Below are 458512 nucleotides of genomic sequence, written 5' to 3'. Positions count from 1 at the left end.
GTCGCGTCCGTCGTTTGCCACTGCGCCGAGGCGGATGGTGGCGGTGGAGCCCTTGGCGTCGCCCATCTGGGAGGCAATCGTGCGCTTCCAAATGAGTTCGTACAGGCGGAAAGCGTCTCCGGTCAGGTGGTTGGCCACCTGGGCCGGGGTGCGGAAGGAGTCACCCGCGGGGCGGATGGCTTCGTGGGCTTCCTGCGCGTTTGCGGCCCTATTGGCGTAGACGCGGGGAGACTGCGGCACGTACTCAGGACCGTACAATTCGGAGGCCTGGCGGCGTGCCGCCGTGAGGGCCTCGTCGCTCAAGGCGGACGAGTCGGTACGCATATAGGTGATGTAGCCGTTTTCATACAGGCGCTGGGCGATCTGCATGGTGCTCTTCGAGGTGAAGCGCAGCTTGCGGCCGGCTTCCTGCTGAAGGGTCGACGTCGTGAACGGCGCCGCGGGACGGCGCGTGTACGGCTTGGTGTCGACTGAGCGGACGCGGAAGTCCGCGTTCTCGAGCCCGGCTGCCAGCGACGTCGCGAGTTCCTCGTTGAGGTGCACTGCGTTCGCGGAGGTGAGGATGCCGTCGTCGTTGAAGTCACGGCCGCTGGCTACCTTTGCGCCGTCCACGGCGGCGAGTTTTGCTTTGAACGTCGCGGAGCCGGTACCGAACTGGCCGGTCAGGTCCCAGTACGACGCGGATTTGAACGCCATGCGTTCGCGTTCGCGGTCGACCACCATGCGGGTCACCACCGACTGCACGCGGCCGGCGGACAGTCCACGGGCAACCTTGCGCCACAGCACCGGGGAGATTTCGTAACCGTACAGACGGTCCAGGATGCGGCGCGTTTCCTGGGCGTCGACGAGGGCGCTGTCGACGTCGCGCAGGTTGTCCATGGCGCGGTGGATGGCTTCCTTGGTGATTTCACCGAAGGTCATGCGGTAGACGGGAACCTTGGGTTTCAGGACCTCCAGGAGGTGCCAAGCGATGGCCTCGCCCTCGCGGTCCCCATCGGTTGCGAGATAGAGCGCGTCAGCGTCTTTCAGCTGGGCCTTGAGTTCGGCAACCTTTTTCTTCTTGTCCGGGGACACCACGTAATACGGTTTGAAGTCGTTCTCGATGTCGACGGCGAACTTGCCCACCGAGGTCTTCTTCAGTTCTGCAGGGAGGTCCGAGGGCTGCGGGAGGTCGCGGATGTGGCCGATCGAGGCCTCGACAATGAAGCCCTCGCCCAGGTACTTGGCGATGGTCTTACTCTTGGCCGGAGACTCCACGATCACGAGTTTCTTGCCGGTTTTTGCCTTGCTGGGCACGGTTCTCCTACAGAAAAATGAATTGCTTGGGCTCGTGCCCATATTGGCCTAGTTCACCATATTTTGCAGAATCGTGCGTTTCCATGTGCACAAGTGCTGTGGAGGAACAGTGGGTTTGGGCTAGTTTGAAGTCGGGGTCCGGTCGTCCGGAATCATTGACCACATCGTAGCGATTCGTACCGCTCCTTCGGGAATCCGGGTGGGATCTTCGAGGTCATATGACCTGATGAGGTCTTGGAACTTGGCCTTGAGATCCGTCCGCTGATCGGGAGTCAGGTACAGCAGATCGCTGGACAACACCATGGCGGCTGCCTCGTTCGCGGCCTCGCCGCGCATGCGCCGCTCACCACGGGCCCGGGTGAAGGCGGTAGCCCGACGCCGGAAGGCGTCAAGTTCAAGTTCGACGACGGCGATCTCCGGGCTCGGAGCGTTGCCGCCGGATTTGATGGTGAAGTCCGAACCCGCGGCCTTCCAACGGCGTTCGCGGGCATCGCCTTCGTTGTCCGCAGCAGTCACGATCCCCCACTTCTGGAGGGCCCGCAGGTGGTAGCTCATGGCGCTCGGCGTGAGCCCGGTCTGCGCGGCGAGCTCGGTGGCCGTGCGGCTCAACTGCGTGGAATACAGTTCCGAGATGACCTCAAGCCGGGCCGCGTGGGCAAGCGCACGGATCGCTTTGGGGTCGGTGATCTCCACCGTCTTACCGGGCCGTTTCCGGCGTTTCGGGGATGCCAGCCCGGTGGATACCCCATTGTCTTCATTCACCGGATCAGTTTATCCGCCGGTACCGCCGCAATTGCCCTACGCCGCGGGGAGCAGGAAACCATCGCGGACCAGGTTCCCCACATCGGAGAGCAACCCGGCACGGAACGCGTCGTCGTCGAAGTCGTCCCCTCCACCCAGCAGTGCGGCCAAGGCACCGATCAGCTGGCGGACGGACAGCTCGCCGTCACATGCCGACACGAAGCCGGCCAGCTCGGTGCTCAGCAGATTCGTCCTGCGGAGCCCCGCGCCTTGGCGCAACAGGATGACGCCGGGGTGCTCGGCGCCTGGCCGCTGGTGGCGTTCCTCGGTCACGTCGTCGGCCACCACCAGGTGGGCCTCGGAGAGCTCGTGGGTGTCCAGCCAGTCGGCGCGTTCGACGGCGGCGGCAAGGTGCGGACCGATCGGTTGCTCGATAGGGTACGTGATTTCTTCGAAACGGGTGGGCGCTGCTCCCGGACGCGGGGCCTCGGGCCGTCGCAGCCAGATCATTCCGAAGCCAATGGCCTCCACATTGCGGGAGGCGAAATCCTCCAGGTAGGCGGCGTAGGCAGCCCGGTAGAGCTCGCGGTCGCGCCCCTCGGAGGCGTCCTGCAGCCAGGTCTCCGCGTAAAGCTCGGGGCTCACCTGTTCCCTCTGGATGAACCACGCCTCGGTGCCGGACCCCGCGAGCCACGACGACGGCCGTTCGCTCCAGACGCTGCCCGCAGGGATCTCCCAATTGCCGAGCATCTGCGCCGTGCCGCCGGGGGCGAGGACGTCGGGCAGCGTGCGGACGAGGTTGGCGACGATGTCGTCGCCGGGGAGGCCGCCGTCGCGGTACGTGAACTGATCCGAAGATTGCTCGCCGACACTTCGCGGGGTAATCACGAAAGGCGGATTGGACACCACCAGATCGAAAGTCTCGCCTGCCACGGGTTCCAGGAGCGAACCCAGCCGCAAGCTCACGCGGGACTCGAGATCGGCCGGGTCAAGGTGCAGGGCCTCGGCGTTGAGCATCAGGTTGAAACGCGTGAACGCGAGCGCCCGCTCGGAGATGTCCGTCGCCGTGACGTGCTCGCTGTGGTGCAGGAGGTGGAAGGTCTGGATTCCGCAGCCCGTCCCGAGGTCCAGGGCGCGTTTCGAGTGCCGCCGGATGGTGGTCTGGACAAGCGTGGTGGAGGCCTGCCCGATGCCCAGCACATGGTCATGCCGGAGCACGCCGGGCTGCTGGTGGGCGGCGAGGTCGCTGGAAACCCACAGTTCGGCGCCGCCGCTTCCATCTTCGTTGGAGTCCCAACCGTACGGCCGCAAATCCACCTTGGCGGCGACAGCACCGCCGTCGTTCTTCTCCACCAAACCAAGCTCCACCAAGCCGGAGGTGCGGACGCGCGGCAGGGCGGCGTCGAGCTCGGCTTCGGTTTGGGGGACGGCGAGAAGCCACAAGCGCACGACGACGGCGAGCGCGGCTTTCGCGCGGTCCGTCGCCGGGTCTTCGGTGACGGCAGCCGGTTCGGTGACGATGAGCGCGGGGATGAGCTGGTCCCGGGCGAGGGCCGCGTGGGCGGACTGTCCCAGCAGTCCTGCCACTCCGTCCACGGTGTAGCCGACGTCTCGCAGGTCGTCGGCGAGCGCCGTGAGCAGCGCGGGACGGTCGCTGCGGGGAGCGTCGACGGTGGTGGGGGAGGTCCCAAAGATGGCGGGCGTTGCGGGATCAGTCACCGTGCAAGTCTATTGGGGGGCAGTGGCTGGGCGGCGTCGTACGCGCCTTCCTCGGCCGCGGCGGCTGCGCGGCGTCGTACGCGTCTTCCTCGGCCCCGGCGGCTGCGTCGGCTGCTACGTCGGCTGGGAGCCGTTCGAGCAGGTAGCGTTGAATCATGGCATTTCACCCCTCCATTCGGCGTCGCGCTGCAGTTCTGGTCATTGGCGCAGGCATCCTTGCCGTGACGGCGTGCTCTCCCGGGAGATCTGTCTCCAACGCCGACGTCCCCGCGTGGAAGGCGACCGCCATGCCCTCGGTGGCCGGAGTGGTCCTGGAGGACTCTGGAAAAATCCCGAACCGCGATCCCCTGGTCAAGAACTTCGCCAGTGTCGCTGCGGGAAGCTACATTTTGACTGTTGCGTGCGACGGCGGCGGCAAGGCCTTCTTCGACGTTTCCTCGGGTGGTACGCGGATTACCGAGGCCGGGGCTGCCTGCTTTGGCAGCCGCGAGACGTCCCGCATCAAGATTCCCTCGACCGGTCCGGTGAGCATCAGCGCAAGCAGCGTGGACGCTCCCGTGATCTACGCGTACCAACTGGTGCCTGCTTCGTAGCTACCCCCTTCGTTCGGGGTTTCGGCCAGGCGTAGAGTCGGCTTATGGGATGGGCGCGCGCCCTGAAGGCACCGATGACGCGGCCGGCGATTCCCGCCGTCGTGCTTTGCGGTGTGCTCGCGTGCGGCACGTTGGCGTCGTGCGAATACTCCTACGACGACGGCAGCGCGCCGGTGAGCAGTGCGCCGTCGGCGGTCATCACGGAGCCGGCGCTGCCCCGCGATCCGTCGTTGAACCGGACCGTCACGGGCGATGCCCTGAAGTCCTGGGCGCAGGATGTCCTTCCGGACGTGAACGGGCTGTCCTTCTACAGCAGCTTCAGCCTGTTGTCCGCCGGCGAATCCCGCGACGAAGAGACCACCCAGCTTCCCGGGGGAACGTATGCGGTGACGCTGGCGTGCCGTGGTGCCCGCAGTGCCGATTTCACGGTGCGGAACGGAAGCGACGTCCTAGTCGAGGTGATGTTGGGGTGCGGCACCACACAGGTCAAAGTCCTGCAGCTCGAGAAGGATGCCGTCCTGGGCCTGACGATCACCGCCAATTCACCGGCGGACTACGCGTACCGCGTGAGCCGGATCTGATGACCGGAGCTAGGCGGCGCAGCCTTCCGGGCAACGCAACGTTTCCGGGCTCGACGCACATTCCGCGCAATACAGGGTGAGGTTGCGGCAGCTCAGGTTGGAGCAGTTCTCAAATTTATTGGCGGGTGCCTGGCAGCGGACGCATTGGCCGATGGTCTTGGCTTCCTCACTGAATTCCAGGTGCATGCGCTTGTCGAAAACGTACAGGGAGCCCTCCCACAGGCCCTGGTCCTTGTAGGTTTCGCCGTAACGGACAATCCCGCCGTCGAGTTGGTAAACCTCCTTGAAGCCGCGGTTCACCATGAGGCTGGAAAGGACTTCGCAACGGATGCCGCCGGTGCAGTAGGTGACCACAGGCTGGTCCTTGAGGTCGTCGTACTTACCCGAGTCGAGTTCCTTGATGAAGTCGTGGGTGGTGGCGACGTCGGGAACGATTGCGTCCTTGAACTTGCCGATCTGGGCTTCGAAGGCGTTGCGCCCGTCGAAGAACTTTACTTCCTGCCCGCTTGCCTTCTTTTCCTCCAGGAGTGCGTGGAGCTGTTCAGGCTGAAGGTGGGTGCCACCGCCGACGACGCCGTTCGCATCCACTTTCAGTTCCCCGGGAGCACCGAAGGACACGATCTCATCGCGCACCTTGACGCTGAGCCTCGGAAAGTCGGCCGCTCCGCCTTCGGACCATTTGAAGTCGATGTCGTGGAAGCCCTTGTATTCCTTGGTGGTCTTCACATACTGCTTGACGTTGTTCAGTTCCCCACCGACCGTGGCGTTGATGCCGTCCCGCGAAACAAGGATGCGCCCGGTCAGGCCGAGCTTCTCGCACAGGGCACGCTGCCAGAGCCGGACGGCATCCGGGTCTGCGATCGGGGTAAAGCCATAGAAGAGCACAATTCTGTTCAAAGCCACGTATTTAAGGGTACTTGGTGGCCCCAAACCCGTGCGTCGGGCTGCCTTCGGGCTGCCCAAAGTGTTACCTTCCGGCCGCCCAAAGTGTTACCTTCCGGCCGCCCAAAGTGTTAATGGAGCTGTTACTGACCGGCCCTGTTGATTCCCAGACCTCTGGCATAGTCTCTCTACATGAGTCATGACGCCCTGGTTGAAGACATCGCTGAGCTGCTCGACGTCTGGGTGGCTGGCTGGTCGGGGTCCCGAAGCTACGAAACGCGCAAGGAAGGCCGGTTCCCGGCAGCGCTGCGTGCGGACAAAACCGGCGACTGGGAATTCTTTGCGCACGACCCTTCCGATGCCGAGTTCGCCGCGCTGGCTTCCAAGACCGCCCAGGCGGAAACCCGTATCCTGACGATCCTCACGAACGACGTCGCGCGCTATACCCAGTTGGCGCGCGAAAACGGACTGAACATCACTTCCGATTCCCAGGCCATGATGATCGTGGACATGGGGACCCAGGATGCGGAAGATCCGTGGCTCTCGGATGACGACCTGAAGCTTACGACTTCCGAGAGCAAGGGGGTCCACTACGCGGTGGTCCATGCCGGTGAAGAGGTCGCGGCCAGCGGCCAGGTATTCGTGGTCAGGCAGACGGCGGTGTTCGACAAGATCGTCACCGAGCCCAATTACCAGCGCCGCGGACTAGGCAGCTTCATCATGAAGGCCCTCGCCGCGCAGGCATTTCAACACGATGTTGAAAGCGGTCTCCTCTTGGCTTCCTTGGATGGACAGCATCTCTACTCCCACCTTGGCTGGAAGCACGTGAGCCAGGTGCTCATGATGTCCACCAAGCCGGTCGACGAGACCGACCTGTCCGTCGCGTAGCCGGCCTTCGGCGCCGGGAGTTGCCCGCAGCGGGTCCACGGCTGAACCGGCAACCGGTCCGTAGCTGGACCGGCAACCGTCGGGTTCCGTTCCGATGACAGAATGTTCAGGTGAACGCGACTGAATCGATGATCTCCCTTCTGGGCAGGAGCCCGGACCCGGAGCAGTTGCGACATGTCCGCACTATTCCAGCGCGCCAGGCGATTCACAAGGCATGGCCGGGCTGGGCCCATCCCGATGTGGTTGCCGCCTATGGAACCTTGGGCATCCACGAACCCTACCGGCACCAGATCGAAGCAGCAGAGCTCGCCCACTCGGGCCAGAACGTCGTCATCGCCACCGGGACCGCCTCCGGGAAGTCGCTTGCCTACCAGCTCCCTGCCCTCGACGCGATCCATCGTTCCGAGCTGCGGGTGCTGTCCGAGCCGGGCAAGATCCACGACGACGGTGCCGTCACCCTGTATCTCTCGCCCACCAAAGCACTTGCAGCCGACCAGCTCGCGGCGATCCGCGCGCTCAGGCTCCCTACGGTCCGGGCGGAAACGTACGACGGCGATACCGACCAGTCCCAGCGCCGCTGGATCCGCGATCACGCCAACTTCATCCTCGCCAACCCTGACATGCTGCACTTCGGGATCCTGCCCAACCACACGTGGTGGGCCCGCTTCTTCCGCAGGTTGCGGTACGTCATCGTGGACGAGGCCCACAGCTACCGCGGGGTGTTCGGGTCCCACGTCGCCAACCTCATGCGCAGGCTCCGGCGAATCTGCGCTTACTACGGTGCCGGCACCTCCTTTCCCGAACCGGTGTTCATTGCGGCGTCGGCGACGGCTTCGGACCCGGGCACGTCATTTTCCCGGCTGATCGGCACTCCCGTCCGTGAAGTATCCGAGGACTGTTCACCACATGGCTCCACCACTGTGGCTTTCTGGGAACCTGCCCTGACCGACCTGAAGGGCGAAAACGGGGCGAAATCCCGCAGGACCGCCGTGGCCGAGACTGCGGACTTGCTGGCCAATCTGGTGTCCTCCCGTGTACGGACCATCGCCTTCATCAAGTCCAGGCGCGGCGCGGAAACAATATCGTCCATCACCAAGCGCCTCCTCGATGAGGTGGACCCCAGCCTCCCGCAACGGGTTGCCGCGTACCGCTCCGGCTATCTTCCCGAGGAGAGGCGGGCTTTGGAGAAGGCCTTGCGTTCGGGTGAGCTGCTTGGGGTCTCCAGCACGTCCGCGTTGGAACTCGGTATCGACATCTCCGGACTGGACGCGGTGCTCGTGGCCGGCTGGCCCGGGACGAGGGCTTCCCTGTTCCAACAGATCGGACGCGCCGGCCGAGCGGGCCAGGACGCCATCGCCGCATTCGTGGCCAGCGACGACCCCTTGGACACCTACCTCGTCAACCATCCGGAGGCGATCTTTGATGTGTCGGTCGAGGCCACCGTTTTCGATCCCGGAAACCCGTACGTGCTCGGCCCCCATCTGTGCGCGGCAGCGGCTGAGCTCCCCATCGGTGTGGCCGAACTCGGCCTGTTCGGGCCGACGTCCGAGTCCCTCCTGAATCAGCTGGTGGATCAGGGTTACTTGAGGAAACGGCCCGCGGGCTGGTTCTGGACCCATCCCGAGAGCGCTGCGGCCATGGTGAACCTCCGCGCAGACGGCGGCGGCCCCGTGAGCATCGTGGACTCCGACACTGGCTCCCTGCTCGGCACCATGGACTCGCCACAGACGCACTACCAGGCGCATACAGGGGCGATCTATGTGCACCAAGGGGACAGCTACCTGGTCGAGGAACTGAACGAAGAAGACCATTGCGTGGTGGTTCGCCGAACGAACCCCGACTACTACACGACCGCGCGGGACGTGACGCAGATCGAGGTCCTGCAATCCCTCCGGACCATGGAGTGGGGGGATATCGCAGTCCACTTCGGCGAAGTGAAGGTAACAACACAGGTGGTCTCCTTCCAACGTAAGGCACTGATTTCCAATGAGGTTTTGGGGGAAGAACCGCTGGAACTCGGGGCCAGGGATCTCTTCACCAAGGCGGTATGGTTTGTGGTTCACAACCGTTCCCTGACCGGCGCGGGCCTTGTCGAGGCACAGTTCCCGGGTGCGCTCCACGCCGCCGAGCACGCGGCCATCGGACTCCTCCCGCTGGTCGCGTCAAGCGATCGCTGGGATATCGGCGGTGTTTCAACAGCGCTTCACGCCGACACCGGAGTCCCCACGATCTTTGTCTACGACGGCCATCCCGGCGGTGCCGGATTCGCCGAGCGTGGCTTCGAGAAAGCCAAGGTGTGGTTGACCGCCACAAGGGACGCCATCAAAGCGTGCGAATGTGACTCCGGCTGCCCTTCCTGCGTCCAGTCCCCCAAATGTGGCAACAAGAACAATCCTCTGGACAAGGACGCCGCGGTCACGCTGATCAACGTGCTCCTGCGGGACGCGGTCTAGGGCAGCGCTCTAGGGACGCGGTCTGGGGACGGGGCCTACGGCTGCGGGTTCGAGACGCTGTTTAGGGCGGAGGCCCGGCCCTGGAGCGGCCTGTCGCGGTCCCGAAGACTGCGCCGCGGTCCAGCTCCGTGCGGACTTCCACGATCCCGCCTCCGAGCACTGTGCACGCCGATAACGACGCTCCATGCCGCGCGGCCGTTTCGCTGGCGACCATGCAAGGATCTCCGGCTGTCAGTCCGCGGGCGGCGTCGGCTCCCGCGAGCGCGGCGAGATCGGCGGCAGATGCCGCACGGTGGGCCATCGCCATGGCCTGGGCAAGCGTCAATGCTGCCGCTACGCAGATCAGGACCACAAGCCCAAGGGCAAGAGCAAGGATGGTTCCCGAGCCGCCTTCCGCAACGCGCCAACTCTCGTCGCCGCTGGCCTTACCCGCCCTCACGCCGCGCTTCGCGTCACCACAGCCATCGCCGACGCGGGCGCTATCTGCCCTCACGCCGCGACCTCTTCCACAGCGGTTTGGAGCCTCTCCATCGGCACAGCACCCCTGAAGTCCACAACGCCGTCTCCGACCTTGAAGCGGGGCGCGGTGGATGCTGACGGCTGTGGGGCCTCTCCCCTCGCCGACGCAGTCGCCGAAAGACTCCAGGGGATGAGCGAGCCAAAGGGCCCGACTACCCGGGCAGATACTGTGACCGTGATCCATTTGCCGTCTTCCGCAACGGCGGCCGAGGCGGCATCTCCTGCCAGTCTTCGAACGATTCCGTCCACGGCCGCATGGCTGTCTCCGCGGGCGAGGGCCCTCGCTCCCGCCCTCGCAGCTTCTTCCAGGCGCAGCTGGGTAATTCCCGCGGCCGATCCTGCGAGAAGCAAGGCCAATAGAAGCAGGACAGCAGGCAGCGCCACAGCGAATTCCGCCGTGACGGCACCGTAGTTCCCCTCATGGAAAACCTCTTTCCGACCGGATCTCCGCCGACCACGAAGCTTCTTCGCCGGAGCGGCACGTCTGATCGAAGGAGGCCACCGCCGCACAACTCCGGCAACCGAACGGGCTTGCTTCCCCGCGAGCCCCCGTACCGGCGTCTCTTGACTCATCGAAGTCTCGGCGCAGTGCCTTGAACCCCGCCGCCTCGTCATGGCAGGGAGAGCGCGCTGCGAATGAGGTTCAGGAGAAAGGCGCGTACTTCCTCGCTGCGAAGGATGACCACCAAGAGCCCGGCGAAGCCCACAGCAGCAAGCGTGGCGATGGCGTACTCGGCCGTTGCCATGCCAGCCTCGGACCCCAAGGGCCGCTTCTTCGACCGTTTCGGAGCGGAATAGTCGTCGCTTGACCCCGCACGGCGTTTTTCAGCGTTGGAACGCAGGTGGGTAGGCAGATGGACGGGTTTGCGTCCCGGCGAGCCCGGGAACAGTTCAAGGATCTCGGCCTCTGGCGGAAGAGGAGTTGCCTGGGCAAGGGGCCTGCCGGGCCGGGCGGTATTGATGGTCGTGTTCATTTCAGGTTCCTTTCTGCTGGCCGGCTTGGCTGCCGGCCATACTCCGACTCTTCCGTCGGTTCCGGGGCTTCGAAAGGCCCCAACTCTCCTAAGTGGAAAACTCGGTCCTGACCTTTCTGTGGAGGGGAACTTGCTTGTGCGGGGGAACTCAAGCGACGGCCGCTGCGAGCGCGGAGCGCGTCCGGGCGCTGCCCGGTTCAGCCCCCGGACGGAAGCATTGCCAAGAGCACGGGTACGACGCCAAGGCAGATGAAGGCGGGTAGGGAACAAAGACCCAAGGGGATCACGAGTTTCACCCCGAGCGCGGCAGCACGCTTCTCTGCCATCCTGAACTGTTCACGGCGCAGTCGTGCTGCCTGGGCATAAAGGATGGCCGAGGATGGCGCGCCAGTCAGGGCGGCGAAGGCGAGCGCGTCCTTGAGCTTGCGCGCTTCAGCGCACTGTTGGCCCGAACTCCGCCACGCCGTCTCCCAGTCAGTTCCGATCTCGAGGGCGGCAACCACCGTCCGCAGCGAGCGGCTGAGCTGCGGGGACGCGCATCCGGCGATCAATTCAAGGGACCGTCCGAGCCCCGCACCTGAGTCGAGCATCGCGGCCACCAGCTCAAGGATCATCGGCACATTACGCAAGCCTTCCTGGCCCTCGGGTTTCGGGCGCGGGCCCACCGCCTCGCCTCTCCGCGCGTTCTTCAGCGCGCCGGTGCTCCCTGAAGAGTCGCGAAGCATCCGCAAGGCTGCACGACGCCGGTTTCTTCCCTGATCCGCCAGCCCGAGGATTGCGGCGAAGATCAACAGCAGGGACACTGCCATGGCAGGCAAAGCCAGGCCCATCAGTCAACGCCCACCGCGGCATGCACCAACCGGGACGACCAAATTCTGCCGGCGACGGTCAGGACACCCCCAGCCGCCAGCGCTGCCAATCCGACCCCGTTGGCCAACAGGACCCCCACTGGATCCGTCCCGAGCATCATGCCCAACCCCAAGCCGAATACCGGCAACCAGGTCAGGAGGCGCACAGTGGCTTTGGGGCCGGCCAGGGCAGTCTGCCGCGCGTCACCGGCGTCGTCCTCGGCCTCAAGCTGGACCGCAAATCGCGTCAGCACGTCGGCCAAGGGACAACCGCTCGCCTCCGCGACGTCCAAGCAGGCGGCAAGTTCTCCCCAGACTCGGCGTTCCACGGGATTCCCGCCCTTGAGATCCTTCACTGATGAAGTTCGTATCGCTTCGGCGACCGACGTTCCGATCATCGAGGCCGTCTTCGCCGCCGCAAGAACTTGAAGAGACCCTGACGACAGCTTGGGCAGTCCCGGGTCCTTTCCTCGTGCCTTGAAAACCCCGGAGTTGCCCGAATCAGCACGGTGCTCCCTCTCCCGATGAACCATCCAGAGTTCCTCCCAGAGCCTCGACGTCGAACGGCCTCCACGGAGGAGCGCGGCCAACTGCTGCACGAGCACCGTGAGCGGCAACGTGTCAGGGCGAGACTGTCTTCGCGGCGTGCGAGCCGCCGACCTGGGCCCTGTCATAACCGAGGGAGCAGGAGGTAGAGCGCGCAGGACCCGTCTGCCAAGCCGCCAGGACGGTTGGAACGTCACCCACGCAGCGGCCGCCAGGACGAGAACCAGGAATCCGCTCACGCAGCTCCTCCAAGGTGATCCGCTCCAAGATGATCCGGGCGGAGATTCGGTCCTTCGGAAGCAGGCAGGAGCCCGGGGTCCAGCCCAAGGCGAGCCGTGAGGTCCCGCCACGCAGTACCGGGAACAACAGCACCTGCCCGCAGCTCAACAGCAGGCACGACAGATGGGGCGAACCCGTTTTCGGACAGCAACCCAATACAGGAAACTCGTCGGCCGGCAGGCGTCCGCTCGACGTGGACCACTGCGTCCAATGCCGTTGAAAGCTGCAGTTGCACGGCTTCCCGGCTCAAGCCTGCGAGCGCGCCCAACGCCACGAGCCTGGCAGGGACTGCTGAGGCAGTGTTTGCGTGGATGGTGCCACCGCCACCGGTGTGGCCGGTATTGAGTGCTGTCAACAGCTCACGTACTTCGGCGCCGCGGCACTCGCCCACGATCAACCGGTCCGGCCGCATCCGCAGCGCCTGCCGGACGAGCTCGCCGAGGTCGAGTACGCCGCCGCCTTCAAGGTTTCCGTGCCTGGATTCAAGGGAAACCACGTGCGGGTGGACCGGATTCAGCTCGGAAGCGTCTTCAATCAGGACAAGCCGATCATGTGGGCTGCTTAAGCCGAGCATTGTGGACAGCAACGTGGTCTTCCCGGAACCGGTGGCACCACTGATCAGGAAGCTCAATCTGCGGTCAACTATCGCCTGCAGCACCTGCTGGACCGGTGCTGCGAACATGCCTCCCTTACGCAGCTCGTCCATGGAGAAAACCTCCTCGCGCCGAATCCGTACGGACAACAAGGTTCCCGCAGTGGAAATCGGAGGCAGTACCGCGTGCACCCGGTATCCACCATCGAGACGGACGTCAACGCAGGGCGAACCGTCGTCCAAACGACGCCCGCCGGCCGCCACCAGCCGGGAGGCCAAGGCACGGATCTGGGGTTCACCGTCGAAGCGCACCTGGGCTCGTTCCAGCCCCTTACCGCGGTCGAACCACACCGAGTCCGGGCCATTCACGAAGATGTCCGTCACTGAGGCATCGCGTGCAAGCTGTTGGAGAGGTCCAAGTCCGCTCAATTCGGCGCTGATCGATTCGACGGCGGCAAGCGCCCCCGCAGTTCCGAGCAGCCGGCCCGTCGCGTGGACGGCCGCGGCCACGCGCGACGGAGTGACCGGTCCGGCGTCGGCCATGACGGTTTCCCGCACGGTTTCAAGCAACGCGGCGTCCAAGAGCCTGGTATTGCGCCTGCGCCCGCCGCTGGGGAAGGCAGAAGCACTCATGCTGCTCCGTCGTCAAGTAGCTGAAGGACGGATTCCGCAAAGCGACGCACGGCCTTCCGCTTGCCGAATTCGAGAAGGCGCCCGAGCTCCGCCGCGGCAGCTGTACCGCGGAGTTCGGGGAGCACGCCGTGAAGGGGCAGACCCAGCGAATCGGCTATGAGGGGTCCGTCCAGGGCCGAACCGGCCGTTCCACGGATCACCAAGGCTGTGTCAACGGGCGGCAGATCCTGGAGAAGCCTGGCGGCGGCGACTGCTGCGCGGAGTTGAGCCGGTGCCACCACAAGGATCCTGTCGCAGTCCCAGGCGAAGCTGCCAAGCGATTCTGTTCCGCGGCCGATATCGACGATGACCAATTCAAATCCACGTCTCGCCGCATCAAGGACAGCCGCGACAGCGCCGGGCTCCACGTCGAGGAAACGGTCCCGACTGCCCGGCCAAGACAAGAAGGAGAACCCTCCTGCTATAGGCAGGGAGTCGCTTAGCTGCCCGGTGCCGATGCTCCCGCTGGCACCTGCAAGATCGGGCCAGCGAAGTCCCGGCGCATCTTCGGCGGCCAGGTAAAGCTCAAGCCCCCCTGCCCGGGGATCGCCATCGACCAGCAGCGTCCGTATTCCATGGACCGCAGCTTCCTGAGCCAGCCAGACCGCGGCCGTGGACGCGCCCGCACCGCCGCATCCTCCTGTCACCCCGAGCAGCAATCCTCCAGTGTCCGGGCCAGGTGACCGACCAAGGTGCTCGGCCAACCATGCCGCAGCTTCCGGCAAGACTGCCACGCGTTCGGCTCCTAGCGACGCTCCCAATTGCCACAAAGAATCCCCTTCACCGTCAAGGCCCAGCAAGACTGAAGGCACACGACGACGGGGCGGAAGTTCGCGGACGTCGCTGCCGAGAAGCACCATTCCCGCGGTGTCCCACGTGGGCATCGCAGCCGACAGATCGACGACTGTCCGGAGACTGGCACCGACAGCGGCGGCGATCCTTTCGGTTTCAGCTTGTAGCCGGACGTTTCCTGTCACGAGAAGGACTTCGCTGGAATCGGCAGGAAGCCACGGCCCTCCGGACGACGGGCCTGGCGCCGGGCCAGGAGGTGGACCGGATCCCCCGGGTCGGGGACGATCACCGGATCCCCCGGATCGGGGGCCGCGGCGTTGAAGCACCGACGAACCGCGATTGCTGCTGTGGTTCCGCTCGAGATGTTGCCCGCTCATGAAGCCACTCTTTCCGTTCCACCACGGACATTGAAGGCCCGGATCGGCGTATGTGGACAAGCAGCCACAACAACGCCTGTGGAGGACGAGTCCGCGTACGAACCGCTCCCTCCGGACGGCCCCACCCCGGACAGAAGTATTGCGGACGGCAGCTGTCCGCAAAGTGCAAGGTTCCACGGAATCACAAGGCAGAATTGTCAGCATGTACCTGTTGCTCGCCGCCCATCCAGACGGCGCAGCCATTCAGGAAAGCGATGCGGCCGGAGTAGCCGTCACAGAGCCGCGCGTCGTACGAAAGGCCGATCTGGCCGACGTCGTCAGCGTGTTGGAGAAGGGCCGTCCGCGCTGGGTCTGGAACCGGACCCAGGATTGGTACCCGGCGATGCTCCAGGCCGGGGTGGAACTGGAGCGCTGCCACGACCTCACGCTCTGCCGCGCCATCTTGGTCCATTCCGAGTTCACGGCCCACACGGACTACGCCCGCAGCGCGGAAAAGCTCACGCAAGACGACGAAATGCCGGTTCCGCCGCGCGTCCTCCAGCCGCCCCCGCCGTCCGCCGATCAGGACGCGCTGTTCGACGACCTGGTCCCGCGCAGCACCCAGCCAAGCCTGAACGAGGTCCGGGCCGAATTCGCCGCCCAGCAACAGGCACTCGGGCAGGCTTCCAAGGAAGAAGGCCGGCAACACCGGCTGAAACTGCTGCTGGCCGCGGAATCCGCCGGTGCCATGATCGCCGCGGAAATGCAGTTCACGGGCGTGCCGTGGCAGGAGACGCTGCACGAAGAAATCCTGGAAGGGCACCTGGGTCCCCGGCCACCCGCCGGACACCGGCCAGCCAGGCTTGAAGCTCTCTGCAACGAGCTTCGCGAAATTCTCCAGTCTCCCAAGTTGAACCCGGATTCACCTCAAGACCTCATGCGTGCCCTGCACCGGAACGGCATCGAAGTGAAAACCACCCGCCAGTGGGAGCTCAAGGAATCGAAGCATCCGGCCATCGAGCCACTGCTGGAGTACAAGAAGCTCTCCCGCCTGTTCGCTGCCAACGGCTGGTCGTGGCTGGACGCGTGGGTGAGCGAAGGGCGGTTCCGTCCCGAGTACGTCGTGGGAGGCGTGGTTTCCGGTCGTTGGGCGTCCAGGGGCGGCGGCGCGTTGCAGATCCCCCGCCAGATCCGGGGCGCGGTGCATGCCGATCCCGGGCACAAATTGATCGTCGCGGACGCCTCCCAGCTCGAACCACGGGTTCTGGTGGCGCTGGCACAGGACTCGAAGATGGCCGAGGCCGCACGGGACAAGGACTTGTACGCCGGCATCGCCGCGCAGGGTTTCGGTGGTGACCGCTCCAAGGCCAAGATCGCCCTGCTCGGTGCAATTTACGGCGCTACCACGGGCGAATCCGGACGCCTCATGCCACAGCTCACCCGGACGTATCCCCGGGCAGTCGGCTTCGTCGAGCAGGCGGCCCGCGACGGCGAAGGCGGCCGCACCGTGACCTCAAGGTTGGGACGCAGCAGCCCGCCGCCTTCGGAACGCTGGATCCGCAGCCAGCAATCCACGACGGCGGAAGAGCAGCGCCGCGCGGACAGTATCGCCCGCTCCCGGGGACGTTTCACGCGGAACTTCGTAGTGCAAGGCTCCGCAGCGGACTGGGCGTCCTGCTGGCTTGCCGAACTTCGACGGCGGCTGCGCACCGCACGTGCCGGCGGCCTGCCCGCCGGGGAACTGGTGTTCTTCCTGCACGACGAGGTCATGGTCCACGCGCCTACGGAGTCGGTGGAAGCCTGCATCAATGCCATCGAAGAGGCCGCGGCCGCCGCGAAGGAACTGCTGTTCGGGCGGGTTCCGGTCGAATTTCCGGTGAGTGTCGCCGTCGTCGATTCCTACGACAAAGCGAAGTAATCGGCGCTATTGCCCCCGGCGCAACAGCAGAGGACGATTGCCCCGTGGGACACAAAGGCCAAGCACCGCTGGCTGCATACATCGCCTTCCAACTGACAGAACTGGAAGGACAATTGCCGCTGATCGCAGCGGCCGACCCGGAGGCCGTACACAACGCCAGGCTTGCCCTTCGCCGCCTCCGTTCAGTGCTCAGCTGCTATCGCGGCATGATCCCGGGTCTCCCCCGGACGGCCCGCGGGGAAGTCAGTTGGCTCGCAACCTCGCTCGGCGAGTCCAGGGATGCCTATGTCCTGGCACAGAGAATACGGCTGTCCTTGGACACAAAGGACTCGTGGAAAAGCCCCGAGACCGTGCGCCTGGCCGTGGAGGAACTGGAAGCGTCCAGCGCGCGGCTGGCTGCTTCCCTTGGCGGGCACAAGCGCAGCAAACGCACCGTGAGGGCCGCACGGGCGGCGCTGTTGGAAGTGCCGACCGCAAGGGAATACAAGCACCCGACGGCGGACCTCGCGGAGCGCCTCCAGGCCCGGTGGGAGCGGTTGCAGCAGAGCCTCGCGGAGCAGGCGGGCAGCACAGCGACCCGCAGGTGCGCAACGCAGCACTCCACCAGGCGCGCAAGGACGTCAAGTGCCTCCGCTACTCGCTGGAGGCAGTCGCGGGCGCCTTCAGCCATCACGCCTCAGGGGTGATCCAGCCCGCGATCGGCCTGCAGCGGTTGTTGGGCGAGCAGCATGACGCGGTCGTGGCCGGCGAATGGATCAGGGAACTGGCAAAAAACCCCGGAATTGACGCTGAAGACGCCCAAAGGCTGGAAACGATGGAGGTCCGGCGGCGACTCAACGCAGAGGAAGAGTTCCGCATGGCGATCGCCGAATATCCGGTGCCGGCGCCGAGGCGCGCACTGGTCTTTTGAAGCCCGCAACCGTAACCGTAGGCAGGCCCGAAAGCGAGTCACATGGCGGAAAAGAACCCGGCATGACCCGGGCAAGTAATGTACCCCAAAGTAACTTCAGCACTCCCCTTTCTTCTGGATAGTCTCATCTTGTGGCGTTCGACGTGAGGAGCGCCACACAGTGCGAAGCAGTATCCAAGGGGGAACAGCAACGATGGCTGGACGATTCGAGATTCTCAAAGACGGCGAGGACGGCTATAAGTTTCGGCTGACGGCTGCCGACGGAACCCTGGTGGCGGAATCGCCGCGGTTCAAACACCTGAAGGCCGTAGTGGCCGGCATCAACGCCGTGCGGGAGAATGCCGCCACGGGCATCGTGGTGGATCACTCCAAAACAGCCCGACGCGCCGCATAGCAAGGACCGCGGCGCGCGTTAATGGCGGTTGCACACAGCGGCCCACCGGCTCGGCGCGCTAAATCTCGATTTCGAGCAGCCGCTCCGTGTCCCACGGAACAGTCCAGCCCAAGGCGTCGAACAGGCCGCTGAGCACCATCCCGGTGAATCCCCAGACCACGAGTCCGTTGACTTGGAACACCGGGCTCGAGAAGGTCCTGCCGAGCCTCGTCAGCGTGCCAGTGAATCGGTTGTCGGGATCGAGCAGATCGCGCACCGGCACACGGAATACTTGCGCGGACTCGCCGTAGTCCACCACCCTGACGGGCGAGGGCGACGCCCACCACGCCAGGACCGGGGTGACCACAAAATTGCTGCGTATCAGGCCGAGTTCCGGCATGACGCCGAGCACCCGCACGCCTCCGCTGTCCAGTCCGGTCTCCTCCACCGCTTCCCTGAGGGCCGCAGCCACCGCCGACTCATCGCCGGGATCGATGCTTCCGCCCGGGAACGCCACCTGTCCCGGATGGTCGTCCAGGGTGTGGGCGCGTTCCAGAAGCAACACGTCCAGATCCGCGGGGGCCACGGGTTTCCCGGATTGGGCGGGGACGTCGTCCAGGACGCCGAAGAGCATGAGCACGGCCGCTTTCCGCGCCTTGTCCGGATCGACAGTTGCAGCTGCAATCCGCGGATCCGGGCCAGGATGGAGGCCGGAATCAATCCTGGTGATCAGGCTGACGAGATCCTCGAGCGCGGTCATGCAGGTCTCCTTTGCGATTCCATCCGAATCTCCGCCGCGCGATGCGTCTCCGCAAGCAGCTTCGCGAGAAGCGCTTCGTTGCCCGGGGCCAGTTCGTACCTGAGCAACTTGGCGGCTTTGACGGGGTCCTTTTCGCCTTCGCCGTAACTCGGGCACCAATTGGCCACCGCGCACGCTCCGCATGCGGGCCGGCGGGCATGGCAAACCCTCCGGCCATGGAAAACGACGCGGTGGGACAGCATGGTCCAGTCCCTGGGCTCGAACAGCTCCGCGACATCGAACTCGATCTTCACCGGGTCCTCGGACGTCGTCCAGCCAAACCTGCGTGCCAGCCTGCCGAAATGCGTGTCCACAGTGATTCCCGGAACGCCGAAGGCGTTGCCGAGCACCACGTTCGCCGTTTTGCGACCGACGCCGGGAAGCGTCACCAGATCTTCGAGCCGTCCGGGAACCTCGCCGTCGAACTCGTCCACCAAGCGTGTGCTGAGCGCCAGGACGTTCTTCGCCTTGGCACGGAAGAAACCCGTGGGCTGCAGGATCGCCTCCAACTCGGCTATCTCGGCCTCGGCCATGCTGCGGGCGTCCGGATAGCGCGCGAACAGGATCTTCGTTACCTGGTTGACCAGCACATCGGTGGTCTGGGCGGACAGCACCGTAGCCACGACCAGCTCGAATGGGTTCCGGAAATCAAGTTCAGCGTGGGCGTAGGGATAGATCTCAGCAAGCGCCTTGTTGATTTTGCGCGCACGCCGCTTCAAAGCCAGCGGGGTTTCGACGACGGTGTCCACGGCCGGCCTGGCTAGCCGCGTTCGATGTGGCTGAGATCGCGCAAGACGCCCACTTTGCCGTCAGTATCCTGAACGAGGAATTCCTGGCCGCGGTCTTCGAGGGCCAATACCCACGCGCCCGGTTCGATGGTGAAGGCCGGGATTCCTGTGTGCTCGTCGACAACGACGCGGGGATGGGCCACGGCGAACCAGAATGCCTCGTAACCGGCGTCGTGTTCGGATTCGTCCCTTCGCGCGGCCGGATCAACGGTGGCGCCGATGGTCTGGTGCACGCGGGGTTGATCGACCCTGCCGACGTGCTGGGTGGCAGCCCCGGCTCCCATATCCGCGCCGCCGACAATCGGCGTCGCCATGGTGGCAGCGGGCATGTGCTTGGGTTCCTCGGGCGCAGACGCCTGCGGAACCCGCCCGCCGTCGGCCACTGCAGGCTCGGCGGGTTCGGGGCGTACGACGGCGGCGGCCTCGGTGGGGGCGGGTTCAGGACGTACGACGGCGGCGGCCTCGGTGGCGGCGGGTTCGGCGGGCGCAGCGGCGGGTGCAGCCGGGACCTCAACGGGTGCCAGGCCGGCAGGTACCGGTTCGGGCTTGGCCGGTTCAGGCTTGGCCGGCTTCGGCACGGCAGGCTTGCGCGTTGGAATGGCCGATTCGCGGGCCACAACGTGGGCGGGCTGCTCGGCCCGGTCCTTGAAGTCGTCGCGGAGGAGCGGCAAATGGGGAGCCAGGACCGTCGCAGCCAAAAGACCCACCGAGCCGATGAGTCCTACGAGCACGAACACGGTGAACGCGCCCGCTGCGGACAAGAAGAACAGGGTCAGGGCGAACGAGGCCACGACGGAAGCGAACTGGTCAGTGGAAAGGGAACCGATGCGCACAACGTTCCTCGGCTGCAGGCGCCGGGCAACGAACAAAGCGGCAACAACGAGGGGAAGAAGGATGCCCAGAGCCAGGAAGAAAAGGTTGTTCAAGTTCCAGAGGTTGTAGCGCCCGCCAAACATCGGCAGGAGGGACCCCACAAACATCAGCAAGGCGGAACCGAAAACGGTCACGTCCCGGATAGTGAACGGACCCAGGACGGCCTGGTACTTCGGGGAGGTCAAGCTGCCGGGCGCTGGCGCCCCGGATCCAGCTGCTGCTTCAGGGGCCGATCCGGGCGCTTGCGCGCCGTTTTTCGGACCTTGGCTCGTCTGGTTCATGTGCAAAATCTCCTTAGTACGGCGGTGTTCCGGACGCTGCCGCGCAAGGCTGCACCCGGTATTTTCCGGGCCGGACCGGGCGGCAAGTTTTCGCGTCTCGAGACTTCTTCAGCCTATGCCACCCGTCTGACAGTCCACTAGTTGGCGCGGGCGCGGAGGCAGGGATGCCGCACCGTAATATTGCCCCGCATTGGGAGCCCGGCCTGGAGCCTTCGGCGCCGTTCGGCGCGGATTCACTGCCGCGCACGGTCCAGAATGTGACCGTAGACACTTGTTGTCGCCTCAAAACGCTAAGGTGGGTTCCGGAAAAGCTCTTTGCGGAATCCCGTGAGGCGCCGCAGCCCAACGCCGTGCACTTTTGGCGCGATGGGGGCGGCCTCGCCACGGGACACCCGCGCGGCAGAGATCGATGAATGAAGAGGTTCACATGTCCCAGGACGCCAATGGATCGACGACCACCGCTGCAACCGGATCCGACGAGGCAGGCAACGGCGATGCCCTCGAAAACCTTCTCCACGAAAACCGGAAGTTCGCGCCCACCCCTGAGTTCGCCGCGAACGCGGTAGTCGGGGCCGGAGTCTATGAGGAAGCGTACGCGGACCGTCCCGCGTTCTGGGCCAAGCAGGCCCGTGAACTTCTGGACTGGGACACGGACTTCACCCAGGCCCTGGACTGGTCCAACCCGCCCTTCGCGAAGTGGTTCGTCGGCGGACAGGTCAACGCCGCGTACAACGCCCTCGACCGGCACGTCGAGAACGGCCTCGGGGACCGGGTGGCCATTCATTTTGAAGGCGAACCGGGCGACACCCGCTCCTACACCTACGCCCAGCTCACCGACGAGGTGAAGAAGGCCGCCAACGCCTTCGAATCCCTCGGGGTGGCCAAGGGTGACCGGGTGGCCGTGTACCTGCCCATGATCCCCGAAGCCGTGATCACGATGCTGGCCTGTGCCCGGATCGGGGCCGTGCATTCGGTGGTGTTCGGCGGCTTCTCCGCCGATGCCCTGCGCTCCAGGATCGATGACGCCGAGGCCAAGCTCGTGGTCACCGCCGACGGCACGTACCGGCGCGGCAAGCCCAGCCCGCTCAAGCCCGCCGTGGACCAGGCCCTCGCCAAAGAAGGACACTCGGTCCGGAACGTCGTGGTGGTCAAGCGCAACGGCGAGCCGGTGGACTGGCACGAGGGCAGGGACCAGTGGTGGGAGGATACGGTCGGCGGCGCCTCCGGCGACCACACCGCCGTTGGGCATGACGCCGAACACCCGCTGTTCATCCTGTACACCTCCGGGACCACGGGCAAGCCCAAGGGCATCCTGCACACCACCGGCGGCTACCTCACCCAGACCGCGTACACGCACAAGGCGGTCTTCGACCTGCACCCCGAGACGGATGTGTTCTGGTGCACCGCCGACGTCGGATGGGTCACCGGCCACTCGTACGTCGCCTACGCACCGCTGGTCAACGGCGCCACCCAGGTCATGTACGAAGGCACCCCGGATTCCCCGCACCAGGGCCGCTGGTGGGAAATCGTGGAGAAGTACAAGGTCTCCATCCTCTACACCGCCCCCACGGCGATCCGGACGTTCATGAAGTGGGGCCGGGACATCCCGGGCAAGTACGATCTGTCCTCGATCCGGGTCCTGGGCTCGGTGGGTGAGCCCATCAACCCCGAGGCCTGGATGTGGTACCGGGACGTCATCGGCGGCAACGCCGGCAAGAACGGCGAAAAGAAGGAACACCCGGCCCCGATCGTGGACACCTGGTGGCAGACCGAGACCGGCGCCCAGATGATCGCACCCCTGCCCGGGGTCACGGCGACCAAGCCGGGCTCCGCGCAGGTCCCGCTGCCGGGCATCGCTATCGACGTCGTGGACGAGGCCGGCGAGTCCGTGCCCGACGGGCACGGCGGCTACCTCGTGGTCCGCGAACCGTGGCCCGCGATGCTGCGCGGCATCTGGGGCGATCCGGAACGGTTCAAGGACACCTACTGGTCCCGCTTCGAGGGCATGTACTTCGCCGGCGACGGGGCCAAGAAGGACGACGACGGCGACGTGTGGCTCCTGGGCCGGGTGGATGACGTCATGAACGTCTCCGGACACCGGCTCTCCACCACCGAAATCGAATCCGCGCTCGTGTCCCACCCCTGGGTCGCGGAAGCCGCCGTCGTAGGAGCCTCCGACGAAACCACCGGCCAGGCGGTGGTTGCGTTCGTGATCTTGCGTGGGGACGCCGTCAACGACGGCGACTCCACCGTCGCCGAGCTGCGCAACCATGTGGGCAAGGAAATCGGCCCCATCGCCAAACCCCGGCACATCCTGGTGGTTCCCGAGCTGCCCAAAACCCGGTCCGGGAAGATCATGCGCCGCCTCCTCAAGGACGTCGCGGAAGGCCGCGAAGTCGGCGACGCCACCACCCTCTCCGATCCGACGATCATGACCCAGATCGCGGAATCCCTGAAGAAGTAGGTGCTGCGCCGAACCACCCGACGCCGAGCCCCGAAGTAAAAGCGGCGGTCCTCTCTTACGAGGACCGCCACTTTTGTCTTAAAACCCGCTGTCGCAAGAATGTTATATTTAGTTCTTTCATGTTCTCTTTTGAGCGGTTATAGTCGAGTTCTACGTGAGAAAACTCACAAGCACCACGCTTTCAAGGGAGAGAACATGGCAGCGAATCTTGACCCGTTCCAGTCGGCCCACAATGCCGGCCCTGGACGCCGCACCATCCTGAAAACGCTCGGTATCGGTGCTGCCGGTCTCGCCGGCATTCCGCTGCTGGCCGCTTGCACCGGCGGATCCGGCCCAGCTCCAGGAGCCTCCTCGAACAGCCTGACCTTCGGCTCGGGCTCTTCCGACGATGTTCCCAAGGCCGCCTACAAAGCCGTCACCGATGCATTCACCAAGAAGTCCGGCATCACCGTTGCCACCAACGTCGTCCCGCACAACGACTTCCAGAACAAGATCAACTCCTACCTGCAGGGCAGCCCCGACGATTCCTTCACCTGGTTCGCCGGCTACCGCATGCAGTACTACGCAGGCAAGGGCCTCCTTGCTCCCGTGGACGACGTATGGGCAACAATCGGCAGCAACTTCTCGGACGCCATGAAGAAGGCCTCCACCGGGCCCGACGGCAAAATGTACCTCGTCCCCAACTACAACTACCCGTGGGGCTTCTTCTACCGGAAGAGCTTCTGGGCGGAAAAGGGCTACGCAGTCCCCAAGACGTTCGATGAGCTGAAGACCTTGGCCACCAAGATGAAAGCCGACGGCATCATCCCCATCGGCTTCGCGGACAAAGACGGCTGGCCGGCCATGGGCACCTTCGACTACATCAACATGCGCCTCAATGGCTACCAATTCCACGTGGACCTGACCGCCCACAAGGAAAGCTGGGACCAGAAAAAGGTCAGCGACGTCTTCGACACGTGGAAGGCCCTCCTGCCGTTCCAAGACCCCGCTGCCCTCGGCCAGACGTGGCAGGATGCGGCCAAGGCCCTCGAAGCCAAGAAGACCGGCATGTACCTGTTGGGCTCCTTCGTGACCCAGCAATTCACGGATCCCGCCGTGCTCGCGGACATCGATTTCTTCCCGTTCCCGGAAATCGCCATGGAAGGCACCGACGCCGTCGAAGCCCCCATCGACGGGCTGCTCCTCTCCAAGAAGGGCGGCGACAACAAAGCGGCGCACGACTTCCTGGCGTTCATGGGATCCGCCGAAGGCCAGAACGCCTACTCAGCCGTGGACGGCTCCAACATCGCCACCGTCAAGGGCGCCGACACGTCAAAGTTCACCCCGCTGAACAAAAAGTGCGCGGACACCATCGCCAATGCCAAGTACATCAGCCAGTTCCTGGACCGGGACGCCCTCCCTGCCATGGCCAACAACGTGATGATTCCCGCGCTCCAGTCCTTCATCAAGGACGGCACCGTGGACGTCAAGAACCTTGAAGCGCAGGCCAAGACCCTTTACGCAGCCCAGTAGCTGAAGGAATCCCCATGAGTACTACCGCCGAGAAACCGGCCGCCCCGGACAGCGAGCCCGGCGCGGCCGGGCGAACCATGGCCGGCAAGAGCCAGCCCGGCTCCGGCAGGCGGACCGGCAAAGCGGGCAAAGTCCGCCGCCTCACCCGCCGTGACAAATTCATCCTCGCGATCATGGTGGGCCTGCCTACCCTGATCCAACTCCTCCTGGTCTGGCTGCCCACGCTCTTCTCCATTGCGTTGAGCTTCACCCGCTGGAACGGCCTGGACCTGAAGGACATCAAGGCCGCGGGAGCCGACAACTACCGCTACGTAGTCCAGGACTATCCCCCGTTCTGGCCCGCGATCCAACACAACGTCCTGTGGCTCGTCTTCCTGGCCCTGATCGCGACACCCCTCGGCCTGCTGCTGGCCGTGCTCCTGGACCAGAAGATCCGCGGCAGCAAGATCTACCAAAGCATCTTCTTCACGCCCGTCATGTTGTCCCTGGCCCTCATCGGCATCATCTGGCAGCTGTTCTACAACCGGGACAGCGGACTCCTGAACTACCTCCTGGGCACGGCGGGCACACCGCAGGCCGTGGACTGGTTCGGCGATTCCAACGTCAATATCTGGGCGGCCCTGATTGCGGCAACCTGGCGTCACGCGGGCTACGTGATGATCCTGTATTTGGCCGGGCTCAAGGGCGTGGACCCCTCGCTGCGGGAAGCGGCGTCGATCGACGGCGCCAATGCGGCACAGACGTTCTTCCGCATCGTCTTCCCGGCAATGCGTCCCGTGAACATCGTGATCGTGGTGATCACGATCATCGAGTCGCTCCGTGCCTTCGACATTGTGTACGTGATCAACCGAGGGACCAACGGCCTTGAACTGATCAGCGCCCTGGTGATCCAGAACCTGATCGGCGAAGGCCAAGTGATCGGCGTCGGCTCGTCCCTCGCGGTGATTCTCCTGGTCATCTCGCTGATCCCCATCGTCTTCTACCTCATCCGCACCTTCGGCAAGGAGAGCAAGGCATGAGCACCCTCGCCAACCCCATCCCGCGCACGACAGCCGCCGCAGGCACAAACCGGAATTCCGGCAAGCGCCACTACGGGACCCATATCTTCCTGACCGTCATGGCAATCATGTGGCTGATCCCGCTGGGTTGGTCCTTGTTCACGGCCTTGCGTCCCAAGGCGGATACGGACAAATACGGCTACTTCAGCCTTGGTGGCACCTTCAATTTCGACAACTTCATCACGGCATGGACCCAAGGCGGATTCTCGAAGTACCTCCTGAACTCGGTGATCATCACCGTCCCCTCGGTGCTCCTGACCTTGTTCTTCGCCTCGATGATGGCATTCGCCGTCTCCCGGGTGAGCTGGAAGTTCAACGTCACCCTCCTGATCATGTTCACTGCCGGCAACCTGCTGCCCCCGCAGGTCCTTGCGGCTCCGTTGTTCGAGATGTTCAAACATGTCACGCTGCCCTACTCCTTCAGCGATTCCGGCAACCTGCTCAACACCTACATCTCGGTGATAGCCGTGGACACGGCGTTCCAGATCGGTTTCTGCACTTTCGTGCTGTCCAACTACATGAAGGCCCTCTCGTCCGACCTGACGGAGGCCGCCCTGGTGGACGGCGCCGGGATCTGGAGGCAGTACTGGAACATCATCCTGCCGCTGTGCCGCCCCGCACTCGCGGCGCTGGGAACCCTGGAAGTCATCTTCATCTACAACGACTTCTTCTGGCCGTTGCTCTTCATCCAAAGCGGAAACCGGCTGCCGATCACCACTGCCATCAATAACCTGCAGGGCGAGTTCCTCAGCAACTACAACCTGCTCGCCGCCGGCGCCACCATCACCGTGATACCCACCCTGATCATCTACCTCGTGCTGCAGCGCCAATTCGTGGCCGGTCTCACGCTCGGTTCCAGCAAAGGATAAAACGCATGGCAATGGACTACATCGTCGACAAGCTGGGCGGCCGCATCGCGTTCGGCGGCGACTACAACCCCGAACAATGGCCCGAAGAAGTCTGGAAACACGACGTCTCCCTCATGAAGGAAGCGGGGGTGAACCTGGTCAGTGTGGGCATCTTCAGTTGGGCCCTCCTGGAGCCCGAAGAAGGCCGGTACGAATTCGGTTGGCTGGACAGGATCCTGGACCTGCTCCACAGCAACGGGATCAGCGTGGATCTCGCGAACGCGAGCGCATCTCCCCCGCCGTGGTTCAGCCGCAAGTACCCCGATTCACTCCCGGTGGACGCCGACGGCGTGCGGCAAAGTTACGGTTCGCGTCAAGCGTTCGCGGCCTGCTCACCCGACTATCGCAGGGCGGCAGCAGCCCTGACGACGGCGATCGTCGAGCGTTACGCGGGGCACCCCGCCGTCGTGATGTGGCATGTCCACAACGAGTACGGCTGCCACAACCAGCCGGATTTCGGCCCCCACGCGGAGCGTGGCTTCCAGGAATGGCTGCAGGCCAGGTACGGGAGCCTGGACGCGCTCAATGAGGCCTGGGGCACGGCCTTCTGGTCCCAGCATTACTACGACTGGGCCGAGATCCTGCCTCCGCGCCGCTCGGGAACGTGGGTGAACCCCACGCAGCAACTGGATTTCGCGAGGTTCTCCTCCGACGCCCTTCTTGAATGCTTCATCGCAGAGGCAGACATCATCAGGGCGCATTCGAAGCACCCCGTGACCACCAATTTCATGGGCTTCAACATGGGCCTGAACGCTCCTGTCGATTACTGGCGCTGGTCCGGCCACATGGATGTCGTGTCCAATGACCACTACCTGATTGCTGCCGACGAACGGAACTTCCAGGACCTGGCCATGACGGCGGACCTCACCCGCGGCTGGGCGCAGGGCAAACCCTGGCTCCTGATGGAACACTCCACCTCGGCCGTCAACTGGCAACCCCGCAATGTGGCCAAGGCCCCGGGAGAAATGCTGCGCAACTCACTGCAGCACGTGGCCCGCGGAACCGATGGCGTCTTGTTCTTCCAGTGGCGAGCCTCCCGCGCGGGGGCCGAAAAGTACCATTCCGGACTGGTCCCGCATGCCGGCCGCGACAGCAAAGTGTGGCGCGAAGTGGTGGAGCTCGGCCGTGCGCTCGAGAGCATTTCGGAAGTGGCCGGATCCACGGTCCAGGCCGACGCCTGCATCATCCACGACACCGACGCCCGCTGGGGCACCGAGTTGGACTCGCACCCCAGCGAGGACGCCCGGAACCTCCCGGAAACGCGGCGCTGGCACGACGCCCTCTACCGGGCAGGAGTCACCACCGACATCCGGCAAAGCACCGACGACCTTTCCGGCTACAAATTGGTGATCGCGCCCATGCTGTACCTCGTCACGGACGAGGCCGCCGCGAAGCTCCACGAGTATGTCGAAGCCGGCGGAACCCTCGTGATCACCTATTTCTCCGGGATCGTTGACGAGAACGACCACATCCGGATGGACCCGGTGAACGGCGGCGGTTATCCGGGGGCCTTCTCCGAGCTGCTGGGCGTGAGCATGGAGGAATTCTTCCCCCTGCGCTCGGGCGATGCCGTGGGCTTGAGCCGCTTCGGCGCCGGGACAGTCTGGAGCGAGCTGGGGAAGGCAACCGGGGCGGAGGTTCTTGCTACGTTCGACGGCGGCGCGCGCACGGGCGGGTCCGGCGTCGACGGTTCTCCGGCGGTGACCCGGCGGGCGGGATCCACCGGACGCGGTGCCGCGTACTACGTGGCCACGAGCCTGGGCCCCGAGGGGCTGGCAGAACTGGTCCAGCTCCTCTGCTCGGACGCAGGGGTGGAGCCGGTCCTGGGCGTCCGGCCTCCTGAAGACGTGGAAATCGTCCGCAGGAGCAACGGCACCAAGGACTGGACCTTCGTCATCAACCACAGTGCGCAGGACGCGCAAGTGCGGCTCGACGGCGTCGAACTCCTGAGCGGGACCGTTATCGTCGCCGGGGGTACGCTGAACCTTACTGCCGGAGGCGTCGCCGTCGTCGCCACTCCCGCCTAGCCACCCGCCGTCCCTCCAGAAAGGCTCCGATGCTTCAGGCAGCCCGCCACACCGCCATTGTCGACGCCGTCCAGCGCGAACGGGTTGTCCGCGTCTCGGATCTCGCGCAACTGCTGGGCGTCTCGGCCATGACCGTTCGGCGCGACATCGAGTCGCTGGGGGAGTCCGGACTCGTCGAGCGCATCCACGGCGGGGCCAAGATACCTGGCGATGCCCGGACGCATGAACCCGGCTTCGAGCTGAAATCCACCCAGTTGATCGAGGAGAAGCACGCGATCGCCGTCGAGGCGGCCACCTTGGTCCATGAGGGCATGGCCGTGGGCCTGAGCGCCGGAACCACCACCTACGAGCTCGCCAAGGTACTGCTGGAAGGCCCGCGGATCACGGTGGTGACGAACTCCATCAGGATTGCGGATCTCTTCCACAACGCCTCGGGTTCCCGGGAGGGCTTCCCGGTCATCGTGACCGGCGGCGAGCGCACGCCGTCGGACGCTTTGGTGGGCCCCATCGCTACGGCCGCCCTGAAGCAATTGCACCTGGACACCCTGTTCCTGGGCGTCCACGGCATGGATGCGGACGCCGGATTCACCACGCCGAACCTGCAGGAAGCCGAAACCAACCGGGCGTTCATCAGTGCGGCCCGCAACGTGGTTGTCCTGGCGGACCACAGCAAGTGGGGGACGGTGGGCATCGCTTCGATCGCCCAGCTGGAGGATGCCGACGTGCTCGTGACGGACTCGCAGCTCGGCGAGGATGCCCGGCGCATCCTCGCCGACGGCGTGGGGAAGCTCAGGATCGCCGCACCCTAGCCCGTGTGAGACCCAACTGACTCGCATTTGTTGTCGTTATGAGCCCTCAAAACGACAACAAATGCGAGCTAGTTGGGCTGGGAACGCGCTACGGGCACCCGCACGATTGCCGGATGCGCAACTGCGTGGGGAAGACCCTGTGCTGCGGCGGTTCGTTGCGGTTCTCGCCGACCAGCGCGGACACGGCGGCCTCCGCCATGTCCCATACCGGCTGCTCCACGGTGGTCAGCGCCGGCCAGCTGTACTCGGCCTCGACCGAACCGTCGAAGGACGCTACGGCAATATCGTCGGGAGCGGACAAGCCGGCCTCGCGGATTGCCCGCAGGAGCCCGATTGCCTGCATATCGGAGCTGGCGAAGATCGCCGTCGGACGTTTGTCCGCGGCCAGGAGGAGTTGTCCTGCAGCGTAGCCCCCGGGGCGGTCGAACCCGCCACGGGCCAGCGGCCCGGCAGGGAGTCCGGCAGCTTCGAGCGCCCGCCGCCAACCCTGCTCGCGCCCGTCGGCCTCGTCGTCGGCCGTGATCCCCATGGCGAGTCCGATGTTGGTGTGGCCGTGGCCGATCAAATGTTCCACGGCCAGGCGGGCTCCGGCTTCAAGGTCCACGCCTACGCTATTGAATCCAGGGGCGATCGAGGCATGGTTCAGCAGGACCGAGGGGATTTCCGCGTCAACAAGCTCCACGAAGTCGGGTTCGAACATGACGCTGGCCAGGACCACTCCATCAACCTGCCGGGCGGCGAGGTTGCGGATGTGCCGGCGTTCGGAGTCCAGCTGGTTGTCGGAATTCGTCAGCAACAAGGCATATCCGCGCCCGGCGGCAGCTACTTCCACGGCGTGTCCCAGCAGCGCCCAGAACGGGTTGCTGGAATCCGGGATCACGAGGCCCAGGGTTTGGCTGGACCCCATTTTGAGCGCGCGTGCCGCGGCATTAGGCCGGTATCCCAGGATCCGGATGGCCTCCTGGACTTTCGCTTCCGTCGCGGGCGCCACCTTCTTGGGGCCGCCGTTCACCACATAGCTCACGACGGCGGTGCTCACCCCGGCGTACCGGGCCACGTCTTTGCGGGTCACCGGTCCGCGCGGGGTGTGCACTGCCGAAGTAGTCATTGGATCATGCTAGCTACAAAGCCTCCGGAGCATCCCCGAAATCGCGGATGGGGAGCCGTTCGCCGCCGCGGAGCGCCGATTCGTGCGCCACGACGCCGGGGAGAGTGTAGCGGGCCGCCACCCACGCGTTGACAGGCGGAAGGCTTCGCTTGTTCACGGCCGTGACAAAGTCGTCCACCAGGAACTGATGGCTGCCTTCGTGCCCGTTCGGAGCTCCCTCGAATTCAACGGGCAGCCTGCCGGCGTCGTGCACCGGAGCGAGGCCGGAGATGAAAGCGCCGCGAAGTTCGGGGGCGACGTCCGCCAACGAGGGGTCATCGGGAGACATGCTCGGTTTGGTCTCCACTTGCTCGGAGACGTCAACGATCCCCTCCTTGTCCTGCCACAACGTGGTGGTGGCCAGCTGCTCGAAGCTCGCCTCGGTGCCGAAGAAGCGGAAGCGCGATTCGCGGATATGCGAGGGGTAGCCCACGCGGCGCATCTCGTTGGTGCGCATCGCGCCGCCGTCGTTCATTTCGAAAAGCGCCGTGGCGTTGGAGAAGTCGTTGTCGAACATGCTGACGTCCTTGTCGAAGACGCCGTCGCCGCGATCGTCTTTGACGCCGATGCAGCTGACGCTCACGGCGTGTCCCGGTATGGCGCCCAGTACGCCGCCGATCGCGTGGGTGGGGTACAGCATGGGCGGGTAGCTGGCGGTTGCTTTCCAGTTTTCGCCCCCGCTGTACTGGTAGGCCTCGTAGAAGCCCAGGTCCATGTCGTGGACGTAGTCGCCTTCGGTGTAGAAGATGCGGCCGAACTTGCCGGCGGCATGCTGATTGCGGGCATAGACGGTGGCCGGGTTGTAGAAGCTGGTCTCTCCCATGGCGTAAACAAGCTTGGTCTCACGCACGGCTTCGATGATTCCGGCGATCTGGTCCTCGGAGATTGCCATGGGAACGGCCGAATAGACGTGCTTTCCGGCGCGCAGCGCCTTGATCACCAATGGCCCGTGCGTCCAGCGCTGAGTGAAGATGGCGACGGCGTCGACGTCGGAGGCCAGCAATTCGTCGAAACTACCCATGGTGCCGTCCAGCCCCAGCTGTTCAACAGCTTTCGACGCCCGTTCGGGGAGTTCGTCCACTGCGTAGACCGCGGAAACCCCGGGGTGGAGCTTGAAGAGGTGGGCAAATTGGCTGCCGAACTGGCCAAGGCCTACTACTCCCATTGAAAACGTCATTGTTAGCCCTTCGATTCATGTAGGTGGCTTCAGAATGCCCGCGCCGCACCGGGAGAGGCTCGACGAGTGACTCAGGCCAGTGAATCACTGGGATCTACTCGAGTCAACAAAACGCAATAAATCCAAAATATTCGAACAAAACTTCACAGACTTGCTTGACCCTTTCAGATCTACTCGTGTAGATTCAGGGCAGATGTTAGCCATGTCACACTCAAGAAGGGTCGAAGATGACCACCCTCACCAAACATCCTGATCCGGAGCTCTCGGCTGCCGGACGGTCGCGGAAATCACGAAAACCGCGTAAAAGGGGAAAGCCCGCTGCAGGCTTCCGCGGCATCGGGGACCTCAAGATCGCGCTCCTGTTCATTGCTCCCGCGATGCTCGGCTTCCTGCTCTTCTACCTGGTGCCGACCATCCGCGGCATCTACCTGAGCTTCACCGAGTACAGCATCCTCGGAGACCCCGAATGGATCGGCGTCAAGAACTACCAACAGATCGCAAAGGACCCTCTCTTCTGGAATGCCCTTGGGGTCACGTCGGAATACGTCGTCATCAATATCGTGCTCCAGACGCTCCTGGCCCTCGGCCTCGCAATCCTCATGCACCGGGTCGCCAAGTCAACGCTCATCCGCGGGGCGCTCCTGCTTCCGTACCTCATGGCGAACGTCATCGCCGCGCTTCTATGGTTCTGGATGCTCGACTACCAGATCGGCATCGTGAACCAGTTCATCGAGTGGTTCGGACTGCCCCGCGTAGCCTTCTTCGGCAGTGAGGAATGGGCCATCCCCACGCAGGCGCTCATCAACACCTGGCGGCATATGGGTTACACGGCGCTGCTGATCTTCGCCGGCCTGCAAGCCATCCCCAACACCGTGTACGAAGCCGCCAGCATCGACGGGTCCAAGGCGTTCAGCACCTTCTGGCGGATCACCCTCCCGCTGCTGCGCCCCGTTCTCGCCCTGGTACTCGTGGTGACCGTCATCGGTTCCTTCCAGGTCTTTGACACCGTTGCCGTCACCACCCAGGGCGGTCCCGTCAACGCAACCCGCGTGCTGCAGTACTACATCTACCAGCGCGCCTTCAACGAGCAAGACTTCGGATATGGCTCGGCCCTCGCCGTGATCCTCTTCCTCATCCTGGCAATCGTGGCCTTCATCCAGATGAAGTTCCTCCGCGGAAACCAGTCGGACCTGGACTAAGGACACAACATGACCACCCTCTTCTCCCCCAAGGCAGCCACCCGCCGTCGTCCATTCAACTGGCGCCGCACAAGCGCCTGGGTGCTGCTTGCCATCGCCATTGCCGTGAGCGTGCTGCCCTTTTACTGGGTTCTCCGCACGGCCTTCTCCACCAACGGATCGCTTGCGTCCAACTCGGCAAGCCTCCTCCCCGCCGATTTCAGCCTTGGTGCCTTCAAACGCGTCTTCGGCCTCCAGACCGCTTCCGAAGCCATTGCCGAGGGCGGCTCCGGTGCGTCCATCAACTTTTGGCAATATCTGTTGAACTCCCTGCTCTTCTCAAGCATCACCACCGCGGGCGCCGTATTCTTCAGCTCCATGGCCGCCTATGCCTTCGCACGGTTGCGTTGGAAGGGCCGCGACGGCGTCTTCACCCTTTTCCTCGGCACCATGCTGGTCCCGCCGATCTTCACGGCACTGCCGAACTTCCTCCTCGTGAAAAACCTCGGCCTCCTCAACTCGATGCTCGGATTGGTCCTGCCCTACCTGTTCATGACCCCGTTCGCGATCTTCTTCATGCGGCAGTTCTTCCTCAACATGTCCCGCGAGGTGGAGGAAGCCGCGATGCTCGACGGCGCGAAGCACTGGCGGATCTTCTTCCAAATCGTCATGCCCAATGCCGCCGCACCCATCGCGACACTCGCCCTGCTCACGTTCATGGGCCAGTGGAACGAATACTTCTGGCCCCTCTTGGTCGGGACCTCCGAGGAATCGCGAGTGCTCACGGTGGGACTGGGCGTCTTCAAGTCACAGTCGCCCCAAGGCGCCCCGGACTGGTCCGGCCTCATGGCCGCGACCCTCGTCTCCGCCCTTCCGGTGCTCATCCTGTTCTCGATCTTCGGCAAGAAGATCGTCAACTCGATCGGCTTCAGCGGCACCAAGTAATCCTTCCCGCCATCACGTCTCCACCCGGGGCCGGCCCATGCCGTGCGCCCGCCCTTCCCCACCCGAAAGGACCCACCATGAAAAAGAAAGTACTCGGCGCCGTCGCCGCGGCCGCCGTGGCCACCCTCGCCCTCTCCGCTTGCGGGAGCGGAGGAGCCAGCAGCGCCGACTCCGCCAAGGGAGAGATCAGCTACTGGCTCTGGGACTCCAACCAGCTTCCCGCCTACCAGCAATGCGCAGACGACTTCCACAAGACCAACCCGGATATCACCGTCAAGATCACCCAGACGGGCTGGGATGACTACTGGGGCAAGATCACCAACGGAATGGCCTCCGGCACCGCCCCCGATGTTTTCACCGACCACCTTTCCAAGTACCCGGACTTCCTCAAGACCAAACAGCTCGTCGCGCTCGATGACGCAGTGTCCACCGACAAGGTGGACCTCACCCAGTACAACGCAGGCCTTGCGGACCTCTGGGTGGGCCAGGATGGCAAGCGTTACGGCCTTCCGAAGGACTGGGACACCGTTGGCCTCTTCTACAACAAGAAGATGGCCGCCGATGCCGGCCTCTCGCCTGAGCAGATGGCCGCCCTGACCTGGAACCCGCAGGACGGCGGAAGCTACGAGAAGGCCATCGCCCACCTCACCGTGGACAAGAACGGCAAGCGCGGCGACGAACCGGGCTTCGACAAGAACAACGTCGCGGTGTACGGACTCGGACTGCCGGGCTCCGACGCCGAAAACGCCGGACAGACCCAATGGAGCTTCCTCTCGGCCACCACGGGCTGGAGCGCCACGGACAAGACCCCTTGGGGCTCGCATTTCAACTACGACGACAAGCGCGTCCAGGACACCATTGCCTGGTGGGCTTCCCTTGCCCAGAAGGGCTTCATGCCCAAGCTCGAAACCACTGTCGGCGCCAACGCACCGGACGCCTTCGGCGCCGGCAAAGCTGCCATCAACGCCAACGGCGACTGGATGATCGGCCAGTACAAGGGTTACAAGGGCATCGACCTCGGCATCGCTCCCACCCCCACGGGAGTCGACGGCAAGAGCGCTTCCATGTTCAACGGCCTGGCCGACTCCATCTGGGCCGGGACCAAGAAGAAGGACGCCTCCATCAAGTGGGTCGAGTACCTCGGCTCCTCTGCCTGCCAGGACGTCGTAGCCGCCAAGGCCGTGGTCTTCCCCGCGATCAAGACCTCCACCGACAAGGCCGCCGAAGCCTTCAAGGCAAAAGGTATCGACGTCACCGCCTTCACCCAGCACGTGAAGGACAAGTCCACCTTCCTGCTTCCCATCACGGACAACGCGGCCAAGGTCGCCGGCATCATGAAGCCCGCCATGGACGCCGTCATCGCGGGCAAGGCACCAGCAAGCTCCCTCACAGCTGCCAACGACCAAGTCAACGCCCTCTTCTCGAAATAGTCTCCCGGCGGGAGCCCATCAGCGGCCGGGCTCCCGCTATCCTGATCAGCAACGCCGCAGCCCCGCAAGCAGTCCGGGCGCCGCCGCTTTCACTCCTTTGACGGCGGCGTCCGGACTCTCCACTCCCTCACGACTCCCTGAAAGTGAACAGCCCATGGACCCGCTCCACCTCCGTTCCGCCGGCACAAGCCTGGTGCTCAGTTTCGATAACGGAGAGGCCGAAGTCATCCACTGGGGTGCCGATCTCGGCAGCACGCTCCCCAACCTCGCCATCCTGGGCGGACCCATCCCCCACTCCGCCATCGACGTGACTGTCCCGGCCGCGCTCCTCCCCCAAGGTTCCTCAGCGTGGCAGGGCCGCCCTGGCCTGCGCGGCCAGCGAATCGCCGACGGCGTCCCGGGACTGGACTTTTCGCTCCGGCTTCGCGTGGTGGACGTACAGGCTGACAACAGCTCCGCCGTCGCCTCTGCCACGATTGTCCAGAAGGATCCCGACGCCGGAATCACCGTGACATCCGCCCTCACCCTTCACCCGGGCGGCCTTCTCGAGCTGCGCCACACCGCCGTCAACGACGGCACGTCCCCGTTCCAGCTCGACGAACTGGCCACCGTCCTCCCGGTTGGGCCGGACGCCGTCGAACTCCTGGACCTCACCGGGCGCTGGTGCCGCGAACGGCACCCGCAGCGCCGGCCCGTCCAACAAGGGACGTGGGTACGCACCGGACGCCACGGCCGCACCGGGCACGATTCCTCGCTGCTTTTCGCGGCGGGTACGGCAGGATTCGGGAACCGCCACGGGAAGGTCTGGGCCACGCACTTGGCGTGGAGCGGCAACCATGAACAATTCGCGGACACCGTGGCCGATGGCCGCACCATGATCGGCGGTTCCGAACTCCTGGGCCCGGCAGAAATAGTGCTCCAGCCCGGCGAAAGCTACACCACGCCCGCACTATTTGCCGCCTACTCGGACCGCGGACTGGACGGCATCAGCGAAGCTTTCTACAGCTGGTTCCGGTCCCGCCCGCATCATGTCCTTCCCGCGGCATCCACGGGACTCCCATCGGGCAAGGCCCGGCCCGTGGTCCTGAACACCTGGGAGGCCGTGTACTTCGACCACCGGCTGGACACACTGATGGAGCTCGCCGAGTCCGCGGCGGAACTGGGCGTGGAGCGCTTCGTGCTCGACGACGGCTGGTTCCGCGGGCGCCGCGACGACCACGCCGGCCTAGGCGACTGGTACGTCGACGAAACCCTTTGGCCAGATGGCCTGACGCCGCTCATCGAGGCCGTGAATTCGCACGGCATGGAGTTCGGGCTCTGGGTGGAACCGGAAATGATCAACCTCGATTCCGACGTTGCACGATCGCACCCCGACTGGATCGTGGGCCCCGCGGCCCTGTCCCACAAGGACGGCGGCCGGCTTCCCCTGGAATGGCGCCACCAGCACATCATCGACCTCGTCAACCCGGCGGCCTGGCGATACGTCTTCGACCGGATTGACGCGCTTCTCGGGGAAAACAACATCAAGTACCTCAAATGGGACCAGAACCGGGACCTCAGCGAGCACGGCCATGCGGGCCGGGCCTCCGTACATGCGCAAACCCTGGCCGTCTACCGGCTCTTCGACGAGCTCCGCAAAGCCCACCCCGGCGTCGAAATCGAAAGCTGCTCTTCCGGCGGTGCCCGGGTGGACCTCGGCATCCTTGAGCGGACCGACCGGATCTGGGGATCGGACTGCAACGACGCCCTCGAGAGGCAGACCATCCAGCGATGGACCGGCGTCGTGGTTCCACCGGAACTGGTGGGCGGGCACATCGGCCCCACCACCTCGCACACCACGGCCCGGACGCACGATCTCTCCTACCGCGCCATCACTGCGATGTTCGGGCATTTCGGGATGGAATGGGATGTCCGGCAGGTCCAAGGCGCCGAACGCGAGGAACTCAAGCGGTTCATTGGCCTATACAAGGAACACCGCGGGCTCGTCCACAGCGGGCGGATGGTCCGTGCGGACGTTCCGGACGACTCGCTGTTGGTGCACGGTGTGGTCTCCGACGACGGCGACTCCGCGCTGTTCGCCGTCGTCAGCACCCGGACGTCGTTTGCCGAACAACCTGGCCGCGTGGCCATTCCGGGCCTCGATCCCGAGCGTTCCTACAGGGTTCAGGCCATCTTCCCGGCCCCCGGCGACGCCGACTATGCCCGCACGTTCACCCAGGTGCAGCCGCCGGCATGGCTGCCGTCCCGGGCTGAGGCGAGCGGCCGCTTCCTTGCTGAGGTAGGGCTTCCCATGCCGGTCCTGAATCCGGAACACGCGCTGCTGCTCCGGATTACGGCTGTGTAGTTGCTGTTTGGTGTTTCTTACGCTGCTTATGGAGGGGGCGCAGCCGGGCGGCGTAAGCCGGGTTGCGCGCCCGGCGGCGTAAGCCCGGCGGCGTAAGAAACACCAGGCAGGCTTGGCGCACCTATAGATTGGGAGTTATGACTGAAGCTCCCACCGCCACCGAAGCCGGTCGCGGCACCATTCTCGTCCTGAACGGCCCCAACCTGAACTTGCTGGGCACGCGTGAGCCGGAAAAATACGGCACCTCCACGCTGGCCGACGTCGAACAGCTCGCCATGGCAGCCGCAGAGGCCAACGGCTTCACGGTGGACTGCGTCCAGTCCAACCATGAGGGCGACCTCTTGGACGCCATCCACGGCGCACGCGGAACCGCCGTCGGGATCGTCATCAACGCGGGAGCGTACACGCACACTTCCGTGGCACTGCGGGACGCGCTTGCGGCAGTTCAGCTTCCCGCCGTCGAGGTCCACATCACCAACGTGCACCAGCGCGAGGAATTCCGGCACCACTCCTACCTGTCCCCGGTGTGCTCCGCGGTGATCGTCGGCGCAGGAGTGCAGGGCTACAAGCTAGCCATCGACTACCTCGCCACTGTGGTCTAGCCCCTCGGACTGAGCACGGTCCCGTGGGGACATGCCCACTCTCAAGCCCAAAGCTGGACATGTCCGCCCCACATCCGGGGACATGCCCACTCTTAGCGGCCAGCACTGGACATAAACGCAATATGTCCAATGCTCAAATCAAGCGCAGAGCATGTCCCCGGGACACCGCGGTCTAGTTCCTCGGACTGAGCGGGGCTGTTCCTTGGACTGAGCAGCGTTGCCTGGAGGCGCCTGTGTGCGCCTTTCCTTCGGGACATGCTCATTCTTCAAGCCCAAGGCTGGACATGTCCGCCCCACATCCGGGGACATGCCCACTCTTAGCAGCCAGCACTGGACATAAACGCAATATGTCCAATACTCAGATCAAACGCAGAGCATGTCCCTTGGTGGGCAGGGCTACGTTTTCAAACCCTGGCAATCGGGACATGCTCATTCTTCAAGCCCAAAGCTGGACATGTCCGCCCCACATCCGGGGACATGCTCATTCTTCGCGGCCAGCACTGGACATAAACGCAATATGTCCAATGCTCAGATCAAGCGCAGAGCATGCCCCTTGGTGGGCAAGGGCTACTTCTTGGTGCACTGGCCCGACGACACTGCCGTGCTCAGGGATGATGCTTGCTGGGCCACCGGCGAGAGTTCGTCCATGGTGAGGGCGTAGCCCACTGCCACATCCGAGGTGGTCTTGGCGAAGACCACGCCGGCAACCTGCCCCCCGGTGGTCAGGAGCGGACCGCCCGAATTGCCCGGCTGCACGTCTCCGGCAAGCTTGTAGACCTGCTCAGGTGAGGGGTTGTTTCCGTAAATGTCCGGCACAAGCAGGGTCGAGATACCCTCCACCGCAGCCGGTTTGGACTGGAATGGACCACCGTGGGGGTAGCCGGCGAAGGCCGCGGGCGAACCGGCCGGAAGGTCGGCGCTCAGCTGCAGGGGCGCCGTCGGGAGACCGTCGACGGCGACTACGGCCAGGTCGCGCTGGCTGTCGAAGTAGACCACGCGGCCCGGCAATGCACCGCCGTCGGGGATTTCCACTACGGGCTGCGACACACCAGCCACGACGTGCGCGTTTGTCACCACACGGCCAGGGGAGACGACAAAGCCGGAGCCCGTCTGGTTTTGACCGCATTGGTAGGCCGTACCGGCAATCTTCAGGACGGAATGGGCCGCAGCGTTGAGTGCGGGAGTGTCCGTGCTGGTGTTCGGAATCGGCACAGGCGCCACCGGGCCGATGCCCTCGATGAGCTGCGGAATCCCGTTGCCCATGACCGTGGAACGCAGTTGCGCGACGCTTGCCTTGACGGGCGTTGGCGTCATGGTGTCAATGAAGCGGATCACCTTGGAATCGGACAGCTGCTGCGAAACGAAGGGCACACCCAGGGAACCGATGCTGAACGCCAACAGGGACATGACCAGTGCTGCGACAATCAAGCTGACCAAACCGCCCAGCAGACGGTCGAGTGCGTGCAAGGGCTGGATGCGCACGGCCTTGCGGACCTTTTGACCGATCCAGGTGCCAAGCCCGTGCCCCAGGACAATGAGCACCACGGCCGAGCCGATTATGGCGGTCAGCCTCCAACCGCTGTCCTTTACCCAGTCGCTGACGAGCGGAACCGCGATAAAGGCAGCCATCGCGCCCACGGCGAAGCCTGCGATTCCACCGAGCGTCACGAAGAAGCCGTTGCGCAGTCCGTAGATCAGGTAGGAAAGAAGCGTCAGAATCAACGCCAGGTCCAAGATGGTCAAGCCGAACACCAATGCTCCTCACAGCCGAGTAAGCCCCAATTGTAGTTGCACAGACTGACAACTTGCCTTCGGAAGCATGCTGTCGTCCAGATCGCCAAGCCCACGCCCGGTGGAGCATTCCCGGCGAGTTGGGGCGCGGTTTTGGGCCTGCTCCGCCTGATTTCGGGCGTTTCGGCTGCCAAGTACGTCACAGACGCGACAAAATTCTGAAACAATGGCTGAAGCGCCCCAGCCGAACTTTTACTCAGGAGAATTCATGGATATCGAGGTATTGCGCCGCGCACCCCTCTTCGCCACCCTTGACGACGACGCTTTCCGTCTGCTGACGGACGAACTCACAGAGGTGGACCTTTCACGCGGAGCGTCTGTTTTCCGCGAGGGAGATCAGGGTGACCAGCTGTACTTCATCGTGTCCGGCAAGGTTAAGCTCGGCCGCACCTCTCCGGATGGCCGCGAATCCCTGCTGGCCATCCTGGGCCCGGGCGAGCTCTTCGGCGAAATGGCCCTGTTCGACCCGAGCCCGCGCACCGCAACGGCTACGGCCGTGTCCGAAACGCGACTGGCGGGCCTGAAGAACGAAAGCCTCAACGCCCTGCTGCGCACCCGTCCCGAGGTTTCCGCACAGTTGCTGCAGGCACTCGCCCGCCGCCTGCGCCGCACCAACGACTCCCTGTCCGACCTCGTGTTCTCGGACGTCCCGGGCCGCGTCGCCAAGGCCCTGCTGGATCTCGCCGACCGCTTCGGCCGGCCCGCGACCGACGGCGTCCTGGTGGCCCACGAACTCACTCAGGAAGAACTGGCGCAGTTGGTCGGAGCTTCCCGCGAGACGGTCAACAAGGCTCTCGCCGAGTTCGTGCAGCGCGGTTGGCTCCGTCTGGAAGCCCGCGCTGTAGTCATCCTGGACATGCAGCGCCTCCGCCAGCGCTCCCGCTAAGTTCCTGCGACAAAGAAAATGCCTGGTGACACCGGATTTCCGGTGTCACCAGGCATTTTTCGTGTCGCCAGTGCCGCTCGTCGGTCGTCAGCGCTCCCGCTGCGGCTCCCCTGAAACCGTCCGGGCGGCTTCAACTTCGAGCATGAGCGAACCATCCTCTTCAATGAGCCGCGGCTGGTACATATGCGGCTTGCGTTTGTAGCTGAGGTACGCGATGCAGCCTTGGGCGGCAGCCATCTTTTCGAGGATGATCTCCGAACCGGGCACCAGCAGCTGGCCCAATGACAAGCCAACCGTGTTTTCCTGGCCGACTTCGTCCCCAAGCTCAGTGGTCTCGCGATCGGCCATGAGTTTGGAAACGCATACCCAGCGCCCCCAGACACCCTTGCTTGCAAGCAGCGAAGGCTGTTGGTTCACGGGAAGAGTCGCCGCGAAGTAGCGCGTGTTGAAGCGCCGATGCGCAAAGTCCGGGCTGAGCCAGTTGACGAGCGGCTTGAGGAGGTCGGTCCGGAGCGACAAGCCACGCTTGGCCAGGACATCCGTGAACGACTTGTCTTGTGCCGCCACGGCCTCCCGCGCCTTCATCCACTCGGGAGTCGAGGTTGCCTCGACTGTGGAGGACAAGTCAGGACCGGCCAGCAGCACGCCGGTTTCCTCGAACAGCTCGCGGATGGCGCCCACAACATGGCGGCGGGCAAGTCCGACGTCGGGGGTCCCCAGCGCGTCAGCCCAATGCTGAGGCGAGGGGCCGAGCCAGCCGAGGGCGTCGTCGTCGCTGGGTTCCAGCGATCCGCCGGGAAACGCGACAACACCCAACGGCGAGGAACCGGGACGGTAACCCATCCAAGTTTCCAGGCCGGTAGGCGAATCGCGGAGCAGGACAACAGATGATGCAAAACGCGCGGCACGGGGGGCCCGTTCGCCGAGCTCAAGCCAGTTCCGTGCAGCCCCTTCTAGTTCGGGGGGTAACGAAAACAGGCGTCGGGCAAGTTGTGGCAATTGAGTGAACCGGTTCCTTAGCTGAATTCAGCGATCAACTCGACCTCGACGGGAGAGTCGAGCGGAAGGACTGCAACGCCGACGGCGGAACGCGCGTGCTGCCCTTTGTCGCCGAAGACACGCCCGAGGAGCTCGGATGCACCATTGATGACACCGGGCTGGCCGGTGAAGGAGGCATCGGAGGCCACGAAGCCGACGACCTTCACGATGCGCGTGATGCGGTCGAGGTCTCCGATGACGCTCTTGACGGCAGCCAAGGCATTGACCGCGCAAACGGCTGCATACATCTGCGCGTCTTCCGGAGACACGGTGGGCTCTTCCGAAAGGCCTTCCTCACCGCTGGAGACTTTGCCCGTAGCTTCGAGTTTGCCGTTAATAAAGGGCAGTTGTCCGGAAGTGTAGACGTGGTTGCCGGAGACGATGGCCGGAACGTAGGCGGCCACTGGAGCGGCTACAGCCGGCAGGGTCAGTCCGAGTTCGGCAAGGCGCTGCTCGACGGCGGATGCCGGAGTTGCGGAATCCGCGCCAACGGTGGCTTCTGCGGGGGTTGTCATTGTTACTGCTTCTCCCTCTTCAAGTATGCAACAAGTCCGTTTCCATCGGGTCCGGGGACAACTTGGACGAGCTCCCAGCCGTCCTCTCCCCACTGGTCCAGAATCTGCTTTGTGGCGTGAATGATGAGCGGAATCGTCGCGTACTCCCATTTGGTCATGAAAGAAAGACTAGCCCTTGCCGGTAAAGTGGTGAACATGGTGACTCGTAGGAACCCTCTATTCGACACTGCCACCACTCTTGGAAAGATCCTCGGATTCCTCGGTGTGAGTGCTATTTGTGGTGTCCTGGTGGCGGGCCTGCTCGTCCCCGCGGCCGCCGTTTCAGGCAGCGCGGCGAGCGGATCCATTCAGTTCTTCGACACGCTGCCGGCAGAGCTTCAGGTGAGCCCGCCCAGCCAGGCGACCACCATCCTGGCCGCGGACGGCAGCCAGATCGCCTCCATCTACTCCGAGAACCGCACGCGGGTCTCGCTCGACCAGATGAGCCCTTTCATCAAGGACGCGATCGTCTCGGTCGAGGACAGCCGCTTCTATGAGCACGGCGGCGTCGACGCCACCGGGATCATGCGTGCCATCGTCAGCACGGCGCGCGGCCAGAAGCAGGGTGCCTCCACCATCACCCAGCAGTATGTGAACAACGTCATCAACGAGTCGCTCGTGTCCCAGGGCCAGTCGGCCGATGTGAAGCTCAATGGCGTCAACAAGGGCGTTGGCGACAAACTCCGCGAAATGAAGCTGGCCATCGCCTTGGAGAAGAAGTTCTCCAAGCAGCAGATCCTTGAGGGCTACCTCAACATCGTCTTCTTCAATAAGGACGCCTACGGCATCGAGGCCGCCTCGAGGCTCTTCTTCAGCACCAGCGCCAAGGACCTCACCTTGCCGCAGGCCGCCTTGCTGGCCGGCGTGGTCAACAGCCCGTCTTACTACGACCCGGTGACCAACCCGGACCACGCGAAACAACGTCGCGACCTGGTGCTTGGCCTCATGCTGGACCAAGGAAAGATCAAGAAGGCTGATTACGACGCCGCCATCGCGACGCCGGTGACCACCAAGGTCACGCAGCCCCGCCAAGGCTGCCCCTACTCCGCCACAGCGGCGTATTTCTGCGACTACGTGCTTCACTTGCTCTACAACAACCCTGCGTACGGCGCCACGCAGGACGATCGCATCAACCGCGTCTCGCGTGGCGGCCTGACCATCCAGACCACACTGGATCCCAAGGCGCAGGCCGTGGCCCAAACCCAGGTTGACGCTTCCGCCGGTGCCAACCCGGACAAATGGGGTGCCTCCCTGGTCTCGGTCCAGCCGGGCACTGGCAAGATCGTTTCGATGGCCCAAAATACCGTCTGGTTGCCGGCTGACGGGAAGTTCCAGGCCGAGCAGAACTTTAACGTGGACAAACTCGATGCCAACGGCAACGACCTCAACGGCTTGGGTGGTTTCCAGCCCGGTTCCACCATGAAGCCCTTCACGTTTGCCGAATGGTTGAACGAGGGCAAGTCCATGAACACGGTTCTCGACGGCACTGTTCGGCGCTATCCCCAGAACTTCCCGTGGAAGAATACTTGCCCGACTCCGACGGTGGGCTGGTATGACAGCACCAATGGCACCCAGGACCTCCAGAACGCCGAGGGTGGATATTACAAACCCATGACAGTGGTGGATGGTTTGGCCAACTCCATCAACACCATGACATTTGCCACGGCAGCGAGGGTTGACCTCTGTGGCATCCAGAAGATCGTCGACGCCGTCGGGATCCACGGCGGCCTGCCGGGCGCCAGCGGAGATCCAAACCCGAAGGTTCCCATGACAACGTTGGGCAACCTGATTGGTTCCACCCAGACCGCACCACTGACCATGGCCAGCGCTTTCGCGACCTTCGCGAACAATGGCACGTACTGCGAGCCGATCGCCATCACGTCGGTAACCGATCAGACGGGCGCCAAATTGCCGGCCCAGTCCACAAGCTGCAAGAGTGCGGTCACCCCTGAGGTCGCTCACGGCGTTGCGTACGCGATGCAACAGGTTCTGAACAACGGTTCTGGCTCGCTGATCCAGCCTCGAATCTCCACCAAGACCAACTTCCCGATTGCTGGCAAGACCGGAACCAACGACACCAACGGCTCCACCTGGGTTGCCGGTTACACCTCGGGCCTTGCAACGGCCACGTGGTTCGGCGATCCGCTGGGCAGCCAGAACCGAGCGGGACAGAACGTCACCATCAATGGCAAGTTCTACCAAGGCATTGACGGTTACATGATCGCCGGTCCGCAGTTCGCCAACTACATGCTCCAGGTCGCTCCTGCCTACGGAACCAATCCGTTCCCGGCACCGCCGTCGAACCTCCTCGACCCACCCGGGTACAAGACTTCGACCCCGAGCAACACCACTCCGAACAACACCATTCCGGGCAACACGACTCCAAGCACCCAGCCGAGTAGCAACGGAAACAACAACGGGAAAAAGAACAATGGCTAACGGCTCCAAGCCCGTCATTGCGTCGCTGGCAAGCCGCGTCCGAAGCATCGGACGCGGCTTTGCCGTCGCCGCGGGGGCGGGTGCAACCGCCGGCGTAGCGGGCTTTGCCTATGGCCTCTGGGAGAAAAACCAGTTCGTCCTCCGGGAGGAAACCCTTCCCATCCTGCCGGCAGGCTCGGCTCCCCTCCGGGTGCTGCACGTAAGCGACATCCATTTCGTGCCGAGCCAACGCAAGAAGGCCGAATGGCTGCGTTCGCTCGCTGCGCTAGAACCTGACCTCGTGGTGAACACGGGTGACAATCTCAGCCACCCGCACGCCGTCGTGCCGCTGCTGGATGCGATGCGGCCACTGTTGAAGTTCCCGGGTGTCTTTGTCCCCGGCTCCAACGACTACTACGCCCCCCGGTTCAAGAATCCGACCAGCTATTTCCTGGGCCCGTCGCGCGTCAAGAACAACCCGGTTGAGCTCGATTGGCCGCGGCTTCGTTCGGGATTCGGGATGTCCGGCTGGATCGACCTCACCAACAGGCACCAGTCCCTGCCCATCAACGGGATCCGCTTCGATTTCTCCGGAGTTGACGACCCCCATCTGAACCGGGAGCGCTACGCCGGCTGGCCACGCGGCACCGCCGGACAGGACTCCCGCCCGCACCTGCGCGTTGCCGTTATCCATGCCCCCTACCAGCGAGTCCTGGACCACTTCACGAACGACTCAGCAGACCTCATCCTCGCCGGACACACCCACGGCGGCCAGATCTGCATCCCCGGTTACGGCGCCTTGGTTGCCAATTGCGATCTCCCCACCTGGCGTGCCAAGGGCCTGCACGACTGGGAAAACAACGGGCGCACGACGCCAGTCAACGTCTCAGGCGGCATCGGCACCTCACGCTTCGCCCCGGTCCGCATAGCGTGCAAGCCTGAGGCAGTACTGCTGACGCTCACGGCCCGCCAATAGCCAACCCCACCACCGAGCATGCGCATCCCCCCGTGCCAAGGATGGACATGTCCGCCCGCCACCAATGAGCATGCGCCTCGCTCCGTGCCAAGGATGGGCATAACAGCAATATGTCCATCCTTGGCCACGAAGGCTGGGCATGTCCGTGGGGTGGGCAAGCATTCGGGAGCTGGGCATGTCCGGGGAGCAGCCGTTCCCAATGCCTCCTATCACGGAACGCAATGGTGCTGTGAATCCCGTTACGCGATGGCATAGGGTAGTTGCTACAGGAAACTACCTCCGTGCGTCGTACGAAAAACCCAGGAACGCCGGGACAAAGCTGTTGAGAAGCGGGCATGGCCAAACAGACTTCATTCTTCACCTCGATCAAACGTCTCTACCCACACGTCAAACCGATCCTCCCTCGGCTTTTCATGGGGTTGGTCAGCGCATTGCTCGCCAGCATCATGGCGCTTGCCATCCCGCAGGTGCTGCGGGTCCTGATCAACGGCTCCCTCCACCCCGGCGGCCCCACCAACGCCGTCTGGATTGCCGCGGCCGTGGTTCTGGCACTCGGCATCGCAGAAGCCGGGCTTGTGGCGCTGCGGCGGCAGTTCGTCATCAATCCCGCAACCACAGTGGAATCGAGGATGCGGGTGTCCCTCTACGGGCATCTGCAGGATCTCACCGTTTCCTTCCACGACCGTTGGGGTTCCGGGCAGCTCCTGTCCCGCGCCATGACTGACTTGAACTTCCTCCGCCGTTGGATGGCGTTCGGCGCGATCATGCTGGTCGTCACCACTTTGACCGTGGTGATCGGCGTCGGGGTGATGTTCGCGATGAGCTGGCAGCTGGCTTTGATCTTCCTCGCCGCCGCCGTGCCCATCATGATCTATTCCTTCCGCTTCCGCCGCCGCTTCAGCCAGGTGACCCGGCTGAGCCAGGACCAGGCCGGCGACCTCGCCACCACGGTTGAGGAGTCCGTTCACGGTATCCGCGTACTCAAGGCGTTCGGCCGCAGCCGCGAAGCGCTTGAGAACTTCAACGAGCAGGCCGAGGAGCTGAGGCAGACCGAGATCGCCAAGGCCAAGCACCAAGCCACCTTCACGCTGGTGGTGACGCTGCTGCCCGAGCTGGCGCTCGGCGTCGGGCTCGTGGCGGGCGTCGTGCTCGTCTCCACGGGCCAACTCAGCATCGGTTCCCTCGTAGCGTTCTTCGGCACTGCGGCGGTTGTGGCGGCACCGGTTGAATTCTCGGGGACCCTCCTGGCCATGGCCTTGACCGCCAAGACCGCGCTCGACCGGCACTTCGAGGTCATGGACACGCCGAATACGATCACCAGTCCGGCGACCCCCAGGACTCCCAAGGAACTGCGCGGGGCATTGAGTTTCAAGGGCGCCGCATTTGGTTTCGACGACGGCTCACGGCTCCTGCACGACATCACCCTGGACATCAGGCCCGGCGAAACCATGGCCCTCGTGGGCATCACCGGCAGCGGAAAGAGCGCCCTGCTCCAGCTGGTCCCCCGACTCTACGACGTGAGCGAAGGGGCCGTGACCATCGACGGCGTTGATGTCCGCGACTTCAGCGTCGAGCAGCTAAGGACCGTAGTGGCGGTCGCCTTCGAGGACACCACCCTGTTCTCCAGCTCCGTCCGGGACAACGTGCTGCTCGGCGCGCCCGACACGTCCGAGGAAGCCCTCGAGGAAGCGCTCGACGTCGCGCAGGCGCATTTCGCGTATTCGCTGCCCGACGGCGTCGGGACCCTCATCGGCGAGGAAGGCCTGAGTCTTTCCGGCGGACAACGGCAGCGGATCGCGCTCGCCCGGGCCATCGCAGCCAAGCCCAAGGTCCTCGTGCTGGATGATCCGCTCTCGGCCCTGGATGTGAACACCGAGGAACTCGTCGAAGCCAGGCTCCGCGTGGTCCTCCGCGACACCACCACGCTCATCGTCGCGCACAGGCCGTCGACCGTTGCCCTGGCCGACCGCGTGGCGCTGCTCGAAAACGGAAGCATCACCGCCGTCGGGACCCATACGGAACTGTTGGCCCACAACGCACACTACCGCTACGTAATCGCGAGCCTCGATGCGGGTCCGAAGGACCTCGACCTCGAACTCGACGAACTAGAACAAGAGCTGGATTCGGAACAGCACATGGACCAAGCCGGGGAGGGACGCCGATGAGCACGTTCGGAACCGCCAATGAAGACAACGCCCACCTGAGCCGCAGCGACAGCAAAGCAGTACGACGGCGGTCGGTCGTCTTGCTGGGGTCCCTCATCCGCCCGGTGCGGTTGCGGTTCTGGCTGACGCTGGGCATGGTGGTGCTCTCGCAGGCCACACGGGTGGCCGGGCCCGCGATCATCGCTTTTGGCATCGACCATGCACTGCCCTCGTTGCTCGCCGGGAACAACATGCCGGTGGTCCAGGCCGGCATCCTGTACCTGACGGCTGCTGTCGCCACCGCGGTGTTGACGGCCCTTTACGTGACATCCACGGCGAAGCTGAGCCAATCCATGCTCCTTGACCTGCGGCTGCGGGTCTTCCGCCACACCCAGCGGCTCAGCTTGGAGTTCCACGAGAAGTACACCTCGGGCCGGATCATCGCGCGCCAGACCTCGGACCTGGAAGCCCTGCGTGAACTCCTCGATTCGGGGGTCAGCTCCCTGGCTTCCGGGATCCTGTTCATGCTCTTCACCGCATTTACCGTATTTGCGCTCGACTGGCGCAGCGGGCTCCTCATGCTCGCAACGGGCGTGCCCGCGTACTTCCTTGCGCGTTGGTACCAGAAGCACTCGCAGATCGCCTTCCGCGAATCGCGGGTGGTGTCGGCGAGGCTGATTGTGCACTTCGTGGAGACCATGACCGGCATCCGGGCCATCAAGGCATTCCGCAAGGAACCCGAGAACGCCCGACGCTACGCCGAACTCTCCGAGGACTACCGCAAAGTCACAGTCCGCTCCATCAACCTCAACGGCATCTTCCAACCGGGCCTGGTCCTGATCGGCAACGTGTGCGTGGCAGTGGTCCTGTTGTTCGGCGGCTTCCGGGTGCTCTCCGGAGACCTGGCAGTGGGCGTGCTCCTGGCGCTGATCCTTTCGACTAAGCGCTTCTTCCAGCCCGTGGACCAGATGGCCATGTTCTACAACTCCTTCCAGAGCGCCCAGGCTGCGCTGGAGAAGGTCTCGGGCCTGCTCGAAGAAGTCCCCACCGTCCGGCCGCCCAAGAATCCCGTGCCCTTGCCCCATGCCCGTGGCGAAATCGACTTCCGCGGCGTGGAGTTCGGCTACGGCAACGGCAAGGTGGTTGTTCCTAAACTGGACCTTCACATTCCCGCTGGACAGACCATAGCGCTCGTCGGACAGACCGGCGCCGGCAAATCGACCTTCGCCAAGCTCATCGCCCGCTTCTACGACGTCACCGAAGGATCCTTGACCCTCGACGGCGTCGACCTCAGGGAGCTCTCGACGGCGGACCTGCGCCGCGCCGTCGTAATGGTCACCCAGGAGGCCTTCCTCTTTAGCGGCTCGGTCGCGGACAACATCGCCTTGGGACGGCCTGAAGCCACCCGCGCTGAGATTGAAGAAGCTGCCCGCGCAGTGGGAGCACACGACTTCATCTCGGCCCTGCCGGACGGCTACGACACCGACGTCAACAAGCGCGGCGGCCGGGTCTCAGCCGGGCAGCGGCAATTGATCGGCTTTGCCCGGGCGTTCATCGCGGCGCCGGCAGTACTCATCCTCGACGAGGCGACATCGTCGCTTGATATCCCTTCCGAACGGCTGGTACAGGCCGGCCTGAGCAGCTTGTTGTCCGGCACGGACTCCGAGCGGACCGCCATCATCATCGCCCACCGGCTGTCCACGGTGGAGACCGCGGACCGGGTGCTGGTGGTGCACGAGGGACTCATCGTGGAGGACGGCACACCAGCCGAGCTCATCGGCGGCGGCGGACGTTTCGCCCGCCTGCACGGCGCCTGGAAGGACTCGCTGGTCTAAGGCTTCCGTTCCCTCAGGGACGCCTCTCGATTTCGCATCCGGGGAGGGATCGGCTATTCTTGAACAGTTGCTTTCGCAGCGGATCGGGATGTAGCGCAGCTTGGTAGCGCGCTTCGTTCGGGACGAAGAGGTCGCAGGTTCAAATCCTGTCATCCCGACCAAATGGTAGAAGGCCTTCCACTCGGAAGGCCTTCTACTTTATTTAACGAGCCTTTCGGCCCTCCCGAAAATCGCAAAAAACATTCCCCTGACCGGTTTTCCTCAGCTGCCCAAGGTTTAGAGACAAGTGTTGTTAACAACCCCGACACAATGACTCTGGAGCCATATCATGGCCCGGACGGCTCTTCACGCAAAAGAAATCCCCGGCGTGTCGATTTCCGACAACCGGGGACTTCTTCACTTCATTTGAATTATCCAGCGGCTGCCGGGACCTCCGGGAGCCGCCGTCGAGCCTCACCTACACGGGGTCGGGCCAGTTACCGATTGCCTGCGAGACCCTCATGGGATCAGGCCAGTTACCGATAGCCTGCGAGACCACACCCATCGGGTCGGGCCAGTTACCGATTGCCTGCGAGACCCTCATCGGGTCAGGCCAGTTACCAATGCTGAGCACCGTGCTGACGGTGTCTGCCACAGGGGCTGCGGAAACCACGGCTGGCGCCGCGGCGGAGAATGCAAGAGCGCCGGCCAAGGCCACTGCTGCAGCAATCTTCTTCAACATAATTTTTCCTCAATGCGAGTCGGATTCGTTACGGAAATTACGCGGTCCCTGTTGACATTCATTGTAAAATGTTTTCCACAGCGACTGTCAAGCTTTATGCGTAAAGACAGCGCAAAGACAAGCCTCTAGGAGGAACCTGTGGGGAACGGATTCGGAGAAAAGCTCCGTGCCGAACGGCTCGAACGTGGGCTGACCCAGGCTGAATTGGGCAGGGACCTTTACTCACCCAGCTACATTTCACTTCTTGAAACCGGCCGGCGGGAGCCCACGGCCGAAGTCATTGAAGAACTCGCCCGCCGTCTGGAACTCGCACCAAAAGCCTTGGAAGCCTGGAGCCAGCCCGTATCCATCAGTGACGCCGAATACGTGCTCGCGGGGCTGTACGCCAGGCAAGCCTGGGACCTCAGGGACTACCCGCTTGCCGCAAGCCATGCCTCAACCGCCGCCCAAATCGCGCTCGAGGCAAAGAACACCAGCGCCTGGTGGAACATGACCTACATGCAGGCGGAATGCCTCATGAAGCAAGGGCAGTTGAAGGAATGCCAGCAGATCATCCAGCATCTCCTGGAACATCCCATGGCTACCGAATCCGCGGGCCTGGGAGTTCGTGCCCGGCAGATGCTTGCCGCAGTCTGCCACGGACAAGGGCAGCTGGCCACCGCCGTCGAGCACGCCAAGGAAGCCGTGAGGCTGTCCGAGCAGCTGCCCAAAGGCTCAACGTTGATCATCGGGGCGCACCGGGCGCTGATCGGGGCGCTGGCCGAGAGCGGCCGGTTGGACGAGGCCTGGACCTATTGCCAGGCCATGAACAACCAGATGGACGACCATTCGATGTCGCAGCTCGCAGGCGAAGTGGCCTGGGTGGTGGGAAACGTGGCCTTCATGCGGCACGACTACGTTGAAGGCATCAAGCATCACGAGCGTGCCGCGAAGCTGCTCTCCCCCGCCAACGACATTGAGCTGTGGGCACGCTTCAACAAGGCATCGGCGGCTGTCCGGCTCTCCTCGGGAATCGTGGAGCCGGAGACGCTCTCGGCCATCGAACGCGCCGAACTCGCTCTGTCGATTGTTGGCGGAAACAAGACCGACCAGCTGGAAGTCGCCTTCATCCGCGCCCGCTGGCTCTACCTGACGGGCGACATCCCGGCCGCCATCACCAAGTTGCGCGAAATCCACGCGGACCGCGACGTCCTCGCCCGGCACACTGCAGGCGAAGTCGCGTTCCTCCTCGGCAAGGCCCTCAAGGCCGCCGGTGAAAACACCGACGCACTGGTCCATCTCGAAGAAGCCCAACGCGACTTCACTGCCGCCGGAGCGGCAGACCGCGTCCAGCAGGCCATGGACTCCGTGCTGGAGATCCGGCTGGCGGAACGTCGGGCGGCGTCGGGCCACGGCGGCAGCGCGCAGTCTTCCCGCGCAAGCTAGCGGCGAACCCAACTAGCTTGCAGTTGTTGTCGTTTAGACGCGTCTAAACGACAACAACTGCGAGTCAGACGAAAGTCCGGCCGGTGAGCTTTTCGTAGGCTTCCACATAGCGGGCACGCGTCTTCTCGACGACGTCGGCCGGCAGCGCGGGCGGCGGGGTATCACTTGAGCGATCCCAGCCGGATTCCGCGGAGGTCAGCCAGTCGCGCACGAACTGCTTGTCGAACGACGGCTGCGCCTTGCCCGGCTCGTAGGTGGACGCGTCCCAGAAACGCGAAGAATCCGGCGTCAGGACCTCATCGCCCAAGGTGATAACACCCGTGGTGACATCGATTCCGAACTCAACCTTCGTGTCGGCCAGGATGATGCCTCGGCCCCGGGCGATCTCTTCCGCGCGGGTGTAGATCTTCAACGTGAGTTCGCTCAGGCGCGCGGCGATGTCGTCGCCCACCATCGCGACGACGTCGTCGTACGTGATGTTCTCGTCGTGCTCGCCGACTTCAGCCTTGGCAGAAGGAGTGAAGATGGCGTGATCAAGGCGCGAGCCGTCAACCAAGCCTTCCGGGAGGGGGATGTCGCAGACGGTTCCCGATTGGCGGTACTCGGCCAGGCCGGAGCCCGTGAGGTACCCGCGCGCGATGCATTCCACGGGGAACATCTCCAGCCGTTTGCAGATCATCGCGCGGCCCTCGACTTCCGCGGGCACTCCCTCGGCAGCCGTGGATGCGAGGACGTGGTGCTCCACGCCAAGCTGCTCGAACCACCACAGGCTCAACTGGGTGAGGACCCGTCCCTTGTCCGGGATCTCGCTGCTCAAGACGTGGTCGTAGGCGCTGATGCGGTCGCTGGCCACGACGAGGACGCGGTCCTGGCCGGACGCGGTCTCGCTGAAATCATCAGTGGGAACGTAGAGGTCACGGACTTTGCCCGAGTAGAAGTGCTTCCACCCCGGGAGGTCAAGGGTCTCGGTCTGCAGGCCGTTGGCGTTGCTTTCGGGCATGGTTCAGGCCTTCACATTCGGGATGGAGCCGGTGGCCGGGGAGACCACATGGATCTCGCCGCGCGCTGCCTTGCCGGCGATATCGGTACGGAACTGTCCGCCGTCGAGCTGGACCAGCTCCACGCCGTCGTAAGCCCGCTCGCGGGCCTCCACGAGGTCCGTTCCCAATGCCACAACGGCCAGCACGCGGCCCCCGGCGGAGACAATCCGGCCTTCTTCGTCCAGCCTGGTGCCGGCGTGGATGACGTGGACGCCTTCCAGCGCGTCCACCTTGTTCAGGCCGCGGATGCGGTCCCCAGTGCGCGGGGCGTCCGGGTAGTTTTCGGCGGCGACGACGACGGCGACGGCCGACTCCTTCGACCAGCGCAGCTCTTCGGCCTGGTCCAGTTCGCCCTTCGCGGCTGCGAGCATGAGGGCACCGAGAGGGGTCTTGAGCCGGGCCAGGACGGCCTGCGTTTCGGGATCGCCGAAGCGGACGTTGAATTCGATGACGCGCGTGCCGCGGGAAGTCAGGGCCAAGCCGCAGTAGAGGACGCCGACGAACGGAGTTCCCCGGCTGGCCATCTCGTCCACGGTGGGCTGGGCGACGCGGTCGATGACTTCCTGGACCAGGCCTTCAGGCGCCCACTCGAGCGGGGTGTAGGCGCCCATGCCACCGGTGTTGGGGCCTTCGTCATTGTCGAAGATCCGCTTGAAGTCCTGCGCCGGGGACAGCGGCACCGTGGTGCGGCCGTCGCACAGCACGAACAGGGAAACCTCGGGTCCGTCGAGGAACTCCTCGATCACCACGGTTCCACCGGCGTCGAAACAAGACTGGGCGTGAGCGAGTGCTTCCTCGCGGTCATTGGTGACCACAACCCCCTTGCCTGCGGCGAGTCCGTCATCCTTGACGACATGCGGAGCGCCGAAAGTGTCCAGTGCGTCTGCGGCCTCGGCAGCGTTTGTTGCTACGCGGGCCATGGCGGTTGGCACGCCGGCTTCGGCCATGACTTCCTTGGCGAACGCTTTGGACGCTTCGAGCTGTGCCGCGGCCTTGCTGGGGCCAAAGACCGGAATGCCGGTTTCGCGGACAGCATCGGATACGCCTGCAGCGAGCGGAGCCTCCGGCCCGACCACAACCAGGTCAACCGCGAGCTTTGCAGCAAGCGCAGCGACGGCGCCGGGGTTGTTCCCGTCGATCGCGTACGTGGGGACCAGCTTGGCGATGCCCGCATTTCCCGGAGCCGCGTGGACCTCGGAAACGTTGGGATCCTTGAGCAAGGAGCGGACAATTGCGTGTTCGCGGCCGCCGGGGCCAATGACGAGTACCTTCACAGTCTTCAAGGGTACTTTGTGCGGGGGCAGGACTCCTAAGCTGTCTCCACCACTGGACATGCCCCTTCTTCTGTTGCCTCCACCACCGGACATGCCCACCCTTCGCCACGAGCAACGGACACAACACTGATATGTCCACTCGTGCGCACCAACGCAGAGCATGTCCATTCCTCGATCGGGAGCACCAACAAGGGACATGCCCACCCCTTGCCCTGAGCAACGGACATAACACTGATATGTCCACTCCTGAGCTCCGGCGCAGGACATGTCCATTCCAGACCGCGGGCACCGACAAGGCACATGCCCAACCAATCTCGGGGTCGCGGGCATCAACAAGGGACATGCCCACCCCTTGCCCTGAGCAACGGACATAACACTCATATGTCCACTCCTGAGCACCACCGCAGAGCATGTCCCTTCCAGACCACGGGCACCACGGAGCATGTCCATTCCTGGACCGCGGGCACCAACAAGGGACATGCCCACCCCATCTCTGGGTCGCGCGCACCAACAAGGGACATGCCCACCCCTTGCCCTGAGCAACGGACATAACACTGATATGTCCACTCCTGAGCACCAACGCAGGGCATGTCCCTTCCAGACCGCGCGCACCAAGACGGGGCATGTCCAACCCATCTCGGGGGCTTCCGGCTACGAACAACCTGCATGAAGAAGCTCAGGAACTGGCTCAGGGGACCCACCGTATTGGCTGCACTGGCCGGGGTGGCCGCGGCCGCCGTCGTACTTTCCGTTGCAGAACTGATCGGCGCCTTCTTCACGGCCCGGGCTACTCCTGTGATTGCGCTGGGCTCCACGTTCATCGACTTCACGCCGCCGTGGATGAAGGACTTTGCCGTCACCACGTTCGGCACCAATGACAAGGCCGCACTGTTCGTCGGCATGGGCCTGACCATCTTCGTGCTCGCATGCGTGCTGGGCGTCGTCGCCTTCCGGAATTGGGCCCTGGGCGTGTTGGGCGTGTTGGCCATGGGTGCAGTGATTGTGGGTGCCGTGGTGACCCGGGCCAGCGTGAAGCCCGTGGATTCCATACCGAGCCTGATCGGCACTCTGGCCGGACTCATAGTGCTCCGCTTCTTGGTGGCCCGGCTCTGGCGCCTGCGGTCCTTCCCTGACGCCCCGGCCGACACCGCCGCCAAAGGCCTCGAACGTCCCGCCACCACGCGCCGGACTTTCTTCGCCGCTACCGGCATTACCGTTGCCACAGCGGCCATCGCTGCGGGCGGCGGCCGGTTCCTCAGTGCCGCGCGCAGCAATGTGGCGAAGGCAAGGGATTCGCTGAAACTTCCAGCTCCGGCCCGGGCGGCTGCTCCGGTCCCCGCGGGCGTCCAGTCCCCGACGCCGGGAGTCACCCCCTGGCTGACCCCGTCCAAGGACTTCTACCGGATCGACACCGCCTTGAGCGTGCCTGAGATCAACGCCCAGGATTGGGAGCTGCGGATCCACGGGCTGGTGGAACAAGAGGTCCGGCTGAACTTTCAGGACCTGCTCGACGCCCAACTGATCGAAACCCACGTATCGCTCACCTGCGTGTCCAACCCCGTGGGCGGAAACCTTGCCGGCAACGCCAAATGGCTGGGCATGCCCATCCGCGACGCACTCAAACAGGCCCGACCCAAGCCCGGAGCGGACATGGTCCTCTCCACCTCGATCGACGGCTTCAGCGCCTCCACTCCGCTGGAAGTGCTCCAGGACGGACGGGACGCGATCCTGGCCATCGGCATGAACGGCGAACCCCTCCCGCTGGAGCACGGCTACCCCGTGCGCATGGTGGTTCCCGGCCTCTACGGCTTCGTCTCCGCAACCAAATGGGTGGTGGACCTGGAAGTTACCCGATTCGCCGACAGCAAAGCCTATTGGACCACCCGCGGCTGGTCCGAGCGGGGTCCCATCAAGACCATGGCCCGCGTGGAAGTGCCCAAGTCCTTCGCCCGGGTTCCGGCCGGCAAGGTCGCCTTGGGTGGCACGGCCTGGGCCCAGACCCGTGGCATCAAGAAGGTGGAGATCCAGATCGACAACGGTCCATGGGCGGAAGCCACCCTTGCCGCGGAGGCGTCGGTTGTCACGTGGCGGCAGTGGTCCTATAACTGGGACGCCACTCCCGGACCGCACTACATCAAGGTCCGGGCCACCGACGGAACCGGTGAACTGCAGACTGAAAAACGGGCGGATCCCGTGCCTGACGGCGCCTCGGGTTGGCAGTCCGTCATGGTGACCGTGGAGTAGCCCGGGAAGACGGTTCCTTCACCCTAGACTTGCATCATGCCCTTGAGTTCGCATGAAACCTTCAGCGTTGAGTCCGCCGTCGAACTGGCAGTGATCGAGCGCAGCGGCTTCATCGAATCGCGCCATATCGGTTCCGCCGTGGTTCTTTCCGCTGACGGCTCCGTCGTGACCCGGCTCGGCGACATCACCACGCCCATCTACGCCCGCTCCGCGCTCAAGCCTTTCCAGGCCCTCGCGTCAATGCAGTCGGGCGTGCCGCTCCGCGGCGCCCAGGTGGCTTTGGCGTGCGCCAGCCATGTGGGCTCGCTGGACCACATGGACGTGGTGGAAGGCATGCTGAAGGCGGCCGGTGTCCGGGAAGAGCAGCTGCAATGCCCCTCGGCATGGCCACAGGACGAAGTCGCCCGCAACTGGCTGATCCGTTCCGAGCACGGCAAGTCCAAACTAGCCTTCAATTGTTCAGGCAAGCATGCAGCGTTCCTTTGGGCCTGCACCGAGAACGGCTGGGACACCCACAGTTACCTGGAGCCCAACCATCCATTGCAACAGCGCGTGCGGTCCGTGATCGAGGAATACAGCGACGAGAAGATCGCCCACTTGGGCATCGATGGCTGCGGCGCACCCGTCGCCGCGATTTCCCTGACCGGGCTGGCGCGGGCCTATTCGCGCCTGGCCCGGGCGCCGCGGGACCAGAGCTCCAACGCCCGCGCGGCCACCATTGCCACGTCCATGCTGGACTACCCGTGGGCAGTGCAAGGGCGCGGCGAGGCGAACACGATCGTCATGGACGAACTCGAAGTGCTCGCCAAGGGCGGCGCGGAAGGTGTCCTGGTCTTGGCAACGCCCGCGGGCGCGTCGGTGGCGGTCAAGATCCTGGACGGGAATCCCCGCGCGGCCACGCTGGTCGGGCTGACGCTTCTGGCTGTTGCGGGCGCCGTGGACATTCCCGGCGTCTCGAGCGTGCTCGAAAAAGTCGTTGAGCCCGTGCTCGGCGGTGGCCACTCGGTGGGCAGGATCCGCCTCGGCCAGGCCGTTTCGGCTCTGCTGGACTGATAGGAACGACCGACCATGGCAATTGCACGACGCCGGATCGACCTTGAGGAAGGCCGCGCGGCACTCGCCGCATGGCAGGCCGCCGTCGGGCAGGACACCGCAGCACAAGAAGCCGGGCCGGGGACGTCGCGCACTGTGCTGGCCACAGCGGTGCGTTACTCGCTGGAAGAACTGACCGCCCGGGCCCCGGGCAATTCGGTGGAAGTGAGGGTCCCGCCGTTCGGCGTCACCCAGTGCGTGGAGGGCCCCCGGCACACGCGCGGCACCCCACCCAACGTCATAGAGTGCGACGCCGCCACCTGGCTCGCGATGGTCACCGGCCGTTTGGCGTGGTCGGCAGCGGTCGACGCCGGACGGGTTACCGCGTCGGGCCTGCGGGCGGACTTGTCCGAGCTGCTGCCGCTTTTCGCAACCGCTTAAACAAATGACCGCCCCACGACGGCGTGGGGCGGTCATTTGGAATGGCACCTAGTCCGGGCTGACGGAGGGGCTCCCGTGTTGGCCCGGTTTGGTCATTTCGAACTGTGGAATCGCATCGGGATTCGGGCCGCCACGGAACTTCGGCGAAGGCTCGCGTCCTTCGCTGAGGCGCTCGATTTCCTGTTCCTCGAAGACGTCTTCGGCTCCGAGCATGATGGCGGAATCCTCGTTGGTGATTTCACCGCTGAAGGCGCGGACCATGACCGAACGGTCGAACTGGCCTTCCCATTTCGCTACGACGAACGTGGCCACGCAGTTGCCGAGGAGGTTGACGACGACGCGCATGGAGTCCATGAGCCGGTCGGCACCCAGGAGCAGCGCGACGCCGGCAACCGGGAAGATTCCCAGTGCTGCGGCCGTGGCCGAGAGAGCCAGGAACGACGAGCCCGGGACGCCCGCCATGCCTTTGGACGTGAGGAGCAGGACACCCAGGGCTGCCAACTGCTGGCCGAGGTCGAGGTGGTGGCCGAAGGCCTGGGCCAGGAAAAGCAGCGAGATCGACAGGTAGATCGCGGCGCCGTCGAGGTTGAAGGAGTAGCCCGTGGGGACAACCAGGCCCGTGGTGGCCCGGGAGCAGCCGGCGTTGGTCAGCTTGGTCATGATCCTTGGCATGACCGCCTCGGTGGACGCCGTGCCGAGCGCGAGGAGGAATTCCTCACGCGTGTACTTCAGGAAGTGCCACAAGGGCACCCGTGCGAAGCTCCAGGCGACAAGGAAGAGCAGTGCGATGAAGATGATGGCCGCACCGTAACAGGAAGCGATGAGGAGCGCGTAGGTACCGAGCGTGTCGAGTCCGTATTGGCCGATGATGAACGCCATGGCGCCGAAGGCACCGATGGGCGCCACCTTCATGATCCAGGACATGATCTTGAAGATCAGTTCCAGGACGGTTTCCATGAGGCTGATGACCGGCAAGCAGCGCTCGCGGCCGATGACGACGATTGCGGCGCCGAAGAAGACCGAGAAGAACAGGACCTGGAGCAGGCTGTTGCTTGCGAAAGCGCCGATCACGGACGTCGGGATGATGTCCAGGAGGAAGGACGCCGCATCCTTGGGCGGCGCGGTCCCGGTCTTCGCGTTGAGCGCATCCTGGGAGAGAGTGCTGGGATCGATGTAGAGTCCGGCGCCGGGCTGGACGAGGTTTCCCACGATCAGGCCGAAGACCAGGGCAAAAAGCGTGGCGCCGGTGAAGTACAGGAGTGCCTTGACCCCGACCCTTCCGACCGCCTTGACGTCGCCCACTGCCGAGATTCCCGTGACGATCACGAGGAAGATCAGCGGAGCGATGATCATCTTGATGAGTTGAATGAAACCATCGCCCAGTGGCCGGAGGGCGGACCCGATATTCGGCCAGAAATGGCCGATGAGTACACCTGCGACGACGGCGATCAGAATTTGGAAGAAGAGCGACTTGTACAGTGGCTTCTTCTTCCGCGGGGCCGAACTCGCCTTCAGCGCCGCAGAGTCTGGGAACTTCATTGATCTGAACCAATCAGTTTGGGAACAGCCCCGATTTTCGGGGATGGATTCAATGTAATCCGGCTCACACCATTCCACAAGGGGAAATTCAAATTTCATAATGTGGAATATGGTGACGCGAGACGCCTCCGTATCCCCGAAGTCCCTGAGCTCACGCCGTGGACTCCGGACCGGCAGAACGGGCGTAATGTTCACGGCTGCAGGCGCGGCGTGCGAAAGTGGAGCGGCATCGACTTCTACTCCCCAGGGCAATGACGCCCGCCCATATTCAAGCCCAGGCTGTGGACCCACTCCGAAGGACGGCACGAAGAAACATGGATCTCCAGAATCTCCTTGACGACATCGTCGGCACGGTCCAGCCCTTGCTCGGCCAAGGAGCGCCTGCAGACTACATCCCGAGCCTGGCCGCGGTGGATACCCGGCAGTTCGGGATTTCCGTGGCAACCTCCGACGGCGACGTGTTCTCCTCCGGAGACGCTGACGTGCCTTTCTCCATCCAAAGCATTTCGAAGGTCTACGCGCTTGCCCTGGTGCTGGCCGGGGATGGCGACAGGATCTGGAAGCGCGTGTTCCGGGAGCCCTCCGGCAATCCGTTCAATTCCCTGGTGCAGCTGGAACACGAAGACGGAATTCCGCGGAATCCGTTCATCAACGCCGGCGCGTTGGTTGTGACCGACAGGCTGCTCAGCATCGTGGGCAACTCGCCATCTCCCGTGCGGGAATTGCTCCGGCAGGAAAGCGGCAACAACTCGATCGACGCCGACCCCGAGGTGGCAGCCTCGGAAGCGGCGAACAGCCATCGCAACGCCTCGCTGGCACACTTCCTGGCAAGCTACGGAAACCTCGAAAACCCCGTGGACTCGGTCCTCGAGGCCTACATCAACCAGTGCTCGCTCGAAATGAGCTGCACTGATTTGGCAGTTGCGAGCAGGTTCCTGGCCAACAACGGGCTGCGCGGGAACGGCACGGCGTTGCTGTCCCCGTCCCAGACCAAGAGAATCAACGCCGTGATGCTCACGTGCGGCACCTACGACGCCGCCGGCGAATTCGCCTACCGTGTGGGACTCCCGGGCAAGAGCGGGGTGGGTGGCGGCATTGTGGCCGTGGTACCCAACAAATGCACCATCTGCGTCTGGAGCCCGGGCCTGGGACGATCAGGGAATTCACTCGCGGGCGTTGCCGCCCTGGATGAGTTCACCACCCGCACGGGCTGGTCGATCTTCTAGCCGCGCCCGGCTTCCAGCCGCAGCCGCTTAGCCGCGGCCCACGAACGGCATCCCCGCGGCAGTCACCACGACGGACCCAACGTTGGCCGACGCCGGCATGTTGGCCATCATGAGCACCGCGCGGGCAGCATCCTCCACGGGAAACATCGGCTCCACGCGCCTGCTTCCATCGGCCTGGAGCGCCCCCGAGCCCACACCGATGGTGTCCATGATCTCCGTGCGGGTGTTGCCAATGTCGATCTGTCCGCAGGTAATGCCATACGGACGCCCGTCCAACTCGATGCTCTTGGTCAGGCCGCTCATGGCGTGCTTGCTCACCGTGTACGCGACGGACAATGGCCGCGGCGAATGGGCCGAGATGGAGCCGTTGTTGATGATGCGTCCACCTTGCGGCTCCTGCGCCTTCATGGTCCGCACGGCCTCAGCCGCACACAGCATGGAGCCGGTGACATTCACGGACAGCGTGGCATTCCAATCGGCCACGCTGATCTCGTCCACGCCGCCGGAAGGGCCGAAGATGCCCGCATTATTGAACAGGACATCAACCCTCCCCCAGCGCTGGCGGGCCGCCTCGAAAAGGCGCGCGACGTCGTCGGGCGCTGTGACATCACACGGCACTACGAGCGCCTCCCGGTGGCCGTCGGCAGTCTCGAGAAGCTGCGCTTCCCGCCGTCCGGCGAGGGCGACGCGGTAGCCCTCCGCCAACAGCAGCCGGGCGACTGCCCGCCCGATCCCGGAGCCGGCTCCGGTGACGACGGCGACCCGGGGCCGGGTGGTGGTGGTTTCGCTCACGCGGTCCTCCAGTTTGTCGGGCTTAGCGCGCGGCGGGAGCATCCGCCGTCGTCGTGTCCGTTGTGGTCAGGGGCCAGCCTATGACGGTCTTGGGGCGCGGCGTGGCGTAGGTCCGGACTTTGGACGTGGAGAGTCCCAGGCGGACGAGCGACTCGGCGATGGTGACTGCGGCGGCGACACCGTCCACTACCGGAACGCCGCAGCGTTGGCGGATCTGTTCGTCGAGGCCCGCCATGCCGCCGCAGCCGAGGACGATGACCTCCGCTTTGTCGTCACGTACGGCTCGTTCAGCTTGTTCCACGATGGCTTCGACTGCGCGTTCAGGGTATTCCTCGAGTTCCAGCACGGCCATGCCGCTCGCGCGGACGGAGGCGCAGCGGTCGTCGAGCCCGGCGAGCTTGAGTCGGTCTTCGATGAGCGGGACGGCACGGTCCAGGGTGGTGACCACGGAGTATTTGTGGCCGAGGAACATCGCGGTGCTGGCCGCGGCCTCGGTGATGTCGACCACCGGAACGTCGAGGAGCTCCTGAAGTCCCTCGCGGCCGTGCTCGCCGTAGCCGGCCTGGATGACGGCGTCGAACGGTTCGGGGTAGTTGACTACACGGTCCATCACGGCGATGGCGGCGAGGTAGCTTTCAAAGTTTCCTTCGCAGGAATCGGCTCCGAACCGCGGAGTGATGCCGATGATCTCGGTGCCGGGAGCCGCGACGCTTCGCGCCTGGGCTGCGATGGAGTCGGTCATGGATTGGGTGGTGTTGACGTTTGCGACGAGGATGCGCATGTGTTCCTCCTGGTGAGCCCAACTAACTCGCAGTTGTTGTCGTTTTGACGGGCGAAAACGACAACAACTGCGAGTGGGTTGAATATTAGTGGTTGCTGACGACGGCGATCGGCTCGCCGGAGACGTCGGTGTGCTGCTGCTTCTTGTCCGCGAACACGTAGTAGCACAGCGAGCCGATGCCTGCGCCGAAGAACCATGCGAACGGTGCCACAGCCTCCAGCGCGGGAACGAAGGCAATGAGGACGGCGACGACGGCGGCAGGAACCATTGCGGCGATCGCCCGGGGGTTGACGCCGCGCTTGTAGAAGTAGGTGCCCGAAGGATGGTCCGTGTAAAGGTCAAGAATGTTGACCTTGCCGCGGCGCAGGAGCCAGTAGTCGGCCATGACGACGCCGAACAGCGGGCCGAGCAGCGCGCCGAGTCCGCCCAGGAAGTACACGATCACGAGCGGGTTGTTGTAGAGGTTCCACGGCAGGATGACGAGGCCGATGGTACCGCTGACCCAGGCTGCCTTGCGGAAGTTCAGGTGCTTGGGGAAGAGGTTGGTCAGTGCGTAGACAGGTGCCACGAAGTTCGCCATCAGGTTCACGGCGATGGTCAGGATCAGCAGGGCAAGGCAGGCCAGGACGAGGAAGAGCGTGTTGGGGATGCTCTGCACGATGTCCGAGGGGCTTTCAATGATCTTGCCGTTGATCTTGTACTGGCCGCCGGCCATGATGACCACGATTGCGCCGAACAGGAGCATGTTGATGGGGATGCCCCAGAAGTTGCCACGGACGATCGACTTCTTGGACACCGAGGACCGGGTGAAGTCGCAGAAGTTCAAGACGAACGTGCCGTAGATGGAGACCCAGAGGGCGCCGCCGGCAAAGATCGTGCGCCACATTTCTCCGCCTTCGAGGCCCTTGATGCCGGACCACTGGATGGCGCCCCCGGCTTCCACGAAGACCCAGATGGCAATCGCCAGCATGGTGGCGAGAATGATGGGGCCGGCGAAGGCCTCGTACTTGCGGATCATTTCCATGCCGAAGCTGACGATGACCAACTGGACAATCCAGAGGGATACGAAGGCGATCCAGCCGAGGGTGGACAGGCCCAGGATCGAGTTGGCGTCCATGCCCTTGAGTCCTGGGAACATGGCGACAAGCATGACGCGGAGCACCACGGAGGCAAGGTAGGTCTGGATTCCGAACCACGCGATGGCCACCGCGCCACGGACCAAGCTGGCCAGCTGGGCCCCCCGGATGCCGAAGCTGATCCGGCTCATCACGGGGAAGGGGACGCCGGTCTTCTGGCCCATGAATCCGGAGAAGGTCAGGAGGGTGAACAGCAAGATCGCGCCGATGCCAAGCGCCACAAGGATTTGCCACCCGCCCAGGCCAAGCGAAAAGAGGCCGATCGCGAAAGCGTAGTTGCCCAGGCTGTGGACGTCGTTGGCCCAGAGGGTGAAGATGCTGTAGCTGGTCCAGCGCCTGCCCTCCTTCTTGGTGGGGGCGAGGTCGAGGTTATAGAGGCTGGGGCTGATGGCGCGGCCTGCTGCGACGGACGCTACATCGCAGAGGGTTTCGTTTCCTACGGACGGATGGACCGAACTGCCTTGCAGGATGGTCTGCTCCGGAGCCGTTGTGACGCCGACTGGGGGAGTCGATTGCATCGTGGATCTCCACTTCTTTGTGGTGCTGCAACTAGGCTTCCGAGACGCTGTGAGAGGAGTTGAAGCTTTTCGCATCGTGGAATCTAGTTATTGAATAGTGAAATAACTGTATGAGCTAGGTCACCTTTGGTCAAGGGCCAAGCTCCCGACGGCGGTCACAAACGGGAGCATGGGGGCCGTGGAGCCGCGTGGGCACTAGTCTCCGCGGCTCTGGATTGACGCTTGGCAAACGCATGGCTAATCTCGAATTACAGAATTTTATTCTCACAATACGAAATTTCTATGCACGTTTCAGCGCGCACCACAGTGCAAGCGCCCAGACATTCAATGAAGAGAGGTTGGACGTGGCTGCAGGAGAAGAGACCTCACACATCCTTAGCGGGTTGACTTCCCAGCTGCCTGATCGTGATCCGGAAGAGACTGCCGAGTGGGTTGAGTCTTTGGATGCGTTGATCAGGGAGCAGGGCACGGAGCGGGCGCAGTTCATCATGCGCAGCCTGCTTCAGCGGGCGGGGTCCCAGTCGGTGGGGGTGCCGATGGTGACGACCACCGATTACGTGAACACGATCCCGGCGGACCAGGAAGCGGTCTTCCCGGGCAACGAGGAGTTCGAGCGCCGGTACCGGGCGTACATGCGCTGGAACGCGGCCGTGATGGTGCACCGGGCGCAGCGAGCCGACATCGGGGTGGGCGGGCACATCTCCACCTACGCCGGGGCCGCGACCCTGTACGAGGTCGGATTCAACCACTTCTTCCGCGGCAAGGACCACCCCTCGGGCGGGGACCAGGTCTTCTTCCAGGGACACGCGTCCCCGGGCATGTACGCCAGGGCGTTCATGGAAGGCCGGCTCTCCGAGGAGGACCTGGACGGGTTCCGGCAGGAAAAGTCCAAGCAGGGCCACGCGCTCTCTTCCTACCCGCACCCGCGCCTGATGCCCGACTTCTGGGAATTCCCCACCGTGTCCATGGGCATCGGCCCGATGAACGCGATCTACCAGGCCCAGTCCAACCGCTACCTGCACGACCGCGGCCTGAAAGACACCTCCGATCAGCAGGTCTGGGCGTTCCTGGGCGACGGGGAAATGGACGAGCCCGAGTCCCGCGGCCTGCTCCAGCTCGCCGCGAACGAGAACCTGGACAACCTGAACTTCGTGATCAACTGCAACCTCCAGCGCCTGGACGGACCGGTCCGGGGCAACGGGAAGATCATGCAGGAACTGGAGGCGTTCTTCCGCGGTGCGGGCTGGAACGTCATCAAGGTCGTCTGGGGCCGGGAATGGGACGAGCTCCTGGCCAAGGACACCGACGGGTCCCTGGTGAAGATCATGAACGAAACCGTCGACGGGGACTACCAGACCTACAAGGCAGAATCCGGCGGGTTCGTCCGCGAACACTTCTTCGGCAAAACCCCGGCGACCAAGGACATGGTCGCGGACCTGGACGACAACCAGATCTGGAACCTCAAACGCGGCGGCCACGACTACCGCAAGGTCTACGCCGCGTACAAGGCCGCGACGGAGTTCAAGGGCAAACCCACCGTGATCCTGGCCAAGACCGTCAAGGGCTACGGACTCGGACCCCACTTCGAGGGCCGCAACGCGACCCACCAAATGAAGAAACTCACCCTTGCCGATCTGAAGGAATTCAGGGACTACCTCAGGATTCCGATTTCGGATGCCCGTTTGGAAGAAGACCCGTACAGGCCCCCGTATTACCACCCGGGCATGGACGCACCCGAGATCGCCTATCTCCTCGAGCGCCGCGCCGTGCTCGGAGGTTCGGTCCCGGAACGGCGTTCCAACCATGCGGCCATCGAACTACCGGACGCCAAGACCTTTGACGTCGCCAAGCGCGGTACCGGCAAGCAGCAGGCCGCCACCACCATGGCCTTCGTCCGTTTGCTCAAAGACCTGCTCCGCGACAAGAAGTTCGGGCACCGGATCGTCCCGGTCGTCCCGGACGAGTCGCGGACCTTCGGCATGGACGCGTTCTTCCCGACCGCGAAGATCTACAACCCCAAGGGCCAGAACTACCTCTCCGTGGACCGGGACCTCGTCCTGGCCTACAAGGAATCCCCCATGGGCCAGCTCATCCACCCCGGCATCAACGAAGCCGGCGCCGTCGCGGCCTTCACCGCCGCCGGCACCGCCTACGCCACCCACGGCGAACCCCTCGTGCCGATCTACGTGTTCTACTCCATGTTCGGCTTCCAACGCACCGGCGACGCCTTCTGGGCCGCCGCGGACCAAATGACCCGCGGCTTCATCATCGGCGCCACCGCAGGACGGACCACCCTCACCGGCGAAGGACTCCAACACGCCGACGGACACTCCCCCATCCTGGCCTCCACCAACCCCGCCGTCCTCACCTACGACCCCGCCTACGGCTACGAAATCGGACACATCATCCGCGACGGCCTCGAACGCATGTACGGCCCGGACGCAAGCGGCGAAGGAACCGGAGCTGAATCCGATAGAAACCTGATGTACTACCTCACCGTGTACAACGAGCCCATCACCCAGCCGAACGAACCCGAGAACCTCGACGTCAATGGTGTCTTGAAAGGCATCTACCGACTATCGGCGTCTGGCGCTGAAGGCCCGAAGAGCCAAATCCTGGCCTCCGGCGTCTCGGTCCCCTGGGCCCTGGAAGCCCAGAAAGTCCTCGCCCAGGACTGGGGAGTCTCCGCCGACGTCTGGTCCGTGACCTCCTGGAACGAACTCCGACGCGACGGACTCGCCGCCGAAGAACACGCCTTCCTGAACCCCGGCGAAGAACCCCGCACCCCGTTCGTCGCCCAGCAACTCGAAGGCGCCACCGGACCGGTCATCGCCGTCACCGACTACATGAAGGCCGTCCCGGACCAGATCCGCCAATTCATCCCCAACGAATTCGCTTCCCTCGGCGCCGACGGCTTCGGATTCTCCGACACCCGCCAAGCCGCACGACGCTTCTTCAAGAACGACACCCACTCCATCGTCGTGAAAACCCTCCAACTCCTCGCGGCGAGGGGCGAGGTTGACCCGAGTGCGCCGTCGTACGCCATTGACCGGTACAAGCTCCTCGACGTGACTGCCGGCACCACCGGCGGAGCGGGCGGCGACTCCTAAACAGCTGCAAAAAAGAATCGGCGGTAGTGCTCCTTGAGCACTACCGCCGATTTACTTCTACGCTCCGAGCGAGCGCCGATCCACCACGAATCCTGTGGCCGCATTCTCCCTGACCGCATTGATGCCGGCCACAAGGGCCGCGATATCCGGGAACTTGGGCGACACCGCCACTACCGTTCCATCATCAGCCTTCAACCGGAAACGGAATGATTGCTCCCCGGCTGCCAATATTTCGAAAATGCCAGACATAAAACCTCTTTCCACCGCGGATGCGTCATTGCATCCCCTTCGATGACCACTGACTCTCGTGAAGTCCATAAGAGAATATCGGCCATGGAAGCCTGCCAGAAGGCCTACCCATGGGTAATATTCAACCTTTTTCGGTAGACTTATATCGGAATGCAAGGTGAACCTAGAGACCTCGCGAAGGCACATGGATAAGGTGAACCCCATGAACGATTCCAGCCCCGCACGTACCGTCGGTGTGCTGTTGGCCGGCGGTGCAGGGGCGCGCCTGGGCCTCGGCCCCAAGGCGCTGCTGCCTTACCGCGGCCGGACCTTGGTGGAGGTACTCGCCAAGACGTTGCTCGACGGCGGATGCAGCGAAGTAATCGTGGTGCTCGGTGCGGGAGCCGGCGATGTCCGCCGCGCGACGGACCTGGGCGGATACCTCGTGGTGGACAACCCGGACTGGGCGTCCGGCATGGCCAGCTCGTTCCGTACCGGTGTTGCGGCGGCGACACGTGGCCACAACGTCATGGTGGCTTTGGTGGACCAACCCGGGGTGACCCCCGCCGTCGTCGCCAGGCTCTTGGCGGCCCACCAGGCTGGCCGGGTGACGGCAGCGGGATACGCGGAAACCGCCGTCGAGGGTGGCAGCACGACAAGGCTAAGGCGCGGCCACCCCTTGATCATCGACGCCAGCCTCCGCGCCGACGTCGCCGAGTCCGCCGTCGGCGACGCCGGGGCACGCCGTTTCCTCAAGGCGCACCCCGGACTGGTGGACGTCGTCGACTGCAGCGACCTCACCGACGGAGCCGACGTGGACACTAAGGACAAGCTGCACCTCCTCGGCGACTAGCCTCCCCCAACTGCCCAGCCACCCCCCCAACTGACTCGCAGTAGATGCCGTTATGAGGCCCCAAAACGACATTAAATGCGAGTCAGTTGGGTGGGGGTGGAGGCGGCGGCGTCCTTCAGCGCCAGGTAGATCTTGTCCCGGGCGATGGGGAGCGCCGCGAACCTCACCCCGGTGGCGTTCCGGATGGCGTTGGCCAGCGCGGGCGCCACGGGGTTGAACGGGCTCTCACTCATGGACTTCGCACCGAGCGGCCCCATCTGGTCGTTCGTTTTCGCGAAATAGACCTCGCTGCGGGGTACGTCCGCGAAGGAAGGGATGTGGTACTGCCGCAGGATGTCGGTGGTGACACGGCCGGCGTCGTTCACACGGACTTCCTCGTACAGCGCGACTCCCAGCGCCTGGGCGATTCCGCCTTCCACTTGGCCGCGGCATTGCCGCGGATTGACCACGACGCCGGCATCCGCCGCCTGCACGCTCTGGAGGATCCGCAGCTCCCCCGTGCCGGTATTCACGGCAACGCGGAATCCGTGGACGTTGAACGCGACCGAACGCGGGGTTCCGCCCCAACGCCCTTCGGCGGCGAGTTCCACGCCCTGTTGCTGCGCGGCGTCGTACACCTCCGTGAAGGGAACCACCCGCTCACCGCAGCGCGCGGCACCGTCCTCGAGCACGCAGTCGGTCTCCGGCACACCGGCAACCACGGCCGCCACGGCCCGGATCCGTAGCGCGAGCTCCTGCGCCGCGAGCAAGGTTGCCTGCCCGGCCACCACGGTTCCTGCGGAACCGAACGCCCCGGTATCGTGCTCGACGAGGTCCGTATCGGACTGGCGCACGGCCACCTTCGACGCCGTCGTGGACAGGGCGGTTGCAGCCAGTTGGGCGTGGACCGTGGTGGTGCCGTTGCCGAACTCGGCGGTCCCGACGGCGGCGTCGAACGTCCCGTCCGCCAGGAGCCTGAGGCGCGTGTGGGCGAAGTGCCCGCGAGGCGGAACGGTGTCGATCATGGACAGCGCGGAACCGACGCCGGTGACCCACTCTGGGCCGAGGTGGTCGAGCCCGGCATCCCGGTAACGCTGGCCTCCGCGTTCGAGGGCATCGCGGACCAACGCCACGCACTGGTCCAGTCCATAGCTCCCGTAGAAGACGTCCTCTTCCGGTTCGGGATTCGTGGAGAGCATGTGGTCCCCCGGCCGGACCATGTTCTTGAGCCGGAAGTCCAAGGGGTCCATGCCGATTCCGACGGCGAGTTCATCCATGGCGGATTCGATCGCGAAGATCGTCTGGCTCAATCCGTAACCACGGAAGGCGCCGGCCGGGACCGTGTTGGTATAGACGGCTTGGGCATCCACCTTCTTGTTCGCACATTTGTAGACGGCCAAGGACTCGCCACAACCGTGGAACATCACTCCGGGCGCGTGGTTTCCGTACGCACCGGTGTTGGTGACCACCTCCACCTGCATCGCCGTCAAGTGGCCGTCCCGGCTCGCGCCGGCCTTGACGTTGATGGTGAAAGGGTGACGAGTGGTGGTGGCGGTGAATTGCTCGGTGCGCGTGAACTCCACTTGGACGGGCCGGCGCAGCTTGAGCGCGGCCATCGCCACGAGGTCCTCGGTGAGCACTTCCTGCTTGCCGCCGAACCCGCCGCCCACGCGGCCGGCCACCACACGGATGCGGTCTTCGGGAAGGTCGAACACGCGGGCAAGCGTCCGCCGGACCAGGAACGGGACCTGGCTGGAGGAACGCACCATGAGGCGGTCCTCCCCTGGGTTCCCGGAGGGCTCCATCCATGCGATGGAACAGTGCGTTTCCATGGCAACGTGCTGCACTCGCTGGGTCTGGTACGTGTTCTCGTGGATGAAGTCGGCCGCTGCGAATCCGGCTTCCACGTTCCCCAGCTCGGAATGGACCTCCGCCACGACATTGTTCTGCGGGCGGGATATCCGGGCCCTTTCCCCGTCCTTCTCCCCATGGATCGCGGGCGCACCGGGCTGCAACGCCTCCTGCGGCGAGAAGACAGCGTCAAGGAGTTCGTACTCCACTTTGATGGCCCGGGCCCCGGCTTCCGCTGCGCCCACCGATTCGGCGACGACGGCGGCAACCCGCTGGCCGATGAAGCGCACCACGTCGTCGAGGACACGGGTGTCGTCGGGATCATCGGTGTAAAGCTCGTGCTGTGCCGTCGAGAAAAACCGGGCCGGCGCGTCCTCATGCGTGAAGACCGCGACGACGCCGGGTACCTGGAGTGCCGCCGTCGTGTCGATGGAAACAATCCGGGCATGCGCGTGCGGCGAGCGCAGCAGCTTGAGGTGCAGCAGTCCCGGGAGCTGTTCTGCCGGGACGTCGAGGGTGTAACGGGCGGTGCCGGTGACGACGGCGTGCCCCGCCGGAGCGGGAACGTTGTCGCCGAGCTGGCCTGTGTTCTTTACTGCCGCGCCGGACGTGGCTGCCGCATCCCCGTCGGGGGCGTGGGTGTGGCTACCGCACACCGCATCCGCAATGGAGCGGTAACCCGTGCAGCGGCACAGGTTTCCCTTGAGGTTTCGCGGGAGGTTTGCTTTCTGTTCCTCGTCGAAGGTGGCGGCGGTCATCATCATGCCGGCCGTGCAGAAGCCGCACTGGAAGCCCTGGTTTTCCAGGAACTGCTCCTGCACCGGGTGCAGCTCGCCCCCGCCGGACAGCCCCTCGATAGTGGTGACCGAGTGCCCTTCGGCGCGGACGGCCGGGTAGATGCAGCTGTGCACGGGTTTACCGTCCACGTGGACGGTGCACGCGCCGCAGTCGCCGCCGTCGCACCCTTTCTTGACGCCGAAGTTGCCCTGTTCGCGCAGGAACGTCCGAAGGCACTGGCCCGGGCGGGGTGCGGCCTCGGTGGCGGTTCCGTTGATCTCGATTGCCATGCTCAGGCCTCCTTCTGCTGTGCGGGGTTGAATTCAGGTTGGGCGGACGGTTGCGGCGAGGTGGCGTGCGGCGGCCAGAAATCGCCCGAGACCGTGAGCGGTCCGTCTGGAACCGGTCCGAGCAACTCCGCGCGGATCTCCTCGGCCAGGCGGAACGTCATGTCGCGGCGCCATTCCGGGAGCCCGTGGATGTCGTCGTGGTACAGCTCCTCAGGGATTGAATGCCCGACGGCGGCGGCGAGCCGCTCGGCGTCGGGCAACTCCGCGGCGGCGAACCGTAGCTGCACGGGACGCTTGGTCGCGGCGGTGACGGTGAGGACGAAGCTGCCATCGGCGTCGAGCCTTCCGATCAGCAGCACTCCGGATCGACCGAGGTTGCTCAGCGAGAGCCGGCGGAAGGCCACCTTCGCCGACAGCGCCGACGCCGGCAACTGGATGCTGCGCAGGAGCTCGCCCGGTGCCAGGCCGTTTTTCCCGTCTCCTGTAACGAACTCGGCCACCGGAACCGTGCGGCTGCTGCCGTGCCCGCCAAGGATGGTGGCTCTCGCATCCAGGCCGGCGCACAGCGAAATCATCGGGCCGGCCGGGAGCGAAGTGCACACATTGCCGCCAACGGTGGACATGTTCCACACCTTGAACGAGGCTACGAAAGAGTCGCAGCACGGACGGAAAAGGTCCAGTCCCGGCCAAGTCCGGCCGGCCACGGCGTCGGACACCGGCAAAGCGTAGAGCTCGGCGACGGTGCAGGTGGCGGCCAGCTCAATTCCGGCGTCGCTCACGGTGACGGCTTGCCAGCCTGCTTGCCCCAGATCGAGCAGCCGTTTGAGGGGTTCTTCGCTGCCCACCGGGCTGCCGTAGGAAAACAGGACCGTGCCGCCGGCAAGCCAGGCATCGCCGTCGCGCCATTGTGCTGGATCCGTGGTGGCAACCACGGACTCGATGGTGTTCATGTCCATGAGGTCACCTTGCTTTGTTCGGGGGTGTTGGTGTGGTGGATCGGTCCCGTTCCGTCTTTGAGCGACCCGCCGGAGGAGGCCGGGTGCGGAGCGCGGGACGCGAGGATTTCGGCGGTAATGGAAACCGCCACTTCGGCGGGAGTGACGGCGCCGAGATCCAGTCCGATCGGCGAATGCAGGCGTTCGAGGGCCTCCGCCGGGATGCCGCGGTCCAGCAGTCCGTCGATCCGCTGGCGGTGGCTGCGCCTCGAACCCATGGCTCCCACATACGCAAGATCCAGGCCGAGAGCGGTCTCCAGCAGCGGAATATCGAACTTGGGATCGTGGGTCAGTACACACACCACAGTACGGGAATCGATCCGGCCCGCGGCTGCTTCCGCGGCAAGGTAGCGGTGCGGCCAGTCGGTGACGAGGCGGTCGGCGGCGAGGAAACGGCCCTGGCTCGAAAAGGCAGGCCGCGCATCGCACAAAGTGACTTCGTAGCCCAGGAGTTTCCCGGCGGGGAGCAAGGCCGCGCCGAAGTCGTTGGCGCCAAAGATCAACATCCGGGCCGAGGGCAAGCGGCTTTCCACGAAGAGGGTAAGGGGTTCGGCTTCCGGCACCGTGCTCCCGCAGCCTTCGGCCGGGGCGAGCCGCACCAGCCCTGCCCGGCCACCATGCAGAAGGGGTTCGAGCTGGGCCGCGGCCGCGCGGATCACTGCGTCATCCCCGCCAAGGAGGACCGAAAGTTCCCGTGAACCAGCGGCGGAAAAACTCGCCGGATCAGGAACGACGACGGCGCCTCCCGCGGTGTCGAGCCTGCGGATGAGTGCCAGGGAATTGCCGCCGGCGCTGTTCAGGAGCGCCAGGTCAAGCCCGGCGGTCCCGGTCGGCTGGATGTGGACTTCCAGCTCGCCGCCACAGGTGAGCCCGACGGCGAACGCGTCCTCGGCACTGTAACCGAACGACTCGAGGCGGCTGCCGCCGTCGTGCATTGCTTGAAGGGCGGCCTCCACCACGGCGCCTTCCACGCAGCCTCCGGAGAGGCTGCCAAGCACGTCGCCGTGTTCGGAAACCAGCATTGACGTGCCGAGGGGCCGGGGCACGGAGCCTCCCGCGGCCACGATGGTGGCGACGGCGCACCGCTGCCCGGAGACCGCGGGCCGCCAGGTGCCCAGCGAGGGCATCAAATCCAGCATGGCAACACCTCCATAACCGAGGTCCCGGACCGGAGACCCGCCCGGGGCAGTGTGCGATCTTGCCTCATGTTCTCATTCCTTGCGTCTGTACAGGAGTGCTTCGGGTAAACAGGCACCCCGTTGCGTGAAGAGGACCGGGGCGGGCCTCTCATTTCCCACCCCGGTCCTTGGCGGAGCGGCCGCATCTCGCCGCCGCCCGCCGTCGTCGTCCGCGTTGCGCGGTTGGGACGATCGGCGGACGCCTATTCATTGCGGTGACTTGCGGCCGGACCGCCGTCTCAATGGCCGGCCGGCTACGCTCCTGGCCGGCTACCCTCCCATGAGCGTGCTGATCGGGCCACGGGCGAAGTAGATCAGGAAGCCCACGGTCACTACCCACATGAGCGGATGGACTTTCTTGCCCTTGCCCGCCGCCGAATGGATCACGGCCCAGGAGATGAATCCGACGCCGATGCCGTTGGCGATGGAGTAGGTCAGCGGCATGGTGACGATGGTGAGGAAGGCGGGCAGGGCCACGGAGAACTTGGAGAACTTGATCTCGCGGATCTGTGCCATCATCATCGCGCCCACGACTACCAACGCCGCGGCCGCGACTTCGAGCGGAACCACGCTGGTGAGCGGGGTCAGGAACATCGAGCCCAGGAACAGCAGCCCGGTGACTACCGACGCCAGGCCGGTGCGGGCTCCTTCGCCAATGCCGGCCGCGGAGTCGATGTACACGGTGTTGGACGAGCCCGACGTCGCGCCGCCGGCTACCGCGCCCAGGCCTTCGACGATGAAGGCTGACTTGAGCTTGGGGAACGTCCCGTCCTTGTAGGCCACGCCGGCACTCTTGGCGAGGCCGGTCATGGTGCCCATGGCGTCGAAGAAGTTGGTGAACACCAGGGTGAACACCAGCATCGTGGCCGCCAGGCCGCCGATCCTCGAGAACGAACCGAAGAGGTCGAAGTGGCCCACCAGGCTGAAGTCCGGGGCGGAGACCAGCTGGCCGGACAGTACCGGGGTGTTGAGGTGCCAGCCACCGGGATTGGCGGCGCTGCCAGGCCCGATGTGCATGACGGCCTCGACGACGGCGGCGAGGACCGTGGTGGCGACGATTCCGATCAGGAGGCCGCCCTGGATCTTGCGGGCCAGGAGGATTCCCATGACCAGCAGACCGACAATGAAAACAAGGGTTGGTATTGAGGTGATGGAACCATCGGTGCCGAGCTGGACCGGCGGTCCGCCTTTTGTGGGGCGGACGAAGCCGGAATCGACGAAGCCGATGAAGGCGATGAACAGGCCGATGCCAACGGTGATGGCGGCCTTGAGTTCCTTAGGGACAGCCTTGAAGATCGCGGTCCGGGCACCTGTGACGCCGAACAGGACAATCAGGATGCCGTTGATGACCACCAGGCCCATGGCTTCCGGCCAGGTGACTTCGTGGATGACGGCTACTGCCAGGAACGAGTTGATTCCCAGGCCGGCGGCGAGCCCGAACGGCAGGTTCGCGATCAGGCCGAAGAGGACCGTCATGACGCCGGCGGTCAAGCCGGTGACTGCACCCACCTGCGCCGCGGACAACCAGCCGCCGGCCACGTCCGTGGGTGCGTTCTGGGCCGAGAACCCGCCCAAGATCAAGGGGTTGAGGATCACGATGTAGGCCATCGTGAAGAACGTGACGATGCCGCCGCGGAATTCGCGGGCCAGCGTGGAGCCACGCTTGGTGATCTGGAAGAAACGATCCAGGAAGGAGATCGACGCCGGGGGCTTGGGGCTGCTGCCCCGCCGTGCCAGTCCGGTTGCCGTGTGCTTTTCGCGTGCCTCTGTCTGCCCTGCGCCGGAAGGCGCAGCCTGCTTTTCAGTTGCCGTTCGCATTTCTGCGGGGTCCAGGATTGTCATTTTCAGCCACCGGCCCTAGTAGTCAATCCTGGAGTCAAGCGTGTTCCAGGTGTTGAACGGTTCCAGGATGGCCGGTGCCTGGGGGTCGCCCAGTTCCAGTTTGGCGACCGGCATGAGGGTATTCCGGTCTTCGTTCTCGAAGTATTCGTAGAAGACGGCGTCGTCGAAGCCGACGGAGGCCGCGTCGTGCCGGTCCGCCGCGAAGACCACGCTGCCGATGCGGGCCCAGAGTGCCGAGGCCAGGCACATGGGGCATGGCTCGCAGCTCGTGTAGAGGGTGGCTCCGCTGAGATCGAAGGTGCCGAGCTCGCGGCAGGCGTTGCGGATCGCGGTGACCTCGGCGTGCGCCGTGGGGTCGTTGGTAGCGGTGACCCTGTTGACGCCTTCGAAGGCGCGGCCATCCGCGGTGACAATGACGGCGCCGAACGGCCCGCCGCTGTTGAGGACATTGGCTGTTGCCAGCTCAATGGAAGTGGCCAAGAAATGTTCGGCCGTGACGGTGGTACTCATGTGCGACTTCCTTAGTGCTGAGGAAGCCTGTAACCAGGGGGCATCTGAACATGACAGACCAGTGCTGCGATTACCAGGCTTCAGCATGTGCTTTTGAAGGTTTCGCCTGGTAGATAGCTTCCCGGAGTCCGGGTGCCCGCCTTTGGCAAATTGAGATTAGCACCGGAGTTGTGAGCCGCGCCATAGTTTCTGGAAAAAAAGTTTCAACATGTGAAATTTACGCTTAGCGACGGGTGGAGGCCGGGCGAGCGCCGGGCTTGGGCGCCGGTCACATTGACGCATTTCGGGGAGCCACCTACGCTGGATGCCACCGGCAGGGTTGACCTCCGGAACCTGGATCAGCAGACAGGAACCACTGAGCTGGAACGCAACTACGCCGACCAGACAAGGATCCCAATGTCGCAACCTTCACCTTCCCGGCTCTGGATCAAGAATCCCCTCGCCGTGTTCACCGCCAACGGACTCGACGCCCGCGGCGGCATCGTGGTCAGCGACGGTAAAATCGCCGAGCTCGTCCCCGCCGGAAAGCGCCCTTCCGCGCCGTGCCAAGAAACTTTCGACGCCGGCAGACACGTCCTGCTGCCGGGGCTCATCAACACGCACCACCACTTCTACCAAACCCTCACGAGGGCCTGGGGTCCGGTGGCCAACGCTCCCCTCTTCCCCTGGCTGCAAAACCTGTATCCCGTCTGGGCCCGGCTGACCCCCGACAGCCTCGAACTCGCCGTGAAAGTCGCGCTCGCGGAACTCCTGCTTTCCGGCTGCACCACGGCAGCCGACCACCACTACCTCTTCCCCGCGGGACTCGAGGACGCGATCGACGTCGAGGTCGGCGTCGTACGCGAGCTCGGCATGCGCGCCACCCTCACCCGCGGGTCCATGACGCTGGGCGAGGACGACGGCGGCCTGCCGCCGCGGTCCACCGTCCAGCGCCCGGAGGTGATCCTCGCGGACAGCGAACGGCTTATCGGGAAGTACCACGAACGCGGAGACGGAGCGGTCATCCAGATCGCTTTGGCCCCCTGCTCGCCGTTTTCGGTGACCAGGGAGATCATGGCCGAGAGCGCCGCTATGGCCGAACGGCTGGATGTCCGGCTCCACACGCACCTCGCGGAAACTATCGACGAGGAAGATTTCTGCCGCGAGATGTTCGGGCTGCGCACGGTGGACTATTTGGAGAGCGTCGGGTGGCTCGGAAAGCGCACCTGGCTTGGCCACGGCATCCATTTCGACGACGACGAGATCGCCCGGCTGGGTGCCGCGGGCACCGCCGTCGCGCATTGCCCGACGTCGAACATGCGGCTCGCGTCCGGCACGGCACGGGTGCTGGAACTTGAGGCCGCCGGGGTTCCGGTGGGGCTGGGAGTGGACGGTTCGGCGTCGAACGATGCCTCCAACATGATCCTCGAAGCGCGGCAAGCGTTGTACCTGCAGCGGCTGCGCTACGGCGCGGACGTCCCGGTGGAGCGCGCCCTCGGCTGGGCGACGCGGGGATCCGCCGCTGTGTTGGGGCGCACGGACATCGGCCAGATTGCGCCCGGCATGCAGGCAGACCTCGCCATGTTCACGCTTGACGGGCTGCGCTTCTCCGGCAGCCACGATCCTATCGCGGCCTTGCTGCTCTGCGCTGCGGACCGTGCCGACCGCGTGATGGTGGGCGGAAAATGGCGCGTTGTGGACGGGCAGATTCCCGGCCTAGACATCCCGGAACTTATTGCCGAACACTCAGCCGCCGCACAGAAAATCATCAGGGCTTCGGAGTAGCCTCTCGATTAGGTCGTAGATCAGGAGGCACATCATGACCGTCCCCCAGCACAACACGCCGACTCCTCCAGGTTGGTACCCGGACCCCTCAGGCTCCGGGCAACTACGGTGGTGGGACGGCAACGCCTGGACTGGAAACACGTGGAACCCGCCGGCTCAGGCCGGTGCGGGGCAGGCCCAAGCGGGGCAGGCCGGCGGCGCGGCACAGCCGGGCGCTGGGCAGGCTGGAGCAGCTCAGCCGGGCGCGGCGTGGCCGGCGGTCGCGAGGCCCGGGCAATACGGCGGAACGGGTCAGTACGGGGGAACCGGGCAATACATGGGACCTGTCCAGCCCGCGCCGCGCCCGGAAATCAGCAAGCAGACCCCGGTCTACAATCCGTTCATCTGGCTCGTCACGCTGCTTCCGGTGATCACGCTGATCATCCTGCTGCTCTGGAACCCGGTCTTCCACGTGAGGTACGTCGGTGCCCGCCGGGTACCGACCCTCGATCCCAGCGCATTCAGCGTTCCGTATTTCCTGCTCGTCATTTCAGCCTGGCTCATCTACGGAGTCAGCGTTCTCTTGTCCTACCTCGACTGGCAAAAGCTCCACAGGGACGGGGTGGTCCGCCCCTTCCACTGGGCATGGGCCTTCCTGGGCGCCGGAGTCTACGTGGTCGGCCGTTCAGTGATCGTCCACAAGGTCGCCCCGCAGCGAGGACTCGCACCGGTTTGGGCACTGATTGGGCTCGTCGCCCTGAGCTTGATCCTGGTGTCCGTCAAAGCGGGCACGATCGTTTCCACCCTCGCCAAGGCCATGCAAATGTAGCTTCGCCCCATCCCACGACGCAAAGCGGCGGGCGGCACCTCCCCAGGTACCGCCCGCCTTTTGGCTCTGTTGCGCAGAGTCCCTCGTCCCCAGGGGCAGGAGCCCTAGGAACGCTGCCGGCCGAATACCGGAAGGGCGCGCAGCCAGCGGGAGAACGTCCCGGGCATGCGGTCACAATCGGCCGGAATGTAGAAGTCGGGATCCGTGGCGCCGAACGGCAGGTACAGTTCCTGGCCGGGCGCCGGGAAGTCCACGACGTTGTTCTTATCCTGCGAGTCCATCTGTCCTCCTGTTTCATGCGCTCAAGTTCTCCGTGGCGATGTGGCTAATCTAAGTTGAACTTCCACATGCTGGAAAACAGTTTTTGTTATATGGAAATCGTAGAGGGGACTCCGGAACCGCGTCAAGGGGTGCCCAAGGGGACAGCCATCGCCGCCAGTCGCCGTCGGTCACAATCGGAAAGTAGATAACGATTCTTCGGAAGTGATGTACACCACTGGCAAACGTGGGCTACGCTTTCTTCAATTCGTGGCGCAGGTCACGTAACCTGGGAGCAGCAGGCAGGGTCGTAATGAGCTGGCATCAACGGATGCCGGCTCTTTTTTTGTTGGGTCGGCTCCACCAGAAACGCGTATGAAACACGCGCTTAATTTCATTGGTGGACCTTAGTGGTTCCACCTCATAGAAGTTGGGATATGACCATGAGCAACAACATCGTCCTCGGCGACAACCAGTACGGCAAGGCAGAAGTCCGCGTCGTCAAAGTCACCCGCGACACCGACCGCCACCAGATCGAAGACCTCAACGTCACCTCGCAGTTGCGTGGCGACTTCCAGGCTGCGCATCTCCAGGGCGACAACGCACACGTTGTCGCCACGGACACCCAGAAGAACACCATCTACGCCTTTGCCCGCGACGGCATCGGCTCCCCCGAAGCCTTCCTCCTGCGCCTGAGCGAGCACTTCACCTCAAGCTTCGAGTGGGTCACCGGCGGCCGCTGGGAAGCCGAGGCCTACACCTGGGACCGCATCCAGGCACACGGCTCCGAACACGACCACAGCTTTGTCCGCAAGGGGCAGGAAGTCCGCACCGCCCGCGTGGTCCGGGAAGGCAACACAACGCACGTCATCTCGGGCCTCAAGGACCTGACCGTCCTCAAGACCACCGAGTCCGGCTTCGTGGGCTACCCCCGCGACCGTTACACCACGCTGCCCGAGACCACGGACCGCATCCTCGCCACCGACGTCTCTGCCCGCTGGCGCTACAGCACCGGCCTTGATGTTGCCGGGACCGACTTCAACAAGAGCTACGAGGACATCAAGGCCCTGCTCCTGGAAGGTTTCACGGAGAACTACTCCCACGCCCTGCAGCAGACCCTGTTCGACATGGGCAAGAAGGTGCTGGAGGCCCATAGCGAAGTGGACGAGATCAAGTTCTCCATGCCCAACAAGCACCACTTCCTGGTGGACCTTAGCCCGTTCGGCCTCGACAACCCCAACGAGGTCTTCTTTGCCGCCGACCGCCCGTACGGCTTGATCGAAGCCACGGTCCAGCGCGACAACACCACACCTGCCCCGGCTGCGTGGAACGGCATCGCCGGCTTCTGCTAAGCCCCCAGGTACCCGCCCAACTGGCTCGCATTTGATGTCGTTTTGGAGCCTCAAAACGACATCAAATGCGAGTCAGTTGGGCAGCCATACCCAAAACCACATTGTTAGCCAGACAAAGTTAGCCAGACAAAGACGTCTGCCATGAACCAAGAGAGTCTGCCATGAACACGAAGAAGAAAACCCGCCCCGCAGAGTCCGGGCCGGCCCGACCCGAGGACAAGCGCCTCTCGCTCGGAAGCACATTCGCCTACGGCTTCCAGCACGTCTTGACCATGTACGGCGGCATCATCGCCCCGCCGCTCATCATCGGAGCCGCCGCAGGCATGTCCTCGCAGGACATCGGCCTCCTGATTGCGGCCTGCCTGTTTGTGGGTGGCCTCGCGACCATTCTGCAGACGGTCGGCATCCCGTTCTTCGGATCGCAACTGCCACTGGTCCAGGGTGTGTCCTTCGCCGGCGTCTCCACCATGGTGGCGATCGTCAACGGCGGGGGCGGGATCCAGGCGGTGTTCGGATCGGTCATGGTGGCCTCCCTGATCGGCCTGGTGATCACACCCCTTTTCTCCAAGATCATCAAGTTCTTCCCGCCGGTAGTCACAGGCACCGTCATCACCACCATCGGGTTGACGCTCATGCCCGTCGCGGCCAACTGGGCCATGGGCGGCAACAGCGCCGCACCCAACTACGGCAGCGTGGCGAACATCGGCCTCGCCGCGGCCACGATGGGCATCGTCCTGCTCCTGAGCAAGATCGGCAACGCGGCCATCTCCCGTCTGTCGATCCTCCTGGCCATGGTCATCGGAACCGTCATCGCCCTCGCTACGGGCATGGCCGATTTCTCCAAGATCGGCCAAGGTCCGGTGGTGGCTTTCCCCACGCCTTTCGCGTTCGGCGCTCCCACCTTCGAGATCGCTTCCATCGTTTCGATGCTGATCGTCATCCTGGTCACCCTTACCGAAACCTCGGCTGACATCATCGCCGTCGGGGAAATCGTGGAAACCAAGGTCGATTCACGCCGTATCGGCAATGGCCTCCGGGCGGACATGCTCTCCAGCGCCATCTCGCCGATCTTCAATTCCTTCACCCAGAGCGCCTTCGCCCAGAACGTCGGCCTCGTGGCCATCACCGGCATCAAGAGCCGCTTCGTGGTCAGCGCCGGCGGGTTCATCCTGGTGATCCTCGGCCTGCTACCTGTCCTCGGGCGAGTAGTCGCAGCGGTTCCCACACCCGTCCTGGGCGGCGCCGGCGTCGTACTCTTTGGAACCGTGGCCGCAAGCGGCATCCGGACGCTCTCCAAGGTGGAGTACCGCAACAACATGAACCTGATCATCGTGGCGGCGTCCATCGGCTTCGGCATGATCCCGATCGCGGCCCCGAAGTTCTACGACCAGTTCCCGGCATGGTTCTCCACGATCTTCCACTCCGGCATCAGCTCGGCCGCGCTCATGGCCATCCTGCTGAACGTGCTCTTCAACCACCTCAAGGCCGGCAACTCGGACAACCAATCCGTGTTCGTGGCAGGAACGGGCCGAGTGGTGAGCGAAGCGGACATTGCCTGCCTCGCGCACGGCGACCGTTTCGAGAACGGCAAACTGATCGACGCCGAAGGCAAGGAAGTGCCGCTCAAGTCGGACAGCCCCGCCGAGCACTGACGGCCCCCCTCCGACGCCCGCTCACCTATATGGGGTGTTCTAGAGACCCTCGCTCACATAAAGAACTGCTCCCCGGAAGTTGGACTGAGAAATTCAGTTCCGATTTCCGGGGAGCAGTCTTGTTCATGCACGTTGTTCAAGGCTCGTAGGTGAGCGAGCGTCCGCCCGAAACCCCACATACGTGAGCGAGCGTCCGCCCGAAACCCCACATACGTGAGCGAGCGTCCGCCCGAAACCCCACATACGTGAGCGAGCGTCCGCCCGAAACCCCACATACGTGAGCGAGCGTCCGCCCGAAACCCCACATACGTGAGCGAGCGTGCGCCCGAAACCCCACGTAGGTGAGCGAGCGCCCGCCCGAAACCCCACATACGTGAGCGAGCGTCCGGGAGGGGTTAGTTCTGGTTCAGCTCGGCCGAGATCGCGAGGGCAGCCTCGCGCAGGAGCGGCACGGCGCGGTCGGCAAAGTGCTGGTCCACGCGGGACACCGGTCCGGAAACGGAAATTGCGGTCGGCGTCGGAGCGTTGGGGACGGCCATCGCGAAGCAACGGACGCCGATCTCCTGCTCTTCCTCGTCGATCGAGTAGCCGCGTTCGCGGATCCGGTCCAGATCGGCGAGCAGGGAGTCGATGTCACCGATGCTCTTGGCCGTGGGGGTCGGCATGCCCGTGCGGGCCACGATGCCGCGGACCACTTCGTCGTCGAGCTGGGCCAGGATGGCCTTCCCGACGCCGGTGTCGTGCGTGTGGGCGCGGCGGCCCACCTCGGTGAACATGCGCATGGAGTGCAGGGACGGAACCTGGGCAACGTAGATGACCATGTCGGAATCCAGCACGGCCATGTTGGACGTTTCGCCGAGCCGGTCCACGAGGGACTTCAGCTGGGGGCGGGCCAGGGCTCCGAGTTGCTTGTTTGCGCCTTCGCCAAGCCGGATGAGCCGGGGGCCCAGCGCGTAGCGGCGATTGGGCAGTTGCCGGATGTAGCCGAGGGACACCAAGGTACGCAGCAGGCGGTGGATGGTGGGGAGCGGCAGGTCTGTCGACGACGACAGTTCGCTCAACGTGACGTCTCCGCCAGCGTCGGTGATGAGTTCCAGCAGTTCGAAGACGCGCTCGACGGACTGCACGCCTCCCGAGGGCTTTTCAGCCATTCCGTTGTCTCCTATGGCTCGGAATCCGACAACTCTTATCCGCATCGTGAAAAGAATTGCTTAGAACACTCAACATACAGCACGCGACGCCGGAATGCTCGCTCACCAATCAGGGCTTGTGTTTCCACTTTGTAGATAATAATATCCATAATACGAAAACATTCGGTTAGAGCGGAGGCCCGCTACGGGCCTGTACGAGGAGGAAATTCAATGGCGAACCCGAGCCCCGGAAATTCGATCACCCTGCGCGTCGCCGCGCCGTCGAGCTTCACTGCCACGAGCGAGCTGGCCGCAGCCGTCGCCGCTGCCGGTGCAGCCGTCACCGCGCTGGATGTGACCGAGTCGCACCACGACACCCTGGTTGTCGACGTCACCTGCAACACCACGGACGAGGACCACGCCAACCGCGTCAAGGACGCCCTCAACGCGCTCGACGGCGTCACGGTCCAGCATGTCTCGGACCGCACCTTCCTCATGCACCTGGGCGGCAAGCTCGAGGTCGTCCCGAAGGTGGCCCTGCGCAACCGCGACGACCTCTCGCGCGCCTACACCCCCGGCGTCGCACGCGTTTGCCTCGCCATCGCCGAGGACCCGGCCGCTGCACGCAACCTGACGGTCAAGCGGAACACGATCGCCGTCCTCACCGACGGTTCGGCCGTCCTTGGCCTGGGCAACATCGGCCCGGCCGCAGCGCTGCCTGTCATGGAAGGCAAGGCCGCGCTGTTCAAGCAGTTCGCCAACGTCGACGCTTGGCCGGTCTGCCTGGACACCCAGGACACTGAGGAAATCATCATGATCGCCAAGGCCATGGCCCCCGTCTACGGCGGTATCAACCTCGAAGACATCGCCGCCCCGCGCTGCTTCGAAATCGAGAAGCGGCTCCGCGATGAGCTGGACATCCCCGTCTTCCACGACGACCAGCACGGAACCGCGATTGTCACCCTCGCAGCCCTCGTCAACGCATTGCGCGTGGTGGACAAGAAGCTGTCCGAGGTCAAGATCGTAGTTTCCGGCGTCGGCGCTGCCGGCTCGGCGATCATTCAACTCCTCAAGGCCCAGGGCGCGCAGCACATCGTCGCCGCAGGCCGCTCCGGCGCCATCCACTCGGGCGAAAAGTACGACGACGAGCACCGTTCCTGGATTGCCGCGAACACCAACGAGGCCGGCTTCTCCGGCACGTTGCACGAAGCCCTCAAGGGTGCCGACGTCTTCATCGGCGTCAGCGCCCCGCACGTGATCGGCGAAGAGCAGGTCGCCTCGATGGCCGAGGACGCGATCGTGTTCGCCATGGCCAACCCCACCCCGGAAATCGACCCGGTGATCGCGTCCAAGCACGCAGCCGTGGTGGCCACCGGCCGGAGCGACTTCCCCAACCAGATCAACAACGTGCTGGCTTTCCCGGGCTTCTTCCGCGGGCTGCTCGACGCCGGAGCATCGGACATCATCCCGGAAATGCTCGTGGCCGCGGCAGAGGCTATCGCCAACCGGGTCGCAGATGATGAACTGAATGCGAGCTACATTATCCCCAGCGTCTTCGACCCCCACGTTGCAGCCGACGTCGCCGCAGCCGTAGCAAATGCAGCAAACGCGGCAAACGCGCGGCAGCAGCAAACGCAGGCCTCCAGCGCTCTCTAGGAAAGGACCATCCCATGGCTCTCACTGTCACAGACCCCCGGCCGATCGAACGAGCCGAGGAGATCCTGACTCCCAAGGCGCTGGCCTTCGTGGAGGAACTGCACCGCCGTTTCGCGGGCACCCGCACCGAACTCCTCGCGGCCCGCGTCGCCAAGCGTGAAGAAGTGGCCCGCACCGGCCGCCTCGACTTCCTGCCCGAAACGCAGGACATCCGCGACGGCGACTGGAAGGTCGCCGAAGCACCCAAGGCTTTGCAGGACCGCAGGGTCGAGATGACCGGCCCGGCTTCCCCGGCCAAGATGGCCATCAACGCCTTGAACTCGGGAGCCAAGGTATGGCTCGCCGACCTCGAGGACGCCAGCACCCCGACGTGGGCGAATGTCATCGACGCCATCCTCAACCTCCGCGACGCCGCCCAGGGCACCCTGAGCTACACCTCCCCGGAGGGCAAGGAATACCGGCTCCGCACGGACGCGCCGCTCGCCGTCGTCGTCGCCCGCCCCCGCGGCTGGCACATGGACGAACGGCACCTCCTGCTCGACGGCGAACCCACCGTGGGCGCGCTGGTGGACTTCGGCCTGCACTTCTTCCACGTGGCCAAGCAGCTTCTCCTCAACGGCCAGGGCCCGTACTACTACCTGCCCAAGATGGAAAGCCACCTCGAGGCCCGCCTCTGGAACGACATCTTCGTCTTCGCCCAAGACTTCCTCGGCATCCCGCAGGGCAGCGTCCGCGCCACCATGCTCATCGAAACCATCCCGGCCGCCTTCGAAATGGACGAGTTCCTTTACGAACTGCGCGACCACGCATCCGGCCTGAACGCCGGCCGCTGGGACTACCTGTTCAGCATCGTGAAGTACTTCCGCGACGCCGGCGAGTCCTTCATCCTGCCGGACCGCGCGTCCGTGGTCATGACGGCCCCGTTCATGCGCGCCTACACGGAACTGCTGGTCAAGACCTGCCACAAGCGCGGCGCCTTCGCCATGGGCGGCATGGCTGCCGTCATCCCGAACCGCCGCGAACCCGAAGTCACCGCCCAGGCCTTCGAGAAGGTCCGTGCGGACAAGACCCGCGAGGCCAACGACGGTTTCGACGGTTCCTGGGTGGCCCACCCGGACCTCGTCTCCACCTGCCGCGAAGTGTTCGACTCGGTGCTGGGCGACAAGCCGAACCAGCTGGACAAGCAGCGCCCGGAGGTCTCCGTGACCGCCGAACAGCTGTTGGACATCTCCTCCGCGGGCGGCCACGTGACCGAGGCCGGGCTCCGCCTGAACCTCTACGTCGCCGTCGCGTACACCGCAGTCTGGCTTTCCGGCAGCGGCGCCGTCGCCATCCACAACCTCATGGAAGACGCCGCCACCGCGGAGATCTCCCGTTCCCAGGTGTGGCAGCAGATCCGCAACAAGTCCGTCCTCGCCGACACCGGCAACACCGTCACCCGCGAACTGGTCACCCGGATCCTCGGCGAAGAGACCGATCGCCTGCGGAGCGAGGTGGACGCCGAATCCTTCGGGAAGTTCTACGAGCCCGCGAGCCGCCTGATCGCGGACATCTGTCTGTCCGAGGACTACACGGACTTCCTCACCACTCCCGCCTACGAGCTGGTGTAGGGATGGCCGCTTCCTCTTTCTCTGCGGCAGATCTCGCCGCGATCGACTCCCAACTGGCCGCCACCGACCAGCTCCTGGAACGCAACTACCCCGGCGACGACGGCACCCGCCAGCCCGTGCACACGGTGTACGTCCCGGCGGACCGTTTCACGCCGTCGCTCTCCGCAGAATGGGGCGCCCAGGCGATCACGACGGCGGAGGCCCACGGCGGTCTCGAAAGGCTCGGTACGCTGCTGGGCCAGGAGCCCGAACTGGCTGCCGCCGTCGCCACCCGTGTGGCTGCCAAGTTGCGCAGCGAACCGATCGAGGACCTGCGCCTCGACTTCGAGGACGGCTACGGCGACCGCGGCGATGAAGCAGAAGACGTCGCGGCAGTAGCGGCGGCCCAGGCCGTCAGCGAAGCCGTTGCCGCGGGTTCCGCCCCGCCGTTCATCGGCATCCGCTTCAAGTGCTTCGAGGCCCCCACCCGGGCGCGTGGCCTGAAGACCCTGGACCTGTTCGTCTCCACGTTGGCCTCCGCCGGGGAGCTGCCCGAGGGCCTCATCCTGACGCTGCCGAAGGTCACCACGGTGGCCCAGGTGGAGGCAATGGACTTCGCGGTCTCCCGGTTGGAAGAGATCCACTCCCTTCCGGCGGGCCGGCTTCGTTTCGAGGTCCAGGTTGAGACGCCGCAGCTGATCCTCGGCCCGGAGGGAACCTCCCCCGTGGCCCGGCTGCCGCACGCAGTTCCGGGCCGCATCAGCGCATTGCACTACGGCACCTACGACTACTCCGCTTCGTTGCAGATCTCCGCGGAGTACCAGTCCATGGAGCACCCGGTGGCGGATTTCGCCAAGGAAGTCATGCAGCTGGCCGTCGCGGGAACGGGCATCCGCCTCTCCGACGGCTCCACCAACATCATCCCCGTGGGCGACAACGTGGAAAACGCATGGAAGTTGCACGGCCGTCTGGTCCGCCGCTCCCTTGAACGCGGCTACTACCAGGGCTGGGACCTGCACGCTGCCCAGTTGCCGAGCCGCTTCGCGGCAACGTATGCGTTCTACCGCGAGTGCCTGCCGGCTGCCGCCGCACGCCTCCGCAACTACGTGGAGCGCACCGAAGGCGGCGTCATGGACGAACCCGCCACCGCCCGCGCCCTGGCCGCCTTCGTCCTGCGCGGCGTCCAATGCGGAGCGGTGGGTTCCGAAGAAGTGCTGGCGCTTGCCGGCGTCGAACTCCCCCGGCTGACTGCACTGGCGCATCCGCGGCTCGCACACACCACCTCCAAGTAAGGATCCAATGATGGGCAAGTACTACTACCCCCAAGGCGGCCTGCCGCCGCAGACCCACCTCACCACCGAACGCGCAATCGTCACGGAGGCCTACACGGTCATCCCCAAGGGCGTGTTGACCGATATCGTGACCAGCAACCTGCCTGGCTTCTCGAACACGCGTTCCTGGATCATCGCCCGCCCGATCTCCGGATTCGCCACCACGTTCTCCCAGTTGATCGTTGAGATCGGCCCGGGCGGCGGTGCTCCCAAGGCCGAGTTCGAGGCCGGCGTCGAAGGCGTCGTCTTCGTCACCAAGGGCAAGGTCAATCTGACCCTCGACGGCGAACTGCACCAGCTCGAAGAGGGTGGCTACGCCTACCTCGCGGCCGGATCCAGCTGGGGCTTGGAGAACGTCTCGGATGAGATCGTCTCCTTCCACTGGATCCGCAAGGCCTACGAGCGCCTTGAGGGCTACGAAGCCAAGTCCTTCGTCACGAGCGACGACGAGGTTGAGGCCGGCGAAATGCCGGACGTCAACGGCGTCTGGGCAACCACGCGCTTCGCGGACCCCAACGACCTGGCCCACGACATGCACGTGAACATCGTGACGTTCCAGCCCGGCGGGGTCATCCCGTTCCCGGAAACCCACGTCATGGAACACGGCCTGTACGTCCTGGAGGGTAAGGGCATGTACCTGCTCAACAATGACTGGGTCGAAGTGGAGGCAGGCGACTTCATGTGGCTGCGCGCCTTCTGCCCGCAGGCCTGCTACGCCGGCGGCCCGGGCCCGTTCCGCTACCTGCTGTACAAGGACGTCAACCGTCAGGTCAAGCTGACCTAGGCCTCCCGGCTACCCCAACTAACTCGCAGTTAATGTCGTTATGAGCCCTCATAACGACATTAACTGCGAGTTAGTTGGGTTTGGCGCACCCACGTTTTCGGCGTTGACCCTCTCGCTTCGGAAGAGGACGATCGAAACTACGGGGGCAAGGGCGCCCAGCCGTTGCCCTGCAGCGTAGCTTCAGGAGGCAGCCATGGAGACGTCGCGGCGAGCGCGGGTCGCCGCGGTCCTGGCTTTGATCCTGGCGTCCGGAGCTTGCACCTACCCCCTGACAAGCGAACCCCCGGCAGACACTTCGTCGTCGGATTCGCAGACGGCACTTCCTGAGTCCCCCGTTGCGGATTTCTTCGCGCATGAAATGCTCAACCGGGGTGCGCCGGCCGTCGTCGTCCAGATCAAAGTCCGGGGACACGAATGGTCCCAGGCCTACGGAAGCCAAGACGTCGAAACCGGAGAGCCGGTGGTCGTGACCGACCGGATCCAGGCCGGCGGCATCACGCAGTCGATGGTGGCGGTCTCGGTGCTCAAGCTGGTCCAGGAAGGAAAGCTGGGCCTTGAGGACCCCGTCACGGACTACTTCCCGGAATTCGAGCAGCTCGTCCATCCGCCTGGCCCCGTCACCATCCGTTCCCTTCTGAACCACAGCTCCGGCCTGCCCGATGCGCCGGAAGCGATCTTGAAGGCCATGCCGCCCAAACAGGCCATCGACACGAGGTTCAGCATCCAGGACTATCTCCGGATGGCCGGGACCGTGCCGTGGGCGCACGCAAACTTCCAGCTCTTCCGTTACTCGGATGCCAACTACTTCGTCCTGGCCGCGATCGTGCAAAAGCTCCGCGGCCGGTCAATCGGCGACGTCCTGGATGCGAATATCTTCGCTCCGCTGGGAATGAGCCACACCTCGCTGGCAGCCGAGCCGGATCGCGATGCCCGCGACATGATCCAGAGCTACGAATTCATCGACGGCGAGCGCATCAACGCCTCGCAGCCGGAGTATCTCATCGCGTCCCCTGCAGAGGGGGTCATCTCGACGGTGGGCGACATCAACACGTTCTATGCGGCGCTCATGCAAGGCCGCCTCCTGACGGCGAACACCCTGCGCGACATGCAAACCATGTGGCAGGAGGACCACGGGCTCGGGCTGCAGCGTTGGAATGACGAATGCACCAACGGTTTCTACTACGGCTATGGGGGCAGCACCTGGTTTGCGAGCATCGCGTTGTCCACGAGCGACGGGAGCCGCCAGATAGCGATGAGCTTCGCCTATCCCTCCGACACGGAAAAGCACCTTGAGTCGACCGACGGGAGCGGCCAGCCGGAGTTCGAACAGCTCCGGGAGGTGGCCATCGCGGCCATGAACGGACTCTGCTGATTCACTCCGAGGCCGGTGCCCCTGACCATGCGATGCCCCTCCTGCTAGGGTCTGACCATGGATGAGAATCTGGGGAAATTCATCGAGGACTTCGCAACACTGACCCGATTGGCCCAGTCCGGATTGGACCAGTCCGACGCCGAGCAGCTGCTACAGGCGCTGACAGGGCATCTCGGCGTGCCCGCAGACGAACTATCCGTGGTGGCGGAGGAGATCCCGCCGCACCGCTTGGTGGATGTGGACATCGTCATGGAAAAGCTCGCGGGCCGGGATCCGGACTATCGGCTGGTGGGCATCGGGGGTGGCGATCAACGCCACCATATGTCCTTCAGCGACATGCTCCAGCAGTCCCGCAACTATCCGCGCTTTCCCATCGCCCAGCCGGACTACACCAACCTGGCCACGGGTCCGGAGTCCCAGCGCCAGGCCGTGGCGCTGGGACTGTGGCTTTTCAACTATGGCGGCTCGCCCGTGGCAGTCCTCCAGCGCGAGGCCAAGGTGGAACGAGGCCGGCAGACTGTCTCGCTCGAAGTCCTCGCCGCCCGCTCTGCCGTCGCTTCCGGACTTCTGGCGGAGGTGCGGCGCGACATGGAACACCAGAGCGTTTTCAAGGGCCAGATCATAGCCCTCGCTGTCAGCGATTACGGGCCGAGCATCAGCGGGGTGACCTTCATCAGGCGCCCGGAGCTGGCCAGCAGCGATGTGGTCCTTCCGGCCGGTCTCCTCGACAAAGTGGAGGGCCACACCCTGGGCATCGCCCGGCAAGCGGCCATCCTCGCGGCGCATGGACAGCACCTCAAGCGCGGCCTTCTCCTCTACGGGCCCCCGGGCACCGGTAAAACACACACGGTCCGGTACCTGCTGAGCCAAAGCGAGGGTACGACGGCGGTACTCCTCTCCGGCGGTTCGCTCGCCAGGATTGCCGAGGCAGCCAAGATTGCCCGGGCCTTGGCGCCGTCCATCGTGGTGCTGGAGGACTGCGATCTGATCGCCGAGGACCGCAGTTTCGGCCATGGACCCAAACCGTTGCTTTTCGAAGTGCTCGACGCCATGGACGGGCTGGACAACGATGCTGACGTCGCGTTCGTGCTGACCACCAATCGCGTGGAACTTTTGGAGCGGGCACTCTCCCAGCGGCCTGGACGAGTGGACCTGGCGGTGGAGATACCCCTTCCGTCCAAACACGAGCGGGTGGAGCTCTTGAAGCTGTATTCGAGCGGACTCCAATTCTCCCCTTCGGCGATCGAAGGTGCTGCTGCCCACACAGCCGGCACCACGGCGTCGTTCGCCAAGGAACTGATCAGGCGCTCGGTAGTCGCGGCCGCACTCGCAGGCCAAGCTCCCGGCGATTCGCACCTGGGCGACGCGGTGGGCCAGCTTATGGCCGACAGCGAGGCCCTCACGCGGAGCCTGCTCGGAAGCGACGGCCGTGAGCCCGTCGCAAAGGTGTAGCCTCCGCCCAAGCTCAGTACGGCAGGGCGCGCTCAGCCGGGGTTGTCCTCCGGTTCGGGCTCTTGGTCCGCGGGTGTCCACGTGAGCTTGACCGTGGCTCCGCCGTTGTTCTCGTCGATCCTCAGGCTGAGTTCCTCGCCGTAGAGGAACTCGTGTTCGAAATGCCGTCCGTCAATCCGAGCCGCATCCAGGAGCTTCGTCATCGCTGTTGCCATCGCCCGGCCCCAGTCATGCGGATTCTTGCTGGACGCGTCTTCGAGGGCTGAATAGCTGACCATAGATCAATTGTTCTCCGGCGCACGAAGTTCTGCCAGCGTCAATGTTGGCGCAGGTCCAAGACTTTGGAGACGGGTCAGTTGGCAGGATCCGCAGGCAAGCGAAGTCCCGCCGCGGCCATGTCCGCTGCCAGGACACCAGCGAGCTTGGCATGCCCGGCAGCATTCAGGTGCACGCCGTCCACCAAGTCCCCGGCCACCTGATACTTGGTGATCCAGTCGCCCACGCTGAAGAAGGTCGCTCCGGCCTTTGCCGCGATAGTGCCCAGCAGTGCGTCAACCTGCGTACGGCGGCCACCGCCGGCGTTGGCGCCCCTCGCGAGGGTTCCGATCATCGCGATCTTCGCCAGCGGATACCTCTTCCTGAGGGCCGCAATGAGCCGGTTGGCATTGCTCGTGATCTGCTCATCGCTCACTTTGCGGGAAGCATCGTTGCCGCCGCCCTGGAGAACGATCAGGGGTGGCGTCCCATACGGCAGTACCCAGTCTCCGCGTTGCAGCGCATCGATGTAGTTGCCGGTGGTGTTCGTGGCGGCCACGAAGCCCGTTCCGCCGCGGCCGACTGTGTACACCTTGTAGCCAATGGCGCCCAAGGCTGCCCGCGGCCAGGATCCTTCAGGCTGGGACTGGGAATCGCCAATCAGGACGGCCGTGTGCCGGACGTCCGCGAGGATGATCTCGTTCCGGTTGTCGCCGGGATTCTTATACAAGGACCCCACGGGAAGCTTTGACGGATCCTGCCCGGAGTCAACTTTCCTGGGACCTTGGCCCGCTGCCGCCGGACTCCCCGACGGCGCAATCGGCGCCGCTGTTTGCCTGCCGCTGGATGAGTCGGACGGTACGGTGGCCGCTTGCGAACAGCCCGCCAAGAGCACTCCGGCGGCGATCACGGATGCAGCGAAGCGGAATATGCGAGATTTGTGCATCGTCCTGTACCGGTCTTGCTTTCTGTTCGGTTTAGCGGCGGTCAAGCAACTTTCCATTACTGATAGGCGGGCGACGGTGCGAGCCGCCAGCCTGCCTACGTCGGAGTCTATTGGATCGGGATGGCGAAGGTGACAACGACGGGTGAATTATCCCCGTCGGACGGCCGGTGTGAAAGAATTTCATTTCGCACCCCCATCCTTCCGACGCACAGATAGGAACCCCGTGCACGCACCGGCGCCCAAGCCGGGAACCCCGCCTGTCCCGGACGCCCGTTTGCGGCGATCATGGACGGGAAGGCTGCGCTCAGCGCAGCTCACGTTGGGTTTTGTCATCGTTTTCTGGGGATTGGGAGCCCTGACCTCAAGTCTTGCCACCGGACCGGACGCGCAGTGGCGGCTCAACGTCGCCCTGACGCCCCGCTCCTTGCCTGAGCACTGGGAGGCCATCGTGGCTTCCGCCGCCTGGGCCAGGGACCTGACGGGCTACGTGCTGGACACTGCGTTGGTGCTGCTGCTGGGCGTGCCGTTGGAGCGGCGAATGGGGCGGCGAGCGTTCGCCATAGCTGCTGTCTCCAGCCAGATCCTGGGCGTCGGCATTGCCCTTGGATTCCTTGCCGTGGCCCAAGGCCTGCTTGGTAGCTGGACCGAGGAGATCGGCAGCCATCTCTTCTTCGGTCCGAGTGCGTTCATCATCGGTACGGCGATGGCGGGAACTGCGTCCATGCCAACCCTGTGGAGGCGCCGCATACGGCTGGTCGTCTTCGCCCTGCTGCTCCTCCTGGCCCTGTACAGCGGAGGCTTTGCGGATCTGGTCAGGCTCGGCGCCGCAGGTGCGGGCATGGCTCTCGGTCCATTCCTGATGGGACGTCGGCCGCGGTTTGCGCGCCCGGTCAGTTCCCGGCACGAAGGCCGGGTGCTGCTTTCGCTGCTCATTGCCGCATCGGCGATCGGTCCTGTGGTGGCCGGCCTGATCCCGCATGCCGTGGGACCGTTGTCCATCCTGCGTTTCCTATTTACCAACATCCAGCCTGTCGATCCCCAAACACTCCAGAACCTCTGTTCGGATCCGGCGCAAGCGAAGGACTGTGCCGTCGCACAGTTGCAGTTGCGCGCCGGCGCCGGCGGGATCTTCATGGCCATCCTTCCGTCCTTCCTCCTGCTGTTGCTTGCGGAGGGCCTCCGCCGCGGACGGCGCTTTGCCTGGGTGGGGACCCTTGTGATCCAGGTAGGCCTTTCCGTCCTGGCCGGAATTGCCCTCGCCGGAGTCCTGCAGCCGACTACTTCGGACACCGGTGCGAGCGAGGGGATTGTCGCAATCGAAGGTTCGGCTTCCTCGCAGCCATTCACCTTGGCGCTGCCCCTCCTCCTGCCCCTGGCGTTGACCATCATCCTGCTCGCAACCCGGAGGCTGTTTCACGTCAAGGCGCCGAAGGGGACCTACAGACGCCTCGCCATCAGGGTCCTCGCGATGGCGGCCGTGCTCAGTGTTGTCTATGTCAGCGCCGGGCTCTTCCTTGCCCGGGAATTCTCCCCTGTTCCAGGGCTGCCGGACCTACTGGCGGATGTCCCTGACCGCTTCCTTCCGCTGGGCTTCGTCCTGGACGTACCCCCGGCGATCTTCCCCCTGGGCACGGCCGCCGTTCTCGTGTACGAGGGCGTGGGGGTCGTTTTCTGGGCCATCGCGGGTGTCCTGATCTTCAGGACTTTCCTCCACCAGTCCCACACCCGGCACGACGCCAGTACGGAGCGTGCCCGGAAGATCATCAAGACGCGGGAGGGGAGCTCGCTGTCCTGGATGACCACGTGGCCGGGAAACATGTACTGGTTCTCCGCGTCCGGGCAGTCCTTTGTCGCCTACCGGGTCAGCACGGGGGTCGCCCTCACGCTCGGCGGCCCGGTGGGACCCAAATCCGAGATGAAGGCCGTCTTCGACGAATTTGTCCGCTATTGCAGGGGCAACGGGTGGACGCCGTGTTTCTACTCCGTACCCCAGGAATTGCGCGACCACGCGGATGCCTCCGGTTGGAGCTCGGCACAAGTAGCCCAGGAAACGGTCCTGCCTTTGCATTCTGTGTCCTTCAAGGGAAAGAAGTTCCAGGACATCCGCACGGCGTTGAACAATGCCTCGAAGGCGGGCATCCGCTATGAGTGGACGCGTTACGCCTCGGCGCCGTTCTCCGTCCAGGTCCAGATCGAGGAAATCTCCGAAGAATGGGTGGCAGACAAGAACATGCCCGAAATGGGCTTCACCTTGGGCAGCCTCGATGAACTCGACGACCCCGAAGTGCGTTGCCTGCTTGCAATCGACCAGCGCCACACCGTTCACGCCGTCACGTCCTGGTTGCCCGTCTACCGCAACGGGCACATCGTGGGATGGACCCTGGATTTCATGCGCCGCCGTAGCGGGGGCTTCCGTGCCAGCATCGAATTCCTCATCGCTTCCGCGGCCCTCAGCCTCAAGGATGAAGGATGCGAATTCGTGAGCCTCTCCGGGGCGCCCTTGGCACGGGTCGAAGAGGATCCTTCCGAGCTGCCACGCCCGAGGCCACGATCCCGGCCTCCGGGCAACCTCGACCGCTTGCTCGACTGGTTGGGGGCGACTTTGGAACCGGTCTACGGGTTCCGGTCCCTCTTGGCGTTCAAGGCAAAGTTCCGGCCCCGGTACGAGCCCCTCTACATGCTCTACCCCGATGCCGCTTCCCTGCCGGCCGTTGGAACCGCCGTGGCGCGGGCCTACCTGCCAATGCTCAACCTCGGGGCCGGGCTCGCCTTGGCAGGCCGGATCTTCCGCTGGCCCAAGCGCTCCGGAACGTCAGCTCAAAGCCGCCCCTGAAGCCGGCGACGATTCACGCGATTCCGGCAAAGTGTCCGACGGTGTGACCCCGCCGATCGGTACATTGCTGTGGTGCGCTTTGCCGTGCTGAAGTTGCAAGGCACTGAGCACCATGCCGAAATGGCTGAAGGCCTGGGGCACATTGCCAAGTTGCCGGCCCGCCTGGACGTCCCATTCTTCGCTCAACAGTCCCACATCATTGCGCAAGGCCAGAAGCCGATCGAAGAGCGCCGTCGCCTCCGCGCGGCGCCCGGCCCCCAATAGTGCGTCCACCATCCAGAAGGAACATGCAAGGAAGACGCCCTCCCTGCCCGGCAGTCCGTCGTCGCTGTCCTGGGGACGGTAGCGCAGCACAAAGCCGTCTTCCGTCAGCTCGCGCTGGATGGCGTCAATGGTGCCGATCACGCGTGGATCGTCGTGCGGCAGGAAGCCTACTTTGGGGATCAGGAGAAGGCTCGCGTCCAGTTCCTTGCTCCCATAGGACTGCACGAAGGTGTTGCGGTCCGCGTCGAATCCGTGGGTCATCACTTCGTCATGGATGGTATCCCGCAACGCCTCCCAGCGATCCAGGGGGCCAGGCATCCCCGATTCACGGATACCCCGGACCATGCGGTCAGCGGCGACCCAGGCCATCACCTTGGAGTGCACGAAGTGCCGCCGCGGGCCGCGGACTTCCCAGAGCCCGTTGTCCGGCTGGTCCCAGGTGCTCTCAAGGTGGCGCATGAGGGCGGTCTGGATTGCCCAAGACTCATCGCCCACGTTCATCAACGATGCGCGGGTCAGGGACAGGCAGTCCAGGACTTCTCCCCAGACGTCCAGCTGAAGCTGCTCCGCCGCCGCATTCCCGATGCGCACCGGCGTCGACCCCTGGTACCCCGAAAGCCAGGTCAGCTCCGTCTCCGGCAACCTCCGATGGCCGTGCAGGCTGTACATGATCTGGAGGTCGGCCGGGTCGCCTGCCACAGCACGAAGGAGCCAGTCCCGCCACGCGGCGGCCTCCTCGGTATAGCCCGCGGCGAGGAACGCCTGGAGGGTCAACGTGGCGTCACGGAGCCAGCAATAGCGGTAGTCCCAGTTCCGCGGCCCGCCGATCTGCTCGGGCAGCGAGGTGGTGGCGGCGGCAACAATGCCCCCGGTAGGCGCGTAGGTGAGGGCCTTCAACGTGATCAAGGAACGCTGAACGGCTTTCCGGTAAGGCCCCCGGACGGTGCAACGCTTGGACCAGTCCGTCCAGAACGCCGCAGTGTCGTCGAGCGCGATATCTGCCTCGACCGTGCGTGGCCGCCGTTCGTGGCTCGGCGCCCAGGTCAGCACGAAGGGGATGTGGTCGCCGGCCTTCACCGTGAATTCGCTGACCGTCGTGAAGTCCTTGCCTTTCAACGGCGCCGGAGTCTTGAGGTAGACGGAGTCCGGACCGGCTACGGCGCGGAGGCCATGCCTGTCGCGGCGCACCCAGGGCACCACGTGTCCGTAGTCGAACCTCAGGATCAGCTCCCCGCGCATCTTGACCGTCCCGCGGATCCCTTCAACAATGCGCACGATGTCCGCGACGGCGTCGCGCGGCGGCATGAAGTCGATGACCCGGACGTGCCCATCCTTGGTCTCCCAATCTGTTTCCAGGATGAGGGTCCCGTCCCGGTACTGGCGGCGCGTACAGATTCCCCCGGCTTCAGGCGCCAAGAGCCAGCGCCCGGCTTGGGGTGAATCCAGGAGCGCGGCGAAACACGCCGGCGAATCGAAACGTGGGAGGCACAGCCAGTCTATGGAGCCGGTCGTGCTGACGAGGGCCGCGGTGTGCAGGTCCCCGATCATCGCATAGTCTTCGATTCTCTGGCCGGTAGGCGGTTGACCGTTCACAGTCCCTTTCCTAGTGCTGATTCAATGGCGGTTATGGCCTTGGCAGTGATCTCTTCCCGCTGGCCGGAACCATCCACGGCGAGCACGATACCGCGCTCGGAGTATTGCTCCACCACGGCCTGCGTCTCGTTGCGGTAAAGCTCCAGCCGACGCCGGATCACCGGCGCTGTGTCATCGCTGCGGCCCTGCTCCTGCGCCCTGCGGAGCATTCGCGCCACGAGCTCGTCGTCGTCGACCGTTAGTTCGACGACGGCGTCAAGCTGCTGCCGGTTGCCGGCCAGCATGCCGTCCAAGGCTTCGATTTGAGCCGTTGTGCGGGGGTATCCGTCCAGGAGGAATCCAGCCAGGACATCTGCGCTGCCAAGCCGCTGCCGGACCATGGCATTGGTGACGTGGTCCGGCACGAACTCGCCGCTGTCCATGTACTTGCTGGCTTCGGCTCCGAGTTCCGTCCTGCCTCCGACGTGCGCGCGGAAGATGTCTCCGGTGGAAATGGCGGGTATTCCGAAATGCCCGGCGATATGTTCTGCCTGGGTGCCCTTGCCCGAGCCGGGAGGGCCCATGATGATCAATCGCAAATGTCACCTGTCCGTTCGTGAAGCGGTTTCGCGTGCCCCGGCATTGTGGCTAGAGCTTAGCAACTGCGGAGCGCTCGCGGCAGGGCTTGACTTGGTCCTAGACCGTGGCGGGGTCGGTGTTGGCCCCGCAAAGAATCACGGCCACGCGTTCCCCTTCCGCGGGAACATACGCTCCGGAGTTCACGGCCGCGAAAGCTGCGGCTGCGCCGTGTTCCACGACTATCCGGTACTGCTCCCAGAGCAGCGAGCGCGCGGCGGCGATGTCGTCGTCGGACACCAGGACCGTCCGGACGCCCGTGCGGACGGCCACGTCAAAACCGATCCGGCCGATCTGCCGGGCCCCCAGGGAATCTGCGGCGATCCCCGAGACGGCAACGTCAACGGGTGCGCCTGCGGCGAGGGCCGAATAGAGGGTGGGAGCATTGTCCGGTTCGACGCCGACAACCCGGGCGTGGCCTTCGACGGCGGCCGCGATTCCCGCCATGAGCCCGCCGCCGCCAACGGCCACCACGACAGTGTCGATGGCGCCCAGCTGGTCCAGGAGCTCCGAGCCCACAGTGCCGGCACCCGCGGCGATTTCGGCCTGGTCGTAGGCATGGCAGTAAACCGCCCCGGTTTCCGTGGCGTAGTCGAGGGCGGCCTCGAATGCTTCGGCGTACTCGGTTCCGCGCTGGACCACCGTGGCTCCGCTGGCCTTGAGTTTCCTGACCTTCACGGCAGGGGCGGTTTCCGGGACGAAAACCGTTGCCGGCACACCGAGTTGGGCTGCGGCGTAGGCATTCGCCAACCCCGCGTTGCCTCCCGAGGCGACGACGATCCCAACATCTTCCTTGAGCTCGCCGCGTTCCCGTGCGGCCAGTACGCGGTTGAAGGCACCCCTCGCCTTGAACGTCCCCGTGTGCTGCATGAACTCGCATTTGAACCACAATTGTCCGGGCACCGTCCCGGCATCCGCCTCGAAAACGGGTGTGCGGCGGATCCTCCCCGCAATCCGGGCAGCGGCTTCATCGACGTCGACGCGTGTGATCATGGGAGGTCCTCGTTCCGTGCGGTCCGATCGTGGGCAGGCGCTAGCTTCAGGCTATCGCCTACCGTGCGGGCTCACGCCGGTGGGAACTTAGAAGGACTCGACGTCGGCCGATCCGAGCTGCTGACGGCGAGCCTGGCGGTTCCGCAACCAACGGCGGGCAAGGTCCACGGCGGCCCAGATTCCAGCGAGGGGAGACAGCACAACCACGCCGTAGATGAAGATCAGCCACGTCAGGATGGCCAAGGGCTGCTGGGCTCCACTCAACCAGGACAACCCGCCGAGCAAGCCGATTGTCCAGAACAAAACCACGCCCACGAGCACGGCTCCCGCCGGAAAATACTCGCTCCTCACAACAGCCATCAGTGTCTCCACCGGCTGCCACCTGCCTTCCATCACCGCGCCCGAATAACTTCAGTATGCATCCGCAAAAACGCCGGACACGGTCAGCGCGCGGGCGAAGTGACGAACATAACCACGAGGGCCGTGTCGCCACGGATTTCGGGGCCTATGTGACGGGAGGAATGGCGGCGTAATCTGTAAACACGCACGCTCGATAGCTGGAAAAATGGCTCCGAAGAACAACCCGAAAAGTGGTTTGGCGCGGGTCCTGCGAAGGATCTTCGGATTCTTCGTGGTGAGTGCGCTGTGCGGCGTGCTGGCTGCCGGGCTGCTGGTCCCCGGCGTAGCGTCGGCCGGGATGGCCGTCAGCGGTTCGATCGAGTACTTCAACAACCTCCCGGGTGATCTGGTGGTCAACCCGCCGTCGCAGTCCACGAAAGTGCTCAGCGCGGACGGAAAGACGATCGCCACGTTCTATGCCGAGAACCGCGTGCGGGTCAGCCTCGACCAGATGTCGCCCTACATCAAGGATGCGATCGTCGCCGTCGAGGACAACCGCTTCTACGAGCACGGCGGCATCGACCCCCAAGGGATCCTGCGGGCATTAGCCTCCAATTTCACGAAAGGCACCAACGAGGGTGCGTCGACCCTGACCCAGCAGTACGTGACCAACGTACTCAACGAGTCCCGGTTGGCGGCCGGCCAGACGGGACAAGTGGTGCTCAGCGGTCAAAAGAACCTTGGTGACAAGGTGCGCGAAATGAAACTCGCCGTCGAACTCGAGAAGAAGTTCACGAAGGACCAGATTCTGGAGGGCTACCTCAACATCGTGTTCTTCAACCGGGACGCTTACGGCATTGAGGCCGCGTCGGAGCACTTCTTCAGCGTTTCCGCCAAGGATCTGAGCCTCCCACAGGCCGCCCTGCTCGCCGGCCTCGTCAATAGCCCCAGCTTCTACGACCCATCCGTCCACCCGGACAACTCCATCAAACGGCGCAACCTGGTGCTTGCGGACATGCTCGCGCAACACAAGATCCCGCTGGCAGCCTACGCGGCCGCCGTCGTCGCTCCCTTGAAGCTCAACATCACGCCCGGGAAGCAGGGCTGCGCCGCCGCGGACATGGCCGTATACTTCTGTGACTACATTTCCCACCTCATCCTCAACAACCCGGTGTACGGCGCCAGCGTCACGGACCGGGAACAGCTTCTTTACCGCGGTGGCTTGACGATCACCACCACCTTGGACAGCCGGCTGCAGGCAGTCGCACAGCAGCAGGTCGATGCCACGGCGGGGGCCAACCCGGACAAATGGGGCGCCTCCTTGGTGTCAGTGCAGCCCGGCACGGGCAAGATCCTGGCGATGGCTCAGAACACGGTGTTCCTGGCCGAACCCGGCAAATTCGATACCCAACTCAACTTCAACGTTGATTCCGTGGACGCCAACGGCAATGACCTCAACGGAGCCGGAGGCTTCCAGCCGGGATCCGCCATGAAGCCGTTCACCTTCACGGAGTGGCTCAACGAGGGCAAGTCCATGACCACGGTGGTGGACGCGTCGAGGAGGGTCTACCCGCTCGGATTCCCCTGGAGGGACAGCTGCGGGCGGGTGCTGGGCGGCTACAGCACGGCCCAGAAGATCGCCGGCCTGGGCACAGCTGACGATCTCCGCAACAACGACGAGGGCTACTACCGTCCGATGCCCGTGAACTACGGGCTCTACAACTCCATCAACACCGCAACCTTTGCCGAGGCGACCCAGTTGGACTTCTGCGGCATCCAGCAGGTGGTGGACGCGGTGGGCCTCCACAGTGGCGTGGACAACGCACCGGTGAACATGCACCAATTGGGCAATCTCCTCGGCGGCACCGAAATATCGCCGCTCGTGATGGCCGACGCCTTTGCCACTTTCGCCGACGACGGCACCTATTGCTCGCCGATCGCCGTCGTGGGCATCACGGATCCCTTGGGCGGGAAGCTGCCCGCCCAAGCCGGTTCGTGCCACCCGGCAATCAAGCCGGAGATTGCCCGAGGCGTCAACTCCGTGCTGCAGGACGTCCTGAAACGGGGATCCGGCATCTACATCCAGCCCAAAGTCCAGGACCTGTTCCCCACCGCCGCAAAAACGGGAACGAACAACAGCAACGGCTCTACCTGGGTGGTCGGATACACCACGGGGCTCGCCACGGCGTCCTTCTTCGGCGACACCATGGCAGGACAGAGCCGGGCCGGACAGAACGTCACGATCAACGGCAAGTTCTACACCGCCATCGACGGTTACATGCTGGCCGGGCCGCAATGGGCCAATTACATGACGCGGGTCGCCGGGTTGTACCCCGCGGCAGCTTTCCCTGCGCCGCCCGCGTCCATGGTGGGCACGCCCTCGCCGAGTCCTTCCCGGTGAGAATTCCAGTCGGTTAATGACCCGACAGGCCACACACCCCCGGGGTTACGCGGATTTCCTGTGAGTTCCGGAAGAGTTCGGCTACCCGCAATTGAACCTGTCGTGAACGTTTCTGCGATCACGCCCAATTCGGGGGACGGAGACCCTCCCCGCAACAAGAATCATCCGGGAACGCATTCTCGAACGATAAGAACGCAATAGCGAAGGGTCTTACTTCCATGAAGACAGCCAAGAAAAACAGGCTTGCCACAGCAGCGGTCCTGGGGGCCGTGCTGATGGCCGGGTCCGCGGTGGCGCCGGCGATGGCCGACGACGCTTCACGCGGCGGCCAGGACGTCCAGGGCCAGCAGGGATCAGACGGCAGCAAGGGCCAGGGTGGGCAGGGCGAAACCTCGAAGCACGTCCTGCTGCTTTCGGTGGACGGCCTTCACCAGAAGGACCTGGATCTCTACGTGAAGAACCACCCGACGTCGGCGCTCGCGTCGCTGGTCAACCACGGCACCAGCTACACTCACGCCCAGACTCCCGTGCCCTCGGATTCCTTCCCCGGCATGGTCGGACAGCTGACCGGCGGCAATCCCGGAACCACCGGCGTCTACTATGACGACACCTTCAACCGGGCACTCCTGCCGGTAGGCACCACGGACTGCAAGAACACCGCGCCCGGCGCCGAAGTGGCCTTCACCGAAGCGGCGGACAAGGACCAGAACGCCCTCGACGCCGGCCAGGGCCTGCCCGGCCTTCCCGGCAGCATCCTGAACATGACCGGACAGCCAGGATCGCTCCTGGACCCGGCAGCCCTCCCCGTTGACCCGGCGACGTGCAAGCCGGTCTACCCGCACCAGTACTTGAAGGTGAACACGGTCTTCGAAGTGGCGAAGAGCGCTGGCCTGACCACGGCGTGGTCGGACAAGCACCCGGCCTATGAAATCCTCAATGGCCCTTCCGGGAAGGGCCTGGATGACCTCTTCACCCCGGAAATCAACAGCAAGGCCGCCGCTCCGTTCACTGGCGACTGGACGCAGGACAATGCCGCTACCCAGCAGTACGACGGCTACAAGGTCCAGGCCGTGCTGAACGAGATCGACGGCAAGGACCACTCCGGCACCAAGACGGCCGCAGTACCGGGCATCTTCGGGATGAACTTCCAGGCCGTCTCGACGGCACAGAAGCTCCCGACGTCGGACGGCCTCACCGGCGGTTACCTTCAGGGCGGCACCGTCCCCGGGCCGCTCTTGAGCAAAGCCCTGGACTTCGTCAACGCTTCCGTGGGCAAGTTCGAGTCCGAGCTCGCCGCTTCCGGCCACGCCAAGGACACCACGGTGATGCTTTCGGCAAAGCACGGACAGTCGCCGATGGACTCTTCGACGCTGACCAGGGTTCCTGACAGCACAATCATCGACGGCCTGAACGCGGCATGGAAGTCGGCCCACCCGGGCTCGGCAGACCTCGTGGCCTTCTCCACCGACGACGACATCATGCAACTGTGGCTTTCGGACCACTCTCAGGCGGCAGCCCAGTTCGCCAAGGACTACCTGGCAGCGCACCCGGCCGCCGGCAACGACGTCAACGGTGCCGCCAAGACCGTGACGACCTCGGGGTTGAGCAAGGTCTACGCGGGCAGTGAAGTTGCAAACTACTTCGGCACCAAAACCAGCGACGCACGCTACCCGGACATCCTGGGCATCGCCCAGACCGGCGTGGTGTACACCGGCGGCAAGGCCAAGATCGCTGAACACGGCGGAGCCAGCGCGGATGACCGCGATGTGCCCCTCGTGATCTCAGGCGGCAACGACGAACACGCCCGGACGGTGACCACCGCCGTTGAGACGACGCAGATTGCGCCGACCATCCTGAAGACGCTTGGCCTGGATCCGAACAAGCTGCAGGCCGTGCAGATCGAGGGTACCAAGGCCCTCCCCCAGCGCTGATCCAGCGCGCTCCAAACAGTGGAGGGGTTCCGCGGCCGGACGGCCGAGGGGCCCCTCCCTTGTGATCTTCGGACCCGTGGCCGCACGAAATGAACCGTTCCGCTGGCGAAGCCTGCATTGGGCGCCACGCCACGTCTGCTTACAATCAAACGTCAGCAACTACTGAGGGAACCATGAAGAAAATCACCACTACCCTGCTCGCGGCCGGGCTCCTCCTCTCCGCTTCAGCCTGCTCCGCACCGCAGCAGCTGAGCACCGCGGACACCTGCAGCCGGGTCAAGACCGTCATCTCGAACCCCACGAACACCACGGACAAAACGGGAACCATCCGGGTAGCCAACCAGCTCCGCCCGATCGAAGCCGTGTCCTCGGATGAGCTGAAGCCCACCCTGAAGACGATTGTGGACTACCTGGACGAGTCCTCGAAGGACAGCCCGGATACCGCGAAGCTCAACGCCCTGAAGAACGATTACCAGAACGCGGGCACCAATTACAGCAAGTACTGCGGCGGCTAAAGCCAGTTTGCATTCCGTACCCGAGGACTGGCCATGGCTGCCCAGTCCTCGGGTGCATTGCGTCGGCACGGGCGTCCGCTTTCCCGGCTTCATCTTGCCTGTGAACGGACGCTGACGCCATGGATGGCTCGAACCCGCGGGACGTGTTCCGGATTCCCGGCTACCTGGCTTTCTGGTCGGCCTACACCGTGTCGGGCTTTGGAACCTACATCACCACCTTGGCGCTGCAGGTCCTGGTGCTGGATTCGCTCCGAGGTACCGCGACCGACGTCGGCCTGCTGAACGCGGCCCGGTGGCTCCCCTATCTTTTCTTCGGATTGCTCGCAGGTGCCCTCGTCGACCGACGGCCGCGGAAGCCCGTGCTCGTGGGAACAGACTTTGCGCGGGGCATCCTCCTGCTGGCCATTCCTGTTCTCTACGCGGTGGGACGGCTGAACCTCATTGTCCTCATCGTCTTCGTTGCTTTCTTCGGCGTGTTCTCCCTCTTCGGCGACGCAGCATCCCAGTCGTTCCTCCCTCGGATCGTGGCCAGGCGGGAATTGCTGGCTGCCCACGCGAGGGCCGACCAAAGCGATGCCGTCGCCCAGACTTCCGGCCCGCTCGTTGCCGGTGGCTTGGTCACGCTCCTGGGGGCTCCCTTCGCTGTCCTCGCCGACGCCGTTTCCTATCTCTTTTCCGCGCTGGCGATCTCCCGGGTGCGTGTTGTGGAGCCCCGGGAAATATCCGGCACGTCGCTGCGAGGCCTCCGCGCGGAGATTGCCGAGGGACTCCGCTGGGTCTACCGGCACCGCGTTCTTGCACCAATGGCCGTCGGATCCCACGTCTGGTTCCTCGCCAACAGCATGCTCGGGACCGTCTTCGTATCGTTCGTCTTGCTCGAATTGAGGTTGTCTCCTTTTGAGCTTGGCATCACCCTTGCGGCCGCCGGCGTCGCCGGGCTGCTCGGAAGCAGCTTCTCGACCAGGTTCGGGATGCGATGGGGTGCCGGGCGGGCGGTGATCATTTGCAATTGCCTCATGTCGGTCGGCTGGGCGATCATCGCCGTCGTGCCTACCGGAAACGGACAGAAGTGGCTCGTGATCCTCTTTCTGGCCGCGGGGCAGGCCGTCTACGGACTGGCCCTCGGACTGAGCAACGCGAACGAGATGGGCTACCGGCAAGCGGTAACACCGGACCATCTGCAAGGACGCATGAACACCACCATCCGGTCCGCGAACCGCGCGATGATCGTGGTCGGCGCACCCGCGGGCGGACTCCTCGCTGTATCAATCGGATACCAGCCGACACTGTGGATCGGAATTGCGGGATTCGCGGCGGCGGCGTTGCTACTTGCGGCCTCTCCGTTCCGCTCTGCGCGGCACGGGGACGCTGTCCAGGGCAGACGCCAGTAAGGGCTGCAGCTTCGCGAACCGCAGCCCGGCCGACGTTACAGCGCGGTGTGCTTCCCGAACGGATGGTGGCCCGTGGCCGGCTGTCCGTGGCTCCCCAGCCATTCGGACAGGGCCTCGCGCAAGATCTCGCTGGGCGTGAGGCTAAGCGTTTGTGAAGCTGACTCCAGGGCGCGGTCCAGTTCCCCGGGAATCTGGAAGTCCAAGGGCGAGGGACGGCGGTCTTCCTGCAACTCGGAAGGCACGCCATCGCCGCGCAACAGCTTGCCGACGGCTGGCTTCATGTCGTCTTCAGTCCACGCCGAAAGGCGCTCGAAATGACTCACATCTCGTGTCATGATTTTCCTCCCATCAATCAAGCATCCTCCGTTGTCGGGCCGCCGTCACCCTCTGCGAGTAATTACTCTCTAACCATCGCGAATTTGCGTCGGGCGCGGCGGGGCCAGGGGTTCATCTCCCGTTCCAGAGGGCCTGTTGGCTGGTCCCAGCGGAGGTCGACCGGGCCCGTTCGAAGACCCAGGAGTCGCAGAACGGACCCGGCGCTCACGCTTAAGGGTGAGACCGCGACGGACATCGATCAGCGCAGGGCTGGTGCCGTCAGAGTGATCTTAGGGCTTGGGCGGATTCCGGTCTAGGGAATCGAAGGACCGCCGTTGTAAAAAGTCATCGGCGCAAGAGGTAGCCTGCGGGCCACCCCGCGAAATCGCAGCTCGACGCGAAGACTGCATTTGCCTCGGGCCGCTGGTACGGTTCCCCCTCGGCCGCCACCTCTGGAGGAACGTCATGCAGGAAGTACCCGCCAATATCGAACTCCGTGCGGTACCCACCGGCCACGGCAGCACTCTTGCGCGCGTCCTCCCATCCGGTGTTGCCCCACCAGGCGCCAGGGGTCTCACCTGGGTTGGGGATCATCGCGTTCACGAAGACGATCTCTGCAACACCGGTCCGGGCGCCCACCATGGGCGCCGTGAAGCCTCCGAGCGATTGCGCAACCAGTACGACGTCGGGCCGGTCACCGATCGCCGCCTCAACCAAACGCGCGTACTCGGGCAGACCCGCATTTTCGTCGTCTCCCGCCAGGTCGACGGCAACAGCACCGTGGCCTGCCTCCTGGAGAAGGGGGACGACGCGGCTCCAGTACCAGGCCGAGCCGCCTGCCCCGGGCACGAACACGAACGAAGTCATGCCCACATTCTTCCCCAGATCGCCGCTCCCGCAAGGGACCCACTTCGGATGCCTTGGCCCGCTCTTTCCCTGCAGGAGGCCTAGTGGGAGGATGCCTATAGGTGCGGACCAGCTACGAGAAGGATGGGAAACGGCATGTCGACCCAGGAATCCGTGGAAACAGAGCGCAAGTACGACGCCGACTTGGAAACGCCCCTTCCCGCGTTCGAGGACATCACCGGCGTCGAACAGGTCGCAGACCCTGCGGATCATCAACTCGAGGCCGTCTACTTCGATACGGAAGGCCTGGTCCTTGCCAAGCACCGCATCACCTTGCGGCGCCGTTCCGGCGGCACCGATTCAGGCTGGCATTTGAAACTGCCGGCAGGCCGGGACAACCGAGTGGAGATCCAGGCGCCGCTGGGGCAGCCTGAAATCGTCCCCGAGGAGCTGGCGGAACGGCTCCTCGTCTTCACCCGCGGCGAGGAGCTCAGGCCCGTGGCCCGGATCCATACCCGCCGCACTTTGCACCGGCTGCACGGAAGCGACGACGTCACGCTGGCCGATTTCGTTGATGACCACGTGACGGCAGAGACCTTGCACCCGAGGCAACTGGAGAGTCGCTGGCGGGAATGGGAAATCGAGCTGGTCCACGGCGATGAATCCCTGTTCGAGAGCGCGGAGAGTGTCTTGTCAGGGGCCGGCGCAACCCCCTCCGGGCATGCGTCCAAGCTTGCCCGTGCCTTCGGCACGGCCTGGCCGGCAGCCGTGCCAGCGCCGCCAAAAGCCCGTCCGAAGGGTTCTGCGGGAGACGCAATAGTTGCCTACATCGCCGCGCAGATCGCTGAGATCACCGAACTGGATTCCGGAGTCCGGCAAGGCGCCGACGACGCCGTCCACCGCATGCGCTCGGCCACCCGCAGGCTCCGCTCGACGTTGTCCGCTTACGGCAAGCTCTTCGACGCCGATGCCGCGGATCAGCTCAAGGCCGAACTGAAATGGCTGAGCAAGGTCCTGGGCAAGGCACGGGATGCCGAGGTGTTGCGGGACCGGATCGGGGAATTGATGAATGAACAACCCGACGGCTCGGTGCCCGCTCCAGCTGCCAGCAGGATCAATGACGAACTCGAGGCCGCCTTCAACTCCGGGTATCGCGAGATGCTCCGCTCCTTGGGAACGAAACGCTATTTCCGGCTCCTGGAGTCACTCGAGGAGTTCCGCGACGAGCCTCCCGCGAAACCTCGTGCGGGGAAGAAGGCCGGTCCCGTCACGGCCAAGCTGGCCGGCAAAGCGGTCAAGCGGTTGCGCCGGTCCCAGAAGGCAGTGGCCGGGCAAACCGGCGTCGAAAGCGACAGGGCATTGCATCAGGTCCGTAAAGACGCAAAACGGCTGCGCCACGCAGCCGAAGCGCTGCGGGACGTTCACCGGAAACCCGCGGTGAAACTGGCCCGCAACGCCCAGAAGATCCAAAAGATCCTAGGAGAGCACCAGGACAGCGTTGTGAGCCGCTCGGTGCTGCTCCGGCTCGCAAGCGATACCGGCGGATCGGTCGAGGACAATTCGCCGTACGGTCCCTTGCTCGCTGCCGAAGAGCAGCGAGCAGCGGATTCCGCGGCCCGTTATGAAAAGCTCGCCAAGAAGAAGCGCCTGCATCCCCTGTGATGAACGTAACTGTGAGGGAGATGGCTAAGCGGCACGGGGATGGACCTCAGAGGCTCAGCCTTCGCACTCTACGCAGTACGCGTGACCGTTCTTTTCACGGGCAATCTGGGAGCGGTGACGGACGAGGAAACAGGAGTAGCAGGTGAACTCGTCTTCCTTCTGGGGAACGACCGCAATGATGAGTTCCTCGGCCACGAATTCGCCGCCTGGTACCTCGTTGCCTTCAAAAGCATCGGCTTCGTCCAGCTCCCGTACAACGCTGCGGGCATCCGGAGCATTGGCAGACTGCAGGGCCTGAAGTGACGTGCTTTGGGATTCCGCGACGTCGGAGCGGAGTTCGTCGTAATCGGTTGCCACCTGGGGTTATCTCTTCTCTTGTATATTTGCTGGCGAATGTGCAACATACACCATGCGGCTGCTATTCCCCACATAGTGGTCAAAATCGTGGCCCGATCGTCATGTCAGCTTCCGGTGGCTCAGCGCGGTCCGTTCGTCTGCTCAGGGCCTGGATCGGCCGGCAGGTCCGCGGCCCCTCCACGCTCGCGGCCGACGTCGCGGTGGAGGTCCCTGTCCAGCCCGTGGCCGTTGGCGAGCTGGGCGAGCAGCTCACCAAGTTCCGTGACCTGCTCCGTTGTCAGCGGGGCCAGGAGCTCTGCTTCATGCTGTTCGGCGATGCCGCGCAGTTCCCGCAGCACGCGCTTGCCGGCGTCGGTGAGATGGAGTTCATAGTTCCGCCGGTCCGTGCTGCTGCGGACTCTCTCCACGAGGCCGCGTTCCTGAAGCGAGTCGATGAGTGAGACCACCCGGCTGGGGACCGCGCCGAGCCGGTCCGCAAGGGAGCGCTGGCTCAATCCCGGAGCGCGACCGAGCAGGCGGATGACGCCGGCGTCGCTGGGCGTGAGGCCGATCTGCCGGGTGCGGTCGGCAAAGCGGGACGATGCCACGGCCCCTAGCTGCGACAAAAGAAAAGCGGTCCGTTTCGGCCGGCCCGATGTGGCTAAGTCCATGGATTCAGGATACATGCTTGACAGAATAATTCTAGAGGTGAACTATTTCAGTAGTGATGCAATTACGAAATATCGACCAGTACTGGAAAGGCCCAGCCATGAGTAGTCGTTCGATTCCCGACGAAGGCCGCCCAGCCCGGTCGGGCGGCCCGCACCCCGGCGTTCTAGCCCTCGTCAGCCTGGGCATTTTCCTCGCCAGCCTCATCACGTCCGCAATCCTGACGGGAGGCCGGACGTTCGTCTCGCCCTTTGCCCAGACGGAGCAGGTGGCCGCATTCTTCCAGCAAAACGTCGCCGCGACGCGAATCGGCGGAATGCTCCAATTCGGCTCCGCAGTGCCATTGGGCATCTACGCGGCTACCGTCTACGCCCGGCAGCTCCGGCTCGGGGTTCGCGTTCCCGGACCGGCCATTAGCTTCTTTGGCGGCGTCAGCGCGGCGCTCTTCCTGATGTTGTCGGGTTCCGTGACCTGGCTGTTGAGCCGGCCCGAAATCACCACGGATGTGACGCTCACCCACGCACTCGCCTTCCTCGCGTTCATCACCGGCGGCGTCGGCTTCGTCGTCGGAATCGGCCTCCTGATGGCGGGCATAGCCGTCCCCGCCTTGATCCTGGGCTTCATGCCACGTTGGCTGGCTTGGACCGGCCTGGTCATTGCCGCACTGTCAGAGTTGAGCTTCCTGTCCATGGCGATCGAGCCCCTTCAGTTCCTCTTGCCGATCGGCCGCTTCGGCGGCCTGCTCTGGCTGGTTGCCGCCGGCTTCCTGCTCCCGCGCACCCGGGCAGCAGCGAACCAGGAGCCCCGGGCGCATGCGCCCGGCACAAGCCAAATGCCCGGCGCAAGCAAAATGCACGGCGCCAGCCAGATGCACGGCGCAAGCCGGACAACGCCATGACGACGGCGGATCCCACCCGGCCGCTGTCCGGCAAGGTCGCTCTCGTCACGGGAGCGAGCCGCGGAATCGGCGCGGAGATCGCAACTGTGCTGGCTCGCGCCGGAGCAGACGTTGTTCTTGCCGCGCGCGACAGCGCAAGCCTTTCCCGGCAGCTCGCCGCCATTGCCGCGAGCGGCGGGAAAGCGGTGGCCATGTCCGTGGATGTGGCCGATGAGGACTCCGTGAAAGCCCTCATGGCCCACATCCGGGACCGCTTCGGCCGGCTCGACGTCGCGGTCAACAATGCCGCAGGCGGCGGGCGAACCCCGGCGCCCCTGGCCGAGTGGGCGAGCGCGGAGTTCGACAGCGCCATCTCAGTCAACCTGCGCGGAGTGTTCCTCTGCCTGAAATACGAAATCGAGCTCATGCTGGAAAGCGGAGACGGCGGTGCGATCGTGAACATGTCCTCTACCGCCGGCGAACAAGGCGTCTCCGGCATGAGCGGCTACGTGGCGAGCAAGTTCGGCGTCGGCGGCCTGACTCGCGTGGCCGCGCTCGACTACGCATCGCACGGGATCAGGGTCAACGCGATCGCTCCCGGCCCTATCCTCACCGAGCGCCTGGCCGGGGCTGGCGAAGCCGCCCAGGAGCGCGTGGCCGCCGCCGTGCCGCTCGGCCGGATCGGTTCCACGGCCGACATTGCTGCCGCAGCCCTGTGGCTCTGCTCCGAGCAATCGTCGTTCGTCACCGGAACCGTCCTCGCCGTCGACGGCGGCCGGCTGGCAGGAACGCCAGCGTTCAACACCGGCAAAATGGGAACCCAACCATGAATGACCTGAATTCCGACATCGAAGAGCTCAGCCTTCTCTAGGCAAGTGCCGAACGGAACAATGACGCACCCGCGCTGGAGAACTTACGGCGCCCGAACCGTGCCACCCAAACCGCGCCACTGCAGGCCCCGCCCTAGAACGGCGGGGGTTCTGGCCGCTGGAGCAAATGGACCGTCCTGCCAACATCTGCCGCCTCGGTCCTGTATTGCCGACGGAGGGGCGACTTCCACTCGAGGTCGCCGGTTGGTGAGGACTGTCTATAGCTCCAGGCGCCTATGGACTTCAGTGCGTGGTGCTTTCGGCAGAGCATTGCAAGGTTGTCGGCGTCAGTGGTGCCGCCATCCTGCCACTCGGTGATGTGGTCGGGTTCGCAAACGACAACCCTCCGCGTGCACCCGGGGAACCGGCAGGTCCCGTCACGGCACTGCAGGTACCGGCGAAGCGCCTTCGGTGGACGGTAGGCCGTGCGCCCCACACCCAGGACCTGGCCGCTGGTGCAGTCCGTGAACAGCCGTTGCCACGTTGGCGCAAGGGCCGCCATGCGCCGGGCCGTTGCAGCGTCTATTGGTCCGTATCCTTCGAGTTCAGCTGTTTCGAACTCGCCACCGCCGGGCACGATGCTTCCGCCAAAGACGGATCCAACGGGAATGGTTACCACGACCTCGGCGCGGAATGCCCCGGATTCGGGCACGTCAGATCCACCAAAGAGACGGTAGGCCAGCGCATCCGCGCGGAGCTCCGACAGCGTGCGGGAATCGAGGGCAGCACCAAAATCGGACGTAGGGTGCGGCCCCGGAAGATCTCCAAGCTCCGCAGCCCGCGCACTGGCCTGCCGCGCATCATGGTCGAGGCCGTTGTAAATGGCCATCCCGACCTCCGCCGTGAGGAACGCAGACAACGTGCACATGCCGTCCGGTTCGGCCGTGAACCACACGCCGCGCTCACGCTGGGCAGACTCTTTGCGGGCGATGATGCTTTCGGGGTGCACGTGCTCCCGCAGCCGCCGCAGGCAGGCGCGGAACTCTGACGGCGTGCGGCGCCGGCCCTGCCGCGTCCGCGTGCGCAGCAGGGCCACGGTAGCGAATTTTTCGGCGTGCTCGGCTGGGAGGGAGCGGGCCTGGTCGAGAATGATCCGGGCGTGCATCTCGGAGATCTCCCCGGCCTCGACCGCCTCGAGGACTGCCCACTGGGACGTAGCAAGATCCGCGGCATCATTGAGCAAGCGCGCGGCCGTGCCCTCCGTCAGGGCGCAGGCGGTGGACACTTCGGAGACAGCCAAGGCATGGGCTTCGTCCCCACCGAACCGTACCGGCTGCCTCTCGTGCCTCCTCGGGGATTCTTCACCGATTACTTCTTCAACGCGGACCAGGGCCTGATACTTGACGGCCGTGGCCCAGGCAATGAGCCTGTCGGTCGATTCCACAACACTGAGCGCATCGTCGGCACTGAGGAAGGATGCGAGCGGCAGGCTCACGGTGCCAACCAGCGGCGAATCCTCCCGGTCTGTGAAGCTGACGGCCGGAAGCCATGCATCGCCTTCCGCTCCGAACACCCGGTTTTCCACGCCTGCCCCCTTCCTGGATTCCTGCCCCTCAACCATGCGAGGCCACTCGGCTGCCTGACACTTTCAGGCTAGGGGGAGGGTCTGACATTTAAGGTGCCGGCCGAGCGGTCACCGCGAACAGGAGAGGGCCAGATTCCACTACCGGGTTTCCCAAGCGTTCCCTAGCCGGGAGTGCCCCAGAGACGATGCCACCACGACCGCTTGCCCGCAAGCTCCTGGTTCACGGATTCCCGGGCCGCGGTTGCCTCGGCAGTCGCCGCCCGGCGCTCGCGCCAGCGTTCCAGTTCGACGCCGACGTCGCGGGTTTTCGTGATTACCGGAGGGCCACCCTGGAGCTGGCGCCGCGCGTCGATGACCCGGGCGTTGAAGTCCTCCACCAGATCTCGCACCTGCGTTTCCGAGTAAAGGGCGTCAAGCTTCGCATCCAGTTCGGCATCCTCGGTGCGGAGCAGAATGGCCTTCGGGCCGAGTCCGCTGAGATGTTCGCGCTGGATGAGGCCCTTGACCCACCAATCGGGATCGTAGCGCTCCCCCAGCCCAGGAATCGGCTTGCCCGCGTACTTCAGGTTGTCGAACTTCCCTTGCGCCATGGCATCGCGGATCAGGTATTCCACCCGAGCGGCGTCGTCAACCTTCTTGCGCTTCTGCCGCACTTCTTCTTCGGCGGCCTCCAGTTCGGCTTCTTCCTCGGCCGTCATGCCGGTTGCGCGGATGCTCCGCAGCTCCATGGCTCGCTCCAACCGGCGCTTGAACGCACTGTTTTCGCCATTCACGGTCAATCACCGCCTTTGCCTGCGGAAATCCTGGATCTGCGTCCAAGTATTCCGCAAACGGGACATTGCCGGGATGGCTTTCGCGGAATGGCCCCCTGTTCACGCCCGGCACACCTCACTAACCTGACTGGTAACGGCTAGTTCAGGAAGAGGGTCACCATGGACGAACAGGGCATTCTGCACCACATCCAATCGCTGGTGGAAGAGGAACGGGAACTCCGGGAGAAGGCAGAGGCGGCCCCGCCGGGTCCTGGGCATGCCCCCGACCGAGCCAGGCTGGAGCGCATCGAACAGGACTTGGATCAGAGCTGGGATCTCCTGCGGCAACGGCGGGCCAAGAGGCAATACGGGGAGAACCCGAACGAGGCCAAACCACGGCCCCCGAAGCAGGTGGAAGGCTACACCGGCTGAGCCGCCCTACAGCGCCGACCAGCCGCCGTCGGACGCGAGGATGGCGCCGTTGACGTTGGTGCCGTCGTCACTGAGCAGGAAGGTGATGGACGCCGCCAATTGCGCGGCGGTCGCAGGGTTCGGGACGGTGGCCTGCATGAGCGGGCCGAGGCGTTCCGCGGCCAGCTGGGATCCCCACGTCGCCTCGATGTTGGTGATGGTTGGCCCGGGGGCGACGGCGTTGAAGCGAAGGCCCTTCGGCCCGTACATCACGGCCGAGTTCTTGGTCAGGCCGACGACCGCGTGCTTCGACGCCGTGTAACTAGCGCCGGCGGGGGAGCCGCGCAGCCCGGCCTCCGAGGCGACGTTGACCACGGAGCCGGTCCCGGCGTCGAGCATCAACGGCACCACGGCGCGGGTCAGGCGCATGAGCGCGGTGACGTTGATCCGGAAGACGCGCTCCCACATAGCGTCGTCCACTTCGTGGATCGGAGTGAAGTTGTCCATGATGCCGGCGATGTTGGCGAGGGCGTCCACGCGGCCGCCGGCGGCAATGACGACGGCGGCAATGGTCTCCTCACTGGAGATATCGCCGGCCACAGGCACTAGGTCCAGGCCGTTGTTTTCCTCGACCAGGGCATCGAGGCGCTCCTTGCTGATGTCGGCGGCGATGACCCGGCCGCCTTCCTTCGCGACGCGCAGGGCCGTGGCCTGGCCGATGCCGGAGCCGGCTCCGGTGACGATGACTGTCTTCCCGGCAAAACGGCCATTGATCGCGGCTTCCTGCCATGCATTTTCGTTGCCCATGATGTTCCTCCTGAACGTGTTGGTGGCGTTCCATCCACCTTATGACACTCCGTGTCATTATGTAAGAGTGGATACTGGAGAGATGCCCTCAGACCATACGAAGCCCGTCATCGGGCGCTCCACCGGACGCCCGGCGACCATTGATCCGGACGCCGTGGCTGGCGTCGCGCTCCGGCTTTTTGCCGAAAACGGCTACGAGCGGACATCAATGGAAGACATCGCTCGCGAGGCCGGAATCGGGCGGAAAAGCCTCTACCGCTACTTCCCCAGCAAGGCCGACCTCGTCTGGGGCGGCATGGAACCGGTGGTGGAAGCCTCGGGCCGGGCGCTGGAGAGCGCTCGCACAGCGGACGCGCACGACGTCGACACGTCCGACGGCGGCATCCTCGCCGGGCTGGCGGCCGCCGCCGTCGCCGGGGTTTCGGCGCTCCCGGACCTTACCGTCACGCGCGGGCGCCTGCGCTTGATTGCGGAACACCCGGAGCTGGCGAGCAGGAGCTACGACGCCCTGGCCCCACAACGGGACCGGGCACGGCTCTACCTCGTTGCGCGGGGCGTCAGCGAAAGCGCGGCAGGCTATCTGTGCGCCGCCTATCTCGGGGCGACGTTCGAAGCGTGGATGCAGTGGGCCACCGGGACGGAGCCGGATCCGGTGCCGTATTTGCTTGAGTCCATGGCCGTGCTGCGGGTTCCGACCGCCGGACCCGGCGGATAACTTATGCCTGGGAGGGCAAATGACAATTCGAAGCGCGGGCATTCTGTTGTACCGGCGGAATTCCGCGGCGGAATGGGAATTCTGGATAGCCCACATGGGCGGCCCCTTCTGGGCCCATAAGGATGCACGCGCCTGGTCCATTCCCAAAGGCGAATACCTCGAAGACGAGGATCCGCTCGTCGCCGCCAAGCGTGAGTTCGCCGAGGAGATGGGCACTCCCCCGCCCGCCGTCGACTATCACCAGCTGGGCATCTTCCGGCAACCGTCGGGCAAACTCGTGGCGGCTTTCACTGCGGAGTCGGATTTTGAACCGGAGAGAATCGTGAGCAACACCTTCGAGCTGGAATGGCCACGCGGATCCGGTGTCATCAGGAGCTATCCGGAGATTGACGACGCCATCTGGGCCACAGAGTCCGTTGCCCGCACCAAACTGGTAGGCGGGCAGGTGCCGATCCTCGACGCGTTGATCCTGCAGCTTGGGAGTGGTGGCTGAGCCCGGCCCCGGACCGGTCAGGAATGGAGAAGCGCCGCTTTCGGGCCGCGCCTAGAATGGCGGTCATGGACAACACCGTCCGCGCCAGCTTCGTCCCGGACGGCAACGTCCTCGGGCTGCTTCAGGATCCTCAATAGCCAAGCAGACTTGCCCGCGAAGACCGAAGACGACCCCCGCGTACCAGATGGAGACACGATGAGCACGGCCACGAGCACCGACACGCAGTCGCTTGAGCTGCATACTGCCGACACCCACGATCTGATTCGCGTGCAGGGCGCGCGGGAGAACAATCTCAAGGACATCAGCATCGAGCTGCCGAAGCGTCGGTTGACGGTGTTCACGGGCGTTTCGGGCTCGGGCAAGAGTTCACTCGTGTTCGCCACGATCGCCGCGGAGTCGCAGCGCATGATCAACGAGACGTACAGCACCTTCGTCCAAGGGTTCATGCCGACCATGGCGCGGCCGGACGTGGACCTGCTCGAGGGACTCACGACGGCGATCATCGTCGACCAGGAGCGGATGGCCGCGAATACCCGTTCCACCGTCGGAACCGCCACCGATGCGAACACCATGCTGCGGATGCTCTTCAGCCGTCTTGGCCAGCCGCACATCGGATCGCCCCAAGCGTTCTCGTTCAACGTCGCCTCGGTTTCCGGCGCGGGCGCGGTCACCTTCGAGCGCGGTGGTACGACCACGAAGGAGCGGCGGAGTTTCAGCATCACCGGCGGCATGTGTCCGCGCTGCGAAGGTCGGGGCTCGGTCACCGACTTCGACCTCACCGCACTGTACGACGCCGGAAAGTCACTTTCGGAGGGCGCCCTCACCATTCCCGGCTACAGCATGGACGGATGGTTCGGCCGCATCTTCGGCGGCTCCGGCTTCTTCGACATGGAAAAGCCGATCAGCAAGTACACGAAGAAAGAACTCCACGACCTCCTCCACAAGGAGCCCACCAAGATCAAGGTCGAGGGAATCAACCTCACCTACGAAGGCCTGATCCCGAAGATCCAGAAGACCATGCTCTCCAAGGACCCGGAGGGAATGCAGCCGCACATCCGCGCCTTCGTGGAGCGGGCGATCACCTTCACCACGTGTCCCGAATGCGATGGCACCCGGCTCACCGAAGCGGCCCGCTCATCCAAGATCAAGGGAATCAGCATCGCCGACGCATGCTCGATGCAGATCAGCGACCTTGCCGAATGGGCACGGGGCCTCGACGAACCCTCAGTGGCACCGCTGCTCAAAGGGCTGCGGCACCTCCTCGACTCGTTCGCTGAGATCGGGCTCGGCTATCTCTCGCTCGACCGGCCCGCAGGCACCCTCTCCGGCGGTGAAGCGCAGCGTACCAAGATGATCCGGCACTTGGGCTCCTCGCTCACGGACGTCACCTACGTCTTCGACGAGCCCACCATCGGCTTGCACCCGCACGACATCCAGCGCATGAACAAGCTGCTGCTGCAATTGCGGGACAAGGGGAACACCGTTCTCGTCGTGGAACACAAACCGGAGGCAATCGCGATCGCCGACCACGTCGTCGACCTCGGTCCCGGCGCTGGCACCGCCGGCGGCGAAGTGGTCTTCGAAGGCACCCTCGAAGGGCTGCGGTCCAGCGGCACCCTGACCGGGCGCCACCTTGAGGATCGCTCGACCCTCAAGAAGACGGTGCGGACAGCCGCCGGCGCACTGGAGATCCGCGGGGCCAGCGAGAACAACCTGCGCGACGTCGACATCGACGTTCCGCTCGGGGTCCTGGTTGTGGTCACGGGCGTCGCAGGTTCGGGGAAGAGTTCGTTGATCCACGGCTCATTGTCGAAGCGGGACGGCGTCGTGTCGATCGACCAGGGCGCGATCAAGGGCTCGCGGCGGAGCAATCCAGCGACGTACACGGGACTGCTTGAGCCCATCCGCAAGGCGTTCGCGAAGGCAAATGGCGTAAAGCCTGCGCTGTTCAGCGCGAATTCCGAGGGCGCATGTCCTACGTGCAACGGCGCGGGCGTCATCTACACGGATCTCGGGTTCATGGACACTGTCGCCACTCCGTGCGAAGAATGCGAAGGCAAGAGATTCCAGGCATCGGTGCTGGAGTACCACCTCGGCGGCCGCAACATCGCTGAGGTATTGGCGATGTCGGTGAAAGAGGCGGAGGAGTTCTTCTCTGCCGGCGAATCAAGGATCCCGGCGGCCCATGCGATCCTCCAGCGGCTGGCCGACGTCGGACTCGGATACCTCAGCCTCGGCCAGCCTCTCACCACCCTTTCCGGCGGCGAGCGGCAGCGGATCAAGCTGGCCACCCACATGGGCGAAAAGGGCGGCGTGCTGGTTCTCGACGAGCCCACCTCGGGCTTGCACCTCGCCGACGTCGAACAGCTGCTTGGCTTGCTCGACCGGCTCGTGGACTCCGGGAAGTCGATCATCGTCATCGAGCACCACCAGGCGGTCATGGCGCATGCCGACTGGATCATCGACCTCGGACCGGGCGCCGGTCACGACGGCGGACTGATCGTTTTCGAGGGCACGCCCGCCGATCTCGTCGCAGCGCGTTCCACCCTCACCGGCGAGCACCTGGCGGCTTACGTCGGACAGTGAACTATCGGGACGGCTGTCCCGAGGCAAAGCTGCGGGTGATTCCGCCCAGGGTCGCGGTGGCGAGGGTCGAGAGGTAGTCGTGCCGGCGTCGGGCGGTAATCCGCGACTGGGGCTCGAAGGATTGCTCGGGATCGTCGGCGTAATGCGCGGACAATCCGTCGCGCATGAGCCGGATGCCCTCGGCCCGCTGCTGGGAGACCGCAGCATGGGTGGATCCCAGTTCTTCGGCGAGTTCCTTCACGGTCCGGCCTCCGAAGTAGATCTCCTCGACGACGTACCGCATCTTCTCCGGCAACGCCTCGACGGCGGCCCGAAGGTACTTCAGGCGCTCATCAGCCAGGACCGAATGCTCCGGGGAAATGGTCTCCGCCGCGACCGTGTCCACCACGACGTCATCCAGCGGCGACAGCGTCCGCGCGGCATCGGCCAGGGCGGCCTCCACCACGCTGCGCTCAACCCCCAGGGCCGAAGCGGTCTCGGCCACCGACGGAGTGCGGCCAAGCACACCGGAGAGCGTTTCCTGGACCGACATGGTTTCCTTGATGCGTTTGCGCGCCGAGCGCGTGGCCCAGTCGCTGGCCCGCATCTCGTCCGCGAAAGCCCCGACGATCCTTCGGCGCGCAAACGCGCCGAAAGGGACTCCGAGGTCCGGATCGAAGGAATCGGCAGACGTAATCAACGCCACGGACCCCACCGACGCGAAATCGTCGCGCGACAAATGAGAAGCCCTCGCGCAGAGCTCCGACACCAAATAGCCAACGAGCGGTAAGTGCTGCAGCACCAGCTCGTTGCGTTCCTTCTCTCGTATCACACCGAAAGCCCCCAGCGAACATCCTTGGAAAACGTACAGGGACCATCTTGCCCCGCCCCCGCATACCGCCGGAGCGGATTCCACCTCAGCCGGAAAGTATTAGGCAAGTCCTGCGCAAATCCTGTGTTTGCCCTTCTGTCGGCAGTGAATCCACGGTCCGGCTGCCTAGTCTTTGGCCGCGCCCGGCGAGTGGATGAAGAGGCTGGCGAGCGCGGTGAGGAGGAGAAGCGACGCCGCGATGATGAAGCTGGTCTGCATTCCGTGGACGAAGTTGCCGCGGTCTGCGATGAGGGCGCCGAAGACCGCGATGGCGACCGCCCCGCCCACTTGGCGGAAAGTATTGAAGACTGCGCTTGCCGTGCCGGCCTTTTCGCTGGGGACGCTCGCGAGCACGACGGCGGTGACCTGCGGCATCGCGATCGATCCGCCGGAACCCGTGAAAATCAGGAAGGTACCGACCAGGAGCGGCGATCCCAACGGCGCCGTGAGAAGCATCGCGGTGAGTCCCACCACCATGGACGTCAATCCGACAACCACCGGCACCCGCGTCCCGAACCGGTTCGAGAGGTTTCCGCTGACGATGTTGCCGACGATGCTGAACGCTGCGGACGGAAGGAACGTGAAACCGGCCTGGAGCGGTGTCAGCCCGAGGTGCTGTTGGAGGAAGAGACTGACGACAAAGACCGTCCCGAAGTGCCCCACCATGAACGCGAACCCCACCGAAAGCGAAATCCTCATGCCGGTGGAGCGAAACAGCTCAAGGGGCATCATCGGGTGCCGGCCGCGCGCCTGGATCAGGAGGAAAGCCGCGAGGCTGACGACTGCCAGTACCAGGCTAGCGATGACGGGCACCGTGCCGAAGCCTTCGGTTCCTCCCGTGATGAGGCCGTACATCAAAGCGGTCAGGGCAACGATCGCCGCAGCCTGCCCTGCCCAGTCGAACGGAGTCGGCCGTCGGGGTGACGTGGCAACGGAAGCCAGGAGCACCAGCATCGCGACGCACACGGGAAGGTTGATGCCGAACACGAGCCTCCAGTCCAGCGTGGTCAGGAGGCCGCCAACAAGCGGTCCAACGGCTCCGGCAACTGCCCCGCCGACCGCCCAGATCCCGAGAGCATGTGCTCGACGGCGGGGATCGGGAAAGGCCTGCCGAATCAGCGCCATCGACGCCGGCAGCATAATCGATGCCGCACCTCCTTGGAGGAAGCGGGCAGCGATGAGGATCCCCGACGTCGGCGCGAGGGCGCACGCGACCGACGCCGCCAGGAACAGTGCGATGCCCCATCCCAGCGCCCTTTTCGCGCCGATCCGGTCCGACAAGTTCCCCGCGAACAGCAGCAACGCGGCGAACATCAGCGTGTAGCCGTCAATCACCCATTGCAGGCTGGCCGTTCCGCCCCCGAGTTCCTTGCCGATGCTGGTGAGCGCGACGTTGACGATCAGGATGTCGAGGGTGATCAGGAAGAATCCCAGCGACGCAATCATGAGCGTGAGCCGTGCCCGGGGTGCATCGGCCATGGCCGAGGGAGGAACCGGGGCCGGCAACGTGGTTTCGGGGCGAGTCATGGATTAAGGAAACAACCCACGGAGAACATGAGGGAGTCTCTGTCTTGAGGGGTACTGGCAGTGACCCCCACCAGAGGTTCGGCTATTGCGAAAGTTGAGCGCCGCCGTCGCCAGCCGACGATGTGCTAACCGGCAAGTCCAAGGAACACCAGCAAGGCTCTTTCAACCTCTACGAGCTGGGCGGATGTCAAACGACCCACACGGCTTTGCACATTGGAACGTCGGACGGTCGTCAATTTGTCGATCATCACGTGGCTTTCCTGCCGCAAGCCGGACAGCTCTGAGGCTGAGACACTAACCCGAAGGAGGGGTGCGTCGATGAGGGTTGTTGTCAGAGGAAGAACCGTGACGGAATCGGTGACGTCGAATCGGTCATCCTGGACTACAAGCGCTGGCCGTGGCTTGGAAGCGTAGACACCGCCGGCCACGGTCCAGAGTTCGCCACGGTTCACTCTTCGTCCCAGGGCCCTGACACAGCCTCGATGAACTCCTGGTCATCGGACTGGCGATCAGCAGCTGCTGCGGCAGCGGCCTGCCGGTGTGCTTCGGCGTCGAAACCGTCGGCCCGAACGTCCGGTACCCACACCTGGATTGGGCGGAAGCCGTGTTCGCGCATCCGCTTACGGTACTCGCTGACCCGATCTCGAACTGCCATGGAATCAATGTTACATGTAACGCGACTAAGGCGACAGATGCGGACCTGCCCGTCAATGGAGGTGCGGCTATTGCGAAGGCTGAGCGCTGCCGTCGGGCACTCGCCGTCGGGCGCTTACGCCACTAACTCCGTGGCAGCGCTGTCCATGTGCTCGAGGATGGTCTTGCGCGCCAGGGATGCGTCCCCGGTCTCGATGGCGGCCACGATGTCGTGGTGACGCTCGACGCTCATGTTCTTCACGCCCTTTTCCAGTCCGGCGAACATGATGGACATCCGGATGGATCCCTCCAGCGATTCCCAGGAATGGAGCAAGGTCTCGTTGCCGGTGAGACGGCACATGGTGCGGTGGAATTCCAGATCGGACTCGATCCGTTCCTCAAGACTTCCCTTGGCGGCGGCCGCCATGGCGTCGATGGCGGTACGCAGCGAAGTGATCACCTGCTGGCGGTCCGGCAGCTCGCAGAGCGTGCGCGCCGCGAGGGACTCCAGGGCTGCCCGCACGGAGTAGATATCGCGGATTTCCTTGGCATCCAGGTGTCGGACAGAGAGCCGGCCACGGGGTCCAGCAGACAGCAGGCCCTCCTGCTCGAGTTGCCGCAAGGCTTCCCGGAGCGTTCCACGGCTGATCTGAAGCATGTCCGACAGCTCGGTCTCCACGAGGTGCCGGCCAGGCGCCAACTCGCCGCTCGTGATGGCGGTGCGCAAGGCGGAGAGCGCCTGCTCGCGGAGGCTCTTCTTTTCCAGTCCCAGAAGAGGTGCTGTTGCTCCGGCCATGATGTCCGTCCTCAATGTCAGTGGTCGACTGTTTACAGTCGGTGTGTTAACTGTTGATCTTACGGCAGGAGCGCGGAACCGGCCCACGCCCGCTCCGCGCTCCTGCGTCATTGAAGAACCGGCTCAACCCAGTTCCGCGAGGACCTTCGCCACGATCCGCTGCACGGACAATCCGTAGCGCTCGTGCAGGGTGGGCAGGGCCCCGGCGTCGAGGAACTCGTCCGGAAGTGCCACGGGTACCACACGCTTGCCCAGCCCGGCCGTGACCACGGCCGATGCCACGGTTTCGAACAAGCCGCCCACCACGCTGTGGTTCTCCAACGTGATGGCCAGGCGGTCGGTGTTCAGTTCCGCCAGGACGGTGGCGGCGTCGAACGGTTTGATAGTGGGCGCATGCACGACGCCGACATCCACCTTGTGCGCGGCGAGCGCCTCAGCTGCCTGCAGCGCCCGCATGGTCATCAACCCGCTGGAGACGAACACGACGTCGTTGCCGCCGCGCAGCACCTTCGCCTTGCCGAGTTCGAAGGTGTAGTCGTACTCGTCCAGGACGGTGGGGACGTTGCCGCGAAGGAGGCGCAGGTACGTAGGTCCGTCGCTGGCTGCCAGCTGCGGCACAGCCTGTTCGATGTCCACTGAGTCGCACGGATCGACGATGGTCAGGTTAGGCATTCCGCGGAAGATCGCCATGTCCTCCGTGGCCTGGTGGCTGGGGCCGTAGCCCGTGGTGAGGCCCGGGAGTCCGCCCACGATGTTGACGTTGAGGTTCGGCTCGGCAATGTCGAGGCACAGGAAGTCGTAGGCCCGGCGTGCTGCGAAGACGGAGTAGGTCGAAGCGAACGGAATCAAACCGGTCTCGGCCAAGCCTGCCGCCGCGCCGAAGAGCAACTGCTCGGCCATGCCCATCTGGAAAAACCGCTCGGGGAAGGCCTTCGCAAAGATGTGCATGTCCGTGTATTTGCCCAGGTCGGCGGTGAGTCCGACGATTCGCGGGTCAGCCTCGGCGGCCTTCACCAGCGCGTGGCCGAAAGGCGCCGACGACGTCTTCTGGCCGGGATCCGCGAAGGACGCGATCATCGCTGAGGTTTTCAGCTTGGGCGCTTTCAAAGTGGTGCTCATCGGCCGGCCTTCCCGGTGGATCCTGCGGTCAGTTGCTTACGGCAGAGCTGCCATTCGTGTTCCTCGATGCGCATGAAGTGCGCCTTTTCGCGTTCCTCGAGCAGCGGCACTCCCCTGCCCACCTTCGTGTCGCACAGGATGACGGAAGGACGTCCGACGGCGGTGGACTGGGCGGCTGCGTTGTCGAACGCCGCCAGCAACGCACCGACGTCGTTCCCGTCCACCCGCTGCGTGTACCAGCCGAAGGCTTGCCACTTCTCCGTCACGGGTTCGGTCCGGAGGACCGTGTCCGTCTTGCCGTCCGCCTGCAGCGCGTTGATGTCCACCATGGCGGTGAGGTTTCCGAGCTGGTGGTGGTGAGCGCCCATGGCGGCTTCCCACGTGGACCCTTCGTCCAGCTCGCCGTCGGAAAGGAAGTTGTACACCCTCGCGCCGGCTTCTCCCGAGGGAGCGCGGCGCCGGAGGCCAAGGGCTATTCCGACGGCGATGGAGAGCCCGTGGCCGAGCGATCCGCCGGAGATTTCCATGCCCGGCGTGTACGTCGACATCCCGGACATGGGGAGGCGGGAATCGTCCGAACCGTAGCTTTCGAGTTCCTCCACGGGAATGATCCCGGCCTCGGCCAGAGCCGCGTAGTGGCCGATTGCGTAGTGGCCCGTGGAGAGCAGAAAGCGGTCCCGGGCCTCCCACTCGGGATCATCGGCGCGGTAGCGGAGCTGGTCCGCATAGATCGCGGCGAGCATGTCAGCTGCGCCGAGTGCTTGGCCAACGTAGCCCTGGCCTTGGACTTCGCCCATGTTGAGGGCGTGGTGCCTGATCCGGTTGGCGGCTGCACGCACCCGCTCGATGCGTTCCATGGTGATTTCTCCGATCGGTCCCGCCGCGCGCTGGTCCTGTGCCACCGCCATCAGACATTCACCGACTGGGGAGTGCTTTTGGTGGCCTCATCGGCCAGCTGGCGCTCCCGCTTGCCCCAGGTTTCACGGGTAGCCAAAGCCGCCCAGAGGCCGATGGCGGCGTACAGGCCGAAGAGCAATGCCGGACCCATCCATCCCATGGCGACGAAGAGCAGGGTGGTGATGAAGGGGGTGAAGCCCGAGATCGTGGCGGAGATCTGGTAGGCAAGCGAAGCTCCCGAGGCGCGGGTCTTGGCTTGGAACAGCTCGGGGAACCAGGCGCCCTGGGCGCCGGCGAGGGAGTTCTGGCAGACGCCGTAGGAGACGGCGATCGTGGCGATGATGAAGATGAACAAACCGGTGTTGACCAGCAGGAACATGGGAATGGCAAAGAGTACGGCGAAGGCGCAGGACCAGATGTAGACGGGGCGGCGTCCGATCTTGTCCGTCAGCCGGGCCCAGGCCTGGGTCGCGAAGATGCCGATGGCCGAGGCGATGCACAGAGCCACCAGGGTCTGGGTCTTGTCCGCCAAGTGTTGGCCGTTCAGGTAGGAAATCATGTACGTGATGGAGACGGCGTAGCCTGCGGTCTCGGCGATACGGAGGCCGATGCCCTTGACGATGTTGCGCCAATCGGTCTTCAGGACCTCGACGATGGGCGATTTCACGATGGCGCCGCTGTCCTTGACCTCATCGAAGACGGGAGATTCCGGGACCTTGGAACGGATGATCAGGCCTACGATAACCAACACGATGCTGGCAAGGAACGGGATGCGCCAGGCGAGTTCGCCGCCGAGCTGGACGCTGACAAGGAAGACCAGGTTGGCCAGCAGCAGGCCCACCGGGAATCCGGCTTGGACCATCCCGGTGTACTTTCCCTTCTTCTTCCACGGTGCGTGCTCATAGCTCATCAGGATGGCGCCGCCCCACTCTGCTCCGAAGGCCAGGCCTTGGACGATGCGGACGAACACCAGCAATGCCGGCGCCAAGAGGCCCACCTGGGTGTACGTGGGGAGAAGGCCGATCAGGAACGTGGCCACGCCCATCAGGATCAACGATGCTACGAGGACCGGCTTCCGTCCCAGCTTGTCGCCCAGGTGGCCGCCGATGATGCCGCCGATGGGACGGGCCGCGAAGCCGACGCCGAGGGTCGCGAAAGCGGCGAGGGTGCCGGTCACGGGATCGCCCGTGGGGAAGAAGGCCGTTCCGAAGTACAGGGCAGCCGCGGTGCCGAAGCCGATGAAGTCATAGGTTTCGATGACCGCGCCGACGCCGGAGCCGATGGCGACGCGCCTGGCGTCCTTGGTGCCGTGGACCGGACCGCGCATGGTCAGAGCTTCTTTGCTCATTGGTGAATCCCTTTCGAAGAGCGACTGAGGCGAGGCGCTTCAGCACTGTCGACTGTTAACACATGATACGCCAGTGTGACCTGCATCATCCATTTCTGTCAACAGTCAACTTCAAGGGTTGACTGTTAACAGTTAACTTAGCTACTGTGGTTCCCATCACTACTGCCTTCGGGCACGACTGGAGGAAACGAAGATGTTCAACTCCCGGCTTGGTTGCTCGTCCATCAGCTTCCGCCACCAGGATCTGCCCGCCGCCCTGCGCACCATCGGCGGTTTGGGCTTCGAGGAAATCGACCTCGGCGCGCTCCCGGGCGTCTGCGACCACGTTCCGTACGAGCTTGATTCCGACGCCGTCGCGGCCGTGACTGCAGAGGTCGCCGCCTCGGGACTGCGGGTCCGCTCGGTCAACGGCGATATCGGAGACCTCAATGCAGTGCTCGACGGCGGCCAGCACGCCGCCCGCAAAAGTCACCTTGATGCGCTCCTCACCCTTACCGCCAACACCGGCGCGATGGCCTTGGTCCTCCCATGCGGAGCGTTGTCGCACGATCCGGTCCGCGGCCTCAACGAGGACCTGGACACCATCGCAGCCCAACTCATCGGTGCCGGGCAGCGCGCGGCGGAGTTCGGCGTCGAACTCTGGACAGAATCGCTGCACTTCCTCCGGTTCTGCTGGAACCTGGACCGCGCAGAACAGCTCGCCGCGCGGCTGGCGGGCTCCGGCGTCGGGATTGTCATGGACTTCAGCCACATCGTCGCCGCGGGCGAAGACCCGCTCGAATACATCGAACGCCATCGGGGCCGGATTGCACATGTCCATCTGCGGGACGCAGTACCGGGCAACATCAACCTCAGCATCGGTAACGGCCAGGCGGACTTCGCCGCCGGACTCAGCTCCCTCGCAGCCGACGGTTACAGCGGCCATTTCTCGCTGGAGCTCGAAACCCGCGACGTCACCCACGACGAACGCCCGGCTGCGGCCGCCAAAGCCGCCAGCTTCATCACAGACCTCATCTGACTTTCACAACAACAAATTCAAGGAGCATCATGACCACCATCCAGCGCACCGCCGTCCTCACCGGGGCAACCTCGGACCGGGGCATCGGCATCACCACCGCACGCCGCTACGCCAATAATGGCTGGGCCGTAGTGATCCTGGACCTCGACGGCGAGAAGTCCGCCAAAGTCGCAGCGGAAATCGGCAACCAGTTCAACGTCCCTGCGTTCGGCTACGAGATCGACGTCGCCAACGAAGCCTCCGTCAACGCGGCCTACAAAGCAGTCGCCACCGAGATCAGCGCAGGCAACCTCCCCGCCGTCGGCGCCCTCGCCAACATCGCGGGCATCACCTCGCCGGTGCCGTTCCTCGAAACCACGCTGGAACTGTGGCACAAGATCATGGACGTGAACGCCACCGGCACCTACCTGGTGACCAAGGCCTTCCTGCCGGACATGATCGCCAACGGCTGGGGCCGCGTCGTGAACATGTCCTCCGTCTCCGCCCAGCGCGGCGGCGGCGTCTTCGGCAAGGTCCCCTACTCCGCCGCGAAGGCAGCCATCCTCGGCTTCACCAAGGCGCTGGCACGCGAAATCGGCGCCACGGGCGTCACCGTGAACGCCATTACTCCGGGTGCGGTGGACACCAACATCCGCGTGGGCAGCACCGACGAGCAGGAAGCCGCCATCAACGCCGGCATTCCCCTGGGCCGCAACGCCACCACCGAGGAAATCGCAGCCGTCATCACGTTCCTCTCTTCCGAGGAATCCGCCTACCTCACAGGCGCCACCATCGACATCAACGGTGGAAGCCACATCCACTAGCAGTCCCCGCATCCGTAGCCGAAAGAGCCCACGATGACCAAAATCTTCAACGATCCCGCCGATTTCGCAGACGAAGCCCTCGCCGGTTTCTGCGACCTCCACTCCGGCCTGGTGCGCCAGGTTCCCGGCGGCGCAGTGCGCCGCCACCGTCCCGAGCAGCCCAAGGTTGCCGTCCTGGCCGGCGGCGGATCCGGGCACTACCCGGCATTCGCCGGACTCATCGGAGCAGGACTCGCCGACGGCGCCGTCGTGGGCAACATCTTCACCTCGCCGTCCGCGCAGCAGGCCTACTCCGTGGCCAAGGCTGCCGATAGCGGCGCCGGGGTGGTATTCACGTACGGCAACTACGCCGGGGACGTCCTCAACTTCGGCATGGCCAGCGAGCGCTTGGCCGCAGAGGGCATCGCCGTGGAAAACGTGCTGGTGACGGACGACATCGCGAGCGCGCCGCCGTCGGAATCCGCCAAACGCCGCGGCATCGCGGGCGACTTCACGGTCTTCAAGATCATGGGCGCCGCCGCCGAAGCGGGAGCCGGGCTGGCCGACGTCGTGCGCTTGGGCCGCAAGGCCAACAGCCTGACCCGCACCATCGGAAGCGCCTTCCACGGCTGCACCTTCCCCGGCGCCGACGCGCCGCTGTTCACGCTCAAGGACAAGCAGATGGGACTTGGCCTGGGCATCCACGGCGAGCCCGGCTTGTTCGACACCGATCTCCCGCCGGCCAAGGAACTCGGCCAGGAGCTTGTCGCGCGGCTTCTGGCAGAGACACCGCACGGAGCGGGAAACCGCATCGCCGTCATCCTCAACGGACTCGGCTCCACCAAGCATGAAGAACTCTTCGTCCTGTGGCTGACGGTGGCTCCGTTGCTGCGCGCCGCCGGGTACACCTTGGTCATGCCGGAGGTCGGCGAACTGGTCACCAGCCTGGACATGTCCGGCGTTTCCCTCACCATCACCTGGCTTGACGAGGAACTTGAGCCGCTCTGGATCGCGCCGGCCGAAACGCCGGCCTACCGGCGCGGCAACGCCGCCCTTGCCGGCGGTTTGCTTGCGGAGGAGGCGTTCGACGGCGGCCCTGTCGCCACGGAGTTTGAGGCCACCTTGGATTCGCGCAACTACGCCGCAAACTGCGCTGCCGCGCTGGAGGCGGCCCGGATAGCACTGCACGACGCCGAATCGCGCCTCGGCGACATGGACGCGGTAGCGGGCGACGGCGACCACGGGCGCGGGATGGTCCGCGGCATCGATGCCGCCACAGCGGCCGCCGCGGATGCACTGGCCAGTGGTGCCGGAGCCGGCGACATGTTGGGAGCCGCGGGCGACGCCTGGGCGGACAAGGCCGGCGGAACTTCTGGAGTCCTGTGGGGCGCAGGCCTCCGGGCATTCGGCGAATCCCTCGGCAATGACGAGGCGCCGGAACCGGCTGGACTTGCCGTTGCCGTGACAGCGTTCGCCACGCGCATCACCGATCTGGGCAAGGCCGAGATCGGCGACAAGACCATGGTGGATGCCTTGCTCCCCTTCGCCGAAACGTTCAGCACTCGCGTCGCCGAGGGGGTTCCTCCGGAGCTCGCCTGGACTGAAGCTGCCGAGGCGGCCACCTCGGCTGCGCAAGCCACGGCCTCGCTCCGTCCCCTCAAAGGAAGGGCCCGGCCGCTGGCGGAAAAGAGCCTGGGCACCGCCGATCCCGGAGCTACGTCGCTCGCGATGATCTTCACCGTCATGGGCCCGCATGTTGTGAGTGCCGGGAAGGTCACGGCATGAGCACGAAAGGGTTCCGGCTCATCCTGGGCGCCGATGAAGCAGGAGTCGACTACAAAGACCGGATCATGGCGGACCTGCGGGACGATCCGCGGATCAGCGAGATCATCGACATCGGCGTCAACCGCGGCGACTCCACCGAAGACTTCACCACGCCCTACCCCTACGTGGGGATCAAAGCCGGCGAACTCATCCGCGACGGCCACGCAGACCGGGCCATCCTGTTCTGCGGCACCGGGATCGGCGTTGCCATCGCAGCGAACAAGGTGGACGGCATTCGCGCCACGACGGCCCACGATTCCTTCTCCGTGGAGCGATCCATCCTGTCCAACGACTGCCAGGTGCTCACGATGGGCCAGCGCGTGGTCGGGATCGAGCTGGCCAGCAGGCTGGCCCGGGAGTGGCTCGGCTACGCCTTCGACCCGACGTCGGCCTCGGCCGACAAGGTCAAGGTGCTCACGGACTTCGAGGGCTGCTGAGTCCCGTCGGCGCACGAGGGGTGGGCCTGAATTTGGGCTTGGCGTAGGGTGGAATGTGGACGATAGGAGCATTTCATGAAGAAAATCCTCATGGTACTGACCAGCGTTTCCGAACTCGGCGATACGGGAAAGAAGACCGGCTACAACGTGGCCGAGGCCGCACATCCTTGGAAGGTCTTCAAAGATTCCGGGCACTTCGTCGATTTCGCATCCATCAAGGGCGGACAGCCTCCGCAGGATGAAGTAGATCCGCAGGATCCCATCCAGGTTGCCTTCACGAAGGACGAGACCACGCGCGCCGGCCTGTACAACACAGCCCGCATCGACGTCGTTGATCCGGGCCAGTACGACGCAGTCTTCCTCGTGGGAGGCCATGGCACCATGTGGGACTTCCCGGACAGCGAAGGCCTGCAGAAGCTTGTTGCCAGCGTGTACGACGCCGGTGGTGTGGTTGGCGCCGTCTGCCACGGACCCGCGGGTCTGGTGAACGTGGACCTGGCCGACGGGTTCCGACTTGTCGGGGGCCGGGAAGTGGCCGCATTCACCAACGACGAAGAAGTTGCAGCAGGCATGGACAAGGTCATCCCGTTCTTCCTTGCCGACCGGCTCAAGGAAGAGGGCGCGACCCACGTCTTCGCCGACGTCTTCGCAGAGAAAGTCGCTGTCTCCGAGCGGTTGGTGACCGGGCAGAATCCGGCCTCGGCCGCCGGCGTGGCCAAGGAGATGGAGAAGCTCCTCGCGGTGGTCATCCACCAGGAAAAGGCCGAGGAACAGCACGAGGCCGAGGCACTTCGGGCAGAGAAGGACGCCAAGAAGGCCGCTGCGGCCGAAGCAGAGCAGTAACGCCCGCAACCCACTGAAACTGGCGGCCGCCCCGACGACGGGCGGCCGCCGGTTTCGTCTGTCCGGGCCTAGTTGGAACGATAAAAGTACAGGTTCCTGCTTCCCGCGGGTGCGCTCCACCCTTGGGGGAAGATCCAGGTGCCTTGGTGTCCCAATAGTCCGCCCCATGAGAGCGATCCGCCTTTGTTCAGGGCGATCTGGGTGAAGGGTGCATCGGAGTGGTACAGGGCCTGGGCGGCTGCCGGTTGTCCATCCGCAGCCCGGTAGAAGAAGTCGAGGACGATGTGGCCCTGGTCGTCGAACCCGGCCGCTGCACAGGCAACCTCGTGCAGACGGCCCTGCAAGGGAGCGAGGTCCAAATATGGTTGTTCCTCGAAGGTCCAATTGATCAGGTCATCCGAGCGCCCGACCTGGAATGTCCCGTTGCAGCCTTCAGAGAGATACATGAGGAACTCGCCGTTGACCCTGATCGCGTTGCCTTCGGGGTCGCGGGGTATGACGGCGCCTTTGCACCAGAGTCTTGAGACAGTGTGCGGAACCACTGGTCCGAGCTTCGTCCAGGTCCGGAGATCATCCGAGACAGCCAGGTTGAGATCGCAACCGACGCCCTCCAAGGGATATCCGGGCGACGGGTAGGCGTCGGCGTCCTCAGGATCGATGGGGAAGACTCCGTGGTAAAAGAGAAAATACCGGCCTTCGTTCCGATAGATTTTCGGGTCTTCGCAGCCATACAGTTCGTTGTCCAGTGTGGGGTAGATGATCGGGTTCAACTCGCTGTCCGCCCACCCCCGACCGGCGTCGTGGGTGGCCATGCCGATGCGGCTCGCCATGGATTCCATGGTGGGCGACGCCCGGTAGAAAAGGACAAGGCGATTCCCGTCCGCTATCAGCGAGGGATTGAAGATTGCTGACGATGTCCATCCGGTACCTGTCGGATCCGGCCACTGTCCTTGTGCGGTGAAGGTGAGGGACGCGTCTTCCGTGAAGGGGCCGATTGCCCACTCCGCTTCCCCTTCATATCGGGCTGAGAAGTACTCCTGCGGAACATGGATTTTCCGCAGATCCGCAGCCTCCTCGAAATTGCTGGTCAGGCCGGTCGTCGTGAGGGGAATCACGTGCTATCGCTCCTTAGTCCTTGACATTAATAACTGAACCGGTTTAGCTTAGACACACTGAACCGGTTTTGTGAAGTGAATCACCAATGATGGGCGGGAGGGAAAATGGCAGTCACCATTAGTGACGTCGCCCGGGTAGCCGGAGTTAGCAAGGGAGCCGTCTCCTACGCGCTCAACGGTCTGCCCGGGGTCAGCGAGGGCACCCGTGACCGGATCCTGAAAGTTGCCAACGAGCTCGGGTGGAAGCCCAATCTTCGCGCCAAGAGCCTGTCTTCAGCCAAGGCCTTCGCCGTTGGGCTGGTCGTGGCAAGGGATCCCAGGCTTTTGGGAACGGACCCCTTCTTCCCCGCGTTCATCGCCGGGATCGAGACCACGTTGGTGGAGCACGAATACGCGTTGGTCCTGACCGTTGCCGCCAGCGCCGAAGCCGAAGAACTGGGCTATCGGAAACTGGCTGCCGATAGCCGCGTAGACGGAGTCATCCTGACGGATATGAGGGTTGACGACTCCCGGATCGCGTTGCTGGAAAGCCTCAAGATTCCGGCCGTCACGCTGAATCGGCCCGAAACCTCCTCACCGTTCCCTGCTGTGTGCATGGACGATACCGAAGGCATCGCCGCCGCCGTCGAGCATCTCGTTTCGCTGGGACACACCAAAATCGGACACGTGGGCGGACCACAGAGTTACATTCACGGCCGGAGCCGGCGGTTGGCGTGGCAAAACGCCATGTCGAAGGCCGGGCTCGAGGCCGGTTCCTTCATTGAGGCGGACTTCACCGCAGCCGGCGGCTTGGCGGCCACCGCGGAACTTCTTCGCTCGGCGCAACCGCCCACTGCGATCATCTACGCGAACGACCTCATGGCCACTGCCGGACAGTCCTACGTCCAGTCCCTCGGGTTGTCCGTTCCCGACGATCTATCCATCACGGGCTACGACGACACCGAGCTCGCCACCTATCTCAACCCTCCGTTGACCACTATCCCCGCCGACCCCCTGCTCTGGGGGCGCGTTGCGGCCCAGAAATTACTGAGCCTCCTCGGCGGAGCCCCTGCAGAAGACGTCTATCTGCCGTCCCCCAAACTCGTGGTCCGCGCCTCCACCGGGCCGGTCCCAGGCATGCCCAAAAACTAGCCTTACGAAGACCGATTTACCCGCAATTGGGTGGGGTTATTTGCCATTCCCCCTAGAAGGCAATGCACCCACCGCATTATCAGTTTTTCCCCGCAAAAGGAGTTGCAATGAAGCACGGAAAAGTCAGTTCGAGAATCCTCTCCCTCACCGCCATCGCCGTTATCGGAGCCGGCCTGGCAGCATGCGGTGGAGGCGCCTCCAGCAGCACAGGTTCTGGAGCGAACTCCGCCACCACGGCCAAAGGGCCCATCAAGATCTGGTATTCGAACAACGAGTCCGAGGTGAAGTGGGGCAAGGACATGGTGGCCTCATGGAACGCCGCACACCCGGACCAGCCAATCGATGCGCAGGAAATCCCGGCCGGCAAGAGCTCCGAGGAAGTCATCGGCGCAGCAATCACCGCAGGCAACGCTCCGTGCTTGGTCTTCAACACCTCTCCGGTGTCGGTGCCGCAGTTCCAGAAGCAGGGTGGCCTGGTTCCGTTGGACTCCTTCCCGGACGGCGCCCAGTACATCAAGGACCGTACCGGCGACCTCGCCGATCAGTACAAGTCTTCCGACGGCAAGATGTACCAGCTGCCGTGGAAGTCCAACCCTGTGGTCCTCTTCTACAACAAGGACATCTTCGCGAAGGCGGGGCTGGACCCGGCCAACCCGAAGCTGGCCACGCAGTCGCAGTTCCTGGACACGGCCCGGACCCTCGTGAAGTCAGGCGCCGTCGCCAACGCGGTATGGCCCTCTACTGCGAGCGACTTCTTCCAGTCCTGGTTCGATTTCTACCCGTTCTATGCGGCAAACACGCAGGGTTCGCAGCTGGTGAAGGACGGCAAGGCCACCTTCAACAGCGATCAGGGCAAGCAGGTCGCCACGATGTTCCAGACCCTCTACAAGGAGAACCTGGCGTCCAAGGAAGTCTATAAGGGCGACTCCTTCGCGGACGGCAAGGCCGCGATGTCGCTGGCCGGCCCGTGGGCTATCGCTTCCTACAAGGGCAAGGTCAACTGGGGCGAGGTGCCGATCCCGGCCGCCGCGACCCAGGACAAGTCCTACACGTTCTCCGACGCCAAGAACGTCGCGATGTATTCCGCCTGCAAGAACCAAGGCACCGCCTGGGATGTGCTGAAGTTCGCCACGAGCAAGGAACAGGACGGCAAGCTCCTCTCCCAAACGGGCCAGATGCCGATGCGCAAGGATCTGACGACGGCCTACGCGGACTACTTCACCCAGAACCCGGCGTACAAGAACTTCGCCGACCAGGCCGCGCGCACCGTGGAGGTCCCGAACCTCAACAACGCCGTCCAGGTTTGGCAGACGTTCCGTGACGCCTGGAGCAAGTCCGTGATCTTCGGCAACCAGAGCATCGACGACGCCTTCAACGGCGCTTCCGACAAGATCAACCAACTGGCAGCCCAGAAGTAGCAGGCGAATCCCCATGTCACTACGCTCAGCTGGGGTTCCCGCCACGGGAGACTCTGCGGGGCGGGCTGTGGACCAGCGGCAGGCGCCCAGGAAACGCAAGAACTTCCTGGGCCGCCAGCCGCTGGGACTGCTGTTCAGCGCCCCCTACGTCATCTTCGTCCTCGCGGTGTTGGCTTATCCGCTCGGGTACGCCGTCTACATCTCTTTCCACCAGTTCTACTTCACCGCTCCGGGCGTCCAGGTTGACCGTCCCTTCGTGGGGCTGGACAACTACATCAGCGTCCTGTCCGATCCCCAAGTACAACGCTCTTTCGTCAATATCGGCGTCTTCCTGATCATCAACGTGCCGCTGACCGTGGGGCTGTCGCTGATCCTGGCCAACGCCTTGAACCGTGTATCGCGGCTCAAGACCTTCTTCCGGGTCAGCTACTACGTCCCGTACGTCACGGCGAGCGTCGCCGTCGTCGGGGTCTGGCTGTTCCTGTTCCAGCAAAACGGCCTGGTCAACTCCATTCTGGGGCCGCTGGCCCCGAACCCCTCGTGGTTGACGAACTCCTGGCTGGCCATGCCGACAGTGGCCTTGTACGTGACATGGAAGCAATTGGGATTCTTCATCCTGCTTTACCTCGCCGCGCTGCAGAACATCCCGGATGAGCTCTATGAGTCCGTCTCGGTGGACGGCGGAAGCAAATGGGTCCAGTTCTGGAACATCACCGTTCCGGGAGTGCGCTCCGCCAGCGTGCTTGTGACCCTGCTCGCCACCATCACCGGAGCGAACCTGTTCACGGAGCCCTATCTGCTCACTGGTGGAGGCGGCCCGGACGGAGCCTCGACGTCGCCGGTGTTCCTGATGTACCAGAAGGGAATCCTCCAGGGGAATCCCGATGTGGCAGCGGCGCTGGGTGTGGTGCTGGTGATCGGCGTGTTGCTGATCGCCCTGATCCAGAAACGCCTCGTAGGCGGGAAGGAGGACTGACGTGTCCATTTTCAACAAAGCGCCTCTCAGGAACGACGACGACGACGCCCGCCGGCCAAGTGCCGGCGCTCCCGAAGGAACGGCTTCCGAAGCTGCTTCCAGTGCTGACGCACGCGGATCCGCGGCCTCCCGCAAGGGCAGTTCCGTGGCGAAACGCAAGAACCTGGGCGTGGGCAGCTTCCTGCTGCTGGCCGTTGGAGCGTTCGTCTTCCTCTTCCCGTTCTACTACATGTTCATCGGCTCGCTGCAGACCTCCCCGGACACTTCCGTGGGTGGAGCGTTCCCCAGTCCGGCAAACATCACCGGCGAAAACTACAGCAACATCAACAACTCGATCGACCTGCTGAAAGGCCTGGCCAACTCCGGTATTTTCACCGGTGGCGTCATCTTCTTCACGGTGGTTTTCGGGCTCCTGGTGGGGTACGCGCTCGCCCAAATGCAATTCCGCGGCAAAGGCTTTGTCTTCGGGATGATGCTGCTGGTGCAGATGATCCCGTTCCAGCTCCTGCTCATCCCGCTGTACGTGATGATCGTGCGGGACTACGGGCTCTCGGACTCGTACCTGGGCATGATCCTGCCGTTCGCGATCAATTCGACCGCAGTGTTCGTCTTCCGTCAGTACTTCATGCAGCTGCCCTCCACCTTGTTCGAGGCCGCCCGCATCGACGGAGCCAGCGAGCTCAGGATCCTCTGGCAAATCGCCATCCCCCTGGTCCGGCCCGCCATTGTCACCGCAATTCTGCTGACCTTCATCGGTCCGTGGAATGAGTTCCTGTGGCCGTTCCTCGTCACCAAGGACCAAGCCATGGAACCGCTCGCCGTCTCCCTGGCGAACTACATCTCGAACATTGCCGCCACGGCATCAAACCCGTTCGGCGCCATCCTCGCCGGTGCGTGCGTCCTCGCGGCACCCGCGGTCGCGCTGTTCATCTTCTTCCAGCGCCAATTCATTTCCACCAATATCGGTTCAAGCGTAAAGGGCTAAGCTCTATGACTTCCTCAACTCCAGCACTCCCCACTGTCCCGTTCACCCTCACCCGCGCCGGCGTCATCATGACCCCGGAGGACGGGAACGAGTTCGAAGCCGAAGGCGTCCTCAACCCCGCCAGCGGCCGCGGGCCCGACGGCGAGCTGTACCTCCTGCCGCGGCTCGTCGCGAAGGGCAATGTCTCCCGCGTCGGGCTCGCCAAAGTGATCGTCGGCGACGACGGCGTCCCGTCCGGCGTCGAGCGCCAAGGCGTTGTCCTGGCACCGGACGAAGGATGGGAACGCGGCCTCAACAACGCGGGAACGGAAGATCCCCGCATCACGTGGGTACCGTCGCTCGGCCGCCACCTCATGACCTATGTTGCGTACGGACCGCTGGGTCCCCGCCTGGCCTTCGCCCACTCCGAAGACCTGCGCACGTGGGACCGCCTGGGGCCCTGCCATTTCGAGTACCAGGCCGACTTGTCCATGGACTTGAACCTGTTCGCCAACAAGGACGCCGTGTTCTTCCCGGAACCGATCAACGACCCCGACGGCGTTCCCTCCTACGCCTTGCTGCACCGCCCCATGTGGGACCTGGGCTGGATCCGCGAGGGCGAAGGCGAGCACCTGCCGGCCGGCCTCGATGACAACCGCCCGGGTATCTGGATTTCCTACGTCGCAGTTGACGACGTCGAAAGGGACATCCGCAATCTCGTTCACATGCGCAAGCACAAGCTCGTGGCCTTGAGCGAGTTCCCCTTCGAAGAACTCAAGATCGGCGGCGGACCGGCCCCCATCCGCGTCGACGAGGGCTGGCTCCTGATCTACCACGGCGTCTCCGGATCGATGGAAAAGTCCGCCTTCGACCACCAGCAGAATGTCAACTACACGGCCGCTGCGATGATCCTCGACAGCGACGATCCCTCGATCGTGATCGCCCGCAGCGACAAGCCCCTGCTGGCACCGGAAACCGAAGACGAGATCTCCGGCATCGTCCCCAACGTCGTTTTCCCCACGGCAATTGAGAAGATCGGCGAGCAGCTGTTCGTCTTCTACGGGATGGCTGATTCGAAGATCGGCGTGGCGCGGCTGGACCGCGCCTAGGACCGGACCGCCCCGAGGCACCACCCCGCCCCAGCAGTCCAGCCTTCTTCCACGCCCATAGGAGTTAGACATGAGCTCTCCCCTTGTTTATGCACGGCTGAAATCCGCCCCGGTCGCAGTTGTTGCCACGTTGTCGATGCTCCTGGCCGGGGCTGGGGTGGCCTCGGCGGCGCAGCCGGTTCCGGCCGCTGCGTCGCAGGCGCCGGCGCCGGTGTCGCAGGCGCCGTTGACCAATCTGTCCCACCTGAATTTCCTGATGGACACGGTTCCCCTGAACGCCGTGGATGGCCACACCACCTACCAGATCGCTGAACACCCCGCGGCACAGGCTCCGTGGACGTACGCCAACAAGAACGGCGACGGCAGCTACACGCGGGTAGGAGGAGGTTCCAAGGACCCGGCCACCGGCAACTGGAGCCAAGGGGCCTTCAACGCGGACGACATTGCGCGCACCGCCGTCGTCTACTTGCGCCATTGGCAGCAGACCGGCGACGCCTCGAGCCGTGCCCGGGCCTTCGACGTGCTGCGCGAGCTGACGTACCTGCAGACGTCTTCCGGACCCAACGCCGGAAACGTGGTGTTGTGGCAGCAAGCCGATGGCACCCTGACGCCGAGTGCCAAGCCGGTGGAACTTCCTGACCCCAGCGATTCGGCCGAGTCCTACTGGCTGGCCCGGACCGTGTGGGCCCTCGGCGAAGGATATGCGGCGTTCAAGTCCGCCGATCCCCAGTTTGCCGCCTTCCTGCAGTCCAGGATGGACCTCGCCGTCGCGTCCCTCAACAAGCAGTCCCTCTCGAAGTACGGAAAGTACGACGTTGCCGACGGCACCAAGGTCCCTGCCTGGCTGATCACCGGAGGGGCGGATGCCTCGGCGGAAGCCGTGCTCGGACTCTCCGCCTATTCGAAGGCGGCGCCCGACGACGGCGCTGCCGCCACCGCGCTGGGCCAGCTCACCGAGGGCATCGCCGCGATGTCCTCGGGGTCGGGTCAGCAGTGGCCGTTCGGCGCGATTCTTCCGTCGACCCAGACCCAGACGCTGTGGCATGCATGGGGCGGAATGGCGGCAGCCGCCGTCGCGACCGCGTCCCCGTTGCTACATCGCCCTGAGCTGTTGACCGCCGCGGTGAAGGACTCCGCACAATTCACTCCGCAGCTCCTCGCCGCAGGAGGACCGGACAATGCCTGGAGCCCGACCCCGGGTGAGGCACAGATAGCCTACGGAGTGGACTCGCGGGTTGAAGGACTCGTGGCGACCGCCAAGGCCGCAAACGCTCCGGGCCTGCTCGACGTCGCAGCGGTTGCTGCAGGCTGGTATTTCGGTGCCAACCGCAGTGGAAAGCCCGCCTACAACCCGGCAACGGGCACCGCCATCGACGGCATCGAAACCGACGGCCGCATCAACCCGAACTCCGGGGCGGAATCCACCATCCACACGCTGCTGTCCATGCTCGCTTTGGACGCCAATCCGGAACTCAAGGCCAAGGCCCTGGGGATCAGCAGCACCGTCGGGACGGACGGACTCAAGGTAGCCGAAGCCGAAGCCGGAACCATCACCGGCGGCGCAGTGGTCAAGCCAGCCTCCGCATGGACCGGTGAGGCGAACTGGTCCGGCGGTGCATACGTCGCCCTCAACGCGGGCGGCACCGTGAAGATCCCTGTCCCGGCCTCGGGCCAGGCACGCAACGCGTACCCGATCGTGAACCAGCGCCCCGAAGCCGCCGGCACGACGTCATGGACTGCCGGGAGCACTTTCCTCGGCACCACGCCCAACGGCGGGGCAGGCGATCAAGGCATCACGGCAACTCCCGGCAAGCTCTTCCCGTTCTCCCTTGACCGGGCCATGCCGGCCGGCCAGGACAGCGTGACCGCAAAGGCCGGAAGCGACGTATCGATCGACGGCGTGCCGCTGCAGCCGCAGATTTCCTCGGTTTCCGTCTCCGGTTCCGGAGGCCAATCAACCCTGTACATCAGCGCGGCTCCGGGAAGCACCGATCGAAAAGTGGACATGCCCCAAGGCTTCCATTTGAGCCAACAGGCCTTCGATGCTTCCGGACAGCCCGTCGCACCGGGTGCCGACCAGAACGGGGCAGACCATTCCGGCCGCGTCACCGTGGCCCCGGGTGGGTTCACCTGGGTGACCCTGGTCCACAACTGACACTCATCACCACAGGAAGAACCCATGCAGAAAATCACCACGGAAGCCCTGCTCCACAGTTACGAGGGAGCCCTCACGTTCAGCAATCCGCTGACCGACACCATTTCCACCGACCAGTTTTCCGCCGCGTATCCCGAGCACCCGGAATGGGCTGTTGGTCCGTTCCGCAAGGACGATTCCCTGACGTTCAGGCAAGTCCAGGACTGGGCGGATCCGACAGGCATCGGCTGGACCGCGGATTCGATCTTCAACCCCTCGGTCATGGAGCGTGATGGCAAGCTCTACCTCTTCTACCGAGCATCCCCACGCAAGGAATCGGTCTCGAGCCGTATCGGCGTTGCCGTCTACGATCCCGAAACCGGCTGGCAGGACAACCCCTCCAACCCGGTGATCTACCCCACCCAGGACAATGAGATCCTTGGCTGCGAAGATCCCAAGGTGTACCAGGCCGATGGCCGCTACTACATGTTCTACAACGGGATCTGGACGATCGACCGCAGCGAGGAACAGGTTGGCCAGGACCCCGATGTCTATCCCCTGGGCGACGTCGGCTGCGACATCAATGTCGCTGTGTCCGACGACTTGATCCATTGGGAAAAGCTCGGCCTGGCTGTCCCCTACGAGGTTTCGCGGTTCTGGGCCAAGGGGGCCGTCATCCCCCGGAACGCCCAGGGCGACGCCGTCAAGATCGGCGGCCACTACCTGATGTACCTGTCCGAGGGTTGCGGCGGAACCACCCACGTGGGTCGGTCCACCGACATGGTGAACTGGACGTTCGAGCCGCAGGAGTACCTGGACCTTGGCCCGCTGGGCGGCTCCCTGCACGAAGTGGCCTGCGCCATCGTCGACGACGGCGACAACACCGGGAGCGACGGCGGCAAGCTGGTGCTGGACTTCTTCTACGGCGACGTGGACGGCCAGTTCTCCGCCGCACAGGCGCTCTATGACGTGGACGAACCGTTCACCCAAAAGGCGATGCACAGAGGAGGCTCGCTGGCTTGGGGCGGCCTGCTGAAGTTCGGCGGAACCTGGATGTTCGCCCAAGGCTGGGATGCTCCTTCGGGATCGCGGGAGATGTACTTCTACCGCGCAGACCAAGACTAAGCATGATTGAGACGAGAAACCTCGCCAAGGGATGGACTCTAAGAGTGACCGCTCCGGCCCCGGACGCCCCGTCCGGGGCCGAGGGCTGGAGGCTGGAGGCCTCCGTTCCGTCGGTTGTTCACACGGTCCTCATGGACCATGGGCACATCCCGGACCCCTACGTGGGGCAAAACGAGGAGTCCCAGCATTGGGTAGGCCGAAGCGAGTGGGAATACTCCACATCCTTCAACCACGACGGCGATGAAGAGCGGCGGACAGAGCTCGTCTTCGAAGGCCTCGACACCGTCGCCGTCGTCCGGGTCAACGGGCAGGACCTTGCGCACACGTACAACCAGCACCGCAGCTACGTCGTGGACGTTTCCGACGTCGTCAGGCCGGGTGCCAATGATCTGGCCATCGTTTTCAAGAATGTGCGCGAGTACGCCGAACACATCCGGGCTTCCGTAGGGGAACAACCCAATGGCAATCCGGAGCCATTCCAGTATGTCCGCAAGTCGGCCTGCAATTTCGGCTGGGACTGGGGCCCGAACCTCCTGACGGCCGGACCATGGAAACCTGTGGGCGTCAGGCGGTACGGGACGGCACGGCTGCAGTCGGTTCGTCCATCGGTCACCACTACCGTCCTACCCGGACTCCTCCCCGGCACCAGCGCCGGAGGACTCCCCACCAACGGACATGCCCGTGTGGAAGTGGAAGTCGAGGTTCTGCGAGCGCCAAGCGTTTCAGGCGAGCTCGGACTCAAAGTCGACATCCAAGGCAAGACCGAGTCGATCTCCATTCCGGCGGACTCCCACAAGGCCCGGGTAGTGGTCGATCTCGAGGATGTTGAACTGTGGTGGCCCCACGATATGGGTGCCCAACCGCTCACTCAACTGACGGTGACGCTGCTGGCCGACGGGCATCACCTTGACGTCTGGTCCAAAAACATCGGGTTTCGGCAATTTGAGCTCAAAACCGAAAAAGACGAAACCGGAACCGGCTTCGTCTTCGCCGTCAATGGAACCGACATTTTCGTCAAGGGCGCCAACTGGATCCCGGACGATTGCTTTCCGTCCCGCATCACCGAAGACCGGCTCCGGCAGCGCCTCTCGCAAGCGACTGCGGCAAACATGAACCTGCTCCGGGTATGGGGCGGCGGGGTGTATGAGTCGGACACTTTCTATGAGCTGTGCGACCGCATGGGGATTCTGGTCTGGCAGGATTTCCTCTTTGCCTGCGCCGGCTACCCGGAGGATGGGCCGCTCTCCGAGGAAATCGCTGGCGAGGTCCGGGACAATGTCACACGCCTCATGAGCCACCCGAGCCTGGTGCTGTGGAACGGAAACAATGAATGCGTTTGGGGCTTCTGGGACTGGGATTGGAAGCCACAGCTCGACGGTCGGAACTGGGGATGGGGCTACTATTCCGAGCTCTTGCCTGCTTTGGTAACGGAGTTGGATCCCACCCGCCCGTACTGGAACGGCAGCCCTTACTCGGGAGATCCCGAACTGCATCCCAACGATCCCCGGCACGGGAACGTGCATATCTGGGATGTCTGGAACCAGAAGGACTATTCGCACTACGCGGAGTGGAATGCACGGTTCGTTTCCGAATTCGGATTCCAGGGTCCCCCCAACTGGTCCACCCTCACCCGCGTCCTGGAGCCGGCGGACCTGGACCTCGAATCTCCAGCCTTCCTCCAGCACCAAAAGGCCGAAGACGGTACCGGGAAGCTGCAGAGAGGGCTCTCCGCGCATCTTCCCGAGCCCGCGAATTTCCAGGAATGGCACTTCCTCACGCAAGTGAACCAAGCCCGCGCCATCCGTTTCGGCATCGAACACTTCCGTGCAGGATCACCGGTTTGTGCAGGATCCATTGTCTGGCAGCTCAACGACTGCTGGCCCGTCACCTCCTGGGCCGCCATCGATGGATATGGTCAACTGAAACCGCTGTGGTACGCAATCCGTGAGGCCTACCGGCCGCGGCTGGCGACCATACAGCCCCGCGGCGACGGGCTCGCCGTCGTTCTGGTCAACGACTCCGCGGAGCCCTGGAGTGGAACCCTCACCGTGGACCGCGTCGGTACGGATTCCCCAACGAAGGCAGTCCCGGGGGACGTCCGGCTGGAGGCGTCCCATCAATTCGTGTTCGAGGTCGACCCCCGGAGCAAGACAGAAATCGGGCTCCCCGAGGATCTCGGCGAGGCTGAGCGTGCCCTGACCGATGTCCTCGTGGCGCGAGGTGAAGGACTCGGGTACGGGGACCGGATCCTCCACTTCTACGCCGAGGACAAAGATCGCATCAAGGAGCCGGCGAGGGTCACCGCCCGGGCATCGAAAGTCCCCGATGGCGTTGAAGTGACTGTCACCGCCGAAACCATTGTGCGCGATCTGGTTCTGCAGGCGGACCGGCTCGACCCCAAGGCGACTGTCTCCGAACAATGCATTTCACTGCTGCCCGGCGAAAGCCATACCTTCAGGGTCGCCTCCACGGTTGATGGTGCCGACGGGCCGGGACTCGATGCATGGTCGCGGCACCCGGTGCTGCAGGGCGTCGGAATCCGCGCCGAAAAGGAAGAAGGATCATTCCAGTGACACACCCCAGCACGATCGGCGCCGTCGTAGGTTTGGATATCGGAGGTTCGAAGACGCGCGGCATCAAATGGCTGAACGGCACCGCCGTTGCCGATACTTCCGGTGGCAGCGCCAACGTCCAGAACGTAAGCCGCGCCCAGGCCCGCGGCAGCCTGGAGGGCGTCTTCGCCACCCTCCGCGCCGAATCCGTGGCGAGGGTGGTGGTCGGTGCCGGAGGGATCGATACCGCCGAAGATGCGAACGCACTGGCGGAACTGATCCAGCCATTGGCTCCCGACGCCGTCGTCTCCGTTGTCCACGACACGCGCCTTCTGCTGGCTGCCGCGGGATGCAGCACCGGAATCGCCGTGATCGCCGGCACTGGATCCGCGGCCTGGGGTACTAACGGCGAGGACGAGGCGCGCGCGGGCGGCTGGGGCTACTTGCTCGGCGACGAAGGCAGCGGGTACTGGTTCGGTCGTGAAGCGGTGAGGTACAGCCTCGAGCGAATGAACAGCGGGCTGCGTCCCGACGAACTGACGAAAGCGCTGGTGAAGTCGTGTGGTCTCGCCGGCCCGGAGGGTTTGATTGCCCTTTTCCATGGCGACGCGGGACGCGAGTTTTGGGCGTCGAAATCACCGATTGTCTTTGAGTGCGCGGCCTCGGGGCACACAGCGTCCTTGGACATGATCCTCCAAGCAGGCGCCGATCTCGCCGCGTTGGCGGCAAAATGCGCCGAGCAATTGGACATCGACGGACCCATTGTCCTTGGCGGTGGGCTCGGGATGAACCAGCCCCCATTGCAGACGGCCATGCGGATAGCCCTTGCTTCCCGGGGCCTCCACACCCTGCAGGTCCTCACCCAGGATCCGGTCTTCGGCGCCCTGCACCTTGCCTCCCACTAGGCATCCCTCCTAGGCGACACTGTGATGAGTCTCACGAGCAACAAACGCCGTTCTGGCTTGAGCCGTCCGCGCCTCGCTGTGCACTATGGAAAGGCTGTACGGCGGCTATCGCACTGGCGCGATAGCCGGATATCCGGATTCATGAATGGAAGCACTGAACAATGACGTTTGAAACTGCCGATTCCGTAACCCTGAAAATTTGGGACCGCTCAACAACCCACCACACGCTGGACGCCCTGGTGCACGACTTCTCAGTGCGCCACAACACCTCCAAGGCCAGCATCGCAGTCACCTGCAGCGGACCCAACACCTTCACTGTCAGCCTGAACGGCAGCGCGGCCAAGGCCACCGCCTTCGACGCGCACTCCCTGTAACAGCGCCTTTTCAGACGCAAAGCGACGACGACGGCGGGAGCCACCTCCCGCCGTCGTTCGCGTATCCGGGGCCTGCCTGGAGGGCGAGTGTCACGCCTTCAGCGGAGTCCAGCCGAACGGAATCGGCCCGCGTACTCTTGCCCGGCTTCTGTCGGCTTCGTCCGACCATCCCTGCCCGGACTTTGCCATTGGTGCACCACAGGCGCCGCGCGCCACCCGGAAACCCACATCCTCCAGGACAGCATCGGGAGCGCTGCCCCGCCGTACCGACGCTCGCACATTCCAGGCTTCGTCAGCCCAGCCACCGCCACGGAATGTCCTGTAGTCGCCGTATCTCGCGGGATCCGCATAGTCCCAGCACCACTCCCAGACATTGCCGAGCGTGTCGAAGGCGCCGAACGCGTTGGGTTTTTTGAGTCCGACCTCGGCGGGTGCCCCTGCTCCATCCTTCGCGGTCCATGCAATCTCACGGAGCGGACCATAGTGCGGACCACCTGATCCGGCGCGGCATGCATATTCCCATTCCGCTTCGGTGGGCAACCGATAGCCATTGGCCGCAACGTCCCATTCGACGCTGCGGCCCGACCGCGCATATGCCGGGCTGAGGCCTACCGCTTCAGACGCCGCGTTGCACCAATCGATGGCCTCAAGCCAGGTAATCCCATGCACTGGCGCGTGTGGATGTTCCACCAGCCCACGCCCGGCAATTGCGGCAAACTCGGCCCGGGTAACCGCTGTCCTTCCAATCTCGAAGGCCACAAGGTCCACCGAACTGGTGCTGCCAGTGCGGGCATCGCGGAGTTCAATTTGCCCACCAGGCAGGCTGAGGAGCTGTGGCGGGTTGATGTCCATGGGATCCAAGCCTAGTCCGCGCCCTCTTCCGGGCAGTGAGTGTCACGCCGGGCAGGTTTTTGGCCGCCGCACGCATCCAAACTCCCGGATTTCCGGGCTTCTCCTTGACCGATTGCCCCAAAAAGTTGCTTGGCGTGACACGGCTACGCTGCCGGACGGGCAATTTTCCCGCGCCCAAGCACCGCCAGGACCTCCGCAACCATGGTTTCCGCCTCATAGACCACGTCCGAGTAGTAGTACCGGAGCACGGTATAGCCCTGAACCACGGATGAGTTGTTACGGCGATGGTCTTTCTTCACCTGCCGCCACTCCGCATGGTGGCGGCCATCGAGTTCCACCACCAGCCAACCGTCCAGCAACAGGTCCATATAGCCCACGCCGTCGAGATAGAACTGCGCCTCGACGTGGATTCCTGCCTTCCGGAAGTAGGTCCGGGCCAGCGTCTCCAGCATCGACTCAGCACCGCGATCCACCCAACGTAGAACTTCGCGCGCCTTGCCGTTGCGTTTTCCCGGCAGCCGCTCCAGCAAAAATCCCACTGTCATGTCACCCCGGGCCACTGCACACTCCACCATGACCAAGGATTCCGGCCAGGGCAGGCAGCGCAATGCGTGGATCAGGACATCGGCCAGGGACGCCACCGGCCGGTGCGGATGCGCGGGGAGCAGCAAGCCACCGTGATGGACGACGACGTCACTGGCCCCGTGGTTTCGCCTGTGGTGCACGTGGAGCGGACCGGACTGGTGAATGACCCACAAGCCGTAGAACGGGGCCGCGCTGGCGCAGGTCCGTAATTGATGGTTCCGGACCAGGGCCACATCGGCGACGGATGCCGAAGCCAACGCGTAGACGCCGCGCGCCGGTTGTTCCACACCGTTGCGAACCGCCTTCCTCAGCTGGCCGTCTGTGATGCCAAGACGGGCAAGCACGGGCCGTCGCGCCACACCGCCGCAGAGGCCAAGCGCCTTTTCAACATCCATCCAGCCATCGTGCCGGGCCGGGGCAGGCCTGCGTCACCCCTGGCACGGCGTATGTGGATAGAACCTTCAGACCTCCGCCACCGGCGCCGCGAACTGTGCTTCGTACAGCCTCGAGTAGGCGCCCCCGGCGGCCAGCAGCTCTGCGTGCGTACCCTGCTCCACGATCTGCCCGGCCTCCATCACCAGGATGAGGTTGGCATCGCGGATCGTGGACAGGCGGTGCGCGATCACAAAGCTCGTCCGGTCAGAACGCAGGGCATTCATGGCCTTCTGGACCAGGACCTCGGTCCGGGTGTCCACGGAGCTCGTGGCCTCGTCGAGGATCAGGACTGACGGTCGGGCAAGGAACGCCCGGGCGATGGTGAGTAGCTGCTTCTCACCGGCGGACACGTTGCTGCCTTCGTCGTCGAGTACTGTGTCGTAGCCCTCCGGGAGCGAGTGCACGAAGCGATCCACGTACGTCGCCTGAGCGGCCTCCAGGATCTCGGCTTCGGTGGCGTCGGGCCGTCCGTAGGCGATGTTGTCCCGGATGGTGCCGCCGAAGAGCCACGTGTCCTGCAACACCATGCCCATCCGCGAGCGCAGCTCGTAGCGGGACATCGAGGCGACGTCGACGCCGTCGAGCGTTATCCGCCCGGCGTCGAGCTCGTAGAAGCGCATCATCAGGTTCACGAGGGTGGTCTTGCCTGCCCCGGTGGGCCCGACGATCGCCACAGACTGCCCAGGCTCGGCCACCAGGCTCAGATTCTGGATCAGCGGCTTGTCTTCGGAGTAGGAGAAGGAAATGTTCTCGAACACCAAGCGCCCCCGGGTCTTTTCGGGGACGGCCGAGGGTTCGGGATCCGCGCTTTGCTCTTCGGTATCGAGCAGCGAGAAGACGCGTTCCGCGGATGCCACGCCGGACTGAAGCAGGTTGGCCATCGAGCCGAGCTGGGCCAGCGGCTGCGTGAACTGCCGGGAATACTGGATGAAGGCCTGGACATCGCCCAACTGCATGGCGCCCGAAGCTACCTGAAGGCCACCCACCACAGCGATCCCGACGTAGACCAGATTGCCGATGAATGTCAGTGCCGGCATGATCAAGCCGCTGATGAACTGGGCGCCGAAGCTGGCCGAGAACAACTCTGCGTTCTTCTCGCGGAAGCGTTCCTCCACTTCGCGCTGGCGGCCGAACACCTTCACGAGCGCGTGGCCGGTGTAGGTTTCTTCGATCTGCCCGTTCAGCTCGCCCGTGTTCTTCCACTGGGCCACGAACAGCTTCTGCGATCGCTTGGCAATCAGCACGGTGGTCACCAACGTCAACGGCACCGTGACCAGGGTGATGAACGCCAGAATCGGCGAGAGCAGGAACATCATGAAGATGACGCCGGCCACCGTGAGCAGGGACGTGACCGCCTGGCTGATGGACTGCTGGAGGCTTTGCGAAATGTTGTCGACGTCGTTGGTCACGCGGCTGAGCAGCTCACCGCGCTGCACCGAGTCGAAATAGCGCAGCGGAAGCCGGTTGATTTTCGCTTCGATCTGCTCACGGAGCCGGTACACCGTCCGCTGCACGACGCCGTTGAGCACGTACGCCTGGATCCAGCCGAACGCTGAGGCCAGGACATACAGGACCAGCACCCACAGCAGGATCGAGGACAGCGCCCCGAAGTCGATTCCGACACCGGGGGTCAGGTCCATGCCCTGCAACATGTCCGCTTTGGAGCCCTGGCCTGAAGCGCGCAGCCCGTCGATGACCTGTTGCTTGCTCACCCCGGCGGGAAGTTGCTTGGATACGACGCCGGCGAAGATCAGGTTGGTGCCCTGGCCCAGAAGCCGGGGGCCGATCACGGACAGGGTCACGCTTGCCACGGCGAGGAAGAGAACCAGGGTCAGCCACATGCGCTCGGGCCGCAGGGTTCCCAGGAGCCGCTTGGCCGAGGGCAGGAAGTTCATGGCCTTTTCGGCCGGGATGCTCATTCCGGCGAAGGGTCCACCGCGGCCTGGCCCCATCGGGGGACGCTGCGGGCGGTTCGCGGTGCCTGCTGTGCCGGTGCTGGGTGCGCTGCTCATGCTGCCTCCTCCGCTGCGAGCTGCGAGGAAACTATCTCGCGGTACGTTTCTGAAGTCTCCAACAACTCGTCGTGGGTTCCGCGCCCTACGAGCCGCCCGTCGTCGAGCACCAGGATCTGCTCGGCATCGGCGATGCTGGAGACGCGCTGCGCAATGATGACCATGGTGGCGCCGGACGTGTGCCGCTTGAGTGCCTGGCGGAGCCGGGCGTCGGTGGCGGTGTCCAGGGACGAGAAGGAGTCGTCGAAAATGTAGAGCTCGGGTTGCTTCACGAGTGCCCGGGCGATCGCGAGGCGCTGCCGCTGGCCGCCGGAAACGTTGGTGCCGCCTTGCGAGATCGGAGCGTCAAGCCCACCCTCCATTTCCTCGACGAAGTCCTGGGCCTGCGCAATGGAGAGCGCCCGCCAGAGTTCTTCCTCCGTGGCGTCCGGCTTGCCGTAGAGAAGGTTGCTTCGCACGGTGCCGGAGAACAGGTAGGGCTTTTGCGGGACGAGTCCGATATGCCCCCACAAGAGGTCCGGGTGCAGTTCACGGACGTCGACGTCGTCGATCCGCACCGAGCCGCTGCTCGCGTCGAAGAGCCGTGGCAGCAAGTTCACCAACGTGGTCTTGCCGGCGCCCGTGCTGCCGATGATCGCCGTCGTCTGGCCTGCGCGTGCCCGGAAGCTGATGCCACTGAGGACGGGCTGCTCGGCACCCGGGTAGGCGAATCCGACGTCGAGCAATTCAAGCTCGCCGCGGCCGGCGGTCTCCGTGACAGGGTTCTCGGGAGGCCGCACACTCGATTGGGTCTCGAGCACCTGCCCGATGCGGTCCGCTGAAACAGCCGCACGCGGGATCATGACGGCCATGAACGTCGCCATCATGACAGACATGAGGATCTGCATGAGGTAGCTCAGGAACGCGATCAACGTGCCTACCTGCATGGATCCGTCGTCGATCCGGAACGATCCGAACCAGATCACGGCCACGCTCGAGACGTTGAGCACCAGCATCACCACCGGGAACATGAGGGCCATGAGCCGCCCGGCGCGCAGCGCCATCTCCGTGACGTCCTGGTTGGCCGAGGCGAAGCGTTCCGTTTCCATGTCCTCGCGCACGAAAGCGCGCACCACGCGGATGCCTGCCAGTTGTTCGCGGAGCACCCTGTTCACGGTGTCGATGCGGACCTGCATCTTGCGGAACAGCGGCACCATCCGGCTCACAATGAGGCCCACCGCAACGAGAAGCACGGGGACGCTCACGGCAATCAGCCAGGACAACTGGGCGTCCTGACGGACGGCCATGATGACGCCGCCGATGCTGAGCATGGGCGCCGCAACCATGAGCGTGCAGGACATCAGGACGAGCTGCTGGACCTGCTGCACGTCGTTGGTGGAGCGCGTGATCAACGACGGGGCGCCGAAGCGGGTGACCTCCTGCTCGGAGAACTCCCCCACCCTGGTGAAAATAGCACCACGCAAATCCCGCCCCAGGCCCATGGCGGCTTTCGCGCCGAAGTACACGGCCGTGATCGAGCACGCGATCTGCAGGAGGGTGATGAGCAACATGAGGCTGCCGGTGCCCAGGATGTACCCGGTATCCCCCTTGGCCACGCCTTCGTCAATGATGTCGGCATTCAGTGTGGGCAAATACAGCGACGCTATCGACTGCGCCAACTGGAAAATGACGACGGCGATCAGCAGCCGCCGATGTGGCCGCAGGTACTGAACGAGAAGTTTCCAGAGCATCGTTCTCCAACTCACGTAGTGATTCGAAGGCCAGTCTACGACTGGTTGCTGGGGGCAACTAGAGCTTTCCCTCAGGGCGAAGCGTGGCGGGTCATCAGGTGCAACCCTCGCTCAGAAACAAGGGCCATTTCCCCCAACGCTCGCTCACCTATCGGGCACTATTCCCCAACCCTCGCTCAGATCGTGGGCTTTACCGCGTAAGAGCGACACCGATCTCGCGATTCACCGCAGGAATGATTTCGGTAGCCAGAAGCTCGATGGACCGCGCTGTCTCAGCGAACGGCAAACCGCCGAGACCGACCTGAGCCAGATACCGCGTGTTACCGAGGACGCTATGGATTTCCAGTATCTTTTCGACGACCTGTTGAGGGCTTCCCACAAGCAAGCCGCCGCCAGGTTCGGTCCATTCATCGAAGGTGTTTCGCGGGAAATGGTCAACTGGCCGGGGCATGTTCTGCTCAAAGTAGGCGCGATAGTAGGGGTAGAAGGTATCCCGGGCTTGCTGCGACGTCGGCGCCACGTAGAAATGACCACCAGCACCGACTGGCAGGGCGGCAGCGTCGTGTCCCGCGTTTTCAGCGGACTCCCGGTACAGTTCCACGAGCCGGCGGAACCGGGCCGGACCGGACAACAAAGCGATAAACAACGGCAGGCCCAACCGCCCCGCCCTGACGAAACTCTGTGGAGTACCGCCCACGCCCACCCAGATGGGCAACTTTTCCTGAATCGGGCGGGGCGCTATGTCCATCCCGGAGACGGTTTGGGTCAGATTCCCGTCCCAGCGGAGGTTGTCGTTGTCACGCAACGCGAGCAGCATGTTCAGCTTCTCCTCGAACAGCTCGTCATAGTCCTCCAATCTGTGGCCAAACAAGGAGTAAGACTCCACAAAGGCGCCACGGCCGGCGATGATCTCTGCCCGCCCACCCGAAATAAGATCCAACGTGGAGAACTGCTCAAACAACCGGACAGGGTCCTGGGTGGATAAAACCGTGACGGCGGTGCCCAGCCGAAGGTTAGTGGTTTCCCGAGCGATGGCCGCGAGCACCATTTCCGGGGCCGAGAGGGCGAAATCGTGCCGATGGTGCTCCCCCAGGCTCAGGGACGAAAGCCCTGCCTGCTCGGCAAGCTTCGCCAGCTCAATGATGTCGTTGACCCGCTGCTGCGGTGACAGGGAGACTCCGGTCCTGATGTCACGAGATAGTTCACCGAAAGTGAAGATTCCAAAATCCATAATTAATTGAACGTTCAAGTATTTGGATTCATTCCCGAGGCTGTTAGTGAGCGAGCGTCCGGCGCAACCCCCACAAACGTGAGCGAGCGTCCGCCGATTTGGGGCCAAACGTGAGCGAGCGTCCGCCGATTTGGGGCCAAACGTGAGCGAGCGTCCCAGTATCCCCAGGAAAGGGGCGTGCCGCCGTCGTACCCGGACAGTAGGCTGGAACCGCTCGGCAAGATCCGCTACGAAAGGACCGTAGTCATGGCTTACATCACCGTCGGAAATGAAAACAGCACCGGGATCGAGATCTACTACGAGGACCACGGGACCGGCCAGGCAGTGGTCCTTATCCACGGCTATCCCCTGGATGGTTCGTCCTGGGAGAAGCAGACCGCCGCGCTGCTCAACGCCGGCTACCGCGTCATCACCTACGACCGCCGTGGCTTCGGCAAGTCCAGCAAGCCGACCGTGGGCTACGACTATGACACCTTCGCCGCGGACCTCCACACCCTGTTGAACACCCTCGATGTCAACGACGCCGTCCTCGTGGGCTTCTCGATGGGGACCGGAGAAGTTGCCCGCTACCTTGGCACGTACGGCTCGGCCAGGGTGGCCAAGGCCGTGTTCCTGGCGTCCTTGGAACCGTTCCTCCTGCAGACCGCGGACAACCCCGGAGGCGTTCCGCAGTCCGTGTTCGACGGACTTTCCGAAGCCGTCATTTCCGATCGCTACGCCTTCTTCACCGAATTCTTCAACAACTTCTACAACGCTTCCACCTTCCTCGGAACGCACCGCTTAAGCCACGAAGCAGTCGCCTCCAGCTGGAACCTGGCCGCCCATTCAGGTGCCTTCGCCTCGGTGGCTGCGCAGCCCACGTGGCTCACCGATTTCAGGGCCGACATCCCCAAGATCGACGTGCCCGCCTTGATCGTGCACGGCACCGCGGACAACATCCTCCCCATCGACGTCACCGGCCGCAGGTTCGCCGAAGCGCTCCCCGGCGCCCAGTATGTGGAGATCGACGGCGCCCCGCACGGCTTGCTGTGGACGCACGGCGCCGAGGTCAACCAGGCCTTGCTCGGCTTCCTCGCGAAGTAGCGGCTCACGTCGTAGAAGGACCTCACCAATTGGCGCACCACCAAAGGACCGGCGCACCTGTAACACGGGGTGCGCCGGTCCTTTCGGGGTGCCAAATGGGTTCGGCACCCCGTCGGCACGAAGTCCCGGGCACCATTGAAAATTCCTGACAAGAAATTAGGACGAAACTAACTGAATATCGCGGGAACCTTAACGCCTCTGGTCCAGTCTTAATGCAAGCCCAGGCGGAACCCATTCGCCGGCGAAAGCACCAAAGCTGCAAGGGGAGCAGGACCGGCCATGAAGACAACAACAGCCCTGGACGAAGTCACCGCTATCAATGGCGTGATCACCGATCAGCAACCCGTTGACTTCCACGCTTTGGGGCTCGCGGGCTGCATCGACCGCTTGGCCGCTCCGCTCCGCCGCCAAGGCACCGAGGTCCACTGGGAGACGCCGCACCACGGCGTCGAAATCTCGTCCGGCTCCGCGTCCTTGCTCTACCAGGCAGCCAAAGAAGTGCTCAGCAATGCGTTCAAGTATGCGCATGCCCACGACGTCACCGTCCGGCTCGCCGCGGTCTACCACGGGATCCGGCTGACAATCACAGACAACGGCGCCGGCTTCGACAGCCAGGCAACACCCGCCGGTCCACACCACGGATTCGGGCTCCGCCTCATGTCGATCGCCGTCAGCGAAGTGGGCGGCGAGGTCTCCGTCGCCTCCAGCCCAGGCAACGGAACCTGCGTCACCGTCACCCTGCCGCTCGACTGATACGTCTCGGTGCCCGACGGCGGCAGGCACCCGCCGTCGTCGGTTTCGGCGCCGCTGGTTCCCTATTCAAGTGAATCTGGTATGAAAGGCGAATGACCCCGTACAAATCCGAACCGCCCCTGGGCGGTTCCCGCGCGCACATCAAGTCGATTTTCCCGTCGCTGGCCCGCAGCGAACAGCGCGTGGCGCAGTTATGCCTTGATTCCCCCGAAACCGTGGCCAGGATGTCGGTGGCGGACCTGGTCACCCAGACAGGGACATCGCCGGCAACGATCGTGCGGGCGTGCAAGAGCATGGGCTTCGACGGATTCCAGCACTTGCGCCAAGTCCTGCTGCGCGATCTGGGCGCGGCGGCACGGGACAGCATCCAGCAGGAAGAGTCGGGGGCAACCGGTGAACCGGGGTCCTCGGAGCACTTGGTCTCGGGGATCTTTTCCCGGGCGTCCCAGGACATCCGCGGAGCTTTGGGTTCTTTGGACTTCGAGGCATTCGACGCCGCGGTGAAGGCGATCCGCCAGGGTGGACGGCTGCTGGTGGTGGCCAACGGCGCGTCGCTCGCACCGGCACAATCCCTCGCCCTGCGGTTCCTGTCCGCCGGCGTGCAATGCGAGGCGCCCTCAGACATTGTTTCGCAGCACATCTCGGCCAAGCTCCTCTCGACGGGCGACGTCTGCATCGCCGTGAGCGACAGCGGCATGAACTCCTTCACCATTGGCTCGGCGCGGATCGCGGCTGAACGCAAGGCAACCGTGATCGGGGTGACCAGCTACGCGAAGTCCGAGCTTGCCGATCTCTCGACCCACACACTCGTGGCCGGGGCGGAATTCCATGCGTGGAACGACCAGCTACCTATTGGGAATATCGTCCAGATGCTGGTGCTGTCCGCCTTGCACGCCGCGGTAACCGCGGGTTCTCCCGAGGTTGAGCGCGCCCGTTCCGCCGTGTTCGAAGAAGTCCTCCACATGGTGGAAAACCCGGAGTAGCTTTTGGGAGCGAAACGCGGACAGTTTCAACTGTTTCCTGTCCGCGCACGGGGAGTTCACCGACCGCGCACCGACCGTTAATAATCGAGCCCCACCCTTCAAGGGTAAGACGTTTCCTAAATAATTCGATTTAGGAAACATCGTTTCCCCCGGAGGTGCTCGTGGGCCGACTTGTGCTCAACCAGTTGTCGCGTTCATTCAAGAACGTGGCAGCGGTAAAGAACGTATCCCTCACCGTCGAAGATGGTGATTTCCTGGTCCTGCTCGGCCCCAGCGGCTGCGGCAAGACCACCCTGCTCCGCATGATCGCGGGCCTGTTGGAACCGACGTCGGGCTCGCTCGAACTGGACGGAACGGACATCACCGCCGCTCCATCCAAGAAACGCGATTTGGCGATGGTGTTCCAGAGCTACGCCCTGTACCCGCACCTCAGCGTCGCGAAAAACCTTGCCTTCCCGCTCCACGTGCGGCGGACCGACAAGCAGGAAGTCAAGAAACGCGTGGAAGCCGTGGCCGACATGGTGGAGATCGGCCACCTGCTGGACCGCAAGCCCAAGGAACTGTCCGGCGGCCAGCGCCAACGCGTTGCTGTGGCCCGCGCTTTGGTGCGCGAGCCCAAGGCCTTCCTCATGGACGAACCCCTGTCCAACCTGGATGCCAAGCTCCGCACCGCAACCCGGCAGGAGCTTGCCGGATTGCACAAGCGCCTCGGTGCCACGTTCATCTACGTCACGCACGACCAGGTGGAAGCCATGACCATGGCAACCAAGATCGCACTGCTCAACGGGGGCCAACTCGAGCAACTCGGCACCCCGGAAGAGCTCTACGACAAGCCGGCATCCGTGTTCGCCGCAGGCTTCCTGGGTTCCCCGGCCACCAACCTGATCGATGCCGAACTTTCCACCAGCAACGGCTCCATCACCGTCATGGCGCCTTCTGTCGAAGCCGTGCTGTGGGACGGGGAAACACCGCAGCGGGACGTGGTGCTGGGCATCCGCCCTGAACACTTGAGCATCCACGCACCCGGTTCTTCCGCAGCCGCGCCGAGTTCCGGCGCAGCCCTTCGGGGCATCGTTGACCTGGCCGAAAACCTCGGCAGCGAACAAGTCATCTACTGCCGGGTCGGCGGTAACCGCGTGGCAGTCCGCGCTCCGCGGGGCCAGCACTGGGAACCGGGCAACGCCGTCGTACTCAGTGCCGACGCCAAGAACCTCCACCTCTTTGACCGGACAAGCGGCCGGCGCCTCGAATGGCAGGCAGACGCGAAGCATTCCTCCGCTGCCAGCGCGGCCCAGCCCACCGCATCGGTCTAACTCCCCCCCACACTCCGGCCCCAACCCGGAACCAGCAGTACCCACCCAACCCAGCAATCAAGGAAATATTGTGCGCGCTCTCCGTTCAATTGCACTGACCATCGCCGCCGGCACGGCCGCATTGGCCCTCGCTGGCTGTTCCGGCACCTCGCAGGCCAGCACCGTGAGCAACCAGGTCATCCCTGAGCTCACAGCAGACCAGCAAGTCAACATCACCTTCGAAAGCTACAACCTGGCCCAGGCCGGCGTCTGGACCGATACCGTCAAAGGCCTCGTCGCCGACTTCGAAAAGGCCCACCCGAACATCCACGTCACCGCACAGGCACCGCAAGGCGGCGGCGCCGTCGGGTCCAACACTGTCAGCAGCGTCCAGACGCAGCTCCTTGCCGGCCACGCGCCCGACGTCGCGCAGCTGACCTTCGATTCCCTGGACTTCGCCGCCACCCAGCTCGGCGCCCAGCCCATCAGCGACCTCGTCGGCCAGAAAGCCGTCGACGACGCGCTCGGCGGCGCACACCCCTTCCACCCCAACGCCAAGCACCTGGCCGACTGGAACGGCAAGACCTACGGAATTCCCTACGTCTTCTCCACCCCTGTCCTCTTCTACAACGCCAGCAAACTGGCCGACGCCGGAATCACCAACCCGGACCTCAGCACCTGGGACAAGGTGGAGGCAGCCGCAAAGGCCGTATCCGCGAAGACCGGGAAACCGTCCCTGGACATCTCGTGCGCGAGCATCGGCGGCAACTGGTGCATGCAGGGCATCTTCAAGTCGAACGGGGCCCAGGTCCTCTCCGATGATCGCAAGACCATCGGATTCGGCTCGGATGCAGCCGTTGACACCGTCACGAAGCTCGCACAGCTGACGAAGGACGGCGTGCTGCGCAACGCGGACAGCAGCGCCCAATCCGAAGGCCTCGCGAAGGGCGACACCGCCTTCATCCTCACCACTTCGGCGCTGCAGGGATCGTTCATGTCCGCCGCCACGAAGGGTGGCTGGCAGCTCAAAGCCGCCGGCATGCCGTCCTTCGGCAGCAAGCCCGCTGTGCCCACCAACTCTGGATCGGCCCTGTTCGTCCTCTCACAGGATCCCGCGAAGCAACGCGCCGGCTGGGAATTGATCAAGTTCATGACCAGTGACCACGCCTACGAGCAGATCTCCACCAAGATCGGCTACCTGCCGCTGCGCACCTCGCTCACCGCTCCGGGCGGCTCGCTCTACGACTGGGCCCAGAAGAACCCGCTCCTGGCTCCCAACCTCGCCCAGCTTGACCGCCTGCAGCCATGGGTTTCCTACCCCGGAAACAGCTACGTGCAGATCGACGACATCCTCGGCAAGGCCGTCGAGAACGTCGTCTACTACGGCAAGGACCCAAAAACCACCATGGCCGACGCCCAGAAGCGCGCCCAGGACCTGATCCCCTAAGCTCCCTGCCTCATCCGGAAGGACAACACCTGTGACAACCACTGCCGAAGACGCAGTCTTCGGAACCCGCAACCGCCCCTATCCCGTGGAGGGCACCTACAACTTCAGGAGCACGGCGGGCTATCCCGCCGCCGCGGCGGGCGATGCCGCCGTCGCTCCCGGTGATCCCGCCGTCGTGCGGACCGTCCGCGAAGGAAAGCTGTATCGCTCGGACGCGCTGCACGGACTGACGGACGCCGGACGCCGGCAATTCTCCGAGCTCGGCATCCGCCTCGTGATCGACCTGCGAGACCGCACCGAGCTGGCGAAGTCGCCCAGCAACCTTGACGGGCTCGCCGTCGAGACGAGGCACAACCCGATTTTCGAAGAGGGCAACGTCCCCGGTACCGCGGAGATCACCACCCTTTTGCACATCTACCGGCTCATGGTCCAGAACCACGCCCAACGCCTTGCCGATGCCGTCCGCCTCATTGCCGACTCCGGAACGGACCCTGTCCTGGTGCACTGCACCGCCGGCAAGGATCGCACCGGCGTCGTGATTGCCCTGGCCCTCCTGGCCGCGGGCGTGGACCGCGAGCAGGTGATCCTCGACTACACAGCGAGCGAGGAAAATCTTCGCGGCGAATGGAGCGAGGCCATGATGGCCGCCGCCTCCAGCCACCCTGGCCTTGCGGGCATCGGCGGGGAACTCCGGGAAATCATCTCGGCGAGCCCCGCCACCGTCCTGGAAACCACGCTGGACCTCGTGGACGAAATGTACGGCAGCGCCACCGGCCTGCTCCGGGCACACGGTTTCAGCGACGCCGACCTCGGACGCCTCAGGGACGTCCTGACCACCAACTCCATCCGCTAAGAACCACCCACTTACAAGGAGACAAGATCATGAACACCGAACTCCAGCACCCGGCCCCCGAGCACTTCATCCTGCACATCAGCGACACCCATTTCGTGGCCGACAACGACCTCCTGCATGGCAGCGTGGACAGCGACGAGAACCTCCGCCAACTGTTCCGCGACTTCGTCAAGGCCCAGGTCAAGCCCGAAGCACTCGTGTTCACCGGCGACCTCGCCGACACCGGCCGCCCCGACGCTTACGTCCGCCTCCGCAACATCGTGGAGCCTGTGGCCGAGGAGCTCGGTGCCAAGATCATCTGGGTCATGGGCAACCACGACGCCCGCACGGCCTTCCGTTCGGGCCTCCTCGACTCCGACGCCGGCGAGGAATCCGTGGACATGGTCCACGACGTCAACGGCCTGCGCATCATCGCCCTGGACTCCACGGTCCCCGGCAAGCACCACGGCGAGATCTCGGACGAGCAGCTTGCTTGGCTGTCCGATGTCCTCGCCACCCCGGCCCCGCACGGCACTCTCATCGCCCTGCACCACCCGCCGGTTCCCAGCCCGCTGGAGATGATGGCCATGTTCGAACTCCGTGAGCAGAGCCGCTTCGAGACGGTCATCGAAGGCACCGACGTCCGTGGCATCCTGGCCGGCCACCTGCACTACTCCACCTTCAGCACCTTCGGCGGCGCTCCCGTCACGGTTGCTTCGGCCACGTGCTACACGCAGGACCTCAACGTCGCGCCGAAGTCGATGCGCGGCCAGAACGGCGCCCAGGCGTTCAACCTGATCCACCTCTACCAGGACAAGCTGCTCAGCTCCGTTGTGCCGATCGGCGAGTTCTCCACGGTGTATTCCGTCACGGCTGAGCAGATGGCCGCCTTCGAGAGGATGACCCTCGAAGAGGCGACCGCCGCGATGACCGCTCCCGGTGAGGAGTCCGACGTCGAGCCCTCCATCGCTGCCGAAACGGCCGACGGCGAACTCGCCGAAAGCGTTCGCTAGGCACCGGAAGGAAGCCGCAACAATGTTCATCGAGACCGCCGGGCCGGCAACGGGCATCGCCCCTGCCGGCCCGGCGGGGCTCCCGGCCAATCGGCGTCCCAAGCGCCGCGCCCTGAGCCCCTACCTCTATATCCTGCCCGCCGTCGTCCTGCTTCTCGTGTGGACCTACTGGCCACTGGGACAGACCGTCAACCTGTCCTTCAACGACTGGAACCTCATCCCCACCAAGCCCAAGCAATACGTTGACGTACAGAAATACGCAAAGGTCCTGAGCCTGCCCGAACTGCACCAAGCATTGCTCAACACCGGCTTGTACATCCTGGCGTTCCTGGGTATTTCCGTTGCCTTGCCGCTCGTGTTCGCGCTGCTCTCGCGCAAGGTCCAGGGCAAGGCACGCACGGCCTACCAGGCCCTGATCTTCGTTCCGTTCCTCATCACGCCCGTCGCCAGCAGCGCGATTTGGCGGTGGCTGTTCGCTCCGGAAGGCGGAACGATTCCCGCGATCGCCGCCGCATTGGGCGCGCCGATGGGCAACGTGTTCCGCGATCCCGACAGTTCGATGATGGCGGTCATCGTGATCGTCGGCTGGCAGATGCTCGGCTTCGGCGTGCTGGTGGTTTCGGCCGGGCTCGCGGGCATCAGCCCGGACTACGCCGCCGCCGCGTCGATTGACGGCGCCAGCGGCAGGCAGATCACGTGGCGGATCATCATCCCGCTGCTCTCGCCGAGCCTGGTGTTCCTCTCGCTCATGACCATCCTGCTGTCCGCGCAGTGGACATATCCCATCATCGACCTCGTGACGCAGGGCGGCCCGGGCAACTCGTCCACCAACATCTACTACCTGCTGTACCAGTTCGGCTTCAGGAACTTCGACGCCGGCCTGTCTTCCGCGGCGGGGACGCTCTTCTTCCTCGGATTCGGGCTGATTGCCCTGGTCTTCGTGGAACTCTCGGAGCGACTCAGCTTCTACGACAACTAGAAAGAACCACCATGGCCTTCATCACCATCGCCCCGCCGGCCCAGCCTGGTTCCTCGGACACTCCGCTTTCAGGGCCCGCGAAAGTTTCAGGGCCGACGACGACGGCGCCTGCCCCCCGGCGCGGACGCCTGCGGCCTGCTTCGTCTCGGCTTGGGTCGTTCCGGCTTGGGTCTCTCAAGACACTGCCCAGCCACGTTTTGCTGATCGCTTTGGCGATCGTCTCGATCTTCCCCATCTACTGGATGTTCGTCACGGCCTTCCGGCCGTCGTCGGACGCCCTGTCCACCAATCCGTTGCCGGGACCGCTGAGCCTGGAGAATTTCCAGTACGTCCTGAAGACCATCCCCATTGCGGGCATGCTGGCGAACACCTTCGGCATGGCGCTGACGTTGGCAGTGTCCCAATTGCTCGTGGCCATCTTGGCGTCCTACGGCTTCGCGCGCTGGGACTTCCTCGGAAAGAAGGCCCTGTACCTGCTGTTTGTTGGGTCGTGGCTGGTGCCTTTCCAGGTCACCATGATTCCCAACTACCTGCTGGTGTCCCAGATGGGCCTTCTCAACACCATCACCGGCGTCGTCATCCCGCAATTGTGTTCGGCCTTCGCAGTGATGATGCTGCGCCAGCACCTCGAGGCCTTCCCCAAGGACCTCCTGGATGCGAGCCAGATGGATGGACGGTCGTCGTGGAGGACGCTGTGGGAAGTGGTGGTCCCGAACCTGCGGCCGGCGCTGGCCGCCCTGGGCATCATGTTGTTCATCAGCGCCTGGAACGAATATCTGTGGCCTTCCCTGATCATGCAGAAGTCCGATGCCCTCATCCAGGTCGGCATCCGCGGCTTCCTTGGCGCCGAAGGCAACAACTGGGGAGCCATCATGGCAGCGTCCTCGCTCGCGTGCCTGCCGATCTTCCTGATCTACATCTTCCTGCAGCGATACGTGGTGGATGCCTTCGTCCGCTCGGGGTTGAAGTAACCCTCGCCCACCCCAGACGCTCGCTCACATATAGGCCCATTTCGACCGACGCCCGCTCACATAAATGGGCATTCTCGGAATCCCCCGCTCACTAGATGTGAGCGAGGGATCCGGAAAACAACCCCAAAAGTGAGCGAGCGTCTTGAACCAAGGACCACTGTCACGCCACGCAATCTTTTGGTGGCTTCATAGTCCGGGCGCCCCGGAATTCCGGGCCCGGATGCCTGGGGCTCCTCCAAAAACCTGCTCAGCGTGACACCCGGAGCGCTGCACCCAAGGAAAGCCCCTAGGAGAACACCTTCACCCCAGACGCTCGCTCACCTATAGGCCCATTTCGGCCGACGCTCGCTCACTAGATGTGAGCGAGGGATCCGAAAAACAACCCCAAAAGTGAGCGAGCGAGTTGAACCAAGGACCACTGTCACGCGACGCAATCTTTTGGTGGCTTCGGCATCGGGGCGCCCCGGAATTCCGGGCCCGGATGCCCGCGGCTCCTCCAAAAACCTGCTCAGCGTGACACCTGGGCGCGGCACCCAAGGAAAGCCCTAGGAGAACTCCTTCAACGCCTCGGTCAGGAGGCTCCCCGGGGCGCCGAGGCGCACATGGACACCGTTCGAAGCCACCAGTTCGCCGGCAATGACGACGGCGGTGACGTCACTTGCCGTCGCGCTGAACGCGAACTGCTGGGGCATGGAGCCGGCTGTCCGCGCCGAGTCGGGAGCCACGGCCATCAAGTCGCACACCGCACCGACTTCCAGCGCCGATGCTATGGGCGTGGCCATGGAAGACGTCGCGCCGATGGTGGCCGCGTGCAGCAGTTCCTGGGGTGAGAACCTGCCCCGCTGGCCCGAGCCGAGGCGTTCACCGTGTTCCAAGGTGCGCATTTCTACCCAGGGATCGATCACGGCGTGTTGGTCGGTGCCCAAGGCGATAGTCGAGCCCGCGTCGGACAATGCGCGTGCCGGCCCGATCCCGTCGGCGAGATCGGCCTCAGTGCTTGGACACATCACCACCGTTGCCCCCGCGTCGCCGAGGAGTTGGATGTCGTCCGGCGTCAGGTGGGTCGCGTGGACGGCGGAGAGCCTCCGGGACAGCAGGCCGTGCCGCGCAAGAAGTCCGGCGGGCGTGACGCCATAGGCCTGCAGGCAGGCCTCGTTCTCAGCCGGTTGTTCGCTGAGGTGGATGTGGAGCGGAATATCGCCGGGCAGTTGCTGTGCGACGGTCTTGAGCGCTTCTTCGGGCACGCCTCGGACGGAATGCAGTGCGGCCCCCACCCCGACCATTTCGGGCGGAAAGGTCCCCGCGATTTCGGCCCGCAGTGAGCCGAGCCGGTCCAACCAGGCGTGGGCATCGGCGTCGCCGAACCGTGCCTGCTCCGGGCTGAGCGGCGTCCCGATCCCTCCTGCGAGGTACAGGGTGTCCAACAAGGTCAACCGGATCCCGGCCGCCACGGCTGCCCTGGCCAACGCCAGTTCCATCGCGTGCCGTTCCGGGTATGGCGTTGCGTCGGTCTGGTGGTGCACGTAGTGGAACTCGGCCACGCTGCTGAAACCCGAGACCACCATTTCGGCGAAGACCGCCGTGGCGAGCTTCTCGTATTTCTCCGGCGTCAGTTCCGCAGCGCTCCGGTACATTTGCTCCCGCCAAACCCAGAAGTCACCGCGCCCGTGATGCGTCCGTCCGCGCAGGATCCGGTGAAAAGCATGCGAATGCGCGTTGGCCGCTGCAGGAAAGACCACCCCGTTCAATATCCGGTCACCCGTTTCTGGCCCGACGCCGGTCGAGATCCGGGAGATGCGGCCCTCGAGCACTTCCAGCCGCACGCCGGCGGCGACAACCGCGCCGCTCGCGACAGCACCGCCGTCGACAGCGCCGCTCGCGACAACCGCGCCGCCCGCGACAGCGCCGCCGTCGTCGTTCAGAAGCGCGGCTTCACACCAGAATCCGCTCACAAGAGTCCCTCCAAAACGTCGGCGAGGGCAACGGCGCCGGCTGAGGCATCCTCGTCGGCCACGTATTCTTCGGGGGAATGCGAGATTCCGCTCGGGTTGCGCACGAAAAGCATCCCCGAGGGGACATGTCCAGCCAAGACTCCGGCGTCGTGCCCGGCGCCGGTCGCGAGCACGGGCGCTCCGGGCAGGAGCTCGCCAATGCGTCGGCTCAGCTCGGGATCGAAGTGCACGGTGTCGCTGTAGGACTCCTCGGTGAGGCTAACGGCGCATCCCTCGCCTGCCGCGATTTCCCGGGCCGCGCGGTAGATCGATTCGATCAGTTGTGCCGTTACGGCGTCGTCGGGATGGCGGGCGTCAAGCCACAGATCGACGCGGGAGGCGATCACGTTGGTGCCGCCGGGAACCGGGGTCAAGCGCCCCACCGTGGCCCGCGCATCCGGCTGCTTCGCGGCGGTGTCGCGGACGGCAACGACGATCTGTGCGGCCGCGACCATCGGGTCGGCGCGGTCGGCCATGAGAGTGGTCCCGGCGTGGTTGCCTTGGCCGCTGACGCTCAGTTTCCAGCGCCCATGGCCCAGGATGGAGCTTCCGACGGCGATGGCCGGCCCGCCTTGGCCTAGCCCCTTTCCCTGTTCCACATGCAGTTCAACGAAGTCGCCGATTCGCGCCATGCCAGCAGGATCGGGTCCGACGTGCCGGGGATCCAGGCCATTGCTTCGGGCGACGTCGGCGAACGTGTTGCCGTCGACGTCGCGCAGTTTCAGCGCCTTGTCGACGTCGATGGCGCCGGTCAGCAGCCGCGAGCCCAGGCAGGCCACGCCAAAGCGGGATCCTTCTTCTTCCGGGAAGACCGTGATGGCGAGGGAACGTCCCGGTTTAACGCCTCGGGCTGTGAGGATGTCGACGGCGGCGAGCGCGGACGCGACGCCGAGCGGCCCGTCGAAGGCGCCCCCTCCCGGGACGGAATCGAGGTGGCTGCCGGTAACAAGCGCACCGTCCTGCGAATTTCCCCACCAGGCCCAGATAATGCCGTTCCGGTCGGTCTCGACGCCGAGGCCGCGTTGTTGGGCTTGTTCGATGAACCAGTGCCTGAGGTCGATCTCGGGCGTCGAGTAGACGGCCCTGGAGTATCCCCCGCGCATCGCGTCGCGCCCGACGCCCTTGATTGAGTCAAGGAGCTGATTGACGGTTTCCACGTGTTCCTCCGATTGATGAAGACGGCCACCACGTCACATGATGCCACCACCCCCTATGGACTGCCGACGACGACAGGCGTACCTTGGTGTGCAAACACCGCACTGGGGAGGTGGAGTGTTTGGCCGGGTCTCTGGGGCGCCGTGGAATTTCTGTGTTGCGCCCCGTTCTTCTCGCCGTTTTCGGCGCGTTGGCATGGTTGCTGTGGCTCGCGGGTCCTTCGCAAGCCGCTGACGTCCTGCCCGCGATCCCGGCTGTGCCATCAGCGTCGGTTTCCCTGCCGCCGGTTCCCCTCGCCGATCGCGTAGGGCCGCTCATCAACCAGCTCGCATCGGCGGTTCCAAACCCAAGTCATATCGCCACGGTTCCCGGGACCGTGGTCCATCAGCTATCGGACCACGCCGTGAAGCCAGTCGTTGGAGCCATCGACACTCTGCCCTCCACGGTCAAGAACACGATCAGGGAACTCCGGGCCTTACCTGATCCGCAGTCCGTGCCGGGATCGCAGCGCGTGATCGCGGCAATCCGGCATCAGGGTCCAACCGTTCAGACAGCCCCCGCCGCGCACCCGAACGCAGAATCCGGCACGGACGCTGAATCGGGCACCGCGACTGTCTGCATGAGTCCCTTGCCAGCCGCCGTCCAGACCCGATCGGAAGCGAACACCCGAAACTCCGGCTTCACGGCGGACGCGGTGGTACCCATGCCCGTCGCCGTATTCGCGACGTCAGGCGCATCCCCGGTCCAGGGCGGACCTCCGCCTGACACGCCGGCTCCCGCGGCTGCGTCGCCACATGAGGCCGGATCGGCGTCGGGTCCTGAGGGCGGTTCCGCTTTTGGCGCGGCAGATCTGCCGGAACAACGCGCACTGGCACCGCCGCCCGGCCACGGTCCCATACCCGATCTCAGGCAAACGCCTTCAACCGAACCCGCATTCGATCCGGGATCTTCCCCCGACTGACCAGGCCGCTCCTGTCCTTTGGCAGGCACGACCCAACTGCGCCACCAGCGCAGGACACGTCTAGTCAGGAGAAGACCATGCAGGACAATAACCGACTGATAGGAAATTGGCCCGACCCCATGAGTAAAGGAGGCATATAGGTATAAGCGAACATCGCGACAGGCGCTCAGCGCCCAAGGGAACAACGACGCCGGCCGTACAGTCAGTCTGACTGCACGGCCGGCGTCGTGGTATTGAAAAGCAGCCCAGGTCCCTTTAGAACAGGCCGCCCACCACAGCCTGGGTGAGCTGGTGGAAGATGTCGGTGCGGGCCGGGATGTCGCTCTCGTCCTGGCCCTTGGTGTAGACCACGAAGGCATAGCTCTTGGTCCCGTTGGTGAGGATGCTGGCATCGTGGAGTTCGTCGTCGAGCAGTCCGTACTTGTGGAAAACGGTGATTCCGGCCGGCACTGCGGCGGGGATCAGTGATTCGTAGTTGGTGTTCTGCATGTAGGACAGCAACTGCGCCGTGTCCTGCTGGTTCAGGAGCTTTCCGTCGTAGAGACCAGCCATGATACTGGCCATCTCGGCGGGGGTCAGGGTGTTGTTCTCCGGGTCATAGTTGATCCCGATTGACGTGGCGTAGGCCTGCAACTGTGGGTGACCGATGGTGTCCATGATCAAGGACCATGAGTCGTTGTCGCTGTCCTGGATCATTTCCTTGATTTGGAAGCCGGAGGTGTAGTCCCCCAAAGGATCGTCAAGCGACGCTGCGCCTGTTTCGACGAGGTGGTAGTAGGCAATAGCAGACAGCACCTTGGCTGTGCTTGCTGCCTCGAACGGATCCTGGACCCCGTATTGGTGCGTCGAACCATCGGACAGATCAATCAGGGCCACGCCGATCTGGTACCCGTTGTTGGCGTCGATGATCGCATTGATTTGGCCATCAAGCGCGGGCGTCACAGTTCCTGCCGCCGCCGGGGCCGGTGCAGCGGCCGTCGAGGTAGGAGCCGCAGCCGTTGCCGGCGCAGTTGGGGCAGCCGGTGCTGTCGTGGGAGCCGCCGCCGTCGGGGCAGCCGCCGTCGTCGTCGGGGCCGCTGCCGCCAGGTCACCCGCGGGTGCCGTCGGGGCCGAAACGAAATCGGAAGCGGGGCGCGCGTGCGCTGCTGAGTAGACCGTGGCCGTCAGGGTCAGCGCCAAAATGGCAGCGAAGGCTGTCAGCAAGGCCGATCGACGCCGGCGTGGGCTCCACTGGTTCCACCGGCTTCTCTTTCGTCCGGACCCTTGGCCGGGACGACGGGGCTCTTGCTCTTCCATAATGAAGCAACCGTAGCTACTGCAGCTATGTGCGAGCTATGAAAACCCTGTCCGTCAGCCGCGTGTCGCCTGGGTGAATATCAAGCGTCGCGGATCGGTGAGCCCAATACCGTGAACCGGGTGCCGCCCATCTCTCCGGAGAGCAGAGGCATTGCCTCGGCTATCGCGGCCCGGACACTGTCCAGTTGCAGCGATCCTTGGTGCGCTTCTGCCGATTCCCACAGTTCGCAAACAAACACCGTGTTGGGCGATTCTTCGTTGACGCCCACCTCGTAGAGAAGGCAACCCGCGCCCCTGAGCTCGGGTTTCGGTGTGAGCAGGATGGAGACGACGGCGTCGCGCTGGCCGGGTTTTGTGCCGAGACTTCCCACGTTTGCAAAGGTCATGCGCCTATTGTGCTTCATGCCGCCGACGTTATTGAGGAATCGCGTATCGGCGGACAAAGTTGCCGAGGATTTTCATCGGTTCGGTCGCCGTGACCTTCCGGGCGTCTGCCATCAGCTGTTCAGCAGCCTCGGGCGGGAAATATCCGGCGTGGCGATAGGTGTCGATCCGCGTGACGAGCCCCTCGGCGTCGAGCTCCGGATGGAATTGGGTGGCGTAAAGATTGCTCTTGACGCGGAACATCTGCACCGGGCAGGCGGCCGAACCGGCCAGCAACACCGCGTGTCCCGGCAGGACCGAGCAGGCTTCCTTATGGCCCGTAAACGCGACAAAGCGCTCGGACATGCCTTGGAGGAGCGGGTCCTGGAGGCCCTCGGCCGTGAGTTTGATAGTTACCCCTCCGAGTCCTTCACCGTAGGTACGGTCAATCACCGCTCCCTGATGAAGGCCCAGGGTCCCGACTCCATAGCAGGCCCCCAGAAAGGGGAAGTCGGAGGCAACAATGGTGTCCAGCAGCTGAGCGAGTTCCTTCTCCACCCGTTTCTGGACCGGACTCTTGTGTTCCGGCGGGTCGCTCGATGTGAAAGGGCTGCCGCCCACAATCACGCCTGAGTAGTCGGAGAGCTCAAGCGGCGGAAGTGGCCCCGCTTCCATCCGGATGCGTTGCAACTGCTTGGGAGCGAGCCCTCCAAAACGGAGATACGCCTGGTACTCTTCCTCGGCGGCGGCGTCTTCGGCACGAGATGCGAGCAGGAGAAACGGCTTCACAGGCTAAGTGTGCACGCGGCGGCCCTGCCGCGCCAGCGTCCGGCTGGAAACATCCCCGTGAGGCATGGTGAGCCGCCGTTCACGCGGAAGAAATCTCCGGACTTCCGGCGCGATGAAAGGATTTCACCTCCATCGGCCTTGGATTCCGCGGAATCACCGGCATCCCGAGCGTCTGCTACGGCTGACCACGCGTCCCTGCGGAGACGGCGTTAACATTCCCGAAACACGGCTGTCATGCGTTCTTCACGCCAAGCCAGGTTATGTAACGTGCCCGCAATTTTTCCCCGCATTGCTTGAAACACGGAACCGGAAATATTGGGCAGGGGAAGAACGGGACCACGTTGCAACGGTCCTCCTACGGCATTCCGATCAGAAGGGAAGCGCACGTGAATATCACTGCGGAAAACGTTTGGGTGATGGTGTCGGCGGCACTTGCACTGCTCATGACTCCGGCACTCGGCCTCTTCTACAGTGGCATGACCCGGGCCAAGGCCTCCCTCAACATGATCATGATGAGCTTCATCTCTGCGGGCATCGTAGGCGCGGTGTGGATCCTGTGGGGCTACTCGATGATCAGCGGCAAGAGTGTCCTGGGCATTTTCGGCAATCCGTTCAGCAGCTTCGGCTCGGCGGACCTGGTCGGTTCCACCGATCTCATCAAGCTGGGTTTCAGCGCTACCTTCGCTATCGTCACGGTGGCCCTGATCAGCGGCGCCATCGCCGATCGCGCGAAATTCACTTCCTGGGTCGTTTTCGTCCCCATCTGGATCACCCTGGTGTACTGCCCTTTGGCCTTCATGGTCTGGGGCGGCGGCCTCCTGAGCCCCGGTGGAGCCATCAGCTCGGTCTTCGGTCAGGTGATCGACTTCGCCGGTGGCACCGTGGTGGAGATCAGCTCCGGCGCTGCCGCATTTGTCTTGGCGCTGATCCTGGGCAAGCGCCACGGCTTTGGGAAAGACCCCAATCACCGCCCGCACAACCTCCCCTTCATCATGCTTGGCGCCGGCCTTCTGTGGTTCGGCTGGTTCGGCTTCAACGCCGGCGCGGCCACGACGTCGGCGCAGGCCGGCTTGATCTGGGTCAACACCCTTGTTGCGCCGGCCGGTGCCATGCTCAGCTGGTTGCTCACCGAGAAGATCCGGCACGGCCACCCCACGTCCTTGGGTGCGGCTTCCGGCGTCGTTGCCGGCCTCGTGGCTATTACTCCGGCTTGTGCCAACGTGGCTCCCGCCGCAGCCCTCGGCTTGGGTTTGCTTGCCGGCGCCGCCTGCGCCGTGTTCGTCGACTTGAAACACAAGTTCGGGTTCGATGACTCCCTCGACGTCGTCGGCGTCCACCTTGGTGGCGGGCTTGTGGGCACGCTCGCGCTCGGATTCATCGCCTTGCCGGTGAATGGCAAAGGTGGAGGATTGTTCTACGGCGGCGGACTCCAGCAGCTCGTGGCGCAGATCGTCACCATCCTTGTCACCCTTGCGGTGTCTGGGATCATGACGGCAATCATTGCCCTTGTGATCCACAAGACCATTGGATTCCGGGTCAGCCACGAGGCGGAGCTCGCCGGAGTGGACCTGTCCGAGCATGCCGAGACCGCCTACGAGTTCGGCGGCATGGCCCGGAGCCACTTCAATGCCCTCCCCCACGTCAACATCCCTGTCTCGGCCCGAGCCGCTGCCGCCGCTTCGTCGCCGGTGGCCGCTCCCGCCGTCGAGCCCCAGCGCGAAAAGCAAGCCGACCCCGCTTAACGGACGCAGGCATTTCCGCGGGTGCGAGTGACGCGTACGCTCGATTTGTGGATATCGTCGATTTCCTCTCGGACCGCCTGGATGAGGACGAGGCTGCGGCGCGGAAACTCCTCGGCGACCGTTCGGTCTCGGAGGCGGGCAAATGGTACGAGCGCCGCCTTCTCCTGGAATGCGAATCCAAAAGAAGGCTGCTCAGCATCGTGGAATCCGCACGGCAGACGGCCCTGGCCACAATGGTTCGCGGCACGCTTGGGGATACCCCGCAATGGATCCCGGAATCGATCGAATGGACCACGAAATCGTTGAACGCCCTCGCGCTGCCCTATTCTGACCACCCGGACTTCGAGCCGGAGTGGCTGGCGGGGACGTAGCTGGCCCGCCCGAGCCGTGGGAGTTGCAATCGGCAGGATCTTGCCGAAATGAGGCTTTGGCGGCCTCATAACAACCAAAATCAACACTTTCGGCAGCATCTTGCCGATTTTGGCAAAATGGTTCAGAATGGATCTAGAAAACTGCCAAATCGGCAACATCATGCCGGATCATCGGAGACTTATGGAAGACCTAGCGGCGATCGCGGCCACCATACGGAAGGCACGCAAAGAGGCCGGAATCACGCAAGCGGATCTTGCCGACCTTGCCGGGACTTCCGAAAGGACCGTGCGGGCGATTGAGACGGCCACCGGAAATCCTTCGCTGGGCGCCGTCGTGTCTGTAGCCAACGCCGTCGGCCTGCACATGGCAGCAGCCTGATGGTCGACGATGTCGAGGAGTTGAAGTTCGTTCGCGCAGCGGACGTTCACAAAGGCGGCGTCTTGGCGGGCCACCTCACCCGCGCTGGTCACGGCGTGGTCAGTTTTTCCTACGTGGCGGAGTACCTGACCTCCGGTTTGCCCGCGGTTGCCAGTTCATTGCCCCTGACAGACCTTCCCGTCGAGACTCCTGCTGGCGCTCTTCCGCCGTTCTTCGCGGGCCTGCTGCCGGAGGGACACCGGCTGAGCGTGCTCAGGGACGCCACCAAAACCAGCCTCGACGACGAACTCACCCTCCTGCTCGCAGTCGGAGCCGATGCCCCAGGAGACGTCCAAGTGGTCCCTGCCGGGGAAACTCCCGTCGAACCGGCACCCCTTGCCGACACATCCAGGCCCGAGGAACTGGACTTTGCCGCCCTCGCCAACGCAGTGGACCGCCATGCGATCCCAGGCGTACAGGACAAGGCAAGTGCCTCCATGCTCACCACACCACTGTCCCTCCGGGGGCAGCGGTATCTGCTCAAGTTCGACCCGCCCAACCACGCACACTTGCTGACCAATGAAGCGGCACACCTCTCCGCCGCCAAAGGCCTCAAGATCCCTGTAGCCAAGAGCCATGTCATCACTGATATGCACGGGTTGCCTGGGTTGCTAGTGGAGCGCTTCGACCGTGTCCAGGACAAGGACCGCTCCTGGGTGCGCCTGCCCATGGAAGATGGAGCCCAGGTCATGGGCCTGCCACCGGTTTCCAAGTATTCCGTGACATCGGAGGACGTCGCTGCTGCGCTGGCCGGGCAGTGCAAAGCCCCACTCGTGGCAAGCCGCAATCTGTACCTTCAGTTTGTCTTTGCTTGGCTGACAGGGAACGGTGACCTCCATGCCAAGAATCTCTCGATCCTTGGGGGCCGGCACGGAGGATTCGTCATGGCCCCCATCTACGACATTCCATGCACCTTGCTGTACGGAGACGACACACTCGCGTTGCCGGTGTCCGGGAAAACCAAAAACCTCAAGGCGAAGCACTGGGCCGATTTCGCGTCGAACCTTGGCTTGCTACAGCGCGCGGCCATCGCCGCCAATACATTGGCCCTGTCGGCTTCTGGGAAGGTCAGCTTGGAGGACCTACCGTTTACGGGGTCACCGCTCCGAGGCGCCCTTCGGGAGTTGCGGTTCAGGCGCGGAGAGCTGGCGGGCTGAGTCGCAGAACACCGTTCCACGACTCAGCTTCAACGTGGAAACACCTACTCGACTAGCGAAGATCACAAAACTCGTGTATTAAAAATACAGGAAACTTTAAGGTTATCTTCAGGCTTTTGGCAGGTTGAAGTGTTAGTGAAAGAGTTTTCTCGGCGCACTGCTTCTCACCCGACAACGGTGGAGTGGTGCTCAGACTTTTCGACCGGCACCCGGTCGACTTTTTTGGGGGAGTTTCATGGTGCTGCCTTTCGTCGTCCGTCGGCTTATCTCGATATCCGTGCTCGCGGGGTTGGTAACTGCATCGGTTGGTGTATCGGCATTCGCCCTGCCCGCTGAACCAGAACTCCGCAGCGAAATCACGGCAGCTACCCAAGCGCGGATTTCGGGTCAGGATGTCCTGGTAGAGGAACTCACCACGGCAACGGAACATGTTGTTGCCAAACCGGATGGGCGGCTGGAGAAAACTCTTTCCTCGGAGCCTGTCCGAATGAAGAAGGACGGCGCCTGGCGGGACATTTCCACCGATCTTTCCATTTCTTACGGCGCCGATGGCGCTGTCCTTCGGCCGGCGATGACCCCGGTACAGATGGAAATAGGCGCTGGCGGTTCTGACCATATGGCCGTGATCGACGACGGCCAAGGAAGGTCCGTAAAGGAAAAATGGCCCTTTGGACCTCTGCCGACTCCCGTTGTCACCGGCAATACTGCAACATACCAAAGTGTCCTACCGCGCGTGGATCTGGTCCAGGTCGCCCATAGCCATGGCGTGTCGCAGGTACTGAAGATCCACGACAGGCAAGCGGCCGAGGATCCTCGTGTGGCGAGGATGCGGTTCAACTTGGACACCCGCGGGGTCGAGGTTGAGTCGGATGGGGTGGGAGGCATTGTTGCCAAGCGGCAGTCCGACGGTAAAGAAGCGTTCAGTACGAGCAAAGGTCAGTGGTGGGATTCGTCCCACCCTGACGCAGACGCAACGGATCCGGGCGGACCGGGCATCACCCGCCCCTTTAACCTGCATCTAGACAAGAGTGGCGGCAAAACAGCCGAGGTCTTCGGCATGGATGAAATCCTTGGGGCGAACAACGTTCAGTTCCCGATCTATGTTGACCCCGAGTGGAGCGCAGGCAGCTGGGCGTACCTATATGTCGACTCGGCGTACCCCAGCACCTCGTACTGGAACGGCCGCTACACAGATTCCACCACACATGTTGGATACCTGCCGGCCTCATGGGCGCCGGATGCCATAGCCCACACCACAAGATCGTTCTGGCAATTCAACATCTCGCCCATGAACGGCAAGAAGATCATGGCTGCCAAGTTCAATGTCGTCGAGACGTGGGCTTCTTCCTGCACGCCGACACCTGTAAGTGCCTGGGTCACCGGGGCCGTGCAAGACGGCACCAATTGGAACTCCCAGCCCAACTGGAGCCAAGCACAGCACCTGGATACCCGCACCGTGGCCTATGGCTACGTTGGCTGCGGCCAGGCGACCGTGGGTTTCGACATGATGAAACGCGCAGACTGGCTGGGAAGCAATAACCAATGGACCGTGGGCCTCAAAGCGGACAACGAGTCCGACCCTCTCGGCTGGAAACGCTTCGCAAACACCGCCCAGGTCATCATCACCTACGGAACGGCACCAAATGCACCGGTCCTGAATTCGATTTCCGGATGCGGACTCACATGCGCCGAGATGATCACCCGGTACAACCAGCCGACCCTCCAGCTGACCGCAGACGACCCCGACGGAGATCCCGGCGGCACCATTTACATCTGGATTTCGGTCTTCAACACGTCGGGAGCGACGGTCGCCTCTACGTCTGTTGGCCGCCCCGTACCTGGCTCCGGAGGCAGCACAACTTGGCAGGTCCCCTCTTCCCTGTCAGATGGCATATACACGCTGCAGTATCAAACCTCTGATCAACAGGGCATGACGTCTCCGGTAGCGTCCAAGAAATTCACAGTGAACACCACAGCCCCTGCCGCACCACAGATCCGTGCGGGGGATCCTGCGATGATGATGGATCCCAATTTCTACACCAATGCTGTAGTCGGCGTCACTCCGGTGTCGTATTCCATCGTGAACAAAGGTTCAACGCCAGTTAAAGGATTCGTCTACGCCGTCACTGCAGGCAGCGGCCAGCCCGACTATCCGAAGAGCGCCGGCGCGCTCGCGTGCGGACAGCGAACCGGCCCGTTTGTCGTTGTTTGCCCCACGGATGGCAGATCCGCCAACGTCACGGTGGCCGCCGTTGGGCTGAAGACTACGCTCTCGGTCTGGGCATTCGACTATGCGGGCAATGTCAGCCTTCAGACTGAGAGCGAACCCCAGTCCGTGACGTTCGATGTCGGCAAGATGGCGCCCGCCCCGGCGACTATCGCACCCGTGACGGTAACGAGCGGAGCTCAATGGGTCGACGTTCCGGCCAGCCGGGGTGTCCCTTCCCCGGTCGCGGGATGCATGGTTCCTGAGGCCACAACGCCCGCCACCACAGCCTCCCGCGCACTTCGCGTTCCGGCAGCAGGCGCTTACGCCAAGACGCTGGAGGCCGCGGTGGACAACTCGCAGAGCTTCAGCTTCAGCGGATGGTTCTGCCCAACTGCTCCTTCAGCGACCAATCGGCAGGTTGCCCTTGGACAGTTGAGTGATGCCGGAACAGTGGGCTCGCTTCTTGGGCTCTCCACGCAACACCTGTGGCAGCTAGGCGCCTACGATACCTCCAGCCCCTCCCTGTTCAAGGAGGTGTCGCAGGATCTGGTGGAAGGCGCCGCATCCCAGCAGTGGTACTTCATCGGCGCGGTCTACGACAAGATCAACGCCCAACTTCGGATCACGATTTCATCCACTCGGGGCGTGAAAACTTGGGTGATTGCCACGGCTGCCACCTCCCACACCCCATCGACCGGGGGCTCCCCGGCCGTCTTGGGAACGGCCAATCCGGCACAGCCCGCCGCAGACCAGTTCACTGGACTGATCTATCGACCGGTCATGGCCCAAGGAACCCTCGTCGACTCCCAGTTCGGGGTCGCCTGGGATGCCTTCCCGTCTCGTGAAGGGATTCTCGTCAAGTGAAAAGCCTAAACGCCGTCTCCCGGATCCTCCTCGTCGGTACTCTCTCATCTGCCGTAGCCGTGGCCGGTTCAGCACTGGCCCCCCAGCCGGTGGCGGCCTCACCTGTTTCAGTCGACATTCAAGCGCTTCGCTCCGCCATGCCCACCATCGCATCGTCTGCGTGGCAGAACCCAAGAACCACGGCCCCGGTACTGACTACGCCACAGGCTCCGGGAACCCGGATGACCGTGATCGGGACGCAGCTGAGTGTTCCTTCCCTTCAAGGCACGGCGCTCACAGCCGCTGATCCAGGTGCGCAGAACTCCACCGCGATTCCCGGAGCCGGATCCGGAAACTGGGGAGCGGCGGGCCAGCTCGGAGCCTTCACCTGGGATTACCCGTTCCCCGGTCGAAAAGCTCCGGCAGGCCAGACGCCGTCGTTGTCCCTGTCGTACGATTCAAGCCGCGTCGATGGCCTGACCAGCGCCACGAATAGCCAAGCGAGTGTTGTTGGCGACGGATGGGCACTCTCAGGCGCGGGATTCATTCGGCAGACGTTCACGCCCTGCAAGGACCAGAATGTTTCCGGTTCCTACGACCTGTGCGGCAATCCGACAGGCCCGAGCCTCTCGATTTCGTTTGGCGGCCGCAACACCCAGCTCGTGAAAGACACGGCGACCGGGATCTGGAAGCTTCAATCCGATGACAATACGCGCATCGAGTACCTGAGGAATCCAGGAAGCAACGGAACCTTCGACGGCGGCTATTGGAAGCTCACTGACGCCTCGGGCACCCAATACTTCTTCGGCCGCAACAAGCTCCCCGGATGGGTCGCTGGAAACGCCACGACCAACTCCGCCAGCCGGGTTCCCGTAGGGGCCGCTTCAGCGAACCAGCCCTGCGCTGCGGCGGCCTTCAAGGATTCCCTCTGCCAACAGGCCTGGATGTGGAACTTGGACCACGTGGTGGATCTCAACGGCAACACCCAAACGTATTACTACGAGCAGGAGATGAACTGGTACAACTCCGCAGCCGGAACAGGCGCGCGACTGGACTACACCAGGGCTGCCAGGCTATCCAAAATCGAGTACGGCATGCGTGCCGGCAACGAACTGGCGGGAACCGCGCCTCTGCGTCTCTCGCTTGACTATTCCGCGCGATGCGGAAACATCGACTGCCTCAAAGGCAACGACATCCCAAGCGGGTATGCCTGCCAGCAGTCCGGCACGTGCAACACCATGTCACCGACCTTCTACACCGATCAGCGGCTCACCAAGGTCCAGGCATCCACGCGGCTTGCCTCCGGTACTTACCAAGCCGCAGACCAATGGACGCTTGCGCACACCATGGCCGATCCGGGTGACGGCACGAAACCGGCCCTGTGGCTCGGCTCCGTAACGCATACGGGGGCCAATATCGCGACCGGCAAGGGCGCAGTCGTCGTCGACCCCCCAACAGTTTTCGGCGGCCAGACCCTGCAAAACCGGGTTTGGGTCACCGACGGCCTGGCTCCCCTTAATCGCTATCGGATCTCGAGTGTGAAAACTCCAGCGGGAGCTGTTACCTCGGTCATTTACCATGCAGCCGAGTGCAGCCCCACAAACTTGCCTGCCAGCCCGGAAACGAACACCAAACGTTGCTTCCCGCAATGGTGGGCACCGATGGCTCCCATCGCCCAGGCGCCCCGGATGGACTATTTCCACATCTACCCGGTGGCCCGCGTGTCAACGAACCCCGGGCCTGGCTCCGACTCCAGCACCGATGTGGAAACCCGCTACGAATACCTCGGAACACCCGCATGGAAATACGCCGGAGCCAAGTACGTCGCTGGCACCGGCGGATCCCAGACAACGTGGTCCGCCGCCGCAGGCTGGCAAGACGTAAAGACCATAGTGGGCACACCCGATCAGCCCACCAACAACGGCGTCACCACCAGCACCTACTTGCGCGGGCTTCACGGCACGCCCGCGAATACGGCCGGCGGCCTTCGGACCTCCAGCATCACCGTCGACGGCGGCAAAGTCATCGACGACTCCCCGGTGCACGCCGGCAAACTCGTTCAAGTCCAGTCCTTCAACGGAGTCAATGGGCCACTTCTGAGTTCGACAGTGAACGAGCCCTGGTCATCTTCTCCCACCGCCACAGACACAGCCCGAGGCACAACGGCACAACTCAGCGGAACGCTACGGACAACAACGCGCGAATCGAGTTCGGCTGCCGGCGGGTGGACAACATCCACCGTGACCAACACCTTCGATTCCTACGGTCGTTCTACGGCGATAAGCAGCAGCACCGACGCCACTCTGACCAGCGACGACACCTGCACCGTTTCTGTCTACGCGGACAACGTCTCTGCCAATATCCTCAGTGCACCCGCCCAGTCCTCACTTTCCACAGGACTCTGCAGCCTTCAAGGGACTGTCACGGGAAGCATCCTCAAAGCAACCCGTGTCTTCTACGAAGACGGAACCTCAGCCATGCCGGGCAGCCTTGGATACAAGGCGCCCGCGAAGCCCCAGGCGACACGATCCGACAAGGCCGTGACCGCCATCGGGCAGGAAGTCACGCAGTGGCAGACGGGCCCGACGCAACAGTTCGACAGCCTTGGGCGAGTGATCGCATCAACTGACCGGAGCACCGGGAAGGACCGACGCAGCACCATCGCCTATTCCCCGACCACGGGTCCGCCGACCATCATCACGTCGACGAATCCCCTCAACTGGCAGACAGTCATCACCCTTGATTCCGTGCGTGGGTCGATCCTCACTTCCACCGACGCAAACGGCGCAATCACGAGTACTGACTACGACGCCAGCGGACGCACAACAGCCATATGGGATCCCCTGCGTCCCAAGGCCACAAATCCTGACCCGACAAAGTCGTTCGAATACAACGTCTCGCAGACTGCTCCATCATGGATCCGCACCAACCTACGTAACAGCTCAAACGGGAACATCGCGACCTTCCAGATCCTGGATGGCCTCGGCCGGCTCCGGCAGACCCAGCGGCTCTCGCCTCCGGGCGGCACCATCGCCACCGACGCGATCTATAACGGCAACGGCGAACGCCGCCTCGTCCGCAACGACTACTACCTCTCGGAGTCCCCCAGCGGGACTCTCCGGATCCCCGCAGTCGCCGTCCCTTCATCCACCGATTTCAGCTACGACGGCGCCGGAAGAGTCACCAAGACCCGTGCCTTGGCCAACGACAACCAGGAACTGTGGGCCACCACAATTTCATACCCCGCCAAGGACACCACCACCGTCACCGGCCCTGCCGGGAAACCGGCCACCACTGTCGTCGTTGACGCTTCAGGCAATCCCGTGTTGCGCAAAGTCTTCCGCTCCGAATCAGCATCGGGACCTAGCGATGACACCAGCTACGGCTACGACGCGGCAGGCCAAAGGACAACCGTTAGTTCCCTCGGCAGCACCTGGTCATGGGAATACGACCTCCTCGGTCGAGAAACTAAGTCAATTGACCCAGACGCGGGAATCACCAGCGCTACGTATGATCCTGGGGGACGACAGGTCAGCACCACGGATGGCAACGGCACGAAACTTGAGACCGCCTTTGACGATCTCGACCGCCCTGTTCGCACCACCGCGACGGTTGGTGGAACGGCTAAGACACTGGACACCCGCACGTACGACCTTGAACGACGTGGCACGATTTCCGAAGCCGTCCGATACAACGGAACGAACTACGACCAGCCCGTCAAAACAACGCAGTCCGGGTTCAATAGCGCCAATCAGCCCACCAGCACCACCACGGTTCTGCCTACAAGCATGGCTAGCTTGGCCGGAAGTTACACCACCACGAAAAGCTACAAACAGAATGGCCTGCCCGATGTCCTGAACCTTCCAGCTATCAAGACCCTTCCGGCCGAAACCCTCTATTACGGCTACGACAACTTTGACAATCCGATCTCGGTCGACAACGAGGCCTGGGAGATCTTCGCGGGGAACGCGCAGTACGACGTACTTGGAAGCCTTTCCTCGTTTGAGCAAAGTGAACCGAACTCCCTCAACCCGTCCGTAGAATCAGCCGGGCTGCAGACCAACTACTTCAAGTGGGATGCCACTACCGGACGGCTAAGCAAACAGACCACTACCAATTGGGCCAAGAACCAGACCAGGACGGTTGCCGAGACCGCGTACACGTATGACCCCGCTGGCAAGATAACCGCCAAGACATCCCCGGAGGAAGTCGAGTGCTACAACTACGACTACGCCGAACGTCTCACCGGCGTCTGGACACCATCTAACCGCTCCTGCGCCTCGGGCTTTAGCGCGACTGGACTAGGCGGCCCTGCCCCCTATGCCCAGCAATACTCTTACACCGCGGCCGGAGACCGTGCACAAGTCAAGCGCTACAGCGCGTCCGGTGTCCTCAGTATGACCGAAGACTACACCTACCCGGTCGCCGGTACAGCGGGCGCCCACCGTGCCCAAAAGGTCACAACGACGCCGGCAGGAGCCGCCGCGACCCATACCCTCGGTTGGAACGACGGCGGCCAACTCACCAACCGCGCGGGTCAAAGCCTGACCTACACCGCCGATGGCAAACTCGGCACCACCAGCGCGTCGGCAACTCTTCCCTTGAACCCCAACAGGAGCCCGGCATCCACCGGCACAGGCAGCACGGGAACTCGCTTCTACGACGCGGCCGGAAGCCTCGTCGGCATCACTGATGGCACGGGAACCACCGCGCTTCTCGCTGATGCCACAGTGCATGTCTCCTCTACGGGCGCAGCCACCGGTACCCGGAGCATCTCCTTCGCTGGCCAAACGGTTGCACAGCGGGTCACGACGACTACCGGAACCAAGATCCAGTTCCTGACCCCTGATGCCGTCAATACCTCCACCGCGATCACGCAAAGCATCTCCGGTGCACCGGGAACCGTCAGTGCTAAACGCTATTCGGACCCCTTCGGACTCGAACGCGGTCAAACCCAGGCAGCTTCCACCGCGAACAACGCCGCCAACCCCGCCGGGTTCTCCGCGGCGAACGGATACCTCTCCGGGCTCGCAGACGCCGGAACTTCACTCACGCATCTCGGGGCACGCGACTACGATCCCGTGCTCGGGATCTTCACCGCCCCTGACCCCGTCTACAACTGGGGATCCCAAGGCGGATATTCACCATTCACGTACTCCAACAACGACCCGGTGAACCAGTCGGATGCTAGCGGGCTCTGCCCATTGTGCCTGGTCTTGGCCATCCCCGGTGTCAAAGAGGCCATAATCGGCGCCGCCGTCATAATCGGTGGCTACATCGTCGGAAAGTATATGGACACACACCCCGTCCAGCTCCCTGCGATTAGACTTCCCTCGTTCCCCAGCACCGCTGCTTCCTCCTCCTCCGCGGCCGGAAACCAACTACCTATTGGGGCAAGTTCTTCAGCTTCAATACCGTTTCCGAGACCGATGGTCGGAACCACCGCGGCGGCGGCTCCCCCTACCTGGGTGACCACTTATCCCACGGCCTACCCGGGACCTCGAGGTCGCCAAGGCGGCGGTTCAGGCGGCCCGTCAACGTCGGTGAGCCAGGCAGCCGCGGCTGCTGCTGCCGCGGCGGCCGCAGCAGCGGCCGAAGCTGCGCGCATCGCAGCCCTCATCGCCCAGAACGCCGCCATGCACGCCGCTTCAACGGCCGCCGTCGCGCAAATGGGCAACAAGAATAACGCCGACAACGCGGCCAGCGCGGGCTCACCGGGGGCTGTGGGTGGTGCCAGCGGAGGCGCACTTCCACCGGATGACGAGGACGATCCGATCCAGTGGATCAAGGACAATCTCCCGCGCGGACTCCAAAAAAGGAATCGTGAGGCTGTCGACGAGGACCACATCGCAGACCTCTATGACGCAATGACCAAGAACAGGGTGAGCGAACGTGGATATAACACGTCAGGGAAGGACTTCCTCGAAAGTATGATGGAAAACGGCCATCGGATTTCGTGGCGAAGTGGATCCGATTCCGGCGGTCCAACGATCGAGTACATCGTCAAAGGGGTGATCAAATGGAAAATCCATCTTCCTTTGAAGTGACTCGTAAGTTAAGCCTATGGTCCAAGCAGCTCACTCGGGAATGGCTGGAGGATTGGATCGCGGCAGGGGATCTTGGTCGTGCGGCCTTCGATGCCGGATGGCGGGCACCTGTGGATCAAGTCGTGATGGCCATGGGGATTCTTGCTGAGCTATTTACATTCGGTCTCGCGGCAAATATCGCTAGTGATACAAAGAACAGGCAGCAGAATCTCGACTACCAGGACATTTGCAAAGCAATTTTCTCCCCCAATCTCCCTACAGGAGTCGATCAAGCTGCATCTTTTTCAGCATTTCCCGAAACGGGCCGGGTTGTCGTTCTCAGTCCCACGGATCTCGGTCGCGAAGTCGCAAGTTTAGTAGACCCGGATCTCGATGAGATCGAACTCCCGGATCGTCAACCTTGGATAGACAGATTAGCCCCATCCGAGCACGAGGACGCTGTTGAGATCGTCATGAGCAGGCCTGGCGCCGTCGGCCGGACGGTGCTAAGAATTGGCAACGGCAAGGTATTTGGGCCTGAGGTGTTCTTCAAAGCTGCCTACGATTTTGGTTACGAAGATCCAAGGGATCAGGCGGTTGTAAGCTTTGGAACCCTTTCGCATCTGCTGACCACCAAGGCAATCACCGCGGGAACGCTCCACGACGGAATGTTCATTTCGGATGCCCGAGACCTCGCCCATATCTACAGCGATCTCGCCAACTGGTGGTTCACCGAATCAGCTTCCCTGATGCATGACAGTCGCATCTCGTACAAGCCTCGCATACCCCGCCCGACAGCTCCAAAGAACACAGCATTCGCTCTCCTCACCCCATCGATGCACTAAAATACGGACGAGCGGGCGAATGCCTGATGGTCGTTTCGAAAGCGACTGGACCGTCTTGACGAGGATCATCAATTTTCAGCTCGGCGCGCCGTGTCAATTTCGATGAGAAATCGGTTAGCCGATGAGCTTGAAAAGGATGAAGTCGCCAACCAAACTGTCGCGCGATTAGGCAGGAGCATGAAACGCAAGAATTAATTTAAGCCATTTCTGGCCGGAACCACACGCGATCTACCCCTTAAGGAACTGGGTAAATGGAGAATCCATATCCCAAAGAGTTGATAGAACTCCTCAGCATGTGGTCGAAACAGCTCACGCTTGAGTGGCACCGGGACACCATATTTGCCATAGACCTTGGTCAGGCAGCCATGAACGCCGGATGGCGGTCCCCGGTGGACAAAGTCGTCATGGGTCTGGGAATGGTGGCTGAACTGTACGCCTTCGAACTGGCCTACAACATCGCCAACAAACGGGCACCGAACGAACAGGACCTCGACTTCCGGGACGTCTGCGAAGGACTCACGATAGGCGAGAGCATCGTCATTGATGGACAGGAGTTCTTCCATGATTTTCCGTTAGGAGGTGCCGTTGTTGAGCTTCAACCGACGCCGCTTGGCTCCCAAGTAGGAGACCTCGTCGACAGCGATCTGTCGTGGGTTGAGCTCCCCGACAAGACACCCCTCATCAACGAAGCCGTCCCCGAAACCGACCCCGACGAAACCGACTTCTTCCGTCCTGGCGCCGCAGGCCGCGCCGCCCTGCTTATCGGCGGAAACGGAATCCGGACCCCTCAAACCTTCTTCCAAGCAGCACACCGCCTCGGATACACCAACTCAAGAAACCAAGCAGTCCTCGGCTTCGGCACACTCGCCCACCTCCTGACCACGGGAGCGATCACCGCCGGCACACTCCACGGCACCGCAATCACACCCGATGACCGTAAAGCCGCCCAAATTTACCGCGACCTCGCACATTGGTGGTTCACAGAAGCACCAAACCTCGAATACAACACCTGGATCACCCCAATACCCCGCCCCGCTCCCCCACCAACCCCAGTCAACACAGCATTCGCCCCCCAACTCGGGGACTGTATCGCGTTTTGGCCGGAAAGGGGGCGTAGTCGATGAGCGCGCCCCAGTTCGGCCTTATGGATTGCGTCGTACCCATTGTGACCCTTCCTAATAGCCCGATGCCGGGTTCCCCGTTCGGGCTCATGAATCCAGGTCCGTATGCCGTGTGGGCACTGGCACAGCGGCGAGAAACCGGTCTACTCGACGTATACGTTTCACGCTGGGGAAGTTCCAAAGCTCCGTCATGGCGACCTCTGGCTCTCTTCGAGGCCATCAGCGTCCCCTTCAGCCTTGGTTGGACGAGCCAAGTTGTTCCAGACTGTCTGCGCGACGATCCCCATTGGAACCAATATGACCGCCCGTACAGCACAATGATGGCTTCGCCGGCGTTCCTGAACGACCTTGACTACTTGCGTGACGTGGAATTGGGAGGTCCAACGCTCTCGGCCGGCTTCTATGATCAGGTCGGACGGGACCTCCCATCGACCATTTCGAAAGCAGTCATAGGGGTGCTGCCAACTCTGCGAGAATTCGCTGACCCAGATTCATTGGTGACCGCTTCAGCTTTGATCATCGCCGGCGAAATCGAATTGGCGCTCGACAGCATGGAATCGGAATTTGCGAACCTTCAGCTCGATGGACAACCCCTCGCCACACACGTACATGCTTTGAGGGAAATACTGCGACTCTATGCACGCAATTGAAGAAGTTTCGAATGCTTCCAAGAGGACCGGGCGTTCGAAGAAGCCGACCGTTGGAATTCACGTCTGTCGTGACAATCCAAACCTAGACATTCGCGGACGGCGCACCGCGCTCAAGCCCACCTACGATATGACCACCGTCAGCGGGGCAAACGCTCCGAGGCCCTGCGTTTAGTGCATCGTCCCGAACTTAGTGTTGTACCGGTACATGAACGCGGCCATCGCGTTCCGATTGACCGCTAGATACGGCCGGTAGGTTTTGCTTCCATCGGACTCGGTCCAGCCCGTACTGATGCCGCTGTTTGCGAGCCAGGTGATCTGCTTGTAGAACGGGTTGTCAATGGCGACGTCGGCGAATGGTGAAGTCGCCGGCGCTGTGAAGGCCGGGCTACCCGCGAGGCGGTACATGAAGGCTGCCATGGCGTCTCGGTTAACCGAAAGATACGGACGGTAGGTTTTGCTTTTATCGGCCTCGGTCCAACCGGTACTGATGCCGCTGTTTGCAAGCCAAGTGATCTGTTTGTAGAACGGGTTGCTGGTGGCGACGTCGGTGAATGGCGACGTCGCCGGAGGGGTGAATGCCGGGCTGCCCATCAGGCGGTACATGAACGCGGCCATTGCGTCCCGAGCTACCGGCGTCAGGGGGTTATAGTTCCTCGACCCGTCGGACGCAGTCCATCCAGTGGAGATGCCGCGGGAACCGAGCCAGTTGATTTCGGACGTGAACGGATCCCCGGAAATGTCCGAGAAGATGGGGCCAGGGTTGGTGGCGAAGTCGGTCAGCTGAGTGAGGGTGCCGTTGAAGATGTCCTGGTCCCCGGGGAAGATGCCTGAATCGGAGTTCTGCCACAAGGTGTAGTCTGGCCAGCCGACCGGCAGCTGCCCGGGGTCAGTTGCCCAAGACGAGAGATGTAGCGGGTGGTTCCCGAATCCGGCCGCGCCACCGGTACAGTCCGTCCACCAACTGGTGGAAGTGTAAATGGCAGGCAGGCGCCCGGTCCTGGACAGAATGGTCGAGGCGAAATCGGAGATCCAATTCACCATGTCACCCTGGCTCAACCCGTAGCATTCGCTTCCATAGGGATTGGGTTCCAAGTCCAAGAGGGCAGGAAGCGTCTTCCCGTCCGGGGTCCAGGCTGCGCCGCTCTGCAGAAAGTAGTTGGCTTGGTCCGCTCCGGACGACGCGTCGGGCAGCGCGAAGTGGTAGGCGCCGTGGAGGAGTCCGGCGTTTGCCGATCCGGCATATTGGCTGGCGAAGTACGGGTTGGCGTAGCCAGTGCCCTCGCTGGCCTTGACATAGGCGAACTTGGCGCCATTTGCGGCCGCGGTGGACCAGTCCACATCTCCTTGGTGGCTGCTGACATCCATCCCCGGCACCCCTGAGGCCACCGAAGCGGGCGTTACGGCCTGGGCAGACATCCGCATTTGCGGAGCGGGATCGTGGCTGCGGACGGTTGAACCCATCGCGTGGTCATTCGAGGTACTTGATGTCGCGGACGGGGATGGGGACGGCGGAGTCGTCGCGGGTGACGCGGAAGCAGCGCCCGCTCCGGGCGCGGCGAGGACGATGCCCGCCACTAGAACAGCTACGTACCCGGCGGCGCCCTTCCGTATGCGGGGCCGAACAGGATTCTGCCGCCTGGGGGCGCGCGGGATCGACGCGTTCATATGGAATTTCCTTCCGTTTTGGCAACGGACGAGACCCGCGCCTGCCATCAAACGCCCGCAGGAGCGGACGTGACGGATACTATCAGCTCAAATCAAGACGAATGACAAACCGGCAGGATCCGCGGTGCGGGTCGGGTCCCTTTCAAACAACGACGACGACGGCGGCGCTCCAGACAGTGCCAGCCGGGCACCAGGACTCCCCCGCGAAAAGGCGCGGGCCGCTTCCCCTGTCAAAGAATTAATCCAGAATCTATTCTGTTGATGAACCGGTACACATACGGTCCATCAGGCCACCGGCACGTCCCGGGAAGCCCATCCCGCTCCGGGGGCCGTCTCTATGAGGAGGCGTCCATGTCCACTCCCGATGTGCCGACCCGGGGGCCCGCAAGGCCCGGTCCGTATATCGCGGCCGGAATCCTGCTGGCCATCGCCATTCTGGTTCCGCTGCTCGTTCCCGCGTATTCGATTGATCAACCGCGGTTCGCCGGCATGCCGTTCTTCTACTGGTACCAAATGCTCTGGGTCCCTATCACCGCGGGCATGGTGGGCATCTCCTATCGCTTGGTCACCAAAGAGGACCGTCGCCGCCGGGAGGCAGTGCGGGGTGGACGTGGCGCACGCGCTGAGGAGCAGGAACAATGAGGGCGCTCACTGTCCCGCTGGCGACCACAGCGGATCGGCCCGTCAACGGCGTCGCGCTCACCGTCGTCGTCGTCCTCTTCATCCTGGTGGCGGTCCTGGGCTTCTTCGCCGCACGCTGGCGCGCGGGCAACGAGACGGGCCTGCACAGTCTCGATGAGTGGGGCCTTGGCGGCCGCGGTTTCGGAACATGGGTCACGTGGTTCCTCCTCGGCGGGGACCTCTACACGGCCTACACGTTCGTGGCCGTGCCGGCGGCAATGTGGGCCACCGGCGCCGTGAGCGGCTTCTTCGCCGTGCCGTACACGATCGTGCTCTACCCGATCGTGTTCCTCTTGATGAGCCGTTTGTGGTCGGTCTCGCACCGGCACGGGTTCGTCACACCGGCTGACTTCGTGGGCGGGCGCTATGGCAGCAGGGCGCTGACGGTTGCTGTGGCCCTCACTGGCATTGTCGCGACCATGCCCTACATCGCGTTGCAATTGGTTGGCATCAAGGCGGTGCTCACCGTGCTGGGCCTCGGCAGCGCGCAGAATGTGCTGCTGACCGACTTGCCCCTCATCATCGCCTTCGTGGTCCTGGCCGCCTACACCTACACCTCGGGCCTGCGGGCGCCGGCGCTTATCGCCGTCGTGAAGGATCTGCTGATCTATCTTGCGGTAATCGTTGCCGTGATCTACCTGCCCATCAAGTTCGGGGGCTGGGACAACATCTTCGGTGCAGCCCAGACGAAACTCGACGCCGTCAGCCCGGCCACAGGCAAGCCGGCAGGCGTCTTCATTCCGGGTGCCGCCAGCTATTCCGCGTACTGGACACTGGCCCTTGGCTCGGCCATGGCGCTGTTCATGTATCCGCACTCGGTTACCGGGGTCCTGGCGACCAAGAGCAGGAACACCATCCGCAAGAACGCCGCGGTTCTACCTCTGTATTCGCTCATGCTGGGGTTCCTTGCGCTCCTGGGTTACGCGGCCATTTCCGCGGGCACCAAGCCGATTGACCTGAACGGCGCCGTCAATCCGCAACTGGTGGTTCCGCAACTGTTCCTGGACAACTTCCCCGCATGGTTTGCCGGTATTGCCCTGGCGGCTATCGCCATCGGCGCGTTGGTCCCGGCCGCCATCATGTCGATCGCTGCCGCCAACCTGTTCACCCGCAATATCTACCGGGACCTGATACGGCCCGACGCCGACCCGCGGCAGGAAGCGAAGGTCTCCAAGATCGCCTCGCTCGTGGTGAAGTTCGGGGCGCTGATCTTCGTGATCGCGATGGACCAGTCGGCCGCCATCAATATGCAGCTCCTCGGCGGCATCTGGATCCTGCAGACCTTCCCGGCGATCGTGGCAGGGCTGTACACCCGCTGGTTCCACCGCTGGGCGCTCTTCGCAGGCTGGGTAGCCGGGATTGGCTACGGCACCGTCGCGGCGTACAACGTGGTCAACCCCGTGACGAAGGCTAACTTCGGTGGCTCCATCGCTGCCATCCCCGGCACCAACGTGCAGGTCTACATCGCCGTTGTGGCATTCGCGATCAACCTCATTATTGCTGCCGTCCTGTCCCTGGTTTTCCGCGCGATGAAGCTCCCCGATGGAAAGGACATCACCCGGAACTCGGACTACGGAGCAGACGAGGACGATCCGAAAGTTGCCCAGCTCCAGCGCCAGTACCCGCTGGGCGAAACGGGAGGCGGCACGTTCTAACTGGAGCTGCGCGCTAGCGCTTCGTTTGGACACGACGACGGCGGCGCGCGCCTCTTCGCTGCAGCCACGCGAGGTGCCGCTCATGGCGGCGCATCGTTTCGTGCGGCGGGCGTGTTTCAGCGCGGGCGTTTTCCGGCGTGCCTAGGCTGGTTGGCGTAGTTCTTGTCGGTGGCGCCGGTTAAACAGGTCCCCGAAATAGTGCGCAGCCATGGCGGGAGGGTCTGTGCCCTGCATCCCCACTCCTGGCAGGGGTGGGGCTTTGGATCGGTAGTGGTGTCCGGTGGGGGTGCGGATCTCGAGGACATGCCGTGTCCCGGGGCTGGTTGTTGCTGTCCTAGTTTCTGGTGGCCTGGTTCGTGCTGTCCAGCCGGGGAGTTCTTTGGTGTGGTTGCAGGCTTCGCACAGGCCTGCCCCGTTGGCCAGGGTGGTGGGTCCGCCGTCGTGCCAGGGGATGATGTGGTCGAAATGGCGGATCGGTGCGTCGCAGTACGGGGTGCGGCAGGTGTCGTCGCGGGCCTGGATGAAGCATCGCAAACCCGCCGGGAAAAGCCGGGCGCGGGAGTCGACGCCGACCAGTTCCCCGGTTCCGGGGGCTGTGAAGAGGCGCCGGAGCCAGACCTTCAGATCGTGGTCTTGGGCAACTTGGCCAGGTTCGACCGCGGTCTGGCCGCGTTTGGCGTTGGCGGTGTCGTTGAGTAGTGTCCGTGCCCAGCCGGCGGGGACGATCCCGTAGCCGGTCAGCCTGGCCGGTTCGGCATCGCCTTGGAAGAGGGTGCGGTCGGTCATGACGAGCTGGACCTCTACCCCGCAAATCCCTGCCGGGGTGCCGGTGGTGCGTTCGACCAGGGCGTCGGCCATGATCTGCCCCCGGGTCCGGGTCTCCTCTGCGGTGTTGCGGAGGGTGTCGGCGTGCCGGGTCAGGGCCGCGTGCACGGCCACGCCCTGCGCGACCGGGAGCAGGGCGGTCAGATAGGTCATGGTGTCCGGTGCCGGGCGCAGGCTCACGTGCCGCTCGGTGGCGGCGTGGCTGGCTCGTTGGGTGACCGTACGGGGGTCCCGACGGTAGGCCGCGGCCCGGGCGGCGGAGATGATGGCCTTGTCTCCTGCGCCGTCGAAGGTTCCGGTGTCGGCGGCGAGTTCCTCGTCCACGGCGCAGCGGTCTTCGGCGGACAGGCAGGCTGTCTCCTTCACGAGCAGGGTCGCGCGCCATTCGTTCAGCTGCCCGGTGTCCAAGGCCGCGAGGGTGTGCGGCATCTCCGTCACGAGGGCCTTCGCGAACCCGAAGAGCCGGGATCCTTTGGCGGGAGATTCCCGCCGGGCCAAGGCCACCTGGGCTGCCACCCCGCGTCCCAGTTCGTCGGCCGGAACCCCCGCCGCCGCGTCGGCGCTGCGCTGGGCGGCGTCGAACGCGACAGCGATCTTGGCCTGTGCAGCCGCGACCGCCGACTTCAAATCCTCCAGTGCCCGCAACTGGTCGATCAGGTCAGCACTTTCGGAGCCTGGCCGAAGCGATCGCACGGCGCCGATAAGATCCCGCACCCGGACCCCTGGCACGGCAGCATCCGGACCCGCGTCGCCGGTCGGCGCGCCTGATCCGATCAGCTGTGTTTTCCGAATTCCGGCCATAACCAAAGCATTTCAGGGACCCCTGACATTAATAGGCCCGAGAACCTGGACTGGGCAGAAAATCTTGAAAAGTAGCCGGATTTTTGGGGACGGCAGCGAAGAACACAGACAGCCCGGCCATCACTCGAGCCACTGATAGGCGTAGGCTATCGATCGATTCGGAAGACCGCCTAACGGAGGAGCCGCACCGTGGACACGCGAAAACTAAAGTACTTCCTCGCCGTCGTCGACCACGACGGGTTCAACCGCGCCGCCGAACATCTGCTGATCGCCCAGCCCTCGCTTTCGCAGACCATCGCGAGCCTCGAGAAAGAGCTCGGCGTTCCGCTTTTCCACCGCATCGGCCGCAGGGCAGTCCTCAGCGAAGCCGGCAAAGAACTGGTCGGCCCGGCGCGCCTCGTCATGCGGGATCTCGACGCCGCGCAATCAGCTGTCCAGTCGCTCCGCGGAATCAGAAGCGGTCGCCTCGACATCATCACCATGCCCTCCCCCGGCATCGAGCCGCTGACGTCCATGATCGCCGCCTTCACCAAGGCGTACCCGGAGGTCCGGCTCAACGTCAGTGCCGCATTCACTCCCGAAGAGGTGATCGAATCCGTCCGGAACGGCAGCTCCGAGATCGGGCTGGCCGGATCCCCTACTCCGATTCTCGTGCCCGGCGTCCAGGTCCTAGAACTCGAAAAGCAACCGCTCATCCTGATCGTCAACCCGCAGGCCGACACCTTCGGCGCCGAGCGAACGGCCATCCAACGCGAGGATCTCGGAGGTCAGCGCATTATTGCGAGCCAGCGAGGCTCCCTCATGCGTTGGCTGGTGGATGACGCCCTGGCGCACGGGGTCGAGGTGGAAATCGTCGTCGAAGTCGCGCACCGGACCTCGATCTTGCCCCTGGTTTTGGCGGGCGTCGGGCATGCGGTGATGCCGTCGTCGTGGGCTCCCACCGCGCACAAGGCGGGGCTCCGCACCCTGCTCATCGAACCGGTAAGTCACCTGGACGTCGCGGTGCTCAGCCGCAAGGACAACCTCACCCCCGCGGCCAAGGCGTTCTTGAAGGTCGCTGCGGAACACACCGAGCGCACCAACGGCCAGGACCAATAGGCTCTACCTATCAGTCGTATCGAAACTAAGTCTTGGACGCCGCCTACCGGCCGCCCGTCTACTTGAAGAGGAAGGCAGTGTGACTCTGCTAACAAACTCAACGAGTAGGTAGGCATGAGCGCCACCCAGAAATTCAGCATTGCATCGATCCCCGCAGACGGCGTCGGCAAGGAAGTTGTCTCCGCCGGCCGCCGCGTCCTGGACGCCCTGGCCGCGAACTCCAACGGCAAGTTCGCCTTTGAATGGACCGAGTTCCCGTGGGGCTGCGGCTACTACGAGAAGACCGGCCAAATGATGGACCCCAAGGGCCTGGACGCCCTCAAGGACTTCGACGCCATCTACTTCGGAGCCGTCGGCTGGGAGAACGTCCCGGACCACATCAGCCTCTGGGGCCTGCGCCTGAACATCACCCAGAACTTCGACCAGTGGGCCAACATCCGCCCGGTCAAGTTCCTCCCCGGCATTCAGTCCCCGCTCCGCAAGGCTGACAACACGGAGCTCAACTGGATCGTGGTCCGCGAAAACAGCGAAGGTGAGTACGCCGGTCTCGGCGGCCGCAACTTGAGCGGTCGCGGCCCCGGTAACGAAGTGGCGCTGCAAACCGCACTGTTCACCGAAAAGGGCTGCGAGCGCATCATGCGTTTCGCGTTCGAGCTCGCACGGACCCGCACGGTCAAGAAGGTCTCGTCCGTCACCAAGTCCAACGCCCAGCAATACGGCATGGTCCTCTGGGACGAAACCTTCAAGCGCGTCGCCCTGGACTACCCTGACGTCCAGACCGAGAGCGTCCTGGTCGACGCTATGAGCGCCAAGTTCATCCTCCACCCCGAGGAGTTGTCGGTGGTGGTCGCGTCCAACCTGAACGCTGACATCCTCTCCGACCTCGGCTCCGCCCTCGCCGGCAGCCTCGGCCTCGCCGCTAGTGCCAACCTTAACCCGGAGCGCCGCTTCCCATCGATGTTTGAGCCCGTCCACGGGTCCGCGCCCGACATCGCCGGCAAGGGCATCAGCAACCCGATCGGCGCGATCGCCAGCGCCGCGTTGATGCTGGACCACTTTGGCCTGCACGAAGAAGCCCGCCTGGTCGAGGCCGCCATCGAGCAGACCACCTCCGCCGGGTTCTTGACCCGCGACGTCGGCGGTGAAGCCACCACGGACGACGTCACCGAAGCGATCATCAAGACACTTACGCACTCCCTTGCGGCAGTCTGACCCGCCCCGATCTGAAGTTAGCGCTCGACGGCGGCCAGCCAGCCGCCGTCGAACGCTCCACAACCGCAACGCTTCACAACACTTAAGACCATCTCCACAGACATTCCACAATGAGGTAGGAATCATGGGACACACATCAACCGCCGGTCATCCGACTCCGGCCCCCAAAAAGCGCTGGTACAGGCAGCTGTATTTCTGGGTCCTGACCGCCATTCTCATCGGCGTCGTGCTCGGCTGGCTCGCGCCGACCGCGGGCATCGCCATGGAACCGATCGGGACTACGTTCGTCAATGCGATGAGGATGCTCATCGGGCCGATCGTTTTCCTGACCATCGTCGGCGGGATCGCGAGCGTCGCGGACCTCAAGAAGGTCGGGATGACGGGCCTCAAGGCTCTCACGTACTTCCAGGTCGGCACCATTTGTGCGCTGGTGTTCGGCCTGGTGGCGATCAATATCTTCCGCCTTGGCGAAGGCGTCAACGCAAGTGCCGGCACCTTCAAGACCACCGCCGCCGCGGCCCAGCTTATCGATGCCGGCGCGCACCAGGAATGGTGGCAATTCCTGACCAACATCATCCCCACGAGCGTCGTCCAGCCCTTCGTTGCGGGCGATATTCTCCAGATCATCTTCATCGCGGTTGTCTTCGGGATCGCGTTGAACGCGATGGGCAAGCTCGGCGCACCGGTACTCGACGGCGTGCAGCGGCTCACCGGCGTGATGTTCAAGATCCTGGGCTTCATCATGAAGGCCGCGCCGCTGGGCGCCTTCGGTGCCATGTCCTTTGCAGTCGGCAAGTACGGCGTGTCCTCCCTGACCAGCATGGGCGGGCTGATCGCGCTCTTCTATGTCACCTCGATCCTCTTTGTGGTGGTGGTCCTCGGCTCCGTCATGGCGTTCCTGAAGCTCAACATCTTCACGATGATCAGGCACTTCAAAGAGGAATACCTGATCATCCTGGGCACCTCGACCGCCGAACCTGCGCTGCCGGGGCTGATGCGCAAGCTCGAACACGCGGGGGTCAAAAAGGAAACCGTGGGGCTCGTTGTCCCCACCGGCTACAGCTTCAACCTCGACGGCGCCGCGATCTACCTTTCCCTGGCAGCCGTATATATCGCCCAGGCCACCAACACGCACCTGAGTATCGGCCAGCAATTGGGCCTCATCGCAATCATGCTGCTTACGTCCAAGGGTGCTGCAGGGGTTGCGGGCGGCGGTTTCATCGCCCTCACCGCTACGTTGGCGACCATCGGCACCATCCCGGCTGCGGGCATCATGCTCATCTTCGGCATCGACAAGTTCATGTCCGAATGCCGCGCCCTCGTGAACTTCACCGGCAATGCTGTCGCCACCCTGTTCGTCGCTTGGTGGGACCGCACCCTCGACGCCGACCGCGTCCGCCGCGTCTTCGCCGGCGAAGTCGTGGAGCCTGTACAGGTGCCTGAAGTTCCCACGTCCGCTGCCGCCGTCGAGCCTTTTCAGCCCGCTGAGCACCGCCGGGCATACTCGGAATCCATCTGACATGAGTAACGCAACTGCCCCGAAGACTGTCCTCATCGCGCCCGACAAGTTCAAAGGCAGCCTCACCGCCGGCGAGGTGGGGGACGCCTTGGCAACAGGGCTCCGTTCCGCCGGAGCGGTTCGGTGTGAGCTGCTGCCGCTGGCGGACGGGGGTGACGGCAGCGTGGATGCCGCCGTCGCCTCCGGCTTCGCCCGCCACGCCGTAGTGGTCCCGGGCCCGACCGGACAGCCCGTGCAAGCGAGCATCGCATTCGACGGCGTCACTGCGGTTGTGGAGGTAGCGAACACTTGCGGTTTGGGGCTGTTGCCGGACGGACGGCTCTTGCCGCTTGATGCGTCGAGCCGCGGCTTTGGCGAGGCTGTTCTCTTTGCTCTTTCGCTGCGGCCTGCGCGGATCGTCCTCGCGCTCGGCGGTAGCGCCAGCACCGACGGAGGAATGGGCATGCTCACCGCCCTGGGCTTCCGCTTCCTCGACGCTTCCGGGGGTTCTTTGGATGGCAACGGCCGGAATCTTGGGCTTGTTCATTCCGTTGTTGGGGCGTTGCTTACCGGGCTGATTGGTGTGGACCTCATTGTCGCGAGCGACGTGCACAACCCGCTGTGCGGTCCGCACGGTGCGCCTGCGGTGTTTGGTCCGCAGAAGGGCGCATCGCTTGCGGATGTTGCAGCGCTCGACGCCGGTCTGACGCACTTTGTTTCTGTGCTCGCTTCCGCGGGGTTTGCGGATGCAGCTTCCGTTGCCGGGCATCCCGGTGCCGGAAGCGCCGGCGGGATCGGCTTCGCGTGCATGCTGCTCGGTGCCTCTCAGGTCTCCGGGGCGGACTACTTCCTCGACCTCCTGGACTTCGACACCCGCAAGGAAGGGTGCGATCTGGTGGTGACCGGCGAGGGCAGCATAGATGAGCAGACCTTGTCCGGAAAGCTGCCGGCCGCCGTCGCACGCCGCTCCGGCGCCCGGCCGATCATCGCCGTCGCGGGCCGCTCGTTGTTGCCGCGGGAGCGATGGGCCGAGATGTCGATCTCGCGCGTCTACGCGCTGGCGGACTACACGGACCGGGACTCGTCGAAGGATCCCGGGCTTTCGGCGGAACTCTTGCGGCGGATCGGGCGGGAGATCGGGGAGGCGCTGCTGTAGGCCCGCGCGTGAGCAGACACGCTCCTCCTCCGTGATCTCTTGGTGCCGCTGGTTTACGGTTGGCTCAATATCGGGTTTGCTCAAGGGGGACGCATGGAATTCGAAGAACGGCTCTCGGCACTTGCAGCAAAGGTGCGTCAGCAGCGTGAGGCTATTCAAACCGAGGAAGCAACGAAGAACGCATTCGTCATGCCCTTCATCTCAACGATCCTCGGCTACGACGTTTTCAACCCTCTTGAGGTCGTGCCGGAGTTCACAGCGGATGTAGGGATCAAGAAAGGCGAGAAGATCGACTACGCCATCGTGAAGGACGGCGAGATACAGATCCTCATCGAGTGCAAGAAGTCCATGGGACCAGTAAGGATCGAACACGCGTCTCAGCTGTTCCGCTATTTTGCAGTGACAAATGCGCGGATCGCCATACTCACGAACGGCGAGGTGTATCAGTTTTTTACTGATCTCGATGCCCCGAACCGTATGGACGAAAAACCTTTCCTGGTGCTGGACCTCAATGAGATAGATGATTCGCTCCTGCCAGAGATCCAGAAACTTTCAAAAGACGTCTTCGATCTGGACTCGATCATCAACGCAGCTGGCGAACTGAAATACATCGGCGAGCTGAAACGGACCTTGGCTGCACAATTCCGCGAACCTGAAGACGAGTGGGTCAAGTTCTTGACAACGCGGGTATACACCGGCCCGTATACGCAGCGTGTGCGCGAACAGTTCACTTCGCTCGTCAAAAAGGCATCGAAGCAGTTTCTCAATGATCAGGCGAACGATCGTCTTAAGAAGGCCCTCGGCTCTCAGACCTTTACCCAGGTCGACGATTCGGCAATTCTTCCGAATATGGCTAGTGATCCGGCAGCCGACACCGATCTCGTTGAAATCGGTGGTGTTGTGCCGACCGCCGAAGAAATTGAGGGGTATCAGATTGTCCGCGCGATTGTTTGCAGCAATGTAAAGCCCTCAAGGGTCTTCCAGCGCGACGCCAAGTCCTACTTCGCGGTACTTCTCGATGACAACAACCGCCGGCCCATAGCGCGTCTGCACTTCAACAGAGCCCAGAAGTACATCGGACTCTTCGACGAACACAAAGAGGAACGGCGTGTTCCCATCGACACTCTTGAAGACATTTACGAACACGCTGACGCACTTCGCGCCAGCGTGAAGGGCTACCTATAGCATCTGTCGGCTGGGTGGCGGCGGCGATTCGGATGGAAATGTTCACAACTAAGTTCTTCGGGGAAACGCCGGACTAACTAGCGGGGACACGGCTGACTCTGGCCCGCGCGTGACTCTGTAAAGAAAATCAGTCCGAGCCGTTAGGCGAGGAGACTTCGATAGGGTCCCACGACGCCGTGGCTACAGGTCCCGGAGCGAGGAATCCGCGTCGAGCCGAGCGAGTCTTGCGACGTGGCCGACGGCTCCAAGGCACAAGAACAAGGGCACGCAGAGGAGTGCTCCGAGCACGAGCAGCCAGTTGGGCATGGCCCATGCGGTCACCGGCAGGAGGTCGAGCTGCAGTCCGCTGAACACCGCCGTTCCGACGATCGAGCAAAAGGTTCCCAGGAGCGCTCCCGCCACGCCAATGATGACACCCACCGCTGCCAACTCGACCATGTAGACCCCCGCTATGGAGGCCCCGACCAGCCGATGGCTTTGAGGAGACCAACTTCGCGAGCTCTCTGCTTTATCCAACTGCCACCAACTGACACTCCGACCCCAAGGCAGAAGATAATCTGGAACCCGCCGATCACCCAGTTGACAAGGGCGAGAAGTGCGAAGAGGCCCGACAGGGACCGGATCTGGCCCGCAACGCTGTTCACTGAGTATCCGAGCGCTCGGACTTGGTTCTGCACATTGACCACTTCGTCTGCTGAGTCGACGCGAACATATGCGCGGGGATAGGTCAGCGCTTTTGTATTCGGCCGGGCATTGGCGAGCGTTGACTGGAGCACAGTACTGGATACGTAAGCCGCCTGTGCGCCATCCGTACCCGGCGACGAATTGTCATAGATACCTGAGACGCGGAGAGATATGGAAACAGGTTCCCCATTGCCAGGACCGATTTCCTTCGTGTACACAAAGCTCATTTCCTTGCCGAGCAGCTGGGCATATTTCTGGCCCTGCCCGTGGTCGGGAAGCAGGATCTGGCCTTCCCCAGGGCCGTCCCCGGGGACATCTCCGAGCGGTACCTTCGGAGTGATCCCGCTGATGAATGGCGTACCCATGAATGCGCCGGGGTTGTTCTGAGATGGCCAATTCGCAGGATCCTCGATGGCGAGGTCAATTTGGGCCCAGCCGGAGGATCGCACTACGTGTTCGATTTGGCTGAACCGGGATAGTGATTCGTCAGTGATCTCACGGGCTGAGTCCGGACCTACTGAGGTCACCTCCACATAATTCAGTGCGGAATTGGTGCTGATCTTGTTTGAGTATGAACTTATGCCTGCCCCAACGATGCTCTCGGCGAATATGAACACTGCGATGCCAAGACTCATCAGGACGGCGAGTGGCCTCAATTTCGAGAGGGAAAGACGTACCGACCTCGCAGCAAAGACCCTATTTCTGTTCAAGGAGCAACTCCTTCATAGGAAGCTGACGGTGGGCCACTTGTTGGAAAACTTCGTCGTGGGAAGCGACGAGGAGGCCGCACCCGCTGTTGGCGCCCGTTCGCATGGCGTCCAGGATGGCTTCAGTGTTTGTCGCATCGAGACCCGAACTTGGTTCGTCGGCCAGTAGCAATGACGGTTCGTTGATGAGTGCCCGGCAAAACGCGACTCGTTGTTGCTGCCCACCGGAAAGCCTCTTCGCTTGCCGGTCAGCGACCGCCGCCAGGCCGAAGCGTTCCAGCTGCTCCGTAATCGTTGCTCGCGTCATGGGCTTGCTGCTGGCAAGGAGAACATTTTCCAACGCAGTAAGTTCAGGCAACAGGTTGCTGCTCTGAAACACCATGCCGATTTCGTTCGAGCGGACCCGACTCGCTTCCCGGGACGACGCGTTGGTCCTGTCGTCACCTTTGATCCACACTTTGCCGGCATCGGGGGTCGATAGAAGTCCGGAGATGTTCAGGATCGTAGACTTCCCCGAACCCGACTCGCCTCGCAGCCAGACGATTTCACCAGCCTCGACGTTCAGGCTGATTCTAGAAAGGACCAACTGTCGCGTCCCGCGTTCATCTGAAAAAGACTTGGCGATGTTCTCAAGACGCAGCACCGCTGTCATTTGTTCTCCCCGAAGTCGTAGGCACCCGGGACCGCGATCATTGCGGCCGAAATTGACAAGCTGCATGGTGACGCCTTGTCTGCTTCCAACCGATACAAGGACGGGAATTCTTTGCAGCCCTTCAGAGTCCGGAGTTCCTCGGCCGCTTTGTCGAAGTCGTTTGATCCAAGTCCGGACCGACTTGCGTTCGTCATGGCGGTCAACGCCCGAAAATAGTTCGGGCCCCTTCCTCTGGATGAACCGATGAGCTGCGGGAGAGCGGACTGGACGGCCGGAAACATTGATCTCACTTCTTCGCTGTTTGAGAAGTACATGGAGTTGGAGAGCGCCATGAGAGCTCCGGAGAGTAGGTCTTCAACCCCGGGGTCTGCATCGAACGCCTCCAGTCGCGCCAACCGGGCATTGGGCTCAAGCTGTACCAGGACATCCACCAGCTCGATGTACCCGCTGAGATTTGCGAATGTCACGGTGGCCGGAAGCGCTGCCCTACCCTGCTCGATGATCGAACCGTAGCTCCCCCAGGATGAAGACCCAGAGCGCTTGAGCGCCACAAGCGCCTTGAGCTGGGTGATCTGATCGGTCTCGGGTGCCTTCAGCACCCGTTCCAGCTCGTCTCTGGTTCGCCCACTTGCGACCGCGGGAAAGCTCGTGTCGAGGAGTCTCGCGGCAAGATACGTCGCGTGCACCGAGCCTTTGGCGAGAGTCGATGAACGGATAAGTCCCGTCTTCTGGTCGACCCTGGGTGCAATACGGTCTTTGACAAGTCGCTTCGCCTCAGTCTGTGCGTTCAGCAATTCCAAGGAACGCAGCATTGAGGCGATCAGCGCGTCATCGTGCACCTGGCTTGAATCCAGAAGCCTAACGATATGGTCCCTAGCACCGTTAGGAACGACCAGATCATTTCCAAGGGTTGCTCTCGCTTCAAGGGCGGCTTGAAAGTCAAGAGTTGACTCATAGTCGCCAGGGAGCTTTTTGGAATCCACGTTCTTCAACGCTCGTTCCAATTCGCGGGGTCGCTCCTTTGGCAGAGCCGAATAGGAATCGAAGAGACGCCACAGAAGATAGGGCTTGTTCGTGATCGAGTTGATGTCAATTGCGCCAAGCCGTATGAGCGCTTCTTCCACAAAGGACTTTCCTGCGATCACGGACCAACCTTGCATCCTACCGATGTCGATCCAAAACCAGAGGGCTGCAATTTCCGCGCCTATATCCTGCTGCCTTGGGGGCATCGCGGCATTAGCCAATCTCTTCTCCAATTCGGCAGGCAAAGCTGCGCCGGCAGCCCTAATCAGCTTGAGCGCAGACCAGAGCGTCGGCAGGTCGGCTGTGGACTGCTCACCCAGTGCTTCGCGGACGGTCCGATTGGCGTTGTCCGCCAGCAGATAGGAACCGAGGTCCTCGGAGTACAACGCCGTCGTGTACAGATCTCCACGCTCTTGACCCTCCCCTTCGGGCATCCTTATGAGACCGTTGATTCCCTGGAGCTTCTTCAAGTCAGCTTGTATGGCAGACACTTCGTTGGCCGGCGCGGAGAGACCGGCACTGCAGGCAGTCAGGCAAAGCATGGCCACGATTAGCACCGACACCAGTTTGGCGTTTCGTGTGTGCAGCACCTTTTGACGGCATATACCTAGGCTTCTTGTCATTACTGCAGTGCCGATCTCTTCGTTATACGCGCGCGGAAGCAGTGCGCAAATTGCCGTAGTAGTAAGCGGTGGCGGCCACATCCGCACCTAGGTAGAAGGCCCCCCAACCCATGCAGACTGTGCCGCTCAGATAGGATCCACGAGCACCGTTACTATTGGTCCACTGAAGTGTCGCCGGGTTGCTGGTTCCCGATCCCGATACGTTGACACCCTTGATACTGATGGACCCAACTCCGTACTGGTAGAACGATGTCGTATTACGGATCCAATTGGGTGATACGTTCATCACCGCCGATGAGGAAAAACTCCCACAACCGCCATTTGAAACCGGCTGGATCCACATATTTGCCGTGATCGGCTGCCCGTTGTCGAAGTACGCCGTGCCCGATGCGCTAGTGGCCTGTGCTCCGGACGCGGCCCCAATTGCCATAAGAGCCGTCAGCGCTCCTGCCGCCACTGCCTTCCTTGCATTCCTAACCATTTTCATTCGATTCCCCATTCTCAATTACCGGCCGGTCTTGGAATTCCGACCGCTTTTCTGGTCAGACATGAATATCGAACATGTTCTCCACCCTGAGCCGATTGCACGGAACGAGTCCGGGATCGCGGCTCGCGAGTCCTTCACTTGACGTACGGAGGAGCCCGTTCCCGGCCCCAGATCAGGCGCGCCACGAACATGACCACCGCGAGATCGAACAGCCTTCCCATCGCCGATGCCTAAAGACGACTGACGGATTTGTTTTGGGACGCCTCCGCGTCGACGACGAGAGACATGGTTCCAAGACCGATCGCGCCGATTGTCCAAAGCCATATCGGAAGCGACCCGGGGAAGCCAACGGTCGCCGCTCCCGCGAAAACGCCACTACCCATCCCGCTGATCGCGAACAGACCAGCATCGCGCTTCGGACTTCGCTTTGTCGCGAGCACTAGGACCAGGGCAACCGAGCCAATAGCTAAGGAGGTCCAGGCAAGCGGTGGTGTCTTCGGTTCGTGAAGGAGCCCGACAATAGTGCTGCCAACGACACACGTGAGCACGAACGCAGTGGCCGTTCTGCGGATAGCTGATGAAAAGATCATTTTCGGAACCTTTCTCGGGCCCGGGATCGCAGTAGCGCGGCTGGCGTTGCCGCTCGGACTTCCCGAGCAATCAAGACGCGATCTACCATGAATCCCCCAATCGATCCGATTTGAAATCGAAACTAATAGGGGAAGGCTAAGGGCGAAAAAGCCGTCTCCGTGTAAAAAAGGGGAATCTCAGTGCTGGGAGACCCGAATCTCAGTGTGGAATCGGGCAATCTCCGTGTGGTCGGTGACGCATCTCCGTGTAAATCGAGGGTGAGCACGGAGAGAGATGTCTCCATCGCGCGGCGAGGCCAGATTGGACTTCGTGCCCCAGTCACCCCCTCCCAGCCCACCCAACCCCACCCAACCCCCCCACTTGGTATCCCAAACCCCCTTCCCGCCGAGCACCCCCTTGACTCCCACCCCCTCGTTCCCTAAACTTTTCATAAAGCAGAATCTAAATTCCACAAAGCGGAAACTCACCGAAGCGAACTAGCCCAGGAGAACAAGCCAAGCGGAAGATGGATCCCAAGCCCTCCCCCGGAAGGACACCTACGATGACGTACACAGTGAACTGCTCCATCCTCCTGACGGAGCTGCCCCTGCTCGAGCGCCCCGCAGCCGCGAAGGCTGCCGGCTTTGACGCCGTCGAATTCTGGTGGCCCTTTGAGACTTCCGTCCCGTCGGACGCCCAGGTAACCGAGTTCGAGAACGCCATCAAGGACGCTGGCGTTCAGCTCACCGGCCTGAACTTCAACGCCGGCAACATGCCTGGCGGTGACCGCGGCCTGGTTTCCTGGCCCGCCCGATCCTCCGAGTTCCTGGACAACATCGACGTCGTCGCAGGCATCGGCGAGCGTTTGGGCTGCAAGGCCTTCAACGCCCTCTACGGCAACCGCGTGGACGGCGAATCTGCCGAGAAGCAGGACGCCATCGGTGCCGAGAACCTCGCCAGCGCCGCGGAAGGCGTCGCACGCATCGGCGGCACCGTCCTCCTCGAGCCCGTCAGCGGCGCCCCCAAGTACCCGCTCCTCAAGGCCGCCGACGCCCTCAAGGTGATCGCCCGCGTCAAGGAAGAATCCGACGCCACGAACGTCAAGCTCCTCGCCGACTTCTACCACCTGGCGGTCAACGGGGACGACGTCGCAGCCGTCATCGAAAACCATGCCAAGGACTTCGGCCACATCCAGATCGCCGACAACCCCGGCCGCGGGGCTCCCGGAACCGGCGAGCTTCCCCTAGGCGAATGGATCGCCCGCAGCCGCGAACTCGGCTACGAAGGCTACATCGGCCTCGAATACAAGGAACCGCAGGAAACGGCGTTCAGCTGGGCCATCCGCCAGCGCGCCACCTCCCACTAGCGAACCCGCCCAACTGGGTAGCAGTTGATGTCGTTTAGAGCCCTCAAAACGACATCAACTGCGAGCTAGTTGGGTCCAGCACACCTGAGCTAAAACAAAGACTTCAGTAAGGAAAATCATGAGCAACGTCGCAGTTATCGGACTCGGAATCATGGGCCTCCCCATGGCCATCAACCTGGTCAAGGCCGGCCACGCCGTCACCGGTTTCAACCGCAGCCAGGACAAGATCGACAAGCTCGTCTCTGAGGGCGGCAAGGGTGCCACAAGCATCGCCGACGCCGTCAAGGACGCCGACGTCGTCATCACCATGGTGCCGGACTCCCCTGACGTCGAAGGCGTCGTGAGCGGCCCGGACGGTGTCTTCGCCAACGCGAAGAAGGGCACCCTTTGGATCGACGCGAGCAGCATCCGCCCGGACGTCGCAGCCCGCCTCTCGGCAGACGCCGTCGCGGCCGGCATCCGCCCGCTCGACGCCCCGGTTTCCGGTGGCGAACAGGGCGCCATCGACGCCGTCCTGTCCATCATGGTCGGTGGCGATGCAGCCGACTTCGAAGCAGCACAGGATGTCCTCAACGCCGTCGGCAAGACCATCGTCCACGTCGGCCCCTCCGGCTCCGGCCAGACCGTCAAGGCAGCCAACCAGCTGATCGTTGCCGTCAACATCGAGGTCCTCGGCGAGGCTATCGCCTTCCTTGAGGCCTACGGCGTGGACACGGACGCAGCCCTCAAGGTCCTCGGCGGCGGCCTGGCCGGCTCCAAGGTCCTCGACCAGAAGGGCCAGAAGATGCTCGACCGCAACTTCGACCCCGGCTTCCGCCTGGCCCTCCACCACAAGGACCTCGGCATCGTCACCTCCGCAGCCCGCGAAGCCAACGTCACCATCCCGCTCGGCGCGGTCGTCGCACAGCTAGTGGCCGCCACTGTCAACCAGGGCGACGGCGGACTCGACCACTCCGGCCTCTTCAAGCAGGTCCTCCAGCTCAGCGGCCGCAAGTAAACCGCCCGCCCCAAGGGGCGGAAACAAGCGAAAACCAGCAGCCGGCGTCGGGCACTTCCGACGCCGTCTCCCCCGGACACACCCAAAAATCCGCCCATAGCGGGCACCAAAAGCTTTCAAGGAGCACACCATGACGAAGATGCGCACTGTAGACGCAGCCGTCGCCATCTTGGCAAAGGAAGGCGCCATCGAGGCGTTCGGCCTGCCAGGCGCGGCAATCAACCCCTTCTATTCCGCGATGCGGGCACACGGCGGCATCCGCCACACCCTGGCCCGCCACGTTGAAGGCGCCAGCCACATGGCTGACGGCTACTCCCGTGCAGCGGACGGAAACATCGGTATCTGCATCGGCACCTCGGGCCCTGCAGGAACGGACATGATCACCGGCCTGTACGCAGCCTGGGCGGATTCCATCCCCATGCTCTGCATCACCGGCCAGGCCCCGGTTGCCAAGCTGCACAAGGAAGACTTCCAGGCCGTGGACATCGAGTCCATCGCCAAGCCGGTCACCAAGATGGCCATGACCATCCTGGAACCGGGCCAGGTTCCGGGCGCCTTCCAGAAAGCTTTCCAGCTGATGCGCTCCGGCCGTCCCGGACCGGTCCTGCTGGACCTGCCGTTCGACGTCCAGATGGCCGAGATCGAGTTCGACATCGACGCCTACGAGCCCATCGCCGTCGAAAAGCCCAAGGCCAGCCGCAAGCAGCTGGAAAAGGCACTGGACATGCTCACCGCGGCCGAACGCCCGCTGATCGTCGCCGGTGGCGGCATCATCAACGCCGGCGCCTCCGCGCAGCTGGTTGAACTGGCCGAACTGCTGAACGTTCCGGTCATCCCCACCCTGATGGGCTGGGGCACCATCCCGGACGACCACGAGCTGATGGCCGGCATGGTCGGTCTCCAAACGAGCCACCGCTACGGCAACGAGACCATGCTGGCCTCGGACTTCGTGATCGGCATCGGCAACCGCTGGGCCAACCGCCACACCGGCGGCCTGGACACGTACACGGCCGGCCGCAAGTTCGTGCACATCGACATCGAGCCCACGCAGATCGGCCGCGTGTTCTCGCCGGACTTCGGCATCGCGTCCGACGCCGGTGCGGCGCTGGATGGGCTGATCGAGCTGGCCCGCGAGCGCCAGGCAGCAAAGTCCCTGCCGGACTACTCCGCCTGGGTCGCCGAGTGCACCGCCCGCAAGGGTTCGCTGCAGCGCAAGACCCACTTCGAAAACGTGCCGATCAAGCCGCAGCGCGTGTACGAAGAGATGAACAAGGCGTTCGGCAAGGACACCACCTACGTATCCACCATCGGCCTCTCGCAGATCGCCGGCGCACAGCTGCTGCACGTCTTCGGCCCGCGCAAGTGGATCAACGCCGGCCAGGCAGGCCCGCTGGGCTGGACCGCCCCGGCCGCCCTCGGCGTCGTTCGCGGCAAGCCGGACGAGACCGTTGTTGCCCTGTCCGGTGACTACGACTTCCAGTTCATGATCGAAGAGCTGGCCGTCGGCGCACAGTTCAACCTGCCGTACATCCACGTGGTGGTGAACAACTCGTACCTGGGCCTGATCCGCCAGTCGCAGCGCGGCTTCAACATGGAACAGAACGTGTCCCTGGCCTTCGAGAACATCAACAGCCCGGAAACCAACGGCTACGGCGTGGACCACGTCAAGGTCACCGAGGGCCTCGGCTGCAAGGCCATCCGCGTGGAGAACCCGTCCGACCTGCCCGCCGCGTTCGACAAGGCCAAGGCACTCATGGACGAGTTCAAGGTTCCCGTGGTGGTCGAAGTGATCCTGGAGAAGATCACCAACATCTCCATGGGTGTTGAAATCAACGGCGTGAACGAGTTCGAAGAGCTGGCCGAGCGCGGCGAAGACGCACCCACTGCGATCATCGCCCTGCTGGACTAGTAAGTACTGAAGGAGGTACGGAATGCGTGTGGTCATAGCCCCGGACAAGTTCAAGGGATCGCTGACAGCTCCCGAGGTCGCCAGCCGCTTGAGCGCCGGACTGCGGGCAGGCTTTGCCGCTGGCCGCGCAGCAGCAAGTCTGCCAGCCGAGGGCTTTGAAACCACGCTCATTCCAGTGGCCGACGGCGGCGAGGGGACTCTCGACGCCGCCGTCGGCTCCGGCTTCACCCGCCGCAGCGCCACGGTCACCGGACCCACGGGCCAGCCGATCACGGCAGAATTCGCCGTCCGCGGCGAGGAAGCCGTCATCGAAATGGCGGCGGCCTCCGGACTCGCGGTGCTGCCGGGCTTCGGCGACGGCAGCGCTCCGAACTCCGAAACGGCCAAGAGCGCCACAAGCCTGGGCACCGGCGAACTCATCCGCGCCGCCCTGGACCTCGGCTGCCGGCACATCATCCTCGGCGTCGGCGGCAGTGCCAACACCGACGGCGGCGCCGGCGTCCTGCAGGGCCTCGGCGCGGTCCTCCTCGACGCCGACGGCAACGAACTCCCCGGCGGCGGCGCGGCCCTGGCCCGCCTGGACCGGATCGACTTCTCTAACCTCGACGTCCGCTTGGAGGTCACCGAGTTCGTCCTGGCGTCCGACGTCGACAATCCCCTATTGGGCCGGACCGGCGCCGCCGCGATCTTCGGACCGCAGAAGGGCGCGACGCCGGACGACGTCGCCTCGCTCGACGCGGCCCTGGCCCACTTCGTCCAGGTCCTCGCCGACGAAATTGGCTCCGAAGCCCAGGACGCCGCACAGGCTCCGGGCGCTGGCGCGGCAGGCGGCGTCGGCTACATCGCCATCGCGGCGCTGGGCGCGGCACGCAGGCCGGGCATCGACGTCGTCCTCGAATTCACTGAACTCGAGCAGCGGCTGGCGGGCGCGGACCTGGTGATCACCGGCGAAGGCAGCCTCGACGAACAGAGCCTGCTCGGCAAAACGCCCATGGGCGTGGCACGGGCGGCAGCGCGTTCCGGGATCCCTGTGATTGCCGTCTGCGGCCGCAGTACGCTGAGCCCGGAACAACTTTCGGAGTCCGGTTTCGAGTCGGTCCACGCATTGACCGAGCTCGAATCCAATGTAGAGAAATGCATAGCTGAAGCAGGCCCGCTGCTTGAAGAATTAGGTAAGCACATCGGCGCGCGCCTCTCTGAAAAAGCGGTACCCACCCATGACGCAGCGCGAACCGAGACCAAGGAGCAACTCCATGTCTGAAGAAACCATCACAGCACACGGCCCGTTTGACCTGGTCATCCGCGGCCAGCGCATCCTCACCACGGCCGGCATCACCGCCCGCGAAGTCGGCGTCCGCAACGGCGTGATCGTCGCGATCGAACCCTTGGGCAACAGCCTCACGGGCACCGAAGTCATCGAGCTCGGCGACGACGAAACCCTCATCCCGGGCCTCGTGGACACCCACGTGCACGTCAACGAGCCCGGCCGCACCGAGTGGGAAGGCTTCGCCTCCGCCACCCGTGCTGCGGCCGCCGGCGGCGTCACCACCATCATCGACATGCCGCTGAACTCCATCCCGCCCACCACCAACGTTGAAGGCCTCAAGCTCAAGCGCGAAGTGGCCGAGGACCAAGCGTTCGTGGACGTCGGATTCTGGGGCGGCGCCATCCCGGGCAACAAGAAGGATCTCCGCCCGCTGCATGACGAGGGCGTCTTCGGCTTCAAATGCTTCCTCCTCCACTCCGGCGTGGACGAGTTCCCGCACCTGGACGCGGACGAGATGGAAGAGGACATGGCCGAGCTCAAGTCCTTCGACTCCCTCATGATCGTGCACGCCGAGGACTCCCACGCGATCGACCACGCACCCCACCCCGGCGGCGCGCACTACTCCACCTTCCTTGCTTCCCGTCCGCGCGGCGCCGAGAACAAGGCCATCGCCGAGGTCATCGAACGGGCCCGCTGGACCGGCGCCCGCGCGCACATCCTGCACCTCTCGTCGTCGGACGCGCTGCCCATGATCGCTTCGGCAAAGCGCGACGGCGTCCACCTCACCGTGGAGACCTGCCCGCACTACCTCACGCTCATGGCCGAGGAAATCCCCGACGGCGCCACCGCGTACAAGTGCTGCCCGCCCATCCGCGAGGCCTCCAACCGCGAGTTGCTCTGGCAGGGCCTGCAGGACGGCACCATCGACTGCATCGTCTCCGACCACTCCCCCTCGACGCTTGACCTCAAGGACCTGGAAAACGGCGACTTCGCCGTGGCCTGGGGCGGCGTCTCCTCCTTGCAGCTGGGGATCTCGCTGATCTGGACCGAAGCGCGGCACCGCGGCATCTCCCTGGAGCAAGTGGTGTCCTGGATGTCCGAGAAGCCCGCAGCCTTGGCCCGCCTGCACAACAAGGGCCAGCTGGCTCTCGGCTACGACGCCGACTTCTCGATCTTCGCGCCGGATGACGCGTTTGTCGTCGACGTCAAGAAGCTCAAGCACAAGAACCCGATCACGCCGTACGACGGCAAGGCGCTCTCCGGCGTCGTACGCAAAACGTACCTGCGCGGCAGCGAGATCGACGGCCGGACGCCCAGCGGCAAGCTGATTCGCCGCGGCGGCGTGTAAGGCCAAGCCATGGCCGTCAACGTCCATGCCCCGTACGGGCAACTGCCGCCTCGTGGCTTCGTCCCTTCGCGGCACCAGCCTGCCCCCCGGCCTAGTCTGGTCCAATCCGGCGCGCCTCGGCCTGGGCTGGTTCGGCCCGGGATGCACCCGCGCGGCCTCGCCGTGTGGGTACAGCCCGGCGAAGGCCGCGAGATCGATCCCGAGGTTTGGGCCCGGGCCGCTGAAGCGGTCCTGGCCCGGGCCCGCAAACTTGCTCCGGGGGCGGAAGTCCTCCTTTGGCCCGCCGCCGGAGCTGCAACGTCCGGGGATTCATCCGGCGCGTCCGCGCCTTCCGCTTCGGAGGCGTCTTCCGGTTCGGAGGCGTCCGACGCCGGAAGTCGCCCGGCCGCTGTCCCATCGCCTGTCGCACTGGCCGGCCGACGCAGCACCGTGGCAGTGGACCTGGCCGCGAACACCGTCCTCCTCGACGGTGTTCCTGTCAGCTTCACCGCAATGGAGCACAGCCTCCTCCGCTACCTCGTGGAAAACCTGTCCCGGCCCATCCCACGTGAAGAATTGCAACGCTTTTTGGAGTCACTTGACTGTCCCGGCGCGGCATTTCGGTCCATCGACGTGTATGTTGGACGCGTCCGGCGCAAGCTGGGCTCAGCCCGCCATGTCATCGCCACAGTTCGTGGAGGCGGCTACCAATTCGTGCCCGGACCAGGCTCCACAGTCCGCGGACCCGCGGAATACTGCATCTAGGCAGCCCGTTACACCTATAGATTGATCGCCGGCCACGGCGGTTGCCCGACAAGTCAAGGATCGCAACATGACCCAGAAACTCCTCGCCGGAACCCAGGCCCCCGATTTCGCGCTGCTCAACTCCGAGGGCCAGAAGGTCTCCCTGTCGGATTACCGCGGACGCAACGTCATCGTGTACTTCTACCCGGAAGCGGCCACCCCCGGCTGCACCACCGAGGCCTGCGACTTCCGCGACAGCCTCTCCAGCCTGCAGTCCTCCGGCTACGAAGTCCTGGGCATCTCCCCCGACGCCCCGGAAAAGATCGCACACTTCGCCGGCGACTACTCGCTGACCTTCCCGCTCCTTTCCGACGAAGACCACGCCGTAGCCCTCGCCTACGGTGCCTGGGGCGAGAAGCTCGTGAACGGCGAAGTGGTCGACGGCCTGGTCCGCTCCACCGTCGTGCTCGACGGCGAAGGCAAGGTCAAGCTGACCCAGTACCAAGTCAAGGCCCAGGGCCACGTGGCAGCGCTGAAAGCCGAACTCGGCCTCTAACGCCCGCTCACAAACAACGCCCTCCGCGCCGACGCCCGCTCACAAACAAGGCCCTCCCGCGTGACGCTCGCTCACAAACAAGGCCAAATAGAAGAATCCTCCTGCAGATCATGATCCGCAGGAGGATTCCTCTATTTCGGAAGTGAGCGAGCGTTTGGGAAATGGCGCACATAAGTGAGCGAGCGTCCGGGTTAGTTACTCCCGGCGGTGTTCCAGGACTCTTCGGACACGGGGATCCACCACTCGCGGGCTTTGCCTTCACCGATGTATTCGGGCCAACGGAAATCCGTCGGCGCGCTGAAATCGGCAGGAAGCAGCGGTGCCACGGCACCGCGGCGGCGCTTCTCGGCGTCGAACTCTGCCTTTGCGTCCGCCAGCACGTCCGGAGAAGTCAGTAGATCCAGCACCATGCCCGCGATCATCTTGCCCGTCGAAGTAATGGTCGGGTCAATCGTCTCCGGTATTCCACCCATCGCGGTCATGGCCCAGCCCGGGTATGCAGTGCCCCTTTCGTCCGGCGCCAATGTCGGCCGCGCGGTGTAGAAGCGGATGGTGGGCGCGTACCAGGTCATTTCGACGTAGTCATCGCTGGTCCAGTTCTGCTGGGTTGCCGGGATGTGCCGGCGCAGCTCTGCTTCGGCGTCCTGCGGGGTGATGAGCTCGGCCGTTGCCGGATGGAACGGATTTTCCATGGGTTCCACTCCGCACGAGGCTTGGATTTCGCGTCCAATCTCGCGGGCGCGCTCATCCAAAACCGGCGCGCCAACAGCGGCGATGTTCTCCCAGGCAACCTGAGCGACGTTGTGGTTGGCGATGCCCGGACGGTTGCGGGCCACCCAGCGGGAACTAACACTGCAGTGCGATGCGGCCGCGGCGAGTTCCGCGTTGCGATCAAGCACCGCCAGGACGGAGTCGGCCTCGGCGAGGCTCGGGCAGCGCCAGGAGTACTGGATCTGGGCCAGCCCTGCAGGCTGGTTGTCCGCCGTCGCCTGCCCGGCGGTGAGGATCGCTTCCGACAGCGACCACCCGCCCGCTTGCGGCAGCATCGAATCCTGGGTGGTCTTGGTCAGCGAGAACATCGTGAACAGCGCGGCGTCCGCTCCGGGAGCCCGGGCTGCGGAGTGCGACGACGGGATGGGACTGTCGCCGTAAGTGTTGTTCCAGCCCTCCGGGCTGTCGCACGTGAAGGTGTAGATCTTGCTGTAGTACGAACCGCAGTGGGTGTCCCAACGCGCGGTGTTGCACAAAGGCATCATGTAGAAAGGGTGGTACGAGATGATGGCATCGAGATTGTCGTAGTAGCCCCGCAGGCCGTGAACAACCTTGGATCCCTGGACCTTTTCGGCCGGCTCGCCCGTGTAGACCAAAGTGCCCGGAATGTCGTGCCGCTCCATTGCATCTTTCGCCGCGAGGAAGCCCGCGAGCGTCGAAATGCCGAGAGCGGAATGAGGATCCGTGTGGCCCGGAGCGAAGCGCGACATGCCGGTTCGAGGCTCCCGCTTGGTTGATGCAGCTTGGCAGTTCCCCGGGATGGCATCGTATTCGGCGTAGCCGAGGATCCGCGCGCCCGAACCGGCGGGACTTGTCCACTCGGCGGCGAACGCAGTGGGCATGCCCCCGCTGCCTTCCTCCACGGTGAAGCCATGTTCCCGAAGCGTTCTCACGTACCAGGCGCAGGATTCGTACTCTCGCCAGGCTGGCTCGGCCAGTTCCCAAATATTCGTGTGCCAGGTGGAAAGCTGCTCCTTCTGGTGCTCCACCCAGTCCCATGCCGTGGCCTTCAACCCGGCGTTCTTGATCGTCGCGCTCATCCTTTTCCTTCCTAAAGTCATAGAGGGTGTGAAACTGTTCCGCCCCGGGCGCTCAGCCCAGTGACCCTCGCTCACATATGGGCGCTTTCCACCAGACGCTCGCTCACTTGCCTAAAGAAAGTGAGCGAGCGTCGGCACAAAAGCCGTCATAAGTGAGCGAGCGTCGCAAGGGGGTGTGGGCGTCGGGGCGGCTACTCGATGCTCACGTGGATCAGGCTGGGGCCCTTGACGGCGAGCGCCTTGGTCACAATCCCGGCGAGCTCGTCGAGGGAATCCACATTGAACGCCGTCAGACCGAAGCCTTCGGCCAGGCGCACCCAGTCCGGTTGCGTCAGGTTCACGCCGACCGGGGCCAGGTCCCGGTCCTCCATGTTTTGCCGGATTTCGCCGTAGCCGCCGTTGTTGATGCAAATGATGGGCAGGTCCACGCCCTGCTCGACGGCGGTGATGAATTCCTGGACCGCGAACATGAGCGCGCCGTCGCCGATCAGCCCCACTACCTGACGATCGGGGTCGGCGACCTTCGCGCCAATAGCGGCCGGCAGTCCATAACCCAGCGTCGCGTACGCGGGCGTGTACAAAAGCTGATGCGGCTTCTGCACGGGGAAGAAGGACGTGGTCCCGAAATAGGTGATCTGCGAGGAATCACCCGCAATAACGGTGTCTGCCGGCAGCGTGGCCGCGAGGATCTCGTTGATTTGTGCCAGCACAGGCGCCATGAAGCGGGCTTCCGTCCGCAGTTCGGCGCGCAAAGGGTCCAGTTCCGGAGCGGAGGCCGGCTCATGTCCGGCGAGCTCCGCGAGCAGTTGGCGCACGACGGCGGACGCGTTGCCGAGGAGCTCGATGTCCGGGGCAACGTTGCACTGAAGTTGGGACGGATCGATGTCAATCCGGATGCAACTCCCCTGCGGCATGATCTTGCCGCCCCACAGCTCCGATTCGCCCACTTTGGAGCCGATCACCAGCAGCGCGTCGGAAGCGTTGCACAGGTCCTGCGCCGCTGCGAGCCGGATTTCCGAGCCCAATGACAACGGATGGGCTTCCGGGATGGCGCCCTTGCCATTGATCGTGGTCACCACGGGGGCTTGCAGGAGTTCTGCAAGTTCGAGCAGCGCGCCGCCGGTTCCCAGCGAGCCGCCCCCGGCCAGGATCACCGGGTTGGACGCCTGGCGGAGGATGTCCGCGGCGGTGGCGACGGCGTCGTCGGCTGCTGCTTTCGGCGCCCCCAAGGGTCGGGCCTCCAGGGCGGAAGGCTCGACGTCGGACGCCCCCTCAAGCACGTCCAGCGGGATCTCGATGTGGACCGGACGCGGCCGCCCGTGCGCGAAGAAGGCGAAGGCCTCGTGGATCAGCTCCACGGCCTCGCTGCCGTTGGCTACCCGCGTGCTCCGTCCGATCAAGGCCCGGACCGCACCGGTGGGGTCCTTGGTCTCGTGCAGCAGCCCGATGTCCGAAAACTCGCTGCCCCGTGGCGCGCCCGGAGAAAGGATGATCATGGGCCGGGACTCGCAATAGGAGGTGGCCGCAGCGGACATCGCGTTCAGCAGTCCGGGCCCGGAGGTGGTGATCACGACGCCGGGAAGCCCCTTGAGCTGGCTCCAACCGTCGGAGCCGTACCCGGCTCCTTGTTCGTGCCGGGTGGTGACCGGGCGGATGCCAAGCGGCTCAAGGTGCCGGTAGAACTCAAGGTTGTGCGTGCCGGGAATCCCGAAGATCGCGTCGATCCCGTAGTTCCGCAGCGTGGTCATGACGGCGAGGCCGACGTTGTTGGTGGGGATGGAACTGGTCAAGGTTGAGTCCTTAAATCGTGGCCTAGAGAACTTTGGAGAGGAACGCCTTTGTTCGCTCGTGTTGGGGACGGGAGATGATCTCGTTGGGATCGCCGGCTTCGACAATGACACCGCCGTCCATGAACGCCACGACGTCCGCCACCTCGCGGGCAAAGCCCATTTCGTGGGTCACGACGATCATGGTCATGCCATCGCGGGCCAGGGCTTTCATGACGTCCAGGACTTCGCCCACGAGTTCGGGGTCGAGCGCGGAGGTGGGCTCGTCGAAGAGCATCAGGTCGGGCTTCATGGACAATGCCCGGGCAATGGCGACGCGCTGCTGCTGGCCGCCGGAGAGCTGGGCCGGATAGTGGCCCGTGCGGTCGGCGAGGCCCACCTTCGCCAGGAGTTCGCGGGCTTCGACCTCGGCCTGCGCCTTGGGTAGCTTGAGGAGTTTGACGGGGCCCATCATCACGTTTTCGAGGGCTGTCATGTGGCCGAAGAGGTTGAAGGACTGGAACACCATGCCGATCCGGGACCGGCGCTTGTTGATGTCCTTTTGGTGGGCTTCGATGAGCCTGTCGCCGTGGACTTCATAGCCGATCATGCGCCCACCGACCAGGATGGTTCCGGAGCTGGTGGTTTCGAGGTGGTTGACGCAGCGGAGCAGCGTGGACTTGCCCGATCCGGAGGGGCCGATCAGGCACGCCACTTGTCCGGATTCGACGGTGAAGTTGATGCCTTTGAGGACCTCCATGCCGGAGAAATCCTTGTGCACATTAAGGAACTGGACTTCAGACATTGCCGCTACGCCTTTCGTGCCTGGATGGTGTTGCCGCGGGAGTACCGCTTCTCAATGCGGGCCTGGACGAGCGAGAGGATGGTGGTGAGCAGGATGTACCAGAGGCTTGCAACGATCAGGAGAGGGATCTGCTGGAGGTTGCGGGCGTAGATCTGCTGGGTGTTGTAGAGCAAATCCCCGACGCCGATCACGATCACCAAGGAGGTGGTCTTGAGCATGGAGATCGTCTCGTTGCCTACCGGCGGAAGGATGATCTTCATGGCCTGCGGGATGACCACGTGGCGCAGGGTTTCCATCCGGCTGAAGCCCATGGCGTGGGAGGCTTCGGATTGTCCGGCGGGAACACCCATCAGGCCTGCACGAACGATTTCGGCCATGTAGGCGCCTTCGTTCAGGCCAAGGCCCAGGATGCCGGCGACGAACAGCGGCAGGACGTCGTTGGTGTTCCATTCCACCAACATGGGACCGCCGGGGATTCCGATGCCGATGGTCGGGAACAGCACCGCGGCGAACCCCCAGAAGAGCATCTGCACAAGGAGCGGTGTGCCACGGAAGAACCAGATGTAGGCGCCGGCTACGCCGCGGAGGAGCACGTTGTCGGACATCCGCATGACCGCGATCACCAGGCCGATCACGAGTCCCAGGACCATGGCAATGACCGTCAGCTCGATCGTGGTCAGGAGGCCGTCGAGGATGCGGACGTCGAACAGGTACTTGGCCACGGTGGGCCAGCCGAAGCCGGGGTTGGTGACGATGACGTACGCGCCCATCAGTGCGAACAGTCCCACCACCACCATGGCGATCAGTTGTCCAGGCCGTTTGCGCTTGAGCACGGGCCGCGATGCCAAATCCACGAAGTCAGGCCGTGCCTCGGCGATGATCGGCAGCTCAGACACGGTCATGACCCCACCGTCGGATTGACCTCGGACTTGGTGATGATGCCGGACTTGAGGTTCCAGGCATCCATGATCTTGGCGTAGGTGCCGTCGTCCATGAGCGACTGGACCGCAGCCTGGAATGCCTTGGACAGGCCGCCGTCGTCCTTGGGGCTCACGACGCCGGACAGGGACGGCTCCACGAGGATGGAGTCCACGGAGGTGAAGGCGTCAGGCTGCAGCTGGGCGTAGTACCCGGTCAGCGCGTTGTCCGCCACGAGTGCCTGGGCGCGGCCCGATGCCACGGCTTGGTTGACGTTGTCTTGCTGGGGCAGCAGGAGGGAAACGGGCTTGTCCTTGCCGGCGTCGGCACACTTCTTGTCAAAGGCCGGAAGCACGTTCAGGGCCTGGGTTGTCCCGGTCTGGGCAGCAACGGTCTTGCCGCAGAGGTCCAGCTCGGACTTGATGCCCAATGGATTGCCCTTTTTGACCATGACGGACGTTCCTCCGCGCATGTAGCTGACCATGTTGACCTTGTCCTTGCGTTCCTCTGTGATGGAAAACGCAGCCCAGGAGGCGTCGTAGCGCCGGGCTTCGATACCGGCCAGGATGCCGTTGAAGTCGGCCTTTTCGATGTTGATGGTGACGCCCATCTTCTTCGCGACGGCCAAGGCCATGTCCGGTTCAAGTCCGACGATCTTGCCCTGGTCATCGGTGAAGTCGATCGGGGCGTAGGTGGGGTCCGTGACGAGGGTCAGCGAGCCCTTGCTCTTGACAGTGGCCGGAAGGAGCGCCTGAACTTTGGAATCTATTTGCACGGCCTTCGCGATTTCCTGGCCGCTCTGGCTGCTTTGGCCGCTCGCCGCTGCGTTGCCGGATACAGTAGCGGCCGCACCTTCGGTGTTGGAGCACGCCGTTGTCAACGCCAGGAAACCAATGGCTGCCGCTGCAACGAGCGAGCTTTTCACGCCTTTGCGCATCATTTGTGAATCTCCGGTTCGAGTCGGGTTGAAATAACAATATGTTCAACTTATTGTGAGATCAGTAACAACGCGTGTCAAGGGACCATGGCAACATCGTGGAGAGATGACTACGGGCACCCACAAGGCGCCCCAACTGGACCAGCGCGACCAGACAAACGAAGGAGCAACGGCATGAGCGAGACAAACCCGGGCCGCCGCACACGAAGCGTCACGGCGGAAGCCATGGCAGAACGCCGGCAAAGCATTCTGCAGCACGCCTCGCAGGTAATCTCCCGCGAGGGCGTGGAGGGTTGCTCCTTCGCCGAACTGTCCGAGGCTTCCGGTTTCAGCATCGGCATGATCCAGCACTACTTCCGGCACCGGGAACGGCTCATTGGCGCCGCAGTGGAGTACCGCATCGACGAATCCCTCGCCGAATGGCAGCGCATCTACAATCACGGCAGCAACGCCGTGGAACGTCTGCACGACCTCCTGACGTTCTCCATCCAGAGCGACACCCCGTTCGAGGAAGCCTGGGGCTTCTGGCTGCAGATCTACGCCGCCGCCCACAAGAACTCCGAGATCAGGGAAAGCGTCGCTGCAGTCTGGACTTCATGGCGGGGCCTGTTCGTCCGGGCGCTCGAGGAGGCAGTTGACGAAAAACTGCTCCAACCGGCCCTCGATATCGACGAAGTGGCTACCTTGCTCCTGGCCACGATCGATGGCCTCGCGATTCAGTCCCTGAACGGGGTCCACAGCTTCTCACCTGCGGAGATGATCGAGACCCTGCACCGCTTTGCCGCCCGGGAGTTCGGCATCGACGCCGACGAATTCATCCATAAGAAGCGCTCCAAACTCGTGGACGCGCACTAAGACGCGCGCCAACTCGCGCAGGAACGACGCGGGCTGTGCGCTGGAAAGGACCATCTGTGGGGGAACATCACAACACCATGGCTGCCGAGGCCGTGGAGTTTTGCAGCACCTTGATCCGCATCGACTCCACCAACACCGGCGATCCCGCCACCACCGGCGACGGCGAATCGCGCTGTGCCGAATATATTCAGTCGTTGCTCGCGGAGTTCGGTCTCGAAGGCCAACTGATCGAAAAGACTCCCGGCCGCGGCAACCTCGTGGTCAGGATGAGGGGCAGCGACCCCGAGGCTCCGGCCCTTCTGGTGCACGGCCACACCGACGTCGTCCCGGCAAACGTCGCGGACTGGACCGTGGATCCGTTCTCCGGCGAGATCAAGGACGGTTTCGTATGGGGTCGCGGCGCAGTGGACATGAAGGACATGGTTGCCATGACCGTGGCGGCCGTCCGTCAATTGCGCCGCGAGAACTTTGTCCCCAGGCGGGACATCGTCTTCGCCTTCGTGGCCGATGAGGAAATCGCCGGCGAGTTCGGTGCCCAGTTCCTCGTGGACGAGCACCCTGGACTGTTCCACGGCGTCACCGAGGCGATCGGTGAAATCGGCGGCTTCTCCCTCCAAATGCGCGACGACCTGAGGCTCTACCTGCTGGGAGTCGCGGAAAAGGGGGTCGCTTGGGCAACGCTGACCGCCCACGGAACCACAGGCCACGGTTCCATCGTGCCCAACGAAAGCAACGCCGTCGCGCGCCTTTCCTCCGCCCTCGCACGCATCTCGGAACACAAGTGGCCGGTGGTCCAGGGTGCCTCGCTCTCGGCATTGGTGGAGCAGTTGGGCGAGGCGCTCGGCCGGCCTTTGGATGGTGAAATGCTCGACGACGAACTCGCCTCGCTCGGTCTGCTCGCCGCGATGCTCCTCCCGGGCTTGCGCACCAGCGCCGTCCCGACCCAGTTCCATGCCGGCTACAAGACCAACGTCGTTCCCGGGACAGCCACCGCTACCGTGGATTGCCGCATCGCCCCGGGCACCGATGACGAGTTCAAAGCGCAATTCATGGAGCTGCTGGGGCCCGGCATCGAGGTGAGCTGGGAGGAAGGCCGCTCGCTGGAATCACCCGCCCGCGGCGCCCTGCTGGACGCGATGCAAGCGGCGATCACCGCCGTCGACCCTGCAGGGAAAGCGCTCCCGTTCGTCATGTCCGGAGCCACGGACGCCAAAGCTTTTTCGCAACTGGGCATCAATTGCTACGGCTTCTCGCCTTTGCGGCTTCCCGAAGGCTTTGATTTCGCGGGCATGTTCCACGGGATCGACGAACGCGTCCCCGTCACGGCCATCCACGCGGGCACCCGCATCCTGCACGAATTCCTCAGCGCCCAGTAACCACCACTCGTCCGGCCGCATCGAAGCGGCCGCCCACCGACCCCGAAGGACCACCATGACCCTCACCACAGAGCTGTCGCACACCGGCCGGATGGCCAAGCGTGCGGCCGGATTCCAGCCCTCCCCCGTCCGCGCAGTCTTCGATGTTTCCATGCAGCCGGGCATGATCTCCCTCGCGGGCGGCAACCCCTACCTGCCTGTCCTGCCGATGAATCGCATCGCCGCGATGGCGTCCGACGTCGTCGCTCGCCGCGGGCTGGAGGCCCTCCAGTACGGTTCCGGTGCGGGAACAGAGGAACTGCAGGCCCTGATCTGCCAGGTGATGGAGCTCGAAGGCATCACGACGTCGCCGGAAAACGTGCAGATCACCGCGGGCTCGCAAATGGCACTGGAACTCGTCACCAAGCTCTTCTGCGATCCCGGGGATGTAGTGATCGCGGAAGGACCGACATATGTGGGCGCGCTCGGCGTGTTCGAAGGCTTCCAGGCCGACGTCGCGCACGTGGCCATGGACGACGACGGCGTCGATCCCGACCGCCTCCAGGACGTCATTTCCGGGCTCAAAGCCGCCGGCAAAACCATCAAGTTCTTCTATACGATCCCCAACTTCAACAACCCCAGCGGTATCAGCCTTTCCCTCGAACGGCGGCAGCGCGTGGTGGACATTTGCCGGGCCGAAGGGGTGCTGATCGTCGAGGACAACCCCTACGGCCTGCTGAGCTTCGACGGCACTCTCAAACCCGCCATGCACTCACTCGACCCGGACAACGTGTTCTACCTCGGCTCGTTCTCCAAGATCTTCGCTCCGGGCCTGCGTGTCGGCTGGGTGGTGGCTCCGCAGGAGGTGCGCGGCCGCCTTCAAATCGCGTCGGAGGCAACCACGATCTGCCCCTCGGTCTTGAGCCAACTGGTGGTGGAGCAGTACATCAGCAGCTTCGATTGGCGGGACCAGATTGCCGCGTACAGCGCCGTCTATGCCTCCCGCTGCAAGGCCACCCTCGACGCCTTGGCCACCTACATGCCCGAAGGTACCCGGTGGACCAGCCCGAGCGGCGGATTCTTCACCTGGGTAACGCTGCCCGAGGGCACCGACACCGATCACGTGCTTGCCGCGGCCATCGAGGCGGGAGTCGTGTTCGTGCCCGGCAGCGCCTTCTACGCCGACGGCGGTGGCAGCAACCAGCTCCGCGTCGCCTTCTCCTACGCCCCGGAAGAGCAACTCACCGAGGGAGTCAAGCGCCTGGCTGAGGCGATCCGCCGGGTCTAAGGCTCCCTGCCGTCACCCAACCTGGCGAAATCGCCGGAAGGCTGCGGGATCGCCGGAAGGCTCCGGCGAACTGGCAGCTTTCCGGCGATCTGGTGCACGGCGAACCCCGACGTCGGCACTCACCTGAGCGCCGACGTCGGGGTTTAGCTGTGTTCAGCCTCAGCCCGCGTACACCCGCACGCCGTTGACCCAGGTCTCCACGACGTCGATGCTGCTGATGTCAGCTTCGTGCGCCTCGAGCGGGTCGGCGGCGAGGATCACGAAGTCGGCCAGCTTGTCTGGCTCAAGGGAACCGAGGTCCTTCTCGCGCCCCATGGCCCGCGCACCGTTGATGGTGTGGGCGCGGAGGGCCTCGACGACGTCGATCTTCAGATCGTCCGAGCCCAGCTGGACGCCGGAGCGGGTCTTGCGGGTCACGGACGTCTGGATGGCTTCCAGCGGACGGGGATCGGCCACGGGCGCATCCGAGCTCATCGTCACGGGGACCGCTGCGGCCACGAATTCGCCGAGGGGGTTGAAGCGCTCACCCGGGGAGCCGATGGCATCCGTGACGCCGGGACCCCAGTTGTAGTAGTGCTGCGGCTGGTTGACGGGCATGATCCCGAGCTCGGCCATCCGGTCGATCTGCGCCAGGGTAGGCAGTCCGCAGTGCTCGATCCTGTGCCGGTGATCGGCTCGCGGCGAAACAGCCAAAGCCTCGCTGACGGCGTCGAGCACCAACTGAATGGCGGTGGGCGACTGTGCATGGGTGGCCGTCTGCAGTCCGGCGTTGTGCGCCTTGGCGACGAGGGCGCGGTACTCGGCCGGCTCGTGGTAGAGCGAGCCGGTGCGGCAGGGATCGTCGCGGTAGCCTTCGGGGAAGTACGCCGTCCAGCCGCCCAGGGTGCCATCGGCATAGAGCTTGATCCCTGCGAAGGACAGGAGGGAATCGCCGAACTTGTCCACCAGACCTAGTTCCAGGACCTCGTCCAGGAGGCTCGACAGGAAGTACGCGTTGATCCTCGTCACCAGTTCGCCCCGCTCGACGAGGTCCAGGTAGGCGCCGAATTCGCGCTTGGTCACCTGGGCATCGCCGATGGTGGTCACGCCGTGGCTGAGGAACTCGCGTTGGGCGTGCAGCAGCTGGGCGCGGTGGTGTTCCTTGCTGTCCCCGAGGTGGAAGTTCGGTCCGTGATGCCCCAGCTTGACGCCTTCGTCTCCTGTGAGGATGTCGCAAGCGGCGTCGGAGAGCTCACCCGTCAGTTCGCCGTGGGCGTCCCGGAAGAAGGTTCCGCCCGGCGGGTTGGGCGTGTCGCGGTCCACTCCGGCTTTCGCGAGTACGTACGAGTTCACCACTCCGCCGTGGCCACTCGCGTTCATGACGTACACCTCGCGTGTGGTGGAGACGGTGTCGAACTCCTGCCGCGTGGGGTGGCGCTGCTCGGCAAGGTTGCGGTGCTCGTAGCCATAGCCCCGGATCGGGGTGTCCCCCGGATTGTCGGCCGCAGCCTTCGTGAGCAGTTCAAGCATGGTGGGGATATCCGGTGCCGCCTCGGGACCGCAGTCCACCCACGACAGCAGCTGTCCGTACATCAGGGGATGCGCGTGCGGGTCGATGAAGCCGGGCACCAGCGTGCGGCCCCCGAGGTCGACGACGTCGGGCACCGCCGTCGTGAGCTTGAGCGCCGCGTCGCGGCACTCCTGTGGCGTCCCGACGGCGGCAACACGGTTGCCGATGACCAGCATCGCCTCCGCGATGGTGTTCAGGGAGTCGACAGTTCGGATGCGGCCGCCGAAGAACAGCGTTGCTGCCGGGGCTACGGGGGAAGTTTCATGGGATGCCAGGAATGACATGGGAATGACCTTTGCGTGTTGAAGTTTGCGGTACGGCCGGAAATCAGCGGGCAGGTGACAGCTCGAACAACGGGGTGTCCGGGGCTCCGCTGCGGGCTTGGGAAATGACGTTCTGCGCCTGGATCCTGACGTATTCGGCCAGCGTGTACTCCGAGAGGAAGCCGACGTGCGGCGTCACGAGGATCCGCGGGTGGCCCATGAGCGGGTGGTCGGCAGGGGCCGGTTCGACGTCGAGCACGTCCAGCGCCGCGGCCCGGATATGGCCGGAGTCGACGGCGGCGCGCAGGGCTTCGTCGTCGATCAGCTGCCCGCGGCTGACGTTCACCAGGTAGCTGCCCTGCCGCATCGTGGCGAGGCTTCCGGCGTTGATGATGTGCCGGGTTTCGTCCGTGAGCGGCATGTGCAAGGACACGACGGCGGATTCGGCCAGGACTTCCTCGAAGCCAGTCCGGCGGATGCCTGCCTTGGCCAGCATCTCCCTGGTGGTGGGAGTGTCCGGGAGGTACGGATCGTAGCCCACCACCTCGCCGAAGACGCCGGAGGCAAGTTCTCCGAGACGGCTGCCGATCCGCCCGAGTCCGATCAGCCCCAGCCGTTCCTGGCTGAGGCGGAACACCGTGCTGTCCGGGCGGCCGTTCCAGTCGCCCTCGGCCACGCGTCCCTGGAAAAACGGGATTTCGCGGGTGATGGCGAGGGCAAGCGCGAGCGCGTGCGAGGCGACTTCTTCGGTGGCCACGCCGGGAAGGTTGCTGACCCAAATGCCGCGCTCCTTGGCGGCATCCAGGTCAACGTTGTCGAAGCCCATCGAGACCAGGGCGATGATCTTCAAGCCCGGGATCGCGTCCATGACCTCGCCAGTCACGGGCGCGTAGCCCACCAGCAAGGCCTCAGCGTCCTTCGCCTGTTCCGCGATGACCGCGGGATCCTGGGTGCCAAGATATCGGACGTCGTAACCGTTGTCCTCGAGCAGCGCGACGCCGGCGGAATAGTCGAGGTCCTCCATGTCCGTGTAGACAGCGAGGGGGCGGTGCTTAGTGGACATGGCTCAAGAACTTCCTGGTGCGTTGGTGCTGTGGGTTGTCGAAGAACTCGTCCGGGGATGCTTGTTCCACGATGACGCCACTGTCGAACAGGGTCACTTCGTCGGCCACCCGACGGGCGAAACGGACTTCGTGGGTGACAACGATCATGGTCATGCCGTCGTTGGCCAGGCTTTCCATGACGTCCAGGACTTCGCCCACCAATTCGGGGTCGAGGGCGGAGGTCGGTTCGTCGAAGAGGAGGACGTCGGGGTTCATCACCAAGGCGCGGGCGATGGCCACGCGTTGCTGCTGGCCGCCGGAGAGCTCCGACGGGAAATGCCCGGCACGGTGCGAGAGACCCACGCGCTGGAGCATGGCCATGGCCTGCTCCTCGGCTTCCTTGTGATGGATCCCCTTGACGGAGGTCAGCCCGAGCATCACGTTGCGGCACGCCGTCAGGTGCGGGAACAGGTTGAACTTCTGGAAGACCATGCCGATGTTGCGGCGTTCCTTCGCGAGTTCGCGTTCGGGGAGGGCCACGGCTCCGCTTGCTTTCTCGCGGACACCGATGCGCCGACCGCGGAGCCGGATCTCGCCGTCGTCGGCTGGCTCGAGGAGCGCCATCAGGCGCAACATCGTGGACTTGCCGGAACCGGAAGGGCCGAGCACTGCCTTGACTTGTCCCTGACGGATGTCGAATTCGACGCCGCGCAGGACGTGCTGGTCCTGGTAGCTCTTGTGGAGGTTCCGCACGCTTAGCACGGGATCGTTGGTGGACCAGGTTTCCGGGCCGCTGTGGGTCATGACTGCACTCCTTGGCCGACTGGTTCCAGGATGGAAGGCTTCTTGGATTTGGACCGTGACGTCCAGACGAATTTCTTCTCGACGTAGCTTTGGAGAAGCGTCAGAAGGCTCACGATGATGAGGTAATAGACGATTGCCGCGGCGTAGTACTCGGCGTAGCGGAACGTGATATTCACTCCCACTTGGGCCGTGGTGAGGAGTTCCTGGAGGGAAATCACGGAGGCCAGCGAGGAGAACTTCACGAGGCCGATGAATTCATTGCCCGTCGGAGGCAGTGCCGTACGGATGGCCTGCGGGAGGACAACTTTGAGCATGACCTTGACCGGCGACATTCCAAGCGCCCTGCCGGCGAGCGCCTGGCCGTCGTCGATACTGAGCAACGCCGAACGGATGATTTCCGCCATGAAGGCCGCTTCCACGATGCCCAGGCCGATGAACGCGGCAATGAACGGGGAGAACCAATCCTGGCGGAGGACGGGAAAGAGCTGCGGCAAGGCGTTCCAGATGATGAGCAGCACCAGCAACGCAGGGATGGCCCGGAAGAACCAGGTGTAGATTCCTGCGACGCCCTGGGCGATCCGGCTGCGGGAGGTGCGTCCCAGGGCAACGGCGAAGCCGATGGCTGTGGCCAGGATAAGTGAAAGCACCGCGACGGCAACGGACAGGAAAGCCCCGGACATGTAGCTCGGATTCACGAGTTGTTGGACGAAGATGTTGACGTCGAATTCCATCACCAACTCCTTTCGCTTGAGGTGGCGGAGGCCGCAGCGCTGTTGCGGCCTCCGCGGGGAGGATGGCTAGGGGACGTCGACGATCGTGGGATCGAGCTTGTTGTCCTTGGCGATCTTGGCCAGGGTGCCGTCCTGGTGGAGTTCCTTCAGCGCTTGGGCGATGGCGGGAGACAACGGATCGTTCTTGCGGGTGAACACGCCGAAGGTGGTGTCGGCCGGGAAGACTCCCGGGGCCACGCTGAGCTTGCCTTCGTTCTGGCTGGCCATGTAGGCGGCCGCCACATTGGTCTCGATCAGGGCCTCGGACTTGCCGTTGATGACAGCCAGCACCGTTTCAGCGGTCTTGGGGTATTCGGTGAGCTTGGGCTCGTCCTTGCCGGCTTTCTTGCACTCGTCCTTGAGCGCAGTGATGCGGGCGGCGTTGGAGGAGGCACTCTGCGCTGCGACGGAGTGGCCGCACAGGTCCAGTGCGGTCTTGTAATTCCCGGTGCTGCTTGGGGCGGCGAGGATCGCGGGACCGGCGTTCATCACGGCTGAAGCGTCAGCGACGTCCAGCCGGGCCTTGCTCATGTACAGGCCGCCGAAGATCGCGTCGCAACGGCGGGTTTGGAGTCCGGGCATGAGGCCGTCGAACGTGGTGACCTCGAACTTGGCGTCGACGCCCCAGTGCTTGGCGAGCGCCCGGGCGGCATCGGCGTCGAACCCTACGATGTCACCGCTGGAACCGTTGGCGTAGTACTCCAAGGGCGCGTATTCGGGGTCGATACACAGGGTGAGCTTGCCGCTCGTGGTGAGTCCCTTCGGCGCGGTGGCCGAAGCTTGCCCGGTGGAACTGGGGGAAGCCGCGGCGGAGCAGCCGCTCAACAGCAGGGCCAACGCAGCGGCCGCCAAAGCGGGCTTCGTGAACTTGAGCATGTGCAGATCTCCAATTGAACTGTTGGGGTCGCGTGGGAACGCGAGTCGGAGTGCGCCGATGTGGCGTTGATCACGATGCTAGCGAAAAAAGCAGTCAAATCAAGCGAATCAGTTGTTTAATACTGATGTGACACAGTTTTTGTATTCAAGTAGCGACTTTTTAATCCAAATCACTCGCCTATCTCTTGACTTGTGGAAGTATTGAGTACGACGGCGGCGCTCGGCTTGCCGGGGCGCCGCACCTTCGCTGAGCACCCACCGCCGCGGCCCCGAAGACAAGGCGGTTATTGTGAAGACCATGCATGATCTGGACGACAGGCTGATCCGCCTGCTGCAGGCCGATGGCCGCGCCTCGTTCAGCGAGCTATCCAAGCAACTGGGCGTGACGCGCTCCGCCGTGACGGCCAAGGTCAATGAGCTCACGTCCTCGGGAGAACTGCGGATTGTCGCGGCAGTCCATCCGCGCCTGCTGGGCCTGACCGCCGTCGCGCACATCTCCATCCAGCTCAACGGTTCCGCACGCGCGGCCTTGGACAGGTTGAGCCAATTGGATGGCGCAGTCTTCGCCTCCCTGACCACGGGCAAATACGGAATCATCGCCGAACTCCGTCTGCCCACGGTGGAAAGGCTCTACGAAGACGTCGAGGCCATCCGTCTTTGCGAAGGCGTGGCTGGCGTCGATGTCCTCATGTACAAAGAGGTGGTCCGCAGCCTCTTCCTCGGCAAGGAACCGCCGGATCCCCGGCTCGAACTAGACCAGGCGGATCTGCTCCTCATGAGCGAGCTGCAGGTGGACGGTCGGCTTGGTTTCGAGGCCCTCGGCGAACGGATCGGACTTTCGGCAAGCGCTGCCAGGATCCGGGTCCTTCGTCTGCTGGAAGCCCGCGTCATGCAGATCGGCCCTATCCGGAGCCGCTCCGGTTCTTCGCGGTCCATGGCCTTTGGCTTCGGAATCTCGACGGCGGCCGGAACCGAGGAGGCAATCGACTTCTTCTCGGCGACGCCCGGCGTGGAGTTCATCGCCAGTTGCCTCGGCAGGCACGATCTCGTAGCCACCGTGGGCGTCAGCTCACTGGACGAAATGTACGAGATCCTGGACAAGGTGCGGGTGATGGACTCCGTGGCAAGCGTGGAGTGCTGGCTGCACCTGAAGATCGTCCAGGAACGATACGCCAAGCCCCTCGACAAGATGCTCGCGACCAAGGCCCAATCCAACGGCCACTAGCCTCCCCGACGCTCGCTCACACACAAGACCGTTCGGCGTGACGCTCGCTCACATATATGGCCATTTCGGCCAACGCCCGCTCACATATATGGCCATTTCGGCCAACGCTCGCTCACGTATATGGCCATTTCGGCCAACGCTCGGTCACAAACAAGGCCCTCCGGGCGGACGCCCGCTCACGTATTCCTTCGTTTCCGGGCAGACGTGAGCGGGCGTTTCGGAATTGGCCTTCATATGTGAGCGAGCGTCAGGCTTTGGCGATCGCTTCTTCCAACGCACCAAGGACGAGAGTCACCGAGGCCCTGTTGGCGTTCGGACCCATCATGCCGATCCGCCAAACCGTCGACGTAAACGCACCCGCCCCGGAGCCGATTTCCATACTGAAGTTCTCCAGAAGGTAAGCGCGGACGGCGGCCGAGTTCACGCCGTCGGGCACTTTGACCGTGGTGAGGCTCGGCAATCGCGAGCCCTCGGCGGCAAACAGCTCGAGTCCCATCGCTTCGAGGCCGTCGCGCAACTCAGCCCCGGCTGCACGATGCCGGGCCTGAACATCCGCGAGCCCCTCGGCCAAGATGCGGTCCAGTCCGGCCTCAAGCCCGGCGATCATGGTCACCGGCGCCGTGTGGTGATAGGTCCGGCTGCCACTCGCCGCGCCAACATACCCGCCCAGGAGGCCGATATCCAGGTACCACGAACGGGGCTCCTTGATGCGCCGCTCGAAAGCGCGCTCGGACACTGTGAACGGAGACAAGCCGGGGGGCGCTCCCAGACACTTCTGCGTCCCGGCATACCCGACGTCGATCCCCCAGTCGTCAGCCAGAAGTTCCACCCCGCCGATGGAGGTCACCGCGTCCACGATCAATAGTGCGTCGCCCTTGCCGGCGCCGAGGGGCGCGACGTCGGACAGGACACCTGTGGAGGTTTCGGCATGGACGGCGGCAATCACCTTGGGATGGGGGTGCGCGGCGAGGACCCGCTCCGGATCCACGGGCTGGCCCCATTCATGGTCGACGCGGACTACCGTGGCGCCGCAGCGCCGGGCAACCTCACACATGCGCTCCCCGAAAAGCCCGTTGACGGCAATGACTGCCACGTCGCCGTCGGACACTGTATTGACGAAGGCAGCCTCCATGCCGCCGGATCCAGTGGCACTCAACGGCAAGGTGCGGGCATTCCGTGTCCCCCACACCGTCCGGAGCCCGGCGCATGTCCGGTCCAGCCGCTCGATGAACACAGGATCCAGGTGCCCGATCACCGGATACGCCAACGCGGCGGTCACCTCCGGATAGCAATTACTCGGACCCGGTCCGAAGAGATACCGGGAAGTCAGGACCTCGGGCATGGCGGAACTCCTTTGGCTCGTTGCTGACATTGTCCACCAGACGGCAAAGGTGAGCGAGCGTTTCGGTAGAACCCACCAAAGGTGAGCGAGCGTTTCAGGTAAGCCGGGCGGAGAAGGAGGACCGGGGTGCGGTATTCTCTTGACACCACGGCAGTCATTGGATTCACTATTACGTATGCTGAAATAACAGTTCCATGATGTGGGAGACCTGGAGTGCGGAGGCGCGCAGGTCCATCCGGCAGGAATCGCCGGAGTTCCGCATAGCCAACACCATGGATGCCAGCACTCGCACGAGGAATGAACAAGCATGCAGCTTGAAATATTCAACAGCGTGGACCGTGCGGACGCCATCGACGTCCTCCGCCCATGCCTCGACATCCAGCGTTGGGTGGAGCACATCGCAGATGCGCGCCCCTTCAGCGGCTTGGACTCCTTGCTCGATTTCGCCCGGGAAACCGCCGAGCCGTTCACATCGGACGAAGTGGCGGCCGCGATGGCCCACCACCCTCGGATCGGCGAACGACCCAAGGCACAGACCACCGAAGCGGCGATGTCCCGCTCCGAACAGGCCGGCGTGGACCCCGGCGATGACGGCGTCGTCACCGCTTTGGCCGAGGGCAACCGTGAGTACGAGGCCACGTTCGGCCGCGTCTTCCTCATCCGGGCCGCGGGACGGACAGCCAAGGAAATCCTGGCCTCGCTTCAAGAGCGACTGGGCCACACAGCGGAAGAAGAAGACGTCATCGTGGCCGGCCAGTTGCGCGAAATCGCACTGCTGCGCCTTGCCGGCGTCATCAGCGAAGCCAGCGCGAGCGAAGGAGTGCCCAGCAAATGAGCGTTTCCCAGATCACCACCCACATCCTGGACACCGGTTCCGGGCGCCCGGCGGCCGGGGTCGCCGTCGTTCTCTCCGTGCGCGACGGCGACAACTGGAGGCCCGTGGCGAGCGGTACCACCGACGCGGACGGCCGGATCAAGGACCTGGGCCCCGAGAGGGTCGACGGCGGCAGCTACCGCCTGAACTTCGCGACCGGTCCGTATTACAAGGCACAAGGCGTGGCCACCTTTTTCCCGGAAGTGGACTTGAGCTTCACGGTGTCCGACGCCGGTGAGCACTACCACGTGCCCCTCCTGCTCAGTCCCTTCGCGTTCTCCACGTACCGGGGCAGCTAACTCCACCCATCGATTGCTCCGTAACTGTCGTTTTCAGGCGACATAAGGACAGTTACGGAGCAATCGATGGAAGCTCCGCTAGTCGATCGGTGTGACGTAGGCTCCCGAGATGCCCCCGTCAACCATGAAGGTCGAAGCGGTAATGAACGAGGCGTCGTCGCTTGCCAGGAAGGCTACCGCAGCGGCCAGTTCCTCGGGCTCGGCGAAGCGGCCCAAGGGGACGTGGACCAAGCGGCGCGCGGCCCGCTCCGGATCGGAAGCGAAGAGTTCCTTCAGCAACGGGGTGTTGACCGGCCCGGGGCACAATGCGTTGATCCGCACACCCTTGCGCGCGAATTCGACGCCGAGTTCGCGGGTCATGGCCAGCACACCGCCCTTGGAAGCGCTGTAGGAGATCTGCGAGGTCGCCGCACCCATCACCGCCACGAAGGACGCGGTGTTGATGATCGAGCCCTTGCCCTGTTCCAACATGTACGGCAGCGCGTATTTGCAGCAGTAATAGACACTCGTCAGGTTGACCTCCTGGACCCGGCGCCAGGCGTCAATTCCGGTGTCGAGGATCGAAGCATCGTCCGGCGGTGAAATGCCCGCGTTGTTGAATGCGATATCCACGCTGCCATAGTGGCTCTTGGCAGCGGCGAAAAGGTCGATGACTTCCTGCTCGTCAGTGACATTGACCTTCACGAAGATGCCATCGACGGCGGCCGCAGCCGCTTCCCCGGCTGCCGGATCGATATCGGCGATGACCACGTTGGCGCCCTCCGAGGCGAAGCGTTTTGCCGTGGCCAAGCCGATCCCGCTGCCGCCGCCCGTGATGACGGCTGTGCGGTCCTTGAGTCGGTGTGAAATGAATTCGGTCATGGTGATCTCTCCTTGAATGGTGGGGCTTCCAAAGTTGGTGGGTTCAGTGCGCGATGAAGACGTTCTTTACTTCGCTGAAGGAATCGAGGGCGTCGGGACCCAGTTCGCGGCCCAGGCCCGATTGCTTGAAGCCGCCGAACGGCGTCGAATACCGGACTGAAGAGTGGGAGTTCACCGAGAGGTTTCCGGCATCCACTCCCCGGGCCACGCGCAAGGCCCGGCCAATGTCTCGGGTCCAGATGGATCCGGAGAGGCCGTATTCGGTGTCATTGGCAATGCGTACTGCGTCTGCCTCGTCGTTGAACGGTACGACGACGACGACAGGTCCGAAGATCTCCTCCCGCACTGCCGGGTCGTCGAAGGAATCGGGAGCCAGGACTGTGGGCGGGAACCAGAATCCCGGCCCTTCGGGCACCTCGCCCTGGAACACTATGGGCGCTCCCGAGGGCACAAAGCCCGCGACCATTTCCCTTTGCCGGGCGGAAATCAAGGGCCCCATGACGGTACTTTCATCCGCAGGGTCGCCGACTTTGACAGCCCGCACGGCCGATTCCAGGAGCTCCAAGAAGCTGTCGTAGGCCGATTTTTCCACCAGGATCCGGGACCTGGCACAGCAGTCCTGTCCGGCGTTGTCGAAGGCGCCACCGGGAGCGGCCGCAGCAGCGGCCTCAAGGTCGGCGTCGGCGAACACGATGTTCGCGCTCTTGCCACCCAACTCGAGCGTCACGCGCTTCACTTGGTCGGCGCAACCGGCCATGATCTGCTTGCCAACCCCGGTTGACCCGGTAAAGACGACCTTTCGCACCGCAGGGTGGGTGACGAACCGCGCCCCCACTACGGAGCCCTTCCCGGGGATCATCGTCAGCACGCCGTCAGGAAGGCCGGCCTCGCGCGCCAGCTCACCCAGCCTCATCGCCGTCAGCGGCGTAAGTTCCGCAGGCTTAAGTACTACCGTGTTGCCTGCCGCGAGCGCCGGAGCGAAGCCCCACGCCGCGATGGGCATGGGAAAGTTCCACGGCACAATGATCCCAACCACGCCCAGCGGCTCGTGGAAGGTCACATCGAGGCCTCCGGCAACCGGGATCTGCCGCCCGAAGTGGCGCTCAGGGGCCGCCGAGTAGTAGCTGATGACGTCGCGCGCATTGCCCGCTTCCCAGCGGGCGTTGCCGATCGTATGCCCCGCGTTGCGGACTTCCAGCTGTGCGAGGTTCTCCAGATCGGCGTCGACGGCGGCCGCAAACCGGCGCAGGAGCAGTGCCCGGTCCGACGGCGACACTTTCCGCCAGGTCTCGAAGGCGGCGGCCGCGCGGGCAATCAGCGCGTCCGTTTCGGCGAGGGATGCCAGCTCAACGGTTTGAAGGAACTCTTCGGTGGCCGGATTGATGATGTCAAAAGTTGTGGCACTCACGCCCAGCTCTTTTCTGTCGCTGTGGATTCCGTCGATGGGGCGAGGCCCTCAACGTAAACTTCCTTGTCCCGGTACCTTCTGGCTGCGTCAATGAATCCTTCAAAGAGGCGCAGATCGGAAGGATTTTGTTCAGGATGAAACTGAACGCCCAACGCCCAACTTCCCCGGGTGGATTCGACGGCTTCCACCGTGCCGTCCGCCGCGCGCGCCGTGACGCAAAGACCGTCAGCCACCCGGTCCAGAATCTGGTGGTGATACACCGGTGCGGATGCCTTTTCGCCTAGTAGTTGGGCGCTGATGCTGCCCGGCCGTGTATCGAACTCAACCTCCCCATAGACTCCGGGAGCGGGCTGGTAGTTGGCCTCGGGCAGAACGTCAGGCACATGCTGGATGAGGTTTCCGCCCAAGGCCACGTTGAGGATTTGAGCACCGCGGCAGATTGCGAAGAGCGGAACCCCCTTCTCCAAGGCGGCCAACGTCAACGCGATGTCGTGCTCGTCCCGCGAGGGCTGGCTGCGAGTGCTCGGGTGGGGCTCGGCGTCGTAATTTCCAGGGTCGACGTCGGCGCCTCCCACCACGATCAGGCCATCCACGAGGTCAAGGACGGAAGTATCGGTGCCGATGGGCGGCAGCAGGAGAGGGGTGCCGCCTGCCGCCACCACGGCTTCCAAATACGTTGCCGGCAGTACCGCTGCTGGCGCGTCCCAAATCCCCCACTTGGCGTTTTGAAGATAAGTAGTCAACGCGATGCGTGGCGGCCTCGAGGTTGAACCCGCACCTGGAGCCTGCGTCTGGATCATCGCCTACAGCCTTTCGAAGCCGCGGCGGAGCTCCCAGTCGGTGATGGCGGACTCAAAAGCTGCCAGTTCGACGTCGGCGTAGTTCACATAGTGCCGCACTACTTCCTCGCCGAAGACTTCCTTCGCGATCACGGAGTTGGCGAACAGGTCCCGCGCTTCCCGCATCGTCGTCGGAACGGTAGGAGCACCCGAGGTGTAGGCGTTGCCAGTGGTTGCGGGTTCGAGTTCGAGCTCATTTTCGATTCCGTAGAGCCCGCCGGCGAGCATGGCCGACAACGCCAAGTACGGATTCACGTCGCCACCCGGCAGCCGGTTCTCCAGCCGCGCGCTCTGCCCATGCCCCACGAGGCGCACCGAGCAGGTGCGGTTGTCGAGTCCCCAGGCCACCGCCGTCGGGGCGAACGAGCCTTTGACGAACCGCTTGTAGGAGTTGATGTTGGGAGCGTAGAAGAGCGTGAATTCCCGCATCGTGGCCAGCACGCCGGCGATGAAGTGATCGTAAGTCTTGGTGCGGGCGCCGGTGGCCTTGTCCCAGAAGACCAGCTCATCGTCGAGCCCGCGAAGGGAAAGGTGGATGTGGCAGGAATTGCCCTCACGCTCGTTTGGCTTGGCCATGAAGGTAACGGATTGGCCCATGTCGTGGGCAATGTCCTTGGCCGCGGTCTTGTAGACGGAATGGTTGTCCGCCGTGGTGACCACCTCGTCATACTTGAACGCGATCTCGTGCTGGCCGAAGTTGCATTCGCCTTTGGCGGATTCGACGGTCATGCCGGCCGCGTACATCTCGTTCCGGATCCGGCGAAGCAGGGGTTCCACGCGGCCGGATCCCAGGAGCGAATAATCCACGTTGTATTGATTCGCGGGGGTGAGGTGCTTGTAGTCCAGGTCCCATGCTTGCTCGTAGGAGTCGTTGTAGACCACAAACTCAAGCTCGGTTCCAGCGAGTGCCTTCCAACCGCGCTCGGCCGCCTTGTCCGTCTGGCGTTTGAGCATGGCGCGGGGTGAAACGGAGACCGGGGTGCCGTCGATAAGGGACAGATCGCACTGGATCAGCGCGCTCCCCTCGCGGTAGGGAAGCACACGGATGGTGTCCAAATCCATGTCGAAGAGCATGTCTCCATAGCCCTTTTCCCACGAGGAAATGTCATAGCCATCCACGGTGTTCATTTCGGTGTCAACGGCGAGGAGGTAATTGCAGCCCTCGGTGCCATGCTCCAGCACGGAATCCAGGAAGAATTGCGCGTGGAGGAGCTTGCCCTGAAGCCTGCCCTGCATGTCGGTGAAGCCGAGAATCACGGTGTCTATGGCGCCGTCGCCGATCTGCGCTTTGAGTTGCTCAACGGTGAGCATACGGTCATTGCGAGGGTGGGCGGTGGTTTTCACGGTGTTCGAAATGTCGTTCGGATTGTCGTTCATCGTGGTGCTCATTTCAGTAGTCCCTTGAGTAGTGCGGCAGTGGACTCGCAATGCAATTCCATGACGCTCCGGGCCGCTGCAGGCTCGCCGTCGAGGATGGCCTGCACTATCAATCGATGTTCTTGGTTTGAATGTTCGATGTTCCGCTGCAGGAAGGGGATTTCCGCCAGGAACTCGTGGATTTTTGTCTGGATGGTGGTGCTGGCTTTGTTGAGCTCGGACGACCCCGCAACAGCGGAGAAAGCCAGGTGGAGGCGGGCATCCGCTTGCCTGTATTCCACCGGGGAACCCGCGTTTTCAACCTCGGCCAAGGAATCAATCAGGAGCTGACGCTGATCCTTGCTGAGCCGCATTGAGGCCGCCCGCTGGCAAGCCCCGGGTTCAATCACGGAACGGAAGATGAGGATGTCGCTGATTTCCCCCTGCCGGTCCTTATTGTCGAGGCGCTCCGGCGGCCGGGCGTTACCGACCGGTTCCACGATGGTTCCGCCGCCTCGCCCACGGACGGTCGTGACGAAGCCCGCGGCCCGCAACGCGCTGATCGCTTCCCGCAGCGTGGCCCGGGAGACCTGCATGCGCTCGGCCAGGTCGCGCTCGGGCGGCAGGCGCTCACCGGTTTTGAAGATCCCCAACTGGATCGCCGATCCCAAGTGCTCGACGCACGACTCGAACGCCATGTGTCCGCGCACGGGAAGCAAGACCGTCTCCAGCAGGGGCGATTCAATCGGTTCGGCGAACAACATGGTGGCCTTCCTTGGTGGGAGACCGCCGGCGGAGAACCGCCGGCGGCCCGCGTGTGTTGCTAGTTGAGCAGCTTATCGGCGTCGATCGTCAGGTGCTCCTGTTCGGCACTCGTCATGAACGTCCTGCGCCCCGTGGTGTACCAAAGCACGGTGGCAAGGAGGAAGACGACCACGACGGCGATCGGCGCGTAGTTGAACGTGTCGATGGTGATGTCCGCGACGGGCGGAAGAACGAAGAGAATCACGATGATGGCGACCCACACAATCGCTATCCAGTTGATGATGGGACTCCATTTTCCGAGATGCCACGGGCCTGGTACGAAGTTCTTGTTGAGCCTGCGGAGCAACACCGGGGTGATGTACGCGATGTAGAGGCCAATGACGGCGACGCTCGTCACGGCGAAGTACGCGGTGGTGTTGAACAGGGCGGGTGAAGCGAGCACGATCGCGCAGCCAACGCAGAGCCAGATGGAGTTTGTGGGTGTGCCGCTCCGGGCGTTGACTTTGGCCCAGATACGGGAGCCCGGCAGTGCATTGTCGCGGGAGAAAGCGTAGGTCATGCGTGAGTTGGCGGTCACCGACGCCATGCCGCAGAAGAACTGTGCGCCCACCACGATGGCGAGCAGGAATTTCGCTACGCCAGGGTTGCCCAGTGCATCCAGGAAAATCTGTGCCGGCGGCAAGCCGGTTGGTGTGGCACCTAGGGTGGTCAGACCCTCCTCAGAGCCGTTCGGGATCGCCGCAACGAGTGAGTAGAGCAGAATCCAGCCACCAATGATGGAGATGACCACGCTCATGACAATCCCCTTGGGAGCCGCGATGGCTGCGTTCTTGGTCTCTTCGGCAACGTGCGCCGAAGCATCGTAGCCGGTGTAGGTGTACTGCGACATGAGCAGGCCCATGAGGAAGACGTACGGCCCGAAGGTGAAGCCGGTTTCGTTGTGCCACGCCGTCATCGTCCAGTCGAAGGACTGGTGGCTCGTGGGCATGATCCACAGCGCCGCCACGATGATCGCGACGCCCACAATGTGCCACCAGGCGGAGACATTGGACAGGAAACTGACAATCTTGACGCCGAAACTGTTGAGCAGGGCGTGGATGATCATCAAGACGACGAACAGCGCGAACGTGCCTCCTGCGGTGGGCTCGACGCCGAAAGTCAGCGCCGCGAAAGCCATCATTGTTGTGGCGCAGCCAAAGTCGATTGCCGCAGTGACGGCCACTTCCCCGAGGAAATTGAACCAACCGACGTACCAAGCCCAGGCCCGCTTGTTGCGTTTGGCGAGCCTGCCTGCCCAGAAGTACAGGCCACCGGCTGTCGGGTAACGCGAACAAACCTCGGCCATGGAAAGAGCCACGCACAGGACCAGCAGGCCGACGATCGGCCAACCCACGTTGATGGCAGCCGGACCGCCGGACTTGAGCGCAATGCTGAAGGAGGTAATGCAGCCAGCCAAGATCGAAATGATGGAAAACGAGACTGCGAAGTTGGAGAAGCCGGACATGCCGCGATGTAGCTCTTGCTTGTAGCCAAGCTCGGCGAGGGCCGCAGCATCTGCGTCTTGCACAGCCTGCACCTTCGCTGCCGTAGAACGATCACTCATGATTATTCTCTTTCTAAACGGAAGGGGGAGCGGGCCGACACCGCTCGCATCGATAGTGACCCAGTTCACATCAATCTGTCAATGGTCTGACTTCAGACCACAAACCAACCTCTTCGGAACGGTAAGCTGGAAGGCATGGTTTCTGAGGGCGCGAACGCCGACGGCACATCGCAAAACAGCACGTCACACAACAGCCCGGCACGCAACGCCGCGGCAGACAACGGCATTCCGGAACGCCGCGGGATCACGGTCCGGCGCGCACCGAAGTTCGTTCCATTCATGGGCCTTGGCGGGGTGCTCGGCATCATCGTTGCCGCATTCGTTGCCTACGGGATCCCCGGCGACGAGAGTTTCAACACCGGCGCGGTCTTCGGGTTCTTCCTTGTCTCCTTTGCCGCTGGCGGCGTGCTGCTCGGTGCCATCGCAGCCCTCGTGCTCGACCAGGTCAGCGTGCGGCGCTCCCGGCGCGCCGTCGTCGAGTCCGTACCCGACGGCACAGAGGACGACCGCGAGGGATAGGATCCCGGTCACAATGCCGCGTGAGGGAAAGTACCACGCCAACATCATGCGACAATTGACCAGTGGCACGTGGCGACGGAAAACTTTCTCATGATCTTCTCCCCGACGAAAAAGGACCTCAGGACGCTTGTGGCGTCTTCGGGGTCTGGGCGCCGGGCGAAGAAGTAGCAAAACTCACCTATTACGGGCTGTATGCGTTGCAGCACCGCGGACAAGAATCGGCTGGTATTGCTACCAGTGACGGCAAGCGCATCAATGTCTACAAGGACATGGGCCTCGTGTCCCAGGTCTTCGACGAGACAACCCTGAACACCCTCACCGGGCACCTTGCCGTCGGCCACTGCCGCTACTCCACCACCGGAGCAAGCCACTGGGCAAACGCGCAGCCTACCCTGGGCGCAACCGCCACCGGCACCGTTGCCCTCGCGCACAACGGCAACCTGACCAACACCGCTGAGCTCCGGGAAATGATCCTTGAACTCAACGGCGGTCAGCTGACCGGCGAAATGAAGCAGGGCAACACCTCGGACACCGCCCTGGTCACCGCCCTCCTCGAAGGCGAAGAGGGCAAGACCCTCGAACAGACCGCGCTTGAACTGCTTCCCAAGATCCGGGGCGGCTTCTGCTTCGTGTTCATGGACGAAGGCACCCTCTACGCCGCCCGCGACACCTTCGGCATCCGGCCCTTGTGCCTTGGCCGCCTCGAGCGCGGTTGGGTTGTCGCCTCGGAGCAGTCCGCCCTGGCAACCGTTGGCGCGAGTTTCATCCGCGAGATCGAGCCCGGCGAGTTCATCGCCATTGACGAGAACGGCGTCCGTTCCCAGCGTTTCGCGGAAGCGACGCCGGCCGGTTGCGTCTTCGAGTACGTCTACCTCGCGCGCCCGGACGCGTCGATTGCCGGACGCTCAGTGTACGAGTCCCGAGTGGAGATGGGCCGCCAACTGGCCCGCGAAAACACCCAGGTAGCGGACATCGTCATCCCGGTCCCCGAGTCCGGAACTCCGGCCGCAGTGGGCTACGCCGAGGAATCCGGCATCCCGTTCGCGCATGGCTTCGTCAAGAACTCCTATGTGGGCCGTACGTTCATCCAGCCCTCGCAGACCCTGCGCCAGCTTGGCATCCGGCTCAAGCTCAACGCCCTCGAATCCGTGATCCGCGGCAAGCGCGTGGTGGTAGTGGACGACTCGATTGTCCGCGGCAACACGCAGCGCGCGATCGTGCGGATGCTCCGCGAGGCCGGCGCCGCAGCCGTGCACATCAAGATCTCCTCCCCGCCCGTGCAGTGGCCCTGCTTCTACGGCATCGACTTCGCGTCCCGCGCTGAATTGATCGCCAACGGCGCCACCATCGAGGAAATCTCCCAGGCCATCGGAGCGGATTCGCTGGCCTACATTTCCGAAGACGGCATGATCGGCGCTACCCAGCAGCCGCGCGAACGCCTCTGCACCGCGTGCTTCACCGGCCAGTACCCCATCGCACTTCCGGGATCGGACAAACTGGGCAAGAACCTCCTGGAGCGCACCGACCTCGGCGGGCTGCCGACGTCGGGCATCTCCGCCGAAGCCGTAACCGCGGACTCGGACGACCCGGCCAACAAGCCCGGCGCCACGGGCTGCGATCCCGGACCCGACGCCGAGTTTGAGAACCTGCTGACCGACGCCGATAAGAAAGAGTCTGTATGACCTCCGCATCCTCCGCCGCTGAGAACACAACCGGCATCACCTACGCGTCCGCCGGCGTCGACGTCGAAGCGGGCGACCGCGCCGTCGAACTCATGAAGGACGCCGTCAAGGCGACCCACAACAGCTCGGTGCTTGGCGGCGTCGGCGGCTTCGCCGGCCTGTACGACGTCTCGAAGCTGCTCACCTACAAGAGGCCCCTGCTGGCCACGTCCACGGACGGCGTCGGCACCAAGGTCGCCATTGCCCAGGCCATGGATATCCACGACACCATCGGCTTTGACCTCGTCGGCATGGTGGTGGACGACATCGTTGTGGTCGGCGCCGAGCCGCTCTTCATGACGGACTACATCGCTTGCGGCAAGGTTGTCCCCGAGCGCATCGCGGACATCGTCCGCGGCATCGCGGCCGCTTGTTCCGTGGCAGGCACCGCCCTGGTGGGCGGGGAAACCGCTGAGCACCCGGGCCTGCTGGGTGAGCACGAGTACGACGTCGCGGGTGCAGCTACCGGTGTTGTCGAAGCCGACGCCCTGCTTGGCCCGGACCGTGTCCGCGCCGGCGACGTCGTGATCGGCATGGCGTCCTCGGGCCTGCACTCCAACGGCTACTCCTTGGTCCGCCGCGTGATCAACCACGCCGGCTGGGCCCTGGACCGCCAGGTCTCCGAACTCGGCCGCACCCTGGGCGAAGAACTGCTGGAGCCCACCCGCGTCTACGCCGCCGACTGCCTGGACCTCGCCCGCGCGTTCCCGGTCAGCGGCCTGGGCACTGCGCCCGGCGCCGTGCACGGCTTCAGCCATGTCACCGGCGGTGGCATCGCGGCCAACCTGGCCCGCGTCCTGCCGCAGGGCCTCGTGGCCACGGTTGACCGTGCCACGTGGGAACTGCCGGCCATCTTCAAGCTGGTCTCAGAGCTCGGCAACGTACCGCTGGCCGACCTTGAGCGCACGCTCAACCTCGGCGTCGGCATGGTGGCCATCGTGTCCCCCGAAATTGCCGACGCCGCCGTGGCCCGCCTCAACGAACGCGGCTTGCCGGCGTGGGTCATGGGTACCGTTGCTGCGGACTCGGACTCGATCATCAAGAGCGGCCCGGACTACGTCCAGGGCGCCAAGGGCGTCGACGGCGGCGCCGTTCGCCTTGTGAACACCTACGCCTAACGGTTCTTAACGCAAAAAGTGCCCACCCGACTGCCGATCCGGCGGTTGGGTGGGCACTCTGCTTTGAGGCCTAGTTGCTTTCGGCGGCCATGACGCTGAAGGCTGCTCCGGCGGGATCGCCGAGGACTGCCATGCGGCCGACGCCGGGGACATCGAAGGCCGGCGCGAAGACCTGGGCACCGAGTTCGACGGCCTTCGCCACGGATTCGTTCACGTCCGCAACATAGAAGTAGGTCATCCAGAACGGCGGCATACCTTCAACGGGCTGCTTCATGGCGCCGCCTACGGACTTCCCGTCCACCACGAACTGGGTGTATTCCTGCAGATCGCCGGCCGCGGCCGTCTCGCTGGAGCATCCCGTCACGGATTCGTAGAAGGCCACGGCCTTGGGGACGTCGTTTGTCTGCAGTTCATTCCAGACCACCGTGCCCGGTTCGTTGACCAACCCGGCGCCGTGGTGGTTTCCGGCCTCCCAGAAGCCGATCTGCGCACCCGTGGGATCGGCGGCGAAGAACATCCGCCCGCTCCCGTTGGGGACGCTGTCCGGCGGGAAGAGGACGTTGCCGCCCGCCGCCGTCACGCGCTCAGCGGCCTCATCGACCGAATCGACGGCGAGGTAATTGGCCCAGAAGGACGGTGCCCCTGCCGCAGCCATGTCCGGCATCTGCTGCATCATGCCCGCTACGTAGCGGTCCTGCAGCTTGGCCATGTAGTAGGTCATACCGTTGCCGGCATCCATCGAGTCCAATTCCCAGCCGAACAGATCACCGTAGAAGGCCTTGGAAGCCTCGATGTCCGACGACGACAGGTCCACCCAACACGGAGTTCCCTGCTTGTAGCTATCAACCTGCGGCATTGCTATCCCTTCGATGAGTAGCCGGCATGTGCCAGCGGATACCACGTTCAAAGTAGTACGGGGGTCCGACACTGACAACAGCCAGCGCCGGCCGGCCCGCGTTTACGGCGGAGTCGGAGCCCTTATGCGTGAACGGTCCGGCCCGTGAATGCGACCAAGCGCTCCAGGCTGGATGCAGTCTCTGCAACTTCCTGGGCCGGGGCGAAGCTGCCGCTCGCGCGGACCTGCTCGCTGATGGTGTTCTGCGCGAGGACCTCGACGTAATCGGTCAGCTCATCTGCCACCGAGACCTCGAGGCCCAGGGCCTTGGAGAAGTCCCACGCGTGGACCAGGAACTCGAGGTTGAGGATCGAGGCGACCATCGTGGCCGGCAGTTCAGCGAAGCCCATGTCGATGGTGCCTTCAAGGCCGCGGCGGTAGAAAGCTTCCAGCGCGGGCTGCGCAAGGTCGGCGATGCGCACTTCGGGCGACTTGCCGGCGTCGTCGGCTACATCGGCGCCCAGGGCCTTGGCGATGCCTGCAATCGATCCAGCGAGGTGGTCGAGCAACTGCGACACGTTGAAGTCGGCGCACGGAGTCTGTACTTGCGCGTCGGCTTCCGTGACGTGCGCCAGCACGCGCTGCACGATGGCAAGCGTGGCATCCGCGGAGGTGAGCTCGTTGAGATCGGCGGGGGCTGCGGCCCATTCGTCGGCACCGGCGTCGCCCGCGGAGGCCGCAGCGAGGAGGCGGTCGAGGTAGTGGTTCCAGCCCTCGGAGTGGCCTGCAAGGGCTTCCGGAGTTGGCAGACCCTCGTGCACCAGGCGCACCGTGGTCCCGCCGTCGGCCGGCTCAAGGGTGATGGCTACCGTCGAGACGTTGTCCGCCGGGGCTTCAGGCTGCTCCCAGGCCCAGGTGAAGACGACGCGCTTGCCTGGCTCGATTTCGGTGAACGTTCCGGCTGCGTGGTGGCCCGGGGTGATGGTCCAGCGGTACTCGCCGCCAACCTTCAGATCGACGCGCGCGGCAACGGTCTGCCAGCGGCGGAGGCGTGCGGGCTGCGTGATGAGTTCGAACGCCTGGTCGACGTTGAGGGGAAGAAGAACGGTCTTGTCGTAAATCATGGTGATTCCTCGGTTGTTTGAAGGCGGTCGGTGGTGAAGTTTTGTGCGTCAGCGAGGAGCATGTCCAGCTCGGCGGTCCAGAACTGCTCAAAAAGCATCCGGAGTTCTCTCATGCCGTCGTGATCCAAGCGGTAGAAGCGGTTGCGTCCCTCTTTGCGGGCCGCAACGAGGCCTACCTGCTCCAGCAACAACAAGTGCTGCGAGATGGCGGATCTGCTCACCGTGAATTCGCCAGCCAGCTCCGTCACGGTCCGCTCGCCCGCCGCAAGCAGGTGCAACAGACGCCGCCTATTCGGCTCCGCGGCAACTTCCAGTGGGTCGAGCATGATTAATACGTTAGTGGCCACTAACGTATTCTGTCAATCACTTCCGAGAGTGCACTACCAACCAACTACAGAACTGCGGACAAGAACGTCTTGGTCCGCTCATGCTGCGGGTTGCCGATGACCTCTTCGGCGGGACCTTCCTCAATGATCCGGCCGCCGTGCATGAACACCACGCGATCCGCCACGTCGCGGGCGAAGCCCATTTCGTGCGTCACCACAATCATGGTCATTCCCGTCCGGGCCAGGTCCTTCATCACCCTGAGGACTTCGCCCACCAGCTCCGGATCCAGCGCCGACGTCGGCTCGTCAAACAACATCAGCTTCGGCTGCATGCACAGCGCCCGGGCGATCGCCACGCGCTGCTGCTGCCCGCCGGAGAGGTGCCGCGGATAAGCATCCGCCTTCTCCAACAGGCCCACCTTCTCCAGCAAATCCAAGGCCCGACGGCGGACATCCGCCTTGCGCTGCTTGAGTACCCTGAGCGGGGCTTCCATCAGGTTCTCCAGCACGGTCATGTGCGGGAAGAGGTTGAAGTGCTGGAAGACCATGCCGATATCGGTGCGATCCGCGCAGATTTCGTTGTGGGACTGTTCGTGCAGCTTGTCCCCCTTGATCCGGTAGCCCACGGCCCTGTCCCCCACCCACAGCAGACCGCCGTCGATCTTCTCCAGGTGGTTCACGCACCGCAAAAACGTGCTTTTGCCGGAGCCCGAGGCGCCGATCAGGCAGACCACTTCGCCGCTTTGGACGTGGAGATCGATTCCCTTGAGGACCTCGTTGTCGCCGAAACTCTTGCGGACGCCGTCCGCGCGCACCAGCGAAAGCACCTCCGGCGCCTTCCGGCTTTCCTTCGTGTCGATGGTCATGGCTGACCGTCCTTTCCTGAGACTTGCTTTCCTGGGACTTGCTTTCCTAAGCCCTGCTTTCCTGGGACTTGCGCGGAGTGAACCCTGAAGAATTTCCGCAACCGCTCGGCGGCGGTCGGGGGAACGGAACGGGACGTTCCCCGTGCGAAACGCCGTTCCAGGTAACCTTGGCCCACCGTAAACACCGTGGTGACGATGATGTACCAAATGCTGGCCACCAAGAGCAGAGGAACAACCTGGAGATTCTTCGAGTAGATGATCTGGGCTGAGTACAGGAGCTCGGGGACGGCCAACACGCTGACCAGGGACGTCATTTTGAGCATGCCGATGAACTCGTTGCCCGTGGGCGGGATGATGACTCGCATGGCCTGCGGCAGGATCACCCTAGTGAGGGTCTGGATACGGGACATGCCCAGGGCACCCGCCGCCTCGCCTTGGCCTTGGTCGATGGACTGGATTCCTGCCCGGACGATCTCCGACATGTAGGCAGCCTCGTTGAGGCCCAGGCCGAGGATCGCTGCGGCGAGGGGTGTGATGATCTGGTTGGCGTCCAGGCTGACGCCCGGGATACCAAAGGTGATCTCCGGGTACAGCGCCGACAAATTGAACCAGAACAACAGCTGGACCAGGACCGGCGTGCCACGGAAGATCGTCACGTAGGCGCTTGCCGAGGCCTTCACCACGGGGTTTGCCGAAAGCTGCATGACCGCAAGCACCACGCCAAGCCCCACGCCGACAGCCATGCAGACAACCGTCAGGAACAGGGTGATGCCGATCCCGTTGACGATCGCGACGTCACGGAAGTAGAGGGCCACCTTGTCCCAGCCAAATCGGGGATTGCTCACCGCGGAAACAAGCAGCAAGATCACGACGGCGGCTACCGCGGTACCAGCCACCCATCGCCAAGGGTGCCTGGCTGAGACCACGGTGAACTGTCCGCGGTCCGTTGTTCCAATCTTGGGGACAGTGATCACGCTGCTCATTTCGCACCACTCGCGTCCACAGCATCAGCGCTGATGGTCACCGAGTCCGGGATTCCGTACTTCGCGTTGATCGCTTTGTACGTGTCGCCCGCGATCAGCGCCCTGACGGCCGCGACGATCGGCTTGGTGAGTGGCGAACCCTTGGGCATGGCGATGCCCACCGGCGTCGGTTCGAAGTCCTGGTTGCTGGCGAGCTCGAAGGCGCCACCGGAGAGTTTGCTTGCGTAGCTCATGCCAACAAGACCTGAGAGGACACTGTCCACGCGGCCGGAGAGGAGGGCCAGATTGGCTTCGTTCTGGGAGGGAAACAGCTGAATGTCGATCGGTGCCTTGCCGGCGTCGACGCACTGCTTTGAAAACGCCGGAAGGGTCTCGATTCCCTGTGTGGTTCCCTTCTCGCCACCCACCTTGGTGCCGCACAGCTTCATCGCGTCGAGGGCCAGTTTCTTGGGGTTGCCCGCCTTGACGGCAAGGCCTGAGCCGCTGCTTTGGTAGGAGGCGAAATCGGCGTTCATCTTACGCTCGGCTGTGACGTTGAAACCCGAGATGCCGACGTCGTACTTGTTCGAGCTCACGCCCGGGAGGATGGTGTCGAAGGTCGCGGGAACCATCTTGACTTCGAGCCCCAGCGTCTCGCCAACGGCTTTCGCAAAGTCTGCGTCCCAGCCGACAACGGTCTTGCTGTCAGCCGCGTAGAACTCATAAGGCGCGAAGGTGGGGTCGGTGCCAACCACCAGCGTCCCTTTGGCCTTGACGTCCGAAGGCAGGAGATTCGCGGCGGCCTGGTTGAAGGGCGCCGCTGGAATCGCCGCGTCTTTGCCGGGAATGGAGCTGGCCGAGACGTCCTTGCCGGCGTCGAGTGATGCAGTGGTGCAGCCGCTGAGCCCGAGGGCGGCGGCCAGCAGCAGGGCGCCTGTGGAGATGTATCTAGGACAGTTCATGATTGCCTTTCTCATAGCTTGTTCCGTGGTCAACGGCGATGTTGACCACGATGGTGCCGACATTGACGAGCGCGGGATGCCGAACGATTGCGACCACCCCGTCAATGGGTGCAAAGAAGTCTTTTGGAGGCCGCTCGAGTTCCTCCACTGAGTGAACCCGGGCCACGAGGTCTCCGGCCGTGACCTTCTGGCCAAGTTCGACCACCGGCTCGAGGATGCCTGCCATGGTGGAATGGACCGGGGACTGGGCCGTGAGTTCGACCCACTGGATCGGGGCTTCCGCGGCGGAGGAGGCCGCGTCGCCGCTCGCGGCGGCGTCCTTGAGCACGCCCCAGTGGCCAAGCAGCGAACGAAGTCCCTTCCGGGCCCTGTTGAGGATCGGCAGGGATACCGTTCCCCTGCCGCCAAGTTCGGTCGAGATCATCGGTACGCCCGCCTGATCGGCAGCGCCGCTGATGGAGCCCGCCTTCAGCATGGGCTTCACCACGACGGAATAAGGGGCGTTGAACGCGGCCACCGCCGCCGTCTTCTCAGCCCATAGCTCCGGCGTCGGCCCTTGGTAGACGAACGCTGAAGGAACATACTCCGAAGCGATTCCCCCGGAGTGGATGTCCATGACAAAGTCCGCCATGGGGATGAGTTCACCGGACACAATCGAGGCGATCTGCAGCGCTGGTCCGCCGTCGGCGCGGCCTGGGAGGGCCCGGTTCAGATTGACCCGGTCCACGCTGGAAACGCGTCTTCCCTCGCGGACAGCAGCGATGTTGAGGGCAGGCAGGATGATCAATCTCCCCGTCACCTCATCCGGGTTTACTGTGCGGATGAGCTCTTGGAGCAGGATCTGGCCTTCATATTCGTCACCATGCGTACCGGCGATCAGGAGGACCGTGGGGCCGTCTCCACCGCTCAGGACCGCGATGGGCGAGGGGATGACAGCGGCGTCATTCTCGTTGTCCGAGTGTTCGATCTCGAGGTAACCCAACTGCTTGCCGACAGCGGCAAAATCGATGCCGGGTATGCGTGGAATGTGCAGGGTCATAGGGCAACTTTCGTCGAGGTTGGTAGAATTGGATTCACTGTATACAGTGAATCCTGTGATGTAAAGCACGTAGGATTGAACAAGTTTTGACACCGAAAAGGGGATGAGGCAAATGGCCGTGCAAGCTGCCAAGGGGATGCGGCCGCTGAGCGAGCACGTCTACGACAGGATCAGCAATGAGATCGTCAACGGAGTGGTCGAGCCTGGCGCTCCCCTGGTCCAGGAACAACTGGCCGAAGAATACGGCGTTTCCCGGACACCTGTCCGGGACGCCCTGAACCGCTTGGTGCACGAAGGACTCGCCACTTTGGTCCCGGGCTCCGGATATTTTGCGACGACGCTGACCCGGTCAGCCGTCGAGGAAGTCTATGAGGTACGCAAGGCCCTCGAGATCATGGCCATCAGCCAGTGCGGGGCCAAGTACACAGCCCTCCAGCTTGCCCGGCTTGAGCTACTCATCGCCGAGGGCGCGGCAAGCGCTGACCCGGAGGAACTCTTTACCGCGACGCGAGCGTTCCATTTGGGCTTGGCGGCGCCGGCGCCCAACGGATTCCTGCTGAAAACGCTCGAATCCGTCTGGGACAACCCGGTTCAGCGGCTCATCAGCCGCTCGTATCCCTTGGACGACGCCAAGCTTGAGCGCGTGGCAGATGCCCACCGGAAGATCCTGGCTGCTGCCCGCGCCAACGACCTCGAAACACTGATCCCTTTGCTGGATCTGTGCCACGAGAAGGACTGACCGCACTCTCATCGATTGCTCCGTAACCGTCGTTTTCAAGCCTCAAAACGACAGTTACGGAGCAGTCGATCAGAAAAGGGCACGAAAAAAGCCCGTAGCGCACGCCAATCAAGGCGCGCCCTACGGGCTCTATCGTTTTGGGAGGCATCCGGGGATGCCAAACGACCTCGTGTACGACGGCGGTACGCAACTCGATGCCGAGAGGCACCTGATTGTTGCTACAGCTATCCGATACGGCGGGTGTCTACCTCGTCGTCATCGTCTTCCAAGTCCTGTGCGTACTTGTCCTCGTAAGCCGAGTAGTCCGGCTCCGGCGGATCATCCGCAAATCGGCTCGTCGCACGACTTGATGGCCCGGTCAGCTCGCGCTGAAGGGCCGAATAGTCAGTGTTCGGGGAGTAGTACTTAATGTCCCGAGCCTGCTTGGTAGCTTTTGCCTTTTGACGGCCGCGCCCCATGGCGTGACCCCCTTTTGTACTTGGACCGGAGGTGGTCACCTTGGCTATCGGTGAGGCCCCGGAATGTTTGGTCAATTTGTCGTATGTCTAGATTACATGCTTTCGGGACCTACTGCTTGCCATGACCTTCGCGAAAGCGGCGTCACAGTTCCACCTGGCAGCATCACCGTTCGTTGGCATGAAAAACTTGGGTAGAGTCGCCCTAATATCGGGCCGCACGCATGAAAGGCGCAAACTCAGACATGGGCCAGGACAACACCCACCCGGGCAACAACGGTACAGGCGACGAGGAGTCGCCGGTAGACCCTGGTTCCCCCCAGCGGAGCGCCTTGGACGCCATCACAAAGTATCGGCTCATCATCGGCGGCATTGTGCTGGGCGTGCTGATCCTCATAGGCGTGGTGATCTGGGTCCTCGTTGGAGTCCTGGCCAATCATCCGGCGGCCGTTTCCACCCCCGGACCGGCCACGTCCACCAGCCGCGGCCCCCTGCCGGCGGACGTCGAGGCAAAGGATTACCAGCTGGGCGATTGCTTCGCTGATTTCGACTCCAGTGCCACCACGTCCAAAGTGGTGGACTGCACCACCGGCCATTCGGCCCAGCTGGGTGCCATTTTCCGCTACAAGGCTGAGGACAGCTTCCCCGGCGCCAATGCCTTGCGTGACAAAGGCCGCGAAATCTGCCGTGACGTGATGCTCAACGAGGCCTCCACCAAGTACGCACTCCTGCAGCAGAACGCGTACCCGAGCGCCACCAGCTGGGACAACGGTGACCGCCGCGTGGACTGCTTCATCGTGGTCAACTCGGGAAACACGCTCAAGGAATCCGTGCTGCAGAAGTAGTCAGTCCTTCCGCCTCACCGTCAGGCCGCTACCCGCCGGAGCTCCGCCGTCGGGACCCGTCAAAGCCTCGAGCCCCTCGATGGTGAGTTCGTCGACGTCGGCCGCGGTGTCCACCAGGACCGTGTCGCCGTCCGCGATTTGTCCGGCGAGGATCTCCTTGGCCAAGCGGTCGCCGATCTCCCGCTGAACCAGCCGTCGCAAGGGACGGGCACCGTAGGCGGGATCGTAACCGGACATCGCGAGCCACGCCCGGGCGCCGTCGCTGACCTCAAGGGTGAGCCGGCGGTCGTGCAGCCGTTTGGTCAGCTCGTCCACGTGCAGCTCGACGATCCTCGCGAGTTCGTCCACGCTGAGGGCATCAAACAGGACAATTTCATCGAGCCTGTTGAGGAACTCCGGCTTGAAGGACGCGTTGACCACGGCCATGACCGCGTTTCGCTTCGCCGTGGGGTCCAGGGTCGGATCCACGAGGAACTGGCTACCGTGGTTCGACGTGAGCACCAGGATGGTGTTCCGGAAGTCCACGGTGCGGCCCTGCCCGTCGGTGAGGCGGCCGTCGTCGAGCACTTGCAGGAGGATGTCGAACACCTCCGGATGGGCTTTCTCCACCTCGTCGAGCAGGATCACGGAGTAGGGCCGACGGCGGACCGCTTCAGTGAGCTGGCCGCCCTCCTCGTAGCCCACGTATCCGGGAGGGGCACCGACCAGCCGGGCTACGGAGTGCTTCTCCCCGTACTCGGACATGTCGATGCGCACCATGGCGCGCTCGTCGTCGAACAGGAAGTCAGCAAGTGCCTTGGCGAGTTCGGTCTTACCGACGCCGGTGGGGCCCAGGAACAGGAACGAACCCGTGGGGCGGTTGGGGTCGCTGATGCCCGCACGTGCGCGGCGGACGGCGTCGGAGACGGCGGCCACCGCCTTGGACTGGCCGATCAGCCTCTTCCCGAGTTCCTCTTCCATGTGCAGCAGTTTCTGGGATTCGCCCTGCAGCATGCGGCCGGCGGGGATCCCGGTCCAGGCGGAAATGACCTCGGCTATATCGTCCGCCGTGACTTCGTCCGCGACCATCAGGGCGGGCTTCGCTTCACCTCGCGCTTCCCGGGCCGACTCTTCCTCGGCTGCCGCACTGAGCTCGCGCTCCAACGCGGGCAGTTCGCCATAGAGAATGCGCGAGGCAGCCTCAAGGTCGCCCTCGCGCTGGTACTTTTCGGCGGCCGACCGCAATTCGTCGATTTTCGCCTTGAGGTCGCCGACGCGGTTGAGGCCGGCCTTCTCGGATTCCCAACGGGCATTCAACGCCGCAAGGGCTTCCTTCTTGTCCGCCTTGTCCGCACGAAGCGCAGCGAGGCGTTCGATCGAGGCCGCATCAGTCTCGCGCTCGAGGGCCAATTCCTCCATGGTGAGGCGATCCACGGCACGGCGAAGCTGGTCGATTTCCTCGGGAGCGGAGTCAATTTCCATGCGCAGCCGGGACGCAGCCTCGTCCACGAGGTCGATCGCCTTGTCCGGCAACTGGCGGCCCGAGATGTAGCGGTTGGAGAGCGTGGCCGCGGCCACGAGGGCGGAGTCCGCGATCGCCACCTTGTGGTGGGCCTCGTAGCGTTCCTTGAGGCCGCGGAGGATGCCGATGGTGTCCTCCACGCTCGGCTCACCGACATAGACCTGCTGGAAGCGTCGTTCCAGGGCGGGGTCCTTCTCGACATTCTCGCGGTACTCGTCCAGCGTGGTGGCGCCGATGAGCCGCAGTTCGCCGCGGGCCAGCATCGGCTTGAGCATGTTCCCTGCGTCCATGGCGCTTTCACCGGTGGCACCGGCACCCACCACCGTGTGGATTTCGTCGATGAAGGTGACGATCTGCCCGTTGGAGTTCTTGATCTCCTCCAGCACGGCCTTGAGCCGTTCCTCGAATTCGCCGCGATATTTCGCGCCGGCCACCATGGACGCGAGGTCCAGCGCGATGAGGGTCTTGCCTCGCAGGCTTTCCGGCACGTCGCCGGCCACCATGCGCTGGGCGAGGCCCTCGACGACGGCCGTCTTGCCGACACCCGGTTCACCGATCAGCACGGGGTTGTTCTTGGTGCGGCGGCTCAGGACCTGGACCACCCGCCGGATTTCGCTGTCCCGCCCGATCACAGGATCCAGCTTGCCGGAGCGCGCGACGGCGGTGAGGTCCGTACCGTATTTCTCCAGCGCCTGGAAGGTGTTTTCCGGGTCCTGCGAGGTGACTTTCCGGTCGCCGCGGACACCCGGCAGGGCGGCGAGGAGCGCTTCGTGGGAGGCACCGGCGTCGCGCAGTAGCTTCCCTACGGCATCGCTCCCGGCAGAGAGACCCAAAAGGAGGTGCTCAGTGGACACGAAGGAATCACCGAGTTTCTCGGCCTCGTTCTGGGCAGCCTGGATCGCCTGCATGGAAGGGCGGGAAAGCTGCGCTTGCTGCACGGAACTGCCCGACGACGACGGCAGGGCCTTGATGGCCGAACTCGCCTGTACGCTCACGGCATCCGGGTCCGCTCCAGTGGCGCGCAAAAGCGCCACTGCGACGCCCTCGCGCTGGTCCATGAGCGCTTTGAGCAAGTGGGCCGGCTCCAGCTGCGGATTTCCGGCGGTGGAGGCGTTCATGGCCGCCGCGGAAAGAGCCTCCTGGCTCTTGGTGGTGAATTTGACGTCCATGGAAGAGCTCCTTTCGGGAAAATGACTATTTCTCAAAGTTGAGTCTACTATGCTCAACTTTGCCGAATCATCCCTCCTGCTCCATGTTTGCCGACGGCGAAACTGCTGTCCATAGCCTCCCCCGGCTATGTGCAAAAGCCCCTCGCTGTTTCCGGTCCGTAGTCCTAGGATCAGGTGTGACCGGGTGGAAAAACCCCTGGCGAGCATGAGAAAAAGGACACGCGATGAAGAAGTTCGTAGTTCTCTACAACGCACCGCAATCCGCGGAATCCGCCATGGCTGACAGCTCCCCCGAGGCAGCGGCCGAAGGCATGAAGCTGTGGATGGACTGGGCCGCGAAGGCCGGCGACGGGATTGCCGATCTTGGCACTCCCCTCGGTGGCGGCAAAGTGGTCGGGAACTCTGGTGTATCCGACGCGGAGACCGGCGTGGGCGGTTACAGTGTCCTGCAGGCCGAAGACATGGACGGGGCACTGAAGCTCCTCGAAGGCCACCCGCATTTCCTCATGGCTCCCGAAGCCTCGATCACCGTCTACGAAGCACTCGACATCCCGGGCATGTAAATCACCACCGGCGTCGACATCGTGGGTCCGGGCCGTGAGCTGCGTGCCGGAACGCAGCGCGCGGCCCGCACCCACGATCCCGACAAAGCCGTACGATATGCACATGGCACCCTTCACAGTCACTCGCAATGCGCTGATCCCCGCCGCGCCCTCCGACATCTTCCCCTTCGTCAACAACTTCCACGAGTGGACCAAGTGGTCTCCGTGGGAGGCCGTTGACCCCCAGCTGAGCCGCAGCTACTCGGGCAACGAATCCGGCGTCGGAGCAAAGTATGCCTGGAGCGGCAACAACAAGGCCGGCACCGGAACCATGGAGATCGTCGGCTCGGAGGAGCCCGGCAAGATCGACATCCGCCTCGAATTCACCAAGCCCATGAAGGCCGTCAACCCCACGGGATTCACGTTCGTGCCCGAAGGGGACGGCACCCGCGTCACCTGGACCATGACCGGCGAGAACAAGGGCCTCGGCAAGATCTTCGCCCTGTTCATGAACATGGAAAAGATGGTGGGCGGCGACTTCGAAAAGGGCCTGACCGCACTCTCGGCGGTAGCCACCCGGAAAAACTCCTAGTTCCCAGGCGCTGGCCATGGCTGTCTACGTTGATCCGCCGCTGTGGCCCGCGCACGGGACTGTGTTCTCGCATCTCGTCTCGGACACGTCGCTCGAGGAACTGCATGCCTTCGCCCAGGCCGCGGGGATTCCCGAGCGGGCCTTCGACGGCGACCATTACGACGTCCCGGAACGCCGCTACCGGGACCTCCTGTCCGCAGGTGCCATCCCCGTGGAGGCGCGCATTCTTGTGCGGAAACTGATCGCGAGTGGCTTGCGGATTCCTGCCCGCCAACGCAGCAAGGCGCTCACCGTGCCCTTGCTGGAGCGCTGGAATTCGACGCTTCCGGGGCATGAGGAGCTGGGTTTCGAGCTCCTCGAACGCTGGGGCGAGGAGCATCGGAAGTACCACAGCCGCACACATTTACTGGCGGTCCTGGAAGCCCTGGACCTCCTCAGCGAGCCCGCCCTTCCCCCGCACTCGGTGACTTTGGCCGCCTGGTTCCACGACGCCGTCTACGAGGGAATCGCCGGGCAGGACGAAGAGCAATCAGCCAGGCTGGCCGAGGACCGCCTGGCCATTGCGGGCCTTCCCGGGCCAGTGATCGACGACGTTGCCCGGCTCGTCAGGCTGACCTCCACCCACAGCCCCGAACCGGGAGACCACACCGGAGCCCTCCTGTGCGACGCCGATCTGTCCATCCTCGGCGCAGAACCCGCGGCCTACGCCCGCTACCTGGCAGCTGTCCGCGAGGACTACGCCCACGTCAGCGATGCCGACTTCGCCGCAGGCCGGACCGCCGTCGTCCGCCAACTGCTCGCCCTGGACCCGCTCTTCCACAGCGAACGCGCGAAAAGCCTGTGGCTTGATGCCGCCCGCCGCAACCTGGAGACCGAACTGTCATGACCATGGCGGGAACGGTGCACCGGCAGCTTCCATTCACCGTGAGGTTTGAGTGGGGTCTCGACGGCGCCCGTTCCATTGCGTCCGGGGCGGACCTCGCCGTCGTGGTTGACGTCCTTTCCTTCACCACCTGCGTCAGCGTCGCCGTCGATCGCGGCGCCGTGGTGTTCCCGTACCCGTGGAAGGACGCCGGGGCCGAAGATTTCGCCGCCCACCACGATGCCCAGCTGGCTGGTCCGCGAGGCGGCGGCGGACTGAGCCTCTCGCCGTCGAGCTTGCGGGACGCGCGGACGTTGAACCGCGTGGTGCTGCCTTCGCCCAACGGCTCTTCCATCGCATATGGGCTCGCCCGGGATATCCCGCTCGTCGCGGCCGTGTCACTTCGCAACGCAGCCGCCACCGTGGAGTGGGTGGCGGCCGAACTCTCCCCGGATGCAGTAGTGGCGGTGATCGCAGCCGGCGAGCTATGGCCCGGCGGTTCGCTCCGGCCCGCCGTCGAGGATCAGATCGGAGCCGGCGCCTTCATTGCCGGGCTTGCCGCCGCAGGGCGGGGCGGCTTCACGCCGGAAGACGGCAGGGAAGGTTTCGCGCCGGAGGCTGTTGCCGCGATGGCGGTGTTCAACTCCGCAGAACCGAAGCTCCACGACGCCCTGAGGGATTGCTCCAGCGGCCGGGAGTTGATCGGCGCAGGCTACGCGGACGACGTCGAGATCGCCGCCGAACTTGACGCCGGGACCGCCGTGGCCCTGTTGAGGAACGGCGCGTTCCAGCGGCCTTGAGCGCGCTTCTGAATGTTTCCATGAGGGGCTTGCACCTCCACTACTTAGCGGTACTATGTACCAGTAGCTAGTAACACTGAGTAGTGAGAGGAGGTGTCCGATGGGCAGGCAGATGACGGAGATGCTCAAAGGGACCCTCGAGGGCATCGTTCTCGCCCTCCTGACCGGGAATCCCGCGTACGGGTACGAAATCACGACGCTGCTCCGGGCGCAGGGCTTCACCGAGATCGCCGAGGGCACCGTGTACGCGCTGCTCGTCAGGATCGAGCAGAAGGGCCTTGTGGACGTCGAGAAGCGGCCGTCCGAGAAGGGACCGCCGCGCAAGGTGTATTCGCTCAACGAGCAGGGCGAGAAGGAACTGGACGAATTCTGGAACACATGGAGTTTCCTGTCCGAGCGACTGGAACAGCTCCGAAAGGGAGGAAAGTGAACATGGCCGCAGGGTGGATCGAGCAGCTCACGGGATCGCTCGAACAGAAGAAGCAATACCGGCAGAACAAGGCACGCGTGGAACAGCTTCCCGCGGACTATCGCGCAGCGGCGACCGCGCTGGAACGGTACCTGATGTACTTCGGGGCCATCACCAAGGGAGATGTCCTGCTGCGGATGCTCGGCGATCTCACCGATCTCTTCGAACAGAGCGCCGCGGACGGAACGCCGATCCGCGCGATCGTCGGCGACGACCCGGTGGAGTTCGCCGAAACGTTCATGCGCAACTACACGGTCGGTCAGTGGATCAACAAGGAGCGTGAACGCCTGGTCAAGGCCATCGACGCCGCCGCCGGAGACGATGGGAAGGAGGAATAATCATGACCAGTGCACCCATCGCCCGCGAACCCGCGATCCGCGTGCGTGGCATCGAAAAGTCCTACAAGGAACTGCACGTGCTCCGCGGGGTGGACTTCGACGTGGAACCGGGCACCATCTTCGCCCTTCTTGGCTCCAACGGAGCAGGAAAGACCACGATGGTGAAAATCCTGTCCACGCTCCTGAGCCCGGACGCCGGTTCTGCCAGCGTCAATGGACTCGACGTCGTGGCGCACGCGCAGCAGGTGCGGGAATCCATCAGCCTGACCGGACAATTCGCGGCAGTCGATGAAATCCTCTCCGGCCGGGAAAACTTGGTGCTGGTTGCCAGGTTGCGGCACCTGAAGGATCCCGGCCGGGCGGCGGATGATCTTCTGGCGCGCTTCAATCTCTCGGAGGCGGCATCCCGCAAAGTGTCCGCGTATTCGGGAGGCATGCGCCGTCGCCTTGATATCGCGATGAGCCTGATCGGGCAGCCCGAGGTGATCTTCCTCGATGAGCCGACCACTGGCCTCGACCCCGAGGCACGCATCGAGGTGTGGCAGGTAGTCCAGGAGCTCGCCAACCAGGGAACCACCGTGCTGCTCACCACGCAGTATCTCGACGAGGCCGAACAACTCGCGGACCGGATCGCCATCCTCCACCAGGGGCGCATCATCGCGAACGGCACTCTCGCCGAGCTCAAGCAACTACTTCCAGCAGCGAAGGTCGAGTACGTCGAAAAGCAGCCCACCTTGGAGGATATCTTCCTCGCACTGGTGGGGAACGAGGGCAAGGTCGCGTCAGGCAAGGAGCAGTCATGAGCACACATTTCTTCGGAGACACGGCCGTCTTGCTGGGCCACTCCATGCGTCACATCTTCCGCAGCGTGGACACCATTATCACCACCGCGATCACGCCGATTGCCCTCATGCTGCTGTTCGTCTACGTGTTCGGCGGCGCCATCAAAACGGGCACCGAGAACTACGTCAATTACCTTCTCCCGGGAATCATGCTGATCGCGATCGCATCTGGCATCGCGTACACCGCCGTTCGCTTGTTCACCGACATGAAAAGCGGCATTTTCGAGCGGTTCCACTCCATGCCGATTGCACGATCATCTGTATTGTGGGCACATGTGCTGACTTCCATGGTGGCCAATGGGATCTCCCTCGTGATCATCGTGCTGGTAGCCCTCCTGATGGGATTCCGCACGTCGGCAAGCCTGCTGTCCTGGCTCGCGATCATTGGAATCCTGGCACTGTTCACCCTTGCACTCACCTGGCTCGCCATCATCGCGGGCCTGACTGCGAAGTCCGTGGACGGCGCCGGCGGATTCTCCTACCCGCTCATCTTCCTGCCGTTCATCAGTTCGGCCTTCGTCCCCACAGCCACTATGCCGGGTCCCGTGCGTGCGTTCGCCGAGAACCAGCCGGTCACGTCGATCGTCAACACCATTCAGGATCTGTTCGAACAACGGCCGATCGGCAGCGACATTTGGGTCGCCCTCGCATGGTGCGTCGGCATCCTCGTTCTCGCGTACTTCTTCGCTGCGGCCGCCTACCGGCGCAGGATCAGCTAGGTCGCCGCGGGAAGCCGAAGCACCGTCTCGCACAATGGAGGTGTGACCTCCTACCTCCAGCGCAATGGTGCCGCACTCCCCCCAGCCCGTCCCGACGTCGAGCACGTCCTGGCGGTGCGCGGCGTGGGAGGCTACCGGCAGTACCGCATCCCGGCGCTGGCGGTGTCGACGGCGGGGACAGTGCTCGCAGCCTATGACGGCAGGCCAAACCTGGACGACCTCCCCAATCCGATCGACCTCCTGCTCCGGCGCAGCACGGACAATGGCCGCAGCTGGGAGGAACAGCTGGTGGTCCGCAGCGGTTCAGGGCTCAACGGCTACGGCGATCCGAGCCTGCTGGTGGACGCTGTGACCGGGCGGATTTTCATGTTCCACGCCGCGGGGACACATGCCGGTTTCTTCGAGGCGGTACGCGGCCTGGAGCCGGATGACAACGTTCAGCACTGCGATGTCAGCTTTTCCGACGACGACGGCGTCACGTGGCAGCACCGGCGGCTCACCGATCAGCTCAAATCGGGCCGCGGCGGTGCCGGCGACCGCGGCATCACGGGGATCTTCGCCGCGGCCGGGCAGGGAATCCAGATGCACACCGGTCCGTTCGCGGGCCGCCTGGTGCAACAATTCGTCGTCCTCGTGGACGGCGAAATCATGGCGGCTTCCGCGTACAGCGACGACCACGGCGAGAACTGGACGCTCGGATCGCTGATCGGAAAGGGTCCGGACGGGGTCGACCCCAACGAGACCAAGGTGGCCTGCCTCGACGACGGCCGCCTCCTGCTGCACTCGCGGGCCACTCCCCGGCGACTCGCGGCAATCTCCCATGACGGCGGTGAGACGTGGAGCCAGCTGGAACCGGTCGAGGACCTCCCGGACCCGAGCGACAACGGCTCGCTTGTCCGCTTCGACGGGTTGCCGGGCGTGGCGTCGCTCGCCATACCGGGCACCAACAGCTGGGTGCTCGCGAGCAACAACCAGGACACCTCCCTGCGCCGCAATACAGTCCTCAGCCTCTCCACCGACAACGGGGCCAGCTGGCCCGCCAAGCTGGTCCTGTGCGAGGGAAGCTCGGCATACTCGACGGCGGCGCGGCTCCCGGATGGCAACATCGGCGTCTTGTACGAGCGGCAGGGATACCGCGAGATCGTGTTCGTTTCCTTGCCGGTGGAGCAGCTGACGGAGCAGCTTTCGGGTGCGGCGGGTGCTTTTGCGGGCGCACCTGAAACCCGGCCCGACCCCCTCGAGTTTCACATGGAACTGCGCTCCATCACTCCCGGCCGACCCGCGGTGTGGCAGAACGCCGGCGAATTCCACGTCATCGCCGCGGACAACGACGGCGACTGGGACGTGCAGACCTGGAAGGAAATCGGCCAAGGGTACTCAGCAGAGCAGGCGCAGGTACTCGGCACCCGCGAAGCCCAGGACCTCAACTACGGGCCCATCATTCCGGGCTACAAAGCCGGGGACATCCTCGCCTTCACCGGACGCGCCCGCAACCTCGGCACCCAAGCGGCGTCCGGCGTCGTACTCCGGGGACCGCACGCGAACCCGGGGGACTTCCCGCCGGCCGATCTGGCGCCGGGTGCGGAAGCGCTGTATTTCACGCCGGTGTACACGGTCACCGCGGGGGATCTGGCGCGGGACTCGCTTGAGCTGATTTTCGCGGGGCGTACGACGGCGGCACGCAGGTGGTGGAGCGCAGCTTCACTTTCGATCTGCCCAACGGAGCCGTGACGGCCGGCTAGGCCGGTAGCGGTTCCGGTTAGAAGATCTGGCGGATGTTGGTCTTGGCGAGGTCGATGAGCTGGTCGCCGCGGCCGGAGAGGACCGTCCGGATCGCGTAGAGCGTGAAGCCCTTGACCTGTTCGGCACTGATCGCCGGCGGAATGGACAGTTCCTGCCGGGCCGTGCGGACGTCGATGAGGGCCGGACCGTCGTGCGCGAAGGCTTCAGCCAGTCCCGCCTTCAGACCGGAGGAGTCATCCACCCGGATTCCGCGGATTCCCAACGATTCCGCCAGTTTGGCGAAGTCCGGATTCTCGAGCTCCGTGCCGAAATTGACGAATCCCGCGGCCTTCATTTCGAGTTCGACGAAGTTCAGCGAGGAGTTGTTGAAGACCACTACTTTGACCGGGAGTTTGTTCTGCACCAAGGTGATCAGTTCGCCGAGAAGCATGGTCAAGCCGCCGTCGCCGGCCAGGGCAACCACTTGGCGTCCGGGATACGCGGCGGCCGCACCTATTCCGTGCGACAGCGCATTGGCCATGGTTCCGTGGTTGAACGAGCCGAGAAGCCGGCGTCGGCCATTCATGCTCAGGTACCGGGCCGCCCACACGGTGGGGGACCCGACGTCGCACGTGAAGACCGCATCCGTGTCCGCCAACTCATCCACGAGCCTGCCCACGAACTGCGGGTGGATGGGCTGGCCGTCCTTGGCCGGAGAGGCCAGGTCGTCGAGTTTGGCGCGCGACTTCGCGTAGTGCTTGAGCGAAGTACTCAGGTGTGTTCGCTTCGCCTTGCGCTCAATCAGCGGCAGGAGCGAGGCCGCGGTGTCCTTGACTGTGCCCACAAGGCCAAGATCGATCCGGGACCGCCGGCCGAGCTGTTCGCCCCTGATGTCTACCTGGATGATCTTGGCGTTCTCCGGATAGAACTGCTGGTACGGAAAATCGGTGCCCAGCATGAGCAAGGCTTCGCAGCTCTCCATCGCGCGATAGCCCGAACTGAACCCCAAAAGGCCGGTCATGCCGACGTCGAACGGGTTGTCGTACTCGATGTGCTCCTTGCCGCGCATCGCGTGGACAATCGGCGCCCCGAGTGCGTCGGCCAGAGCCATGACCTCGGCGTGCGCACCCGCAGTGCCGGCACCGGCCAGGATGGTGACTTTGCCGGCCGCGTTGAGAATGCCCGCTGCCTCGGCGAGCTCCCGGGGGTTGGGCCGGATCTCCGGCCTGGCGGCCCGGATCACGGCGGTCCGGTCGCTCTGCGCCTCCGCGAGGGCCACGTCGCCGGGAATCACGACGACGGCGACGCCCCGCTTCTCGACCGCAGTCCGCATGGCGATTTCCAAGACCCTGGGCATCTGGGAAGGATGGGCGACGTGCTCGACATAGACGCTGCACTCCCGGAACAACTCCTGGGGGTGCGTCTCCTGGAAGTACTGGCTGCCGATCTCTTCGCTCGGAATGTGGGCAGCGATGGCCAATACGGGAACCCTGGACTTGTTGGCATCGTAGAGGCCGTTGATCAGGTGCAGGTTGCCGGGGCCGCAGGATCCGGCGCACACCGCAAGTTCATCCGTGAGGCCCGCCTCGGCGGCGGCCGCCAACGCCGCGGCTTCCTCGTGCCGGACATGCACCCAACGGATGCTCTCCTCTTCCCGCAGCGCGTCCGTGAATCCGTTCAGGGAATCTCCGGGGATCCCGTAGACACGCTGGACGTTGTTGGCTTTGAGGGTGGCGACGATGTTCTTGGCAACAGTGTTCCTGGCGGCGGACATGGACTGTTCCTTTCGAGGGGAGGCAGTGCAGATAGGGCCTACGCTAGTGGTAAGTGCTGACGAACGGGCGGTTGCTAGGCACGATCTGCTTGCCCAGCGGCATGAGCGATACCGGAATGAGCTTCAGGTTGGCGATGGCCAGCGGGATCCCGACGATGGTGATGGCCATGGCGAAGGCCGTGACCACGTGCCCGATCGCGATCCAAATGCCTGCCACCAGCAACCAGATGACGTTGCCGAGGAGTGTGAAGACACCCCCGCTCCCGGGCTTGTCCACGACCATGCGACCAAACGGCCACAGCGTGTACGAGGCAATCCGGAACGACGCGATGCCCCACGGGATGGTGACGATCAACAAGCAGCAGACAATTCCGGCCGTGAAATAGCCCAAGGCCAAGACGAAGCCACCGAAGACGAGCCAGATGATGTTGAGCAGCGTTTTCATATCTCCCATTCTCTCCTGCGGTAAGCGGCCTGGGCCTAGGGGTTCGCCCTGAAATCCCCTTGATTATCGTTTCCCGGTGTCCAGGACCGCTGACAAATCGAACTTCACGGGTTCCTCAAGCTGCTCATAGGTGCACGACTCCGGATCCCTGTCCGGCCGCCACCGCACGAACTGCGTTGTGTGCCTGAACCGCTCCCCTTCCATATGGTCGTAAGCCACTTCCACGACGAGTTCTGGCCGCAACGGGGTGAACGACAGGTCCTTCCCGGCGCTCCAGCGGCTGCCTTCGGCGTTCCGGGGTGTCCGGCTGCCTTCCTCCTGCTCGGCCCATGCCCAGGGATGCCCATCGAACCCAGTCACGAGGGGTTGGAGTTCGTCGAACAGTTCCTTGCGTCTTTGCATGGAGAAGGATCCCACCACGCCCACGTTGGCAAGCCGGCCGCCGTCGTCATAAAGCCCCAACAATAGCGAACCAATAAGGTGGTCACCGGTCTTATGAACCCGGTAGCCGGCCACAACGCAGTCGGCGGTCCGCTGGTGTTTGACCTTGAACATCACGCGCTTGTCCGGTTGGTAGGCACCATCCAGCGGCTTGGCGAGCAGGCCGTCCAGGCCTGCGCCCTCGAACTGGTTGAACCACTGCTCCGCCATCCCCTTGTCCCGGGTTGCCGCGGTGAGGTGGATGGGAGCGGCGGCGTCTGCGAGTGCTAGTTCTAGCGCCGCCCGCCGTTCGGCGAAGGGCCGTCCGGTGAAGTCCTCATCGCCAAGGGCGAGCAGGTCGAAGGCCACGAATTTCGCCGGCGTCTGCTCGGACAACAGCTTGACCCTGCTGGCTGCCGGATGGATGCGTTGCTGGAGGGCCTCAAAATCCAAACGGTCTCCGGATCTGCCCACCAGGATGATCTCGCCGTCGAGGACGCAGCGTTCCGGCAGGTTTGCCTTCAACGCCTCGATGAGCTCCGGGAAGTATCGGTTCATGGACTTCTCGTTGCGACTACCGATTTCGACGTCGTCACCATCACGAAAAACAATGGAGCGGAAACCATCCCATTTGGGCTCGTAGCTCATGGCGCCGTCGGGGATGGCGCCAACCGCCTTGGCAAGCATCGGTGCGACAGGGGGCATGACTGGCAGCTGCATGAAGCCATTCTTGCCGCGGCACCGGGACCGCGCTACCCGTTCACTCGCTTAAGTGGATAAAAGGATTACTTGCAGTTGGCGCTCAGCCAAGCGGTGACGGGAGCCATCGCCTTTTCGAACTTGCCGCTCGAGTAGACGGTTTGGTCTTTCAAGCCCGCGATAGCAGTGTCCTTGAGATTGGTGAAATCAGCTTTGAGCGCATCCGGGACGCGATCAGCCGTGGCGGCAAGCTCGGTCTTGTATTGCTCCAGCTCAGCGGTCTTTCCCTGCGCCGCCGACATCGGCAGCAACGAAGCTCCCGTGGCCTCTTGAGAGATCGTGGAACACATTTCGGCTGCCGATGCGAAGCCCCCGAACGGCCCCGATGATGGAGTTGGGCTGGCGCTTGCGGACGCGGTGTCGCCCGCCGAAGAGGACGACGGCGTGCCCGCCGCGGCGGAGCCCCCTCCCTGAGTGGAGCAGCCGGTCAGCGCCAAGGCGGCGAAGAGGGCGACTGTCAGGTATCGGATTGGGCCGTTGAGAGGTTTGGAAAGGATTTTCAAAGGTCGCATTCTGCTTGATCGTCTGCCTCCGGAACCGTTCGGCCTCCAGAGCAATGGCATTCTGTCCCCGCCGTGGAGTGTAGCCCGAATGGGCCTCGACCTTCCAAGTTGACTTCGGCAGCGTTTCCCTATTCCCGCACCAGCACGGTGTCCAGTTTGGTGAACGAAGTGCCCCAACCCTCCCGGGTCATTTCCACCCATTCGTCGGAGTCAAAGGGGCCCTGGGTGAGGTGAACGCGCGTGCGGCCGCCCTCCAGTACCTCGAACTCAAGGCGCATTTCCAGCAAAAGTGTGATCCCGGCGTCGGGCGCTGCTTTCTGGGTGGCGACCAGCAGGGCAGGCGGGTCGTACCCGGTGATGACCGCGTCGATGGGTGATTCCTTGGCGACGCCATTCTCGTCCCACGTCATGACGAGCTGCCAGACTCCGCCCACCCGGGGGTCGACGGCGATCCGCTCACGCGGTGAATCGACGCCGACCGGACCGAACCATGCGGCAAGCTGATCGGGGTCCACGAAAGCTTGGAAGACGAGCTCGCGCGGGGCATCGAAGTCGCGGGTCATGGTGAGGATGTGCTGTTCCGTGTTCATTGCTTGACTCCTGGATCCTGTGAATCGTGCTGAATTTTGCGCAGGTGGGCGTCGAGGCGGATGAAACTGGCATCCCAGAAGCGCCTGTACCCGTCCATCCATTCGGTGGCTTCGCGCAGCGGTTCCGCTTCCAGCTTGGAAGACCGCCATTGCGCATTCCGGCTCCGGCTGATCAATCCCGCATTTTCCAGGACCTTGAGATGCCGGGAGACGGCGGGAAGGCTGATGTCGAACGGTTCGGCAAGCTCGTTCACGGTGGCCTCACCCTCCGAAAGCCGGGCCAGAATGGCCCTACGGGTAGGGTCGGCAAGCGCCGAGAAGATGAGACTGAGCCGGTCTGAGGACATCGTTGGCGCCTTCGTATTTAACACATCGGCTAATTATCCGATGTGTTAAATATGCGACGCCGGATGGCGGGTGTCAAGGGTTCCTTGCGACGCTCGCTCACTTTTGAGGCAAAAACCGCAGACGCTCGCTCACATCGTTTGAGCGGGCGTTTAGGGAAAGGCGCTAAAGGTGAGCGAGCGTTTAGGGAAAGGGCGTTATAGGTGAGCGAGCGTCTGGGTGGGACGTCAGGCTTTTGCGGCTCGAACGAAGGCGCGGACGAGGTCGAGGTCCTTGACACCGCGTGAGGACTCCACGCCGCTGGACACGTCGACGCCCCAGGCCTCGGCTTCGAGCGCGGCGGCTCCGACGTTGGACGGACTCAATCCTCCGGCCAGCAACCAGTGGCGCTCACTCAGGCCCAGTTCCCGGACCGAGGAATAGTCCCACCCCTCGCCCGAACCCGGCACGGCGGCGTCGATCAGGAGAAGGTCCTCGCCCCACTCCTCGAACTCGTCCTGAGCGGCGCCCATGGTGACGGCCCGGATGAGGCGCATGCCGGCGTCGTGCACGGTCTTTACGTCTTCCGGCGAGCGGCTACCGTGCAGCTGGACCCACTCCAGACCGGCCTCGCGCGCGGTTGCGACGGCGTCGGCCGCTATCTCGTGGCGGAAGACTCCGACGGCGGCAATACCTTCCGGTACATGGGCCAGCAAATCCCGGGCACGGCTGGGCGATACCTCGCGCGGGCTCTTCGTCAGCACGAAACCGACGGCGTCTGCGCCGGACTCGACGGCGGCCTGCACGGATTCAGGCGTGCTCAAGCCGCACACTTTGACGAACATTCCGCGCCTCCAACCGTTTACCTCCGTACGACGTTAGCAAGGGCCCCCGGGATTGTTGAACCGCGACAAGGTTGCACCGATGTTACGCGGGCGTTCAGCCGGCCGGCGGCGGGCTCGGGCTAGGCTGGAGCGCATGGAGATCATCCGCTTTGCCGAGCTCAAACCCGAACCATGGCGCAACGGCGGCGGGGTGACCCGCGAAATCGCCAGCCATCCGAAAGCGGCGTCGGCGCAGGACGGAGCGTGGGACTGGCGGGTCAGCATCGCGGACGTCGGATCGGCCGGCGAATTCTCGACCTTCCCGGGCATGGAGCGCGTGATCACGGTGATCGACGGCGAATTGCTGCTGCTCACGGTGGACGGCGAAGAACACCCGCTGGAAAAGTATCGGCCATTCCGGTTTTCCGGCGAGGCGGCATCGGGCAGCGCACTCCCGACCGGCGACATCCGGGACCTCAACGTGATCGCCCGGGCCGGCGAATTCAAGGGGTATACGTCCATTATCGAGCTCTCCAAGAAGCGCGCGCACCCGGTGTTCGAAGGCCAACTGGCAGTCCTTTTGGAGGGCAAAGCTTCTGTCAGTCCCGGTGCGGAGCCTGCGGATGTGTCTGCTGATGTGTCGGCCGGCTCGGCGGACTCGGCCGCCGCTGACGCAGCCGTGGCCGAGTCCATCGAACTCGGCCGGTACGACGCAGTAGTAGGTTCCGACACCCGCAGCCCGGAAATCCTGGGCCGTGGATTCCTCGCCGTCATCTCGATCGACCGCGTGGAGCATGCGCCCTCCTAGGTCCCAGCACTGGACATAATGCCAACATGCCCATTCGCTGCGCCGAAGACTGGACATGTCCCTCGTTGCGTCGGCGGCATGCCCACTCCCTGAGCCCAACGCTGGACATGTCCCTTGGTAGAACCCGCCGCAGCGCATGTCCCTTGGTGAGGCTCGCCACCAAAGCTGGCCACCCGGCGTCGGGATTTGCTAGCCTCGAAGGAAGGCCCGCACAGGGACCTCCGGACGACGGTTCAGTACCCGGCACGCGACAAGACTGGCCAAAGGATCTGTCATGTCGTGGTTAATCCTCATTCTGTCCGGCGCGCTCGAAGCCGTTTGGGCTGCAGCGCTCCACCGTTCCAAAGGCTTCCGCCGGCCATTGCCCTCCGCCATCTTCCTCGTCAGCGTGATCGCGAGTACCGCGGGATTGGCGTTCGCAATGCAATCCATCCCCACCGGAACCGCGTATGCGGTGTGGGTTGGAGTCGGCGTCGTCCTCACGGCGGCTTACGCGATGATCACCAAAGTTGAGCGCCCGACGGCGGCCCGGCTGCTCCTGCTCGCCGGAATCGGCGTGTGCGTGGTCGGCTTGAAAGTGGTGGCGTAGCCATGACCGCCAAGTTTGCATGGGCTATTCTGCTGGCCTCCGCCGTGCTCGAAGCTGTGTGGGCGACGGCCCTCGGGCTGTCCGACGGCTTCAGCCAGGCCCTCCCCACCGTTGTCTTCGCCGTCACCGCGACCCTCAGCATGATCGGACTCGGCATCGCAGTGAAGCGGATTCCCCTGGGCACGGCCTACGCCGTCTGGGTCGGGATCGGTGCTGCGCTAACGGTTGGCTGGGCGATGGCCACCGGCGTCGAACCGGCCAGCCCGCTCAAGCTACTGTTCATTGCTGGAATCGTTGGCTGCGCGGCCGGGTTGAAGGCCCTTTCCACGGAGAACCGTGAAGAAGTGACCGAGCCGGCCGAACGATAAGCGCGGAATACTCCCCCGCGCCACGGAGTTGGCAGCAGTGAGACGAACACTCGGCGAAGGAGAAGCACCATGAGCCCGGAAACCACGAATGTACAACTCGGTGATGGCCTGACCGTGAGCCCCCTCGGTTTCGGCGGGATGGCCTTGACCCCCGTTTACGGCGAGGTGGATCCCGCCGAATCCCTCAAGACGCTGCACCACGCCGTGGATGCCGGCATCAGCTTCATCGACACCGCCGATATTTACGGCGCGGGCGACAACGAGGAACTGATCGCGAAGCTGCTGAAGGACCGACGCGACGAGGTCCAGTTGGCCACCAAGTTCGGCATCGTCGGCAACCCGCGCGAGGGCTACACCGATGTCCGGGGAGATACCGCGTACGTGGGCCAGGCGGCGGAAGCGAGCCTCCGCCGCCTGGGCACCGACGTCATCGACCTCTACTACATGCACCGCCGTGACCTCCGCGTTCCGATTGTGGAAACCGTGGAGGCCATGGCAGAGCTTGTCCGGGCTGGCAAGGTCCGGCACCTTGGCCTGTCTGAAGTGACAGCCGAGGAGCTGAGGGAAGCCAACGCCGTGCACCCGATCGCAGCGGTGCAGAGCGAGTGGTCGATCTGGAGCCGGGACGTTGAGCGCAACGTCGTCCCGACTGCGGCAGAGCTGGGTGTGGGTTTCGTACCCTATTCGCCGCTTGGCCGGGGATTCCTCACCGGAACCGTCAGCGCCGATCAACTCGGCGAGAACGATTTCCGGCACCGCATCCCCCGTTTTGCGGACGGCGCGCTCGACGCCAACCAGGCGGTTGTTGCCGCGGTGCGTGCCGTGGCCGTCGAGCTGTCCGAGAGCACCAGCCGGGATGCAACTCCCGCCCAGGTGGCGTTGGCCTGGCTTTTCGCCAAGGGCCGCCGTCTTGGGCTCAGCGTTGTCCCCATCCCCGGCACGCGCAAAGCGCACCGGATCGACGAGAACCTGGGCGCCTTGTCGCTCCAGTTGAGTGCCGCTCAACTGGACGTGCTCGACGGCGCCGCGGACGCCGTCGTCGGCTCACGGTCCGCGGATCCCACCTGGGTTTCGCAGGGCCGCGAGTAGTCGGCGAGCCGGACGCGGCTTCCGTAGAGTGGTCGAATGGACTCACTCATTCATTCACTGCGTGACATCACCATCCGGCGAATCTCGGTCAGCGAGATGAACAACAACGTGTACCTGCTCACCGCCAAGGCGAGCGGCGCGCAGCTCCTGATCGACGCCGCGGACGACCTTCCGGCCATCCAAGCAATGATTGCGGAGTCGGTCGCTGACGCCGCGTTGCCGCCGAATCTGGCCCTCATCGCCACGACCCACCAGCACTGGGATCACGTCCGCGCGCTTCCCGGGTTGGTGGAAGCCACGGGCGCGAAGACTTCGGCCGGAGTGGACGACGCCGATGCGCTGCCCGTGCCGGTGGACGTGCAACTGCGCCATGGCGATGTGGGAAACTTCGACGGTTTCGACATCACTGCGGTGCACTTGCGCGGCCACACTCCGGGTTCGATCGCCTACGTGTACCTGGACCCGGAAGGGCCCGCGCACATTTTCAGCGGCGACTCGTTGTTCCCCGGAGGCGTGGGCAACACGCAGAACGATGCCACCCGTTTCACCTCGCTGTTGAATGACGTGAGCGAACGGCTGTTCGAGGCCTACCCGGACGACACGGTGGTGCACCCGGGCCATGGAGATCCGACCACGCTCGGTGCGGAGCGGCCACACCTTGCGGAATGGCGCGAGCGCGGGTGGTAGTCCCTACAGGGACATGCCCAACCTTCGAGCTTAGGAATGGACATATGAGGAATATGTCCACTCCTTGCTACCAAAGCTGAGCATGTCCGTCCGTGGTCACCCGGCGAGCCGAGCTCCCTGGCCCGGGAGTGCCCAGGCCAAACGGGCTTAGCGGCCGCGACGCTCGTTCGACGCCGGAGCCGAGGCACGGCGCGGGCCGCTGCGGGCCGGACGACCGGAACCCGAGTTGCCTGCGCCGGCGCCGTAAGAGCCACCGGAGTTGCCGCCCGTGTTCGAGGACCAGACAGCTTTGTTGCCACCGGTGCGCGTTGAGGTTGCAGATTCCGTGCGCGGTGCAGAAGCCGAGCGGTTGCCCGCGGCAGCACGCTGACCTGTCGCCAGACGGCCGCTGCGACCACCCTGCGCGCCTTGGCCACGAGCAGCAGGAACGTCATTGCGGTGAGCAGAAGCAGCGTTGCCGCGTCCACGCGGGCTGCGGGCGACGTCGTCGTTCGCTGCTGCGCGGCGCTCTGCACGGTTGATGTCGGTGCGCACAGGCTCGGCCGCAACCTTGCCACGGCCACCGCGACCACCACGGCCACCCGCAGTGGGTGCAGCCTGGGTGGTGCGGCGGTTGCGCTTGCGCTGGGCGTTGGCACCGGTGGAGGTACCGCCGCCCGGCTGCTGGGTCTTCGCTGCGAGCAGTGCCGCACGGGTGCGGGGATCAACCTTGTCGGCGACCTGGCCCACGAGATCGGCAATCAGGGGAGAGCTGGCCGTGACTCGTTCGAACGAGACGTCGACGCCGGCAGCCTTCATGAGCTTCTTGACGTCCGACTGCTGCTCGGGAAGCGTCAGCGTGACCACGGTGCCGTCGGAACCTGCGCGGGCCGTTCGGCCGGAGCGGTGCAGGTAAGCCTTGTGCTCTGTGGGCGGGTCGACGTGGATGACGAGTTCGACGTCGTCGACGTGCACGCCGCGGGCAGCGACGTCGGTGGCCACCAGGACCCGGACCTCGCCACTGGAGAACTCGGCGAGGTTGCGGTCACGGGCATTCTGCGACAGGTTGCCGTGAAGGTCGACGGCGGGGATGCCGCAGTCGGTCAGGGTCTTGGCAAGCTTGCGGGCGTGGTGCTTGGTCCGCATGAAGAGGACGCGACGGCCGGCGCCGGAGGCCAGCTCCACGATCACCTGCTTCTTGACGGTCTGGTCGTTGACCACCAGGACGTGGTGCTCCATGGTGGTGACGGCGGCCTGGGGGTCGTCCACGGAGTGGGTGAGCGGGTTGGACAGGTAACGGTTGACCAGCTTGTCAACACCGTTGTCCAACGTCGCGGAGAAGAGCAGGCGCTGGCCCTGGGTGGGGGTCATGTCCATGAGTTTCTTGACCACGGGGAGGAAGCCGAGGTCTGCCATGTGGTCGGCCTCGTCCAGGACCGTGATCTCGACGGCTTCGAGGGTCAGGATGCGCTGGCGGATGAGGTCCTCCAGACGGCCCGGGCAGGCGATGACGATGTCGACGCCGGCGCGCAGCGCCTTTTCCTGGCGGGCCTGGGAGATGCCACCGTAGATGACCGTGGTGTTCAGACCCATGGCCTTGGCCAGCGGCTCGATGGTGGCGTTGATCTGGGTGGCCAGCTCGCGGGTCGGTGCGAGGACCAGTCCCATGGGGCGGCCGGGCTTGCGGAAGTGCTTGGCTTCGCGCTCGGCGAGACGTGCCACGAGCGGGATAGCGAAAGCGATGGTCTTGCCGGAGCCGGTGCGGCCACGGCCCAGGACGTCGCGGCCTGCGAGCGTATCCGGGAGGGTCTTGACCTGGATGGGGAAAGCTTCTTCGATGCCATCTGCAGCGAGGGACTCGGCGATGGCCTTGGGCGTGCCAAGGGCAGCAAAAGTAGTCATGTGTTTCAAAGGTCTTTCTGGCGGTGTCCAACGGACATCGTCCCCCGACGCCGGTTGGGCCAAGGGTTCGCCGAGGAAAAAGTCAGTGATCGACCGGTAGGCAAGAAGCCGTGGCCGGGACCAGAGAAAACGCGTTCATCGACGCAGGATGTGCCTCTCACATGAAAAAAGCCCACTTCCCGACTTTGGAACCAAGCCAAATTCGGGGACTAAGCGGGCATCACTGCACATCAAGTAAGTCCATTCTAGCATCCGCGAGCAGCCGGCCTTCCCACAGCGCACGTTCACGCGGGCTTGTTCCCCAACTAGCTCGCAGTTGTTGTCGTTTTGAGCCCTCATAACGACAACAACTGCGAGTTAGTTGGGTGGGGCGTTGCCTCGCGGGGGCACCTCGGGGCAGGCTTGAGCCATGACACACCAGCACGACGGCGGAGCCCACCTTCACGGCGAAACCCACGACAGCGGAGCCCACCTTCACAGCGAAACCCACGACAGCGGAGCCCACCTTCACAGCAACCCTGACCGCGACGCCGACCCGGTGCAGTTTTGGGACGAGGTCTACCGGGAAAAGCCAAAGAGATGGAGCGGCAATCCCAATCCACAGCTGATCGCGGAAGCCAAGGGGCTGGCTCCCGGCACCGCCCTTGATCTCGGCTGCGGAGAGGGTGCGGACGCGATCTGGCTCGCCCAGCATGGCTGGACGGTGACCGCGGTGGATGTCTCCGCCGTCGCGCTTGAACGGGCCGAAGCCCATGCTGTCGACGTCGGGCTCCAGGACCGGATCGCGTGGCTGCAACGGAACTTCGGCTCGTGGCACCCCGACGAGGGCTTCGAGCTGGTGTCCTCCCAATTCCTTCATTCTCCGCTCCTTCCCTGGCGGGATTCCCTTGCCTCGGCCGCGGCGGCCGTGGCTCCGGGCGGCGCTTTGCTGATGGTCGGGCATCATCCGGATGGACTGACTCCGTGGAGCGGGCACAAGGACATGAAGGACAAGTTCTCCACTCCCGAGGACCTGGTGGACGCGCTCACGAGCGGCCCGGGCTCGTGGAGGATCAACGTTGCCGATTCCCGTGAACGCGCGGTGACGGGCCCGGAGGGCCAACACGCCACCACCATCGACAGCGTGCTCCGCGCCACCCGGACGGACTAGGACCGCACGGGCTAAGCCCGCACGTCGTCCGCCTCCGCGGCGCTGTGCGCCTGGGCGTCCCCCGCATGTTCAGCACCCAAAGACCGGCGGGACGCGACCCGCGGCGCAATGATGAGCCCGACGACGGCGATAGCCGACGTCAGGACAAACACGCCCGCAAAGGAGCCCGCCGTCGTCGTCAGGGCACTGAAGACGAGTCCCGTCACGGCGAGCGAGAGGGCGCCGCCAAGGGAGTCGGAAATGGACATTGCAGAACTGTTGAAGCCTTGATCCTCCGGCTTGGAGAGCGCCAGGGTCATGACACTCAACCGCGGGTACATCAGGCCCATCCCCGCGCCTGCGAACAGCCAGCCCGCAATCGCCACTGCCGCGGACCATGAAAACACTGTGGTCACGAGGACGATGACCACCGAACCGAGCACCAACGCAGACCCGATCTTGACCGCCAGGGCATTGCCAAGCCGGGAACCCATGCGCCCTTGGACGGCCGACGCCGCAGCCCAGGCGATCGCCGATCCGGTCAGCGCGAGTCCGGCAAATGCCGGGGAGAACAAGTATCGCTCGGTCAGGAGGTACGGCACGTAAACCTCGGTGCCGAAGAAGGCAGCGGAGGCAACTCCGCGCATGAGGATGACGCTCGGCAGTCCGCGGTGCGCGCCGAGGGTGCCGCGCGGGACCAGCGGCCGTACTGCCAGCATCGCGGTGACGAGCGCGACGGTGGCAATCACCCAACCGACGCCTGGCACCTGCCCGGAGAGGTTCAGGCCGAGAACGGCAACGGCTGCGAGTGCGGCCCACCCCATGCGGCCGAACGCCCAGGGAACGACGGCGCGTCCGGGCTTTGCCTCACCCGAAGCCGCCTTTGGGGAGCCCGCCTCCCGCGAGCCCGCCTCCCGCGAGCCCGCCTCCCGCGAGCCCGCTTCCCGCGGGTCAGGCGCAGAACGCACGCCCCTCATGGCGGGGAGGATCATTGCCAAAGCCGGAATCACGAGGCCCACGACGCCGAGAAATACCCAGTGCCAGCTGCTCAACTCGGCAACCACGCCGGCGGCGAAGGGACCGATCATCGAGGGAATGACCCAGGCCGCCGAGAACGCGGCGAAGACCTGGGCATGCAACCTGGCGGGGTAGACCCGGGCGATCACCACATACAGCGCCACGGTCATCGCGCCTCCCCCGAGGCCTTGGACGAGCCGGCCTGCCACGAGCATGGGCATGGAAAGCGCGGTGCCGGCGATCAGCAGCCCGGCCGCGAACAGCGCCACGGATGCGTACAACGGGGCTGCAGGACCACGCCGGTCCGCCCAGTTCCCTGCGGCCACCATGCCGATCACGCCCGTGGCGAGCGGACCCGCGAATGCCAACGCATAGAGTCCGGCGCCGTCCAGATCGCGGCTCACGAGCGGCATGATGGTGGTGACAGCCATGGATTCGAAAGCCGCTAGGAAGACCAACGCGCAGGCACCCGCCGTCGCCAGGAGATAAGGGCGTTGCAGTATGCCGGCTGTTGCGTCGTGGCTTGTCATCATCCCAGCCTAGAAGGCCAAACGGGTTTGGGGGACCCATCAAAATCCATTCAAGTGATTTATGTTCACCTGAAATTAACTCTAGGCAAACACTGTACTAAATAGCCGACTATCGGTTGTTCCCGTAATCATTTCGTGATGCACTGCTTGGCGTGAACTTCACAAGACGCAATTTCCTGTCAGTTGCCGGATCTGCCACGGCTGCGACGCTTGTCAGCGGCGCCTCCGCGGGGACCGCGCCTGCTGCGATCGCACTCCCCCAACCCGGTTCCTCGGGCATAGACCACATCATTGTGGTGATGATGGAGAACCGCTCGTTCGACCATTTCCTTGGCTGGATGCCTGGCGCAGATGGAAAACAAACCGGACTGAGCTACGTTGACCGCTACGGGATCCCGCATACAACGCACCACCTGACCGATTTCCAGGGCTGCGGGCATCCAGACCCCGACCATTCCTACGAGGGCGGCCGGATCCAGTTCAACAACGGCAAGAACGATGGCTGGTTGCGGGCAGGCGAGAACGACGAATTCGCCGTCGGATACTACGATTCGAGCGATCTCGATTTCTGGCGCCAAGCGGGTCCCGACTGGACCGTCTGCGACCGCTATTTCGCAGCCACCCTGGCCGAAACCTATCCGAACCGCTTCTACCAGCACTCTGCGGCCACGGACAGGCTCCACAACTCGACCGTCACCAGCACCATGCCCACGATCTGGGACCGCTTGGCGTCCGCCGGCGTGCAAGGAAAGTACTACTACGGCGACATTCCGTTCACCGCCCTCTGGGGAACCAAGTACCTCGGCATCTCCAGGCCCTACGCTGAGTTCCTCAGCGACTGCAGTTCCGGCAAGCTCCCTTCGGTGTCCTTCGTGGATCCCCGCTTCACGGACGAGTCCAGCGGAACCTCCGGCGACGACCACCCGCACGCCGACATCCGCTCCGGCGAGCTATTCCTGGCGGAGGTCTACAACGCCGTGACCAAGAGCCCCAACTGGGCGAACACGATGCTGGTGGTCAACTACGACGAATGGGGCGGTTTCTACGACCACGTGCCACCGCAAACCGCACCGGACAGCAATCCGGATACCGCCCAGCGCGGCTTCCGCGTCCCGTCCATGGTCATTTCGCCACGCGCCCGCAGGCAATACGTGGCACATGACACCTACGACCACACCTCAGTCCTGAAGGCCATCGAGTGGCGCTGGGGGCTTCAACCCCTGACGCCGCGGGACAGCGCCGCCCGCAATATCGCCGAGGTGCTCGATTTCCAGTCGGCACCCAATCTGACCGCCCCGACGTACCTCGTGCCGCCGTATACCGCCGGACCGGCCTGCTCCCCGGTCGGGCCGCCGGCGGAGGAAGAGTGGACCGGCTTGAAACAGAAAGCACTCGCGGACGGATGGACCTTGCCATGACCTTCAAAAACTTCGCCATCTCCAAAATGCGGCTCGGATTCGCTGCGCTGCTGGTTGTCCTGCTGGGCGCCTCCTGCATCACCTTCGGATTGCAGCAGACGGAAGCACAAGCAAGCGAACCCCAAGTCGCGCAGGGCTCCGGGTATCTCCCGGGAGCGAAGCACGTGTTCGTGATCAACCTCGAAAACAAGGGGTACGACACCACGTGGGGACCGGGTTCGGCGGCGCCGTACCTTTCCACCACACTGCGGAACCAGGGCGTCCTGCTGAACCAGTACTTCGGCACGGCACACAACTCGCAGCCGAACTACGTCGCGCAGATTTCCGGCCAAGGCCCCAACCCGCAGATGCAGGCCGATTGCCAGACCTACTCCCCGTTCGCGAAGACCGGGACGGCGGCGCCCGGCCAGGCCGTTGGAGATGGCTGCGTCTTCCCTGCCGACGTGCCCACCGTGGCCGGCCAATTGACGGCAGCCGGGAAGACCTGGAAAGGCTACATGGAGGACATGGGCACGCCGTGCCGCCACCCGGCCCTCGGCGCAGCCGATGACACCCAGAAGGCAAAGGTCGGGGACCAGTACGCCGCCCGACACAATCCTTTCGTCTACTTCGCGGGGATCACGGGATCACCGGACTGTGCCAAGAACGATGTGGACCTCGGAGCCCTGAAGACCGACCTTGCATCGGTCGCGACCACGCCGAACCTGTCCATGATCACGCCGAACCTTTGCCACGACGGACACGATTCTCCTTGCGTCGACGGACAGCCCGGTGGCCTGACCAGCGCGGATGCATGGCTGAAGCAGTATGTTCCGATGATCACCTCGTCCCCCGCGTTCCGCCAGGACGGTGTCCTGGTGATCACCTTCGACGAATCCGACAGCCCGCAATCGGACGCTTCCGCATGCTGCGCAGAGGGCCCCGGACCCAATTCCCCGCTTCCCGGGATTGTCGGACAAGGCGGCGGCCGGGTCGGCGCTTTGGTCATCTCCCCCTTCACCAAGGGGGGCACCTGGTCCACCACTCCCTACAACCACTACAGCCTGCTGGCCAGCATTGAAGACACCTTCGGCCTCCCCTACCTCGGCTATGCAGGCACCCCCGGACTGAACCGCTTCGGACTCGACGTCTACAACGCCGGCGTCTAGGCCAAGCTGACAGCGGTGGCCGGCACGACGGCTGCGGTCGGCACGACAGCGCCGGTCGTCGGCACGACGGCGGCGGTCGGCACGACAGCGCCGGTCGTCGGCACGACGGCGGCGGTCGTCGGCACGACGGCGGCGGTCGGCACGACAGCGCCGGTCGCCGTCGAGTCCGGGTTCAGCATCCAACCAACCCGCTTGGCGGTGCTGAGCATCACGACGCTTTCGACGAGTTCGATCCCGGGAATGCGCTGCTGGATGGCAAGTTCCATCTCCATGACCTCGGCCAGCGAGCGCAGCCACATGATGATCACAAAGTTGGTGCTGCCGGTGGTCGAGGCCGTGAACCTGACGTTCCTGACGGCCCGTAGCTCTGCGGCAGCGGCCTCGTGCTGGCCTGCTGGGACATTCGCGAACCACTGGCACGTCATGGGATAGCCGGAGAATTGCTGGGCGATCTCACAGCGGAAGGACAGCATCCGGCTCGCGAGCACCCGGCCGAGCTGCCGCTGCACCGTGGCCGGGTGTCGTCCCAAGGCGCGGGCGATCTCCGCGGCGGAAGCCCTTCCGTCCCGGGCGAGGAAGGGAAAGAGTGCCATGTGGCTCTCCGGCAGCGGGGTGACCTGTGCGTAGGGGGCGGATGGATTGAGCGCTTCCGGCCCGGCGAGGGCGCGCAGCGCCTGCTGCTCCGCCCGGCTTAAGACGTTAAGCCGCCATGCATAGCCGCTCGTGTGGATCCGGGTGCAGAGCGAGGTCCGGTACTTGGTGAGCCCACGGATTTCCTTGAGTTGGGGCAATAGCCGGCTGCTGAACTCGCCCAGGTCCTGCGTGATGACGGTGAGCATGAGGTCCCGGTTGCTGGCTGCCTCCTCAACCGTGATGATCTCCGGAATCGCTGCGAGCGCAGCCGTAACCTCGGGCCTAAGATGCATTTCGCAGTCCACGTCCAGCAGGGCGAGGCAGGCATGCTTGGGGTCGCCCATGAGGTGCGCCGTGGTCCAGGCGGCTCCGGACTCGCGCAAGCGGTCCCATCGGGCGGCCAAGGTGGTGGCATGGACGTCGAGGACCTCGGCGGCGTCGGACCAACTGATCCGCGGCGAGATCTGGAGGGCATTGATCAGCCGCAGGTCCTCTTCACTGAGTTCCATCAGCGATCCTTCCGTAGACGGTGCGCGATTCCTGTTAATTCTGGCATGAATCTGAATTTTTACAGGGCTTTGGAAAATTGTGAGGCCAGTCACTCCACAATGGCTATGGAAACCTACCAATCGTTCAGGAAACAGGAGAACAGATGTCGATCGCCGCAGACGCCCAAGAGATGCAGGGAGAAATCGCCCGGTTCCGCCACGAGCTCCACCAGGAACCGGAAGTCGGCCTGGACCTCCCTCGCACCCAGGAAAAGGTGCTCAAGGCGCTCGACGGACTCCCTTACGAAATCACCCTTGGCGAGAGCACGACGTCGGTCACCGCGGTCTTGCGCGGCGGCGCTCCACACGCTTCAGCGGACAAGCCGACCGTGTTGCTCCGCGCCGACATGGACGGCCTTCCCGTCCAGGAGCGCACCGGCGTCGAGTTCTCCTCGAAGATCGACGGTGCCATGCACGCCTGCGGCCACGACCTCCACACCTCCATGCTCGCCGGAGCCGCAACCCTGCTGGCCGAGCGACGCGACCAGCTGGCCGGCGACGTCGTCCTGATGTTCCAGCCCGGCGAAGAAGGCTTCGACGGCGCGGGCCACATGATCCGCGAAGGCGTCCTGGACGCCGCGGGCCGCCGCGTGGACGCCGCCTACGGCATGCATGTCTTCTCCTCCCTGGAACCGTACGGCCAGTTCTGCACCAAGCCGGGAGTGATGATGAGCGCCTCGGACGGACTCTTCGTCACGGTCCTCGGTGCCGGCGGTCACGGCTCGGCGCCGCACGCGGCCAAGGACCCCGTCACGGCGGCCGCGGAAATGGTGACCGCACTGCAGGTCATGATCACTCGGCAGTTCAACATGTTCGATCCCGTAGTCCTGACCGTGGGCGTCCTGCAGGCTGGCACCAAGCGCAACATCATCCCCGAATCCGCGCGTTTCGAAGCCACCATCCGCACGTTCTCGGAAGCCTCCCGTGAGCGGATGATGACTGCGATTCCGCAGCTGCTCAAGGGCATTGCCTCGGCGCACGGCCTGGAAGTGGACGTCGACTACCGCGGCGAATACCCCATGACCGTCACTGACGAGGACGAGACGCACACCGCCGAGAACGTCATCGCGGACATGTTCGGCGATTCCCGGCTCTCCCGCTGGGCCACGCCGCTCAGCGGATCGGAGGATTTCTCCCGGGTCCTGGCCGAAGTTCCAGGAACTTTCGTGGGCCTCAGCGCCGTGCCGCGGGGCGTCGACCACACCACCTCGGCGTTCAACCACTCCCCCTATGCCACGTTCGACGACGGCGTCCTGTCCGATGGTGCGGCGCTCTACGCAGAGCTCGCGGTCTCCCGCATCGCCACCCTCGCCGCCGGCAACTAACCACCACCCCAGCCCTTGGAGCAAGACATGACCGCAACCGTAGGCACTTCAGCCACAGTCCAGGTTCACAAGTCCCACCTGCGAACCCTCATCGGCACCGGCATCGGCAACGCCGTCGAATGGTACGACTGGGCCATCTACGCCACGTTCTCGCCCTTCATCGCGAGCGCGCTCTTCAGCAGTGCCGACCCCACGTCCGCGGTCCTCTCCACCCTGGCGATCTTCGCCGTCGGATTCGTGGCCCGGCCGTTCGGCGGGTTCGTCTTCGGCTGGATCGGCGACAGGATCGGCCGCAAGACCTCCATGACGTTCGCCGTCGGCCTCGCGGCTGTCGGCAGCCTGCTGATCGGCATCGCCCCGACATTCCAGGCTGTCGGGGCATTTGCATCCGTGATGCTCCTGGTGGCCCGCCTCATCCAGGGCCTCGCCCATGGTGGCGAGCTGCCGTCGTCGCAAACGTACTTGTCCGAAATGGCCCCCAAGGAAAGGCGGGGCTTCTGGGCAACGCTCATCTACACCTCCGGCACCGCCGGCATCCTCGCCGGAACTCTGCTGGGCGCCATCTTGACCGGTGTCCTGAGCAAGGCCGACATGAACGCCTGGGGCTGGCGTGTGCCGTTCCTGGTGGGCGGCGCCCTGGGCATCTACGCCTTGGTCATGCGGGCCAAGATGAAGGAGACCGAGGCGTTCGAGGCCGAGGTGCCGAAAGAAAAGCGCGAGCCCATGTGGCCGCAGATCGTCAAGTACCGCAAGCAGGCCTTGCAGGTGATCGGGCTGACCGTCGGCCTCACTGTTGTCTACTACATCTGGGGTGTCGTGGCTCCGAGCTATGCTGCCAGCTCACTCAAGATGGATCGCGGCGCAGCCTTGTGGGCCGGGGTCATCGGCAACATCGCGTTCATCGCGTCGCTGCCGTTCTGGGGCAAGCTGTCCGACCGCATCGGCCGCAAGCCCGTGCTGATCGTGAGTTCCGCCGGTGCGGCGTTGCTGCACTTCCCGATGACTTGGCTCCTCAAGGACTCCCCGTGGCAGCTGGCTGTTTCGATGTCCGTCATGTTGTTCTTCATTGCCGGCAGCGCCTCGATCGTCCCGGCTGTATACGCCGAACTGTTCCCGACCAAGATCCGCACCGTGGGCGTCGGTGTCCCGTATTCCATTTGCGTTGCGGTCTTCGGCGGCACGGCCCCGTACCTGCAGACGTGGCTCGGCAGCATCGGCCAGGCCAACATGTTCAACGTCTACGCCGTGATCTTGCTGGCCATCGGAATCGCGTTCGCCTTCATGATCCCGGAAACCAAGGGCAAGGACCTGACGCACTAGCCCCCCGCGCTTGAACCCAACTAGCTCGCAGTTGTTGTCGTTTAGAGGCCTCATAACGACATTAGCTGCGAGCTAGTTGGGTTAGCCGACGTAGCGGTTCCGGCCCGCGCGGAAGCCAAAGAAGGCCGCGAGGGAACCCACCACGAGGAACAGGATGCCGGCAGCCGCGAAGCCGCCGGTCGCTTGGTGCAACTGGCCGACCATCAGGGTTCCCGTGGAGCCCAAGCCATAGCCGACGCCCTGCATCATGCCGGAAAGGTGCGCCGCGGTGTGCGAATCGCGGGTCCGCAGCATGATCATGGTCAACGCCACGGCCGTGAGGCTCCCCTGGCCCAGGCCCAACAGTCCGGTCCACACCCAAATCAAGTTCGTGGGTCCGAAGATGCTCAAGGCGAAGCCACCACCGGTCATGAGCGCCACCACGGTGTTGATGAAGCGCTGATCCTTGAGGCGAGCCGCAAGCCCCGGAGCAACGAACGAACCAAGCATCTGCAGCACAATCGATACGGACACAATCAAGCCGGCCGTCCCGCCGTCGATCCCGCGGTCACGCAGAATCGGCGCCAACCAGGCGAACACACTGAAGGACATCATCGCCTGCAACACCATGAAGATGGTGACCTGCCAGGCAACGGCGGAACGCCAGACGTTCGCACCGCCATTGCCGGCGTTGTGGCGGACGGGATGCTGGCGGATCGCGAGCGGCAGGAAGAGCAAAAGTACGACGGCGGCGGGCAGCGCCCAGAACCACAGCGCCGAGGTCCAGTTCCCGGCCGCCGTGAAGACGGGATACGTGAAACCGGCGCCAAGCGCGGCAGACGCGCAAATCGCCGTCGTGTAGAGACCGCCCATGAGTCCCAGGCGGTGCGGGAAGTCGCGCTTGACCACGCCGGGAAGCAGCACGTTGCAGAGCGCGATCGCGGCGCCGCACGCCGCGGTTCCGGCAAGGAGGGCCGGCAAATGCCCCGCGCCGGCGAGGTCCACGGAACGGATCAGCAGTCCCGCCGTCAGCACGGCCATCGCGCCGAGCAACACCCTCTCGGCACCGAAGCGGCGGGCCAGGACCGGCGCGAGCGGCGCGAAGACTCCCAGCAAGGTCACCGGCACCGTGGTGAGGACAACCACCGCCCAGCCCGGCAGTCCGGCGTCGGCGGTGACTTCCGGAAGGACAGCCGAAAAGCTCGAGAAGACCGTCCGCAGGTTCAGGCCGATGAGGACCAGGCAGATCCCGAGGAAGACCAGTCCGCCGCGCGTCCGGACCTGGGTGGGCCCGGCGGCGGGAAGCTCGTCGATCTCGGCGTCGACGAGGATCTCGGGGGCGCCGGAGTGCGGCGTGGTGTTCTTGGGGGCGCTTGAAGCGGAGGTCACCAACCCATTCTGGCAGTCACGCTCATACCGGGGCGGCTCATGACGGGAGCGTATGCAGGTTCCGCCGCGGGCGTTTGGCTCCGCAACGGTATTCTGGAGGGGATGAGTGAAACCCCAGATTCCCCTGAAACACCGCAGTCTTCGCGCCCCGTGACCCCTGGCAGCCAGGCCTCCTTCGGCACCTATGGCGGCCGTCCAGTCAGTTTCGTGCGCCGGGGGACGCGGCTTCAGGGCCGACGCCAGGCCGCGTGGGAGGAGCACTCGGACCGCTGGGCCATCCAGGTTCCGCGGCACATTGCCAACACTTCCGTGCATCCGGACTACGTGTTCGACGCCGAAGCGGAGTTTGGCCGCAAGGCGCCGCTGATCGTCGAAATCGGTTCGGGACTTGGCGACGCCGTATGCCACGCCGCGGAGGAGAACCCGGACAAGGACTTCCTCGCGGTGGAGGTCTATACCCCGGGCCTGGCCAACACGATGATCAAGATCAACAGCCGCGGGCTCAGCAACGTCCGCGTGGTGGAGGCGAACGCCCCCGAGGTCCTCGCCTCCATGCTCCCTGCCGGTTCGGTGAGCGAGCTCTGGGTCTTCTTCCCCGACCCGTGGCACAAGTCCCGGCACCACAAACGCCGCCTCATCCAGCCCGCGTTCGCCGAACTCGCTGCGCGGTCCCTCAAGAAGGGCGGCCTGTGGCGGATCGCCACCGACTGGTCCAACTACGCCGTCCACGTCCGCGAGGTCCTGGCCGGCTCCACCGAGTTTGAGAACCTGCACGACCGCGAACGGGCCGGCGCGGACAGCCCCCTCACCCAAGTATGGGAGTCCGGAGTCGAATACATGGTGGGCGGGGCACCCGTCAAGGAAGGCCGGGCACCGGTCAGCACCGAGCACACCGGCCCCAACGAGGGAGTGGACCACGTGGGCGGATGGGCTCCACGCTTCGATGGCCGCATCCGCACCAGCTTCGAGAACAAGGCCCACGAGGCGGGGCGCATGATCTTCGACCTTAGTTATCGCAGGATCTAGCTTCACGATTGGATACAGGTTCTTTGCGTGCCGTACAGGCACCGGATACCATGTGAGACGTGTCACCGGAAGGCGGCACGTGCTTATGATCTGCGGCGGGAGAGTCCTGCCGGTACATTTTCAGCAGGCGCCGTAGGAGCAAATCCTCCCCAGGAATCTCTCAGGCCCATGTACCGCCGCGGCAAGGCAACTCTGGAAAGCAGCCCGGGCAACCGGGCTCACCGACGGTGCAAGCGTCCAGCCACGAGGCACAGACGCGGAAACTCTCAGGTCCAATACAGAGCGGGGAGGAACCGACTCATCGTGGCGCGTGCGCGCCACCTGAATTATGGAGTTCCTCATGACCCTGGCACCTGAAGGCCGTAAGCTGCTGCGCGTTGAACAGCGCAACAAAGCCGTCCCGGTCGAACGCAAGCCCGAGTGGATCAAGGCCAAGGTCCAGATGGGCCCGGAATTCGTGGGCCTGAAGAACCTCGTGAAAAAAGAAGGCCTGCACACCGTCTGCGAGGAAGCCGGCTGCCCGAACATCTTCGAGTGCTGGGAAGACAAGGAAGCGACCTTCCTGATCGGCGGCTCCGAATGCACCCGCCGCTGCGACTTCTGCCAGATCGACACCGGCAAACCCTCCCCGGTGGACATGTTCGAACCCACCAAGGTCGCCCGCTCCGTCCAGGCCATGAACCTGCGCTACGCCACCGTCACCGGCGTCGCCCGCGATGACCTGGCAGACGAAGGCGTCTGGCTCTACGCCGAAACCGTCCGCAAGATCCACGAACTGAACCCCGGCACCGGCGTCGAACTGCTCATCCCGGACTTCTCCGGCAAACCCGAACACATCGCCGCGATCTGCGACTCAGCCCCTGAAGTCTTCGCGCACAACGTCGAAACCGTGCCCCGGATCTTCAAGCGCATCCGCCCCGCGTTCCGCTACGACCGCTCCCTGGACGTCATCACCCAGGGCCGGGCCCACGGCATGGTCACCAAATCCAACCTGATCCTGGGCATGGGCGAAACCCGCGAGGAGATCTCCGAAGCCCTGCGTGATCTGCACGCCGCGGGCTGTGACCTGATCACCATCACCCAGTACCTGCGCCCCTCCGAACGGCACCTGCCCGTGGACCGCTGGGTCAAACCCCAGGAATTCGTCGACCTCGCCACCGAAGCCGAGGAAATCGGCTTCCTCGGCGTCATGTCCGGCCCCCTGGTCCGCTCCTCCTACCGCGCCGGACGGCTCTGGGCCACCGCGATGCGCAAAAAAGGCCGCGAAATCCCCGCCCACCTCGCCCACATCGCCGAAGGCATCCAGGACTCCGGCACCACCCGCCAGGAAGCCCGCACCCTCCTCGCACACCACGCGACGGCCTGATCCGGAAGGAGCCAGCATGTTTCCCACCCGGATTGAAATCATTCCCTCAGACGGAATCGTTGAGAGAGTCCAGGCAGCAGTACCGCTTTCCACGACGCTCACCGTGACCTGCCTGCCCCATCACGGCATCGCACGGACCATGGAGGCTTCCGTCAAGCTCAGCCTCCTTGGCTACACCGTGATTCCGCACCTCTCGGCACGTGGGCTGGAGAGCCGGGGGCAGCTTTCCGGCATCCTCCGCGATTGCGACGCTGCAGGGATCAGTGAGGTCTTCGCCATCGGTGGCGACGGACCTCTTGGCGCGGGCCCCTACCGATCGAGCCTTCCCCTCTTGGCGGATATCTCCGAGTACTCCGGCGGCAGCATCACTGCGGGCATCGCCGGTTATCCCGAGGGGCATCCTTCCGTGAGCGGGCTCGACTTGCTGGACGCCTTGTTGGCGAAACAACACTTGGCCACGCACGTTGTCACGCAGATGTGCTTCTCCGCGTCGAAGGTCCTCGACTATGCGGCGCTCCTGCGACGGGAAGGCGTCGAGCTTCCCGTATGGGCCGGCGTGGCCGGAGCGGTTCCTCGGACAAAACTGCTGGCCCTGGCAACCCAGATCGGCGTCGGGACGTCGCTGAAGTTCCTCAGCAACAAGGGAACTCTTGCCCGCAAACTCCTGGGCCCGGACAAATACTCACCGGAGAGCCTGGTGTCCGGGCTCATGGCGCAGCCGGATGGTGTCTCGGGAATCCATCTCTACAGTTTCAACCGGCTGGACATGCCCATCTGGGAGAGAAGCGATTTGGCCGATCCTGAGGCGGCAACCACTTAGCCCGGTGAACCCCACAGGTCCCGGAAACCCCTAGCTCCCCGGGACCGAAATCACCGCGACCGTCTTCTGGGAGTCGTCACGCAGTTCCACCCCCGAAATCCCGGCGAGCTGGACCGGCGTCGCGCCCGTGACCTTGATGTGCCCGCTGGATGTCGCAGTCCAGCCGCAGGCCATTTCCTCCGTGCCGTCGCGGCCCTTGACCCACAGGTACATGGTGCCTTGCGGCGGCATGCTGCGGCCTTCCAGCTGCAGCTCGGTCCCCCACGCCTTCCGGACGAGCCCCACCGTGAGTTGCAGGCCGTTGTCCGTCTGCACCGAATAGCTGGCGTCCGGCTTGGGCGGCTGGTTCAACACCGGCCCCGCCAGGATGCCCACTCCAAGGCAGGCGGCGGCAACGGCACCCACCAGGGCCGTCCACCGGCGTCGGGACTTCCGCCGCCGCGCTGCCATCTTCAGGAGAATCGGCTGCGGGAGCGTTTCTGAAAGACCCCCCATAAGTGAGCGGGGGTCGGCAGTGGCCGCGGCGGCGGGCTCGACGGCGGAAGGCTCGACGGCGGGGCGCCCGGCGGCGAGCGCGACGGCGTCGGGCACGGGGACGGCGTCGAGGAGGGCCGGGAGGCTTTCCAGCTCGCCCAACTCGAGCCGGCAATCGGCGCAGCTTGCCAAATGCTCCTCGAAAACCCGGGCCTCTGCAGGCTCGAGTCCGCCGAGCAAGTAGGCGCCCAGCAATTGGTGAAGTCCGGTTTCGTTCACCGCTGCACCCCCATTTCGTCGAGAATCGTGCGAAGCGCCCTGACGGCGTAGAAGGCCCGGGATTTCACCGTGCCGCTGGGGATGTTGAGCCTCAGCGCGGCCTCGGTCACCGTGAAACGTTCGTAATGTAGTGCTACCAGGACCTCCCGGTGTTCGGTGCTGAGCCGCAGGAGCGCCTCTTCCATGAGGACCCGGTTGAGGAGCTCGTCCACCCGTTCGGTGGCCTCCTCGGGATCCGCCATGTCGCGTTCGGCAGCCTCTGCCGGGCGCCGCTGGGCCTTGCGGTAGTTGTCGATGATGACATTGCGGGCAGTCCGGAACAAATAGCTGCGCAAGCTGCCGGTGATCTGCGGTGCGTGCTGCCACACGCGGAGGATGGTCTCCTGCACCACGTCCTCAGCCAAGTGCGCGTCCGGCGTGCAGCTCAGCACGAAACGGCGCAGCGCCGTGCCGTGGTCGCGGTAGATCGCGGCCACCACGTCCTCGTCGAGCGGCATCGGCGCCTCCTTGGTGCTCGGCTTCCCCTTCTCCTGCGATACGACGTGCCCGCTACGAAAAAGGTTCAAGCCCTCTGAACCATTCTTCACCCGGCGGCGTCGTACGGGTTAGCTTCCGGCACGTCCTCGGCCGGTCGAAGCGAAGGAGCAAACCATGAAGAAGCAACTCGGCACCGGGCTCGGGATCCTTGCTCTGGCCATCGCCCTCACTGGCTGCGGAGGAAGCCCCGGCGCGTCGTCCACGTCCTCGAGCGCCTCAAGCCCCGCGGCGTCGAGTTCGGCGGCGTCGAGTTCGGCGAGCTCCGGTGGCTCGTCGTCGAGCACTTCTGCTGGCGCGGCGGAACTGAAGACGGCGTCGTCGAGCTTCGGCGAACGAGTGGTTGCGGCGAACGGCAAGAGCGTCTACATCTTCGCGAAGGACGCCAAGGATTCCGGCAAGAGTGCCTGCACCGGCGGCTGCGCTACCCTCTGGCCTCCCGTGACCACGACGTCGGCCATGCCGGCAGTTGACGGGGTGAGCGGAACCATCGGCACCATCCCCACAGCAGACGGCAAGATGCAAATCACCGTCAACGGGATGCCCATCTACTTCTACTCCAAGGACGAAGACTCCGGCGACACCTACGGCCAAGGCGTGGGCGGTGTCTGGTCGCTCGTCAGCCCGTCCGGCTCCATGGTGACCCCGAGCAGCAGCACCACCCCGAGCAGCAGCAGCATGGGCTACTGAAACGCTCGCTCACTTTTGCACCCCAAAAGACAAACGCTCGCTCAGATCTGTCCGGACCGGCCGGCAGATCTGAGCGAGCGTTTGGCCTGAAGGCCTTAAAGGTGAGCGAGCGTTTGGCCTGAAGGCCCCAAAGGTGAGCGGGCGTTTTAGGCGTCTTCGAACTCGTCAGCGTCCTCGAACTCCACCGCGGCGATGATTTCCTTCGTCTCGGGGTGGATCATGAAAGCTTCGTCGTCCTCTTCGATCATGATGTAGTTGCCGTGGTCCGTAGCGAAGTGCCAGGCAAGGATAGTCTCGCCGTCGTGCTCGTAGTTGGGATCGCCCATGGTGATCTTCTCCAGCTGGTAGCCGGCAACGTCGCACAGTTCGCGGATGATGAGCTCGAATTCGGGAGCGTTCTCGAGCTCGGCTTCGGCTGCCTCGGCCTGGCGCTCTTCGAGGTTCGGGATGAGGGCTACGCGCTCGGCGATGAGGGCCTTGAGCTGCTCCTCGTCCAGGTAGAGCACGCCGTCCTGGCTGCGGAGCCACGCTGCGTTGAGTTCGATGATGTCTTCGGTCTCGAGGAGGGATTCGAATTCGCCGTCGAGGGCCTCGAGCTCGGCAACGGCTTCCGGCGCCACCTCGGACTCGTCAAGGTCGCCGTCCAGGTAGGCCTCGGCGTCGTCTTCGGACAGCGCGTCGAATGCCGCGGCGGTGCGGTTGAACAGCTCGAGGTGGCCTTTGGCGCCCATTCCTTCGAGGCCTTCGCGGACAAACGCATCCACCTCTTCGCGCTCCGGAACCGTGAACACGTACTGGGCGAATCCGCCCGCGAGTGCCTGTGTCAGGTAGTAGTCCACAAAGTAGCTGCGCAGGGCGTTGGTAGCGATTTCCTCATGGTTGAGGAGCTCCTCGTACATCTCGTTGACCACGGTGACATTCGCGTCCACAACGTCGGCGTTGTCGGCCTCGATGCTGTCCTTCGTCAGAACGACGGGGTTCTCATTGCTGGTCATGGGATTTCCTCACTGCTGGGAAGCTTGTGCTGCTCCGGACCCTTTCAACGTACGCGGGGGCGGTTGTCGGGCAAGCTAGGCGGAGGTGAACGTCCGGCAAAGTTTCAGGGCTGCTGCCTGGGCCCTAGGATTCATAGATAGCCTCCTGCCGAAAGTAGCCTTATCGAATGCCTTCCCACTCAGACGATTCCTGGGAACTGGCGATTCAGACACCCGCCATTAACGACCGCTCCCTCGCGGCCGGCCTCGCCTATGCCATGGGAAGCCGGGTCAGCGCCATCACCTTCGACTCCGCCACGGGTCTGATGATGGGCAAGATCAGGGGCAGTGGCCCGTCGCCGTATTCGACGTCGGCCAAGCTGGTCCGCAAGCCCGGCGGCTGGAGCTGCACTGTGGGCGTGTGCAGTTGCCCCGTCCGCAAGGACTGCAAACACGTGGCCGCCCTTCTCTTCGCGGCCGAAGACCATCCCACCGTGCGGGCACAATTGCTCAGCGCGCCGGCGTTCGGGCAGACGGCCCAGCCCGGAGCAGCAGTGCAGCGGCCGGCCTGGGAGCAGGCACTGAGCAAGCTCATCGCCACTCCGGGGACAACGCCGCAGGGCCAGGGCCTCCCCCTGGCCCTGGCCTTCGAGGTGGAAGAACCGGCCCCGCACTTCTCCTACACAGGCCGGCGCGATCCGCTCCGCAGCGTGCGCCAACTCAAGGCCCGTCCGGTGATGATGGGAGCCAAGGGCAAGTGGATCCGGGGCGACGTTTCCTGGACCAACCTGAACTACCTTGGCTACAAGCGCGAGTTCAATGAAGCCCATATCGACTGGATGCAGAACTTCCTGGCCGCGCATTCCACCGCGGACTACCGGCAGCTCACGTCGAGCATGTGGATGCTTCTCAACGAATTCGCCGGCAAGAACCTGTGGAGCCTGCTGGCCGAAGCCTCGAAAGTCGGGGTTTCGCTCATCCACTCCGGCGGGACCGAGCCGGTCCGCATTGCCGCGGAGCCCGCCGTCGTCGGGCTTGACCTGAGCCGGCTGGAAAGCGACCGGCCCGACGGCGGACTGCAGCTGGCGCCGTCGGTGACCTTGGGCGGGGACGCCCTTGATCCCGCGACCTTGGGCTTGCTTGGGCGTCCGGCGCACGGCTTGTTCTTCACGGGTCCCGGCGAGGGTCACTTGCCGGGCGTATCGGCACCCGAGAACCTCATTACGCTGGCCCCCTTGGAGGGCGGCGAGTCCCAGGAACTCCTCGATTTCGTCATGGGCGCGTCCCGGCTCCAGATCCCGGCGAAGGATGAGGAACGATTCCTCACGGCGTTCTATCCGAAGCTCAAGCAGTCCACCCGGGTCACGGCGGCGGACCATTCCGTGGAGTTGCCGGTCCTGGCCGTGCCCACGCTCTCCTTGTTGGCGAACTACGGCTCCGACCACCGCGTGCGGTTGCACTGGGAGTGGCACTACAAAGCCGGCAAACTCGTGACCGCCCAGCCGCTGTGGCGGCACCCGGACGACCACGGCTACCGCGACGACGCCGAGGAAGCCCGCATCCTCGAGACCTTGGGCCGGCCTTGGGACGTGGTTGGCGCGCTCGGCGAGTCGTCGAGCGGTGGATGGGGTGCTCCGCGGCTAGCGGCCTCGGAAGCGCTGGACGGGCTCGACACCCTGGCCTTCACCGAAGAGGTGCTGCCCCGGCTCCGCGAGCTGCCCGACGTCGTCGTGGACACCTCCGGCGAGATCGCCGACTACCGCGAGGCCACCGAGGCTCCCGTTGTCTCCATCTCGACGAAGGCCACCGACAGCCGCGACTGGTTCGATCTCGGCATCGTCATCACGCTCGAAGGTGAACCGGTGTCCTTCGCCGCAGTGTTTTCCGCCCTCGCGGCCGGCCAGAGCCGGATGTTGCTGCCCAGCGGCGCCTACTTCTCGCTGGACCTGCCGGAACTGCACCAACTCCGCGCACTGATCGACGAAGCCAGGTCCTTGCAGGACAACCCGGACCGGCACGGCACCCTCCAGATCAGCCGTTTCCAGGCCGGGCTCTGGGATGAGCTCGCGCAGTTGGGCATTGTCGATGAGCAGGCGGCGGCTTGGCGCGAGGCCGTGGGCGGCCTGCTCGACGACGGCGTGACCGGGCTGCCGCTGCCGGGCTCGCTCGACGCCGAGCTGCGTCCGTACCAGTTGGAGGGCTTCAACTGGCTGAGTTTCCTGTACCGGCACAGCCTCGGCGGTGTGCTGGCTGACGACATGGGCCTCGGCAAGACCGTGCAGGCCATTGCCTTGATGTGCGCGGCGAAGGAGCAGGCTGAATCCGGTGCGGACAGCGCCAACAGTGCGGGCGTTTCGGGCGGCGGCGCCCCGTTCTTGGTGGTCGCGCCCACCAGCGTCGTGGGCAACTGGGCCGCTGAAGTGCAGCGCTTCGCGCCCGGCCTGAGCGTGAAGACCATTGGGGAGACCTTCGCCAAAAGCGGCGCGGATCCGCAGGAATCCATGGCCGGGACCGACGTCGTCATCACTTCCTACGCGCTGTTCCGGATCGACTACGAGGCGTACGCGGCCAAGGAATGGGCCGGGCTCATGCTCGACGAAGCCCAGTTCGTCAAGAACCACCAGTCCAAGGCCTACCAGTGCGCCCGCAAGCTCCCGGCATCCTTCAAGCTGGCCATCACGGGAACGCCGCTTGAGAACAACCTCATGGAGTTCTGGGCGCTGACCTCGATTGTCGCACCGGGACTGTTCTCCAGCCCGCGCCGCTTTGCGGAGTACTACCAAAAGCCGGTCGAGAAGAACGGCGACAAGGCCCAGCTCGCCAAGCTCCGACGTCGGGTCCGTCCCCTCATGATGCGCCGCACCAAGGAGCAAGTGATCAAGGACCTGCCGCCCAAGCAGGAGCAGGTGCTGGAAGTGGTGCTGAACCCGCGGCACCAGAAGGTGTACCAGACGCACCTGCAGCGTGAGCGGCAGAAGATCCTTGGGCTCATCGACGATGTCAATAAGAACCGCTTCACTATCTTCGAGTCGCTCACCCTTCTGCGGCAGCTGAGCCTGGATGTCTCCCTCGTGGACGAGTCCCTCTCCGCGGTGCGCTCGTCCAAGCTGGATGTGCTGTTCGAGCAGCTGGAAGACATTGTTGCCGAGGGGCACAGGGCCCTCATCTTCAGCCAGTTCACGGGGTTCCTGGGCAAGGTCCGGGAACGGCTCGACGCGGAGGACATTGAATATTGCTACCTCGACGGCAGCACCCGGAACCGGGCCGACGTCGTAAGCGAATTCAAGAACGGCGCAGCACCGGTGTTCCTCATTTCCTTGAAGGCCGGCGGCTTCGGCTTGAACCTCACCGAAGCCGACTACGTGTTCCTGCTTGACCCATGGTGGAACCCGGCCTCCGAAGCACAGGCCGTGGACCGCACCCACAGGATCGGGCAGGCAAGGAACGTCATGGTCTACCGCCTGGTGGCGAAGGACACCATCGAAGAAAAGGTCATGGCCCTCAAAACCAGGAAGTCGCAGCTGTTCGCGGACGTCATGGAAGGCGATGCCTTGTCCGGTGGCGCGCTCACGGCGGAGGACCTGGCGGGGTTGTTCGCGGAGTAGGTTCGCCCTGAAGCAACCGTTTCGACCTGGCCTAGGCTGGACCGCATGGCTATCATCCATCGAGCAACCCTGAGTCCCAGCAAACTTCAACTCATCGAAAAGTATTTGCCCGTCCAGCCGTGGTTCACCCAGGACGGCTCCGCACCGCCCGAGCTGCTCGGCGCGTACCGCTTCGATGATCCGGACGGCGAAGTCGGCCTCGAGACCCATTTGGTCTCCCAAGGCGGCAAGATCTACCAGGTTCCCCTGAGCTACCGGGGTTCGGAATTGCCCGGGGCAAAGGACTCGCTTCTTGGCACCATGGAACACTCCGTTTTGGGCACGAGGTGGGTGTACGACGCCTGCGCCGATCCCGTCTACGTCGTTGCCCTGGCCACCGCCATCCTTACGGGACAGCAGGAAGCCGAACAGTTCGTGGACGTGGACGGCGTGATGGAGCCACGCAAGAGTTCCGTCGAGGTCAGGGGCAGTGGAACCCCCGGTAGCGAAGTGCCTGCGCTGAGCCCGGCAGCCCCGATCACCAACGACGGCGTCACGAGCATCGACGCCGGTGAGCTCACCCTGTTGGTGAACCGTGTCCTCGATGTGGGTACACAGGGTTCAGAAAATTCGGCTGCATTGCGGGGCACTGGGTCTCTCTACGGCAGCTGGGCCGGGCAGGAAACGCCGGTGCTCCTGGCGTCCCTCTCGCAGGCCTAGGGACTACTCCCCCGGCCGCGGCCGCCAGACCACGACTGCCTGGGACCGCGCCCGGGGGCGCTGCCCGCGGACCAGGCTGACGACGTCGCCGGCTGCTCCCGCTGCGAAAACGCGGGCCTCCATCGGGCTCCTCCGCCGTTGAAGTTCCTCGCTCAGTTCGGCAACGCGGAATTGCAGCGCGGCCACCTGGTTTTCGAGCTCGAGGATGCGCTTGATGCCCTCGAGGGACACGCCCTCGTGGGAGAGCCGCTGGACCTCGCGCAAGCGGTCGATGTCGCGTTGGGAGTATCGCCGGGACTTGCCCGGGGCACGGCTCGGCGACACGATGCCGAGGCGGTCGTACTGGCGCAAGGTCTGCGGGTGCATGTCAGCCAGTTCGGCCGCGACGGAGATGACGAAGATCGGCTGGTTGATGTCGATGCCCATGCCTGCGTCCCCTCCCATTGTGTTCTGCCGCTACAAGCGGGCCCTGGAGGCCAGGTCGTGGCGGGGGTCGGCGTCGGCGGTCGCCGCGGCAAACGCCTTGACGGCCTCCTCGGCCTGCTTGTTCAGGTTCTGCGGGACGGAGACGTCGATCGTCACCAGCAGGTCGCCGGTGCCCTTCGATGTCTTGACGCCGCGGCCCTTGACCCGGAGCGTGCGCCCGGAAGGCGTGCCCGCCGGGACGCGGACGGTGACCGTGTCGCCGTCGAGCGTTGGCACGTGGATGTTGGAACCCAGAGCCGCCTCAGCGAAGGTGACCGGCACGTGGATGCGGATGTTGTCGCCGTCGCGGTTGAAGAAATCGTGGGGCTTGACGTTCACCGTGATGATGAGGTCCCCATTGCCGGCCGCGCCGGGGTTGCCCTTGCCACGCTGGCGGACCTTCTGGCCGTCCCTGATGCCCGCGGGAATCTTCACGTCGATGACGTTGCCGTTGCTTTCGCGCAAGCTCACCGTGGTTCCGTGAATGGAGCCGGCAAAGGAAATCGAGGTGGACGCCGTACGGTCGCTGCCCTTTTGCGGGGCTCGCTGGAAACCGGTCTGCCCACCGCCGAAGCCGCCGCCGAACAGATCAGCGAACTCGGGAGGGATGCCTCCGGCCCCGGCAGGCTGCCGTCCGCCGCCGCCGAAAAGCCCGCCGAACAGGTCCTCGAAGCCACCGTTGGCCGGCCCGCCGCGAGCCGCGCCCGGAGCGAAGCGTGCCCCGCCCATGGCGCGAATGGCATCGTACTGCTGGCGCTCCTCGGCATCCGAGAGCACCGAATAGGCCTCCGAGATGTCCTTGAATTTCTTCTCCGCAGCAGCATCCCCGGAATTGGTATCCGGATGGTACTTCCGCGCAAGCTTGCGGTACGCCTTCTTGATGTCAGCGTCAGAGGCGTCCTTGGCGACACCAAGGATGGCGTAAAAATCCTTCTCAACCCAGTCCTGGCTGGCCACTCGGCTTCTCTCTTTCGTTCTGGTCAAGTTTTGCGCTCCGCTGGATAGGGGGCCGTGCCCGCTTCGCGGTGCCCGCCACGCCGCGGCCCCCTATCCAGCTGCGCTGCGCTTATCCCACCTTAGGCGAGACGACCGCAGGAGCGGAGTGAGGCAAGGGGCCCGGGAGTGGCATCGGGCCTGCCGGAGCCGGGTGGCTAAGGATCGCAGATCCTTAGCCACCCGGCGAAGGGGCGGGGCCCCTTGTCTCACTTCGCGGGGCTACCCCTCATCCGCGAAGGCGCGGTGGGCACACCTAGCGAGGTGAGCACACCTAGCGCGGTGAGAACCTAAGCCGGCACAGCCACGATGACCTGGGCCGCGCGCAGCACTCGGTCGCCGGAGCGGTAGCCGGAGCGCAGCACTTGGCTGACCGTGTCTACTTCGATGTCCTCGCCCGGCTGCTGGATAAGGGCTTCGTGGATCGTGGGGTCGAATTCGACTCCGGTTTCCGCGATGCGCTCCAAGCCGTACGTCTTCAGCGCGTTCTCCAGCTTGGCGGCGATCGCGGCGAACGGGCCGTCCACGAGGTCGCCGTGCTGGCGGGCGGCGTCAACGTCGTCCAGCACCGGCAGCAGGGAGTTCAGGACGCCGATGACGGCCATTTCCCCTGCGACGGCGCGGTCGCGTTCGACGCGCTTGCGGTAGTTGACGTACTCAGCCTGCAGGCGCAGGAGGTCGTTGCGGAGTTCCGCGGCCTCTGCTTCTGCAGCGGCTCCGGGGGCTACCGACTCTTCAGCCGGAACCTCCATGCCGTTGAGAATTTCCTCAGCCTGGGACAGGGCGTCGCCCTCGGCGGCAGCGGCGTTGGATTCAGCTGCCGATCCTTGGGTGTGGCGGGCGGCCCCGGTCTCCGGGTCAACCTTGCGGTTATCCCGAATGACCGGCTTGTGCTGCTCGTTGCCCTCGTTGTTGGACGGTGAGTGCTCTGCGTCGTTGCCGTGGTGAGGCATGCTTACTTCTTTTCGTCTTCGTCGATGATCTCGGCGTCGACGATGTCCTCATCGGCACCCTTGGCATCGGCGTGAGCGCCCTCAGCACCAGCGGCGCTGCTTGCGCCATCCGGGGAACCGGCTTGCGAGTAGATCGCTTCGCCGAGCTTCGACTGCGAGTGCTGCAGCTTCTCGAAAGCGGTCTTCACTGCTGCGTCGTCGGTGCCTTCGAGGGCCTTCTTGAGGGCGTCGACGTCGGCCTTGACCTCGGTCTTGACCTCTTCAGGCAGCTTGTCGTCGTTTTCGGCGATGAGCTTGTCCACGGAGTAGGCGAGCTGCTCGGCAGTGTTGCGGGTGTCGGTAGCCTCGCGGCGTGCCTTGTCCTCGGCTGCGTGCTCCTCGGCTTCACGGACCATGCGGTCGATGTCTTCCTTGGACAGCGCGGTGCCGCCGGTGATGGTCATCGACTGCTCCTTGCCGGTGCCCCTGTCCTTGGCGGAGACGTGAACGATGCCGTTGGCGTCGATGTCGAAGGTGACCTCGACCTGCGGGACGCCACGCGGTGCCGGTGCGATGCCGGTCAGTTCGAACGTGCCCAGCGGCTTGTTGTCGCGGGTGAATTCACGCTCGCCCTGGAAGACCTGGATGGCCACGGACGGCTGGTTGTCGTCAGCGGTGGTGAAGGTCTCGGAACGCTTGGTGGGGATGGCCGTGTTGCGCTCGATCAGGTGCGTCATGACGCCGCCCTTGGTTTCGATACCGAGGGAGAGCGGGGTGACATCGATGAGGAGGACGTCCTTGCGCTCGCCCTTCAGCACGCCGGCCTGGAGGGCTGCGCCAACGGCGACAACTTCATCCGGGTTGACGCCCTTGTTGGGCTCCTTGCCACCGGCGAGTTCCTTGACGAGGTCGTAGACGGCGGGCATACGGGTGGAACCGCCCACGAGCACGATGTGGTCGATTTCAGAGAGCTTGATGCCGGTCTCGGCGATGACGTCGTGGAACGGCTTCTTGGTGCGCTCGAGCAGGTCCTTGGTGAGGTCCTGGAACTTGGCACGGGTCAGCTGCTCGTCCAAGTGGACCGGGCCGTCGGGGGTGACGGAGAGGTACTGGAGGGAGACGTTGGTGCTGGTGGAGGAAGAGAGTTCCTTCTTGGCCTGCTCCGAAGCTTCGCGAAGGCGCTGCAGAGCGATCTTGTCCTTGGAAAGGTCGATGCCCTTGATCTTGAGCTGGTTCAGCAGGTAGTCAACGACGCGCTGGTCCCAGTCGTCGCCGCCGAGGCGGTTGTCGCCGGCGGTGGCGCGGACCTGGATGGTGGAGAAGCCGTCGTCGTCCTTGCCGACTTCCAGCAGGGAGACGTCGAACGTGCCGCCGCCGAGGTCGAAGACCAGGATGAGTTCGTCTTCCTTGCCCTTGTCCAGGCCGTAGGCAAGTGCAGCGGCCGTGGGCTCGTTGACAATGCGGAGGACGTTCATGCCGGCGATTTCGCCGGCTTCCTTGGTGGCCTGGCGCTCGGCGTCGTTGAAGTAGGCCGGGACGGTGATGACAGCGTCGGTGACCTTCTCGCCGAGGTAGCTCTCGGCGTCGTTCTTCAGCTTCATGAGGATGCGCGCGGAGATTTCCTGCGGCGTGTACTTCTTGTCGTCGATAGCGACGGACCAGTCGGTGCCCATGTGGCGCTTCACGGAAGCGATGGTGCGGTCGATGTTGTTGACGGCCTGGCGCTTGGCAATTTCGCCGACCAGGACTTCGCCGGACTTGGAGAATGCAACGACCGACGGCGTGGTGCGGCCACCCTCGGCGTTGGCAATGACGGTGGGCTCGCCACCTTCGAGAACAGAGACGACGGAGTTAGTGGTTCCGAGGTCGATACCTACAGCGCGTGACATATGGTGCTTCCTTTCAATGGCCGACGATCGAGATTTCACCCGTTTCCGTTCCCTGTGGAGGGATTTGGAGCCGGGGAGCACTCAACCTTCGGCTAGTTGAGCGTTCTGCACTCAACTGTACTCAGGGCCGGCGCGATGTCAAACCAAAGTTGAGTCAAGTGCGCTCAACCCTGCTGCCGACGTCGAACTCGCGGGAACAGCGCGGGTTCGCCTGAGCGCTCCGGCGACTCCGCAGCGTTCCGGCGATCTCGACGGCGGGCCGGCGGACGGCGGGCTGGCGGACGGCGCGCTACTCGCCCGGGCCGAGCTGGGCAAGATAGTAGTTCTTCGGCCAATGCCTGACCTTTTCCGGAAGCCTTGGATAAGCCACGGCCAACAACCGCATGATGGCGTCGTAGCTGCGCCGATGATGCGCCTTCCAAGGAAGTCCGAATCCCGCGCGAAGCCGCTCCGGCAGGAGCCCGGCTGTAAGCAGGCGGACCAACGGCATGCTCAAACGCATCAAGAAGGGTCCGCTCGCGGGGTGCAGGAGCTCGTGGGCCACTCGCAAAGCGGCGGCGTCCGGCTCGAGGTTCCGCAGGGATTCGTCCCGATAGTGCGCGAAGGCCGGGCGGTCGGCCGGCCAGAGTTCCGGGGGAAGCTGCAAGGCCGTCCCGATCCGCGCGTACTCACGGTAGATCCGGTCGGCGGTGTCGTCGTCGAGGGCTCCGTGGACCTTTTCGTAAACGGTGACGGCGGTGTCATAGAGTGTCGCCACGACCCAGAGCTGCGAGTGGGCATCGAAGGCGTTGTACCCCTTCGACACCTCGTCCGCCGTCCGGCGAACCGGGGCGTGCGCACGATTCACGGCCCGGCGCACCGCGGCCAGTTGCTCTTCCGAGCCATAGACCACGGCGTAGACGTACGTCATGGTGGCACGCAAGCGGTCAAGTGGCCGCTCGGCGAAATTGCTATGCTCGGCAACGCCGTGACCGACCGCGGGATCGGCGATCTGCATCAGGATGGCGCGGCCTGCTCCGGCGAGTAAAACGCCCTCCGCGCCAATGTCAGCAAGTCCACGAGCCATGCAGTTACTGTACCTTCGCGGCTACAGCCCCACGACCCCCAGCAGCACCTCGAGCTGGTGCTCGAAGAGCTCGTCCCGCGCGGCGAAGGTGTCGGCCCCGTATTGGCCGAACACCTCGAAGCTGACCGCCCCGAAAACCGACGTCCACACCAGCACGCCCCTCGCCAACACGGGCTCGGGAACGGCGACGCCCAGTGCGGACCGGATGTCCGCCAGGTTCGCGGCAAGAGCGGGAGGAACGACGACGGCGGGCGCCACTTCGGCAACCAAGGCACCCTCGCGGTAGGCGGCGTCGAAGATCCCCACCATCCGGTAAATCACCCGCGTTCCAGGTTCGGTGGTGCGCTCTGCGGGCGCTTGGTATCCGGGCACCGGACTGCCGAACAGGAGGGCGTACCGCGCCGGCTCGCGCACGGCCCACTGGCGGACGGCACGGCCGAGCGCCAGGAACCGGCCACGATAGTCGTCCTCCGGCAAGGCGTCGACGGCGGCATCCACTTCGTCGCCAAGCTCGCCGTACGCGTCAATCAGCAAGAGGGTCAGCAGTTCGTCGCGGCTCTCCACATAGCGGTACACGGCAGAAGACACCACGCCGAGGTCGCGCGCAACCGCCCTCAGGGACAGGCCCGCGGCGCCATGCATGGCAAGGTGCTGGCGGCCCAGCCGGACAATGTCAGCCACGGTCTGGGCCCGGGCCCGCTCGCGGGGCGTCGTGTGTTTGGCAACTGCGGCTGCGGGGAGGTCCATCACCCCAGCATGCCACAAATGAGAGCACTGGCAACAAATGTGAGCAGTGCTCTTGACATGCAGTACGAAAAGATCCATCCTGAATTCAGAGAGCACTGCTCTCGAACCAAGAATCCACCAATAGATCCCAGCCGGAAAGCGAGCAACACCATGTACGTCGTCACAGGAGCAGGCCCCGTCGGATGGACCATTGCCGAAGAACTCGCGGATCGCGGAGAACAGGTGCGTGTCCTGACGCGCTCGGGCAGCGGCCCGGACCACCCGCTGGTCGAAAAGCTCCGCGTGGATGTCTCGGATCCGGCCAAGTTGGCGCAAGCGTTCAACGGCGCCACGGCCGTCTTCCACTGCATCCACGGTTCCGCCTACCGCGCCAAAGCCTGGGCGGCCGAGCTTCCCGGAGCAGAGCGCGTGGTGATGGACGCGGCATTGGCGGCGGGCGCCGTCGTCGTCTTCCCTGAAAGCCTCTACTCCTACAGCGAGCCGGACAAGACCATCACTGAAAACAGCCCGCGCGAAGCGGCCGGCGGGAAGCGCGGAATCCGTTCCGCCCTGCTGAAAGCCCGGCAAACCCACGCCGCGAACACCGTCAGCGTGGTGGCAGGCGATTTCTTCGGGCCGCGGGCCCGGATGGCGCACGCCGGCGAGCGCATGGTCCCGCTGATCCTGAAGGGCAAGACGGTACAGGTTCTCGGAAGCGCCGAGCAGCCACACTCTTTCACCTATGTACCGGATCTCGCCGCAGCCATGATTGCCGCGGCCCAGAAGCCCGAGCTCTGGGACTCGGTGCTGCATGCCCCCACGGGACCGGCAATGACGATGCGGGAAGTTGCGGGAAACTTCGCACGCTCGGCCGGCGTTCCCGAACCGAAGCTGAGTGTGGTTCCCGGTTGGCTGCTCCGGGCACTCGGGAAGTTTTCAACCGACATGCGGGAGCTGGCCGAAATGCTGTACCAGTTTGAGCGCCCGTTCGTCATGGACTCCACGGCGAGCCAGGCCAAGCTCGGGCTCGAACCGACGCCGCGTGCGGACGCGATGGCGGCGACCGTGGCCTGGTGGCGGGATCAGGAAGCCGTGGTTGCCCGCTGAACCTCTTTCGACGCCGGATGGCGGGCCAGGCGTCCCGGCCACCAAATGCGGGAACCGACGTCGTAGGACAGCGCAGGCACCAAGAGCGACCGCACGATCGTCGTGTCGAGCAGCACCCCGAACGCCACGATAAAGGAGATCTGCGCAAGGAAGAGGATCGGAATGACCCCCAGGGCGGCAAAGGTTGCAGCAAGAACGACGCCGGCCGAGGTAATCACTCCGCCGGTGGCGCCGAGCCCCTTCAAGATGCCGGCCCTGGTTCCGTTGAGCATCGACTCTTCCCGGACACGGGTCATGAGGAAGATGTTGTAGTCCACGCCCAGGGCTACGAGGAAGACAAAACCGAAGAGCGGAACCGAGGCATCGGCTCCGGGGAATCCAAACACATGGTTGAACACCCAGGCCGAGACACCCAATGCGGCGGCATAGGACAGCACCACGGTTCCTATCAGCAAGAGCGGCGCCAGGATGGAACGCAGCAGTGCCATGAGCACCAACAGGATGACCGCCAAGACAATCGGGATGATGCGCCACAAATCAGACTGCGCGCTCGCGTTGGTGTCCGCGGCTGTGGCCGTGGTTCCTCCCACCAGGGTTCCGGGGGCCTTTTCATGGAGCTTCTGCCGGAGCGTGGCGATAACCTGTTCGGCCTTCGCCGAGTCGGCCTCCGAGGACAGGGTGGCATTGATCAACACCCGGCCGTCCCGCACCAAAGGGGCAGCGCCGGTCGCGGCTTCCGCCAGCGGTCGGGCGCCGGGGTCCGGTTGAGCGGCAACCACGGATGCATCCGAGATGCCTTCCTGGGCCTTGACTTCAGCAAGCACCACGGCTACCGACTTTTCCTCGGCGACCACCACCACAGGGCTTCCTGCGCCGGCGGGATAGTGCCGGCCCACTGCCGTTTGGCCGTCCACTGCCTCGGATTTGCTCAGGATGAGCGCAGACTGCGGAACACCGCTCGCTTGGAGTTGCAGCAGGCCTGAAGCGCAGACCACCAAAACGGCGGCAGCCCCCAGCCATACGGCCCTGGGCCGCTTGGCTATGATGCCAGCCAGACGCCTCCAGACCCGGGGGATGTCGGGGTCGGCCGGGGCGGCGACTGCGGCACCCGGGGCGGCGCTCGCAGCACCCGCTGCGGCGACGGCGGCACCCGGGGCGGCGCTCGCAGCTGGGGCTTTCCTCGGCGTACGCGGCCAAAATGCGGACCGGCCGAGAAGTCCAAGCGCCGCGGGAAGCAGCGTCAGGCTGGCCAACATTGAGAAGACTATTCCGATCGCGCCGATAGGTCCCAGCCCCCGGTTTGAATTCAGCTCCGAGAAGAGCAGGCAAAGCAACGCCAGCGCGACCGTCGTACCGGAGGCCACGATGGCCCCAAAGCTACCCTTGTACGCCCGTCCAACAGCCGACCATTTGTTCGACGCGTGGCCCAACGCCTCACGGTAACGGGCCACAAAGAGGAGCGCATAGTCGGTGGCCGAGCCGACCACCAGGATGGAGAGGATCCCTTGGCTTTGTCCCGTCAATTGGATTGCGCCCGCCTTCGCCAAGGCAAAGACCACCAGGATGGAGCCGCACAGCGCGAAGACGGCGGTAAGGAGCACCACAAAGGGCAGCACCACGGATCGGTAGACCGCCAGCAGGATGACCAAGACAGCACCCAGCGCAGCGAAGAGCAATATTCCGTCGATGCCGCCAAAAGCGTTGACCAAATCGGCGAGAAAGCCCGCCGGTCCCGTCACGTAGCTGGTTGTTCCAGCGGGAAGCCCTGCCCCCGCCGCATACCCCGTTGCCTTTGCGCGAAGCGCTTGGATGCTCGCCTTGACGCCGTTTCCTTCCTCCACGGGGACGATGAATTGCACCGCCTTGCCATCCGCGGACGGAATCGGCCCGACCGTCGACGTCGAACGGCTGACCCCGACGACGGCGGACAGTTGGGTGCCGAGGGGCGCCAACCCGGCCAGTTGAGCGGGTGAAAGTTTCTCGGGAGACTCGAACAGCACCACCGCGGGAACACTGCCGCTGGAAGTGAACTTGCTTTGCCATGCGCGGGCTTCGGTGGATTCGGCGCTCGCCGGCAGGAAGGATGCCTGGTCGTTGCTGGACACCTCGCCGAGCTTTCCAAAGGTCGGGCCGCCGATTCCACCGATGGCCATCCACGCCACGAGCGATAGCACCGCCGCCGCCACCCACCATCGCGATCTGCTTCGTCGGCCGATTCCAGGCCGTCGGTCCATCATGGCCGCCCCCTTCGTAGTTACTTCCATGGTGAAATATATCTATCATGGAGATAATTGGTCAATGGCATCCCGGTGGGATAATTTGAGGCTGAAGGAGGCCTCATGGATGACAAGCACGACGTTCGGTCCGCGGCTGCACTCCTCGGGCTTCTCCAGCAGTTCACGGTCGAAACGGAGCGTTACGTGGAGGCTGTCAGCAACCGCCACCACCTCCACCGAACAGACCTGAGTGCATTGGCGGCAATGGTCGCTGCCGCGCGGGAGGGCAAGACCATGACTCCCGGGGCGCTCGGAGCGGCGCTCAACCTGAGCTCGCCGGCAACAACTGCGCTGGTGGACCGCCTCGACCGGGCAGGCCACCTGGCACGCCGCCGCAGCGAGAAGGACCGCCGGCAGGTTCACCTGGAGATGACTGATTCCGCGCGCGCTACCGGCAGTGAATTGTTCTCTCCCCTGGCAGGTGCCATCGCCCCGGTCATTGACGCACTTTCGCCGGAAGAACTCCGCGCGGTCATGAATTTCATGCAAGGGGTCATCGAGGCCACCATGACAGCCCGCAACGGTGTGGCGCCAACAGCCAACCATCGAATGGAGTGACGCCTGAACCCCGGTGACTCGCGGACCAGTGCGGGAGTAACGTAGAGCACAACGGCTAGCTGGACCACTTTGTGGACTGGAGTGTCACCGTGGGTGTTGTGCGATCATCCCTGACCGAGCTCCTCGGGATACTTTCCGACGCCGTCTCGCCAACGCGCGTCCGTTACGACGACGGTTCGGAACCGCCAAGCGGTCAATCCGCGGACGCTCCTGTCACGGTCCACGCCGTCGCCATGAACAGGGTGGGCCGGTCCCGGCGGGAGGGGCCGCTGCTGGACCTCGAGCTCAAGGTGGCCGTGGAATGCCATGGACCCACACAACTGGACAACATGGAGAAGCTCCTGGTTGCCATTGAACAAAACACCCAATACTCCGTGGTCTCCAGCGGTGAATTCCAACCGGACGAATACGACGCCGGCATCCGCCAAGGCCTCGGCTTCCTGGTCCGCGTCCCCGTGGGCATAAGCCTCGACGAGCCCTCCGGCCCTCCGGTCGCCGAGCCGCTGCTTAACGCTTCCACGCTGGCCCGCCTCGTCTACGGCAGGTTGGTCGATGTCCACAACAAAGGCATTCCTGAGGCGTATATCCGCCCGCATTCGTCCGCGACCGCCGTCGTGAGCGATCCCACCGGCCATTTCGAAGTCCTGGCCTCGGCGGACGATCTCCAGCACTTCGTGGTGGCGGTCCGGGGCACCGAACGTGAAGTCTCGGCCAACACGAGCAGCCTGCCGGTCATCATCCGATGGGAGTGAGGCGCCGGACATGAAATGATCAACCATGCGTCCGATGCAGCACTCCAGCAAACTACAGAACGTCCGTTATGAACTCCGCGGGCCCATCCTCCAAGCGGCCAAGACCATGGAGGCCGAAGGGCACCGCATCCTCAAGATGAATCTCGGGGACACCGCGCCGTTCGGACTGGAAGCTCCGGAGTCCGTGGTGGTGGACATGATCCACCACCTCCGCGGCGCCCAAGGGTACAGCGATTCCAAGGGCATCTTCACGGCGCGGACAGCGATTTCGCAGTATTACCAGACCAAGAACCTGATGAATATCGGCGTCGAGGACATCTTCATCGGCAACGGCGTCAGCGAACTGATTTCCATGACGCTGCAGGCTTTCCTGGAAAACGGCGACGAGGTCCTGATCCCCGCGCCGGACTATCCGCTGTGGACGGCCACGGTGACCCTCACGGGCGGAACGCCGGTGCACTATCTTTGCGATGAGGGCCGGAACTGGTGGCCGGACATGTCCGACGTCGAAGCCAAAATCACCAAGCGCACCAAAGCCATCGTCATCATCAACCCGAACAACCCCACGGGCGCCGTATACCCGCGCCACATCCTGGAGGAGTTCGCGGCGCTGGCCCGCAAGCACGATCTTGTCCTCTTTTCTGACGAGATCTACGAGAAGATCCGCTACGAGGACGCCCAGCACATCCACACGGCATCCGTGGCAGACGACATCTGCGTCCTCACCTTCAGCGGCCTCTCCAAGGCTTACCGCATGCCCGGTTACCGGGCCGGCTGGGTCGCTGTGACCGGCCCGCACGCCGCAACCGCCGAATACCGCGAAGCGTTGGAGCTCCTGGCGTCCCTCCGTTTGTGCTCCAACGTTCCGGCGCAGCACGCCATCCAGACCTGCCTTGGCGGCTACCAGAGCATAGAGGAACTCATCAGGCCAGGGGGCCGGCTCCGCGAACAACGCGACCTGGCCTTGAAGCTCCTGACGGCGATTCCCGGAGTGACTTGCGTTCCGGCAGCCGGAGCAATGTACTTGTTCCCGCGGCTGGACCCGGACGTCTACCCGATTGAGAGTGACGAGAAATTCGTCCTCGACCTCCTGCAGGACCAGAAAATCCTGGTCTCCCACGGCTCGGCCTTCAACTGGCCAACCCCGGACCATTTCCGCTTCGTCATCCTGCCATCGGTCCGCGAGATCGAGGAAGCCGTGCGGAGGATCGCCACGTTCCTGGCGGCGTATCGGAACAGGCCCCAGGCTTAAGGCCACGCCGGGTTCCGCCCGCTTTCCGCTCCATCGGGGTAGCGTTTCCCTATGAACGAGCAGAAGCCTGAAGACGTCTACACACACGGCCACCACGAGTCCGTCGTACGCGCCCACGCCTCCCGCACAGCCGAGAACTCTGCCGCGTTCGTCATCCCGCATCTCACCGCCGGGACGTCAGTGCTCGACGTCGGATGCGGGCCCGGGACCATCACGTGCGACTTCGCGGAGCTGGTGGCTCCCGCAAAGGTCGTCGGGCTCGACCGTTCCGCCGAGATCGTGGCGCAGGCTGCGACGCTCGCGGACGAACGGGGCGTGGAAAACGTGGAATTCGTGACGGGCAACATCTACGATCTGGACTTCGAGGACGAAACCTTCGACCTCGTCCACGCCCACCAAGTCCTGCAGCACCTGACCGACCCTGTGGCCGCATTGCGCGAGATGCGGCGTGTGGCCAAACCTGGCGCCATCGTTGCAGTCCGCGACGCCGATTTCCACGGCATGAGCTGGTACCCGGAAGTCCGCGAACTCGACGACTGGATGGAGCTCTACCAGAAGATCGCCCGACGGAACGGAGCAGAGCCCGACGCCGGGCGGCGGCTCGTGTCCTGGGCGCAGCAGGCGGGCTTCACCGACGTCGCGCCCTCCAGCAGCAACTGGCTGTACGCCACCGCGCAGCAGCGCCGCTGGCAGTCGCGCGTCTGGAGCGAGCGCGTTCTGCACTCCGCTTTTGCCGAGCAGGCGCTGGAATATGGCCTGGCCAACGAGGCAGACCTCGCCAGGATCGCCGCCGGCTGGCACCGTTGGGGCTCCACGGATGATGGCTTCTTCCTGATCCCGAATGGGGAAGTCATCGCACGGGCCTAACCGGCCGCCCAAAAGTTTCTTGGAATTTTCCCTCGACCCATGTCGAAAACCGTCCTGCAGTTCCGACCTATGAACGAAAGCGCCCACACGGAGCGCCCTGATAAGGAGTTCGAGATGAAATACATGATCATGATGTTTGGTTCGGCCGAGGGCATGATGGAGACCGCGGATCCCGAGTGGATCAGGGAAATGATCGGATTCATGATTCAGATCGACAAGGACCTCACTGATTCCGGCGAGATGGTCTTCAACGCCGGATTGGCCGATGCTGGCACTGCCAAGCTGGTCAAGCAGACGGACAACGGGGTCATCACCACCGATGGCCCTTTCGCCGAGGCCAAGGAATCCCTCATCGGCTACTGGGTAGTGGACGTCGCCAGCGAGGAACGGGCCGTGGAAATCTGCTCCAGCATCGTGAAGTATGCACCGGTTGTGGAGCTGCGCCGCGTCCAGGACGCTCCGCCGGAGGTCTAGCGCTTGGCCGCACCTTCCAGGGAATCCACGTTCGAGGACCTGCTGCGCACGCTCGCGCCGCAGGTCCTTGGCGTGCTCATCCGTAGGCACGGCCAATTCGCCGAGTGCGAGGATGCCGTCCAGGAAGCCCTGCTCGAGGCAGCCTTGCAATGGCCCGCCTCCGGTGTTCCGGAGAACCCTAGATCGTGGCTGCTCACGGTCGCTTCACGGCGTTTGGTGGACTACTGGCGCAGCGAAAGTGCCCGGCAGGCGCGCGAACAACGCGCGGCGGCCTTGGAACCGCCGCCTGGCGAAGACCCTTCCCCGAGCAGTGAGACGGACGGGTTTGCGGAAGACACCCTCACTCTCCTTTTCCTGTGCTGCCACCCCGCCCTTTCAGCACCCTCGCAACTGGCACTGACATTACGGGCAGTCGGGGGGCTCACGACGGCGGAAATCGCCAGCGCGTTCTTTGTCCCGGAGGCCACCATGGGCCAGAGGATCAGCCGGGCCAAGCAGAGCATCAAGAAGGCGGGAGCCCATTTCGAGCTCCCGGAAACGGGCGAGCGAAAGGCGCGGCTCGGCGTCGTCCTCCACGTCCTGTACCTGATCTTCAACGAGGGCTACGCGGCCAGTTCCGGCCCATCCATGCAGCGCGAAGACCTCACCGCCGAGGCCATCCGCCTTGCCCGGCTCCTTCGGGGGCTGCTCCCGGGCGAGCTCGAAGTGGGCGGCCTGCTGTCCCTCATGCTCCTGACCGACTCGCGACGACGCGCGAGGTCCCTCCCGGACGGGATGTTGGTGCCCCTCGCCGAGCAGGATCGCCGGCTGTGGGACCCGGCCCAGATCGCCGAGGGCCTCGAACTGTTGTCAGCGGTGCTGGGGGCCGGGCGTCCGGGGACCTATCAGCTGCAGGCAGCCATTGCGGCGGTCCACGCCGAGGCACCATCCGCGGCCCAGACCGACTGGCCGCAGATCCTGGCGCTGTACACGGTCCTCGAAGCCGTGGCGCCAAGTCCGGTGGTGACGCTCAACCGGGCAGTTGCCGTGGCAATGGTCGAAGGGCCGCGGGCGGCCCTTGAGCTGTTGGATGGGCTTGGGACCGGGCTGGGAGACTGGCACAGGCTCGACGCCGTCCGAGGACACCTGCTCGAAATGTCCGGCGACCCTGCGGGCGCCCGGGAGTGCTTGCTGACCGCGGCGAAGAAGACCGGGAGCCTGCAGGAGCGGCAGTATCTCCTGGTGAAGGCGGCCAAACTCGGGCAGTTGTCCACATAGGCGAAGTGGTCGCTGTTTGTGATCCGCGGCCACGAATAGCCTCAAAGCATGATCATCCAAGCAGGTTTTGACTTTCAGATTCTCGCCCGTCCGCTCATTGTCCAAGAAGAAAAGCTCTACCCACGACTCGTGGTGATCGGCCTCGACGCCGAGATGCAGCTGGAAAGCATCCGGATTGTCACGGAGTCCTTCGAAGGCAGCTTGAATCCATTCCAGGACGCGATCCTGGAAGATCTGGATCTCGAGGGCTCCAAGTATTTTGCGATCGCGCACGCCGGAATCTGGGCCGAGGACGACTACTTCGATGAGCAGCCAATCCTCGCGGAGGCGAAGCTTCTGTCAGAGGCAGCCGCAAGTGAGGGGATTCTCATGATCGGCCATTTTGGGATCGACGAGACCGGGTACATGTCTGCCGGGCCACATTCGTACTTTGATCTATATGCAACGGAGGACGATCTCCCGGACACGATGACCCACTGGGTGCATTCGAGGTTTGGCCAGTGTGGCTAGGCGTCGGTACGCAGCGGCCAAAGGCGTCCACCACCGCTCTGAACCTTACCCAGTACGGGTTGACCAAGTATGCTTGGTCAACATGGCACAGTACAACGTCCAGGAGGCAAAGACCCGCCTTTCTGAGCTTCTCAACATGGTTGAACGGGGCGAAGAAGTCGTTATCGCCAAGGCCGGCAAGCCCGTGGCACGGATAGTTCGTATTGAGCACCCTCGGAAGCGCGAGTTGGGCTTTCTGGGTCAGATCGATCTTCCTGACAACTTATTCGACCCTCTGACCGAGCAAGAACTGGCGGAGTGGGAATGACTGCCTTTCTCCTGGATTCCAACGCGTTGGTGCTCGCCATGACCAGGCCCGAACAATTGTCCAGCACTGCCCGGTCGATTATCGAAGACCTCACAAATCGAACTTTTGCATCAGCTGCGTCGGCCTATGAACTGGCTTACAAGTACTCACGCGGCCGCCTCGCCGCGCTGGATCCAATCATGACCGGTTACCGTCAGCACGTTAGACGCGTGGTCACCGAGGAATTGAGCCTAACCGCGGAACATGCCCTTGCCGCCGCATCGTTTAATTGGCCTCACAGGGATCCTTTCGACCGTATGATTGCCGCCCAAGCCGCCGTCGAAGGCCTGACGCTGGTGACATCCGATCGGGCACTCCAGGAATTCCGGCTCGTCAACACGGTCTGGTAGCTGAACTCAGGAGTTGTCCGGAGCGGGTAACCGCTCGTCCGGGCGTTGCGTCCCGCGGGCATAAGCTGGATTGGTGCAAATTTCGCTTTGGCTGGCCCTGGTTGGCGCCGGCACCCTGATCAGTTTCACTCCCGGCGCGGGCGCCATCTCCACCATGAGTAATTCGCTCAACTCCGGATTCCGCCGCTCCATCTGGGGAGTGCTGGGCCAACAGGCGGCACTGATCATCCACATCCTGATCGTTGCGCTCGGGGTAGGTGTTCTGGTCTCCAGCTCGCCTGTGGTCTTCAACGTGATCCGCTACACCGGGGCGGCATATCTGGTGTACATGGGCATCCGGCAGTTCATGCACCGGCCGGACCTGGACAAGGAAAAGGTGGAGGCCCGGCGGAACGAGCCGGCGTGGTCCATGTTCCAGCGAGGCATTTGGGTCAACCTGCTCAATCCCAAGGCGATCGTTTTCTTCCTGGCCTTCATGCCGCAATTCATCCGCCCCGAGCAGCCACTGGTTCCGCAGTATCTGATCCTCAGCACCACGATCATTTTCATCGATATCTGTGTCATGTGGTTCTTCTTCGCCTTGGCAGCCCGTTCATTCCAACGGTTCACGCACAACGAGCACGGACAAAAGGTCCTGAACCGCACGTTCGGAGTGCTTTTCATGTCCGTGGGTGTGCTGCTCGCCGTCATCCACTAAACCAAATCGATTGCTCCCCACCGGCTCCCAGCCTTCGCAAGCTCAGGCCGGGGCCCTCGCCGGTGTGGGCCCACGTAACTGTCGTTTTGACCATTCAGAACGGCAGTTACGGAGCAATCGTTTTTAAGAACGGGCAGGCCGCCAGCCGGCCTGGACCAGCGCACTTCGGACCTTGGCCACGGCAGCTTTCGCATCGTTGAACATGTGGCGCTTTGAGATCCGGACCTCCGTCCAGCCCAGCGCCTCATACCGTTCCGAACGGCTGATGTCCCGCACCACTTGTGCTTCGCTGCCGTGGTTCTCGCCCTCATACTCGATGCCGATTTTGTACGTCTTGTACGACAAGTCAGGCTGCAGGAACCTCCCGCCGTCCTTGGCATCAACCGGCACATTGAGTGCGGGTTCCGGCAGGCCTGCCCTCACGATCGCCAGGCGGAGCAATGACTCCTGCGGCGAATCCGAACCTATCCGGATCAGGTGGATGGCTGCTTTGGCTTTGCGCAGCCCTCTCTTGCCCTTATGGCGATCGATCATCCGCTGAAGATCCGCGAGAGTGCACAACGGCGCGTCCCGCCCTTCGAATTCAACCCGCGGCATCCGCACACAGCTGTCCCCCATCACCACCAATTCGTCCACGGTGAGCATCTCGGCCATGTCCAGCCAAGTGCGCTCCACGGTGGTGACAGGGATGCCGTCAACTGTCGTGACCTCGTCCTCATAGAGCTTCATGCGGTGGACGACGATGTGTGGACGGTTGAGGTGGGCTGCGCCCTCCGGTCTAATCACGTGGAACATCTGTGTTGGCTCCTTCTGGCGACGCCGCGGCAGATCAAGAAGCTCTGCCGCCGTGAGGTGGGATGCCGCGCATCGCTCATTGACCTCGACGAAAGGGCGTACGCGGACGCATAGGGGGAGCTCCGCGGTCGGGCGCTCCGAACGGATCCCCTTGCCGAGTCTCTTCAGAGAGCCGTGCCGCAGACGCCTGGGACTGACACCCTCCCGGGCCGCCTCGGCGATAGTGAACGGCCGCGTCTCGAGGCTCACTGGGAGGCGACGTGGGGTTTTCATGACCCCATCAGAGCAGAAAACGACCAACCTCGCAGAAGTTATCCACAGCCTCCATCGATTGCTCCAGAATTGTCGTTTTGGAGCCTCAAAACGACAATTCTGGAGCAATCGATGGGGGGAGACCTACCCCGTGGAGCCGCGCACCACCAACGAGCTCTCGAGCGTCAACTGCGGCTGTTCCAGCTCGCGGCCTTCCATCAACCCCCGCAGTTGCTCCCCGGCCTTGAGTCCCAACGGAGTTGCAGGCAAATGCACACTGGTCAGGCTCGGGTTGCTCGTGGCGGAATACGGCAGGTCATCGAAGCCAGCGACAGCGAGTTCCTGCGGAATCCGGACCCCGGCCACTCGGGCCTCCTGCAACACACCGTAGGCGTGGGTGTCCGTTCCGCAGACGACGGCGGTGACCCGGGCCCGCTGCCAGTCCGGCCACGCGGCAGCGAAGGCCGCCGCGGCAGCGCCGACGTCGATGGTGGTACTGATGATGTGCGAGTCCGCCACGGAAATACCGCGGGAATGTGCCTCATCCAAGAATGCAGCCCGGCGCACCTCGAACGTCGCGGTGCCCGTCACGCTGTCCACGTAGGCGACCCGCTTGTGCCCGGAGGCCGCAAGATGCGCGGCCAATTCACGGGCGCCGTGGGCAACATCGAGGTTCACGGACGGAGCGTAGGCCTCCAGGCCGGGAGCATCGAGAAGAACCAGGGGCCCGGCGACGGACAGGTCCTCCAGGAAGGCCGCGTTGGGCGCATCCACCAGCAGCCCGGCGGGGCGAAGCGCCATGAGCTTCCGGACATCCTCCGCCCGGGGGAACTCACCGGCGTCGGTCACGGAGAGCAACAGCTGGTATTCGGAGCCGAGCGATTCCCGGACTCCGGCGATGACCTTGGCGAAAAAAGGGTTGGAAATGTCCGGCGCCACAAGGATCACAATCGAACTCACGCCCTTGGCCAAGGAACTGCCGATGCCATCCACCACGTAGCCAAGCTCGGCAATGGCCCGGCGGACCCGCGAAATGTTGTCTTCGGAGACCCTGCCCTGGGTTTTTCCGTTGGCAACCAAGGACACGGTCGCAGTCGAGACCCCTGCCACGGAGGCCACCATCGCCGCGGTGACGCGCTGCGTACGGCTTGAGGCCCGATGCACTGGTTCCGCGGATTCCATACAACGATCGTAGTCGGAATCAGCCCTTTCCCGCGCCGCAAGGCATCAAGCGCTTGACGTGTTTTGCGTTAAGCGCTTGACGTGACACGTAAGCCAGTGCCAGAATTCCCCTGAATGCTTTAGCGCCCTGCCCGAGACCGAACCTCGGCAGGCCCCAATGACGTGGAGATGAACATGGATCCCAACACCATGACCCGTGAACGCAAGAAGATCATCCTGGATTGTGATCCCGGGCATGACGACGCCGTGGCCCTGCTGCTGGCCCACGGCAACCCTGACATCGAGCTGCTCGCCGTCACCACGGTGGTCGGCAACCAGACCCTCGAAAAGGTCACCCGCAACGCCCTGTCCGTGGGCACCATCGCAGGCATCACGGGTGTTCCCTTTGCCGCCGGCTGCGACCGTCCGCTGGTCCGCTCGATCGAAACCGCACCGGACATCCACGGCGAAACCGGCATGGATGGCCCCGAACAGCCCGAGTCCGCCATCGAACTGGACCCACGCCACGCCGTCGACCTGATCATCGAGACGATCATGGCGCACGAGCCTGGCACCGTCACCCTCGTCCCCACAGCGGGACTCACCAACATCGCCATGGCCGCCCGCAAGGAGCCGCGCATCGTTGAACGCGTCAAGGAAGTCGTCCTCATGGGCGGCGGCTACCACGTAGGCAACTGGAGTGCCGTAGCCGAATTCAACATCATCATCGACCCCGAAGCCGCACACATCGTCTTCAACGAAAAGTGGCCCGTGGTGATGGTCGGTCTGGACCTCACGCACCAGGCCTTGGCCACTCCCGAGGTGGTCGAGAAGATCGCCGCCGTGGGCACCAAGCCAGCCAAGTTCGTCCTGGAACTGATGGAGTTCTTCACCAAGACCTACAAGGACGCCCAGGGCTTTGACTATCCCCCGGTGCACGATCCCTGCGCCGTGGCCTACGTCATCGACCCCACCGTGATGACCACCCGCAAAGTCCCGGTCGACATCGAACTGCAGGGCAAGCTCACCCTTGGCATGACCGTGGCCGACTTCCGGGCCCCCGCACCGGCTGACTGCAACACCTCAGTCGCCGTCGACCTCGACCACGAGAAATTCTGGAACCTCGTCACTGACGCGATCATCCGCATCGGCGATCCCGCCGGCGGCACTCGCGTCGCCGCCCCCGTCGCCGTCAGCATCGCAGGAGAGGCCAAGTAAATGACCACACTCATCAACGAAACCAAGACCAACCGCGGCAATGTCGCGGCACTCATGGTCGCGCTGCTGGCTGCCTGCGTGGCCTTCCAGCTCAACGCATCGATGCTCAGCCCGGCCCTGGTCACCATGGGCAACGAGCTCCACACGGACCAGGCAGTCATCGGCCTCTCGCAGACCTGGTTCTTCACGGCCGCAGCCTTGTTCTCGCTCTTCCTGCCCCGCCTGAGCGACATCGTGGGACGTAAGAAGATCCTCCTCGGCATGATGCTGCTGATGGCAGTCGGCTCGGTCATCGCAGCCATGGCGCCGGACGTTACCTGGCTCTTCGTGGGCCGCATCATCCAGGGCGTCAGCGGCCCCACCGTGCCGCTGTGCCTCATCATGCTGCGCTCCGCCGTCGACAACCCGCGCAAGTATGGGGCCCTGATGGGCCTCATCACGGCAGTCAATGGCGGCGTTGCCGGCGTCGACTCGTTCGTGGGCGGCTACTTCGCCGAGCACTTCGGCTTCCGCAGCATCTTCTGGCTCATGGTTGGCCTCGCCATCGTGGCAACGGCCTTGATCGCCATCCTTGCCGGCGAGAGCAAGCCTGCCGCGGGTACCGGCATGGACTGGCTGGGCGTGTTCTTCATCGTCATCGCCGTCGGCGCACTCCTGACAGCCCTCAATGAGGGATCCAAGCTGGTTGGCGCCTTCTCTTCCGGAACGCTCATGCTGTCCATCGGGCTGATTGTGGTCGCTGCTGTTGCATTCGCCGCCTTCTGGACGGTGGAGAAGCGTTCCAAGAAACCGATGGTGGAAACCGTCCACCTCCGCCAGCGTTCCACGTGGGCGCCGCTGCTGACCACCACCCTCGCCATGACCGGCATCTTCGCGGTCATCAACGGCATCGTCCCGGCCTACGTCCAGGCCGCGGCACCGGGATTCGGGGTCGGCCCCACCGAGATGTCGCTCATGATCCTCACGCCCTATGCCCTCCTCGGCTGGGTATTCGGACCCATCAGCGGCCGGCTCGCTCCCGTGCTCGGCTACACCAAAGTCCTGCGCATCGGAATGCTGGGCAGCATCGTAGCCCTGGCAGTCATCGCGTTCCTCGGACTCGGCAGCCTGCCGCTCATGATCGTGGGAACGGCCTTGCTCGGCATCATGTACGCCGGTACGGTCAACATCATGCTCAATGGACTCGGAGTTGTCCTCTCCCCCGCCGGCAACCCCGGCTTCCTTCCCGGCATGAACGCCGGCGCCTTCAACCTCGGCGCCGGACTGAGCTTCCTGGTATTGCCGGCGGTGCTTGTGGCAACCTCCGCGCTCGGCGACGCCAAGGCCTCGTACTTGACGGTCGTCGTCGTCGGGCTGGCCATCACCGTTGCCGCCTTCGCGGCGTCGCTGCTCATCCCCAAGCCCCTCGAAGCCGAGGTCGAAAAGTGACCCGCCGGATCATCGTCGTCGGGTCCTTGAACGCGGACCTGACCATCTATTGCGAGCGGCTCCCGCTCCCCGGCGAGACCGTCCATGGCAATGGTTTCGCGGTCAATCCCGGCGGCAAGAGCGCCAACCAGGCTGTCGCGGCGAGCAAACTGGGCGGCACCGTGAGCCTGATCGGCGCCGTCGGAGACGATTCCAACGGCGCCATGCTCCTCGCCTCCACGGAAGGGGCCGGCGTGGACGTTTCGCGCGTCCGCCGTTCCGCGGATGCCGCCACCGGCGTCGCGGTTATCGCGGTGGACGCGCACGGTGAGAACAACATCATCATTTCGGCCGGCGCCAACGGAACGCTCGCCCCGGCGGATGTGTCGGCGGACTCCTTCGACGATGCAGCGGTGCTCTGCCTCTGCCTGGAGGTCGGCCTCGACACGGTGGAGGCTGCCGCCAAAACAGCGCACGACGCCGGCGCAACAGTTCTGTTGAACCTCTCGCCGTACGCCGAAATCCCGCAGAGCCTGGCCGCCTTGAGCGACGTCCTGCTGGTGAACGCCCACGAAGCGTCCATGTTCCTGGGCGACGCCGAAATGCCGCACCCGGGAGCGCACGCCAGCGCTTGGGAGTCAGTCCGGAGCCAGTTCGCCGAGCGGGGACTGGAGCGGGTACTGGTGACCCTCGGTTCCCACGGCTCGGTGGTGTTGGATTCACTCGCGGCGTCCGGGGAACAGATCTCCCGGATCGCACCCACCAAGGTCAATGCCGTGGACACAACCGGTGCAGGGGATGCCTTCACCGGCGCCGTGGCCGCCCGTCTTGCGGCGGGCGAGACCTTGGCGGAGGCCGCGGCGTTCGCATCGGTTGCCGCAGCGCTCGCCACTACCAAGAAAGGCACCCAGGCGGCCTACCCCGGCGCCGAGGAAGTCCTGGAGCACTTGCGGATTTCCTGACCCAGCCCGTGCTTTTACGCCTCCACCAGCGACTTTACAAATCTTGTAAATTTGACTAGCCAAGACGGGGTAGCATCCCCCATGCTTGCTCCATGTACTCAGCGTCGAGCCCATACCGCATCATCACCGTCTGCACGGGAAACATCTGCCGCTCACCCATGGCGGAGCTCATGTTGACCGAAGCGTTCGACGCCGGTGGGCTGGGTGGAGCGGTTGTGGTGGACTCCGCGGGAACCACGTCATACGAGGCCGGACACCCCATCGATCCACGTGCGGCCCGGGTCCTTTCAGCGCACCGGATCCACTCCGAAGGTCACCTTGCCAGAAGCTGGCGCCAGGAGTGGTTCCGGGAGCGGGACCTGATTTTGGCGCTCGACGTGGACCACTACGGCTGGCTGCACGAGGCCGCCCCGGATTCGGAAACGCTCGCCAAGATCCGGATGCTGCGCAGCTTCGACCCATCCGTAGCTGGCCGGAGCACCCTGGACCTGGGCATCGAAGACCCCTGGTACGGGGGCCACCACGATTTCGACGTCACCTGGGACCTCATCCGCGCGGCCGTCCCCGGCATTGTCGCCTACACGCGCGACGCCCTGGCCGCCAGGCAGCAGGCACAGCACCACGACCCACAGCAGGTACGCTCTATTTCATGACCCCAGCACCCGTGATCATCGCCATCGATGGCCGCTCCGGCGCGGGAAAGACCACTCTCGCCGTCGAACTTGCCGCCCGCCTCCGCATGCATCACAAGGTGTCACTGTTCCATCTTGAGGACATCTATCCGGGCTGGAACGGCCTCGCCGCGGGCATCGAGCGGTACGTCACCACCGTCCTGGCGCCGCTGCGGCACGGAGACGCCGCCGAGTGGGTCAGTTGGGACTGGGAGAAGCACTACGACGGCCGCAGCCACGTGACGCTGCCAGCCGAAATCGTCATTGTCGAAGGCGTCGGGGCAGCCGCGAGTGCCGCCAGGCCCATGCTGGACGCGGTGGTCTGGGTGGACGCTCCCGACGACGACCGCCGGCACCGTGCGATGGCCAGGGACGGGAGCAGCTACGAACCGTTCTGGGACAGCTGGGCGGCGCAGGAGGACGAATGGCTCGAGAACGACGACGTCCTCGACCACGCCGACGTCAGGGTGCTGAACCGGGCTGACGGCAATGCCCCGGATGACGTCCTGCAGGCGCTGAACTACCTCCCGTCGCTCTCCCCCGTGCTGGCTCCCGAGCTCTCGGCACGCCGCGGTTTGCAGCTCACGGCCGAACGGATCGATGCCACGCCCGACGCTGCGGCCCTGTTCCACGCGCTCTACGCCCAGTCTGCCAATGCCGTCTGGCTCGATTCTTCCAATGCGGCCAGCACCGGCGACGCCGGATCGTCCAACGCCGGATCCTCAACCGCCGCGGCCGAGCGCAGCCGCTTCAGTATCCTCGCGGACGACGGCGGCTCCTTCGGCCAGGCTGTGACGCACAGTTCCGGAACCACCCGGCTCAGTGCCGGTTGCGCCACCGTGGAGACCACGGGCCCCTTCTTCCGCTGGCTGGACACCGTGTGGGGCCGAAAGGCCTTGAAGGCACCGGAAGGCTATGACTGCGAATTCACGCTCGGCTGGTTGGGCTACCTCGGCTATGAACTGAAGCGGGAGACCGGCGGCAGCGATGTCCAGGCAGGCACTCCGGATGCCGCGTTGCTCTTCGCCGGCAGGGCCGTGGTGATCGACCACCGTGAGGCTGCCGTCTGGCTGCTCGCCATCGATGCCCCCGACGCCGGCGATTGGCTTGCCCTTGCGCGTGGGGCCGTGCTGTCCGCGACGCCCCAAGCGGCCGGCGCACCGAGGCACTCGGCCGGGGATCCCGCCGTCGGGAGTTCCGCCATGGCGCTTGAGTTCTCCAGCCGCGACACCGAGGACGAATACAAAAGCAAAATCACCGACGCCCAGCACCAGATCGCCGAAGGCAACACATACGAGGTCTGCCTGACCACCACGGTGACCGCCCCGGATCCCGGACTGGACCCGTGGGAGGGCTACCTTGCGCTGCGCAAGCGCAACCCGGCGCCGTTCGCAAGCTACTTGAAGTTCGGCGAGCTGACGGTCGCGAGTACCTCGCCTGAGCGCTTCCTGCGGATAACCTCCGACGGCGGCATGCGGGCCGAGCCGATCAAGGGCACGAGGGGCCGGGCCAACGATCCTGTCATCGACGAGGCACTGCGGCGTGGACTTGAATCCTCGCTCAAGGACCGTGCCGAGAACATCATGATCGTGGACCTGCTCCGCAACGACCTCAGCCATTTCGCCGTCCCCGGATCGGTGACCGTCAGCCGGTTGTGCGCGGTGGAAAGCTACGCCACGGTTCACCAGATGGTGAGCACCATCGACGCCCGGTTGCGACCCGGGGCACCCCGGGCCGAAGCCGTAGCCGCAGCGTTCCCTGCCGGGTCCATGACGGGCGCTCCGAAGATCAGCACCATGGACATCCTTGACGGCTTGGAGTCCGGACCGCGCGGGGTCTACTCGGGCGCGATCGGGTACTTTTCGCTCAACGCAGCGACGGATCTCGCCGTCGTGATCCGGACCCTCGTGATGGGTCCCGACGGCGACGGCGGACGCACGCTCAGCCTCGGCGTCGGGGGCGCCATCACGGCGGACTCCACGCCCCAGGACGAATACGAGGAAATCCGGACCAAGGCGTTCGGCGTGCTCTCCGCCCTGGGCGCGGAGTTTCCCACCACCTGAGAATCAGTCGTGTTCCTCCGTCCGGGCGCGGGCCGTCCGCGGATCGTTGCGGGTGATCGTGTAATAGATCACACTGGCCAGGATTGCGCCCACGAACCATGAATACGGACCCAGGCCCGAGCCGCCTGGCAAGAAGGTCTGCAGCGCCGGGACCAGGGCCAGAACGCCTGCGACGACGGCGGCAGGGACCAGCGCGGCAATGGCCTTGAGGTTCCAGCCCTTGGTGTAGAAGTAGAGGCCTCTCTCGTCCTCGTGGTACAGGTCCGAGACCTTGCACCGCTGGTGCCGGATGCGGAAGAAGTCCGTGAAGATGACCCCGAACAGCGGACCGAGCAGCGCCCCCAGGCCACCCAGGAAGTACACGATCACCACGGGACTGCTGAAGAGGTTCCAAGGCAGGATCACGATGGCGAGCACCGCGCTGATGAGGCCGCCGCGGCGGAAGTCGATCCTGTGCGGGGCCACGTTGGCGAGGTCGTAGGAGGCGGAGACGAAGTTTGCCACCACATTAATGCCGATCGTGGCCACCACGAACGTGATCGCGGCGATGATGGTGATCCATGGATTCTTGATGGCCTGGACGATCGCCACGGGATCGGTGATCACTTTGAACATGTCCTGGCCGCGGTACTGGTCCGCGGTGAAGTAGGACGCCGCGCCCGCTGTGACCACCACTGTGACCAGTGCGAAGGCGATGAAGTTCACCGGCAGGCCCCAGAAGTTGCCCCGGAGGATGGTCTTGCGGTCCGGCGAGAACCGGGAAAAATCGCAGAAGTTCAGGAGCAATGCCGCAAAGTAGGTGACGGTCAGGGCAATGGCCGAGAAGAACTGCGTCAGGGCTGCCGGGCCGTCCAAAGGCGCGACGCCGGGGATCGAGAGGCTGAACTTGTTGCCCGCTTGCGTCAGGATGTAGATCGCGAGCGCGAACATTGCCACCCAGATGGCGGGGCCGGCCCAGTCCTGGAATTTCCGCACCGTCTCCATGCCGCGCCGGATGACCAGCAGCTGGACCGCCCAGAGGGCCAGGAAAGCCGCCCAGCCGAGCGGCGTCAAGCCAAGGATGCGTGGCACGTCCGGGCCATCGAGCGGGGTCAACTGGGGCCACACGGAAAACAGCAGCACCAGCACCGCTTCGGAGGCGAGCCAGGTCTGGATGCCGTACCAGGCAATGGCGATGAGTGCCCGGATCAATGCAGCAAGGTTGGCCCCGAAGAGGCCGAAGGACATCCGCGCCAGGACCGGATACGGCACTCCGGTTTTCTGCCCCGCCGTCCCGGCAAAGTTCATGAGGAAGTAGACGAGGGTGATGCCGAGGACGAGGGCCAGGAAGACCTGCCAGCCCACCAAGCCCGTGATGAACAGGCCGGCCGCGAAGGTGTATCCGGCAATGCTGTGGACGTCGCACATCCACAGGGCGAAGAGGCTGCGAACCTTCCAGTTGCGTTGCCGGGCCGGTGCGAGGTCTGCGTTCCACAGCCTGTCGCTGACCAATCTGCCCTCGGCCAGGATCCGGACTTTCTCAGGGTATTCGTCTCCAGGCTCTGGCGGTGCCTGCACAGCCGGGGACTCGTTTTTCCGCGCCATGACGCCTCCGAACAACGCTTCCAAACATGCTTGGACTTCCAGAATCGCCCCATTGCTCCAGGATGGAAAGACCCCTTGGGAGCGCTGGATCGTCGTCGCGTTAGCATTGGTCCCACTATGTCTTTACGAGGAGGATGCATGCCGTACATCGTTGACTTCGAGAATGTTTCTACTGTCGGCCTGGAGTCGTCTCCCGTTGCCGAGGCTCTTGCCGGGCTGCGCGCCAACGAAGGCCGCTACTACAGGAACAAGTACGGCCACGTCTTCACAGTGAGCCCTGCGGGCGAGGTTCCGGAGGTGGTGGAGCACGTGAGCCGCATCCTGAAGGAGGAGCGTGACATCGTCATCGGCTCGCGCCCGCTGGAAGCGACCGCCTTCGACGTCGACGGTCTGCGGATGGCCTACGTTTTCTACGAGTCGGGACTGTCGATCAACGTCATGTACAGCATCGAGGCCGGCGGGAAGCGAGCAGTCGGATTCAAGCTTGCCGACGGCATGGAGATTCCCGAAGAACTGGCGCCACGCTTCAAGTTCGCCCGCCAGAAGTCGAAGCTTGCAGGTGTTATCCGCGGATCGTTCTTCGTGATCAAGGGCGAGTACTGAGCGTGCTGACGGCATCCAAGTAGACGACACTCTATTTAGGAAGCCTACTGATTATGTACCGTGGCAACCATCCTATTCATGACTGCTTGGGATCGGTGCGGGGAAAGACCGGCCAGGCGGTTAAGGCAAGGCTGTGCCGGTTACCCCCGGGGAAGGTCATGCCGCCACGAAAATTGGGGTTTACACATGAAAAGAATGCTCGCACCACTCGGGATTGTCTTTGCAGCCGTACTGGCGTTGACAGGCTGCGGCGGTCCCTCGAATCCGGGAACCGCGGCCGCTCCCTCCTCGACGCCGACGCCTACACCGACGCCCACTCAGAAGACGTACACGAATGAAGAACTCGCCTCCATCGTCGCGCAGTTGAAGGACGACCAGGGCAAGCCATTGACTGTGGTGCCCGCTGCGCAGATCGACCAGGGCATGATCGCCGCGAAGCAGATGCTCAAGTCCGCCGTCATCACACCCCCGGCGTGCGCGGCTTTGGCGAACAACAACGCGCAGGTCCCGGACGGGGCGACGTATGCAGCGGGGCAGAGCATCTCGGCGGCGGACAAGTCCATCACCGTGATCACCGCCCTGGCGGTGAAGGATCCCACGGTACTGGGCGGCCAGACGAAGAAATCCAGTGATGCGCTGGCACAGTGTTCTACCTTCACGATCGAGGCGGGAGGGCAGAAGGTCACTACCCAGACACAGCCGTTGCCGGAAAAGACCAGCGGGGACCAGTCGATCGGGCTGTTGACGACCCAGGTCCTGCCGTCGGGCCAGAAGGCCACCACACTGACCGTGACCGGAGTGAAAGGCAACCTCGGGGCCACGGCGATCAAGACGGGCGCCACCGTCACCGCTGACTCCGCGCCGGAACTGGTCAAACTCGTCGACGCAGTCCTCGGCCAGTAATCAGGCGGCGAAGGACTCAGCCAGGCCCGCCAGGCGGGAGGCCCTGAATATTCAGGGTCTCCCCCAGCCAGGCGACGATCGTTTCCAGGCTTTCGGGGTCGAGATGGGCATCCGGATCGTTGTAGCCGTTCCCAGGGGATGCGGCGACTTCGGCCGGGCTCCGCCCGTCCTCCTTGAACACGTGATTCGCGTTGGCCGGGAAGGCGAAGGCCACGTTCGCCATCCCGGCTGCGGTTTCCTTGAGAGGACCGCCGTCGGCGTCTGCGTCGATCTGCACGTCCCTGCCGCCGATCAATACCAGTGTGGGAATCCGCGTCTTGCCCAGGCTGTCGCACGATGACTCGCTCCATAGCTCACGCGCGAAGGGCAGATTCGCCGGGGCCTCGAAGCTCGCGAGGACCATCTTCACGCTGTCGGGCAGGCCGGGGTCGGGGTTCATCGGCTGTCCGGCCGTGTACCGCGCAGCAGCTTCCTCGACTTTGGGCATCAACTCAGCGCCGCCAGGGACCTGGGCGGACTGAAGAGCCAACTGGGACAGCAGCACTGTCTGTATCGCGCGGCCGGGTGGCGCAGCAAGAACGATCCCGGCGAAGGGAACGGCCTGGGTGCTTGTGGCGTAGTGAAGCACATGGAGGGCACCCTCGCTGTTGCCGAGCCCGGCGATTCTTGATGAGTCAACGAAATCCAACCCGGAAAGCACCTGGACGGCCGCCACCAACTCGTCCAGGTGGGATTGCATGCTCAGCTTCCCAATGAGCTTCGTGATGTTGTCCATCACGTGCGGGCCGGACGCCCTTTTGTCATAGCGGATCGAGGCGATACCGGCACGTGCAAACTCCTCGGCAAACAGCCGCCCGCTTCCGTTACTGCCGGGAAGCAGGGGTGAACACCAATCCCGGTCCGTCGGTCCGCTGCCGGCTACGAGGACCACGGCAGGGAACACCCCCTCGCCGTCGGGACGGACAACCGTGCCCTCCATCGTGATGCCGTCCAGCTGCCAGGAAACCTCGATAGAACTCGCCATGCTCCACAGTCTCACGGCGGACGACGAACACGGCACCCTTCCGCCGCAGGCCATCAAGCGCCGAGGTTCAACATTTCGACGTAGCGGTCGATCATCATGTGCTGGCCTTTGATCTCGGAGATCAGTTCCGGACTGGCAATCTCGCCGTCGGGCAGTTGTCCCGAGCCGCCGGACGGCCCCAAGGGAAGGATGATGACGGGCTTCGACGGCGTGTACGCGGCCAATTCCGCGGAGCCCTCGATCTGGGCCTGGATGTTCTTGGCAACCACTGCGGCTTCGCGGCCCGCGACGCCGGCCTTGTTCACGTCGATCGCCGAAATGTCACCCAAGGCGTAGACGTTGTCGAAGCCTACGACGCGCAGTTCGGGGGTGACGTCGAGGTAGCCATCGGCGGTCCGTGCGGCCAGGAGGTCTCCTGCCACGTAGTCGGTCTGCGGGGCTATTCCGTAACAGCGGAACCAGATGTCCGCCTCGATGGCGGTACCGTCCACAGTGTTGATGGTGAACGTGGCGAATTCACCCGCGGGAACCGGAGGCAACTGCACCAGCGGACTGCCCAAAATTCGCCGTACGCCGAGTTCATCCAACTGCCGGTTGACCTCAATCCGCAGCCGTGGATCGTACGGCCCGGGAAGGATGTCCGGCGCAAGATCCACCATCACAATGTCCTTGTCCGGCCATGCCGCCGCGATTTCGCCCGCAAATTCAAGGCCCACCGCCCCGGCGCCCAGCAGCATCACCCTTCCGGCACGTTTGAGGTCGTCATGTGCGGCTTGGTAGCGGGCGATGGCGTCGCTTGTGACCATTCGATCGCTCTTGGCCGGGAAAGGATAGCTGGAACCGCTTGCGAGGACGATATAGTCCGGCGCCAGGCTGGCACCCGAAGCCAATTCGACTGTGTGACCGTCTACCCGGACAGCGCGATCCCGGAGTACCTCACCGTGCCCCAACAGGCGGTCATAAGGAAGGAACATCCGCGGCAGGAAACCGGGTTGGACCACAGACCGGAGAGCCGCAATGTTGTGCACGAAAGCGTCCTTGGGCTCCACCAAGGTAACGGTCGCGTGTTCGTCCAGCGCCTTGGCTACGGAGATCCCGCCGTAACCTCCGCCGATGACTGCCACAGTGGGGTGCGGAGCCTCGTTGTTCATGGCAACTCCTTAGGTAGAAAGCTCACGCTGCTCGGCTCGTGCCGCTCAGATCGTTTATGAAGGACAACGATTCCCCTAAGTCAATAATTTCCTCAGTGATAAGATTTTCCTGATGAGTTCTTCGGCAGCAGGAAAGCAACTGGGGTTTCTCTTGGCACGCCACGGGCGCATCATGAATACGCGCCTCCGCCAAGCCCTTGACTCCTCCGGGCTCAGCCCAAGGCATGCCGTGCTCCTGTGCCGGCTTGACGATTCCGGTCCGCTCAGTCAGCAGGACCTGATCGATATCCTCTCCATCGACGCGAGCGGACTGGTTGCAGTCCTGAACGACCTTGAGCGCGCGGGACTGGCGGAACGACGCCGCGATCGCGCGGACCGCCGTCGCCATATCGTCGAAATCACCGCGGAAGGGAAGCGTGCGGTGGCGTCGATTGAAGTCGCGGTGGCCGACGTCGAGCAGGAGGCCTTTGCCGGATTCTCCGCCGATGAGCTCCAGCAACTCCATGCGCTGTTGTCGAGGATCCACGGCGAACCCGCGGACGAGGCCTGCGAGGACTGAGTCCTTACTGCAGGGTGGCCGTCAGCCGCGCCACGTTGTCCACGTATTTGGCAAGCATTGGCCGGTGCAACCAGCCCTCCAGGGTCAACTCGCGGCACATTTCGCGGTAGCTCGACTCCACGGAGCGCATGCTGTCCACGGCCTCGGCGCCCAGGATCATCACGGACACCTCCATGTTGAGCGAGAAGGAGCGCATGTCCATATTGCTGGAGCCGAGGACAGCCACTTCCTCGTCGATCGTGAAGTGCTTGGCGTGCAGCACGTAGGGCGCGCGGTACAAGTAGATCCGTACCCCGGCCTCCAACAGCGCCTCATAGTAGGAGCGCTGGGCATGGTGGACGAGGAACTGGTCGCCCTTCTCGGAAACGAAAAGCTCCACGTCGACGCCGCGCTGGGCCGCCGTCGTGATGGCGTACAACAGCGAATCGTCGGGCACGAAGTACGGGCTGCAAATCGAGATGCGGTGCTGGGCCGAGTAGATGAGCGTGTTGAACAGGCGCAGGTTGTTTTCGGTGACAAACCCCGGGCCGCTCGGAACCACCTGGGCCGTCATCCGGCCGGGTGTTGCCTGGACCGCGACCTGCAGCTGGTGCTCGAGGGATTCGTCGGTTTCGCTCAGCCAGTCGGTGGCGAAGACGACGTTGAGGGTCGCAACAATCGGGCCCTCCATCCGCGCCATGAGTTCCACCCATTTGCGTCCGGCGCGTCGGTGCTTGGGGTTGTTGTAGGAGGGCTCGATCAGGTTCTGCGAGCCCGTGAAGGCGATTTCGCCGTCGATCACCAGGATTTTCCGGTGGTTCCGTAAATCCGGCCGACGCCACTGGCCGTGGATGGGCAACAGCGGCAACATGCGGCGCCACTGGATCTTGCCGGCCCTGAGCCTGCGGACCAGCCTTCGGTAGCCGGGGATCCGCAGCGTGCCGATGTGGTCGAACAGAAGCCGGACGTTGACGCCGCGCGCTGCCGCGTTTTCCAACTCGGTGAGGAGCTCGTCAGTGACCGAGTCACTGCTCATGATGTAGAACTCCGCATTGACGAACTTCTTGGCCCCCCGGACGGCTTCCGCCATGGCCTTGATGGACTCTTCGTAGCCGGGGATCAGCTCCACGGAGTTTCCGTCCACCATGGGCAGCGAGCCGAGACGCCGGTTCAGTTCGCCGGCCGAGGTCACCCATTCGGGCCCCGAGTATTTGCTCACGGCGTCGGCGAGCGCCGATGTGCCTGCCCGCACCCGATCGTTGACTTCCTCCTGTTGCTCCCGACGACGGCGGGACAAGCGGAAATTGCCGAACAACAGGAACAGGACGAAACCGACGGATGGAACAAGGAAGACGGCCAGGAGCCACGCCATGGCCGTGGTGGGGCGGCGGTTTCCAGGAATGACGCCCAGCAGCACGATGCGCAAAATGATCTCAAAGATGGCCCACGCGCCGAGGAGCCAGGTCCACTCTGCCCCGAACTGAAAAGGAAACAGCACCCACACCCCCACGATCAAAAAGCTATTCAAAGAACCAACAGTCAGCCCAGCCTATCTGGCACACCGCATCCGACCGTCCGTCCCGACCATCCCTCCGGGGGCAGCACTAAGCTGGAAGCATGACTTTACCTGCCTCGACGGTCCTCGTATTCCTGGATCCAGCCTTCGAAAACGGCCGCGTCGCCGATTCCAGCCAGCCGCAGCTCATGGCAACCGACCTGGGCGCCACCCGAGGCGACGGCGTCTTCGAGTCGCTGCTCGCCGTCGCGGGCCGCGCGCGCAAGGTGCAGGCGCACCTCAACAGGCTTGAGAGCTCAGCCCGGGCGCTGGACCTCAACATTCCCGAGCAGGATGTCTGGCGCCGTGCCATCGACACCGCGATCACCGAATTCCGCGACGCCTTCCCCGCCCCAAGCCCGGCCGAGGACGAGGTTGTGGTCAAGCTCTTGGTGACGCGCGGCGTGGAAGGCAGCTCGACTCCTACGTGCTGGATCCAGGCTTCGCCGTCCCCCGCGGGCAGCCGCCGGCAGCGCGAGACGGGCATCGACGTCGTACTTCTTGACCGTGGCTTCGACACGGAGGCGGGCGACCGCGCCCCCTGGCTGCTGCTCGGTGCCAAGACGCTGTCCTACGCCGTGAACATGGCCGCGCTGCGCTACGCCCACAAGCAAGGCGCGGACGACGCCATCTTCACCTCAACTGACGGCCGCGTTCTTGAGGGGCCGACGTCCACGGTGTTGCTGGCCCACGTTGAAACGGTCGACGACGGCGCCGGCTCGGTGCGCACGGTCAAGCGACTCATCACTCCGCAACTGGACAGCGGCATCCTGCCGGGCACGTCCCAGGACGCGCTTTTCACCAAGGCAAAGGCAGCGGGCTGGGAGCTGGGCTACGGCCCGCTGGTCCCGGAAGACCTGTTCGACGCCGACGCGGTGTGGCTGATCTCGAGCATCCGGCTCATCGCTCCCGTGAACCACGTGGACGGCAGGGAGATCGGCACCCCGGCAATGCGCAAGCAGCTGACGGCGGAGCTCAACGAGCTGTTCGCGGGGATCGAGTAGCCCAACTAACTCGCAGTAGTTGTCGTTTAGAGCGCCCTAAACGACACCTACTGCGAGTCACTTGGGTGCAGTGATCTGCTCGCGCAGGTCACAACGTGTCTTCGTCAGCTCTTCCTCCAAAACCGCCTGTCTCCAGGCTGTCCGGAAGGTCAACCGCTCTCTTGAGGCTCTCGCGCCATATGTCCAGCTCGGCGCCGTAACTTGGATTACTCTCAAAAAGCCCTTGGGTAAAGTCGTACTTCTTGGTGAGGAACGTCACGGCCGCGGGCCGGTCCTTGACTGCCAGCGCGAGCAAGCCGAGGAAGCCCCAGGCCGGCGGTCCCATCCAACCGTCAATTCCCCGGGACCCGGCAGGGGCGCCGGTGCCATTTTCGACGTAGGAACGGACCAGCTCGTAGCGACCCATTGAGTCGAGGAACGGGATGATGATCGAAGACAGCCGCTTTGCCAGCGCCTGTACTTCATCCGGGGCAATGCCGTGCTGCTCTGCATGCCTGATATCAAGCGATGCCTCATTGAGATGCGCAGGGTCTTGTGGGGGCCAGCTGGTGCTGAATCGAGTGCCGTAAGAGAGCGCGAACTGATCGAGTCCGAACGATCCAATGGCCACCACATCAACTCGATCCGGGGAGATACGTCGGAAGGTCCGCCCTCTGGCCTTGAACCCGTGCTGTTTGAGGAGCGGGGCGAAGTGGATCCGGACGAGCACGTCCATCGCAGCGCGCGCTTCTCGCGGTGCGGGATCAGCCTTTTGCCGGACGGCGGCCGCCTTGGCTCGGCGAATCGCTTGATCACGCTGGGCAATGACATCTTCGTCAAGCCCCAAGTACTTCCCAATGCGGCGGACGAGATCCCGCCGGGAAAGGTCCTCGAAAAGCTCGGCCAAGACCATTTTGTCCGCAGGCGACGCACGCCCGGCAAGCGAATCGACGGAAGCACTGGCCACACTCAAGGCCAGCGCTCCGGTCATCGCCTGCCCACCACTGGTCGCTGCGCCACGCCTCGCGAGGATTCCAAGGAGCTCCGGCACCCATTCTTCATGCGGCAACTCCTGTGCGGCAAAGACGGCGGACCGAACGAGGTCATCGTTTCCATGGGCAAACAGCATCGCGCCCGAGAACCCAAGCTGGGCGTGCTCATCCGGGGGAACGATGTCGGCATTGGCGGCCAGCCGCAACCATTCCCGTAACAGTTCGCGGGCTGTTTGGAATGAGGTGGCCTCCAGCACGCTTCGACGCCAGGATTTGGAAGGCTTTTGTGGTCCGAGCGTACTGAGCAATCTGACCAAAGGGGCCACCTCATGGGCTGGAAACTCGCGCGCGGCATCCCGGGCCGGCGCTCCCCAGGTATCTCCATCGCGCAATACCGATAGGTCCAAAATGCCGGGCGGCGTGGCCGACGCAAGCACCCGCTCGATCAGGGCCACAGTCTCAGGCATCAGCCATCTGCTCAAACGGGCCGCCACTGGGCCAGGCGCCGGAAGGACCCCCAGCACTGCCCTGTACTGTCTAACGGCAGCAAGCATGCCCTCGGTAGCCCCTCCAGCAAGACAGACCTGTTCAGCCCCGCGGAGTGCCACCACCGCCCGCTGGCCATCGAATCCTTCCATTCGAGCCACGATGTAAACGGCCATTGTGGCTGCATCTGCATCCCACGGGAGTCGGCGCCGACGTAGCTTGGCGATAGCCCTGTCAGCGTGGTAGTTCCGAGCTGGAGACGAAAGAAGAAGAAGCATCGCCGACAGTCGAACTTCCGCGGGGAAAAGCTCATCCGCTGCCAACCTGGGCCAGTCGGTCCAATGCATTCCCGAGCCGCGAATTGCGTGGTCCACCGCCTCCCGATGGCGCTCCAGATCCAACACCGGCTGTTCGTCCATATCGGCTATTCCCCCTTGCTAGACCTGACGCCGAAGACCCGCCTGGACACCAACGACGATGACGCCCCATGATCTTACCCGTTCAGAGTTCGGTCGATTCAGGCAACAAGGAATCCGAGATTGAGTCTTCAATGCGGGAGGAGGCGGAAAGCCCTCATTACCCTCGATGAGGGCGCCGGCGAGCTACTGGCTGAGGATCTGCTCGCGCAGGATGTCTGCGTGCCCGCAGTGTTGCGCCAGCTCCCGGAGCATGTGGAGGTAAACCCAGCGCAGTGGGAGCGGACCGCGTCGGTTGCCGTTGAGCAGGTCGTCAAGTCCCAAGGACGACGTCGCCTGGCGCGAAGCTTCGCATGCCTCGCGGTGTGCTTGCTGGATCGTGGCGATAGTGTCGCCGTCGTCGAGGATAAAAGACTCGTCCGGCGTGGCCGGGATGCCGATCTCTGCGCGGGAACGGCGCGTGATGGCTTCGTCGAACCAGACCTTTTCCACGAAGGTCACGTGTTTCACGAGGCCCAGCAACGTGGTCCGGGACGGGACCAATGACCGCCGGGCCTGTTCCTCCGTCAACCCGTTCAAGCAGTCGTTGAGCGCGCGCCGGTGCTCGTCAATGAAGGCTTCGAATTGGATCCGAATTGGCTGGTTGAGGTTGTCCTCGGCGAGCGTCACGGTTGCACCTATGTTTTCCGTCAAGCAGGGATTCAGTCAGTATCGACGTGATCCGAGCTTAGCGGCTGTCCTGAATTCCGCCGTTGATTGACGCTGGGGGCGCAGTCTTTGGCCTGACGATCGTGCCGGGCAATAGACTCCGTTCATGCGTCTGGCGATCATTGGAGCGGTTCTCCTTGCCTTAGGGGCCGTGGCGATCGCCACGGGTGCCCTGCCTTTCACGGATCTGATGGCACTCGTGGATCGGGTGGCTCCGATTCTGCTGTTCGTCGTCGCGATGACGGTTGTGACTGAGCTGTGCAGCGAGGCCGGAGTCTTCCTTTGGACTGCCCGGCGGCTCCGTTATTGGGGCCGCGGATACAGCATTCTCTTGTGGTTGTTCCTAGCGGTCTTCGCGACGCTGAGCACCGTCTTCCTGTCTTTGGATACAACAGCGGTGCTGCTGACACCAGTGGTGGTCAGCGTGACGCGGCAAGCCGGGCTGCCGGCCCTGCCCTTCGCCTTGACGACGGTGTGGCTTGCCAACACGGCAAGCCTGCTCCTGCCCATTTCCAACCTGACCAACCTTCTGGCCCAGCACAGCCTTGGCGGCATTACTCCGGGCGGCTTTGCCGGCCTGATGTGGGCACCCGCCCTTGCCGCCGTCGTCGTGCCGTTGCTCTTCATCGGTATCGTCTTCCGGCGGGACCTGCGCAACCGCTATTCAAGGATCCCGGTGGTGCGGATCAGGCCGGATCAGCCGGCCGGAGCTGAATCCAGGCCTGCGGCGGACCGGGTCCTGCTCGGGTTCAGCGCCTTGGTCCTGGCGTTGCTTCTGCCTGCGTTGGTGTCCGGGGTTCCAGTATGGATCCCGGCACTGGCCGGGGCTGTTGTGCTGGGTGTGGTGTTCGCTTTCCGGCGTCCGCGGGTCCTGAAGGTGACGCTGATTCCATGGTCCTTGCTGCTGTTCGCTTCCGGACTTTTCCTGGTGATGGAAGCCGCCAGGAATCTGGGGGCTCCCATGTTGCTGAGTCAGTTGGCCGGACAAGGCCAGGGGTTCATGGACCTGGTTCGGCTTGCCGTCACGGGCGCCACCGGTTCCAATGTCCTCAACAATTTGCCTGCCTACCTGCTTGCCGAACCGCTGGCGGGGACGCCTGTGCGGATGGCGGCCTTGCTGATCGGAGTCAATGCCGGCCCGATCATCACCCCCTGGGCTTCCTTGGCCACGTTGCTCTGGCACGACCGGCTCGTCCGCATGAATGTCCTGATCACGTGGAAGGGCTATGCGCTCTTCGGACTGATTGTCGCGCCCCTGACGGTGCTCACGGCGGTGGCGGTCCTGGCAGCCACCGGCCAGTGAGCGCCATCGGCGGGAGCCCTGTCGCTTGGCGTGGAGAATCAAGACAGAATGTAGAACAGCTTGGCCGGTACCGCCGGAACCCTCATACGAGAAGGATGTGCATCATGCTCAGCCTGCAGGACATCGACAACATCGTCCTCAACGGAGGGATTGTTGTGGACTCCGCCGGGGAGAAAATCGGTTCCGTGGAACAGGTCTTCACCAGTGGCGATTCCGGGGATCCGGTTTTTGTCACCGTGCGGACCGGTTTGTTCGGCATGTCCGAATCTTTCGCCCCGCTCTCCGGAGCCAGCCTGGAGGATTCGGTGATCAAGGTGGCTTTCGCCAAGGACAAAGTGAAGAACGGCCCGCGCATCGAGAGTGACCGCGGCGTGATCACGGAGACGCAGGAACAGGAACTTTACAGCTATTACGGGCTCGTGGCAGAGGAATCCAATGATGCCGCCACGGCAAACGATACCGAGGATGCCGGGCTCGCGTCAGTGGCCGCGCCTGTGGACGCCGTCCCCGGCGAGAACGCACCCAAGCTGCCTCTCCCGATAGCGCACGGCGAGCCACATCCGCCGCACGGCGGGCCGCCACCTCCGCATCCTACGCACGGCGGGCCGCATCCCCCGCACGGCGGGCCACATCCCCCGCATCCGCCGCACTTGCACAAACATGTGCCCCGGCCCCCGCATCCCGGCCCGCGGCCGCATCGGCCGCCCGGGCCCTCGCCGGAACCGGGAGACCGTCAATAGCCGCCGCTATCTCGGCCTCCGGCTGTGACTCACGACGGCGGCGCGGGCGTCGGGAGCGATGGCGCCGTCCACGGGCCGGGAAATTTAGCTTCGCGAACTCTATTGTGCCGCCATGGCGCCAGTAGTTAACTAGTCCCGTGAACTCTGCTGGGGAAGGGTGATCTGGCTCTCGGCCCGGCGGGCACCTGGTTTCACGGTGCCGTGGAATCAGCACAGTTGATGGAGGGCATCATGATGAGTGCAGTTTCTTCGTCCCGGAATTTCAATGTCGGTTTTCCCACGCCCGGACCCCCGGATCCGAACAAGATCATCGGCATCACGGTCTGTTCCTCACCGAAGGATCCGGTCACATGACTTCCGCCGCCGAGGACTGGATCAAACGGCTGGACATGTCCCCCGCTGTGGTGGGCGGCTGGTTCGCGCCGGCGCTCGTGAGCAACGAGGACATCGCCGGATCGGCGCTGCCTCCGCGCTTCGGCGTTGACCATCCGCTCTACAGCTCCAATTGGTACCTGCTGGAAGCCAGGGAGGTTCTCCAGTTGCACGCCCTTAAGCAGGACGAATTGTGGTTCTTCCACGTGGGGACACCCATCAGGCTGCATGTGTTTTCACGGGAGCTCGGACTTCAGGACTTCGGCTATACCGAGGCCTTGTTGGGGCCGGATCCGGAGGCAGGCGAGACGCTGCAAGGAGTTGCCCCGGGCTCCACCTGGTTCGGTGCCGAGTTGGCCGGGCCGGGGTTCGCCCTTGTCAGCTGCAGCCTCTCACCGGGATACGAGAGGTCTGACTCCGCGAAACCAACGGCACGGGACATCGAGTCGCTCGTGATGAGGTTTCCCGGGCATGCCGAGCTGATCCTGCGGCTGGCGGCGGAATAGCCGGGGGCCGACGGCTGGCAAACGGGCCGGATGGGCCCTCTAAAAAACGTCTGGTGCGCCGGTTCTGGGGCCGGCGCACCAGGCTTCGCCCGGCTTCTCAGGATCCGAGCGGAGAAAGTGCCCGCACCAAACCGAAAAGGTCCTTAGGGTCGTCGGGATTCGCCACGAGGTCGATCTCCTCGAAGAATTCCGAACCCTCGACGGCGTCGCGGAGATACCGCAAGGCGGAAAAGTCCTCGATCGCGAAGCCCACGGAATCGAATATCGTGATCTGGTCCCTGAAGGTCCGGCCCGGCGCATGACCGCCAAGAACTTGCCAGAACTCGGTGACGGGAAAATCGGCGGACATTTGCTGGATCTCGCCTTCAATCCGCGTCTGGGGATCGTATTCCACAAAGACGTCGCCGAGGTCCAGGATGGCAGCGTCGAGTTCGGTCTTTCCTGGGCAATCGCCGCCGATCGCGTTGATGTGAACGCCCGGAGAAACCTGGTCTGCCTTCAGGATCGTGGCGTTGGCCTTGTCCGCCGTGCACGTGGTGATCACGTCGGCACCTTCCACTGCGTGGGCCGCCGAGCCCGCGATGGTGATGTCGAAGCCGAGGGGAGCCATGTTCCTGACGAACTTCTCCATCGCAGCCGGATCCGTGTCCCAGATCCTGACAGTGTTGATGCCCAGGGCCGCCCGGAAGGCCAGGGCCTGGAACTCCGATTGGGTACCGGTTCCGATCATCCCCATGACCCGGGAATCGGGGCGCGCGAGTTTCTTCGCGACCATCCCCGACGTAGCCGCCGTTCGCAGCGCGGTCAGCACTGTCATCTCCGCGAGGAACGTCGGATAGCCGTTATGGACGTCGGACAGGACACCGAAAGCTGTCACAGTCTGGAAGCCGCGCGCTGGATTCGAAGGGTGTCCGTTGACATACTTGAAGCCGTAGGTTTCCTGGTCACTTGTGGGCATCAGTTCGATGACGCCGAACGGGGTGTGACTCGCCACCCGCGGAGTCTTGTCAAAAGATTCCCATCGCCGGAAGTCGTCTTCCAAGTACTGAACCATCTCCGAAATGATGGTTTCCGGGCCTCGCCCGGCCGTCCAGCGGACCATATTGCGGACATCGACAAAGCGCGTCATGTGCGCTCCTTTCCCTCATAAGCACTGTTGCTACGAGGCTACGGAGTGGCGATATGCATCCACAATTGCCAAAGTACGTACTTTTCATTGAAAAAGTGCACAAAATGACGACGCAAGATGCACACAATGCTCATTCGGCTTGTCTCTGCCAAGCCAGCGGCTACCGCAGGACGGAGCTGAGCAGCAGGCTCGTCTCGCTATTGACGATCCCCTCGATCCCGCGGATCCTTCCCAGGACCTGGTCAAAATCGCTGAGGCTTTCCGTGCGCAGCTCAGCCACAAGGTCCCAGCCGCCATTCGTGGTGTGCAGTGCCCAAATCTCGGGAAGCCCCCTCAGCTGGCGAATGACCCTGTCGGCCGACCTTCCCTCCACGGCAATGAGCGCAATAGCCCGGATCGCAAGTGGATCGACTTCGTCGCGCACCCTCGCGGTGAAACCAACGATGGTTCCGGAGGAGACAAGGCGCTCGAGCCGGCTGTTCACAGTGGCCCTGGCGACGCCGAGCTGGCGCGCGAGGCTCGCGACAGATGCCCGGCCGTCCTCCCTGAGGGCGGAGAGGAGCTGGCGGTCAAGGTCGGTGAGTGCTGCCATAAAGATAAACGTATCGCCCATTCCCCAAGTGGGCCTGAGTCCGTAGGGTATCGACATGAGCATCTACATCAGCCCCGACTCTGCTGCATGGTCGCTGACGGCCATGGCAACTGGTGCGTCAGCGGGATCAATCGATGATGCGAACGGCATGTCCAACTTGATCAAGGAAATCTACGAGACAGAAGGTTTCGAAGCGCTGTCTGGCGTGGTTTTTGCCCTGGCTCATCACAACAGCCTCTCGCTGCACGCACTCGCCACGGCCACCGGGATTTCCGTGCACGAGTTGCTGGAAATCCGGAAGCATCAAGGTTCCACGTTTCATCACTCCCCCACAGGAGTAGCGTCGCGCTTTGATGCCGTTTCACCCCGGGTCCAGGCAAGTCTGGACCCGCTGCCTACAGAAACCGAGGCGTAGGGTCCTCGCCAGCGTGGCCCCACCCACTGGCTCCCCCGCCGGCTGCCTCCCGGTTACGGAACATGACGACGGCCGGTGATGCGGGCCGCCGTCGTGGATGTTATTTTTCTTCTTGAGTAATGAGCACCAGCGCGAAGCCCTGACTTGCTGGTCGGCAACCCTCTCTCCGGCGGGGTGCCTCAGGTGACTACTCGGCGTATCGACACTTTCGAACTGCAAGCGTGACTGAGGAGCACCAATGCCTGAACCCACCGAGGAAAAACTCTCCTACCGTCTCATCACGGGCCCTGACACCAAGGAATTCTGCGAGCGGATCTCCACCGCCCTCGCGGAGGGATACGTGTTGCACGGCAGCCCGGCCGCGACTTTCAACGGCACGGACGTGATTGTGGCGCAGGCCATCGTCCTGCCCGCGGCGATCGCGAGCGCGGATGCCGCCGTCGCCAATGCGGTGGATCAGCTTGACGAGGAGTTCGACGGCGAGGGCCACGCATGAGCTACGCAGGCGACCTCAGCCCGCACGACGCCTGGGCCAAGCTCGAGCAAGGCGCCATCCTGGTGGACGTCCGCACCGAAGGCGAGTGGGCACACATCGGGATCCCGGACACGAAAGCCACCGAGAACGATCCCTTGTTCATCCAGTGGAACCTGGCCGGCGGCATCCCCAACACCCGTTTCATCGAACAGCTGACGCAACAGGCTCCTGAGGCGGACGGCACCGAACTTGTCTTCCTCTGCCGCTCCGGCCAGCGCTCCATCGCCGCCGCGATCGCCGCAACCCAGGCCGGCTACACCGCCTACAACGTCCTCGAGGGTTTCGAGGGCGAACCGGACCGCTACGGCGAACGAACCGTGAATGGCTGGAAAAACCGTGGACTTCCGACGAACCTGGGGAACATCTAAGTGACTTTCAATCCTGACGCCGCCGGCTGGAGCCCTGACACCCAGGCAGTCCGCGGCGGTCTTGACCGTACCAACTTCCAGGAAACGTCCGAAGCCGTCTTCCTGAACTCCGGCTTCGTCTACGAGTCCGCCGCGGCCGCCGAGCGAGCGTTCACGGGCGAGGACGAACGCTTCGTCTACTCCCGTTACGGCAACCCCTCCGTCGCCACCTTCCAGGAGCGCCTCCGCCTGCTCGAAGGCACCGAAGCGTGCTTCGCGACGGCGTCGGGCATGTCCGCGGTCTTCACCGCCCTCGGTGCGTTGCTGGCTGCCGGCGACCGCGTGGTTGCCGCCCGCTCGCTCTTCGGTTCCTGCTTCGTGATCCTCAACGAGATCCTGCCGCGCTGGGGCGTCGAGACCGTCTTCGTCGACGGGCCGGACCTGGATCAGTGGCGTGCCGCGTTGTCCGAGCCGACAACGGCAGTGTTCTTCGAGTCGCCGTCGAACCCCATGCAGGAAATCGTGGACATCGCCGCGGTGAGCGAGCTTGCCCACGCGGCTGGCGCCACCGTCGTCGTCGACAACGTCTTCGCCACCCCCTTGCTGCAACGCTGCGGCGATCTCGGCGCAGACGTGATTGTCTACTCGGGCACTAAGCACATCGATGGCCAAGGCCGGGTCCTTGGCGGAGCGATCCTGGGCACCAAGGAGTTCATCGACGGGCCGGTCAAGCAACTCATGCGGCACACCGGGCCGTCCCTTTCCGCGTTCAACGCCTGGGTCCTGACCAAAGGCCTGGAGACGATGGCCCTGCGCGTCAATCACTCCTCGGCATCTGCTTTGCGGATCGCCGAATGGCTTGAGGCACAACCGGCCATCAGCTGGGTCAAGTACCCGCTGCTGAAGTCGCACCCGCAGCACGAGCTCGCCGCGAAGCAAATGAAGGCCGGCGGAACCGTGCTCACCTTCGAACTGCTCCCCTCCGCGGGGCGATCGGCGAAGGAGGCTGCCTTCGCGCTGCTGGACGGGCTCGCCGTCATCGACATCTCGAACAACCTGGGCGACTCCAAGTCCCTCATCACCCACCCCGCCACCACCACGCACCGCGCCATGGGTCCGGAAGGCCGCGCAGCAATTGGCCTGAGCGACGGCGTCGTGCGGCTTTCGGTGGGGCTGGAAGATGTGGACGACCTCATCGGGGACCTTGAGCGGGCCCTCAAACAGGCCTAGCCCGGCGCTTCGCGCCAGTCTTGGCGCACCCAGGTGAGGACGGGCTGCGGCTTGGTGTCGCTCTCGTCCCGCTCTGAGCGCATCGTGATCTGAACAGCGTGCTCGACGACGGCGGCCAGCCCGGCGGCGTCGGGCGCGTCCCCGTTGGTGCCGCTCCAGCGCCCGGCAACACCACGCTGTTCGATGGCGCCGTTGCCACGGCCCAGAATGGCTGCCACGCCGGTTTGGACCAAGTCGAATTCACCCTGTTCGGCGAGCACAGGTTCCAGATACTCCACCAAGGACCAGACGACGTCCGCGGCGGGCTCCGGGCGGAAGGTCCCGAAGTCCAGCAGCTCGGTGCGCAATCCGAAGTTGCTTGCCTGCCAGGACGCCATCCGCAAAAGCGCAGTGGGCACGGCCGCCGGCTCTATTCCGGCATGGTACTCACGAACAGAAGTCTCAACCAAGGCCCTGACGAGCACCGCGATGAGCGCCGCATCCTCGGCCCGGAGGCAGACGTCGGCCACGCGGACCTCCACCGTGGGAACGTGCCGGGACAGCCTTGCGTCGAAGTAGACCATCCCCTCGTCCAGCAACACTCCCGTTTCAATGAGCCTCCGGACAACCCGCCGGTAAGCAGCCAGGGACCCGAAGATGGCTGACGGCCCGGACGAAGGCCAGCGGTTCCATGCCTGCGTCCGATAGCTTTCAAAACCCGTGGCCAGCCCCCGCCAGTAGGGAGAATTGGCGCTCATCGCCGTGAAGACCGCGAGCTTGTCCCGGATCCGGTCCAGGACCATCACGCCTTCCTCGGGGGACTCGATCGAGGTGTGTACGTGGAATCCGCACGTGAGCTGTTCGTGTGCGGTGATGCCGAAGCGTTCGAGCATGATGGCATACCGGGGATCCGGAGTGGTGTGCAACGCGGCGTCCACGGGCGACGTGGCCAACGCGGCGATCCGCGCGCCGTGGCGCCGTGCGGCGTGACTCGCGAGGCCCCGGCCCCTGCGGATCTGGTGTAAGAGCTCGGCATAGCTGCGGCATGGCCGGGTCTGGGTTTCGATCTGCTCAAGCTTGAGCTCGTGGCTTAGGCCGGTATCGGGGCCGTCGACCTCTTCAAGGGTGGGTTCGGGACCCTCGTGGGCCGGGCCCTCAAGGCCAAAATCTGCGGGGCCTGAGAGGAGCGCGTCGGCAAGGGCGAGCGGCTCGCCGGTCACGGGATCGACGATGAGCAATTCCTCTTCCACACCAAAAGTGCGCACGGAACAATTGTGCGCCATGGCAGCCTTGCGGAGACAGATCGGGATTTTGCGGGGCCACTGAAGGATTCTGCAGGATCATTCAGCTAGTGTCGCCTCCGAGCCCGAAATTCCGCCGCTTGCATTCCCATCCCGGCGAATGATCGTGCAAAATCCGACACCCGACCACTCCTCCCCAGCCCGGTTTGTCCACATGGAGCCATTTCCGGGCCAATGCGGGCTGAAATTGTGGCTAGCTCGATCCATGGATCCCCTGGACTTCTTGAAATCGCTCGGTGGCGTGGCCCGGGTTGGCTTACTGCGTCGGGAAGGTTACTCGGAGCGCGCCGTGCGGGGTCTGTCATTTGCCGGGGCACACCAACCGCGCAAGGGTGTGTGGGCATTACCAGATGCGGATCCCGAGTTGCTTCACGCCATCATCGACAACTCACTCCTGACGTGTGCATCCAGCGGTTCCCGTTACCAGCTTTGGCTCAAGGATCGGCCGGCGCGCCTTCATCTTGCCAGCAAGCATCACCGCAGCCGACGCTTCGCCACGCATGGCCAACTTCGCTTCGAGCCTGACCGGCGCCTGCCCATCGCCAGCATTGAGGACACCGTCATTCACGGACTGACCTGCTTGAGCGAAGTGGATGCTATCGCCATGGCGCAGTCCGCCATGCAGCATCACGGTGTGCCCAGAGTAGTTCTCGAGTCCGAAATGACTGCCAAATACTTCGGAACCGCCCGGAAACGACTGGCAAAGGCTGACGGTCTATCGGAGTCCGTGCCCGAGATCAGCGCCCGCATCCTGTTCGACTCGGCGGGGCTCAAGTTTCGCCGTCAAGTCAAGATCGCCGGCGTCGGGCGGGTCGACTTCCTGATCGAAGACTGGCTCATTGTCGAGATTAACGGCTTCCAATTCCACGGTTCTCGCGAAGCCTGGCGCAAGGACATGAGCCGGTCCAACACCGCGCAAATCCAGGGTTATGCAGTTTTGAGCTACCCGCCCGAACAAATATGGAACAGTCCAGAGATGGTTCTCCGGGAGATCCTGGCCATGCTGGAGCGTGGGCGCCCGCGTGTGTGAAGGATTCCGCTGGATCATTCTGCTGTACAAACCCGTTGAGCCCCACGACTCCGCGGGGCGCGAACCCGTCGTAGCGAATGATCCTGCAGAATCCGACGCCGTCAGTCCTGGAAGTACTCGATCTTGGCGCCAATCGTGTTGAGCCGCTCGGCCAGGTCCTCGTAGCCGCGCTCGATCACGTAGATGTTGCGCAACTCGGACGTGCCGCGGGCCGCCAGCATGGCCAACAGCAGGCAAGCTGCAGGCCGGAGTGCCGGGGGGCATCCGACTTCCGCGCCACGCCATTTGGTGGGCCCATTGACATAGATGCGGTGCGGATCGAGCAGTTGAACCTGGGCGCCAAGCTTGTTGAGCTCGGTCAGGTAGATCGCCCGGTTCTCGTAGACCCAGTCGTGGATCATGGTCTGGCCCTCGGCATTCCCGGCGATGACCGCGAAGAACGGCAAGTTGTCGATGTTGAGCCCGGGGAACGGCATCGGGTGGATCTTGTCCTCCGGTGCACGCAATCGCGATGGCTTGGTGGTGACATCCACCAGGCGGGTCCGCCCGTTGCGCGCGAAATACTCCCCGGAGATGTCGAGTTGCTGGCCCATCTGCTCAAGCGTGGCCAGTTCGATCTCCATGAATTCGATGGGGACCCGGCAGATGGTGACTTCCGAATTCGTCACGATGCCCGCGGTGATCAGGCTCATGGCCTCGATGGGGTCTTCCGACGGGAAGTACTCGATGTCGACGTCGATCGCCGGACGGCCCGTGATCTTGACGGTAGTTGTCCCGATGCCGTCGATCACCACGCCGAACCTCTGCAGGTAGAAGCAGAGGTCCTGCACCATGTAGTTGGGGCTGGCATTACGGATCACGGTGGTACCGCTGCGGTGCGCGGCAGCCATGATGGCGTTCTCGGTCACGGTGTCTCCGCGCTCCGTGAGCACGAACGTGCGGTTGTCGCCGTCGGCCGGCGGGGCCTGCACGGAATAGAAGCCGGACTTGGCCTCCACCGAGAGCCCGAACTGCCGCAACGCCTGCATGTGCGGTTCCACGGTTCGGGTTCCGAGATCGCAACCGCCGGCGTAGGGCAGTTGGTACGAGGCAGCCTCATCGAGGAGCGGGCCGAGCAGCATGATGACGCTGCGGGTTCGGCGTGCGGCTTCCACGTCCATGGAGGCGAGGTCCAGGGTTTCCGGGCGGCGGATGCGCAGATCGTTGCCGTTCAGCCAGGTGCATTCGACGCCGATGGAGGTCAAAACCTCGACGATCCGGTTGACTTCTTCGATCCGGGCAAGCCTGCGCAAGGTGGTGGTGCCGCGGTTGATGAGGCTCGCGCAAAGCAGTGCGACGCCGGCATTCTTGCTGCTGTTGACGTCCACCGAGCCGGAGAGCGTGCGTCCGCCTTCCACGCGCAAGTGGGTCATCTGCCGTTTTCCGACCTTGACGATGGTCCGCCCGAAGATCGACTCAAGGCGCTCAATCATGCGGAGGCTGAGATTCTGCTTGCCCTGTTCCATGCGGGCAATGGCGCTTTGGCTGGTGCCCAGTTCCGAGGCGAGCTGTCCCTGCGTCCAACCCTTTTCGCCGCGGGCGTCGCGAAGAAGGAGACCTACATGTTCGGCAGTGGGTTGAGTCATGATCAATAAATATCACAGATGGTCTATTGATCGGATATTTTGTGACGCAACACGCCGATTCGGCCGTATACTAGTCGCCTCGTGCGATATTTTCGCCCTCGGGTCTACGTTACGATGACCCGTGGTCGCAGGAGGACGGTTGCCGGAGGACGGCCACTCACGGGGTACAACGAACCGCGGGGTCAACAAAATTCCCCGCCGGGTTCCAGGCCACCGGACGCGCCAGGGGGTTGACAGGTTCCGGGCCGCCGCGGCAGGCTCTCTCGAGTGAGCCCCCCAGCGATGCGTCAGACCCCGCTTCGAGTTTCGTGAGCACGGAACTCAAAGCCGCGGTCCGCCCTGCCATAAGCAGCGACATCGCCCGCATCCTCGACGTCGAGGCCCAAGCGGGCCGTCCCCTTCCGGACCCGGGCAAGCTGGCGGCAGCCATCGACGACGACGCCCGCCTCGTACTGGTCGCTGGCACCCGCGGAACATCCGACGTCGGGGGCTTTCTTGGCTGGGGGAAGACCCACTTCTGGGGCTTTGACGAGGGGACGGCCCCCACGGGACAGTATCTGGGCGGCCTTACAGTGCGGCCGGATTATCGACGTAACGGCATCGGGACGGCCCTCACCCAAGCCCGGCTGGATTGGATCTGGCGCCGCGCGCCGGAAGCCTGGTACGTCGTCAACGCGTCCAACCTCGCGTCAATCGAACTTCATCGTCGATGGGGTTTCGCGGAGGTCGCCAGGGCGTCGAGATTCCACACGACAACGTTCGACGGCGGCGTCGGCATCCTCATGCGGGCGGCAAGACCCAAGTAACTCGCAGTTGTTGTCGTTATGAGGCGCCATAACGACAACAACTGTTAGTCAGTTGGGCTGCTTCAGCCAAACGAAGTGCCACGTCCCTGCCCATTGGGCCGCGAGCACGGCTGCGGCTGCGATGACCACCCCGCCGGCCAGAACCCAGACGTCCAGGCGGCTGTAGCTTGATTCGCGCGCCCACGTCCGCTGTCCGCCGCCGAAGCCCCGCGCCTCCATGGTCACGGCCAAGCGGGACGCCCGGCGGATCGCCTGGACCAGCAGCCCGAAGCTTTGGCCGAGCATGGCCTTGACCCGTTGCGGCGGGCTCCCGTGCGAGCCGACACCTCGCGCGCGCCGGGCCATGCCGATGGTCTGCCACTCCTCCGCCATGAGCCCCACGAGCCGCAGCGCGGCCAAGGTACCCAGGACAAAACGGTGCGGCAGTTTCGCCTTCTGCGCCAGCGCATCGGCAAGATCGGTGGGGTCGGTGCAACTCATCAGGAGGATGGCCGGAAGCGCTATGGCAAGGCCGCGCAGCATGAAGCCGACGCCCAGCTGGAGCGAGCCTTCGCTAATTGACCAGATCCCGACGTCGAGCAGTGTCCTGCCGCTGCCAGCCGACAGGATCGCCGTGCTCCAGCCGCCCAGCACCGCCGCGATGATCAGGGGCCACCCGCGCTGCCAGAGCAAGCGCACGGTAAGGCCTGCGAGCGGGAACAACGCCAGTTCGCCCAGGAGCGCCGTCGAAGCCGACACCAGGTCGATGGACAACGCCAGCACCAGGGTAATCAGGAAGACCGACACAAACTTGGCCAACGGATTGGCGCGTGTCAGGAGGGCATTGTTGCCGCGCAGGGTCAGGGCTTCCCTCATGCCGCACCTGCTTCCTGCCGGGCCCCGCCTTGGAAAGCAGGCTCGAGCCGCATCTCGGTGCCACCCAGGACGGAGCTGAATTCCTGGTCGTGGGTCACGGACACCACGGAGGTTCCTGCGTCGAGCAGTTCGGACAGGAACGAGGCAAGCTCGGCCCACGTGTTCGCGTCCTGGCCAAAGGTGGGTTCGTCCAGCACCAGGACGCGGGGGTGGGCGGCTAGCACCGTGGCCACGGATAGCCGCCGCTTCTCGCCCCCGGAGAGCGTGTACGGATTGGCGTCCACCAGATGCCGCAGGCGGAGCCGCTCCAGCAATTCGTCTACGCGCTCCTCGCCATGGCCAAGGTGATTGGGGCCGAACATGAGCTCGTCGAGCACGCGGCCGGTGACAAATTGGTGCTCGGGCTCCTGGAAGACCGTCCCGATGCGCGAGATCAACTGCTGGGCCTTCCACTTGAACGGGTCCGTGCCGGCGCCGTCGCTGAGCCCGACGGCGGCAACCACCGTGCCGGACACCGGCGCCAGTAGCCCCGCGAGGGTCAAAGCGAAGGTGGATTTTCCGGCGCCATTGGGGCCTGTGACGGTCAGTGCCTGCCCGGCGCGCACCTCGGCGTCGAGACCGGACTGCACGGGAAGCGGCGGGATCGTCGTGAAACCCCGGCGCCGCGACCGCTCACGGGACACCGCGAGCTCCCGGGTGGCGAGGAGCAACTCGCCGGCGTTCCGTGCCCCGGAGCTGCCCCCGGAACCGGCCGCAGTTCCCGAACGTGGCCGGGTGGCCGGGACGTACCCGGGGACCCAGACGCCCGCAGCAATGAGCATGTCCCTTGCTTGGACCAACACCGTCTCCGGATCGCCGTCCAGGAGAACCGCCGGCGTCGAGCCTTCCGTGGAGGAGGAACTGCCCGGCTGGAGCACCACGATCCGGTCCACGAGGTCTTTCCAGACGGAGACCCGGTGCTCCACCACCACCAACGTGGCGCCGGTCTTGTCGAGGCAGCGGCCCACGGCGTCGCGGACCTCCAGCACGCCCGCGGGGTCGAGGTTGGCGGTCGGCTCGTCCAGAAGGATCAGGCCCGGCCGCATCGCCAGGATACCGGCCAACGCAAGGCGCTGTTTCTGCCCGCCCGAGAGGGCCGACGTCGGGTGGTCGAGCGCAAAGTTGCCGCTGGCACTGCCACCGGCACTACGCCGCAGCCCGACGTCGTCGAGCGCTTCACCGACGCGCTTCCAAATCTCCTCCCGGGGCACGCAAAGGTTCTCGGCACCGAACGCGACGTCGTCGCCCAACCGGGAGAGCACCACCTGGGTTTCCGGGTCCTGCTGCATGAGTCCGGCACGGCCGCGCTGGGCCTTTGGCGAAACACCGTCCACGAGCAACGAGCCGGTCTCGTCGGCGTCGTCCCCTTCCTCGCCCAGCACGCCTGCCAGGGCATGCAGGAGCGTCGACTTGCCCGCGCCCGAGGGGCCGAGCAGCAGCACGCGCTCTCCCGGACGGATGTCCAGGTCCAGGGCGTGGATGGCCTGCGTGGTGCGGCCAGCGTGGCGCCAGCCCCAGCCTTGCGCGGAAATGGCGGCGGGTCGCACCACGGCAGAGGTGCCGGAATCAGGACTGGGCATCAGGAAAAGACGGGCTCCGAGGCGGCCTTGCGGGACGCGAACGCGCTCAGGACGCCGGTCCTTGCCAGGCCACGGGTAGCGATCCAGGACAGGCCTCCGGCAATGACGGCCCCGGAGATCGTGCAGAACACGATGTACGCGAGCTTGTCGACCGGTTCGTAGGCGATGTTCCAGCCCCACGGCAGGAAGGAGTCGTTCAGGCCGCAGAACAGGCCCGCGCCGGCACCGGCCAGCAGGGACACCGGCAGGTTGAACTTCTTGTACATGAAGGCCAGGAAGATGAGTTCCGCGCCAAGGCCCTGGAGCAGACCCGAGATCAGCACCGTGGTGCCGTACTGGTTACCCATGATGAGCTCGCTGGTGGCGGCCACAATTTCGCAGAAAATTGCCGCACCGGGCTTGCGGACGATGAGCATGCCCAGCACTGCCGGAATCATCCAACCGCCGGCGATCAGGCCGCCCAACGGAGGGTAACCGGCGGTCGCTGGGGTGACGACGAGAGCCATCTGGTCCCATGCCCAGAAGATCACGCCACCGGCGATGGAGATCAGCGCCGCCACGACAATGTCCACGACGCGCCAATTGTAGGCAGGCTTGGTGAGGCCCGTCCTTGCAGAAATACCAGTCATTTTGTCCTCCTGAGGAACAGGAGGGGAAAGTGTTCCCGGTTGCCTGCGAGCGGCTTCCGCCGCGCCGGTTCCGGACACTATGAGAACTCGACTCCCTTGCGCCGGTACTAGCCGGATCAGGTTCGAGGGTCTGCGGCTGTCCGCACTCTCAGCGCCCGTCCTCCGTGCCGCATTGCTGCGAGCCCGACGGCGGCGCTCCCCTGTCGTTATCAATCCACCCTTTTGGGCGTGGTTCAGTTTACACCTTGGCAGGGTTTCGAAGCCTGGACAAAGACGCGAACCGACGGATTCTGCTCGATCATTCGCCGGGTGGGCGCAGTCGGGCCCGGAATGGCGCGGGCGGCCACAGAAACTGGGAGAATGATCCAGCAGAATGTGACGCAGAAGCGCAGGCAAAGGAGCGGTCTTGGCAGGGATTGACGAAACGAACAGCACGGCCGAACCGAGACTCGCCGCGAGCGTGATCCTGGTCCGCGACGCCGCGGTTCCGGAGGGCTCCGAAGATGCGGCGCGCGCTTTGGAAGTGTTCGTCCAGCACCGGGTGAGCACGATGGACTTCGCCGCCGGAATGGTCGTTTTCCCCGGCGGCCGGGTGGACCAGGCGGACAGCTCCGGCTGGGACTTCGCGGACGACGTCGTCGAGCGGCACGCCGCCGCATGGCACCGGAGCAGCATCGCCGCCGAGCCCTCTTCCGCCCCGTTGAACGCCGGCCGCGTACTGGCGGCCGCACAGCGCGAGGTTTTCGAAGAGGCCGGGCTGAAACTCGACGCTGCCACCCTCCGTCCGTGGGCCAACTGGGTCACCCCGGCAGACCAGCCCAAGCGCTTCGACACCTACTTCTACCTTGCCTGCCCGGTTTCCGGTGCCGAGCCAAGGCACCAGACCACGGAAGCGTCATCCTCCCTGTGGATGCCGGTCCGCGCAATCCTTGATGCCGAAGCCGCCGGAACACTCAAGCTCATGCCGCCCACCTTGGTGCTGCTGGATGAGCTCCTCGCCCTCGGCACGATGGAAGCTGTGCTGGCCGAGAGCCGTGACATCGTTCCCGTGCGTCCAAACCCGGGGGCCCTGCAGGAGTTCTTCCGGCTGAGGCACCAGGCGCCATCCGATGCTCCGGAACTGCCCTGAAGTGGGGTTAGGCTGGGGACGGTCCTGTTTCCTCCCGCAAGGAGTCCCGGAATGAACTTCTTCTTCAAACTGCTCGGCACCGGCGTGAGCATCGGCGCAGGCTTTGCTGGCACCAAGCTCGTCAACGCCCTGTGGGAAAAAACCACGGGCAACAAGCCACCCAAGGGCAACGACGACATGGAAGCGAGCCTGCGTTCCGCCCTGACCTTCGCCCTGATTTCCGCCGCTGTCAGCGCCGTCATCCAGGTTGTCGCGGGCCGGGGTACGAAGCGCGCCATCTCGCACTTCGAAAAGACGCAGGACGTCGTCTAGGCGGACGGTCCGCCGTTAGCGCCCGCGCCCCCGCTATCCCGGGCGTCGCGGGCGTTGCCGCCATCCCGGACGCTCCCGCCGTCGCGCGTGCTCCCGGTGCGGGGCACTTCCGAAGCGGCTTCCTGGGCTTTCTCCGCTGCACGTTGACCGGCAGCCCGCAATACCACGGCCTCGAGTTCGTCTATGCTCAGCAGCTCGGGGTGGAGGTGCTTGGTCCGGTAGCCTGCGCGGCCCACCATGTGTGCGGACACGGGCACGGTCAGCAATTGGAAGATCCAGGCGACCGCCAGGATCGGCCACACCCACCATTCGCGCATCTGCAGCCCGATAGCCGCCAAGAGAAGGAACAACCCCAGCACTTGGGGCTTGGTGGCTGCGTGCATGCGGCTCATGAGGTCCGGGAAGCGCAACAGGCCGATTGCCGCGCCCAATGACATCAGCGCACCGACAATCAGCAGCACCGCGGTGACGGCGTCGATGACGGCGTCCGCTCCGGTGGCGTTAGGAGTCATTGACTTGTCCTCTCCTGTCGGCCACGAACCGGGCCACCGTCACCGATCCGACGAAGCCGATCAGCGTCAGAGCGACGAGCAGCACGAGGTTGTTGAGGTGCCTGTTGACGGCCATGTCGATGGCCAGCGCTGCACCCAATATGGCGAGCAGCACATCCGAGGCGAGCACCCGGTCCAGCAGCGAAGGCCCGACGGCGATCCTGTAGATCGCGCCCGCCGCCGCGAGGCTAAGAATCACCGCCGTGACGATCAGCACGATGTCCTTCATGAGCCAGCTCCCCTCGTTGCAGGCCAGCCTTCGGCCTGGAGTGCGTCCATTTCGGCCCGGGTACCCATGATCCGGATCAGCGAGGCCTCCGTGTCCTGGACGTCCTTGCGCAGCTTGGCGGTGTCCACCACGTTGCGGACATTGAGTCCGTGGATATAGAGCGTGGACGTCGAGCGATCCACCTCCACCACCAAGGAACCCGGAATCAGCGAAATCACGTGCCCGGTGGCCGTCACCATGAGGTCGGAACGGCTGCGCAGGGGAACAGCAACCACTGCGTTGGTTACCGAAGGACCCCGGAAGACCGCCAGGTACATGACTTGGAAGCTCGCGGCCACCACTTTGCCGAGGAACACCACGGCGAAAGGAATGGCGCGCAGCACGTTGAAACGCCCGCTGAGCTCCACGGGAGGCAAATAGAAGACCCTTGCTACCACCACCGCGATCAGTGCACCGAACACCAAGTTGCCCGGGCTGAAGTCCCGCCAAAGCGCACCCCAGACGACCACCAGCCAGACCAGCAGGGGCAACTCCGTGCGGAACGAAATCCTCTTTCGACTCACTTTCCACCTCCCTGCGGTGGAGTCGACGCATCCGGCCCAGCGATGTCCGGAACTTTCGCATTCCCGCCGAGCACGGAATGGATGTACGCCGTACGGTCCAGCATCTGTGTCGCGGAGTTTCCGGCCAATTGGAAGAGCGGACCCGCAAAGACGGTCAGGGCCATGCCAAAGACCACCAGCGCGGCGGTCGGCCCCACCATGGTCCGTGGAAGCAGCCCGACGGCCGCAGTGTCCTTCAGGACCGGGGCCGGGTAGTCCGCGTCCTCGGGTTTCCGCCAGAATGCGCGGTTCCAGACGCGGGCGATCGCCAACAAGGTCAAGAGGCTCGTGACCACGCCTCCCACGACCAAGGTTATGGACAACGGTGTCCCCAGGGCGATGCCTGCCTGCAGGAGTCCAAGCTTCCCCAGGAACCCGGAGAAGGGCGGAATTCCCGCGAGGTTCATCGCTGGAATGAAGAACAGCAGCGCCAGGAGCGGAGAGAGCTTGGCAAGCCCACCCAGCCGGTCCATGGACGAGCTGCCGCCCCGGCGCTCGATCAAACCCGTGACCAGGAACAGGCTCGTTTGGACCGTGATGTGGTGGGCCACGTAGAAGACGGCTGCCGCAAGCCCGGCAACGGAAGACATGGCAAGCCCAAACACCATGTAGCCGATATGGCTGACCAGGGTGAAGGAGAGTAATCGTTTGATGTCGCTCTGGGCTATGGCGCCGAGGATACCCACCAGCATGGTCAGGAGCGCCACCACCATCAACGGCGTATTCAAGGTGTCACCCGGGAAGAGCAGGGTTTCCGTGCGGACCATGGCGTACACGCCCACCTTGGTGAGCAGGCCGGCGAACACCGCGGTGACCGGTGCCGGCGCGGTCGGATACGAGTCAGGCAGCCAGAAGGACAGCGGGAAAACGGCGGCCTTGATCCCGAAGGCCACCAGCAGCATCACGTGGAGCAGGTTCCTGGTGCCCGGATCCAATTCGGCCAACTTGATGGCGAGATCCGCCATCGTGATGGTTCCAGTGGCTCCGTAGATCATCGCAATGGCGATCAGGAACAACACCGAGGACACTACGGAAACCACCACGTACGTGACCCCTGCGCGGATGCGCGGACCGGTGCCGCCCAGTGTCATGAGCACGTAGCTCGCCGTCAGCAGGATCTCGAAGCCTACGTACAGGTTGAAGAGGTCACCTGTGAGGAAGGCGTTGGAGACACCGGCCACCAGGATCAGGTAGGTCGGGTGGAAGATCGACACCGGTGCCTCGCGGTCGCCGTCGGCCATGCCCTGGCCGGTGGCGTAGATCAGCACCGCGAGACTGATGACGGAGGAGACCACCAACATAAGCGAAGAGAACTGGTCTACCACCATCACCACGCCAAACGGCGGTTGCCAGCCACCCAGGGTGACGGATGCGGTGCCCGTGGTCCATACCGAGGCAAGGAGCAAGCATTCCAGGAGCAAGGTAAGGGACAGCAAACCGATGCTGACCACGCGTTGGGCCAGCGGGTTCCTGTTCAGGGCGAACGTGAGTGCGGCCCCGAGGATGGGAAGTACGACGGCGAGCGGCGCCAGGCTGGCGATGTTCACAGGGGGCCTCCTTCCTTGGCTGCTTCGGTGACTGCCGTGACCAGGAACTCGGATGTTTCCTCGGGAACCACCGAGTCGTCCTCGGCGTCAAAACTGGGCGTCTTCGCGACGCGCCGGTCTTCGGCGTCGTCCTGGATGTCGTCTTGCCGTGCCAAAGCCCAGGTCCGGTAGATGATGCCGAGCATGAATGCCGTCACCGCAAAGGAAATCACGATCGACGTGAGAATCAAGGCTTGTGGCAGAGGATCGTTGTAGTCGCGCGGATCCGTCGATTTGCTGAACAGCGGGGCAAGTCCGGCATAGCCACCCGTCGCGAGTATGAGCAGGTTAGTGGCGTTGGCCAGGAGCATGAGCCCCAGGAGAACACGGGTCAGGCTGCGTTCCAGGATCAGATAGATCCCACAGGCGTAGAGCACTCCCATGACGATCAACAAGGTCAAATTGACGCTCATGGGGTCCCCTTTCCGGGCGCGGTGGCTGCGGACTCGGCGGTGGTTGGCGCCGACGCGATGGGGGCGGCGGAACCGGTGTCCCCTTGATCCCCTGCGTCTCCGCCGAAGGTCTCTTCGAAGTGTTCGTCAATCTCGGCTCCCAAACTGCGCAGCACGTCCAGGGCGAGGCCTACCACCACGAGGTACACGCCGATGTCGAAGATCGTGGAGGTCACGAACTTGATGTCGCCGAACAGCGGTAGCCAGAACTCGATGATGGCGCTTTGGAACACTTGGCCGCCCAGAAGCAGCGGGACGAAGCCCGCGGCGGCCGCCGTCGCAAGGCCGGTTCCCAGCAGCATGCCTGCGCTGATCGGCGCGGCTTCCCGCAGCTCGAACCGGCCGCCGGCCAGGTAGCGGATCGTCAGGGCGAGTCCGGCCGTGAGTCCGCCGGCAAAGCCGCCTCCGGGAAGATTGTGTCCCGCCAGCAGGAGGTACACGGAGAAAACGATCATCGAGTGGAAAATCAGCCGCGTGACCACTTCGAAGATGATGGAACGCCGCTCGGGTGCAAGGGTTCGGCCGGCGACGAGCCAGGGGTCCGTCAGGGAGCCCGCGAACTTGCGGGCGAGTGCCAGCGAGGCGTCGTCGCGCGAACTGCCTCCGGCCGCGGCGCGCCTTCCCACAGTGCCCTCAGGGATAGTGGCGGCCTTGTCCAGGCGCTCCCCCCTGCTGCGGACAAAGATCAGGCTCGCGACGCCGGTAGCGGCGACTGCCAGCACCGAGATCTCACCGAAGGTGTCCCATGCCCGGATGTCCACCAGCGTCACGTTGACTACGTTGAGTCCGCCGCCGCCTTCGTAGGCCAACCGCGGGAAGGAGAGCGACACCGGCTCGGCGATGCGGGCACCCATGGCGTAGATCGCCACGAAGATCATGGTGACCGCGAAGGCCACGCCGATGATGACGCGGACTACCCGGTATTTGCCCCCGGTGCGGTCCCGGAGTTCCGGAGGGAGGCTGCGCATCGCCAGCACGAAGGCCACCAGGATGATGGTCTCCACCAGCATCTGCGTCAGGGCGAGGTCCGGGGCTCCCTGCAACGCGAACATCAGGGCTATGCCGTAACCGGTGACGGACACCATCAGCACGGCGAGGAAGCGCTTGTTGGCACGAACGGCGGCCAGAGCGCCAACAACGATTCCTGCCGCGGCAATGAGCTGGAGCGGAGAATTCGGGTCGATCAAGAAAACACCGCCCGGGAGCGGCTTGTTGGCCACGATGAGCGCCGTGAGCGGGACCGCGAAAGCCACGGTGAGAATGACGGCCAGGTAGAAGTAGAGGGAACCGCGCTGGGTGCGGCCGGTGACCCACACGGCAACGTCGTCCAAGGCCCCGATGGTGCGCTGGTAGGCACGATCGCCGTCCACCCAGTCCGGGACTCGGCTTTGCGCCCGGGACACGAGGTTGCGGGCATAGAACATGACGACGCCGGCCGCGAACGTCAGGGCGGTCAGTCCCAAGGCGGGAGTCAAACCGTGCCACAGCGCGAGGTGGCTGGCGCTGGCGACGCTGGTTCCGACTGCGTTTGTTCCGGCAGCGGGTTCTGCAAAAAGTGCGGCGTACGGCTGGATCCACCCGTCAACGGGATCCGGCCACAGTCCGTACACGATGGTGAGGAAACTCAGGATGGCGGGCGCCGCCAGGAACGATGGCGGGACGGCCTTGAATGGTGTCCGGTCCACGCCGGGCTTGGTGGCGAACGCACCCCACATGAAGCGGGCGCTGTAGGCGAACGTGAGGATGGACCCCAGCACCAAGCCGACCAGCAGGACCAGCCCCCACGGTTCCGGCGCAGCGCCCGCGCCAGAGTGACCCGTGCCGTAATGGACGAACGTTTCCAATACGGATTCCTTGGCCACGAAACCTGCCAGCGGAGGTATGCCGGCCATGGATGCAGCGGCGATGCCCGCCACGATGGCGAGCGCCCTGGAGGACTTGTACACGCCCGATAGTTTGCGGATATCGCGGGTACCGGATTGGTGGTCGATGATGCCCACCACCAGGAACAAGGAAGCTTTGAAGAGCCCGTGCGCCAGCAGAAGCGCGAGGCCGGCGAGTGCGGCGTCGGGCCGGCCGAGGCCCACCACCATCATGAGGAACCCGAGCTGGCTGACTGTGCCGTACGCGAGGATGAGCTTGATGTCTGTCTGCCGGAGCGCCCGGTAGCCGCCCACCAGCATCGTCGCCAGGCCGAGCCCGAGCACCAGCGGCAACCAATAGGGGCTTTCGCTGAACCCCGGCGCCAGGCGGGCCACGATGTAGATGCCGGCCTTCACCATGGCCGCCGCGTGCAGGTAGGCACTCACCGGGGTGGGTGCGGCCATGGCCCCCGGGAGCCAGAAGTGGAAAGGGACCAGCGCCGATTTGGTGATCGCACCTACCAGGATGAGTACGACGGCGGCGGCAACCGCACCTTGCGCGGGTCCCGTGACGAGGGTGGCCGCCTGCGTCATGATCGCCGAAATCCGGTATGTTCCGGCTGCCTGGCCCAGGATGATGAGGCCGACGAGCATGGCCAGGCCACCCGCGGTGGTGACCATGAGGGCCTGCAAGGCCGAGCGCCGGGCGGCGAGGCGGGTGCGAGCGTAGCCGATCAGGAGATAGGACAGGACCGTGGTGAGTTCCCAGAAGATGAACATCATCAGGAGGTCGTCCGCCGTCACCAGGCCGAACATCGCCCCCGCGAAGGCGAGTAGCTGGGCTCCGAACCCGCCGAGGTTGGCGTCCTTGTTCTTGAAGTACCGGGCGCAATAGACCAGGACCAGCGAACCGACTCCCAGGACCAGCAGGGACATCACCCATGCCAGGACGTCCATGCGGAAGGCGAAGTCAAGCTTGAGGTTGGGAATCCACGGGAGGTTTTCTTCGATGAAGCCGCCGGTGGGATTCCCGCCTTTTCCGGGATAGATCCGGTCGTATTGCAGGAGCAGCCAGACAAAGGCGGCCGCGGGAACCGCTGCAAGGACATAGAAGGCATTCCGCTGGAGTTTCCGGAAGATCCAGGGCGCCACAGTTGCCGCTGCAAAGGTCACGGCAAGAACTGTGATCACTGGAATCTCCGCAAAGTCAGGAATGAATTGTCAAAAGTTGGAGCAGGCGGTCAAACGTTGGGTTCGGTGCAGGTAGTTTATCAACCATGAACATGGCAACTGCGCCTGAGGCCCCGCACCCGGCATCCGAGCTCGCTTCGGGGCCTGCCCTGTCCAACAAGGGCCAGATTCTTGCCTGGGCATCCTGGGACTGGGGTTCCGCTGCATTCAACGCCGTCATGACCACTTTCGTGTTCACGGTCTACCTGACATCCAAGGCCTTTGGCGGGGAAGACTCCGCGTCAGCCACCTTGGGTGCCGCGTTGGCGATTGCGGGCGTCGCAATTGCGCTCCTTGCACCCGTCACCGGTCAACGTTCCGACTCCGGTGGCCGCAGGAAACTGTGGCTCGGTGTCAACACCGCCATTGTGGCCGTGCTCACTGGCTCATGCTTCTTTGTTTTCCCCAAACCCGAGTTCCTGCTCCTGGGCGTCTCGCTGGTTGCGCTCGGGAATGTCTTTTTCGAGTTCGCGGGCGTCAATTACAACGCCATGCTGGCCCAGATCTCCACTCCTGCCAACATCGGCAAAGTGAGTGGCTTCGGCTGGGGAATGGGGTACCTGGGCGGCATTGTCGCGCTGCTTGCTGTGCTGCAGCTTTTCGTCCAACCGTCTTTCGAGTGGTTCGGGGCATCCACCCAGGACAGCCTGAATATCAGGCTCGTGGCCGTCTTCTCCGCGCTCTGGTTCTTCATCTTCGCGCTGCCGGTCCTCTTCGCCGTGCCGGAGCTCTCCGTCAGGAAACCGGAATCCCGGCTTGGATTCCTGGCCTCCTACGGTTTGCTGGTCCGCCGGATCAGGGCCATCTACCGGACCAGCCCGCACACCATCTACTTCCTGCTCGCGAGCGCCATCTTCCGCGACGGCCTGGCTGCGGTGTTCACCTTCGGCGGGGTCATTGCTGCGGGAACCTTTGGATTCGAGCTCAAGGAAGTCATCTTCTTCGCGATTTTCGGCAACGTGGTGGCAGCCGTTGGCGCCATGATCGGCGGATTCCTGGACGACAGGATCGGGCCCAAGGCCGTCATCGTCATTTCCCTCATGGGACTCCTGGTAGCCGGCACCGTGATCCTGGTTCTGGGCAACGGCGACTACGTGTTCTTCGGAGCCCATTGGGCAGGCAGCACCACGTTCTGGGTATTCGGGCTGTTCCTCTGCTTGTTCGTCGGACCAGCCCAGGCGTCCTCCCGGGCCTACCTCGCAAGGCTGGCGCCGGACGGCGAATCCGGCGAACTGTTCGGGCTCTACGCCACCACCGGCAGGGCGGTGAGCTTCCTGGCGCCCGCACTGTTCACCCTGTGCATTACCGTGGCGACGCCCCTCGTGGCCTCGGGCGGGGCCCAGCGCTGGGGAATCCTCGGCATCATGGTGGTGCTCCTGGCCGGCCTGTTGGTGATCCTGCCCGTGAAATCACCCAACAAGACGGAAATCGCCACGGTTCCGCTGAGCTGACAGAGGGGGCTCCCGTCTGGGCCGTGTTTCGCACCCGAAAAGGACTGGCGCACCTGCTCTACCGGGAGCCTGCGTCCTTAGCGGGTGCCTACGTCATCAAGGGGGGCCTTGATGACACACAATCCGCCAAAACCCTTGATTTTTGATTGTTAGTAGAGTTTACTAACTCACATGGAAGCCCTTCGTGACCGCCAGCGCACCGATCGGACAAGCGCGGCAACCCTGCCTTCCGATGGGCGCGCCCACAACCTCTCCCTGGTGCGCCAGACGCTCCACTCGGCCGGCGCAATGAGCCGCGCGGATCTGTCCCGGACACTGGGCCTGACCCGCGTGACGGTATCGGACCTGGTCTCGGATCTCCTGGAACGCGGCCATGTGGTGGAACTGGGGCACTCCGATGAAGTCCGCCCCGGCAAGCCGGCCATCCTGGTGGACATCAACCGCCAGGGCCTCCAAGTCATCGGCATGGACCTCGCCGAAAACTCCGTGCTACGTGCTGCTGTCCTCGACCTTGACGGCAACATCCTCGAGCGTGTTGAACGGACCCTCTCCGAGGAAACCGGACAAGACGTGGTCAACCAGGTGCTCGCACTGGCGTCCGAGGCAAAAGCACGGGCCACCGCCACCTTGCTCGGGATCGGCGTCGGGACCCCCGGCATCGTCAACGCGGACGGGGTGGTCACCACGGCCCCCAACTTCGGATGGAAGAACATGGCCCTGCGCGACCTCCTCCAGGAGCGCACCGGCCTGCCGACCCTCGTTTCCAACGACGCCGACGCTGCCGTCCACGCGGACTACACCTTCGGCGGCGGCAGTGACGACATGGTGCTCGTGAAAATCGGGCGCGGTGTCGGTTCGGGCCTCATCGTGGGCGGCAGGCGTACCCGTGGCGCCCACTCCGCGGCGGGCGAAATCGGCCACGTCACGGTGGGCACCGACGGTGGAACCATCTGCAAATGCGGTAAGACAGGTTGCCTCGAAACCTGGATGTCCGTCCCCAGCCTCGAACGGGCCCTCGCCGAAGCTGCGGCGAACTCCGAACCGGAGGCCGCGGCCGACGTCGTACTCCGGGAAGCAGGCGAGCGGCTCGCCATCGCCCTCGCGCCCGTGGTTGGCGCCCTCGATTTGGGCGAAGTGGTCCTCAGCGGACCCCGGGAGCTTTTGGAAGGCCCCCTTCTCAACGCCGTCCAGCAGACCTTGCTTGAGCGGCTCCTGCACCAGGACCCCTCACCGGTGTCCGTCCGTCTCGCGGCAGACGCACAGGACATTGTCCTGCGCGGCGCCGCCGTGATGGTCCTCTGGAACCAGCTTGGCGTGGCCTGAGTGCCGCCTGCGCCGTTTCCAGCCCTGACTAACCAGCCAAGCATCCCTTCGAAGGAGCCGGACATGGACACGATTCAGTCCCCCGCTACCCAGTCCTTTGCCACCGGGCCCGCCCGCGACGACCTCCGCCGCCTCGCGGCAGGAACCCTCATGCCCGGATTCACCGGCATCGCCGTCCCCGTCTGGATCCTTGAAGCGTACGACGCCGGGCTAGCGGCCGTGTGCCTCTACGGCACCAATGTGGCGTCCCCCGTCCAGTTGCGCGAACTGTGCGCCGGGCTGCGGGCACATTCGCCGAACACGCTCATCGCCGTCGATGAAGAAGGCGGCGACGTCACGAGGCTGCACTACCTCACGGGCTCAACGCAACCCGGGAACGCGGTGCTCGGGCGCCTGGACGACGTCGAATTGACCGCCGCGAGCGCCAGCGCGATCGGCCACGAACTCGCAGGCCTGGGCATCAACGTGAACCTGGCCCCCAATGCCGACGTCAATTCCGCTCCGGACAATCCCGTGATCGGCGTGCGGAGCTTCGGGGCCGAACCGGACTTGGTGGCCCGGCATACCGCCGCCTGGATCCGCGGCCTCGAAGACGCCGGCGTGGCATCCTGCGCCAAGCACTTCCCGGGCCACGGCGACACCACAACCGACTCCCATCTGGCGCTCCCCCGTGTCACCGCCGACGCCGCCACCCTGGATGCCCGCGAACTGGTCCCCTTCCGGGCGCTCGTCGCGGCTCGCGGAGCCACGGTGATGACGAGCCACATCCTGGTCGAAGCCCTGGACCCGGACCACCCGGCCACCTTCTCCTCGCGCATCCTGCAGGACCTGCTGCGCCGAGACATGGGGTTCGACGGCGTCATCATTACGGACGCACTGGACATGGCCGGCGCGTCCGCCCAGACCGGCATTCCGGAAGCAGCCGTCCGCGCGCTCATGGCCGGGGCAGACCTGTTGTGCCTTGGTTCCGAAACGGGACCTGCCCTCTTCGAACAAACGCTCACAGCGATCGCCGATGCCGTGGAAGAGGGGCGCTTGCCCATGGAACGCCTCGCGGACGCGGTTGCCCGCACGGCAGCCCTGTCCGCGCGTTTCCCCGCTGCCGGCGCCGCTGAAATCCAGGAGGCCGCCATCAGGGGCCAGCTGGGCAAGCCGCAACGCTCCGGCGTTCCTGGCGATGCGAACGCGCTCGACGGCGAGCGCATCGCCGAGGCCTTCGAGGTGTCCGAAGCCGCCCAAAGATGGCTTGCACGCGAGGAACCCGTCGCGATCGTGCAGGTTGAGACCGGGTCCAATTTCGCGGTCGGCCGCGTGCCGTGGGGGCCCGCTGCCACGACGTCGGCGGTATTCCGCGAAGGCGAGGTTCCCGACGGCGCGCGGGTCGCCGTCGTCGGGCGCGGCCTGGATGCCGAGCATCCGCTGTGGACCGTCTTCGCCCGCTTGAGGGCGGAAGGGCACGCGGTGATCGCCGTCGAGTGCGGCTGGCCGCGCGGCGGGGCGGACATCGTCACCTATGGTGCGTCGCTCACGGTGTCCCAGGCCTTGACTGCGCTGCTGAACGGCACCAAAGCCTGACTCCAGCCCGCCCAACCCATCGACAGAAAGCTGCCATGGAAGTCATTGTCGCGCCCACCCCGGAATCGGCCGCTTCGGCCGCCGCCCACGCCGTCCTCGCAGGACTCCCTGCGGGCAGAGCACCAGTGCTGGGACTGGCCACCGGCTCGTCTCCGCTGGGGCTGTACGCGGAACTCGCGGCCGCGGCCGCTGCGGGCCGGGTGGATTTCTCGGACGCCAAGGGATTCGCGCTGGACGAATATGTGGGACTTCCGACTGGACATGTCCAGTCTTACCGCCAGGTCCTCACCCGCGAGGTCTGCGAGGCGATCGGGCTTCCCCTGGCCGGGCTGAATGTCCCTGACGGCACCGGCGCCACGCACGCCGAGCTCGAAGCGGGAGCTGCTGCCTACGATTCCGCGATTGCAGCCGCCGGCGGCGTCGACGTGCAGATCCTGGGCATCGGCGCCAACGGCCATGTCGGCTTCAACGAGCCTGGGTCCTCCTTGACTTCCCGGACCCGGCTGAAGCGGCTGACGGCCCGCACGAGGCATGACAACGCCCGGTTCTTCGGTCACGACGGCGACGTCCCGACCCACTGCATCACCCAGGGATTGGGGACCGTGCTGGAGGCGCGCCGGCTGGTGCTGATCGCCACCGGTGCCGCGAAGGCCGCCGCGATCGCTGCCGCCGTCGAGGGCCCTCTGACGGCGTCGTGCCCGGGTTCGATTCTGCAGTGGCATGCCGACGCCGTGGTGGTCCTGGACGAAGAAGCCGCCGCCGGATTGGTGAACCGCGAATACTACGACGACGCCGCGCGCGGCCTGGCTTTTGCCCCGTAGAACGGCGCGGACCGCTTCGTGCGAACGGCTCGAGCGGCGTCATTCCGCCGCCCCTTCAAGAGGGCTAGGGTGGACTTATGAACGTGGATGAGACAGAACTTCCAGGCCTCGGTGTCCGCAAGGATTTCATCACGGCCTCGGGACGCCGCATCGGTGTTGTCGAGATGCGCGAAGGTGAGACCGAGCTTTTCGTTTCCACCTGGGACGATCCCGATACCTGCCAGGCATCCATCCCGTTGACCGCAGACGAAGCCGCCGCCCTGGGCAACCTCCTGGGTGGGCAGCACATCGCCATGCGCTTGGCCGAAGCCCACAAGGAAATCCCCGGCATTGTCACGCGGCAGTTCTCCATCACCGCGGACTCCCCTTTCAACAACCAGCCCATGGGCAAAGCCCAGATCCGCACCCGCAGTGGTGTCTCGATCGTGGCGATCATGCGCGAAGGCGAAGTGGTTCCCTCACCGGCTCCCGACGTCGTCCTTCACACAGGTGATCTGCTGGTGGCTGTCGGTACGCAGGAAGGTCTTGACTCTGCGGCTGCCATTCTGCGCAACGGCTGACGTTCATGGACCCCCTGGCCCTGACCCTCATTGAGCTGGGCGCAGTCGTTTTCTGTCTCGGCCTCTTGGCGCGCTTGGCCGGCAGGATCGGCATGTCCCCCATTCCGCTCTATCTGGTGGGGGGACTGGCGTTCGGGGCGGGTGGACTGGTAAAGCTCGACGGCATGCAGGAGTTCGCCCATCTTTCCGGCGAAATCGGCGTCATCCTGCTGCTGCTGATGCTCGGCTTGGAATATACGGCCGCGGAACTCGTCACCGGACTGCGGCGCTCCTGGCAAGCCGGCGTACTGGACCTGGTGTTGAACTTCCTTCCGGGTGCGGGGCTCGCCGTGTGGCTCGGTTGGGGGCTGGTGGGCGCGATCGTCATGGGCGGTGTCACCTACATTTCTTCCTCCGGGATCGCGGCGAAGGTGATCACTGACCTCGGCCGGATCGGCAACAGGGAAACGCCCGTGGTGCTGGCCATCCTGGTGTTCGAAGACCTGACCATGGCCATCTACCTTCCGATCCTGACGGCGATCCTCGCGGGCGTGGGCTTCCTGGGCGGGCTCCAGACGGTGGGCATTGCGTTGGCCGTCGTCACCCTCGTCCTGGTGGTGGCCCTCAAACACGGCCATCGGGTATCCCAGGCCGTGCACAGCGAAAACTCCGAGGTCTTCCTACTCAATCTCCTCGGTGCCGCCCTTCTGGTGGCCGGCATCGCGTCCGCCCTCCAGGTCTCCGCGGCTGTGGGGGCGTTCATGCTGGGCATCGCCATTTCCGGGGCGACTGCCCACAACGCGACGCGCATCCTTGAACCTTTGCGGGATCTCTTCGCGGCTATCTTCTTCGTAGCCTTCGGCCTCAACACAGACCCGTCCAAGATCCCGCCTGTGCTGGGCTGGGCGTTGCTCCTGGCCTTCGCAACGGCCCTTACCAAGGTGCTGACCGGATTCTGGGCGGCAAAGCGGGCAGGGATCGCCGTTCCCGGGCGTTTCCGCGCCGGTGCCGCCCTGATTGCCCGCGGCGAGTTCTCCATCGTCATTGCGGGACTGGCCGTAGCCTCGGGAGTCGTACCCCACGAGCTTGCCGCCCTCGCCACCGCGTATGTGCTGCTCATGGCCATCTTCGGACCGCTCGCAGCCCGCTTCGTGGAGCCTATGGTCAAGGTGTTCCGCAAGTCTCCCCGCAAATCGAAGGCGTCGGAGCCTATCGCGTCCCTCGAGGCGTGAGATCTCGGCCTTCCTCGGACGCTCGCTCACCTTTGAGGCGTTTCCTTCGGACGCTCGCTCACATGATCTGAGCGAGCATCTCCACGATTGCCCACATATCTGAGCGAGCGTCGTGGGGGATCTCAACCCTCGACAGGAGCTACACGGACGTCCGGTGGAAGTTCAGGTGGCTGCGGCTCGCGGTGGGGCCGCGCTGGCCTTGGTAGCGGTTGCCGTAGCCGCTGGAACCATAGGGATGCTCGGCGGCCGACGAGAGCCGGAAGAAGCACAACTGGCCGATCTTCATGCCGGGCCACAGCTTGATGGGCAGCGTAGCCACATTCGACAGTTCCAACGTCACATGGCCCGAGAACCCGGGATCGATGAAGCCGGCCGTGGAGTGCGTCAGCAGACCGAGGCGCCCCAGCGAAGACTTTCCTTCAAGGCGTGCGGCAACGTCGTCGGGCAGGCTCACGGTCTCGTAAGTGGAACCGAGCACAAACTCACCCGGGTGCAGGATGAAGGGCTCGTCGCCTTCGACCTCCACCAGGCGGGTCAGCTCAGGCTGTTCCTCGGAGGGGTCGATGTGCGCGTATTTGTGGTTGTCGAACAGCCGGAAGAAGCGGTCAATCCTGACGTCCACCGATGACGGCTGAACCATTGCGGGGTCGTAGGGCTCCAGGACGATACGTCGGGAGTCGATTTCGGCACGTATGTCGCGGTCAGAGATCAGCACAGGATCAAAAGTACCGTATGCGCCGCGTACCCCGTGGTGCCGGAGTGGCGCATGGGACTATAGTGCACCACATAGACTACCGTTACCGCTGTTGCTTTTGGGGACGGTGGCACGACGCGAATCTGGGGAAACATTGAGACGAATTGCGGTGCCCGTTGCCGTGCTGGTGGCCTGCCTTGTCACGATGATGGCCCCTGCCTCCGGTCCGCTGGCCCTTCCGGCGCAGCTCGCCGGAACGTCCGCCGCAACCGCGCCTTCCAGCTCAAGCGCCCCCGCCGGTACTGAGCGTACGACGACGGCGTCCGCACCGCCGTCGGGATCCGGCCTTCCGCAGGCCGCACCTGCGCCGGGGTCACCAACGGCTAGCGCGCCCACCACCCCGGCCCCGGTAGCCGCAGCTTCCCCGGCTCCAGCCGCGGCTGGTGCAAGCACCCCTTCGACCGTCCCGGCGGCGACCTCCCCCGCGCAGGCAAATCCCGCCGTCGCCCCGGGCAGCGGCACGTCGCCCCAGGCGGTGGACGGCCCGCCCCCGGTCCCCTCCATCCCGCCGGCATCCGGCCCCGACCCACTCCCCGAAAGCCCGGCAGGGAAGGTCCCGGATCCGACGCAAACCCAGGCGAAGTCCTCCCCCGCGGCCGTCCCTCTGGTTTCGCCGCACGCGTTGGTCAACGACGACAATTCGGCCCAAGTGCTGGCCGTCTTCAACGCCATCAATGCCTACCGGACGTCGCTTGGCCTGAACCCGGTGAAGTACAACCCCACGGTGTCCACGCTGTCGCAGGACTGGTCCAACAACATCGCCAGCCGCCAAGTGATCGAGCACCGCCCCAACTTCTGGACCGATCCCAGGGCCTTGAACCCGAACAACGGGGCGGGCGAGATCATCGCTGTCCGCTGGGACCGGGATGCAGCCCAGCTTGTCGAATGGTGGAAGAGTTCCCCCGCCCACGATGCCCTGCTGCGCGACCCCCGATTCAACGTGATCGGCGTCGGAATCACGTTCACGGACGGCAACTACCAGACCACCCCCAATAGCTACACGATGTGGGGCGTGGTCAACCTCTTCGGCTATACGACCCTCCCCGCCGGAACCGTCAACAGCCCGGGCGCGGGCACAGCCCCTCCCCAGCTTCCGCCACCGAGCGTCTGCGACCCCATCGCGAAGCAGCAGCCGCCGACGCTGGACCTCAGCGCGGCTGCCATCCGCAGCGCAGGTGACCTGGTCGCCGTCGACCCTTCCGGCAACCTGAGGGACTACCCGGCACTCGGCAACGGCACGTTCGGTCCTGCCCGGACGGTCGGCTCCGGTTTCGCCGGGGCAAAAGAAGTGATGACCACGGACTGGGACCGCGACGGCGTGATCGACGTCATCGTCCAAATGCTGGACGGCAGGCTCCTGCTGTACCCCGGCGTGGTGAGCGGAGGGTTCAAGGCTCCTGTGGTGTTGGGCTCTTCGGGCTGGCAGTCGATGACGATGGCCGTGGGCATCTGGTGCGGGAACAACAGGCTCCCGCAGATCCTCGCCACCGATTCCACCGGTGCGCTCTACCTGTACCGGAACCTGGGACTCACCGCGTTGGTCGGACGGACCCAAGTGGGCTCGGGCGTCAGTGCGATCCGGCTCAGCATGGTGGATTACGACGCCGACGGCTTCCAGGACCTGCTGGCGGTCGAACCAAACGGGAACCTGCGCCTGTACCGGGGCTCGGGACTCACCACGCCCAAGTCAGAGGCCCGGCTGGTCGTGGGAACCGCATGGACCGACTACTCCGGATTGCGCTCGCTCAAGGGTGTCACTGGCCTCAACTCCACGGGAGTCGCGGGCCTGCTAAGCAACGGAACGATCGAATACTGGGACCTGACCGGCGGACGCCTCACGACGCCGAGCACTCCGATAACCGGTTTGGGCGGACTGAAGCTGGCGCAGTAACTGGGGCTATGCCTCCGGGGTTTGCTCCTCGATGACCGATTTGAGCTGCTCCAACTGGACCACTTCGCCTTCCATGGTCTTCTGGATCATGGTGTTCATGAGTTTCTGCAAGCCCTTGGGGTGGTACTCCAAGGCGAACCGTAGGCGGGTATTGGGGCCCTCGGTGCTGAGGTAATAGCCGCCGGTGGGCCGCGCGGGGCCGGCGACGACGGCGAACCGCACTTCAGCGCCCGGCCTGGCCTCGGTGATCTGGAAGTCAGCCGCGATCGGCCGCCCTCCCGGGCCTGACAGGGTCTGCTGGTAGACGGCGCCTTTTTCGCCAGCGTGCCCCGAGCGAAGGGAGATGCTCCGGATTCCGCTGCGCCACAGGGGGTTGTTCAGGCCGTCCACCAGGAATTGGTAAACGGTCATGGCGTCGCGACCAATGAGTACTTCATGCTCTGCAAATGCCACGGAATCCTCTTTCGGCGTACGGCTCATAGACATAGCCGGGTTCCCCATGACACAGCAGCTAACTGCTACAGAATAGTCAGCCGCGGCGCGGCGCAACACACCCGCGTCGAGCCGTAATCGAATCTTTACGAGCTCCGCAGGGAATTTGATGGGACCGTGATACCGGTGAGTCTGTGTCTGGATCACCACGCCATCTGCGCTAAGCTGGGATCTGCTCCGGCTGATGTGCGGAGCATTGCGGGCGTAGCTCAATGGTAGAGCGCTAGCTTCCCAAGCTCGATACGCGGGTTCGATTCCCGTCGCCCGCTCCATCTCTGCCCGGATACAAGGTGCCCAACTCCCTGGGTGTATCGTCAGGAGCTAGGAGCCATTTCGGCTCTGCTCTAAGGGAGCGATCATGGCTGACAAATCACCTCGCCAAGCTGCATCGAAAAAATCCGGCAAATCCATCAAAGAAAAGCGCGCGGATAAGAGGGCTTCTGAGTCCTCCGCCACCATCGTGGCCAAGCCGGCAACCGGCAACAAAAAGTGAGCGGCCATACAGGCGCCATGACCCTCGGCATCTTGTCGTCGTCGCGGAAGCCGGACGAGCGCCGGTTGCCCGTCCATCCCCTTCACCTGGAGCGTATTGCTCCGGAACTACGGCAATACATCCGGCTCGAGCGCGGCTACGGCGAGAGCTTCGGCTTTTCGGACAGCCAACTTGAGCCCCTGGTCGGTGGCATGGCAAGCCGTGAACAACTGATCTCCGATTCGGATGTCATTCTCCTGCCCAAGCCGCAGCCGGAAGATCTTGCCGATCTCCGCGACGGCCAGGTCCTCTGGGGTTGGCCGCACTGCGTGCAGGACCGGGCCATCACCCAGCTCGCCATCGACAAAAAGCTGACCCTGATCGCCTTCGAGGCAATGAACCACTGGGCGAGCGACGGCGGCTTCGGGCTCCACGTTTTCCACAAGAACAACGAACTTGCGGGCTACTGTTCCGTCATCCACGCGCTTGCCCTGACGGGTTCGACGGGTGACTACGGGAGGCGGCTGAGCGCCGTCGTGATTGGTTTCGGCGCCACAGCGCGTGGCGCGGTCACCGCCCTGAATGCGCACGGCATCCACGACGTCCAGGTGCTGACCAACCGCGGCGTTGCTGCGGTCGGTTCCCCCATCCACTCGGTGCGCATAGTGCAGTTCGACCACGACCAGAACGCCCCTTTCCTGAGCGAGGTCATCACCGATCGTGGCCGCCTGCCGCTGGCGCCATTCCTCGCCGCGAGCGACATCGTGGTCAACTGCACGCTGCAGGACCCGAACGCGCCGCTGACCTACCTGCGGACCGAGGACCTGGACGCGTTCCAGCCGGGCAGCTTGATTGTCGACGTCTCCTGCGACGAGGGCATGGGCTTCAGTTGGGCGCGGACCACGACGTTCGCCGAGCCCATGTTCACGGTGGGCGACCACATCAATTACTACGCGGTGGACCACAGCCCGTCCTACTTGTGGAATTCGTCCAGTTGGGAGATCAGCGAGGCGCTCCTGCCGTTCCTCGAAACGGTCATTTCGGGCCCCGACGCCTGGGCCGCCAATGAGACGATCTCCCGCGCCATCGAGATCCGGGACGGCATCATCCGCAACCCGGACGTCCTGCAGTTCCAGGGGCGCGCAGCGGACTATCCGCACCTCGCGGCGTAGTGGACGCGTAGCCTCTGAACACTGCTGAGCCGGACGCCTGGCAGGCGCCCGGCTCAGCAGTGTTCGGCGCTACGCCGACTGCGGGACGATCCGCACCATCCGGCGTCGGTCCCGGACATCCACTTTGACCCGCAACTCGGACTTCCGGGCGAGCACGACGGCGACTGTCGCCGCTGCGAGCGCCGGCACCCCGCCTGACACCAAGAGCGCTGCGTGTGGGTTCAGGTGCTCGGCAAGCCAGCCCATCATGGGTCCGCCGATGGCTTGGCCACCGATGAGCACCATGATGTAGAGGCTCATGACGCGGCCGCGGATGCTCATGTTGGCGCTGACCTGGACCAACTGGTTGGCGGCCGTCAGGAACATGAGGCACCAGAATCCGGAAAGGACCATGGCAGCGGCGAGCCACACCATGGACGGGGCCAACGCGGCCAGGCACAGCATCAATCCGTACATCCCGGAGCACAGCACCACTGAGCGCAGGCGCAATTGCCGGCGGCGGGCCGAAGTGATCGCCCCGGCGAGCGCGCCAAGGGCAACCATGGCGTTGAGCAAGCCGTAACCGCCCGCGCCAGCGTGGTAGACGTTGTCCGCAAAAGCGGCGAGAAGCACCGGCAGGCTCATCGCGAAGACCGCTACAAAGCCGGCCATGAGCCACGGCCAGTAGATGGTGGGCTTGCTGAGGGCGTATCGCAGGCCTTCCTGCAGCATTCCCTTGCGTTTTGGCACAGGCGTGCTGACATAAAGTTCGTTCTTGCGCAGCATCAGGAGCATGGTGACGGTGGAGCAGCAGGCAACCGCGTTCGCGGCAAAGGCCCACCCCGCGCCCACTGCGGTCAGCAGCACGCCGGCCAGGGCGGGACCGATCAGTCCGCCCAGCTGGAACGTGGTGGAGTTGACGCTGATCGCGTTGCGCAGGTATTTCGGTCCCACGAGCTCGTTGACGAAGACCTGCCGGGCGGGCTGGTCGAGGACCGTCACGAGGCCCAGGACAAAGGCGATCACATAAACGTGCCACACCTCGATGTGCTGGCTCAGGGCCAAGACGGCAAGGATGGCCGCCAGGGAGGCCGCGACGCTTTGGCACAGGATGAGGATGCGTCGCTTGGCGAAGCGGTCCGCCATCATGCCGCCCCAGGGGCCCAGGAACAGCGAGGGCGTGAACTGCAATGCCACGGTTATTCCGACGGCGGTGACGGATCCGGAGAGCTGGAGTACCAACCAGTCCTGCGCAATCCTCTGCATCCAGAGTGCGATGACGGCCACGAAATGGCCCATGGCGAAGATCCGGAAGTTGGGTACTTTGAGGGAATTGAAGGTGTGCCGCCAGGGGAGCCGTTCGCTGACGACGGCGATTGGCTGGGTGACCGTGTCCGGGTCGGCAGCGTGTGGAATCCGGCTGCTTGCGGCGAGTGAATCGATGACGGGTTGGCTGACGTTTGCCGCTGCGGGCGGTGGGGGTGCCACAAGTAGTCCTTGGATAGGCGTTTCGCTGGGATGCCTTTAACGCTAGGGTTGGCCGCGGTGATTATGGAAGTGAATTGGCTGTATAACTAGCATTGCGAAATGCAATACACTCTCGTGAGTAGTGGTGGACGTACCTATTCAAGGAGCTCCGTGTTCGAACCCGTGCAGCTGCGGTCCTTCCTGGCCGTGGCCGAGACTTTGAGTTTCACGAAGGCAGCCGAGCGCCTTGGCCTCGCCCAGCCCACCGTCAGCCAGCACGTGAGAAAGCTGGAGACGGCGGCCAAACGGGCGCTCGTAGCGCGCGACACCCGGGATGTCCGGCTCACGGACAATGGCGATGCGATGGCAGGCTTTGCCCGCAACATCCTCTCCGCGCACGATTCCGCAGCCAGGTACTTTTCCGGCTCCGCGATGCGTGGCCGGCTGCGGTTCGGCACCGCCGACGATCTCGCCATCACGGGCTTGCCGCGGATCCTGCGCGAGTTCCGGCAGCTGTATCCCCAGATCAACCTGGAACTCACCGTCAGCCAGAGCGACCAGCTCTACAAACGCGTCAATGCGGGCCAGTTGGATCTCGTGTTCGTGAAGTGGGTGGGCGAGGCGAAAGACGGCACCGTGGTCCGGCACGACAAGTTCGCCTGGGTGGGCGTCGAACAGACGGCGCTGGACCCGGCCAGTCCCGTGCCGCTGATTTGCTATCCGGCGCCGAGCGTCAGCCGGAAACTGGCTATCGACGCACTGGAGGCCATGGGCCGCACGTGGCGGGTCACCTGCTCCACGAGGCAGATCGCCGGCGTCCTGGCAGCGGTGCGGGCGGGCATCGGCGTCGCAGTAATGCCGTCGTCGCTGGTTCCCGAGGACCTCACGGTGATCACCAAGCGCTTCGACCTCCCGCCGGTGGGTGACGTGGACTTCACCTTGATCCGCAACCCTCTGGCGAACGCCGAGGTAGTGGACGCGCTGACGCAGGCGATCATCGGCAGAACGCTCAACAAGCAGGCGTAGCCAGGGCTTGCGCAGCGAGGAGGACGGTCCGGACAATCGCCTTCCGCCGCCGCTCCACCCTGATTGCCCCTTTGCTGCCGGCCATGAGGCCATCCAGCTCGGGCAGTACCGGCCAGGCGTCACACAACGCAATGATGGTGAGCATCAGATCGGCCGCATCTTCCCTGGACGTCCCGGGCATGGCCCGGATGACGCTGTCAACCTTGTTCCTGCAGTTCGCGGCCCGGTCCGGGCGGTTCACCACATATTCGCCCCGTTCCAAGCCTTCCCAAAACAGCAGCCTCGGAAGGGTGGCGTCCTGGTGGTGATGGTCGAACAGGCGTCCGGCGTAATCGGCCAAGGCTTCGGGGCCAGCGCCCTCGATGCGGACTTCGCCCACCACCTTGCTGAGCTGGGACGCGATCACGGCGTCGAAGAGAAGATCCTTCTTGCCGAAGTACTGATAGATGCGTTCCTTGTTGACTCCGGCCGCGGCGGCGATGCGGTCCACCCTGGCGCCAGCGAGTCCGAATTGGCAAAACTCGGCGGTTGCCGCCTCAAGGAGGAGTCGTTTGGTCCGCTCGGTATCCCATGCCATGCGTCCACCTTAACAGATTCCAACTAAGTAGTTGCAGTTTTTGATGGTGGGGTCTAGTCTGAACTCACGCCGAAAGCAACCAATTAGTTGGAGAATCCCATGAGCACCCAGATCCCCGTTGCCGCACACGCGGACAGCGCCGCGGTTGCGGCGGTTGCCGAGCCTGCCGCACACGCGCACGCTGTGCACCTGCATTCCACGCACACACCTTCCGTGCACATGCGTGCAGTGATCACGTGGTTGGCCATTTTCCCCCTCGTGGCGATCGGCATGACGATCCTCGCTCCGCTCACGGAGTCATGGCACCCCGCGCTGCGCGCCCTCGTGCTGACGCTCGTCGTAGTTCCTACGGCCGTCTACCTGGTTGTCCCGAAGCTGCTCGCCGGCTACGGCTCACTGAAGAGGCGGCAGTCAAGAAAGGCCGCCGCCAAGGCCTAGCCTGTGGCAGGCATCACCCGGCGATCGGGCGGCCACGCGCTAAACTTGTCACGTTATGAACCGCACAATGTTTAAGTCCAAGATCCACCGTGCCACGGTGACCCATGCCGACCTGCACTATGTAGGTTCAGTGACGGTCGACCTGGATCTGCTGGATGCTGCGGATATTCTCCCCGGCGAACTCGTCTCCATTGTGGACGTGACCAATGGCGCGCGCCTCGAGACTTACACCATTGCCGGCGAACGCGGTTCCGGCGTCATTGGCATCAACGGTGCCGCAGCGCACCTGGTGCACGTGGGCGACGTCGTCATCCTCATCACCTATGCGGAGATGACCACCGAAGAGGCAAAGGCCTACCAGCCCAAGGTTGTCCACGTGGACAGGGCCAACAAGATCGTCCAGCTCGGCAGCGATCCCGCCGAAGGCGTCACTCCAGGCGTCATGCGCCCCCCGCACGCCCTCAACAACGCGGACCTGAACTAACTCACCTGCCCCGGGGACACCCCTTCTTCGCGGTCCACATGGCGGGACATGCCGCCGTCGTGCCTTCAAGGCGAATAAAGCTGATTTAGGCTGGGACTGTGAACCCACGCTGCCCCGCGCCCGTCCCCCTCCGGATGCCGTAGTGCTGGGCGTCCTTTCCGGGTTCTTCGTGGTGTGGGCCATCATTCTGGTGGGCATGTTCGTCGGCAAGCGCGGGATCCTGGGCGACAACGCCCGTTCAGTCCTCAGCGCCCTGACTTTCTTCGTCGCGAGTCCTGCGCTGCTTTTTGAAACCCTCGGCAAGGCCCATCTTCGCGACATCTTTGCGGCTCCGCTCCTGGTCACCGCGGTGGGCGCGGTCGTTACCGGCAGCTTGTTCTTCGTCATCGTGAAGTTCTGGCTCAAACGCTCCCTCCCCGAAGCGCTCATGTCCTCCATGAGCGCTTCCCTGGCCAACTCGGCGAACCTCGGCATCCCCATCGCGGTGTTCGTCCTGGGCGACGCGAGCTATGTGGCACCGCTGCTGATCTTCCAGCTCGCGTTCTTCACGCCCATGTACCTGATGGCGCTCGACGCCAGCACCAGCGCCCACCGCACCACTCCCCTGCGGTTCGTCTTGATGATCGTGCGGAACCCGATGATCGTGGGATCGGCCCTCGGTTTGGTGGTGGCCGGAACGGGCTGGCAAGTGCCCTCGCTCATCATGGACCCGATCCATTTGATCGGCGGAGCCGCCATCCCAGCGATGCTCATGGCATTCGGGATGAGCCTGAACGGCTCCCGGCCCCTGCAAAAGGACACGGGGCGCCGGACGGATGCGCTGCTGGCCAGTGGCTTCAAGCTCTTCGTCCACCCCACGATGGCGTACCTGTTCGCCCGCTTCGCGCTCGGCCTTGAGGCGCACGCCTTGTTCGCGGTGGTGGTCACGGCCGCGCTGCCCACTGCGCAGAACGTGTTCGTGGCGGCGAGCCGCTACAACACGGGAATCACCGTGGCGAAGGATACGGTCCTGATCACCACCGTGGTGGCCGTCCCGGCGATGCTCGCCGTGGCCCTCTTGCTCACCTAGCCCAACTGACTCGCAGTAGGTGTCGTTTTGAGCGCTGAAAACGACATTAAGTGCGAGTCAGTTGGGGCGGCGCGGCTGGCTGGTGTCCTAGCGCCTACTCTTCGTCCACCGACTCGAGGTACCTGTCCAGGAGCTGCGCGCAGCGGATGAAGCCCAAGTGCGAATACGCTTGCGGGTGGTTTCCCAAGTGGGTCTCGGTGCCCGGGTCGAACTCCTCGGGAAGCAGCCCGGTCGGACCGAAGAGCGCCACGAGCTGGTTGAACAGCTCGAGCGCGTCGTCCAGCCGCCCCACGGCGAGGTACGCCTCGATCAGCCAGGTGGTGCAGATGTGGAACCCGCCCTCCAAACCCGGCAGGCCGTCGTCGTACCTGTACCGGAACACGGTGGGACCCACCCGCAGTTCGCGCTCGACGGCGGTGACGGTGTCCAGGAAGCGCTGGTCGCGGACATCCAGCAGGCCCGAGAGTCCGATGTGCAACACGGCGGCGTCCAGGTCCGGGCTGTCGTAGGCCACGGTGTAGGAGCTCGCGGATTCATCCCAGCCTTCGCGGAGCACTTCCGCACGGATGACGTTGGCCGTTTCCTCCCACTCGGCCCCGATGGGGCGCCGGAATTGGACCGCAGTCTGCATGGCCCGGTCCAGCGTCACCCAGCACATCACCTTGGTGTAGATGTGGTGCCGCGGCGCCCGCCGGGCTTCCCAGATGCCGTGGTCGGGCTCGTGCCAACGGGCCAGCACGGCCGACGCCATCTGTTCCATGAGTTTCCAGTGCTCGTCCGGCAGCGTCCCGCGGCGCTTGCCGAGGGTCTGGATGAGCCCGGCGATCGGCCCGAAGACGTCCAGCTGCACTTGGTGGTCCGCCGCGTTCCCGATCCGCACGGGCCGCGATCCGGCGTAACCCGGCAGGCTCTCGATGATGGCCTCCGTGGTCAGCGGGGAGCCGGTCACGGAGTAGAGGGGGTGCAGCCATTCAGGCCCGGGCGCGTTCTCCAGGATGCGGCCCAGCCAGCGGAGGAATCCGTCTGCCTCCTCGGTGGAACCCAGGTCCACGAGGGCATTGACCGTCATGGAGCCGTCGCGCAGCCAGCAGTAGCGGTAGTCCCAGTTGCGGGTGCCGCCGATCCCTTCCGGCAGCGACGTGGTCGGCGCCGCGAGGACGGCCCCGGTCGGCTCGTGCACCAGTGCTTTCAGGACCAAGGCCGAGCGCCGCACCAACGACGGTTTCATGTCGGGCAGTTCCAGCCCGCGGACCCACTGCCGGGACTGGTGCGCGACGGCGGCCCGCCGGACGAGCTCTCCGGCGGGGTCCGGCGTCGTCGGCTCAGTGTCTCCGCACCTCAGGTTCATCACGACAGGACCGTAGGCGAGGCTGACTTCCGCGGTGGCGGTGCCGTGCTTGCCGTCGCTCGTGACCGTGAAGGACACGCCCGGAGCGAAGAGGATGATGGGATCCGAAGTGCCCACGACGTGCAGTTCTTCGCCACGGATTTCCATGTTGAACGGAGCGTTGGCGTAGTCCGGCCGCGGTGCGAAGACTATCCGCGCGCTGCCGGTTCCGGACAGGACGCGGACCAGGCTCGTGATGCCGTCCGGGGCGGGCTCGAGGTAATCGGTGACCGTGACGTCGGCCCAGCGCGTCTCCACGATCATGGTGTTGTCCACATAGCGCTGCCCCAGCACCTTCGATGCCTTGACCGGTTCCACGCTGAAATGGCCGGCCGGGTCTCCACCAAGGATGTGCGCGAACAAGGAGCCGGAATCCGGGAGGGGATGGCTCATCCAGCAGATCTTGGCCTCCGGGGTGAGCAGCGCCGTCGAGGTCCCGTTGCCGATCATCGAATGCCGCTCCAGCCCTACCGCGTCCTCGCCGAACAGCCACGCGCGCCGCAGCTCGAAGAGGATGGCGAGCACCTTCGCGAATGACTCCGGTTCCGGCAAGCGGTGGCGCGCCTTGGTTTCTCCATCGCCAACGTGCAGGCCAAGGTCAGGGCCCCGCAAGGTGGCGATCGCGAGCTCGTCGCTCTCCGCATCGCCGGCAAACAGGGCCGCGCTGGCCCCCAACTGTGCACGCAGATGCTCCAGCGCGGCGTCTTTTGAGGGCTCCACGATGGACAGGTCCAGGACGGATCCGTCCACAATGAAAAACAAGCCCAATTCGCGGGCGATCGAGTGCGCCTCGCGCGTCACCCGGGCCACGACGGCTGGAGTGGCCGGCCTGGTGTGGATGGCTACGGCCACGGGCTTGCGCTCAATGCTGATGCCCTTTTCGAAGCCGATGGATTCGTTGAGGGCGGTGGCCGCCTGCTGAAGGACGGCCTCCGTGGCCATCGAGATGCTGTACGCGTAGCTCATGTCGAACTCGGCGCCGTGCGAACCCACCAGGTGGACTTCCGCGGGCAGCCGCGACACCGCGGCAAGGTCCCGCAGAGACCTGCCGGAGATGACGGCCGCGTGCGTGTTTGGCAGCGCTGCCAACGCCCGGAGCGCGACGGCGGCACTCCCCAAGGGGAGCGTCTCGGTGGATACGCCTTCCGCGGTGCAAAGGGTTCCACCATAGTTGCAGGCCACCAGGAGCCCCGGAGTGCGGGCCAGCATCCTCAGTTCCGCGAGCAACTCCGGAGTGATTCCATCGTGGGCCGCCTCGGATTGGACTGCGGTCCGCAGGAGGCCCAACGGAAGCGACTTTGTCAGCAGCGCCGCATCGGCCACGGACAAATTGAGCGGAGTTGCCATGGGGACGATCCTTCCGGGGTGGATTCGTCCAGTTTCCGCCCGGCTGGTTTCGCCTCCGTGACCCGCGTATTGCCGGGGTGTAACGAGTTTGTTTGGTTACGTTTGGGCGGCGCAGCACCCATCCTCCGCGTGCTCGCTCGTACCTCGCTTAGACGCACGCTTCCGGATGACTGCCGCACCGGCCGTTAGGTTTCCCAGCTTGCTACACCCGCGTCAGCCCGACGGCTTCCGCTACCAGCTCGACGGAACGCAGGCGCTGCTCCGTGCCCGTGCTTTGGTGGGCAACGATCAGTTCGTCGGCATCGGCGTGGCGGGTGAACTCGTCCAGGTAGTCGCGCACCACCTCAGGCGTGCCCACCGCCGAGTACTTCACCATTTGCGCGATGTGCTGGCCTTGGGGCGAGTCGAGGATGAGGTCCGCTTCGGCGTCGGTGAATTCGCGTCCGCCGCCCAGGAAGCGCGAGACGCGGTCCCGCTTGATTTCGAGGAAGAGCCGTTGGGCTTCGGCCGCCGAATCCGCGGCCACGACGTTGACGCCCGCGATCACGTAAGGCTCCTGCAGCTGCTCCGACGGCTTGAACTCGCGGCGGTAGACGGCGACGGCGTCCTGCAGCGCGTTGGGCGCGAAGTGCGAAGCGAAGGCGTAGGGCAGGCCGAGCTGCGCCGCCAAATGCGCCCCGAACAGGGAGGACCCGAGGATGTACAGGGGCACGTTGGTGCCCTTGCCCGGCGTCGCTTCGACGCCTTGGATCCGCGTCGGTCCCGTGAGGTAGCCCTGCAGTTCCAGGACGTCCTGCGGGAAGGTGTCCGCGGCCATGGGATCGCGGCGGAGTGCCCGCATCGTGTTCTGGTCGCTGCCGGGCGCCCTTCCGAGGCCGAGGTCGATCCGGCCCGGGTGCAGCGTCTCCAGGGTGCCGAACTGCTCCGCGATGGTGAGCGGCGAGTGGTTGGGCAGCATGACACCGCCGGCACCGAGCCGGATGGTGCTCGTATTGGCCGCGATGTGGGCAATCAGCACGCTCGTGGCCGAGGACGCGATCGAGCCCATGTTGTGGTGCTCCGCGTACCAGATCCGTCGGTAGCCGAGCCGTTCGGCCAGTTGCGCCATCGCGACACTTCCGGCGAAGCTCTCCGCCGCCGTCTGGCCTTTGCCGATGATTGCCAGGTCGAGGATGGAGAGGGGAACAGTCAAGTTGTGCCGGCCTTTCGAAGGTGGTTTCGTTCGAGGGGCCGGTTTCCCGGCCACTCTTGCGACAACGACGGCGGCGCCCGGGTTATTTCTCCCGCTTGCGTGGGTTCCGTCTCAGCTCGTGAAGATGCCTTTGCCGGTCTCCATGTCGATGGGCAGGGAAGAGTGCTCGTGGGAGATCTTCCAGGCGTCGTCCTTCTTCTCCAGGCAAAGGGTGAAGCGGTTGGTCATCGCCCGGAGCCGTTCGCCTTCCGCCGAGATCCCGGCGAACGTGACGGCCGCATGCCCGAATGCCACGTCCTCTCCGGCCACAGACTGCACATCGTTGAATTCGACGCGCACGCTCTCGTCGCCGAGCGAGGAGAACCACTCTCCCGCCATCGACCGCCAAGCCTCGATTCCCGTGTATTGCCATTGTCCCCAGGAGTCGTAGATGTGGACGTTGTCGTCGTAGAGCGCCGCGAACGCGTCGACGTCTTTCGCATGGACCGCAGCTGCGTAGGAATCCAGCGCCTGATTGACCGGGGTTTGCTCGTTGCTCACGAAAAATCTCCTCACGTGTCGGCAGTTGTGTGGGAAGCCTACACCGCGGTTGTTTTGTGACCCTTCGGGACCTCGAATGAAGCCCGGTTAACCCCTGTATCTCAGCGTTTCACAGCGCCTTGACCGGGTCTTGGCCCTGCCGGATAGTTGCAGCAACACACACCATCCATCACTTCCGAAGGGGACTCCATGGCTATTTCACGCTTCAAAACAGGCACCGCACTGGCACTCGCCGTAACCACGGCTCTCGGCCTCGCCGCGTGCTCGGACCCGGGCGCCTCGGCCGCGCCAGCGCCGTCGTCGTCGGCTGGTTCTTCGGCCGCGAAGACCTTCAACCTGTCGGCGGAGCAGAACCGCTTCCCTGTGCAGGTCTCGCCGGAAGCCGCCGCCCTGGTGCCGGAGTCCGTCAAGGCAGACGGGAAGCTGACCGTCGCGGTGAGTCCCTTCGCCGCGCCGTTGGCCGTCTATGCCACGGACAACAAGACGCCGGTGGGCAACGAGGTGGACATCGCCGTCGCGCTGGCAGAATCTCTGGGACTCAAAGCGGACATTGTCCCGACGGCGTGGGCGGATTGGCCGTTGGGCGTCGAATCGGGCAAGTACGAGGCGGTCATCTCGAACGTCACCGTGACGGAAGAGCGCAAGCTCAAGTTCGATTTCGCCAGCTACCGCGAGGACAAACTGGGCTTCTACGCGAAGAGCGACAGCCCCATCACCAAGGTGGACTCGGCTCCGGACGTGGCGGGCAAGCGGATCATTGTGGGCTCGGGCACCAACCAGGAAGCAATCCTGTTGCGCTGGGACGCCGAGAACAAGAAGAACGGTTTGAAGCCGGTTGAGTTCCAGTATTACGACGACGACTCGGCCTCCACGCTCGCGCTTCAGTCGGGCCGCGCGGACCTCACGTTCGGACCGAATGCGACCGCGTCCTACAAGTCGCAGACCGATGGCAAGACCAAGAACGTGGGATTGGTGGACGGCGGGTGGCCGCTCAAGGCGAGCATCGCGGTGACCACCAAGAAGGGCAACGGCTTCGCTGCGGCTGCACAGGCCGGCCTGAACGCGCTCATCAAGGACGGAACCTACGGCAAGATCCTGGACCGCTGGGGACTCGCCGCGGAAGGCATCCAGAAGTCTGAACTGAACCCGCCAGGCCTTCCGAAGAGCTAGGGCCCGCTCTGGAGGTGTAACTTTCCACGTATCCGGAACCGCGATCCGGACAAGCGAAAGGGAATTCCATGCGCCAGCGCCTTGCCATCCTCGACGACTACCAAGCGGTCGCCTACGACTTCGCGCCGTGGGCCGAGCTCGCCGACGACGGCGTCGATGTCACCGTCTTCGCGGAGCCTCTGGCGGACGCAGTGGAGGCCCTCCGCGACTTCGACATCGTCATGGCCATGCGGGAACGGACCCCTTTCGACGCCGGGCTTCTCCAGCAACTGCCGAAGCTGAAACTCCTGGTCACCACGGGAATGGCCAACGCAGCCATCGACGTGCGCGCGGCCGGGGAGCAGGGCATCACCGTCTGCGGGACAGGCGGCTCACCAACCGCGGCGCCCGAACTGACGTGGGCCTTGCTCCTGGCTTTCGCACGCAAGGCGCCGTTCGAGGACCGTGGGCTGCGCTCTGGAAACTGGCAATCGACCATTGGTTTCGAACTGTCAGGAAAGACTCTTGGTGTGCTGGGGCTGGGCAAGATCGGGAGCAAGATCGCCGGCTACGCCAAGGCCTTTGGCATGGAGGTGATTGCATGGAGCCCGAACCTCACAGAGGAAACCGCGGCTGCGGCGGGCGCGCGGAAGGTAAGCAAGGAAGCACTCTTTCGGGAGGCCGACGTCGTAAGCGTCCACGTGCGGTTGTCGGAACGGTCCCGGGGGCTCGTCGGGGAAGGCGAACTGCGGCTCCTCGGCCCGGACGGCGTCCTGGTGAACACAGCCCGCGGGCCGATCGTGGACGAAGCGGCACTCCTCCGTGGCCTCAACGAGGGCTGGCTCGGCGGCGCGGCCCTGGACGTGTTCGACGTCGAGCCCTTGCCGGCGGACCACCCCCTGCTCACGGCGCCGCGAACAGTCCTGACGCCGCACTTGGGTTACGTCACGTCGCAAAGCTACGCGCGCTTCTACGGCGAGGCCTTCGAGGACGTCCGCGCGTGGGTTCGGGGCAACCCGGTGCGGGTGCTCAGTTCTTAGGGCATCGATTGCTCCACAACGGTCGTTTTCGACGTTCAAAACGGCAGTTATGGAGCACTCGATGAGGTTGAATGGTCGGGTGCCTGCTGACTTCTCGCTCCGCCCCGCCTTGCCCTCCGACGCCGGCTGGATCGCGGAATTGCGTGCTGTCGTCATGCGACCCGATCTGGAGCGGCTTGGCCGCTGGGACCCGGTCCGTGTCAGGGAGCGCTTTCTGAATGCGTTCCAGCCGGACCACACCTTCGTCATTGCCGTCGAAGGGCAGGCTGCCGGTGTCGTCGCGGTGCGACCGGAACCCGATGCTCTGTGGATCGAACACTTTTACCTCGCTCCGGAGTTCCAGGGGCAAGGACTTGGAGCCGGTGTGCTGCGTCGCATCATGGGCGAGTCCAAGGACCACCGACCGTTCCGGCTCAACGTGCTCCAGGGCAGCCCGGCCCGACGCCTCTACGAGAGACACGGCTTTGTCCTGGAAACCGAGGATCCGGTGGACGTATTCATGGTTGCTGGCTGACTGAGCTGTCAGTCGTGAAGGACCACTTGGTAGAGGTTGTGGTCTTGCCATTTTCCGGCGATCTGCAGGTATTGCGGTGCCATGCCAATCTGCTGGAACCCGGCCTTGAGCAGCACCCGCTGCGAGGCAACATTGTGGAGCAGGGTGCTTGCCTCGATGCGGTGCAGCCCAAGTTCGTCGCGGGCCATGTCGACTATTGCGTGGACCGCGGCAGACGCCAGGCCGCGGCCCGCATAGTCGCCGTCCACCCAGTAGCCGAGTCCCGCGCTCTGGAAGGGACCGCGGACCACTCCTGCGACGTTGAATCGGCCGACGAGTCTATCGCCGTCGAACAGTCCGAGCGGATGCCCTTCCCCGGCTTCATGCGCAACGAGTCGCTTGGCGATGTCGGCGGACTGCCAGTCTTCGGTGAAGTACTCCTCGGGCCGTATCGGCTCCCAGGGCGCAAGGTACGCGCGGTTACGCTCATATGCGGCGGCGAGCGCCGCCGCATCACTGACGCGCAGCACTCGCATGCTGACGCTCCCACTGAGTTGACGCGGTTCAATCATCGGTCAACATTAGACCAGTCGTGGCCGTCAAACGTGCTCTGCTGTTCTGCGAACCGGGCAATCACGGCCGCATCCGGTTTGTGGAACGTTCGCCAGTCCGAGCAAACGTCGACCCACCGTGCAGGCTGGCCATCCTCCGGCAGGAGTTCCGTCGCTGGATCGGCGGCCGTCCAGTAGGACAAGTTCAGCGTCGCTGACCAATCTGAGCGGTATGAGCGGGCAGCCGCGAAAGCCGGGCGGTCGGCAATAGGAAGTTCAATTCCTGTCTCTTCAGCAAGCTCGCGAATTGCGGCCTCGCGCGGTGTCTCACCCGCTTCCACTCGGCCGCCGGGAGGCACGAGGCCCCGCCAACGATGCTGAACAACCAGTATCCGTTGGAAGTCCGGCGAGAACACCCACACATCGGCTGCCAACGGGCGCGGATCCACGAGCCATTCCGAGCGGAACCAGCCCAGGAGTCCCTCCTCTGCCATGTGAGCAATCGAAACATCATGGATGGCCGCCTCAACACCGAGCTTGTCGTGCACTGCTAAGCGGTCCGTGTACTAGGCAGTGCCATCGCGGTGCGCCGGGCGCGTTCGAAGCGGACGTTCCGCGATTCCGATTCAGGAAGGTCACTGAGGCTGGTTAGCAGATTTGCAAAGGGCATCCTGCCATCTTGCCGCACGGTGCAACCAACCGCTCAGTGCCACGGTCCAGCCAATGACTCGCGGCGGTCCGGTTGGCCGCTCCCTCACTGCGTCCGGCATCGAGCGGCGTAGCATGCGGGTATGCGCATCGTGAGGGTCTTTCGGATCGCGGCTGCAGCCTGTGCGCTGGTGGCGGCCTCTGCCTGCACGCCAGCTGTCCCGCGTGCCTGTGCGGGGCCAGCCGCGGGTGCGCCGGAAGTCGAGGTTGACGCAGGGCCCTGGCTGCGGGTCCACCCGGGCGCCATCCTCGAACTCTGCCTGGCGGCGAATTGCGAACCACTCTCGCCTAGCCGGGAACTCACCACTGTCCAGGCTCCGCCCCAAGACCATGAGGGCACCTACAGCCTCACGGTCAGGAGCGCAGGCGCACTCGTGGCCCAAGAGCGCGTCGACCTCGCCGACCAAACCGTCGTTGGCCCTTGCGGGACCAGCCAAGCCATGACTATCAGGCGATTGACCCTCGGGCCCGATGGACGGCTCGTCGACACGCCCCAGCGGCAGGCTCCGTACGCCACAGCCAGCAACTCCCCGTGAGCTGCCGAATAGGCAACCACCAACGACCGTCAGGACGCATCGCGGCAAAACTCGGGTTCACCGAGGTGGATCGATTCTCAGCGATCGCTCGACGTTATGAGAGCCTGATCGTGTAGCGGCCGACTTCTCCTCGTTCTGTCGTGACGACCCTGCTCAGAACGCCTCCGCACCGTTCAATAGTCCTCACCGAGGGAACGTTGTCCACAAAGCAGGCCAACACCACTCGATCCATGTTGCGGGCCCTCGCCAAGTACAGCATCTCCCGAAGCGCGGCGGCGGCAAGGCCACGCCCTCTGGCAGACGGCCGGAGTCCATAGCCCACATGTCCCAGCACTTCCGCATCCTGTGCGGATTCATGGCGTAGGGCGATTCCCCCGAGGACCTTGCCTTCCTCGACGATCCACCGAAGGGTGCCGCCGTCGTCGCCGAGCGACGCTTTCTTGACCAAGAGCCGATCAACGAAGACGCGGAATCCCTCCAACGATCGGACGTCGTCGGTCTCCACCAAACCGAAACCATCTTCATGGAGACCGTCGCCCCATTCCTTGTGCGCCTCCATCCACGCCGCGTGCAGGGCAACCGAGGGACGGACGAGCAAAGACATAGTCCAACGCTATCGTCGACGCGCGGCGGGGCGTAGTGGGCGATCGACTAGCGTGATGCCTTCACAATTGTTGGGGTCGCGGCACGTAGCGTCTGTAGCCGCCACTACCTGCTCTGTTGTTCTGCAAACCGAGCAATCGCAGCAACGTCCGGATTGTGGAAGTTCGCCAGTCCAATAGGGAGTTCAATGCCGGTCTCCTCCGCAAGTTCGCGAACTGCGCCCTAGCGCGGCGTCTCGCCCGGTTCCACTTGTCCGCCAGGTGGTACGAGGCCCCGCCAGCGATGCCGAAAACGGGTATGCGTTGGAAGTCCGGCGAGAACACCCACACATCGGCTGCCAGCGGGCGCGGATCCACGCGCCATTCCGAGCGGAAACAGCTCAGGAGTCCCTCCTCCACCATGTGCGCAATCGAAACATCATGGATCGCCGCCTCAACACCGAGCCTGTCGTGCACTGCTAGCCCATCCGCGCACTAGGCAGTGCAATCGCGATGCACCGAGCGCGTTCCAAGCGGGCGCGGAAGCCTGCCGGCGCTTGAACTGGCACCTCGTTGATCGGGAACCAGCGGACATCCTCGCTTTCTTCACTCACGGCGATCGCCACATCCGGGTCTCCTGTCGCGGCGAACCCCACATCCCAATGGGAGGTACATGAGAATCCCCCATGCAGATCGTGTCGGTCAAGATCCAAGATCGCCGGAGAAAGCAGAACCAGGTCGTCAATTCCGGACTCCTCGCGGGCCTCCCTCTGTGCAGCTTCCGCCACCGATGCGTCGCTGGACTCGACGTGACCGCCGAACTGCACCCAGAACTGCCCCTTGCGATGGAAACACAGGAGAACACGATCGAACTCAGGCGAAAACACGAAGCAGGACCCCGTGACATGCTCCGGCCCACCATTTCTACGCAACGCGGCGTCCCCCGCTACGTCCAGGAACCGCAGATACGCGTCCCGCAATCCCGATTCAGGAAGTTCCCTGAGGCTGGTGAGCAGATTGGCAAGAGGCATCCTGCCATTTTGCCGCACACGGCAACGAACAACTCACTTGCGAACAACAGTCAAGTCCTGTGGTCATCGAGCGACATTCGTAATACGATTAACCGCATGGAACGAAAGATGCACGGACGGGAAGTCTCGGAGACCGAGATCGACAGGTGGGTCGACGAAGCCGAGGCCGGTTACGACGTTGAGGAGCTGAAGGCGCGGATGGGGCGTCCTGCCCGGGGCGCGGAGGCATCTCAGGTAATCCCGGTACGGCTGACGGTCGACGAGCTCGCAGCGGTAATGGCACGGGCTGAGCGCGAACACCTCAACCGGTCCGAGGCGATCCGCGCCGCCCTGGCCGCTTGGTCACATGCGGCGTGAACGTCCGCCGCTCCGCACATAAGCACGGGATTAGCTCCGCTGACGGGATCGAGGCGGCGACCTGGCCGTTGGTATCAGTCGCATTGGACGACGACGATCCGCGCAGGTTCCTCCGCCTCGGCTTCGACACCCACGGCCGACTACTGGAACTCGTGGTGCTGGTCTGGGACGACGGTAGCGAAGAACTCATCCATGCGATGAAATGCCGTCCCCAATATCTCGAAATGCTCGGCTAGCACGACGATCTCGCCAGGGCATCGACAACGAGTTCGAAGGTCAACTGGCGCTATTGGGGGCCTTCGGGGATACGGCTTCAGTCGGCGTGATTTGCCTGTTCCAAGGGATTTGGTGACCGACTTCGGCATTCCGGAGCCCAACTCCACCCGACTCCAGCGAAGCCAAGGCTCGGGGGCGACAGCCAGGTTGATTATGCACTTCAGATGTTCCGCCGAACCAAAAGATGACGACTGCACGTTCATGACGGCCCCATCGCCTGAAGGCGTCGTCTTCCTCCAGGTCGGAGCTGTGCCTTTGAATCCATGGGTCCGCGCGCAGGGACCGAGCACGTCTCGCAGCGCAACCTTGAGCGCTTCCTGAACTGTCATAAAGGAACAATCTCATGCCCGGTTCGGGATACCCAGATCTCGACGGAAGAACAAATCCGGGCGCCCTCTGGATCGGCTCACGTGCTGCGGGGGTGTGGATGTGATGGCTACGCGGCCCACGGGTCCCAATCATCGATCTCTGACCGGGCAAAAGAAAGCCGGACGTCGGCGCAGCTACGAGACACACCAAATTGCCTCAAGTGGTCCCAACTCGCGACGTTTATGGGAACGCAACCTAGGGACGATGCGGTGGCATTCAGGACATGCCCGGAGAGCGATCGAAGAACTCGGTCGGGACTCGCAGCGAATCCACGCTGCGCCCATTAATCAAGTCGATGAGCCCCGCGACTCCGAGCCGTCCGATGGTTGCCGCATCATTTCGAACCGCGCTGATCGCCGGGGATGCGAACTCGAACCAGTCGAGGTCATCGAAGGAAACGATTGCGATGTTGTTCACCGGCCAGTCGGCACCGAGTCGCTGTCGAAGCGCGCGAAGTACTCCCAAAGTCGTTTGGCCGTTCGCGCCGAACACCGCGGTTGGGCGCATGCCTCTGTCGAGAATTCGGTGCATCGCCTTCGCCGCGCCGCCGGGCATGAAGTCGCCGGTGTCGATGAGTGCGTCGTCCATGCTGATTCCATGGGATTCGCGCCCCGCCTTGTATGCGGCGAGGCGCTCGGCACCGGTGGAAATAGTCGACGGGCCGCCGACAAATGCGACGTCTCGGTGCCCACGCCGCTGCAGCCAGTCGAGCACACTCGCGACGCCCCCGGCGTTGTCGGTTCCGAACATCGGCGCGTCGAGACCGTCCACGGTGCGGTTTAAGAGCACCAGTGGCAGCCCTGTCGCGCGAAGCAGTTCAAGTTGCGGCGAGTGCCCGCCCTGTGGAGACAGCAGAAGTCCATCGATGCGCTGCGAAGCGAAAATGCGCAAGTAGTCATCAACCTTCGCCTGGTCTTCGTTGGCGTTCGCAAGGAGCACGGTGTACCCGAGCCTTCCGGCCTCTTGCTCAGCGGCATGGGCCAGGTCCGAGAAGAAGGGATTGCGGATGTCCGACACCAGCAGGCCGAGCACGTCGGTCCTGGAGCGGCGCAGCGAGCGTGCCGGCCCGTTGGCGATGTAATTCAGCTCCGCGGCGGCTGCCAGCACGCGTGAGCGAGAGTCGGCCGAGGTCTGGCTGCTTCCCGAGAGCACGCGCGACGCAGTTCCGAGCGCTACGCCGGCCCGGGCTGCAACATCTTTGATCGTTGCCATCTACCACCCTTCATGGAAACGTTCCCAAGTGTACATCCTTTTGAGAGGTGCAATAGCGCACGACCGCCCCCACCGGTGGGCTGCTCGCGGGATGGCGCAGCTTGCGCGAACCGGTCCCGTCATGCACTATGGAACTCATCACATTCATGGAAACGATTCCATGAATGTTTTATGAGGAGGTGAAATGATGAACGGAAACGTTATTGTCCTCGGCAGCATCAACGCCGACACCAGCTACAGAATGACGGCGCTCCCCAATCCCGGCGAAACAGTCATCGCCTCGAGCGCGAGTGCGTCACCGGGCGGCAAAGGGGCCAATCAGGCGATCGCCGCCGTGGCCGCCGGCGCAGTGACCCGCATGATCGGAATGGTCGGTGATGATTCCGAAGCGGCCGCTCAGCTCGCAGCACTCGCCTTGCGCGGCGTCGACATCGACTCGGTGGCGATGCGCCGCGGAGTCGCGACCGGCCGCGCGGTCGTCTTCGTCGATGACTCGGGTGAGAACTCCATCGTCGTACTCTCGGGCGCCAACGACCTGCTCGACGGGGACGTGGCCGCGACCGGCCTCGCCTCGATCACGACGGGAGATGTCCTCGTGCTCCAGAACGAAGTTCCCGCCGATGCCAACCGTGCCGCCGCTCGCCTGGCACGGTCCCTTGGCGCTACGGTCATTTGGAATGCAGCACCTGCACCCACCGTGGCCGCGGATCTCGTGCACGACATCGATCTCCTCGTCGTCAATGAACACGAGCTCAAGCAGATCAGTGGAATCCTCGGAATCGAGGCCACCGTGGAGGGCCCGGGCAGCTCCGCGCTGGGCGATCTCCTGGCCGAATGCGCACGCGCGCTGGACGCCGACGCCATCTGCACGCTCGGCTCCGACGGGGCGGTCTTCTTCGCGGACGGACTGTCGGGCAGCGTCCCTGCTCCGAAGGTGCGTGCGGTCGATACGACTGCTGCGGGTGACACCGTCGTCGGATATCTTGCCGCGCACGCTGGACTCCCGATGGAGGAACGGCTCCGCCTCGCGGCCGCCGCGGGGGCTCTCGCCGTCACCGTCGTGGGAGCATCCTCATCCATCCCCCGCCTCGGCGACGTCCGGCCGGTGCCCGTCGCCCGGACCGAAAGGACACCAGTATGATCGTTGCCGTAGGAGCAGATCATGCCGGATTTCCCGTCAAACAGCGCGTGATCGATGCCATTGAGCGACTCGGCCATACCGTGATCGAGCGAGGCGCCCTCAGCACGGAGCCCGTTGATTTCCCCGACGTGACGCAGGAGACCTGCACGCCCGTGCTTGACGGCACCGCGGACCGCGCAGTCCTGGTCTGCGGAACGGGTGCAGGCGCCATCATGGCAGCCAACAAGATTCCCGGCATCCGGTGTGGTCTTGCCAACGAGCCATACTCCGCCCATCAAATGGTCGAACACGACGACGCGAATGCCCTTGCCTTGGGCGCCTGGCTGGTTCCTCCCGCCTTCATCGACGAAATTGTGGAGCAGTTCCTTGCCGCAACATTCGACGACGACGACGACACGCGCCGCCGCGTTGGGAAGTTGAACGCCCTCGACAAGCTTCGGCCAGCATTCGCCGGCTAGACACAGGCTCCCCCACCACCACAGATCAAAGGAGATCCACCCGTGACGACAACGACCTCGATTCCGCAGAAATCTGCGCTCGGATCGAAAGACCGCAACAAGACTGCATTCGCCGCCGCTTTGGGGACGAGCGTGGAGAACTACGACTTCATTGCCTATGGCACGGCCTCCGCACTGTATTTCAGTTCGGTCTTCTTTCCCCAGAGTGACCGTTTCATCGGCACGCTCCTTTCCTTCGCCACTCTCGCGGTGGGCTTCCTGATGCGTCCCCTCGGCGGGGCGGTCGGCGGTTACCTCGCCGACAAGTTCGGCCGGAAGCCGGTTCTCGTGGGCGCGATGCTGGTGATGGGAGGCGCAACCTGCCTCATCGGGCTGCTGCCGACCTACGCCCAGGTCGGTGTCATGGCGCCGGTGCTCTTGGTCATCATTCGGATGATCCAGGGCCTCGCGTTCGGAGCCGAATGGGGCGGTGCCATCACGATGACATATGAGCATGCGCCATGGAACCGTCGTGGGATGTACGCGGCCATTCCTCAGGCCGGAAACCCACTCGGCATCGCACTCGCCAGCGCGATGTTCCTCATCTGCGCACACCTCGAAGGGGACTTGGCTTGGCGTGTGCCGTTCCTCCTCAGTGCTGTCCTCGTCGTCGTCGCCCTGGTCGTGCGTTCACGGTTGTCGGAGTCGCCCGAATTCGAAGCGGCCAAGGCTGCGGGAAAGATCGAAAAGAACCCGTTCCTCACGACCCTTCGTCGTGACTGGCACAGCATCCTCCGTGTGATCGCCCTACGTATGGTGGAGTCGTTTGCCTATTATTCGACGGCCACCTTCCTGCTCAGCTACCTTTCCCAGCGCTTCCCTGACCTTCGCCCCACGGCGCTTGGCTCCATCACAGCGGCCAGCATCGTGGCGATCGTCGTCACATTCGCCATGGGTGCGCTCACTGACAAGGTGGGCCGTCGACCGATCTACATCGTGGCTTGCCTCGCGGCAATCCTGTTCGCGTTCCCGATGTACCTGCTTACCAATGACGGCACACCGGCACTTGTCATTGCCGTGTTCATCTTCGGCATCGGTATCGTGCACGCTTCGCTCACCGGTGTGCAGGGCTCGCTCCTCACCGAACAGTTCGGAACCTCGACGCGCACGTCCGGTGCTTCGCTCGGCTATCAGATCGCCGCTGCGATCGGCGGATTCGCGCCACTTCTTGCAGCTCTGCTCGTCGGCTGGATTGGCTGGCCCGGAGCCTCACTGCTCTACATGCTGGCAGCCATCATCGGGCTGATCGGCATTCTGGTCACCAAAGAGACATACGGCCGCGCAGAAAGAGCCCGCGTCTCCGCCCTTGTCGCCGCGGAGAAACGACAGGGAGCCTGACCCCAATTCGACAAAGCGAGTTGCATCGCCGGGGTAGGGAGTTTCCAGTACGGGACATTCCCGGGGAGACTTCTCCGGTCAAGTCTGAGCAGCTCCCTGTCAGAGCTGACCTGGTAAGGGAGCTGCTCAATTGTGCACTGGCCGTCATTTTTCGAAGTAGTCTGCACGGCCAATGACAGTGGTCTGGGGAATCATGAGCGGACAACCCCGAGGAACCGATGACTTCTAGGCCCGTCCGCGTGGGCTCAATCCAGGTTCCGCCTCAGGAACTGACATGGGCACCACGACATGGTCTAAATGTGCCCGGCCGTTCTCAAGACCCGTCTGGGCAGCCGATCTGAAAGTCACCAGATCCTGAACCACCGTGAAGTATGCCGGCGTCCATCCCCAATTGGCCGGGTTACACGTTTGTGGTTATGGTTTTGGCTATGGAGATTGAGGTCGACAGAGCATAGCCACCTGACGTTCGGTGGCCGCCCGGTTGTTTGCGCCCATGCGCACCCGGTGAGAATCTCGCTTTCAGTTGTCCGCAGGCGCTATTCCCTGCGTCCAAGCTGATAGCTCCCTACGTCCGGTGCAGTGCCCTCCGAAGTTGCGCGCATTTCGCGCCCGGAGAGAGCACGTTGACCCATGACTGCGCCCCCTAATGGGCAAGAACTAGAGGATTCTGTCTCATGTCAGCACAATCAGCCATCACCTTGCACGACCTGTCATTCGAGTGGCCGGACGGCACTCCCGCACTTCAGCGGCTCAATGGAACCATGACCACGGGCCGGACTGGACTAGTCGGCCGCAATGGTGCAGGAAAGTCGACCCTGCTCCGTTTGATCGCCGGCAAACTGAGGCCGACCACCGGGCGGGTCGAAACCGTCGGCGACGTCGGCTACCTCCCGCAGACCCTCACCCTCGGGCACCGCACGACCGTCGCCAGGCTCCTCGGCATCGACGGCATCCTCACGGCGCTCCACGCAATTGAGGGGGGCGACGTTGACGAGCGCCATTTCGACACGGTCGGCGACGACTGGGACATTGAGTCCCGGGCAGACGAAGCGCTGCACGAAATCGGTTTCTCCGCGGGCGATCTCAACCGACAGGTCGGGGACCTTTCAGGCGGCGAAGCCATGCTCATCGCGCTGACCGGACTGCGCATACGGCGCACCCCGGTGACGCTCCTCGACGAGCCAAGCAACAACCTCGATCGGATCACCAGGGCCAAACTCGCCGACTTCGTCGACAGTTGGCCGGGCACTCTCGTGGTGGTCAGCCACGACCTCGAGTTGCTTGAACACATGGACTCCACTGCAGAGCTTCATGCCGGCAAGCTTGGCGTGTTTGGTGGCCCGTACAGTCTTTTCACCGAACATCTCGAGCAGGAACAAGCCGCCGCCGTCCAGGCAGCGCGGAGCGCCCAGCAAACGCTGAAAGTCGAGAGGAAACAACGCGTCGAAGCCGAAACGAAGCTTGCCCGCCGCGAGCGCACAGCGAAGAAGACCCAGGCAAGCGGTGGCATCCCGAAGATCCTAGCCGGCAACCGCGCGAGCAAAGCGCAGGCATCCGCCGGCTCGATGCGCTCCACCCTCGAGGACAAAGTGGTGTCAGCCCAGGCCGCCGTTGACGCCGCTGACGCGAGAGTCCGGGAAGTTGAGCACATCAACCTCACTCTTCCCGATCCAGACGTGCCGCGCAGCCGCCGGATCGCCGAGCTGAACGACGGCTCCCGGACGATTGTCATCCAGGGCCCCGAGCGCGTGGCCTTGGTGGGACCCAACGGCTCAGGCAAGTCGACGCTCCTCAAGCACCTCGTCGAGGGACGCCCCGCAGAATCGTCGGGCCCGATCACAGGAAGACTGCTGACCGACCGGGTGGGATACCTCCCGCAACGGCTCGACGGTCTGGACGATTCCCGTTCGGCGCTGGACAACGTGCGGGAAGCGGCACCGGCGTCGGTGCCCGGGGACATCCGCAACCAACTCGCGAGGCTCATCCTCCGCGGATCCACTGTTGATCGCCCGGTCTCCAGCCTGTCGGGAGGAGAACGGTTCCGGGTCAGCCTAGCGAAGCTGCTACTCGCCGAGCCGCCCGCCCAGCTGCTCATACTCGACGAACCGACAAACAACCTCGACATTGCCAGCGTCGAACAGCTCGCCGAAGCCCTGGACGCCTACCGTGGCGCACTGCTCATCGTGAGCCACGATCACGGGTTTCTCAGGCGCCTGAATATCGACACGGTGGCCGAGCTCGACGGCGAAGGGAGCCTACGCGAACGCACGGAGCCACTCGCGTAGGGCTGCTTTTCCCGCACGGCGCGGGCCAGAGTCGCGCAAAGACGGTCAGGATCGTGACATGACGGTGGCTAGCGGTTCGCGGCTCTCCGCGATGCGGCGGTCGCCGAAAGGAGCGTCGCTCACCCGCGTGGAGGCGGCCATCGGCTTGCCTTGCCAGTCGACGCGGAAGGGTCTGTGAGGATCCGGGAGATGACGCGGGCAGCGCGCTTCGAGGTTGTGAAGTGCGGGAAGACCGTGAGGACCGGCGTGAGCGCCTCCGCTATGAGACGAACGAGGCCGGGACTTCGCCGAGGTTGAAGCGGGGATCATTCCGGCGGCCATGGTCCGCGGAGGAGTCCCTTGGCCTCTTCGACGATTAGCCGCCGGTAGTGATCGCGCTCCATGCCCCAAGACGGAGTCCAGTCTTCCCACTCGCTGACCCAGCCGACAATCGGACGGAGCGAATCGGGATAGCCGAGCTCATTCCATCCTTGAAACCAGATCAGGTGCCCGGCGGCTTCCGGCTCCGCGCTGCCGTCCACGATTGCCTCGCATTGCCACCGGACCAGCTGCCAACGCGCACTTTGGGTGTCGATAGCCGCGGTCGGTGCGAGGTCCAACTCGACGGCGACCGCATGAAACAAGTCATGCGCGTCGCCCTCTTCCCGGCGCGACAGACCGGCGAGGAGCGGGAGCGACGGTGACTCCACGCCGTCCAGCAGAGCGCGCAACGCAGTTTCAATCAAAACGTCCGAGCCGACAAACTCGCCGAGCGCCTCACGGATAGCGAGCACTCGAAGATCCTTCAGTGCGTCCATGGGACTAGTCAACCAGAACAAGCCCCGAGCCCACCTAAAGCCACTGCTCCCACACGGTCAGTTGGAGCCGCACCAGGCCGTCATTGTTGTATCCGCTGCTCCCCACCGGCCCCCTCGCCTCACAAGTTCGGCCAGGGAACCCTGCCGGCGTGGGCCCAGAGTGCCGTTTTGGACTCGTAAAACGGCACTTACTCAGCAATCGATGGAAGTTCAAAGCTTCACCGGCTCCAACGACTCCGAACGCACCGGCGTCGCGAGGCCCAGGTTCTCGCGAAGGGTCGAGCCGAGGTATTCCGTGGGGTACACGCCACGTTCCTGCAGCTCGGGCACCAAATGGTTCACGATGTCATCCAGGCCCGTGGGAATGAGCCACGGCGAGATGTTGAAGCCGTCCACGGCACCCACGCGGGCGTACTCGGCCAGGGTGTCGGCCACGGCTGTGTAGGATCCGGTGAACGTCGCGTCAACCCTGGACGTCCTGGAGCTCACGAACTGCCGGATGGACAGCCCCTTCTCCTGGGCTTCGGCACGCCACTGTTCGGTGAGTTGCCGGGCCTTGGCGCCGTGGAAGCCGCTGCCACGAGTCTCGGAGGTCTCCTCCACCACCGGATCGATGTCCGGAAGCGGACCATCGGGATCGTAGGCGGACAACTCCCGGCCCCAGAACTGTTCGAGATACGCGACCGCCTGCTGCGGCCCGATTTGCAGGCTGCGTACCCATTCCTTCTTCTCGCGGGCCTCTTCGTCAGTCGCAGCAAGGATGAACTCGCTGGCAGGCATGATCTGGACGTCGTTCGTACCCCGTCCGGCCGCCAAGGACCGCGAGACAATATCGGCTCGGAACTCCACGGCGTCATCGAACTTCGGGTGCGCCGAGAAGATGACATCAGCTTGGCGGGCAGCGAAATCGCGGCCCGCCGGGGAATCGCCGGCTTGGAACAGCACCGGCCTGTACTGGGCGCTGCGCGGCAACCGGGGCGTGACATCGACGGAATAGTGCCGTCCGGAGTGATGCACGCGCCGCGCATGGCCGGGAACCGCCCAGGAATCCGCGGAAACGGACGGGGAAACCGCCCCGTCCTCCCACGAATCCCAGATTTTCTTGGCCGTCTCCACGAAGGCCTCGGCATGGACGTAGCGATCGGCGTGGTCCAAGTAGCCGCCCCGCCGGAAGTTGGCCCCGGTCCAGGCATTGTCCGTGGTCACGACGTTCCAAGCCGCCCGGCCGCCGGAGAGCAAGTCAAGCGAGGCGAGCCGGTGCGCGAGGTCGGCGGGATCGTTGTACGTCGTATTCTGCGTGGCCACGAGCCCGATATTGGACGTCACCGATGCCAGCGCGGCCAGCATTGTCTGCGCATCCGGCCTGCCTGCGACGTCCAGGGCGTGCGGACGGCCGAGGTGTTCCCTCAAGCGCAGGCCCTCGCCCAGGAAGAAGGCAGCGAACAGCCCGCGCTCGGCAGTCTGAGCGATCCTCCGGAATGACTCAAAATCAGTCTGCGAACCCGATTCGGGCGCTTTCCAAATGGTGCCGGAATTGACGCCCTGGAAGAAGATTCCGAACTGGATCTTCCCGCTCGGCTGGAATTTAGCACGGTTGTGCTGTGTCATATTCTCTCCTCAGTTTTCCGAGCCGACGACGGCGGCACCGGCCGCCGGCCCGAGGCTCGCGTAGCGGCTCAGCGGCCGTTCAAGACCCAGCAATTCCCGGAACGTGCCGCCCTGCGCAACAGGCTTAAGCACTCCGCGACGACGAAGCTCCGGCAACACCAACTGCGCCAATTCCTCAAGCTCTACATCCAGGACAGCCGGATGCAGCCGCACGCCGTCGGCCACCGCAAGCAACTCGGCAAGGAAGTCCGCCAATTCCGCGGCCGTGCCGACGAACCGCGCACGGGAACTTGACCACGGAGTGAACGCGTCCAGTTCGGCGAGCCGGGCGGAGGCCCTTTGCCCGCGCGAGTCAAGGACGACGTCGAGCTCCGCCACCACCGCCGGGCCGCCCCCAACAACGGCGCCCCTCTCATCAATAGCCCGACGCACCTCCGCAACCTCCTCGGCGAGAAGTGAAGGCGTCGGAGCGGAGACCAGCACCACGTCGACGTCCGAAGGAAGCAAGTCCGCCCGCGCAACTACTGGCAACTGCCCCTGCAGCGGACGCGGAATGATGGATGGCCCTTTCACGGAATACCCAGGCCCTGCGAAATCCGCGGACGTCTCGAAGTCGACGTAGTGCAGTTTGTCCACGTCGAGGTACCGCCCGGTGGGGACGTCGCGGATCACGGCCTCGTCCTCCCAGGAATCCCAGAGCCGCCGGCTCACTTCCACCGATGCCGCGGCCTCCTGCGCCAAGGCGGCACCTTCAACGAAAGAGCGCCCGACGGCGGCAGCCTCCTCCGCGGAGCCGCTCGCCGCCACGAGCCAACCGGCCCGTCCGCCGGAGACGTAGTCCAGGCTCGCCAGCTGCGTCGCGATGTGGAACGGCTCGGTGTAGACGGTGTCGACTTCGGGGACCAGCACAATGGAAGTCGTCACCGGCCCCGCGAAGGCTGCGCGCTGAAGCGCGTTCAGCCGGCCTGCAACATCTCGCCCGCCAGCGCCCAAACTACCGACCAGCGGCCCGTCTGCGAACGTAGCCACATGAAACCCCGCCGATTCCGCCGCGAGTACCGTGCTCCGGATCCGCGCACCGTTCAACAACTCATCCGGGGCATGCCGGGCTTTGCGCCAGGCAGCCGGGTGGGCGCCGTCGCCGTCGAGCTCCAAGGCCAAGAATCCGGGCCGGCCTGGACGGGGGTCAGTGGGCGTAGGCATTGCTTCTCCTGTGGTCTGCGTGGTCTGTGGTGACGGTTCCGGCCGCGTCCTTTGATGTGGCGCCGGCGAATTCCGGGCGGCCACCAAAGGGATCCACCGGTTCCCACAAGGTGGTGGGCGCAGCGGCGCGGACGGCCGGGATGACCTGGAGCGCGAAACGCTCCAGGATCTCCAGTTGCTGCTCGAAAGGCAGCGTGGTAGGCAAGGAAATGGATTGGAGATCGTGTCCGTAGAGCGAGTGGTAGCTCAGGATTTTGTCGATGACCTGTTCCGGGCTGCCCACAAGTGCCGGACCTTCAGCCACGGCGTGGTCGATGTCCCGGAACGGCGAATTGTTGCCGGGGACGTTGCGCCCAACCGTCAATGCCTCGTAGACGGGCCCGAACTGGCGCTTGGCTTCCTGGGTGGTGTCCGCAATGAACACTCCGCCGGCACCGGAACCAGAACCAAGGTACTGGTGCCGCGGATCGTGCCCGTGGCGTTCGTATTCCTCGCGGTAGTGGTCGATCAGGATCTTGTAGTTCTCGCGAGGCTGGATGGCGTTGGCGGTGAACAACGGATCACCCCATTGCGCGGCGAGCGCGGCCGACGTCAGGGTTGTAGCCGAGCCGTGCCAAATCCGGGGCGAACCCGCAAACGGTCGCGGCGTCGTCGTGGTCGCTTCGGTCAACGCAGGCCGGAAACGGCCGGACCAGGTGACGCCCTCCTCACTCCATAGCCGTCGCAACAGTCCATACTTCTCGGCCAGCAACTCCCACTGGTCATCGAGGGAGAGCCCGAACAAGGGGTACTGCAGCACTTCGTTGCCCTTGCCGATCACGAGTTCCAGGCGGCCCCAGCTCAGCTGATCGATCGTCGCGTAGTCTTCGGCAACACGCACGGGATCGAGGACGGACAAGACCGTGACGCCGGTCTGCAGTCGAATGCGGCTGGTGACGGCCGCGATCGCGGCGAGGACCGTCGTCGGGGACGAAGAGATGAACTCACCGGCGTGCCGCTCCCCTACCGCGAAACTGTCGAAGCCCAATTCCTCAGCCCGGCGCGCAGTCTGCACCACTTGGTTGAGGCGCTCCGCTGTCGAGACGATTTCCCCCGTCACCGGGTTCTTCAGGTGCGGAATGATGTCGAGTACCTGGAACTTCACTTCGTCCCCGCCCCGAAGTTTGCCTCTGTCACGGTCTTGGATTCCGGCAGCGCTTCTTCGCTCAGCCCCCAGCGCTCCAGGACCTTGCCGTAGGAGCCGTCCTTGATGGCCGAATTCAGGGCATCTGTGATGGCCGGAGCCAGGCCGTTGCCTTTGAGGGTGGTGGCGGCGACGAGGGTCTCGGAGGGCCAGCCGGCGTTGACTTTGCCCACCACTTTCAGGTCGTTCCGCGTGTTCTCGCGGTAGGAGACCGACGGGTAAGGTGCGATGTTCAGGTCCGTCCGGCCCGAGGAGAGCGCCAGAATAGTGTCGGCGTCGGAAGAGTAGTACTGCAGGGTGGCCGGCGCCTTGCCCCGGGATTCGAGATCCTTGTTCCAGGCGAGGAGGATCTTCTCCTGGTTGGTGCCCGAGCCCACCGAGACCTTCAAGCCCGAGATGTCGTCCGCACCCTTGATGTTGTACGCGGACGACTTCTTGGCTTCGAAGCCCATGTATGCGGCGCGGTAGGTGGAGAAATCGAACAGTTTCACCCGGTCCTTGTTGATGCCGACGTTCGAGAACACCGCTTCGAAATCCCCCGACTGCGTCTTGAGCGGCCAGTTCTCCCAGGAGGTCACCTGCACGTCCAGGGCAAGGCCCAGCTTGTCGGCCACGAGCTGCGCGATGTCTACCTCGACGCCGATCGGGGTCTTGTCATCCGTCGCATGGAAGGACAACGGGATGGATCCGGCCGTGGTGGCAACGGTCAGTTTGCCGTCCTTGCCGATCGCAGCGGGAACCGCGGCTGCCGCGGCGGGGTCCTTCTGCGCCCGGATGCGGTTCTGCTCGGGCGAGGTGTTGTAGACGACGCCGTTGCGGGCCGCACTCGCGGACGGGCTCGCTCCAGCGGCAGACGCACCGGGGTCGGAGCAAGCGGCGAGCACCGGGAGTACGACGGCGGGCAGTACCGCGAGCGCTAGAAGTTTGGTTTTGATGCGTGGCATTTTGAGGTTCCTCAGATGTTGAATGCTGGTTCGATGACTTTGGAGAAGAAGCTCCGCGTCCGGGGTTCACGGGGATTCGCGAAGATCTCCCGGGGGCTGCCTTGCTCCACGATCTGCCCTTCGTCCATGAAGACCACCGTGTCCGCGACGTCGCGGGCGAAGCCCATTTCGTGCGTGACGATGATCAACGTGGTGCCCGACGTGGCGAGTTCGCGGATGACGTCGAGGACCTCGTTGACAAGCTCCGGATCGAGCGCCGACGTGGGTTCGTCGAAGAGCAGGATCTTGGGGTCAAGGGCAAGCGCCCGGGCGATGGCAACGCGCTGTTGCTGGCCGCCGGACAATTGCCGCGGATAGGCATCCGCCCGGTCCTTGAGGCCGACGCGGTCCAGGAGTTCCAGCGCACGCTTGCGGGCTTCGGCCTTGTTACGGTGGAGCGCGACGACGGGTGCTTCGGTCACGTTTTCCAGCGCGGTGAGGTGCGGGAACAGGTTGAAGTTCTGGAACACCATGCCGATTTCGGTGCGCTGCTTGAGGATGTCCTTTTCGCGCAGTTCGAGCAGCTTGTTCCCGCGGACCTGGTATCCCACCAATTGGCCGTCGATGGTGATGTACCCACCGTCCACCTTTTCCATGTGGTTGATGGTCCGCAGCAGGGTCGATTTCCCTGAGCCTGAGGGTCCTACGATCACGGCAACTCCGCCGGGCGGCACCGTCAAAGACACCCCCTTGAGGACATCCGTGCCCCCAAAAGACTTGCGGACGTTGGTGATTTCCACGTGGCCGCGGGTTGCAGCGGCGGCCGGCGCCGCCGTCGTCGGGTTTTCAACGACTGCGCTCATCGGACGTCCTTCGCTCGGTCAGGGTTCACGGCTGCGTGGGTGGCAAAGAACTTCCTTGCCTTCTGTAGCGGAGTGAGCGGCAGGTTGCGAACGGCGCCCTTCGAGTAGTGCCGCTCGATGTAGTACTGGAAGATGCTCAGGACCGAGGTAATGGCCACGTACCAGAGGGTCGCCACGAGAAGCAGCGGAAGTACCTGCTGGGTGCGGTTGTAGATGACCTGCACGGTGTAGAACAGCTCGGAGTAGGCCAGGACGTAGACGATCGACGTTCCCTTGACCAGGCCGATGATCTCGTTGAAGGCCGTTGGCAGGATGGCCCGCATGGCCTGAGGCAGCACGATCCGGGTGGAGCGTCGCCACGCCGGAATGCCCAGGGCCGCGGCTGCCTCGAGCTGGCCTTGATCCACCGAGAGGATGCCGCCGCGGATGATTTCCGCCGAGTACGCCGCCTGGTTGAGAGTCAGGCCCAGCACGGCGGCCGCGAATTGGCTGATGAGCGTGGTGGTCTGGACCTCGAAGAAGCGGATATCCGTGAAGGGGATGCCCAAGCTGATCTTCTCGTAGAGGTAGCCCAGGTTGTACCAAAGCAGCATCTGGACCAACAACGGCGTGGCGCGGAAGATCCAGGAGAACGTCCAGGACACCGAGAGCAGCAGTGGCGACGCCGACAGCCTCATGAGCGCCAGGATGAAGCCGAGGACAAAGCCGAGCGCGCCGGAGATTGCAGTCAGCTTGAGTGTCTCCCCGAGGCCGTTCACCACGGACTGCGCGGTGAACCATTGCGCCACCACGCCCCATTCCCAGCGCGGATTCGTCGCGAGGGACCAGGCTACCGCCACCACGCCAAGCGCCACCACAACCGTGCCTACCCAGCGCCATGGATGCCGGGCGGGGATCAGTTTGTAGCCGGAGTAGTCGGCCGCGGGCCGGGCGACTGCACCCTCGGCTGCGGCACCCTGGGCCGCGGCCGCCGCGGCCGCGACCGCCGCGGCCGCCGTCGGGCTTTCCGTGACCGCGCTGGCGGGCGCCGGTTCCGGTGCAGATTGCTGTGCGGACTGCGCCGCTGTGGTTGCTGCTGAACTCACGCGCCACCTCGCTTCGTATCGCTTGTTTGATCGGATGGCTGCCAACCTAGGGGCATTCTCGAAGCGGCTGCAAGGCGGATTTTTGCACTTCTTCACGGAGCTTCATGGCGCTTCGCGTGGATTCATGCGGAGCCATATGCGTCCGTTCTTTGCGCTGGGTGACCCACCGTGACGCGCGGTGAACGGCCGTTACCCGGGCCTCGACCGAGGGCCCGCCACATCCCTAGGCTCGGGTACCACCAGCCACCGCCATCAGGAGTTGCCATGCCGTCCTTCGCCCCCACCATCGTGTTCATTGGCGGTGGTCCGCGCTCAGCCGGCATGCTCGAACGGCTCGCTGCCAACAGGAACGGCCTCTTCGACGGGCCTCTCTCCATCCACGTCGTCGAGCCGTACGAACCCGGTTCCGGGAGGATCTGGCGCTATGACCAGAGCCCGGGACTCCTGCTCAACTCCACGGCAGCGGACGTCACCATGTTCACCGACAGCTCCGTGGCCTGCGACGGTCCTCCCGTGGACGGTCCGGCCCTGGCTACCTGGGCAGCCGGCGTGCTGGACGGTTCCATCCGCGACGTCCCGCCCTTCGAACCCCCCATCCTGGACCAGCTCCGGGCACTGACACCGGCGTCGTTTCCCAGCCGCCAACTCCAGAGCAGGTATCTCGAGTGGTTCTTCCGCCGGGCCGTCGCGGCCCTCGGCCCGGACGTCGCGGTGACGGTCCACCAGGACACGGCAACCGCCGTCGAACATCCCGAGCCCGTGCCCGACGGCGGGGCGAAGTACCGCGTGCGGCTCGCCTCGGACCGGGTGCTGGAGGCGGATCTCGTGGTGTACTCACTGGGCCACACGGACTCCCGGGCCGATTCGGAATCGGCACGGCTGGCGGACTTCGCCGCGCGCCACGGCGGGTTCCACGCGGCGCCGTCGTACACCACCGACGTCGACTACTCGGAGATCGCACCCGGACAGGACGTGCTGGTCTCGGGCATGGGGCTGGCGTTCGTGGACCTGCTGGTGCTCTTGTTCGAGGGCCGCGGCGGACGCTTCGAAGAAAGGCCCGACGGCGGCTTGGACTATGTGCCGTCCGGCGCCGAACCGCGGCTCTGGGCAGGATCCCGGCGCGGAGTGCCCTACCACTCCAAGATCTCCTCCACGCTTCGCGGCGAACCCGTCGGCGCACCCCGGTACTTCACCACGGACGCCGTGGAATCGCTGCTCGCCGCCCACGAGGAGCTGGATTTCCGGACCCAGCTGTGGCCCCTCATCGCCAAGGACGCCGGCTACGCCTATTACCGCGAGCTCTTCGCCGGCTATCCGGATCGCGTTCGCGGCGATTGGGACGAGTTTTCAACACGCTTCGATCTCTTGGATTGGTACAGCCGCGAACGCGAAGACCTCGTGGCCGCGGCCATCCCGGACCCGGCCCTCCGGCTCGACCTCGACGCGCTGGACCAACCGTTCAGCGGCTGCGCCTTCGTAGACCACGCCGCAGTGCAGAAATCCGTGGTGAGCTATATCGAACGTGACCTCACGCTCCGCACGAGTCCCGACCATTCGGAAACCCTCGCCTTGTTCACGGCCCTGCTCCGCGTGTACATGGAGCTCGGCCGGCTCGTCCCCCAGGAGCGGCTCAATTCGCGCTCCCAACAAGCGGTGCATGGTTGGTGGCACGGTTTCTTCAGCTTCGTGGATTCCGGCCCGCCGCCGCGCCGGCTGCGCGAGCTCCTCGCCCTGCACCGCGCCGGGCTGCTGCAGTTCCTGGGTCCGGGCATGTGGGTGCGCCCGGACGAGGCCAGCGGCCGGTTCGTGGCCGGTTCCTTCCAGTCGCCCGTGGTGGTGGATGCGGCGGCGTACATCGAGGCTCGGTTGCCGTCGCCGTCGGTGGCGCGATCAGCCAACCCCGCGCTGGCGGACCTGCACGACGCCGGATGGGGCACCGAACAGTCGCTTCTCACCTCGGACGGCCCGCACTCCACCGGTAAGCTGTTGGTCTCGAGTTCGCACGAAGTCCTGGCTCCCGACGGCGATCGGCAGGCGGGGCTTTTCGCCGTCGGGCCCTGGACCTCGGGTTGGGGCGCGGGGGCGTTCGCGCGGCCCGGAACCAACGCAGCACCATTCCGCGAGAACGATGCCCTGGCCCGCCGGCTCCTGTCCGAACTCTCCGCCCTTCACCCCGCCCACCCAACTAGACCCGCCCACCCAACTGACTCGCAGTTGTTGTCGTTTTGACGCCTCATAACGACAACAACTGCGAGTTAGTTGGGGACATCCACGAAAGGTAAGCCATGACTTCCACGCCAACCCTGCCGTCGTCGGGCCTTTCCGTCCTGACCCTGCCGATGGGCGATCCCCGCGTCAAGCCTCTCCTGGACGAACTCGCCGTCGAATACACCACGCGCTATGGCGACCTCTTTGGCAACGGCGGTGCCGCCGAGGAACTCAACCGGTACCCGGCGGACGAGTTTGCCGCGCCCCACGGTGCCCTGCTCATCCTGCAGGAAAACGGCGAAACCGTGGCGGGCGGGGCATTCCGCCGCTACGACTCCGGCACGGCGGAGTTCAAGCGGATCTGGACGCACTCGGCGCACCGCCGTCGTGGGCTGGCCAGGGTGGTCCTCGCCGAACTGGAGGCAGAGGCGTCGCGGCGCGGCTACGGCCGGATCTACCTCACCACCGGCCCGCGGCAACCCGAGGCCAAGAACCTCTACCTGGCCACGGGCTACACGGCGCTCTTCGACGTCGACGCGGATCCGGAAGAGATCAAGCACTTGGCGTTCACGAAGGACTTGGCGCCCATCGGGACGTGAAATCTCGGGCCTTTCACTAGCTCAAAGGGCCGAGATCTCACCCCTCGATTGCTATCCCACAGCCTGGCGCGCCGCGGCCTCGATCCGGGCCCGGTGATCGGCCCATTCTTCGGTGCTTCGCTGTGACAAATTCAGGTCTCCGGGGCCCTTCCCGGCCGAACTGTCGATGAGCTCACGAAGTATGTCTGCATGCCCCAAGTGCTGGGCCGTCTCGACGGACATGTGCACCAGGATTTGATGGAGCGTCACGTGACGGCGTTCTTCCGGCCACCACGGCACTTCCCCGGGAGCGTCCAGCGGTAGTGACTCGATGGTTGCATCACTGTGCTCAGCCGAGAAGCGATGCAGTTCGATGATCCCGTCCCTGCTCTCTTCCGCTGGAACCCACAGGTCCGCGTCTGCTTCGGCATCGTCAGCGAACCACGGCAGGTCCCGGCCGCTCGGCCGGCCAAAGACCTCCCCGAAATACCCAAGCTCCACGCTGGCCACGTGCTTGACCAATCCCAGGAGGTTGGTGCCGGTGGGGGTCATGGGCCGGCGGACGTCGTACTCGTCGAGTCCGTCGAGCTTGGCGAGGAGCTCGCTCCGACGGGCGCGCAGATATTTGAGCAGAATCGCTTTATCATCCATCCGGGCACTATACCGTTGCGTCGCGGGTCCGTTGCGTCGCGGGTATCTACTCCCCTCGCCTTGGCGCCCCTGAAACAGAGCCGCCACCCGCCGTCGTGCCTTCCCCGAAATCGTGTGCAGCCGTCACGTGAGGGAAGGGATGGCAACATATTGCCAAACCGGCGGGTAACGTAAAGGGCGTGCAGTTGAGTCAAGCGTTGGTCAAGACCGCGGCCGGGTGGCTGCTCGGTCTGATGCTTGCCGTGGCCGCTGCGATCGTCTCCATCAACCTGGTGAGCAACTCCATCGCCAGCCCGCAGCAACAGGTGCGCGACTACCTCTCGGCCCTCCAGCAGGGGCATGGCGGGGAAGCCCTCGGGCTCCTGCACGCGTCGGTGCCCAACGCCAACGCCGCCATGCTGGACGGTACAGCCCTCCAGACGGCGGCGTCGAAGATCACCGACGTCAAGCTCGGCACCGCCGAATCCCGGGGCGGCAACCGGGTGACGGTTCCCATGGACTACCAGATCGACGGCAAGGCGCTGCACTCCGATTTCCTGCTTGAACGGACGGGCACCGAGTGGCTGTTCTTCGGCAAGTGGTCCTTCGTGCCGTCATCCTTGCCGACCATCGAGGTCACCGCGGTAAACGCCAACGAGGCGAGCCTGAACGGTGTCCCGGTGAACCTGCCCAATGGCCGCAACAGCTTTGCCGTGTTTTACCCGGGCCAGTACGAAGCCAGCCTCACCGGAAAATACTTCTCGGCGCCGGCGACCAACACGTCGGTGACGACCGGCGCCCTGCCCCAGTCACCCCTCAATCTTCTGACCAAGCCCACGGACGCAATGATCAAGGTGGTGAGCGACAAGGTCAAGGAATTCCTGGACACCTGCGCCGCTGACGCCACCAAGCAGCAAAAACTCCAACCCGACTGCCCGTTCTACCATGTGACCAACAGCCGGGTGGTGGACGGCACCATCAAATGGCAGATCACGGAATATCCGAAGGTCAGCATCGACCCCTTCAACGGGCACTGGGTCGTTGCGCCCCTCAACGGCAAGGCCAAGGTCACAGCCCGCGAAATCGATCTCTTCAGCGGGCAGGTCGGCGACCTCAGCGCCGTTCACGACTTCAGCTTCACCACACGGCTGGACATAGGCGCAGACACCATCACGGTCACTCCGCTGGTGAGCTTCTAGGCTGTGCCCCCGAAAGCCCCTGCTTAGTCCATCCCGCGCAGATCGAGCACAAGTGCGGTGTCGCCGTCGGCCTGCAGGACCACGGGGATGCCCCAGTCCTGCTGGTAGAGGTGGCACGCGGCGTGATCCGGGATTTCACCGTCCTCGGTCTCCGGGCCGTCACACGCAGCGGCACGGGCCGTGATGTGGAGGATCCCGTCAGGCACATCCGCGGACAACTCCAGTGTCCGCAGCAGCCCCACGGACGTGCCGCCACCGGAAAGCAGCAGCTCGGGCGGGGTCGACGAGATCTTCAGCTGCGTGGGATCGCCCCAGCGGTCGTCGAGCTTCTGCCCGGTCGGGGCAGTGAAGCGCACGGTGAGGTCCAGCTTCCCCGGCGCCACAGGGCTCTTGGGCCGCTGCGTCTGGGAGGCTCCCTCGTCCACCTGCTGGGCTTCCTTGGGGATGGGAACCAGGACGAGTTGGTGCTTGTTGGATTCGACCACCACCAGCAGCGGTTCGCCGCCTTCGGGGTAGACCACGACGACGTCGCTCGGCTCGGCGAGGCCCCTCGCCAGGGTGGACACCGCCTTGGTTGCGGGATCGTACCGCCGCACGGCACCGTTGTAGGTATCTGCGACGGCGACGGAACCATCGGGGAGCACTGTGACACCGAGGGGGTGCTGCAGCCGGGCTTCGGTAGCCTGGCCGTCCCGGAAGCCGAAATCGAACAGGCCCTTGCCCACGGCCGACTCAACAGTCACACCGGATTCGCCAAGGACCAGGCGGCGCAACGCCGAGGTCTCGGAATCGGCCACCCAGATGTTGTCTTCCGCATCCACTGCCAGGCCGGAAGGCTGGGCGAACCAGGCTTCCTCGGCTACTCCGTCAAGCAGACCTTCAAGGCCCGAGCCGGCCAGGATGGACACCTCGCCGCTGAGAGGCTCGAAGGCAAAGATCTGGTGCGTGCCGGCCATCGCGATGACAACGCGCTGCAGCTTCTCGCTCCACACCACGTCCCACGGCGAAGACAGGGACACTCCGGTCCCAACGCCCAGTACCCCGACGTCGAGTGCGTCGGCCGCGAAGTCAGCCGGACCGGCGTCGTGGTGTTCAGCCCAAACGCCGGCACCGCTTTCCGTGACGCGGGCCGGACCTGCGTCGAGCAGGCGCTGCACGCCGTTGCCCGCTACTGTCTGCACGTAACCCGAGCTGAGCGTAACGCCGCGGAGGCGGTGGTTCACAGTGTCCGCGACCACTGCCTCGTACCCGAGTTGCCAGGCCAGCGACGGGGGGAGCACCGCAACGCCCTGCGGCTCGTTGAACTGCGCAATCTCCGCCACCCCGTCCAGGTAACCCTTCGTTCCTGAACCGATGACGCGCTCCACGGTCTCAAGGTCAGGCCGAAGTTCCACCAAGCGGTGGTGGCCGGAATCGACCACAAGGTAGTTGCCGTTGTCCAGCTGGGTCGCCTTGCCGGGGAAGCGCAGGGTGCCCGACGTCGGGACGGGAGCCACGTAGGGGCCGTCGCCGCGGTGGAGGGTCCCCTTGGCTTCGTGCTCGTTCACCAGCTCTTCGAGGAGCACGGCGAGGCCGTCTGCGTGGCCTTCACCGGAAAGGTGCGCCACGATGTAGCCCTCGGGATCCACTACCACCAGCGTCGGCCAGGCGCGGGCCGTGTAGGCCTTCCACGTGGCGAGCTCGGGGTCGTCCAGGACGGGGTGGTGGATTTCGTAGCGCTCCACGGCGGAGGCGAGGGCCACGGGATCGGCTTCGTGCTCGAACTTGGGAGAGTGCACGCCGACCGTCACGAGGACGTCGGAGTACTTCTCCTCAAGCGGACGCAGCTCATCCAGGACATGCAGGCAGTTGATGCAGCAGAACGTCCAGAAGTCCAGCAGCACGATCTTGCCGCGCAGCGCTTCCAGGTCCAGGGTCTTTCCGCCGGTGTTGAGCCAGTTACGGCCCACCAGTTCAGAGGCGCGGACACGCAGTTGGGTGCGTACGGTTTCGCTCATCAGCGTCCTTCCAGGTTGGTATTGCTTTCGGGCTGCTTGGAATCCCGATCAATCAGTTTCGCATCGCGGTCTGCAAGCCGCGCAAACATATCGTTGTAAGCATTCAGGTCGGCGTCGTTATTCCTGTCCGCCGCCCGGTCGGTGCGTTTGGTCTCACGCGCGTCCGAACGCGACCACATGACCGCGACGCCGATCGCCACCAGCAAGGTGGGGACTTCGCCGATTCCCCAGGCCACGGCGCCGCCTGTCTGCTGGTCCAGCAAGGCCGATTGCCCCCAGGTCCGGCCGAGGTTGCCGAAGTAATCGGCAGCGAGCAGCCCGGTGCCTCCCATGATGGACACCCCGAAGAACGCATGGAAGCCCATCGTGGCGAGCAAGAGAAGGAGCCGCATGGGGTAGGGCGCCCGTCGGGGCAGCGGATCCGTGCCGATCATGGTGAGGACAAAGATGTAACCGGTCAGCAAGAAATGCAGGTTCATCAGTTCATGGCCCACGTGCTCGCGCATTGCCCAGTCAAACGCGTCCGAGAAGTAGAACAGGACGATCGAACCGGCAAAGTTCGCGGCTGCAAACAGCGGGTGGGTCACCACTTGGGAGAACTTCGAGTGCACAAACACCAGGAGCCACTCACGCATACCGCGGGAACCGTCCCCGCGCGATCCCTCGCCGCGCGACGGCAGGGCCCGCAGTGCCAACGTCACCGGCGAACCCAGAACGAGGAACAGCGGCGCCACCATCGTCAACGCCATGTGGTCCACCATGTGCGCGGAGAACAGGATGCGGCCGTAGACCGACGGCGGTCCGGACGTGATGTACGTCAGGACCAGTAGGCCGATCATCCAGTTCACGGTGCGGAACCACGACCAGGAGTCACCCCGGCGGCGGACCTTGACCACGCCAAGGATGTAGCTCGCCGCACCGAAGAGGGCCACAGCCACCCAAAGCCAGTCGAGGCGCCACTCGGTCAGCCAGCGGGCGGGCGTCAATTCGGGCGGAAGGTTGTATCCGGACAGGATAAAGGCCGGCGAGGCGTCGGGCGCGTAGGTGGTGGGCAGCGGCGGTGCCGAACTGGCCAGCGCGACGGCGAGTCCCGACGTCGCGCCCATCACCAGAAGTTCAACCAACACAAGCTGCCACAGCACGCGGCGCGTTGTCATCGACTTGCGGCCCAGCTGCGGGATCACCGCCGTGCGGTGCATGAACCCGATACCGCCAAGGACAGTCGTTGCCAGCGCCTTCGCCAAGATGATCTGTCCATACGGGGTGCCGACCAAGTCCGAGAAGCTCGTGACACGAATGCTCGCGTTGACGACGCCCGAAGCGAAAACCAACACGAAGGCAAAGCCGGCCAAGGTGGAGAACCGGCGAAGGGTCTGCTCCGTGATGTCCTTGGTGCCGGTTGCCTTGGAACCGCGCAGGACGCCTGAGAGGACCGCAAGCATGATGATGCCACCCACCCAGGCGGACACGCCCACCAAGTGAAGGCCAAGCGAATTGATGGCGCCCTCATGGTCGCTGGAACTCGCGGAGTGGCCGATCAGCGCGCTCGGCACCAGTCCGCCCAGAGCCAGGACAAGAGTCAGCGCGAGTCCAGCCAACGAGCGGACGCCGAAGAGCGCCGTCGTGGCAATCGCGGCGATGATCGTCACGGCGAGCCACGCCTGGCCCGTCTGGATGTCGGTCATGAAGTAGACGAGGGACGCAGTGAACTGCGCGTCCCCGGAGAGCTTCTGCCCGGCGACGTCCGCGTAGGTCAGCACGAGGACCGCGACGGCGGAGAGCGTCCAGGCCGCACCTGCTGCTGCCGCCACGGCCAAAGCACGGCTGAACGCCGGATGTTCAGGGGCATCGACGCCCTTGGACCGGGACGCGTTCCGGGGAAGGATGGCGACGGCGAAGATCAGCCCGCCGATCACAGTCGCCAGGGACACGTTGTGGAGGGCTTTGGCGACGGGCAGCCCCCAGCGGACCAGCGCGCCCGGATCGGCGACCTGCCGCGCGGCCGACGCACCGGAGAAGATCAGAGCGCCAACGAGAGCCAGGAAGAGGGCAGCAAACCCCGCCAGCTGCCACGGCAAGGAGATCCCTTCCACGGCAGCAGCTGCCTTGGTCCCCGGCTTCGAAGCGGGCGAAGGGGCAGTGGCTGGAGTTTTGGCTGATGGCACCTATCCATTGTCCGCTAACGTCGGCGGCGCGGCGAATCGAGCGGATTAAAGCAGAAAGGCGGCAACCCGCAGGTTGCCGCCTTCCAAGGCGTTCGCCGAAGTGTCTTACTTCTTGGCGACAGCTGCCTTCAGCTTGGAGCCGGCGGTCAGCTTGACGCTGTGGCCAGCGGCGATCTGGATGGTCTCGCCGGTCTGCGGGTTGCGGCCCGTGCGGGCTGCGCGGTCGGTGCGCTCGATGGCGAGCCAACCCGGGATGGTGATCTTCTCGCCAGCGGCGACAGAAGTCTCGAAAACTTCGAACAGGGCATCGAGCACGGAGTTGACGGCGGCCTGGCTGGTGCCAGCCTTGCCAGCTACCTCGGAAACCAGTTCGCTACGGTTCTTAGCCATTTGTGTCCTCCTGGACTTTACGATTTTGGAGCTCACACACGGCATGCGCGCGAGCCACTGTTCGAAAACTTACCAGCTTGGGAGGACACGGCCAGCAAATTCCGCGTGTTTCCGCGCTTTTTTGACCAAATTCACCCTATTTCGGGCGCATTTGGGGGTCAATTCCGCCGCGGGCGAACTCCCCGGCCCCCGACGCCCGCTCACGTATTGCGGGTCTGGGCCGGACGCGCGCTCACGTATAGCGGGTCTGGGCCGGACGCCCGCTCACGTATGCCGGCTCTCAACCAGACGCCCGCTCACGTATGGTGGGTTTTCGCTAAACGCCCGCTCACGTATGGTGGGTTTTCGCTAAACCCCCGCTCACGTATGCCGGCTCTCAACCAGACGCGCCCTCAGGTTTGTTGCCGACGGGGGAGCGTCCGTTTAACGGTGGATTCAGGTGTTGGCGTTATGTGATTCTTCCTTGGAAGCTGATCGCGAAGGCATTCAGTGCTGGTTTCCATCGTGCTCTGCTCCGCCCGGTGGTGGGACTGCGTGCCGGGACCGTGTCTAGGTGGGCGCGGGTTCGTCCGCGACTGCTGATATGTGAGCGGGGGTTTGGGGTTTCCCGCGCATAGGTGAGCGGGGGTTTAGGGAAACGGGCGTATACGTGAGCCGGCGTCAGCCCGGGAGCACGTATACGTGAGCCGGGGTTTAGGGAAACGGGCGTATACGTGAGCCGGCGTCAGCCCGGGAGCACGTATATGTGAGCCGGCGTCAGCCCGGGAGCACGTATATGTGAGCCGGGGTTTGGGGAAACGGGCGCATACGTGAGCCGGGGTTTGGGGTTTCCCGCGCATATGTGAGCCGGGGTTCGGGGTTTCCCGCGCATAGGTGAGCCCGCGTTTGGTGTTTCCCGCGTATAGGTGGGCGGGGGTTTGGTGTTTCCCGCGCATACGTGAGCGGGGGTTTGGGGTGTCCCGCGTATTGGTGAGCGGGGGTCTTGGCTGGATGCCCTGTTTTTAAGTGGGTCAGGCCCCGACACGGTGTGTCGGGGCCTGGCCGGTGAATGGTTGTCCGGCGGTGTCCTACTCTCCCACACCCTCCCGGGTGCAGTACCATCGGCGCTGTGGGTCTTAGCTTCCGGGTTCGGAATGGGACCGGGCGTTTCCCCCACGCTATGACCGCCGTAACCCTGTTACCCGATCCCCGCACTGGGTGCGGGGTGGGAAGTCTGTGGTTACAACATGTGTGGTGTTGTTATTTAGTTGTTGGTTCCTGTGAGCAACGGGTTGTTGTTCGGGAACCACATAGTGGACGCAAGCAGTGATCGTGTTTGTGTGGTGTAAGTTGTCGGCCTATTAGTACCGGTCAGCTTCAACAGTCTTTAGTCCTGTCTTCCACATCCGGCCTATCAACCCAGTGGTCTGGCTGGGGGCCTCTCACACACGAGGTGTATGGAAATCTCATCTTGAAGCGAGCTTCCCGCTTAGATGCTTTCAGCGGTTATCCCATCCGAACGTAGCTAATCAGCGGTGCACTTGGCAGTACAACTGACACACCAGAGGTTCGTCCGTCCCGGTCCTCTCGTACTAAGGACAGCCCTTCTCAAATTTCCTGCGCGCGCAGCGGATAGGGACCGAACTGTCTCACGACGTTCTAAACCCAGCTCGCGTACCGCTTTAATGGGCGAACAGCCCAACCCTTGGGACCTACTCCAGCCCCAGGATGCGACGAGCCGACATCGAGGTGCCAAACCATGCCGTCGATATGGACTCTTGGGCAAGATCAGCCTGTTATCCCCGAGGTACCTTTTATCCGTTGAGCGACGGCCATTCCACAATGTACCGCCGGATCACTAGTCCCGACTTTCGTCCCTGCTTGAGATGTCTCTCTCACAGTCAAGCTCCCTTGTGCACTTACACTCGACACCTGATTGCCAACCAGGCTGAGGGAACCTTTGGGCGCCTCCGTTACTTTTTAGGAGGCAACCGCCCCAGTTAAACTACCCATCAGGCACTGTCCCTGACCCGGATCACGGGCCGAAGTTAGATGTCCAAAGTGACCAGAGTGGTATTTCAACGATGACTCCACCCGAACTGGCGTCCGGGCTTCAACGTCTCCCACCTATCCTACACAAGCCACTCCGAACACCAATACCAAACTATAGTAAAGGTCTCGGGGTCTTTCCGTCCTGCTGCGCGTAACGAGCATCTTTACTCGTACTGCAATTTCGCCGAGTTTATGGTTGAGACAGCGGGGAAGTCGTTACTCCATTCGTGCAGGTCGGAACTTACCCGACAAGGAATTTCGCTACCTTAGGATGGTTATAGTTACCACCGCCGTTTACTGGGGCTTAAATTCTCAGCTTCGCCTTGCGGCTAACCGGTCCTCTTAACCTTCCAGCACCGGGCAGGAGTCAGTCCGTATACATCGTCTTGCGACTTCGCACGGACCTGTGTTTTTAGTAAACAGTCGCTTCCCCCTGGTCTCTGCGGCCCCGATCCCCTCCCACCAGCAAGTGGTGTTCAAGGTTGGGGCCCCCCTTCTCCCGAAGTTACGGGGGCATTTTGCCGAGTTCCTTAACCATAATTCTCTCGATCGCCTTGGTATTCTCTACCTGATCACCTGTGTCGGTTTGGGGTACGGGCGGCTGGAACCTCGCGCCGATGCTTTTCTAGGCAGCATAGGATCACCGGATCCCCCCATGACGGGGGTCCCATCAGATCTCAGGAACGTCATCAAAGACACAGCGACGGATTTGCCTATCGCTGACCCTACATCCTTAGACCGGGGCAACCATCGCCCGGCCCGGCTACCTTCCTGCGTCACACCTGTTAATACGCTTACCTCCCGGGATCAGGTCCCGCGCTCGGCCAAAACCCGCACACCACAAGGGTGATTGGGCAGGCTCCGGGCGGTTAGTATCCCCCGCTTGGCATGGGCGGTCCTTCGCCGGTACGGGAATATCAACCCGTTGTCCATCGACTACGCCTGTCGGCCTCGCCTTAGGTCCCGACTTACCCAGGGCAGATTAGCTTGACCCTGGAACCCTTGATCATTCGGCGGACGGGTTTCTCACCCGTCTTTCGCTACTCATGCCTGCATTCTCACTCGTGTAGGCTCCACCGCTGGTTTACACCGCGACTTCACCGCCCACACGACGCTCCCCTACCACTCCAGACGACTGAACCACGAAGGCTTGTCTACTATCTGAAATCCACAACTTCGGCGGTGTACTTGAGCCCCGCTACATTGTCGGCGCGGAATCACTTGACCAGTGAGCTATTACGCACTCTTTCAAGGATGGCTGCTTCTAAGCCAACCTCCTGGTTGTCTTCGCAACTCCACATCCTTTCCCACTTAGCACACGCTTAGGGGCCTTAGTTGGTGGTCTGGGCTGTTTCCCTCTCGACTATGAAGCTTATCCCCCACAGTCTCACTGCTGCGCTCTCACTTACCGGCATTCGGAGTTTGGCTGACGTCAGTAACCTTGTAGGGCCCATCGGCCATCCAGTAGCTCTACCTCCGGCAAGAAACACGCAACGCTGCACCTAAATGCATTTCGGGGAGAACCAGCTATCACGGAGTTTGATTGGCCTTTCACCCCTACCCACAGCTCATCCCCTCCATTTTCAACTGAAGTGGGTTCGGTCCTCCACGACGTCTTACCGTCGCTTCAACCTGGCCATGGGTAGATCACTCCGCTTCGGGTCTAGATCACGCCACTACACTCGCCCTATTCAGACTCGCTTTCGCTACGGCTACCCCACACGGGTTAACCTCGCGACGTAACACTAACTCGCAGGCTCATTCTTCAAAAGGCACGCCGTCACAACTACAAGGTTGCTCCGACGGATTGTAAGCACACGGTTTCAGGTACTGTTTCACTCCCCTCCCGGGGTACTTTTCACCTTTCCCTCACGGTACTGGTCCGCTATCGGTCATTAGGAAGTATTTAGGCTTATCAGGTGGTCCTGACAGATTCACACGGGATTTCTCGGGCCCCGTGCTACTTGGGATCCTCTCCAGGCGGCACACAACATTACGGTTACGGGGCTAACACCCTCTCCGGCCGGCCTTTCAAGACCGTTCACCTATGTCCATGCTCTCACCCCACCGGTCCGGCAGAACCAGTACGGAAAGTCCCACAACCCCGCCCATGCAACGCCCGCCGGCTATCACACATGGAACGGTTTAGCCTCATCCGCGTTCGCTCGCCACTACTAACGGAATCACTCTTGTTTTCTCTTCCTGCGGGTACTGAGATGTTTCACTTCCCCGCGTTCCCCCCACGCACCCTATGTGTTCAGATGCGGGTCACCAGATCACCTTGCAGCGTCTGGCGGGGTTTCCCCATTCGGACATCCTGGGATCACCGTTCGGTTATCAACTCCCCCAGGCTTATCGCAGATTCCTACGTCCTTCTTCGGCTCCTAATGCCAAGGCATCCACCGTGTGCCCTTAAAAACTTGACCACACAAGATCAAAAAACTTCTCGAGAGAACCATGACCACAAGGGCCAGGTTCATAAAAAGAAATTGCTGTAAGACACACACACCCCACCACCCCACCGAAAAGGAGAGGCAATGACCATGCGCGTGCCTAGATGCTCGCGTCCACTATGTAGTTCTCAAACAACAACCCCGTACCACACCCCCACACACCAACCACCCCCCAAAAAAGAAGGACAGCCGGACACGCACAGGACATGCAGCCAGGAAACCAGAAACACACAAACCCGGCACCAAGGAAAACCACGCAACCCTCACAGGCCACGCACCCCCTTAGAACCGGCCCTGTTGCCTCAGGACCCAACAGTGTGCCAAACACGAAAACCAGCCACCCCCTGCCCGCACCCTTTCCACAACACCCCCACCCGTGAAAACACGAGGACAAGGGGCATCCGTACTGAAGAACAAACAAGAAACAACCGGCCGCTATCTGCTGATATTCCACCCATGAGCACCCACCGCAGAACAGACGCCTGCGCAATGGGCTTTGCTTCCACACACCCCCCACCAACCATGCGGAAGGAGAAGGGCGATAATGGTGCTCCTTAGAAAGGAGGTGATCCAGCCGCACCTTCCGGTACGGCTACCTTGTTACGACTTAGTCCCAATCGCCGGTCCCACCTTCGACGGCTCCCCCCACAAGGGTTAGGCCACCGGCTTCGGGTGTTACCAACTTTCGTGACTTGACGGGCGGTGTGTACAAGGCCCGGGAACGTATTCACCGCAGCGTTGCTGATCTGCGATTACTAGCGACTCCGACTTCATGGGGTCGAGTTGCAGACCCCAATCCGAACTGAGACCGGCTTTTTGGGATTAGCTCCACCTCACAGTATCGCAACCCTTTGTACCGGCCATTGTAGCATGCGTGAAGCCCAAGACATAAGGGGCATGATGATTTGACGTCGTCCCCACCTTCCTCCGAGTTGACCCCGGCAGTCTCCTATGAGTCCCCGCCATCACGCGCTGGCAACATAGAACGAGGGTTGCGCTCGTTGCGGGACTTAACCCAACATCTCACGACACGAGCTGACGACAACCATGCACCACCTGTAAACCGACCGCAAGCGGGGCACCTGTTTCCAGGCGTTACCGGTTCATGTCAAGCCTTGGTAAGGTTCTTCGCGTTGCATCGAATTAATCCGCATGCTCCGCCGCTTGTGCGGGCCCCCGTCAATTCCTTTGAGTTTTAGCCTTGCGGCCGTACTCCCCAGGCGGGGCACTTAATGCGTTAGCTACGGCGCGGAAAACGTGGAATGTCCCCCACACCTAGTGCCCAACGTTTACGGCATGGACTACCAGGGTATCTAATCCTGTTCGCTCCCCATGCTTTCGCTCCTCAGCGTCAGTTAATGCCCAGAGACCTGCCTTCGCCATCGGTGTTCCTCCTGATATCTGCGCATTTCACCGCTACACCAGGAATTCCAGTCTCCCCTACATCACTCTAGTCTGCCCGTACCCACTGCAGAACCGGAGTTGAGCCCCGGTCTTTCACAGCAGACGCGACAAACCGCCTACGAGCTCTTTACGCCCAATAATTCCGGATAACGCTTGCGCCCTACGTATTACCGCGGCTGCTGGCACGTAGTTAGCCGGCGCTTCTTCTGCAGGTACCGTCACTTTCGCTTCTTCCCTACTGAAAGAGGTTTACAACCCGAAGGCCGTCATCCCTCACGCGGCGTCGCTGCATCAGGCTTTCGCCCATTGTGCAATATTCCCCACTGCTGCCTCCCGTAGGAGTCTGGGCCGTGTCTCAGTCCCAGTGTGGCCGGTCACCCTCTCAGGCCGGCTACCCGTCGTCGCCTTGGTAGGCCATTACCCCACCAACAAGCTGATAGGCCGCGAGTCCATCCAAAACCGCAAAAGCTTTCCACCACCATGACATGCGTCAGATGGTCGTATCCGGTATTAGACCCAGTTTCCCAGGCTTATCCCAGAGTCAAGGGCAGGTTACTCACGTGTTACTCACCCGTTCGCCACTAATCCCCCCAGCAAGCTGGAGATCATCGTTCGACTTGCATGTGTTAAGCACGCCGCCAGCGTTCATCCTGAGCCAGGATCAAACTCTCCGTTGAAGTAAAACAAAAACAGACACAACCACAACCACCGGAAATAACGGACGGCCGGGCTGCACAAAATTTGAAACCAGCTGTAAAAAACCAGCCCCGCGCCACGGAGGTGACACAGAACCAGCCAAAACAACCAATTCATAAAAAATAAATCGGTATCAACAAACTTGGCACACTATTGAGTTCTCAAACAACAGACACACCCGGCACCAACCACACCCACCAAAGGGCCCAGAATCGCTCCGGAGCAACTTCCCAAACTTACCAGACACGCTCCCCCGCCACAACTCCCGAAACCAGGAACCACACCAGACAAACACCATCCACGACCCCCGGAAACCACACCGGAACGCAACAAAGCGAACCAAGAAATTGGCTTCCAATTGGAAAGGGAGTCCGTCGCAACTTTTCCGCATCAGCGGCGGCGACTCGATCTACTCTACACACCCCCAAACCCCGAGGCAAATCACCCTCCAGGCGGCCAAGAACCGCGGCAATCCGGGACAAAACGGCGGTTTCCGCGCAAAAAGAAGCCCGCGGCGTCGTAATCCGCTCCTGTGTCCTGCACCACTTAATCGCAAAGCCACAAGACCGCCGCCTTAAACGCAAGAAGGGCCGGCAACCAAACGGTTGCCGGCCCTTCTAGTGCTTCTGGATTACCAGGAAGACTTGGTGATGCCCGGGAGCTCACCACGGTGAGCCATGTCGCGGAAGCGAACACGGGAGATACCGAACTTCTGGAAGGTACCGCGCGGGCGGCCGTCGATGATGTCGCGGTTACGCAGACGGATCGGGGAGGCGTTGCGGGGCAGCTTCTGCAGGCCGAGGCGAGCCTCTTCGCGTGCTTCGTCAGTCGCGTTGGCGTCAACCAGGGTCTTCTTCAGTTCGAGACGCTTGGCAGCGTAACGCTCAACGATGACCTTGCGCTGCTCGTTGCGAGCAATCTTGGACTTCTTAGCCATGTTTAGCGCTCCTCTCGGAATTCGACGTGCTGGCGGATCTTGGGGTCGTACTTCTTCAGGACCAGACGGTCCGGATCGTTACGACGGTTCTTGCGGGTTACGTAGGTGTAACCGGTTCCCGCAGTGGACTTCAGCTTGATGATCGGACGTACGTCCTTGTCTTTTGCCACTAGAGCTTCACCCCACGAGCCAGAACTTCGGCGACGACTGCGTCGATGCCGCGAACGTCGATGGTCTTGATGCCCTTAGCCGACAGGGTCAGCGTGACATTACGGCGCAGGGACGGAACCCAGTAGCGCTTCTTCTGGATGTTGGGGTCGAACCGACGCTTGTTGCGGCGGTGCGAGTGCGAAATGCTGTGTCCAAAGCCCGGCTCGGCTCCGGTCACCTGGCAGTTTGCTGCCATGACGACTCTCCTAAAAAAAATAAAATGAAACGGCCAGCAGAGTTCCTGCTTCCCGTGCAATAGGCGACGTCCGCAACCAGTCCACACCGTTTTCGGTAGTTCCCGCAGCTTGGATCGCTCGACTGAAGTCAGCCAATGATCACCGCTGCGGCGAAGGTAGTGGGTCCGGACAACAGGCCGGAATACTGGGCGAATACTGGAATGCACGCAACTTGAGCCCCTAACTACCGGCCCGCGGATCTCCTGTTGTTGCCAACAGTTACCGCCAACCGGAGCAATTGCACACGCTCCGCGCCACCTAGCGCCTAATAAGTCTAGGGGCTGGGGGAAATTAAGACCAATCGGGTGTATAAGAACCCGGCCGCAAATCATAAGCGGGGGCTAGTTACCTCACAGCAGATCGAAAGGTTGAGAGTTCAATCTTGAGTCATGAACTCACAACTCCTCGCCTCTCCAGGCCAACGTGCGGATATGTCCCCGGGTCAGCTTCCAGCGCCCGTGCGGCGCAATCCCAAGGGAAGGTTCACTGCGCAGCATCGCCGACGCATGTTCCGGGCGGACATGCTCACGGTTGCGCTTTGGGCATCCCTTGCGGCGGCGCTGGCGTTGTGGCTCGCCGACGGCGGAGTGTCGACGGTCGGCAACCTCACCCAGGCGGTCACCGCAGTCGGGATCCTGGCCGGACTCGCCGGCATGGACCTTGTCTTCCTCATGCTTCTGCTCGCGGCGCGACTCCCTTTCGTGGATGGCGCGGTGGGGCATGACAGGGCACTGGAATTCCACCGGAAGCTAGGCAAGCCGGCACTCTACCTGTTGTTGGCGCACGGACTTCTCGTGGCGACCGGCTATGGCATGGCCGAGGGCCTGAACCCCGTCAGCGAGGCCGTTTCGCTCTGGGTCCTGGTACCCGATATGTGGTTGGCATTCGTCTCCATGGCATTGTTCATTGCCGTGGTGGTCACGTCGCTTGTGGCTGTGCGGCGCCGCTTTCCCTATGAATTCTGGTATTTCGTCCACCTGCTCACCTACCTCGCGGTGGCAACGGCAATCCCGCACCAGTTCAGCGTGGGCGGCCTGTTCGCCGAAGGCACCTGGCAGCGCTGGTACTGGCTCCTGCTCTACATCGGAACGGGCGCGGCGCTGGTTTGGTACCGAGTTGCCCAACCGGTGTTAGCCACCTACCGGCACCAACTGACCGTACGCCGCGTGGTGCGGGTGTCCCCCGACGTCGTGAGCATCGAGATGACCGGGCTGCGATTGAACGAATTGTCGGGTAGCGGCGGCCGGTTCTTCGTGTGGCGCTTCCTCGCTCCCGGCATGTGGTGGCAGGCGCATCCGTTCAGCCTGTCGGCGGAACCGATCATGCCGCCGTCGGGCACGTCAAACGGGAGGCCCGCCAAGGAGCCCACCTTGCGGATCACCGTCCGGAATCTGGGGGCCGGTTCCGCCCGCCTCGCTTCCCTCAAGCCGGGGACGAAAGTAGCGATCGAAGGTCCCTACGGGGTTTTCAGCACGGCAGCCCGAAGCAAGGACCGCGTCGTGATGATTGGTGCAGGAATCGGGATTACGCCCCTCCGGGCGCTCTTGGAATCAACTCCCTTCGCTCCAGGCCAGGCGACGGTCCTGCTGCGCGGCAGTAGCGCCGAGGAACTGTTCCTTGGAAACGAGATCATGGAATTGTGCCGGAAGCGCGGCGCGACCCTATTCCACCTGACGGGTCCGCGGTCCGCCCATCCTCAAAGCGCTTGGCTGCCTGCCTCTGCCGGTTCCTCGAGTCTGCGGGAATTTGTGCCGGACATAGCGGACGCTGATGTTTACGTTTGCGGCCCGACAGCATGGGCCGGCGAGGTACTAGCCGAAGCAAAAAGGTCCGGCGTCCGGGAAGAGCAACTCCACTACGAAAGGTTTGACTGGTGAGACTCAGGGCAGGAATTGCAGCAGCGCTGGCGTCGGGGGCCATCCTCCTGGTCGGTTGGCAGTCCGGCGCGCAAGTGACGGCATCCAATGCGTCCACCATCACGACGTCCGCGGCAGGAACCACCGGCGGGACCGCTTCAGGCACGGGCTCGACGGCGAATGGAACCACCGGGAGCAGCGCTTCCGGATCGTCCTCGGGAACCGGAACCGGCTCCAGTTCCGGCACGGGCTCCAGCACCAGCACTGGTTCCAGTTCCGGCTCCGGCACTGGTTCGAGCTCCACTTCCACTCTGGGAGCCTCGGCCAAGGCGGGCGGCACCTACGCAGGCACGGCGGTGGAGACCCGTTTCGGAACAGTTCAGGTCCAGGTAACCATCAAGGCCGGAGTGATCACCGACGTCACGGCCCTGCATCTGACTGACCAGGAGCAACGATCGGTCCAGATCAGCGCCAGAGCAGCCCCCTTGCTCCGTTCCGAAGTCCTGAGTGCCCAGTCCGCGAACGTGCAGACCATCGGCGGGGCCACCTTTACCAGCGAGGCGTATTTGACGTCCCTCCAGGCGGCCCTCGATGCAGCCCACTTCTAAGCCCGGCGGGCCCGGACAGGGCGGTGCGGAACCCCGTCTTCGTTCCCGCACGTTCACCAGCATGGGCACCGTGGTGAGCCTCGCGATCCCAACTGCTCCGGGGACGCCTCCCCGGGCTGCGGTGGAAGAACTCGAGGCGGCCACCGCCGTCGTCGAGCAGTTGTTCAACGGTTTGGACCGGACGTTCAGCCTTTACCGTCCCGACTCGGAGGCGAGCGAAATGGCGCGGGGCGAGCTGTCCTTGAGGGATGCCTCTGCGGACATGCGCCGGCTGTATGTCGAGGCGAGCGAATGGCGCACTCGCACGGAAGGCGCGTTCACGGCGGAACGGCCCGACGGCGTCGTCGACTTGGCCGGGATCGTCAAGGGACATGCGATGCGGGAAGCTGGAACGTCGCTGCTCGCGCTGGGCCTGAAGGATTGGTGCCTCAACGCGGGCGGGGACGTCCTGGTGGACGGTTCGCCGACGCCGGGCAGCGCGCGGCCGTGGCTGGCGGGGGTTGTCGACCCGGGGGATCGGACGACGCTCCTGACCGCGTTTCCCCTCGGCAGCAAGGGCAGGCACGCGCTGGCGACCTCCGGAACGAGCGAACGTGGCCACCACATTTGGTCCGCGGGCCTTCGAGCGGCGCAGGACGAGGGCTTCCGCCAGGTCTCGGTCGCAGCGGCCGACATCGTCACGGCCGATGTCCTGGCCACCGCCATCGTGGCCGGAGGTGTCGCGTCGCTCACGCTGGCTTCGTCCCGCTGGGACGTGGACGTGCTCGCGGTAAAGAACGACGGCGGGTTGCTCGCCACCCCTGGTTTCCGGAACCTCGCTACGGCCGGGTGAGCTGCGGGTACTTCGGGCTGAGGCCATCACCTGACGACTTGCCCGTAACGCGGCGGACCACCCACGGGGCGGCATGTTCACGGGCCCAACGCGCGTTGGCGCGCAAGGCTTCCGCCCGCGCGAGTTGGGGTTGCGGGACCGGCGGCGGGACCTCGAGGGAACCTTCGTGCTCCAGGACGGCCAGCACCCGGTTGGCCATGTTGATGTGGCCAGCAGTGGACATGTGCATCCGGTCCTGCGCCCACATGTGCCAGTCGTGGTATTCGCTGAAGCGCCAATAGTCCACCACCAGCGCCCCGTGGTTTTCCGCGATTTCCCGCAGAAGTTCGTTGTAAATCGCGGTGCGTCCGCGCATGGTGCCGAAAACCTTGGAACTGCGGGCATCGAATCCCGTGAAGAGAAGCAAGGTGGCGCCGGTGGCACTTAGCTTCCCGATGCCGGCTTCGTAGTCCTCCATAAGCCTGTCGATGTCGACTTTCGGGCGGAAGATGTCGTTCGCTCCCGCATACAGGGTCACCAGCGTCGGTTGAAGCGCGACGGCGGCGTCCACCTGTTCTGCCATGACTTGCCGGAGCTTCTTGCCCCGGATGGCCAGGTTGGCGTAGCCGAAATCGTCGTTGCTTTGGGCCAATTGATGGGCAACGAGGTCCGCCCATCCCCTGACTCCGTTGGGGCGCGAGGGGTCGGCGTCGCCAAGTCCTTCGGTGAACGAGTCACCCAATGCCACGTACCGGGCAGAAAAATCCATGGCGCCAGTCTTTCATCAGTGCGGGGCGGCCGTCACGCCGGGCTGCCGCCCCGCACTGCAGCCGCGGCTTAGCGTTCGCGCAGGATCCAGTGATCGTCGTCCAGCCGGGCCACGATTTTCTCGGCGATCCGCGCGAGGTCCGCAACGTCGTCGTCGGTCATGGCGTCCAACATCAAGGCGCGGACCGCATCCACATGACCCGGGGCGAGGGACACGATGGTGTCCATCCCGGCCTCCGTCAGGTGCGCCACGGTGACACGGGCATCGCCCGGATGGGCCTCGCGCTCCACCCAACCACGCCTTTGCAGCTTGGTGACGACGTGCGACAACCTCGACAGAGAAGCGCTGGTGCGGGCGGCGAGCTCACTCATCGGCAGGAAACGCCCTTCCGCCTCGGACAACATGGCAAGCACGTTGTAGTCGAACAGCGACAATTTGCCGGCCGCTTGCAGTTGGGTATCCAAAGCTGCGGGCAGAAGGGTGTTGATGCTGAGGAGGGCCAGCCAGGCACGGCGTTCGTCGGCATTGAGCCAGCGCGGTTCGGTCATGGATTCATCTTAGAAGGAAATAAATACTTGACACTTCAACTTAAGGTCATTATTGTTTTGGTTGAAGCTTCAAGTAAATGAATCGCTGGACCATGAGCACTCAAGCAAAGGAAACAACAATGACTGACATCACCATCATCGGGACCGGCAACATGGCGTCCGGAATCGCTGCCCGCGCGGCCACGGCAGGCAAGAGCGTCCAGGTCCTCAGCCGCGACGCCGGCTCCGCTGCTGCACTTGCGGCAACCGTTAACGGAACCTCCGGGATCACGGGATCCCCCGTGGAAGGCAGCATCGTGGTGCTGGCCACGCCTTTCGAGGCCTCCAAAGCAGTCCTTTCTTCCTATGGCTCAGCGCTCAACGGCAAGACGATCGTGGACATCTCCAACCCCGTGAACTTCGAGACCTTCGATTCCCTCACCGTCGCCGCCGGAACCTCGGCCGCCGAAGAACTGCAGGCCTTGGTCCCCGGCGCCTCGGTGGTGAAGGCCTTCAACACTGTCTTCGCCGCCACCCTCGCAGAGGGCGAAGTGGACGGCCAGACCCTCGATGTACTCGTGGCAGGCGACGCCGCCGAGGCGACGGCCGCCGTCGTCGACTTCGTCAAAGGCGCCGGACTGCGCCCCGTGAACGTCGGACCGCTGCGCCGCTCGCGTGAGCTCGAAGCCTTCCAGCTGCTCGTCATGACCCTGCAGATCAGCGAAGCCCACCCCGACTACAACTGGAACTCCGCAGTCAAGCTCCTGCCGTAGTTCATTTTCGGAGGGCGGCCCCTTGCGGCCGTCCTCCGCGTTGTAGGCTGGGCGGCATGTTCGTCGTCTCCCTGACCTACAAAGTTCCCGACGAGATCGTCGACTTCCACCGCCGGGCACATATGGATTGGGTCAAAGAAGCGTTCGACGCCGGCACTTTCCTCGCGTCCGGTCGTCGCGTTCCAGCCATCGGCGGCGTGCTGCTGTCCAACGTCGATCGGGCAACACTGGACGCTTCGCTGGCTACGGATCCGTTCTACGTCAACGGGGTAGCCGACTTCGAGATCATCGAATTCACGGTCACCTCGGCATCCGCAGGGTTCGAAAACCTGCTGGACTAGCCAGGTTGGGCGTCCTCGGCGTCACGCAGGGCACCTTTTTGGCGCCCCGCCACGGCGAGAAGCCCGGAAATTCGCGGCTTCGATGCCCGCCCGCAGCCAAAAAGTTGTCAGGCGTGACACTTGACCACGTCAGAGCCTGACTGATTGACGGGACGTCCCCAGCCGCTCCGGCAAGACCACGGGCATCAGGGCCTGCCAGCGGGCGCTCAGGTGATCCCCGCTCGAAACTCCCCTGAAGCGACGCGAAAGCCAGGGTGCGACGTCGCGCCGGAGCCACGCGGCGTCGTCGGCCATGATCTCGGCGCGGCTCCGCGGTTGCAGCGGCCCGAGTACCGGTGACTCGAGCGAGTGCGTGGCGCCCAAGACTTCCAGGACTTTCTTGGCCATGTAGCGGTGTCCTATACCGGACATATGCAGCCTGTCCGGAGCCCACATCCGGCGGTCCTGATACTTTTCGAAGCACCAATGGTCCACCAGATGCGTTCCGTAGGCTGCCGAAATGCGCCGGATGTGCTTGTTGAAAACGGCCGTGCGCAGCTTAAGCGGCTCCAGCACCGGCGAGAGCGGCACGTTGTATTCGGTGAACAGCAGGACCTGGGCACCACTTTGCGCGATCCTGGCGACGGCGTCCTCGAATCGACGGACCAGTAGGCGCATGTCCAGCCGCGCACCGAGGAGATCGTTGCCGCCGGCGTGGAAGCTGACCAGGGTGGGAGCCATCGCGAGCACCGGCTCAAGTTGTTCATCCACGATCGGCCTGAGCCGCCGGCCGCGGAGGGCAAGGTTGGCGTACTGTGTCTGCGGCTGGTGCCTGGCCAATTCCTCAGCCACGCGATCGGCCCAGCCCCGGCAGTCATTGGGAAGGCGAAGGTCTACGTCGCCGACGCCTTCGGTGAAGGAATCCCCGACGGCGACGAATCGCGGCGGTGTATGCGTAGCCATGGTCATGTCCCCCCGTTGTTTTGCGCTTTTCCTGGTGAGTCGCTTGATGCCTTGCTTCCAGCGGCGGCTGAGCCCGCCGCTGCGGCTTGGCGCTCTGCGACCTTCCGCAGCCCGGCCTTCCGCGGCACCTTCACGGGCTCCGGCCAGCGGGGACGCAAAGTGTCCCCGAGCGTGACGCCGCGAAGCTTCCGGCCGAACAAGGGCAGGACCCAATCGTTCACCCAGCGGCGCTGTCGGCGTTCCCAATCGCGCAGCTTGAGGCGCTGTGGTGGTTCCCAGTCCTTGGGAGAGAACTTGTGCGGGACGCCGAGGTGATCCAGAACCTGCGAGGCCATGTATTTGTGTCCGGCCTTCGACATGTGGAGCCGGTCCGAGGCCCACATCCGGCGGTCGTGGTAGGCGTCAAGGCACCAATAATCCACCAGCACGGCCCCGTACTTGGCGGCCAGTTCGCGGACGCGTTCGTTGTAGAGGGCATTCCGCTTCTTGAACGGTTCCAGCACGGCCGAGACCTTGACGTCGTACCCCGTGAACAGGACCAACGTTGCTCCCGTGGCTGCAAGGCGCGCCACGAGCCTTTCGTACTCGGCCATCAGAATGTCCATGTCGGTGCCGAAATCCAGGATGTCGTTGCCGCCCGCGTAAAGCGTGATGAGCGTGGGTTCCATGGCCAAAGCACGGTCCAGTTGCTCGTCGACGATATGGCGGAGCCGCTTGCTCCGCACGGCAAGATTCGCGTACTCCCAGCCAGGTTCGGCCTTGGCCAGCTTCTCGGCGACACGGTCGGCCCAGCCCCGGACGCCGTTCGGCAGGCCCTCGTTACGGTCCCCCACGCCTTCGGTGAAGGAATCGCCCAAGGCAACAAATCGCCGTCGTCCGTTCTGGTCAGCATGAAGCACGTTCCCAGCCACCCCGTCAGCGTAGCCCCGCCTGGTTGCCCGCCGGCAAAGCCCAGGTTAATTCGACGCCCGCTCACCTATCGCGCCTCTCGGACAAACGCCCGCTCACCTATGACGCCTTTCAGACAAACGCCCGCTCACCTCAGGTGAGCGGGCGTTCCGGCTTTTGGCCGCATATGTGAGAGAGCGTCAGGCAAATTGACGATATATGTGAGCGAGCGTCGCGAGAGGGGGCGGGCTAGAGTTCGGCTTTCCCTTTGCGCCAGTAGCCCATGAACGCCACTTGCTTCCGGTCCATCCCCACATCCCGGACAAGATACCGGCGGAGTTCCTTGATGACCCCTGCCTCGCCCGCGATCCAGGCATAGAACGGCAAGGCGCCGGAGGGAAGGCCTGGGTTGCGGCTCGCTTCAATCGCGGCGGTGTCCATGCGGAGCGGGGTTTCCCACAAGATGTCCTGGTCCACGTTGACGTCTTCGGGCTCAGGCCCTGCGGCGCCGTCGAGCGGGACGATGCCAACCCACCCCGGGACGGGTACAGCTCCAAGGACGGCACTCTTCAGCAACTCGCCGTGGGGCCGGGACCGGCCGAGCGCCGCGCCGCGCGCGAGCCATGTGATTTCGATGTCGGCGTCTGTGTCGAGGTCTTGGAAGTCCCCTGCCTCGGGTACCTCAAGGAAGGCATGCCCTGTGATTCCCGCGGGCAAGAATTCCAGGATCGCACTGATGGCGGGGACCGCCGTTTCGTCGCCGGCTAGAAGGACCCGCTGCGCCAGGCCGGGACGCCATTCGATGCCGGAGTATGTTTCGGCGGTGACGCAATGGGCTGCCCGGTTGTTCGGGCCGATGATGGTGATCGAATCCCCCGGCTTCGCGGCGAGCGCCCAGTTGGCAGCCGGGCCGCCCGTCGGGTGAACCGCACCGACGTCGACGCCGGGCCTCGCCGCGGCGCCGCTAGAGCCGCGGATGCCGGGCCTCGCCACGGCGCCGCTAGAGCCGCGGGTGCCGCCGTCGTCGTCGTGCATCACGAAGTCGACGTCGATCTCCGGGTAGACGGCGTCGAGCCTCTTGTTCCGCACAGTGTACGTGCGCATCGAACCGCGCACCGCGGGGTCCATCGCCAACCACTCCTGGTACCAACCGGCGTCGCCCGTATCGAAGGCGGGCAAGGGCAGGGGGCGGCCCTCGGCGTCGAGCGAGGGAATCATGAGTTTGATGCGCAGGTCCAGGGTGTCACCCGAAACCCCGAATCCGCGCAGGCAATATCCCCCGAAGGTGATGCGCCGGAAATTGGGCCCTAGGTCCTCCACTGCGGTGACCGTGACGTCGAAGGCCCGGGTCATCGGCTCCGTGACGACGTTCCGCACAACAGCGTCTGCGTTCATGAGGCGAACTCCAATTCGATGGATTTTGAGGGAGCGGCGGTGTGGTGCCGGCCGATCGGGAGAATGAGCGGGGTGCCGGACATTGGATCCGGAACCACCCGGGACTCCAAGCCAAAGACATCGCGGACCAAGTCCTCAGTGACCACTTCCAGCGCGGGACCCTCTGCGACGATCGCCCCGGCCTTCATCGCAATGACGTGGTCCGCGTAGCGGGCTGCCAGATTGAGGTCGTGCAAAACGATGGCCACTGTGGTTCCGCGGCTCCGGTTCAGGTCGGTCACCAAATCCAGCACCTCCACCTGGTGCGCCAGGTCAAGGTAGGTGGTGGGTTCGTCGAGGAGCAGGACATCCGTCTCCTGGGCAAGGGCCATCGCGATCCACACCCTCTGGCGCTGCCCGCCGGACAGTTCGTCGACGTTCCGTTCAGCCAACTCCAGCGTTGCGGTGGTCTCAAGCGCGCGCTGGACGGCGAGATCATGCACCGACCGGTCGCCCGTCCTCCAACTGCGAAAGAACCCTTGGTGCGGATACCGTCCGCGGCCCACCAGTTCGCGGACCGTGATGCCATCCGGGGCAAGGGGATGCTGCGGAAGAAGGCCGAGCGTACGGGCGAGTTCGCGGGCCGGGCGGGAGTGGATGTCCTTGCCATCCAGCGTGACGACGCCGGCGCCCGGCTTCAGGAGCCTGGACAGCCCTCGGAGCAACGTGGATTTTCCGCAGGCGTTGGCACCCACGATCATGGTCACTTTGCCTTCGGGAATCTGCGTCGAGAGTCCTTCGATCACCCTTCGCTGCTCGTATTGGAGCGTCAAGCCGCGTGCGCTCAGTTGTGCCATGTCAGGCTTCCTTTCGGTTGGACGTGACCAGGAGCCACAACAGGAATGGAGCGCCGAGGGCGCCGGTAATCACGCCGACCGGCAGGACCGTGCCGCTCAGAATCAGGGGTGCCACGTTGTACGCGACATAGTCGGCGGCGAGGACGATGACGGCGCCCGTGAACGCCGACGCCGGAAGGCTGGGGCGCCCGACAACCCGCCGGGCGATCGGCCCGGCAAGGAAGGCGACGAAGGCAACCGGCCCGGCAGCCGCCGTCGCCACTGCTGCGAGCGCGACGGCGGTAAGCACCAGTCCGAGACGCACGGCGTCCACGCGGATTCCCAGTCCGGCCGCGGCGTCGTCCCCGAGTTCGAGCATGCGCAGGGGTCCCGCGAGGAAGGCCAGGGCGGGAACAAGCACCGCGAGCGAGGCAAGGAGGACACCCACGCGCTCCCAATCGGCTGAATTCAAGGAACCGTTGAGCCAAATGAGGGCCTCGGAAGCAGTCCGGATATCCGCCCGGGTCATGAGGAAGTTCACCACCGCCCCCAACGCGGCGGCGATCCCCACGCCGGCGAGGATCAGCCGGTTGCCTGCCGCGTTCCCGCCTCTGCCACCGGAACGGCCGCCGGAACCCGAGCCGCCGCGTGAAATGGCGTAGATGACGAGCGCGACGCCGATCGCACCAGCAAGCGCAGCCGCCGACACCGCAGCGCCGGACGCACGGAACACGACAATCGCCAGAACGGCCGCGGCACTCGCACCGTAACTGATGCCGATGACGTCGGGGCTCGCGAGCGGATTGCGGAGCATGGTCTGGAACAGCCCGCCCGAAAGGCCGAACGCCACGCCGATCAGGATTGCCAGCACGGCCCGAGGCAGCTTGTTTTCCATGACGATGAAGCTTGCGCCCGGGATCTTCTCGCCGCCGGTCAGATGGGCCGCGAGGATCCTGAAGAAATCGGGGATCGTGACCGTGTAGCTGCCGAGGAGCACGGTCGCCGCAAAGAGGACCACGACGCCGGCGCCCAGGAGTGCGGTCCTGTTGCGGGGCCTCACAGCGAGGCCCCCTTGCCTCGGCGGACAAGCCAGACGAAGACGGGAGCACCAACGATGGCCGTCATGATGCCCACGGGGACTTCGCCAGGCAGCAGCACCACCCGCCCGATCACGTCCGAAACCAGTAGGAGGGCCGGGGCGAGAACCATCGAGAACGGCAGGATCCATCGGTAGTCCGGGCCCGTGAAGAAGCGCACTGCGTGCGGAACCACGAGTCCAACGAATGCAATAGGACCGGCCATCGCGGTGGCCGATCCGCAGAGCAGCACGATGCCCAGCGCGGTGACGCCCCTCGCCAAGGCCACATTCTGGCCGAGTCCGCGGGCGACGTCGTCGCCAAGGGCCAGGCCGTTGAGGATCCGGCCACTGCCCAGCACGATCACCGCCCCAAGCAGCAGGAACGGAAGCCCGGTCAACACGATGGACCAGTCGCTGCCGGCAATTCCACCCACCTGCCAGAAACGGAAGCGGTCCAAGGTGTCCTGGCTCGAAACCAGGATCACGTTCATCAACGAGTAAAGCCCCGCGCTCAGCGCCGCCCCCGCCAAAGCGAGCTTCACCGGCGTCGCGCCGTCACGCCCGGTGGACGCAATCAGATAGACGACGACGGCGGCCGCGGCGGCGCCGACGAAAGCGAACCAAATGTAGCCGCTCGCCCCCGAAATACCGAAGAGATAGATCCCGGCGACCACGGCCAGTGCCGCCCCGGCATTGACGCCCATGATGCCCGGGTCCGCCAAGGGGTTGCGGGAAACTCCCTGCATCGCGGCGCCGGCAAGGCCAAGGGCAGCCCCCGCCACCAAACCGAGCACGGTGCGTGGAATGCGGGTGTGGACTACCGCGTGGTTGCCGTCGTCGGGGTTGAACTGGGTGAGTGCTTGCCACACGGTTTCGAGGGACATGCCCCGCGCGCCGATCGCGAGCGAGGCCGCACAAACAAGCCCAAGCACGACGACGGCGGCCCCGAGCCATGCGGCGCGGTTGCGGCGTCCGCGGCCCCCGGCGTCGGGCCCGGCCTTCGCGCGAACTGGCAGGTGTTGCCCTTTGGGGGCGATGTGAGGGTCAAGAGCTGCCGGTTCGCGAGCGGTTCCGCCCACGGAAGGTGGGCCCGCCGTCGTCGTTCTCTGCGTCATGTCAGGCGTTTCGCTTACTTGGCTGCCGCGTCGGCGCCTTTGGCCAGCTGGGGCAGGAACATGTCCAGCGCCCACGGCAGGCTCAGCGGCGAGGATGCGGAGATCGCCAGGGTGAGGGTGTTGTCAGAGCCCGCAACCAAGGCGCCCTTCTTGATCGCGGGAATCTGGCCCAGCAGGGGGTCCTGCTTGATCTGGTCCGTGGTCTTGGAATCCGGCACCCACGTAACGAAGACGTCCGAGGAAAGCTCGTTGGCCTTTTCGGCGGACCACGGGACGAAGAATTCCTTGGAGCCCTTGCTGGCGTTCTCCACCACGGGGGCGAGCTTCATGCCGATTTCGGACAGGAAACGCGGACGGTTGTCGTTGGCTGTGTAGACGTTGATGCCGTCGCCCTTCGCAGGCTCAAGGTTGCCGTAGATGAAGGACTTGCCGGCGAGCTGCGGGAAAGCAGAGACCTTAGCCTTGATGTTGGCCTCGGTGTCCGTGACGAGCTTGGCCGCCTCCGGGCTCTTGCCGAGGGCCTTGCCGATGATCGTGGTGGCTTCCTGCCACGGCGTGCCGTATGCAAGTTCGGGCTGCGCCACGACGGGGGCAATTTCGGACAGCTTCTTGTAGTCGGCTTCGGTCAAGCCCGAGTAGGCGGCGAGGATGACATCCGGGGCCAGTTTGGCGATCTCCGTGAAGTTAATTCCGTCTGTCTCGGAGAACTGGACCGGCGCCTTCGCGGTGCCGAAGCCGGCACCCAACTCCTCCAGCGCTGCGTCCTTCCAGGGTGTGGAGCCCTTGTCGTTGTTCCCCCAGGCGACCTTGGGCACCCCGACGGGCACGACGCCGAGAGCCAGGGCGACGTCGTCGTTCACCCAGGAGACGGTCACCACGCGTTGCGGTTGCGACTTGATGGTGGTCTCGCCGAAGACGTTCTTGATGGTGACCGGGAACTGGCTGCTTGCGGCCGGCGTGGTGGCTGAACCGGCGGTGGTTGAGCCCGTTGAGCAAGCGGTGAGGGACAGTGCGACGGCGGCAAAGGCTGCGGTCGCTGAACCTGCGGTCTTCAACAGGGCACGGGGTGAGGGGCGGGAAGCCACGGGACTCCTTAGGTAAGTGAAGCAAACCTAAGTAAGGCTAGCCTACCCTTTAGATAATTACGAAACGTTTGCATCACGTAATTACTTTCGTGCCGCCGCGGGCTCCCAACGCCCGCTCACCTATCGGGGCCAAACGCCGGACGCTCGCTCACCTATGAGGGCCAAACGCCGGACGCTCGCTCACCTATGAGGGCCAAACGCCCAACGCCCGCTCACCTATGAGCATCAAAACCCCAACGCCCGCTCACCTATCGCGGCCAAACCGTCCGGGAATTTTTGGACACCAACGACGACTTTTGCAAAGATGACAGAGCCGGTTGATTCAATGAACTGCGCCAGGGCCGTAGACGCGGTAAAGATCGAGAGGATGAGCATGCGCACTGCACACGTTGGCGCTGCCATGGTTGGCGAGGTGGCCGTGTCGGCCTACTTTGCATCTCGTCCTGCGTCGGCCATCCCGCTCGGCGGCTAGGGAAACCAACCCACCACCCCCTGCACTAGATGCACACGAAGGCTTCCTTTGCTGTGCCCTCGGATCGCCAGACGCCAGCGTCCTTCCTCTTCGGAGCCCAAAACGATCTGAAAGAACTTCGCCGTGCAGAAAATCACCGCCCAGCAAATCCGTTCCTCATTCATCAATGCGAGCCGCTCGGAGGCCGCCAAACTCAATCTCCCGAAGGACTTTGATGCCCTCGACTGGGACAATCTCGAATTCCTTGGCTGGCGCGACGAAAAGATGCCGATGCGCGGCTATCTCGTCCTTCCCAACGATGGTTCCCTCACTGGCATCATGCTCCGCGCGCCAGAGGGAGGCTCCGGCAAGAAGCGCTCGGTCCTTTGCGAACTGTGCCGCGACGTGTTTTCCAAGGACGATGTCTATCTTTGGGTTGCCAAGCGCGCGGGCCAATCGGGTCGCGACGGCAACACCGTGGGGACGTTGATCTGCGCGGAATTCGGCTGTTGCACCAACGTCCGCAAGGAGCCCCCGGCGAATGAGATCAATCCGGACCCGGCCGCCGTCGTCGTCCGCCAAATCGCGGGACTGCAGTCCCGGACCGCCCAGTTCCTAGGGCGGGTCCAAGGAAAGTAGGCGCCCGCGTCGGATGCTCGCTCACCTCACGTGAGCGAGCATCCGCCGGAAGTGCCACATACGTGAGCGGGCGTCCGCCCGAAACCCCACATACGTGAGCGGGCGTCCGCCCGAAACCCCACATACGTGAGCGGGCATCCGCCCGAAACCCCACATACGTGAGCGAGCGTCCGCCCGAAACCCCACATACGTGAGCGAGCATCCGCCCGAAACCCCACATACGTGAGCGAGCGTCGGGGCTAGCGGAGCACGATGTCCACGGGGTTGGCCTCGGAACGCCAATCGCCGGGCACGCCCGGGCCGCCGATCACGGGAGCCGTAAGAACGCCGGAGCGGTTGGTTCGTTTGTCGCGCAGGATTTCCGTGACCGAACCAAGGTGCCGGGACAGGTCGATGACGTTTTCGGGCGCGGCCAGCAACAACTGGAAGCCGAACTCGTGCAGGGCTTTGATGCCCGCACCGGCGAACTCCTCCGAGGCCAGCACGAACGCCTCGTCCATCATCACCGTGCCGTAGGTCGTGAAACCCTGCTCGGCGATGCCCAACTGGTAGCTCAGTGCCGCCGCCATGATGAACGCCGTGAATCGCTGCCGCTCGCCACCGGACATCGAGCCGGTGTCCGCGTGCATGTACACCTCGGTCTTCTTGCCACCCCGCGGGCCCTGGACGGAGCGGTGCTCCTTGCACTGGATGAAGAGATGCCCGCGGACATCCAGCACCTCGGCTCGCCAACGCCGGTCCTCGGGAGTCTGCGACCCGAGCCGTTTGACCAGCGTCTCGAGCGACTTGTAGCGGTTGGTGAGTTCGACGTCGTCGTCCGCCTGGGGCGAGACGACGGCACCCGAAGCTACGGCACCGGAAGCTGCGCCTGCCGCACGGGACGGCCGCGTGTGGCGCGTCTTCAACGCGCTGTGGATGGCCTCCTTGAACTGCTTCGCGGTGGCGGGCAGCGTCTGCTTGATGTCGAGTTCCAGGAAGCTGCCCTCGTGGAAATTGACCTCGGACAGGATGCCGTTGAGGGGCAGGATGCGGCTCGTGATGGCGCGGCGTTCCTCGTCGAGCAAGTGAAGCAGCGTGCTGAAGGATTCGTGCGTGCGCTGGTTGAAGAACTGCCGGAATTCGGCTTCCTGCGCGGGCAATCCCTCGCTCACGATCTGGTGATAGCGGGACTCGAACTCTCCCGCCGCGCCGATCGAGGTGCCGTGATCCGCGGAAATGGCAGTGCCCCATTCGCGCACGAATCCTTCGAACATGCGCGTCAGCCGCTCGGCCAACGCCTGCCCGCGCGACTCGGTGGCGTGCAGTTCGGCCAGGAGCTTGCTCCGGACTTCGGCAGCCAGGGTGTCGAGTTCGTGGAGCTCGCCCACCTCGCCGAATGCGCTGAAGTACGGCTCGAGGGCAGCAACGGTAGCGCCCGACGGCGGCGCCTGGTCCAGGCGGTTGCGCGCAGCATCCAGGAGGGCGTCAGCCGTGGTCATCTGCTGGTCGAGCGTCTTGTATTCGCTCTGCAACACCGCCGCCGACCCTGTGGAGGACTGGTGCTTTTCGCGCACGGCCTCGATGTTTGCCCGCAAGGGTTCCAAATCGGCCTGCGCGGCCAAGGCATCCTTGAGGCGCTGTTCGATCCTCGCGAGCTCCTCCGCGGCCACCGCTGCGGAGACCTGCTCCCAGCCACGCTCGTCGTCGGCGATGCGGCGCAGGGCTTCGAGCTGGCGCGTCATGCCTTGGTGGGAATCTTCACGGCTTTGGGCGAGTTCCGCGGCCTTCAGGAGCTCGTTTTCGAGCTCTCCGACCTTCGCGGCCACGAGCTCCAGCTTGGAAGCGTTGTCGAAACCGAGAACGTAGTCCTGCCGGCTCGTGAAGCGATCGTCCTTCTCGACGGTGTGCCTGTTGCGCTTGACCACTCCGCCCAGGCTCAAGCCTTTGTTCAGCTTGGCGAGCTCGTCCGGGTCTTCGACGCAGGGGTAGGCGAAGTCGATGGCGATCCGCTCGCGGATCCATTCAGCTGCTCCTGCGACGGAGTCGCCCCTCGCGCCCAAGGTGAGGATGTTCAGCTTCGTCAGCAGGTCGCCGTCGGACACGTCCTCCACAGCCAATGCGCCGCCCGCGAGCGGCTTGGAGACGTCCACTGCCCGCAGCGCGCCGCGGACGGAGTTGTCGTTGAGATAGCGGGTGACGGCCGCAAAGTGCTCGCCTGGAACCAGCAGTGTCGTGGCGAGGTTCCGCAGGGCGCGCTCGGCTGCGGGCCGCCAGTGTTCCTCCCCCTCGGCGAGGTCGATCAGCTCGCCTCCAAACGGCATGCGGTCCTCGGGAACGCCGGTGGCTGCGGCGATCGCGGCACGGTTTTCGATGCTCGACGGCGGCAGCAGGGACTTGCGCGTCTTCAGCGAGACGAGCTCCTGCTGGGCTGCGGCGAGCTCGCGTTTCTTGGTGGCGTGGCCGTCGAAGGCTTCGAAGCGGAGTTCCCGTAGCGCTTCGGAATCGTCCTTGAGTTCGGCGGAACGGCTCGCGGCCTGCTCGTGGGCCTGCTCCCAACCCTCAGCCGTCCACTCAAGGTTGAGTCCGGCGTCGGCCAATGCTTGGCGGGCCGCTTCCTCCACCTGCTGGCGGAGCTTGAGGCCGACCCTGGCATTGTCGAGCGACTGCTCGATCGCCGAAATCGCGTTCCCGCCCTGGTTGTTGTAATCCGATTCGAGCTGGCGAAGCTCCTTGGCGAGTGCGTCCCGGACGCCCCGCTCGGTGCTGAGCTCCTTGGCTTTCGCCTGGGCAAGGTCCTTGAAACGGGCCAAAGTCTTGGCATGGACCGTGACCGAGAGCTGCTGCTTGTAGGCGTCGAATTCTTCGCCGCTGAGCTCCCGGAGCCGGTTGGCCTCCAGCAACGACTGGGCATACTCCTTGTTCATCCCGGGCACGGGGGCGAGCTGGTCGCGCTGCTGGCGCACGTCCTCCAGCCGCTGCCTGATGGACATCAGGTTGCTGAATTCCTCGACGACGTCGTCCGCAGCCGTGAGCGTCGCGGGCGCGTCGAGGACCTGGTCGCGGAAGAACGTGTTGACGCTGCCGCCCAGACCCTTGCCGGCCTGGATCACCCGCAAAAGCGGAAGCGCCTGGTCCGAGTTGATGCCGAGAAGCCGGCGGAAACGCTCCGCAAACGCCTTGTGCACATCGAAGATCTGGGCATCCGGGAAGATGGTCTCCAGCGCGCCCTTGGTGAAGCGCTTCTCCGCTATGCCCTCAATCGCTCCAAGATCCAGGGGCTTGTTGTCGATCACATAGAACCGGCCGACGCTGGACTCCGTGCCGTTCTTGGGCAGGTCAAAAAGGGCCGAGATGGTGGTCTTGGTTCCGGCCGCGTTGTCGAACGTCAGCGCGACGGCGGACCACGTGGCACCGGGGCGCTGGAAGGCACTCGCCGACCCTTCGCCCACCGCCTTGTCGCCCACTTTCCCGCGCATGTACGTGAACGTGGTCCTCTTGTCCTCCACAGCCCCGCCGGCCCGCTGTGCGGCAGCCTCGTTGGAGCGCGGACGGGCATCGAAGACACGCAGCATGGCATCGAACAACGTCGACTTGCCGACGCCCGAGTTGCCCGTGAGCAGTGTGCCGTTGCGGTCCACGTGCATCGTGTGGGCGCCATGGAACGTGCCCCAGTTGACCACCTGGACCAAGGCGAGGCGCATCTGGCCCGGGTTGGTGAGTTCGCCGATCGGAAGCATCGTCGCAATGGTCATTTGGCTGCCTCCGTCTTGGTTGCGTTCTGCGTGGTTGCCTTGGCCTCCGCGGTGGATGCCGGCCCCGCCCCTTCGCCGCGCTGCTGATCTTCGATCAGCTCAGCGCGCGGCTCCGATAGGCCCGAAGCCACTCCCGGGCCGGCATCCACCGCTGCGGCTCGTTCGTCACCACTGTTGCCAATCACCTGGGAGGCATCGGCTGTCGCGACGTGTTCGTCACCGCCGCCGTCAGTCACCGAGTCGTCGTCCTCTTCCCCTGTGTCGGGCTCGGCGTCGTCGTTGGAGTTGGCGTCGCTGTCGCCGTCGTCGTCCTGGTCTGTTAGTTCGATGAGGGGTTCCGTGCCTGATTCGTCGGCTGCTACAGCGATCAAGGCTTCGATTTGGGCCGGGATGTCGCCGATGTTTTCGAACGGGAGGGCTAGCGGGAGGGCCCTGGAGATCGCGAAGGTGTCTTCGATGCCCGTGGGGAGGAGGAGTTGGCGGGCCAGGAGCTTCGTGATGGTGCGATTCACGACGTCGGTGTCGCGGAGGGCGTCTTGTTGGCCGGATGGCTGGTAGTGCGCCACGAGTTCGGCGATTTCCTCGCGGGTGATCACGGGGTCGGTCTGGGCTGTGACGTGGCGGTCGAGGAGCAGCCTCAGGCGCAGGAGCACGATGGTTTCCACCCGGCTCAACGCGCGTTGCTGGCGAAGGATGCTCGAGCGGGTGCTTCCTCCGATGGCTTCGGGATCGACGGGACGGAGCACCGCGATCTTGCGCTCGTGGTCCAGTTGCAGGTTCAGGAAAAGCTCGGAAAGCCGGCTGCGGAGGATCACTTGGTTGTCCAGCAGGGTGGTCCAGAGCTTTTCGTCGCGGCCGCCGTCGACATAGGGGCCCTTGAGTAGCCGCACGAGGGCCTGCCGGACCTTCATGGGCAGCACGCCGGTGTCGCCCGGGAACAGCGCCGCGCCGTCGACGAACGTGTCACGGGGCGTGACGCGGAACGGATCCGGGTGGACATGTCCATCTTGGGAAACCTCGGAGTGGACATGCTGCGTTATGTCCACTCCTTGCTCCGAAGAGGGGGCATGCTCGGTGGGGTGGGCGTCAGTCATCGGAATCCTTAGTCAGGGTCACGAGCGGCAGGTACGCGGTGCGTGTGCTGCCATCGATTTGTTCGAAGTCGATGTTTTCCCAGGCGGCTCGGTCGAACCCCGCACCAGCGTGCAGCGCTTCGGACAGGAGTGCCCGGACGGTGTTGATGTGCCGTTCTTCCTCCGGGAGGTTCGCCCAGGCCCCCGCGAGTGTGGAGGCGCCTGCCATGGCAGAGCGGACGACGGCGGGCCTTGCCTTCGCGGAACGCAGCGAACGGACCCGGTCCGAATCACTGAAAGCGATGGGGTCGGCGAGCTTTGGAGGCGCAGCGAACTCATCCGGATCGAAGAGCTTGACCATGGCGAGCGATTCGAATCCCGCATTGAACAAAACCGGGCCGCGGACCAGTCCCGGACGGTCGCGCTCGTACGGCATGGACCGGATGGCCTGTTCGGCTTCGCGCAGGACCTGCCGGAGCCGGACGGACTGGCGGATGTCGTCGCTCTGGATGTAGTTGTTGAGGCTTTCGGACAGCCGGCCGTAGATGCGCTGGATCTGGCTGTGCTGGGTACGCAGTTCCGCCACGAGGTTCTTGAGGGTTTCCCGGTCCTCATGGCTGAGGTCATCCGCGAATTGTCGGCTCAACACGTCGCCGATCGCCGACCGGAAGCGCAACTGTTGCTGCGGGTCCTCGAGGAATGCCGTGAAGGAGCGGAACGTGCGGCCTTCGGGACTCTGCCGCAAGCGCTTGTCCGCCTCCAGGACCTGCGCCATGGTGGCACCCTTGCTGAGCGACTCCTCGATGATCTGGTTGCGGAGCTCGCCCACCAGTTCTTCGATGCGGTCACGCATCTTCTTGTAATCGGCAGGCAGGCTCGCGGCAAGGTCCAGGATGTTCCCGGCGGCTTCCACGGCTTCCTCATCGTCCAAAAGACCGTCGAAATCGCCGGAACTGATGTCCTCGACTAGCTGCTGGCGCTCCTGGATCTCCTCTTCGAGGGATTCCAAACGGGCGCTTTGGTCCGGGTTCGTCTCGTTGGCGAGCTTTTCGACGTCGCCCAGCAGCGTCCCGAGGCGGGAACCGTTGAGGGTGGACCGTTCGCTGGACAGGCTGTCCAGGAATGCCAGGACGCGCGCGGCGGCCTCGGTGATTTCGTAGACGATCTGGCCGGACTGGCTGCGACGGGTCAGGAACTGCTTGCGGGTCCATTCGTCGGCAAAAGCCTTGCCACTCCCCTGCCCGCCCAGCCCGGGATCCTGCCTGCGGAGCTGATCCAGGAAAGCGTCGACGTCGGCATGGAACTCTTCGAGCGGAAGCTGCGGTCTCGTTCGGGTGAAGGAGGCCTGGAGCACTGCGATCACCCACGGCGCCGAGCGGGTGAGGGCCCACGCGGGGCCTTTGGTCAGGAGTTCGAGGTCTCTGAGCCGTGCACTAATGGCGTCGGCGGAGGACATTGCTGAGCGGGACACTTACTCTCCTTCAGCTGCCGCGGAACCTTCTGGCAGCGGAAATCCCGAAAACTGCCCCGTACAAGGTTAACGCAGGGTGCGCCGCAACCCTTCCGTGATCTACCTCCCGGTAGGGTTTCGATCGCGTATCAACAGGCGCGACGCCGGTGTCGTTGCTGGCTGAACCGCCGATGCCGACCCTAGTGTCTACACCAACGACGCCGACACAACGACGTCGGCTTTGGCAGCGTTGCGGAGGGGACCCAATGCAGTTCGACTTGACGACCTTAGACACCAGCACTTATGTCTTCGTGGGAACACTAATCCTTGGCCTGGTTTTGGCAGCCTTCATCGCGGTAGCCGCCATGGCCACGCTCGCGTTGGTCGGAGCCGGAAGCCTCGCTTGGTACACCGTGAAGAACGTGCCGGGCGGCCTGGTCCACGGCATCAATTTTGCGTGGGACCAGCTTGTCCACCAGGCCGGAAAGGTTGAACTTCCGGTCGATTTCCCAACCCAGACCGCCCCTAGCACAGGTACCTACCCGCGAGTAGCATTGAGGGACAGCTGAAGGGTCCACCACCCGAGGCGGATCCTGGGCTCGAAACCGGCACAACCGGCAAGAGGAGTCCTCCCATGACCTCCGCCACTGACAACAAGAGCAACGGCGTCACGGCCGCAGAAGCCCGCGCAGTCGCAGAGGCCGCCCGCGACACCGAATGGAACCGCCCGAGTTTCGCCAAGGGGCTGTATCTGGGCGACTTCGATCTGGGACTGATCCATCCATGGCCCCAGGCAAAAGCCGAGGACGTCGAGCGCGGGGAAGACTTCATGGCGAAACTGACGCAGTTCTGCGGCACGATGTCCGGCCGCGAGATCGAACGCGATGCCAGGATCCCGGACGATTACCTCGAAGGCCTCACCGCATTAGGCGTTTTCGGCATGAAAATTCCGCGCGAGTATGGCGGCCTGGGCCTGTCGCTGGTCTATTACGGCAGGGCGCTGGCGCTGCTGGGATCAGTCCATCCGAGCCTCGGCGCGCTGCTGTCGGCCCACCAGTCCATCGGCGTCCCGGAGCCGGTCAAAGTGTTCGGCACGCCCGAACAAAAGCAGGAATACTTGCCGCGGTGCGCCGCCGGCGCCATTACGGCCTTCCTGCTGACAGAGCCCGACGTCGGCAGCGACCCCGCCCGGATGGGCTGCACCGCAGTGCCAAGCGACGACGGCGAGTCTTACGTTTTGGACGGCGTCAAACTTTGGACCACCAACGGCGTGATCGCCGAACTGGTAGTGGTCATGGCGGTAGTTCCTTCCCGCACCGCCCCCGACGGCACGGTACTCAAGGGCGGGATCACAGCGTTCGTGGTGGAAATGGACTCCCCCGGCATCACGGTGGAAAACCGCAACGCCTTCATGGGCCTGCGCGGCATCGAGAACGGCGTGACCCGCTTCCACCAAGTGCGTGTACCGGCAGCCAACCGGCTGGGCCGCGAAGGCCAGGGGCTCAAGATCGCGCTCACCACACTCAACACCGGCCGGCTCTCCATCCCCGGCCTGTGCGTGGCTGCGGGCAAGTGGTCGTTGAAGATCGCCCGCGAATGGTCCAACGCCCGCACCCAATGGGGCCGTCCGGTCGGAAAGCACGAAGCCGTCGGCAAGAAGATCGCGTTCATCGCCGCCACCACCTTTGCCTTGGAAGCCGTCTTTGAACTTTCCGCCGAGATGGCCGATGCCGGCCAAAAGGATGTGCGGATCGAGGCCGCGCTGGCCAAGCTTTGGTCCACTGAGCTGAGCTACACCGTGGCCGATGCGTTGGTGCAGATCCGCGGTGGCCGCGGCTTTGAGACGGCGGACTCCTTGGAGGCCCGTGGGGAGCGTGCCGTGGCCGCCGAGCAATTGCTGAGGGACATGCGCATCAACCGGATCTTCGAAGGCTCGTCCGAGATCATGCGCCTCCTCATTGCCCGCGAAGCCGTCGACGCCCACCTTTCGGCCGCGGGCGAGCTCGCTTCCGCGGACGCAACGCTGCAGGAAAAGGCGCGCGCAGCCGTCGGCGCCTCGGGTTTCTACGCGAAATGGCTCCCTAAATTAGTGGCCGGGGCGGGCCTGGATCCCCGGTCCTACGGTGAGTTCGGGCGCCTCGCGAAGCAACTGAGGTATGTGGAGCGGGCTTCGCGGAGGCTCGCCAGGCAGACGTTCTACGGGATGGGCCGCTGGCAGGCGCGGCTCGAATACAAGCAAGCGTTCCTCGGCAGGATCGTGGATATCGGAGCCGAGTTGTTTGCCATGGCAGCATGCTGCTCGAGGGCCGAGATGCTGCTCCAGACCGCACCGGAGCGAGGCGCGGCGGCGTACGAACTTGCGGAGGCCTACTGCGAGCAGGCCAGGATTCGCGTGGACGGATACTTCGATCAGTTGTGGCGGAACACCGACGACGTCGATCACGAGTTGTCCTCGAACGTGCTCGCGGGCGACTACGCCTGGCTTGAGGCCGGAATCCTTGACCAATCAGAAGGAACGGGCCCTTGGATCGCCGACGCCACCCCGGGCGCCTCGTCGAAGGAGAGCCTGCACCGGAAGTACCGCTAGCCGACGTCGCCGTCGAGATAGTACCAACGGCGCTCGATCCGCTGGAAGCGGCTGTTTTCGCGCTGGACTCCGCGCTCGCCGTCGGACCGGTAGTGCGCCGCGAACTCGACAGTCCCGTCGGAGTCCAGGGGACCGCCCCGGCGGGTCGCCAGGATGTCCAGCCGGCGCCATCCAATCTCCGGGTCCAGGTCCAGCGCGTCAGGCCTGGTGTCCGGGTGCCACGTACGCAGAAGGTAATCGCTATCGAGGACCACAAAGGCCGAGTAGCGCGAACGCATGAGCTGTTCCGCCGTGGGCGCATCGGCGTCTCCGCGGTGGAAGCGTCCACAGCATTCGGTGTACTGCTCCCCGGACAAACAAGGGCAAGCGCCTAGGCGGAGGCGGGCCGGATCGACTGGCATTGACGCCCTATCTGGAAGAGAAGGTGAGAGCTAGGTAACAAATTTTGTCACAGCAGATAACAGCTTCGAAACAACCTCGGCGAGCCGGAGTTTGGCGGATGATTCCTTAAGATTTCGCCCTTAGGCTAGAAGACATGCCCGCAGACCTTCGGTTGCGGCGTCCACCCCACAACTCTGGGCCGAGGAGGCTACGTGGAGGATCCAACAACACTTGGCCTCAATCTGACTTTTTTCGGAACGCTCGGGGTGGCTTTGCTGATGTCCATTGGTTTGGGCCTGCTGATCGTGGCCACCTTGGTGCTGGCCGGCGTCGCGAAGCTGCTTTGGATCATCCTGCTCGCCACGGTGGGAATCTTCCCGAAACGCCATGCCGAACCGGTGGTACACCTGCCCCCGAGGCCCCGGCGCACCCCCTCCCCAATGGCGGATTCCGAGGAATCGGCGACGGCGGAAGACTTACTGGACGCGGCGCCTTTGGTCCCGCGGAAATCGCGTCCCGGAATCATTGCGACCGTCAGGTTGCTGTGGTCTGCTGTCCGGAACGTCCCCTGGAAGTCGCTCGTCAACCCGCGGACGTGGCCTAAGCCTGCCCAAGTCAAGGCCGGAATCACGGCCGCGGCCACAACCCAGGCCAAAGAACATCCCTTTGTGGTTGCGGTGAAGCAGGATCCTCTGGCCATGAACAGCGAGTGGGCCGCCGCCGTCGCCGAGGCTGACGCCCGGGCCGCCGCCCGCGAAGCTGAACGGGCGCAGGAAGCGGTAGCTTCCGACACTGAACCGCCAGCTTCCGGCGAACCCGCCGGAGGGAACGTCGCGGAGCCGTCCGAGACGTCCACGCCGGTGCGCGAACACCGGGGAGAGCCCCATGGCGGCAAGCCTGCGTCGTCCGGCCGCGTGACGGCCTCAGCCGGGGCCCGCCCCAGGGCCTAGCCTCCCGCAGTGCCCCGCTGACCCAACTAGCTCGCACTTGATGTCGTTTTGAGCCCTCATAACGACATCAAGTGCGAGCTAGTTGGGCCGCGGCCAAGCTCACGCTGCCAATTGCCTGAACCCGGCCCCGTGGTAAATGAGGGGCTCGGCGTCGTGGTTGATCTCCACGGACTTCACTTCGAGGACGACGATCGCGTGGTCACCCGCTGGGGTTTCCGAGACCACTTCGCATTCAAGCACCAGCGCTGCGCCGTCGATCAACACGGCACCGGCGTCGCTCGTTGATGTCGCGAGGCCGGCGAACCGGTCCTGGGTTCGCGAGGAGAGCTGCAGGCACACGGCTTCCTGGCCCTGGGCCAGGATGGAAACACCCAGTCGAGGGGCGCGCCGGAGCTTGGGCCACGTAGTGGAGGAGTTCTGCACCGCAAACATGACCAGTGGTGGTTCGAGCGAGACTCCCACGGTAAAGCTCGATGCCACCAAGACCTCGGGCGCGAAGCCGACCATGGCACTGAAGGCCGCCACGCCTGAGGGAAATTGCGCGAATGCCTGCTTGATCGAAGCGGCTCCATCCACCGTTGCCTGGGTCATGGCGGGTTCCTTCCTCTGTAGTTTCGTGCCTGCCTTTCTACTAATTCACTCGATGCCGATAACGGCAATATTTGTGTATTCGCGTGTCGAATGAAGTCAATTCTTAATTCGTCATGCGCTGTTTTCATTACCCCGCAATACGAAAAGCGAAGAATTTGTACGCTTTTCGAGTGCCCCGGCCACGACATGTGTAGCGTCGTGTCAATCCATTGCACAGCCTTGATTCTTCACGGAGGAAGCCGGAGATGAACCTCAACGAGCTTCGAACCCTGGGACGCACAGGCGCCCTGATCAGCCCCCTTACCCTGGGAACCCTCAACCTCGGGACGGGCTCGGCGCCCACGGGCGCCGAAGAAAGCATCCGCATTGTCCATGCGGCCCTCGACAGCGGCATCACGAGTGTCGATACCGCCGACATCTATTCGCAAGGCGAGGCAGAGGCCATTGTTGGCCGGGCCCTCCATGGCAGGCGTGACGACGTATTCCTTTCCACGAAGTTCCACGGGCAAATGGGGCCGAATCCCGCGCACGCGGGGAATTCCCGGCGCTGGATCATGAAAGCAGTGGAAGGCAGCCTGAACCGCTTGCAGACGGACAGGATCGACCTTTACCAGGCGCACCGTCCGGACTACAACACCGACGTCCTGGAAACCATCACGGCCCTCAACGACCTCATCCGGCAGGGCAAGATCCTCTACTACGGAACGTCGGTGTTCACGCCGTCGCAGCTTGTGGAGGCCCAGTGGATCGCCACCACGAACCACCTCATACCGCCTGTGGTGGATCAGGTGCCCTATTCCTTGCTGGTCCGCGCGAATGAGCGCGACGTCTTCGCGATCACGCAGCAATACAATCTTGGCGTGCTCAGCTATGGACCGCTCGACGGCGGCTGGCTCTCCGGGAACTATCGCGCGGGAGTTCCCCAGCCCGAAAGCTCCCGCGCGTCGGCCGTTCCCGGGCGCTTCGACGTCTCGGCGCCTTTCAACAGGAACAAACTCCTGGCAGCCGATGCCTTGGCCCGCGTGGCCGAACGGCATGGACTGACCCTCATCCAGCTTGCTGTCGGTTTCGCATTGAATCATCCGGCCGTCAGCAGTGTGGTCATCGGTCCGCGCACGGAGGACCATCTGGTCGACTACCTCAAGGCCGCGGATGTTGTCCTGAACGAAGCGGTCCTGGATGCCATTGACGACATCGTCTCGCCCGGTACCAACTTCCTGGAACGGGACGCGGGGACCGTCGTCCCGCACCTTGAATACGCGGAACTTCGACGCCGGTAATCGGCTGTGCGGACAATAGTTCAGGCCGCGCGCCGACTATACTCGTTCGCAATCATGACTAGCCTTCCGACTTCCGCCCAAACACCAAAAAGCAATGTGCGCATTGACGCCTGGCTTTGGGCCATCCGTGCTTACAAGACCCGCTCCGCAGCCACAACCGCGTGCAGGGCGGGGCACGTGCGAATCAACGGCAACCCGGTCAAAGCGTCCCAGTCTGTGATTATCGGCGACACCATCCGGGTACGGCAGCCCGGCTTCGAGCGCATCCTTGAGGTCCGCAGGCTCATTGCGAAAAGGGTGGGGGCCGAAGCAGCATCCCATTGCTTCACCGACCACACTCCGGAGCGCCCCGCCGCGCCGGCACTCGGGCTGCCCCAGCGAGACCGCGGCGCAGGACGGCCCACGAAGAAGGACCGGCGCGACATGCAAAAGCTCAAGGGACAGTAGCAACCCGCACTAATGGCGGGGCGGGAAGCTCGCCGCGCCGACCGGCGTCGGGCAGTTTTGTCCCTCGGCTCGGCAGGAGCGTGAGCGACGCGTAAAGCGACGGCGTAAAGTGGCAAGGGACGCCGATTCTGGACGCCGCGCTGCCGAAGGAGAGAACGTGACCATTGACTGGGACGAAAAAAGGGCCTTGCTACAGGAGCCCAACATTGCTGCCGTAACGCAGCTGTGCGACGAACTGATGGCCAAAAGGCCTGGTTCTTCCGTGCCTTACATCGATCCGGTGCATGACGAAGATGAGTGCCGGATCGTCACCCTCCAGACCAGCCCGGGGCGGGCCCCCACCTCGGGTTTCGTATCACACCTCAATGACGACGACGCCGCCCGACGTGCGCAGCTGATCTATGACTCAGCCGACTTGGACGTCCGTTATGTCATGCCGTGGAACTGCTACCCATGGGTCCGCGACCCCGAACTGCCCCCGGCACTGAGCGCACAGGAGAAGACCGACGGTCTCCGCCCGTTCCGCCAGTTCCTCAAGATCAACAAGAGGGTCTCCGCCGTCGTCGCGCATGGCGCAGAGGCCGCAGCCTTCCTGGCACTCTTCGAGAAGACCTACCACTCGCCGCTCCGGCAGCACGGAATCAAGGTCTACAAGGCCAGCGCCCTCGGTGGCCGGGCATTTGCCCTGTCCGAGGCGAAGCAGCAGGAACTCCTCGCCAAGAACATCGAAACCTACAGGGACGCGATGCAGAGGGCGGGCATCCAGCACCTATAGGGCGGGGAAGCCTTCAGGCCGCCACGACGGCGCGAAGGACTTCGCGTGCCGTGTCTTCCCATCGCGGCAACACCCTGCTGGCTGCCTCGGCTGCTGACTGCCATCCCTCCCGTAGGGCAGCGTCGCCAAGCCATCTCCGCAGGAACTTCTCCAACGAGCCGATTCCTGCGCTGAGATCGATCGCTTCACCGGCACCGTGGGCGCCCAGCGCTTCGACGGCGCCGGTTCCTTTCCGGACCACTGCCGGTATGCCGTGGGCCAGGGACTCCTGGACCACCATGCCGAAGGACTCCGAGTGTGAGATCAACAGACTGAGGTCAGCCCGGTTCCACTGATCCTCCAGGGCCGGGCCGGAGAGCTCGCCTGTTGTTTCCACCCGATTTTCCAGTCCATTCCAGAGGATGCGCTCCTGGACGGCTGCCGCGTACGAGGGGTCTGCTTTGGTGGAGCCAACAAGCGCCGCTGTCCACGCCAGGTCCTTGATCCGGGCCAGAGCGTCGACGAAGAAGATCTGGTCCTTATTGGGGAGCAGCGCGCCCACCATGATGAAATGCGGTGCCGCCGCAGCGCTTCGCGGACCTGGGCGTGTTGGACGATCCACCCCCGGTGTCGCCAAGCGCACGTTGCCCAACCCAAGGCTTCTGGCCGCTTCGGCGGTACGCGACCCCGTGCAGAGAAGACCTGTCGCGGCGCGTAACGCTCTTGTCTCAAGCGGGTCTTCCGCAGACGGGGGCACGTGGAGCAGCACCCAGACACGACGCCCGGCAGTGGTTGCGGTCTCGATTTCCGTGGGCGCGCCCGAGGCAATCAGGCCGTCGACAATGTAGATAGCCTGTCCCTCTCCGGCGAGTGCGGCTGCAAAGCGGGCCCGGTCGCCAGCAGTTCCCGAAGGCCAGCCGCCGTCGAGCGTGTAGACCGAGACCTCCGCACCCTGGGCGCGGAGGGCTTCAGCCAGCCTCGCGTTGTAGATGTTACCCCCGGAACGATGGCGCACATTCGCGGGCAAAATCATGCGGACCTTGACCAAGGGCTACTCCCTTCCATCGTCCACGCTGTTTGGCCTCACTGTGCTCGGACCATGGTGCTGACCATATAGGCCGGGCGGGTGACGGAGAAGGCGAACCGCATGTCCGGCGCGAGGCATCGACGGTAGATTGTGGGCATGGGACAGACTTCTTCAGGCCGTCGGGATGTGCTCGCTGATTGGCTCTTGGGTGTCGCGGAGTTCACCCACGCGCACTGGTTCTTCGGCAATCTCTATGAGGCCATCGTCAAAATCCCGGACCGGGTGGCGGCCTCGGCAGCGAGCAGAGAACTCCCTCGAACCCCCTTTGGGGCGGGAAGCCCCGGGCGCTATTACGCGCCGATCGCGCCGCTCAGCGCCCCTGCCGCCGTCGCTGCCCTTGCCGCCGGGTGGAAGCATTCCGACAATCGGGCTTGGCTGATGGTGGGCGCTGCCAGCTCCGCCACGGGGGCGGCAGCTACGGCGTACCTGCTTCGGTCGGTCAACCCCAAGCTTTTCTTCAGCCCCTCTCCGCTCGAAGAGACCCGCCGCAGGCCCCTGTTGAAGCGGTGGTACAAGGTCCACGCCCTCAGGCTCACGGCCAGCGCGGTTGCCCTGGCCGCCATCCACCATGCCCGGACGATCCGGCTGAGAGGCAACGGATAACCCTCAGCCGGGATCGCTCTCCCGGAGGAATTGGCGGTTCCTGATCCGCGATTCGCCGAACTCAACTCCCACCCGGCCAATCTCCCAAGGCCCGGGGCCCCTGCGCAATGGCCTGCCCACCGCCACGTGGGGTACCCAGCGGGGAGTGCGGAAACCAAGGGCAGGGGAGCTGAGGATGAAGTCGTCGATGTTGTCGACCAGCAGTCCATCCAGGAGTTCGTGGAGGGCGTGCACGAGGGAGACCTGAAAGTCACGCACCGAGGCGGGCACATCTATTTCCAGCCCACATACTCCGCCGCTGCCAAGGACAATGAGCTTGTCGGCGGACCCGGAGAATCCGTCCAGCACCGGCAGAGCCTCAAGCCACGCAACAGTCTTGAGCAAAGCTGACTCTGCGCTGGTGTTGCCTTTGGTCCAACCGGCCACGTCCCGGCAAAAGTCATCCAGGGCACCCAAGTGCAACAGCGTCATGTGCAATCCCCGCGGCCTGCGCAAGGCAAACACGTAGCGCGCCAACTCTTCATAGTCCGAAGGCCCCGCCCCGATACCGAGGACCGGCACCTCCACTGTGATGGGCGGTGTTACCTGCGTCGTTGAATCCCATCCTCCGCGCCGACGGTTGGCCATGGGAGTAATTATGCTCGGTGAATCTTGACACCGCCCTGTGACCCGTGCCATATTCGTAGGGTGAACCTGTCAGACAGCCGGACAGCCGGACAGGCCGCCACTGGACAGCTAGCCGTCAGCCAGAAAGCTGCGGCTGGCCAGCGCACCGCCACAAGCGGCGCCGTCCCCCGGCCGGCCCAAATGGCCAGGCCATCAATCCCCCAGCCGGCCCAAGCGGCCAGGCTATCAAGCCCCCGGCCCCTCGCCCGCTTCAGTGCTGCAGAAGCCGTGTTCAGCGCCATCCGCCACGACATTGAAGACGGAACCGTGGAAGTAGGGGCCAAACTCAGCTCCGAAGCCACCCTGGCAGCACACTATGGGGTAAGCCGCTCGGTGATCCGCGAGGCACTCCGCTCCTGTACTGCGCTCGGTCTAACTGTCACCAAGACCGGCAAGGGTACGTTCGTCATCGCGGACCGTGTAGCCAATGACCTCACGCTCGGTCAATACTCGGCACGCGATCTCAACGAGGCACGCCCGCATATCGAAGTCCCGGCAGCCGGCCTGGCAGCGAAACGCCGCAGCCAGGAAGAACTCGAACACCTCAAGGAAATCGTCGGTTCAATGGCCGCCGAGACCGACCCTGAGACCTGGGTCAGCCTCGACGCCAGTTTCCATTCTGCCATCGCCCGCGCAAGCGGCAACAAGGTTTTCGAAAGCGTTGTCGCAGACATCCGCGAAGCCCTGGCCCACCAATCCGAAACATTGAACATGGTGGCCGACCGCCAGCATGTTTCAGACGATGAACACCTCCGCATCGTCGAAGCCATCGAATCCGGCGACGCCCCCGCCGCCGAAGCCGCAATGGCCCACCATCTCAGCGCCGTCAGCGTTGCGTTGGACACCATCCTCAGCAAATGATCCACCAACTGAAGGAAGTCATGCCCAGCCCGCATGCAGCGCACACCGCCATGCCCGCAACCACCCCTGCGGCAACCATTCCAACCACCCCACGCCATGTTCCCTTGGCGGAGCAGACCCGAGACGGCCTGGTGGAGAGCATCCACTACGGTTCCCTGATCGCCGTCGGGCCGGACGGCGAAACGCTCCTCGCAGCAGGCGAGCCCGACGCCGCGTTCTACCCGCGGTCTTCACTCAAACCGCTGCAGGCAGTCGCCATGGTCCGCGCTGGACTCAAGCTTCCGGAGAACCTTCTCGCCCTCACCGCGGCAAGCCATTCCGGTGCCGCGATGCACCTCGATGGCGCCGCACGCATCCTCGAAATGCACGGCCTGGACAAAAGTGCCCTGGAAAACAGCACCGACCTCCCTTACGGCATCGCCGAGCGCGAGGAATGGCTCCGCGCGGGCGGCAAGCCCACCCAGCTCGCTCAGAATTGTTCCGGCAAGCACGCGTCCATGGCCGCGACCTGCGTCATCAACGGTTGGCCCGTCCAGGGCTACCTGCATCCCGAGCATCCCCTCCAGGTGCTCGTGAAGGACACCATCACCGAACTCACGGGCGAAGACGCAGCGGCCATCAGCACAGACGGTTGCGGCACCCCGCTCTTTGCCCACAGCCTGCACGGCATGGCCAGGGCCTACGGCCGTATGGCGGCAGCGGACAGCGCGGAAGCAGAAGGCCAGGTAGCCCATGCCATGCGCGCCTTCCCCGAGATGGTGGCCGGCGAGGGTCGCGACGTCACAGCGATCATGCGCACGGTCCCCGGGCTACTCGCCAAGGACGGCTTCGAAGGACTCCAGCTCATCGGCCTGCGGAACGGCACCGGCGTCGCGATCAAGATCTCCGACGGCGGCGATCGCGCCCGCATGCCAGTCACCGTCCGCGTCCTTGAGGAACTAGGGCTCGACGGCGGCCAGCTCGCCACCCTCGCCAGCCCACCCGTGTTGGGCGGCGGCCACCCTGTCGGCGTACTCCGTGCCGCAAACTTCCTCGCATCCAACTGACGCCGCCAAACAAGCGCAAAGACCAAAGGACAGCAATGACATCTGCCGTGCACTCCACGACAATTCCAGGGTTCCGTTCGGAACACGATCTCCTCGGCGACCGCGACGTCCCTGCTGATGCCTATTGGGGCGTGCACACGCTGCGTGCCATCGAGAACTTCCCCATCACCGGCCACCCTTTGGCCAGCAACGCGCACCTCGTCAAGGGCCTCGCCGCTGTCAAGCTCGCCGCGGCCCGCACCAACCGCGAGCTCGGCCTCCTCGATGACGAACGGGCGGACGCCATCGAGCAGGCCTGCCAGGACATCCTGGACGGCAAGCTCCACGAGCAGTTCATGGTGGACGTCATCCAGGGCGGTGCCGGCACCAGCTCCAACATGAACGCCAATGAGGTCATTGCCAATCGCGCCCTGGAAATCCTCGGCCACCCCAAGGGCGATTACGCCAGGCTGCACCCGAACGACCACGTCAACTTGAGCCAGTCCACCAACGACGTCTACCCGACCGCCGTCAACCTGGCCACCATTTTCTCGGTCCAGGGACTTCTTGAGGCTCTTCAGGAACTCCAGGTCGCCTTCGCGGAGAAAGGCCAGGAATTCCGCACGGTGGTCAAGATGGGCCGCACGCAGTTGCAGGACGCCGTCCCGATGACCCTCGGCCAGGAATTCGGCGGCTACGCCGTGACTGTGGGCGAGGACCGCGCGCGACTGGCCGAGTCCCAGCTGCTCATCCACGAGATCAACCTCGGCGCCACCGCCATCGGAACCGGCCTGAATGCCCCCGTCGGGTACGCCGCAGCAGCCTGCCGCCACCTGGCCGAGATCACGGGCCTGCCGCTAGTCACCTCGGTCGACCTCATCGAGGCCACCCAGGACGTGGGAGCGTTCGTCCACCTCTCCGGCGTGCTCAAGCGCGTCGCCGTCAAGCTTTCCAAGATTTGCAACGACCTCCGCTTGCTGTCCTCCGGACCGCGTGCGGGACTGGGCGAGATCAACCTCCCGGCTGTGCAGTCGGGATCGTCCATCATGCCAGGCAAGATCAATCCGGTGATCCCGGAAGTGGTCAGCCAAGTGGCCTATGAAGTCATCGGCAACGATGTCACGGTCACCATGGCAGCCGAAGCGGGCCAGCTCCAGCTCAACGCCTTCGAGCCGATTATCGTCCACAGCCTCCACAAGAGCATCTCCCACCTGGAAGCCGCGTGCCGCACACTCACGTCGCGCTGCATCCGGGGCATCACCGCGAACACCGAACGCCTGCGCCTCACGGTAGAGCAGTCGATCGGACTCGTCACGGCACTCAATCCGCACATCGGCTACGCCTCCGCCACCGCCATCGCCCAAGAAGCGCTGGCAAGCGGCAAGGGCGTCGCCGAGCTCGTTCTCGAACACGGCTTGCTGACCTCTGAGCAGCTCGATGAGCTCCTCCGCCCCGAACGCCTGGCCAACCTCAGCAACTAGGCTGAGCCGGGCAGAACGTTCGACGACGGCGGCAGTCACCTGCCGCCGTCGGGCCTGCACCCGGACAGACAGCCCGGACAGGCCGGCCGGACGGCGAGATCCGGACCCCCAACAGGACACCCCTAAGGATTCCCATGACCAATGCACCCATCACGGACCACACGGTCCCATCACAGGCGCACTCCACTGAAAAGCTCCTCCACGCCGAGGACTCGGGCTATCACAAGAGCCTGAAGCCGCGTCAGATCCAGATGATCGCCATCGGCGGTGCCATCGGCACCGGCCTGTTCCTGGGTGCCGGCGGCCGCCTCAACGCGGCGGGCCCTTCCCTGGTCATCGCTTACGCGGTCTGTGGCTTCTTTGCCTTCCTGATCCTTCGCGCCCTCGGCGAACTCGTGCTGCACCGCCCGTCGTCGGGCTCCTTCGTCTCCTACGCCCGCGAGTTCTACGGCGAGAAGGCCGCGTTTGTCTCCGGCTGGTTCTACTGGATCAACTGGGCAACCACCACCATCGTGGACACCACCGCCGCGGCCCTCTACATGAACTTCTTCGGCAAATATGTCCCTTGGATCGGCGTCGTTCCGCAGTGGGCCTGGGCACTGATCGCGCTTCTGGTGGTGCTCTGCCTGAATCTGGTCTCGGTCAAGGTCTTCGGCGAAATGGAGTTCTACTTCGCACTCATCAAGGTGGCCGCGCTGGTGGCTTTCCTGTTGGTCGGCACCTTCTTCGTCATCTTCGGCACGCCGGTACCGGGCCAGGAAGTCGGCTTCAGCCTCCTCACGGACCACGGCGGCATCTTCCCCAACGGCATCCTGCCCATGATCATCCTCATGCAGGGTGTGCTGTTCGCCTACGCCTCGATTGAACTCGTGGGTACCGCAGCTGGTGAAACGGAGAACCCCGAGAAGATCATGCCCAAGGCCATCAACTCCGTGGTCTTCCGCATCGCCGTCTTCTATGTCGGTTCCGTTATCCTCTTGGCGCTGCTGCTGCCGTACACCTCGTACATCAAGGGTGTCAGCCCGTTCGTGACCTTCTTCGGCCACATCGGCGTGCAAGGCGTGGACGTGATCATGAACCTGGTGGTCCTCACCGCTGCTCTGTCTTCCCTCAACGCCGGCCTGTACTCCACTGGCCGCATCCTGCGCTCCATGTCCGTGGCCGGTTCCGCTCCAAAGTTCGCTCAGCGCATGAACAAAGCCGGCGTCCCCTACGGCGGCATCGCGATCACGGCCGGCGTCTCGCTGCTCGGTGTCCCGCTGAACTACCTCGTACCGTCCGACGCCTTCGAGATCGTCCTCAACGTCGCCTCCGTGGGCATCATCGTCACCTGGGCCACGATCGTCCTGTGCCAGATTCAACTCAAGCGCTGGGCGGACAAAGGCTGGTTGAAGCGTCCGTCCTTCCGGATGTTCGGCGCCCCGTACACCGGCTATCTCTCGTTGCTGTTCCTCGTGGGTGTGCTGGTGATGGTGTTCATCGACTCTCCGCTCACCATGCTGGTCACGGCCATCGCCTGTGCGCTCATTGTGGTCGGTTGGTACATGTGCCGCAAGCAAATCCACGAGATCGCCGCCGCCCGGGACGGTTACACCGGCAGCTCCCCTGTAATCGCCAACCTGCCGGGTACCGGTTCAAAGGACAAGATCTAGTCCCAAGTACTGAGTGCCCGACGGCGGCACCCGCGGTTCCGTTCGCGTGGAACCGCGGGTGCCGCCGTCGTGCTGCCCAACTGACTCGCATTTGTTGTCGTTTTGGGGCCTCATAACGACAACAAATGCGAGTCAGTTGGGTGCCAGACACTGCGCGGCGCTCCGCCGTCTGATTCCCGCGAAATGTGACCAGACCGATTTGAAGACCGGTGGCACTATGGATGAAGGACACCCCGCAGCTCAAAGGAGAGAATGCACGTGAAATTTGCCCGTTTAGGACCGGCCGGCCACGAGCAGCCGGTGGTCATCGCCTTAGCCGCCGACGGCATCGAACAGTTCTTCGACCTGCGCCCGCTAACTGCCGACATCGACGGCGCGTTCCTCGCCGGCGGCGGTATCGCCTCCACGCAGGAAGCGCTCGACGCCGGAAGGTTGCCCGCCGTTCACGCCGAAGGACTCCGAGTCGGCGCCCCGATTGCCCGGCCAGGCACCGTCGTCGGGATCGGGCTGAACTATGCCGCGCACGCGGCGGAGTCTGGAGCCACACCGCCGGAAGTGCCCGTCGTCTTCCTGAAGCCTTCCAACACGGTAACGGGTCCATTCGATGCCGCCCCCATTCCGCCTTCGTCCAAAAAATACGATTGGGAAGTGGAACTCGGAATCGTCATCGGACGGGAAGCCACCTACCTGGCAGACCTCGACGAAGCTGCAGCGTGCATCGCAGGCTATGTTCTTGCCAACGACTTGTCCGAACGTGAATTGCAGCTCCCTGGCGCCGCCGGGCAATGGACCAAAGGCAAGACTCTTCCGCAATCCACTCCGCTAGGGCCGTGGCTGGTTCCCGCTGGCGAGATAGACGCAACCGCACTTCGGCTGCGCACGTGGGTGAATGGCGAGGCTCGCCAGGACTCCTCCACCGCGGACCTGATTTTCGATCCCGCCACCCTTATCCACCACTTGAGCCAGCACATGGTGCTGGAGCCTGGGGACGTCATTATTACCGGTACGCCGGAAGGTGTGGCTTTGTCCGGTCGCTTCCCGTATATCCAGACGGGCGACGTTGTAGAGATTGAAATAGAAGGACTCGGCCGCCAGCGCAAAGAGTTCCACCCAGCCACGTAACGCAACGCCCGCGCAACCCCTCTCCACCACCGGTTCGCCTATGCTCAACACCAGGCAATCGATGGCGATCCACCAAGGAGCAGGGCATGAGCAATTGGCGTATCAGGGACTTCCATTCCTCGGACATGGACGGCATCCTGCACCTGTGGGAGTCCCTCAAAGCGGACAACGTGGACCCGGTCTATGCACTCTCCGAGGTCCTGGCGTCGTGCGAGAAGGACCACGCCGTGGTGGCGGTGCAGGGCGAGCAGGTGGTGGGTGCCGCCGTCGGACGCGCAGCCCATGACCAGGGCTGGATCGTTTTCCTGGCCACGCTGCCCGAGTTCCGGGGCCGCGGTATCGGCACCTCACTGCTGGCCGCCGTCGAGAACCGGATGACCCCGCACGGGCTCAACAAGCTCTCGGCCCTCATGCCCGAGTCCGAAACCCGCGTCGAAGCGTTCCTGGGCCGCGGCTTCCTGCTCAAGCAAAACCTGCACTACTTCGAACGGACCATCCCGGTCCAACGCCAGGAACTCGAGCCGCTGAGCCAGCTCGGCGGCCGCATCCTGGCCCGGGACCTGTGGGAAAACGTCGCCGGCATGCGCCGCGAAAAAGAACTGCTGGAACGCCGACTGGTCCTGCCCCTGGCCGAGGCAGACCTCGCCGACGAGTTCGGCGTGGTGCCGCCGCGCGCCGTCGTGCTCTTCGGCCCGCCCGGGACCGGCAAGACCACGTTCGCGAAGGCGATCGCATCCCGGCTCGAGTGGCCGTTCGTGGAGGTCTTCCCCTCCCGGCTGGCCTCCGATCCCAAGGGCCTGGCCGGCGCGCTGCGCGAGACCTTCCTGGAAATCGCCGAACTCGAGCACGCGGTCGTGTTCATCGACGAGGTGGAGGAGATCGCGTCCCAGCGCTCGGGTGAGCCGCCGTCGCCCTTGCAGGGTGTCACGAACGAGCTCCTCAAGATCATCCCCGCCTTCCGCGAACAGCCCGGCCGGCTGCTGGTGTGCGCCACCAACTTCATCCGCGCCCTGGACACCGCCTTCCTGCGCCATGGCCGCTTCGACTACGTCATCCCCATCGGCCTGCCCGACGTCCATGCCCGCGAGGCCATGTGGCAGCGCTTCATCCCCGCGAGCGTGGTGGACGCCGTGGATGTGGAGCTGCTCGTGTCACGGACCGAAGGCTTCTCCCCCGCGGACATTGAGTACGCGGCACGCAGCGCCTCCCAGCGCGCCCTGGAAAAAGCCGTGTACGACGACGGCGCTCCCGGCACGCCCGGCGCGTCACCCACTGGAGGCGCCGCACCGGCGTCGAACGCCCGCAAGGGACCAGTCACCCAGGACTACCTCGACGCGATCGCCGATACCCGCACCACCGTCAGCGACGAAGTCCACCAAGACTTCCTCGAGGACATCGACGTACTCGGCCGGGTTTAGAGCAACGCGGGGTCACTTACGGCCCATGTCGGGGCCCCGGATGGGCCGTAAGTGACCCCGCGTTGGAGAAGGAGGAACCGTGAACCTGTTTCTGACCATCCTGAGTGGCGTCGCCTGGACGACGGTTTACATTTGCGCGATCCGGATCGGGTTCCGCGACAAGACGTACGCCATCCCGGCAGCGGCACTGGGTCTGAACTTCGCGTGGGAGGTCATCTACTCCGTGCATTCGCTCAGCACGAGGCTCTCCGTGCAGGGCGTCATCAACATTGCCTGGGCGTTGGCCGACGTCGCGATTGTGTACACGTTCTTCGCGTTCGGCCGGCGGGAGCTTCCCGGATTTGTCACGCGGCCGCTGTTAATCGGATGGGCGATTCTGCTGGGCCTGGCGTCGTTCGCCGTGCAGTGGCTGTTCATCGCCGAGTTCGATTGGGATCCGGCCTCCCGGTACGCGGCTTTCCTGCAGAACCTCCTGATGTCCGGGCTGTTCATTGCCATGTTCGCGGCCCGTCGGGGCTTGCGGGGCCAATCCATGGTGATCGCTGTGGCGAAATGGATCGGGACCCTCGCGCCCACCATCACTTTCGGGGTGCTTGAGAATTCCCTGTTCATCCTCGGCGTTGGCGTCCTGTGCAGCATCTTCGACCTGACGTACATCGGGCTGCTGCTGTGGGCCAAAAGGAACCCGGGAGCCCTCGCCAGGACCCGGGACGAAGGGGACCTCCCGGCGGTACCCTGAACCCATGTCCATGTATCCATTGCGCCATGCATTGTCGCGCATGGGCGGGCGCGATCCCCTGGAGCTGAATCGCACCGCCACGCCCTTGGAACTCTTCTTTGACTTGACGTTCGTTATCGCCTTCGGGGTTGCCGGCAGCCAGTTCGCTCATGAGCTGGCCGAGGCCCGTTTCGGCCCCGGGCTGATGGGCTTCACCTTCGCGATGTTTGCCGTCATGTGGGCCTGGATCAACTTCTCGTGGTTTGCCAGCGCCTACGACACCGACGACTGGGTCTTCCGGGTTGTCACCATGGTGCAGATGGTGGGGGTTCTCATCCTTGCCATGGGCATCGAACCGATGTTCCAATCGCTCGACGAGGGCCACCGCGTAGACAACTCCACCATGGTTCTGGGTTACATCATCATGCGGTTGGCGTTGGTGTTTCAGTGGCTGCGCGCGGCGAAGCAGGACCCGGAGCGCCGAAGCGCTTGCCTCACGTACGCGAAGTTCCTGGTGGTGGCGCAGATCGGCTGGGTGGTGGTGCTGGTTGTCCACGTCGACATCCTGACGAATTTCCTCATGGCTGCCCCGCTCTTCCTGCTCGAGATGGCGACGCCGTACTTCGCCGAGCGCAAAGCCAAGACCCCGTGGCACGCTCACCACATCGCGGAACGGTACGGACTCCTGGCCATCATCGCCCTGGGCGAATGCTTGATTGGAGCCATCGAATCCCTGCGCGCGATCGTGGCCCTGCACGGCTGGTCCGTCGACGCCGCCCTCGTGGGCCTCGGCGGTACCGGGCTGGCTTTCGGAATGTGGTGGATCTACTTCATCCTCCCGTCCGGCCACGCCCTGCATCACCAACGGCACCGGGCGTTCGCCTTCGGATACGGCCACATGTTCATCTTCGGTTCGATCGCCGCCACTGGTGGCGGACTCCACGTGGCCGCCCTCTACATTGATCACGCCGCCCACATCAGCGCCATCGTTGTCGTGGCCACCATCGCCGTCCCGGTGGCCCTGTTCAAGGTAGCCCTGAGTTCCCTTTACGGCTACCTGCTGGGTTTCGACCGCGCACTCGTCGGAGTCACGGGCCTCGTGGTCGTGTTGCTGTGCGGCAGTGTGGGCCTGGCCGCCCTGGATGTCTCTGTGCCTGTCTGCATGATGGTCATTGTGGCGGCACTGGCTCTCTCGATCGTGATCGACGAACGACGCGGAGTCGCACGCCGGGAGGCAGCGTTGGAAAGGCTGAGGGCACACCCGGCCACTTAGCCGAATTCGTGGGTCCAGGCCCCACATCGCTGTACCGGAACGCAGCGGACGGCCCGCACCCACGATGTCCACACCGGCCTCATCGGCACGAACGTACCGATTCCGGACAGCCAACCCTTGATTCAGCCCCCAGAGAGGCGGAAAATGGTGAAACCGGCACGAACGTACCGGAGATGCGCAGCGAGCATGCCCGCAAAAGACCCTGAAGGATGGACATGTCCCCCAAGGAATTCACCGAGTCCCTGGGCGCCACGGTCCGTGCCCGCCGCGGTTCCCTCAGCCTGAGCCAGTCCGACCTCGCTGATCTCGCAGGAGTCTCGGAACGATTCGTCCGCTTCGTCGAGCAGGGGAAGACCACCGTCCAATTGGAACCACTCCTCGCGGTCCTCGGCACCCTGGGCCTTGAGCTCAGTGTGCAACCCGCGAGCAAAAAATCCAAGCCGTCATGACCTTCCACCGGATCGCCGACGTCTACAAGCAGGGCGTCCTGGCCGCGCGCATCGAGCGACATGAAGGCGGCACCAAGTTCAGCTACTTGCCGCGGTATCTCGACTCGGGCGGTCCGGCTGTCGCCACGACGCTCCCGCTGGCGAAAGACGCAGTATTCACCCCGAGCGGCGCGGTTCCGCCCTATTTCACGGGCCTGCTCCCGGAAGGCCGCCGCCTGAATTCCCTGCGACGCGCGGTCAAGGCCAGCGCCGACGACGAGCTCGCGCTCCTCATGGGCGCGGGCGGCGATGCGGTGGGAGATGTCCAGACCGTGCCCCACGGTGAGCCGCCCACGGAGGGAGGCTCCGCCGTCGTCCTCGATTCGAAGCTGCCGCTCGACTTCGATGCGCTGCTGGGCGATTCGGGACTCATCGATCCCGTGGCTCTGGCGGGTGTGCAGGACAAGTTGTCGGCCGGGATGATCTCCCTCCCGGTGGCGCAAGCGGGCAAGCGCTTCATCCTCAAACTCAATGCCCCGGAGTTCCCGTTCGTCGTGGAAAACGAGTTCCTGATGTACCGTTTTGCGCGGAAGCTGCGGATCCCGGTGAGCAGCGTGCAATTGGTGCACGACGTCGGCGGCCGGGCCGGGCTTCTCGTGGAGCGTTTCGATCGCCTCACCGGAGCCGACGGCACTCCCGTGCGTCTCGCCGTCGAGGACGGGGCCCAAGTGCTGGGACTCTATCCCGCGGACAAGTACAGCGTGCCGTTCGGCGAGGTTTGCGCAGCGTTGGCGGCGCACTGTTCCGCGCCCCTGCCGGCCTTGCGGAACCTCGCCATCCAGCTCGCGTTCGCCTGGCTCAGCGGCAACGGCGACCTCCACGCGAAGAACGTGTCGATGGTGCAGTCGAGGCCGGGGGTCCAGTCGCAGCAGGGCGAGTACACCATCGCGCCGGTATACGACATCCCCTCCACAGTGGTCTACGGGGACAAGACCCTCGCGCTGGGAATCGGCGGCAAGAAGAGCGGAATCTCCCGGAAGCACTTCCTTGCCTGGGCCGCGAAACTCGGGCTGACGGAGCGCGCGGCGGAGGGAGTACTGGAACTCGCGCTCAAGGCTTCGGGGCCGCTCATCACAGAGCTCGACGCCGGCGCCTCGCCATTCGGGCCGCTGCAGACGAGGGATTGGGTCAAGGAGCTCAGGCATCGGCGAAGGTTGATGGGCGGGTAAAAGTCCATGCCTCGGGCCATCAAAACGGAATCCGGCTATCGCTTATTGACAAGCCGTTAACACGAACCCGATCCTGGCATAAAGTGAGGGCACCAAGCGATATCTGCGCAGGCCGCAGGGCAGCCGGGCGCAGAATCAGCATTTCCATTCGCAGACAAAAGGGAGATTCTCATGTTGCTTTGGATAGCCATCATTATCGCGGTTCTCTGGCTTCTCGGATTTATCGGAAACATCGGCGGCGGGCTCATTCACATCCTTTTGGTTATTGCCGTGATCGTCCTGATCTTCCACTTCCTCCGGGGAAGATCCCGCGCGTAAATACGAACCGGTCTTCCGCCATGCGGGCCGGGACAGGGCAATGCCCTGTTCCGGCACTGCGCCGGAACGTGCCCGAACGTTCGATCCTAGGTTCGCGCGCATGGCAACGCTAGGCTCGCTCTCAGAGGCGAGATGGGCTCGCCGCGAGCCAAGGGATTGAACGTATGGCACAGCAGGTCGAACAGCAATCGACATCCACCACCGCCACTCTTCCGCATTCACGCTCATACTTGAGACCCACACGGCTGCTCTCCCAAAGCGAGCGGTCAAAGCTCCACCCATCAGTGCTGGCGGAGGCCGAGCGCCGGGCGGCAAGCATTCAGCTTCGAGTAGCGGATGCAATCACGGCCTTCGCCGGATCGATGAACTTCGTCTACCTGCACATATTGCTCTTCGCTGTGTGGATGCTCGTGTTCGAGCAGAGTCCGTGGCCGACGTTGACGCTGATCGTCTCGTTGGAAGCGATCTTCCTCTCGACTTTCGTCATGATCGGACAGAACCGTCAAGCGGCCTTCCAGCAGGTGAAGGCGGACCATGACTACAACGCCCAGGAGCAACTGCTCCAGGAGAACACCGACCTGACGCGTGCGATCCACGAGCTCACCGCCCAGATCCACGAGCGGATCCACGCGGAAGACACCGCGTCCCCGACCCGGGAGGCGGCGCCCGCTGTCAGCCCGCGGCAGGATGACCCGACGGCGGCCGTGGACCGGCGAGACCTGCCTACCGACCCTCTGGCCTAGTCCGCCAAGCTGTCCATCTCGGAGAGCAGATCCGGGTTGATGCGCTGCAGGACCAGATGGATTTCTCCCCGCGGGACGGCCTTGTAGAGCACTTCCCGGGCGTCTGCGTAGCGCGTGGTAGGTGCCTTGTCCGGCCATTTCTCGGCGAGCGCCCGCACGCGTTCCGGCACCGAATTGTGCGCGTTGCAGGCGATCTTGACCAGGGTGGCGTCATGGTCCCGTGCGATGTGCAGGACCACGGCTTCGTCGTTGTCCGAGTCGTCTTGGAAGCGGCGCGTTACGCGTTCGATGATGGCCACGGCACGCTCTGAAACACCCATATCGAGCAACGCCTGCTTGGTAATGGGTGTGTCCTTGGCGATGTCGTGCAGATAGCCCGCAATCCGGATGTCGTCATCGAAATCGGCGAGCGCATCCCCTACTGCGAGCACATGCTCGCGGTAGGGCCGCTTCAGCTTGTCCTTCTGGCGATTGTGCGCCACTTCGGCAAGGACCATGGCTGTTTCAACGGTGAATCTGGGTTCGGTCATGCTTCATCCTACTGAGCCAGTTCGGTGACTGCTTTCCGCACGGCGGCGCTCAGTTCGAGGTTCCGGCATCCGGCTCCGCCCGGCTCGGCCTGCTGCGGCACGTATCCGAAGGCGAGTTCGTACACAGGATCGGCGAACCCCAAAGATGCGCTGGCGCCGTCGTGCCCGAACGCCCGGTAGCTGCCGTACGGCGAGCGCGCATGCGATTTCATGAACACGGTGCCAAAGCAGCTCGTTTCGCCGAACACTCGGTCGATGCCGAAGACCTGCTCGGCCGAGACGGCCTGGATGGTCTCCTCGCTGAGGAGGGGCGCGACGGCGGGTCGGTCGCCGTCGGCGGCAAGTCCCGTGAGTGCCGCAGCGTAAACGCGGGCCATGCCTTCGGCGCTGGCGACTCCGGCGGCGGAACTCAGGCCGGCTGCGCGGACCTCGCGGATGTTGGGCAGGTCGAGGATCTCCCCGACCGACGAGTTTACCGAAAGGCCGAAGTGGCTGGCGGGATCGATCCACGGCTGGGAGGGGTCTGTGGCCCAACGAAGGGTGGCGTAGCGGGGCACCTCGGACTCTGGCAGTCCCAGGAAGAAATGGGCGCCCGTGACCGAGCGGATCCGCTGTTCGTAGATTTCCTGGAGGGTGGACCCCGTGATCCTGCGGCAGAGCTCCTCCATGAAGACCCCGATGGTCAGGGCGTGGTACCCGAAGGCGCTCCCGGGCTTCCACAGCGGCCGCATTTGAGCGAGTTTGGCGGCGGCCAGCTCGGAGTTGTTGTATTCCGTGAGGGTGAGTCCGCCTTCGGCCCCCAGAAGCCCGGCCTGGTGGGAGAGCAGCTGGGCCACGGTAATCGTGGCCTTTCCTTCGGCGCCGAATTCCGGCCAGTACTTGACCACTTCGGCGTCGAGGTCCAGGAAGCCGTCCTGGACCAGCAGCGCGATGACCAGCCCGGCTACTCCCTTGGAGCAGGAGAAGACTCCGGTGACGGAATCCGGTCGGCGGTGCGGGCCGCCGCTGATGTCCAACACCTTGACGCCGCGGTGGTAGGCCGCGAGCTGGGCTGAATATTCCGGGTCCTCGTTGAGGAAACGGCCAAAGAGTTCGGCGACCGGTTCGAATCCAGGGGCAATCGTCTGTGCATCCACCCGGACAGCCTAGCTTCCCCGAGTGTCCATGGTCACCACGATCTTGCCCTTGGCGCGTCCCTGCTCCAGCGCGGCGAAAGCATCGGCGATCTTTTCGAGCGGATAGCTGCTGTCCACCACGGGTTGCAGTTTCCCCTCGGAAACGAGGCGTGACAGGAATTTCAGGTCCTCGCCGCTCGGGTGCATGAAAAGGTAGCGATACCGGACGTTTGCTTCGCGGGCACGCCTCCGGATTCCGAGGCTGATCGCCCAGAACAGCGCGGTCATCCACGCCGGGGCCGCAAGGTCCTTCAATGCCGTCTGCGGTTCGGGCATCCCGGCGATGCTGACCACCTTCGATCCCGGCTTGAGGATCTTGAACGTCTGATCCAGCGTCTCCCCGCCCACGAGATCGAGCGCGGCGTCGAAGCCGCTGAGCACTTCGGCCACGTTTTCCTTCGTGTAGTCGACGACGGCGTCCGCCCCGAGCCGCCGTACCAACTCTTCTCCGCGGGGAGACGCAGTGGTGGTCACCTCGGCCCCAAAGTATTTGGCCAGTTGGATGGCGAGGGTGCCAACGCCGCCTGCGCCTCCGGAGATGAACAGCCTCGTCCCCGGCTTGACGTTGAGCTCGTCCCGCAGTGCCTGCAACGCGGTGAGGCCGGCCAGGGGAAGGCTCGCGGCCTCGGTGTAGCTAAGCGACCGGGGCATGAGCGCCACGAGGTCCTCGTTGACGGCCGCGTGCTCGGCAAAGGCGCCCAGCAGGGTCTTGTCCACGCGGGCAAACACCCGGTCTCCCGTGGCAAAGCGGGTGACACCCGGGCCGACCGCTTCCACGATCCCTGCCAGTTCACTTCCGGCCACCAAGGGCAGCCTGGGCCTGGTGATCACGCGGACTGCACCTTCGCGCTGCTTGTAGTCCACGGGATTGAGCCCTGCAGCAAATACCTTGACCAGGACCTCGCCCGGACCGGCAATCGGCTTGGGGACGTTCCGCAGCTCCATTGCGTCGGCGCCGCCGTAGCGGGTCAGCACATAGGCGAGCACTTAGGCCCCTTTCCGGAGGGTTGATTGCTGAATGCCATTCCATATCCATGGCCCGTGTGGCAACCGGGCCGGATCAAATCTATCCAAGGCCTCGCCAAGCGGCCCTCCCGGCAAGCCGAGCGATTCCAGGATCACGTCCCGCACCTCTCCGGCAGACAGCCCGACGGCGGCAAGCTCGCCCAGCGTCACCGCACCGTCGCGCTTGGCCAGGCGGGCGCCGTCGCGATTCAGTACCAAGGGGACGTGGGCGTACTCCGGAACGAGCAAGCCCAACAAGGAGGCCAAATAGGCTTGGCGGGGCGTGGAGGACAGGAGGTCGTCTCCGCGGACCACTTGGTCCACGCCTCGCTCCGCGTCATCCACCACCACGGCCAGATTGTAGGCAGTGACGCCGTCGTTCCGACGCAGCACAAAGTCGTCCACGACGCCTGTATAGGATCCGTGCAGCTTGTCTTCCACAGTCCATTCATGCTTTGCGGAGCGGAGCCGGATCGCGGCTGGGCGGGAGGCCCGCCGGATCTCAAGCTCCGCCGTCGAAAGGTTCCTGCACGTTCCCGGGTAGGCGCCTTGCGGCGCGTGCGGGGCGGACGGCGCGTCCTGGATCTCGCGCCGCGTGCAGAAGCATTCATACGTCAGTCCGGCGTCGGCGAGCCGGGCGATCGCGTCGTTGTACAGTCGGGAGCGGTCCGTCTGGCGGACGACGGCGCCATCCCACTTCACGCCGATTGCTTCGAGGTCGCGGAGCTGGACTTCCTCGGCACCGGCCCGCGCGCGGTCGAGATCCTCGACGCGCAGCAGGAAGCTCCGGCCCGTGGAACGCGCGAAGAGCCACGCGAGCATGGCTGTGCGCAGATTGCCCACGTGGAGCTCGCCGGAGGGGCTTGGAGCGAAGCGGCCAGCGGAAGTCATGGCACAAGACTATGCGCCGCCGAGCACGCCTGCAGGATTCCGGCACGGGTGCGGGCAATTGGGAGAATTGGGTACCTTTAGTTTCCAAAGAGAGGACCAACATTGAGCTCAACTCGAGTCAAGGCGACGGTTTCCTTCTGGAAAGCCGAAGAAGGTTGGGGCGAACTTATTCTTCCCGACGGGAAGAAATGCTTCGCGCATTTCTCGGTCGTCGAGCAATCAGGCGGATACAGGTCCCTCAATGCCGGCGATCTGGTGGGGGTCGAGTGGACCGCCGCCTCCCAAGATGAATACGCCTTTGTCGCGGTGTCGATTCAGCCTCTGTGAGAGCACAGCCCGGGCAGCACAAGAGCCCCTCAGCTACCGCAACGCGTTCGGTGGCTCAGGGGCTCTTGCCGTGGTGCCGGCCGCCTTTGATAGCGGGGCCGGCGGGGTGCGGAAAGACGATGCGTGAACAAGAGTCAATCAGCGGCTGCGTCTTTGCGGGACGGTGTTTCGGGTGGCCGGGTGGTGTACCGGGGGATCCGTAGCCTGCGGGGTCCGGCGGTAGCCGATCCCCTTCGTTGCCACTATTTCAACAGGAACACTACAACTGGCGCAATGGACTCAATCGACACTGGTCAATCTGACTAATTGCCCATCAGAAGACGAGCAGCAGATGGTCACTTTGCCGAAGTCGGCTCGGCAGCGGCCCAGGCGGCCATCGCTCCACGAAGCGCAGCACAAAGCTTGGTGGACACTTGGTCCTTGTCCATGCCGACCGTGTTGAGCAGATCGAAAATTTCCCGGGGGTCGAAGAGGATGTTCCACAGGAACATGGCTTCGTCTCCGAGAGGCGGGAGGCCGAGTTCCTCACAGGCCTCGCGGAGTGGCCGCTCCAAAGCCTCGGCCTGGATGGTCAGGTAGTACGCGCCGGAGCGAAGACGGGCCAAGTACCCCTCACCGGAACGGGTATGGACCATGGAACCGCCATGCTTGATGACGAGGCCCACCCAGTGCCGGCTGACACTCTCCAGCAGCTCCACCCCGGACGAGGTCTGGGCAACGCTGAAATCGCGCAGCTTCTCGCCAACACCAAAACGGAACGCGGCCAGCACGTCTTCCACAGAGGCGAAATGCCGATACGCAGTTGCGGGAGAGATCTCGGCTTCACGGGCGATGTCCGTCATGCTCACCGGACCCTTGGCCTTGGCGAAGAGCTTCCCGGCGGCCCGCACCAGCTGGCGGCGGTTGCGTTGGGTGTCGCTGCGCATGGGCGCCCCCTTCCGTGTCAGATTCCAGCGTAGCGCCTGAGCGGCAGTCGCTACGCTGGCCACGTCTGCCACACTCACCGGAGCTCGGCCAGTCCGGCAGCCAAGCGCTCCACGCCGGCGGTGATCGCCTGTGAGCTGGCGGCGTAGGACAGGCGCAGGTGGAACTCGCCGTTCCGGCCGAACTCGCTGCCGGGACGGACCGCCACGCCGTGGTTGCGGAGGTGGGCCACCATCGCGGCCGCCGGCAGCTCGGCGTCGTACTTGGGGAAAAGGTAGAACGCGCCTTCAGGCGAGCTGACCGAAAGACCCGGAATCTGCTGGAGACCGTTCGCCATAAGCTCCCTGCGCAACGCATAGGAGGCGTGCATGCGTTCGATGTCCGGTCCGCAGGTCTTCAGGGCGGTAAGGGCCGCGTATTGCACGGCCTGGTTCATGGAACCGTTGAAGGTGTTGTGGACCCGGGCTGCGGAAGCGATGACGTCTGCCGGGCCCCAGAGGTAGCCGACGCGCCAGCCCGTCATCGCGTAGCTCTTCGAGAAGGTCTGGCAGTAGATGGTGCGGCCGGCCAACGCCCCGATTTCCAGCGCGGAGGTGAAGGGTTCGGGCGTGTAGACCAGATCGCTGTAGGCCTCGTCGGAAAGGATTAAGGTGTCGGTTCCGGCGACCATGTCGGCGAGGGCTTCGAGTTCGCGGCGGGAGTGCACGATGCCGGTCGGGTTGGACGGGTTGCAGAAGACGAACATCCGGGCGCCTTCAAGCGCGGTGGCCAATGCTTCGAGGTCCCAGTGCAGGTCATCGGCCAACGGCACCGGCACTGTGATGCCCCCGGCCATGCTGACGAGGTCCGCGTACAGGGAATAGGTAGGGTCCGGGATGACCACTTTGTCGCCCGGGTTGACGATACCAAGGATCGCCGCGGACAAGCCGGCCGTGCCGCCCTGCGTGATGAGCACGTCGCCGGGGCTGGCCACTCCGCCGAGGAGCTGGCCGATACGGGCAGCCAGCTCCTCGCGAAGCACCAGCTCGCCGAGCAACGGCGAGTAGTGGGTGAAGCCGTCCTCGAGGGCACGGGCGGCTGCTGCTCGAACCTGGGCCGGCGTGTCGAAATCCGGCTCGCCCATCGCCAAGGAGACAAGGTCACCTTTGGATTGGGGCTGCTGTACGCGCAGCGATGTGCGCTGGATGCGCTGCACCGCCTCGGAGGGCTGGAAATCGGCGACGGCGGTGACTGGCTCGAGTGTCATGAGGGTCCTGATCTGGGTGGTAGCTGAGGTTGTTTTGGGGGCGGGTAACTTGGCAGCGGTCCGGGAGGACGGCACGTACAGTCGGCGTGGTTTCATCGCTGCGGCGCCTCGGTGGCTTGCTCGGCGGGGGCTCCGGCCCAGCGGCTGATCTCGATGTCCCCTGACGTGTCCCGCTGGAGCGTGGGGGCGATGACCAATTCCTGGACGACGGTGCGCTGGGGCAGCGTCGCCACGAGATGGATGGCCCGGGCCACATCTTCGGGCTGCACCATGGCATCGCGCTCCTCCGTGCGAGGCGGGCGGGCGCGGTTGTCCAAGATGGGCGTCGCCGTTTCACCGGGCAGGATGGTCACCGCGCGCAACCCGTCGTTGCGGAAGGTGTTGTGAAGGTACGTCATGAAGTTCCGGACGGCCGCCTTGGCCGCGCCGTACGCGGCGCCGCCAAGAAGGTTGGGGTTCACCGCGGCGAGCGAAGAGACGGTGATGATGGTTCCGGTCTTGCGGCTCAGCATGTCGGGAAGGACCGCCTGGCTGAGCAGGTAGACGGCGTTGAGGTTGACGTCCAGGACGTCATTCCATTCCTGCTGGCTGATCCAGCGGACGTTGAGGACCTTGCTGGCACTGCCGGCGTTGTTGATGAGGATGTCTACCTGGCCAAGATTCCCGTGGACCCAATCCAGCAGCGCGTCTACGTCGGCTTTGGAAGTGATATCGGCGGCCCGGGCAACAGCACGGCCACCGGCGGCAACGATTTCCGCGGCGAGTTCCTGCAGTACGTCTTCACGTCGACCCACCAACACCACAGCGGCACCCTCGGCCGCCAGCAGGGCCGCCGTCGAGCGTCCCATGCCGGTACCGGCACCGGTGATGATCGCGAGCTTGCCGTCCAGAAGTCCCATGGTTTCAGTTCCTTGCGTTTTAGTGTGAATCATTTGAGATGACGATCACATATGAGAAGAGTTTCGCATTTCAGAAGATGCTGGTCAAGTGTTTTTCTTCGGGGACCACGAGTCACGCGGCAGCGGGACTCGGCGAGGGAGCCGCGGAACTTGCGTATAGGGGGAGCCCGACGGCGGCAAACAAGCTCCGCACGCGCTCTTCCAGGTGTGCCAAACCGCGCTGCTGTTCCCGGTATTGCTCCACGGCTTCGGCGTTGCTGATCCAACGGAAGGTCATCTTCCGACCGGGGCTGGCCTGGCCCAACGTGGACAACGAAGCCTTGGCGGCCACTGCCACAATGGGGTAGCCGGCGGTCAGCGTCCTTGAGCGGCCCAGGATAATGAGCTCATCGCCATGCGGGATTTCGAATGCGCCAATTGGGACTCCGTGGGACACGATTTCCCCGAGTCCCTCCGGATGCACCACGGGCCCGTCCAATCGCAGGCCCACATGGTTGGATTTGGCCCCGACGGTGTAGTGGCTGGAGCTGAGCAGTTTCCGGATGCCGGGCGTCCGGTCCGTTTCAGGGCCGTCGACGACGTCGATAGTCCATACCTCGGGGCTGAAGTCGGGCACGGGAACTGGAAGCCGGAACAGGGGCTGGGTCAGGAACGGGTGAGTGAATCCGCGGTACCGGCTGTGGAGGGTGAGCGTCTGGCCTGGGGCGAGTTGTTGGGGGAAGCCCATGCGGGATTCCGGCGCGGCGCTGCCCATGAAGCGGGCGGTTTCCAGTTCGCCGCTGAAGGCCAGGTAATTCCGCATGCCGCCACTGGCCTTGGCAATCACAACTCGGGCTCCGGCAGGAAGACAAAGCGGCTCCCACATGGCCACCGCGTCGCCATTCACTGTGACTTCGGCGGGTACCCCGGTCACGGCGCACATCACGTCGTGCGTGGCCGTGAACGCGAACCGTCCGCCCATGATTTCCAGGCACGTGGCCTTCCGGGTGTTGCCGACAAGGATGTTCGCCGCGGCAGCGGAGTGCTGATCCGCCGCGCCTCCACAAGGGACGCCCATGAACTCGGAATTCTCGCGGCCCAGGTCCTGGAAGGTCGACAACCATCCGGCTTCGCTTACTTTGACGCTGATCGCCCGTTCAGGGAAGGTCACGTTCGCCTCCTTCCGGCCCGTCCGAGCCAGCGTCGTCCGAAGCACGCAGGAATTGTCCTTCAAGCCGCGGCCATTCGCGCTCCGGCACCACCTCGAAACGCACCAAATCCCCCGGTTTATAGGAAGTGGCCGGATCTTTCCGGATGTCGCAAATGGTGAACGGCGTCCTGCCGATCACCTTCCAGCCGCTCGGCCCGGGGAACGGCTGGATGATCGCGTTGGTACCTGCAACCATCACGGACCCGGGTTCCACGTTGGTGCGCGGCTCGACGCAGCGGCTGACCTGGTCCGGGAACCGCACACCGCCCATCATGGGGGCCATGGCCGCGGCCAACAGATTGATGGTCAGCACCGACGACTGGAACTCCTGCAGCACCGCTTCCGGACTCAGCCCCAACTCCTCGGCCACGCCCGGAAGGTCCGGGGAGAATTCCTCGCTGACCACCATCGGGATGACAAAAAGAGATTGCGAAGCACTGGGAGCACCCGAGTCCAGACCGTTGCCGGCAACCGCCAAGCGGATGGTCTGGGCCAATTGTTCGTGGGTGACGGCCAGGCAATCGAACTCGACCAACAAGGACTCGACGCCGGCCACGATGTTGACCACCCCATACGGCCGCACCTCCAGCAGCACGTCGCGGAGCCGGCTGGCCGCCGCCCGACGGAGGTCGCCGTCGTCGTTCTTGACCCGGAGCATGAGGGCTGAGTCGCCGAACGGCTCGGCTTCCAATTCGGGCGGGTGGTGCAGCCGCTCCGCGGGTGCTGTGTGCGTGGTCATGAGTCCTGCTCGGTGGTGCGGGTGATGGATCCGTGGTTGCTCAGCTTCAGACCGTGGCGAGCCGGGCCTTTTCGGCGAGGACTTCCTGGAGGCCTGTGGCTTTGATGCCCGCTTTGTCGAGGGCCGCACGCAGCGCGGTGCCGTTCTCCAGGACCTGCGGGTGGTCGCCATGGAGGAGCACGACGTCGGCATCATGGCCGAGCGGGACCACCTTGCCAGTGACGGCGCGGACGGTCCCTTCGGTGACCACCTGGACCACGCGGCGGCCGATCTCCTCGGGGTCGTGCAGGAGTGCGCCTTCGCTGTTGCGGGAGACGGGCATGCCGTCTTCGCCATAGCCGCGGTCCGCCAGGAAGACGTAGCCCACTTGGAGGCCGCGCTTGCGGGATTCGTCGGCCAGGAGGCCGTTCTGGCAGATCACGATGTAGGAGGGGTCGTAGGCCTTGATGGCGTCCGTGATGGCGCGGGCGTGCTTGGCGTCGGTCTGGGCGATGCTACCCATCCGGCCGTGCGGTGCTACGTGGCTGATCTTGCCGCCGTGGATGCGAGCGAACGCGTCCAGGGCGCCGATCTGGTAGAGGACGTCGGTACGGATTTCTTCTTCACTGGCTTCGATGAGGCGGCGGCCAAATCCCACAAGGTCCGGATACCCAGGGTGGGCGCCGAGTTCAATGCCGCGCTCCACGCATGCTTTGACGGTGGCATCCATGACCCTCGGATCGCCGGCGTGGAAACCGCACGCGATATTGGAAGCGGTGACGAGACCAAGCAGTGCGTCGTCGTCGCCGATCGTGTAGTTGCCGTAGCTTTCGCCGAGGTCTGCGACGACGGCGACTGAATTGATGCTCAAAGTGGCTCCTGCTTTTGTTCCTGGTTAGGAGGTTCGGTTGTCTTGCTGAGGGTTCGACGGCGGCGGCTGCCGTTTCGGTGGCTGGCGGCCGCCGCCGTCGGGGTTCTGGTGGTCCGGTACTAGTGAGTCTGCAGGGGCTGGCCCTTGGTTTCTTTCAGGAAGTAGACCGAGACGAGCGTGATGATGGCTGTGCCGATCGAGGCGTAGGCGGGAACCATGCTGTTGCCTGTGGCCTTGATGAGTTCCGTCATGACGAGCGGGGCGCTGCCGCCGAAGATGATGGTGCTGATGCTGAAGCCGATGCTGTATGCGCTGTAGCGGACAGTGGTGGGGAACATTTCGGTCAGCACGGTGTGGACGACCGCGGCGTGGCCGGAGAACGCGATAGCCATCACGATCGTGGCAACGCAGGCCAGCAGCATGTTGCCTGTGGTGATCATGGCGAACATCGGGTACGAAACCACGGCCATGAGCACGGCGGAGAGGGCCAACACGGGCTTGCGTCCGATGCGATCGGACAAGCGGGCCATGAGCGGGATCGAGATGATGATGGCCACCAGGCTGACGGCAGTCACGAGGAGAGCTTGGAGCATAGTGAAGTTGTTGCCCGAGCCGAGCTGGGTTTTCAGGTACGTCGGCATGTAGGCGAACAGGAGGTAGTAGCCGGGGCCGTTCAGTGCCGGGAGGAAAATGGTCAGGGCGATGGCCTTGAGGTGGCGCTTGGAGGTGAAGACGGTGCGCAGCGGGTTGCGTTCCACCTCGTTGCGCTCACGGAGTGCCGCAAAGTGGGGGGTGTCTTCCATCTTGGAGCGGATGTAGAAGCCGACGTAGCCGAGGGGCAGGGCGAAGAGGAACGGGATGCGCCAGGCCCAGGACTGCATGGTCGAGTCGCCGAGGGTGGTGATGAGGCCGGCGGAGAGGGCGCTACCGAAAAGCAGTGCGCAGAAGGAGCCGACCGCGATGAAGCTCATGGAGTAGTTGCGGTGCTTGTTGTGGGCGTATTCGCCCACAAAGGCCATGGCGCCTGCCACTTCGCCGCCAGCGGAGAAGCCCTGGAGGATGCGGAACAGGATCAGCAAGGCCGGAGCGGCCCAGAAGATGACCGAGTACGACGGGATCAAGCCGATGCAGGCGGTGGCCCCGGAGATGAGGAGCAGGAGGACGGCGAGCAGGTTCTTGCGGCCCAGCCTGTCACCCAGGAAACCACAGATGACGCTGCCAAAGGGGCGGGCAAGGAAGCTCACCAGGAAGCCGACGTTGGTCAGGAGCAGGGAGCCGACGTCTTTGGAACCCATGATGTTCATGGCCAGGTACGTCGTCAGCAGGCCGTAGATGCCGTAGTCGTACCATTCCACGAAGGAACCCATGGTGCCGGCAAAGGTTGCCTTGCGCACCATCCTGCCGTCAGCGGTTACGACTTTGATTTGAGCGGTATTCAGTTCCACTGAGTCCGTCGATTGCTTTGTCATGGTGGGTGCTTTCAGTCTATGAGGGGGCTGGGGTGGGAGAAAGCGCTGTTCAGCTGTATTCGCGGGTTATTTCCGCGGTCATCTCGGCCTCGTGCGCGGCCACGGCGATGACTCGTTCCAGGATTTCGGCGGCACGGGCCTGGGGGATGATGACCACTCCGTCGTCATCGGCGGCGACAATGTCGCCCGCCGAGCAGACGATGCCGCCGATTGCTACGGGTTCGCCGATGACTCCCGGGCCGTTCTTGAACGGCCCGGCAGGGGTGACACCCCGGGCAAAGACGGGGAACTTGATTTCGGTGATGGTGGCGCGGTCCCGGATGTAGCCATCGATGACGGCTCCGGTGGCACCGGCGGCTTCGAAGCGCTGGGACAGTTGCTCGCCCACCAGCGCACGGTGTTCGTGGCCGAAGCCGTTGATCACCACCACATCACCGGGCTGGATGTAGTTCAGCGCTTCGATGACGGCGGCGTTGTCTCCGGCGGCACCGAGGACGGGAAGGGCCGAGCCGACGCAGCGGGCACCTTCCCAGACCGGGCTGATTCCGCCGTCGACGATTCCGAGCCGCTCCATGGCGTCACCGATGTTTGCCACGGGGAACGCTTCGAACGCGCGGACCAGTTCGCGGGGCGGCCGGGTCCAGGATGCGGTGCGGACGGTCAGTTCGAGTGTTGTTGCCATTTTCTTCGCCTTTGGTTTCTTCCCAAGAGCCGGCGCTTCGGGCGTCGATCGTCTTGAGACTTCAATCACATATGAGAAGAGTTTCGCGTTTTAAATTCACGCCGTCAAGGGTTTCCCGTTACGGGCATGTAAATGATTCGCAACCATGGTCCGCGGGTGACCTGATCCCGATGGCGGGCCGCTCGGCAGGGATTGTGCGGGAGAATGGGATCCGGCTGGACATTCTGACCAGTCAGACCTTCGGCGACTAGGCAGAAAGCGGCAGCGATGCAGGAATTGGATTCAACGGACAAGCGCATCCTGGCCGCGCTCGACGACGACCCCAGGGTGCCGATCATGGTCCTCGCCCAGCGCTTGGGGCTGGCCCGCGGGACCGTGCAGTCGCGCCTTGAGCGCATGTCGGCGTCGGGCGCTTTGCGTCCGAACAGCAGCCGCGTGTTGCCGTCCGCGCTGGGCCGCGGCGTTGCGGCCGCCGTGAGCGCGGAGCTGGATCAGAGCCGGCTGAACGAGGCGATCGCGGCCCTGCGCGACATCCCCGAAGTACTCGAATGCCATGCGCCGGCCGGCGACACGGACCTCATCATCCGCGTGGTCGCCACAAGCCCGGACGATCTATACCGGGTGTCCGAAGAGATCAGGCTATGCCCGGGAATCGTGCGCACATCGACGAGCATGTTCCTGCGCGAGGTGATTCCGTACCGGACGACAGGGCTGCTGGAATCCCCGCCAACCTAAACCGGCGGTCCGGCGTTCGACTTCAGGTTCTTCATCACCAACGTCGAATTGAGGCGCTCGACGGCGGGAAGCGCCGAGAGCTGGTCGTCGTAAAAGCGCTGGTAGGCCGGGAGATCGACGGCGATCACGCGGAGAAGGTAGTCCGGCGAGCCGAAGAGCCGCTGGGCTTCGACGATATTCGGAATGGCCGCCACACGGTCTTCGAACTCCGACATCGTG

416 protein-coding genes, 2 tRNA genes, 3 rRNA genes, 3 pseudogenes and 5 riboswitches (2 of these 429 cut by a window edge) are annotated in these 458512 nt (G+C 64.1%); of the genes and pseudogenes, 224 read left to right on the top strand and 200 right to left on the bottom strand.

Features of this window, described 5'->3' with window-relative positions; translation table 11 throughout:
• From topA to ACSBOX_RS03185, 3 genes are all read right to left on the bottom strand, one after another.
• Positions 1-1296: the start of a type I DNA topoisomerase gene (gene topA, locus ACSBOX_RS03195; protein WP_442544771.1), read on the bottom strand. The gene continues 1431 nt to the left of window position 1, outside the view; the window shows 1296 of its 2727 coding nt (coding positions 1-1296); its start codon is at positions 1294-1296; its stop codon lies off the left edge, out of view.
• Positions 1297-1416: 120 nt separating this feature from the next.
• Positions 1417-2058 carry an ArsR/SmtB family transcription factor gene (locus tag ACSBOX_RS03190; RefSeq protein ID WP_442544770.1) on the bottom strand — a complete coding sequence of 214 codons (642 nt, stop codon included), beginning with the start codon at positions 2056-2058 and terminating at the stop codon, positions 1417-1419.
• Positions 2059-2094: 36 nt separating this feature from the next.
• Positions 2095-3756 (bottom strand): DUF7059 domain-containing protein, encoded by a 1662-nt coding sequence (locus tag ACSBOX_RS03185; protein WP_442544769.1) that lies wholly within the window; start codon positions 3754-3756, stop codon positions 2095-2097.
• Positions 3757-3911: 155 nt separating this feature from the next.
• On the opposite strand from ACSBOX_RS03185, the gene ACSBOX_RS03180 reads away from it, so the two are divergent.
• Both ACSBOX_RS03180 and ACSBOX_RS03175 read left to right on the top strand, forming a co-directional pair.
• The gene (locus ACSBOX_RS03180; RefSeq protein WP_442544768.1) at positions 3912-4349 is read left to right on the top strand and encodes a hypothetical protein; all 438 of its coding nucleotides are present in this window, start codon (positions 3912-3914) and stop codon (positions 4347-4349) included.
• Between the two features lie 44 nt (positions 4350-4393).
• The gene (locus ACSBOX_RS03175; RefSeq protein WP_442544767.1) at positions 4394-4930 is read left to right on the top strand and encodes a hypothetical protein; all 537 of its coding nucleotides are present in this window, start codon (positions 4394-4396) and stop codon (positions 4928-4930) included.
• A gap of 9 nt (positions 4931-4939) precedes the next feature.
• Here ACSBOX_RS03175 and trhO read toward each other — a convergent pair whose 3' ends face one another.
• Entirely contained in the window at positions 4940-5833 is an 894-nt protein-coding gene (gene trhO, locus ACSBOX_RS03170; protein ID WP_442544766.1) for an oxygen-dependent tRNA uridine(34) hydroxylase TrhO, read from the bottom strand.
• Between the two features lie 171 nt (positions 5834-6004).
• Here trhO and ACSBOX_RS03165 point away from each other — a divergent pair, with 171 nt between their 5' ends.
• Both ACSBOX_RS03165 and ACSBOX_RS03160 read left to right on the top strand, forming a co-directional pair.
• On the top strand, positions 6005-6700 hold the full coding sequence (locus ACSBOX_RS03165; protein ID WP_442544765.1) for a GNAT family N-acetyltransferase: 696 nt from the start codon (positions 6005-6007) through the stop codon (positions 6698-6700).
• A gap of 128 nt (positions 6701-6828) precedes the next feature.
• The gene (locus ACSBOX_RS03160; protein WP_442545950.1) at positions 6829-9153 is read left to right on the top strand and encodes a DEAD/DEAH box helicase; all 2325 of its coding nucleotides are present in this window, start codon (positions 6829-6831) and stop codon (positions 9151-9153) included.
• A gap of 61 nt (positions 9154-9214) precedes the next feature.
• Here ACSBOX_RS03160 and ACSBOX_RS03155 read toward each other — a convergent pair whose 3' ends face one another.
• From ACSBOX_RS03155 to ssd, 7 genes are all read right to left on the bottom strand, one after another.
• Entirely contained in the window at positions 9215-9646 is a 432-nt protein-coding gene (locus tag ACSBOX_RS03155; protein ID WP_442544764.1) for an Rv3654c family TadE-like protein, read from the bottom strand.
• Positions 9643-10056: a TadE family type IV pilus minor pilin gene (locus ACSBOX_RS03150; protein WP_442544763.1), complete on the bottom strand. Its 414-nt coding sequence runs from the start codon at positions 10054-10056 to the stop codon at positions 9643-9645. The genes ACSBOX_RS03155 and ACSBOX_RS03150 overlap by 4 nt, the downstream gene beginning before the upstream one ends.
• 227 nt (positions 10057-10283) lie before the next feature.
• Entirely contained in the window at positions 10284-10646 is a 363-nt protein-coding gene (locus tag ACSBOX_RS03145) for a DUF4244 domain-containing protein (RefSeq protein ID WP_442544762.1), read from the bottom strand.
• A 197-nt stretch (positions 10647-10843) separates the two neighbouring features.
• Positions 10844-11476 (bottom strand): type II secretion system F family protein, encoded by a 633-nt coding sequence (locus tag ACSBOX_RS03140; RefSeq protein WP_442544761.1) that lies wholly within the window; start codon positions 11474-11476, stop codon positions 10844-10846.
• Complete coding sequence (locus ACSBOX_RS03135; RefSeq protein WP_442544760.1) at positions 11476-12279, bottom strand: type II secretion system F family protein; 804 nt, start codon at positions 12277-12279, stop codon at positions 11476-11478. Before ACSBOX_RS03135 ends, ACSBOX_RS03140 begins: the two co-directional genes overlap by 1 nt.
• On the bottom strand, positions 12276-13544 hold the full coding sequence (locus ACSBOX_RS03130) for a TadA family conjugal transfer-associated ATPase (protein ID WP_442544759.1): 1269 nt from the start codon (positions 13542-13544) through the stop codon (positions 12276-12278). Before ACSBOX_RS03130 ends, ACSBOX_RS03135 begins: the two co-directional genes overlap by 4 nt.
• Positions 13541-14752, bottom strand: coding sequence for a septum site-determining protein Ssd (ssd, locus tag ACSBOX_RS03125; protein ID WP_442544758.1), 1212 nt, complete (start codon positions 14750-14752; stop codon positions 13541-13543). The genes ACSBOX_RS03130 and ssd overlap by 4 nt, the downstream gene beginning before the upstream one ends.
• Positions 14753-14954: 202 nt before the next feature.
• Here ssd and ACSBOX_RS03120 point away from each other — a divergent pair, with 202 nt between their 5' ends.
• The 4 genes from ACSBOX_RS03120 (at position 14955) to ACSBOX_RS03105 (ending at position 17953) form a co-directional block, all read left to right on the top strand.
• Complete coding sequence (locus ACSBOX_RS03120) at positions 14955-16649, top strand: bifunctional 3'-5' exonuclease/DNA polymerase (protein ID WP_442544757.1); 1695 nt, start codon at positions 14955-14957, stop codon at positions 16647-16649.
• Between the two features lie 44 nt (positions 16650-16693).
• Positions 16694-17335, top strand: a complete 642-nt coding sequence (locus ACSBOX_RS03115) for a CHAD domain-containing protein (RefSeq protein ID WP_442544756.1) — start codon at positions 16694-16696, stop codon at positions 17333-17335.
• Complete coding sequence (locus ACSBOX_RS03110; RefSeq protein ID WP_442544755.1) at positions 17233-17559, top strand: CHAD domain-containing protein; 327 nt, start codon at positions 17233-17235, stop codon at positions 17557-17559. The genes ACSBOX_RS03115 and ACSBOX_RS03110 overlap by 103 nt, the downstream gene beginning before the upstream one ends.
• 193 nt (positions 17560-17752) lie before the next feature.
• Positions 17753-17953 (top strand): YegP family protein, encoded by a 201-nt coding sequence (locus ACSBOX_RS03105; protein WP_442544754.1) that lies wholly within the window; start codon positions 17753-17755, stop codon positions 17951-17953.
• Between the two features lie 58 nt (positions 17954-18011).
• On the opposite strand, the gene ACSBOX_RS03100 is transcribed toward ACSBOX_RS03105, so the two are convergent.
• From ACSBOX_RS03100 to ACSBOX_RS03090, 3 genes are read right to left on the bottom strand one after another with little or no spacing between them, the layout of a single operon-like run.
• Entirely contained in the window at positions 18012-18692 is a 681-nt protein-coding gene (locus tag ACSBOX_RS03100; protein ID WP_442544753.1) for an NUDIX hydrolase, read from the bottom strand.
• Positions 18689-19480: an endonuclease III gene (nth, locus tag ACSBOX_RS03095; RefSeq protein WP_442544752.1), complete on the bottom strand. Its 792-nt coding sequence runs from the start codon at positions 19478-19480 to the stop codon at positions 18689-18691. Before nth ends, ACSBOX_RS03100 begins: the two co-directional genes overlap by 4 nt.
• Before the next feature lie 11 nt (positions 19481-19491).
• Entirely contained in the window at positions 19492-20673 is a 1182-nt protein-coding gene (locus tag ACSBOX_RS03090) for a hypothetical protein (protein WP_442544751.1), read from the bottom strand.
• 427 nt (positions 20674-21100) lie between these two features.
• Between ACSBOX_RS03090 and acs the strand changes: the two genes are divergently transcribed.
• The 6 genes from acs (at position 21101) to ACSBOX_RS03060 (ending at position 29451) form a co-directional block, all read left to right on the top strand.
• Positions 21101-23137: an acetate--CoA ligase gene (gene acs, locus ACSBOX_RS03085; RefSeq protein ID WP_442544750.1), complete on the top strand. Its 2037-nt coding sequence runs from the start codon at positions 21101-21103 to the stop codon at positions 23135-23137.
• A gap of 195 nt (positions 23138-23332) precedes the next feature.
• Complete coding sequence (locus ACSBOX_RS03080) at positions 23333-24649, top strand: ABC transporter substrate-binding protein (RefSeq protein ID WP_442544749.1); 1317 nt, start codon at positions 23333-23335, stop codon at positions 24647-24649.
• Between the two features lie 14 nt (positions 24650-24663).
• Positions 24664-25668 (top strand): carbohydrate ABC transporter permease, encoded by a 1005-nt coding sequence (locus tag ACSBOX_RS03075; RefSeq protein WP_442544748.1) that lies wholly within the window; start codon positions 24664-24666, stop codon positions 25666-25668.
• Positions 25665-26576: a carbohydrate ABC transporter permease gene (locus tag ACSBOX_RS03070; RefSeq protein ID WP_442544747.1), complete on the top strand. Its 912-nt coding sequence runs from the start codon at positions 25665-25667 to the stop codon at positions 26574-26576. The genes ACSBOX_RS03075 and ACSBOX_RS03070 overlap by 4 nt, the downstream gene beginning before the upstream one ends.
• Positions 26577-26581: 5 nt before the next feature.
• Positions 26582-28642 carry a beta-galactosidase gene (locus ACSBOX_RS03065; RefSeq protein ID WP_442544746.1) on the top strand — a complete coding sequence of 687 codons (2061 nt, stop codon included), beginning with the start codon at positions 26582-26584 and terminating at the stop codon, positions 28640-28642.
• Between the two features lie 29 nt (positions 28643-28671).
• A complete protein-coding gene (locus ACSBOX_RS03060; protein ID WP_442544745.1) occupies positions 28672-29451 on the top strand; it encodes a DeoR/GlpR family DNA-binding transcription regulator in 780 nt (259 codons plus the stop codon).
• An 88-nt stretch (positions 29452-29539) separates the two neighbouring features.
• On the opposite strand, the gene ACSBOX_RS03055 is transcribed toward ACSBOX_RS03060, so the two are convergent.
• A complete protein-coding gene (locus ACSBOX_RS03055) occupies positions 29540-30559 on the bottom strand; it encodes a LacI family DNA-binding transcriptional regulator (RefSeq protein WP_442544744.1) in 1020 nt (339 codons plus the stop codon).
• 13 nt (positions 30560-30572) lie between these two features.
• Positions 30573-31775 (bottom strand): Gfo/Idh/MocA family protein, encoded by a 1203-nt coding sequence (locus ACSBOX_RS03050; protein WP_442544743.1) that lies wholly within the window; start codon positions 31773-31775, stop codon positions 30573-30575.
• 227 nt (positions 31776-32002) lie between these two features.
• Between ACSBOX_RS03050 and ACSBOX_RS03045 the strand changes: the two genes are divergently transcribed.
• From ACSBOX_RS03045 to aroQ, 5 genes are all read left to right on the top strand, one after another.
• Positions 32003-32974: a carbohydrate ABC transporter permease gene (locus tag ACSBOX_RS03045; RefSeq protein WP_442544742.1), complete on the top strand. Its 972-nt coding sequence runs from the start codon at positions 32003-32005 to the stop codon at positions 32972-32974.
• 9 nt (positions 32975-32983) lie between these two features.
• A complete protein-coding gene (locus ACSBOX_RS03040; RefSeq protein WP_442544741.1) occupies positions 32984-33898 on the top strand; it encodes a carbohydrate ABC transporter permease in 915 nt (304 codons plus the stop codon).
• A gap of 77 nt (positions 33899-33975) precedes the next feature.
• The gene (locus ACSBOX_RS03035; RefSeq protein WP_442544740.1) at positions 33976-35328 is read left to right on the top strand and encodes an ABC transporter substrate-binding protein; all 1353 of its coding nucleotides are present in this window, start codon (positions 33976-33978) and stop codon (positions 35326-35328) included.
• A gap of 154 nt (positions 35329-35482) precedes the next feature.
• Entirely contained in the window at positions 35483-37672 is a 2190-nt protein-coding gene (locus ACSBOX_RS03030) for an alpha-galactosidase (protein ID WP_442544739.1), read from the top strand.
• 137 nt (positions 37673-37809) lie between these two features.
• Positions 37810-38274, top strand: coding sequence for a type II 3-dehydroquinate dehydratase (gene aroQ / locus ACSBOX_RS03025; protein ID WP_442544738.1), 465 nt, complete (start codon positions 37810-37812; stop codon positions 38272-38274).
• Between the two features lie 567 nt (positions 38275-38841).
• On the opposite strand, the gene ACSBOX_RS03020 is transcribed toward aroQ, so the two are convergent.
• Complete coding sequence (locus ACSBOX_RS03020; RefSeq protein ID WP_442544737.1) at positions 38842-40026, bottom strand: MarP family serine protease; 1185 nt, start codon at positions 40024-40026, stop codon at positions 38842-38844.
• Positions 40027-40273: 247 nt separating this feature from the next.
• On the opposite strand from ACSBOX_RS03020, the gene ACSBOX_RS03015 reads away from it, so the two are divergent.
• Positions 40274-40951 (top strand): Crp/Fnr family transcriptional regulator, encoded by a 678-nt coding sequence (locus tag ACSBOX_RS03015; RefSeq protein ID WP_011775987.1) that lies wholly within the window; start codon positions 40274-40276, stop codon positions 40949-40951.
• Between the two features lie 87 nt (positions 40952-41038).
• Here the strand turns inward: ACSBOX_RS03015 and ACSBOX_RS03010 are convergent, their stop codons facing one another.
• The 3 genes from ACSBOX_RS03010 to ACSBOX_RS03000 are packed head-to-tail and all read right to left on the bottom strand — an operon-like array spanning position 41039 to position 42662.
• Complete coding sequence (locus ACSBOX_RS03010) at positions 41039-41950, bottom strand: NUDIX hydrolase (RefSeq protein ID WP_442544736.1); 912 nt, start codon at positions 41948-41950, stop codon at positions 41039-41041.
• A 17-nt stretch (positions 41951-41967) separates the two neighbouring features.
• A complete protein-coding gene (locus tag ACSBOX_RS03005) occupies positions 41968-42504 on the bottom strand; it encodes a RidA family protein (protein ID WP_078107621.1) in 537 nt (178 codons plus the stop codon).
• Positions 42505-42506: 2 nt separating this feature from the next.
• Positions 42507-42662, bottom strand: coding sequence for a DUF4177 domain-containing protein (locus ACSBOX_RS03000; RefSeq protein ID WP_009359196.1), 156 nt, complete (start codon positions 42660-42662; stop codon positions 42507-42509).
• 37 nt (positions 42663-42699) lie between these two features.
• Here ACSBOX_RS03000 and ACSBOX_RS02995 point away from each other — a divergent pair, with 37 nt between their 5' ends.
• The 5 genes from ACSBOX_RS02995 (at position 42700) to ACSBOX_RS02975 (ending at position 50077) form a co-directional block, all read left to right on the top strand.
• Positions 42700-44982 (top strand): transglycosylase domain-containing protein, encoded by a 2283-nt coding sequence (locus ACSBOX_RS02995; protein WP_442544735.1) that lies wholly within the window; start codon positions 42700-42702, stop codon positions 44980-44982.
• A complete protein-coding gene (locus ACSBOX_RS02990) occupies positions 44975-45937 on the top strand; it encodes a metallophosphoesterase (protein WP_442544734.1) in 963 nt (320 codons plus the stop codon). The genes ACSBOX_RS02995 and ACSBOX_RS02990 overlap by 8 nt, the downstream gene beginning before the upstream one ends.
• 335 nt (positions 45938-46272) lie before the next feature.
• A complete protein-coding gene (locus ACSBOX_RS02985) occupies positions 46273-48102 on the top strand; it encodes an ABC transporter ATP-binding protein (protein ID WP_442544733.1) in 1830 nt (609 codons plus the stop codon).
• Complete coding sequence (locus ACSBOX_RS02980) at positions 48099-49916, top strand: ABC transporter ATP-binding protein (protein ID WP_442544732.1); 1818 nt, start codon at positions 48099-48101, stop codon at positions 49914-49916. The genes ACSBOX_RS02985 and ACSBOX_RS02980 overlap by 4 nt, the downstream gene beginning before the upstream one ends.
• Positions 49917-50000: 84 nt before the next feature.
• Positions 50001-50077, top strand: a tRNA-Pro gene (locus ACSBOX_RS02975).
• 296 nt (positions 50078-50373) lie between these two features.
• Here ACSBOX_RS02975 and ACSBOX_RS02970 read toward each other — a convergent pair.
• The gene (locus ACSBOX_RS02970) at positions 50374-50637 is read right to left on the bottom strand and encodes a hypothetical protein (protein WP_059389476.1); all 264 of its coding nucleotides are present in this window, start codon (positions 50635-50637) and stop codon (positions 50374-50376) included.
• A 138-nt stretch (positions 50638-50775) separates the two neighbouring features.
• On the opposite strand from ACSBOX_RS02970, the gene ACSBOX_RS02965 reads away from it, so the two are divergent.
• Complete coding sequence (locus ACSBOX_RS02965) at positions 50776-52062, top strand: helix-turn-helix domain-containing protein (RefSeq protein WP_442544731.1); 1287 nt, start codon at positions 50776-50778, stop codon at positions 52060-52062.
• A gap of 64 nt (positions 52063-52126) precedes the next feature.
• Here ACSBOX_RS02965 and ACSBOX_RS02960 read toward each other — a convergent pair whose 3' ends face one another.
• Both ACSBOX_RS02960 and purD read right to left on the bottom strand, forming a co-directional pair.
• Positions 52127-53062, bottom strand: a complete 936-nt coding sequence (locus ACSBOX_RS02960; protein WP_442544730.1) for a phosphoribosylaminoimidazolesuccinocarboxamide synthase — start codon at positions 53060-53062, stop codon at positions 52127-52129.
• A 3-nt stretch (positions 53063-53065) separates the two neighbouring features.
• Positions 53066-54376: a phosphoribosylamine--glycine ligase gene (purD, locus tag ACSBOX_RS02955; RefSeq protein WP_442545949.1), complete on the bottom strand. Its 1311-nt coding sequence runs from the start codon at positions 54374-54376 to the stop codon at positions 53066-53068.
• Between the two features lie 666 nt (positions 54377-55042).
• Here purD and ACSBOX_RS02950 point away from each other — a divergent pair.
• From ACSBOX_RS02950 to ACSBOX_RS02940, 3 genes are read left to right on the top strand one after another with little or no spacing between them, the layout of a single operon-like run.
• The gene (locus ACSBOX_RS02950) at positions 55043-56620 is read left to right on the top strand and encodes a molybdopterin-dependent oxidoreductase (protein ID WP_442544729.1); all 1578 of its coding nucleotides are present in this window, start codon (positions 55043-55045) and stop codon (positions 56618-56620) included.
• A 36-nt stretch (positions 56621-56656) separates the two neighbouring features.
• Positions 56657-57673 (top strand): asparaginase, encoded by a 1017-nt coding sequence (locus tag ACSBOX_RS02945; RefSeq protein WP_442544728.1) that lies wholly within the window; start codon positions 56657-56659, stop codon positions 57671-57673.
• A 15-nt stretch (positions 57674-57688) separates the two neighbouring features.
• Positions 57689-58093: a sterol carrier family protein gene (locus tag ACSBOX_RS02940; protein ID WP_442544727.1), complete on the top strand. Its 405-nt coding sequence runs from the start codon at positions 57689-57691 to the stop codon at positions 58091-58093.
• A 48-nt stretch (positions 58094-58141) separates the two neighbouring features.
• Here ACSBOX_RS02940 and ACSBOX_RS02935 read toward each other — a convergent pair whose 3' ends face one another.
• A complete protein-coding gene (locus ACSBOX_RS02935) occupies positions 58142-59632 on the bottom strand; it encodes a cation:dicarboxylate symporter family transporter (protein WP_442544726.1) in 1491 nt (496 codons plus the stop codon).
• Between the two features lie 314 nt (positions 59633-59946).
• On the opposite strand from ACSBOX_RS02935, the gene ACSBOX_RS02930 reads away from it, so the two are divergent.
• The gene (locus ACSBOX_RS02930) at positions 59947-60858 is read left to right on the top strand and encodes a glutaminase (RefSeq protein WP_442544725.1); all 912 of its coding nucleotides are present in this window, start codon (positions 59947-59949) and stop codon (positions 60856-60858) included.
• A gap of 27 nt (positions 60859-60885) precedes the next feature.
• On the opposite strand, the gene ACSBOX_RS02925 is transcribed toward ACSBOX_RS02930, so the two are convergent.
• The 3 genes from ACSBOX_RS02925 to ACSBOX_RS02915 form a co-directional block, all read right to left on the bottom strand.
• Positions 60886-61692 carry an SDR family oxidoreductase gene (locus ACSBOX_RS02925; protein ID WP_442544724.1) on the bottom strand — a complete coding sequence of 269 codons (807 nt, stop codon included), beginning with the start codon at positions 61690-61692 and terminating at the stop codon, positions 60886-60888.
• The gene (locus tag ACSBOX_RS02920) at positions 61673-62431 is read right to left on the bottom strand and encodes an aspartate/glutamate racemase family protein (RefSeq protein ID WP_442544723.1); all 759 of its coding nucleotides are present in this window, start codon (positions 62429-62431) and stop codon (positions 61673-61675) included. The genes ACSBOX_RS02925 and ACSBOX_RS02920 overlap by 20 nt, the downstream gene beginning before the upstream one ends.
• An 85-nt stretch (positions 62432-62516) precedes the next feature.
• Positions 62517-64085: an NCS1 family nucleobase:cation symporter-1 gene (locus tag ACSBOX_RS02915; RefSeq protein ID WP_442544722.1), complete on the bottom strand. Its 1569-nt coding sequence runs from the start codon at positions 64083-64085 to the stop codon at positions 62517-62519.
• Positions 64086-64429: 344 nt separating this feature from the next.
• On the opposite strand from ACSBOX_RS02915, the gene aceE reads away from it, so the two are divergent.
• Entirely contained in the window at positions 64430-67195 is a 2766-nt protein-coding gene (gene aceE / locus ACSBOX_RS02910; protein ID WP_442544721.1) for a pyruvate dehydrogenase (acetyl-transferring), homodimeric type, read from the top strand.
• A gap of 57 nt (positions 67196-67252) precedes the next feature.
• Here the strand turns inward: aceE and ACSBOX_RS02905 are convergent, their stop codons facing one another.
• Positions 67253-67444: a YegP family protein gene (locus tag ACSBOX_RS02905; RefSeq protein ID WP_059389468.1), complete on the bottom strand. Its 192-nt coding sequence runs from the start codon at positions 67442-67444 to the stop codon at positions 67253-67255.
• A gap of 202 nt (positions 67445-67646) precedes the next feature.
• Between ACSBOX_RS02905 and nboR the strand changes: the two genes are divergently transcribed.
• A complete protein-coding gene (nboR, locus tag ACSBOX_RS02900; RefSeq protein WP_442544720.1) occupies positions 67647-68276 on the top strand; it encodes a nicotine blue oxidoreductase in 630 nt (209 codons plus the stop codon).
• Positions 68277-68347: 71 nt separating this feature from the next.
• Here the strand turns inward: nboR and ACSBOX_RS02895 are convergent, their stop codons facing one another.
• From ACSBOX_RS02895 to ACSBOX_RS02875, 5 genes are all read right to left on the bottom strand, one after another.
• Positions 68348-71173 (bottom strand): molybdopterin-dependent oxidoreductase, encoded by a 2826-nt coding sequence (locus ACSBOX_RS02895; protein WP_442544719.1) that lies wholly within the window; start codon positions 71171-71173, stop codon positions 68348-68350.
• 2 nt (positions 71174-71175) lie between these two features.
• The gene (locus tag ACSBOX_RS02890) at positions 71176-72129 is read right to left on the bottom strand and encodes an FAD binding domain-containing protein (RefSeq protein WP_442544718.1); all 954 of its coding nucleotides are present in this window, start codon (positions 72127-72129) and stop codon (positions 71176-71178) included.
• A complete protein-coding gene (locus tag ACSBOX_RS02885; protein ID WP_442544717.1) occupies positions 72120-73307 on the bottom strand; it encodes an XdhC family protein in 1188 nt (395 codons plus the stop codon). Before ACSBOX_RS02885 ends, ACSBOX_RS02890 begins: the two co-directional genes overlap by 10 nt.
• A gap of 309 nt (positions 73308-73616) precedes the next feature.
• Positions 73617-75188, bottom strand: coding sequence for an NCS2 family permease (locus ACSBOX_RS02880; protein ID WP_442544716.1), 1572 nt, complete (start codon positions 75186-75188; stop codon positions 73617-73619).
• 15 nt (positions 75189-75203) lie between these two features.
• The gene (locus tag ACSBOX_RS02875) at positions 75204-75698 is read right to left on the bottom strand and encodes a nucleoside deaminase (RefSeq protein WP_442544715.1); all 495 of its coding nucleotides are present in this window, start codon (positions 75696-75698) and stop codon (positions 75204-75206) included.
• A 396-nt stretch (positions 75699-76094) separates the two neighbouring features.
• Between ACSBOX_RS02875 and ACSBOX_RS02870 the strand changes: the two genes are divergently transcribed.
• Both ACSBOX_RS02870 and ACSBOX_RS02865 read left to right on the top strand, forming a co-directional pair.
• Positions 76095-77462 carry an 8-oxoguanine deaminase gene (locus tag ACSBOX_RS02870; protein WP_442544714.1) on the top strand — a complete coding sequence of 456 codons (1368 nt, stop codon included), beginning with the start codon at positions 76095-76097 and terminating at the stop codon, positions 77460-77462.
• A gap of 34 nt (positions 77463-77496) precedes the next feature.
• Complete coding sequence (locus tag ACSBOX_RS02865; RefSeq protein WP_442544713.1) at positions 77497-78270, top strand: DUF2510 domain-containing protein; 774 nt, start codon at positions 77497-77499, stop codon at positions 78268-78270.
• Between the two features lie 104 nt (positions 78271-78374).
• Here ACSBOX_RS02865 and ACSBOX_RS02860 read toward each other — a convergent pair whose 3' ends face one another.
• Positions 78375-78551, bottom strand: a complete 177-nt coding sequence (locus ACSBOX_RS02860; protein WP_171983492.1) for a hypothetical protein — start codon at positions 78549-78551, stop codon at positions 78375-78377.
• Positions 78552-78965: 414 nt separating this feature from the next.
• Here ACSBOX_RS02860 and pucL point away from each other — a divergent pair, with 414 nt between their 5' ends.
• Together pucL and ACSBOX_RS02850 are read left to right on the top strand one after the other, a co-directional pair.
• Positions 78966-79880 carry a factor-independent urate hydroxylase gene (gene pucL / locus ACSBOX_RS02855; RefSeq protein WP_442544712.1) on the top strand — a complete coding sequence of 305 codons (915 nt, stop codon included), beginning with the start codon at positions 78966-78968 and terminating at the stop codon, positions 79878-79880.
• 161 nt (positions 79881-80041) lie between these two features.
• Complete coding sequence (locus tag ACSBOX_RS02850) at positions 80042-81532, top strand: nucleobase:cation symporter-2 family protein (RefSeq protein WP_442544711.1); 1491 nt, start codon at positions 80042-80044, stop codon at positions 81530-81532.
• A 395-nt stretch (positions 81533-81927) separates the two neighbouring features.
• Here the strand turns inward: ACSBOX_RS02850 and ACSBOX_RS02845 are convergent, their stop codons facing one another.
• Complete coding sequence (locus ACSBOX_RS02845) at positions 81928-82683, bottom strand: IclR family transcriptional regulator (RefSeq protein ID WP_078107586.1); 756 nt, start codon at positions 82681-82683, stop codon at positions 81928-81930.
• Between the two features lie 210 nt (positions 82684-82893).
• Here ACSBOX_RS02845 and ACSBOX_RS02840 point away from each other — a divergent pair, with 210 nt between their 5' ends.
• The 6 genes from ACSBOX_RS02840 (at position 82894) to ACSBOX_RS02815 (ending at position 90846) form a co-directional block, all read left to right on the top strand.
• Positions 82894-84318: an NAD-dependent malic enzyme gene (locus tag ACSBOX_RS02840; RefSeq protein ID WP_442544710.1), complete on the top strand. Its 1425-nt coding sequence runs from the start codon at positions 82894-82896 to the stop codon at positions 84316-84318.
• Between the two features lie 14 nt (positions 84319-84332).
• Positions 84333-85928, top strand: coding sequence for a malate synthase A (gene aceB, locus ACSBOX_RS02835; RefSeq protein ID WP_442544709.1), 1596 nt, complete (start codon positions 84333-84335; stop codon positions 85926-85928).
• Between the two features lie 2 nt (positions 85929-85930).
• On the top strand, positions 85931-87199 hold the full coding sequence (locus ACSBOX_RS02830; protein ID WP_442544708.1) for a DUF6986 family protein: 1269 nt from the start codon (positions 85931-85933) through the stop codon (positions 87197-87199).
• Between the two features lie 10 nt (positions 87200-87209).
• Positions 87210-88022, top strand: coding sequence for a bifunctional allantoicase/(S)-ureidoglycine aminohydrolase (locus tag ACSBOX_RS02825; protein ID WP_442545948.1), 813 nt, complete (start codon positions 87210-87212; stop codon positions 88020-88022).
• Between the two features lie 193 nt (positions 88023-88215).
• Complete coding sequence (locus ACSBOX_RS02820; protein WP_442544707.1) at positions 88216-89394, top strand: serine hydrolase domain-containing protein; 1179 nt, start codon at positions 88216-88218, stop codon at positions 89392-89394.
• A 57-nt stretch (positions 89395-89451) separates the two neighbouring features.
• Complete coding sequence (locus ACSBOX_RS02815; protein ID WP_442544706.1) at positions 89452-90846, top strand: AAA family ATPase; 1395 nt, start codon at positions 89452-89454, stop codon at positions 90844-90846.
• Positions 90847-90878: 32 nt separating this feature from the next.
• On the opposite strand, the gene ACSBOX_RS02810 is transcribed toward ACSBOX_RS02815, so the two are convergent.
• Entirely contained in the window at positions 90879-91124 is a 246-nt protein-coding gene (locus ACSBOX_RS02810) for a hypothetical protein (RefSeq protein WP_442544705.1), read from the bottom strand.
• A 74-nt stretch (positions 91125-91198) separates the two neighbouring features.
• Positions 91199-91831 carry an SGNH/GDSL hydrolase family protein gene (locus ACSBOX_RS02805; protein WP_442544704.1) on the bottom strand — a complete coding sequence of 211 codons (633 nt, stop codon included), beginning with the start codon at positions 91829-91831 and terminating at the stop codon, positions 91199-91201.
• 439 nt (positions 91832-92270) lie between these two features.
• Here ACSBOX_RS02805 and ACSBOX_RS02800 point away from each other — a divergent pair, with 439 nt between their 5' ends.
• Positions 92271-94880, top strand: a complete 2610-nt coding sequence (locus ACSBOX_RS02800) for a bifunctional lysylphosphatidylglycerol flippase/synthetase MprF (protein ID WP_442544703.1) — start codon at positions 92271-92273, stop codon at positions 94878-94880.
• Here the strand turns inward: ACSBOX_RS02800 and ACSBOX_RS02795 are convergent.
• From ACSBOX_RS02795 to ACSBOX_RS02780, 4 genes are all read right to left on the bottom strand, one after another.
• The gene (locus ACSBOX_RS02795) at positions 94860-96692 is read right to left on the bottom strand and encodes a glycoside hydrolase family 15 protein (protein WP_442545947.1); all 1833 of its coding nucleotides are present in this window, start codon (positions 96690-96692) and stop codon (positions 94860-94862) included. The genes ACSBOX_RS02800 and ACSBOX_RS02795 overlap by 21 nt on opposite strands.
• 41 nt (positions 96693-96733) lie before the next feature.
• Positions 96734-97300 (bottom strand): adenylate kinase, encoded by a 567-nt coding sequence (locus tag ACSBOX_RS02790; protein ID WP_442545946.1) that lies wholly within the window; start codon positions 97298-97300, stop codon positions 96734-96736.
• Between the two features lie 112 nt (positions 97301-97412).
• Positions 97413-98345: a threonine/serine dehydratase gene (locus ACSBOX_RS02785; RefSeq protein ID WP_442544702.1), complete on the bottom strand. Its 933-nt coding sequence runs from the start codon at positions 98343-98345 to the stop codon at positions 97413-97415.
• An 87-nt stretch (positions 98346-98432) separates the two neighbouring features.
• Positions 98433-98705 (bottom strand): hypothetical protein, encoded by a 273-nt coding sequence (locus ACSBOX_RS02780; protein ID WP_442544701.1) that lies wholly within the window; start codon positions 98703-98705, stop codon positions 98433-98435.
• A gap of 205 nt (positions 98706-98910) precedes the next feature.
• On the opposite strand from ACSBOX_RS02780, the gene ACSBOX_RS02775 reads away from it, so the two are divergent.
• The 4 genes from ACSBOX_RS02775 (at position 98911) to ACSBOX_RS02760 (ending at position 104922) form a co-directional block, all read left to right on the top strand.
• Entirely contained in the window at positions 98911-101085 is a 2175-nt protein-coding gene (locus tag ACSBOX_RS02775) for a transglycosylase domain-containing protein (protein ID WP_442544700.1), read from the top strand.
• Between the two features lie 218 nt (positions 101086-101303).
• On the top strand, positions 101304-103016 hold the full coding sequence (locus ACSBOX_RS02770) for an alkaline phosphatase family protein (protein ID WP_442544699.1): 1713 nt from the start codon (positions 101304-101306) through the stop codon (positions 103014-103016).
• Positions 103017-103189: 173 nt separating this feature from the next.
• Entirely contained in the window at positions 103190-103531 is a 342-nt protein-coding gene (locus ACSBOX_RS02765; protein WP_442544698.1) for a hypothetical protein, read from the top strand.
• A gap of 119 nt (positions 103532-103650) precedes the next feature.
• Positions 103651-104922: an MFS transporter gene (locus tag ACSBOX_RS02760; protein WP_442544697.1), complete on the top strand. Its 1272-nt coding sequence runs from the start codon at positions 103651-103653 to the stop codon at positions 104920-104922.
• Between the two features lie 35 nt (positions 104923-104957).
• Here the strand turns inward: ACSBOX_RS02760 and ACSBOX_RS02755 are convergent, their stop codons facing one another.
• On the bottom strand, positions 104958-105257 hold the full coding sequence (locus tag ACSBOX_RS02755) for a hypothetical protein (protein ID WP_442544696.1): 300 nt from the start codon (positions 105255-105257) through the stop codon (positions 104958-104960).
• Between the two features lie 325 nt (positions 105258-105582).
• The gene (locus ACSBOX_RS02750) at positions 105583-106104 is read right to left on the bottom strand and encodes an alpha/beta fold hydrolase (protein ID WP_442544695.1); all 522 of its coding nucleotides are present in this window, start codon (positions 106102-106104) and stop codon (positions 105583-105585) included.
• A 135-nt stretch (positions 106105-106239) separates the two neighbouring features.
• On the opposite strand from ACSBOX_RS02750, the gene ACSBOX_RS02745 reads away from it, so the two are divergent.
• Positions 106240-107745, top strand: a complete 1506-nt coding sequence (locus ACSBOX_RS02745; protein WP_442544694.1) for a CYTH and CHAD domain-containing protein — start codon at positions 106240-106242, stop codon at positions 107743-107745.
• Positions 107746-107799: 54 nt separating this feature from the next.
• Here ACSBOX_RS02745 and ACSBOX_RS02740 read toward each other — a convergent pair whose 3' ends face one another.
• Together ACSBOX_RS02740 and ACSBOX_RS02735 are read right to left on the bottom strand one after the other, a co-directional pair.
• Complete coding sequence (locus ACSBOX_RS02740; protein ID WP_059389433.1) at positions 107800-108102, bottom strand: DUF4193 domain-containing protein; 303 nt, start codon at positions 108100-108102, stop codon at positions 107800-107802.
• Positions 108103-108221: 119 nt separating this feature from the next.
• Positions 108222-108752, bottom strand: a complete 531-nt coding sequence (locus ACSBOX_RS02735; protein WP_442544693.1) for a MarR family winged helix-turn-helix transcriptional regulator — start codon at positions 108750-108752, stop codon at positions 108222-108224.
• A 98-nt stretch (positions 108753-108850) separates the two neighbouring features.
• On the opposite strand from ACSBOX_RS02735, the gene ACSBOX_RS02730 reads away from it, so the two are divergent.
• Positions 108851-109648, top strand: coding sequence for a hypothetical protein (locus ACSBOX_RS02730; RefSeq protein ID WP_442544692.1), 798 nt, complete (start codon positions 108851-108853; stop codon positions 109646-109648).
• A complete protein-coding gene (locus ACSBOX_RS02725; protein ID WP_442544691.1) occupies positions 109645-110457 on the top strand; it encodes an SDR family NAD(P)-dependent oxidoreductase in 813 nt (270 codons plus the stop codon). The genes ACSBOX_RS02730 and ACSBOX_RS02725 overlap by 4 nt, the downstream gene beginning before the upstream one ends.
• Before the next feature lie 133 nt (positions 110458-110590).
• Here the strand turns inward: ACSBOX_RS02725 and ACSBOX_RS02720 are convergent, their stop codons facing one another.
• Both ACSBOX_RS02720 and ACSBOX_RS02715 read right to left on the bottom strand, forming a co-directional pair.
• On the bottom strand, positions 110591-112021 hold the full coding sequence (locus ACSBOX_RS02720) for a DUF222 domain-containing protein (RefSeq protein WP_442544690.1): 1431 nt from the start codon (positions 112019-112021) through the stop codon (positions 110591-110593).
• Between the two features lie 161 nt (positions 112022-112182).
• The gene (locus tag ACSBOX_RS02715) at positions 112183-112794 is read right to left on the bottom strand and encodes a J-domain-containing protein (RefSeq protein ID WP_442544689.1); all 612 of its coding nucleotides are present in this window, start codon (positions 112792-112794) and stop codon (positions 112183-112185) included.
• Between the two features lie 159 nt (positions 112795-112953).
• Here ACSBOX_RS02715 and ACSBOX_RS02710 point away from each other — a divergent pair, with 159 nt between their 5' ends.
• Positions 112954-113205, top strand: coding sequence for a DUF2630 family protein (locus ACSBOX_RS02710; RefSeq protein WP_442544688.1), 252 nt, complete (start codon positions 112954-112956; stop codon positions 113203-113205).
• Between the two features lie 6 nt (positions 113206-113211).
• Here the strand turns inward: ACSBOX_RS02710 and ACSBOX_RS02705 are convergent, their stop codons facing one another.
• Positions 113212-113991, bottom strand: coding sequence for an SDR family NAD(P)-dependent oxidoreductase (locus ACSBOX_RS02705; protein WP_442544687.1), 780 nt, complete (start codon positions 113989-113991; stop codon positions 113212-113214).
• 82 nt (positions 113992-114073) lie between these two features.
• Between ACSBOX_RS02705 and ACSBOX_RS02700 the strand changes: the two genes are divergently transcribed.
• The 3 genes from ACSBOX_RS02700 (at position 114074) to ACSBOX_RS02690 (ending at position 117785) form a co-directional block, all read left to right on the top strand.
• On the top strand, positions 114074-114706 hold the full coding sequence (locus tag ACSBOX_RS02700) for a TetR family transcriptional regulator (protein WP_442544686.1): 633 nt from the start codon (positions 114074-114076) through the stop codon (positions 114704-114706).
• 19 nt (positions 114707-114725) lie between these two features.
• Positions 114726-115199 (top strand): NUDIX domain-containing protein, encoded by a 474-nt coding sequence (locus tag ACSBOX_RS02695; protein ID WP_442544685.1) that lies wholly within the window; start codon positions 114726-114728, stop codon positions 115197-115199.
• A 195-nt stretch (positions 115200-115394) separates the two neighbouring features.
• Positions 115395-117785: an ATP-binding cassette domain-containing protein gene (locus ACSBOX_RS02690; protein WP_442544684.1), complete on the top strand. Its 2391-nt coding sequence runs from the start codon at positions 115395-115397 to the stop codon at positions 117783-117785.
• A gap of 1 nt (position 117786) precedes the next feature.
• Here the strand turns inward: ACSBOX_RS02690 and ACSBOX_RS02685 are convergent, their stop codons facing one another.
• From ACSBOX_RS02685 to ACSBOX_RS02650, 8 genes are all read right to left on the bottom strand, one after another.
• Positions 117787-118596, bottom strand: a complete 810-nt coding sequence (locus ACSBOX_RS02685) for a sigma-70 family RNA polymerase sigma factor (RefSeq protein ID WP_442544683.1) — start codon at positions 118594-118596, stop codon at positions 117787-117789.
• 165 nt (positions 118597-118761) lie between these two features.
• Positions 118762-120162, bottom strand: a complete 1401-nt coding sequence (locus ACSBOX_RS02680) for an MFS transporter (protein WP_442544682.1) — start codon at positions 120160-120162, stop codon at positions 118762-118764.
• 125 nt (positions 120163-120287) lie between these two features.
• Positions 120288-120590, bottom strand: a complete 303-nt coding sequence (locus ACSBOX_RS02675; protein WP_442545945.1) for a type II toxin-antitoxin system PemK/MazF family toxin — start codon at positions 120588-120590, stop codon at positions 120288-120290.
• Positions 120591-120610: 20 nt separating this feature from the next.
• Positions 120611-120817, bottom strand: a complete 207-nt coding sequence (locus ACSBOX_RS02670) for an antitoxin MazE family protein (RefSeq protein ID WP_442544681.1) — start codon at positions 120815-120817, stop codon at positions 120611-120613.
• Between the two features lie 114 nt (positions 120818-120931).
• Positions 120932-121591, bottom strand: a complete 660-nt coding sequence (locus ACSBOX_RS02665; RefSeq protein WP_442544680.1) for a GntR family transcriptional regulator — start codon at positions 121589-121591, stop codon at positions 120932-120934.
• A 123-nt stretch (positions 121592-121714) separates the two neighbouring features.
• Positions 121715-122710 carry a transketolase family protein gene (locus ACSBOX_RS02660; RefSeq protein WP_442544679.1) on the bottom strand — a complete coding sequence of 332 codons (996 nt, stop codon included), beginning with the start codon at positions 122708-122710 and terminating at the stop codon, positions 121715-121717.
• Positions 122707-123618 carry a transketolase gene (locus ACSBOX_RS02655; protein WP_442544678.1) on the bottom strand — a complete coding sequence of 304 codons (912 nt, stop codon included), beginning with the start codon at positions 123616-123618 and terminating at the stop codon, positions 122707-122709. Before ACSBOX_RS02655 ends, ACSBOX_RS02660 begins: the two co-directional genes overlap by 4 nt.
• On the bottom strand, positions 123618-124955 hold the full coding sequence (locus ACSBOX_RS02650; RefSeq protein ID WP_442544677.1) for an MFS transporter: 1338 nt from the start codon (positions 124953-124955) through the stop codon (positions 123618-123620). Before ACSBOX_RS02650 ends, ACSBOX_RS02655 begins: the two co-directional genes overlap by 1 nt.
• A 193-nt stretch (positions 124956-125148) precedes the next feature.
• On the opposite strand from ACSBOX_RS02650, the gene ACSBOX_RS02645 reads away from it, so the two are divergent.
• From ACSBOX_RS02645 to ACSBOX_RS02625, 5 genes are all read left to right on the top strand, one after another.
• The gene (locus ACSBOX_RS02645) at positions 125149-125973 is read left to right on the top strand and encodes a sugar phosphate isomerase/epimerase family protein (RefSeq protein WP_442544676.1); all 825 of its coding nucleotides are present in this window, start codon (positions 125149-125151) and stop codon (positions 125971-125973) included.
• A 29-nt stretch (positions 125974-126002) separates the two neighbouring features.
• Positions 126003-126776 carry an SDR family NAD(P)-dependent oxidoreductase gene (locus ACSBOX_RS02640; protein ID WP_442544675.1) on the top strand — a complete coding sequence of 258 codons (774 nt, stop codon included), beginning with the start codon at positions 126003-126005 and terminating at the stop codon, positions 126774-126776.
• Positions 126777-126809: 33 nt separating this feature from the next.
• Positions 126810-128540 (top strand): dihydroxyacetone kinase family protein, encoded by a 1731-nt coding sequence (locus tag ACSBOX_RS02635; RefSeq protein ID WP_442544674.1) that lies wholly within the window; start codon positions 126810-126812, stop codon positions 128538-128540.
• Positions 128537-129016, top strand: a complete 480-nt coding sequence (locus ACSBOX_RS02630; protein WP_442544673.1) for an RpiB/LacA/LacB family sugar-phosphate isomerase — start codon at positions 128537-128539, stop codon at positions 129014-129016. Before ACSBOX_RS02635 ends, ACSBOX_RS02630 begins: the two co-directional genes overlap by 4 nt.
• Positions 129017-129091: 75 nt before the next feature.
• Positions 129092-129859 carry a type 1 glutamine amidotransferase domain-containing protein gene (locus tag ACSBOX_RS02625; RefSeq protein WP_442544672.1) on the top strand — a complete coding sequence of 256 codons (768 nt, stop codon included), beginning with the start codon at positions 129092-129094 and terminating at the stop codon, positions 129857-129859.
• Positions 129860-129927: 68 nt separating this feature from the next.
• On the opposite strand, the gene ACSBOX_RS02620 is transcribed toward ACSBOX_RS02625, so the two are convergent.
• Positions 129928-130974, bottom strand: coding sequence for a hypothetical protein (locus tag ACSBOX_RS02620; RefSeq protein WP_442544671.1), 1047 nt, complete (start codon positions 130972-130974; stop codon positions 129928-129930).
• 105 nt (positions 130975-131079) lie between these two features.
• Between ACSBOX_RS02620 and ACSBOX_RS02615 the strand changes: the two genes are divergently transcribed.
• From ACSBOX_RS02615 to ACSBOX_RS02570, 10 genes are all read left to right on the top strand, one after another.
• The gene (locus ACSBOX_RS02615) at positions 131080-132105 is read left to right on the top strand and encodes a LacI family DNA-binding transcriptional regulator (protein WP_442544670.1); all 1026 of its coding nucleotides are present in this window, start codon (positions 131080-131082) and stop codon (positions 132103-132105) included.
• Positions 132106-132212: 107 nt separating this feature from the next.
• Complete coding sequence (locus ACSBOX_RS02610; protein WP_442544669.1) at positions 132213-133523, top strand: ABC transporter substrate-binding protein; 1311 nt, start codon at positions 132213-132215, stop codon at positions 133521-133523.
• A gap of 13 nt (positions 133524-133536) precedes the next feature.
• A complete protein-coding gene (locus ACSBOX_RS02605) occupies positions 133537-134499 on the top strand; it encodes a carbohydrate ABC transporter permease (RefSeq protein WP_442544668.1) in 963 nt (320 codons plus the stop codon).
• A 229-nt stretch (positions 134500-134728) separates the two neighbouring features.
• Positions 134729-135484 carry a carbohydrate ABC transporter permease gene (locus ACSBOX_RS02600; RefSeq protein WP_269995871.1) on the top strand — a complete coding sequence of 252 codons (756 nt, stop codon included), beginning with the start codon at positions 134729-134731 and terminating at the stop codon, positions 135482-135484.
• 5 nt (positions 135485-135489) lie between these two features.
• Entirely contained in the window at positions 135490-136572 is a 1083-nt protein-coding gene (locus ACSBOX_RS02595) for a glycoside hydrolase family 130 protein (RefSeq protein WP_442544667.1), read from the top strand.
• 70 nt (positions 136573-136642) lie between these two features.
• Positions 136643-138727, top strand: coding sequence for a hypothetical protein (locus ACSBOX_RS02590; protein ID WP_442544666.1), 2085 nt, complete (start codon positions 136643-136645; stop codon positions 138725-138727).
• 24 nt (positions 138728-138751) lie between these two features.
• A complete protein-coding gene (locus ACSBOX_RS02585; protein WP_442544665.1) occupies positions 138752-139831 on the top strand; it encodes a hypothetical protein in 1080 nt (359 codons plus the stop codon).
• Between the two features lie 2 nt (positions 139832-139833).
• Positions 139834-142404: a glycoside hydrolase family 2 protein gene (locus ACSBOX_RS02580; RefSeq protein WP_442544664.1), complete on the top strand. Its 2571-nt coding sequence runs from the start codon at positions 139834-139836 to the stop codon at positions 142402-142404.
• On the top strand, positions 142401-143288 hold the full coding sequence (locus tag ACSBOX_RS02575; protein WP_442544663.1) for an N-acetylglucosamine kinase: 888 nt from the start codon (positions 142401-142403) through the stop codon (positions 143286-143288). Before ACSBOX_RS02580 ends, ACSBOX_RS02575 begins: the two co-directional genes overlap by 4 nt.
• A 161-nt stretch (positions 143289-143449) precedes the next feature.
• Positions 143450-143662 carry a hypothetical protein gene (locus tag ACSBOX_RS02570; RefSeq protein ID WP_184741564.1) on the top strand — a complete coding sequence of 71 codons (213 nt, stop codon included), beginning with the start codon at positions 143450-143452 and terminating at the stop codon, positions 143660-143662.
• 90 nt (positions 143663-143752) lie between these two features.
• Here ACSBOX_RS02570 and ACSBOX_RS02565 read toward each other — a convergent pair whose 3' ends face one another.
• The 5 genes from ACSBOX_RS02565 to ACSBOX_RS02545 form a co-directional block, all read right to left on the bottom strand.
• Entirely contained in the window at positions 143753-144514 is a 762-nt protein-coding gene (locus ACSBOX_RS02565; protein ID WP_442544662.1) for a formylglycine-generating enzyme family protein, read from the bottom strand.
• Positions 144515-144657: 143 nt separating this feature from the next.
• On the bottom strand, positions 144658-145494 hold the full coding sequence (locus ACSBOX_RS02560) for a DUF559 domain-containing protein (protein WP_442544661.1): 837 nt from the start codon (positions 145492-145494) through the stop codon (positions 144658-144660).
• Between the two features lie 66 nt (positions 145495-145560).
• Positions 145561-147546, bottom strand: coding sequence for an ABC transporter ATP-binding protein (locus ACSBOX_RS02555; protein ID WP_442544660.1), 1986 nt, complete (start codon positions 147544-147546; stop codon positions 145561-145563).
• The gene (locus ACSBOX_RS02550) at positions 147543-149276 is read right to left on the bottom strand and encodes an ABC transporter ATP-binding protein (protein ID WP_284984183.1); all 1734 of its coding nucleotides are present in this window, start codon (positions 149274-149276) and stop codon (positions 147543-147545) included. Before ACSBOX_RS02550 ends, ACSBOX_RS02555 begins: the two co-directional genes overlap by 4 nt.
• Positions 149277-149466: 190 nt before the next feature.
• A complete protein-coding gene (locus ACSBOX_RS02545) occupies positions 149467-150507 on the bottom strand; it encodes an LLM class flavin-dependent oxidoreductase (RefSeq protein ID WP_442544659.1) in 1041 nt (346 codons plus the stop codon).
• 246 nt (positions 150508-150753) lie between these two features.
• On the opposite strand from ACSBOX_RS02545, the gene ACSBOX_RS02540 reads away from it, so the two are divergent.
• The 9 genes from ACSBOX_RS02540 to ACSBOX_RS02500 all read left to right on the top strand — a co-directional run bounded on the left by ACSBOX_RS02540 (position 150754) and on the right by ACSBOX_RS02500 (position 159860).
• Positions 150754-151590 (top strand): alpha/beta fold hydrolase, encoded by an 837-nt coding sequence (locus tag ACSBOX_RS02540; protein WP_442544658.1) that lies wholly within the window; start codon positions 150754-150756, stop codon positions 151588-151590.
• 279 nt (positions 151591-151869) lie between these two features.
• Entirely contained in the window at positions 151870-152343 is a 474-nt protein-coding gene (locus ACSBOX_RS02535; RefSeq protein WP_442544657.1) for a sensor histidine kinase, read from the top strand.
• Between the two features lie 92 nt (positions 152344-152435).
• Complete coding sequence (locus ACSBOX_RS02530) at positions 152436-153326, top strand: MurR/RpiR family transcriptional regulator (RefSeq protein WP_442544656.1); 891 nt, start codon at positions 152436-152438, stop codon at positions 153324-153326.
• A 161-nt stretch (positions 153327-153487) separates the two neighbouring features.
• Positions 153488-154639 (top strand): ABC transporter ATP-binding protein, encoded by a 1152-nt coding sequence (locus ACSBOX_RS02525; RefSeq protein ID WP_442544655.1) that lies wholly within the window; start codon positions 153488-153490, stop codon positions 154637-154639.
• Between the two features lie 70 nt (positions 154640-154709).
• Complete coding sequence (locus ACSBOX_RS02520) at positions 154710-156065, top strand: ABC transporter substrate-binding protein (protein ID WP_442544654.1); 1356 nt, start codon at positions 154710-154712, stop codon at positions 156063-156065.
• A 31-nt stretch (positions 156066-156096) separates the two neighbouring features.
• Entirely contained in the window at positions 156097-156918 is an 822-nt protein-coding gene (locus tag ACSBOX_RS02515; protein ID WP_442544653.1) for a tyrosine-protein phosphatase, read from the top strand.
• Between the two features lie 29 nt (positions 156919-156947).
• Positions 156948-157910 (top strand): phosphodiesterase, encoded by a 963-nt coding sequence (locus ACSBOX_RS02510; protein ID WP_442544652.1) that lies wholly within the window; start codon positions 156948-156950, stop codon positions 157908-157910.
• Positions 157911-157932: 22 nt separating this feature from the next.
• Entirely contained in the window at positions 157933-158889 is a 957-nt protein-coding gene (locus tag ACSBOX_RS02505) for a carbohydrate ABC transporter permease (RefSeq protein ID WP_442544651.1), read from the top strand.
• Positions 158890-158900: 11 nt separating this feature from the next.
• On the top strand, positions 158901-159860 hold the full coding sequence (locus ACSBOX_RS02500; RefSeq protein WP_442544650.1) for a carbohydrate ABC transporter permease: 960 nt from the start codon (positions 158901-158903) through the stop codon (positions 159858-159860).
• Positions 159861-160405: 545 nt separating this feature from the next.
• Here ACSBOX_RS02500 and ACSBOX_RS02495 read toward each other — a convergent pair.
• The gene (locus tag ACSBOX_RS02495) at positions 160406-161812 is read right to left on the bottom strand and encodes a formimidoylglutamate deiminase (protein WP_442544649.1); all 1407 of its coding nucleotides are present in this window, start codon (positions 161810-161812) and stop codon (positions 160406-160408) included.
• Complete coding sequence (locus ACSBOX_RS02490; protein WP_442544648.1) at positions 161809-163008, bottom strand: allantoate amidohydrolase; 1200 nt, start codon at positions 163006-163008, stop codon at positions 161809-161811. Before ACSBOX_RS02490 ends, ACSBOX_RS02495 begins: the two co-directional genes overlap by 4 nt.
• A gap of 152 nt (positions 163009-163160) precedes the next feature.
• Here ACSBOX_RS02490 and ACSBOX_RS02485 point away from each other — a divergent pair, with 152 nt between their 5' ends.
• On the top strand, positions 163161-163967 hold the full coding sequence (locus ACSBOX_RS02485) for a hypothetical protein (RefSeq protein WP_442544647.1): 807 nt from the start codon (positions 163161-163163) through the stop codon (positions 163965-163967).
• Positions 163968-164222: 255 nt separating this feature from the next.
• Here the strand turns inward: ACSBOX_RS02485 and ACSBOX_RS02480 are convergent, their stop codons facing one another.
• The 3 genes from ACSBOX_RS02480 to ACSBOX_RS02470 all read right to left on the bottom strand — a co-directional run bounded on the left by ACSBOX_RS02480 (position 164223) and on the right by ACSBOX_RS02470 (position 166415).
• Positions 164223-165170, bottom strand: coding sequence for a serine hydrolase (locus ACSBOX_RS02480; RefSeq protein WP_442544646.1), 948 nt, complete (start codon positions 165168-165170; stop codon positions 164223-164225).
• Between the two features lie 173 nt (positions 165171-165343).
• On the bottom strand, positions 165344-165649 hold the full coding sequence (locus ACSBOX_RS02475; RefSeq protein WP_442544645.1) for a putative quinol monooxygenase: 306 nt from the start codon (positions 165647-165649) through the stop codon (positions 165344-165346).
• Between the two features lie 28 nt (positions 165650-165677).
• Positions 165678-166415, bottom strand: coding sequence for a glutamine amidotransferase (locus tag ACSBOX_RS02470; RefSeq protein ID WP_442544644.1), 738 nt, complete (start codon positions 166413-166415; stop codon positions 165678-165680).
• A gap of 386 nt (positions 166416-166801) precedes the next feature.
• Between ACSBOX_RS02470 and ACSBOX_RS02465 the strand changes: the two genes are divergently transcribed.
• The 9 genes from ACSBOX_RS02465 (at position 166802) to ACSBOX_RS02425 (ending at position 181797) form a co-directional block, all read left to right on the top strand.
• The gene (locus tag ACSBOX_RS02465) at positions 166802-168157 is read left to right on the top strand and encodes an ammonium transporter (RefSeq protein ID WP_442544643.1); all 1356 of its coding nucleotides are present in this window, start codon (positions 166802-166804) and stop codon (positions 168155-168157) included.
• 47 nt (positions 168158-168204) lie between these two features.
• Positions 168205-168528 carry a DUF6221 family protein gene (locus tag ACSBOX_RS02460; protein ID WP_332602963.1) on the top strand — a complete coding sequence of 108 codons (324 nt, stop codon included), beginning with the start codon at positions 168205-168207 and terminating at the stop codon, positions 168526-168528.
• Between the two features lie 181 nt (positions 168529-168709).
• Entirely contained in the window at positions 168710-168907 is a 198-nt protein-coding gene (locus ACSBOX_RS02455; RefSeq protein WP_442544642.1) for a helix-turn-helix transcriptional regulator, read from the top strand.
• On the top strand, positions 168907-170103 hold the full coding sequence (locus tag ACSBOX_RS02450; protein WP_442544641.1) for a type II toxin-antitoxin system HipA family toxin: 1197 nt from the start codon (positions 168907-168909) through the stop codon (positions 170101-170103). The genes ACSBOX_RS02455 and ACSBOX_RS02450 overlap by 1 nt, the downstream gene beginning before the upstream one ends.
• Before the next feature lie 235 nt (positions 170104-170338).
• Complete coding sequence (locus tag ACSBOX_RS02445; protein WP_442544640.1) at positions 170339-173176, top strand: hypothetical protein; 2838 nt, start codon at positions 170339-170341, stop codon at positions 173174-173176.
• Positions 173173-179202 (top strand): RHS repeat-associated core domain-containing protein, encoded by a 6030-nt coding sequence (locus ACSBOX_RS02440; RefSeq protein WP_442544639.1) that lies wholly within the window; start codon positions 173173-173175, stop codon positions 179200-179202. The genes ACSBOX_RS02445 and ACSBOX_RS02440 overlap by 4 nt, the downstream gene beginning before the upstream one ends.
• The gene (locus ACSBOX_RS02435; RefSeq protein ID WP_442544638.1) at positions 179175-180026 is read left to right on the top strand and encodes a hypothetical protein; all 852 of its coding nucleotides are present in this window, start codon (positions 179175-179177) and stop codon (positions 180024-180026) included. The genes ACSBOX_RS02440 and ACSBOX_RS02435 overlap by 28 nt, the downstream gene beginning before the upstream one ends.
• A 251-nt stretch (positions 180027-180277) precedes the next feature.
• Positions 180278-181150 carry a hypothetical protein gene (locus ACSBOX_RS02430; protein ID WP_442544637.1) on the top strand — a complete coding sequence of 291 codons (873 nt, stop codon included), beginning with the start codon at positions 180278-180280 and terminating at the stop codon, positions 181148-181150.
• Complete coding sequence (locus tag ACSBOX_RS02425) at positions 181147-181797, top strand: hypothetical protein (protein ID WP_442544636.1); 651 nt, start codon at positions 181147-181149, stop codon at positions 181795-181797. The genes ACSBOX_RS02430 and ACSBOX_RS02425 overlap by 4 nt, the downstream gene beginning before the upstream one ends.
• A 168-nt stretch (positions 181798-181965) precedes the next feature.
• Here the strand turns inward: ACSBOX_RS02425 and ACSBOX_RS02420 are convergent, their stop codons facing one another.
• The gene (locus ACSBOX_RS02420; protein WP_442544635.1) at positions 181966-183462 is read right to left on the bottom strand and encodes a lysozyme; all 1497 of its coding nucleotides are present in this window, start codon (positions 183460-183462) and stop codon (positions 181966-181968) included.
• A 351-nt stretch (positions 183463-183813) separates the two neighbouring features.
• Between ACSBOX_RS02420 and ACSBOX_RS02415 the strand changes: the two genes are divergently transcribed.
• Together ACSBOX_RS02415 and mctP are read left to right on the top strand one after the other, a co-directional pair.
• Entirely contained in the window at positions 183814-184104 is a 291-nt protein-coding gene (locus ACSBOX_RS02415) for a DUF3311 domain-containing protein (protein ID WP_442544634.1), read from the top strand.
• On the top strand, positions 184101-185798 hold the full coding sequence (gene mctP, locus ACSBOX_RS02410; RefSeq protein ID WP_442544633.1) for a monocarboxylate uptake permease MctP: 1698 nt from the start codon (positions 184101-184103) through the stop codon (positions 185796-185798). The genes ACSBOX_RS02415 and mctP overlap by 4 nt, the downstream gene beginning before the upstream one ends.
• Positions 185799-185939: 141 nt before the next feature.
• Here the strand turns inward: mctP and ACSBOX_RS02405 are convergent, their stop codons facing one another.
• Positions 185940-187424 carry an HNH endonuclease gene (locus ACSBOX_RS02405; RefSeq protein WP_442544632.1) on the bottom strand — a complete coding sequence of 495 codons (1485 nt, stop codon included), beginning with the start codon at positions 187422-187424 and terminating at the stop codon, positions 185940-185942.
• Between the two features lie 189 nt (positions 187425-187613).
• Between ACSBOX_RS02405 and ACSBOX_RS02400 the strand changes: the two genes are divergently transcribed.
• The 5 genes from ACSBOX_RS02400 to ACSBOX_RS02380 all read left to right on the top strand — a co-directional run bounded on the left by ACSBOX_RS02400 (position 187614) and on the right by ACSBOX_RS02380 (position 193573).
• The gene (locus ACSBOX_RS02400; RefSeq protein ID WP_442544631.1) at positions 187614-188522 is read left to right on the top strand and encodes a LysR family transcriptional regulator; all 909 of its coding nucleotides are present in this window, start codon (positions 187614-187616) and stop codon (positions 188520-188522) included.
• A gap of 114 nt (positions 188523-188636) precedes the next feature.
• Complete coding sequence (locus ACSBOX_RS02395; protein ID WP_442544630.1) at positions 188637-189734, top strand: tartrate dehydrogenase; 1098 nt, start codon at positions 188637-188639, stop codon at positions 189732-189734.
• Positions 189735-189858: 124 nt separating this feature from the next.
• Entirely contained in the window at positions 189859-191253 is a 1395-nt protein-coding gene (gene dctA, locus ACSBOX_RS02390; protein WP_442544629.1) for a C4-dicarboxylate transporter DctA, read from the top strand.
• Between the two features lies 1 nt (position 191254).
• On the top strand, positions 191255-192388 hold the full coding sequence (locus ACSBOX_RS02385) for a glycerate kinase (RefSeq protein WP_442544628.1): 1134 nt from the start codon (positions 191255-191257) through the stop codon (positions 192386-192388).
• Positions 192389-192481: 93 nt separating this feature from the next.
• Entirely contained in the window at positions 192482-193573 is a 1092-nt protein-coding gene (locus ACSBOX_RS02380) for a type I restriction endonuclease (RefSeq protein ID WP_442544627.1), read from the top strand.
• Positions 193574-193753: 180 nt separating this feature from the next.
• Here the strand turns inward: ACSBOX_RS02380 and ACSBOX_RS02375 are convergent, their stop codons facing one another.
• From ACSBOX_RS02375 to ACSBOX_RS02360, 4 genes and pseudogenes are all read right to left on the bottom strand, one after another.
• A complete protein-coding gene (locus ACSBOX_RS02375) occupies positions 193754-194011 on the bottom strand; it encodes a hypothetical protein (RefSeq protein ID WP_442544626.1) in 258 nt (85 codons plus the stop codon).
• An 11-nt stretch (positions 194012-194022) separates the two neighbouring features.
• Positions 194023-194967, bottom strand: coding sequence for an ABC transporter permease (locus ACSBOX_RS02370; protein WP_442544625.1), 945 nt, complete (start codon positions 194965-194967; stop codon positions 194023-194025).
• Between the two features lie 205 nt (positions 194968-195172).
• Positions 195173-195616, bottom strand: a pseudogene (locus ACSBOX_RS02365) (ABC transporter ATP-binding protein); the annotation flags it as partial.
• Entirely contained in the window at positions 195613-197109 is a 1497-nt protein-coding gene (locus ACSBOX_RS02360) for a hypothetical protein (RefSeq protein ID WP_442544624.1), read from the bottom strand. The gene ACSBOX_RS02360 and the pseudogene ACSBOX_RS02365, both read right to left, overlap by 4 nt.
• A 422-nt stretch (positions 197110-197531) precedes the next feature.
• Here ACSBOX_RS02360 and ACSBOX_RS02355 point away from each other — a divergent pair, with 422 nt between their 5' ends.
• The 8 genes from ACSBOX_RS02355 to bcp all read left to right on the top strand — a co-directional run bounded on the left by ACSBOX_RS02355 (position 197532) and on the right by bcp (position 206485).
• The gene (locus ACSBOX_RS02355) at positions 197532-197891 is read left to right on the top strand and encodes a hypothetical protein (RefSeq protein WP_442544623.1); all 360 of its coding nucleotides are present in this window, start codon (positions 197532-197534) and stop codon (positions 197889-197891) included.
• Between the two features lie 990 nt (positions 197892-198881).
• Positions 198882-199685: a hydroxypyruvate isomerase family protein gene (locus ACSBOX_RS02350; protein ID WP_442544622.1), complete on the top strand. Its 804-nt coding sequence runs from the start codon at positions 198882-198884 to the stop codon at positions 199683-199685.
• A 118-nt stretch (positions 199686-199803) separates the two neighbouring features.
• Positions 199804-200682, top strand: a complete 879-nt coding sequence (locus ACSBOX_RS02345; protein WP_442544621.1) for a 2-hydroxy-3-oxopropionate reductase — start codon at positions 199804-199806, stop codon at positions 200680-200682.
• A gap of 130 nt (positions 200683-200812) precedes the next feature.
• Positions 200813-202591 (top strand): glyoxylate carboligase, encoded by a 1779-nt coding sequence (gene gcl / locus ACSBOX_RS02340; RefSeq protein ID WP_442544620.1) that lies wholly within the window; start codon positions 200813-200815, stop codon positions 202589-202591.
• A 22-nt stretch (positions 202592-202613) separates the two neighbouring features.
• The gene (locus tag ACSBOX_RS02335; protein WP_442544619.1) at positions 202614-203852 is read left to right on the top strand and encodes a glycerate kinase; all 1239 of its coding nucleotides are present in this window, start codon (positions 202614-202616) and stop codon (positions 203850-203852) included.
• A complete protein-coding gene (gene allB, locus ACSBOX_RS02330; protein WP_442544618.1) occupies positions 203845-205206 on the top strand; it encodes an allantoinase AllB in 1362 nt (453 codons plus the stop codon). The genes ACSBOX_RS02335 and allB overlap by 8 nt, the downstream gene beginning before the upstream one ends.
• A gap of 9 nt (positions 205207-205215) precedes the next feature.
• Positions 205216-205950, top strand: a complete 735-nt coding sequence (locus ACSBOX_RS02325; RefSeq protein WP_442544617.1) for a winged helix-turn-helix domain-containing protein — start codon at positions 205216-205218, stop codon at positions 205948-205950.
• Positions 205951-206017: 67 nt separating this feature from the next.
• Complete coding sequence (gene bcp, locus ACSBOX_RS02320) at positions 206018-206485, top strand: thioredoxin-dependent thiol peroxidase (protein WP_078107485.1); 468 nt, start codon at positions 206018-206020, stop codon at positions 206483-206485.
• Positions 206486-206676: 191 nt separating this feature from the next.
• Here bcp and ACSBOX_RS02315 read toward each other — a convergent pair whose 3' ends face one another.
• The 5 genes from ACSBOX_RS02315 to ACSBOX_RS02295 all read right to left on the bottom strand — a co-directional run bounded on the left by ACSBOX_RS02315 (position 206677) and on the right by ACSBOX_RS02295 (position 212710).
• Positions 206677-208296 (bottom strand): amidohydrolase, encoded by a 1620-nt coding sequence (locus ACSBOX_RS02315; protein ID WP_442544616.1) that lies wholly within the window; start codon positions 208294-208296, stop codon positions 206677-206679.
• Positions 208297-208487: 191 nt separating this feature from the next.
• Complete coding sequence (locus ACSBOX_RS02310) at positions 208488-210086, bottom strand: thiamine pyrophosphate-binding protein (protein ID WP_442544615.1); 1599 nt, start codon at positions 210084-210086, stop codon at positions 208488-208490.
• A 22-nt stretch (positions 210087-210108) separates the two neighbouring features.
• The gene (locus tag ACSBOX_RS02305) at positions 210109-210867 is read right to left on the bottom strand and encodes an amino acid ABC transporter ATP-binding protein (RefSeq protein WP_442544614.1); all 759 of its coding nucleotides are present in this window, start codon (positions 210865-210867) and stop codon (positions 210109-210111) included.
• A 5-nt stretch (positions 210868-210872) separates the two neighbouring features.
• Positions 210873-211769, bottom strand: coding sequence for an amino acid ABC transporter permease (locus tag ACSBOX_RS02300; protein WP_442544613.1), 897 nt, complete (start codon positions 211767-211769; stop codon positions 210873-210875).
• The gene (locus ACSBOX_RS02295) at positions 211766-212710 is read right to left on the bottom strand and encodes an ABC transporter substrate-binding protein (RefSeq protein WP_442544612.1); all 945 of its coding nucleotides are present in this window, start codon (positions 212708-212710) and stop codon (positions 211766-211768) included. Before ACSBOX_RS02295 ends, ACSBOX_RS02300 begins: the two co-directional genes overlap by 4 nt.
• 186 nt (positions 212711-212896) lie before the next feature.
• Between ACSBOX_RS02295 and ACSBOX_RS02290 the strand changes: the two genes are divergently transcribed.
• From ACSBOX_RS02290 to ACSBOX_RS02280, 3 genes are read left to right on the top strand one after another with little or no spacing between them, the layout of a single operon-like run.
• Positions 212897-213577, top strand: a complete 681-nt coding sequence (locus ACSBOX_RS02290) for a TetR/AcrR family transcriptional regulator (RefSeq protein WP_442544611.1) — start codon at positions 212897-212899, stop codon at positions 213575-213577.
• Between the two features lie 56 nt (positions 213578-213633).
• Positions 213634-214953, top strand: coding sequence for a M20/M25/M40 family metallo-hydrolase (locus ACSBOX_RS02285; protein ID WP_442544610.1), 1320 nt, complete (start codon positions 213634-213636; stop codon positions 214951-214953).
• A 55-nt stretch (positions 214954-215008) separates the two neighbouring features.
• Positions 215009-216220 (top strand): aminotransferase-like domain-containing protein, encoded by a 1212-nt coding sequence (locus ACSBOX_RS02280; RefSeq protein ID WP_442544609.1) that lies wholly within the window; start codon positions 215009-215011, stop codon positions 216218-216220.
• 159 nt (positions 216221-216379) lie between these two features.
• On the opposite strand, the gene ACSBOX_RS02275 is transcribed toward ACSBOX_RS02280, so the two are convergent.
• The 5 genes from ACSBOX_RS02275 to ACSBOX_RS02255 all read right to left on the bottom strand — a co-directional run bounded on the left by ACSBOX_RS02275 (position 216380) and on the right by ACSBOX_RS02255 (position 221525).
• Positions 216380-218053: an amidohydrolase gene (locus tag ACSBOX_RS02275; protein ID WP_442544608.1), complete on the bottom strand. Its 1674-nt coding sequence runs from the start codon at positions 218051-218053 to the stop codon at positions 216380-216382.
• A gap of 43 nt (positions 218054-218096) precedes the next feature.
• The gene (locus ACSBOX_RS02270) at positions 218097-219095 is read right to left on the bottom strand and encodes a C-terminal binding protein (RefSeq protein WP_442544607.1); all 999 of its coding nucleotides are present in this window, start codon (positions 219093-219095) and stop codon (positions 218097-218099) included.
• A complete protein-coding gene (locus ACSBOX_RS02265) occupies positions 219085-219879 on the bottom strand; it encodes an amino acid ABC transporter ATP-binding protein (RefSeq protein WP_442544606.1) in 795 nt (264 codons plus the stop codon). The genes ACSBOX_RS02270 and ACSBOX_RS02265 overlap by 11 nt, the downstream gene beginning before the upstream one ends.
• Complete coding sequence (locus ACSBOX_RS02260; protein ID WP_442544605.1) at positions 219876-220610, bottom strand: amino acid ABC transporter permease; 735 nt, start codon at positions 220608-220610, stop codon at positions 219876-219878. Before ACSBOX_RS02260 ends, ACSBOX_RS02265 begins: the two co-directional genes overlap by 4 nt.
• A gap of 66 nt (positions 220611-220676) precedes the next feature.
• Entirely contained in the window at positions 220677-221525 is an 849-nt protein-coding gene (locus ACSBOX_RS02255; protein WP_442544604.1) for a transporter substrate-binding domain-containing protein, read from the bottom strand.
• Between the two features lie 298 nt (positions 221526-221823).
• On the opposite strand from ACSBOX_RS02255, the gene ACSBOX_RS02250 reads away from it, so the two are divergent.
• On the top strand, positions 221824-222750 hold the full coding sequence (locus tag ACSBOX_RS02250; RefSeq protein WP_442545944.1) for an Lrp/AsnC family transcriptional regulator: 927 nt from the start codon (positions 221824-221826) through the stop codon (positions 222748-222750).
• A gap of 247 nt (positions 222751-222997) precedes the next feature.
• Here the strand turns inward: ACSBOX_RS02250 and ACSBOX_RS02245 are convergent, their stop codons facing one another.
• Positions 222998-224092, bottom strand: a complete 1095-nt coding sequence (locus ACSBOX_RS02245) for a pyridoxal-phosphate-dependent aminotransferase family protein (protein WP_442544603.1) — start codon at positions 224090-224092, stop codon at positions 222998-223000.
• A gap of 307 nt (positions 224093-224399) precedes the next feature.
• Between ACSBOX_RS02245 and uraD the strand changes: the two genes are divergently transcribed.
• Positions 224400-224927 carry a 2-oxo-4-hydroxy-4-carboxy-5-ureidoimidazoline decarboxylase gene (gene uraD, locus ACSBOX_RS02240; protein WP_442544602.1) on the top strand — a complete coding sequence of 176 codons (528 nt, stop codon included), beginning with the start codon at positions 224400-224402 and terminating at the stop codon, positions 224925-224927.
• Complete coding sequence (gene uraH / locus ACSBOX_RS02235; protein ID WP_442544601.1) at positions 224924-225265, top strand: hydroxyisourate hydrolase; 342 nt, start codon at positions 224924-224926, stop codon at positions 225263-225265. The genes uraD and uraH overlap by 4 nt, the downstream gene beginning before the upstream one ends.
• A 78-nt stretch (positions 225266-225343) precedes the next feature.
• Here uraH and ACSBOX_RS02230 read toward each other — a convergent pair whose 3' ends face one another.
• The 6 genes from ACSBOX_RS02230 to ACSBOX_RS02205 all read right to left on the bottom strand — a co-directional run bounded on the left by ACSBOX_RS02230 (position 225344) and on the right by ACSBOX_RS02205 (position 232097).
• Positions 225344-226126: a 3-oxoacyl-ACP reductase gene (locus ACSBOX_RS02230; protein WP_171983479.1), complete on the bottom strand. Its 783-nt coding sequence runs from the start codon at positions 226124-226126 to the stop codon at positions 225344-225346.
• A gap of 43 nt (positions 226127-226169) precedes the next feature.
• Positions 226170-227534 (bottom strand): aldehyde dehydrogenase family protein, encoded by a 1365-nt coding sequence (locus tag ACSBOX_RS02225; protein WP_442544600.1) that lies wholly within the window; start codon positions 227532-227534, stop codon positions 226170-226172.
• Positions 227531-228334 carry a gamma-glutamyl-gamma-aminobutyrate hydrolase family protein gene (locus ACSBOX_RS02220; protein WP_442544599.1) on the bottom strand — a complete coding sequence of 268 codons (804 nt, stop codon included), beginning with the start codon at positions 228332-228334 and terminating at the stop codon, positions 227531-227533. Before ACSBOX_RS02220 ends, ACSBOX_RS02225 begins: the two co-directional genes overlap by 4 nt.
• A 3-nt stretch (positions 228335-228337) precedes the next feature.
• Complete coding sequence (locus tag ACSBOX_RS02215) at positions 228338-229684, bottom strand: glutamine synthetase family protein (RefSeq protein ID WP_442545943.1); 1347 nt, start codon at positions 229682-229684, stop codon at positions 228338-228340.
• Positions 229685-229758: 74 nt separating this feature from the next.
• Entirely contained in the window at positions 229759-230493 is a 735-nt protein-coding gene (locus ACSBOX_RS02210; RefSeq protein WP_442544598.1) for a FadR/GntR family transcriptional regulator, read from the bottom strand.
• Between the two features lie 59 nt (positions 230494-230552).
• Positions 230553-232097 (bottom strand): amino acid permease, encoded by a 1545-nt coding sequence (locus ACSBOX_RS02205; protein WP_442544597.1) that lies wholly within the window; start codon positions 232095-232097, stop codon positions 230553-230555.
• Positions 232098-232232: 135 nt separating this feature from the next.
• On the opposite strand from ACSBOX_RS02205, the gene ACSBOX_RS02200 reads away from it, so the two are divergent.
• The 3 genes from ACSBOX_RS02200 to purM all read left to right on the top strand — a co-directional run bounded on the left by ACSBOX_RS02200 (position 232233) and on the right by purM (position 235455).
• Positions 232233-232616: a hypothetical protein gene (locus ACSBOX_RS02200; RefSeq protein ID WP_442544596.1), complete on the top strand. Its 384-nt coding sequence runs from the start codon at positions 232233-232235 to the stop codon at positions 232614-232616.
• Positions 232617-232678: 62 nt separating this feature from the next.
• A complete protein-coding gene (gene purF, locus ACSBOX_RS02195) occupies positions 232679-234298 on the top strand; it encodes an amidophosphoribosyltransferase (protein ID WP_241710136.1) in 1620 nt (539 codons plus the stop codon).
• Positions 234295-235455, top strand: a complete 1161-nt coding sequence (gene purM / locus ACSBOX_RS02190) for a phosphoribosylformylglycinamidine cyclo-ligase (RefSeq protein ID WP_442544595.1) — start codon at positions 234295-234297, stop codon at positions 235453-235455. Before purF ends, purM begins: the two co-directional genes overlap by 4 nt.
• 70 nt (positions 235456-235525) lie before the next feature.
• Here the strand turns inward: purM and ACSBOX_RS02185 are convergent, their stop codons facing one another.
• The 7 genes from ACSBOX_RS02185 to ACSBOX_RS02155 form a co-directional block, all read right to left on the bottom strand.
• Positions 235526-236311 (bottom strand): VOC family protein, encoded by a 786-nt coding sequence (locus ACSBOX_RS02185; protein ID WP_264637005.1) that lies wholly within the window; start codon positions 236309-236311, stop codon positions 235526-235528.
• Positions 236312-236433: 122 nt separating this feature from the next.
• Positions 236434-237414 (bottom strand): TIGR03086 family metal-binding protein, encoded by a 981-nt coding sequence (locus ACSBOX_RS02180; protein WP_442544594.1) that lies wholly within the window; start codon positions 237412-237414, stop codon positions 236434-236436.
• Positions 237411-237740 carry an ArsR/SmtB family transcription factor gene (locus ACSBOX_RS02175; RefSeq protein WP_442544593.1) on the bottom strand — a complete coding sequence of 110 codons (330 nt, stop codon included), beginning with the start codon at positions 237738-237740 and terminating at the stop codon, positions 237411-237413. The genes ACSBOX_RS02180 and ACSBOX_RS02175 overlap by 4 nt, the downstream gene beginning before the upstream one ends.
• 65 nt (positions 237741-237805) lie before the next feature.
• A complete protein-coding gene (locus tag ACSBOX_RS02170; RefSeq protein ID WP_442544592.1) occupies positions 237806-238606 on the bottom strand; it encodes an amino acid ABC transporter ATP-binding protein in 801 nt (266 codons plus the stop codon).
• Complete coding sequence (locus tag ACSBOX_RS02165; RefSeq protein ID WP_442544591.1) at positions 238603-239589, bottom strand: amino acid ABC transporter permease; 987 nt, start codon at positions 239587-239589, stop codon at positions 238603-238605. Before ACSBOX_RS02165 ends, ACSBOX_RS02170 begins: the two co-directional genes overlap by 4 nt.
• A complete protein-coding gene (locus tag ACSBOX_RS02160) occupies positions 239586-240530 on the bottom strand; it encodes an ABC transporter substrate-binding protein (protein WP_442544590.1) in 945 nt (314 codons plus the stop codon). Before ACSBOX_RS02160 ends, ACSBOX_RS02165 begins: the two co-directional genes overlap by 4 nt.
• Complete coding sequence (locus ACSBOX_RS02155) at positions 240517-241569, bottom strand: succinylglutamate desuccinylase (protein ID WP_442544589.1); 1053 nt, start codon at positions 241567-241569, stop codon at positions 240517-240519. The genes ACSBOX_RS02160 and ACSBOX_RS02155 overlap by 14 nt, the downstream gene beginning before the upstream one ends.
• A gap of 112 nt (positions 241570-241681) precedes the next feature.
• Between ACSBOX_RS02155 and ACSBOX_RS02150 the strand changes: the two genes are divergently transcribed.
• Positions 241682-242308: a GntR family transcriptional regulator gene (locus tag ACSBOX_RS02150; RefSeq protein ID WP_442544588.1), complete on the top strand. Its 627-nt coding sequence runs from the start codon at positions 241682-241684 to the stop codon at positions 242306-242308.
• Positions 242309-242532: 224 nt separating this feature from the next.
• On the opposite strand, the gene ACSBOX_RS02145 is transcribed toward ACSBOX_RS02150, so the two are convergent.
• The gene (locus ACSBOX_RS02145; protein WP_028265518.1) at positions 242533-242766 is read right to left on the bottom strand and encodes a DUF3073 domain-containing protein; all 234 of its coding nucleotides are present in this window, start codon (positions 242764-242766) and stop codon (positions 242533-242535) included.
• 221 nt (positions 242767-242987) lie between these two features.
• Between ACSBOX_RS02145 and ACSBOX_RS02140 the strand changes: the two genes are divergently transcribed.
• Positions 242988-243608 (top strand): septum formation family protein, encoded by a 621-nt coding sequence (locus ACSBOX_RS02140; RefSeq protein WP_442544587.1) that lies wholly within the window; start codon positions 242988-242990, stop codon positions 243606-243608.
• On the opposite strand, the gene clpB is transcribed toward ACSBOX_RS02140, so the two are convergent.
• Positions 243609-246278, bottom strand: a complete 2670-nt coding sequence (gene clpB / locus ACSBOX_RS02135; protein ID WP_442544586.1) for an ATP-dependent chaperone ClpB — start codon at positions 246276-246278, stop codon at positions 243609-243611. It abuts the gene before it with no gap.
• Between the two features lie 224 nt (positions 246279-246502).
• Here clpB and ACSBOX_RS02130 point away from each other — a divergent pair, with 224 nt between their 5' ends.
• The 9 genes from ACSBOX_RS02130 to ACSBOX_RS02090 all read left to right on the top strand — a co-directional run bounded on the left by ACSBOX_RS02130 (position 246503) and on the right by ACSBOX_RS02090 (position 253173).
• Positions 246503-246841, top strand: a complete 339-nt coding sequence (locus ACSBOX_RS02130; protein ID WP_442544585.1) for a hypothetical protein — start codon at positions 246503-246505, stop codon at positions 246839-246841.
• Between the two features lie 103 nt (positions 246842-246944).
• Positions 246945-247412 carry an SRPBCC family protein gene (locus ACSBOX_RS02125; RefSeq protein ID WP_442544584.1) on the top strand — a complete coding sequence of 156 codons (468 nt, stop codon included), beginning with the start codon at positions 246945-246947 and terminating at the stop codon, positions 247410-247412.
• 16 nt (positions 247413-247428) lie between these two features.
• A complete protein-coding gene (locus ACSBOX_RS02120) occupies positions 247429-248298 on the top strand; it encodes a DUF4031 domain-containing protein (protein WP_442544583.1) in 870 nt (289 codons plus the stop codon).
• Positions 248295-249074 carry a 2-phosphosulfolactate phosphatase gene (locus ACSBOX_RS02115; protein WP_442544582.1) on the top strand — a complete coding sequence of 260 codons (780 nt, stop codon included), beginning with the start codon at positions 248295-248297 and terminating at the stop codon, positions 249072-249074. The genes ACSBOX_RS02120 and ACSBOX_RS02115 overlap by 4 nt, the downstream gene beginning before the upstream one ends.
• Positions 249075-249174: 100 nt before the next feature.
• Positions 249175-249504, top strand: coding sequence for a PadR family transcriptional regulator (locus tag ACSBOX_RS02110; RefSeq protein ID WP_442544581.1), 330 nt, complete (start codon positions 249175-249177; stop codon positions 249502-249504).
• Positions 249505-249506: 2 nt separating this feature from the next.
• A complete protein-coding gene (locus ACSBOX_RS02105) occupies positions 249507-249881 on the top strand; it encodes a DUF1048 domain-containing protein (RefSeq protein ID WP_442545942.1) in 375 nt (124 codons plus the stop codon).
• A gap of 2 nt (positions 249882-249883) precedes the next feature.
• On the top strand, positions 249884-250684 hold the full coding sequence (locus ACSBOX_RS02100) for an ABC transporter ATP-binding protein (RefSeq protein WP_442544580.1): 801 nt from the start codon (positions 249884-249886) through the stop codon (positions 250682-250684).
• Positions 250681-251442: an ABC transporter permease gene (locus ACSBOX_RS02095; RefSeq protein WP_442544579.1), complete on the top strand. Its 762-nt coding sequence runs from the start codon at positions 250681-250683 to the stop codon at positions 251440-251442. The genes ACSBOX_RS02100 and ACSBOX_RS02095 overlap by 4 nt, the downstream gene beginning before the upstream one ends.
• Positions 251443-251484: 42 nt before the next feature.
• The gene (locus tag ACSBOX_RS02090) at positions 251485-253173 is read left to right on the top strand and encodes a sialidase family protein (RefSeq protein ID WP_442544578.1); all 1689 of its coding nucleotides are present in this window, start codon (positions 251485-251487) and stop codon (positions 253171-253173) included.
• Between the two features lie 28 nt (positions 253174-253201).
• Here ACSBOX_RS02090 and poxB read toward each other — a convergent pair whose 3' ends face one another.
• From poxB to ACSBOX_RS02055, 7 genes are all read right to left on the bottom strand, one after another.
• Positions 253202-254938: a ubiquinone-dependent pyruvate dehydrogenase gene (gene poxB / locus ACSBOX_RS02085; protein WP_442544577.1), complete on the bottom strand. Its 1737-nt coding sequence runs from the start codon at positions 254936-254938 to the stop codon at positions 253202-253204.
• Positions 254939-254981: 43 nt separating this feature from the next.
• Positions 254982-255383: a YccF domain-containing protein gene (locus ACSBOX_RS02080; protein ID WP_442544576.1), complete on the bottom strand. Its 402-nt coding sequence runs from the start codon at positions 255381-255383 to the stop codon at positions 254982-254984.
• A gap of 63 nt (positions 255384-255446) precedes the next feature.
• On the bottom strand, positions 255447-256523 hold the full coding sequence (locus tag ACSBOX_RS02075) for an ATP-dependent DNA ligase (RefSeq protein ID WP_442544575.1): 1077 nt from the start codon (positions 256521-256523) through the stop codon (positions 255447-255449).
• A gap of 65 nt (positions 256524-256588) precedes the next feature.
• Positions 256589-257074: a hypothetical protein gene (locus tag ACSBOX_RS02070; RefSeq protein ID WP_442544574.1), complete on the bottom strand. Its 486-nt coding sequence runs from the start codon at positions 257072-257074 to the stop codon at positions 256589-256591.
• A gap of 119 nt (positions 257075-257193) precedes the next feature.
• Positions 257194-257655 carry an SRPBCC family protein gene (locus ACSBOX_RS02065; protein WP_442544573.1) on the bottom strand — a complete coding sequence of 154 codons (462 nt, stop codon included), beginning with the start codon at positions 257653-257655 and terminating at the stop codon, positions 257194-257196.
• Positions 257652-258002 carry an ArsR/SmtB family transcription factor gene (locus ACSBOX_RS02060; protein ID WP_442544572.1) on the bottom strand — a complete coding sequence of 117 codons (351 nt, stop codon included), beginning with the start codon at positions 258000-258002 and terminating at the stop codon, positions 257652-257654. The genes ACSBOX_RS02065 and ACSBOX_RS02060 overlap by 4 nt, the downstream gene beginning before the upstream one ends.
• 225 nt (positions 258003-258227) lie before the next feature.
• Entirely contained in the window at positions 258228-258824 is a 597-nt protein-coding gene (locus ACSBOX_RS02055) for a phosphoribosylanthranilate isomerase (protein WP_442544571.1), read from the bottom strand.
• A gap of 133 nt (positions 258825-258957) precedes the next feature.
• Between ACSBOX_RS02055 and ACSBOX_RS02050 the strand changes: the two genes are divergently transcribed.
• The 5 genes from ACSBOX_RS02050 to ACSBOX_RS02030 all read left to right on the top strand — a co-directional run bounded on the left by ACSBOX_RS02050 (position 258958) and on the right by ACSBOX_RS02030 (position 262344).
• A complete protein-coding gene (locus ACSBOX_RS02050; protein WP_442544570.1) occupies positions 258958-259611 on the top strand; it encodes a HutD/Ves family protein in 654 nt (217 codons plus the stop codon).
• 199 nt (positions 259612-259810) lie between these two features.
• Positions 259811-259876: riboswitch (guanidine-III (ykkC-III) riboswitch) on the top strand.
• Positions 259877-259885: 9 nt separating this feature from the next.
• Complete coding sequence (locus ACSBOX_RS02045; protein WP_442544569.1) at positions 259886-260200, top strand: DMT family transporter; 315 nt, start codon at positions 259886-259888, stop codon at positions 260198-260200.
• 2 nt (positions 260201-260202) lie between these two features.
• A complete protein-coding gene (locus tag ACSBOX_RS02040; protein ID WP_442544568.1) occupies positions 260203-260568 on the top strand; it encodes a DMT family transporter in 366 nt (121 codons plus the stop codon).
• Positions 260569-260637: 69 nt separating this feature from the next.
• Entirely contained in the window at positions 260638-261657 is a 1020-nt protein-coding gene (locus tag ACSBOX_RS02035) for an aldo/keto reductase (protein WP_442544567.1), read from the top strand.
• Between the two features lie 36 nt (positions 261658-261693).
• Entirely contained in the window at positions 261694-262344 is a 651-nt protein-coding gene (locus ACSBOX_RS02030) for an MBL fold metallo-hydrolase (RefSeq protein WP_442544566.1), read from the top strand.
• Between the two features lie 147 nt (positions 262345-262491).
• Here ACSBOX_RS02030 and ACSBOX_RS02025 read toward each other — a convergent pair whose 3' ends face one another.
• On the bottom strand, positions 262492-264225 hold the full coding sequence (locus ACSBOX_RS02025) for a DEAD/DEAH box helicase (RefSeq protein ID WP_442544565.1): 1734 nt from the start codon (positions 264223-264225) through the stop codon (positions 262492-262494).
• A 409-nt stretch (positions 264226-264634) separates the two neighbouring features.
• Here ACSBOX_RS02025 and ACSBOX_RS02020 point away from each other — a divergent pair, with 409 nt between their 5' ends.
• Complete coding sequence (locus ACSBOX_RS02020) at positions 264635-265375, top strand: SAM-dependent methyltransferase (RefSeq protein WP_442544564.1); 741 nt, start codon at positions 264635-264637, stop codon at positions 265373-265375.
• Between the two features lie 11 nt (positions 265376-265386).
• Here ACSBOX_RS02020 and ACSBOX_RS02015 read toward each other — a convergent pair whose 3' ends face one another.
• Positions 265387-266901: an MFS transporter gene (locus tag ACSBOX_RS02015; protein ID WP_442544563.1), complete on the bottom strand. Its 1515-nt coding sequence runs from the start codon at positions 266899-266901 to the stop codon at positions 265387-265389.
• Between the two features lie 152 nt (positions 266902-267053).
• Here ACSBOX_RS02015 and ACSBOX_RS02010 point away from each other — a divergent pair, with 152 nt between their 5' ends.
• Both ACSBOX_RS02010 and ACSBOX_RS02005 read left to right on the top strand, forming a co-directional pair.
• Positions 267054-268319 carry an alkaline phosphatase family protein gene (locus ACSBOX_RS02010; protein WP_442544562.1) on the top strand — a complete coding sequence of 422 codons (1266 nt, stop codon included), beginning with the start codon at positions 267054-267056 and terminating at the stop codon, positions 268317-268319.
• Positions 268316-269467, top strand: coding sequence for an alkaline phosphatase family protein (locus ACSBOX_RS02005; RefSeq protein WP_442544561.1), 1152 nt, complete (start codon positions 268316-268318; stop codon positions 269465-269467). The genes ACSBOX_RS02010 and ACSBOX_RS02005 overlap by 4 nt, the downstream gene beginning before the upstream one ends.
• Here the strand turns inward: ACSBOX_RS02005 and ACSBOX_RS02000 are convergent.
• Positions 269464-270609, bottom strand: a complete 1146-nt coding sequence (locus tag ACSBOX_RS02000) for an Lrp/AsnC ligand binding domain-containing protein (protein ID WP_442544560.1) — start codon at positions 270607-270609, stop codon at positions 269464-269466. The two genes, ACSBOX_RS02005 and ACSBOX_RS02000, sit on opposite strands and share 4 nt — an antisense overlap.
• 143 nt (positions 270610-270752) lie before the next feature.
• On the opposite strand from ACSBOX_RS02000, the gene ACSBOX_RS01995 reads away from it, so the two are divergent.
• Positions 270753-271973, top strand: coding sequence for a M20 metallopeptidase family protein (locus ACSBOX_RS01995; RefSeq protein ID WP_442544559.1), 1221 nt, complete (start codon positions 270753-270755; stop codon positions 271971-271973).
• 27 nt (positions 271974-272000) lie between these two features.
• Complete coding sequence (locus tag ACSBOX_RS01990) at positions 272001-273293, top strand: MFS transporter (RefSeq protein ID WP_442544558.1); 1293 nt, start codon at positions 272001-272003, stop codon at positions 273291-273293.
• An 81-nt stretch (positions 273294-273374) separates the two neighbouring features.
• Here ACSBOX_RS01990 and ACSBOX_RS01985 read toward each other — a convergent pair whose 3' ends face one another.
• Complete coding sequence (locus ACSBOX_RS01985; protein ID WP_442544557.1) at positions 273375-274661, bottom strand: MFS transporter; 1287 nt, start codon at positions 274659-274661, stop codon at positions 273375-273377.
• Between the two features lie 102 nt (positions 274662-274763).
• On the opposite strand from ACSBOX_RS01985, the gene trmB reads away from it, so the two are divergent.
• The 3 genes from trmB to ACSBOX_RS01970 all read left to right on the top strand — a co-directional run bounded on the left by trmB (position 274764) and on the right by ACSBOX_RS01970 (position 277873).
• On the top strand, positions 274764-275687 hold the full coding sequence (gene trmB / locus ACSBOX_RS01980) for a tRNA (guanosine(46)-N7)-methyltransferase TrmB (protein WP_442544556.1): 924 nt from the start codon (positions 274764-274766) through the stop codon (positions 275685-275687).
• An 86-nt stretch (positions 275688-275773) separates the two neighbouring features.
• Positions 275774-275873, top strand: a riboswitch (glycine riboswitch).
• 1 nt (position 275874) lies between these two features.
• Positions 275875-275978: riboswitch (glycine riboswitch) on the top strand.
• 49 nt (positions 275979-276027) lie between these two features.
• Positions 276028-277053 (top strand): lipoyl synthase, encoded by a 1026-nt coding sequence (gene lipA, locus ACSBOX_RS01975; protein ID WP_442544555.1) that lies wholly within the window; start codon positions 276028-276030, stop codon positions 277051-277053.
• 16 nt (positions 277054-277069) lie between these two features.
• Positions 277070-277873 carry a methylenetetrahydrofolate reductase gene (locus ACSBOX_RS01970; protein WP_442544554.1) on the top strand — a complete coding sequence of 268 codons (804 nt, stop codon included), beginning with the start codon at positions 277070-277072 and terminating at the stop codon, positions 277871-277873.
• A 30-nt stretch (positions 277874-277903) separates the two neighbouring features.
• Here ACSBOX_RS01970 and ACSBOX_RS01965 read toward each other — a convergent pair whose 3' ends face one another.
• Entirely contained in the window at positions 277904-278626 is a 723-nt protein-coding gene (locus tag ACSBOX_RS01965) for an anti-sigma factor family protein (protein ID WP_442544553.1), read from the bottom strand.
• On the bottom strand, positions 278623-279123 hold the full coding sequence (locus tag ACSBOX_RS01960; protein ID WP_284752887.1) for a sigma-70 family RNA polymerase sigma factor: 501 nt from the start codon (positions 279121-279123) through the stop codon (positions 278623-278625). The genes ACSBOX_RS01965 and ACSBOX_RS01960 overlap by 4 nt, the downstream gene beginning before the upstream one ends.
• Positions 279124-279277: 154 nt before the next feature.
• Between ACSBOX_RS01960 and ACSBOX_RS01955 the strand changes: the two genes are divergently transcribed.
• On the top strand, positions 279278-279850 hold the full coding sequence (locus ACSBOX_RS01955) for a COG4315 family predicted lipoprotein (RefSeq protein ID WP_442544552.1): 573 nt from the start codon (positions 279278-279280) through the stop codon (positions 279848-279850).
• Between the two features lie 146 nt (positions 279851-279996).
• Here the strand turns inward: ACSBOX_RS01955 and ACSBOX_RS01950 are convergent, their stop codons facing one another.
• A complete protein-coding gene (locus ACSBOX_RS01950; RefSeq protein WP_442544551.1) occupies positions 279997-280845 on the bottom strand; it encodes a DMP19 family protein in 849 nt (282 codons plus the stop codon).
• Positions 280846-281012: 167 nt separating this feature from the next.
• Here ACSBOX_RS01950 and ACSBOX_RS01945 point away from each other — a divergent pair, with 167 nt between their 5' ends.
• Positions 281013-284429, top strand: a complete 3417-nt coding sequence (locus ACSBOX_RS01945; protein ID WP_442544550.1) for a DEAD/DEAH box helicase — start codon at positions 281013-281015, stop codon at positions 284427-284429.
• Between the two features lie 45 nt (positions 284430-284474).
• Complete coding sequence (locus ACSBOX_RS01940; protein WP_442544549.1) at positions 284475-285128, top strand: CG0192-related protein; 654 nt, start codon at positions 284475-284477, stop codon at positions 285126-285128.
• 3 nt (positions 285129-285131) lie between these two features.
• Here ACSBOX_RS01940 and ACSBOX_RS01935 read toward each other — a convergent pair whose 3' ends face one another.
• From ACSBOX_RS01935 to ACSBOX_RS01910, 6 genes are all read right to left on the bottom strand, one after another.
• Positions 285132-285554 (bottom strand): heat shock protein transcriptional repressor HspR, encoded by a 423-nt coding sequence (locus ACSBOX_RS01935; RefSeq protein WP_442544548.1) that lies wholly within the window; start codon positions 285552-285554, stop codon positions 285132-285134.
• Positions 285555-285584: 30 nt separating this feature from the next.
• Positions 285585-286550 (bottom strand): DnaJ C-terminal domain-containing protein, encoded by a 966-nt coding sequence (locus tag ACSBOX_RS01930; RefSeq protein ID WP_078107408.1) that lies wholly within the window; start codon positions 286548-286550, stop codon positions 285585-285587.
• 326 nt (positions 286551-286876) lie between these two features.
• Positions 286877-287539 carry a nucleotide exchange factor GrpE gene (locus ACSBOX_RS01925; protein ID WP_442544547.1) on the bottom strand — a complete coding sequence of 221 codons (663 nt, stop codon included), beginning with the start codon at positions 287537-287539 and terminating at the stop codon, positions 286877-286879.
• Positions 287540-287541: 2 nt separating this feature from the next.
• A complete protein-coding gene (gene dnaK, locus ACSBOX_RS01920; RefSeq protein WP_442544546.1) occupies positions 287542-289407 on the bottom strand; it encodes a molecular chaperone DnaK in 1866 nt (621 codons plus the stop codon).
• A 289-nt stretch (positions 289408-289696) separates the two neighbouring features.
• Positions 289697-290473: an oxygenase MpaB family protein gene (locus tag ACSBOX_RS01915; protein ID WP_442544545.1), complete on the bottom strand. Its 777-nt coding sequence runs from the start codon at positions 290471-290473 to the stop codon at positions 289697-289699.
• 21 nt (positions 290474-290494) lie between these two features.
• Complete coding sequence (locus tag ACSBOX_RS01910) at positions 290495-291220, bottom strand: TetR/AcrR family transcriptional regulator (RefSeq protein ID WP_442544544.1); 726 nt, start codon at positions 291218-291220, stop codon at positions 290495-290497.
• Between the two features lie 150 nt (positions 291221-291370).
• Between ACSBOX_RS01910 and ACSBOX_RS01905 the strand changes: the two genes are divergently transcribed.
• Positions 291371-292306 (top strand): NAD-dependent epimerase/dehydratase family protein, encoded by a 936-nt coding sequence (locus tag ACSBOX_RS01905; protein WP_442544543.1) that lies wholly within the window; start codon positions 291371-291373, stop codon positions 292304-292306.
• Here ACSBOX_RS01905 and ACSBOX_RS01900 read toward each other — a convergent pair.
• Complete coding sequence (locus ACSBOX_RS01900; RefSeq protein WP_442544542.1) at positions 292282-294543, bottom strand: MMPL family transporter; 2262 nt, start codon at positions 294541-294543, stop codon at positions 292282-292284. The genes ACSBOX_RS01905 and ACSBOX_RS01900 overlap by 25 nt on opposite strands.
• 102 nt (positions 294544-294645) lie before the next feature.
• Between ACSBOX_RS01900 and ACSBOX_RS01895 the strand changes: the two genes are divergently transcribed.
• From ACSBOX_RS01895 to ACSBOX_RS01850, 10 genes are all read left to right on the top strand, one after another.
• Positions 294646-295140, top strand: a complete 495-nt coding sequence (locus tag ACSBOX_RS01895) for a MarR family winged helix-turn-helix transcriptional regulator (RefSeq protein WP_442544541.1) — start codon at positions 294646-294648, stop codon at positions 295138-295140.
• Positions 295141-295229: 89 nt separating this feature from the next.
• A complete protein-coding gene (locus ACSBOX_RS01890; protein ID WP_442544540.1) occupies positions 295230-295892 on the top strand; it encodes a hypothetical protein in 663 nt (220 codons plus the stop codon).
• A gap of 25 nt (positions 295893-295917) precedes the next feature.
• A complete protein-coding gene (locus tag ACSBOX_RS01885) occupies positions 295918-297144 on the top strand; it encodes a pyridoxal phosphate-dependent aminotransferase (protein ID WP_442544539.1) in 1227 nt (408 codons plus the stop codon).
• A gap of 51 nt (positions 297145-297195) precedes the next feature.
• Entirely contained in the window at positions 297196-298011 is an 816-nt protein-coding gene (locus ACSBOX_RS01880; protein ID WP_442544538.1) for a methyltransferase domain-containing protein, read from the top strand.
• A 114-nt stretch (positions 298012-298125) separates the two neighbouring features.
• A complete protein-coding gene (locus ACSBOX_RS01875) occupies positions 298126-298485 on the top strand; it encodes a YciI family protein (protein ID WP_442544537.1) in 360 nt (119 codons plus the stop codon).
• A 3-nt stretch (positions 298486-298488) separates the two neighbouring features.
• Entirely contained in the window at positions 298489-299742 is a 1254-nt protein-coding gene (locus ACSBOX_RS01870) for an RNA polymerase sigma factor (RefSeq protein ID WP_442544536.1), read from the top strand.
• Positions 299743-299790: 48 nt separating this feature from the next.
• Positions 299791-300252, top strand: a complete 462-nt coding sequence (locus tag ACSBOX_RS01865; RefSeq protein WP_442544535.1) for a hypothetical protein — start codon at positions 299791-299793, stop codon at positions 300250-300252.
• A gap of 82 nt (positions 300253-300334) precedes the next feature.
• Positions 300335-300559, top strand: coding sequence for a type II toxin-antitoxin system Phd/YefM family antitoxin (locus ACSBOX_RS01860; protein WP_442544534.1), 225 nt, complete (start codon positions 300335-300337; stop codon positions 300557-300559).
• The gene (locus ACSBOX_RS01855) at positions 300556-300948 is read left to right on the top strand and encodes a type II toxin-antitoxin system VapC family toxin (RefSeq protein WP_442544533.1); all 393 of its coding nucleotides are present in this window, start codon (positions 300556-300558) and stop codon (positions 300946-300948) included. The genes ACSBOX_RS01860 and ACSBOX_RS01855 overlap by 4 nt, the downstream gene beginning before the upstream one ends.
• Positions 300949-301021: 73 nt before the next feature.
• Positions 301022-301645 carry a LysE family transporter gene (locus tag ACSBOX_RS01850; RefSeq protein WP_442544532.1) on the top strand — a complete coding sequence of 208 codons (624 nt, stop codon included), beginning with the start codon at positions 301022-301024 and terminating at the stop codon, positions 301643-301645.
• A gap of 123 nt (positions 301646-301768) precedes the next feature.
• Here ACSBOX_RS01850 and ACSBOX_RS01845 read toward each other — a convergent pair whose 3' ends face one another.
• Both ACSBOX_RS01845 and ACSBOX_RS01840 read right to left on the bottom strand, forming a co-directional pair.
• The gene (locus tag ACSBOX_RS01845; RefSeq protein ID WP_442544531.1) at positions 301769-302440 is read right to left on the bottom strand and encodes a hypothetical protein; all 672 of its coding nucleotides are present in this window, start codon (positions 302438-302440) and stop codon (positions 301769-301771) included.
• A gap of 396 nt (positions 302441-302836) precedes the next feature.
• Entirely contained in the window at positions 302837-303814 is a 978-nt protein-coding gene (locus tag ACSBOX_RS01840) for a LacI family DNA-binding transcriptional regulator (RefSeq protein ID WP_442545941.1), read from the bottom strand.
• A gap of 234 nt (positions 303815-304048) precedes the next feature.
• On the opposite strand from ACSBOX_RS01840, the gene uriH reads away from it, so the two are divergent.
• The 5 genes from uriH to pabB all read left to right on the top strand — a co-directional run bounded on the left by uriH (position 304049) and on the right by pabB (position 310174).
• Complete coding sequence (gene uriH / locus ACSBOX_RS01835) at positions 304049-305071, top strand: uridine-preferring nucleoside hydrolase UriH (RefSeq protein WP_442544530.1); 1023 nt, start codon at positions 304049-304051, stop codon at positions 305069-305071.
• A complete protein-coding gene (gene uriT, locus ACSBOX_RS01830; RefSeq protein ID WP_442544529.1) occupies positions 305072-306499 on the top strand; it encodes a uridine transporter UriT in 1428 nt (475 codons plus the stop codon).
• Positions 306496-307440, top strand: a complete 945-nt coding sequence (locus ACSBOX_RS01825; RefSeq protein ID WP_442544528.1) for a ribokinase — start codon at positions 306496-306498, stop codon at positions 307438-307440. The genes uriT and ACSBOX_RS01825 overlap by 4 nt, the downstream gene beginning before the upstream one ends.
• Before the next feature lie 92 nt (positions 307441-307532).
• Complete coding sequence (locus ACSBOX_RS01820) at positions 307533-308093, top strand: low molecular weight protein-tyrosine-phosphatase (protein ID WP_442544527.1); 561 nt, start codon at positions 307533-307535, stop codon at positions 308091-308093.
• On the top strand, positions 308090-310174 hold the full coding sequence (gene pabB, locus ACSBOX_RS01815; RefSeq protein ID WP_442544526.1) for an aminodeoxychorismate synthase component I: 2085 nt from the start codon (positions 308090-308092) through the stop codon (positions 310172-310174). Before ACSBOX_RS01820 ends, pabB begins: the two co-directional genes overlap by 4 nt.
• A 3-nt stretch (positions 310175-310177) precedes the next feature.
• On the opposite strand, the gene ACSBOX_RS01810 is transcribed toward pabB, so the two are convergent.
• Positions 310178-311758 carry an NCS1 family nucleobase:cation symporter-1 gene (locus ACSBOX_RS01810; protein WP_442544525.1) on the bottom strand — a complete coding sequence of 527 codons (1581 nt, stop codon included), beginning with the start codon at positions 311756-311758 and terminating at the stop codon, positions 310178-310180.
• Between the two features lie 138 nt (positions 311759-311896).
• On the opposite strand from ACSBOX_RS01810, the gene ACSBOX_RS01805 reads away from it, so the two are divergent.
• Together ACSBOX_RS01805 and ACSBOX_RS01800 are read left to right on the top strand one after the other, a co-directional pair.
• A complete protein-coding gene (locus ACSBOX_RS01805; RefSeq protein ID WP_442544524.1) occupies positions 311897-312361 on the top strand; it encodes a phage tail protein in 465 nt (154 codons plus the stop codon).
• A gap of 186 nt (positions 312362-312547) precedes the next feature.
• Complete coding sequence (locus ACSBOX_RS01800; protein ID WP_442544523.1) at positions 312548-313264, top strand: hypothetical protein; 717 nt, start codon at positions 312548-312550, stop codon at positions 313262-313264.
• A gap of 16 nt (positions 313265-313280) precedes the next feature.
• Here the strand turns inward: ACSBOX_RS01800 and ACSBOX_RS01795 are convergent, their stop codons facing one another.
• Positions 313281-314288, bottom strand: coding sequence for a dienelactone hydrolase family protein (locus tag ACSBOX_RS01795; protein WP_442544522.1), 1008 nt, complete (start codon positions 314286-314288; stop codon positions 313281-313283).
• A gap of 53 nt (positions 314289-314341) precedes the next feature.
• The gene (locus ACSBOX_RS01790; RefSeq protein ID WP_442544521.1) at positions 314342-315439 is read right to left on the bottom strand and encodes an NAD(P)/FAD-dependent oxidoreductase; all 1098 of its coding nucleotides are present in this window, start codon (positions 315437-315439) and stop codon (positions 314342-314344) included.
• 112 nt (positions 315440-315551) lie between these two features.
• Between ACSBOX_RS01790 and ACSBOX_RS01785 the strand changes: the two genes are divergently transcribed.
• Positions 315552-315998 carry a MarR family winged helix-turn-helix transcriptional regulator gene (locus tag ACSBOX_RS01785; protein WP_442544520.1) on the top strand — a complete coding sequence of 149 codons (447 nt, stop codon included), beginning with the start codon at positions 315552-315554 and terminating at the stop codon, positions 315996-315998.
• Positions 315999-316002: 4 nt separating this feature from the next.
• Here ACSBOX_RS01785 and cls read toward each other — a convergent pair whose 3' ends face one another.
• The gene (gene cls / locus ACSBOX_RS01780; RefSeq protein WP_442544519.1) at positions 316003-317475 is read right to left on the bottom strand and encodes a cardiolipin synthase; all 1473 of its coding nucleotides are present in this window, start codon (positions 317473-317475) and stop codon (positions 316003-316005) included.
• A gap of 119 nt (positions 317476-317594) precedes the next feature.
• On the opposite strand from cls, the gene ACSBOX_RS01775 reads away from it, so the two are divergent.
• Positions 317595-318536 (top strand): aminodeoxychorismate lyase, encoded by a 942-nt coding sequence (locus tag ACSBOX_RS01775; protein WP_442544518.1) that lies wholly within the window; start codon positions 317595-317597, stop codon positions 318534-318536.
• 88 nt (positions 318537-318624) lie between these two features.
• Here the strand turns inward: ACSBOX_RS01775 and ACSBOX_RS01770 are convergent, their stop codons facing one another.
• Both ACSBOX_RS01770 and ACSBOX_RS01765 read right to left on the bottom strand, forming a co-directional pair.
• On the bottom strand, positions 318625-319974 hold the full coding sequence (locus ACSBOX_RS01770; protein WP_442544517.1) for a DUF4304 domain-containing protein: 1350 nt from the start codon (positions 319972-319974) through the stop codon (positions 318625-318627).
• A gap of 621 nt (positions 319975-320595) precedes the next feature.
• On the bottom strand, positions 320596-321102 hold the full coding sequence (locus ACSBOX_RS01765) for a DinB family protein (protein WP_442544516.1): 507 nt from the start codon (positions 321100-321102) through the stop codon (positions 320596-320598).
• A gap of 121 nt (positions 321103-321223) precedes the next feature.
• On the opposite strand from ACSBOX_RS01765, the gene ACSBOX_RS01760 reads away from it, so the two are divergent.
• From ACSBOX_RS01760 to ACSBOX_RS01750, 3 genes are all read left to right on the top strand, one after another.
• Positions 321224-322420: an SLC13 family permease gene (locus ACSBOX_RS01760; protein WP_442544515.1), complete on the top strand. Its 1197-nt coding sequence runs from the start codon at positions 321224-321226 to the stop codon at positions 322418-322420.
• Between the two features lie 104 nt (positions 322421-322524).
• A complete protein-coding gene (locus ACSBOX_RS01755; protein ID WP_442544514.1) occupies positions 322525-323160 on the top strand; it encodes a PRC-barrel domain-containing protein in 636 nt (211 codons plus the stop codon).
• A gap of 350 nt (positions 323161-323510) precedes the next feature.
• Entirely contained in the window at positions 323511-324038 is a 528-nt protein-coding gene (locus ACSBOX_RS01750) for a cupin domain-containing protein (protein ID WP_442544513.1), read from the top strand.
• A gap of 97 nt (positions 324039-324135) precedes the next feature.
• Here ACSBOX_RS01750 and ACSBOX_RS01745 read toward each other — a convergent pair whose 3' ends face one another.
• Together ACSBOX_RS01745 and ACSBOX_RS01740 are read right to left on the bottom strand one after the other, a co-directional pair.
• A complete protein-coding gene (locus ACSBOX_RS01745) occupies positions 324136-325167 on the bottom strand; it encodes an ornithine cyclodeaminase (protein WP_442544512.1) in 1032 nt (343 codons plus the stop codon).
• Between the two features lie 160 nt (positions 325168-325327).
• Complete coding sequence (locus tag ACSBOX_RS01740) at positions 325328-325759, bottom strand: Lrp/AsnC family transcriptional regulator (RefSeq protein ID WP_078107421.1); 432 nt, start codon at positions 325757-325759, stop codon at positions 325328-325330.
• Positions 325760-325814: 55 nt separating this feature from the next.
• Between ACSBOX_RS01740 and ACSBOX_RS01735 the strand changes: the two genes are divergently transcribed.
• From ACSBOX_RS01735 to ACSBOX_RS01720, 4 genes are all read left to right on the top strand, one after another.
• Positions 325815-326174 (top strand): hypothetical protein, encoded by a 360-nt coding sequence (locus ACSBOX_RS01735; RefSeq protein ID WP_241709406.1) that lies wholly within the window; start codon positions 325815-325817, stop codon positions 326172-326174.
• Between the two features lie 115 nt (positions 326175-326289).
• Positions 326290-326402: riboswitch (SAM riboswitch) on the top strand.
• A gap of 10 nt (positions 326403-326412) precedes the next feature.
• Entirely contained in the window at positions 326413-326670 is a 258-nt protein-coding gene (locus tag ACSBOX_RS01730) for a DUF1737 domain-containing protein (RefSeq protein WP_028267606.1), read from the top strand.
• Positions 326667-327077, top strand: a complete 411-nt coding sequence (locus ACSBOX_RS01725) for a rhodanese-like domain-containing protein (RefSeq protein ID WP_078107379.1) — start codon at positions 326667-326669, stop codon at positions 327075-327077. Before ACSBOX_RS01730 ends, ACSBOX_RS01725 begins: the two co-directional genes overlap by 4 nt.
• Positions 327078-328286 (top strand): O-succinylhomoserine sulfhydrylase, encoded by a 1209-nt coding sequence (locus ACSBOX_RS01720; protein WP_442544511.1) that lies wholly within the window; start codon positions 327078-327080, stop codon positions 328284-328286.
• On the opposite strand, the gene ACSBOX_RS01715 is transcribed toward ACSBOX_RS01720, so the two are convergent.
• The gene (locus ACSBOX_RS01715; protein WP_442544510.1) at positions 328283-329530 is read right to left on the bottom strand and encodes a glutamate--cysteine ligase 2; all 1248 of its coding nucleotides are present in this window, start codon (positions 329528-329530) and stop codon (positions 328283-328285) included. The genes ACSBOX_RS01720 and ACSBOX_RS01715 overlap by 4 nt on opposite strands.
• Positions 329531-329771: 241 nt before the next feature.
• On the opposite strand from ACSBOX_RS01715, the gene ACSBOX_RS01710 reads away from it, so the two are divergent.
• Positions 329772-330596, top strand: a complete 825-nt coding sequence (locus ACSBOX_RS01710) for an endonuclease domain-containing protein (RefSeq protein WP_442544509.1) — start codon at positions 329772-329774, stop codon at positions 330594-330596.
• 101 nt (positions 330597-330697) lie between these two features.
• Here the strand turns inward: ACSBOX_RS01710 and ACSBOX_RS01705 are convergent, their stop codons facing one another.
• Complete coding sequence (locus ACSBOX_RS01705; protein ID WP_442544508.1) at positions 330698-332221, bottom strand: UDP-N-acetylglucosamine 1-carboxyvinyltransferase; 1524 nt, start codon at positions 332219-332221, stop codon at positions 330698-330700.
• Positions 332222-332529: 308 nt separating this feature from the next.
• On the opposite strand from ACSBOX_RS01705, the gene ACSBOX_RS01700 reads away from it, so the two are divergent.
• Complete coding sequence (locus ACSBOX_RS01700) at positions 332530-333027, top strand: GNAT family N-acetyltransferase (protein WP_442544507.1); 498 nt, start codon at positions 332530-332532, stop codon at positions 333025-333027.
• 48 nt (positions 333028-333075) lie between these two features.
• Here ACSBOX_RS01700 and ACSBOX_RS01695 read toward each other — a convergent pair whose 3' ends face one another.
• Genes ACSBOX_RS01695 through ACSBOX_RS01685 form a run of 3 tightly spaced genes read right to left on the bottom strand, consistent with a single transcriptional unit; the run spans position 333076 to position 336130 of the window.
• Entirely contained in the window at positions 333076-333882 is an 807-nt protein-coding gene (locus tag ACSBOX_RS01695; protein ID WP_078107376.1) for an energy-coupling factor transporter transmembrane component T family protein, read from the bottom strand.
• On the bottom strand, positions 333879-335501 hold the full coding sequence (locus ACSBOX_RS01690; RefSeq protein WP_442544506.1) for an ABC transporter ATP-binding protein: 1623 nt from the start codon (positions 335499-335501) through the stop codon (positions 333879-333881). Before ACSBOX_RS01690 ends, ACSBOX_RS01695 begins: the two co-directional genes overlap by 4 nt.
• Positions 335501-336130, bottom strand: coding sequence for an ECF transporter S component (locus tag ACSBOX_RS01685; RefSeq protein WP_442544505.1), 630 nt, complete (start codon positions 336128-336130; stop codon positions 335501-335503). Before ACSBOX_RS01685 ends, ACSBOX_RS01690 begins: the two co-directional genes overlap by 1 nt.
• 75 nt (positions 336131-336205) lie before the next feature.
• Positions 336206-336342: riboswitch (TPP riboswitch) on the bottom strand.
• A 194-nt stretch (positions 336343-336536) separates the two neighbouring features.
• Between ACSBOX_RS01685 and ACSBOX_RS01680 the strand changes: the two genes are divergently transcribed.
• Both ACSBOX_RS01680 and ACSBOX_RS01675 read left to right on the top strand, forming a co-directional pair.
• Positions 336537-337259 (top strand): NUDIX hydrolase, encoded by a 723-nt coding sequence (locus ACSBOX_RS01680; RefSeq protein WP_442544504.1) that lies wholly within the window; start codon positions 336537-336539, stop codon positions 337257-337259.
• Between the two features lie 51 nt (positions 337260-337310).
• Positions 337311-337571, top strand: a complete 261-nt coding sequence (locus tag ACSBOX_RS01675) for a DUF4235 domain-containing protein (protein ID WP_078107373.1) — start codon at positions 337311-337313, stop codon at positions 337569-337571.
• Here the strand turns inward: ACSBOX_RS01675 and mnhG are convergent.
• From mnhG to ACSBOX_RS01645, 6 genes are read right to left on the bottom strand one after another with little or no spacing between them, the layout of a single operon-like run.
• Entirely contained in the window at positions 337568-338083 is a 516-nt protein-coding gene (gene mnhG / locus ACSBOX_RS01670) for a monovalent cation/H(+) antiporter subunit G (RefSeq protein WP_442544503.1), read from the bottom strand. The genes ACSBOX_RS01675 and mnhG overlap by 4 nt on opposite strands.
• On the bottom strand, positions 338073-338351 hold the full coding sequence (locus tag ACSBOX_RS01665; RefSeq protein WP_078107371.1) for a monovalent cation/H+ antiporter complex subunit F: 279 nt from the start codon (positions 338349-338351) through the stop codon (positions 338073-338075). Before ACSBOX_RS01665 ends, mnhG begins: the two co-directional genes overlap by 11 nt.
• Positions 338348-338914, bottom strand: coding sequence for a Na+/H+ antiporter subunit E (locus ACSBOX_RS01660; protein WP_442544502.1), 567 nt, complete (start codon positions 338912-338914; stop codon positions 338348-338350). The genes ACSBOX_RS01665 and ACSBOX_RS01660 overlap by 4 nt, the downstream gene beginning before the upstream one ends.
• Positions 338911-340500, bottom strand: coding sequence for a Na+/H+ antiporter subunit D (locus ACSBOX_RS01655; RefSeq protein ID WP_442544501.1), 1590 nt, complete (start codon positions 340498-340500; stop codon positions 338911-338913). Before ACSBOX_RS01655 ends, ACSBOX_RS01660 begins: the two co-directional genes overlap by 4 nt.
• Positions 340497-340952: a Na(+)/H(+) antiporter subunit C gene (locus tag ACSBOX_RS01650; RefSeq protein WP_442544500.1), complete on the bottom strand. Its 456-nt coding sequence runs from the start codon at positions 340950-340952 to the stop codon at positions 340497-340499. Before ACSBOX_RS01650 ends, ACSBOX_RS01655 begins: the two co-directional genes overlap by 4 nt.
• On the bottom strand, positions 340949-344044 hold the full coding sequence (locus tag ACSBOX_RS01645; protein WP_442544499.1) for a Na+/H+ antiporter subunit A: 3096 nt from the start codon (positions 344042-344044) through the stop codon (positions 340949-340951). The genes ACSBOX_RS01650 and ACSBOX_RS01645 overlap by 4 nt, the downstream gene beginning before the upstream one ends.
• Positions 344045-344130: 86 nt before the next feature.
• On the opposite strand from ACSBOX_RS01645, the gene ACSBOX_RS01640 reads away from it, so the two are divergent.
• The 6 genes from ACSBOX_RS01640 to ACSBOX_RS01615 all read left to right on the top strand — a co-directional run bounded on the left by ACSBOX_RS01640 (position 344131) and on the right by ACSBOX_RS01615 (position 351024).
• Positions 344131-345534 carry an MFS transporter gene (locus tag ACSBOX_RS01640; RefSeq protein ID WP_442544498.1) on the top strand — a complete coding sequence of 468 codons (1404 nt, stop codon included), beginning with the start codon at positions 344131-344133 and terminating at the stop codon, positions 345532-345534.
• Between the two features lie 171 nt (positions 345535-345705).
• A complete protein-coding gene (locus tag ACSBOX_RS01635; protein ID WP_442544497.1) occupies positions 345706-346857 on the top strand; it encodes an ROK family transcriptional regulator in 1152 nt (383 codons plus the stop codon).
• Positions 346858-346920: 63 nt separating this feature from the next.
• On the top strand, positions 346921-348432 hold the full coding sequence (locus ACSBOX_RS01630) for a glycoside hydrolase family 3 protein (RefSeq protein WP_442544496.1): 1512 nt from the start codon (positions 346921-346923) through the stop codon (positions 348430-348432).
• Positions 348433-348467: 35 nt separating this feature from the next.
• Complete coding sequence (locus tag ACSBOX_RS01625) at positions 348468-349253, top strand: glucosamine-6-phosphate deaminase (protein ID WP_442544495.1); 786 nt, start codon at positions 348468-348470, stop codon at positions 349251-349253.
• A gap of 77 nt (positions 349254-349330) precedes the next feature.
• Positions 349331-349813 (top strand): cation:proton antiporter regulatory subunit, encoded by a 483-nt coding sequence (locus ACSBOX_RS01620; protein ID WP_059389838.1) that lies wholly within the window; start codon positions 349331-349333, stop codon positions 349811-349813.
• 5 nt (positions 349814-349818) lie between these two features.
• A complete protein-coding gene (locus tag ACSBOX_RS01615) occupies positions 349819-351024 on the top strand; it encodes a cation:proton antiporter (RefSeq protein WP_442544494.1) in 1206 nt (401 codons plus the stop codon).
• A gap of 139 nt (positions 351025-351163) precedes the next feature.
• Here the strand turns inward: ACSBOX_RS01615 and dcd are convergent, their stop codons facing one another.
• Complete coding sequence (gene dcd / locus ACSBOX_RS01610) at positions 351164-351739, bottom strand: dCTP deaminase (protein WP_442544493.1); 576 nt, start codon at positions 351737-351739, stop codon at positions 351164-351166.
• A gap of 133 nt (positions 351740-351872) precedes the next feature.
• On the opposite strand from dcd, the gene ACSBOX_RS01605 reads away from it, so the two are divergent.
• On the top strand, positions 351873-353669 hold the full coding sequence (locus ACSBOX_RS01605) for a CAP domain-containing protein (protein WP_442544492.1): 1797 nt from the start codon (positions 351873-351875) through the stop codon (positions 353667-353669).
• 6 nt (positions 353670-353675) lie between these two features.
• Here the strand turns inward: ACSBOX_RS01605 and ACSBOX_RS01600 are convergent, their stop codons facing one another.
• Entirely contained in the window at positions 353676-354122 is a 447-nt protein-coding gene (locus ACSBOX_RS01600) for an SRPBCC family protein (RefSeq protein WP_078107360.1), read from the bottom strand.
• 237 nt (positions 354123-354359) lie between these two features.
• Between ACSBOX_RS01600 and ACSBOX_RS01595 the strand changes: the two genes are divergently transcribed.
• The 3 genes from ACSBOX_RS01595 to ACSBOX_RS01585 all read left to right on the top strand — a co-directional run bounded on the left by ACSBOX_RS01595 (position 354360) and on the right by ACSBOX_RS01585 (position 355805).
• Positions 354360-354433, top strand: a tRNA-Gly gene (locus tag ACSBOX_RS01595).
• 86 nt (positions 354434-354519) lie between these two features.
• Positions 354520-354654, top strand: a complete 135-nt coding sequence (locus ACSBOX_RS01590) for a hypothetical protein (RefSeq protein ID WP_442544491.1) — start codon at positions 354520-354522, stop codon at positions 354652-354654.
• Between the two features lie 17 nt (positions 354655-354671).
• Positions 354672-355805, top strand: coding sequence for a N(5)-(carboxyethyl)ornithine synthase (locus ACSBOX_RS01585; protein WP_442544490.1), 1134 nt, complete (start codon positions 354672-354674; stop codon positions 355803-355805).
• A gap of 69 nt (positions 355806-355874) precedes the next feature.
• Here ACSBOX_RS01585 and ACSBOX_RS01580 read toward each other — a convergent pair whose 3' ends face one another.
• Entirely contained in the window at positions 355875-357272 is a 1398-nt protein-coding gene (locus ACSBOX_RS01580) for an MFS transporter (protein WP_442544489.1), read from the bottom strand.
• Between the two features lie 150 nt (positions 357273-357422).
• Here ACSBOX_RS01580 and ACSBOX_RS01575 point away from each other — a divergent pair, with 150 nt between their 5' ends.
• Positions 357423-358277 carry a LysR family transcriptional regulator gene (locus ACSBOX_RS01575; protein WP_078107357.1) on the top strand — a complete coding sequence of 285 codons (855 nt, stop codon included), beginning with the start codon at positions 357423-357425 and terminating at the stop codon, positions 358275-358277.
• On the opposite strand, the gene ACSBOX_RS01570 is transcribed toward ACSBOX_RS01575, so the two are convergent.
• Positions 358261-358854, bottom strand: a complete 594-nt coding sequence (locus ACSBOX_RS01570) for a TetR/AcrR family transcriptional regulator (protein WP_442544488.1) — start codon at positions 358852-358854, stop codon at positions 358261-358263. The two genes, ACSBOX_RS01575 and ACSBOX_RS01570, sit on opposite strands and share 17 nt — an antisense overlap.
• 99 nt (positions 358855-358953) lie before the next feature.
• On the opposite strand from ACSBOX_RS01570, the gene ACSBOX_RS01565 reads away from it, so the two are divergent.
• The 3 genes from ACSBOX_RS01565 (at position 358954) to ACSBOX_RS01555 (ending at position 360845) form a co-directional block, all read left to right on the top strand.
• Positions 358954-359292, top strand: a complete 339-nt coding sequence (locus ACSBOX_RS01565; RefSeq protein WP_442544487.1) for a hypothetical protein — start codon at positions 358954-358956, stop codon at positions 359290-359292.
• Between the two features lie 55 nt (positions 359293-359347).
• Complete coding sequence (gene panD / locus ACSBOX_RS01560; RefSeq protein ID WP_442544486.1) at positions 359348-359776, top strand: aspartate 1-decarboxylase; 429 nt, start codon at positions 359348-359350, stop codon at positions 359774-359776.
• Between the two features lie 142 nt (positions 359777-359918).
• Positions 359919-360845, top strand: a complete 927-nt coding sequence (locus ACSBOX_RS01555) for an AEC family transporter (protein ID WP_442544485.1) — start codon at positions 359919-359921, stop codon at positions 360843-360845.
• Positions 360846-360939: 94 nt separating this feature from the next.
• On the opposite strand, the gene ACSBOX_RS01550 is transcribed toward ACSBOX_RS01555, so the two are convergent.
• From ACSBOX_RS01550 to ACSBOX_RS01540, 3 genes are all read right to left on the bottom strand, one after another.
• Positions 360940-363579, bottom strand: coding sequence for a trehalase-like domain-containing protein (locus ACSBOX_RS01550; RefSeq protein ID WP_442544484.1), 2640 nt, complete (start codon positions 363577-363579; stop codon positions 360940-360942).
• A gap of 202 nt (positions 363580-363781) precedes the next feature.
• Positions 363782-364771, bottom strand: coding sequence for an LLM class flavin-dependent oxidoreductase (locus ACSBOX_RS01545; protein WP_442544483.1), 990 nt, complete (start codon positions 364769-364771; stop codon positions 363782-363784).
• Between the two features lie 111 nt (positions 364772-364882).
• The gene (locus ACSBOX_RS01540) at positions 364883-365311 is read right to left on the bottom strand and encodes a YybH family protein (protein ID WP_442544482.1); all 429 of its coding nucleotides are present in this window, start codon (positions 365309-365311) and stop codon (positions 364883-364885) included.
• 189 nt (positions 365312-365500) lie between these two features.
• Between ACSBOX_RS01540 and ACSBOX_RS01535 the strand changes: the two genes are divergently transcribed.
• The 3 genes from ACSBOX_RS01535 (at position 365501) to ACSBOX_RS01525 (ending at position 368014) form a co-directional block, all read left to right on the top strand.
• The gene (locus tag ACSBOX_RS01535) at positions 365501-366481 is read left to right on the top strand and encodes an ABC transporter substrate-binding protein (RefSeq protein ID WP_442544481.1); all 981 of its coding nucleotides are present in this window, start codon (positions 365501-365503) and stop codon (positions 366479-366481) included.
• A 68-nt stretch (positions 366482-366549) separates the two neighbouring features.
• Positions 366550-367500: a D-2-hydroxyacid dehydrogenase family protein gene (locus ACSBOX_RS01530; RefSeq protein ID WP_442544480.1), complete on the top strand. Its 951-nt coding sequence runs from the start codon at positions 366550-366552 to the stop codon at positions 367498-367500.
• Between the two features lie 79 nt (positions 367501-367579).
• Positions 367580-368014 carry a GNAT family N-acetyltransferase gene (locus tag ACSBOX_RS01525; RefSeq protein ID WP_442544479.1) on the top strand — a complete coding sequence of 145 codons (435 nt, stop codon included), beginning with the start codon at positions 367580-367582 and terminating at the stop codon, positions 368012-368014.
• An 8-nt stretch (positions 368015-368022) separates the two neighbouring features.
• On the opposite strand, the gene ACSBOX_RS01520 is transcribed toward ACSBOX_RS01525, so the two are convergent.
• Together ACSBOX_RS01520 and ACSBOX_RS01515 are read right to left on the bottom strand one after the other, a co-directional pair.
• Positions 368023-368529, bottom strand: coding sequence for a GNAT family N-acetyltransferase (locus tag ACSBOX_RS01520; RefSeq protein WP_442544478.1), 507 nt, complete (start codon positions 368527-368529; stop codon positions 368023-368025).
• A 32-nt stretch (positions 368530-368561) separates the two neighbouring features.
• Positions 368562-369038 (bottom strand): NUDIX hydrolase, encoded by a 477-nt coding sequence (locus ACSBOX_RS01515; RefSeq protein ID WP_442544477.1) that lies wholly within the window; start codon positions 369036-369038, stop codon positions 368562-368564.
• 297 nt (positions 369039-369335) lie between these two features.
• On the opposite strand from ACSBOX_RS01515, the gene ACSBOX_RS01510 reads away from it, so the two are divergent.
• Complete coding sequence (locus tag ACSBOX_RS01510; protein ID WP_442544476.1) at positions 369336-369788, top strand: hypothetical protein; 453 nt, start codon at positions 369336-369338, stop codon at positions 369786-369788.
• Positions 369789-369882: 94 nt separating this feature from the next.
• On the opposite strand, the gene ACSBOX_RS01505 is transcribed toward ACSBOX_RS01510, so the two are convergent.
• On the bottom strand, positions 369883-370392 hold the full coding sequence (locus ACSBOX_RS01505; protein WP_442544475.1) for a GNAT family N-acetyltransferase: 510 nt from the start codon (positions 370390-370392) through the stop codon (positions 369883-369885).
• 456 nt (positions 370393-370848) lie between these two features.
• Entirely contained in the window at positions 370849-371400 is a 552-nt protein-coding gene (locus tag ACSBOX_RS01500) for an NUDIX hydrolase (RefSeq protein ID WP_442544474.1), read from the bottom strand.
• Between the two features lie 96 nt (positions 371401-371496).
• Here ACSBOX_RS01500 and ACSBOX_RS01495 point away from each other — a divergent pair, with 96 nt between their 5' ends.
• The gene (locus tag ACSBOX_RS01495) at positions 371497-371757 is read left to right on the top strand and encodes a ribbon-helix-helix protein, CopG family (protein ID WP_442544473.1); all 261 of its coding nucleotides are present in this window, start codon (positions 371497-371499) and stop codon (positions 371755-371757) included.
• Between the two features lie 68 nt (positions 371758-371825).
• Positions 371826-371993 (top strand): toxin-antitoxin system toxin subunit, encoded by a 168-nt coding sequence (locus ACSBOX_RS01490; RefSeq protein WP_442546099.1) that lies wholly within the window; start codon positions 371826-371828, stop codon positions 371991-371993.
• 189 nt (positions 371994-372182) lie between these two features.
• Here the strand turns inward: ACSBOX_RS01490 and ACSBOX_RS01485 are convergent.
• Together ACSBOX_RS01485 and ACSBOX_RS01480 are read right to left on the bottom strand one after the other, a co-directional pair.
• Positions 372183-372362 (bottom strand): annotated as a pseudogene (locus ACSBOX_RS01485) (DUF4304 domain-containing protein); the annotation flags it as partial.
• A gap of 256 nt (positions 372363-372618) precedes the next feature.
• Positions 372619-373614 carry a LacI family DNA-binding transcriptional regulator gene (locus ACSBOX_RS01480; RefSeq protein WP_442544472.1) on the bottom strand — a complete coding sequence of 332 codons (996 nt, stop codon included), beginning with the start codon at positions 373612-373614 and terminating at the stop codon, positions 372619-372621.
• Positions 373615-373798: 184 nt separating this feature from the next.
• On the opposite strand from ACSBOX_RS01480, the gene ACSBOX_RS01475 reads away from it, so the two are divergent.
• The 4 genes from ACSBOX_RS01475 (at position 373799) to ACSBOX_RS01460 (ending at position 378875) form a co-directional block, all read left to right on the top strand.
• On the top strand, positions 373799-374755 hold the full coding sequence (locus ACSBOX_RS01475) for a ribokinase (protein ID WP_442544471.1): 957 nt from the start codon (positions 373799-373801) through the stop codon (positions 374753-374755).
• Complete coding sequence (locus ACSBOX_RS01470) at positions 374752-375213, top strand: RpiB/LacA/LacB family sugar-phosphate isomerase (RefSeq protein WP_442544470.1); 462 nt, start codon at positions 374752-374754, stop codon at positions 375211-375213. The genes ACSBOX_RS01475 and ACSBOX_RS01470 overlap by 4 nt, the downstream gene beginning before the upstream one ends.
• 42 nt (positions 375214-375255) lie before the next feature.
• Complete coding sequence (locus ACSBOX_RS01465; protein ID WP_442544469.1) at positions 375256-376590, top strand: MFS transporter; 1335 nt, start codon at positions 375256-375258, stop codon at positions 376588-376590.
• Between the two features lie 674 nt (positions 376591-377264).
• Positions 377265-378875 carry an ABC-F family ATP-binding cassette domain-containing protein gene (locus ACSBOX_RS01460; protein WP_442544468.1) on the top strand — a complete coding sequence of 537 codons (1611 nt, stop codon included), beginning with the start codon at positions 377265-377267 and terminating at the stop codon, positions 378873-378875.
• A gap of 305 nt (positions 378876-379180) precedes the next feature.
• Here the strand turns inward: ACSBOX_RS01460 and ACSBOX_RS01455 are convergent, their stop codons facing one another.
• The 7 genes from ACSBOX_RS01455 to ACSBOX_RS01425 all read right to left on the bottom strand — a co-directional run bounded on the left by ACSBOX_RS01455 (position 379181) and on the right by ACSBOX_RS01425 (position 386537).
• Positions 379181-379672, bottom strand: a complete 492-nt coding sequence (locus ACSBOX_RS01455) for a hypothetical protein (protein WP_442544467.1) — start codon at positions 379670-379672, stop codon at positions 379181-379183.
• Between the two features lie 210 nt (positions 379673-379882).
• On the bottom strand, positions 379883-381280 hold the full coding sequence (locus ACSBOX_RS01450; RefSeq protein WP_442544466.1) for an NtaA/DmoA family FMN-dependent monooxygenase: 1398 nt from the start codon (positions 381278-381280) through the stop codon (positions 379883-379885).
• A gap of 9 nt (positions 381281-381289) precedes the next feature.
• The gene (locus ACSBOX_RS01445) at positions 381290-382483 is read right to left on the bottom strand and encodes an LLM class flavin-dependent oxidoreductase (RefSeq protein WP_442544465.1); all 1194 of its coding nucleotides are present in this window, start codon (positions 382481-382483) and stop codon (positions 381290-381292) included.
• Complete coding sequence (locus tag ACSBOX_RS01440; protein ID WP_442544464.1) at positions 382467-383627, bottom strand: LLM class flavin-dependent oxidoreductase; 1161 nt, start codon at positions 383625-383627, stop codon at positions 382467-382469. Before ACSBOX_RS01440 ends, ACSBOX_RS01445 begins: the two co-directional genes overlap by 17 nt.
• Positions 383624-384610, bottom strand: coding sequence for an ABC transporter substrate-binding protein (locus tag ACSBOX_RS01435; protein WP_442544463.1), 987 nt, complete (start codon positions 384608-384610; stop codon positions 383624-383626). The genes ACSBOX_RS01440 and ACSBOX_RS01435 overlap by 4 nt, the downstream gene beginning before the upstream one ends.
• Positions 384611-384621: 11 nt before the next feature.
• Complete coding sequence (locus tag ACSBOX_RS01430; protein WP_442544462.1) at positions 384622-385452, bottom strand: amino acid ABC transporter ATP-binding protein; 831 nt, start codon at positions 385450-385452, stop codon at positions 384622-384624.
• On the bottom strand, positions 385449-386537 hold the full coding sequence (locus tag ACSBOX_RS01425; protein ID WP_442544461.1) for an amino acid ABC transporter permease: 1089 nt from the start codon (positions 386535-386537) through the stop codon (positions 385449-385451). Before ACSBOX_RS01425 ends, ACSBOX_RS01430 begins: the two co-directional genes overlap by 4 nt.
• A 264-nt stretch (positions 386538-386801) precedes the next feature.
• Here ACSBOX_RS01425 and ACSBOX_RS01420 point away from each other — a divergent pair, with 264 nt between their 5' ends.
• Both ACSBOX_RS01420 and ACSBOX_RS01415 read left to right on the top strand, forming a co-directional pair.
• The gene (locus tag ACSBOX_RS01420) at positions 386802-388766 is read left to right on the top strand and encodes an FAD/NAD(P)-binding protein (protein WP_442544460.1); all 1965 of its coding nucleotides are present in this window, start codon (positions 386802-386804) and stop codon (positions 388764-388766) included.
• Between the two features lie 56 nt (positions 388767-388822).
• A complete protein-coding gene (locus ACSBOX_RS01415) occupies positions 388823-389344 on the top strand; it encodes a GNAT family N-acetyltransferase (protein ID WP_442544459.1) in 522 nt (173 codons plus the stop codon).
• A gap of 51 nt (positions 389345-389395) precedes the next feature.
• On the opposite strand, the gene ACSBOX_RS01410 is transcribed toward ACSBOX_RS01415, so the two are convergent.
• Entirely contained in the window at positions 389396-389974 is a 579-nt protein-coding gene (locus tag ACSBOX_RS01410) for a DinB family protein (protein WP_442544458.1), read from the bottom strand.
• 185 nt (positions 389975-390159) lie between these two features.
• Here ACSBOX_RS01410 and ACSBOX_RS01405 point away from each other — a divergent pair, with 185 nt between their 5' ends.
• Positions 390160-391152, top strand: coding sequence for a hypothetical protein (locus tag ACSBOX_RS01405; RefSeq protein ID WP_442545940.1), 993 nt, complete (start codon positions 390160-390162; stop codon positions 391150-391152).
• A gap of 23 nt (positions 391153-391175) precedes the next feature.
• Here the strand turns inward: ACSBOX_RS01405 and ACSBOX_RS01400 are convergent, their stop codons facing one another.
• From ACSBOX_RS01400 to rpmB, 9 genes are all read right to left on the bottom strand, one after another.
• Positions 391176-393149, bottom strand: a complete 1974-nt coding sequence (locus ACSBOX_RS01400) for an NHL domain-containing thioredoxin family protein (protein ID WP_442544457.1) — start codon at positions 393147-393149, stop codon at positions 391176-391178.
• Entirely contained in the window at positions 393149-395314 is a 2166-nt protein-coding gene (locus ACSBOX_RS01395) for a cytochrome c oxidase assembly protein (protein ID WP_442544456.1), read from the bottom strand. The genes ACSBOX_RS01400 and ACSBOX_RS01395 overlap by 1 nt, the downstream gene beginning before the upstream one ends.
• Positions 395315-395419: 105 nt before the next feature.
• Positions 395420-395704: an HU family DNA-binding protein gene (locus tag ACSBOX_RS01390; RefSeq protein WP_184739845.1), complete on the bottom strand. Its 285-nt coding sequence runs from the start codon at positions 395702-395704 to the stop codon at positions 395420-395422.
• A gap of 1054 nt (positions 395705-396758) precedes the next feature.
• Positions 396759-396875 (bottom strand): 5S ribosomal RNA (rrf, locus tag ACSBOX_RS01385).
• Between the two features lie 148 nt (positions 396876-397023).
• Positions 397024-400161 (bottom strand): 23S ribosomal RNA (locus ACSBOX_RS01380).
• 585 nt (positions 400162-400746) lie between these two features.
• A 16S ribosomal RNA gene (locus ACSBOX_RS01375) occupies positions 400747-402269 on the bottom strand.
• Together the 16S, 23S and 5S rRNA genes form the textbook arrangement of a ribosomal RNA operon.
• 650 nt (positions 402270-402919) lie before the next feature.
• Positions 402920-403225, bottom strand: coding sequence for a 30S ribosomal protein S14 (gene rpsN, locus ACSBOX_RS01370; RefSeq protein ID WP_028267656.1), 306 nt, complete (start codon positions 403223-403225; stop codon positions 402920-402922).
• Between the two features lie 2 nt (positions 403226-403227).
• Positions 403228-403395 (bottom strand): 50S ribosomal protein L33, encoded by a 168-nt coding sequence (gene rpmG / locus ACSBOX_RS01365; RefSeq protein WP_003798558.1) that lies wholly within the window; start codon positions 403393-403395, stop codon positions 403228-403230.
• Positions 403395-403631, bottom strand: coding sequence for a 50S ribosomal protein L28 (rpmB, locus tag ACSBOX_RS01360; RefSeq protein WP_078107326.1), 237 nt, complete (start codon positions 403629-403631; stop codon positions 403395-403397). Before rpmB ends, rpmG begins: the two co-directional genes overlap by 1 nt.
• A 429-nt stretch (positions 403632-404060) precedes the next feature.
• Here rpmB and ACSBOX_RS01355 point away from each other — a divergent pair, with 429 nt between their 5' ends.
• From ACSBOX_RS01355 to ACSBOX_RS01345, 3 genes are all read left to right on the top strand, one after another.
• Entirely contained in the window at positions 404061-405548 is a 1488-nt protein-coding gene (locus ACSBOX_RS01355; protein ID WP_442544455.1) for a ferredoxin reductase family protein, read from the top strand.
• Positions 405545-406135, top strand: coding sequence for an FMN-binding protein (locus tag ACSBOX_RS01350; protein WP_442544454.1), 591 nt, complete (start codon positions 405545-405547; stop codon positions 406133-406135). Before ACSBOX_RS01355 ends, ACSBOX_RS01350 begins: the two co-directional genes overlap by 4 nt.
• A gap of 61 nt (positions 406136-406196) precedes the next feature.
• Entirely contained in the window at positions 406197-406967 is a 771-nt protein-coding gene (locus ACSBOX_RS01345) for an FAD:protein FMN transferase (RefSeq protein WP_442545939.1), read from the top strand.
• On the opposite strand, the gene ACSBOX_RS01340 is transcribed toward ACSBOX_RS01345, so the two are convergent.
• Together ACSBOX_RS01340 and ACSBOX_RS01335 are read right to left on the bottom strand one after the other, a co-directional pair.
• The gene (locus tag ACSBOX_RS01340; RefSeq protein ID WP_442544453.1) at positions 406954-407715 is read right to left on the bottom strand and encodes an SGNH/GDSL hydrolase family protein; all 762 of its coding nucleotides are present in this window, start codon (positions 407713-407715) and stop codon (positions 406954-406956) included. The two genes, ACSBOX_RS01345 and ACSBOX_RS01340, sit on opposite strands and share 14 nt — an antisense overlap.
• Before the next feature lie 68 nt (positions 407716-407783).
• Positions 407784-408263: a MarR family winged helix-turn-helix transcriptional regulator gene (locus ACSBOX_RS01335; RefSeq protein ID WP_415986883.1), complete on the bottom strand. Its 480-nt coding sequence runs from the start codon at positions 408261-408263 to the stop codon at positions 407784-407786.
• Positions 408264-408382: 119 nt separating this feature from the next.
• On the opposite strand from ACSBOX_RS01335, the gene ACSBOX_RS01330 reads away from it, so the two are divergent.
• Together ACSBOX_RS01330 and ACSBOX_RS01325 are read left to right on the top strand one after the other, a co-directional pair.
• Positions 408383-409015, top strand: coding sequence for an NADPH-dependent F420 reductase (locus ACSBOX_RS01330; protein WP_442544452.1), 633 nt, complete (start codon positions 408383-408385; stop codon positions 409013-409015).
• Positions 409016-409071: 56 nt separating this feature from the next.
• The gene (locus ACSBOX_RS01325; RefSeq protein WP_442544451.1) at positions 409072-409356 is read left to right on the top strand and encodes a YciI family protein; all 285 of its coding nucleotides are present in this window, start codon (positions 409072-409074) and stop codon (positions 409354-409356) included.
• A 129-nt stretch (positions 409357-409485) separates the two neighbouring features.
• Here ACSBOX_RS01325 and ACSBOX_RS01320 read toward each other — a convergent pair whose 3' ends face one another.
• The 7 genes from ACSBOX_RS01320 to ACSBOX_RS01290 all read right to left on the bottom strand — a co-directional run bounded on the left by ACSBOX_RS01320 (position 409486) and on the right by ACSBOX_RS01290 (position 416674).
• On the bottom strand, positions 409486-410298 hold the full coding sequence (locus ACSBOX_RS01320; protein ID WP_442544450.1) for an SGNH/GDSL hydrolase family protein: 813 nt from the start codon (positions 410296-410298) through the stop codon (positions 409486-409488).
• Between the two features lie 2 nt (positions 410299-410300).
• Positions 410301-411209 carry an SGNH/GDSL hydrolase family protein gene (locus ACSBOX_RS01315; protein ID WP_442544449.1) on the bottom strand — a complete coding sequence of 303 codons (909 nt, stop codon included), beginning with the start codon at positions 411207-411209 and terminating at the stop codon, positions 410301-410303.
• Between the two features lie 226 nt (positions 411210-411435).
• Entirely contained in the window at positions 411436-412581 is a 1146-nt protein-coding gene (locus tag ACSBOX_RS01310) for a siderophore-interacting protein (protein ID WP_442544448.1), read from the bottom strand.
• On the bottom strand, positions 412578-413417 hold the full coding sequence (locus ACSBOX_RS01305) for an ABC transporter ATP-binding protein (protein WP_442544447.1): 840 nt from the start codon (positions 413415-413417) through the stop codon (positions 412578-412580). Before ACSBOX_RS01305 ends, ACSBOX_RS01310 begins: the two co-directional genes overlap by 4 nt.
• 1 nt (position 413418) lies before the next feature.
• On the bottom strand, positions 413419-414456 hold the full coding sequence (locus ACSBOX_RS01300) for a FecCD family ABC transporter permease (RefSeq protein ID WP_442544446.1): 1038 nt from the start codon (positions 414454-414456) through the stop codon (positions 413419-413421).
• Entirely contained in the window at positions 414453-415589 is a 1137-nt protein-coding gene (locus ACSBOX_RS01295; protein ID WP_442544445.1) for a FecCD family ABC transporter permease, read from the bottom strand. Before ACSBOX_RS01295 ends, ACSBOX_RS01300 begins: the two co-directional genes overlap by 4 nt.
• A 14-nt stretch (positions 415590-415603) precedes the next feature.
• On the bottom strand, positions 415604-416674 hold the full coding sequence (locus ACSBOX_RS01290) for an ABC transporter substrate-binding protein (RefSeq protein WP_442544444.1): 1071 nt from the start codon (positions 416672-416674) through the stop codon (positions 415604-415606).
• 595 nt (positions 416675-417269) lie between these two features.
• On the opposite strand from ACSBOX_RS01290, the gene ACSBOX_RS01285 reads away from it, so the two are divergent.
• The gene (locus ACSBOX_RS01285; protein WP_442544443.1) at positions 417270-417764 is read left to right on the top strand and encodes an FBP domain-containing protein; all 495 of its coding nucleotides are present in this window, start codon (positions 417270-417272) and stop codon (positions 417762-417764) included.
• Positions 417765-418003: 239 nt separating this feature from the next.
• Here the strand turns inward: ACSBOX_RS01285 and ACSBOX_RS01280 are convergent, their stop codons facing one another.
• From ACSBOX_RS01280 to ACSBOX_RS01270, 3 genes and pseudogenes are all read right to left on the bottom strand, one after another.
• Positions 418004-421495 (bottom strand): ATP-binding protein, encoded by a 3492-nt coding sequence (locus tag ACSBOX_RS01280; RefSeq protein ID WP_442544442.1) that lies wholly within the window; start codon positions 421493-421495, stop codon positions 418004-418006.
• Between the two features lie 242 nt (positions 421496-421737).
• Positions 421738-422589, bottom strand: a pseudogene (locus ACSBOX_RS01275) (DUF4194 domain-containing protein); the annotation flags it as partial.
• Positions 422582-424039 carry a DUF3375 family protein gene (locus ACSBOX_RS01270; RefSeq protein ID WP_442544441.1) on the bottom strand — a complete coding sequence of 486 codons (1458 nt, stop codon included), beginning with the start codon at positions 424037-424039 and terminating at the stop codon, positions 422582-422584. The pseudogene ACSBOX_RS01275 and the gene ACSBOX_RS01270, both read right to left, overlap by 8 nt.
• A 245-nt stretch (positions 424040-424284) precedes the next feature.
• Here ACSBOX_RS01270 and ACSBOX_RS01265 point away from each other — a divergent pair, with 245 nt between their 5' ends.
• Positions 424285-424587: a hypothetical protein gene (locus ACSBOX_RS01265; RefSeq protein WP_442544440.1), complete on the top strand. Its 303-nt coding sequence runs from the start codon at positions 424285-424287 to the stop codon at positions 424585-424587.
• A gap of 65 nt (positions 424588-424652) precedes the next feature.
• Complete coding sequence (locus tag ACSBOX_RS01260) at positions 424653-426605, top strand: acyl-CoA dehydrogenase family protein (RefSeq protein WP_442544439.1); 1953 nt, start codon at positions 424653-424655, stop codon at positions 426603-426605.
• On the opposite strand, the gene ACSBOX_RS01255 is transcribed toward ACSBOX_RS01260, so the two are convergent.
• Positions 426602-427006, bottom strand: a complete 405-nt coding sequence (locus ACSBOX_RS01255; protein WP_442544438.1) for a YchJ family protein — start codon at positions 427004-427006, stop codon at positions 426602-426604. The two genes, ACSBOX_RS01260 and ACSBOX_RS01255, sit on opposite strands and share 4 nt — an antisense overlap.
• 192 nt (positions 427007-427198) lie before the next feature.
• On the opposite strand from ACSBOX_RS01255, the gene ACSBOX_RS01250 reads away from it, so the two are divergent.
• On the top strand, positions 427199-427936 hold the full coding sequence (locus tag ACSBOX_RS01250) for a hypothetical protein (RefSeq protein WP_442544437.1): 738 nt from the start codon (positions 427199-427201) through the stop codon (positions 427934-427936).
• Between the two features lie 99 nt (positions 427937-428035).
• On the opposite strand, the gene ACSBOX_RS01245 is transcribed toward ACSBOX_RS01250, so the two are convergent.
• Positions 428036-428527, bottom strand: coding sequence for a flavin reductase family protein (locus ACSBOX_RS01245; protein ID WP_442544436.1), 492 nt, complete (start codon positions 428525-428527; stop codon positions 428036-428038).
• A gap of 245 nt (positions 428528-428772) precedes the next feature.
• On the opposite strand from ACSBOX_RS01245, the gene ACSBOX_RS01240 reads away from it, so the two are divergent.
• From ACSBOX_RS01240 to ACSBOX_RS01230, 3 genes are all read left to right on the top strand, one after another.
• The gene (locus ACSBOX_RS01240) at positions 428773-429807 is read left to right on the top strand and encodes an aldo/keto reductase (RefSeq protein WP_442544435.1); all 1035 of its coding nucleotides are present in this window, start codon (positions 428773-428775) and stop codon (positions 429805-429807) included.
• A 54-nt stretch (positions 429808-429861) separates the two neighbouring features.
• Entirely contained in the window at positions 429862-430254 is a 393-nt protein-coding gene (locus ACSBOX_RS01235; protein ID WP_442544434.1) for an RNA-binding S4 domain-containing protein, read from the top strand.
• 157 nt (positions 430255-430411) lie between these two features.
• Entirely contained in the window at positions 430412-431029 is a 618-nt protein-coding gene (locus ACSBOX_RS01230; protein ID WP_078107301.1) for a uracil-DNA glycosylase, read from the top strand.
• Positions 431030-431042: 13 nt separating this feature from the next.
• Here the strand turns inward: ACSBOX_RS01230 and ACSBOX_RS01225 are convergent, their stop codons facing one another.
• Positions 431043-432041: a glycosyltransferase family 4 protein gene (locus ACSBOX_RS01225; protein WP_442544433.1), complete on the bottom strand. Its 999-nt coding sequence runs from the start codon at positions 432039-432041 to the stop codon at positions 431043-431045.
• Positions 432042-432191: 150 nt separating this feature from the next.
• Here ACSBOX_RS01225 and ACSBOX_RS01220 point away from each other — a divergent pair, with 150 nt between their 5' ends.
• Positions 432192-432698, top strand: a complete 507-nt coding sequence (locus tag ACSBOX_RS01220; RefSeq protein ID WP_442544432.1) for a hypothetical protein — start codon at positions 432192-432194, stop codon at positions 432696-432698.
• A gap of 3 nt (positions 432699-432701) precedes the next feature.
• Here ACSBOX_RS01220 and ACSBOX_RS01215 read toward each other — a convergent pair whose 3' ends face one another.
• Positions 432702-433325, bottom strand: coding sequence for a hypothetical protein (locus ACSBOX_RS01215; protein ID WP_442544431.1), 624 nt, complete (start codon positions 433323-433325; stop codon positions 432702-432704).
• A gap of 180 nt (positions 433326-433505) precedes the next feature.
• Here ACSBOX_RS01215 and ACSBOX_RS01210 point away from each other — a divergent pair, with 180 nt between their 5' ends.
• The 12 genes from ACSBOX_RS01210 (at position 433506) to ACSBOX_RS01155 (ending at position 445632) form a co-directional block, all read left to right on the top strand.
• Positions 433506-434225, top strand: a complete 720-nt coding sequence (locus ACSBOX_RS01210; RefSeq protein WP_442545938.1) for a FadR/GntR family transcriptional regulator — start codon at positions 433506-433508, stop codon at positions 434223-434225.
• A 20-nt stretch (positions 434226-434245) separates the two neighbouring features.
• Positions 434246-435271 carry an asparaginase gene (locus tag ACSBOX_RS01205; protein ID WP_442545937.1) on the top strand — a complete coding sequence of 342 codons (1026 nt, stop codon included), beginning with the start codon at positions 434246-434248 and terminating at the stop codon, positions 435269-435271.
• A 35-nt stretch (positions 435272-435306) separates the two neighbouring features.
• Positions 435307-436731, top strand: coding sequence for an aspartate ammonia-lyase (aspA, locus tag ACSBOX_RS01200; RefSeq protein ID WP_442544430.1), 1425 nt, complete (start codon positions 435307-435309; stop codon positions 436729-436731).
• 134 nt (positions 436732-436865) lie between these two features.
• Complete coding sequence (locus ACSBOX_RS01195) at positions 436866-438383, top strand: amino acid permease (protein ID WP_442544429.1); 1518 nt, start codon at positions 436866-436868, stop codon at positions 438381-438383.
• 252 nt (positions 438384-438635) lie between these two features.
• A complete protein-coding gene (locus tag ACSBOX_RS01190; RefSeq protein WP_442544428.1) occupies positions 438636-439505 on the top strand; it encodes a fumarylacetoacetate hydrolase family protein in 870 nt (289 codons plus the stop codon).
• Between the two features lie 86 nt (positions 439506-439591).
• Positions 439592-440923 (top strand): ATP-binding protein, encoded by a 1332-nt coding sequence (locus tag ACSBOX_RS01185; RefSeq protein WP_442544427.1) that lies wholly within the window; start codon positions 439592-439594, stop codon positions 440921-440923.
• 79 nt (positions 440924-441002) lie between these two features.
• Positions 441003-441662 carry a transmembrane-type terpene cyclase gene (locus ACSBOX_RS01180; RefSeq protein ID WP_442544426.1) on the top strand — a complete coding sequence of 220 codons (660 nt, stop codon included), beginning with the start codon at positions 441003-441005 and terminating at the stop codon, positions 441660-441662.
• Positions 441663-441666: 4 nt separating this feature from the next.
• Positions 441667-442914, top strand: a complete 1248-nt coding sequence (locus ACSBOX_RS01175) for a low temperature requirement protein A (protein ID WP_442544425.1) — start codon at positions 441667-441669, stop codon at positions 442912-442914.
• A 215-nt stretch (positions 442915-443129) separates the two neighbouring features.
• Positions 443130-443363 carry a helix-turn-helix transcriptional regulator gene (locus tag ACSBOX_RS01170; RefSeq protein WP_442544424.1) on the top strand — a complete coding sequence of 78 codons (234 nt, stop codon included), beginning with the start codon at positions 443130-443132 and terminating at the stop codon, positions 443361-443363.
• The gene (locus tag ACSBOX_RS01165) at positions 443360-444571 is read left to right on the top strand and encodes a type II toxin-antitoxin system HipA family toxin (protein WP_442544423.1); all 1212 of its coding nucleotides are present in this window, start codon (positions 443360-443362) and stop codon (positions 444569-444571) included. The genes ACSBOX_RS01170 and ACSBOX_RS01165 overlap by 4 nt, the downstream gene beginning before the upstream one ends.
• Positions 444572-444742: 171 nt before the next feature.
• A complete protein-coding gene (locus ACSBOX_RS01160; RefSeq protein ID WP_442544422.1) occupies positions 444743-444889 on the top strand; it encodes a lmo0937 family membrane protein in 147 nt (48 codons plus the stop codon).
• Between the two features lie 164 nt (positions 444890-445053).
• Positions 445054-445632: a DUF1003 domain-containing protein gene (locus tag ACSBOX_RS01155; RefSeq protein ID WP_442544421.1), complete on the top strand. Its 579-nt coding sequence runs from the start codon at positions 445054-445056 to the stop codon at positions 445630-445632.
• Here ACSBOX_RS01155 and ACSBOX_RS01150 read toward each other — a convergent pair.
• From ACSBOX_RS01150 to gluQRS, 4 genes are read right to left on the bottom strand one after another with little or no spacing between them, the layout of a single operon-like run.
• The gene (locus tag ACSBOX_RS01150; RefSeq protein WP_442544420.1) at positions 445629-446162 is read right to left on the bottom strand and encodes an HD domain-containing protein; all 534 of its coding nucleotides are present in this window, start codon (positions 446160-446162) and stop codon (positions 445629-445631) included. The two genes, ACSBOX_RS01155 and ACSBOX_RS01150, sit on opposite strands and share 4 nt — an antisense overlap.
• A gap of 8 nt (positions 446163-446170) precedes the next feature.
• Entirely contained in the window at positions 446171-447298 is a 1128-nt protein-coding gene (locus tag ACSBOX_RS01145) for a serine hydrolase domain-containing protein (RefSeq protein ID WP_442544419.1), read from the bottom strand.
• 9 nt (positions 447299-447307) lie between these two features.
• Complete coding sequence (locus ACSBOX_RS01140) at positions 447308-448324, bottom strand: NADP-dependent oxidoreductase (RefSeq protein WP_442544418.1); 1017 nt, start codon at positions 448322-448324, stop codon at positions 447308-447310.
• The gene (gene gluQRS, locus ACSBOX_RS01135; RefSeq protein ID WP_442544417.1) at positions 448325-449233 is read right to left on the bottom strand and encodes a tRNA glutamyl-Q(34) synthetase GluQRS; all 909 of its coding nucleotides are present in this window, start codon (positions 449231-449233) and stop codon (positions 448325-448327) included.
• Positions 449234-449335: 102 nt separating this feature from the next.
• Here gluQRS and ACSBOX_RS01130 point away from each other — a divergent pair, with 102 nt between their 5' ends.
• The gene (locus tag ACSBOX_RS01130) at positions 449336-449560 is read left to right on the top strand and encodes a hypothetical protein (protein ID WP_442544416.1); all 225 of its coding nucleotides are present in this window, start codon (positions 449336-449338) and stop codon (positions 449558-449560) included.
• 335 nt (positions 449561-449895) lie between these two features.
• Here ACSBOX_RS01130 and ACSBOX_RS01125 read toward each other — a convergent pair whose 3' ends face one another.
• The 8 genes from ACSBOX_RS01125 to ACSBOX_RS01090 all read right to left on the bottom strand — a co-directional run bounded on the left by ACSBOX_RS01125 (position 449896) and on the right by ACSBOX_RS01090 (position 457558).
• A complete protein-coding gene (locus ACSBOX_RS01125) occupies positions 449896-450486 on the bottom strand; it encodes a TetR/AcrR family transcriptional regulator (protein ID WP_442544415.1) in 591 nt (196 codons plus the stop codon).
• A 74-nt stretch (positions 450487-450560) separates the two neighbouring features.
• A complete protein-coding gene (locus ACSBOX_RS01120; protein WP_442544414.1) occupies positions 450561-451730 on the bottom strand; it encodes a pyridoxal phosphate-dependent aminotransferase in 1170 nt (389 codons plus the stop codon).
• 92 nt (positions 451731-451822) lie between these two features.
• Positions 451823-452629, bottom strand: coding sequence for an SDR family oxidoreductase (locus tag ACSBOX_RS01115; protein ID WP_442544413.1), 807 nt, complete (start codon positions 452627-452629; stop codon positions 451823-451825).
• A gap of 112 nt (positions 452630-452741) precedes the next feature.
• Positions 452742-453779, bottom strand: a complete 1038-nt coding sequence (locus ACSBOX_RS01110; protein ID WP_442544412.1) for a biotin-dependent carboxyltransferase family protein — start codon at positions 453777-453779, stop codon at positions 452742-452744.
• Positions 453766-454557, bottom strand: a complete 792-nt coding sequence (locus ACSBOX_RS01105) for a carboxyltransferase domain-containing protein (protein ID WP_442544411.1) — start codon at positions 454555-454557, stop codon at positions 453766-453768. Before ACSBOX_RS01105 ends, ACSBOX_RS01110 begins: the two co-directional genes overlap by 14 nt.
• A 46-nt stretch (positions 454558-454603) precedes the next feature.
• Entirely contained in the window at positions 454604-455407 is an 804-nt protein-coding gene (locus ACSBOX_RS01100; RefSeq protein WP_442544410.1) for a LamB/YcsF family protein, read from the bottom strand.
• 119 nt (positions 455408-455526) lie between these two features.
• Positions 455527-456876, bottom strand: coding sequence for an MFS transporter (locus ACSBOX_RS01095; protein WP_442544409.1), 1350 nt, complete (start codon positions 456874-456876; stop codon positions 455527-455529).
• A 49-nt stretch (positions 456877-456925) separates the two neighbouring features.
• Positions 456926-457558: an RraA family protein gene (locus ACSBOX_RS01090; protein ID WP_184741514.1), complete on the bottom strand. Its 633-nt coding sequence runs from the start codon at positions 457556-457558 to the stop codon at positions 456926-456928.
• Positions 457559-457825: 267 nt separating this feature from the next.
• Here ACSBOX_RS01090 and ACSBOX_RS01085 point away from each other — a divergent pair, with 267 nt between their 5' ends.
• On the top strand, positions 457826-458293 hold the full coding sequence (locus tag ACSBOX_RS01085; RefSeq protein WP_442544408.1) for an Lrp/AsnC family transcriptional regulator: 468 nt from the start codon (positions 457826-457828) through the stop codon (positions 458291-458293).
• On the opposite strand, the gene ACSBOX_RS01080 is transcribed toward ACSBOX_RS01085, so the two are convergent.
• A protein-coding gene (locus ACSBOX_RS01080) for an Lrp/AsnC family transcriptional regulator (protein ID WP_415987028.1) crosses the window boundary here: on the bottom strand, positions 458290-458512 show its end. 233 nt of this gene lie beyond the right edge of the window; only the last 223 of its 456 coding nucleotides appear in the window; its start codon lies off the right edge, out of view; it ends in the stop codon at positions 458290-458292. The two genes, ACSBOX_RS01085 and ACSBOX_RS01080, sit on opposite strands and share 4 nt — an antisense overlap.

The organism is Arthrobacter sp. KN11-1C, assembly GCF_052180225.1.
Lineage (GTDB): Bacteria > Actinomycetota > Actinomycetes > Actinomycetales > Micrococcaceae > Arthrobacter.
Note: the sequence above shows the minus strand (reverse complement) of the source record. Positions and strands in the feature narration are given on the sequence as shown.

Bases quoted from the DNA above. Each gene is read 5' to 3' on its own strand.
- ACSBOX_RS03180 (WP_442544768.1), top strand. From the start codon at position 3,912: ATGGCATTTCACCCCTCCATTCGGCGTCGCGCTGCAGTTCTGGTCATT.
- ACSBOX_RS03175 (WP_442544767.1), top strand. From the start codon at position 4,394: ATGGGATGGGCGCGCGCCCTGAAGGCACCGATGACGCGGCCGGCGATT.
- ACSBOX_RS03165 (WP_442544765.1), top strand. From the start codon at position 6,005: ATGAGTCATGACGCCCTGGTTGAAGACATCGCTGAGCTGCTCGACGTC.
- ACSBOX_RS03160 (WP_442545950.1), top strand. From the start codon at position 6,829: ATGATCTCCCTTCTGGGCAGGAGCCCGGACCCGGAGCAGTTGCGACAT.
- ACSBOX_RS03145 (WP_442544762.1), bottom strand. From the start codon at position 10,646: ATGAACACGACCATCAATACCGCCCGGCCCGGCAGGCCCCTTGCCCAG.
- ACSBOX_RS03140 (WP_442544761.1), bottom strand. From the start codon at position 11,476: ATGGGCCTGGCTTTGCCTGCCATGGCAGTGTCCCTGCTGTTGATCTTC.
- ACSBOX_RS03130 (WP_442544759.1), bottom strand. From the start codon at position 13,544: ATGAGTGCTTCTGCCTTCCCCAGCGGCGGGCGCAGGCGCAATACCAGG.
- ssd (WP_442544758.1), bottom strand. From the start codon at position 14,752: ATGAGCGGGCAACATCTCGAGCGGAACCACAGCAGCAATCGCGGTTCG.
- ACSBOX_RS03120 (WP_442544757.1), top strand. From the start codon at position 14,955: ATGTACCTGTTGCTCGCCGCCCATCCAGACGGCGCAGCCATTCAGGAA.
- ACSBOX_RS03105 (WP_442544754.1), top strand. From the start codon at position 17,753: ATGGCTGGACGATTCGAGATTCTCAAAGACGGCGAGGACGGCTATAAG.
- ACSBOX_RS03100 (WP_442544753.1), bottom strand. From the start codon at position 18,692: ATGACCGCGCTCGAGGATCTCGTCAGCCTGATCACCAGGATTGATTCC.
- ACSBOX_RS03090 (WP_442544751.1), bottom strand. From the start codon at position 20,673: ATGAACCAGACGAGCCAAGGTCCGAAAAACGGCGCGCAAGCGCCCGGA.
- acs (WP_442544750.1), top strand. From the start codon at position 21,101: ATGTCCCAGGACGCCAATGGATCGACGACCACCGCTGCAACCGGATCC.
- ACSBOX_RS03080 (WP_442544749.1), top strand. From the start codon at position 23,333: ATGGCAGCGAATCTTGACCCGTTCCAGTCGGCCCACAATGCCGGCCCT.
- ACSBOX_RS03075 (WP_442544748.1), top strand. From the start codon at position 24,664: ATGAGTACTACCGCCGAGAAACCGGCCGCCCCGGACAGCGAGCCCGGC.
- ACSBOX_RS03070 (WP_442544747.1), top strand. From the start codon at position 25,665: ATGAGCACCCTCGCCAACCCCATCCCGCGCACGACAGCCGCCGCAGGC.
- ACSBOX_RS03065 (WP_442544746.1), top strand. From the start codon at position 26,582: ATGGCAATGGACTACATCGTCGACAAGCTGGGCGGCCGCATCGCGTTC.
- ACSBOX_RS03060 (WP_442544745.1), top strand. From the start codon at position 28,672: ATGCTTCAGGCAGCCCGCCACACCGCCATTGTCGACGCCGTCCAGCGC.
- ACSBOX_RS03055 (WP_442544744.1), bottom strand. From the start codon at position 30,559: ATGACTACTTCGGCAGTGCACACCCCGCGCGGACCGGTGACCCGCAAA.
- ACSBOX_RS03050 (WP_442544743.1), bottom strand. From the start codon at position 31,775: ATGACGTTTTCAATGGGAGTAGTAGGCCTTGGCCAGTTCGGCAGCCAA.
- ACSBOX_RS03045 (WP_442544742.1), top strand. From the start codon at position 32,003: ATGACCACCCTCACCAAACATCCTGATCCGGAGCTCTCGGCTGCCGGA.
- ACSBOX_RS03040 (WP_442544741.1), top strand. From the start codon at position 32,984: ATGACCACCCTCTTCTCCCCCAAGGCAGCCACCCGCCGTCGTCCATTC.
- ACSBOX_RS03035 (WP_442544740.1), top strand. From the start codon at position 33,976: ATGAAAAAGAAAGTACTCGGCGCCGTCGCCGCGGCCGCCGTGGCCACC.
- ACSBOX_RS03030 (WP_442544739.1), top strand. From the start codon at position 35,483: ATGGACCCGCTCCACCTCCGTTCCGCCGGCACAAGCCTGGTGCTCAGT.
- aroQ (WP_442544738.1), top strand. From the start codon at position 37,810: ATGACTGAAGCTCCCACCGCCACCGAAGCCGGTCGCGGCACCATTCTC.
- ACSBOX_RS03015 (WP_011775987.1), top strand. From the start codon at position 40,274: ATGGATATCGAGGTATTGCGCCGCGCACCCCTCTTCGCCACCCTTGAC.
- ACSBOX_RS03005 (WP_078107621.1), bottom strand. From the start codon at position 42,504: ATGACAACCCCCGCAGAAGCCACCGTTGGCGCGGATTCCGCAACTCCG.
- ACSBOX_RS03000 (WP_009359196.1), bottom strand. From the start codon at position 42,662: ATGACCAAATGGGAGTACGCGACGATTCCGCTCATCATTCACGCCACA.
- ACSBOX_RS02995 (WP_442544735.1), top strand. From the start codon at position 42,700: ATGGTGACTCGTAGGAACCCTCTATTCGACACTGCCACCACTCTTGGA.
- ACSBOX_RS02990 (WP_442544734.1), top strand. From the start codon at position 44,975: ATGGCTAACGGCTCCAAGCCCGTCATTGCGTCGCTGGCAAGCCGCGTC.
- ACSBOX_RS02985 (WP_442544733.1), top strand. From the start codon at position 46,273: ATGGCCAAACAGACTTCATTCTTCACCTCGATCAAACGTCTCTACCCA.
- ACSBOX_RS02980 (WP_442544732.1), top strand. From the start codon at position 48,099: ATGAGCACGTTCGGAACCGCCAATGAAGACAACGCCCACCTGAGCCGC.
- ACSBOX_RS02970 (WP_059389476.1), bottom strand. From the start codon at position 50,637: ATGTTGAAGAAGATTGCTGCAGCAGTGGCCTTGGCCGGCGCTCTTGCA.
- ACSBOX_RS02960 (WP_442544730.1), bottom strand. From the start codon at position 53,062: ATGCCCGAAAGCAACGCCAACGGCCTGCAGACCGAGACCCTTGACCTC.
- ACSBOX_RS02950 (WP_442544729.1), top strand. From the start codon at position 55,043: ATGAAGAAGCTCAGGAACTGGCTCAGGGGACCCACCGTATTGGCTGCA.
- ACSBOX_RS02945 (WP_442544728.1), top strand. From the start codon at position 56,657: ATGCCCTTGAGTTCGCATGAAACCTTCAGCGTTGAGTCCGCCGTCGAA.
- ACSBOX_RS02940 (WP_442544727.1), top strand. From the start codon at position 57,689: ATGGCAATTGCACGACGCCGGATCGACCTTGAGGAAGGCCGCGCGGCA.
- ACSBOX_RS02935 (WP_442544726.1), bottom strand. From the start codon at position 59,632: ATGAAGTTCCCAGACTCTGCGGCGCTGAAGGCGAGTTCGGCCCCGCGG.
- ACSBOX_RS02930 (WP_442544725.1), top strand. From the start codon at position 59,947: ATGGATCTCCAGAATCTCCTTGACGACATCGTCGGCACGGTCCAGCCC.
- ACSBOX_RS02925 (WP_442544724.1), bottom strand. From the start codon at position 61,692: ATGCTCCCGCCGCGCGCTAAGCCCGACAAACTGGAGGACCGCGTGAGC.
- ACSBOX_RS02920 (WP_442544723.1), bottom strand. From the start codon at position 62,431: ATGCGCATCCTCGTCGCAAACGTCAACACCACCCAATCCATGACCGAC.
- ACSBOX_RS02915 (WP_442544722.1), bottom strand. From the start codon at position 64,085: ATGCAATCGACTCCCCCAGTCGGCGTCACAACGGCTCCGGAGCAGACC.
- ACSBOX_RS02905 (WP_059389468.1), bottom strand. From the start codon at position 67,444: ATGTCTGGCATTTTCGAAATATTGGCAGCCGGGGAGCAATCATTCCGT.
- nboR (WP_442544720.1), top strand. From the start codon at position 67,647: ATGAACGATTCCAGCCCCGCACGTACCGTCGGTGTGCTGTTGGCCGGC.
- ACSBOX_RS02895 (WP_442544719.1), bottom strand. From the start codon at position 71,173: ATGGCAATCGAGATCAACGGAACCGCCACCGAGGCCGCACCCCGCCCG.
- ACSBOX_RS02890 (WP_442544718.1), bottom strand. From the start codon at position 72,129: ATGGACATGAACACCATCGAGTCCGTGGTTGCCACCACGGATCCAGCA.
- ACSBOX_RS02885 (WP_442544717.1), bottom strand. From the start codon at position 73,307: ATGCTGGATTTGATGCCCTCGCTGGGCACCTGGCGGCCCGCGGTCTCC.
- ACSBOX_RS02880 (WP_442544716.1), bottom strand. From the start codon at position 75,188: ATGACAATCCTGGACCCCGCAGAAATGCGAACGGCAACTGAAAAGCAG.
- ACSBOX_RS02875 (WP_442544715.1), bottom strand. From the start codon at position 75,698: ATGAGTACCACCGTCACGGCCGAACATTTCTTGGCCACTTCCATTGAG.
- ACSBOX_RS02870 (WP_442544714.1), top strand. From the start codon at position 76,095: ATGTCGCAACCTTCACCTTCCCGGCTCTGGATCAAGAATCCCCTCGCC.
- ACSBOX_RS02865 (WP_442544713.1), top strand. From the start codon at position 77,497: ATGACCGTCCCCCAGCACAACACGCCGACTCCTCCAGGTTGGTACCCG.
- ACSBOX_RS02860 (WP_171983492.1), bottom strand. From the start codon at position 78,551: ATGGACTCGCAGGATAAGAACAACGTCGTGGACTTCCCGGCGCCCGGC.
- pucL (WP_442544712.1), top strand. From the start codon at position 78,966: ATGACCATGAGCAACAACATCGTCCTCGGCGACAACCAGTACGGCAAG.
- ACSBOX_RS02850 (WP_442544711.1), top strand. From the start codon at position 80,042: ATGAACACGAAGAAGAAAACCCGCCCCGCAGAGTCCGGGCCGGCCCGA.
- ACSBOX_RS02845 (WP_078107586.1), bottom strand. From the start codon at position 82,683: ATGGCTGAAAAGCCCTCGGGAGGCGTGCAGTCCGTCGAGCGCGTCTTC.
- ACSBOX_RS02840 (WP_442544710.1), top strand. From the start codon at position 82,894: ATGGCGAACCCGAGCCCCGGAAATTCGATCACCCTGCGCGTCGCCGCG.
- aceB (WP_442544709.1), top strand. From the start codon at position 84,333: ATGGCTCTCACTGTCACAGACCCCCGGCCGATCGAACGAGCCGAGGAG.
- ACSBOX_RS02830 (WP_442544708.1), top strand. From the start codon at position 85,931: ATGGCCGCTTCCTCTTTCTCTGCGGCAGATCTCGCCGCGATCGACTCC.
- ACSBOX_RS02825 (WP_442545948.1), top strand. From the start codon at position 87,210: ATGGGCAAGTACTACTACCCCCAAGGCGGCCTGCCGCCGCAGACCCAC.
- ACSBOX_RS02820 (WP_442544707.1), top strand. From the start codon at position 88,216: ATGGAGACGTCGCGGCGAGCGCGGGTCGCCGCGGTCCTGGCTTTGATC.
- ACSBOX_RS02815 (WP_442544706.1), top strand. From the start codon at position 89,452: ATGGATGAGAATCTGGGGAAATTCATCGAGGACTTCGCAACACTGACC.
- ACSBOX_RS02810 (WP_442544705.1), bottom strand. From the start codon at position 91,124: ATGGTCAGCTATTCAGCCCTCGAAGACGCGTCCAGCAAGAATCCGCAT.
- ACSBOX_RS02795 (WP_442545947.1), bottom strand. From the start codon at position 96,692: ATGATCGGGGACCTGCACACCGCGGCCCTCGTCAGCACGACCGGCTCC.
- ACSBOX_RS02790 (WP_442545946.1), bottom strand. From the start codon at position 97,300: ATGGGCCCTCCCGGCTCGGGCAAGGGCACCCAGGCAGAACATATCGCC.
- ACSBOX_RS02785 (WP_442544702.1), bottom strand. From the start codon at position 98,345: ATGATCACACGCGTCGACGTCGATGAAGCCGCTGCCCGGATTGCGGGG.
- ACSBOX_RS02780 (WP_442544701.1), bottom strand. From the start codon at position 98,705: ATGGCTGTTGTGAGGAGCGAGTATTTTCCGGCGGGAGCCGTGCTCGTG.
- ACSBOX_RS02775 (WP_442544700.1), top strand. From the start codon at position 98,911: ATGGCTCCGAAGAACAACCCGAAAAGTGGTTTGGCGCGGGTCCTGCGA.
- ACSBOX_RS02770 (WP_442544699.1), top strand. From the start codon at position 101,304: ATGAAGACAGCCAAGAAAAACAGGCTTGCCACAGCAGCGGTCCTGGGG.
- ACSBOX_RS02765 (WP_442544698.1), top strand. From the start codon at position 103,190: ATGAAGAAAATCACCACTACCCTGCTCGCGGCCGGGCTCCTCCTCTCC.
- ACSBOX_RS02760 (WP_442544697.1), top strand. From the start codon at position 103,651: ATGGATGGCTCGAACCCGCGGGACGTGTTCCGGATTCCCGGCTACCTG.
- ACSBOX_RS02755 (WP_442544696.1), bottom strand. From the start codon at position 105,257: ATGACACGAGATGTGAGTCATTTCGAGCGCCTTTCGGCGTGGACTGAA.
- ACSBOX_RS02750 (WP_442544695.1), bottom strand. From the start codon at position 106,104: ATGACTTCGTTCGTGTTCGTGCCCGGGGCAGGCGGCTCGGCCTGGTAC.
- ACSBOX_RS02745 (WP_442544694.1), top strand. From the start codon at position 106,240: ATGTCGACCCAGGAATCCGTGGAAACAGAGCGCAAGTACGACGCCGAC.
- ACSBOX_RS02735 (WP_442544693.1), bottom strand. From the start codon at position 108,752: ATGGACTTAGCCACATCGGGCCGGCCGAAACGGACCGCTTTTCTTTTG.
- ACSBOX_RS02730 (WP_442544692.1), top strand. From the start codon at position 108,851: ATGAGTAGTCGTTCGATTCCCGACGAAGGCCGCCCAGCCCGGTCGGGC.
- ACSBOX_RS02725 (WP_442544691.1), top strand. From the start codon at position 109,645: ATGACGACGGCGGATCCCACCCGGCCGCTGTCCGGCAAGGTCGCTCTC.
- ACSBOX_RS02710 (WP_442544688.1), top strand. From the start codon at position 112,954: ATGGACGAACAGGGCATTCTGCACCACATCCAATCGCTGGTGGAAGAG.
- ACSBOX_RS02705 (WP_442544687.1), bottom strand. From the start codon at position 113,991: ATGGGCAACGAAAATGCATGGCAGGAAGCCGCGATCAATGGCCGTTTT.
- ACSBOX_RS02700 (WP_442544686.1), top strand. From the start codon at position 114,074: ATGCCCTCAGACCATACGAAGCCCGTCATCGGGCGCTCCACCGGACGC.
- ACSBOX_RS02695 (WP_442544685.1), top strand. From the start codon at position 114,726: ATGACAATTCGAAGCGCGGGCATTCTGTTGTACCGGCGGAATTCCGCG.
- ACSBOX_RS02690 (WP_442544684.1), top strand. From the start codon at position 115,395: ATGAGCACGGCCACGAGCACCGACACGCAGTCGCTTGAGCTGCATACT.
- ACSBOX_RS02680 (WP_442544682.1), bottom strand. From the start codon at position 120,162: ATGACTCGCCCCGAAACCACGTTGCCGGCCCCGGTTCCTCCCTCGGCC.
- ACSBOX_RS02670 (WP_442544681.1), bottom strand. From the start codon at position 120,817: ATGGCAGTTCGAGATCGGGTCAGCGAGTACCGTAAGCGGATGCGCGAA.
- ACSBOX_RS02665 (WP_442544680.1), bottom strand. From the start codon at position 121,591: ATGGCCGGAGCAACAGCACCTCTTCTGGGACTGGAAAAGAAGAGCCTC.
- ACSBOX_RS02660 (WP_442544679.1), bottom strand. From the start codon at position 122,710: ATGAGCACCACTTTGAAAGCGCCCAAGCTGAAAACCTCAGCGATGATC.
- ACSBOX_RS02655 (WP_442544678.1), bottom strand. From the start codon at position 123,618: ATGGCGGTGGCACAGGACCAGCGCGCGGCGGGACCGATCGGAGAAATC.
- ACSBOX_RS02650 (WP_442544677.1), bottom strand. From the start codon at position 124,955: ATGAGCAAAGAAGCTCTGACCATGCGCGGTCCGGTCCACGGCACCAAG.
- ACSBOX_RS02645 (WP_442544676.1), top strand. From the start codon at position 125,149: ATGTTCAACTCCCGGCTTGGTTGCTCGTCCATCAGCTTCCGCCACCAG.
- ACSBOX_RS02640 (WP_442544675.1), top strand. From the start codon at position 126,003: ATGACCACCATCCAGCGCACCGCCGTCCTCACCGGGGCAACCTCGGAC.
- ACSBOX_RS02635 (WP_442544674.1), top strand. From the start codon at position 126,810: ATGACCAAAATCTTCAACGATCCCGCCGATTTCGCAGACGAAGCCCTC.
- ACSBOX_RS02630 (WP_442544673.1), top strand. From the start codon at position 128,537: ATGAGCACGAAAGGGTTCCGGCTCATCCTGGGCGCCGATGAAGCAGGA.
- ACSBOX_RS02625 (WP_442544672.1), top strand. From the start codon at position 129,092: ATGAAGAAAATCCTCATGGTACTGACCAGCGTTTCCGAACTCGGCGAT.
- ACSBOX_RS02615 (WP_442544670.1), top strand. From the start codon at position 131,080: ATGGCAGTCACCATTAGTGACGTCGCCCGGGTAGCCGGAGTTAGCAAG.
- ACSBOX_RS02610 (WP_442544669.1), top strand. From the start codon at position 132,213: ATGAAGCACGGAAAAGTCAGTTCGAGAATCCTCTCCCTCACCGCCATC.
- ACSBOX_RS02605 (WP_442544668.1), top strand. From the start codon at position 133,537: ATGTCACTACGCTCAGCTGGGGTTCCCGCCACGGGAGACTCTGCGGGG.
- ACSBOX_RS02600 (WP_269995871.1), top strand. From the start codon at position 134,729: ATGTTCATCGGCTCGCTGCAGACCTCCCCGGACACTTCCGTGGGTGGA.
- ACSBOX_RS02595 (WP_442544667.1), top strand. From the start codon at position 135,490: ATGACTTCCTCAACTCCAGCACTCCCCACTGTCCCGTTCACCCTCACC.
- ACSBOX_RS02590 (WP_442544666.1), top strand. From the start codon at position 136,643: ATGAGCTCTCCCCTTGTTTATGCACGGCTGAAATCCGCCCCGGTCGCA.
- ACSBOX_RS02585 (WP_442544665.1), top strand. From the start codon at position 138,752: ATGCAGAAAATCACCACGGAAGCCCTGCTCCACAGTTACGAGGGAGCC.
- ACSBOX_RS02580 (WP_442544664.1), top strand. From the start codon at position 139,834: ATGATTGAGACGAGAAACCTCGCCAAGGGATGGACTCTAAGAGTGACC.
- ACSBOX_RS02570 (WP_184741564.1), top strand. From the start codon at position 143,450: ATGACGTTTGAAACTGCCGATTCCGTAACCCTGAAAATTTGGGACCGC.
- ACSBOX_RS02565 (WP_442544662.1), bottom strand. From the start codon at position 144,514: ATGGACATCAACCCGCCACAGCTCCTCAGCCTGCCTGGTGGGCAAATT.
- ACSBOX_RS02560 (WP_442544661.1), bottom strand. From the start codon at position 145,494: ATGGATGTTGAAAAGGCGCTTGGCCTCTGCGGCGGTGTGGCGCGACGG.
- ACSBOX_RS02555 (WP_442544660.1), bottom strand. From the start codon at position 147,546: ATGAGCAGCGCACCCAGCACCGGCACAGCAGGCACCGCGAACCGCCCG.
- ACSBOX_RS02550 (WP_284984183.1), bottom strand. From the start codon at position 149,276: ATGCTCTGGAAACTTCTCGTTCAGTACCTGCGGCCACATCGGCGGCTG.
- ACSBOX_RS02545 (WP_442544659.1), bottom strand. From the start codon at position 150,507: ATGGATTTTGGAATCTTCACTTTCGGTGAACTATCTCGTGACATCAGG.
- ACSBOX_RS02540 (WP_442544658.1), top strand. From the start codon at position 150,754: ATGGCTTACATCACCGTCGGAAATGAAAACAGCACCGGGATCGAGATC.
- ACSBOX_RS02535 (WP_442544657.1), top strand. From the start codon at position 151,870: ATGAAGACAACAACAGCCCTGGACGAAGTCACCGCTATCAATGGCGTG.
- ACSBOX_RS02530 (WP_442544656.1), top strand. From the start codon at position 152,436: ATGACCCCGTACAAATCCGAACCGCCCCTGGGCGGTTCCCGCGCGCAC.
- ACSBOX_RS02510 (WP_442544652.1), top strand. From the start codon at position 156,948: ATGAACACCGAACTCCAGCACCCGGCCCCCGAGCACTTCATCCTGCAC.
- ACSBOX_RS02505 (WP_442544651.1), top strand. From the start codon at position 157,933: ATGTTCATCGAGACCGCCGGGCCGGCAACGGGCATCGCCCCTGCCGGC.
- ACSBOX_RS02500 (WP_442544650.1), top strand. From the start codon at position 158,901: ATGGCCTTCATCACCATCGCCCCGCCGGCCCAGCCTGGTTCCTCGGAC.
- ACSBOX_RS02475 (WP_442544645.1), bottom strand. From the start codon at position 165,649: ATGACCTTTGCAAACGTGGGAAGTCTCGGCACAAAACCCGGCCAGCGC.
- ACSBOX_RS02455 (WP_442544642.1), top strand. From the start codon at position 168,710: ATGGAAGACCTAGCGGCGATCGCGGCCACCATACGGAAGGCACGCAAA.
- ACSBOX_RS02450 (WP_442544641.1), top strand. From the start codon at position 168,907: ATGGTCGACGATGTCGAGGAGTTGAAGTTCGTTCGCGCAGCGGACGTT.
- ACSBOX_RS02445 (WP_442544640.1), top strand. From the start codon at position 170,339: ATGGTGCTGCCTTTCGTCGTCCGTCGGCTTATCTCGATATCCGTGCTC.
- ACSBOX_RS02435 (WP_442544638.1), top strand. From the start codon at position 179,175: ATGGAAAATCCATCTTCCTTTGAAGTGACTCGTAAGTTAAGCCTATGG.
- ACSBOX_RS02430 (WP_442544637.1), top strand. From the start codon at position 180,278: ATGGAGAATCCATATCCCAAAGAGTTGATAGAACTCCTCAGCATGTGG.
- ACSBOX_RS02425 (WP_442544636.1), top strand. From the start codon at position 181,147: ATGAGCGCGCCCCAGTTCGGCCTTATGGATTGCGTCGTACCCATTGTG.
- ACSBOX_RS02420 (WP_442544635.1), bottom strand. From the start codon at position 183,462: ATGAACGCGTCGATCCCGCGCGCCCCCAGGCGGCAGAATCCTGTTCGG.
- ACSBOX_RS02415 (WP_442544634.1), top strand. From the start codon at position 183,814: ATGTCCACTCCCGATGTGCCGACCCGGGGGCCCGCAAGGCCCGGTCCG.
- mctP (WP_442544633.1), top strand. From the start codon at position 184,101: ATGAGGGCGCTCACTGTCCCGCTGGCGACCACAGCGGATCGGCCCGTC.
- ACSBOX_RS02405 (WP_442544632.1), bottom strand. From the start codon at position 187,424: ATGGCCGGAATTCGGAAAACACAGCTGATCGGATCAGGCGCGCCGACC.
- ACSBOX_RS02395 (WP_442544630.1), top strand. From the start codon at position 188,637: ATGAGCGCCACCCAGAAATTCAGCATTGCATCGATCCCCGCAGACGGC.
- dctA (WP_442544629.1), top strand. From the start codon at position 189,859: ATGGGACACACATCAACCGCCGGTCATCCGACTCCGGCCCCCAAAAAG.
- ACSBOX_RS02385 (WP_442544628.1), top strand. From the start codon at position 191,255: ATGAGTAACGCAACTGCCCCGAAGACTGTCCTCATCGCGCCCGACAAG.
- ACSBOX_RS02380 (WP_442544627.1), top strand. From the start codon at position 192,482: ATGGAATTCGAAGAACGGCTCTCGGCACTTGCAGCAAAGGTGCGTCAG.
- ACSBOX_RS02375 (WP_442544626.1), bottom strand. From the start codon at position 194,011: ATGGTCGAGTTGGCAGCGGTGGGTGTCATCATTGGCGTGGCGGGAGCG.
- ACSBOX_RS02350 (WP_442544622.1), top strand. From the start codon at position 198,882: ATGACGTACACAGTGAACTGCTCCATCCTCCTGACGGAGCTGCCCCTG.
- ACSBOX_RS02345 (WP_442544621.1), top strand. From the start codon at position 199,804: ATGAGCAACGTCGCAGTTATCGGACTCGGAATCATGGGCCTCCCCATG.
- gcl (WP_442544620.1), top strand. From the start codon at position 200,813: ATGACGAAGATGCGCACTGTAGACGCAGCCGTCGCCATCTTGGCAAAG.
- ACSBOX_RS02335 (WP_442544619.1), top strand. From the start codon at position 202,614: ATGCGTGTGGTCATAGCCCCGGACAAGTTCAAGGGATCGCTGACAGCT.
- allB (WP_442544618.1), top strand. From the start codon at position 203,845: ATGTCTGAAGAAACCATCACAGCACACGGCCCGTTTGACCTGGTCATC.
- ACSBOX_RS02325 (WP_442544617.1), top strand. From the start codon at position 205,216: ATGGCCGTCAACGTCCATGCCCCGTACGGGCAACTGCCGCCTCGTGGC.
- bcp (WP_078107485.1), top strand. From the start codon at position 206,018: ATGACCCAGAAACTCCTCGCCGGAACCCAGGCCCCCGATTTCGCGCTG.
- ACSBOX_RS02315 (WP_442544616.1), bottom strand. From the start codon at position 208,296: ATGAGCGCGACGATCAAGAACGCCGGGTTGAAGGCCACGGCATGGGAC.
- ACSBOX_RS02305 (WP_442544614.1), bottom strand. From the start codon at position 210,867: ATGTCTGAAGTCCAGTTCCTTAATGTGCACAAGGATTTCTCCGGCATG.
- ACSBOX_RS02300 (WP_442544613.1), bottom strand. From the start codon at position 211,769: ATGACCGTGTCTGAGCTGCCGATCATCGCCGAGGCACGGCCTGACTTC.
- ACSBOX_RS02290 (WP_442544611.1), top strand. From the start codon at position 212,897: ATGAGCGAGACAAACCCGGGCCGCCGCACACGAAGCGTCACGGCGGAA.
- ACSBOX_RS02280 (WP_442544609.1), top strand. From the start codon at position 215,009: ATGACCCTCACCACAGAGCTGTCGCACACCGGCCGGATGGCCAAGCGT.
- ACSBOX_RS02275 (WP_442544608.1), bottom strand. From the start codon at position 218,053: ATGTCATTCCTGGCATCCCATGAAACTTCCCCCGTAGCCCCGGCAGCA.
- ACSBOX_RS02270 (WP_442544607.1), bottom strand. From the start codon at position 219,095: ATGTCCACTAAGCACCGCCCCCTCGCTGTCTACACGGACATGGAGGAC.
- ACSBOX_RS02265 (WP_442544606.1), bottom strand. From the start codon at position 219,879: ATGACCCACAGCGGCCCGGAAACCTGGTCCACCAACGATCCCGTGCTA.
- ACSBOX_RS02260 (WP_442544605.1), bottom strand. From the start codon at position 220,610: ATGGAATTCGACGTCAACATCTTCGTCCAACAACTCGTGAATCCGAGC.
- ACSBOX_RS02255 (WP_442544604.1), bottom strand. From the start codon at position 221,525: ATGCTCAAGTTCACGAAGCCCGCTTTGGCGGCCGCTGCGTTGGCCCTG.
- ACSBOX_RS02250 (WP_442545944.1), top strand. From the start codon at position 221,824: ATGCATGATCTGGACGACAGGCTGATCCGCCTGCTGCAGGCCGATGGC.
- ACSBOX_RS02245 (WP_442544603.1), bottom strand. From the start codon at position 224,092: ATGCCCGAGGTCCTGACTTCCCGGTATCTCTTCGGACCGGGTCCGAGT.
- uraD (WP_442544602.1), top strand. From the start codon at position 224,400: ATGCAGCTTGAAATATTCAACAGCGTGGACCGTGCGGACGCCATCGAC.
- uraH (WP_442544601.1), top strand. From the start codon at position 224,924: ATGAGCGTTTCCCAGATCACCACCCACATCCTGGACACCGGTTCCGGG.
- ACSBOX_RS02230 (WP_171983479.1), bottom strand. From the start codon at position 226,126: ATGACCGAATTCATTTCACACCGACTCAAGGACCGCACAGCCGTCATC.
- ACSBOX_RS02220 (WP_442544599.1), bottom strand. From the start codon at position 228,334: ATGATCCAGACGCAGGCTCCAGGTGCGGGTTCAACCTCGAGGCCGCCA.
- ACSBOX_RS02215 (WP_442545943.1), bottom strand. From the start codon at position 229,684: ATGCTCACCGTTGAGCAACTCAAAGCGCAGATCGGCGACGGCGCCATA.
- ACSBOX_RS02210 (WP_442544598.1), bottom strand. From the start codon at position 230,493: ATGTTGTTCGCCGAACCGATTGAATCGCCCCTGCTGGAGACGGTCTTG.
- ACSBOX_RS02205 (WP_442544597.1), bottom strand. From the start codon at position 232,097: ATGAGTGATCGTTCTACGGCAGCGAAGGTGCAGGCTGTGCAAGACGCA.
- ACSBOX_RS02200 (WP_442544596.1), top strand. From the start codon at position 232,233: ATGGTTTCTGAGGGCGCGAACGCCGACGGCACATCGCAAAACAGCACG.
- purM (WP_442544595.1), top strand. From the start codon at position 234,295: ATGACCTCCGCATCCTCCGCCGCTGAGAACACAACCGGCATCACCTAC.
- ACSBOX_RS02185 (WP_264637005.1), bottom strand. From the start codon at position 236,311: ATGCCGCAGGTTGATAGCTACAAGCAGGGAACTCCGTGTTGGGTGGAC.
- ACSBOX_RS02180 (WP_442544594.1), bottom strand. From the start codon at position 237,414: ATGATTTACGACAAGACCGTTCTTCTTCCCCTCAACGTCGACCAGGCG.
- ACSBOX_RS02175 (WP_442544593.1), bottom strand. From the start codon at position 237,740: ATGCTCGACCCACTGGAAGTTGCCGCGGAGCCGAATAGGCGGCGTCTG.
- ACSBOX_RS02170 (WP_442544592.1), bottom strand. From the start codon at position 238,606: ATGACCATCGACACGAAGGAAAGCCGGAAGGCGCCGGAGGTGCTTTCG.
- ACSBOX_RS02165 (WP_442544591.1), bottom strand. From the start codon at position 239,589: ATGAGCAGCGTGATCACTGTCCCCAAGATTGGAACAACGGACCGCGGA.
- ACSBOX_RS02160 (WP_442544590.1), bottom strand. From the start codon at position 240,530: ATGAACTGTCCTAGATACATCTCCACAGGCGCCCTGCTGCTGGCCGCC.
- ACSBOX_RS02155 (WP_442544589.1), bottom strand. From the start codon at position 241,569: ATGACCCTGCACATTCCACGCATACCCGGCATCGATTTTGCCGCTGTC.
- ACSBOX_RS02150 (WP_442544588.1), top strand. From the start codon at position 241,682: ATGGCCGTGCAAGCTGCCAAGGGGATGCGGCCGCTGAGCGAGCACGTC.
- ACSBOX_RS02145 (WP_028265518.1), bottom strand. From the start codon at position 242,766: ATGGGGCGCGGCCGTCAAAAGGCAAAAGCTACCAAGCAGGCTCGGGAC.
- ACSBOX_RS02140 (WP_442544587.1), top strand. From the start codon at position 242,988: ATGAAAGGCGCAAACTCAGACATGGGCCAGGACAACACCCACCCGGGC.
- clpB (WP_442544586.1), bottom strand. From the start codon at position 246,278: ATGGACGTCAAATTCACCACCAAGAGCCAGGAGGCTCTTTCCGCGGCG.
- ACSBOX_RS02130 (WP_442544585.1), top strand. From the start codon at position 246,503: ATGAAGAAGTTCGTAGTTCTCTACAACGCACCGCAATCCGCGGAATCC.
- ACSBOX_RS02125 (WP_442544584.1), top strand. From the start codon at position 246,945: ATGGCACCCTTCACAGTCACTCGCAATGCGCTGATCCCCGCCGCGCCC.
- ACSBOX_RS02120 (WP_442544583.1), top strand. From the start codon at position 247,429: ATGGCTGTCTACGTTGATCCGCCGCTGTGGCCCGCGCACGGGACTGTG.
- ACSBOX_RS02115 (WP_442544582.1), top strand. From the start codon at position 248,295: ATGACCATGGCGGGAACGGTGCACCGGCAGCTTCCATTCACCGTGAGG.
- ACSBOX_RS02110 (WP_442544581.1), top strand. From the start codon at position 249,175: ATGGGCAGGCAGATGACGGAGATGCTCAAAGGGACCCTCGAGGGCATC.
- ACSBOX_RS02105 (WP_442545942.1), top strand. From the start codon at position 249,507: ATGGCCGCAGGGTGGATCGAGCAGCTCACGGGATCGCTCGAACAGAAG.
- ACSBOX_RS02100 (WP_442544580.1), top strand. From the start codon at position 249,884: ATGACCAGTGCACCCATCGCCCGCGAACCCGCGATCCGCGTGCGTGGC.
- ACSBOX_RS02095 (WP_442544579.1), top strand. From the start codon at position 250,681: ATGAGCACACATTTCTTCGGAGACACGGCCGTCTTGCTGGGCCACTCC.
- poxB (WP_442544577.1), bottom strand. From the start codon at position 254,938: ATGTCCGCCGCCAGGAACACTGTTGCCAAGAACATCGTCGCCACCCTC.
- ACSBOX_RS02080 (WP_442544576.1), bottom strand. From the start codon at position 255,383: ATGAAAACGCTGCTCAACATCATCTGGCTCGTCTTCGGTGGCTTCGTC.
- ACSBOX_RS02075 (WP_442544575.1), bottom strand. From the start codon at position 256,523: ATGCAGCTGCCAGTCATGCCCCCTGTCGCACCGATGCTTGCCAAGGCG.
- ACSBOX_RS02070 (WP_442544574.1), bottom strand. From the start codon at position 257,074: ATGCGACCTTTGAAAATCCTTTCCAAACCTCTCAACGGCCCAATCCGA.
- ACSBOX_RS02065 (WP_442544573.1), bottom strand. From the start codon at position 257,655: ATGAACACGGAACAGCACATCCTCACCATGACCCGCGACTTCGATGCC.
- ACSBOX_RS02060 (WP_442544572.1), bottom strand. From the start codon at position 258,002: ATGTCCTCAGACCGGCTCAGTCTCATCTTCTCGGCGCTTGCCGACCCT.
- ACSBOX_RS02055 (WP_442544571.1), bottom strand. From the start codon at position 258,824: ATGTTCGTCAAAGTGTGCGGCTTGAGCACGCCTGAATCCGTGCAGGCC.
- ACSBOX_RS02050 (WP_442544570.1), top strand. From the start codon at position 258,958: ATGGAGATCATCCGCTTTGCCGAGCTCAAACCCGAACCATGGCGCAAC.
- ACSBOX_RS02045 (WP_442544569.1), top strand. From the start codon at position 259,886: ATGTCGTGGTTAATCCTCATTCTGTCCGGCGCGCTCGAAGCCGTTTGG.
- ACSBOX_RS02040 (WP_442544568.1), top strand. From the start codon at position 260,203: ATGACCGCCAAGTTTGCATGGGCTATTCTGCTGGCCTCCGCCGTGCTC.
- ACSBOX_RS02035 (WP_442544567.1), top strand. From the start codon at position 260,638: ATGAGCCCGGAAACCACGAATGTACAACTCGGTGATGGCCTGACCGTG.
- ACSBOX_RS02030 (WP_442544566.1), top strand. From the start codon at position 261,694: ATGGACTCACTCATTCATTCACTGCGTGACATCACCATCCGGCGAATC.
- ACSBOX_RS02025 (WP_442544565.1), bottom strand. From the start codon at position 264,225: ATGACTACTTTTGCTGCCCTTGGCACGCCCAAGGCCATCGCCGAGTCC.
- ACSBOX_RS02020 (WP_442544564.1), top strand. From the start codon at position 264,635: ATGACACACCAGCACGACGGCGGAGCCCACCTTCACGGCGAAACCCAC.
- ACSBOX_RS02015 (WP_442544563.1), bottom strand. From the start codon at position 266,901: ATGACAAGCCACGACGCAACAGCCGGCATACTGCAACGCCCTTATCTC.
- ACSBOX_RS02005 (WP_442544561.1), top strand. From the start codon at position 268,316: ATGACCTTCAAAAACTTCGCCATCTCCAAAATGCGGCTCGGATTCGCT.
- ACSBOX_RS02000 (WP_442544560.1), bottom strand. From the start codon at position 270,609: ATGGAACTCAGTGAAGAGGACCTGCGGCTGATCAATGCCCTCCAGATC.
- ACSBOX_RS01995 (WP_442544559.1), top strand. From the start codon at position 270,753: ATGTCGATCGCCGCAGACGCCCAAGAGATGCAGGGAGAAATCGCCCGG.
- ACSBOX_RS01990 (WP_442544558.1), top strand. From the start codon at position 272,001: ATGACCGCAACCGTAGGCACTTCAGCCACAGTCCAGGTTCACAAGTCC.
- trmB (WP_442544556.1), top strand. From the start codon at position 274,764: ATGAGTGAAACCCCAGATTCCCCTGAAACACCGCAGTCTTCGCGCCCC.
- lipA (WP_442544555.1), top strand. From the start codon at position 276,028: ATGACCCTGGCACCTGAAGGCCGTAAGCTGCTGCGCGTTGAACAGCGC.
- ACSBOX_RS01970 (WP_442544554.1), top strand. From the start codon at position 277,070: ATGTTTCCCACCCGGATTGAAATCATTCCCTCAGACGGAATCGTTGAG.
- ACSBOX_RS01960 (WP_284752887.1), bottom strand. From the start codon at position 279,123: ATGCCGCTCGACGAGGACGTGGTGGCCGCGATCTACCGCGACCACGGC.
- ACSBOX_RS01955 (WP_442544552.1), top strand. From the start codon at position 279,278: ATGAAGAAGCAACTCGGCACCGGGCTCGGGATCCTTGCTCTGGCCATC.
- ACSBOX_RS01950 (WP_442544551.1), bottom strand. From the start codon at position 280,845: ATGACCAGCAATGAGAACCCCGTCGTTCTGACGAAGGACAGCATCGAG.
- ACSBOX_RS01945 (WP_442544550.1), top strand. From the start codon at position 281,013: ATGCCTTCCCACTCAGACGATTCCTGGGAACTGGCGATTCAGACACCC.
- ACSBOX_RS01940 (WP_442544549.1), top strand. From the start codon at position 284,475: ATGGCTATCATCCATCGAGCAACCCTGAGTCCCAGCAAACTTCAACTC.
- ACSBOX_RS01935 (WP_442544548.1), bottom strand. From the start codon at position 285,554: ATGGGCATCGACATCAACCAGCCGATCTTCGTCATCTCCGTCGCGGCC.
- ACSBOX_RS01925 (WP_442544547.1), bottom strand. From the start codon at position 287,539: ATGCCTCACCACGGCAACGACGCAGAGCACTCACCGTCCAACAACGAG.
- dnaK (WP_442544546.1), bottom strand. From the start codon at position 289,407: ATGTCACGCGCTGTAGGTATCGACCTCGGAACCACTAACTCCGTCGTC.
- ACSBOX_RS01915 (WP_442544545.1), bottom strand. From the start codon at position 290,473: ATGGCTCGTGGACTTGCTGACATTGGCGCGGAGGGCGTTTTACTCGCC.
- ACSBOX_RS01910 (WP_442544544.1), bottom strand. From the start codon at position 291,220: ATGGACCTCCCCGCAGCCGCAGTTGCCAAACACACGACGCCCCGCGAG.
- ACSBOX_RS01905 (WP_442544543.1), top strand. From the start codon at position 291,371: ATGTACGTCGTCACAGGAGCAGGCCCCGTCGGATGGACCATTGCCGAA.
- ACSBOX_RS01900 (WP_442544542.1), bottom strand. From the start codon at position 294,543: ATGATGGACCGACGGCCTGGAATCGGCCGACGAAGCAGATCGCGATGG.
- ACSBOX_RS01895 (WP_442544541.1), top strand. From the start codon at position 294,646: ATGGATGACAAGCACGACGTTCGGTCCGCGGCTGCACTCCTCGGGCTT.
- ACSBOX_RS01885 (WP_442544539.1), top strand. From the start codon at position 295,918: ATGCGTCCGATGCAGCACTCCAGCAAACTACAGAACGTCCGTTATGAA.
- ACSBOX_RS01880 (WP_442544538.1), top strand. From the start codon at position 297,196: ATGAACGAGCAGAAGCCTGAAGACGTCTACACACACGGCCACCACGAG.
- ACSBOX_RS01875 (WP_442544537.1), top strand. From the start codon at position 298,126: ATGAAATACATGATCATGATGTTTGGTTCGGCCGAGGGCATGATGGAG.
- ACSBOX_RS01865 (WP_442544535.1), top strand. From the start codon at position 299,791: ATGATCATCCAAGCAGGTTTTGACTTTCAGATTCTCGCCCGTCCGCTC.
- ACSBOX_RS01860 (WP_442544534.1), top strand. From the start codon at position 300,335: ATGGCACAGTACAACGTCCAGGAGGCAAAGACCCGCCTTTCTGAGCTT.
- ACSBOX_RS01855 (WP_442544533.1), top strand. From the start codon at position 300,556: ATGACTGCCTTTCTCCTGGATTCCAACGCGTTGGTGCTCGCCATGACC.
- ACSBOX_RS01845 (WP_442544531.1), bottom strand. From the start codon at position 302,440: ATGTTCCACGTGATTAGACCGGAGGGCGCAGCCCACCTCAACCGTCCA.
- ACSBOX_RS01840 (WP_442545941.1), bottom strand. From the start codon at position 303,814: ATGGTGGCCTCCGTGGCAGGGGTCTCGACTGCGACCGTGTCCTTGGTT.
- uriH (WP_442544530.1), top strand. From the start codon at position 304,049: ATGGATCCCAACACCATGACCCGTGAACGCAAGAAGATCATCCTGGAT.
- uriT (WP_442544529.1), top strand. From the start codon at position 305,072: ATGACCACACTCATCAACGAAACCAAGACCAACCGCGGCAATGTCGCG.
- ACSBOX_RS01820 (WP_442544527.1), top strand. From the start codon at position 307,533: ATGTACTCAGCGTCGAGCCCATACCGCATCATCACCGTCTGCACGGGA.
- pabB (WP_442544526.1), top strand. From the start codon at position 308,090: ATGACCCCAGCACCCGTGATCATCGCCATCGATGGCCGCTCCGGCGCG.
- ACSBOX_RS01810 (WP_442544525.1), bottom strand. From the start codon at position 311,758: ATGGCGCGGAAAAACGAGTCCCCGGCTGTGCAGGCACCGCCAGAGCCT.
- ACSBOX_RS01805 (WP_442544524.1), top strand. From the start codon at position 311,897: ATGCCGTACATCGTTGACTTCGAGAATGTTTCTACTGTCGGCCTGGAG.
- ACSBOX_RS01800 (WP_442544523.1), top strand. From the start codon at position 312,548: ATGAAAAGAATGCTCGCACCACTCGGGATTGTCTTTGCAGCCGTACTG.
- ACSBOX_RS01795 (WP_442544522.1), bottom strand. From the start codon at position 314,288: ATGGCGAGTTCTATCGAGGTTTCCTGGCAGCTGGACGGCATCACGATG.
- ACSBOX_RS01790 (WP_442544521.1), bottom strand. From the start codon at position 315,439: ATGAACAACGAGGCTCCGCACCCCACTGTGGCAGTCATCGGCGGAGGT.
- ACSBOX_RS01785 (WP_442544520.1), top strand. From the start codon at position 315,552: ATGAGTTCTTCGGCAGCAGGAAAGCAACTGGGGTTTCTCTTGGCACGC.
- ACSBOX_RS01775 (WP_442544518.1), top strand. From the start codon at position 317,595: ATGACTTTACCTGCCTCGACGGTCCTCGTATTCCTGGATCCAGCCTTC.
- ACSBOX_RS01770 (WP_442544517.1), bottom strand. From the start codon at position 319,974: ATGCCTGAGACTGTGGCCCTGATCGAGCGGGTGCTTGCGTCGGCCACG.
- ACSBOX_RS01760 (WP_442544515.1), top strand. From the start codon at position 321,224: ATGCGTCTGGCGATCATTGGAGCGGTTCTCCTTGCCTTAGGGGCCGTG.
- ACSBOX_RS01755 (WP_442544514.1), top strand. From the start codon at position 322,525: ATGCTCAGCCTGCAGGACATCGACAACATCGTCCTCAACGGAGGGATT.
- ACSBOX_RS01750 (WP_442544513.1), top strand. From the start codon at position 323,511: ATGACTTCCGCCGCCGAGGACTGGATCAAACGGCTGGACATGTCCCCC.
- ACSBOX_RS01745 (WP_442544512.1), bottom strand. From the start codon at position 325,167: ATGACGCGCTTTGTCGATGTCCGCAATATGGTCCGCTGGACGGCCGGG.
- ACSBOX_RS01740 (WP_078107421.1), bottom strand. From the start codon at position 325,759: ATGGCAGCACTCACCGACCTTGACCGCCAGCTCCTCTCCGCCCTCAGG.
- ACSBOX_RS01735 (WP_241709406.1), top strand. From the start codon at position 325,815: ATGAGCATCTACATCAGCCCCGACTCTGCTGCATGGTCGCTGACGGCC.
- ACSBOX_RS01730 (WP_028267606.1), top strand. From the start codon at position 326,413: ATGCCTGAACCCACCGAGGAAAAACTCTCCTACCGTCTCATCACGGGC.
- ACSBOX_RS01725 (WP_078107379.1), top strand. From the start codon at position 326,667: ATGAGCTACGCAGGCGACCTCAGCCCGCACGACGCCTGGGCCAAGCTC.
- ACSBOX_RS01710 (WP_442544509.1), top strand. From the start codon at position 329,772: ATGGATCCCCTGGACTTCTTGAAATCGCTCGGTGGCGTGGCCCGGGTT.
- ACSBOX_RS01705 (WP_442544508.1), bottom strand. From the start codon at position 332,221: ATGACTCAACCCACTGCCGAACATGTAGGTCTCCTTCTTCGCGACGCC.
- ACSBOX_RS01695 (WP_078107376.1), bottom strand. From the start codon at position 333,882: ATGAGGGAAGCCCTGACCCTGCGCGGCAACAATGCCCTCCTGACACGC.
- ACSBOX_RS01690 (WP_442544506.1), bottom strand. From the start codon at position 335,501: ATGCCCAGTCCTGATTCCGGCACCTCTGCCGTGGTGCGACCCGCCGCC.
- ACSBOX_RS01685 (WP_442544505.1), bottom strand. From the start codon at position 336,130: ATGACTGGTATTTCTGCAAGGACGGGCCTCACCAAGCCTGCCTACAAT.
- ACSBOX_RS01675 (WP_078107373.1), top strand. From the start codon at position 337,311: ATGAACTTCTTCTTCAAACTGCTCGGCACCGGCGTGAGCATCGGCGCA.
- mnhG (WP_442544503.1), bottom strand. From the start codon at position 338,083: ATGACTCCTAACGCCACCGGAGCGGACGCCGTCATCGACGCCGTCACC.
- ACSBOX_RS01665 (WP_078107371.1), bottom strand. From the start codon at position 338,351: ATGAAGGACATCGTGCTGATCGTCACGGCGGTGATTCTTAGCCTCGCG.
- ACSBOX_RS01650 (WP_442544500.1), bottom strand. From the start codon at position 340,952: ATGAGCGTCAATTTGACCTTGTTGATCGTCATGGGAGTGCTCTACGCC.
- ACSBOX_RS01640 (WP_442544498.1), top strand. From the start codon at position 344,131: ATGAACATGGCAACTGCGCCTGAGGCCCCGCACCCGGCATCCGAGCTC.
- ACSBOX_RS01635 (WP_442544497.1), top strand. From the start codon at position 345,706: ATGGAAGCCCTTCGTGACCGCCAGCGCACCGATCGGACAAGCGCGGCA.
- ACSBOX_RS01630 (WP_442544496.1), top strand. From the start codon at position 346,921: ATGGACACGATTCAGTCCCCCGCTACCCAGTCCTTTGCCACCGGGCCC.
- ACSBOX_RS01625 (WP_442544495.1), top strand. From the start codon at position 348,468: ATGGAAGTCATTGTCGCGCCCACCCCGGAATCGGCCGCTTCGGCCGCC.
- ACSBOX_RS01620 (WP_059389838.1), top strand. From the start codon at position 349,331: ATGAACGTGGATGAGACAGAACTTCCAGGCCTCGGTGTCCGCAAGGAT.
- ACSBOX_RS01615 (WP_442544494.1), top strand. From the start codon at position 349,819: ATGGACCCCCTGGCCCTGACCCTCATTGAGCTGGGCGCAGTCGTTTTC.
- ACSBOX_RS01590 (WP_442544491.1), top strand. From the start codon at position 354,520: ATGGCTGACAAATCACCTCGCCAAGCTGCATCGAAAAAATCCGGCAAA.
- ACSBOX_RS01585 (WP_442544490.1), top strand. From the start codon at position 354,672: ATGACCCTCGGCATCTTGTCGTCGTCGCGGAAGCCGGACGAGCGCCGG.
- ACSBOX_RS01570 (WP_442544488.1), bottom strand. From the start codon at position 358,854: ATGGCATGGGATACCGAGCGGACCAAACGACTCCTCCTTGAGGCGGCA.
- ACSBOX_RS01565 (WP_442544487.1), top strand. From the start codon at position 358,954: ATGAGCACCCAGATCCCCGTTGCCGCACACGCGGACAGCGCCGCGGTT.
- panD (WP_442544486.1), top strand. From the start codon at position 359,348: ATGAACCGCACAATGTTTAAGTCCAAGATCCACCGTGCCACGGTGACC.
- ACSBOX_RS01550 (WP_442544484.1), bottom strand. From the start codon at position 363,579: ATGGCAACTCCGCTCAATTTGTCCGTGGCCGATGCGGCGCTGCTGACA.
- ACSBOX_RS01535 (WP_442544481.1), top strand. From the start codon at position 365,501: ATGGCTATTTCACGCTTCAAAACAGGCACCGCACTGGCACTCGCCGTA.
- ACSBOX_RS01530 (WP_442544480.1), top strand. From the start codon at position 366,550: ATGCGCCAGCGCCTTGCCATCCTCGACGACTACCAAGCGGTCGCCTAC.
- ACSBOX_RS01520 (WP_442544478.1), bottom strand. From the start codon at position 368,529: ATGCGAGTGCTGCGCGTCAGTGATGCGGCGGCGCTCGCCGCCGCATAT.
- ACSBOX_RS01515 (WP_442544477.1), bottom strand. From the start codon at position 369,038: ATGGCAGAGGAGGGACTCCTGGGCTGGTTCCGCTCGGAATGGCTCGTG.
- ACSBOX_RS01510 (WP_442544476.1), top strand. From the start codon at position 369,336: ATGCGCATCGTGAGGGTCTTTCGGATCGCGGCTGCAGCCTGTGCGCTG.
- ACSBOX_RS01505 (WP_442544475.1), bottom strand. From the start codon at position 370,392: ATGTCTTTGCTCGTCCGTCCCTCGGTTGCCCTGCACGCGGCGTGGATG.
- ACSBOX_RS01500 (WP_442544474.1), bottom strand. From the start codon at position 371,400: ATGCCTCTTGCCAATCTGCTCACCAGCCTCAGGGAACTTCCTGAATCG.
- ACSBOX_RS01495 (WP_442544473.1), top strand. From the start codon at position 371,497: ATGGAACGAAAGATGCACGGACGGGAAGTCTCGGAGACCGAGATCGAC.
- ACSBOX_RS01480 (WP_442544472.1), bottom strand. From the start codon at position 373,614: ATGGCAACGATCAAAGATGTTGCAGCCCGGGCCGGCGTAGCGCTCGGA.
- ACSBOX_RS01475 (WP_442544471.1), top strand. From the start codon at position 373,799: ATGATGAACGGAAACGTTATTGTCCTCGGCAGCATCAACGCCGACACC.
- ACSBOX_RS01470 (WP_442544470.1), top strand. From the start codon at position 374,752: ATGATCGTTGCCGTAGGAGCAGATCATGCCGGATTTCCCGTCAAACAG.
- ACSBOX_RS01460 (WP_442544468.1), top strand. From the start codon at position 377,265: ATGTCAGCACAATCAGCCATCACCTTGCACGACCTGTCATTCGAGTGG.
- ACSBOX_RS01455 (WP_442544467.1), bottom strand. From the start codon at position 379,672: ATGGACGCACTGAAGGATCTTCGAGTGCTCGCTATCCGTGAGGCGCTC.
- ACSBOX_RS01450 (WP_442544466.1), bottom strand. From the start codon at position 381,280: ATGACACAGCACAACCGTGCTAAATTCCAGCCGAGCGGGAAGATCCAG.
- ACSBOX_RS01445 (WP_442544465.1), bottom strand. From the start codon at position 382,483: ATGCCTACGCCCACTGACCCCCGTCCAGGCCGGCCCGGATTCTTGGCC.
- ACSBOX_RS01435 (WP_442544463.1), bottom strand. From the start codon at position 384,610: ATGCCACGCATCAAAACCAAACTTCTAGCGCTCGCGGTACTGCCCGCC.
- ACSBOX_RS01430 (WP_442544462.1), bottom strand. From the start codon at position 385,452: ATGAGCGCAGTCGTTGAAAACCCGACGACGGCGGCGCCGGCCGCCGCT.
- ACSBOX_RS01420 (WP_442544460.1), top strand. From the start codon at position 386,802: ATGCCGTCCTTCGCCCCCACCATCGTGTTCATTGGCGGTGGTCCGCGC.
- ACSBOX_RS01415 (WP_442544459.1), top strand. From the start codon at position 388,823: ATGACTTCCACGCCAACCCTGCCGTCGTCGGGCCTTTCCGTCCTGACC.
- ACSBOX_RS01410 (WP_442544458.1), bottom strand. From the start codon at position 389,974: ATGGATGATAAAGCGATTCTGCTCAAATATCTGCGCGCCCGTCGGAGC.
- ACSBOX_RS01400 (WP_442544457.1), bottom strand. From the start codon at position 393,149: ATGAGCGAAACCGTACGCACCCAACTGCGTGTCCGCGCCTCTGAACTG.
- ACSBOX_RS01390 (WP_184739845.1), bottom strand. From the start codon at position 395,704: ATGGCTAAGAACCGTAGCGAACTGGTTTCCGAGGTAGCTGGCAAGGCT.
- rpsN (WP_028267656.1), bottom strand. From the start codon at position 403,225: ATGGCTAAGAAGTCCAAGATTGCTCGCAACGAGCAGCGCAAGGTCATC.
- rpmB (WP_078107326.1), bottom strand. From the start codon at position 403,631: ATGGCAGCAAACTGCCAGGTGACCGGAGCCGAGCCGGGCTTTGGACAC.
- ACSBOX_RS01355 (WP_442544455.1), top strand. From the start codon at position 404,061: ATGAACTCACAACTCCTCGCCTCTCCAGGCCAACGTGCGGATATGTCC.
- ACSBOX_RS01345 (WP_442545939.1), top strand. From the start codon at position 406,197: ATGGGCACCGTGGTGAGCCTCGCGATCCCAACTGCTCCGGGGACGCCT.
- ACSBOX_RS01340 (WP_442544453.1), bottom strand. From the start codon at position 407,715: ATGGATTTTTCTGCCCGGTACGTGGCATTGGGTGACTCGTTCACCGAA.
- ACSBOX_RS01335 (WP_415986883.1), bottom strand. From the start codon at position 408,263: ATGACCGAACCGCGCTGGCTCAATGCCGACGAACGCCGTGCCTGGCTG.
- ACSBOX_RS01330 (WP_442544452.1), top strand. From the start codon at position 408,383: ATGACTGACATCACCATCATCGGGACCGGCAACATGGCGTCCGGAATC.
- ACSBOX_RS01325 (WP_442544451.1), top strand. From the start codon at position 409,072: ATGTTCGTCGTCTCCCTGACCTACAAAGTTCCCGACGAGATCGTCGAC.
- ACSBOX_RS01320 (WP_442544450.1), bottom strand. From the start codon at position 410,298: ATGGCTACGCATACACCGCCGCGATTCGTCGCCGTCGGGGATTCCTTC.
- ACSBOX_RS01310 (WP_442544448.1), bottom strand. From the start codon at position 412,581: ATGAACGCAGACGCTGTTGTGCGGAACGTCGTCACGGAGCCGATGACC.
- ACSBOX_RS01305 (WP_442544447.1), bottom strand. From the start codon at position 413,417: ATGGCACAACTGAGCGCACGCGGCTTGACGCTCCAATACGAGCAGCGA.
- ACSBOX_RS01295 (WP_442544445.1), bottom strand. From the start codon at position 415,589: ATGACGCAGAGAACGACGACGGCGGGCCCACCTTCCGTGGGCGGAACC.
- ACSBOX_RS01280 (WP_442544442.1), bottom strand. From the start codon at position 421,495: ATGACCATTGCGACGATGCTTCCGATCGGCGAACTCACCAACCCGGGC.
- ACSBOX_RS01265 (WP_442544440.1), top strand. From the start codon at position 424,285: ATGCAGTTCGACTTGACGACCTTAGACACCAGCACTTATGTCTTCGTG.
- ACSBOX_RS01260 (WP_442544439.1), top strand. From the start codon at position 424,653: ATGACCTCCGCCACTGACAACAAGAGCAACGGCGTCACGGCCGCAGAA.
- ACSBOX_RS01255 (WP_442544438.1), bottom strand. From the start codon at position 427,006: ATGCCAGTCGATCCGGCCCGCCTCCGCCTAGGCGCTTGCCCTTGTTTG.
- ACSBOX_RS01245 (WP_442544436.1), bottom strand. From the start codon at position 428,527: ATGACCCAGGCAACGGTGGATGGAGCCGCTTCGATCAAGCAGGCATTC.
- ACSBOX_RS01240 (WP_442544435.1), top strand. From the start codon at position 428,773: ATGAACCTCAACGAGCTTCGAACCCTGGGACGCACAGGCGCCCTGATC.
- ACSBOX_RS01235 (WP_442544434.1), top strand. From the start codon at position 429,862: ATGACTAGCCTTCCGACTTCCGCCCAAACACCAAAAAGCAATGTGCGC.
- ACSBOX_RS01225 (WP_442544433.1), bottom strand. From the start codon at position 432,041: ATGATTTTGCCCGCGAATGTGCGCCATCGTTCCGGGGGTAACATCTAC.
- ACSBOX_RS01220 (WP_442544432.1), top strand. From the start codon at position 432,192: ATGGGACAGACTTCTTCAGGCCGTCGGGATGTGCTCGCTGATTGGCTC.
- ACSBOX_RS01215 (WP_442544431.1), bottom strand. From the start codon at position 433,325: ATGGCCAACCGTCGGCGCGGAGGATGGGATTCAACGACGCAGGTAACA.
- ACSBOX_RS01210 (WP_442545938.1), top strand. From the start codon at position 433,506: ATGGCCAGGCCATCAATCCCCCAGCCGGCCCAAGCGGCCAGGCTATCA.
- ACSBOX_RS01205 (WP_442545937.1), top strand. From the start codon at position 434,246: ATGCCCAGCCCGCATGCAGCGCACACCGCCATGCCCGCAACCACCCCT.
- aspA (WP_442544430.1), top strand. From the start codon at position 435,307: ATGACATCTGCCGTGCACTCCACGACAATTCCAGGGTTCCGTTCGGAA.
- ACSBOX_RS01195 (WP_442544429.1), top strand. From the start codon at position 436,866: ATGACCAATGCACCCATCACGGACCACACGGTCCCATCACAGGCGCAC.
- ACSBOX_RS01190 (WP_442544428.1), top strand. From the start codon at position 438,636: ATGCACGTGAAATTTGCCCGTTTAGGACCGGCCGGCCACGAGCAGCCG.
- ACSBOX_RS01185 (WP_442544427.1), top strand. From the start codon at position 439,592: ATGAGCAATTGGCGTATCAGGGACTTCCATTCCTCGGACATGGACGGC.
- ACSBOX_RS01175 (WP_442544425.1), top strand. From the start codon at position 441,667: ATGTCCATGTATCCATTGCGCCATGCATTGTCGCGCATGGGCGGGCGC.
- ACSBOX_RS01170 (WP_442544424.1), top strand. From the start codon at position 443,130: ATGTCCCCCAAGGAATTCACCGAGTCCCTGGGCGCCACGGTCCGTGCC.
- ACSBOX_RS01165 (WP_442544423.1), top strand. From the start codon at position 443,360: ATGACCTTCCACCGGATCGCCGACGTCTACAAGCAGGGCGTCCTGGCC.
- ACSBOX_RS01160 (WP_442544422.1), top strand. From the start codon at position 444,743: ATGTTGCTTTGGATAGCCATCATTATCGCGGTTCTCTGGCTTCTCGGA.
- ACSBOX_RS01155 (WP_442544421.1), top strand. From the start codon at position 445,054: ATGGCACAGCAGGTCGAACAGCAATCGACATCCACCACCGCCACTCTT.
- ACSBOX_RS01150 (WP_442544420.1), bottom strand. From the start codon at position 446,162: ATGACCGAACCCAGATTCACCGTTGAAACAGCCATGGTCCTTGCCGAA.
- gluQRS (WP_442544417.1), bottom strand. From the start codon at position 449,233: ATGACTTCCGCTGGCCGCTTCGCTCCAAGCCCCTCCGGCGAGCTCCAC.
- ACSBOX_RS01125 (WP_442544415.1), bottom strand. From the start codon at position 450,486: ATGCGCAGCGACACCCAACGCAACCGCCGCCAGCTGGTGCGGGCCGCC.
- ACSBOX_RS01120 (WP_442544414.1), bottom strand. From the start codon at position 451,730: ATGACACTCGAGCCAGTCACCGCCGTCGCCGATTTCCAGCCCTCCGAG.
- ACSBOX_RS01115 (WP_442544413.1), bottom strand. From the start codon at position 452,629: ATGGGACTTCTGGACGGCAAGCTCGCGATCATCACCGGTGCCGGTACC.
- ACSBOX_RS01105 (WP_442544411.1), bottom strand. From the start codon at position 454,557: ATGACCACGCACACAGCACCCGCGGAGCGGCTGCACCACCCGCCCGAA.
- ACSBOX_RS01095 (WP_442544409.1), bottom strand. From the start codon at position 456,876: ATGACAAAGCAATCGACGGACTCAGTGGAACTGAATACCGCTCAAATC.
- ACSBOX_RS01090 (WP_184741514.1), bottom strand. From the start codon at position 457,558: ATGGCAACAACACTCGAACTGACCGTCCGCACCGCATCCTGGACCCGG.
- ACSBOX_RS01085 (WP_442544408.1), top strand. From the start codon at position 457,826: ATGCAGGAATTGGATTCAACGGACAAGCGCATCCTGGCCGCGCTCGAC.